Source organism: Microbacterium sp. Bi98 (assembly GCF_918698045.1).
Lineage (GTDB): Bacteria > Actinomycetota > Actinomycetes > Actinomycetales > Microbacteriaceae > Microbacterium.
Genome location: NZ_CAKKLK010000002.1, coordinates 279,058 through 607,955, shown reverse-complemented (window position 1 = coordinate 607,955; position 328,898 = coordinate 279,058). Strand labels below are relative to the sequence as shown.

Here is a 328,898-nt window from a genome sequence, read left to right as displayed (position 1 = left end):
GCTGGTGGCACCACCGATCCCTCGGGACCTCGGGGTGGGAGATCCGCATGGACGACGGGGTCCCGCAGGTGCGGGGACCGGGATGGTGGGATCCCGACGAACGATGGCGCACACCGAGGCTCAGCGTGGCGCGACTCACACTCCCCGCGCCGCTCACCCGCACCGGATGACGCGGGTGAGCGTCACCGATGCGACCGCAGCAGCGCATCAGCGCATCAGCGCATCAGCGCATCAGCGAATCGCGAGCTCGAAACCGTCCGCCGTCGGAATGACGGCCACCTGGGTGAGGTCATCGACATGGAAGGTCGGCTGATGAGACGTCGCGTGCGCGCCCACGCCGATGACCCGCATCCCCGCAGCATGCGCGGCCTGGATGCCGGCGCCCGAGTCCTCGAACACCACGCAGTCGGCGGGGTCGACGCCGAGCAGCTCCGCACCCAGCAGGAAGCCCTCGGGGTCGGGCTTGGAGGCCGACACGTTCTCGGCCGTGACCGTCAGTGCGGGCACGGTCAGGCCGGCCTGGCCCATCCGCGCGTTCATCAGCGTCACGTCGGCCGAGGTGACGATCGCGTGGGGGTAGGGGAGCAGGGCGGCGAGCAGGGCATCCGCACCCTCGATCGGGATGACGCCATCGACATCCTTGCTCTCGTTCGCGAGCATCACCGCGTTCTCGCGGATGTTGATCTCGTGGTCGCGCTCCGGCAGCATGATCGCCATGCTCTGATGCCCCTGCCGGCCGTGCACGACGCTCAAGACAGTCTCGGGAGCGATTCCGTGGGGCTCGGCCCACGCCAGCCAGAGCCGTTCCACGACAGCCGTCGAATCGACGAGAGTGCCGTCCATGTCGAGCAGGACGGCGCGGGCGCTGATGGTCTCGGTCATCCCCTCAGGCTACTGCCGCAGCATCTGAAGCCCGACCTGACGGCGCTACCCACCGAGGTACGCGCGGTGCAGCAGCTGCGAATCCTCCTTCAACGCCTCGGCGGTGCCCTGGAAGGAGACGCGCCCACCGGCCACCACCACGGCCTCGCGAGCCAGGCTCAGGGCGAGCTGCGTGAACTGCTCCACGAGCAGCACCCCGACGCCCGACTCGGCGATCGACTTCACGATCGGCATGAGCCGCATGAACACGACAGGCGCGAGACCGAGCGACATCTCATCGATCAACAGGATCCGCGGCTTCGCGGCGAAGGCACGTGCCAGCACCACCATCTGCTGCTCGCCACCCGACAGCAGCGCGGTGGGGGAGTCGATGCGCTTCTCGAGCTCAGGGAACTGCGCGAGCGCCGCATCCTGTTCCGCAGGCGTCCGCGCGGTGAGCGAGATGTTCTCGCGCACGGTCAGCGATGGGAACACCGCTCGCCCCTGCTCGATGTGCACGATGCCGCGCCGCGCTCTCGACACCCGGGACAGCTTGTCGAGCGGCTCGCCGTCGAGCATCATCGATCCCGCGGAGTGCGGGGTCACCCCCGACACCGATTCGATCAGACTGGTCTTGCCGGCCCCGTTCGGTCCGACGAGCGCCAGCACCTCGCCTCCGCGCACGGTCAGCGACACATCCGAGATCACCGGCCCCGCGCCCCGGCTGACCGTCACCCCGTCCAGCACCAGTTCGCTCACTTCAGCAGCTCCGTCTCTCCCATGTACGCCTTCACGACCTCCGGGTTCGCGAGCACCTCGGCCTGCGGACCGCTCGCGAGCACTCGACCGAAGTCGAGCACAGTCAGCGTCGGGCACACCGAGCGCACGAGATCGAGGTCGTGCTCGATGATGATCAATGCCACGCCGAACCGGGCCGGCAGCTCGCGCAGACGCGCGGCGAGAGCCAGGTGCTCATCGTGCGACAGGCCGGCCGCGGGCTCGTCGAGGATCAGCAGCCGCGGACGAGAGATCACGTTCGCCGCGACCTCGACGAGTCGCCGGGTGCCGACGTCGACGCTCGACAGGCGCGCACCCGCCGGCGGGCATCCGAAGAACTCGAGAACCTCATCGATGTCGGATGCGGCGAGTCGGCGTCGAGCGACGAACCTCACGTACGCGCCGACTGTGAGCGACGGCGGGACCCTGTCCTGCTGGAAGGTCCTGCGCAGCCCGAGCCGGGCGCGACGCGTCGGAGACAGGCCGGCCAGATCGCGATCTCCGAGCAGTACTCGACCGCCGTGCTTCGGCAGGAACCCGCTGATCGCATCCACGAACGTCGACTTGCCTGCCCCGTTCGGACCGATCAGGCCCATGATCGACGCCGCCGGCACCTGGAACGACACATCGTCCAACGCTGTGAGAGCACCGAACTGCACCGTGAGTCCGTCGACAGTGAGCACCGGTGCACCATCGAGCGCGCGCTCATCGACCGTCGCGGTGGTCGTTGTCGTGATCGCTCGATCCTCGGCATCCGCATCGGGAGGCAACGCGGTCAGCTTCGCCGAGGCGGTCCTGCGATCCGCGCGCTTCCAGATGAGATTGCGGATGCCCTGACCGAGGTTGGTCCCGCTGGTGAGCGCCTGCACGCCCAGCACGCCGAAGACCACGAACGCCCAGTCCTGCGGCACGCCCCAGCGCTTCAGCAGCTCGGGCACGAGCACCCAGAGGATGCCGCCGAGGATCGCCATGTCGATCAGATGGGCCCCCGACATGACGGCGAGGACGTAGAGCGCCAGCGACTGCAACGGGGTGAAGCTCGATGCGAACGGAAGCTGCACCTGGCCGGCGAGGAGTCCTCCGGCGATGCCTCCCAGCGCAGCCGAGACGGCGAACGCGGTGAGCTTGGCGCTCTGCACGCTCTGCCCTGCAGCCGCGGTGCCGCGTTCCGAGAAGGCGACCGCCTTCCAGCTCGAGCCCCACCGTCCGCGCTGCAGGAAGAAGACTCCCAGCGCGCAGAGGGCGAGCACCACGACCGAGAGGAAGAAGAACTCGCGATCGTTCGAGAACAGCGTCGGGCGCTCGACAGCCGTGCCGTCGGCGGACCCGGGGAACTGGATCTGCACGAGGGTGACATCCGCCGCCGCAGCGAAGCCGAGCGTGACGACCGCGAGGTTGACGCCGCGCAGCCGCAGCGCGGGGAGCCCGACGAGGATGCCCACAAGACCGGCGGCAATGCCGCCGAGGAGGAGCCAGACGACGAAGCCGCCCGGCGCCTGCATGACGTTGAGCAGCGAGACGATCCAGGCGCCCACGGCGGCGAACGTGAGCTGGCACAGCGCGATCATGCCGGCGGAGCCCGTGACGATGCCCAGTCCCAGGATCGCGATGGCCGCGACGACTGCGCTGATCGCGAGGAACACGAAGTAGCCCGGAAGCGCCGCGCTCAGAATGGCACCCAGTCCGACCGCCGCGGCGGCGACGGCGAGGGGCCAGGACAGACGGAACCAGGGACGGTCAGCGAGCGGCATCCCACACCTCCTTGCGCTGCGTCCACAGGAGCAGGACGACGATGAACAGGAACGGGAGGAAGTTGCGCACGAGCGCGACCTCGTCGATCTGCGCGACGAGCCCTCCCAGAACGCCCAGTACGACTCCGCCGACGACGGCGAGGTCGAGACGGCGGAAGCCGCCGAGCAGCGCAGCGGCTGCGGCGGGGACGATGAGCATCGCGAGGCTGGTCGCGTCGTTCGACTGCGACGGCGCCACGATCATGATGGCGATCGCGCTGATCACACCGGTCACGAACCACACCGCGATGGAGAGCGGACGGGAACGGATGCCGAGCAGCTCGGCGGTGGTGGGGCGCTCGGAGAGCGCGCGCAGCTGCGTGCCCACTCTCGTCCGGCGCAGCACGATCCGCACCACGACCGCCGTGACGACCGCCATGGCGACGGTGGCGACGGTGACCTGACTGATCACCACGCCCCCGAACGAGAAGGCGGGGCCCGCGATGATCGGGGTGAACGGCTGCGGTTTGTTGCCGAACAGGATGAACGACATCGAGATGAGCAGGAGAAGCGGACCGACGGTCATCGCGGAGCGAGTGGTGGTGGAGGCCTCGGAGAGCCAGGTCGCGGCGATCCACCCGATGGTGGCGGAGAGCGCCCCGCCGACGACGACGCCGAGCACGGAGCCGAGCCAGATCGGCACCCCCAGTTCGCTGACGAACCACACGGCGCTGAAGGCGCCGAACATCCCGGTCGCGGCCTGGGCGAAGTTGACGACCCGCACGAGGCGCGACATCAGGGTCAGGCACACTCCGAGGACCGCATAGAGACCGCCGGCGGCGAGACCGGCGATGGCGCCTTGCAGCATGAGGCGTCCTTTCTGGTGTGAGGGGGAGAGGACCTGCCGCCGAGAATGCGCTCGGCGGCAGGTGAAGGGCGGCTACTCGCCGATGCGGAGCCAGTCGTCGGCGACCTTCTCCCAGGCGTTCGTGCCGGATTCGAGGATGATCGGCCATCCCGCGGTGTTCTGCGTGCCGAAGGCGTAGGGCGTTCCGACCATGGGGTTCTCGATGGGATCCATTCCGCGCAGCGCCTCGGTGACCGTCTCGCGGGTGATGTCGCCGTCCATGCCCTCGAGCACCTCGATGAAGTAGGTCGCGGCGAGGTATCCGCCCTGGCTGAATGAGGTGAGGGGGATGTCGTTGGCCTCCATCAGCTCCCGCCAGTCGGTGTTGATCTCGTCGTCGTCCGTGAACGGGTAGAACTCGGCGGGCACGTAGATGCCGGCCCCGGCGTCATCGATCGCATCCGCGAAGTTCTCGCTGTAGACGCTCGTCAGATAGAGCCAGGTCACGTCGTCCCAACCCTGCGCGTTCGCGGCCTTGACCTGGCCGATCGCGTCGGGCTCGACGGGGTTGATCGCGAGCGCCTTACAGCCCTGTTCGCGGGCCTTCACGATGTAGGGCGTGTAGTCCGAGGCGCCGTACGGCACGGTGTCGTCGACGTACTTCGGCTCCTTGCCCGTGATCTCGGTCCACTTGTCGATCGCCGCCTGGTAGGTGGGTCGGGTGGATCCTGCGATCTCCAGCAGGATGCAGATGTCGTCGAGTCCGAGCACCTCCGAGCCGTACTGCAGCGTGAGGGTCATGTCGTTGAACGGACCGACGTTGGCGGGGGAGATGTTGTCGCTCGCGAAGCAGCCGGTATCGACTCCGATGCCGGGCAGCGAGAGGATCTCCTCCTGCTCGTAGTACTTCGCGTTGATCTCGCACTCGATCAGGCTCGCTGATCCGACCAGCGCGACGGCCCCGTCGCTGCCGACGAGCTCTCGGGCTGACGCGGTGGCTGTGGCCGGGTCGCCCTTGTCGTCGAGGGTCTTGTACTCGATGGTGCGTCCGTCGAGGCCTCCGGCCTCGTTGAAGGCGTCGAACACCGCCGCCGCCGCCTGCGACGCCTCGGGGAACGTCGCCGGACCGCTGATCGTGTTCACGGAGCCGACGACGATCGGGGCGTCGCCGCCACCTCCGCTGCCGTCTCCGCTGGCGCAACCTGCCAGAGTGAGGGCTGCCACGGCGATGAGCGCCGCAGTGCCGGATACTCGCTTGTTCATGTGATTCCTGCCTCTCGTGTGCTTGTCGTGCTGCGGTCAGTCGCGCAGCGCGCGGTTGACCAGTTCGGTGTCGGTGAACTGCTCGAACGCGACGACCCGGTGATCGGCCAGGCGCCAGACATGCGCGACACGTGCCGCGAAGAATCGGCCGGTCGCGCGGTACGTGCCCGAGTAGGTGCCGATGCCGACGACCACGTCCCCGCCGTCGATGACCTCGTCGATCGCGACCGTGTAGTCGTCCCACTCGTCCTGGATGCGCTGGAAGACGCCTGCCGCGACCGCATCCGGCCCGATGTACGTGCCGGCGTACGGGAAACCGGCGGCCTCGGTCCAGCTCACGTCGTCGGCGAGCGGCGCCAGCATGCCGTCGAGGTCGCTGCGGTCGCTGGCCGCGTAATGCGCTGCGATGATGTCGGCGTTGCTCATGGGAGGTCCTCTCCTGGATCTCGTCGCGGGGTCAGACGGGCTGGGCGTCGGGGTAGTCGACGGACCCGAGCGGATAGATGTGACCGCCGCCGCGGGAGTGCTCCGCGGCGCCGTCGCCGGTGAGGCCGAGGAAGATCCCCGTCGTCATGAGCTGGTAGCCGAGGTCGTGCAGCCAGACGCTCGCGACCGCGATGCGGAACTCCCGGAAGCAGAAGAGGTAGAGGCCGTCGGCGAACTTCCAGACGGTCGACAGGTCCATGTCGCCGTGGCCCCGCTGCACGCCCTCGAGGCACTGCCAGGCGTAGCGCCGGCTCGAGATGTAGACGTGCTCGTAGAGGTGGTGCGGGCTGTACCGATAGATGTTGCGCTTGCCGATGAGGTCTCGGCTCGGCCCCGGCACCTCGCCCGTCGCGGGACCGGCATCGGTCGTCGCCGCCCAGAAGTCCTGACCGACCTGCGGTGTGCCCTCGACAGCCTCCGGCGCGATGCGTGATCGCACGACGGTGGCCCGGTGGGTCGAGGTCGAATAGACGACGGTGATCGCTTCGCGTTCACGGCTCTCGATCGGGATGTTCACGAAGATGACGTCGTCACGCACCGCGACGGCGTCGTACGGGTCGGTGCCCGACTCGCCGAGTCCTGACCAGGTGACAGCGACCGCATCGAACGTCAGCGCCAGCGCGGATCCATCGTCGAGCGTGAGCGTCAGCGCGGTGCCCGACAGCGAGGTGTTCGGCAGTCGGAAGGTGTCGATCCCGGCGGCGAACTCGTCGTACGTGCGCCATTCGTCGAGTGCGGGATCGGTCGTGACGGGAGCGGTCATGGGAGTCCTGACGTCGCATGCGGCGGAGCGTCCTCGCTCCGGGCACCGCATCCTCGCGGTGTGCTTGCCTCATGCTCCGGCTCGCCCTGGCATCCGCTCAAGAGAAGCGGCGCCATCGCGCGCCGACAGTCAACCGGCGTGCCCTGCAGAGCAAGGACGGGCCTGGGAATCCGCCGTGGCGTCAGCGGCGCGGCTCCGGGCGGGTGTCAGGATGAGTCATGCGAACAGAACCCCGGGCCGCCCTCTCGCCGGCGGTCAAGGCGGTCGCCTGGACGGCATCCGTCTTCTTCGCTCTCCTGTTCTTCGCCGTCGCGTGGGTCTGGTGCGGGATGTCGTACGAGGAGGAGTTCAGCGAGCAGCCGAAGGCCGTCTCCGCAGGGTCGACGATGGAGGGCTGGGGGTTCACCATCGGCCTCGTGCCCGTGCTGGTGCTCCACGCCCTGATCGCGATCGGCGCCTTCTTCGCCGTCCGGGACGGAGGACGCCGCGGGGGGCTTCTCAGTGCGATGCTCGCTCTCGCGCTCGTGGCGGCCGTGTCTCTGCCGGGCTTCGTCGCCGTGCAGATGCTGTACGGCGGCACGATGTTCGCGCCGCCGGTCTACGTCCCCTGACGGACGTTCTCCCGCTGCGCTGCGCTCAGTGCGCCGCGCGGTACTCGCTGGGGGAGATGCCGAACGCCGACTTGAACGCGCGGCTGAAGTGCGCCGCATCCACGAAGCCCCATCGGGCCGCGATCGCGGCGACGGGCCGGTCGGCGAGCATCGGGTCGAGCAGATCGCGACGGCACTGCTCGAGGCGGCGGGTGCGGATCCAGGTCGACACCGTCACGCCCTGCTCCTGGAACAGGCCGTGCAGGTGACGGGTCGAGATGAAGTGCGCCGATGCGATGGTCGCGGGTCCGAGATCCGTCGAGGCGAGGTTGCGGTCGATGTACGAGCGGATGCGCTGCACGAGCGCGCGATGAGGGTCGGCCGACACCTCGTCGAGGCCCAGCTCGCGGGTGAACACCGTCGTGACGAGGTCGAGCGCGCTGTGCGCCAGTCGTGCCCCTGTCGTGCCGGCGAGCTGGTCGAGGTTGCCGGCGAGCTGCGTCAGATACGGCACGACCATTCCGCCGAGGCCACCCTGACCCGAGATGCGCACCGCGGTGAGCTGGCCGATCATGTCGGAGGGCAGGCTGATCAGGTGCTTGGGGAACATCACGACCATCGTGCGGAAGTCGTCGTCGAAGACCAGCGAGTACGGGCGGTCGGTGTCGTAGACGGCGAGATCGCCGGCCTGGAGCACGGCCTCCCGGTCGTCCTGGATCAGCATCCCGGTGCCGGCGAGCATGAGGCTCAGCTTGAAGTACGACCGGTCGCTGCGTGCGATGAGCTCGGGTGTCCGCTCGACGACGTGCGAGGTGGCGCGCACCTCGTTGACGTGCACCTCGTCGACCGAGGCGCCGCGGATGATCCCGCGGAAGTGGTCGGGCCCGGCCGTCGACACCTGGAGCGGCACGAAGGACTCCGAGACGGCGGCCCGGAACTCGCTGATGTTGCGCGCGACGAGCGTCGACACCGATTCGGCGGGGGCGGCGAGTGCACCGTTCATGACTGATCACCTCGGGTGGTGGAACGACGACGTTGTATACGATCCGTGCCGTGATGCTATCACCGGCGCGGTCCGGAGGGCGAGGCTTCTATGATGTGGGCGGAGGCCAGTGATGCGATATGTCGGCGAGAGGGTCATGCAGGTCCTGCGTCAGCTGCGCGGACCCGACACAGCGGATGCGGTCTTCGAGGCCACCGCGCTCATAGTCGGGGCGGTGTTCTTCGTGCTCGGCTTCGCCATCGGGTGGCCGGTCTTCTGGGGTCAGGAGATGGCGATCAGCGGCACCGGCTCGATCGGCGCGTTCGCCGCCTACGGCGGCGCGATCACCGCCGTCCTGGCGTTCGCGCTCGGGCGTCTCGTCGTGCGACCGGCGGCGGTCGCGCCGGACGGCGCCCGCGATGGATTCAGCGTCCCCGGGGATCGGCTGCGCTGGTACGACCTGGCCGCCATCGCCTTCGCGCACGCCGCGATCGCGTACCTCGGATGGCTCGGAATCGCCGAACTGCTCGATCGCAGCTTCACCGACGCCCCGGTGTTCGCCTTCCCCGGGGCGATCCTGGTGGCCGTCGCGTTCGCTCTCACCGCCTATGTGACGTTCCTGAGCGCGGTGGCGCTCACGCCGATGGTGCTCTCCCTCGTCCTGGCGGTCTTCCTCGTGGTCGGCGCCTTCGCGGCGATGCTCGCCTCCAGCGATGTGCACTGGTGGCAGGACAACCTGTCGGCGCTGGGGATGAGCAGCAACAGCGCGTCTCTGGCGTTCAACGCGACGTTGATCATCGCCGGGGTCCTGGTGACGACGATCGCCCGCTATGCCACGGCGGGGCTGCCGGTCGACGACCACGTCGATCGTCGCGGACGGCGCGTGGTGCGAGGCGGGCTGATCCTGATCGGGATCTTCCTCGCGTGCGTCGGGATCTTCCCGGTCGACGAGTTCTTCCTCGTGCACAACACCGTCGCCACCGGGATGACCGTCGCGTTCGCCGTGATCGTCGTCGGGCTGCCCTGGTTCGTGCGCACGATCCCACGGGTGTTCGTGGTGCTCGGGTGGATCTACGTGCTCGTGATCGTGCTGCTCGGCGTGTTCTTCGCCGTCGGCTACTACAACCTCACGGCGGTCGAGCTGATCGCGGCGGTGCTGATCTTCAGCTGGATCATCGTGTTCCTCCGGACCGCAGGATCGGTGCACCCCGCCGCATCAGCGCACCCCGCCGGGTCCGTGCACGCGGGGCAGCGGCCCGGTCCGACCCCGGCCTGAGCGTCGGTCCTCAGCGCAGCGGCTGCGTGGCATCCGCCGTGCGCTGCAGCGCATGGACGGTGTGCGCGTGCCGGCGCTGGGCGACGCCGACGAACAGGCAGTCCACCAGTGCGAGCTGCGCGATGCGGCTCACCATCGCGCCCGCGCGGAGGCGAGGCTCACGCGCCCGCGTGAGCAGGGCGTGGTCGCAGTTCTCGGCGAGCGGCGAGGCCGGCCCACCCGTGACGCCGATCGTGGTGCCGGATGCCGCCCGTGCCGTCTGGAGGAAGTGCACGGTCTCGCGGGTCGTTCCCGAGTGGGAGAACCCGATCGCCACGGTCTTCCTCGCTCCGAGCGATGCGGCGGCGCTCGCCTCGTGCGCGTCCGTCAGGACGATCGCCGCATGTCCGATGCGGAGCAGCTTGCGGCCGAGATCCGCAGCCGCCTGTCCGCTCGCGCCGATCCCGAAGAGCAGGACGCGGTCGGCGTCGTCGATCGCCTCGACCGCGGCCGCGAGCTCGTCGTAGTCGAGGTTCGCGACGGTCTCCTCGATGGCCAGCAGCTCGAGTGCGGCGACCTTCGCGGTCGCCTCCCGCAGGGTGTCGGCCGCGGAGATCTCGGATCCGAAACCGGATGCCGCGGGGAACTGCACGGATTCGCGACCGAGCTCTGTGGCCAGCGCCATCCGCAGCGCGGCGTAGCCGTTCACGCCGATGGTGCGGCAGAAGCGGACGACCGAGGCGACCGACGTGTCGCACCTCGCCGCGATCTCGGTGATCGTGCTGTCGACGACGATGGTGGGATCATCGGCGATCGTCCGAGCGATGCGGGCCAGCGACGGCGGCAGCTTCTCGGCGGCCGAGGCGATCGTCGTCTGGATGCTCATGGCTCTCCTGCGTCAGAGGGGGATTTCGGGCGTGTGAACAATTCTTTCATGATCGGATGCTCGTGCGTAGACTATTTCCATGCCCTCTTCGCATGCTCTCGTCGCCGTCGACCTCGGCAAGTCGCGCTGCCGGGCCGTGATCGCCGAATCATCCGGCGTCGACTCTGGCGTCGTCTCTGCCGCCGATGAGCGTCGAGTGCCCCGGTGTCCCGTGTACGACGGGATCGGGGCTCCCGGGCTCGCGGCCGCAGGCGGCGTCGACGCAGCTCTCGCCGCGATTCTGCCGATGAGAGATCATCTCGATGCACAGATCTCCGCGGTCTCCGTGGGTGCGGCCGGAGCCTGGGCCGCCCCCGAGGCCGCATCAGAGCTCGCCGCCGTCCTCGCCGATGCCTTTCACGTGCCCGTCGCGGTGACCTCCGACGTGGTGTCCGCTCATGCCGGATCGCTCGGGGGCGGTGCGGGCGTACTGCTGATCGCCGGAACGGGCGCTGCGGCCCTCGGCATCGACGGCGAGGTGGCGACGCTGGTCGACGGGTGGGGTCCCGAGCTGGGAGACCTCGGCAGCGGATCCTGGTTCGGGCGCGAGGCGCTGCGTGCCGTCCTGCGCGCCTCGGTCGGGCTCGCGGTCGAGACCGTGCTCACCGATGCGGTCGCGGCGACGATCGGCGAGCCCACCGCGGTTCCCGCCTGGATCTCCATGGACGGGCCGGTGCCTCGCCGTCTCGCGACTCTGGCGCCGCTGCTCCTCGATGCGGCGCAGAGCGGCGACGCCGTCTCCGCGGACATCGCCGCCGAGGGCATCCGCCTGCTCGTCGCGTCGGCGATCGCGGCGTCCTCGAGCAGTCGCGAGGTCGCCCTGCACGGAGGGCTCACCGACCACGTCTGGTTCCGCTCGTCGCTCGCCCAGGCGCTCCGCGCCGCTGACCGCACGGTCGTCGTCTCCTCCGGCGATGCCCTCGACGGTGCGCTCCTGCTCGCGGAGCGCACCGATCTTCCCCACGAAAGGTTCGTGCATCGTGCCGAATGAACACGCCAGACTGACCGCGCTCCTCGACGTCCTCTCGACGCTCGGCACCGAGGCGTCGACGACCGATCGCGGCGACCTCGATCTGCTCGACACCGATGAGCTCGTGCGGCGCATGAACGCGGAAGATCATCGTGTGCCGGCGGCCGTCGGCGAGCGGAGTGCGGAGATCGCCGCGGCGGTCGACGGCATCACCGCCCGCTTCCGCGCCGGCGGACGACTCATCTATCTCGGGGCGGGCACCGCAGGCCGCGTCGGAGTTCTCGACGCGAGCGAATGCCCGCCGACCTTCGGCACCGACCCCTCGATGGTGGTGGGGCTGATCGCCGGAGGCGAGACGGCCATCCGGTCGGCGGTCGAGAATGCCGAGGACGACGACGCGGCGGCAGCGGCCTCGCTGCGCGAGCTCGGCCTCACCGAGCGCGACGCCGTCGTCGGGATCTCGGCGTCGGGTCGCACCCCGTACGTCGTCGGCGGTCTGGAGTTCGCTCGGGGAGTCGGCGCGCTCACCGTGGCGATCGCCTCGAATCCGGCATCCGAGATCGGTGCGGTCGCCGAGATCGCGATCGAGGTGGTCACGGGGCCCGAGTTCATCTCGGGATCGACGCGTCTGAAGTCGGGAACAGCCCAGAAGCTCGTCGTGAACATGCTCACCACGCTGTCGATGATCAAGCTCGGCAAGACCTATCACGGCGTGATGGTCGATCTTCAGGCGACGAACGAGAAGCTGCGCGCGCGCTCGATCCGCACCGTGACGGAGCTCACCGGCGCAGAGGTCGACCAGGCTTCCGCCGCCCTGGATGCGGCGGGGGGATCGGTCAAGCTCGCGATCCTGATGGTCGCCACGGGGGCGTCCGCAGAAGCCTCGGCCCACGCGCTCGACAGCGCCGACGGCATCCTCCGTGTCGCGATCGCCGCACTGTCGTGAGGGGTACCTTCGCCGCGTGCTTCCGCCAGGGCGTTCCCGATGACGACGCCGCGTCGACCGCCGAGGCCGACGCCGCGGCTCAATGGGAGCAGGTGCAGCCCTCGCCACCTCCGCAGCATCCGGCGTCCTCGGTGACGTGCGCCTGAGACGACTCAGGAACATCCATCGCGGGGTTCTGATCGAGGAAGCCGTTCGGCTTGAACCAGAATCCGGCATAGTCGACCGGCATGATCGGCCAGTCCTCGGGGCGCGGGAAGTGCGTGAGTCCGAAGGTGTGCCACAGCACGATGTCCTCGCCGTCGAGCGAACGGTCGCCCGCCGAGTACTCCGGCAGGCCGGAGCCTCCCTGGTGCGCGTTCGGATACCGGCCGGCCGGCCAGATCTGCCCGTGTTCATGGCGGGTGGCCCAGAGATGCTTGGTCGCGAACGCCGCACGCGCGGCGACGGATGACGCGGGGTCGGCCATCAGCAGAGCGGTGGGCTCCGGGATCAGGTGATAGGCCGTGGGGCGGCCGACGTGGTTCGTCCGAGTGGTGCTCTGCACCTCCCACGCGCGCGCGACCGAGGTGTCCGCCTCCCGCTGCGCCCCGCCCTCGGAGAGCAACGGAGTCTCCGACCACGTGAAGGCGTTGCCGAACGGGTTGTCCGGCCCCATCGGGATGCGCTGCGCGTCGATCTCGACCAGACGGTTCTCCTCGCCGTCGACGGCGACATCGAGCCGTGCGCAGAACAGGTGCTGGTGCACCGGCGCGAAGACGCCCGGCGCGAGCTCGGTGGCGTGCTTCTGCCGCACCCCCGGTTCGCCGGCGCCGGCGAACACGATCCCGGTGGCCTTGGCGACGACCTCGATCGAGCCGTCGAGGGAGAAGTGCCAGTAGAACCCGTAGTCGTAGTTGCCGATCGTCGAGAAGTACGACACCACGAAGCGGCGCGAGCGGCGCACGTCCGAGCGGCCGGCGAGGTCGGTGTGCTTCCAGAGGATGCCGTAGTCCTCCTCGTGCATGCACACCACGTTCGGGATGCGCACCGGATGGCCGTGGTCATCGGCGACATAGCCGTCGAGGTAGCGGATCACCCCCAGGCAGTCGCAGCCGAGCTCGAGGTGGTTCGCGTTCTTGCCGAGAAGGTACTCGCCGGCGTCGAAGTAGCTGATCCAGAAGCGCCCGGGTGCGGTGTCGCCGTAGGGCACGACCATCTCGGGCACGCTCGCCCGATTGAGCACCGACCGTCCGTCGAACCTGACGTCGTGCAGCACGAGACCCTCGCGAGCGTTGAAGCTCACCCGCATCGACCAGTTCTCCCACTCGACGAGCGAGCCGCTGACGGCGAAGCTGGGGCCTTCCGGCTGCGTGATCTCGATCGGCTTGAGCGAGGTGCGCGCGGCGCCCTGCACCTCGGGGTAGTAGTTTCCGTGGCCCGCCGGCACAGGCACGTCGCCCTCGTCGTCGATGCGGATCACGCTGTTCGTCGTGAGGTCGATGTGCACGACCAGCCCTTCGACGGGATGCGCCCAGGGGGAGTCGTGCTCGTCGTATTTGAGGAAGGTGAGAGAGCGGATGACCCGGCGGCCCACCTCATCGGCGCGGCCGGTGTACCCGGGTGCGAGCGGTCCGCAGAACGCGAGAGCCATGTGCGCGGCGAGCCCTCGGCGCGTCATCGCCGCCTGCCATTCTGGTGACGCCTTCGCGATCGCCTCAGCGCGCTCGTACTCCTCGAAGAGGTACTGGGGCTGGCCGTAGGGTGGCGCATCGTTGGGGACCCGCTCGGCGCGCAGCACCTCGCCGCGGGTGATCGAGACGACGACTTCGCTCGCGACGCCGGTCGCGGTGTCGAGCAGGGTCGCGTCGATGCGGCGATCGATGGGGGCGCCCGGCCTCCATGCGGCGAGTTCCTCCTTGGTGGGCTCATCGGGCAGCAGCATCGGCACGCGGACGGTCTCGCCGAGCAGTCCGGCGGACTCGAGCACGGCTCGGGCCGCCGCGATCTCCTCGCCGGTGAGGGGGTCGAGTGGGTGCGGCGCGGCGATCTTGTCGATGGTGACGGGCTGGGGGTGGGACATCGGCGTACCTCACTATTTCGAGCGTTCGCTCAATAAACGGATTGGGTCGATGGTACGACGGCGCGACGAGGCGCACAAGAGCACATCGTCAGCAGGCCGAGTGAGCGTGCGCGGCTGGCAGGTGGCGCGAGCGTGCGGGGTGTGGCAGTGACTCAGGCGCGCCAGGGCGCGAGGATGCTGTCGAGCACCGCGAGGTGAGCGTCCGCGCCACGGGGCTCGGTGACCTCCAGCACCTGCTGTCCGTAGGTGATCGAACGGAGCAGCGACATCACCGCGTGCTTCGGCGTGGTGGGGGACAGCTCGCCGTCGGCGACCGCTTCGTCGATGGCTTCGCTGATGCCGTTCTGCCAGGTCGCGCGAGTGGGGGAGCCGGCGTCCGGGTCTGAGGCGAGAGTCGCGAGGCGCCCCCAGAATCCGACGACGACATACGCTTCCGTGCGCGTCTCCGCGTCGACGGGGAGGACCTCCCGCATGAGGGCGTCGAGTCTGCTCAGCCCGCGGAGCCCGGTCGTCACCGACCGGATGCGCTCGTCGGTGCGTCGGGTGATCTCCACAGCGGCTGCACGCACGACGTCGTCGAATCCGTCGAAGTAGTGCCAGAGAGAGCCGGTGGCGACACCGAGCTCTTTGGCGACCGCGCGAGACGACACCGCTTCATGTCCGTCGCGAGCGGCGACGGCGAGCAGCGCCTCGGCGATCTGCCGGCGGCGCTCATCGTGGTCTACGACGCGGGGCACATGCCCCATCCTGGTGCATGAGCCATGGGTCTCGCTATTTTGAGCGATTGATCAATATGATGCGTGTGTGGATCACGTCCTCCCCGCAGCACCGTGGCTGATGGCGCTCGCCGCCGTCGTCTCGGCCGTTGCGTGCATCGCCGTCTGGCGGGCTGTGCCGTGGCAGGGGAGGCAGAGCGCCCTGATCATGGCAGCGGCGATGATCGTGATCGCGGTGAGCGGTGGCGATCCGCTGATCGGCCTGGTGGCCGCACTCGTGCTCCTCGTCTCCGCGATGCTCGGCACGGCGGGCGTGCGTGGAACGCCCGCGGCCGCCACCTGCTGTCACCGTGCACTGGTGTCGCTCGTCATGGCGATCTGCTCGTTCGAGAGCCTGTCGACGGGCCAGGCGATGGCGGGGGCGGCCGAGGTCGGGGCCCACGGTGGGCATGGGCTCGGCGGGCTCCTCTCGGCGCTCGTGATCGTCGGCGTCATCGGCGTCGTGCTCTGGACGGTCGTCGCCGAGTGGGTGCTCGTCCCCGTGCATCAGGGGCGTACCGCCCGCCTGCTCGCGGTCGAGTCGTGGGCGATGGCGGCGGGAGTCTCCGTCATGTGCCTCGGGTTCTGACGGCCGGCCAGTCGGATCCGCCACCGAGGCCGGTCGGGGCAGCGCGTGGCCTCTGATTTCAGAACCCTCGCGCCCGGCGCGTACCCTGGAGGCATCCCCCGAAGCTCACCCGGCAATCTCGCGCGCCGGCGACCTCGGCGCGCTCACACATGCAAGGACGCAGATGAACGTAACCGCTGCACCCCACGACGACTGGACGGCGAGAGAAGAGCTGGCCGAGCGGATGATCCCGCTCATCGGCGCCCTCAAGCGCGAGCGTGATGTGGTCACCTCCCTCCACGGACACCGACTTCTCGGTCTGTCGGCCACCGGCATCGTCGAGGTGCACGACAGGGTGGCGCAGCTCGGGCATGAGCGACTCGCCGTCGACGAGACTCTGGCCGTGCTCGAGGGCGTCCACGAACTCGCCCCCGGTGCATCCTCGCTCGACCTCGCGCGCCTCGCCGCAGGTCATTCCGACAGCGAGCTGCCCCTCGACGCCTATCTCGCCGAGGCGCTCGCGCCGGCGGTCGGAGCGGTCGCAGCGGCCCCCACCGATGTCGTGCTCTACGGCTTCGGACGCATCGGGCGCCTGCTTGCGCGCATCCTCATCGCGCACACGGGTGGTGGCAGTGGCCTGCGTCTGCGGGCCATCGTCGTGCGCCGCGGTTCGGAGAACGATCTCGTCAAGCGCGCGTCGCTGCTGCTGCGCGACTCGGTGCACGGCCGCTTCGCAGGCTCCGTGACGGTCGATGAGGACGCCGACCAGATCATCGCGAACGGCACCCGCATCCAGGTGATCTATTCGGACGACCCCTCGACGATCGATTACACGGCGTACGACATCCACGACGCGATCGTCGTCGACAACACGGGACGCTGGCGCGACGACGCAGGACTCAGCCGGCACCTGGAATCGACCGGCGTCGCTCGCGTGCTGCTCACGGCACCCGGCAAGGGCGCGCTGAAGAACATCGTGCACGGGATCAACGACGACACGATCGAGGCGGACGACCGCATCATCACCGCCGCCTCCTGCACGACGAACGCCATCACCCCCGTGCTCAAGGCGATCGATGAGGCCTACGGGATCGTGCGCGGGCACGTCGAGACTGTGCACTCGTTCACCAACGACCAGAACCTGATCGACAACTTCCACAGCGGCGATCGTCGCGGCCGCTCGGCCGTGCTCAACATGGTGATCACCGAGACGGGGGCGGCCAAGGCCGTCGCGCGCGCGCTGCCCGAGCTCGAGGGCAAGCTCACCGGCTCTGCGATCCGCGTGCCGACCCCCGACGTCTCGCTGGCCGTGCTGCACCTGGGCCTCGAGCGCCCCGCGGTCAAGGACGAGCTGAACGACTACCTGCGTCGCGTCTCGCTGCACTCGAAGCTGCGTCAGCAGATCGACTACGTCGAGAGCCCCGAGGTCGTCTCGACGGACTTCGTCGGCTCGCATCGCGCGGGCATCGTCGACGGTCTCGCGACCATCGCGAACGACCGCGACGTCGTGCTGTACGTCTGGTACGACAACGAGTACGGCTACTCCTGCCAGGTGATCCGCGTGCTCGAGGTCATGGCGGGCTCGCACCCCATCGTGCTGCCGGAACGTCGCGAGGTGACGTTGCACGGGTGAGTGCGCGATGTCGGTCGTGCCCGGCATGATGAGGGCATGAAGACCGCGACTCTGCGCGCCGAGCGGCTCCGCTCGCATCGTCTCAGCGCTCCGGCGCGCACGGTGACGCATGCCGCGTCGCACATGCTCGCGGTGCAGAGCCAGGACTTCACCGCCGGACGGTGGGTCCTGGCTTCGCGCACCCGTGGCGAGCCGCCGCTCCACGCGGTCGACCGGGCCTTCGCCCGGGGCGACCTGGTGCGCGCGTGGACCATGCGCGGCACGCTGCACATCATCCCGGCGCGTGACCTGCGCTGGGTGCTCTCGGTGACCGCCGCGCGGCAGCGTCAGCAGGCGGCGGGCAGGCGCCGCGATCTCGGGATCGATGCGTCGATGGTCGCCGCGGTCGTGGCGGCGGCGGTGCCGCGTCTGCGCGACGGAGGACTCACGCGGGCCGAGATGTTCGAGGTGTTCGCCGGTATCGGCATCGATCCCGCCGGGCAGCGCGGCATCCATCTGCTGAGCGAGCTCACCCTCGACGGGCTGATCTGCCAGGGTCCGGTCGTCGCGCGCGATGGTGTGAGCCGGGAGCAGCGCTTCGTGCTCGTCGAGCAGCACATCAGCGAGCATGCGGCGCCCGACGATCCGCTCGCCGAGCTCTTCGTGCGCTACATCGACGGGCACGGTCCGGCTGGGGTCGCGGACTTCGCCTGGTGGTCCGGCCTCACGCTGGGGCAGGCGCGCGAGGCGCGGGATCGCGCGGCGGCGCGCGTGGTCGAGGTCGACGAGGGGGTGTTCGTCGGCGTCGCTCGTCCGCGGCGGTCATCGAGTGCCCCGGCGGTGCGGGCGCTCGGAGCCTTCGACGAGTACTACATCTCCTACGCCGACCGCACGGACGTCTGCGCCCCTGAGCATCTCGCTCTCGTCGGACCGGGCAAGAACGGCATGGTGCGGGCGACGCTCGTCGCCGACGGCCGGGTGATCGGATGCTGGACGCACGCGAGCGCCTCGCTCGGGTCTCCGCCGGAGCTCTTCGAGTCAGTGCCGGATTCGCGGCCGGTCGACGACGAGGCGGTGCGGGCGGCCCTCGCTCGGTTCACGCGCTTCCTCGACGGCTGAGTCGCCGAGTCGGCGCGGATCACTCGCTCGCGTGGCGTCCGAGGAAGTTGTAGACCTCGTTGTCATCGACGCCGGGGAACGCGCCACGGGGGAGCGGCGAGAACATGTGGGTGTGCACGCGGGCGCTCGGCCAGGCCTTCCCGTTCCACCGTTCGGTGAGGTCGGCCGAGGGGCGGCGGCAGCACGCCTCATCCGGGCAGGTCGAGACCGCGCGGTCGGCGGTCTCGCGCCCACGCCACCAGCGCGCGTCGTCGAAGGGAACGCCCACCGTGATCGAGAACTCGCCGTCGGTCGAGGCGCCGGTCTGCGTCGAGCACCAGAAGGTGCCGGAGGGTGTGTCGGTGTACTGGTGGTGTTCGTTCGTGCGGTTCTGCTGCGTGAACGCCGCGCGCGCCTGGAACTTCCGGCACACCCGCTGGCCCTCGACAGCGCCCGTGACGTCCATCGGCAGGGGGAGGTCGTCGTTCTCGTAGACCCTCGTGATCGCACCGGTGGCGTCGACACGGAGGAAGTGCAGTGACATGCCCAGGTGCTGGGTGAGGAGGTTCGTCATGCGCATCCCGGCCGCTTCGTGGGTCACGCCGAATGCGTCGCGGAAGTCTTCGACCGCGAGGTTGCGATCCTTCTTCGCCTGCTGCAGGAAGGCGACGGACGCCGTCTCGGGCATCAGGCACGCGGCGGCGAAGTAGTTGATCTCGAGCCGCTGCTGCAGGAAGTCGGCGTAGTCGGTGGGCGGGGTGTGTCCGAGCAGTCGGTGCGCCATCGCCTGCAGCGCCATGGACCGCAGGCCGTGACCCCCGGGGATCGATGCGGGCGGCAGGTAGATGCGCCCGTTCTCGAGGTCGGTGACCGAGCGGGTCGAGTGCGGCAGATCGTTGACGTAGATCAGTTCGAAGCCGAGCTTGTCGGCCATGATGCTCACGGTGCGGTGCGTCAGCGCGCCCTGCACGTGCCCGGCGGACCGCAGCTGCTTCTCAGCGAGTCTCTCGATGTCCGCGAGGTAGTTGTTCTGCTCGCGCATCCGCAGACGCAGCTCGGTGTTCGCTCGTCTGGCTTCTTCGGGCGTGGCGATCGCCTCTCGTTCGCGTCGCTGGAGTTCGCGATGAAGGCCCAGAAGCGACTCGATCGTCTCGTCGCTCATCCCCTTCGTGACGCGCACGGGGGCGATGCCGAGCTGCCGGAACACCGGGCTCTCCTGGGCGCGTTCGAGTTCGATCTCGAGAGCGGCGCGACGGTTCGGCGGCTCGCCCGAGATGAGGTCGGTGACCTCGGTGCCCGTCGCCAGCGCGATGGCCTGCAGCAGCGAGAGCTTCGGTTCGCGCTTGCCGTTCTCGATCAGGCTCAGCTGCGAACCGGCGACGCCGACGAGTGCGCCCAGCTCATCGAGCGTGAAGCCCTTCTCGAGGCGGTGGTGCCTGATGCGGTGGCCGAGAGTCGCGAGGTGGATGCCGGAAGGAGCCATTCCTTGATACTAGCGAAAGAAGCGCGATTCTTATCGCCCGGAATGGCAGAAAGTCGTGCACGAACCGGAAGAAGATGGAACAAACGCCCCTCACTTCAAAGGAGTAGTCATGGCGATCGCCGAAGTCTTCACCCCCCGAGCATCATCTGTCGCACCTGTGCGCACCTTCGGGACGGCTCCGACGTATGACACCCCTGCGATGGCAGAGCTCGCCGCCTGGGTCGATGAGATCGCGGCGCTCACGCAGCCGGCCTCGATCCACTGGGTCGACGGCTCGCGTGCCGAGAACGACTGGCTGCTGCGCGGGCTCGTCGACGAGGGCAAGCTGATCAAGCTGAACCCCGAGTGGCGTCCCGGCTCGTACCTCGCCCGCTCGCACCCCAGCGACGTCGCACGCACGGAGGGCCGTACCTACATCTCGTCCGAGAGCGAAGAGGATGCCGGCCCGACCAACAACTGGGCTCCTCCTGCGCAGATGCGCGAGAAGATGACCGAGATCTTCGAGGGATCCATGCGAGGCCGCACGATGTTCGTCGTGCCCTTCTCGATGGGGCCCGTCGGGGGACCGCTCTCGCACATCGGCGTCCAGGTCACCGACAGCGCCTACGCCGTCGCGTCGATCGGCATCATGACGCGCGTCGGCGATGCGGTCACCCGCCAGATCGCCGACGGCGCTCCGTGGGTCAAGACCGTGCACTCGGTCGGCTCGCCGCTCGCTGCGGGAGAGCCCGACGTCGAGTGGCCCTGCAACGACGACAAGTACATCGTGCACTTCCCCGAGACGCTCGAGGTCTACTCCTTCGGCTCGGGCTACGGCGGCAACGCGATCCTCGCGAAGAAGTGCTTCGCCCTGCGCATCGCCTCGGTCATCGCCCGCGACGAGGGCTGGCTCGCCGAGCACATGCTGCTCATCCGGGTGATCGATCCCACGGGCAAGGCGTACCACGTGGCTGCGGCGTTCCCCTCCGCGTGCGGCAAGACGAACCTCGCGATGCTGCGCCCGACCATCCCGGGATGGCGCGTCGAGACGCTCGGCGACGACATCGCGTGGATCCGCCCCGGTGAAGACGGCCGCCTCTGGGCGATCAACCCGGAAGCCGGATTCTTCGGCGTCGCGCCGGGCACGGGCGAGTCGACGAACGTCACGGCGGTCGAGACCCTCTGGGGCAACACGATCTTCACGAACGTCGCGCTCCGGCCCGACGGAGACGTCTGGTGGGAGGGGCTGACCGATCAGGCGCCCGCCCACCTCACGGACTGGGAGGGTAACGACTGGACGCCGGACTCCGGCCGCCCCGCCGCGCACCCGAACTCGCGCTTCACGGTCTCGGCCGCGCAGTGCCCGCAGATCTCGGAGGACTGGGAGGAGGCGGTGCCGCTCGACGTGATCCTCTTCGGCGGACGTCGGGCGACCAATGTGCCGCTCGTCGTCGAGGCCACCGACTGGACCCACGGCGTGTTCCTCGGCTCCAACATCTCGTCCGAGCGCACCGCGGCCGCCGAGGGCAAGGTCGGCGAGCTGCGTCGCGATCCGTTCGCCATGCTCCCGTTCTGCGGCTACAACATGGCCGACTACTTCGGTCACTGGCTGAAGGTCGGCCGTGGTCTCCGGTTCGACCGCGCACCGCGCATCTTCCAGGTGAACTGGTTCCGTCGTGGCGCGGACGGCCGCTTCCTGTGGCCCGGATTCGGCGACAACTCGCGAGTCGTCGACTGGATCATCCGTCGCGTCTCCGGCGAGGTCTCGACGGTCGACAGCCCGATCGGTCGCCTGCCGCTGATCGAGGACCTCAATCTCGACGGCATCGACGTGCCCGAGGCCGACCTCGAGGAGCTCTTCTCGATCGACACCGACGCCTGGAAGACCGAGGCCGACCTCACCGAGGAGTTCTACGACACCTTCGGCGACAAGGTCCCCGCCGCCCTCCGGGCCGAGCTCGCCTCGCTGCGCTACCGCCTCGACAAGGCGTGACAGAGCGGGCGCCGGTTCGGGGGAGCCGGCGCTCCACGGCCCCCGTGGCCCCAGACCCGCGAAGGCGGGACGTCAGAGACGAACCCATGGCTGAGTGGTCTCCGGCATCCCGCCTTCGCGTACTTCTCCCGCTCTGACCGCGTGCGCCCCTGCCGCGACGCTCAGGCGAGCAGCTGGTGCCGAGCCAGGTCGCGATAGAGCGGCGTCGACTCGATCAGCTCGGCGTGAGTGCCCTGACCGACCACTGCGCCGTCCTGCAGCACGACGATGAGATCGCTGTCGACGACGGTCGACAGTCGATGAGCGATCACGATGAGGGTGCGATCGGTCGAGACCGCGTCGATGGCCTCGCGCATGCGCTGCTCGTTCACGCCGTCGAGCGACGAGGTCGACTCGTCGAGCAGCAGGATCGGTGCGTCGGTGAGCAGCGCGCGAGCGATCGCGAGACGCTGGCGTTCTCCTCCCGAGAGCATCACGCCGTCTTCGCCGACGGGGGCATCGAGACGCAGCGGATCGCGATCGAGCACGTCGCCCAGGTTCACCGCGCGCAGCACCTGTTCGCAGGCCGCATCCGAGGCATCCGGCGAGGCGAGACGCAGGTTGTCGCCGAGCGTGCCGGCGAGAGTGGGGGCGTCCTGCTCGACGTAGCCGAACTGCGCGCGCAGCTCGTCGCGCGGGTAGGTGCGCGAGTCGTGGCCGTAGAGGCGGATCGAACCGCCTGTCGGGTCGTAGAAGCGCTCCACGAGCGAGAGGATCGTGCTCTTGCCGGCACCGCTGGGCCCAACGAGCGCGACGCGCGCACCTCGGGGCACCGCGAACGAGACGCCGCGCAGCACCTCGCGCTCCGCCACGGCGGCCGAGTCGTCGGTCGGTTCGAGGTGCGCGTCGGCCAGAAGCGTCTGCGCCTCCTTCGCGGCGGCGAGGCGAGCGGCGACCACGTTCTCGGGATAGCGGAAGCGCACGTCACGGAACTCGATCGCCGGAGCGAGGGGGTCTGCCGCATCGCGGGGGACGGATGCGGCGATCTCGGCGTCGTGCTGGGTCTCCGTCGGCAGGTTCAGCACCTCCTGGATGCGGCCGAGGGCGCCGAGTGCCTGGTTCACCGAGGTGATCGCCCCGAAGGTGGTGGCGAGCGGCATCACGAGCATGAACAGGAACAGGATGAACGTGATCAGCGAGGCGATCGTGATCGTGCCGGCCGCGACCCGGAAGCCGCCGACTCCCAGCACCACCAGGAGCGACACCTGCAGTGCGACTCCGGCGATGGGGACCACGAGCGACGAGATCTTGGCGATCCGCACCCCGATGCCGTAGGCCTCCGAGGCGAGCGCCGACACGGTCTCGGTCTCGCGCTCGGTGGCTCCCGAGGCGCGCACGGTGCGGATCGAGCCGACGGCGCGCTCGACCCCGGAGGCGAGTTCGCCGACCTTCTCCTGCTGAGCGGTGGACGCGGTGCGGATGCGGCCGCTGAGCGCCGTGACGACGACGACCGAGGCTCCGATCACGACGACGATGAGCAGCAGCAGGACCGGGTCGATCACGAGCATGGCGATCAGCGCGCCGAGGAAGAGGATCGCGCTGCCGACGGCATCCGCCAGTCCCTGGGTGAGCACGGCGTAGAGCAGTGTCGTGTCGGTGCCCACGCGCGAGACGAGGTCTCCGGTCCGGCGGGCGTCGAACTCGCTGATGGGCAGGTGAAGGATGCGCGAGATCAGCTTGCGACGGCTCGAGTACACGACCGCGGTGCCGGTGCGCTGCAGCAGATAGTGCTGGTAGCCGGAGATGATCGACGACACGATCACGAGACCGACGAGGACCCACACCAGGATCCCGAGGCCCTGATCGGACTGCACGGCTTCGATGAGCTGCCCGACCAGCAGCGGTTGCGCGAGCGAGGTGGCCGCCCCGAAGACGCTGAGCACAGCGACGACGATGAGCGTGCGCCTGTGCTCGAAGAGGAAGGGGAGGAGCTGGCGGAAAGTGGCGCGCGGGCCGTCGTAGTGCGCGCCGCGTCCGCGTCGGCGTGATGTCGCCGTGCTGGACATGCGGGACCTCGTTCTGAAAGGGGGTAGTTCGACCGTACTTCGTGTGCGGGCGGATCCTGTGGATGGGCTGTATGAGTGTCAGTGCCTGCCGAAACGGCGGTGCGCCGCCTGCTTCGAGACGCCGAGGGAGCTCGCGATCGCCTGCCAGGAATAGCCGAGATTGCGCGCCCGTCGCACCTGTGTCTCCTCGGCCCTGGCCAGCTCGCTGCGCAGAGCGGCGAGGCGGTGGAGCTCCGAGAGCGGCTCGCCGGCGTCATCCTGTGCGATGGCGGTCTTCATGGTCATGGGGAACCTCCTGCGTCAATACTTGTTGACGATCGCCCCCTTGTCAACATGCATTGACGTTATCTCGGTGCTCAGGATGCGAGACTGGGCCGATGCTGTCCGCATCGAAACCCGTGCCCGGCGACCGCGTCGCCGTCCTGTCGCCCGCCTTCGCCGCGCCCGCGGTCGCGCCCGAGCTCCACGAGCAGGCGCTCAGCCGACTCGAGCGGCTGACCGGACTGATCCCGGTCGAGTATCCGACCACGCGGCAGCTCGATGCGAGTCCTGAAGCCCGGGCCGCCGACGTGAACGCGGCCTTCGCCGACCCGAGCATCCGGGCGATCCTGGCGACGATCGGCGGGGACGACCAGATCCTGGTGGTGCCGCACCTCGACGCCGCGCTCGCCCAGGCCGACCCGAAGCCGTTCCTCGGCTACAGCGACAACACCAACATCCTCAACTGGCTGTGGAGCCTCGGGATCCGCGGCTACTACGGCGGATCCACGGCCGTGCATCTCGGTCCCGGGCCCGCGGTCGACGACGTGCATCTGCGGTCGCTGCGCGCGGCGCTGCTCGACGGCGGCACGGTCGAGATCACGGAGCCCGGAGAGTCGGAGGACGTGGGGAGGCGCTGGACGGACCCGCGCGCTCTCACCGAATACGGCGATCGGGTCGCGACCGAGGACTGGACCTGGTCGGGTCCGGCTGTCCGCGTCGAAGGTCGCACCTGGGGCGGCTGCCTCGAGGTCGTCGATCAGCTCGCGCTCGCCGACAGGCTGCCCTCGGCATACGACCTGCGCGGCGGGATCCTGCTGCTCGAGACCAGCGAAGAGCGTCCGCCGGCGAGCTGGGTGGCGCGATGGATGCGCGGGCTGGGGGAGCGTGGGATCCTCGATGTGGTCGCGGGAGTGGTCGTCGCGCGTCCGCCCGTGAGCGATTTCGAGTTCCTCCCCTCGTCGACCGAGGCAGACGCGCTGCGCGCCGCGCAACGGGATGCGGTGATCGAGACGGTCTCGCGGTACAACCCCGACGCGGTGGTCTGCGTCGGGGTGCCTTTCGGCCACACGCGGCCGCAGTGGATCGTGCCGTTCGGCGGGACGATGGTGCTCGACGGCTCGACGCGCACCATCCACGCCGCCTACTGACCGCCGGACGACGAAGGGCGGCACCTCCCGAGGAGATGCCGCCCTTCGCGTGGACGAGCGCGTCAGAGTTCGACGGCGGCCGCGACTCCGAGGTCCGATTCGTAGTCGTTGTCCTTGGTCTCCTTCGACAGCAGGAGCGCGATGAAGGTCAGCACGCCCATCGCCGACAGGTACAGTCCCACCAGCCACGGAGCGCCGTCGCCGAGCTCCCAGAGCCAGAGCGCGATGAGCGGAGCGACGGCTGCGCCGAGGATCGACGAGACGTTGTAGGAGATCGCGGATCCCGTGTAGCGGACGTTCGTCGGGAAGAGCTCGGGCAGCAGCGCTCCCATCGGACCGAACGTCGCGCCCATGAGCATGAACCCGAACACGAGGAACGCCTGCGCGAGGGCGCCCGTGAACTTCGGGTCCATCGCGGGGAGCAGGAACGCATTGAACGTGAAGCCGAACACGATGATGAGCCCGGTGACCCACAGCAGCAGCTTGCGACGCCCGATCGTGTCGGCGATGGGACCGGAGAGCAGGGTGAAGATGCCGAAGAACACGACGCCGACGATCTGCATGAGCACGAAGTCCGTGTAGGCGAACCCGAGTCCCGGATAGAACTGCGCGGCGAAAGCCGACGCGTCGAAGTCCTTGCCCGTCGCCTCGGCAGCGGCCTGAGCGGCGGCGGACGCCGTCTCGAGCGTGGCCGGCTTCGTGCCGTACGCCAGGGTGAAGTTGGTCATCAGGTAGAACAGCACGTACGTCGCCAGCATGATGAACGTGCCGAGGATCAGCTGCTTCCAGTGGTGGCGGAACACGGTCGCGAGGGGCAGCTTGCGGATCGCGCCCTTCTTCTCGGCCTTCTTGAAGGTGTCGGACTCGACGAGCTTCAGACGCACCCACAGGCCGATGATGACCATGACGGCCGAGAAGAGGAACGGGATGCGCCAGCCCCACGACAGGAAGGCCTCGGACTTCAGTGCGGGGTTGTCGGCGTGGGGAAGCAGCCAGTTGATGCCGAGGAAGAGGAAGTTGGCGATGATGAAGCCGAGCGGCGCGCCCAGCTGCGGGAACGTGCCGTACCAGGCGCGCTTGCCGGCCGGAGCGTTCTCGGTGGCGACCAGCGCGGCACCCGACCACTCGCCGCCGAGGGCGAAGCCCTGAGCGAGGCGCAGGATCAGCAGCAGCAGTGCCGCCCACCAGCCGATCTGCTGGAACGTGGGAAGAAGGCCGATGATGAAGGTCGCGATGCCCATCGTGAGCAGCGAGGCGACGAGAGTCGCCTTGCGTCCGAACTTGTCGCCGAAGTGGCCGAAGACGACCGCGCCGATGGGGCGGGCGACCATGGCGGCGCCGAACACGGCGAACGATGACAGCAGCGACGTGGTGTCGTTGCCGGTGGGGAAGAACAGCACGGGGAACACGAGCACGGCCGCTGTCGCATAGGCGTAGAAGTCGTAGAACTCGATCGTGGTGCCGACCAGGCTCGCCGTGATGACACGCGAACGCGGGTTCGCGGGGGCGGTGGACGTACTCATACAGCTCCTTAGATCCATGGCCCGGTATACCAAGGCACCGAGAGATCCTACGCCTTCCTGAACGTTTGCTGGGTGCGTATGACATCCCGCTGGACCGCGTGCGTAGAGTCGGAGGCGGATGCCCGTGCCCACCCGAGACGGAGAACCGTGACGACGAGACTGCTGCTGATCGCCGATACGCATGTGCCCGCCCGTGCCAAGCGACTGCCCGACGCGGTGCTGCGAGCGGTCGACGACGCCGACATCGTCGTGCACGCGGGGGACTGGATCGACCTCGCGACGCTGGATCTGATCGAGTCCCGGTCGCGGCTGCTCGTCGGCGTCCACGGGAACAACGACGGCCCCGCGCTGCGAGAGCGACTGCCCGAGATCGCACGGCTGACGGTCGAGGACGTCGAGGTCGCTGTGGTGCACGAGACCGGACCGAAGCAGCGGCGCGAGGAGCGGATGGATGCGGCGTTCCCGGGCGTCGACCTGCTCGTGTTCGGCCACTCCCACATCCCGTGGGACACCGTCGCCCCATCCGGGATGCGCCTGCTGAACCCGGGGTCGCCGACCGACCGCCGCAGGCAGCCCGTCTGCACGATGATGTCGGTGGCGATCGACGGCGCACGGGTCGACGCCACGCTGGTGCCGCTCGCATGACCACCGCACCTCGCGCGGGTAACGACATCGAGGTTCCCGCGGCGTACCGCGCCCCGATGCGATCGCGCGACGACGGGGTGCGCGAGGGGCTCGCGGTCGAGCGCGCGCTGCGGATCGGGGTCTGCGGAGTGGGAGGTCGCCTCGACCGCATCCCGGAGTCGCCGGCCGACGCGCTCGCCGCAGTCGATGCCGCCTTCGGTGAGCGGGCGGCGCGCAGGCTCGAGAGGTTCTCCTCGGTTTCCGAGGGGTCGTTCGTCTGGACGCGCGACGTCGACGGACTGCTGTGGCTCGGCCGGATCGCCGGGCCCTGGCGCTACGACGCGTCGGGCGAAGCCCGTGCAGTCGACCTCGTGCACGTGCGCGCGTGCGACTGGCTCGATCGTCCGGTGGAGCCGGCCGCGGTGCCGTCCGGCGTGCACGAGTCGTTCGCGCGGGGCGGTCGCAACTGGCAGAGCATCACCCGGGCCGACGCCGCGCACCTCACCGCGGCCGTCTGGAGGTCCCGCCGCAGCGGGTGACGGGCCCGATCAGTCGGTCGGGCGCAGGTCGCGGAGAATGGCGTCATACCGGCTGAGGAAAGCGCGCTCGTCGAGTCGCTTGCGTCGGAGCCACGACGTGACCTCGTCGTTGCGCTTGCTCGCGTTGCAGGACCCGCACGCGGGCACCACGTTCTCGACGGTGTAGCGACCGCCGCGGGAGATCGGCATCACGCAGTCGCGTTGGAGCGCGATGTCGCCCGCTCCGCAGTATGCACATCCGCCCCAGGCCTCCTGCAGCGAGGCCCACTGCTCGGCGGTGAGGTCGTTGTCCGCTCTGGCCACCCGGCCCCGGCGCCGCTTCGCATGACGGGCGCGCGCAGCGGGCGTGGGGGTGGAGAATCTTCGGCGCGGCACAGACACACGGTACTGGGCGGATGCCCGTGCCTGTGATCTATTCCTCGGTGTCGCCGAGAGCGAGCGCCGGCACGAAGTCGGCCGTGGGCGCGAGCAGCTGCTCCAGCTCGAGCACGATGAGCCGGTTGTCTCCCGCTCGCGTCGTCGGGGCCGGCACGAAGAGGGTGCGCTGCGGCCCGTTGCGCCAGTACCGTCCGAGGAAGAACCCGTTGACGAACGCATAGCCCTTGCTCCAGGCAACGGTGTCGAGGAACAGGTCGGCGGCGGAGTCGAGCGCGAAGTCTGCGACCCACGCAGAGGGTGCGCTTCCCGGGCCGCTCGACGTGTTCCCGCCGCTGGAGCCGATCTCCGCCGCGATCCCTGCGACGTCCAGCGCGGTCGAGTGCCAGCCGGTCAGCGGCGTGCCGTCGAGGGCAGGAGCGCCGATCAGACCCTTCTGCTCGCCGAGTCGGTGGTCGTAGTTCACGCGGCCGCCCTCCTCGACGAGGATGCTGAGCGTCCGTCCCGCGGGAATCCGCAGGGAACGGTCGTGACGGGTGCGGGAGAGCATGCCGACGGGCTGGCCGTCGACGCTCACCCAGGCGAGGTCGCGCACCTCGTCGAGCACGAGCTGACCGCCGCGCCCTTCGGGAAGCTCGACGTCGTACCGGATCAGAGCGCTCAGGTGCTCCAGCTCGTCGAATGTCCGCGGAACTGCGGATGCGGGCGTCGATGCCGCGGCATCCGTCCATGATCCCGCCGGCTTCAGCGGCACGGAGAAGACCGGTGCCGCGGTGGCCGCGGCGGGCAGCTCGTCGGGGACGGGCGCGTACTTCGCGATGACGTCGCGGAAGGCGAAGAACTTCGCCGTCGGGTTGCCGGCCTCGTCGAGAGGCGCGTCGTAGTCGTATGACGTGACGATCGGCAGGTAACGGCCCTTGTGGTTGGCACCGTTCGTGAGACCGAAGTTCGTGCCGCCGTGGAACATGTAGATGTTCACCGAGGCCCCCGCGGCCAGCAGTTCGTCGAGATCGGCGGCGGCGGTGTCCACGTCGGTCGTGTGATGCACGCCGCCCCACCAGTCGAACCAGCCGTCCCAGAACTCGGAGCACATCAGGGGGCCGGTGGGCTGGTGGGCGCGCAGGGTGGCGAGGCGCTCGGCGCTGCGCGATCCGAAGGATCCGGTCTTGTGCAGCTCGGGGAGGCTGCCGTCTGCCAGCATCCGATCGGTCGGCTGGTCGACCGTGGTGAGGGGCACGGTGATACCGGCTTCTCGGGTGAGGGCGACGAGCGCCTCGAGGTAGTCCTTGTCCGAGCCGTACGCGCCGTACTCGTTCTCGATCTGCACGAGCACGACCGAGCCGCCACGGTCGATCTGCCGGGGCGCGACGATGTCGTAGACCCGGCGGAGGTAGTCGCTGACATCGGCGAGGAACGTCGGCTCGGAGGAGCGCAGCTCGCGCTCGCCCGCGGTGAGCCAGTTCGGCAGCCCGCCGTTGTGCCACTCGGCGCAGATGTAGGGGCCGGGCCGCACGATCGCATCCATGCCCTCCGCCTGGATCAGGTCGAGGAACCGGCCCAGGTCGTTCCAACCCGTGGCATCCCACTCGCCGCGCCGAGGCTCGTGAGCGTTCCATGCGACGTAGGTCTCGATCGTGTTGAGTCCCATCAGACGGGCCTTGCGGATGCGGTCCTGCCACTGGTCGGGGTGCACCCGGAAGTAGTGGATGGCACCGGAGATCACCTGGTGGGGGAGCCCGGCGCGGAGGAAGTCTGTCTCGCCGATGGAGAAGGAGGTCACGATGCGGTGCTTTCGATGGGGAGGGCCGGACGGAGAGCGAGTCCCCGTCCGGCCCGGACGTGCGATTACTTGTTGACGGCGAAGCCCTGCGAGTTGCCGTACTCGACCAGCGCGTCCTGCCAGGTCATGAGGCCCTCGTTCAGGTCGGTGCCGTTCTGGTACGACTGGCCCACGGTGTCTCCGAAGATGCTGTTGCCGTAGACCTGGTAGGGCAGGTAGCTCCAGCCCTCGACCACGTCGTCGGCCGCTGCGGCGAGGACCTCGTTGATCTTCTGGCCGCCGAAGTACTCGGGCGCGTCGGCGAGGAACTCCTCGCTCGACAGCTCGGCGGTCGTCGACGGGAATCCGCCGGACTCGAGGAACGTCGAGATGCTCTCCTCCGAGTTGTTCAGCCACCACAGGAATCCGGCGGCGAGTGCCGGGTTCTTGCTCTGCGTGGTCACGGCCTGGCCGCCGCCGCCGTTCTCCGCGGTCGCCGGGGTGCCGTCGTAGGTCGGCATCGGAGCGACGCGCCAGTCACCGGCACCGTCGGGGGCGCCCGTGATCAGGTTGCCCGGCATCCAGGCGCCGATCACGAGGGTCGCGAGGCTGCCGTCGCCGAGAGCGCGGAACCACTCGTCGCTCCAGCTGCCGTAGGGCGCGAGCAGGTCCTCCTCGACGAGGCGGTTCCAGTTCTCGGTCCACTTCTTCGATCCGTCGTCCTGCAGGTCGATCGTGACGTCGGTGCCCGACGTCTCGAACGGCTTGCCGCCGGCCTGCCAGATCATCGAGGTCGCGAAGCCGGCGTCGCCGGTGTCGTTCGTGATGTAGGCGTCGGGGTTCGCGGCGTGGATCGCCTTCGCCGCCTCGTAGTACTCGTCCCACGTGGTGGGTACGGTGACGCCGGCGGCGTCGAACACGGCCTTGTTGTAGAAGAGCGCCATGGGGCCGGAGTCCTGCGGGAGGCCGTAGATCGCGTCGCCGTCGGTGACGGAGTTCCAGGTCGAGGCGGTGTAGTCGTCCTCGAAGTCGGCGAAGCCGTACTGCGAGAGGTCGACGAAGGCATCCGTCAGCGCGAACTGCGGGAAGGCGTAGTACTCCATCTGCACGACGTCGGGGGCGCCGGAGCCCGCCTTGATGGCGTTCTGCAGCTTGGTGTACTCCTCGTTGTTGGTGCCCGCGTTGACCACGTTCACCTTGACGTTCGGGTACTCCTTCTCGAACGCCTCGACCTGAGCCTCGGCGGAGGGGGTCCACGACCAGTACGTGATCTCGCCGCCCTTCTCGAGAGCGGCCTCGACGGAGTCGAACGAGCCGTCGCCGGCAGCGCTGCCGCCGGAGCCGGAGTCGCCGGTGCTGCAGCCGGCCAGCGCCAGCGCTGCCACGGTTCCGGCCGCGAGCACCGTGAGGGTGCGCCGTGCGCCGGGTGAGGGAAGGTGCTTCATTGCTGTGTCCTTTCGGGGGTGCGGTCCAGCGTCGGACCGACAGGGGGCGGTGCGGAGGGTGCCGGAGGCTACTGCTTGACGCTTCCGGCGGTGAGACCTGACTGCCAGAACCTCTGCAGCAGCAGGAAGGCGATGACGATCGGGATGATGGTGAGGAGGGAGCCCATGATCACGAGGTTGTAGATCGGCTGAGATCCGGCGCCGATCGCCTGAGCGCTCCACTGGTTCAGGCCGACGGTGAGCGGGTACCAGGCCGGGTCGGAGAGCATGATCAGCGGCAGGAAGTAGTTGTTCCACGTCGCGACCACGGTGAACAGGGTCACCGTCACGATGCCCGGTGCGAGCAGTCGCATCGAGATCGTGAAGAAGGTGCGGAACTCTCCGGCGCCGTCGATGCGGGCCGCTTCCAGCAGCTCGGTCGGCACGGACTCCGACGCGAACACCCAGATCAGGTACAGACCGAACGGGCTGATCAGCGAGGGGATGATCACCGCCCACGGGGTGTTCGTGAGCCCGAGCTCGCTGAAGAGCAGGAAGGTCGGCACGGCGAGGGCGGTGCCCGGCACGGCGACCGCGCCGAGCACGACGGCGAACACCGCGCGGCGGCCGGGGAAGCGGTACTTCGCCAGGCCGTAGCCGGCCATGGTGGCGAGCAGCGTCGCGCCTCCGGCGCCGACCACGACGTAGAGCAGCGTGTTGCCGAGCCAGCGCAGGAAGATGCCGTCCTGATACGAGAAGGTCGCCACCAAGTTGTCGACGAATGCGAAGTCGTCGGAGAACCAGAGCCCGAACGAGCTGAACAGCCCGGACTGCGTCTTGGTCGAGCTGAACAGCAGCCAGACGAGCGGCACCAGTGTGTACAGGGCGTACATCACCATGACGATCAGCAGGATCTTCGACTTGCGCGGATTCATTAGATCGTGGCGCTTCTGCGAGGGACGGGCGAGGGGGAGTGCCATGTCAGCGCACCTCCGACTTCGAGCCGCGCAGCTGCACGACGTAGGCGATCACTGCGGTGATGACGCCCATGATGATGGCGATCGTCGCGGCGTAGTTGAACTGCTGTCCGGCGAACGAGAGGTTGTACGCGTACATGTTGGGGGTGAAGTACGTCGTGATCACGTTCGGAGCCAGGGGCCGCAGGATGTTGGGTTCGTTGAAGAGCTGGAAGCTGCCGATGATCGAGAAGATCGTGGCGATCACGAGAGCACCGCGCACCGAGGGGATCTTGATCGAGAAGATCGTGCGCCATGCGCCCGCGCCGTCGAGCGACGCCGCCTCGTACATGTCGGTGGGGATGGTCTTCAGCGACGAGTAGAAGATCAGCATGTTGTAGCCGACGAACTGCCAGGTCACGATGTTGCCGATCGAGACCAGGATCCACTCCCGGGCGAAGGGCGTGATGAGGTCGCTGCCGAGGAAGTCGTTGAAGTTCGACGTCAGACCGAACTGGTCGCCGTAGATGTACCCCCACATGAGCACCGCGACGACCGCGGGCACCGCGTACGGCAGGAAGATCAGGATGCGGAAGAACGATGCGCCGCGCAGACGTGCGCTGTCGAGGGCGAGCGCCGCGGCCAGCGCCAGGACGAGCATGATCGGCACCTGCACCACGAGGAACAGCACCACGCGGCCGAACGCCTCCCAGAACTGCGGGTCGGTGAGCGCGCGGACGTAGTTGTCGAACCCGACGAACGCCGTGCCGCCGATCAGCTTCTCCTGGAAGAAGCTGAGGTAGAGCGCGTAGGCGAGCGGGGTCAGGAAGACCAGGGCGAAGACGACCATGAACGGGCCGACGAAGGCCCATCCCTTCCAGTCGCGCTTCTCGCGCCGGCGGATGCCGTGGTCCGCCAGGGCTGCGGAATCTTGAGTCGTCATTGACGAGAACCTTCTTAGAGATCGGGCGCTCACGGCGCCGTGTGTCAACGTCAACATATTCGATGCACTGCTAGTGTGTCAACGTCAACACATGAATGGATGAGTGCTCGTGACCTCGGTACAGTCGGCAGAGCCGCCGCAGCGGCGGCGAGACCCCTCCATGGAGGACGTGGCCCGCGAGGCCGGTGTCTCCGGACAGACCGTGTCGCGCGTCGTGAACGCGCGCGGCTACGTCGGCGCCGCCACCAGGGAGCGCGTCGAAGACGCCATGCAGCGGCTCGGCTACCGGCCCAACAGTGCGGCTCGTGCGCTGCGATCCGGCCGATTCCGGGCGATCGGCGTCATCATGTTCTCCTTCAGCTCGTACGGCAACCAGCGCACGCTCGATGCGATCGCCGTGCGCGCCTCGCAGAGGGGATACGCCCTCACCCTCATCCCCGTCGAGTCGAGTGCCCGCGACACCGTCGCGGGAGCCTTCCGCCGCCTGGAGGAGCACGCCGTCGACGGGATCATCATCGTGATCGAGGCGCATCAGCTCGACGAGGCCGAGGTCGAGATCCCCGACGGTCTGCCCGTCGTGCTCGTCGACTCGAACCGCGGCACGACTCACCCGTTCGTCGACACGGATCAGGCTCAGGGTGCGCGCCTCGCGACCGAGCACCTGCTCGACCTCGGCCATGAGACCGTCTGGCACGTCGCAGGACCGGCGAAGTCCTATTCCGCAGAGCGTCGACGCGAGTCCTGGCGCTCGACTCTCATGGATCGCGGCATCGAGGCACCCGAGCCGCTGCAGGGCGACTGGTCAGCCGAATCCGGCTATCGCGCCGGGCTCCGCCTGCGTGACGACGACGGCGTCACCGCCGTGTTCGCGGCGAACGACCAGATGGCGATCGGCGTCGTGCGGGCATTCCGCGAGGCCGGTCGAGACATTCCCGGCGACGTCAGCGTGGTCGGGTTCGACGGCCTGCCGGATGCCGCCCAACTGTGGCCGCCGCTGACCACGGTGCAGCAGCATCCCGAGAAGGTCGGCGCTCTCGCGGTCGACGCCCTCCTCGCCGAGCTCGATGGGGGAGAGCGCAGTCAGACGCCGCTCGTCGGCACCGAGCTCATCGTGCGCGAGAGCACGGCAGCGCCGCGGATCTGAGTTCACACGGCGAGGGACACGCCGATCAGGCCTTCTCCGCCACGTCGGCGCCGTCTTTTCGCCGGATCGACAACCCTGCCGGGATGCCCCGCGAGAACAGGATCGACAGCAGGCTGATCACGATCAGCCCGACGAACGACACGCGGAGTGACGAGAGCTGCGACTCGCGGTAGATGTCGGCGAGTTCGCTCGAGTCCTCGTCGCTGAGGCCGGCCGCTTCCCCGATTCCGGTGACGTCGGCTGCGGGCACCACTGTGACGCCGCGGTCTGTCGCGGCGCTCACCGTCTCGCGCACGTCGTTCGGAAGATCGCTCACGGCGACTCCCGACGCGAACGAGGTCGACAGCGCCCCGATCAGCAGCGACCCGATCAACGCTGTTCCGAGCGATGAGCCGAGATTCTGGAAGACGCCCTGCAGTCCGCCGGCTTCACTCGTGTCCTTCTCGCTCACGCTCGACATGTTGACGTTGCCGAGCTGCGAGGCCAGAAGACCGAGAGCGCTGCCGGCGAGGAACATGCCGACCGCGAACAGGCCGCCGCGGAGGTCCTCGGTCACCGAGCCGAGCAGCAGGACGGCGCTGAGCACGAGGGTCGACTGCCCGGCTCTCACGATGCGGCGAGGCGACCACCGCCGAGACAGAGCGGTGCCGATGATCGAGAAGAGGATCAACGAGACCGAGAGCGGGAAGATCTTGATGCCCGTCTCGAGCGCGTCGAATCCGAGTGTCATCTGCAGGTAGACCGGGACCATGAAGAACAGCCCTGCCGTCACGGCGTACTGGGCGCCGAGTACCGAGAGCCCGCTGCGCAGAGTCGTGATGGAGAACAGGTCCGGCTGCATCAGAGGAGATCGGCCGTCGCGCATCAGCCGTCGCTGCCACCTGATGAAGAGCGTGATCAGAGCGGCGCCGAGCGCGATGCACCAGGTCGTCAGAGAGACTCCGAGGGGTGCGATGGGGATGCCCGCGATCTCCGGCGTGTACAGGGGCAGCACCCACCCCCACGTCTTGCTCTGCAGCATGCCGAAGACGATCAGGACGAGACCGGCAGACGAGAGCAGCACGCTGCCGATGTCGATGCGGATGCTCTGTCGCGGGGTGGAATCGGCGATGATGCGAGCGCACAGCACGACGCCCAGCATGATCACCACCTCGGCGACGAAGACGAACCGCCAGCTCGAGTAGGTGGTCACCGCTCCGCCGATCAACGGACCAGCCGCGACGGCCGCACCCGACACGGCGCCGATGACGGCGAAGGCCGTGACGCGCTCGGCACCTCGGTAGTTGTCGGCGACGAGGGCGGCGATTGCGGGGATCACCAGCACCGCGCCCAGCCCCTCGATGATCGACCACCCGAGGAACAGGAACCCCACGGACGGACTCAGCGCCGTGATGAGGGAGCCTGCGGCATAGACGCACGAACCGATCACGAAGGCGCGGCGTCGACCCCACACATCGCCGAGCTTCGCCCCGAAGAGCATGAACGCCGCCATGGTCAGGGTGTAGAACGTGATCGCCGCCTGCATCGCCGTCACGGAGGTGTCGAGATCGCTCACGACCGTCGATATCGACACGTTCATGACGGTTCCGTCAAGCACCATGACGAACTGCGCGGCGCCGAGCACGATGACGACGTTCCACTTCTTCATGACATCTCCTCGGGCGTGGGTGCGTGTGCAGGTGCGGGCGATACCTCGGGGGCCGCCTCGGACGCGGGACGGCGGTTGCCGCGCATGATCCGCGCCACGGCCGTGATCAGGAACAGCTGTCCGGTGACCGCCTCGGCGACGGCGATTCCCTGCACGGCGGGGCTCACCGGAACGATGTTGCCGTAGCCGGTGGTCGTGAGCGTCGTGTACGAGAAGAACAGCTGGCTCGAGAGGGAATCGACGACCTCCTCACCGAAGGTCGGCGAGATGGTCAGAAGCGCGCCGAGGTTGTAGACGAGAGCGAAGAACATGCCCACCAGGACGTACGCCGAGATCGCGGCGAGCAGAGCCTCGGCATCCAGGCCCCGCCGCGTGACCTGGTGTCTGATGATCGCGACCGGTGCGATGAGGAACGCGACCATCGACGCCGCCGACAGCGCGATGTCGAGTGCGTGTCCCTGCAGGTCGAACACTGCGACCACGATCGCGGCGATGCCCGCCGCCGAGAGCACGATCCAGGCGATGCGCTGCACCCGGGCGTGGGCCTCGGTCACGCGAAGCACGACGGCGACGGTGACCAGTTGCACCACGAACGCCGGCGGGCTCGGGTCGGTCGTGCCCTGAGCGGCGCACAGCCCGTAGGTGAGCACGAGCAGCGCGAGCACGAGCCAATAACCGGACGGCCATCCGGGCACCGGCCTCGCGACGTGTGCCCCGAGAATCGCGGGTTCACGCATCGTGTATCGGGATCCCATGGAGGCGCCTCACACCGGTCCGTGCTCGCTCGGCAGTCGCCCCGATGCCAGAGCCGTCTTCAGAGCCCGGAAGTCGCTGTCGTTCTGATCGGCGTACGCCGCGGCGAAGTCCGCGATCGCCTCCTCGAACATCTCGCTCCGCCCCATGTACCCCGCGATCTGCACCCGGTCTCCCGAGCGGGAATGGGCTCGAGCCAGTGTCTCCCCGCAGATCCGCGCGTACAGGATCGCACCCCGCACGCTCATCGTGTCCGGGTCGATTCCCCCCTTCCCGTCCTGCAGCTGCCGGATGTAGAAGTCGCGGGGCTGCCCGTCGAGACCGACGACGGATTGCCATCCGAGGAAGATGTCGCTGGATGCCTGCATGAGGCGCTGGCCCCGCACGACGCGTTCCGCGTGGTCGTCGAACTCGCTCGGCCCGAGGAAGCGCTCCAGCACAGATGCCTGAGCCTCCTTCGCCTGAAGGAGCAGAGGGTCGTCGTCGTCGCGTCCGCTGAGCAGGAGCACCCAGGCGCGTGTCCCCACGCTTCCGACACCGACGACCTTTCGAGCCATGTGTCGGTACCTGTACTCGGCGATCGGATGCCGTTCGCTGACGAGCGTCGTCCGATACGCGCCCAACACCTGGTGCATCACATCCGCTTCGTCTGCCGCGCGCCCCGCGTCGCGGATGAGATCCTCGACGGGGACGATCAGCGGCGGCGCCGCGACGATGCGCAGGTGGCCGTCGACGACGCGCACCAGCTTCTTGAAAGCCTTCCGATGATCGCGTTTTCGCGCCTTGTCGATCGTCGCGTCCAGCCGGCGCACCTCCTCGTCTCCCACCTGCCGGTCGAGCTGTGCCTGACGGGTCGACAGCCTCGCACTCTCTGCGTCGAGTCGGTCGTACCAGGCGTCGAGCACCCTCGACTTGGCCGCCGCCCTCATCGCGGTGCGATAGCCTTGTGCCGCGGCCACGACGCAGGCGCGCTCCTCGTCAGCGCTGAATCCACGCTGCCTGCTGGCCACCGCGAAGCTCGCCGCGAGTCGTTTCACATCCCACTCGAACGGCCCTGGAAGCGTCTCATCGAAGTCGTTGATATCGAAGATCAGGTGCCGCTCAGGGGAGCTGAACAGTCCGAAGTTCGACAGGTGCGCGTCTCCGCAGAGCTGCGCGATGATGCCGGTGTGCTCGGACGAGGCGAGGTCCGATGCCATGTGCAGGGCCGCCCCCCGATAGAAGGCGAGCGGGGACGCGGCCATGCGCGCGTACCGCACCGGCGTGAGTTCCTGCACCCGTGATCGCCCCTGCTCCTCGAGCAGATAGATGGGATCCGGCCGGTCCGTGGCCGGTGACCATGCTGCGAGCTGCGACCGGGGCATTCGCGATCGAGCGGCGCGTCCTTCATCGCGCCGCTCGGCGAACGGCTTCGCGACCTCCGGGGACCGAGTCATGAGCTGGCTCGGCCAAGGGAGTCGGTGGAGGCGAGGGCAGCCTTCTCACGCGAGATCTCGTCCCGCGCGTCGTCCTCAGCCGCCACGGCATCGATGGCATCGGCATCGGCATCGGCATCGTCATCGTCGGACGACGGACGTTCGACGACCTCCAGGACGAGGACGACGAGCAGCGACGGGGCCAGAGCCCACAGCACGAGTGCGGGGGTGAGCGGCCGTACGAGCAGCACGACCGCCGCACCGGCCACGATGATCGCAGCCCTCAGGAGAGCGCGTCTCGAGTACATCCACGTGCCGACGCGTCCGCTGCTCAGGCCGCGCCGGTCAAGGGTGCCGCGCAGCGAGGCGGCGCCACCGTGGACGACGGCGCGAAGTCGTCGTGGAACGTCGAAGGGGCCGGCGAACCACGCGACCACGGCGGTGACGAGCGCGAGCACGAGCACAGCCACGGCGGTGTCGCGCATGGCGCCGCCGACCAGTTCGTAGATCGCGCCCCCGGCATCCGCGGGGATGCCGTTGCTGCGCAGAGCGGCGTCGAAGAGCACCCTGCCGATGGCGAGACCCGCGAGCACGATCAGCATCACGAGACCGAGGGAGAGCGCTGCGGTGACCAGCGCGACCGAGCGTCGTCGCGCGACGACCACGCCGGCGGCGAGGAACACGATCGCCACCCAGGGCAACCAGAGTCCAGCGGCCACCACCAGCTCGTAGGCGAGCTGGACCGAGGCGAGGGAATCGACCTGCGCGACGGTGATCGTGCGATCGACCGTCGGAATCGACGCCGCGAATCCGACGCCCTGGTCGACGAGCACTTCTTTCGCGGCGTCGATGATCGGCGCCAGCTGAATCCCGATCGTGCCGTCGGACCCGAGTGCGATGGCCGCATCCGGATCGTCCTGCAGCGCGGACACCACCTGCGCGTGGCTGATGCGGAGCGCCGACGCCCAGACGTTCGCGAACGCTTCGGACTCGACGAAGCGCTCGACCAGGGTTCCCACGAGCGATTGCAGACCCTGCGCAGCGGGTCCCTTCAGCAACTCCAGTGCACGAGTCGCCGCGGGGCCGGTGCCGAGGTCGATGATGCCGTCGATCACGTCCGTGGTGAGGGTCGGTATGTCGACCTGTCCCTCGATCGCCTCGACAACCTGATCGGTGACCGCGGACTGCACGTCAGGATCGCTCGCGAGCACGGCGTAGCTCGCGACGAATCGATCGGTGTCGGTGAGCTGCACGTTGCCCCAGGCAGCGACGAGGGCGACGGGTGCGATGAGCGTTCCCAGCACGATGAGGACGGTGGCCGAGAGAGTGCGTCCCCACCCGCGGGATCGGCGGCGCGACCCGACCGGATCGGGTGTCGAGGCGGGGGTTGCCGCCGGGATGCCGCCACGGAGGGCGCTGTTCTCGGCTTCGAGGGCAGCGAGGCGCCGCTGCAGCTCCTGGACCGTGGATCGTGCCATGTGATTCTCCGTCCTCAGACTCTCGCGTTCTGACGCGGGATGTGGACCTGCTTGATGATCAGAAGTATCGCGGCGGTGATCGGGATCGACACCAGTGCGCCGAGCAGACCGAGCAGGGCCCCGCCGATGAGCGCCCCGATGATCACGAGCGACCCTGGCACCGCGATCGCCCTGTTCATGATGCGCGGAGTCAGCAGATATGCCTCGAACTGCATGTAGATCAGATACAGCACCGCGAAGATCAGCGCGAGCAGGGGGTCGCTGAACAGCGCGACGACCGAGGCGAAGATCCAGTACGCGACCGGACCGATGAGCGGTATCAGGGTGATCAGGAAGGCGGCCAGCCCCATGAACGCAGGAGCTGGGAGCCCCAATATCAGATGCAGGAGGGTCGCGAACACCGCATTGCAGGCGGCGAGCACCACCATCCCGATGAGATATCCGCCGATCGAGTCGGTGATCTGCTCCGTGAGCGATCGGAGTCTGGCTCGATCGCGCGCGGGTGCGAGCGAGTAGAACGCGGACTTGATGGGCGACAGCGACGCGAGGAAGTACAGCGTGAGGACGACGACGATGATCACACCGGAGATCGCGTTGCCGACGCCGAAACCCACGGCGAGCACTCCGCCTCCGACGGCGAGCAGGTTGCCGGGATCCGCGAAGAACGCCGCGAGTTGATCGAGTGCGGTTCCGACGACATCTCCGACCTGTGCTTCGAAGGCTGTGTACGCCTCCGAGGTGCGGAAGTCGGCGATGGCCGCGGGGATGGAGCGTGCGAACTCGCCCACCTGCACCAGGGCGGGCGGGAGGATGAACCCGATCACGACGGCGAGGAAGACGAGGAAGCCGCCCGAGACGATCAGCAGTCCGCGCGTTCGCGACACCCGGTGTGCCTCCAGCCAGCGGATCACCGGGTCGAGGCCGAGGGCGACGAAGAGGGCAATCGCGATGTAGATGAGGATCGTGGCGACCGAGCTCGCGGCGACGCCGAGGACGAACGCGCCGAGCCCGCCGAGAACCAGCGCGAAGCCGAACAGCAGGGGGCGCGTCACGGTGATCTGGATGCTGCGTGGTCGCGGCCCGCGTGTGGCGCGCCGAAGCTGAGGGGGTGACTCCTCAGGCACGCTCGCATCGCTCACGGTGCCACTCTCGGGCGCAGGGCGCACGGCCGCGTCACCCTTTCAGGGCGATATACCGCGGGGTCAGATCAGGCCGAGGTCCTGTGCGCGCGCGACGGCCGTGTTGCGGTTGGGCACCGCGAGCTTTCGGTAGATGTGAGCCATGTGGGTCTTGATCGTGTTGGGCGACACATAGCAGCGGGCTGCCAGCTCGGTGTTGGTCATGCGAGTCGGAAGGTAGGTGAGGATCTCGAGCTCGCGGTCGGTCAGTTGCTCGGCCAGTTCGGGCGAGGTCGCGCGGGCGCGGCGGAGCAGGCTCGCCCTCTCCAGCACGGTGGCGCGGAACGGCGTCGAGGTGCCGGGGAGGTCGGCGATCAGGCGCATGACCTCGGGGCCGGCGCGCACGAAGACGGCGACCAGATCATGCCGTGACGCCAGATCGAGGGCCTTGTGCATGGCTTCCGCACCCGCGCCCGTCCCACGCTCGCGGGCATCGAGCCACGAGCGGAGGAGGAGCTGTTCCACACGGGCGCGCGGCATCGACTCGGGCGGCTCCGGGGTGACCACATCGAGGTGGGCACGAGCGAGGTCGGGACGGTTGCGCGTCAGTGCGGCGGCTGTCGCCTCGAAGGTCAGAGGAGACCAGCGTCCTGCGGTCGGATGGCGCAACCCGCCGTTCGGTGCATGCGCGAGGCGGAGTGCGCGAGCCTCTTCGGCCTCGAGCGCCACCGCGACGATCGGAGGCGGGGTCGACGGCAGACGCTCGACCGGGTCCACGGCGTCTCCCTTGCTGAGAACCGTCTCAAGGTGCGCGATCCACATGAGCTGAGTGCGGTGGTTCGCGGCGGCGCGGAGCGCACCCTCGTGCAGGGACACCGCGGCGAAGGACGGCGTGGCTCGCTCGATCGATGCGAGTGCCGCCGCCAGGAAGGCGTCCGCCGGCGACGGATGTGCGAGCAGGCCGGTCTCGGCGGCGAGATCCAGTGCCTCCTCGGAGACCGCCGCGGCACGGCGCAGCCGTCCTGCCCACGCTTCCAGCAGTGCGAGCGAGCCGAGAAGATGGATGCGATACAGGCTGTACTGGCCCCCTGGCGCGGCGAGCGCCTCGTCGAATCGTCGTCGCGCCGCGGTGAGATCGCCCGAGAGGAAGAGCGCTCGGCCCGCCGAGGTCAGCGAACTCGTGCGCAGCAGGTGCGGGTGCGTGAGGCCCAGCAGCTCGGGCGGGTGCAGATCGGGATGCTCGCTGAGCAGTGCCGCAGCCGACTCCGCAGCCTGCAGTGCGATGCGGGGGTCAGACCGGAACTGCGCCCGCGCGGCGAGGAACGTATGAATGACCACCGAACGGCCCGGTGTGAGCGTTGGCCGATCGGCCTGTTCGCGCAGCACGTCCTCGGCTCGGGCCGCGTCTCCGTTCATCATCAGCAGCATCCCGCGGAGGATCTCGACGTCAGGTCGGGTCGCACGGAACTCTGCCGGCAAAGCATCGAGCCACCGACTGACCGACACCGTGTCGTTGCGTTCGAGCACCTCGCGGCCGTGTCCGGAGATGACGGTCGCCGCCCGCTCCCACGATCCGGCCTCGAGGAGGTAGTCGGGCTGAAGGCGCATCACCCCGGGCGAGGTGCCAATCGGCCGCGGCCGTGCAGATCTCGGTCGCCGCTCCGGGGTGCTCGGCCTTCAACCGGTAGCGCAGGAGCTCTCGGAACATCGGGTGAAAGCGGAACCACTCCCGGTTTCGATCGAGGGCGACGAGGAACATCGACTCTCTCTCGAGCTCCTCGAACAGCGAGGTCGCGTCGTCGACGGAGAGGATCGACTCGACGAGTTCCGCGGACATCCGGTCGAGGCCCGACAGGTGCAGCAGCAGCGACCGTCGCTCGGGCGGCTGCTGGGCCAGGGCCTGTTCGCTGAGATACTCGGAGATGAGGCGATCGGTGCCGCGAAGTTCACTCGCGAAGTGCTCCGGATCGTCTTCATTGCGCAGACCGAGACCGGTCAGCACGACACCGGCGGCCCATCCCTCAGTGCGCTCCATCACTGCTGTGAGGGTGCGAGGACTGACTGGAGCGCCGATGATCCGCTCGAGCAGCGTCGCACTCGCGGCCTCATCGAGCGCGAGGTCGCTCTGTCGCAGCTCGATCAGCGAGTGGCTCAGTCGATGGTGACCCCAGCCGAGGCCGTAGTCGATACGTGACGAGAAGATGAGGTGGGTGTGCTCGGGAACATTGTCGGCGAGCCACCAGAGGTCGGGCAGCAGCGGCGATCCGGCGAGATGGTGCAGGTCGTCGAGCACGAGCACGACGGGGGGATGCTCGCGGAAGACGCCGACGAGAGACTCGAGGACAGGACGCCCCAAGGCGCGCGCGTTGACTGCATGAGGCCGTCCGAGGTCTCTCGTCCCGCGGCCGGGGGGCAGCACCGCACTCAGCAGGTGATCGAGCAGGCGGCGTGGATCGCTGTCGGCCGGCTCCAGCCCGATCCAGCTGACGCGCACGTCGGGGTGCGATGCCGCCCATTGCGACACCAGCACGGTCTTGCCGGAACCGGCCGGAGCGACGACCACGCTGAGGGGCGCGTTCAGCGCCGCGTCGAGTCGACTACGCAATCGTGGTCGCTCGACGGCGTGAGCCGGCGGGGGAGGTATGGCTGTCATCGGCGAATCCGGTGTCAGTATGGCAGGGCGCGGCCGCGTCATCCACAGCGACTTCAGATCATCCGCAGAGGATGAGGACGCCCGCGATCCGCGCGTCCATCATGGGACCGTCGCGCTCGCGCGTTCACGCCGCTCGTGCACCCCAGGGAGGCTGCCGTCATGACCCAGGTCTTCGAAGTGCTCGTCCGCGGACGAATGAGCCCCCAGCTCGCACAGGCACTGGATGGCTTCACGGTGCAGCCTCGTCCTGGTGGACTGACGAGCATCCTCGGACCGATCGATGATCAGCCGCGCCTGCTGGGCCTGCTCGGGGCATTCGACGACCTCCACATCGAGGTCATCTCGGTGAATCCGGTCCCTGCATCTGACGCCGGGTCACCCGGGCAGGGTGACGCGGGGGCATCCGCGCCTGGCTAACTTCAGACCTGGTACTCACCACCTCCGATCGAAAGGGATCGCGCATGTCCATCTGGGATCTCGTGGCCTGGTTCTTCTGGTCCTTCGTCTTCATCTCCTACCTCATGGTCGTCTTCACGATCATCGGTGACCTCTTCCGAGACAGCTCTCTGAACGGATGGCTGAAAGCGGTGTGGATCATCTTCCTCGTCTTCCTCCCGTTCCTGACATCACTCGTGTACCTCATCGCCCGAGGGCAGGGGATGGCGCAGCGGCGAGGGGAGCAGATCGCCGGACTGCAGGCGGCTCAGGCCGCCTACATCCGGGAGACCGCAGGGTCTTCGCCTGCGGACGACATCGCGAAGGCTCGCGGACTCCTGGACTCGGGCGTGATCACCCAGGCCGAGTTCGAGACGCTCAAGGCGAAGGTGCTGGCGTCATAGCCGACGAAGGGCTGGAGGCAGGGCATGACCGAACTGACCATCGGCACGATGACGGACGATGCGGACGCAACCGTGCAGCTGGATGCACGTCGCTTCAACAGGCACACGTTCTGGTGCGGGCAGAGCGGCAGTGGCAAGACCTATGCGCTCGGCGTCGTCCTCGAGCAGCTCCTGCTGCGCACCGAGCTGCCGATGCTCATCCTCGATCCGAACGCCGACTTCGTCAGGCTGGCGGAGACGAGAGCGGGCGCGTCGACCGAGCATGCGGCCGCCATCGCGCAGACCGACATCCGCGTGTTCCGGTCGGGCCACGGGGAGGGTGACAGGGTTCATGCCCGGTATGTCGATCTGTCTCCCGCCGCGAAGGCCGCCGTGCTGCAGATCGATCCGATCGCCGACGCCGAAGAGTACAACGCGCTGCTGCACTGGTCGGTGAGCACCACGGACTTCGACGCCGACGAGATGCTCAGGGGGTTCCGCGCGACGGGTGATCCCGCGCATATCAGGCTCGCGAATCGGATGGAGAACCTGCAGGTGCTCGAGTGGGATCTGTGGTCGCGAGGCGCGGGATCTGTCGTCGACGTGGTCGATGAGCGGCCGCGGGTGACCGTCCTGGATCTCGGAGGATTCGATCATCCCGCCGAACCGAAGGTCGCGGCCCTCGCGGTGCTCGAGTCCCTCTGGACGCAGCGAGAGAGCCGTCGCCCCCTTCTCATCGTGATCGACGAGGCGCACAACCTCTGCTCGCCCGAGCCGCGCACCGCCGTCGAGAGGGCTCTCACCGAGAGGCTCGTGCAGATCGCTGCGGAGGGACGCAAGTTCGGACTCTGGCTCCTCCTGTCGACGCAGCGCCCGACCAAGATCCACCCCAACGTGCTCTCGCAGTGCGACAACCTCGGCCTGATGCGCGTGAACGCCCCGCGGGACATCGCCGAGCTGGCCGACGTGTTCGGCTTCGTCGGGGAGGACGACATCCGCCGGGCCCAGGGATTCGCCCAGGGGCAGGCGCTGTTCGCGGGAGGGTTCATCGCCCAGCCGACGTTCGCACAGATGGGCGAACGGCTGACCGAGGAGGCCGGAGCCGACGTGCGGGTGCCGCTGCGCTCGTGACCGAGTGATGCGCGGCTCAGCGCCAGATGGTCGCGATGCCTGCGTTGAGCGCCGTCAGGATGCCGACGAGCCAGAACATCGCGACGGGCACGGAGCCGGACTTGCGCTGCTTCGAGGTGCCGATGCCGAGGAGCGCGCCGATCACCAGGAGCACGACGAGCTTCGTGCCGATCTTGGCGTAGTTCATCTCGACGCCCTCGGGGAGACCCCACGGTGCGGCGAGTGCGAGGCCTGCGATCGCGGCGATCGTCATGCCGATGCTCATCAGACGGGTGAACTCGCGCTTGCCGCCGAAGGCCTGCACCGCCCAGGCGCCGAAGAGCACGGCGAAGCCGATCAGGTGGACGAACAGAACGACGTGACGCAGAGTCTCCATGCCCTCACGCTATGAGCACGCGGGGTGCGCACGCCAGCAAGGGCAGGCTGACCTCAGCCGCGCAGCGCGCGCGTGACGAGCGCGGTGCGCAGCGCGGCATCCGCAGCCTCCGCACCCTTGTCTTCCTTCGATCCCTCGAGTCCGGCACGATCGAGGCCCTGCTTCTCGTCGTCGAGGGTGAGGACGCCGAAGCCGACCGGCTTGCCCGCGTCGAGTGCGACCCTCGTCAGCCCGTCGGTCGTGGCCGCCGAGACGTACTCGAAGTGGGGGGTGCCGCCGCGGATGATCACGCCGAGTGCGATCACCGCGTCCGCGCCGCCGGCGAAGGCGGCCTGCGCCGCGAGCGCGAGTTCGAACGACCCGGGCACGCGCACGAGGCGGTGCGTGGCGCCGGCCTCGTTCAGCACGCGCTCGGCGCCGGCGATCAGGCCGTTCGAGATGGTCTCGTGCCACGTGCCTGCGACGATGACGACATCGAGTCCGCGTCCGTCGATCTTCTCCGTCTGGGGTGCTCCTGCGCCGCTCATGCGTCGTCCTTCTTTCCTTCGGCGAGAGCCTCAGCGAGCTCTGCCTCTCCGATGATGTGACCCATGCGGTCACGCTTGGTCTCGAGGTACTGGTGGTTGTTCGGGCCGACTCCGACGATCAGCGGCACCTGCTCGACCACGTCGAGTCCGAGGCCGCGCAGCTGGTTCACCTTGTCGGTGTTGTTCGTCAGCAGGCGCACCTTCGACACCCCGAGGTCGGCGAGGATGCCGGCGGCGGCCGCATAGTCGCGGGCATCGGCGGGAAGCCCGAGTGCGAGGTTGGCATCGACCGTGTCGAGGCCCTCCTCCTGCAGGCTGTAGGCGCGGAGCTTGTTGATGAGACCGATGCCCCGACCCTCGTGGCCGCGCATGTAGATGACGATGCCGCCGTCCTGCTCGATCGCGTCGAGTGCCGCATCGAGCTGCGGGCCGCACTCGCACTTCAGCGACCCGAAGGCCTCGCCGGTCAAGCACTCCGAGTGCACCCGCACGAGGGCGGTCTCACCCGGTTCGCCCGAGACGACGGCGATGTGGTCGGTGCCGGTGACCCGGTCCTTGTAGGCGAGGAAGCGGAAGGTGCCGTGCGTCGTCGGCACGGTCGCGTCGGCCCTGAGGCTCACTCTGCGGCTGGCGCGTTCGGGAGCCCAGCCGGTGGGGTCGATCTCATTGAGGTGGGCGATGAGCTGCTCGATGGTGATGACGGGCACGCCGTCGCGCTGCCCGAGCTCGAGCAGGCCGGGAAGACGCATCATGCTGCCGTCCTCGGCGACGACCTCGGCGATCGCGCCGACCGGGCGGAGCCCCGCGAGCTTCATCAGATCGACCGCGGCTTCGGTGTGACCGCTGCGCTCGCGCACACCGCCGTCGACCGCCCGCAGGGGCAGGACGTGACCGGGGCGGATGATGCTCGTCGCGGTCGACGCGGGGTTCGCCAGCACGTTCAGCGTGTGCGCGCGGTCGTGTGCGCTGATCCCGGTGGTCACGCCCTCTGCGGCGTCGACGCTCACGGTGTACGCGGTCGAGCGCGCGTCTTCGGAGGCGGCGACCATCGGCTGCAGGTTGAGGTTGTCGGCGAGATCGGTCGGCATCGGCGCGCAGATGAATCCCGACGACCAGCGAACCGTCCAGGCCACCCACTCGGGCGTCGCGAGCTCGGCCGAGAGGATGACGTCGCCCTCGTTCTCGCGGTTCTCGTCGTCCGCGACGAGCACGGGGCGCCCGGCGCGCAGGGCCTTGAGGGCCTCGGGGATGGTGGAAAGGCTCACAGCGAGCCTCCTTCCGGTGCTGCCCGGAACGCCAGAAGGCGTTCGACATGGCGGGCGAGGATGTCGGTCTCGAGGTTCACGCGGTCTCCGACCGTGCGAGAGCCGAGGGTGGTGGCGGCGAGGGTCTCAGGGATCAGCGACACCTCGAACCAGTGCTCGGTCGCACCGGCCTCGCTGACTGCGCTCACGGTGAGCGAGGTGCCGTCGACGGAGATGGATCCCTTGTCTACGACGAGCGGGGCGAGATCGTCGGGCAGTGAGACGCGCAGCACGCTCCACTGCTCTCCCGGTCGCACCTCGACGATGCTGCCGACGCCGTCGACGTGACCCTGCACGATGTGGCCGCCGAGGCGCGCCCCGACCGGCATCGCCTTCTCGATGTTCACCCGGGTGCCGACGGATGCTCCGCCGAGGGCTGCGACGTCGAGGGTCTGCTTCATCACATCCGCGTCGAAGGTGTCGGCGGTCGAGCCGACGACGGTGAGGCACACGCCCGACACTGCGATCGATTCGCCGTGGATCGCGTCCGATGCGGCCTTCGCAGCGCGCACGGTCAGACGCCACCCGTCTCCGGCGGGTGCGATCGCAGTGATCTCGCCGATCTCCTCGATGATTCCGGTGAACATCAGGGGGCTCCTTCTTCCAGATGATTCGCGGGGGAGGCGATCGCGAGAAGATCTGCTCCGAGGGGCAGCCATTCGTCGATCGTCAGACGGCGGGCGGCGTCGATCGAGCCGACGCCGATGTCGGTGAGTGCCAGACGGTCGCCGCCGAGCAGCACCGGGGCGATGTAGGCGAGAACCCGGTCGGCGAGACCTGCGGCGATGAAGGCGCTCGCCAGCGTCGGACCGCCTTCGACGAACACGCTCTGGACTCCGCGGGAGTGCAGGTCTGCGAGAACCGAGTGCAGATCGCGGGTGTCGTAGAAGAGCGGCGTCTGCGGGTGCCGCCGGATCGCGGCATCGTCGGGCGTGGGCCGCGAGCCGATGACGACCGGCACCGGCTGGTTCTCGAACAGCACATCGCCGTCGCGAGCGGTGAGAGAAGGGTCATCGGAGAGCACGGTGCCGGTTCCGACGGCGATCGCATCTGCTGCGGCACGACGCCGATGCACGTCGGCTCGGGCCTGCGGCCCGGTGATCCACTGGCTCGAGCCGTCGGATGCCGCGGCGCGACCGTCGAGCGACTGCGCCCATTTTACGGTGACGTGCGGGCGGCCGAGGCGCTGCGCGGTGAGCCAGCCGTCGATGATCGAGTGCGCGATTCCTGCCTGTTCGCCGGCATCGACGCTCACACCCGCCGAACGCAGGCGATCGGCGCCGCCGCCCGACACGGCACCGGGGTCGTCGAGCGCGTAGACGACCCGCGAGACACCGGCATCGATGAGCGCGAGCGCGCAGGGACCGGTACGCCCGGTGTGATTGCAGGGTTCGAGAGTCACCACGGCCGTCGCGCCGTGCGCGGCTCCCGGTGCGAGCTTCGAGAGGGCGTCGACCTCGGCATGCGGGGTGCCGGCGCCATGGTGCCAGCCTTCGGCGATGATCTCGCCGTCGGGGGAGAGGATGACGGCGCCGACCTGCGGGTTCACTCCGCGAGGGCCGAGCGTCGCGAGCTCGAGCGCACGGGTCATCGCCCGGCGTTCCGCCTCGTTCACTGCCATCCGTGGTCCTCTCTGAGGCTCCGGGGGATCTCCTCGAGGGAGACGTCGGCAGTACGCGCGCGCGGCGGCGCACCGTGCTGCCTCCCTTCCGGACTAGCGAGGCTGGGCCTCGCACCACCGTCGGTCCCGGAATTCCACCGGATCGGCATCTCGGAGAACCGAGACGCTCGCGGACTGTCACCGCCGGTTCGGATTCTCACCGACCCCGGAGCACGTTGATGCTCTGAGTGTACTCAACACATCCGGATGCATTTCATTCCGCGTCGAAGTGCTACTTGAGCAGCCGTGACAACCGGCGATCGGCGAGCGGTTTGCCACCGGTCTGGCACGTGGGGCAGTACTCCATCGAGCGATCTGCGAAGAAGACGCTGCGCACCGTGTCGCCGCACACGGGGCAGGCCTCGCCACGACGGGCATGCACCTGCATCCCACGGCGCTTGGCGTCTTTGAGGTCGGCCGGCGGCTTGCCCGAGGCCTCGGCGACCGCATCCGCGAGAGTCGTCTGCATGGCGGCATACAGGCGATCGACCTCGTCGTCGTCGAGCTTGTCGGCGATCGCGTACGGCGACATCCGCGCGGCGTGCAGGATCTCGTCGGAGTAGGCATTCCCGATTACGGCGATCACGCCCTGATCGCGGAGCAAGCCCTTGATCTGCGTGCGCCGCCCCTGGAGCAGACCGCCGAAGACCTCCCGGGTGAACGACTCGTCGAGAGGGTCGGGCCCGAGCCGGGCGATCCCCGGGACGTCCTGCGGGTCGCGCACGACATACACAGCGAGCGACTTCTTGGTGCCGGCCTCGGTGAGGTCGAATCCGCTCTCGTCGTCGAGGCCGACACGGACGGCGATGGGTGACTTGCCGGGTTTGATCGGCGTCGTGGGCAGCGTCTCGTACCAGCGCAGCCAGCCCGCCTTGGCCAGGTGGAAGACGAGATGCAGGTCGTCGCCGCACGAGAGCACGACGAACTTTCCCCGTCGGGAGGCCGCAGTGATCTGCTGACCGTGCAGTGCGGAGTTCGGCGGGTCGTATGTCTTGAGCGCGGCGATCGCGCCCACGCTGGTTCGCACGATCGTCCGCCCCACCGCGCGCTGGGTGAGGAATGTGGTCAGGCCCTGTACTTCCGGCATCTCCGGCATGCGTTCATCCTGCCATCGGGGTCGGACACGCGACTAGAGCACCGGCCAGTCGACCGGTGTGCGGTCGTCGGACGCGAGGAGTCCGCCGAACCACCCGTCGTCGCGGCCGCGCTCGCTCGTGAGCGCCTGGCGTGCGAATCCCTCGTAGCGGAACCCGAGCGCCCTCGCCGATCGTGCCGACGGGATGTTGCCCGCGACCGCCCGCCAGCCCAGCCGTGCGAGACCGAGCTCGTCGAAGCCCCAGTCGACGACGGCGCGCGCGGCCTCGACGAGGTAGCCGTTGCCGCGCGCGGCAGAGGTGACCCAGTATCCGAGCTCCGCGTGCCCGCCGGTGTGGTGCGGCGTGATGTGGTGCAACCCGATCGAGGCGACGAGCTCCTCGTCGCGATACGCGCACCAGATCGTCTGGCTCCCGTCGGCCCACCACTCGCCGATCAGGCGCACATAGTCCGCGGCGTGCTCTCGCGTGTAGGGGCTCGGCACGGTCGTCCACCGCGGGATCTCCGGATCCTGGCAGGCTGCGACGATCGCGTCGATGTCCGACTCGTCCGGCACATGCAGCGTGAGGCGGTCCGTGGTGAGGGTGACCGGTTCCATCCCGGAATCCTACGGGTCGGAGAACGCGTGTGCGCGCGGCTCCCGGTCCCGGTGTCGGCGGCCGCGACTAGGCTTGTCCGGTGACTGTTCCGGGGATTCTGCGCGCCTTGGAAGAGGCGTCTCTTTTTCGTGACGCCCTCGGCTGGGCGCAGACCGATGCCGATCTCGGCCTCGTCGACGGCCTCGACGCGCCGGCGCTCGCCGGCCTGCTCGAGAAGCGCCGCGCCGCGGGTCATCCCGCAGCGCTGCTGACCGTCGTCCCCACGGGGAGGCGCGCCGAGAGCCTCGCCGCGGCGCTCGGCGCCTACATCCCCGACGCCGAGGTCGTGACCTTCCCCGCGTGGGAGACACTGCCGCATGAGCGACTGAGTCCCAGCCCCGACACCGTCGGTCAGCGACTGCAGACCCTCCGTCGCGTCGCCGAGTGGTCGGGTGATCACCCCCTCGTCGTCGTCGCCTCGGTGCGAGCAGCGCTCCAGCCCATCGCCGGCAACCTCGGCGAGATCGCTCCGCTCGAGCTGCGCGCCGGCACGCGCGGTCATGAGCTCGACCGCGTCGTCGAGCAGCTGGTCGAGCGCGCCTACTCGCGCGTCGACATGGTGTCGCGTCGCGGCGAGTTCGCCGTGCGCGGCGGCATCCTCGACGTCTTCCCCGCGATCTCGGAACACCCCTTCCGCGTCGAGTTCTTCGGCGATGAGGTCGACCAGATCCGCGCGTTCTCCGTCGCCGACCAGCGCTCGCTTCCGGGCGACGTCGACGGCGTCGATCTGCCTCCGAGCCGCGAGCTGCTGCTGACCCCCGATGTGCGCGATCGTGCGCGGGCGCTGATCGGCGGCTTCCCGGCGATCGCCGGCATGCTCGAGAAGATGGCAGAGGGCATTCCGGTCGAGGGAATGGAGTCGCTGCTCCCGGCGGTGTCCGGTCCGCTCAAGTCCCTGGCCGAGTATCTGCCCGAGGGCAGCGCGACCGCGGTCGTCGATCCCGAGCGCTCCAGCGCGCGGGCCATCACGCTGGGCGAGACGAACCGCGAGTTCCTCGATGCGGCCTGGAGTGCGGCGACGTCCGGCGCATCGGCTCCCATCGACCTCGGCGCCGGCGACTTCCTCACCATCGCCCGACTGCGCGAGGTCGTCCGCGACCGTGGCGGCGTGTGGTGGCGGCTGAGCCCGTTCGCGATGGGTGGCGAGGACGCCGAGACCATCGACGCCCAGGTCATCCCGTCGTTCCACGGCAACGTCGACGGCGCGATCTCGTTCGTCGACGCCAAGGTGGCCGAGGGGTGGCGCGTGGTGGTCATCGCCGCCGGTGCCGGACTCGTCGACCGCGCCCGCGACGTGCTCTCCGACCGCGGCATCGCCGCGCGCATCGTCTCCGAGCTCATCGAGGCGCCCGACACCGGCGTCGCGACGCTCGTCACAGGATCCGTCGAGGCCGGCTTCCAGATCGGCGAGGCGAAGCTCGCCGTCCTCACCGACAACGAGTTCTACGGCCGCACCATCGGCGGCGACCAGCGGGTCGTCAAGAAGCTCGCCTCGCGTCGCAAGAACGTCGTCGACCCGTTGCAGCTCAAACAGGGCGACTTCGTCGTGCACAACACCCACGGCATCGGCCGCTTCGTCGAGATGACGCAGCGCGAGGTCTCCACGGGGGGCCGCAATGCGACCAAGTCGGTGCGCGACTACCTCGTGCTCGAGTACGCGCCGTCGAAGCGCGGCTACCCGGGCGACAAGCTCTACGTGCCGACCGACCAGCTCGACCTGCTCTCGAAGTACGTCGGCGGCGAGGGCCCCACGCTCTCGAAGATGGGCGGCAGCGACTGGTCGCAGGCGAAGGGCAAGGCGCGCAAGGCCGTGCGCGACATCGCCGTCGAGCTCGTCAAGCTGTATTCGGCGCGGATGAGCGCCAAGGGGCATGCCTTCGGTCCGGACACGCCCTGGCAGCGCGAGCTCGAAGAGGCGTTCCCGTTCGCGGAGACCCTCGATCAGCTGCAGACCATCGACGAGATCAAGGCCGACATGGAGCGGCCGATCCCGATGGACCGCCTGCTCTCGGGCGATGTCGGGTTCGGCAAGACCGAGGTCGCCGTGCGTGCGGCGTTCAAGGCGATCCAGGACGGCAAACAGGTCGCGATGCTGGTGCCGACCACGCTTCTCGTGAAGCAGCATCTCGAGACCTTCACCGAGCGCTTCGCCGGATTCCCGGTCAAGGTGCGGCCGCTGTCCCGCTTCCAGACCGACAAGGAGGCTCGTCTCACGCTCGACGGCCTGCTCGACGGCACGGTCGACATGGTGATCGGCACGCATCGCATCCTCACCGACCAGGTCATGTTCAAGGACCTCGGTCTGATGATCATCGACGAGGAGCAGCGCTTCGGCGTCGAGCACAAGGACACCCTCAAGAAGATGAAGACCAACGTCGACATCCTCGCGATGAGTGCGACGCCGATCCCGCGCACGCTCGAGATGGCGGTCACCGGCATCCGCGAGATGTCGACGCTCGCCACCCCGCCGGAGGACCGGCATCCGATCCTCTCGTTCGTCGGCCCCCGCAGCGACAAACAGATCGCGGCGGCGATCCGGCGCGAGATCCTGCGCGAGGGACAGGTGTTCTTCGTGCACAACCGTGTGCAGTCGATCCAGCGGGTCGCGGCGCAGCTCGCCGAGCTCGTGCCCGAGGCGCGCATCGCGGTCGCACACGGTCAGATGGGCGAGCACGCGCTCGAGCAGGTCGTCGACGACTTCTGGGAGCGCAAGTTCGATGTGCTTGTGTCGACGACGATCATCGAGACCGGCCTCGACATCTCGAACGCGAACACGATCATCATCGACCGCGCCGACAAGTACGGACTCAGCCAGCTGCATCAGCTGCGCGGACGTGTCGGGCGAGGTCGCGAGCGTGCGTACGCCTACTTCCTCTACGACGAGATGAAGCCGCTGAGCGAGACGGCGGCTGACCGACTCCAGACGATCGCCGTGAACAACGACCTCGGCTCCGGCATGCAGGTCGCGCTCAAGGACCTCGAACTGCGCGGTGCGGGCAACCTGCTCGGCGGCGAGCAGGCCGGGCATATCGCCGGCGTCGGATTCGATCTCTATCTTCGGATGATCGGCGAGGCCGTCGCGACGTTCCGGGGCGAGGATGTCGAGTCGGGACAGGAGCTGCGACTCGAGCTGCCTCTGGACGCGCGTATTCCCGAGCACTACATCGACAGCGAGCGACTCCGTCTCGAGGCTTACCAGAAGCTCTCCGCCGCCTCGGCGGCCACGGCGAAGGACGACGCGATCGACCTCGTCATCGACGAGCTCACCGACCGCTACGGCACCCCGCCCGACGAGGTCGAGGGTCTGATCGCCGTCGCACGTCTGCGTCGGCGTGCGGCCAGAGCAGGACTCTCCGACGTGGTGGTCATGGGATCGAACCTGCGCATCGCGCCGGCGCGGCTCGAGGACTCGATCAAGGTGCGTCTGCAGCGGCTGTATCCCAAGGCGAAGCTGGTCGCCGGGGGTGAGGCCCTCGTGGTGCCCATGCCCACCGTGCCGGCCGCCGTGGGAGTCGGCCTCGAACCGCTGCAGGCGGCCGAGCTGCTCGAGTGGGTCGGGCAGCTGTTCACCGCGATCTTCCCCGAGCCCGTCTCGGCCGAGAAGACCGTCGACGCCTAGGCGCGGCGCAGCGACCTCGCGTGCGTCACAGCGAGAACCCGCCGTCCGTGGTCAGCACCTGACCCACCACCCAGGAGCCGGCGTCGGTGCACAGCCAGCCGATCAGCCGCGCCGGGTCGTCCGGTCGACCGACTCGGCCGAACGGCGTGCCGGCGATCCATTCGTCGACGCCGGAGAGATCGCGATCCGTGGTGTCCGCATCGAGGTAGCCCGTGTTCACGGGGCCCGGGTTGACGGTGTTCAGCACGATCCCGACGTCGAGCAGCTCCGCCGCCGTCGACCGCGTGATGCCCGCGAGCGCGGCCTTGCTCGTCGCATAGGAGATCTCTCCGCGCATCGCTCCGTGGCCCTGACCGGAGGTCATCCAGATGACGTGCGCCGTCGGCTTCTCGAACGGGCCGAGTGAGGGGATGCTGTCGCCCGGGCGGGCGACGGGGGTGTCCGCGCCGCCGAGCTCGACCCGGACTCGACGCGCCAGGCCCGCGGTGAGCAGCAGCGATGCGCGCGCGTTCGCCTGCCAGTGCGCGTCCAGCCGGTCGGCGGTCATGTCGAAGATCGTCCCGTCGCCTCCGCTCATCGCCTGATTGCAGACGACGATGTCGAGCCGTCCTGACAGCGAGGACGCCGCATCGAGCAGCGGTTCGATGCTGTCGGGGTCACGGAGATCCGCCTCGGCGTCGCCCATCACCGCTCCGGATGCGAGCGAGTCCCGGATGCCGGTGCGGACGGCGTCGAGATCGTCGCCGCCCCAGGGGTGGTCGAGATCATGCGGGCGGAAGTGGTGGACGAACACGTTCGCGCCGAGGGAGGCGAGCGTCGTGGCGGTCGCGAATCCGATGCCGCGCCTGCGCGAGACGCCGGTCACGAGCGCGGTGCGTCCGAGCAGGGGAAGGTCGGCGGAGTGCATGAGGATGCCTTTCGATCGAGGATGCCGCGGCATGCCGAGGGGCGGCCGGAGGCGGGGGAGAGATCGAGTCACCTGCATTGCATGGGCGTCAGCGTAGCAGGACGCCGCCGTCGGCCTTCTCGTCCCGTGCGCTGCACCACTACGCTGGCGTCATGTTGTACGAGCACCTCGGGGCTCGGCCCCGGATCCATGACACCGCCGTCGTCGCTCCCACCGCCGTGATCTCCGGAGACGTGACGATCGGACCGGACTGCCAAGTGCTGCACGGCGCCGTGATCACCGCCGAGGGCGGGCCCATCACGCTCGGCGAGCACGTGATCGTGATGGAGAACGCGCTCATCAGGGCGACGGCCGCGAACGCCGTGCACATCGGCTCGCACACGCTCGTCGGAACCCTCGCGAGCATCGCGGGTGCGACCGTCGGCGAAGAGGTCTTCCTCGCGTCGGGCGCCCGGATCTTCAACGGCGCGCTGGTCGGGGACCGGTGCGAGGTGCGCGTGAACGCCATCGTGCACCGGCGGGCGGTGCTGCCGTCCGGCACCGTCGTGCCGATCGGCTGGGTCGCGGTCGGGGATCCCGTCCAGCTCCTCTCTCCCGACCGCGAGGAGGAGATCTCCGCGGCCCAGCCCGAGCTCGACTTCCCGGGGCACGTCTTCGGCGTGGACCGCGACACCCCCGACCTGATGGTTCAGCTGACCGAGCGGTACGGCAGTTCCCTGGCCCGGCATGCCGACGACGTGCGTCTCGATGCCGACGGCCACGCGGCGGGCCGAGGGTGAGTGACGGGGCAGGGCTCGTCCGACCGGACATCAGCGCGGAGGACGCCGCGCTGATCGCTCGCGACTGCTACGGGGTCGACGCCCAGGCGAGCGAGCTCGGTAGCAACCAGGACCGGAACTTCGTCCTGATCGAGCCGGACGGATCACGCAGCGTGCTGCGCGTCGACAACCCGGTGTTCGGCGACGACGCGAGAGCCGCGCAGCATGCGGCGCTCGACGCCTACCGCGCAGCCGGCGTTCGTGTTCCCACCGTGCTCCCCGGGCTCGACGGTGAGCTCACCCAGCGCTGGCGAGGATTTGCGGTGCGGCGCAGCGAGTTCGCCGAGGGCGAGCCGATGGTCGACGCGGGCTATCTCGCTCCCGTCGTGCTGAGGGAGTTCGGCACGCTGGCTGCGGCATCCGTGAACGCGCTCGCAGGTCTCGTGCATCCGGGGCTCGACCGTGAGCAGATGTGGGACATGCGCGTCGCGTACGAGCAGATCATCGCGCTGGCCCCGGCAGTGACCGAGGCCGAACTGCGCGTGCGCGTGCGCACGGCAGCCGATGAGGCTCACGCCGCTGTCTCGACCGTCGCTGCCGGCCTGCCTGTGCAGCCGATCCACGGCGACCTGACCGACGACAACGTCACCGGAATGCGCGGTGCCGACTCGCGGCTGCACCCGCACACGGTGCTCGATCTGGGAGACCTGGGTCTCGGTTGGCGCGTCGCGGAACTGACTGTCTGCGTCTCGTCGATGCTGCACCATGAGCCGGAGCGCCCGCTTCGCGCACTCGACACCGTCGCGGCGTTCCACGCCGATGCCCCGCTCACTCGCGACGAGGCGGTCGCGGTGTGGCCCCTCGTCGTGCTGAGAGCAGCGCTGCTCGTCGCGAGCGGCTGGCGTCAGCTCGCGATCGACGGGGACAACGACTACGCCCGCGAGAGGATCGAGGGGGAGCAGGCCATCTTCGACGCGGCGACCGCCGTTCCGCTCGCCGAGATGTCCGAGCACGTGCTCGCGCGGCTCGGGTTCGCGTCTCCGGAGTTCGAGATGTCGGATGCTGGGACTTCGGATGAGACTCCTGATGCGGGGACTCCGGATGCGGGGGCTCCGGATGCTGAGATTCCGGATGCCGAGATTCCGGGGGACGCTCCCGACGTGCCTGACGCTCCCGACGTACCCGACGCTTCCCGCCGGGAACTGTCGATGCTGCTTCCCGATCTCGACGGCCGAGTCCTCCTGGTCGATCCGGGCATCGAAGCCGAGGGGCTCGATGCAGGGCGCTGGTCGCATCCGGATGCCGAGGCGATTCTCGTGGCCGAGGCCCACGCGGCGGGTGCTCGCGCTGCCGTGGTTCCCTACGGCGTCTTCCGGCTCACCCGGACGACCGTCGACGCCGTGAGCGCAGCCGCCACCTGGCCGGTGGAGACGGAGGTGCATGTCGCCCCCGGTCCGTCGTCGCGACTGGTCGCACCGACCGCGGGGGAGCTGAAGATCACCGACGACGGGGTGCGCATCGAGCTCGACGGCGGGTGGAGGCTCGCGCTCCGTGGCACCGACATCGAGCCGAATCGCAGCGGGAGAGTCGAGAGGGGCGAGAGCATCGGCAGGCTCGCCGCATCCTTCGAGAACCGCACGATGGTCATCGGGCTGACGCGAGGGGATGCTCCGCCGCTCCGCTCCCCGCTGCCGAATCCGCCGATCGCCGCGCGGCTCGTCACCCCGGAACGCGTCGCGGCCTGGCGTCGCTTCACCGCGGACCCCGCTCCGCTGCTGGGCCTCCGGTCCGCCGCGCAGCGCGACGAGGCCGGTCAGGAGCTCGAGCGCCGCGAGCGCATCTTCGCGGCCGCACAGGAGCGCTATTACGAGCACCCGCCGCAGATCGAGCGAGGCTGGCGGCACCACCTCGTCGACACGACCGGTCGCAGCTACATCGACATGGTGAACAACGTCGCCGGGCTCGGCCACGGGCACCCGCGAGTCGCGGCGGCGGCGAACCGCCAGCTGAAGACTCTCGCCACGAACTCCAGGTTCCTGTTCCGCGGCCTCGCCGAGTACAGCGAGCGACTCATCGCGCTGATGCCCGAGGGGAGCGGCCTCGACACCGTACTGCTCGTGAACAGCGGATCGGAGGCGGTGGACCTCGGCATCCGTCTCGCGCAGGCGGCCACCGGCCGACGAACCGTCGTCGCGCTGCGAGAGGCCTATCACGGGTGGACGATGGCGAGCGATGCGGTCACCACCAGCGCCTATGACAATCCTGATGCGCTCGCGACGCGTCCCGACTGGGTGCACGTCGCCGATGTGCCCAACTCGTTCCGCGGCACGCACCGCGGCCAGGACTCGGCGGACAGGTACCTCGCCGACCTCGCCGCCGACCTCGACCGGCTCAGCGTCGAGGGCCGGGATCCGGCCGGGTTCGTGTGCGAGTCCGTGCTCGGCAACGCGGGCGGGGTGGTCCTCCCCGACGGATATCTGACCGGAGCGTACGACCTCGTGCGTTCACACGGTGGCCTGTGCATCGCCGACGAGGTGCAGGTGGGCTTCGGGCGCATGGGATCCACGTTCTGGGGATTCGAGCAGTCCGGAGTGATCCCCGACATCGTCACGATCGCGAAGCCGATGGGCAACGGCTTCCCGATCGGCGGCGTGATCACTTCGAAGAGGATCGCCGACGCGCTGAGCGAGCAGGGCCAGTTCTTCTCCTCGGGCGGTGGCAGCACGCTCAGCAGCAGCGTCGGCCTCGCAGTCCTCGATGCCATGGTCGAGGACGACCTGCAACGCAACGCGCTCGACGTCGGTCGGCATCTGGCGGAGTCGCTCCGTGCACTCGCGCAACGGCATCCGATCGTCGGGCCCGTGCACGGGCAGGGGCTGTATCTCGGGGTCGAGCTCGTGCGCGACCCCGAGACCCTGCACCCGGCGGCGGCCGAGGCGGCCGCGATCTGCGAGAGGCTTCGCGAGCTCGGCGTGATCGTGCTCACCACCTCGGAGCGCTCGAACGTGCTGAAGATCAAACCCCCGCTCTGTCTGTCGGTCGAGAGCGCCGACCATGTCGTCGCGATGCTCGACCGCGTGCTCACCGAGGGCTGGTGATCGAGCGGGGTCTTCGAATCGAGTCGGTTCTCGGCATGTTAAATGCGTATTTCGAATCAGATCCGCTCTTCCGCTGACGAATCTCCGGGGTACATACTGAGCGTCAGTGTCGGACCGCCCGAAGTCCGGCCCATGCGCTGTTCCCGAAGGAGTACTCATGGTCACGCCCATCAAGACGAAGCCGCTCGCGCAGGGCGGAGGAACCCTCCGCCGCAATCTCGGCCTCTGGGCGATCGTCGGTCTCGGACTCGGCTACATGACACCGACCGTCGTCTTCGACACGTTCGGCATGGTGGCTCGCGACACCGACAACGTCGTCCCCGCGGCCTACCTCGTCGCCCTCGTCGTGATGGTGTTCACCGCCATCAGCTACGGCAAGATCTCCCGCGCCATCCCGAGCGCCGGGTCTGCGTACACGTACGTCCGCGAGTCGATCCACCCGAACCTCGGGTTCATGGTCGGCTGGACCTCGCTCATCGACTATGTGCTGCTCCCGATGGTCAACTGCCTCATCATCCGCAGCTACCTCGAAGCGCTCTTCCCCGACATCCCCGGCTGGATCTGGGTCGTGCTGTACTGCATCCTCGTCACGAGCATCATCTACATGACGATGCGCGGCACCTCGAACATGAACATGATCCTGCTCGTGTTCTCGATCGTCGTGATGGTCGTGTTCGTCGTCATGGTCGTCGCGCAGCTGATGCGCGGCGAAGGAGCGGGCACGATCGCATCGGCCGCGCCCTTCATCCACGACGGTGCGACGATCGGCGCGGTGCTCATGGGCGCGACGATCGTCTGCTTCTCGTTCATCGGGTTCGACGCCGTGACGATGTACGCCGAGGAGGCGAAGGATCCGAAGACGATGCCCAAGGCGATCCTGCTGACCGTGCTGCTCGGCGGCGCGATCTTCCTCGTCGCCGCGTACGTCACGCAGCTGCGCTTCCCCGACTGGAACGAGTTCGCACCCGGTGGCGACATGCAGTATGTCGAGGATTCGACGCTGCCGATCATCGGAAACCTCGTCGGGGGCAACGTGCTCATGGCCGTGCTGACCGCCGCCGGCTTCTGCGCCACGCTCGCCTCGGGTCTCGCCTCGCACGCATCCGTCTCGCGGATGCTGCTCGTGATGGGTCGCAACAACGTCCTTCCGCAGAAGGCCTTCGGCTACATCAACCCGCGCACCCACACGCCCACCTTCAACATCGTGCTGGTCGGCGCGATCTCGCTGCTCGCGATCCCGTTCACCCTCGAGCTGATCGCGGCGTGGATCAACTACGGCGCCCTGATCGCGTTCACCTTCGTCAACATCTCGGTGATCGCCTGGTTCGCCGTGCGCAAGGGGCGGCGCCACACACCGCGCGACATCTTCTCGTACATCGTGATGCCGGGCATCGGCATGCTCCTCACGGGTCTGCTGTGGGTGAACCTGCACTCCGACGCCCTGACAGGGGGACTCATCTGGACCGCTCTCGGCCTGATCTACCTCGCCGTGATCACGAAGGGGTTCCGCAAGAAGGTGGTCGCGTTCGATGAGAACCAGGCGGTGACCGGGTTCAACAAGGTCGTGAAGGTGCCGGTCGACGAGAACTGAGCACCTCAGGCGTAGAGACGCGCAAGAGCCGCCTGCCCGGGAGGGAGGCGGCTCTTGTGTCGTGCGCAGTGGGTGCGACTCCGGTCAGATCACGCCCTGGGCGAGCATCGCGCCCGCGACGCGCTCGAAGCCCGCGATGTTCGCCCCGGCGACATAGTCGCCGGCCACGTCGTAGCGCTCCGCGGCGTCGAACGCGGCGCGGTGGATGTCCGCCATGATCTCGCGCAGCTTGTTCTCGCTCGCGTCGAAGCTCCACCGCTGGCGAGACGCGTTCTGGCTCATCTCGAGAGCGGAGGTGGCGACGCCTCCCGCGTTCGCGGCCTTGCCCGGCGCGAAGAGGACTCCGGCGCTCTGGAACGCATCGACGGCAGCGGGGACGCAGGGCATGTTCGCGCCTTCCGAGACCGCTCGCACGCCGTTGGCGATCAGGGTCTCGGCGGCGTGGAGGTCGAGTTCGTTCTGGGTCGCCGACGGCACGGCGATGTCGACCGGGACCTCCCAGACGCTGCCGCCTTCGATGAATCGGGCGCCGGGGCGACGGTGGGCGTACTCGACGATGCGCGCGCGCTCGACCTCCTTGATCTGGCGCAGCAGGTCGACGTCGATGCCGGCGTCGTCGACGACGTACCCCGACGAGTCGGATGCCGTGACGGCGGTCGCGCCGAGCTGGGATGCCTTCTGGATCGCGTAGATCGCGACGTTGCCCGAGCCCGAGACGCCGACGCGCTTGCCGTCGAGCGAGTCGCTGTGCACGCCGAGCATCTCCTGTGCGAAGAACACCGCGCCGTAGCCGGTCGCCTCGGTGCGCACCTCTGCGCCACCCCAGCCGGTGCCCTTGCCGGTGAACATGCCGGACTCGTGGCGGTTGGTGATCTTGCGGTACTGGCCGAACAGGTAGCCGATCTCGCGACCGCCGACGCCGATGTCGCCGGCGGGGACGTCGGTGTGCTCGCCGAGGTGACGGTAGAGCTCGTTCATGAACGACTGGCAGAAGCGCATGATCTCGGCATCCGACCTGCCGTGCGGGTCGAAGTCGGATCCGCCCTTGCCGCCGCCGATGCCCTGGCCGGTCAGTGCGTTCTTGAAGATCTGCTCGAACCCGAGGAACTTGATGATCGACAGGTTGACCGACGGGTGGAAGCGCAGGCCGCCCTTGTACGGTCCGAGCACCGAGGAGAACTGGATCCGGTAGCCGCGGTTGACCTGCAGACGCCCGGCATCGTCGACCCACGGCACGCGGAACAGGATCTGCCGCTCCGGCTCCACCAGACGCTCGAGGATGCCGCCGTCGACGTACTGCGGGTTGCGCGCGAGCACCGGTGCGATCGAGTTCAGCACCTCGTGCACGGCCTGCTGGAACTCGGGCTCGTGCGGGCTGCGGGCGAGCACCGTGTCGAACACGGGCTGCACGTCGTCGGCGAGCGGATGGAAGTCGACGGAAGACGGAGAGGTCACGCGAAAGAGCTTTCTGATCGGGGGATGGTGCTGCGTGCGATCGTGTCGCGTGAGGGTGCGCCGGATACGGCGAAGTTTTCACTCTAGCGGGCACGCCGAGGTGAGCACCTTCACACCGGCATGCGCTTGTTCGGGGACGACGACGCGGGGGTCACCCGGTGTTCTGGAGGCCCGCCGCGACGCCGCTCACCGAGAGCAGCAGCAGTCGCCGCTGCTCGTCGTCGGCACCCGAGCCGGTCGCCTCGGCCGGGTCGCGCAGTGCGCGGAGGGCGCGCAGCTGCAGCAGCGACAGGGCGTCGACGTACGGAGTGCGCAGCTGCACGGCGCGCTGCAGGATCGGCTTGTTCTCGAGCAGGCCCACGCCGCCGGTGAGACGGATGACCCACTCGCGCGTCAGCGACAGCTCGTCGAGCACGAGCTGCGCGAGATCGTCCCGATCGCCGAGGGCGAGGTACTGGCGGGCGATGCGCTCATCGGTCTTCGCGAGGCTCATGGCGACGTTGTCGATCATGGTGCGCAGCAGCGGCCAGTCGCGATAGGCCTCGGCGAGACGGGCCTCGTCGCCGACGGCGGCGAGAGCGGTTCCGAGTCCGAACCAGCCGGCGAGGTTGATGCGGGCCTGGGTCCAGGCGAAGACCCACGGGATCGCGCGCAGGTCTTCCAGCGACTCGACCGACAGCCCGCGTCGAGCCGGGCGGGAGCCCAGGGCGAGCAGGCCGATCTCCTCGAGAGGGGTGACCGTGGCGAACCAGGGGGCGAAGCCCTCCGCCTTGACGAGCGAGAAGAAGCGCTCGCGCGACGAGGTGTCCATGACGGCGGCGATGTCGGCGAAGCGTGCGGCGGCGTCGCTCGCGTGCTTCTCGACGGACGGAGACGAGGCGAGCAGCGTCGCCGCGGCGACCTGATCGATGTGGCGCATCGCGATGGCCGGCTCGCCGTAGCGCGCGAAGATGACCTCGCCCTGCTCGGTGAGCTTGAAGCGACCGTCGACCGAGTGCGGCGGCTGAGCGAGGATGGCCGAGTTGGCGGGTCCGCCGCCTCGGCCCAGAGCACCGCCGCGACCATGGAACAGGGTCAGTTCGATGTCGGAGTCCTTGGCCCACTGCGCGATCTTCTCCTGCGCCTCGTACAGGGCGAGGTTCGCGGCGACCGGGCCGACGTCCTTCGACGAGTCGGAGTAGCCGAGCATGACCTCGAGCCGGTTGCCCGTCGTGGCGAGGCGTTCCTGGAACTCCGGGAACGTCACGGCCTCCGCGAGGATGGCGGGCGCGGCCTGCAGGTCGGCGAAGGTCTCGAACAGGGGAACGACGTCGAGCACGGGCGCGTCGTCGCCCAGCGCGTGCCTCGCGAGCGCATACACGTTCGCGAGGTCGGACGCCGACTGAGTGAACGACACGACATAGCGGCCGGCAGCCCGCAGGCCGCGGTCGCGCTGGATCTCGGCGATCACGCGGAAGACCTCGAGCACCTCCTCGGTCTGCGCGCTGATCGCGTCGCCGCTGGAGAGCTCCGAGAGCGCCTTGCGATGCACCTGCGAGTGCTGACGCACCTCGAGCTCGGTCAGATGGAAGCCGTAGGTCTCCACCTGCCAGATGAGGTGCTGCACGCCGCCGAACGCATGGCGCTTCGCGCCCGCATCCGCCAGCGACGACTGCACCGTGCGCAGGTCGTCGAGCAGCTCCTCGGGGCGCGAGTAGCGCTGCTCCTCGCCGCGGCGGGTGGCCGCGACACGGTGGGCGAGGGCGAGCAGCACGCGGCGGTGCGGCTCACCGGGGGAGCGGGCGCCCAGCTCCTCGGCGACGCGCGGCTCAGCGGCGGCGAAGGCCTCCCACAGCGCCGTGACTCCGGCGCTCGCAGGGGTGTCCTCGGCGTCGAGCGTGAGGGCGCGGCCGATGCGCTCGAGTGCGCGCTCCAGTCCGCGCAGCACGTGGTCGGACGCGATCTGCGACGCCTCACGGGTGACGGATGCGGTCACGAACGGGTTGCCGTCGCGGTCGCCGCCGACCCAGGACCCGATGCGCACGAACGCGGGCACGACCGGAGCGCTCGAGCCGGAGTCGTCGCCGCGGAGTGCGTCGTCGATGCGCCGGTACACGTGCGGCACGGTGGTGAACAGCGTCTCGTCGAACACGCCCATTACCGTGCGCACCTCGTCGGTCGGCGAGGGCTTCTCGGCGCGGAGCGGCGCGGTGCGCCAGAGGGTGTCGATCTCCTCCAGCATCCTCCGGCGCGCGCGGTGCTCCTCCGACCCGCCCTCGCTCGCGGCGTCGTGCTGGGTGAGCAGCTCGGAGAGGCGGCGGATGCTCGACGACACCGCGCGACGGCGTGCCTCGGTCGGGTGGGCGGTGAACACCGGGTGGAAGCGCAGGCCCTCGAGACGGCGGAGCGCCTCGTCGTCACCGACCTCCGTCTTCAGACGCGCATAGGCGGTGGCGACGGTGTCGGCCGCATCCTCGCGGCCCGGCTGGCCGGCGCGCTCACGGAGCACCCGCACGCGCTGGTGCTCCTCGGCGAGATTGACGAGGTGGAAGTAGCAGGTGAACGCCCGGGCGACCTCGTCGGCGCGCGCGATGCTGAACGACTCGGCGATCGCGGCCGCCCGATCGAAGGCGTCGGAGGTCTCTTCGTCATAGGCCTGGATCGTCGCCAGCCGCAGCCGCTCGACGTCCTCGAAGAGGTCGTCACCGCCTGCTTCGCGCAGTACCTGGCCGAGAAGGGCGCCGAGCATTCTGACATCGGTGCGCATGGCATCCGGAATGCCGCGGCCCGCTTCGAAACGGCCGATGATGCGGATGGCCGAGGTGTCAGTGGGCTCGGGGAAGGCGTGTTCGGGGGTCACCGTTCGAGAGTATCCCGGGTCGGGGTCGTGCTCTGAACGCATGACGATGTGAGACGTGCGGGGCGCTCGCAATTACCATGGGGGCGATGCGCATCTCCGCGAACCCTCTCCGTGGCCAGCAGTTCCCTGCTGTCCTGCTCCTCGTCGCGGCAGGGCTCGGCATCCTGCTGGCGAATCTTCCCTCGCATGATGCGCTCGCCGCGGTGCTCGACTTCCACATCGCCGTGCCCGGCACAGTGCTCGACCTCTCGATCGAGCACTGGGTGTCCGACGGGCTTCTCGCCGTGTTCTTCCTCGTGGTGGCGATCGAGCTGCGGCACGAGCTCACCCACGGCGAGCTCGATTCGCCCAGCAAGGCCGTGCAGCCGGCCATCGCTGCCGCCGGCGGTGTGCTGGTGCCGATCGCTGTCTATCTGCTCATCGCGGGCGACTCCGCGACCGCCACGGGCTGGCCCATCCCGACGGCGACCGACATCGCCTTCGCGCTCGGCGTGCTCGCGATGTTCGGACGGGGGCTTCCGTCGAACGTCCGCGTCTTCCTGCTCGCGCTCGCGATCCTCGACGACATCATCGGCATCATCTTCATCGCGGTCCTCTTCGCGCACGACGTGCAGTGGCTGTTCCTCGCGCTCGTCGTCGCCGCCGTCGTCGCGTTCTGGCTGCTCAGCAGACTGCTCCACGCCAAGGGGCATCCGGCGGTGGCCGTCGCGATGATCATCGTCGGCGTCGTCGCCTGGGGCCTGGTGGCCTCGTCGGGCATCCACGCCACCATCGCCGGCGTGATGCTCGGGCTCGTGATGTCGCCCGTTCCTGCCGCGCGCACCAGGCACGTGCTCGAACCGACCGTGAACGGCGCGATCCTGCCGATCTTCGCGTTCGTCGCCGCCTTCGTGGTGATCCCCGCCCTCGCACCGTCGGAGCTCTCTCCCGCCTTCTGGGGGATCGTCGTGGCGCTGCCCGTCGGAAAGATCATCGGCATCTCCCTGTTCGGGTGGCTCGCGATGCGGATCCGGCCCCGAGGCGCGGCGCCGGCCCTGCCGTTCGCCGACATCTTCGCCGCCGGTGCGCTGGGCGGCATCGGCTTCACCGTCTCGCTTCTGCTCGCCAACCTCGCCTTCGCGGCCGACGCCGGCACCCGCGATCAGGCCATCCTCGGTGTGCTCGTCGGCTCGCTCGTGGCTCTCGTGCTCTCGGGTGTGATCGTGTCACTCCGCGCCCGTACGTACCGACGACGCGGCGCCGTGACCTCGTGACCGCGAGGCGACCCGAGTGGCGTTCGAAGGAGGACCGGTGAGTGCAGAGCCCGCCCGAGACCCGCTGCGCGCCGCAGCCGAGACGATGCGCGAGGTCCGGGATCGCTGCGTCTGGTCGCAGCAGATCACCCATCGTGATCTCGTGCCGTATCTCATCGAGGAGTCGCACGAGGTGATCGACGCCGTCGAGGACGGCTCACGGGCCGACCTGCGTGAGGAGCTCGGCGACCTGCTCTGGCAGGTGCTGTTCCACGCCGCGATCGCTGCGCAGGACCCCGACGACCCGTTCGACATCGACGATGTCGCGGCCACGCTCACCGAGAAGATGGTGCGGCGGCATCCTCACGTCTTCGCGGACGAGGTCGCGACGACCCCTGAAGAGGTCCTGGTGCACTGGAACGCCGCGAAGGCGGCGGAGAAACGCGCGAGACGCAGCGTCCTCGACGGGATCCCGCGCGGTATGCCGGCGCTCGCGCTGGCACAGAAGGTCGCCGGTCGAGCCGAGGGGGCCGGCGTCGTCGTCGCCCGGACCGACGCGGACGGGGCTGGACCGGCGCCCTCCTCGGAAGCAGAGCTCGGCGACGCACTTCTCCGCCTCGTGGCGGTCGCGCGCGCCGAGGGCTGGGATGCCGAACGAGCGCTGCGCGAACGGCTCCGAGCGGTCGAGGCCGAGGTCCGCGAGGCGGAATCCGAAGCCTGAGTCCACGGCCTGGCCCGCCGACCTGGAAAGATGGAGGCGTGGCTACTGTGAACCCGCCGCGCGGAATGCGCGACATCCTCCCCGCCGACAAGGCTCGCCGCGAGCGCGTCCTCTCCGTGATCCGTGATCGTTACCGCTCGCACGGGTTCGACGAGATCGAGACCCCGGCGCTCGAGGAGTACTCGCGACTGCACGCCGGCATCGGCGGCGACAACGAGAAGCTCGCCTACAACGTGCTGCGCCGCGGCCTCGATGCGGATGCCATCCGCGACGCCGCCGACGACCAGGGCGCCCTGGCCGACCTCGGTCTGCGATACGACCTCACGGTTCCGCTCGCGCGCTTCTACGCGAGCAATCGCGCTCAGCTCCCCGGTGTGTTCCGCGCGATCCAGATCGGTCCGGTCTGGCGTGCTGAGCGACCGCAGAAGGGGCGCTACCGCCAGTTCGTGCAGTGCGACATCGACATCATCGGCGACGACTCGTCGCGCGCGGAGGCCGAGCTCATGGTCGCCTCGCTCGATGCGGTCGACGCACTGGGTCTCGAGGGCGCCACCGTGCGCATCAACGACCGCCGTGCGCTGGACTGGATGCTCGACAGCTTCGGCTTCACGGGCGACGAACGTCCCGGGGTCCTCATCACGATCGACAAGCTCGACAAGATCGGGCCCGACGGCGTCGCCGCCGAGCTGCGCGAGCGCGGTTCGGCGCCATCGGCCGTCGACGCGTTCGAAGCCTTCCTCCTGCGCCCGCAGACCATGGAGTACAACCCCTTCGGCGAACGTCAGATCCGCAAGGCGCTTCCCGACGGTGCCCCCGACGAGATCGTCGGACACCTCGTCGCGATCGGCGAGGCCGTCGCCGCCGGCCGAGGCGCGACCGACATCCCGCTGGTCTTCGACCCGTTCCTCGTGCGCGGCATGGGCTACTACACGGGCACGATCTTCGAGCTGGCCCACCCTTCGGTGTCGTACTCGCTCGGCGGCGGCGGTCGCTATGACGGCATGATCGGCCGCTTCCTCGGCCAGCAGGTCCCTGCCGTCGGGTTCTCGCTGGGCTTCGAGCGCCTCGTCGACCTCGTGACGGCGGGCGCGGATGCCGGCGAGCGCGCCGTCGTGCTCATCCACGACGCCGACGTGCCGGTCGCCGAGCTCGTCATGCACAAGGCGGGTCTCGTGGGCTCCGGGGCGCGAGTGCGGCTGGAACGACGCACGAAGAACGTGAAAGCCCTGCTCGAGCGCTCGGCCGCCGACGGATACACGGAGTTCGCGACCGTCTCGTCGGGCACCTCGGAGCTGGAGCTCAAGCCCCTCTCCTGAGTTCGGCGGATGCCGTTCACTCGGCGTTCACGCCGTTCCGGTCGAATCGGGACATGAGCCGACCGCCGTTCGTCGCCGTCGCGGCGGTGGGTGTCGCCACCGCGGTGGCCGCCGCCGGAATCCGGGTCGTCCTCACCCGACAGGCCGCGATCGCACGTCGACGCATCGGCAAGCCGCTCGGTGAGGAGTCGATCGACGCCGACCGCGTCTGGCGTCGTTCGCTCGACGGCATGCCGATCGATCTGCTCGTGCTCGGAGACTCGCTGGCGGCGGGCCTCGGCGCCGAGCGGCGCAAGGAGACACTGGGCGGACGACTCGCCAAGGGTCTGGCGCGACGGATGCGACGACCGGTCCATCTGCGCACGGCCGCCGTCGTCGGGTCCGAATCGCCCGACCTCGCCGCCCAGCTCGACGCGCTGCCCGAGGACTACGCCCCGCATGTCGCCGTGATCGTGGTCGGGGGCAACGACGTGACGCACCGCATCCCCGTCGCCGTCTCGACGCAGCACCTGCGGGAGGCCGTCCGACGGCTGCGTGCTCGGGGTACGGAGATCGTGGTCGGCACCTGTCCCGATCTCGGAGCCCTCCGCCCGGTACCGCAGCCTCTGCGGCGCCTGATGTCGAGCATGTCCCGTCGACTCGCCAGGGTACAGGCCGAGGCCGCTCGTGCCGAGGGCGCGCACCCCGTCGACCTCCGCCGCGCCGTCGGCCCGATGTTCTTCGACGTTCCGGAGGCGATGTTCAGCCTCGATCGCTTCCACCCGAGTCCGCTCGGCTATCGGCGCACGGCGGAGGCACTGCTCCCGGCCGCGTGTCGGGCTGCCGAGACCGCGCTCAGCTCGCGCCGTCAGACGGGGCAGCACTGAAGGACGCCGCCCAGTCGGCGACCCGCCGTGCGCTCTCCTCGTCCGAGAGGTCTTCGACCCGGGTCATCACCGACCATCGCACGCCGAACGGATCCCGGATGCTGGCGAATCGGTCTCCCGACACGAACGCCGACGGAGCCTCGCGCACGGTTGCGCCCGCGGCGACGGCACGCTCGACGACGGCGTCGACGTCCGAGACATAGAGTCCCATCGAGTAGCAGTCGTCGTCTCCCGACGGCGCAGAAACCAGATGATAGTCGGGGCTCGGCTCGCCCAGCTGCAGGTGGCCGAACCCGAAGTCGAGGTCCGCATGGGCGACGACACCGCCGAACTCCGTGACATCGATGACGCGAGCGCCGAAGACGTCCCGGTAGAACTCGATCGCCTCCCGTGCCCGGGGGACCGCGAGGAAGGGAGTGAGGGAGGTCGCGCTGTTCGGTCGGCCGTCCGTGGTGTGCTCGCCGGTCACGCCGGTCCTGTTCTCGGTGCTCATGCAGCCACAGTAGGGAGCAGTCGCAGACGCGCGCTTGAACTTGCGCGACACGATCGTGCGCCGGGTCATAGGGTCGAGGCATGGACGTCGACGACCTCGGACCGACCGTGTCCGCCATGCGGGTCACTGTGACGATCCTCGCGGGCGGCTAGCGATGCGTGCGACCCGCGGTGTGCTGTATCCGGCCCGGCTGCCGGACTTCCATCGTCTGCCGCCTGCGACCGCCGCGCGGGACCTCGCGGTGTGGTTCTGGATTCCCGAGTGGAGCATCGAGCCCGCTCGATCGTCTCGCCAGGAGATCGTCGGCTACCCGGCGCTGAACCTCGTCGTCGAGAACGGTGACGTGAGTCTGTCCGGGGCGACGACACGGGCTTCGCATCGCGAGCTGACCGGCACGGGCTGGGCAGTGGGCGCCCTGCTGCGACCCGCAGCTGTCGCGGCCCTCATCGACGACCCTGCCGCACTCGTCGATTCCGAGCAGCCGGTTGTCGCTCCCGAGCTCGCGGACGGGGTCAGTGCTGCGATGGCGTCGGGGGAGGGGCACCGCGAACGCGCCGTCGCGGTGTTCTCGGAGTGGCTCGCTCGTCGGGTCGGACCCCTCGACGACAGTGCGAGGCATGCGAACGCGCTGGTCGAGGTGCTCATGGAGGAGGGCGCGGCCGACTCGGTCGAGGAGGCCGCGACCCGACTCGCGGTCTCGCTGCGCACGCTGCAGCGCCTCGCCCATCGTCACGTCGGAGTGTCGCCGGCCGCCATGATCCGGCGCCGCAGGCTGCAGGAGGCCGCGGAGCACCTGCGTCTGCACCCAACGGTCGATCTGGCGGATCTCGCCGCCGACCTGGGGTACGCGGATCACGCCCATCTCACCCGCGACTTCCGGAACGTGCTCGGAATCGCGCCCCGCGCGTACCGGGCGTCCTCCGCGCAGGACGTTCGGAGCGCTGCCGCGCCACCCTGATCAGCGCGCGAGCCGCAGCCGGATCATCCGATAGAGCACACCGACCAGCACGACCGCGGTACCCGCCACCGGAGCCACCACCGGCAGCGTGTTCACGAGCACGAGGCACCCGAGCGCACCGACGACCTGCAGCACCCGCGGATAGCGGCGAGCCGCAGTGCGCTGGCGGAAGGCCGCCGCATTGGCGATGAGGTAGTACAGCAGCACACCGAACGAGGAGAAGCCGATCGCGTCGCGCAGATCGGCGACGAGCACGATCACCACGATGATGACCGCGATCGTGATCTCGGCCCGACGGGGTACGTGCCAACGCTCGTCGACCTTCGCGAGGAAGCGCGGCAGATCCTCTTCGCGGGCCATCGCCAGTGTGGTGCGACCGATGCCGGTCAGGAGGGCGAGCAGAGCTCCGAGCGAGGCGGCGGCCGCGGCCACGCGGACGACAGGAGCGAGAGCGGTCCACGCCGAGGCCGTGACGACATCGGCGAGAGGGGTGGTGCTCGTGACCGCGTCGCCGCCGAGCACGATCACGACCGTGATCGCGACGAGCGTGTAGACGACGACCGTGCCGCCGAGGGCCAGGGCGATCGCCCGGGGGATCGTCCGGGCGGGGTCGACGACCTCTTCGCCCATCGTCGCGATGCGCGCGTATCCCGCGAACGCGAAGAAGAGCAGGCCTGCGCCCTGCAGCACCCCGTACGCGGAGGCATCCGGAAGGGGAGCCGGGGCGGTAGACGAGGAACCGCCGAGGCCCACCGCGACCACCACAGCGAGTCCGAGCAGCGAGCACACGACGAGGATGCGCGTGACGAGGGCGGTTCGCGTCACGCCGAAGCAGTTGACCGCCGCGAGAGCGACGACGGCAGCGACGGCGACCGGCACCTGCCAGCCGTCCGGTGCGGCGTAGGCGGCGAAGGTCATGGCCATCGCCGCGCAGCTGGCGATCTTGCCGATCACGAAGCTCCATCCGGCGACGAATCCCCACCACGGGCCGATCTCGGCGCGGGCGTACGCGTAGGTGCCGCCGGCGACGGGATGCGCGGCGGCGAGCTGCGCCGAGGCGGTCGCGTTGCAGTAGGCGACGATCGCGGCGATCGCCAGGGCGATCAGGATGCCGCTTCCGGCGACTCCCATGGCCGGTGCCCACACGGAGAACACGCCGGCGCCGATCATCGAACCGAGACCGATCGCGACGGCGTCGACCAGTGTCAGGCGGCGGGCGAGGGGCATCCCGTCATCGTGGCACGTCCGGGTGAACGTCCGGTATCGCCGTCGCCGTCAGCCCCGAGCGGAGGTGACGCGCTGCTTCTCGCGGATGTAGACCTGTCGGCGGACTCTGGCGACGACGTCTCCGTCGCGGTCGGTGATGACGGTCTCGAACCACTCGAGCACCTTCGCACCGCCGTGCGCCCGCTCGCGGATCTCCTCGGCCCGCTCGCGGCTGACCTCGAACTCGGCGGTCAGCACCCCGCGCCCGGGCTTGACGAACTCGATCTCGCCCCGGGTGTCCCAGACGACATAGTCCCGGCCGAGCTGATGCATCACGAGCATGAAGAAGTACGGGTCCGTCATCGCGGACATCGAGCCGCCGAATGCCGTCTTCACGTAATTGCGGGTGAACACGTTGACGTGCAGCTCGACCGTGGCGTGCGTCCAGTCCTCGCTGAAGCGGCGGATGCGGATGCCGCTGAACAGATTGGGGACCCACAGGCTCATGCCCGTGGCGAGACGACGGGGAGTGATGCGCATGAGGTCAGTGTGGCCGACGGCCTGATCCGGACAAAGCTCGCTGGAGGGTTGCGACAGTTGTTATAGTTTATGTAGAACTACTAGAAGATTGGAGGACGGGATGCTGATCCGCATCGACGCCGACAGCGCTCGGCCGCTCTTCGATCAGGTCGCGGCATCCGTTCGCGCCGATGTCCTCGCCGGACGTCTCGTGCCGGGTGACCGGCTGCCTGCAGCCCGTGAACTCGCCGAGGCGCTCGAGATCAACCTGCACACCGTTCTCCGTGCCTATCAGCAGCTGCGCGACGAGGGGCTGATCGATCTGCGCCGTGGCAGGGGAGCGGTGGTGTCCGCTGCTGCATCTCCGCTCGCCGAGCTCTCACAGGACATCGCCGCGCTCGTCGCCCGCGCCGCAGCCCTCGGACTCTCTTCCTCGACACTGGCCGCGCTCATCAAGGAGACCGACGCATGACCCCCGAGATCCGCCGCGCCCGCACCGCCTTCTGGTGGGTCGGGGTCATCGTCCCCGCCGCTCTGATCGTGCTCGCCGCCGTCATCGTCCTGGCGTGGCTGCCCGACATCCCCGATCCTGCGGCGATCCACTGGGGCCTCGACGGGGCCGATGGCTTCGCGCCGCGGTGGACGCCACTGGTCATGCTGATCGGCCTGGGCGGAGGGATCGTGGCGATGTTCGCGATCATCGTCCTGGTCTCGCACAGGCTGCCCCCACGGGGCTCGGGCGGGCCGCTTCCCCAGTCGCAGTGGTCGACGACCGCCCGTCTGCTCGGAGCGGCCGGCCTCGCGATGGCGGGCCTGATGTCCATGCTCGCGATCACGACGACCGGCTCCCAGCGAGGGCTCTCCGATGCGACCGAGGCGCCCGACATCACCCTCTGGGTCCCGGTCATCGTCGCGATCGCCGCCGGCCTCGGGGTGATCGGATGGTTCGCGCAGCCGAAGGTGCCCGTCGCATCCGTCGCGTCCGCGGATCCGGCGGCACCTCTCCCTCTCGCCGACCACGAGCGCGCCGTGTGGATGAAGACCGTGAACGTGGCCCGCAGTGGCCAGGTCGTCCTCGGGATCAGCGTCTTCTTCACGGTCGCCGTGAGCGTGCTGCTGCTCGCCCGGGGCATCGCCGCCGGGTGGATCGTGGCGGGCATCACTGCGGTCCTCGTCATCGTCGTGGCGACGGGTCTGTCGTTCCGGGTGCGGGCGAGCACCGCTGGCCTTCGGGTGCGCTCCGTCGCCGGATGGCCGCGTCTCGAGATCGCCGCGGCCGACATCGCCAGCGCTCGCGCGGTGCAGGTCGACCCGTTCGCCGAGTTCGGCGGCTGGGGCTACCGAATCGGCACCGACGGGCGGCGCGGATTCGTGCTGCGCACCGGCGAGGCCCTCGAGATCACCCGCACAGACGGTCGCGTGTTCGTCGTCACCGTCGATGACGCCTCCACAGCGGCATCCGTCCTCGCTTCCGCAGCATCCCGATGATCGCACCGCACATCGACACCGAACAGCACATCGACACCGAACAGCACATCGACACCGAACAGCACATCGACACCGAACCGGGAGTCAATCCATGACCCGCATCAGAGCCGCATCCGTCGTCCTCTTCGTCGCGCTCGCGTGCGGGCTCGCCTGGCTCGTCGCCCTGCCGCTGTGGCTGGGCGACGGCCTCGCCGAGCCCAGCACCTGGTTCCTGCTGCCCGTGATGATGCTGACCCCCGCGCTCGCCGCGCTCGTGGTCACCTTCGCCCTGCGTGTGCCGGCACCGGGGGAGCGGCTCCGCTTCCTGGGCATCTGGCCCCTGCGCCCGGCGAGGCGGGTCGTCTGGCTGATGGTGGCGGGCTGGCTCGTCCCTCCGGTTCTCGTCGTGCTCGGCATCGTGGTCGCGGCGGCCTTCGGATGGGTGCAGCTCGACCCGACGTTCTCGGCGTTCTCCGCTGAGATCGCGAGGTCGCTGCCCGCCGGTGCGCCGATGCCCCCGATCGAGCTCATCGTGATCTCGCAGATCGTGATGATCCCTGTCGGCGCCCTGATCAACAGTGTGCTGGCGTTCGGCGAAGAACTCGGCTGGCGCGGGTGGCTCGTCCCGGCCCTGCGACCGCTCGGCACGTGGCCGGCACTCCTCATCAGCGGAGCGATCTGGGGCTTCTGGCACAGCCCGGTGATCCTGCTGGGCTACAACTTCGGGCGCACCGACATCACCGGCGTGCTGTTCATGATCGGCGGCTGCATGGCCTGGGGTGTGCTGCTGGGCTGGCTGCGTCTGCGCTCCGCATCGGTCTGGCCCGCCGTCCTCGCGCACGGCTCGCTGAACGCGGCCGCCGGACTCGTCCTCATCTTCGCCGCATCGCAGCCCGATCTCGCACTCGCCGGACCTCTCGGCGTCGCGGGATGGATCGTCGCGGCGGCGGTGATCGCCGCATTGGCACTCACGGGCCAGTTCCGTCGTCAGCCCGAGCTCGCGGGCGCGCCCGGGCGGCTGCTGTCCGCTCCCCGAGCCGGGAGGGGTCCGCAACCCTCTTGACGCTCTTCGGGGCTCACGGTTTGCTGAGGGCATGGAATCCACTCCCGCCGCCTGGTCGAATGCCGACGCCTATCTCGCTGATCTCCTCGTCGGTCATGATCCGCAGCTGGAGGCGGCGCTGGCCGCTCAGCACGATGCCGGTCTTCCCGAGATCGAGGTCGCGCCGGTCGGCGGCAAGCTCCTCAACCTCCTCGCCCGCATCAGCGGCGCTCGCCGCGTGCTGGAGATCGGAACGCTCGGCGGGTACTCGACGATCTGGCTCGCACGGGCGGTGGGTCCCGAGGGGCGGGTGATCACCGTCGAGGCCGAAGCGGACAACGCCGCCGTGGCCCGCGCGAGCATCGATGCCGCCGGCGTCGGAGACCGCGTCGACATCCGGATCGGCCGAGGTGCCGACGTGCTCCCCACGCTGGTCGGCGGCTTCGACCTGGTCTTCATCGACGCCGACAAGGAGTCGAACACGGTCTACCTCGACTGGGCCGCGAAACTGGGCCATCCCGGAACCGTGATCGTGCTCGACAACATCGGACGGGAGGGTGAGATCGTGCGCGACGATGCGGCCGACCCCAAGGTCGTCGGCACCAGGGATGCACTGCGGATGCTGGGCGAGGACCCGCGCTTCGACGCCACCGCGCTGCAGACGGTCGGTGTCAAAGGCTGGGATGGCGTCGCGCTCGCTGTCGTCGTGTGAACCTCCGACCCCGACCCGGGTGCTGAGGTTCGGGCGGGCTAGACTGGGCGCGGATCGACGACGCTCCACACACCTTTTCTCTGAGCAAGGAGCACATCAGTGGCACTGATCGAGGCTGTAGGCGCACGCGAGATTCTCGACTCGCGCGGAAACCCGACCGTTGAGGTGGAGGTGCTCCTCGACGACGGCGTAGTCCAGCGGGCAGCCGTCCCGTCGGGTGCATCCACCGGCGCATTCGAGGCGTACGAGCTGCGCGACGGCGACAAGAGCCGTTATGGCGGCAAGGGCGTGCTCAAGGCCGTCGACGCCATCATCGACGAACTCGGACCGGCGCTCGAGGGCATCGAGGCGAGCGAGCAGCGCATCGTCGACGAGATCCTGATCGAGACCGACGGCACCGAGAACAAGCAGCGCACCGGCGCCAACGCGATCCTCGGCGTCAGCCTCGCCGTCGCGAAGGCCGCGGCCGACTCGGCCGATCTGCCCCTGTTCCGCTACCTGGGCGGCCCCAACGCGCACGTGCTGCCCGTGCCGCTCTTCAACGTGATCAACGGCGGCGAGCACGCCGACAACGGCATCGACATGCAGGAGTTCTTCCTCGCGCCGATCGGCGCCGAGACGTACTCCGAGGCGCTTCGCTGGGGTGTCGAGACCTACCACGTGCTGCGCGGCGAGCTGAAGGCCGCCGGCTACGCGACGGGCCTCGGCGACGAGGGCGGCTTCGCCCCCGACCTGCCCAGCAACCGCGAGGGTCTCGACTTCCTCGTCAAGGCGATCGAGAAGGCCGGCTTCAAGCCGGGCACCGAGATCGCGCTCGGCCTCGACGTCGCAGCGACCGAGTTCTTCAGCGACGGCGTGTACCGCCTCGACAACAAGGACTGGACCGGCCCCGAGCTGATCGAGTACTACCAGGGTCTGGTCAACGACTTCCCGATCGTCACGATCGAGGACGCCCTCGCCGAGGACGACTGGGACAACTGGAAGCTCCTCACCGACGCTCTCGGCTCGAAGGTCCAGCTCGTCGGAGACGACCTGTTCGTCACCAACCCGACGCGTCTGGCTGACGGCATCAAGCGCGGCGTCGCCAACTCGCTGCTCGTGAAGGTCAACCAGATCGGAACGCTCACCGAGACGTTCGACGCGGTCAGCCTGGCGCAGCGCTCGGGTTACACCGCCATGCTGTCGCACCGCTCGGGTGAGACCGAGGACACGACGATCGCCGACCTCGTGGTCGCGACGAACGCGGGTCAGATCAAGGCGGGTGCGCCTGCTCGCAGCGAGCGCGTCGCGAAGTACAATCAGCTTCTGCGCATCGAGGAAGAGCTGGGCGACGCGGCTGTCTTCGCCGGCCGCTCCGCGTTCCCGCGCTACCAGGGCTGAACACAGCTGAGACAGACAGAAGCCGCCTGAGCGGCTCGAACGAAGGAGGAGCCGTGGCACGACGACCGGCTCCTCCTTCGGCGTCTCCGGGGTCGACCCGGCCCGCCTCAGCGCCGCCGTCGCCCGCACGGCGCACCGCGGGTCGGACGCCCCGGGGTGCGGCGAGCAGAGGCGCGCAGGACCGCAGGGTCGATGTGCGCGAGTGGGCCTCCGGCATCCGCCTGTCGGCCTTCTCGGTCATCATGCTGTCTCTCGTGGTCCTCGGCGCGTGGGTGCTGGTGCCGACCCTCGGCACCTTCATCGATCAGAGGCAGAAGATCTCGGCTCTGGAGCAGTCGATCCAGGTCTCCGAAGACCAGATCGCCGCGCTCGAGAAAGAGCGTGAACGCTGGAACGACCCGGCGTACATCACCACCCAGGCGCGTGAGCGCCTGTATTACGTCAAGCCCGGCGAGGTCGTGTACCTGATCGACAACGACCTCGACCCCGCCGCGCTTCCGCAGCAGCAGGGCCCGGTCAGCGACACGCTCGAGGAGACGCCCTCCGACTGGATGCCGCAGCTCCTGCGCACTCTGACGTCCGCCGGACTCAGCGACACGGCCGCAGTCGCCCGCTGACCTGCGCCGCCGCCGCACGGGGCGTGTGCTCCGAGCATCCTCCCGGTCGGCTCCCGTACGCTGGTCGGGTGACCACGCCGCCATTCCCCGCCCCCACGACCGCCGAACTCGCCGTGGTGTCGGCCCAGTTGGGGAGAACCGCTCGCGGCGTCGTCGGCATCGCAGCCCGTTGCGTCTGCGGCAACCCCACGGTCGTCGCCACCACGCCGAGGCTGCCGGACGGAACGCCGTTCCCCACCTTCTACTACCTCACCCACCCTGCCGCGACTGCGGCCATGTCGACTCTCGAGGCCACGCAGGTCATGCCGGAGCTCGCGGCGCTCCTCGCCGAGGACGACGGGGTCGCGGCGGCCTACCTCGCGGCGCACGAGGCCTACCTCGCCGATCGTGCGCAGTTCGGCGAGGTCACTGAGATCGACGGCATCTCGGCGGGCGGCATGCCCACGCGCGTCAAGTGCCTGCACGCTCTGGCCGGTCACGCTCTCGCGGCCGGCCCCGGCGTGAACCCGATCGGTGACGTGGCGCTCGAGCGTTCGACGTGGTCTCCCGAGAAGTGCCGGTGCGACGCCCCGGGTGCGGCCCTGCGCGACGTCGAGGCGTCGACCGAATGAGGCCGCCGCGGATGCTGCGCAACGGCGTCGCGGTGGCGACGATCGTGGCATCCGTCCTGCTCCTCGGCGCAGCGGCGACGCCGCCGCCGGTGCCCGATGATCCTGCCGATCCGGTGCGCGCCGCCGAATACTGGCTCGATGGCGCCGGGATCCGAGACGCCTGGCAGACCACCCGCGGCGACGGAGTGACCATCGCCGTCATCGATACCGGGATCGCCAAGGTCCCGGGAGTGTTCGACGGGGCCGTCGTCGGCGGCACGGACGTGTCCGGCACCGGGACACCCGACGGGCGCACCCCGGTGGGTGCCATCGACGGCAATCACGGCTCGTGGGTCGCATCCCTCGCCGCCGGGCGCGGCGCGGCCGACGGCAAGGGCATGATCGGCGTCGCCCCCGAAGCCGATCTGCTCTCGATCTCCGTGGGGTTCGGCGCAGCTGCCGCCGTGCCGTTCACCGAGCAGGTGGCGAAGGCGATGCGCTGGGCGGTCGATCACGGGGCGGACATCATCAACCTCTCGTTCACCACGAACACGCTGGACTGGGACAAGAGTTGGGACGACGCGTTCCTCTACGCCTTCGAGAACGACGTCGTGGTCGTGGTCGCGGCGGGCAATCGGGGGAGCGGCACCGACATCATCGGCGCCCCCGCGACGATCCCCGGCGTGCTCACGGTCGGCGGAGTCGATCAGACGGGCACGGCGAGCATCGAAGCCTCGACGCAGGGGATCACCATCGGCATCGCGGCACCCAGCGAGGGCCTGCGCGGCGTCTCGGCGGACGGCACGGTCGTGCCCTGGAGCGGCACCAGCGGTGCGGCGCCCATCGTCGCGGGCATCGCGGCCCTCGTCCGGTCCGCGCATCCCGAGCTCGATGCCGCCAACGTCATCAACCGCATCATCAAGACGGCGATCGAGGTCCCCGGCATGGCGGATCCTCCCGACCCCCTCTACGGCTATGGTCTGGTGGATGCCGAGGCGGCGATCAGCGGGGACGTGCCCAAGGTCTCCGAGAACCCCATGGGAGACCTCGCCGAGTGGGTCCGCCTGTTCCGTCGGGCGGAGACCGTCCCGCAGCCGGAACCCACCGCCGCGCCGGTCGAGGTCCCGCCTCTGCCGGATGCGGACGCGCCGACGGAAGCCGGTTCACCGCTGCTTCCCAGCGCTGAATCGCTGCGCTACGGTACCCTGCCGCTCATCGCGCTCACAGTCCCTGGTATCCTGATAGCGCTTGGCGTCACCGCAGCTGCCCGGCGCATCCGATCGGCGCGCGCACGCACGCCACATTCCTGACTCCCGAGGAGTTGTCCCCCTGTGCCTCAGAACAGCACTGTGCCCAAGATTCTGATCGTCGGTGGAGGCTATGCAGGCTTCTACACGGCGTGGAAGCTGGAGAAGCACCTTCGCAAGGGTGAAGCAGACGTCACCATGGTCGACCCGCTGCCGTACATGACGTACCAGCCGTTCCTCCCCGAGGTGGCCGCCGGCTCGATCGAAGCCCGACACTCGGTGGTCGCCCACCGTCGTCACCTCAAGCGCACGAACGTGCTCACCGCCAAGGTGACCGGAATCAACCACGCCGAGAAGGTCGCGACGATCACGCCTCCCGTGGGTGAGCCGTACGAGTTCGCGTACGACCAGATCGTGGTGACCGCGGGTGCCGTCTCGCGCACCTTCCCGATCCCGGGCATCGCAGACAACGCGATCGGCCTGAAGACGATCGAGGAGGCCGTCGCGATCCGTGACCGCCTGATGTCGAACTTCGACAAGGCGGCGTCGCTGCCTGCGGGCCCCGCGCGTGATCGCCTGCTCTCCGTCGTCGTCGTCGGCGGTGGCTTCGCCGGCATCGAGGTGTTCGCCGAGCTGCGCTCGCTCGCCTCGTCGCTGGTCAGCAAGTACCCGCAGCTGACCTTCGACGACACCCACTTCCACCTCATCGAGGCGATGGGGCGCATCATGCCCGAGGTCTCGCTGCAGACGAGCGAGTGGGTGCTCAAGGACCTCGCGAAGCGCGGCGCCAACGTGCACCTCGACACGCAGCTCACCAGCGCGGTCGACGGCAACGTCGAGCTGTCGACGGGTGAGGTCATCCCCACCGATCTGATCGTCTGGACCGCCGGTGTCATGGCGAACCCGACGGTGGTGCGCGGTGGCGACCTCCCGATCGAGGAGCGCGGCCGCATCCAGACCCGTGCAGACCTCCGTGTCGGCACCCCCGAGGCCTTCGTTCCCGGGGCCTGGGCCGCCGGTGATGTCTCTGCCGTCCCCGACCTGTCCGGTGGTGGCGTCGGCGGCTTCTGCGTGCCGAACGCCCAGCACGCCGTCCGTCAGGCGAAGCTCCTCGCGAAGAACATCGTCGCCGTGCTGCGTGGCGAGGACCCGAAGGAGTACTTCCACAAGAACCTCGGCGCCGTCGCGGGCCTCGGGCTCTACAACGGTGTCTTCCAGTCCGGCAAGATCGCCCTCAAGGGGTTCGTCGCCTGGGTCGCCCACCGTGGATACCACGGCCTCGCGATGCCCACGTGGGAGCGCAAGTTCCGCGTGGTGTGGGGCTGGTGGAACAACCTGTGGCTCGGTCGCGACCTGGTGAACCTCGAGACGGTCCAGAACCCGCGCTATGTCTTCGAGGAGTTCGCCGCTCGCCCGCGTCCGGCCGCCGATGCGCCGGCTCCCGCCGTCACGGCTCCGGCCGCGCAGGCGACCGCCGTCGACAAGGCTGCTGACGAGAAGCCCGCCGGCCAGAAGACCGGTGCCAAGAAGCCGGCCGCCAAGAAGACCGCCGAGACGGCTGCCGCCAAGTAGTCCTCTCCTCGAACGCCCCGATTCCTCCGGAGTCGGGGCGTTCGTCGTCTCCGCCGACGGGGCGTGTCTCGCACCCCGTTCATAGGCGCGCTTGCTACCGTCGGCAGCGCAAGGGGAGTACTCCCGTCTGCGGTGGTGTCGTCATTACGGATACGAGGTCGTGTCCCGGCCCACCGGCCCGTGAGGGTGGAGGAGACCTGGCGTCCGTATCCGCGGACGGCCAAGGACCCCTCACCGCACCGCTGTCGAGACCCGTGGTCGTCCACACCACGAAGGAATCGTCACCATGGGAAAACTCAACCGACTGCTCGGGATGGCCGCTCGCGCCCTCGATCTCGACGAGAGCGGATCCCGCACGGATCGCGACGGCTCGCGGGGGCAGACGCCTCCCGCGCCCGGACGGCGTCACCCGGAGAATGATCGATACTCTCCTCCGCCGGTGCACCGGACGTCGCGTGACCCGTACTCTCCGCCTCCTGCCGGTGCCGCCTCCGCCTCCCGTGCAGCCGGATCGGGGTCGGATGCCGACCGGGCCGCGATCGCACGGTACGACTACCTGCTCGAGACCGCCGATCCGCACCGCATCGAGCAGATCCATCGCGAGGCGTTCGCGCGGCTGACGCCGGCGCAGCGCGCGCAGGTGCAGGAGCGCATGAGCACGGAGCTCGCGCCCGGCGAACGCCCGACCTCGTCCTCGCCGGAGGATCTCGCACGTGCGGCCGGGCGCTCCGAGGCGGCGCACCCCGGACGCATGCGCGGCATCCTGTCGCGGGTGCGCGGGTTCGGCGCTGCCGGTGCCGTCGGCGGCGCCGCCGTGGGCGCGTTGGGCATCGTGGCGGTCGGCGCCGTCGGCAGTGCCGTCGCCGCCCCCCTTCTCGAGCAGGCGGCCGGGCTCGGTGTCGACTTCGACGCGCTCGCGCAGGGTGTCGACGTCGAGGCGATCGCGAGCGGACTCGGCGGCGAGGAGCTCGCGGGAGCCGCTGAGGGTGTTCTCGGATCGGCCGGTGAGACCGTCTCGGGCCTCGGCGACGCCGCGAGCGAATGGGGTCAGCGGCTCGGCGACCTGGGCATCCCCGGAATCGGCGATCTGTTCGGCCGATGAGCGGCGCGATCATGGCGGCCGCCGAGTCATCGCCGTCGGATCACGGATTCTCCGGCCTCACCGGGTTCGCCGCCGACGTCCTCACCCAGCTCGGCGACATCGGGGTGGGCGTGCTGGTGTTCCTCGAGGTGCTCGTCCCGCCCATTCCGAGCGAGGTGATTCTCCCGTTCGCCGGCTACCTGAGTCAGAGCGGCGACCTCACGCTCGGCTGGCTGATCGTGTGGAGCACCCTCGCCTCATGGATCGGGGCGCTCCTGCTCTACTGGCTCGGGGCGGCCATCGGCATCGAGCGGGCCGTGCGGCTTCTCGCGGCCACCAAGCTGGTCAGCCGCGGCGATCTGGACCGGGGAGTGGCCTGGTTCCAGCGAAGCGGAGGGTGGACGGTGCTCGTGGGGCGGATGGTCCCCGGAGTCCGCAGCCTGATCTCGATCCCTGCGGGTGCCACGCGGATGAACCTGGCGCGATTCAGCGTCTACACCATCGTGGGCAGCGGCCTGTGGAACACTCTGCTCATCGGGGTGGGTGCCCTGCTGGGAACCCAGCACGAGCAGCTCGAGCACCTGCTCGGGTATCTCGACTACGCCGTGTATTCAGCGCTGGCGATCGCCGTCGGTGTGCTGGTCCTGCGCCGAATCCGTGAGGCGCGCGGGTCGGCATCCGCGAACGGACAGACCCGCGGCGCGGCAGATGGACGCGCGGATGGCTGAGAAGCGCGCTGTGCCCCCGCTGGGACTCGAACCCAGACTGAAGCGATTTTAAGTCGCCTGCCTCTGCCATTGGGCTACGGGGGCTCCATGTGACTGGCTCAGATTACACGGGTATATCGGCCGCTCCGGCGCCGCATCCCGCACGGACAGGGCGAAGGGAGACGGGCGTCCCAGCGCCCGTCTCCCTGTGATGCTGCTGAGACAGCATCGCTACCCCCCGGCAACCGGCCGGGCACGGCCGGTGAGCCGCCACGAATGACGGCCTCAGTGATAGAGACGGCGACCGTGGATGTTCATTACGAGCATTGCGGCTAAAGTACCGGGATTCCGGACGTGGCCGTACGACTGCGCTGCGACTCGATCTCAGAAAGCATGAATCCGCGTCCGCGCTGGACATAGGGTGGGGGAGTGCTCGACCTCATCGCCGATATGAGCCCCGATCAGGGACGAAACGCAGTCTCCCCCGAGTGGCACGACCCGTCACGGTACTGGCCGCGCCTGTCTGCGGCGACCGGCCACCTCTCTGCTCCCGTGGCGGTGATCGACAGAGAAGCGCTCCGGCACAACGCCCTGGATCTGCTGGTCCGTGCGGGCGGACTGCCGATCCGCGTCGCCTCGAAGTCGGTGCGCGTGCGCTCGGTTCTCGACGCGGTGCTGCAGCTTCCCGGCTACCGGGGGATTCTCGCGTTCACCCTCGCCGAAGCGCTCTGGCTCGCCGAGACCCATGACGACATCGTGATCGGCTACCCGACGGTCGATCGCGCGGGACTCGCGCAGCTCTTCGAATCCGAAGAGGCGGCTCGGCGCATCACGCTCATGGTCGACGACCCGGCGCATCTCGACATCGTCGACAGCGTCGCGCCTGCCGGCCATCGCCCCGACATCCGTGTCGCGATCGACGCGGACGCCTCACTGCGATCGGCGGCGCTCGGTCATATCGGCGTCCGCAGGTCCGCGCTGTTCACTCCGGGAGAGGTGGCGGCCTTCGCTCGCACGATCGTCCGCCGCCCCGGCTTCACGCTCGTCGGCCTGCAGATGTACGAGGCCCAGATCGCCGGGCAGGGCGACAACGCGGGACCGGACGCGCCGGTGATCCGTCTGATGCAGGCGCGCTCCCGGTCAGAACTGCGAGACCGACGAGCCGCGATCGTCGGCGCACTCTCGGAGATCGCCCCTCTCGAGTTCCTCAACGGCGGAGGGACCGGCTCCCTCGAGTTCACCGGCAGCGACGAATCGCTGACCGAGGCGAGTGCCGGCAGCGGACTGCTCGGAGGGCACCTCTTCGACGGGTATCGATCCTTCCGCCCGGCACCGGCGTCGGCGTTCGCGTTCGACGTGGTGCGGCGGCCGGCCGCCGACATCGCGACCGTGCTCGGTGGCGGATGGATCGCCTCGGGCCCCGCCGTGACGTCGCGACAGCCGTCGCCCGTCTGGCCGCAGGGACTGCGCACTCTGTCGCGCGAGGCCGCGGGCGAGGTGCAGACACCGCTGCAGGGGCGAGAGGCCCAGCACCTCGGAGTGGGCGATCGGGTCTGGTTCCGCCACGCGAAGAGCGGCGAGCCTGCCGAGCGCATCGACAGCTACCAGCTCGTCTCCGGCGACGAGATCGTCGACGAGCTTCCCACGTATCGCGGCGAGGGGAAGGCGTTCCTGTGACCCGGATCGGCGGAACCTGGCAGAACTGGGGGCGGTCGGCGCAGGTGAAGCCGCTTCGCGTCGAGCGCCCGCGCACGCCGGAAGGCGTGCAGCGCGCCGTCCGGGCGGCTGTGTCGCAAGGTCTCACCGTGAAGGCGGTCGGAGCGGGGCACAGCTTCACGGGCATCGCCGTCGCCCCCGGGGTGCTCCTGGAACTCGACGACATGCAAGGACTCGTATCGGCCGACGCGTCCACCGGCCGCGCGACCCTGCTCGCGGGAACCCGGCTGCACCGCATCCCCTCACTGCTTGCGCCGTTCGGTCTCGCCATGGAGAACCTCGGCGACATCGACCGTCAGTCCATCTCCGGCGCGATCTCGACCGGGACCCATGGGACCGGGTCCGGGTTCGGAGGACTCGCCACACAGGTCGTCGCGGCGACCATGGTGACCGCAGCCGGCGAGTTCCTGAGAGTGGACGAGAGGCAGAACACCGATCTGCTGCCCGCGGTCACACTGGGGCTCGGCGCGCTCGGGATCCTGGTCGACATCACGCTGCAGTGCGTGCCGAACCTCCTCCTGGAGGCAGTCGACGAGCCAGCGCCTCTCGACGACGTTCTCGAGACCCTGCACAGTCGGGTCGAGGAATCGGACCACTTCGAGTTCTACTGGTTCCCGCACACGGACATCGCTCTGACCAAGAGACAGACCAGACTGCCGGAGTCGACTCGGCGGCAGCCTCTCCCCGTCGTAGGGCGCTGGATCGATGAGACCCTGCTCTCGAACGGCGTATACCGGGCGGTATGCGCCGCCGGGCAGGTGGCACCCGTCATCACTCCGCCGTTCAACAGGCTCGCGGTGAAGCTCACGGGCGACCGGCGCTACACCGAGCTGTCGCACCGCGTCCTGACACAGAGCCGCACGGTGCGGTTCCGCGAGATGGAGTACGCGCTGCCCGTCGAGAACGTCGTGCCGGCCTTCCGCGCTGTGCGCGAGCTCATCGAGCGACGAGGATGGCGCATCGAATTCCCGATCGAGGTGCGCTTCGCGGCGGGCGACGACAGGTGGCTGTCGACGGCGTACGGCAGGGCCACGGGGTACATCGCGGTCCACCGCTACTGGCGCGCCGATCCGTCGGTGTACTTCGAGGCCGTGGAACAGATCATGCTCGAGCACGGCGGACGCCCCCACTGGGGCAAGCTGCACACGCTGACCGCCGAGCAGCTGCGAGAGCGCTATCCGCGGTTCGACGACTTCACCGCCGTGCGCGACCGGCTCGACCCGGATCGCCGATTCACGAACCGATACCTGGATCGCGTTCTCGGCGCATGACGGGGCTGCAGCTGACCGTCGCACACCCAGTCGACGCGCAGGCTGCGCCGATAGGATGAGACAAACACGAGGAAGGGTGGGCCTCTGATGGAATGGCTCGTGCCGGTACTGATCGTCGTCGGTGTGATTCTGCTCATCGGAATCTACCTCTGGGCGACCTACAACTCGCTGGTGCAGCTCAACGTCCGCGTCGACGAGGCCTGGAGCGGCATCACGGTTCAGCTGAAGCGCAGAGCGGATCTGATACCCAACCTCATCGAGACGGTGAAGGGCTACGCCTCGCACGAGAAGGCGGTGTTCGAGAACGTCACGCGTGCGCGAGCGGAGACGCTGTCTGCCGGCAGCCCCGGCGAGGCGGGCATCGCCGAAGGTCATCTGCAGCAGGCGCTCCGCAGCCTGTTCGCGGTCGCCGAGGCCTATCCGCAGCTGCAGGCGAGCCAGAACTTCCTTCAGGTGCAGCAGGCCCTCGTCGACACCGAGGACAAGATCCAGGCTGCGCGCCGCTTCTACAACGGCGGGGTCCGCGAGCTGAACACCAAGATCAAGGTCTTCCCCAACAATCTCTTCGCCAAGGGACTCGGATTCACCGAGCGCGAGTTCTTCGAGGTCGCCGACAGCGGCGCGATCTCCGAACCGCCACGCGTGCAGTTCTGATGTGTCACAAGGCCCGATGCGCACCAGCGCATCGGGCCTTCTGCATGTCCGGCTGCCCGTGGCGAGTCGATCGCGGGGCCTGAGCGACGCTCACCAGACGTCGAGCTCCACAGCGTCACCCTCGACGGTCACGCCACCGCGGAGCGTCCAGGAGTCCGTGCGATACGTCTCGGTCCTCGGACTGCCGTCCTGACCTGTGCCAGACACGGTGGCGACGAGGACGCCCCCGTCGGCGACGAATCCACCGTCCGTGAGCTCCAGGACCGGCAGCTGCTCTATGCGGAACCGGACGTCGTCGACCGAGGCGAACTCGGTGCCCCAGGGGATCCTGATCCCGCATCCGTCGGGAACGGCGTCATCGGAGGCCTCCGCAGACGTGCACTCCTCGAGGTGGTCGTCCAGCGCCTGCTGTGCGGTCGTGCGCACATCGATCTCAGGCGTCGGTGCGCTGCTCGTCGCCGGGGGACCGGCAGCAGGGGACACATCGCCGGATGACAGCCACAGCCATGATGCCGCCACCACGACGACGAGAGCGGCACCGACGCCGCCGATCGCCCATGCCCTGCGGCGGTTCACGAGGGCACCTCTCTCGCGTGCACATGGCGACGCACGGACGTGTCCGGGCGAACCGAGAGTGCGGCGTGAAGAGCCTCTGCCGCGGTGCCCCACCGCGAGACCGAGACATGCGCGAGGCCCTGCCATTCCGCTGCGAGGGCCAGCTCTGCGGCGATCCGCTCAGCGTCGGCGTCAGGCCTGGCCTGAGGTTCCCACCAGGCCGACTGCACCTGAAGCGTCGACGTCGCGCGGTCGGCCTTCAGATCGACGCGGGCCACGATCCGGTCGCCGACGAGCACGGGCAGCGAGTAGTAGCCGTATCGCCGCTTGTCGGCGGGGACGTAGATCTCGATCCTGTAGTCGAGCTCGAAGGCGCGCAGCGCTCTGTCGCGGAACCAGACGACGGGATCGAACGGTGTCAGCAGCGCTGACGCGTCGATGCGGCGCGGCAGCACGGCATCCCGATGTCGCCAGCTCGGGAGCGGGCGCCCACCGCGGTCCCAGCCCCGCACCGACACCGGGAGCAGCTCGCCCGTGTCGACCAGATCGGCGATCGACTGCGAGACCGCCGCGCGATCGCGGATGCGGTGGTAGTCGGCGAGATCCGACTGCGTCGCGACTCCCGACGAGCGCGCCGCCCGACGTGTGAGCTCGCGGATCGCATCGTCCCGCGGCACGTGGCGCGACAGGATGGCGTCGGGGATCACCTGCTCGGCGAGAGCGTAGCTGCGCTCGAAACCCTTCCGACCGCTGATCGCGACGTCCCCGGTGCGCCACAGGTGCTCGAGCGCGAGCTTGACGTCATCCCAGTCCCACCATGTGCCGCGCTCGCGGGGCGCATCTTCTCGGAGATCCGCCGGTCGCAGTGGGCCCCGCGCCCTGAGCTCGTCCTGCACCCAGCGCAGCGTCCGCGTGTTCAGGCTCATCCACGAGTCGGCCGCCGCCCATCGAGCGCGGAAGTGATCCATCCGGAATCGCCACAGCGGCCAATCCTCGATGGGGATGAACGTCGCCTCATGAGCCATGTACTCGACGTAGTGGGTGGTCCGGGAGTGGAACACCCGATCGAACAGCGCCGGATCGTAGGCTCCCAGACGCGAGAACAGCGGCATGTAGTGCGACCTCGCGAACACGTTGACCGAGTCGATCTGCAGCACGCCCAGCCGATCCATCACCCGGTGGATGTGCCGGGCCGACACCGATGCGGGGCGTGCGCGGGAGAAGCCCTGCGCGGCCAGCGCGATGCGACGGGCCTGGGCGGAGCTGAGGGTCTCGGTCACCTCGTCAGGGTATCTCCGAGCGCCGACATCCGGGCCTCGTACGTCCGGACGCGCGGCGCCCGCGCCGTAGACTTGGGCGATGAGCGAAGAGCTGCGTCCACGGCTGAGAGACCTCTTCCGTCCGCGCCCGGTCTCGCCGGATCGCACGGTGACCACCGAGGCCGATGAAGCCGTCCCGCGAGGACTCCGCATCACGGCCGCATATTCCTGGCGCATCCTGCTGATCGCAGCGGTGGTGGCCGGATTCATCTGGCTCGTGATCGAGCTGAAGCTCCTCGTGATCCCGCTCATGGTCGGCATCCTCATCACGGCTCTGCTGTGGCCGGGATTCCAGTGGATGCTGCGCCACCGGTTCCCGCGCTGGCTGGCAGTGGCGCTGTCGATCATCGGCACGCTCGCGATCGTCTCCCTACTGCTCTGGCTCGTCATCTGGCAGGTCCGCGCCCAGCTGCCCGACGTGCAGGCGCGGAGTTCCCAGGCGATCGAGGAATTCCGGCAGTTCCTTCTCAACGGACCGCTGCACCTGAGTGAGACGCAGATCCAGGACTACATCGATCAGGGCCTCGGCATCATCAACGAGCAGACGCAGACGCTCCTCAACGGGGCTCTCGCGGTCGGCACGACCGCCGCGCATGTGGTGACCGGAGCGGTCCTCTCACTGTTCATCCTGATCTGCCTGCTCGCCGACGGTCGGGGGATCTGGCGCTGGACGCTGCGCCTGTTCCCGCGCGCGGCGCGACCTGCCGCCGACGCGGCCGCGAGCAACGGCTTCGCGACGATCGTCAACTACGCCCGCACGCAGCTGCTGGTGGCCGCGATCGACGCGGTCGGCATCGGCGTGGGTGCCGCTCTGCTCGGCGTCCCGCTGGCGATACCGGTCGCCGTGCTCGTCTTCCTCGGATCCTTCGTGCCGATCGTCGGTGCGGTCGTGACCGGCGCGATCGCGGTCCTGCTGGCCCTCGTCTACAACGGGCCGTGGATCGCTCTGGCGATGCTGGCCGTCGTGCTCGGCGTGCAGCAGCTCGAGGGGCACATCCTGCAGCCGATCCTGATGGGCTCCGCGGTGAAGGTGCACCCGCTCGCGGTCGTGCTCGTCGTCGCCGGCGGCTCGATGGTCGGCGGCATCCCCGGAGCGCTGTTCGCGGTGCCTCTCGCAGCGTTCGTCAACGTCGCAGCGGTGACCGTCAGCACGGGGTCGTGGAAGACCGGCGACGTCCCGAACGCAGACCTAATCTGGAGCACAGTTCCGCGCGAGCGGAGACGGAGGAATCGATGAGCGCAGTCCCCAGCCTGGACGAGTTCGAGAAGGCAGCTCAGAGTCTGGCTGAGGTGATCACGCGGACGCCGACGTTGCCTTCGCGCGCTCTGTCGGATGTCCTCGGAGCGCCGGTCGTACTCAAGATGGAGAACCTGCAGCGAACGGGGTCCTTCAAGATCCGGGGATCCGCATATCGCCTCTCCCAGCTGAGTGCCGAAGAGCGCGCGCGCGGCGTGGTCGCGGCCTCCGCCGGCAATCACGCGCAGGGCGTCGCCCTCGCGGCGCAGACCCTCGGAATCCCGGCGACCATCTTCGTGCCGATCGGCATCCCGGTGCCCAAGCTGCTGGCGACCAGGAGCTACGGCGCCGAGGTCGTGCTCGAGGGAGAGACGGTCGCGACGTCGCTGCGGCTCGCCGCCGAGTTCGCCGAGCGCACGGGAGCGGTGATCATCCATCCGTTCGACCACCGCGATGTCGTCATCGGCCAGGGCACGCTCGGGCTCGAGCTGCTCGAGGATGCTCCGGACGTCGACACGATCGTGCTGGGGATCGGCGGGGGAGGCCTGATCGCCGGTGTCGCCGCCGCGGTGAAGGCGAAGGCCGCCGAGATGGGCCGCACCGTCCGCATCATCGGCGTCCAGGCCGAGAACGCCGCGGCGATGCTTCCCTCGCTCGAAGCGGGATACCCGGTCGACATCGAGACGAAGCCCACGATCGCCGACGGCATCCTGGTCGCGCGCCCCGGCGCCATCCCGTTCGAGATCATCAAGGACCTCGTCGACGAGGTCGTCACGGTGACGGACGACGACCTCGCACGCGCCATCCTCGTGCTGCTCGAGCAGTCCAAGGTGATCGCGGAGCCGGCGGGTGCCGTCGGAGTCGCCGCGATCCTCGCCGGCAAGGTGAAGGCCAGCGGCAAGACCATGGCCGTGGTCTCCGGTGGCAACATCGACCCGCTGCTGCTGCAGCGCGTGGTCTCTCACGGTCTGGCGGCATCCGGCCGGTACCTGACGATCCGCATCCCGCTGCCCGACCGTCCCGGTCAGCTGGCGCGGGTGTCCGAGCTGATCGCGGAGGCCGGCGCCAACGTGATCGAGGCGATGCACACCCGTCACGGGCACGGGCTGCAGATCAGCGAGGTCTTCCTCGAGCTCAGCGTCGAGACGCGGGGCACCGAGCATTCCGAGCACACCCTCGACATCCTCCGTCGTGCCGGCTTCCAGCCGATGATCGTTCCGGACTGACCCGCGACGACAGAAGGCCCCGTCCATTCGGACGGGGCCTTCTGTCGTCGCGGAACGCGCGCGTGATCGGAGCGCGTCAGCCGGTGTAGGTCTCGACGTTCACGATCTCGACCGAGATCGCGCGGCCGTTCGGCGCCTCGTACGAGGACTTCTCGCCGACCTTGAGTCCGAGGATCGCCTGTCCGAGCGGGCTGGCCTCGCTGTACACGTCGAGGTCGCTGCCCACGGCGATCTCACGGCTGCCGAGGAGGAAGACCTCTTCGCCACCGGCGACCACGGCCGTCACGACCGTGCCGGGCTCGACGATGCCGCGGCTCGCGGGCGCCTCGCCGACCTTGGCGGTCTTGAGAAGGTTCTCGAGGGTGCGGATCCGCGCCTCCTGCTTGCCCTGCTCGTCCTTGGCGGCGTGGTAACCGCCGTTCTCCTTGAGGTCGCCCTCTTCGCGTGCCGCTTCGATGCGCTTGGCGATCTCTTCGCGACCTGTGGTGGAGAGGTGCTCGAGCTCGGCGACGAGCCGGTCATACGCTTCCTGCGTGAGGAAGGGAACCTGAGCGTCAGTAGACATGACGAAGCTCCTTCGTTAGGTACCCGGCGACGTTCCGCGGGGGATATGCCAAGACGCCCCGGCACGGTGCCAGGGCGTCATCTGTCTGGCTCGAGTCTAAGCGACCCAGCAGCTGTTCACCAAACCTGTCGTGGCGCTCGAGACGGTGGGAACCGTGGCAGAGAGCGCCTGCGAATGGGCGTCGCCGGCGGGGATCTCGACGACCTTCCAGCCGACGACCCCGAACTCCTCGTCGAGCGCCTCGACGATGCAGGCCACGTCCTTGCCCTGCACCCCGGTGATCTGGAAGCGCACGGTGACGCTGTGCTCATCCACCAGATCGAAGCCGAGATCGTCGGAGTCGACCGCGTTCATCTGCGCCGCGACGATCATCCAGCCGAACGCGCCGACGAGAAGTGCCGCGATGGCGATCAGGACGATCCATGGCCCCCGGCGGGAGCGGGTGCGACCGTAGCGGTCATCGAGCTGTTGTGCGGTCGTCACGGGGTGGGTCTTCCGGTCGTTAGGCTGGTAACTCCAGGTTATGCGACCTGCGCATGAAAGGCAGACTCCATGCTCGCTCTGACCGAGACACCGATGCCGACGCCCACGATGACGGTGGCACCGGAGCTGGTCACGCCCGGATTCGTCGGCTTCGCCGCCGTCGTGATCATCCTGATCGCGGTGATCCTGCTGATCCTCGACATGAACCGTCGCATCCGTCGGGTCCGCTACCGCGAAGAGGTCAGGGATGAGCTCGACGCCGAAGAGGCCGCGCGGGCGGCTGACGAGGCGACCGAGACGGATGCCGACCTGCCGATCGTGCGCGAGGGCGACGACGACCCCGAGAAGCGCTGACCGAGCCTTCGGCGGGTCAGGCCCCGAGTGACGGGGACAGCGGTGCGAGGGCGATGAGCAGACACGCGATCCAGTGGCACAGGAAAGCGAGCACCGTGCATACGTGGAAGATCTCGTGGAACCCGAAATGGCCGGGCCACGGGTTGGGCTTCTTGATCGCGTAGACGACCGCGCCGCCCGTGTAGAGGAGCCCTCCGACGATGACGAGCACCATCATCGTGGCGTTCGCGACGAAGAGGTCGGCGAGGTACATCACCGCAGCCCAGCCCAGAAGCAGGTAGAGGGCGACGTACAGCCACCGCGGAGCATTGATCCAGAACACCCGGAACAGGATGCCGAGAAGCGCCCCGCTCCACACGAACACGAGCAGCAGGGCGCCCTTCTGAGGGGGCAGCGCGAGCACGGCGAGCGGCGTATAGGTGCCGGCGATCAGCAGCAGGATGTTCGCGTGGTCGATCCGCTTGAGGATCACCTTGACCTTCGGGCTCCAGTCGATCCGGTGATAGAGAGCGGAGTTGCCGAAGAGCAGCAGCGAGGTGGCCATGAACACGGCGGCGGCCCACTTGGCCGCGCCGCCCTGCGCGACGGTGATCAGCACCACCCCGGCGACGATCGCGACGGGGAACGTGGCCGCGTGGATCCAGCCGCGCCAGGTCGGCTTGATCTCGACGGCGGCGTCGTGCGCCGCCTCCTCCAGGAGGGGCAGCTGGGGGACGTCAGGTACCGAGGAGTCGGGAGTGCTCACGCCTTCACTCTATGCGGGCTCCCATGCAGGCGAGCGTACATATCCTGAGCGTCGGCCCTGGGTCCGCCGACGCCGACACGATAGCGTAGGGAGGTGATGACACGCGATGGTCAGGGGCGGGGGCCGCTGTACCGCCTCTACACCAGCCGGCTGCGCCGCCATCTCGATCCGGAGACCGTTCCCCATCACGTCGCCATGATGATCGACGGCAATCGGCGCTGGGCCAGGCAGCTCGGCTACGAGACTCCCGCGGAGGGACACAGGGCGGGTGCCGCCAAGATGCGCGAGTTCCTCGGCTGGTGCGATGAACTCGGGGTTCGGGTCGTGTCGCTGTATCTCCTGTCCAGCGACAACCTGCGAAAGCGCGACTCCGCCGAGCTCGCCGATCTGATCGAGATCATCGCCGAGCTCGCAGAGGCACTGTCGCGCGAGGGCAATTGGCGTGTGAAGCACGTCGGACGCTCCGACATCCTTCCCGCGGAGCTCGCGAAGGTGCTGGACGACGCACAGGAGCGCACGCGCGACCACACCGGCCTCCACGTCAACCTCGCGGTCGGCTACGGCGGACGCAACGAGATCGTCGATGCGGTGCGCAGCATCGTCACGGCGCATCAGGCGTCCGGCGGCACGATCGAGGACCTCGCCGCTCATCTGACCCCCGAGATGATCGGGGAGCATCTGTACACCGGCGGCCAGCCGGACCCCGATCTCGTCATCCGCACGAGCGGCGAGCAGCGTCTGAGCGACTTCCTGCTCTGGCAGAGCGCCCACAGCGAGTTCTACTTCGTGGAGGCGCTCGGGCCGGACCTGCGACAGGTCGACTTCCTCCGCGCGATCCGCGACTTCGCCGACCGCGACCGGCGCTTCGGCCGCTGACCTCGCCGACGACGCCACCCCGCGTTAACCAACACGTAACGAACTCGTGGCGTGTCGAGTTCGTCAAATGTCGGCGGCTGGTCGTAGCTTCTAGGCATCGGGCAAGGTGCCCGTCGGGTCGGCCTCAGGATGACGACTCGTGACCCCCTGGTCGACTCGTTCGAATAACCGGGAGTTCCCCGGGTCGGGAGTGGGTCGTGACCTCACGTACAGCGCAGCAGTCCACCAGCACCGCGCAGCAGTCCACCCGTAAGACGACGATGCGAGCGGGGGCGGAGGGTCCTGATCAGGATCTTCGGACCTATGTGCTCGACACGTCCGTCCTGCTGAGCGATCCGCAGGCGTTCTTCCGGTTCGCCGAGCACTCGGTCGTCCTTCCGGTGGTGGTCATCACCGAACTCGAAGGCAAGCGGCACGACCCGGAGATCGGATACTTCGCCCGTCAGGCGCTTCGCCACCTCGATGACCTTCGTGTCGAGCACGGACGGCTGGACTTCCCCGTCGAGGTCGGCGAGGGCGGCACGCTTCGGGTCGAGCTGGCCAACACGGACTCCTCGGTGCTCCCGGCCGGCATCCGGCTGAGCGACAACGACACCCGCATCCTCTCGGTCGCGATGAACCTCGCGCAGGACGGTCAGGACGTCACGATCGTCTCGAAGGACCTCCCGATGCGCGTCAAGGCGGCCTCGCTCGGTCTGCGTGCCGAGGAGTACCTCGCCGAGCAGGCCGTCGATTCGGGATGGACCGGAATCACCACCCTCGACCTGTCCGGTGACGAGATCAGCGATCTCTACGAGAGCGAGGTGGGCATCAGCGAAGATGCGAGGGGCCTGCCAGTGAACACCGGGCTCATCATCCACTCCGAGCGCGGTTCCGCACTCGGCAGGATCACGGGAGACGGCGAGTACAAGCTCGTCCGCGGCGACCGCGACATCTTCGGCATGCACGGGCGGTCCGCCGAGCAGCGGATCGCGATCGACCTGCTCACCGACCCGGACATCGGCATCGTCTCGCTGGGCGGGCGCGCGGGCACCGGAAAGTCCGCCCTGGCTCTCTGCGCCGGCCTCGAGGCGGTGCTCGAACGACAGCAGCAGAAGAAGATCATCGTCTTCCGCCCGCTGTTCGCCGTCGGAGGCCAGGAGCTCGGCTACCTGCCCGGCGATCAGGGCGAGAAGATGGGCCCGTGGGGGCAGGCGGTGTTCGACACGCTCGGTTCGGTCGTGTCAGGCAACGTCATGGAGGAGGTCGTCGAACGGGGCATTCTCGAGGTGCTCCCGCTCACGCACATCCGCGGTCGGTCGCTGCACGACGCGTTCGTGATCGTCGACGAGGCGCAGTCGCTCGAGCGCAACGTGCTGCTGACCGTCCTCAGCCGCATGGGGCAGAACTCGCGCGTGATCCTGACCCACGACGTCGGCCAGCGCGACAACCTCCGTGTCGGCCGTCATGACGGCATCGCCAGCGTGATCGAGACGCTCAAGGGGCATGACCTGTTCGCCCACGTGACGCTGATGCGGTCCGAGCGCTCCGCGATCGCCGCCCTGGTGACCGAGCTTCTCGAAGGGGGCGAACTCAGCTGACCTGAGTGGTCCGACAGCGGATGCCGTGGTGTCACGGCATCCGCTGTCGCATGATCCGGCGGATGCGTCGGCGATTCGCTTCCGTCGGCGTGGTCGTCGGATTACGCTCGTGGCACCGAACGCAGACGATGGAGTGATGCGCCATGAGTGACACAACGAAGACTGTCGAAGACCACTCGCTTCCCCCGGTGGCTGTCGATGAGAAGCCGCGCTGGACACCGCTGAAGATCGTCCTCTGGGCGGCGATCGCGCTGCTGGGCGGTGTCGCCTGGACGATGCTCGCCATCGTCAGAGGCGAGACGGTGAACGCGATCTGGTTCGTGTTCGCGGCGGTCTGCACCTATCTCGTCTTCTACCGTTTCTACTCGAAGTTCATCGAGCGCAACCTCGTCAAGCCGAACGACCGGCGCGCGACACCCGCCGAGTACAAGGCGGACGGCAAGGACTACGTCGCGACCGACCGTCGAGTGCTGTTCGGACACCACTTCGCCGCGATCGCGGGTGCCGGCCCTCTCGTGGGACCCGTGCTCGCCGCGCAGATGGGCTACCTGCCGGGCACGATCTGGATCATCGTCGGAGTCGTCCTGGCAGGTGCCGTGCAGGACTACCTCGTGATGTTCTTCTCGATGCGCCGGGGCGGGCGCTCTCTCGGCCAGATGGCCCGCGATGAGCTCGGTCGATTCGGCGGCACGGCGGCCATCGTCGCCACACTCCTCATCATGATCATCATCACGGCGATCCTCGCTCTCGTCGTGGTGAACGCCCTCGGCGAGAGCCCCTGGGGCGTGTTCTCCGTGGCCATGACGATCCCGATCGCCCTATTCATGGGCGCGTACCTCCGGTGGATCCGACCAGGCAAGATCACCGAGGTGTCGCTCATCGGGTTCGTGCTGCTGATGGCGGCGATCATCGGCGGCGGGATGGTCGCCGAGACCGACTGGGGTCAGGCGGTCTTCACCCTCGACCGCACGACGATCGCGTGGGGGATCATCATCTACGGCTTCATCGCCGCGGTGCTGCCGGTGTGGATGCTGCTCGCTCCGCGCGACTACCTCTCGACCTTCATGAAGATCGGCGTGATCGTGGCACTCGCCGTCGCGATTCTCTTCGTGCGGCCCGAGATCACCGTCCCGGCCTTCAGTGAATTCGCTGCGGGGGAGACGGGGCCCGTCTGGGCAGGATCCCTCTTCCCGTTCCTGTTCGTGACGATCGCCTGCGGGGCGCTGAGCGGATTCCATGCGCTCATCGCGTCGGGAACCACGCCGAAGATGATCGAGAAGGAGAAGCAGACCCGCTTCATCGGCTACGGCGGCATGCTCATGGAGTCGTTCGTCGCGATCATGGCGCTCGTCGCCGCGATCTCGATCGACCGTGGTCTGTACTTCGCGATGAACTCCTCGCCGGCCGCGACCCTCGGCACCGTCGAAGGCGCCGTGCAGTTCGTCAACAGCCTCGGGCTGACGGGTGTGAACCTGACGCCCGAGATGCTCACGAGCACGGCGGAGGCTGTGGGGGAGGAGTCGATCGTCTCCCGCACCGGCGGTGCGCCGACCCTCGCTCTCGGCCTCGCGCACATCATGCAGCAGTGGATCGGCGGCACCGGGATGATGGCGTTCTGGTATCACTTCGCGATCATGTTCGAGGCGCTGTTCATCCTGACCGCGGTGGATGCCGGCACCCGTGTCGCGCGATTCATGCTGCAGGACTCGGTCGGCAACGTCATCCCCCGTTTCAAGGACACGTCGTGGCGGGTCGGGGCCTGGATCTGCACGGCGGTGATGGTCGCGGGCTGGGGCGCGGTGCTGATCATGGGCGTCACGGACCCTCTCGGCGGCATCAACACCCTGTTCCCGTTGTTCGGCATCGCCAACCAGCTGCTGGCGGCCATCGCGCTCGCCGTGGTGCTCACCATCGTCGCCCGCAGGCGCACGTTCACGGTTCTCTGGGTGGTCGCTCTGCCGCTGGCATTCGTGACGGTCGTCACCGTCACGGCGTCGCTGCAGAAGATCTTCTCGAGCGTGCCGCAGGTCGGCTACTTCGCCAATCACGTCGCCTTCCGCGACGCGCTGGCTGCGGGCGAGACGTCGTTCGGCACGGCGACCAGCGTCGCCGCGATGGAGGCGGTGGTGCGCAACACGATGATCCAGGGCATCCTGTCGGTGACTTTCCTGGTGCTGTCTGTGATCGTCATCACGATCTCGATCGTCAAGGTCATCCAGGCGGTGCGACCCGGGCCGATCATCGATCACGAGGACCCGGAGGTGCCGTCGCGTCGGTTCGCTCCGGCAGGACTCATCGCCTCACCGGAGGAGCGCGCGGTCGAGAAGGAGTGGAACGCGCTGCCCTCGTCCGCCCAGCCGACGAGGGGGCACTGATGTCTGCGGCGGTGACCGACGCGGCGCGCAGGATCTGGCACTCCGTCGCCTGGTACATGAACGGCGTGACAGGGCAGTCGCGGTACACGGCCTACGTCGCGCACGAACAGGAGCGGCATCCCGAGCGAGAGCCGCTCACCGAACGCGAGTTCTGGCGGGCGCACTACGCCCAGCAGGATGCCGACCCCGGAGCCCGCTGCTGCTGAGGGGGCAGAGACGACGGATGCCGCAGGGAACAAGTCCCTGCGGCATCCGTCGTGTCAGTATCCGGTGATCAACCCGGGTGGGTCATCGACAGCAGGTCGAGCTTCTCGTCGAGCTGCTCGAGCGTCAGGTCCCCGCGCTCGACATAGCCGAGGTCGATCACGGCGTCGCGCACCGTGATGCCCTTCGCGACCGAGTGCTTGGCGATCTTCGCCGCAGCCTCGTAGCCGATGAGCTTGTTGAGCGGGGTGACGATCGACGGGCTCATTCCGGCGAAAGCCGCCGCGCGGTCGAGGTTCGCCTGCAGTCCGTCGACGGTCTTGTCGGCGAGCACGCGCGAGGCGTTGGCGAGCAGACGGATCGACTCGAGAACGGCGGTGCCCATGACCGGGATCGCGACGTTGAGCTCGAACGAGCCGGATGCTCCGGCCCAGGCGACGGTCGCGTCGTTGCCGATCACTCGTGCGCACACCATCAGCACGGCCTCGGGGACGACCGGGTTCACCTTTCCGGGCATGATCGAGGAACCCGGCTGCAGGTCGGGGATGTGCAGTTCGCCGAGTCCGGTGTTGGGGCCGGAGCCCATCCAGCGCAGGTCGTTGTTGATCTTGGTCAGCGAGACGGCGATCGTGCGCAGCGCACCGGACGCCTCGACGAGACCGTCGCGGTTGGCCTGTGCCTCGAAGTGATCCTTGGCCTCGGTGATCGGAAGCTCGGTCTCGGCTGCGAGCAGCTCGATGACCTTCTGCGGGAATCCGAGCGGGGTGTTGATGCCGGTGCCGGTGGCGGTGCCACCGAGCGGGACCTCGGCGACGCGGGGGAGCGCCGACTGCACGCGCTCGATGCCGAGGCGCATCTGACGGGCGTAGCCGCCGAACTCCTGGCCCAGGGTGACGGGCGTGGCGTCCATGAGGTGCGTGCGACCCGACTTCACCGCGTCCTTCCACAGCTCGGCCTTCGCCTCGAAGGCGACGGCGAGGTGGTCGAGCGCGGGGATGAGGGTGTCGATGAGCGCCTGCGTGACAGCGATGTGCACCGAGGTCGGGAACACGTCGTTCGACGACTGCGAGGCGTTCACATGGTCGTTCGGGTGCACATCCGCACCGAGGATGCGCGTCGCGAGCGTCGCGAGCACCTCGTTCATGTTCATGTTCGACGACGTGCCGGAGCCCGTCTGGTAGGTGTCGACGGGGAACTCGCCGTCATGTGCACCGGATGCGACCTCGTCGGCGGCCTGGGCGATCGCGTCCGCGATGGCCCCATCGAGCGTGCCCAGCTCCTTGTTCGCGAGCGCGGCGGCCTTCTTGATGCGCGCGAGGGCGGCGATCTGCGTGGATTCGAGGCCCTTGCCCGAGATCGGGAAGTTCTCGACGGCGCGCTGCGTCTGTGCGCCGTAGAGGGCGTTCACGGGAACACGCACCTCGCCCATCGTGTCGTGCTCGATGCGGTAGCCCTGCGCGTCTGCGCCGCTGTGCTGGTCGGTCATTCCGAACCCTCCTTGGTTGCGGGGCTGTGCCCCTCGGTGTCGTTTCCGTCTGTGTCGAGTCCGACCGTGATGACGGGAATCGCGGTTCCCTCGGCCAGACGGTAGTTGGCGCCGACGATGCCCAGACGACCCTCGGCGACGGCGTGGGAGATCACCTCGGACGACTGCAGCAGGTCGCGGACCGTGTTGCGCAGGTGCTCCTGGCCGACCAGGTCGGCGTCGATCTCGGCGACCGTGGTCCCGCCACTCTCGACGAGCACCTTCCGGGCCGCAGGCACGATCGGTGCGATGAGCTTCCAGATGTGCGGCGGCAGCGGCGCCGCGTCGATCGCGGTGCCGTCGATGGCGGCGCGCACAGCACCGCACGAGTCGTGTGCGAGCACGACGATCAGGGGGACGTTCAGCACCGCGACCGCGTACTCGAGGCTCGCGACGATCGACTCGCCGATCACCTGACCGGCATTGCGGACGACGAACAGGTCGCCGAGCCCCAGGTCGAAGATGATCTCCGCGGCCAGCCGGGAGTCGGAGCATCCGAACAGGGTGGCGACAGGATGCTGCGCCGCAGCCAGGTGCTTGCGTCGGGCGACATCCTGATTCGGGTGCCGCGGGGCGTCATCGACGAATCGCTGGTTGCCCTCCTGCATCTGCTTCCAGGCGGCGGCGGGCGTGAGCGTGTCTGTCATGAGGGCTACTCCGAGAGGTCGCGGATCTGGGGGACGAGGGACTCGGCGAGCTCGGCGGTGGAGTCGGCGGAGCGTGAGCCGTAGAGCAGCAGGTAGTCGTCACCCGCCTGGGTGCCGATCGCATAGGTGATGTTCTGCTTCGCACCGGCATCGCCGAGGTCGTAGACGTCCCACTCCAGCCCGCCGATCGACGTCGTGTCCGTCGGCGCGGTTCCGTTGAGGCGCTGCGGGGCCCAGGCTGCGTCGGCGTCGAAGGCCTGTGCCAGCTTGATGAATCCGCGCTCATCCTCGGCTGACGGGGCGAGGGTGACATCCCAGACCGTCGTCGCGCCGCTCGTGAGCTCGGCCGTGTTGACTCTCCAGAAGTCGGCCAGGTCGGGCACGATCACCGGGCGATCCATGGTGGACTCCACGTCCGCGGCTACGCCGACCACGTCGATCTTCTGGGCGGTCGCGGGTTCGCCACGGGGAACTGCGAGCACGATCACCGTGACGATGGCCAGCGTGACGATCAGAGCGGCCACCAGGCTGCGCACCGTCTGGCTCGAGCGATAGGCCTTGCTCGACGCGGCCTTGCGGGCCGCCGTCTCTTCGGGGGTCTCCGGCCGGCCCAGTTCGGCGACGATGGGAGCGGGCTTGCTCATGAGTCGTCTCCGTCGGCGGCACCGGTCGACGTCGCACGGGCGGCCTCGAGGCGACGCTTGGCGCCGAGCAGCCATTCCTCACAGCGGGCCGCCAGGGCCTCGCCGCGCTCCCAGAGAGCGAGCGACTGCTCGAGGGTCGGAGCGCCCTGTTCGAGCTCGGAGACGACCTTCACGAGCTCATCGCGAGCGGCCTCGAATGACAGCGTGTCCACAGGGGTGTCGTTCGGCGCACTCACGCCTCCATCCTACGCGGTGCGCGGGACCCGCTCATCCGGAGCGGGGCACCGGTGCTTCCGCGATCTCGCCCTCGGAACGGGCCGCGACGGAGCCGCGGTCGACCGTGATCGTCAGGCTGCTGCCGGCCGGAGCGTCGGCGGCGTCGCGGAGGATCACTCCGCCCTCGAGATGGGCGATCGCATAGCCGCGCGACAGCGTGGCCGCGGGGGAGAGTGCCCGCAGTGAGGCTCGCAGCTCGCTCGTCGCACGGCCGGCCGCATCGTGCTGACGGGTGATCGTGTCGCGTCCCCGCGAAAGCAGCAGCCACACGTCCTGAGAACGCGACTCGATGATCGGGTCGGGGGAGCGCAGCGAGGGACGGGACCGCAGCTGCTCGAGCTGTGCGATGTCGTGCGACAGCCGCTGCGTCAGTCGGGTCGTGGCTCGGGATCGCAGCTGCGCGATCAGCGCCCGCTGCTCGCTGACGTCGGGTACGACGCGCTTCGCGGCATCCGTCGGAGTCGATGCGCGCAGGTCGGCCACGTCGTCCAGAAGCGGATGATCGTTCTCGTGTCCGATCGCGCTGACGATCGGAGTCGTTGCCGCGGCCACAGCCCGGACGAGTCGTTCGTCACTGAATCCGAGCAGCGTCTGCGGATCGCCGCCGCCGCGGGCGATGACGATCACGTCGACATCCGGGTCGGTGTCCAGTCGTGCCAGAGCGGCGAGGGTCTCGGGGACGCACCGGTCGCCCTGAACAGCCGCATACTCCGTGCGGAAGCGCACCTGGGGCCAACGCAACTCGGCGTTGCGGTGCACGTCCTTCTCGGCATCCGACTTCTCTCCCGTGATCAGGCCGATCACGTGCGGGAGGAACGGGAGGCGCTTCTTGCGCGACGCGTCGAACAGGCCCTCCTGGCGCAGCTGCAGTCGCAGCTTCTCCAGCTTCTCCAGCTGATCGCCGAGGCCCACGTGCTTCATCGCCGAGACGGCGAAGCTGAAATCGCCGGCCTTGACGAAGTAGTCGGCCTTGACGGCGGCGACGACATGGTCGCCGACAGCCAGATCGCCGGGGATCCGCGGGCGCACACTCGACCAGATCCTGATGGAGATCTGCGCGTCGGAGCGGGTGTCCTTGAGCCGGGCGAAGATGTTGCCCCCGCGCACGTTCCAGGAGGTGATCTCGCCTTCGACCCACACCGTGTTCCAGCGCGCCACGAAGTCGCGGATCGTCGCGTTCAGGCGTGCGACCGAGGTCGGTGCGTCGGCCGAGGAGTCGCGCGGGGCGACCGCATCCGCCGGCGGAGTCTCGCCAGGACGCGTCGATGCTTCGAAGACCGTCATGCGCTCGGTGCCCCTTCCCGCTCCTGCTCAGGTTCTCGGCGGTAGAATTCAAGGGTGACCTCGACTGCCGTTCATCTGCCTCTGCCGCGCATCCCCCGAGTACGTGGGGCGGCCGGGCGGCTTCAGGATAACCCGGTCGTCGGGAACAAGCGTGTTCTGCTCGCCGCTCCGCGCGGATACTGCGCCGGCGTCGACCGGGCTGTGGTCGCCGTCGAGAAGGCGCTCGAGCGCTACGGCGCGCCGGTCTACGTGCGCAAGCAGATCGTGCACAACATCCATGTCGTCACCGAGCTCGAGGAGAAGGGCGCGATCTTCGTCGAGGAGGTCGACGAGGTTCCCGAGGGCGCTCACGTCGTCTTCAGTGCGCACGGAGTCTCGCCCGCGGTCGTCGAGGCGGCGTCGGACCGCGGCCTGCACGCCATCGACGCGACCTGCCCGCTGGTCACCAAGGTTCACCGCGAGGCAGTGCGTTTCGCCCGCGACGATTTCGAGATCCTGCTCATCGGCCACGAGGGGCACGAGGAGGTCGAGGGCACTGCGGGAGAGGCTCCCGAGCATGTGACCATCGTGAACTCGCCCGCCGAAGCCGACACCGTGCAGGTGAAGGACCCCTCGAAGGTGGTCTGGCTCTCGCAGACCACGCTCTCGGTCGACGAGACCATGGAGACCGTGAACCGACTGCGGGCCCGGTTCCCCGAGATGCACAATCCGCCGTCCGATGACATCTGCTACGCCACGCAGAACCGCCAGGTCGCCATCAAGAAGGTCGCGGCGAACGCCGACCTCGTGATCGTCGTCGGTTCCTCGAACTCGTCGAATTCGGTGCGCCTCGTCGAGGTCGCGCTCGAATACGGCGCGAAGGCCGCCTATCGCGTGGACTACGCCGAAGAGGTCAAGCAGGAGTGGCTCGACGGCGTTGCGACGGTCGGTGTCACCTCCGGCGCCTCCGTGCCCGAGGTGCTGGTTCGTGAGGTCCTCGACGCACTCGACGGAGCGGGTTACCGCGACGTCGAAGAGGTCAAGACGGCGGAGGAGGACCTCATGTTCTCCCTGCCCAAGGAGCTGCGACAGGATGCCGCGGGTCAGCGAGACGCGCGTGCGCTGGGAGGCCGTTCCTCCAGCGGGAACGCCTGACGGTGGCCGCCACAGAGGCGGCGCCGACGCTGATCGGCTCGGTGCAGCGCGCGCTCCGACTCGTCGACATGGTCGCGAACTCTCCGCGCCCGGTGCCGGTCAAGACTCTCGCCATGCGAACCGGCCTCACCCCGGGCACGACCTACAACCTCGTGCGCACACTGGTGCATGAGGGGTATCTCGTGAGCGAGCCCGACGGTCTGGTCCTCGGTGAGAACTTCCCCGCCTTCCGGCTGCAGTCCGACGCCGGGGGCGTATTCTTCGCGCACGTCCGCATGGCCCTGCGTCAGACCGCCGACGAGGTGGGTGCTTCCGCATACCTGTCCCGCTATCAGGACGGCGAAGTGCACCTCATCGACATCGTGGATGCCCCGCGCAGTCCTCGGCTCGATCTGTGGGTGGGTCTGGATTCGAGCGCGCATGCCACGGCGCTCGGCAAGCAGATCCTCAGCGATCTGAGCGGAGAGGAGCGTGACGACTATCTCTCGCGGCATCCGCTGGAGGAACTCACGTCTCGCACGATCAGTGACCGGCGTGCGCTGATCGCGGAGCTCGACCGCTCTCCGGGATTCGCCGTGGACCGCGAGGAGTATGCCATCGGCAACACCTGCATCGCCGTTCCCGTGATCGCCCCGAGCGTCAGAGCCTCACTCGCCGTCTCGCTTCCTGTGGGACACCCGCGCTTCGATCGCGGCCTGCTCGGGAAGCTCAAGCTCGTGGCGAGGCGGTTGTCCATGCAGTTGGGGGCGGACGCTCTGGGCGGCGGCGCAGCCCGTCTGGCGACGCCGATCTGACGCAGCATGTGTCGCCCGTCTGATGCTCTTCACTATCTGAAGAAGTGCCTCTGGTGCTCGGGCACGCGCTTTCCTAACATGTGAGGTGTAGTCGTCTGTGCAATCGGCGCTACAGGTGGAGGAATGTCCCCAGCGTTCCTCACCCCACTTGGATGACGAGCGTCCCCAGCGTTCCGAGTCCGCGGCCCCGAGGAGTCCCCACTCCTCCGGGGCCGCCATTCTTTTGACGCCCGCAGTCTGTGAGTCGTGCAGAGACCGGGCGGATACCATGGCCGAATGACCGATCAGCGTCCTCAGTACGGCGAAATCGCGACCCTCGAAGAGCAGCGGAGGGCAGCAGGGCTGCCGCCGCTGGGCGAGGTGCCGGCTGTGGATGTGAGCGGGACCGAGAACGCTCCCGGTGACCGAGTCCCGTCCGCATCGGCAGCGGCTCGTCCGCGTCCCGTCGATCGCTTCGTGACCATCGCACTGCTCGCCTACGGGCTGATCAATGTCGTGATGACAGGACTGTCATACCTCGACTTCTCCACCGCGATGAATCAGATGATGACGGTGCTCGGCGTGGACGGCGAGTTCACCAACTTCGCTGAGGGCCGGATCTGGGGCACCGTCGCGGCGATAGTGCTCGCCGTGGGCTGGTCGCTCACCGCTTTCCTGTCGATCCGACGCCTGCGCGCCGGCAAGCTCTCGTGGTGGGTTCCGCTGGTCGGTGCGGCCGTGACCCTGCTCGTGGCGTCTGTATGCGCCGCGATTCCGCTGATGAACGACCCGGCGTTCATCGACTTCGTCGCCAAGACGGCGGGTGGATGACCCCGTGAAACAGGAGATGCCCCCGGCCGTTCGGTCGGGGGCATCTGCGTTGTCAGGCTGGATCAGCTCTGGGACTGGCCGTACGAGCCGAGCTGGCGCGTGGACTCGACGACGCGAGCGGCCATGGCCGTCTCCGCGATCTTGCCCCAGGCGCGCGGGTCATACTGCTTCTTGTTGCCGACCTCGCCGTCGACCTTGAGCACACCGTCGTAGTTCTTGAACATGTAGTCCGCGATGGCGCGCGTGTAGGCGTACTGCGTGTCGGTGTCGATGTTCATCTTGATGACGCCGTTGGCCACCGCGAGGGCGATCTCCTCATCGGTCGAACCAGAACCGCCGTGGAAGACGAGGTCGAGCGGCTTCGCGCCGGTGTTGTACTTCTCGGCGACCTGCTGCTGGATCTCTCCGAGGAGCTCGGGACGCAGCTTCACTCCGCCCGGCTTGTAGACGCCGTGGACGTTGCCGAACGTGAGGGCTGCGATGTAGCGCCCCTGCTCGCCGAGACCGAGCGCCTGTACGGCCTGGTCGACGTCCGCGAACGTCGTGTAGAGGGCATCGTTGGATCCCTCGTGCGCCACACCGTCTTCCTCGCCGCCGACGACGCCGATCTCGACCTCGAGGATGGCGTTGATGTTCTTCATGCGGGGCAGGAGATCCTTGGCGATCTCGATGTTCTCCGCGAGCGGCACGGCCGAGCCGTCCCACATGTGGGACTGGAAGATCGGGTTGCGTCCCGCCTTGACCTCGTCTTCGGAGGCGGAGATCAGCGGCTCGACGAAGCCGGCGAGAGCATCCTTCGGGCAGTGGTCGGTGTGCAGCGCGACGGTGATCGGGTAGTTCTTCGCGACCTCGGTCGCGAAGCGCGCGAAGGCGAGTGCGCCGGTCGCGCGGGCCTTGACCGTGTGGCCGGCGAAGTAGTCGGCGCCGCCGGTGGTGACCTGGATGATTCCGTCGGAACCTGCCTCGGTCAGGCCCTGGAGGACCGAGTTGATGGTCTGCGAGCTCGAGACGTTGAAAGCCGGGTACGCGAAGCCGCCGGCCTTCGCGCGGTCGAGCATTTCGGCGTACTGATCCGGGGTGGCGACGGGCATGAGAACTCCTGCGATTTGGGGAAGCCGGGACAGCAGTCACTCTATCGGGGCTGACTGCCCGATGCTGTCGGCGGTGACCGGGCGAGCACGCCCTCCTACCCGTGTGTTAAGAATCGGGATTCCTTCGTCGTCGCTCGACCGAAAACTGCCGTTTCAGACGTTCACACTGGTTAGGCTGACCGCATGGTTAGTCTTACAGCGGATCTCAGCCCCCTTCGTCCCGATCGAAACCTCGCGATGGAGCTGGTGCGGGCCACTGAAGCAGCCGCCATCCGCGCCGTTCCGTTCATCGGTCGTGGCGCGAAGGAGGCGGCGGACGGCGCCGCCGTCGATGCGATGCGTGCCTTCCTCGGGACAGTGGCCTTTCAGGGGCGAGTGGTCATCGGTGAGGGCGAGAAGGACAATGCTCCGATGCTCTTCAACGGCGAAGAGGTCGGCACCGGCAGCGGCCCGGAGTGCGACATCGCGGTCGACCCGATCGATGGCACCTCGCTGACCGCAGCAGGACGTCAGAATGCGCTCTCCGTCATCGCCGTCTCCGATCGCGGATCGATGCTCGACGCGTCCAGCGTCTTCTATATGGACAAGCTCGTCACGGGCCCTGCCGGTGTCGGAGTGGTCGACATCCGCCTGCCGATCGGCGAGAACATCCGCAAGCTCGCGGGGGCTCTCGGCAAGCCGGTGGACGAGATCGTCGTCTCGGTGCTGAACCGTCCGCGTCACGAGCAGCTGATCCAGGAGATCCGGGATGCCGGTGCCGGGACGCGACTCATGAGCGACGGCGACGTCGCCGGCGGGATCAACGCGGCGCGTCACGCGGCCCGAACCGACATGTGCGTCGGGGTGGGCGGCAGCCCCGAGGGAATCGTGACGGCGTGTGCGATCAAGGCTCTCGGCGGTCACATCCAGGGGCGTCTCTGGCCTCGCGACGACGATGAGCGCCAGCGCGGAATCGACGCCGGCCTCGACATGGACAAGGTCTACGAGGCCGACGATCTCGTGCGCGGGGACAACACGATCTTCGTCGCCACTGGCGTCACGGACGGCCAGCTGGTGGCCGGCGTCCGACGCGAGGGCGGCTACATCTACACCGAGAGCGTCGTGCTGCGCGGTGCCTCGGGAACCCTTCGCCGGATCGCCTCGGAGCACCTCGTCTCGAAGTGGCTCTGACTGCCGTGACCTGAGAGCGCGAGTCGGGAACGGGCCCCTCATCGTTACCGACCCGGTACCGCCTGTGCGGTGCTGAGCCGAGCTTTCTCGTGCGTTCGTGTGACAATTGACACTGGATTTGTCGCCGTCGACGGAGCCGCCAGGCACCGCAGGCACAGGAGGGCAGACCGATGACAACGCAGCACACGAATGGTTCCCAGGCCACGCCGACCAAGATCGTGACGACGCCGACCGGCCGGATCATGCGGATCAACGTCGACGAGGCCGGAGTGCCTCTGCCGATCGCGACTCCGGCGGCGCCTGTCGTCAAGACGGCTGTCTCAGATCCCGCTCGACGTGCGGACGTGCTGTTCCGCAAGCGCCTCGACGAGGGGCACGAGATCAGCTCCTGGTGGATGGTCGGAGCTTTCGTCGTGACCAGTGGCCTCGTGATCCTGCTGCTCAGCGGCGTACCGGGCGTCGCCTGATCTCAGCGGCGGGGCTCTTCCGCCTCGACCTGTCGGGATGCCGAATCCAAGTTCGCCGATTCGTCGTCGCTGACCCGGCCGCGAACGTCTCCGACATCGGCCTGGATCGACGTACCCGGCGCAGCGGACGCATCGTCAGCAGCATGGGGGATGCGGAGCTCGGAGCCGATCTCCGCACCGGAGCCGCTCATGAGCTCTGCCGAGGTGAAGCGTCGCGTCTGCGCGGTGATCGCCGGTGGGGCGGAGTCGAGCGTCGACGCGCTGATTCCGGGGAACTGCCTGGCCGTCACGAGCACACGGCTCTCGAGCGAACCCGCGAATCTGTTGTAGCTGTCGACCGTGCGCTCGAGTGCGCGGCGCAGATCGTCGGCATGCCCCGCGAGGACGCCGAGTCGGTCGTAGAGCTGGGTGCCGAGATTCAGCAGCGCGCGCGCCTCGGTCGACACCTCTTGCTGCGTCCAGCTGTAGGCCACGGTCTTGAGCACGGCCCACAGATTCACCGGGGACGCGAGCGCCACCTTCTTCGTGAATGCGTAGTCCAGCAGCGTCGGGTCTTCGTCGATGGCTGCGGCGAGCAGCGACTCGCTCGGCAGGAAGCAGATGACGAACTCAGGACTGGCGTCGAGGCCCGTCCAGTACGCCTTCTTCGCGAGTGCGTCCACGTGCGCGCGAACGGCCTTCACGTGCTTCTGCATGTGGGAGCGACGCTGTGTCTCATGCGCGTCCCCGATCGGCAGTGCCGATGCCTCGAGGTATGCATCGAGCGGAACCTTGGCGTCGACCGCGATCGATGTGCCGCCGGCGAGACGGATCACCATGTCGGGCCGTCCCTGACCCCGGTCTGACGAGATGCTGGACTGCAGATCGAAGTCGACGTGTCGGATCAGCCCTGCGGCCTCGACGACCCGTCGCAGCTGCGTCTCACCCCAGACCCCTCGTGTGGCGGTCGAGCGCAGTGCTCCGGCGAGCGACTCGGTCGTCGAGCGCAACGCCTCGTCGGACTCCTGCGCGCGCCTGAGCTGCTCCGCGAGCGATCCGAACTGCGCATGACGCTCCTGCTCGATCGCCGAGACCTTCTGCTGCATCTGCTGGAGACTCTCGCGCACGGGAGCGAGAGCGGTGAGCACCGCATTCTGCTGCTGCACCCGCTGCGCCTCGGCGCGCTGCTCGAGCCTCGCGTGCTCGACGGCATCCCGATACAGGTCGTACTGTCGGTCGCGATCGTCTCGAGCTGCGGCGAGCTCGGCCTCGGCGCGAGCGAGGTCTGCTGCTCCGCGCGATCCGCGGAGGAACCACCCCACGGCGGCGCCGGCCGCGAGCGCGACCAGGAGAAGAACGAGCGTGAGAGCATCCATGTGCTCCATGATGCGCTCGGCCACGGACATTCGTCCGGTGCGACTCAGGCGACCGCGCGCTCCGGGGTGGCGAGGACCGGCTCGGTCACTCGCAGCGACAATGCATCCGCCAGGGAGAAGACGTCGGACGCGCCGTGTCGGCGAGCGGCGTCGATGATGATGTGGGCGCACGCGAGCGCGTCCGCAAGCGCGTCATGGTGCGAGAAGCCGGTGAAGCCCGCAGCCTCTGCGGCCTTCGGGAGTCGGTACGACTCGATGTCGTAGGTCTTGCGAGCCACCTGCAGGCTGCACAGCGAGCGATACGGCGGGCAGTCGCCGCCGGTGGCCTCGGACGCCCGGCGGAGCACGTTGAGGTCGAAGCCCGCGTTGTGCGCCACGAGCACGTCGGCGCCGGCGAAGGCGCACAGGCGGTCGAACTGATCGGCCCAGGTGGCCGCGTCGATCACGTCGTGGGCGCGGATGCCGTGGATCTTGGTGTTCCACTCCTGGAACTCGTCGTGACCGGCGGGCGGGCGGATCAACCATCCGGCGGTGGCGACGATCCTGCCGTCGCGCACCCGCACGAGGCCGACGGAGCAGGCCGAGGCGGGGCTGGAGTTCGCCGTCTCGAAGTCGATTGCGGTGAAATCCAGTGGCACATCCCCACTCTCTCCCGGCATCCGAGACGCTCCAGGATGACGCGCCGTAGGCTGGCGACATGAGTACCGACCGAGCGACATCCTTCGGCGCCGAGGCCGCGAACTACGAGGCGGGAAGACCCGAGTATCCCTTCGAGGCCGTGTCGTGGATGCTCGATCCGATGCCTCACGGCTCCCGTCGCATCGCCGACGTGGGCGCGGGCACCGGAAAGCTCACACGTGTGCTCGCGCAGGCCGCGGATGCCGAGGTCGTCGCCGTGGATCCGGACGCCGCCATGCTCGCGACACTGCGGCGCAGCGTTCCCGGTGTTCCGACTTTCCAGGGAACAGCCGAACGGATGCCGCTGCCCGACGCCAGCCTCGACGCCGCCGTGCTGGGTCAGGCCTGGCACTGGGTCGAGCCGTCTGCGGCGTCCCTCGAACTCGGACGAGTCGTCCGCACCGGGGGAGTGCTGGGGCTGATCTGGAACATCCGCGACGAACGCGCGGACTGGGTGCGCCGTCTCACTGACATCATGCACAGCAGTCCGGCGGAGGACATGGTCAACGGACCCGGCTCCGACGGCCCGCGCATCGAGGCCCCCTTCACGGGGATCGAGAAGCAGCAGTGGGAGTGGACCCGGGCGATGAACCGGACGCAGTTGCATCAGATGGCGCGCTCGCGCAGCTACCTGATCGCGGCGTCGAACGACGAACGCTCAGAGATCACACGGCAGATGGACGTGCTGTTCGACGAGCTCGGACTTGACGGTGAGGGGACGATCGACCTGCCCTACGTGACGCACGCATTCCGCGCCGTGCGAGCCTGACGCCGACACCCGCAGGGGCTGCGCATCTGCGACCGGTAGACTCGACCCCCGTGGCTCTCACTATCGGAATCGTCGGCCTGCCCAATGTCGGCAAGTCCACCCTCTTCAACGCTCTGACCAAGAACGACGTGCTCGCGGCGAACTATCCGTTCGCGACGATCGAGCCGAACGTCGGGGTGGTGAACCTGCCCGATCCTCGTCTCGACAAGCTCGCCGAGATCTTCGGCAGCGAGCGCATCCTGCCCGCCGCGGTGTCGTTCGTCGACATCGCCGGCATCGTGCGCGGCGCGAGCGAGGGAGAGGGACTCGGCAACAAGTTCCTCGCGAACATCCGCGAGGCGGATGCCATCGCCCAGGTCGTGCGCGGGTTCGCAGATGACGATGTCGTGCACGTGGACGGTGCGGTCAATCCGGCATCCGACATGGAGACCATCAACGCCGAGCTCATGCTGGCCGACCTCGAGACCGTCGACAAGGCGATCACGCGGTACGAGAAGGAGGTGCGCGGCAAGAAGATCGAGCCCGTCGTCCTCGAGACCGCCAACGCGGCGAAGGATGCGCTCGAGCGTGGTGTGCTGCTGTCCGTCGCGGGCATCGATCTGACGCCGATCCGCGAGCTCGGACTCCTCACCGCCAAGCCGGTCATCTTCGTCTTCAACGTCGACGAGGGCGTGCTCACCGACGACGCCCGCAAGGCGGAGCTCGCCGCGCTGGTCGCCCCGGCGAAGGCCATCTTCCTCGACGCCAAGATCGAGTCCGAGCTGATCGACCTCGACCCCGAGGATGCCGCAGAGCTGCTCGCGTCGACCGGGCAGGACGAGTCCGGTCTCGACCAGCTCGCCCGCATCGGCTTCGACACTCTCGGACTGCAGACCTACCTCACGGCTGGCCCGAAAGAGGCGCGCGCGTGGACGATCCCCAAGGGATCCAAGGCGCCGCAGGCCGCCGGAGTCATCCACACCGACTTCGAGAAGGGCTTCATCAAGGCTGAGATCGTCTCGTTCGACGACCTCGTCGAGACCGGGTCCGTCGTCGAAGCCCGCTCCAAGGGCAAGGCGCGCCTCGAGGGCAAGGACTACGTCATGCAGGACGGCGACGTCGTGGAGTTCCGTTTCAACAACTGAGCGAGGTTCTGCCCGAGTGCTGAGGAGATCGGCACCGGCGCGTACGAAGCCGCGGGGTGCGAATCAGATCTCGTCGCTACGTCGAGCACGCACGGTCCAGCCGACCTGCATCAGTGCCTCCGTGAGGCGGTCGGCGGCAGCGCTCGCGACTTCGACGCTTGCGTCAGAGCAGACGTCGATGGCGATCGGCGGCGGATCGGCGAAGCGTGGGATCTGCACCTCTGCCCAGGCGTCGGGCGACAGCGGTACCCGAGGGGACGCGGTGCGGGCGTCTCGGATGGCGCTGTCCGCCGCGAAAGCGATGACGTCCAGCGCATGGAGCTTGGTGATCGGCATGTCCACCACGAGGGTGACGGCGAAAATCGCGCCTGCGGTATCCCCGAATTCTGGCCTCACCGCATGAAGATATCACTGCGCGGTCGGTGCGGATACGAGGGTGACAGCGACTGGCGATGATCGCCATGCCGCGGAGTCGCGAGCGAACTCGGCGCGCACAGCCGGTCTAGCTGCGACGCTCGACATCCTGGCTCAAGAGCTCGGGCCAGACTTGAACGTCTCCCGGAGTGCGGGCGACCCTCAGGGTCGCGTGCGGGAGCAGCTCGGCGAGGGATTCTGCCGTCGACAGCGGGTGGCCGGGGTCGTCCACCCAGGCCAATATCGTCGTCGGCACATCGATCCCTGCGACCACCTCAGGGGCGGGCAGGTCGCTGAGCGCTGCACCGCGAAGCAATGACGGCAGAAGGGCATCGGCGACGTCGGGCCATGTCTCCGGGGCCGAGACGGTGGCCGGGGGTGGCGTCGATCCGCGCATGCTGGCGAGGAACGCCTCGACACCATCGGCTTCGATCAGCGCAGCCGCGGCTCGGTAGATATCCGCTTGAGCGGGTCTGGTCTTCCACCCGGTGGGCGGCACCATGAGTGTGAGTCCCGTGAAGCGGTCCGGCTCGAGCGACGCAGCGTGCAGAAGGGTCGCGGCACCCATCGAGGGGCCGACCCCGTGGACGCGCTCGCCGGGGAACCAATGATCGAGCAACCGCAGAAGATCATCCGCCAGGTTCGGCCAGCGATAGTCGTCGGCAACCTTCCGCCCGGTCGAACGGCCATGGCCGCGTGCGTCGTACCGCAGGAGTCGAGTTCCGCTCAGTCCGCGACCGAGGTCGAGATTGAGCACCCGGTCGCGGGCCCGACTCGACGTGAGGCCATGCAGCTGGACGACGGGGTGCCCGCCTTCATCGCTCAGGGCGACAGCCAGCTCGGCTCCGGGTACCTCGAAGGTGGGCATCAGGCTCCTCGATCGATGACTGAGCGAGTCTGCTCGGGCAGTCGTGTTGAGTGATCAGGTTATCCGGACGATATGGTGCTACCCATGCGACTGACCAACGTCACGCACCTCCGCCTCCCCTTCGGACGGCTCTGGGGGTACGACGTCAGCGCGTCCGGGCTCGGACGACCCCTGCCCGTGTCGTTCGACCAGCGACTGCATGTCGGGGCGGGTGACCGACCCGGCTCCTGGATGGCTCTGTCGTTCCGGTTGCCCGCACAGACCGATCGTGAATCGATCGCGGATGCGTGGCTGGCTGTCGTCGCTCGACATGGCACGCTGCGATCGGCCTTCGCACGTGGTGCGGACGGCGATCCGACGCTTCACGAGATCGAGATCAGCCCCGGAAGCTGGGTCGAGCATCAGGTGGGCCCTGGTCAGGCGGTCAATGACGCGCTGCGCGACATCCTCGACGCGGAGTGCTCCCCGTACGGACGTCCGTCCCATCGGCTGTGCGTGCTGGAGACCGCTGCGGGGCTCACGGTCGTGATCGCGGCGGACCACGCGCACGTCGACATGTGGTCGATGCTCGTGATCGTGCGCGATCTGCTGTCCGCGCTGGACGCGGGCAAGACGGGCGCGAAGCCGATGTCGACGCCGAGGTCGGCGCCGGCGTTCGTCGAACACACGCAGGCGCTGCTGGACAAGGACCCTGCACCGGACCACGTGCGGCGGCGATGGGAAGCGATCATCGCGGACAGCGGCGGTGTGATGCCGCAGTTCCCCCTGTCGCTCGGCGCACCCGAGCCGCATCGCGAGCGCGTGGAAGTGCGCGATGTGTTCGATGTCGACGACGCCGCGGCATTCGCCGCGCAGGCCCGTGACGATGGCGTCTCCACGCTCGCATCTGCGGTGGTCGCGATGACCGCGGTGACGCGCGAAGTCGCGGGTACTGCGCTGCGAGCCGTGTTCCCCGTGCACAGTCGCTTCGAGGACGACTGGCATGACTCGGTCGGCTGGTTCATCACGAATTCCGTCCTCGAATCGGAGCTCGCCGAACCGCATGCTGCGGCAGCGGCCGTCAAGGAAGCAGTACAACTCGGTACGTGGCCGCTCGCAGATGTGCTCGCACCGTGGGGTGGGATGCCGGTGGCTCCAGGGATGTTCGCGATCTCGTGGCTGGATCTGCGCAGGCTGCCCGTGCGGATCGACTCCGTCGGGCTCGACGCCCAGTACGTCAGCGCGGCAACCGACACCGACGGCGTCATGCTGTGGTTCATCCTGGACGAGTCCGGTCTGCACCTGAGATGCCGCTATCCCGACACCGCAGAGGCTCGCACCAATGTCGGCGGATGGCTCGACCTGCTCGTAGCCAGGATGCAGGCCGACGCGCGGTCCTCGGTGCGGGGACGACTGCAGGTGGCCGGCCGAACCTTCCGTGTCGAGCGGGCCAGCCGGGATGACATCGAGGCGATCGCAGCGCTGCTGTCGGACGATCGATTCGGTGCAGACCGTGAGAGTGTCGAACTCGACCGATACGAGGCGGGCTTCCGCGCCGTCATCCGCGACGCATCCAACTACCTGGGGGTCGTCCGGGACAGCGCCGACCGCATCGTCGCCACCATGCAGTTGACCGTCATCCCGGGGCTCTCTCGCGGCGGGTCGACCCGACTGCAGATCGAGGGACTGCGTGTCGCGACGGCGGAGCGATCACGGGGCCTGGGCGCGGCGATGCTGGAGTGGGCGCACGAGTTCGGTCGTGCGCGGGGGGCGACGCTGTCACAGATCACCACCGACGAGGCTCGGGATCGCACCCGCGCGTTCTACACCCGGCTCGGCTACCAGACGGCCCACGTCGGGCTCAAACGGAACATCTAGCGCGCGTCACACCGCCAGGGCGTGCGGGTAATCCGTCGATCGTCCCTGGAAGCTCAGGATGCTCGGATTCTGGATCATTCCGTCGCGGATCTCGATCGCGCGTGTGAGCGTCGAGCTCTCGGCCCACGCGTCGGGGCCTTCGAGCACAGTGCGGAGGAAAGGCAGGAGAGCTTCGCTGATGTCCCACGTGGCCGAGTTCCAGAGATACGACGGGCTGTGGTCGACGGCGTAGTAGTTCACGCCCTGACCCACCGTGAACATCGGCTCGTCGAAGGTCGTCGGGGTCGCCCACTCGAAGCCCATGCCCTCGTCGCACGACACATCGATGATCAGGCTGCCCGAGGCGAAACGGGACAGGTCCTCGGTGCGCAGATACGTCAACGGCGCCGCGACATCCTGCAGGGTGCAGTTCACGACGATGTCGTACGTCGCCAGGAAGTCGGGGAGCAGCACGGAGCCGTCCTCCGTCTCGACCTCGCTGAGGTGCGTGGGGCCGTCGTCGGTGTTCAGCTGAGTGAGGTGCGAGTTGTGGATGGGGGAGCCCACGGCGGCCGCCCCGCGCTGAGTGAGGACTTCGATGTCGTGCACCCCGTGAGCATTCAATGCCGTCACCGCGCCGCGTGCCGTCGCCCCGAAGCCGATGACTACTGCGCGCAGGCGCGGGCCGTAGTCCCCGGTCGAGCCGACGAGGCTCATCGCATGGATGACCGAGCAGTAGCCGGCCAGCTCGTTGTTCTTGTGGAAGACGTGCAGGCTCATGTCTCCCTGCGGGGTCCAGTGGTTCATGGCCTCGAAGGCGATCAGCGTGAGACGGCTGTCGATCGCGGTCTGCGTGAGAGCGACGTCCTGCACGCAGTGCGGCCAGCCCCACAGGATGCCGCCAGCGCTGATCTCGGCGACATCCGCGAGCTGCGGCTTGGGCAGCAGCAGCACGTCAGCGGAGGCGAGCACGTCAGACCGCGCGGCGACCCGGCCCACGCGGGACTCCACATAGCCGGGCTCCAGCTGGAAGTCGGCGCCGTACCCGTGCTCGACGATCATGCGAGCGCGCACATCCGCGTCGATGCGGTCGAGATGGCGGGGATGGATCGGGAGGCGCCGTTCGTTCTCCATCGAGGAGTTCGCCAGCAGGCCGAGGGTCAGAAGCTCCGGGCCGGAGGTCTGGGTATGGACGGACGAGCGTGTCGTGTCTGACAACGGGTTCCCATCTTCGGGGAACCAGAGTCAGCTCCTGGCCTGACTCTACGCCCCTGCGCGCCTGAGGTGGGGCGGGGCCGATCTCCGCCGATGGGCTCGACTACGCTGGAAAGCGATCCCTGACATCCGAACGAGGAGCCGCGCGCCCATGACCGATACCCAGATCTTCGAGCCAGAGGGCCGCGCGATCCCCTTCGTGGATGAGGGAGACGGTCCGGTCAAGCTGGTTCTGATCCAGGAGCAGGGACTCGCCGCCGACGTGCTGGGCGTCGCCGCGCACTATCTCGCCGAAGAGGCGGGTTTCCATGTGCTGCGGATCGGCCACCGCGCGGCATCCGATGCCTCGCTCGACGAGCGTGTCGACGACGTCATCGACGTGATCGATCACGTCGGAATCGAGGACACCTGGGTCGGCGGTCATGGCTTCGGTGGGACGATCGCACGCGCCCTCGTGGCAGCGCACAGCGACCGGGCCAACGGTCTGCTGCTGCTCGGCGTCGAGGACGTCGACATCGCCGTCGCACCGGCGATCCCCGTGCTGATCGTTCAGGGAACCGAAGACACCGACACCCCGGCCGCCACTGCCGAGGCGTTGCAGGCCACGATGCCTGACCGTTCCAGCATCAAGACGATCGCCGGCGACCACCTGTTCCCGATGCACCACCCGATCGAGACCGGCGTGATCATCGAGGAATACCTGGACTGGGACTGACTCGGATGCCATCATCTGGCCGCACTGTCGTCCTCGCGATCGACCTGCAGGCCGGCGTGATGCCGGGATGCTTCGACGAGCACAGTGTGCTCGCGCGTGCCGCAAGCCTCGTAGAGCGCGCTCGCGACGGTGGGGTTCCCGTGGTCTGGGTCCACCACGACCCCGTCGGAGTGGGCACACCCGAGTGGGAGCTCGCCGCGCCGCTGCGGCGGGACGAAGGAGAGCCGTTGGTTCGCAAGAGCTACCGCGACTCCTTCGCCGACACGAACCTGCGCGAGACCCTGGACGCCCTCGGCGCGACACGACTGGTGATCACCGGCGCGCAGTCCGACTTCTGCGTACGCACCACGATGCAGCGCGCGGCGGCGGAAGGTTATGACGTGACCCTCGTGAGTGACGCGCACACGACGGTCGACACGGAGTGGGACGGCGTGCCGATCTCAGGTGAGCAGATCGTCGCGCACACGAACATGTACTTCTCGGGACTGCGGTATCCCGGGCAGGAGTTCGCGATCGCGACGCATGATCAGGTCGCGCTCTGACGAGAGCCGCGCCCTATATTGATCTCGTGACCCAGTATGCAGCTCAGGCCAAGACGAACCTGCTCGCCCTGGTGGGCTTCATCGCCGCGTTCGTGATCCCTCTTGCGGGTGTGATCCTGTCGATCTTCGCGCGCCGACAGCTGGACGCTCCCGGGAACACCGAGTCCGGCCGGGGCCTCGCTCGGTGGGCGATGGTGATCGGCATCCTCGGCACGCTCGCTCAGGTCGCCTTCTTCATCCTCTGGTTCTCGCTCTTCTTCCGCGCCGTGGCCTGACGGTCACCGGGCCGGGGCGGGCGTGGACCAGCCGTGAGCCTGACAGACTGGTCTGATGACCGCCACCCTCGTCGCCCAGAACCTGGCAGGCGGCTACGGCCACCGCATCCTCTTCGAGGGCCTCGACCTGACTGTCGCTCCCGGTGACGTCATCGGCGTGGTAGGTGCGAACGGCGCAGGGAAATCGACTCTGCTCCGCCTGCTCGCCGGTGTGGATGCGCCGATGGGCGGGTCGATCTCGCTCGCGCCCACCGACGCTTTCGTCGGCTGGCTGCCTCAGGAGCATGAGCGCGTCGACGGCGAGACGGTGGCGGGATACATCGCGCGCCGCACGGGCTGCGCGACGGCGACGAGTGAGATGGATGCCGCTGCAGCGGCGCTCGGCGATCCCACGCTCGCCCCGGCGGGCACGGACCCCGCCGACACCTATTCTCAGGCGCTCGATCGGTGGCTCGCGAGCGGTGCCGCCGATCTCGAGGAGCGCATCCCTGCGGTGCTCGCCGACCTCGGACTCCCGAGCACGAGCGGCGTCGCGGAGGACGCGCTCATGACCGGCCTGTCCGGCGGCCAGGCGGCTCGCGTCGGACTCGCCGCACTGCTGCTGTCGCGGTTCGACATCGTCTTCCTCGACGAGCCGACCAACGACCTCGACCTCGATGGGCTGGAGCGCCTCGAGGCGTTCGTACGCGGTCTCCGCGGCGGCGTCGTTCTCGTCAGCCACGACCGCGAGTTCCTGGCTCGCAGCGTCACCCGCGTGCTCGAACTCGATCTCGCCCAGGGATCGAATCGTCTCTACGGGGGCGGCTACGACGCCTACATCGAGGAACGCGCCGTCGTGCGTCGGCACCTGCGGGAGAAGTACGACGAGTTCGCCGACAAGAAGGCGGACCTCGTCGCGCGGGCGCGCACCCAGCGAGAATGGTCGAGCCAGGGCGTCCGGAACGCGATGAAGAAGGCTCCGGACAACGACAAGATCAGGCGCAAGGCGTCGACGGAGTCGAGTGAGAAGCAGGCGCAGAAGGTGCGTCAGATGGAGAGCCGGATCGCACGACTGGACGAGGTCGAGGAGCCGCGCAAGGAATGGCAGCTGGAGTTCACGATCGGCTCTGCGCCCCGATCGAGCAGCGTGGTCTCGACACTCAACGGGGCGGTCTTCCAGCAGGGCGCGTTCACGCTGGGGCCGCTGTCTCTGCAGGTGGACGTCGGCGACCGCATCGGAATCACCGGTCCCAACGGCGCCGGCAAGTCGACTCTGCTCCGTGGGCTCCTCGGACGACAGCAACCCGTCGAGGGGACCGCGGCGCTCGGGAGCAGCGTGCAGATCGGCGAGATCGACCAGGCTCGGTCGCTGCTGATCGGCGATTCTGCGCTCGCCGATGCGTTCGAGGCTCTCGTGCCCGAGATGTCGTCGGCCGAGGTGCGCACGCTGCTGGCGAAGTTCGGTCTGAGGGCAGACCACGTCACGCGTTCCGTCGAAGCCCTGTCACCGGGTGAACGCACGCGGGCGGCACTGGCGCTGCTGCAGGCGCGGGGAGTCAATCTGCTCGTCCTCGACGAGCCGACCAACCACCTCGACCTGCCGGCGATCGAACAACTCGAGCAGGCGCTCCAGTCGTACACCGGAACTCTGCTGCTGGTCACGCACGACCGACGGATGCTGGAGGCTGTCCAGACCGATCGGCGGTGGTCCGTCGAGAGCGGCCAGGTCACCGAACGCTGAGGCTCAGCGACCCTGACGCTTCTTGTAGGGCTTCGGCTGACCCTTCACGATGGGCGCGCGACCTTTGCCCTTGGACGCCTTGGCCTTGCCGCCCGCCGGGCCCGCCGTCTTCGGCGCGGGCGGGGGAGCGGCGGCCACGGTCGCCTGCGCTTCAGCGAGGAACAGCTCTCCCACGTTCGTGAGTCGCGGCGTCCCTTCGCGATTGATCAGCGTGTGTCCGACCTCGTCCTCGAGCTTGTCGAGAGAGGTGTACAGGGAGGCCAGGGGAATGCCCAGCTGGGAAGCGGCTCGGGGGAAGTGCAGCGTCTCAGCGAGGACGACGTAGCGACGGAGCAATGCCAGCTTCATGCGGGGGAACGGTCCTTCTGGATCCGCGACGATCACGGGTCTCCGTCTAACCTACGCGAGGCGGATGCGCGGCAGTCCCAGACGCACGGATGCCGCGGCTCGATGAGCCGCGGCATCCGGTGGCGGATCTCCTCAGGAGACCTGCGGAAGCACGGCGAAGGACACGGATCCCTCGTCATCGACGCCGGCGTCGAGCACCTTGTCATCGAGCGCGGCTGCGGCGGTCTCATCGAGGAAGAGTCGGGTGCCCGACACCTCGACGACCTGGTCGTCGGGTTCCGGGTCCGGAGTCACGAGGACGGCGAGGCGCGCACCCCCATCCGGTCCAGGGGCAGGCGTGGAGTGGATGCGAAGCCCGGCGTCGTCGGCGTCGGTCTGACGGCTGACGAGGGTGTTCACGATTGCGGTGGCGTTATCGGTGAGGGTGAGCACAAGACTCTCCTTCCGGTTGCGGTCACGACGCGGGTGCGGCGTGACGGGCCACGATTCCGCACTCGGCGGGACGATTCAACCCGACGCGCCCGTTCAGAGGGGTCTCACACCTGATGCAGAGGTTTTCTCAGGAACACCTGCTCGGTTCCGTCGCCCTGCGGCACGCGCTCGGCCTGCTCGTATCCGCATGACTCGTACAGGCGGATGTTGGCTTCGCTCAGACTGCCGGTGAAGAGCTCGGCCACATCCGCGCTCGACGCGCGTTCGGCCGCGTCGAGCAGCGTGCGCCCGATGCCCTCTCCCTGCATGTCGGGCGCGATCGCGATCCTGCCGATCAGTAGCACGCCGTCGTCCTCGACGAACCGGATGACCCCGACCAGCCGTCCGTCCTTCCGCGCCGCGAGGCCGCTGCTGGAACGCAGCTCGGCCTCCACTTCGGGGAGCGTCTGGGTCAGCGGGGGCATATCGGCGCTGCCGTAGATCTGCGCCTCCGACACGAACGCCGCGCGCTGCAGGGTGAGCACCTCACCCGCATCCGACTCCGAGGTCGGGCCGATCACCACATCCGATGCGTGGTCGTCGATCTCGGTCTGTGCTCTCTCTGATTTCGTCACTGCGCCACGATCTGATGAGACCGGGGGGACTGTCAACCCCCTCGATACGGGCCGCGAGCGGAGCTAATCTCGCAGTTTCCAACCCCAGGAGGACTCATGGCTGAGAAGAGCACGTCCAAGAGCGCGTCCAAGACCGGCACCGCATCCAAGCGCGGAGCGAAGACGACGAGAAGGCAGAACGCCGAGAAGGGATTCACGGCGTCGCCCACCCTCGCCGGGAACCTGCAGCTCGTGCTGGTCGACCTGATCGAGCTCTCACTACAGGGCAAGCAGGCACACTGGAACGTCGTCGGACGCAACTTCCGGGACACCCACCGTCAGCTCGACGAGATCATCGACGCCGCGCGCACGTTCAGCGACACGGTCGCCGAGCGGATGCGGGCACTGCACGCGGTGCCCGACGGACGCACGGACACGATCGCGGAATCGACCTCTCTTCCCGCGTTCCCGATGGGCGAGGTCTCGACGACCGACACGATCGACCTCATCACCGCGCGCCTCGAGGCGACGATCGGGACGATCCGCGACGTGCACGATGCCGTCGACGAGGAAGACCCCACGTCGGCCGACATCCTGCACGCGGTGCTCGAGAGCCTGGAGCAGTTCGCGTGGATGGTGAGTGCCGAGAACCGCACTCCCGCGACCAGCTGAGCTGACGTCTCACTCTCGTTCGTCCTCCCGCGTACGTTCGGCCTCTCGCCGGACCAGGCGCGGGAGGACGAGCCAGAGGAGGAGGACGGCGACCAGTGAGGAGACGAGCGCGATGAGCCCGGCGGCGCGATCGACGGTGAAGTCGATGATGAGGGTGGTCACACCGATCGTCAGTGCGGAGATCGCCACGAGGTCGATCTTCACGATCCGAGCGGCCACCCGGACGAGTTCGGGTTTGCGGCGGCGACCGAACAGCGCCCGGTGCATGCCCACCGGCGCGAGCGCCAGGATCGTCGCCAGCGCGGCGAGTGCCACCAGCACCACGTACAGATCCCTCTGGACCTCGTCCATGTCCTCGAAGCGGGGAGTGAAGGCGACGGCCAGCAGGAATCCGGTGAGGATCTGCGTACCGGTCTGCATCACTCGCAGCTCCTGCAGGAGCTCCTCCCAGTTGCGGTCGGCGCGCTCGTTCCGAGTCTCGTCGCGTCCGTCTCGTCGGTCGTCGAGCTCGCTCGACGGTGCAGATCGGTGGTCGGGTTCCATGCAGTCAGTTTTGCGGCACCGCTCGGAGTCTGTCCAGACTCTTGCGCAGATGCACTCGAGGAGCAGGGGATGACGCTTCCACCGATCCGCGAGTGGTGGCCCGGGCTGTCGCTCGAGGCGCGAGTCGAGGTGCTCGGAGATACCGCGCCGCACCTCGGCGAGCGAACGCGGGATGAGATCAGGACGATCACCGGGGCTGTGGTCGGCATGGCCGAGACGCTGTCCGACGACGATCTGGAGTACGCCCGTTCCGAGGCCCGGTCGGAGATCGAGCAGGAGGACTCGGCCTGAGACGGCGTTGTCAGCTGTCGCCGTTCGCGTGCTCCTCGCGCAGCCGCGGCACGGTGCGGCGTTCGGGACGGAGACCGGCCTTGTCTGAGTAGAACGCCCGGATCCTGTCCATGTCAGCGGCGACGTCCCCCGTCAGCTCGATCGTGGGGCCGAGTCCGGTGGTCATCGTGGTGCGGTCGACGAAACCGAGAGTCACCGGCATCCCGGTCTCTCGTGCGATCCGATAGAAGCCGGACTTCCAGTACTCGTTGCCCCCGCGAGTGCCGTCGGGCGTGATCACGAGGCCGAAGACGCCGCCGGAATGGACCTGCTCCACGACGTCGTTGACGACCCGCGCCGGGTCGGCGCGGTCGACGGCGATGCCGCCGAGACGACGCATGATCGGACCCCGCCACCCGCGGAACAGGCTGTTCTTGCCGAGCCAGTGCACCTCGATGCCCAGTCTCCACGCGATCGCCAGCATGAGCACGAAGTCCCAGTTGGACGTGTGCGGCGCACCGATGAGGATGGTGGGTCTCTGAGGAGTGGCCTCGGCGGTGAGGGTCCAGCGGCTGACTGCCCAGAAGAAGCGGGCGAGGAGTCGTTTGAGCACTCGTCCACCGTAGGGCAGAACGTCTGATGATCAGCCGCCCCCGGCCGCCGCCGCATTTCCGCGCCATGCCGTCGCCACAGGCGTACGATCGAATGATGGCCAAGACACAGGACTCCGCCGAGCAGGACGCACCGACCGTGCTTCAGCCGCTGACCGGAACTCCGAACCTGCTTGATGACGACGCCGCCGGGTACTGCAGCGGCGGCGTCTGCCACTTCCCTGCGCCGCAGACGCAGTAGCAGGAGACGCCGCCGCAGCGGGACGATCAGTGCCCGCCGTGCGCTCCGCCGGAGACGTCGTCTGCCGGCTTGCGGACGAAGGGGCTCAGCGCCACCGCAGCCAGCGAGATGATCGCGGCGATGAGGAATGCCATGCGGGCACCCGGCGCACCGGCGACCGCCGTGGGGAGCCCTTCGGCTTCTCCGGCGTGCAGGATGGCGGAGTACGTCACCGTCAGCACCGCCACGCCCGCCGCGCCACCGACCTGCTGGAGGGTGTTCAGCACAGCGGAGCCGTGTGAGTACAGCGAACGCTGCAGCGACCCGAGCGACGCGGAGAACAACGGCGTGAACGACATCGCGAGTCCGACCGACATGGCCGCCTGCACGATGATGAGGACCCACCACACGGTGTGCTCGCCGACGGTCGAGTAGTAGAACAGCGCGGCCGACACGAGGATCGTTCCGGGGATCAGCAGCGGGCGAGTGCCGCGTGCGTCGTACACCCGACCCATGATGGGGCCGAGCAGACCCATCAGCACCGAACCGGGAAGGAGGATGAGGCCGGACTCGAGGGCGTTGAGGCCGGCGACGTTCTGCAGGTACTGCGGCAGAAGGGTCAGCGTCCCGAACATCGACAGCGCGAGGATCGTCATGATGACGACCGAGAACGTGAAGTTCGCCGAGCGGAACACGCGCAGGTCGAGCAGTGCGTCGTCGACCCGCTGCAGCACCAGCTGGCGCCACACGAACAGCGCGAGTGCGACGGCACCCACGACGAGAGCGACGACACCGGCGGTCTCGCCGGATCCGCCTTCGCCGCCGAACTGGCTGAGACCGAAGACGATGCCGCCGAATCCGAGAGCGGCGAGCGGGATGGAGACGACATCGAGGGGGACCACGCGGGTCTCACCCAGGTTGGTCATCCACTTGACGCCGATGAGCAGCGAGACGAGCGCGATGGGCAGGATGATCGCGAACAGCGCACGCCAGTGGAGCGTCTCGAGGACCGCACCGGCGAGCGTCGGTCCGATCGCGGGAGCGAGCGAGATGACGAGTCCGACGCGCCCCATCATGCGTCCGCGCGACTGGGCGGGGACGACGTTCATGATGGTGGTCATGAGGAGCGGCATCATGATGCCCGTGCCGGCGGCCTGGATGACGCGGCCGGCGAGGAGGATCTCGAATCCGGGCGCCACGAGGGCGACCAGGGTTCCGAGCGAGAACGAGATCATCGCGGCGATGAAGACCTGACGGGTCGTGAAGCGCTGCAGGATGAACCCGGTCGTCGGGATGACGACCGCCATGGTGAGCATGAACGCGCTCGTCAGCCACTGGCCGAGCTCGGGCGGGATGCCCAGATCGACGTTCAGATGGGGGATCGCGATGCCCATCGTGGTCTCGTTGAGGATCGCGACGAACGCGGCGACGAGCAGGAGCCAGATCACGCGCATGTCGCTGCGGGCGATCTCGCCGCTGCGCGCGGGAGGGGGCGTGGTGATCGACCCGGTGTCGACGGCAGACATACGGCCTCCAAGGCACTGAAGAGAGGGGGAGATCGCGCGAGTGCGCGGGGACCACTCAGCGTAACCACAGGTTCGGACATTTCATTCCGGATCCCTCTGAATCCGCTCTCAGCGGACGGACGCCCGCGCTGAGCGCGTCCGGGGTCATGCGTGCTGACTACGCTGGCGACATGAGCATGGGTGGTGGACGCGGGGGATTCCGCGGTGTGGACGAGAGCGCACAGCGTCGGCTCAACGCCGAGGCACCGCGCATCAGCGGGCTCGGATCCAGGGTGATCGCGCTGTTCCGTCCGTACCGCTGGCGCATCTTCTGGACCGGCGTATTGGTTGTGATCGGCGCCGCCATCGCCGTGATCCCGCCGCTGATCGTGCAGCGCATCTTCGACGACGCGCTCTTCCCCGTCGACGGCGGTGGCCCCCAGCTGCAGCTCCTGATCTGGCTGGTCTCGGCGATGGTCGGGCTCTTCCTCCTCTCCGCCGTCCTCGGCGTCGCGCAGACCTGGCTCACCTCGACCGTCGGCAACAGCGTCACGGGCGACCTGCGGGTCCGGCTGTTCGAGCATCTGCAGGCCATGGAGCTCGGATTCTTCACCCGGACGAAGACCGGCGTCATCCAGTCGCGTCTGCAGAACGACGTCGGCGGCGTCTCGGGCGTCCTGACCAACACCGTGACCAGCATCCTCGGCAATGTCGTGACGGTCATCGCCTCCCTCGTCGCGATGATCCTGATCGATTGGCGGCTCACGCTGATCGCTGTCGTGCTCATGCCGTTCCTCATCATCGTGCAGCGACGCGTGGGGCAGGTCCGTGCGCGCATCGCCGGCGAGACCCAGGAGTCGCTGTCCGAGCTCACCTCCATCACGCAGGAGACTCTGAGCGTGTCGGGGATGCTCCTGTCGAAGGCGTTCAACCGACAGCGCACCGAATCGCAGCGGTACCAGGCCGAGAACCGCAACCAGGTGAGGCTGCAGGTACGGCGGGCGATGAGCGGGCAGGGCTTCTTCGCGGTCGTCCAGGTGCTGATGGCGAGCGTCCCCGCGGTCATCTACCTCGTCTCGGGCTACCTGATCGCCGGCGGCACCGGCGCGATCACCGCGGGAACCGTCGTCGCCTTCACGACCGTCCAGGCCCGTCTGCTGCAGCCGCTGATGGGCCTCATGCGGGTGTCGCTCGACCTCCAGACGTCGTCCGCGCTGTTCGCGCGCATCTTCGAGTACCTCGACCTGGTGCCCGAGATCCAGGACGCCCCGGATGCGATCACGGTCGCTGAAGCGCCGGGGCCACGGGGACGGATCGAGTTCGCCGACGTCGTCTTCCGCTATCCGGACGCGGCACCCGATGCTCGCCCCACCCTGCAGGGCGTCTCCTTCGTGGCCGAGCCCGGTCAGCACGTCGCATTCGTCGGTCCCTCGGGTGCGGGCAAGACGACGGTGCTGTATCTGGCGCCGAGACTGTACGAGGCGCATGGCGGCGCGGTGCTGTTCGCGGGAGCGGACGTGAAGACCCTCACGCAGGAGTCGATCATCGACCAGGTCGGCATCGTCTCGCAGGAGACGTACCTGTTCCACGCGACGATCCGCGAGAACCTGCTGTACGCCAGACCCGACGCGACGGACGAGGAGATGATCGCCGCCTGCACCGCAGCGAACATCCATCACATCATCAGCGGGTTCGAAGACGGCTATGACACCGTGGTCGGAGAACGGGGATACCGTCTCTCGGGCGGTGAGAAGCAGCGCATCGCGATCGCCCGAGTGCTGTTGAAGGATCCGCCCGTGCTGCTGCTCGACGAAGCGACGTCCGCTCTCGACACGGTGTCGGAGCGCGTCGTGCAGGAGGCGTTGGACGAAGCGGCCAAGGGGCGCACGACGCTGACGATCGCGCATCGACTCTCGACGATCATGGGGGCCGACGTCATCCATGTCGTCGAAGCCGGCCTGATCGTGGAGTCGGGCACTCACGCCGAGCTCCTCGCGCGGGGCGGTCTCTATGCCGAGCTCGCCGCGCAGCAGGTGGCCGCTTCGCGTGTGCTCGATACGGAGAGGGCCGTCGAGACGGCCGTCTCGGGAGGCGTGCGCGCGGCCCTCGCCCACCGTCGGGCCGACCGGGCTCCGGAGGATTCCGCCGGGGCGGATGCGGTCGACGCGCTCACCGCTCCGGTTCCGCTGCTCGACGTGTCCCGTGCCGACGAGCGGGTCTACCCGGCCGAGGGGTGAGACGTGCTCAGTGCACCGACAGGCCGCCGTCGATGAACAGCGACTGCCCGGTGACGTAGCTCGAGCCGGCGCCGGCGAGGAACACGGCCGCGGCCGCGAAATCCGACGGCAGTCCGTTGCGTCCGATCATGGTCCGTGCGGCGAGGGCGGCGATCTGCTCGGGGTCCTCCTGCAGCCGGGCGTTGAGCGGGGTGAGCACGAACCCCGGGACGAGACTGTTGCTCGTGACTCCGGTGCTTCCCCATGCCTCGGCCTCCGAGCGCATCAGCGACTCCACGGCTCCCTTCGAGGCGCCGTAGACGCCGCTGCCGACGAACGCGCGATGCGCCTGCTGGGAGCTGATGTGGATCAGGCGCCCGTAGCCCCGCTCGGCCATGCCGGTGGCATAGCGCTGGCCGAGCAGGAAAGGGGCGAGCGCATTCACGGTCATCGTCGCGTCCCAGTCGCCCTCGGTGATCTCGGAGAACGGCGGGCGGATGTTGATCCCTGCGGAGTTCACCAGGATGTCCGGCTCGCCGAACGGCTCGACGGCCGCTTCAGCGAGGGCTCGGATTCCCTCCCGCGTGCCGAGGTCTCCGACGACTCCTGCCGCCCGGCATCCGGCGCGGGTGAGCTCCGCCACGGTCTCGGCAATCCGCGCTTCACCGCGCGCCACGATCACGGTCGAGGCGCCTGCGCTCGCGAGTGCCGTCGCGATGCCGCGTCCGATGCCCGAGCTGCCACCGGTGACGACGGCGGTGCGCCCCTCGAGCGAGAAGAGGTCGGCGAGGTACTGGTTCATCGGTCTCCAGAGTGCGCGTCTCACCACGCCAGCGCGGCGGTGAGGGCGGGATCGGGGCGGGCGGCGGCGTGCTCGGGGAGTGCTTCGATCTCGGCGACGAACGCGTCGACCTCGTCTGAGTAGTCCGGTTCGGTGTGCGTGCGCGCGATCTCGAGCAGCGGCGGAATGTCCATGGCCAGGATCAGCTCGAGACGGGCAGTGACGGCGGCCTGTGCCCCCGCCTCGTGCAGCACGCGGATTCCTCCGCGCAGAGCCGTGAGATAGTCGCGCAGCACGGGGAGCTTCGCACGCCCCTGCGTGATCGAGGTGCCGTCCGCGCGCAGGCGCCAGCGCACCACGGTGTCGGGGATGACATCGAAGCTGCGCGCCCGTGTGTACATCAGCTGGGCGACCACCTGATCCTCGTAGGCGACGCCCTCGGGGAACCTCAAGTCGTTCCAGAACTCGGTGCGGCTGACCTTCGACCAAGCCACGATGTTCGCGCTCGCTCGAGGGTGCTCCGCGATCGTGGTGGCGAGTCGTTCGGGCGACGTCGCTGCCGACACCCACGGCTGCACGCGCCCCGCGACGTAGCGCTCGCCGTCGAAGCGCGACCGCACATAGGCGCCGGCGACGAAATCGCTGCCGGTCTCGACGAGCGTCCCGACGAGTCGTTCGAGGGCCGAGGGCGTGAGTTCGTCGTCTGCGTCGAGGAAGCCGATCAGGGGAGTGTTGACGAGGTCGATGCCGACGTTCCGCGCGGCACCCAGGCCGCGGGACGCCTCGTGCTGCACCGCCCGGAACCGTGGATCCGATGCGGCGGCCGCGGCGAAGATCTCCGCCGTGTCGTCTCTGGATCCGTCGTCGATGAGGATCGCGTTCCACCGCGTCTCGGTCTGCGAGCGCAGCGACTCGAGTGCGGCAGGAGCGAAGGCGCCGATGTCGCGGCCGGGGACGATCAGGGTCACGATCGGGGCGGAGGCGGTCACGAGCCGAGTCTATGGCCGGCCGGTCGGGCTCGTCGTTCAGGGGTGGGTGACCGCGCGCACCGATTCGGCGACCAGCCCGGCGAGCCGTTCGGCCAGGTCGTGCGGGAGCGCCTCGCGTCCGAAGGTGAACCGCACAGAGGTCTGCGCGACCGCGGGGGAGATCCCGCATGCGAGAAGCACATGCGAGGGCTCGTCGCTTCCGGCGGCGCAGGCAGAACCGCTCGACGACACCACTCCCCGACGCTCGAGCTCGAGCAGGACAGCCTCCCCGCTGACTCCGGCGAACGTGAAGCTCGCTGTGCCGGGCAGCCGTGTCACGGGGTCGCCGGTGAGGGCCGCCTGCGGCACGAGTGCGTGCACCGCGGCGATGAAGCGCCCCGTCGACTCAGCGACCCGGGCGCTCGCCTCCTCGCGCTCCGCGTCGGCGAGCTCCAGCGCTGTCGCGAGGGCCACCGCGCCGGCGACGTTCTCGGTGCCCGAACGGCGTCCTCGTTCCTGGCCGCCCCCGTGCATGAGCGGCTCGAGCGCGACGCGCCCTCGCACGGCGAGCGCTCCGACCCCCTTCGGAGCTCCGAGCTTGTGCCCGGCGATCGCGACGGCATCCGCTCCGAGGCCGCTGAGCGGCAGCCACCCCGCAGACTGCACGGCGTCGACATGCACCGGGACGCCTGCCTCCCTCGCGGCTGCTGCGAGGGAGGCGACGTCCTGGACCGTGCCGATCTCGTTGTTGGCGTGTCCGAAGGCGACCAGTGCGGTGTCATCGCGCAGGGCCTGCGTCAGAGCGGCGACGGAGATCCTGCCGAGGCCGTCGACGGGGATCGGCGTCACCTCGACGTCGTGGAAGCGCCGCAGGTGGTCGGCGGATTCGAGGATCGACTCGTGCTCGATCGGCGAGACGACCAGATGCCGGCGACCGCGTGCGAGGGGTGCCAGCACGATGCCCTTCACCGCGAGATTGTTCGATTCCGTTCCACCGGATGTGAAGATCACATCGCCCGCGCGCATGCCCAGCACTCGGGCCACCCGCGACCGTGCGTCATCGAGTGCGCTCGCCGCGGCCTCACCGTACGTGTGGTGGCTCGACGGATTGCCGAAGACCCCGGTCAGGAACGGGCGCATGGCCTCGACGACCTCCGGTCGCACCGGAGCCGTTGCGGCGTGATCGAGATAGAGCATCCCCGTCAGTCGATCCGCACGTCGAGACCGAGATCGAGCGCCCGGGCGGAGTGCGTCAGGGCGCCGACCGAGATGACGTCGACCCCGGTCGCCGCGATCGCCCCGACCGTGTCGAGAGCGACCCCGCCCGAGGCTTCGACCTGCGCGCGATCGCCGATCATCGAGACCCCGGCGCGCAGGTCGTCGAGAGAGAAGTTGTCGAGCAGCACCGTGTGCGCACCCCCGTCGAGCACGGCGGGGATCTGATCGAGCCGGTCGACCTCGACGACCACGTGCGTCGTGTGAGGCAGCCGGGAGAGCGCATCCCGCAGAGCCGAGGCGAGGTCGACGCCCGAGCGCTTCAGCACCGCGAGATGGTTGTCCTTGGCCATCACCGCATCGGACAGCGAGAACCGGTGGTTGTGACCACCGCCCGAGAGCACCGCATGCCGTTCGAACGCTCGCATGCCCGGGGTCGTCTTCCGCGTGTCGGCGATCCGCGCCGATGTCCCCTCGACCGCGCGCACGTAGGCGGCGGTGGCTGTCGCGACACCGCTCATCCGCTGGGTGAAGTTCAGAGCGATGCGCTCGGCGGTGAGGATGCCGCGGGCCGAGCCGGATACCGAGGCGAGCACGTCGCCCGCCTCGAAGGCGTCTCCGTCGCCCACATGCACGTCGACCGCGATCGCCGGATCGGTGAGGTGGAACGCGGCCGCGAACACCTCGCCGCCGCTGAAGGTGCCCGCTTCGCGGGCGACGAGGTCGGCAGTGGCGGTGGCATCCGCGGGAAGCAGGGTCGCGCTCGTCAGGTCGCCCCAGGGGGCGTCTTCCTCGAGGGCTGCGCTGACGACGCGGGTGATGTGGGCGGCGGTGAGCATCAGACTGTCTCCAGGAGAGGTGAGGCGAGGGGTTCGCGGAAGTGCGCACCGACGGAATCGGTGCGAGCGAGCGCGGCAGACGCGGTCGCGCGGGCGAGCAGGAGGAGGTTCGCATCCTCGCGCTCGCGGACGGTGGCCGGCTCGGGAATCGCGGCGAGCCAGCGGCCGACGATGGTTGCGGCGTGTCGCAGACCCTCTTCCGAGCGCAGCAGGCCGACGTGGTCCCACATCAGGCGCTGCAGCGCTGCGCGACTGAAGTCGGCGCCGACAGCGATCTCGCCGGTGGATTCCGACTCCTCGGACAGAGGTGCGCGAGGCGCCGAGCCGCGCTGCGAGCTGACGGGAGGATGCTGCCAGGGCGTGCCGAGCGCGGCTGCCGCGCGGGCTCCGAAGACCGCGCCTTCGAGCAGCGAGTTCGAGGCGAGACGATTCGCGCCGTGCACGCCGGTGCGCGCGACCTCGCCCACGGCGAAGAGCCCGGGGACGGAGGTGCGCCCGTCGAGGTCGGTGACGACGCCTCCCATCAGATAGTGGGCGGCGGGTGTCACCGGGATCGGAGTGGAGGCCCAGTCGAGACCGCGTTCCCGCGTCACGCGATCAATCGTCGGGAATCGCTGCGCGAGTCTGAGTCCGCCGATCATGGTCGCGTCGAGACGCACCGGGGAGCCCTGTCGGGCGGACTGGCGGGCGATCGCCCGCGCGACGACGTCGCGCGGGGCGAGCTCGCCGTCCGGGTGGCTGTCGAAGACGAATCGCCGGCCGTCGGCGTCCACCAGCGTCGCCCCTTCGCCGCGGACCGCTTCCGAGACGAGGAAGGCGGGACCCTCGGCCAGGATCGTCGGATGGAACTGCACGAACTCGAGGTCGGCCACCGCGGCCCCGATCCGCACGGCGGCGGCGATGCCGTCGCCCGTGGTGCCGAGGGGATTCGTGGTGTGCGCATACAGGTGCCCTGCGCCGCCCGTGGCGAGCACGACCGCGTCGGCGGAGAGCTCCGAGACCGCCCCGCCGACCTGGACCCGCACGCCGCGCACGACGCCGTCCTCGGCGATCACGTCGGCCAGAAAGGCGCCCTCCACGACGGTGACATCCGCGTCGCGGACCGAGGCCACCATCGCCCGGGTGATCTCTGCTCCCGTGGCATCCCCTCCGGCGTGCACGATGCGTGCGTGACGGTGCGCCGCCTCCCGCCCGAGCAGCACCCGCCCGTCGGGTGAGCGGTCGAACGCGACGCCTCGGGCGATCAGCTCCGCGATCCTGGTCGCGCCCTGGTGCACGAGAACATCGACCGCGGCGGGATCCGAGAGTCCTGCTCCGGCATCGATGGTGTCTGCGGCGTGCTGTGCCGCCGAGTCGCCGACGCCGTAGATTCCGGCGACGCCGCCCTGCGCGTACCCCGTGCAGCCGTCGCCCAGCGCACCCTTCGTCACGACCGTGACCGAGTGACCGGTCTCGTGCGCGTGCAGGGCCGTCGTGAGTCCGGCGATGCCCGAGCCGACGACGACGACGTTCATCGGGCGCTCGCCGCCACGGGCGGCTTCGCCGCCAGCATCCGTTCGAGGGCGATGCGGGCGGGGTCGGCCACGTCCGCCGTCACCGTGATCCGATTCGGCGTGCGGCCCGCGACGAGCTCTTCGAGCACCCAGGCGAGATACCCGGGGTGGATGCGGTACATCGTCGAGCAGGGGCACACCACCGGGTCCAGGCAGAAGATCTCGTGCTGGGGGAACTGCGCCGCGAGGCGACGGACGAGGTTGATCTCGGTGCCGATCGCGAAGGTGGTCGGCGTGGTCGCCGCGGCGATCGCCCGACGGATGTAGTCGGTCGATCCCGCCTCGTCCGCCGCGTCCACGACGGCCATCGGGCACTCAGGGTGCACGATCACCCGGACCCCGGGGTGCTCGGCCCGCGCCTGGTCGATCTGATCCACGGTGAAACGGCGGTGCACCGAGCAGAACCCGTGCCAGAGGATCACCTGCGAGTCGACGAGCTGTGCCGCGGAGGATCCGCCGAGCGCCTGGCGCGGGTTCCACATCGGCATCCGCTCGAGCGGTACGCCCATCGCCTTCGCGGTGTTGCGGCCGAGGTGCTGGTCGGGGAAGAAGAGCACGCGCTGACCGCGCTCGAATGCCCACTCGAGTACGGTCTGCGCATTCGAGGAGGTGCACACGATTCCTCCGTGGCGCCCCACGAAGCCCTTGATCGCGGCCGACGAGTTCATATACGTGACGGGGATCACCGGCACCCGTCCACCCGCATCGGGTGTGTCGAGGTCGCCCAGCACGTCTGCGAGCTGCTCCCAGCAGTCCTCGACCTGATCGATGTCCGCCATATCGGCCATCGAGCATCCGGCCGCCAGATTGGGCAGGATCACGGCCTGGTCGGGTCCCGAGAGCAGATCAGCCGTCTCGGCCATGAAGTGCACTCCGCAGAACACGATCGCCTCGGCGTTCGGACGCTCCTTCGCCGCGGTCGCGAGCTGGAACGAGTCGCCCACGTAGTCGGCGTGCCGCACGACCTCTTCGCGCTGGTAGAAGTGCCCGAGCACGACGGCGCGGTCACCGAGGGTGGCCTTCGCGATGCGGATGCGCTCGTCGAGGTCGGCCTCGCCGGCTTCTCGGTACTCGGCGGGGAGCTCTCCCTGCCGCGGAGCGCCGGTGGGGATGACGTCGCCCATCGACGACCCGGGACCGTATCCGGGGCGGGAGTCGAAGTCCCAGGGGCCGGCGGCGAGGTCGGTCGCGCACGTCGCGTCGGTCGAGGCGCCGGACACGATCGACTGGATCGCGTGATCGACAGAGGCGTCGATCGGCTGGACGACCGGTGTGGGAACGAAGGTGATGCTCATCGGGTGCTCGTCTCCTCGGGGCCGAGGGGGCCGTGATCGGCCAGCTCGACGTCGGTGTTGTAGCGGTACAGGCGGGCGGGTCGGTGGTTGCCGGTGCGGAACCGGTCGGTGGGAAGGAGGTTGCCGGCGGATTCGACCTGGCGGCGGAAGTTGGCCGGATCCAGGTGCTTGCCGAGAATGGCCTCGTACGCCTCGCGGAGATCCGCCAGGGTGAACTCGGCAGGAAGGAAGCCGTGGGCGACGCGGCTGTAGCCGACCTTGTTCCGCAGTCGCCACAGGGCGTACTCGACGATCTTCGTGTGATCGAAGGCCAGCGCCGGGAGCTCATCGAGGTCGACCCAGCGCACGTTCTCCGGAGGCTTGCCGGATGCCCGATGCGCCGCGCTCTGCGCGTCGACGTCATCCTGGCGGAGCAGTGCCCAGTACACGATCGACACGACGCGGGTGGGGGAGCGGTCGACGGCCCCGAAGGCGTAGAGCTGCTCGAGATAGCTCGGCGTCAGTCCCGTCGTCTCGGCCAGAGTCCTGGCTGCGGCGTCGACAGCCGATTCGGTCTCGGTGAGCCAGCCGCCGGGGAGGGCCCACTGGCCGGCGAACGGCTCGCGCGTGCGCAGCACGAGTGGCAGCGCGAGCACCGCCGAGCCGTCCTCGGCGCGTCGAAGGGTGAGGATCACGGTCGACACGGCGACGTCGATGCCTCTGCTTTGGGTCATATGTACCTTAACCTCCTGCTCCGATCTTAGTGTCATCTCGACTGTTAGTGCATCTTCATGACGCCACCGCCCCTGAGGCCGAAACGTTATATACCAGCGTTCTGGACTCTTGTCGCTAGGAAAGGGATTTGTTAGGTTACTGTCCTAACAAATCCCTTTCGGGATCTGTTGCGAACTCCGTCCGGAGTTCGACTCCACCCGGAGAAATCCCTCCTGCAGTGCAGCACCGAGAGGAAATACAGAATGATCCGTAACGGAAGGCGCAAGATCGCGCTCACCGCTGTGGCGGGGGCATCCGTCCTCGCCCTGGGCCTGACGGCCTGTGGCGCAGGCGGAGGCAACGAGGGGAGCGGTGGCGATGGCGACCGTGCTCTTCGTGTCTGGGCCGGCAGTCAGACCCCCATCACCGCGAACTACAACCCGTTCGCCCCGACCGTGCTCCACGGTGCACTCGGGCCGATCTACGAGCCGCTGTTCTTCTTCAACAAGACGGCGGATTCCGAGCCCGTCGGTCTGATCGGAGACTCGTACGAATACAACGAGGACGGCACGGTGATCACGATCGCCATCAAGCCCGATCTCAAGTGGAGCGACGGAGAGCCGCTGACCGCCGCCGACGTCGCGTTCTCCTTCACCTACGAGGCCAACAACCCTGAGGGCAACGGTCTCGTCTCGGCGGAGGCTACCGACGACACCACGGTCGTCCTCACGTACACGACCGCGCAGTACACGACCGAGTTCCAGCGCCTCGGTTCGACCTACATCCTCCCCGAGCACGTGTGGGCGGAGGTCACCGACTTCGCGAACTTCGCCAACGAAGAGCCTGTCGGCTCCGGCGCCTACGTGGTCGACAAGACGACGAGCGAGTCGTACACGCTCGTCGCGAACGAGAACTTCCGCGACGCCGACGAGCTCGGAGTCAAGAAGGTCCAGTACATCGCGGTCGACAACAACCAGACCGCACAGGACCTGCTCGCCGCCGGCAAGCTCGACTGGACGGGCATGTTCATCCCGAACCCGGACGACGTCACGGGCAACGGAGCGATCGATTGGATCAACACGCCGCAGGACCCGACCGTCCTGTACACGTGCTCGAACGCCGAGCTCGGATGCACGGGTCCCCAGACCGACGTCGCGGTTCGACAGGCGCTCAACGTCGCGATCGACCGCGCGGCCATCAAGGACAAGGCGTTCGTCGGTCTGACCGGCGACATCTCGCCGACCTTCGCGCTGCTGCCCCGTGACGAGAAGTGGGTCGCGGACTCCGCCAACGAGATCAGCCCCCAGGAGGCGAACGCCGACGAGGCTGGCGAGATCCTCGAGGCCGCCGGCTATACGAAGGACGGCGACTTCTACGCGAAGGACGGCGTGCCGCTCGAGCTCAGCCTGATCTCGGTCGACGGCTGGACCGACTACAACGATGCGGCGAAGCTGATCGCCGAGCAGGCAGAGGCTGCCGGCATCAAGATCACGGCATCCACGGTGCAGTGGCAGGAATTCTCGGACGCCCGTCAGGGCGGTGAGTTCCAGCTGATCGTCGGCGGTGTGGTCGGAACCTCGGTGGCCGACCCGTTCCAGATCTACCGCGACTGGTTCGGCGGCACGACCGTCGGTTCGACCGCAGCGGTGGGCTCGGAGGTGCCCGCGGGGCGTTGGAACTTCAGCCGATACAGCAACCCCGTCGTCGACACGGCCGTCCAGGCCGCGATCAGCACGAACGACGAGGCAGAGAAGAAGGAGCTGTACGGCACGATCCAGACCGAGATCGTCCGTGATCTGCCCTACATCCCGCTCGTGATCAACGCGACGCAGACCTTCTACAACACGAAGGACTTCACGGGATGGCCGACGGAGGAGGACCTCTATGCCTTCCCGCCGTCCTGGGGTGCGATCGCGGCGGGCTACGTCCTGACGCAGCTCGAGCCGGCGAACTAAGCACATGGAGTCGGGGGAGCAGGAAGCACGGTCAGTGACATGAAGTTCTATGCACGAAGAATCGGGTTCTACGCGTTCACGCTATGGGCCGCGATCTCACTCAACTTCCTGCTTCCCCGGCTCATGCCGGGGAACCCGGCGGACATCATGATCGCCAAGATGCAGCGAGCGGGCGGCGAGGTCTCCGAGACCACGATCCGCAACATCAAGCTGCTTCTCGGCGGTGATGACTCGTCCCTCTGGGATCAGTACATCGCGTACTGGGGGCGCATGTTCCAGGGCGACCTGGGCATCTCCGTCACCAAGTTCCCCGCGCCGGTGAGCGAGCTGATCGGGCAGGCGCTGCCCTGGACGCTCATCCTCGTCGGCACGGTGACCGTGATCTCCTTCATCCTCGGCGTCGTCCTCGGCGCCGAGGCGGGATGGAAGCGCGGAACGTGGGTCGACCACCTCATCCCGGCGACCACCGTGCTGCAGTCCATCCCGTACTTCTGGATGGCGCTGCTGCTCGTCTCGGTGTTCGCGGTTGGGCTCGGCTGGTTCCCGATCTTCGGCGGCTACGACGTGTTCGACTTCCCGGACGGTCCCGAGCCGACCTGGGCGTTCTTCATGGATGCGCTCTCGCACGCCATCCTGCCCGCACTGACGATCGTGATCTCGTCGGTGGGCGGCTGGATGTTCGGGATGCGCAACATGATGGTGCAGACCATGGCCGAGGACTACGTGCTCACGGCCGAGGCCAAGGGGCTCCGTCCGCGTCGCATTATGACGACGTACGCCGCCCGCAATGCCGCGATCCCCTCGATCGCCGGCTTCTCGATCACCCTGGGCTTCGTTGTCGCCGGCTCCATCGTCATGGAGCAGGTCTTCACCTACCCGGGCATCGGGAAGCTGATGTTCCAGGCGGTCACGAACAACGACTACGCGCTGATGCAGGGACTCTTCCTCGTCATCACGATCACGGTGCTCGCCGCCAACTTCATCATGGACCTCGTCTATGGCTTCATCGACCCGAGGGCTCGCCAGAATGTCTGACACCGAGAACACAGTGCTGATCACGAAGGATCAGCCCATGACCCAGCCTGCGAGCACGATCTCTCTCGCCACCCAGCGGGGCCGCAGACGCCGCCGCGTCCTTCCCACCTCATCGACGAAGTTCATCATCGGCGCGAGCATCGTGATCGCGATCGTGCTGTTCGCGATCATCGCGCCGATCTTCTCGCAGGACCCTCGAAGCACCGACAACCCCGCACTGCTCCCGCCCTCGCCGGAGCACTGGTTGGGCACCACCAAGCTGGGCAACGACATGTTCGCCCAGCTCGCCATCGGCGCCCAGGGCTCGCTCCTCGTGGGCGTGGTAGCGGGCGGAATCGCCATCATCCTGTCGCTTGTCTTCGGAGTCCTCGCGGGGTACCTCGGCGGATGGCGCGAGGACACCCTGGCGCTGCTGACCAACGTGATGATCGTGATCCCCGGCCTGCCGCTGGTGATGGTGATCTCCTCCTTCGTCCCGCAGCGCAGCTGGCAGCTCGTCGCGTTCGTGCTCGGCATCACGTCCTGGGCCGGTGCCGCCTACGTGCTCAGGCTGCAGACCCGATCTCTGCGCACCCGTGACTACGTCTACGCGTCCAAGGTCGCGGGAGAGCGATCCTTCCGCGTCATCCTGGTCGAGATCATGCCGAACCTGCTGCCGTTGCTCACCGCGCAGTTCCTGTTCGCGATCATCTTCGCGATCCTCGGCGAGGCCGGACTCTCATACCTCGGTCTCGGCCCCAACTCCTCCATCACCTGGGGGACGATCCTCAACGACGCGCAGTCAGGTCAGGCGCTCGGACGAGGCGCCTGGTGGTGGTTCGTCCCACCGGGAATCATGATCGCCATGCTCGGCGCCGGACTCTCGCTCATCAACTTCGCGATCGACGAGGTCATCAACCCCAAGCTCCGCAATGCACCCGACGCCGCTCGGCGCGTGCGCAAGGCGGCCAAGACGAAGGGGGTCGCCGCATGAGCGCTCCGGATGCCGTGCTGACCGCACGGGACGTGTCGATCGAGTACGAGGTGGATCCGCCCGTGAAGGCGGTCCGCAACGTCTCTCTCACACTCAACCGAGGCGAGATCCTCGGCCTCGCCGGTGAGTCCGGCTGCGGCAAGACGACGCTCGCCTACGGCATGAATCGGCTGCTCAAGGCTCCTGCGCTCATGACCAGCGGCGAGATCGTGTTCCATGACCGCGACGGCCACGACATCGACATCGTCGCTCTCGACGGCGATGGGCTGCGGGCCTTCCGCTGGGACAAGATCTCGATGGTGTTCCAGGGAGCGATGAACTCGCTCAATCCGGTCATCAGCGTCAAGGCGCAGATCTTCGACATCTTTGAGACCCATCGCCCCGGCATGTCCAAGAAGGACAAGCAGGCGCGGGCCGAAGAGCTGCTGACCCTGGTCGGGGTCGACCCGTCGAGACTGACGAGCTTCCCCCATGAGCTGTCCGGTGGCATGCGTCAGCGCATGATGATCGCGATGGCGCTCGCGCTGGACCCTCAGGTGATGATCATGGACGAGCCGACCACGGCGCTCGACGTGGTCGTGCAGCGCGGGATCATCCGCGAGATCATGCGGTTGCGTGAGCGGCTGGGCTTCGCGGTGATCTTCATCACGCACGACCTGCCCATGCTGATCGAGATCAGCGACCGCATCGCCGTGATGCTGCAGGGGCAGATCGTCGAGGAGGGCACCGCGGAGGAGATCTACCGCACGCCCCAGCACGAATACACCAAGAAGCTGTTGTCGAGCTTCCCGAGTCTGACCGGCGAGCGCGGAGATTTCGTCCGCACCGGCAACCAGCCCAGTCAGGAGGAGGTCCGATGAGTGCTCCCACCCTCGAAGCCCGCAACCTGGTGAAGGACTTCACGCTGCGATCCGGCCTCAAGACGTCGGTCCTGCACGCAGTGAAGGACGTCTCGTTCACCATCGAAGCGGGGAAGACGGTCGCTCTCGTCGGCGAATCCGGGTCGGGCAAGTCGACGATCGCCCGGATGCTGATGAAGCTCGAGACGCCGACGGGCGGGCAGATCCTGCTCGACGGCAAGGACTCGGGCATGCGCGGCCGCGCCGTGGAGGACTACCGCTCCCAGGTGCAGATGGTCTTCCAGGACCCCTTCGCGTCACTCAACCCGTTCCACACGATCATCCATCATCTGGAGCGGCCGATCCGGCTCCACCACCCCAAGCTGTCTGGCTCCCAGGTGCGGGCGCGGGCGATCGAGCTGCTCGAGCGCGTGCGGCTGTCGCCCGGCGAGAGCTTCGCCGAACGTCGCCCGCATGAGCTGTCCGGTGGCCAGCGGCAGCGCGTGGCGATCGCTCGTGCGCTCGCCCCGGGAGCGCGGTTCATCGTCGCGGATGAGCCGGTCTCGATGCTCGATGTCTCGATCCGACTGGGAGTGCTCAACCTGCTCGCAGACCTGCAGCGGGAGGAGAACCTCGGCGTGCTCTACATCACGCACGATCTCGCGACGGCACGTCACTTCAGCGACGAGATCATGGTGCTCTACAAGGGTGATGTCGTCGAGCGCGGCCCCGCCGACGAGGTCATCCTCAATCCGCAGCACGAGTACACCAGGACATTGCTGGGCGCCGCGCCCGAGCCCGAGAACCTCGGGCGTCTGAGAGACGAGGTCAGAGCCGAGCTGGCGGGTCACTGACCTCCAGTGCATGACGCCGCGCTCGCCTGGCGCCCCACCTTCGGGGCGTCGGGGGAGCGCGGCTTTCTGCGGCCTGTGCCGACGACGTCGACCCGCTAGACTGAGGCCACAAGTGAAGACAGGCCGAATGACCCACGCGGGAGAGCCCCGGCGAATGCAGCCGGGCACCGAAGGAGCAAGCCTCCCCGCCAATCTCTCAGGTACGCGTACCGCGCGGTTCCGGCCACTCTGAAAAGCGATCTCGAGCGACGCCGCGTCAGCTCGGATCCGCCGACGGTGAAAGCCCAGTCTCTGGGCGAAGCTCTCAGGCTCATGACAGAGGGGGAGTTCCCAGGAGCAGCGTCGCTGTTCCGCCCGATCCAGCCCGGGAGAACTCCATGTCCGACCCCCGCTACACCCCGCTGCGTGAGCGCCACGAGGCGCTCGGTGCATCGTTCACCGACTTCGGCGGTTGGCAGATGCCGGTGCGATACACGTCCGACCTCGCCGAGCACCACGCCGTGCGGCAGGCGGCCGGCATCTTCGACATCTCCCATATGGCGGAGTTCCTCGTCACCGGCGACTTCGCCGGGGAGTTCCTCGACTACTCGCTCGCGGGCCGGCTGTCGGCGATGGCGGTCGGCAAGGCGAAGTACTCCCTGATGCTCGCCGACGACGGCGGGATCATCGACGACGTGATCGTCTACCGGCTCGCAGACGACCGCTTCCTGGTGATCGCGAACGCGGGGAACCGCGGATTCGTCGACGCGGCGTTCGCATCGCGCGTCCGTTCGTTCCCATCGCGGATCGAACGCGAGATGCCCGCCAGGGCCGAGGGAGAGGATCGCAGCTTCGCGGGTTTCATCGGCGACAGGGGCGTGGACGTCGAAGACGTCTCCGACGACTATGCCCTGCTCGCGGTCCAGGGCCCCGCCTCCGAGGCGATCGTCTCGTCGACGCCGGGCATCACCGATCTCGGCACCCCATGGGCGGAGCAGAAGTACTACGCCTGGGCCGATGCGCTGTTCCAGGGTGCACCGCTGCTGCTCGCCCGCACGGGCTACACGGGTGAGGACGGATTCGAGCTTCTGGTGAGAGCCGCCGACGCACCCGCCCTGTGGGACGCCCTCGTCGAGGCGGGTGAGCCGCACGGGCTCGTCCCCGCGGGCCTCGCCGCGCGCGACACCCTCCGGCTCGAAGCGGGGATGCCTCTCTACGGTCACGAGCTCTCGCGCGAGACGAAGCCGTCTCAGGCCGGTCTCGGGCGAGTGGTGGTGTCCGACAAAGATGACTTCATCGGCAAGGGAGCGGTGGATGCCGCATCCGACGCTCCGGTGCTCGTCGGCCTGGTCGCCGAGGGCAAGCGTGCCGGACGCGCGGGCTACTCGGTGGTCGACGCGGACGGCATCGTGCTGGGCGAGGTCACCAGCGGTGCACTGAGCCCGACGCTCGGCCACCCGATCGCGATGGCCTACGTGGCACCTTCTTCCGCTGCCGCGGGAACCGCAGTATTCCTTGATGTGCGGGGGACCAGGATCCCCGCGACCGTGACCGCCCTGCCTTTCTACCGGAGGACCAAATGACCGATCTCAACGCACTCAGCTATACCGACGAGCACGAGTGGATCGCCGCTGGCGGTGACACCGTCACCATCGGGATCACCGACTACGCGGCCGACAAGCTGGGAGACGTCGTTTTCGTCGAACTCCCCGCCGTCGGCACCGAGATCACCGCAGGGTCGGTCGTCGGTGAGATCGAGTCGACCAAGTCGGTCGGCGAGCTCTACGCCCCGGTCACCGGCACGGTCGTCGAGATCAACGACGCCGTCGTCGACGACCCGTCGCTCGTGAACGCCGAGCCGTTCGACGGAGGCTGGCTCATCAAGGTCTCCGTCGCCGCCGGTGCGCTCGAGGGCCTGATGGACCGCGACGCGTACGTCGCTCTCACGGAGGGCTGATCGTCCAGTGGTCTCTTTCGCCGATCGTCATATCGGAACCACCGCCGCCGCCCAGCGCCAGATGCTCGACACCCTGGGCGTCGAGTCGAAGCTCGAGGACTGGAGCCCGGTCGAGGCGCTGATGCGTCAGGCCGTGCCCGCTTCGATCTTCACCCCCGCCTCCACGGAGTCCGTGATCCCGCGCGCAGCGAGCGAGACCGAGGCGCTCGCCGAGCTGCGCGCGCTCGCGTCCCGCAACACGGTGAACCGGCCGATGATCGGTCTCGGGTACTACGGCACGATCACCCCTCAGGTGATCCAGCGCAACGTGCTCGAGAATCCGTCGTGGTACACCGCGTACACGCCGTACCAGCCCGAGATCTCGCAGGGTCGCCTCGAAGCACTCATCAACTTCCAGACGATGGTCGCCGAACTGACCGGCCTGACCACAGCGAACGCGTCGATGCTCGACGAATCGACCGCTGTGGTCGAGGGGATGCTGCTGGCGCGCCGCGCGTCGAAGAAGGCGTCGAACGTCTTCGCCGTCGACGCCGACGCGTTCCCGCAGACGAAGGCACTGCTCGAGACCCGTGCCGAGGCCGTGGGCATCGAACTGGTGTCCGTCGACTTCGCGGCGGGTGAAGAGCTGCCCGCCGAGCTGTTCGGCGTCTTCGTGCAGTACCCGGGGGCCTCCGGGCGAGTCTGGAACCCGGCGGCCGTGATCGATGCGGCGCACCTCGCGGGCGGGCTCGCCGTCGTCGCGGCCGACCTCCTCGCGCTCACCCTCATCGCGTCGCCCGGCTCGCTCGGGGCCGATGTCGCGGTCGGGACGACGCAGCGCTTCGGCGTGCCGATCGGCTTCGGAGGCCCGCACGCGGGCTACATGGCTGTGCGCGCAGGGCTCGAACGTCAGCTGCCCGGCCGTCTCGTCGGCGTCTCTGTCGATGCCGACGGCAAGCCGGCGTATCGGCTGTCGCTGCAGACCCGCGAGCAGCACATCCGCCGCGAGAAGGCGACGAGCAACATCTGCACCGCTCAGGTGCTGCTCGCCGTGATGGCGTCGATGTACGCCGTCTACCACGGTCCCGATGGACTGAAGGCGATCGCCCGGGAGGTCGCGGCCAAGACCGCGATGCTGCGCGACTGGCTCGCCGATGCGGGTGCGGACGTCGTGCACGACTCGTTCTTCGACACCCTCCAGGTGCGGGTGCCGGGGCGCGCTGCCGAGTTCGTGGAGCAGGCCCATCACGGTTTCGGCATCCTGCTGCACGCCGCGGATGCCGACACGATCGGCATCTCGATCGACGAGACCACGACGGTCGCCGAGCTCCATCAGGTCGCTCAGGTCTTCGGCGGTGCCCGGGAGCGCGCATTCGGATTCTTCGGCTCCGGTTCGCAGGGCGGCCTCCCCGGCGATCTGCTCCGTCAGGACGAGTACCTCACACACCCCGTCTTCCACGCGCACCGCAGCGAGACGGCGATGATGCGCTATCTCAAGAGCCTCGCCGATCGTGACTATGCGCTCGACCGCGGCATGATCCCGCTCGGGTCCTGCACGATGAAGCTCAACGCGGCGACCGAGATGGCATCGATCACGTGGCCGGAGTTCGCGGGCATCCACCCGTTCGCGCCGGCATCCGATGTCGCGGGGTATCTCGACATGATCACGCAGCTCGAAGCGTGGCTCGCCGAGGTCACGGGGTACGACGCCGTCTCGCTGCAGCCGAACGCCGGGTCGCAGGGCGAGCTGGCCGGCCTCCTCGCCATCCGCGGATACCACCTCGCGAACGGCGACACGCAGCGCACGGTGTGCCTGATCCCGTCGTCCGCGCACGGCACCAACGCGGCCTCCGCAGTGCTCGCCGGAATGAAGGTCGTCGTCGTGGCGTGCGATGAGCTCGGGAACGTCGACCTCGACGACCTGCGGGCGAAGATCGCGGCGCACGCCGACGAGCTCTCGGCGCTGATGATCACCTACCCGTCGACGCATGGTGTGTACGAGCAGGACGTGGTCGAGATCACGACCGCGGTGCACGACGCCGGCGGCCAGGTGTACGTGGACGGTGCGAACCTCAACGCGCTGCTCGGCTACGCCCGGTTCGGCGATCTCGGCGGCGACGTCTCGCACCTCAACCTGCACAAGACGTTCGCGATCCCGCACGGCGGCGGCGGCCCCGGTGTGGGCCCCGTCGCAGCCAAGGCGCACCTCGCGGCCCACCTGCCGTCGCACCCGCTCGCGCAGCGGGCGGAGCATGCGGGCGGATTCGTCTTCGAAGGCGGCGCGGTGTCGGCGGCACCGTACGGATCTGCGGGCATTCTGCCGATCTCGTGGTCCTATGTGCGGATGATGGGCGCCGACGGCCTCCGTCACGCGACCGCGGCCGCGGTGCTGTCCGCGAACTACATCGCCGCGCGCCTGGGCGAGCACTTCCCCGTGCTGTACGCGGGGGAGGACGGCCGGGTGGCGCACGAGTGCATCCTCGACCTGCGTCCGCTTCGCGAGGAGACCGGGATCACCGTCGACGACGTCGCCAAGCGACTGATCGACTTCGGCTTCCACGCACCGACCATGTCGTTCCCGGTCGCGGGGACTCTGATGGTCGAACCCACCGAGTCCGAGGACCTCGGCGAGATCGAGCGGTTCATCGAGGCCATGATCATGATCAAGGCCGAAGCGGATGCCGTCGCCGCCGGGCGCTGGCCCGCGGACGACAACCCTCTCGTCAACGCTCCGCACACGGCAGTCTCGCTGATCGCGGGGGAGTGGGAGCACGCCTACAGCCGTGAAGACGCCGCCTATCCGGTGCACGCTCTGGTGGCAGGCAAGTACTGGCCGCCCGTGCGCCGCATCGACCAGGCGTACGGTGACCGCAACCTCGTGTGCGCCTGCCCGCCGATCGAGGCGTTCGCCTGAACCGAATCCTGAGGGGTGACGGCGTCGTGTCCATGCGGACACGACGCCGTCACTCGTTTCCGTGCATTTCCGCGTGTTTCGGGGATGTTTCAGTTGGTCACCACTCAGTAACGGTTCATTAGCCGAGAGCAGCGTCCGCGAAACCGCGGGTTACAGTCAACTATCCCTACGCGTTCGACGATGAGCGCGCAGTCTGATGAATACCCGTCCACAGGAGGACACAAAGTGAAGCGCAACAAGATCGCCCTTGCGGGCACTGCGCTGTTCGCGATCGGCGCCCTGGCGCTCGCGGGCTGCGCGAGCGGTGGAAGCGGCAATGAAGGCGACGGCGGCTCCGGTGCGAACACCGACGCCGACGCCATCATCACCACGAACGGCTCGGAGCCCGAGAACCCGCTGATCCCCACCAACACCAACGAGGTGGGCGGCGGAAAGATCCTCGACGAGATCTTCGCCGGTCTGATCTACTACGACGCCGACGGCAAGCCCGTCAACGACGTGGCTGAGGAGATCACCACGGAGGACCCGCAGAACCTCACCGTCAAGATCAAGGAAGGCCTGACCTTCACCGACGGTGAAGAAGTCACCGCCGACAACTTCATCAAGGCGTGGAACGAGGGCGCCAAGGCGTCGAACGCTCACCTCTCCAGCTACTTCTTCGAGGACATCGAGGGCTTCAGCTACGACACCGACTCCGAGCTCACGGGTCTCAAGCAGGTCGATGACTACACCTTCACGATCGCGCTGAACAAGCCGGCATCCGACTTCGCTCTGCGTCTCGGCTACTCGGCCTTCTACCCGCTCCCCGACGTCGCGTTCGAGGACATGGAAGCGTTCGGTCAGAACCCGATCGGCAACGGTCCGTACATGATCGACGGCGAAGACGCGTGGCAGCACGACGTCCAGATCGACCTCGTCCGCAACGACGACTACGACGGTGGCCGTCAGGCCGCCAACGGCGGTCTGACCATCAAGTTCTACGCCACGCAGGAGGCCGCATACGCCGACCTGCTGTCGAACGAGGTCGACGTCATCGACGCGATCCCGACGAACTCGCTCCCGGTCTTCACCGACGAGCTCGGCGACCGTGCTGTGAACCAGCCCTCCGCTGTGTTCCAGTCCTTCACCATCGGCCAGTTCCTCCCGCACTTCAGCGGCGAAGAGGGCCAGCTGCGTCGTCAGGCGCTGTCGATGGCGATCAACCGCGAGGAGATCACCGAGACGATCTTCTCGGGCACCCGCACCCCGGCATCCGACTTCACCTCTCCGGTCATCGACGGCTGGTCCGACTCGGTTCCCGGCAGCGAGGTCCTCGACTTCGACCCCGAGAAGGCGAAGGAGCTGTGGGCTGAGGCCGACGCCATCGCACCGTGGGACGGCGAGTTCAAGATCGCGTACAACTCCGACGGCGGCCACGACGCCTGGGTCGACGCGGTGAGCAACAGCATCAAGAACACGCTCGGCATCGAGGCATCGGGTGACCCGTACCCGACCTTCCAGGACCTTCGCACGAAGATCAACGACCGCACCATCACCACGGCTGCGCGCTCGGGCTGGCAGGCCGACTACCCGGGTCTGTACAACTTCCTCGGACCGCTCTACGCCACCGGCGCAGGCTCCAACGACGGTGACTACACGAACCCCGAGTTCGACGAGCTCATCTCCGCCGGCATCAGCAACCCCGACGCCGAGGCTCAGATCGAGGACTTCACCAAGGCGCAGGAGGTCCTGTTCCAGGACCTTCCCGCGATCCCGCTGTGGTACTCGAACGTGACCGGTGGCTTCAGCGAGAACGTCGACAACGTCACGTTCGGCTGGAACTCGGTTCCGCTGTACTACGAGATCACGAAGGCCGGCGAGTAAGTCTGACGGCACTTCACCTGTGAGGCGGTGACGATTCTTCGTCACCGCCTCACAGGCTTGTGTTCACGTAGCTTTCTTTCCCCTCAAGAAGGGACAAGCGGATGCTCGGTTACATTCTGAGACGTCTCCTGCAGGTGATCCCGGTCTTCTTCGGAGCCACCCTGCTCATTTACTTCCTCGTGTTCGCCATGCCCGGCGACCCGATCCTCGCCCTGTTCGGCGACAAGACGCCCAACCCGGCGGTCGTCGAGCAGCTGCGCGCGCAGTACCACCTGGACCAGCCGTTCATCGTGCAGTACTGGTACTACATCACCGGCGTCTTCCAGGGCGACCTGGGCACGACCTACTCGGGCCGCCCGGTCTCGGCTGTGCTCGCCGCCACGCTTCCTGTCACCGGCCGACTCGCAGTCATGGCCATCGCCATCGAGTTCGTGCTCGCCATCGTCATCGGCACCATCTCGGCGCTGCGCAAGGGCAAGCTGTTCGACAACGTCTCGCTCGTCGTGGCGCTGGTCGCGATCGCGATCCCGATCTTCGTGGTGGCGTTCCTCGCGCAGTACTTCCTCGCGATCCAGCTCGGCTGGTTCAAGCCCACGGTGGGTGCGGACAACGACTGGGGCGGGTTGTGGCTGCCGGCGATCGTGCTCGGTTTCAGCCTCTATGCGGTGAGCATGCGTCTCATGCGCAGCTCGGTCATCGAGACCCTGAACCAGGACTGGGTGCGCACGGCGTACAGCAAGGGGCTCTCGCGCAATCGCGTGCTGCCCGTGCACGTGCTGCGCAACTCCCTGATCCCGGTGATCACGAACTCCGCCACGAACTTCGGCGTGCTGCTCGTGGGCGCCACCGTCACCGAGGGCATCTTCAACGTCCCCGGTGTGGGAAACACGCTCTTCCAGGCGATCCAGCGCGGCGAGGGACCCACGGTCGTCTCGTTCGTGACCGTGTTCGTCATCCTGTACGTGTTGGTGAACCTTCTCATCGACCTGCTCTACGGTCTGCTCGACCCGAGGATTCGCTATGCCTGATCCCACATCTCAGAAGCACTACGTCGCTCCGATCGAGACGGAGTCGATCGCGGTCGACGCCGTTCGGATCTCGGACAAGCCCAGCAACCTCTGGCGTGACGCCTGGTTCGACCTGCGTCGTCGTCCGCTGTTCTGGTTCTCGGTCGTCCTCGCGCTGTTCTTCCTCGTGATGGCGCTGTGGCCGACTCTGTTCACCGCGACGCCGCCGAACAACGACTGCCAGCTATCGAACAGCAACGGCGGTCCGACGGACGGACACCCGCTCGGGTTCACGTTCCAGGGCTGCGACATCTATGCGCGCATCGTCTGGGGTGCTCAGACGTCGCTGGCCGTCGGCCTCATCGCGACGCTGATCTCGTCCGTTCTCGGCCTGATCATGGGAGCTCTCGCGGGCTTCTACGGCGGATGGCTCGACTCGGTGCTCTCGCGCATCGGCGACATCTTCTTCGCCATCCCGTACATCCTCGCGGCCGTCGTCGTGATGACCGTGTTCCGGGATTCCCGTTCGGTGTGGACGCTCGCGTTCGCCATCGGAGCGTTCGCCTGGGCGTCCACGGCTCGCGTCGTGCGGGCCGAGGTGCTCCGTGTGCGTCAGGCGGACTTCGTGATGGCGTCGCAGGCGCTCGGTCAGTCGAAGTTCAAGATCCTCCTGAACCACGTGGTCCCGAACGCCATCGCTCCGCTGCTCGTCGTCTCGACGCTCGGCCTCGCCGCCGCGATCGTCGCGGAAGCGACGCTCTCGTTCCTCGGGGTGGGTCTCGGCAGCGACGTGATGTCGTGGGGAAATGACATCGCGAAGGCTCAGGCATCGCTGCGTGTCGCGCCGATGGCGCTCATCTATCCGTCGATCGCTCTCACCCTCGCGGTGCTGGCGTTCGTCACCCTGGGCGAGCTCATCCGAGACGCCCTCGACCCGAAGGCGAGGGCACGCCGATGAGCGAGCGAATCACCGAACAGGTCCCGCTGCTGAGCATCCGCGACCTGAGCGTCGCGTTCCGCACGCAGGAGGGTCTGCGCGAAGTGCTCCACGGAGTGAGCTTCGACGTCATGCCCGGAGAGACCGTCGCGATCGTGGGCGAGTCGGGCTCGGGCAAGTCCACGACGGCCACGGCCATCGTGAACCTGCTGCCCGGCACCGGCCAGGTCACCGCGGGATCGATCACCCTCGAGGGACGCGAGCTCACGACGCTCAACCGTCGCGAGATCGAGGCCGTCCGAGGCCGGGACATCGGCTTCGTGCCGCAGGACCCGATGTCGAACCTCAACCCCGTCTGGAGTATCGGCTTCCAGGTGAAGGAGGCGATCCGTGCGAACGGCATCGCCCAGGGGCGCGATGCGGCCAAGGCGCGCACCGTCGAGGTGCTGCAGCAGGCCGGACTCGCCGACGCCGAGAAGCGTCTGCACCAGTTCCCGCACCAGTTCTCGGGAGGCATGCGCCAGCGCGCGCTGATCGGGATGGGCCTCGCGGCCGACCCCAAGCTGCTCATCGCCGACGAGCCGACCTCGGCTCTCGACGTCACTGTGCAGCGCGTGATCCTCGACCACATGGCGTCGCTCACCCGTGACAAGGGCACCTCTGTGCTCCTGATCACGCACGATCTCGGTCTCGCAGCCGAGCGTGCGGACAAGATCATCGTGATGAACGGCGGCAACATCGTCGAGTCCGGTCCCAGCCGCGAGATCCTCGAGAACCCGCAGCACCCGTACACGAAGCGACTGGTCGCCGCGGCGCCCAGCGTCGCATCGCAGCGCATCCAGGCGGTGGTGGAGGACCGGGGGATCGAGACGCTCGACGACCTCGCCGACATCCCGCCGACGGTGCGCGTCGCCGGACTCACGAAGGACTACCGGATCCGCCAGGGGAACTTCCGCAGTGAAGCGTTCCGCGCTGTCGACGACGTGTCCTTCGAGATCCCTCGCGGCAAGACGCTCGCGCTCGTGGGCGAGTCGGGCTCTGGCAAGTCCACGGTCGCCAAGATGGTGCTGAAGCTCGAAGAGCCGACCAGCGGAACCATCGAGATCGACGGGCAGGATGTGTCGAGGCTGTCGAATGCGCAGGCGTTCGGTCTGCGTCGGCGCATGCAGCCGGTCTTCCAGGACCCGTACGGCTCGCTCGATCCACTGCGCAACATCGGCAACACGATCGCCGAGCCGATGCAGATCCACGGCGTCGGCGATCGCGCCTCGCAGCGCGAGCGGGTCGAGGAGTTGCTCGACCAGGTCTCGCTTCCGCGCGTCCTCGCGACCCGGTATCCGAACGAGCTCTCGGGCGGTCAGCGTCAGCGTGTCGCGATCGCACGCGCTCTCGCGCTCAAGCCCGACATCATCGTCCTCGACGAGGCGGTGTCGGCGCTCGACGTGCTGGTGCAGGATCAGGTGCTGCAGCTGCTGGCCGAGCTCCAGTCGGAGCTGGGGCTCACCTACCTGTTCATCACTCACGACCTCGCGGTCGTCCGAGTGTCGAGCGATCTGGTGTGCGTCATGGAGAAGGGCAAGATCGTCGAGCAGGGCACTGTCGACGAGATCTTCGCGAATCCCCAGCAGGAGTACACCGATCGTCTGCTCAAGGCGATCCCCGGGGCGACCATCACCCTCGGCGGTCACTGAGAGTGAGCATCGACCCTCGACCGGAGGCCGCACGGACTTTCCGTGCGGCCTCCGGGCCTGTCTCCCTCGTGCTGTGCTCGCTGCTCGCGATCTTCCTGCTCGGCGACGCCGTCGTACGCGCCGGCTGGGGCCAGATGCTCCTGCTCGCACCCTGGGTGCTGCTCGGACTCTGGGTGGTCTACGAGATCGCGTTCGTCTCGGTCGTCCGCATCGACGACCAGGGAGCGATGGTGCAGAACATGCTGCGTCGCGCCTCGTTCGGCTGGAGCCGCGTGCGCGACGTCGACCTGCGCTGGCAGCTTGTCTTCTCGCTCGACGACGGCACCGACCTGTCGAGCTACGGAGGGCCGGCTCGAGCGCGGCCCGTGCGACGCGCGACCGGCGACGACGAGGCCAAGGCCCCCGTCGCGCTCCGCGACCTCACCGACGTCCGTGACCGCTGGCAGGCGGCTCTCTCCGGTGCGGACGCGCCGATCCGCCGCACGTGGGACTATCGGGCGCTCATCGCCCTCGGTGTCATTGTACTCTGGGCCGTGGCGTCGATCCTGATCGCGAACGGCTGACCCCGCCTCGGCTCTCAGCCGGGCAGCCCGAACAGCGCCGGCCAGGTCGCCGCAGCCCACGGGTAGCCGACGAACACGGTCGCGTCGATCAGGAAGTGCGCCACCAGGAACGGCATCAGCCGGCCACTGCGCTGGAACAGCCAGCCGAACAGCAGGCCCATCGCGAAGTTGCCGATGAAGGCGCCGGGCCCCTGGTAGAGGTGGTAGCTCGCGCGCAGCAGTGACGTCGTCAGGATGATGGTCCACGGGCCCCACCCGAGCTGCTTCAGACGGGCGAACAGATATCCCAGCACCACGAACTCCTCCTGGAGCGATGCACGGGCTGCCGCGAGAAGGAGGATCGGCACGGTCCACCAGTGGGCGCCCTGGCCCGAGGGGTCGACCGCGACGAAGATCCCCATGGCTCTTCCGGCCAGGTAGAGCCCGATCCCCGGGATGCCGATCGCCGCGACGAGCAGTGCGCCCCGCCCGATGTCGGCACCCACGCGGGTCCCGTCGAGGCCGAGCCTGCCGAGGTGCGGCCTCGACGACTGCCAGAGCAGGAAGCAGACGAGCAGCACCGGGACGATCGAGAATCCGATCGAGAGGACCTGATAGATCAGGTCGAAGATCTCCCGATCGCTGCGGGACGGATTGAGCGCGGCCGTCTGATCGGCGAGAGGCGTCTCGTCGGTGAGTCGGTAGGCCAGCTGCACGATCGCGTACACCGCGGACTGCCCGAGGCCGAGCGCGAGGACGATCGCGATCTCCCACCACAGGCGTGCTCTCGGGGATGGGGCGTTCGAGGGGAGGCTCATGGCATCACCGATCGTACTCGCGCGGCTGGCACTGCTATGGCATGGGCGCGTGCACTTCGACAGCCCACGTGCGCATGAGCTGTCGCTCTTCGGCTGTGCAGATGTAGTCGTAGCCGTAGTCGCGACCGTCGAAGGTCAGGGTCCACAGATCCAGATAGGTCAGTGCGTAGCAGTCGGCGAACACCTCGCTGTTCCCCTGAAAGTGCCCCTGCTCGACGAGGACGCCAGATGACCCCAGCTCGGCCCCGTTCGCATCGCTGTCGGCTCGCATGTAGAGGTGCGAGAGCTCGTGCAGAACGACCAGACGGATGGCGGTGTCGCCGCCGAGCTGGTCTTCAGGCAGAAGGTGAACCGTCAGCGTTTCCTCGGAGATGCAGCCGATCGTCACACTTCCGTCATCCGGTTCTCCGGGGGTCCCGCACTCGGTGTCCGCGTTCCATGCGATGTCGATGAATCCCTGGCCGGCTTCGTCGACGATCGCCTCGCTGACCGAACCGGAGACGTTCGCTCGTCGCGCGGCGGCGTCGGCGATCCGCTGCTCGAGGCTCTGCCGGATGGCCTTGGCTTCGCTCGCATGGTCAGCGACCGACGCGTCGGTGACAGGGGGCTGCGAGATCGACGCCTCCAGGCGTCGGAACGTCATGAGGTCCGCGACCAGGGGAGCCACCGGGTTCGCCTCGATCTGTGCATAGAGCTCATAGAACCTGCTCCGCTCCGCATCGAACGCCGCCAGCGACTCGGAGCGGGAGCCGGTTCCCTGTGCTGCCGGCTGCTCCGGCGACGAAGAGGACGCAAACAGCCCTGCGACGACGAGCACCACGACGAGGGCGAAGCCCAGCAGAGCGATTCCACCGCAACCGAGGAGCGCGCACAGCCCGCCCCTTCCTCGCCGCGGAACAGGGGCTGGAGCTGGAGCAGCCATCGCCGCTCGGATCGCGGGATTGACTGCGAGTATCCACTCGCGCAGCTGCGGGTAGCAGGCGGGGTGATGCAGTAGGAGCGAATGCAGATCTCCCCGGCGTGCGGCTATCTCTGCGAGCAGAGCGGGTGGCGTCGCAGGATTCTGCACGGCGGCCAGGTCGGTGTCGTGCATGTGGCCGCTCATGCGGCCACGGTATCGCACAGCCCTCGCATCGGCGCGACGGTCGAGGTCGTACTTCGCCGTTCAGGAACGACTCGCCCGAATACGATAGTCTGGAACGTCGGCTTCTCGGCAAAACCCCACACTCTTTAGGACATCTGCATGGCGCACGCCCTTCGCTCTGACCTCCGCAACGTCGCAATCGTCGCGCACGTCGACCACGGCAAGACCACTCTCGTCGACGCCATGCTGCGTCAGACCGGCTCGTTCGGCGAACACGCCCACGTCGATGAGCGCGCGATGGACTCGAACGACCTCGAGCGCGAGAAGGGCATCACGATCCTCGCCAAGAACACGGCGATCACCTACAAGGGCAAGCATGCTCAGGGCAAGGAGATCACGATCAACGTGATCGACACCCCCGGCCACGCCGACTTCGGTGGTGAGGTCGAGCGCGGCCTGTCGATGGTCGACGGCGTCGTGCTGCTCGTCGACGCCAGCGAGGGCCCGCTCCCGCAGACCCGTTTCGTGCTGCGCAAGGCTCTCGAGGCCAAGCTGCCCGTCATCCTCCTGGTCAACAAGACCGACCGTCCCGACGCTCGTATCGCCGAGGTCGAGGAAGAGGCCCACGACCTGCTGCTCGGCCTCGCGTCCGACCTCGTCGACGACGTGCCCGACCTCGATGTCGACGCCCTGCTCGACGTTCCCGTCGTCTACGCGTCCGGCCGTGCCGGCGCGGCCTCGCAGAACCGCCCCGCCGACGGATCGCTGCCCGACAACGACGACCTCGAGCCGCTGTTCGAGGCGATCCTCGAGCACGTCCCCGCTCCCGCCTACGACGACGAGCACCCGCTGCAGGCCTGGGTCACCAACCTCGACTCCAGCCCCTTCCTCGGTCGTCTCGCTCTGCTGCGCGTCTTCAACGGCACGCTGAAGAAGGGCCAGACGGTCGCCTGGGTCCGCGCTGACGGCACGCACCAGAACGCACGCATCACCGAGCTGCTCAAGACGCGGGCGCTCGAGCGCTACCCGGCCGATTCGGCGGGCCCGGGCGACATCGTCGCCATCGCCGGCTTCGAGAACATCACGATCGGCGAGACGATCGCCGACCCCGAGGATGTCCGGCCGCTTCCCGCGATCACCGTCGACGACCCGGCCATCTCGATGACGATCGGCACCAACACCTCGCCGCTCATGGGCAAGGTCAAGGGTCACAAGCTCACCGCTCGCATGGTCAAGGACCGTCTCGACAAGGAGCTGATCGGCAACGTCTCGCTCAAGGTCGTCGACATCGGACGCCCGGACGCCTGGGAGGTGCAGGGCCGCGGAGAGCTGGCGCTGGCCATCCTCGTCGAGAACATGCGCCGTGAGGGCTTCGAGCTCACCGTCGGCAAGCCGCAGGTGGTCACGAAGAAGATCGACGGCAAGACGTACGAGCCGTTCGAGCACCTCACGATCGACACGCCGGAGGAGCACCTCGGCGCGATCACGCAGCTTCTGGCGAACCGCAAGGGCCGCATGGAGAACATGACGAACCACGGCACCGGCTGGGTGCGCATGGAGTTCATCGTCCCGTCGCGCGGTCTCATCGGGTTCCGCAGCGAGTTCCTCACGACGACCCGAGGCACCGGCATCGCGAACGCGATCTCGCACGGCTACGAGCCGTGGGCCGGTTCCATCACGACCCGTCAGAACGGCTCGATCGTGGCCGACCGTCAGGGCGTCGTGACTCCGTTCGCGATGATCGCCCTGCAGGAGCGCATGTCGTTCTTCGTGCAGCCCACGCAGGAGGTCTACGAGGGCATGGTCATCGGCGAGAACTCCCGCGCCGACGACATGGACGTCAACATCACGAAGGAGAAGAAGCTCACCAACATGCGTGCGGCGAGCTCCGACACCTTCGAGTCGATGACGCCCCCGCGCCAGCTGACGCTCGAGGAGAGCCTCGAGTTCGCCCGTGACGACGAATGCGTCGAGGTCACGCCCGAGGTCGTCCGCATCCGCAAGGTGAATCTCGACGCGAACACTCGTGCGCGTGAGACCGCTCGCCTGAAGCGCCAGGACGCGAACGTCTGAGAATCGTCTGAGAGAAGGGGCCCTGTACCGCCGGAAACGGCGGTACAGGGCCCCTTTCTCACGAAACGTCCAGGAGTGCCGTTGCAGAATCGTTACCTTGCGCCTGGGGCGATCTCCCGATGAGTGTCCTGTGACGGGCGTACGACGACCCGAAAGTCGAACCCAATGCTTCACACCACCCGTGCGCTTCGGCGCGCCCACGCGGCGGCGACAGCTCGTAACGCCATCACGGCGCGTCGCCCGAAACTGATTCTCGGAACGATCACCGGAGGCGTGCTCGGCCTCGCTCTGACGGTCGGCATCGTGTCCGCCCCCGCGGCCGGCGCCGAGCTGCCGGACGCCGTCGCAGGCGTCACCTCGTTCGTCACCGGCGAGCCGGACGCCCCGGCCAAGAGCGCGGATGACTCGGCGCTCACGATGGTCGCCGCTCAGGATGCCGTCGCGGCAGCTGAGGCGCTGAACGCAGAGGTCGCGGCATCGGGCCTCGATCTGGGCGCCGCACCCTCGAGCGTCGACACGGCTGACGTGACCACGTGGGTCGATCAGCTGGCGGACCGTGATGACTTCTCGAACAGAGAGCTCTCGAGCCTGACCGCGTACGCAGTCACCGGAACGGACGAGATCGTCGCGGAGACCGCTGCGCTGCAGGCGTCCTATGTCGCAACCCAGGAGGCGAAGGCCGCTGCGGACGCGGCTGCGGCCCAGGCGGCGGCTGAAGCCGCGGCGCTCGCTCAGACGAACACCGTCGACGGCGCGAAGGCCGCGGCTCGCGACATCGCGTCGAGCGAGTACGGCTGGGGCGAGGACCAGTTCTCCTGCCTGAACTCGCTGTGGACCAAGGAGTCCGGCTGGAACTACAAGGCGTACAACGCCTCGGGTGGCGCGACGGGGATCCCGCAGGCTCTGCCCGGAAGCAAGATGGCGTCAGCCGGGTCCGACTGGCAGACCAACGCGGCCACTCAGATCCGCTGGGGCCTCGGGTACATCTCGTCGGTCTACGGCACCCCCTGCAGTGCGTGGGGCCACTCCCAGTCGGTGAACTGGTACTGAGCCGCAGCTCCGCACACCCTCCCTCCGAGACCCACCCCGCCTGCGTGCGGTGGTGGGTCTCGGTGTGTCCGGACATGTGTCGCAACAGGGCACTGCATGCCCTAGGCAGCGCGACGCATTGGCACTACGGTGAGCGATGACGGCTGGGGGGTCGTGGACTCGAAGGAGAACGCATGGACGTCGCGGCGCTGGCTGGCATCCCGCAGCAGGTCTCGACGGGTGGGCTGCCCGGGTGGGAGAGGGTCGACCAGCTCGTGCGTGAGGCTCATCGTCTGTATGCGCAGGACCACGGCGGCGCGGTCGCCGACTACATCCCGGTGCTCGCCGACGCCGACCCCGAGCTGTTCGGTCTCGCGGTCATCGAGGTCGACGGCGGCCTGCATGACGCCGGGGATGCGCAGCATCCGTTCTCGATCCAGTCGATCTCGAAGATGTTCGTCTACGCCCTGGCGATCCAGGAGCACGGCCATGAGCGGGTGCGCGACATCGTCGGCGTCAACAACACGGGCCTCGCCTTCAACTCCCTGATGGCGCTCGAGCTCAACGGCGGACACCCCATGAATCCGATGGTCAACGCCGGTGCGATCGCGACGACGGCACTGATGCCGGGGCAGACGGCTGTCGAGCAGTGGGAGCGCGTGCGCGAGGGGCTCTCTGCTTTCGCCGGCCGCGCGCTGAGCCTCGACGGCGTGGTGTACGCCTCGGAAGCCGCGACCAACGAGCGCAACCGGGCGATGGGCTGGCTGCTCCGCAGCTATGGACGGCTGGTCGGCGACCCCGACGAGGTCGTCGACGTCTACACGCGTCAGTGCGCTCTCAGCGTCACGGCCCACGACCTCGCGGTGATGGGGGCGACGCTCGCCGACGGCGGCGTGAATCCGATCACGGGCGAGCGGGTGGTCTCTGCGGACGTCTGCCGCGACACTCTCGCAGTGGTGGCATCCACGGGCCTCTACGAGGCCTCGGGTGAGTGGCTGTTCGAGATCGGGCTGCCCGCCAAGTCGGGTGTGGCAGGAGGGATCGTCGCCGTCGCGCCGGGCAAGGGTGCCGTCGCCGGATTCTCACCGCGCCTCGACGCGGCGGGAAACTCCGTGCGATCGCAGCTCGCCATCGGTCACCTCTCCCGCGCTCTCGGACTGAACCTGTTCGCCTCCGCGCCCGCGCCGACCGCTCGGTCGACGGACTGACCTCCTTCCCCGCTCAGAGGACCCTGCCATGACACTCACTGCTCCGGCATCCACGAAGACCTCCTGGATGCCGCTCGTCAGTCTCTTCCTCGCCCAGGTGCTCATGTCGTTCAACGTGGCAGCCCTACCGATATCCCTCGGTGGCATGGTCAGTGAGTTCGGCGTGCCGCCGACGGTCGCCAGCACCACCATCGTGATGTACGGCCTCGCCGTGGCCGCCCTCGTGATGACCGGCGCGAAGCTCGGTCAGCGGGTCGGCTGGGTCCTCATCTTCCGGATCGTGATCGGCTTGTTCGCCGCGTCGTCGGTGCTGATGATCGTGTCCCCGAGCGTGGGCTGGGCCATCGCGGGGCAGGCGGTCGCCGGCGCCGCCGCAGCGATCATCGTCCCCTCGATCGTGGCGCTGATCGCCGAGAACTATCGGGGCGCGCAGCAGGCGACGGCGATCGGTGCGATCGGGTCCGCCCGAGCCATTTCGGGAGTCACCGCGTTCCTCATCGGCGGCACGCTCGGCACCCTGGTCGGATGGCGGCCGATGTTCTTCATCGTGTTCGGCATCGCCGTGGTCGTCTTCGCGTTCAGCTTCACGCTGCGAGGTGATGGGGGAGACGCGTCGATCCGCATCGACCTCGTGGCGTCGCTCCTCATCGGCGCGGCCATCGTGCTTCTGACCCTGGGTTTCAACAACCTCAACGGGTGGGGTGCCGTCGCTGCGACCGAGGCCGCACCCTTCAACATCCTCGGGCTCTCGCCTGCGCCCGCCTTCGTCGTCGTCGGGGTCGTGCTCGGTCAATGCTTCTTCGTCTGGACTCGCCGTCGGATGGCCGAGGGCAAGGTGCCGCTGATCGACCTCAGCATCCTCGACTCGTCGAAGGAGCGCGCTGCCGTGTACGCGATGTTCATCGTCGTGGCGCTCGAGGCGTGCGTGAACTTCACCATCCCCCTGTACATCCAGATCGTGCAGGGAAGGACGCCCTTCGACACGTCGCTCGCGATGATGCCTTTCAACCTGACCGTGTTCATCACCGCCACACTTGTCGTCCGGTTCTACAAGCGCTACCCGCCGCGGGTCATCGGCGTCTTCGGCTTCATCCTCACCACGGTCGCGCTCGTCTGGCTGTCCTTCGTGGTGAACAACAACTGGGAGACGCTTCCGACGATCCTCGGGCTGGTCGTGTTCGGCATCGGTCAGGGTGCGCTCGTGACCCTCGTCTTCAACGTGCTCGTCACCGCGGCGCCGGCTGAGCTCGCGGGTGATGTCGGCTCGTTGCGCGGCACCACGCAGAATCTCGCCTCGGCGGTCGGGACCGCTCTGGCCGGCGCACTCCTCGTCTCGCTCCTCGGGGTGAGCATCGGCCGCGCGGTCGTCGAGCACCCCGAGCTGCCGCCGTCGCTCGTCGCGCAGGTCGACATGGACAACCTGAACTTCGTCAGCAACGACGACCTGCGCGCAGCACTCGAGCAGACGGATGCGACGCCCGAGCAGGTCGACGCGGCGGTGGCCGTCAACGAGGAGTCGCGTCTGGGGACGCTGCGACTCGGCCTGCTGCTGCTCGCGGGACTCAGTGCCGTGGCGATCCTGCCTGCATCCCGGCTGCCGAAGTACAAGCCGGACGAGATCCCGGACCCGTCACCGGTCTCGGGCTCCGCGCCGAAGTGATGCTCAGCGCAGCTCCGAGATGAGCACCGCACTGGTCGAGGCGACGGTCGCCTCGAACACGTGGGGCGCGTCTCCGGCGTACGAGAGATAGTCGCCCGGGTTCAGCAGCACGGGGGCGTCCGACGGACCGATCCGAGCCTGGCCGGAGATGAGGATCACGTGTTCGGTCGTTCCCGCGTGATGCGGATCGGAGCGGCGTGGATCCCCGGGATCCGCGTGGATCAGGTACACATCCCGCCTCGCACCCGGCGGGCTCGCTGAGAGCAGGGTCGCGCTGTACGCGGCGACCGACGACGGAACGCCCGTGAGGTCATCGGCGCGGATGAGCGTCGGCGCGTTGCTCTGCTGATCGACGAGGACGGCGAACGGCACCCCGAGCGCGACGCCGAGCGCCCAGAGCGTCTCGACGCTGGGGTTGCCGGCACCGGACTCCAGTTGGGAGACGGTCGCCTTCGAGATTCCCGCTCGACGCGCCAACTCCGACACGGACAGTCCGGCTCTCTCCCTCTCTCTGCGCAGAGTGCGGGCGATGCGCGTTCGGAGTTCCTCCATGTGTTCATCATGTCAAACGATCGTTCGCTTGACTATCCCGGACACCGCGTTCAGAATGATGGTCATGTGTTCACCGCAGCGAACGATCGTGCGATGAGCGCCGACCGCGAGGTCTGGCGTGAAGCGCTGGGAGTCGTGCTCGCCACCAGCGCCTATGGCATCTCGTTCGGCGCGCTGGCCGTGGCATCCGGACTCGACGTCTGGCAGGCGTGCGTGCTGAGCCTGCTGATGTTCACGGGCGGGTCGCAGTTCGCCTTCGTCGGAGTCTTCGCCGCCGGAGGAGTGTCCGCACTGCCGTCGGCGATCGCGTCGGCCGCGCTGCTGGGAGTGCGCAATGTCGCATACGGCATGCGGATGTCACCCGTCGTCGGCACGACCACCGGACGGCGGATAGCGGCGGCGCACTTCACGATCGACGAGTCGACCGCCGTGGCCATCTCGCAGACTGATCCGCGGCTGAGGCAGGTCGGCTTCTGGGTCACCGGGATCGGCATCTTCATCGGCTGGAACATCACGACCCTGATCGGGGCACTCGTCGGCGACGTGCTCGGTGACCCCAAGACCTGGGGGCTGGATGCTGCGGCGGCCGCGGCGTTCCTGGCTCTGCTCTGGCCGCGCCTGAAGGAACGTCAGGCCATAGCGGTCGGGGTGGCTGCGGCGGTGGTGGCGGCCGCCCTCACGCCGTTCATCATGCCCGGGCTGCCCGTGCTCGTGGCAGCCGTCGTCGCGATCATCGTGGGCTGGTTCAACTGGCTCGGTCGAGTCGATGCCTCCGCACTCGACGGTGGGGAGGCCGCCGCGTGAGCATCTGGAGTGCGATCCTTCTCGCTGCGGTGATCTGCCTCGCTCTGAAGGCCGCCGGGTACCTCGTGCCGCCCTCGGTGCTCGAGGCACCGCGACCGGCGCGCATCTCCGATCTGCTCACCGTGGCCCTGCTCGCCGCGCTCGTGGCCGTGCAGACCCTCGGAGCCGGGCAGGCCGTCGTCGTCGATGCACGGGTTCCCGCTCTGCTCGTCGCGGCCGGGCTTCTCTGGCTGCGTCAGTCGTTCCTCGTCGTGGTGGTCGCGGCCGCCCTCGTCGCGGCTCTCCTGCGCCTGTTCGGGCTCGCTGTCTGAGCGCCCCTTCGCGGCGGCGCGCGTAGGATCGACTCGTGCGTATCGGATGGATCTCCCGGGTGCTCTCCTGGATCGCCGCGGCTCTCGTCGGCGGCGTGTTCGGCGTCGCAGGGACGATCGGTCACAGCCTCATGTGGGGTCCCGTGCCCGTCGGACTCATCGTCGGAGCGATCGCGTGCGGCGCGATCCTCGTCGCGATCCGCGCGCTCACCCACGACCGAGGCGCGACTCTCGCCGCGGGGCTCGGCATGCTCGGCATGCTGGTGCTCATCTCCGGCGTCGGGCCCGGGGGATCGGTGGTCGTCGAAGACACGCTCAGCGGTCGCATCTGGACCTATCTCGTCGCGGGGCTCGTGCTCCTCGCTGTCGCATGGCCCTCGTTCTCGCGGCTTCCGACTCGCACCGAGGCGCAGGCGTCGACGGCCGCGGCATCCGGCACGGCGCCCGGCGCAGACGAGGCGACCGCCCCTCGTGCCCCCGTCCTGGGCGATCGGACCGGCGGCGAGTCGTAGACTGGAGGGGTGACGTATGTGATCGCCCTCCCGTGCGTCGATGTCAAGGATCGCGCCTGCATCGACGAGTGCCCCGTTGACTGTATCTACGAGGGCGAACGCTCGCTGTACATCCACCCCGACGAATGCGTCGACTGCGGCGCGTGCGAACCCGTCTGCCCGGTCGAGGCGATCTACTACGAAGACGACCTGCCCGACGAGTGGCAGGACTACTACAAGGCCAACGTCGAGTTCTTCGACGAGGTGGGCTCCCCGGGCGGTGCGGCCAAGGTTGGCGTCATCGCACACGATCACCCGATCATCGCCGCTCTCCCGCCGCAGGGCGAGTAGTCCGTGAGTGTTCGCGATCTCGCCGACTACCCGTGGGACGCGGTCGTTCCCTACCGCGAACGCGCCGCGCGCCATCCGGACGGAATCGTCGACCTGTCGGTCGGTTCGCCCGTCGACCCGACGCCCGAGCTGATCCGCCGGGCGCTGTCGGAGGCGACCGATGCGCACGCCTACCCTCAGACCGTCGGCACTCCCGCCCTTCGTGAGGCGATCGTCGAGTGGTACGCGCGGCGCAGGGGAGTGAGCGACCTGACCGTCGACAACGTCCTGCCCACCATCGGCTCGAAGGAGCTGGTGGCTCTGCTGCCGACCCTTCTGGGCCTGGGGGAGGGTGACATCATGGTGCATCCCCGAATCGCCTACCCGACCTATGAGGTGGGTGCTCGCGTCGTGGGAGCGACCCCGCTGCCGTCCGACGATCCGACGGAGTGGCCTGACGGCACCAAGCTCATCTGGATCAACACGCCCGGGAATCCGGACGGCCGTACCTGGACCGTGGAGGAACTGGCTGCTGCGGTCGAGCGGGCTCGAGAGCTGGGAGCCGTGCTCGCGAGCGACGAGTGCTACGCCGAGCTCGGCTGGGACGGCCGCTGGGCGACTGAGCCGATTCCGTCGATCCTCGACCCTCGCGTGACCGGTGGCAGCAGGGCCAATCTGCTCAGCGTCTACTCGCTCAGCAAGCAGTCGAATCTCGCCGGCTACCGTGCGGCATTCGTCGCAGGGTGCGCGCGCATCGTCGGCGAACTGCTCACCGCGCGCAAGCACCTGGGGCTGATGCCGCCAGAGCCGGTGCAGCACGCCATGGCAGTGGCGCTGGGCGATGACGAGCACGTCGCCGCTCAGAAGGCGCTCTACCGAGCGCGACGCGACATGCTGCGGCCTGCGCTCGAGGCGGCGGGGTTCCGGATCGACGGCTCGGAGGCCGGGCTCTACCTGTGGGCGACGGAGGGGCAGGACGCCTGGGCGAGCATCGAGCGGCTCGCCGATCTCGGCATCCTGGCGGGTCCCGGTCCGTTCTACGGTGAGTTCTCGACCCAGCACGTGCGACTGGCTCTGACGGCTCCCTCCGACAGGATCGCTGAGGGCGCGCGGCGTCTGCACGAACAGGCCGTGTAGGTTCTGGCCTCAGATCAGTGGTTCTTTTGTCGGTTGTCACAGTAGGCCTGTGTGCCTACTAGGCTGTAAAGGCGATTCGGTCGTGTATCGACGATCTCGAACTGACCTGGTGCACAGCGCCGTGACATCGCCACATCCGACTTGATGACGATCCATGAGGAGGCCCGCGTGAGCGCAGCGGCAGAGCAGCAGGCGACGGCGAAGCTGACGATCGGCGATACGACCGCTGAATTCCCACTCGTGCGCGGCACGGCCGGCAACGACAGCATCGACTTCTCGACGCTGACGCGGCAGACGGGTTACACGGGACTCGACTACGGGTTCGTCAACACGGCGTCGACGAAGTCCGCGATCACGTTCATCGACGGAGACAAGGGCATCCTGCGCTACCGCGGGTATCCGATCGAGCAGCTTGCCGGTTCGACGAGCTACCTCGAGGTCGCCTGGCTCCTCATCTACGGCGAGCTTCCCTCCGCCGCCGAGCTCGCCGAGTTCGACGAGAAGATCCGTCGGCACACACTGCTGCATGAAGACCTCAAGCGCTTCTTCTCGGCGCTTCCGCACACCGCGCACCCCATGTCGGTGCTGTCGTCTGCCGTCGCAGCCCTCTCGACCTACTACGAGGGTCAGACCGACCCGCACAACCCCGAGCACGTCGAGCTGAACATGATCCGGATGCTGGCCAAGCTGCCGGTCATCGCGGCGTATGCACACAAGAAGAGCATCGGCCAAGCGTTCCTGTACCCCGACAACTCCCTCGGCTTCGTCGAGAACTTCCTGAAGCTCAACTTCGGCGTGCATTCCGAGGAGTATCAGGTCAACCCCGTGATGTCGAAGGCCCTCGAGCTGCTGCTGATCCTGCACGAGGACCACGAGCAGAACGCGTCGACCTCGACTGTGCGTCTCGTCGGCTCGACGGGCGCGAACCAGTTCGCCTCGATCTCCGCCGGCATCCAGGCTCTCTCCGGCCCGCTGCACGGCGGTGCGAACGAAGCCGTGCTCACCATGCTCGGGCAGATCCGCGATTCCGGTCAGAGCGTCTCGCGCTTCGTCGAGCGGGTGAAGAACAAGGAAGAGGGCGTGAAGCTGATGGGCTTCGGGCACCGGGTCTACAAGAACTACGACCCGCGCGCCAAGCTCGTCAAGGAGGCGGCGGGCGAGGTGCTCGCCGAGCTCGGCGTCACGGATCCGCTGCTCGACCTCGCTCAGGAGCTCGAGGAGCTGGCTCTCGCCGACGATTACTTCAAGGAGCGTCGTCTCTACCCGAACGTCGACTTCTACACCGGCGTGATCTACAAGGCGATGGGCTTCCCGACGCGCATGTTCACCGTGCTGTTCGCGATCGGCCGTCTGCCCGGTTGGCTCGCACAGTGGCGCGAGCTGCAGCTCGACCCGCAGACCAAGATCGGTCGCCCGCAGCAGCTCTACACAGGATCTCCCGAGCGCACCTTCCAGACCCGCTGAATCGACTCGCGATGCCTGTCGTGAGCGCGGAGGCCGTCGTGCCGGTGGATCCGGCGACGGCCTTCGCCGTCTCACAGACGACGGGTGCGATCCGACGCCGGTGGGATCCGTTCATCAGTGAGCAGCACTTCCTCGATGGCGCCGATGTCGCGGCCAAGGATGTGCGGACGTTCACCAGGCAGCGCTTCGGCTTGTCGATGGTGAGCCGGTATGTGTCCTACGCCCCGCCGAGGAACGTCGGGATGGTCATGGAGACCGGGCCGTGGTTCTTCACGAAGCTCGGCGGAGGCTGGCGGTTCACCGAGGTGCCTGAGGGCACGCTCGCCGTCTGGAAGTACAACTTCTCGTGTCAGCCGACCTGGCTCGCGCCGATCGCCGAGTGGATCGGCGCGCGGGTGCTCGGGCTCGAGATCCGTCGGCGCATCGCCGGTTTCGCCCGAGGGTGCTCAGATCCGCAGGTGCTGGCCGCCGTTCGCGGCTGACCTCGCGCAGGCGGGACGAAGAAGGCGGGTGCCCCGACGCTGAGCGTCGGCGCACCCGCCTGTATGTCTCTCGGGTCAGCGGCCCTGCGAACCGCGACCACGGCCGCCCTGGCCGCCGGAGCGGGATCCGCCCTGGCCACCCTGACGGCTGCCGGCCGTGGCGCCCTGGCCGCCCTGGCCCGAGCGCGGACGACGGCTGCGGCGCGACGGCGGGTTGGCCGCTGAATTGCGCTCGCCACCGGCGGGGCGCTGCTTCGACGACTGACGCTGCTGCTGCTGGGGCTGAACCGGAGCCGGACGAACGTGCGGCGCACGCTCGGGGACGAGCTCGGTGACGGCGTTCGACGTGACGGGCTCGAGCGCGGCGGTGATCGACGCCTTGCGCAGGAGGTCCTTCACATCACGACGCTGCTCGGGGAGGACCACCGTGACGACGGTTCCCGCGGCTCCCGCACGGGCGGTGCGGCCGGAGCGGTGCAGGTATGCCTTGTGCTCCATGGGCGGGTCGACGTGGACGACGAGGTCGACGTTGTCGACGTGCACGCCACGGGCGGCGACGTCGGTCGCGACGAGGACGCGCACGCCTCCGTCGGCGGGATCTGACGAGAAGGCGCCGAGGTTGCGCTCACGCGCGTTCTGCGAGAGGTTTCCGTGCAGATCGACAGCGGGGATGCCCGCCGCGGTCAGCTGCTTCGCGAGCTTCTTCGCCTGGTGCTTCGTGCGGGTGAAGAGGATGCGGCGACCGGTGCCCGAGGCGAGCTCGCGCACGAGAGTGGTCTTGTTGTCGGTGGAATCGACGACGAGCACGCGGTGCGTCATCTCGCCGACGGGCACGCTCTCCTCGTCCACCTCGTGGCTCACGGCGTTCGAGAGGAACCGGCGGGCGAGGGTGTCGATGCCGCGGTCCAGCGTGGCGCTGAACAGCAGGCGCTGTCCGCCGGCGGGCGTGGCGGTGAGGATGCGGGTGACACCCGGCAGGAAGCCGAGGTCGGCCATGTGATCGGCCTCGTCGAGCACAGTCACCTCGACGGAGTCGAGCTGCACGACCCGCTGCTTCATCAGGTCTTCGAGACGGCCGGGGCACGCGACGACGATGTCGACGCCGTTGCGCATGGCCTGTTCCTGGGGACGCTGGCTGACGCCGCCGAACACGGTGGTGACGCGCAGGCCCTTCGCCTCGGCGAGGGGCGCGATGGTCGCGGCGATCTGGGTCGCGAGCTCACGGGTCGGAGCGAGGACGAGTCCTCGGGGGTGCCCGGGGCGGCTCTTGCGCGACGAGGCGGCGAGGCGGGCGACGAGGGGGAGCGCGAAGGCGATCGTCTTGCCGCTGCCGGTGCGGCCGCGGCCGAGGAGGTCGCGTCCGCCGAGCGAGTCGGGAAGCGTGTCGCGCTGAATCGCGAACGCCTCGGTCTTGCCGTCCTTCGCGAGGACGGCGGCAAGGTCGGCGGGCACGCCGAGATCGAGGAAGGAAGTCATGAAGTATCTCCGAGAAATGCACGCACGAGCCGAGGGGCCGGGTGCGGAAGGTGGGCGACGGCGCGGGATCGCGCATCGTTTCGCCGTTCGAAATGGCCAGAACCAGGCAAGTGGCGCGGGAGCGTGTCGACGACGCAGACGTCTCGCAGTGCGAGTGGCGTCACCGCGACCCTATCACGGCGGTCCCGGAGAAGGCTGAGACGGCCCGCTCTCAGCGAGTCGCGCGATCAGGCGTGGAGTGCGTCGTTGAGGGTCACACCGACGCCGGCGCGCTGCACGGCTTCGACCGCGCCGCTCAGCGAGTTGCGGCGGAACAGCAGTCCGTCGCGTCCGGACAGCTCGGAACCCTTGGCGGTCTTCCTGCCGCCGTCAGGCGTCGCCGGGCCGTCGACCAGCACGACCTTCGTGCCGGCCGTCACGTACAGTCCGGCCTCGACGACGCAGTCATCGCCGAGCGAGATGCCGATGCCCGCGTTGGCTCCCAGCAGCGTGCGTGCCCCGATGGAGACGCGGTGTGCGCCGCCGCCCGAGAGCGTGCCCATGATCGACGAGCCGCCGCCGATGTCGCTGCCGTCGCCCACCACGACGCCCTGGGAGATACGTCCTTCGACCATCGACGCACCGAGGGTGCCTGCGTTGAAGTTCACGAAGCCCTCGTGCATGACGGTCGTGCCGGGGGAGAGGTGCGCGCCCAGGCGGACGCGCGACGCATCTGCGATGCGCACACCGGCAGGCTGCACATAGTCGGTGAGCCGGGGGAACTTGTCGAGCCCCTGAACCTGGATCCCTGAGCGCTGGAGCACGGGTCGAAGCCGCGCGGCATCCACGGGGTGCATGGGGCCGGCATTCGTCCACGCCACGTTCGGCAGATGCGCGAAGATGCCGTCGAGGTTGAGTTCGTTCGGTCGCACCAGGAGGTGCGACAGTGTGTGCAGCCGCAGATAGGCGTCAGCGGTCGAGGCCGGCGCCGCATCGAGATCGATCTGCAGCTGTACCGTCTGCACCGAGACGTTGCGACGTTCGTCCGGACCGGTGAACTCCTCGAGCGCCGCGAGCGCGGTGCCCGCGTCGTCGGCACCGGGCTCGACGGCCGTCACCTCGGGGAACCAGGCATCCAGTACGGTGCCGTCACCGGCGATCGTCGACAGTCCAGTACCCCACACGGTGCGCGCCTCAGTCATACCTCCACGGTATCGCGACAGGCGACGAGGGATGGTCCAGATGTCGGGGTAAGTAGGCTGGGGGCATGATGCTCGATCTGACCGCGTCCTCCGTCGACCTGACCCGTGCGATCTGCGACATCCCGAGCGTGTCGGGTGACGAGAAGGCGCTTGCGGATGCCATCGAGCAGGCGATCTCCGCGTACCCCCATCTCGAGGTGATCCGCCACGGCAACACGATCGTCGCGCGCACCGATCTCGGGCGAGCGCAGCGGGTCGCGATCGCCGGACACATCGACACCGTGCCGATCAACGGCAACGTGCCGACGAAGGACGTCGAGATCGACGGCGTCGAGTACATCTGGGGCCGGGGAACCGTCGACATGAAGAGCGGCACCGCTGTGCAGCTGAAGCTCGCCGCCGAGCTCACCGAGCCCTCGGTCGACATCACCTGGATGTGGTACGACAACGAAGAGGTGGAGGCCTCGAAGAACGGGCTGGCGCTCCTCGCCGCGGTGCGGCCGGATCTCTTCCAGGCCGACTTCGCGATCCTCGGCGAGCCGTCCAACGGCGAGGTCGAGGGTGGCTGCAACGGCACGATGCGCGCGATCGTGCGCACCACCGGCGTGCGTGCGCACGCGGCACGTGCGTGGATCGGTGAGAACGCCATCCATCGGGCAGCCCCGATCCTCGCGCGCCTGGCCGAGTACCGTGCACGAGAGATCGCGGTCGACGGACTCCTGTATCGGGAGAGCATGAGCGCCGTGCGCATCACAGGCGGGGTCGCAGGCAACGTGATCCCCGATGCCTGCGAGGTCGAGGTGAACTACCGGTTCGCTCCGAGCAAGTCGGCAGCAGATGCAGAAGCGCACATCCGCAACCTCCTCGCCGGCTTCGACGTGGAGATCACGGACGCCGCAGAAGGCGCGCGGCCGGGCCTCGACGCGCCGATCGCCCAAGACTTCGTGGCCGCCGTCGGCGCCGAGCCTCGCCCGAAGTACGGCTGGACCGATGTCGCTCGGTTCTCCGCCCTCGGCATCCCCGCCGTGAACTACGGACCGGGAGACCCGCACCTCGCGCACCATGACGAGGAGCGCGTGCCGCTCGCGCAGATCGACGCCGTCGAGCGAGGACTGCGCGCATGGCTCAGCTCGCGCTGACCGCGACCCGCCGGTGGGCCGCAGCGCCACTGGCGCTGCGCGTGGCCCTGATCTACCTCGCCGCTCGCGCGGTGACGACCGCGATGATGATCGCGGCGGCGACGCAGTCGACATCGCTGTCGAGGTTCGGCGCAGAACCGGGCCTCGCCGATTTCATCGTCGGGTGGGACGCGCAGTGGTACTGGCTCGTCGCCGAAGAGGGATACCCCTCGGATCTGCCGCTCACCGAATCGGGTGACGTCGCTGAGAACGCCTGGGCGTTCATGCCGGTGTTCGCCTTCGCCGCCAAGGCGATCGGCTTCGTGTTCGGGTCGTGGGGGATGGGCGCCTTCCTGCTGTCATTCGTGGCCGGCTACCTCGCCTGTCTCGGGCTGCACCGATTGCTGCGCGATCGGATCGGCGCGCGTGCGGCGATGTGGGCGGTGGTGTTCTTCGCCTCCGGACCGATCGCGGCGATGTTCCAGGTGGGGTACGCCGAGACCCTGTTCCTGCTGCTGCTCTTCCTGGCTCTCGATGCCACGGTGCGACGGAACTACGCATGGCTGTATCTCCTCATCCCCGTGATGGCGTTCACCAGACCGGGGATTCTCGCGTTCGCGCTGTACCTGGGTCTGCACGGCATCCTCCGCTGGTGGCATCGCAGGGATGATCCGCTCGCCCCGCGCGAGATCGTGCACATCGTGGCGCTCGGCGCACTCGCCACGGTCGCGGGCTTCTCGTGGCAGGTCATCGCCGGCGTCGTGACCGGCGATCCCGGTGCGTACCTGGCGACCGAGCTCTCCTGGCGTCGCAACTGGCTCGTGGGCGGTGTCGACGGGTTCGTGCCTTTCGAAGGGTGGGTCCAGGCATCCCAGTTCTGGTTCGGTCAGTGGGGACTCCCCGGCTCGTGGGGGCCGGTCACCGTCGCGCTCCTGGTGGTGGCAGCGGGTGCCGCCCTGCTCTACGTGCCGCAGGTGCGTGCGCTGGGTCCCGACCTGCGGCTGTGGAGCGCGAGTTACCTCCTCTACCTGCTCGCGGTGTTCTTCCCTCAGTCGAGCACCTTCCGGCTGCTGCTGCCCGTGAGCCCGATCTGGGGAGCACTCGCGGTGCCGCGCTCGCGCGTCTGGCGGCTCGGGGTCCTGGCCGTCTGCCTGCTGGGGCAGTGGCTGTGGATATTCCACATCTACGCCCTGGGGAACACCTTCTGGCAGGTGCCGTGAATGTTAAGGCTTGATGCATTTCTTCATAGGGGACATCCAGGTTCCGGTAACACCCGATAAACTGATCGCATACCACCGGAGGAAAAGGAGCCCACGATGGCAGCGATGAAGCCGAGGACCGGAGACGGACCCATGGAGGCCGTGAAAGAAGGGCGACTCATCATCGTGCGCGTCCCGCTCGAAGGCGGCGGCCGTTTGGTCGTCTCCGTGAACGACGCAGAGGCGAAGGAGCTTCACGACGTGCTGGCAGCCGTCGTGACGCCCGCCTGATCGAACTCGAATTCGCGCACGCGGATTCACGAAGAGGGCGACGGATCGATGATCCGTCGCCCTCTTCCGTCCCTTCACGACGGTGTTCGGCTCAGCTCTCGCCGACGCTGATCAGCTGCAGCAGCCCCTCGCCGGAGGCAGAGACGGTCGCGAGCACGGCTGATGACTCCTGAGTCTCCTGCACGAGCGAGCGGTAGGCGGAGGTCACCTCGTCGCGCTGCACCGGATCGGCGACACGGCCGCCTCCGAGAATGCGGGGGACGAGAACCATTCCGCCTCGACGCACCAGCCGCAGGCCATGCTCGACGTAGTCGATGACGTTCTCGGGGTCGGCATCGACCAGCACGATGTCGTATGACGCCTCGTTCATGCGGGGCAGCACGTCGGCCGCGCGACCTGTGATGAAACGCGCCTTCGTCGCGGGGACGCGTGCGTCGGAGAAGGCCTGACGGGCGGCGGCGAGGTGCTCGGGCTCGTTGTCGATCGAGGTCAGCACCGCCTGCGGCGCGCCGCGCAGCAGCCAGAGACCCGAGACTCCGGCGCCCGTGCCGATCTCGACGATCGATCTGGCACCGGTCGCGGCGGCCAGCACGGCGATCTGCGAGCCGACGGCCGCGCTGATCGGCGACGCGCCGAGTTCGATGGCGTGCGCACGCGCGCGGGCGATCGGCGACGGCTCCGCGATGGACTCGCGGATGAAACGTGCATTCGCATCGTTCTCGCTCATTGCCTGATTCTCCCGACTGAGATATGTGTTCTCCCAGGGTATGCGCTCGGTGCGCGGCACAACGGCAGGCGCGGCGGTAGCCTGGACAGATGCAGTTCGGGATCACCTTCGAGAAGCTGCTGCTCATCGGTCTGATCGCTGTGCTTCTCATCGGACCGGAGCGGCTGCCCCGCTACGCCGAGAGCGTCGCCAAGCTCGCTCGGCGCGCCGGCGAGTTCCTCCGCGACACCAAATCGCGTGTCCGCGACGAGATGGGTCCCGAGATCGACGACGTCGACTGGCGCAAACTCGATCCACGGCAGTACGACCCCCGGCGCATCATCCGCGACGCGCTCTTCGAAGACGACGCTGCGCCCGGTCCCGCCCGTGCGGAGGCAGTCGTTGCGGAGCCGACGGTGAAACCGGTGCGGACGGCGAGGGTGCGACCGGAGTTCTCGGTCGCGAGTCCTCCGCCGTACGATTCCGAAGCGACATAGCCCGAGTCTCCGCCCGGCGGAGCTCCGCTGCGAAGGCTCAGCCGATGCGCGCGCGCAGCGTGGCGAGGTCGTCGTCCGTCACCAGTGACCGGGGGATGGCGGTGATCGCCGACGCGCCACGCAGCTTGAGCAGTACCGCGTCAGCGCCTGCTCGCACGCTCTGGAAGGTGCTGTAGTCGATGTCGGACGAGCGATGCCCCGCGCCGATGTGCAGGGCAGTGTCGCCCAGTCGCACCCAGACGACGGTGCCTGGCGGGGTCGCCGAATGCACGGCACGCCGTGCTCCGACGATCGTCATCACGACGGCATAGACCATCAGACCGATGCTCGCGACGGGGAGCAGACCCGACAGCCCCGGGTTGCCTCCGGTCGCGCTCAGATTCAGGATGCTCAGCGCGAGCGCTGCAGCGAGGGCGATCCACATCACGATCGCCGCAGGACGAGTGAGCGCGTAGACCGCCGCATCTCGAGCCATTCCCCGAAGCAACCGCTCATCGACGGTGACAGTCATGGTCGGGCCTATCCGACATTCATGGGAAGCGACCGGCCGGCGAGTCCGCGCCCCTGTCCGGCGAGAGTGCGGGCCAGATCACGGATCGCCGTCGCCGCCGCATCGGCGCCGTCGCTCAGGACGACCGGCACACCGTCGTCGCCTCCGGAGCGCAGCGCGGGGCTGAGCGGGATCGACGCCAGCAGTGGGACGGACTGCGTCTCGGACAGCGCCTCTGCGACGGCGGCACCTCCACCCGAGCCGAACAGGTCTATCACGGTGCCGTCCGGCAGGGTGAGCGCGCCCATGTTCTCGACCACGCCGATCACCCGCTGACCGGTCTGACGCGCCACCAGCCCGCTGCGGATCGCCACGTCGGATGCGGCCGCCTGCGGGGTCGTCACGACGAGCACCTCGGCGTGCGGCAACAGCTGCCCGATCGAGATCGCGATGTCGCCGGTGCCGGGGGGCATGTCGATCAGCAGGATGTCGAGGTCGCCGAAGAACACGTCCGTCAGGAACTGCTGCACTGTGCGGTGCAGCATCGGACCGCGCCAGGCCACCACGGCCTCGCCGTCGCGCAGGAACATGCCGATGGAGATCGTCTTCACTCCGTGGGCGACGGGCGGGAGCATGAGGTCATCGATGCGCGTGGGCTGTGTCCCCGCGGGGATGCCGAGGAGCCCGGGGATCGAGAAGCCGTGCACATCGGCGTCGACGAGACCGACTGCGAGACCCTGCGCGGCGAGTGCGACCGCGAGGTTCGCCGTCACCGTGGACTTGCCGACCCCGCCCTTGCCGCTGGAGACGAGGATCACCCGCGTGAGCGAGTCCGGGCCGAAGGGCATCTGGCGCGGCGGCCGGCCGTCGCGCAGCTTCTCGGTGAGCGCCTTGCGCTCGGTGGGCGTCATGACACCGACCTCGACGTCCACCTCGGTGATCCCCGGCACGGAGGCGGCGGCCGCGCGGACGTCCGATTCGATGCGGGCGGCAGCCGGGCAGCCGACGATCGTGAGGACGATCGCGACGTGCGCGCGCGGACCGTCGACGTCGATCTCCCGGACCATGTCGAGATCGCCGATGGGGCGTCGCAGCTCGGGATCTGTGACCGCGGCTACGGCCGCCCGCACGGAATCAGCGGTGCTCATGATGATGCGGCGCGGCCGCGGGGGCGTCGCTCGACCGGCTCGTCGTCATGGTCTCCGAGCTCGGCGAGCAGCGACTTGAGCTCCTGCCGCAGCACATCGCGGGTCACGACCTGGTTGTTGCGCTCCTCGAGCGACATCCGCAGCGCGACGATCTCACGGGCGAGGTACTCGGTGTCGGCGAGGTTGCGCTCGGCCCGCTGACGATCCTGTTCGATCTGCACCCGGTCACGGTCGTCCTGGCGGTTCTGCGCGAGAAGGATCAGAGGGGCCGCGTACGACGCCTGCAGCGAGAGCATGAGGGTGAGGGCCGTGAAACCGAGCGCCGCGTCATCGAAGCGCAGGTGGTCGGGCAGCAGTGTGTTCCAGCAGATCCAGAGCACACAGAACAGAGTGAGGATCAGCAGGAACGCGGGGGTGCCCATGGCGCGGGCGACCCACTCGGTGAAACGGCCGAAGCGATCACGCGACGTCGAGCGCTGGCGGGAGGTGCCGCGGCCCAGGGGTGCGTCGAGCCGAGGCGAGCGCGAGCGGGAGCGGGAGCGGGGCATCAGCGCACCTCCTTGGAGACCGTCGGCTCGTCGCTGTCGTGCGTGCGCCAGTCATCGGGCAGCAGGTAGTCGAGGACGTCGTCGATGCTGATCGCGCCGACCAGTCGGTGGGCGGCATCGATCACGGGGAGCGAGACGAGGTCGTAGCTCGCCAGCATCCTGGCGACCTCAGCGGCGGACGCGGTGACCCGCACCGGCTCGAGGCTGTCGTCCATGATGGCCCCGAGACGTTCGTGCGGCGGGTAGCGCAGCATCCGCTGGAAGTGCACCATGCCGAGCAGCCGACCGGTCGGCGTCTCGAACGGCGGCAGGGTGACGAAGACCGCGGCTGCAAGGGCGGGGTGCAGCTCGTGGCGCCGGATGAGGGCGAGCGCCTCGGCCACTGTCGCGTCGGCCGACAGGATGATCGGCTCGGGCGTCATGAGTCCACCGGCCGTGTCGGGGCCGTAACGGAGCAGCATCCTGACGTCCTCGGCCTCTTCGGGCTCCATCAGCTCGAGCAGCTGCTCGAGACGATTCGGCGGAAGCTGCGCGAGGAGGTCCGCGGCGTCGTCCGGTTCCATCTGGTCGAGGATGTCGGCGGCGCGCTCGTCGCCGAGTCGATCGAGGATATGCACCTGCTCGTCTTCGGGCATCTCCTCCAGGGCATCGGCCAGGCGGTCGTCCGAGAGTTCCTCGGCGACCTCGATCATGCGCTGCTGGGGGAGGTCGAGCAGGGTGTTCGCGAGGTCGGCTGCGTGGAGCTCCGAGTACGACGCGACGAGCTGCTCGGCCGACTGGGACTCGCCGGGGGAGTGCTGCTCGGCGACCTCGCTCCAGGCTGCGAACGTGGTCGGTCCCTTCGCGAACGGAGAGGCGCTGGTCTTCGGTCGACGCAGGAAGAGCTGACTGATCGCCCATTCCCCGATGCGGTTCGGCTCGATGGCGACGTCTTCGATCACGGCGGTGCCGCTGCCGTCGACGAGGCTCACCCGACGCCCGAGGAGCTCGGCGAGAACGCGCACCTCGCCGGCGCGCGGTGAGAATCTGCGCACATTGATGAGACCGGTGCTGATCACCTGGCCCGCGCGGATCGACGTCACCCGTCCGATGGAGAGGAAGACCTGTCTGCGCCCGGGGATCTCGACGACGAGGCCGATGACGCGGGGAGCACCCGTACTTCGGTACACGATGACGACATCACGGACTTTGCCGAGCCGGTCGCCCACGGGGTCGAAGACGGCGCAGCCAGCAAGGCGCGCGGCGAATACCCGTTGTGTGCTCACTCGTCCAGCGTAGTCGCCGGTGTCGCAGGGGTGGCCCCCGGCGGCACCGCTGCACGACACACTCCCGGCCCTGTCACCACAAGGCATGGAACAATGGCGGGATGAGCATGCTGAACCGTCCAGCCGACAGCCGCGATGAGGGCGAGATCGTCGCCTCCACACGCGATTACGAAGGCGCCCAGAAGACGGTGTCGAAACTGATCGCCCAGGAGGTGCCCGCCCGGGACATCGCGATCATCGGACAGAGCGTCCGGACGGTCGAGCGCATCACCGGGCGTCTGGGCTATGCGGCAGCCGCCCGATCGGGAGCGATCAACGGCGTGCTCATCGGTCTCTTCCTCTCTGCGATCCTCGTGATCGGCAACCCGGAGGTTCCGATCCAGCTGTTCGTCGGATTCGTCTTCATCGGCGTCGCACTCGGGATGCTTCTGAGCCTCGTCACGTATGCGATCGTGCGGCGACGCCGCGACTTCGCGAGCGTCACGCAGTTCGCGGCCGATCACTACGAGGTCCGCGTCCAGGCCGCTTCGCTCGCGAAGGCCCGTCTCGCCCTGGGTGCGGCCACGCCGGCACCGGCGCGGGCACCGGTGAACCTCGACGAGCCGCCGCGGTACGGCGAGCGCATCACCCCCGGCGCGCACGAACCGGCCGGACAGCCGACGACCACGACACAGCCGACGCCCGAAGAGCCGACGCCCGGAGCCGATCCGACTCCCGGCAGCGAGCCGACACCGCCGCTGGGCGGCGGTGAGACTCCGCCTGCAGAGCCGGCCGTCCCGCCGAGGCCCGCGGATCCGGAGCCGCCGTCTCCCGCGGCGCCCGGGACCGGTGGCGCGGGGGTTCCTCCGAAGTCTGCGGAGCCCGCCTGATGTCAGACGCACCCCGCGATCCGTCGACCCCGTCCGAGCGATCGGCGCAGCCCGCACCGCCGCCCGTGCCTCCCGTTCCGCCCTTCCCTGACGGGCAGCAGCCCGCGGCGCCGGCCCGTCCGCTGAACCCGTACGCCCCGCCGCCGGCGCCCGGCTCAGCCCCGCAGCAGTCGCACGGCTACGCACCGCCACAGGGCTCCGGGTACGCACCGCCGCAGGCCCCGGGGTACGCGGCACCCCAGGCCCCGGGGTATGCGGCACCCCAGGCCCCGGGGTATGCGCCGCCTCAGGCGCCGGGCTACGCGCCGCAGCAATCGGCACCGGGCTACGCGCCGCCGGCCTACCCCGTACAGGGGTACCCCGTCGGCGCCTACCCTGCGGCCGTCCCCCCGCGGGGTCTGCTTCCGTGGGCACTGGGCCTGCTGATCCTCATCCCGTTCCCGTTCGTCGGCGGACTCGCGTCCGGACTCGCCATGGCCGTGAGCGGCGGGGCGTCCCGTCGATACGGCGGGGTCGCGCGTGAGAACGCTCGCGCTGCGCTGAACTGGGGGCTGACGTACCTTCTGGTCTCCACGGTGCTCCTGGTCACGCACTTCGTGCTGCTGTTCGCGCTGACGTCCGATTCGCCGACCACCGGCTTCTACCCGCTCGGCATCCCCATCACCCTCTATTTCGCGCTCTCGGTGCTGCACGTCGTGCTCGTGATCGTGGGCATGGTGCGTGCGTCGAGCGGCAAGGTCATGCGCGTGCCGTTCGCCATCCCATACCTGCGGGCCTGATGATCGAGATCCCTGTCGAGCTGCCCTCCGGGGTGACGACGGTCTCTGCCGACTGGGCGCCCGGAGACAACGGCGCGACAGTCCTGATCGCCCACGGCGCCGGTGCGGGCAAGGACCATCCATTCCTCGTGGGATTCTCGGATGCGCTCTCGGACCGGGGATTCTCCACCCTGCGGTTCAACTTCCCCTACGTGGAGCAGGGGCGCAGGATGCCGGGGCCTGCGGCGCACGCGATCGCGACGTGGAACGCGGCGGTGGCCTTCGCGCGCGATCTCGACGCGGAGGCCGCCATCTGGGCCACAGGCAAGTCCTACGGCGGACGCATGGCATCGATGGCCGTGGCCGAGGGACTGGCGGTCGACGGTCTCGTCTACCTCGGCTACCCGCTGCACGCTCCGGGCAGACCGGAGAAGCCGAGAGCCGACCACCTGCCGGCGGTCGCTGCGCCGCAGCTGTTCGTCGAGGGTACGAACGACCCCTTCATCCAACCTCTGACACAGTTCGATGACGTCGTCTCCACGTGTCAGGACGCCCGCGTCGTCTGGATCGAGGGTGGCGGTCACACCTTCGAGGTGAAGGGGCGCAAGCGTGCGGCATCCGACATCGGCGCGTCGCTCGCGCCGATCGTCGCGGAGTTCGTCCGGCCCTGACAGCATGGCAGGGTGAGTCTCGAACGCGTCGCCCTGATCTCCGATGTCCACGGAAACCTGACCGCTCTCGAGGCGGTGCTCGCCGACATCCATCGCAGGGGCATCGCCCGCATCGTCAACCTCGGAGACACGGCGGGCAAGGGGCCACGAGGCGAGGACGCCGTGCGGCGCTGCCGCGACGTGTGCGAGGTGAACGTCCGCGGCAACTGGGACGACTTCCTGCCGACCATCCCCGACGACGGGCCGTCCGAGATGCTGTGGTGGCGAGATGAGCTGTCGGCGCCGAGCAGGGCGTGGCTCCGGTCGCTTCCGCTGAGTGTCGATCTGGTCCTCAGCGGTCATCGGATCCGCCTGTTCCACGCGTCGGCGCAGAGCCCGCACGTCCGCGTGCACTTCGCCCACACGCCCGAGCAGTTCTCCGCGATGTTCGAGGCGACGGAGATGACCGGCGACGGCCCGCTGCCCGATGTGGTGGGCTACGCCGACATCCACGACGCCTACATCGAATCGAACGACGGACGTACGCTGTTCAACGTCGGAAGCGTCGGGAACCCGCTCGACACACCCGTTCCGTCCTACGTGATCCTCGAAGGAGGACAGTCGGCGGACGATCCCTTCGGGATCCAGTTCGTGCGCGTGCCCTACGACGTCGAGGCCGAGATCGCCGTCGCCGAATCGCTCGACATGCCGACCGCCGATGTCTGGGCCGTCGAGCTCCGCACCGCCGTATATCGAGGGCGGCAGGCATCGCAGACGGCGACGCCATGATCGCTCAGAGGTTCGCGAGGTCCGGATCGTCGAGCAGACGCCTCATCGTCGACCGTCCCAGACCGCTCATGGCGGGGTTCGAGGACTCGTAGTACCAGACGAGGCCCATCGCCTGCTGCAGCGCCCAGGCTGCTCCTCGCCGCCACTCGCTGTCGGAGACGCGCAGACGGTCACGCACGACGGATCGCCCCCGAGCGTCGAACAGATGCCACGCGGCGACGAGATCGAGCGCAGGGTCGGCAGGGCCGAAGCCCCCGCCGTCGAGGACACCGACGAGACGATTGTCGGCCACCAGCAGGTTGAACGGCGTGAGGTCCCGGTGGCTCATGACGTCCGCACCCTCGCGGGGCGCGTCGCGCAGCGAGCTCCAGAGTCGATCCACGCGATCAGGATCGATCCGGTGAGCGCTGCGCTCGATGCAGAGCGCGACCCACTCGTCGTGGTCACGGAGAACACCACCGCGGCCGCGCCCGTCGAACTTCCGTCCGCGGGTCTCGGTCGACCGCAGCGCAGCGATCAGCCCGGAGACGTCCGAGACGAGCGACTCCGACGATGCGTGGCCGGCGGGGGTCGCGGCGACACCCGCCAACCACGTCTGGATCGACCAGGCAGACGGATGCTCCTCGGTCGCCGCGGCGAGTCCGACAGGCCGCGTCGCCGGCACGACGCAGACGTCGGCGAGCTCAGCCATCGCCGCGGCCTCGGCGCCGAGGACATCGCGCGATTCTGCGACGAGCGGGAACCGTGCCGCGAGGTCGTCGCCGATCCGGAAGATCGTGTTCACCGTGCCCGTCGAGCGGACGCGCTCGATCGGCAGGTGGGCGAGCTCGGGGAACGTCTGCGCGATCAGCCGCGCAGCGCGATCGTCCGTGAGTGCGAGCTCGCCCTCGTGCATCCGTGAGGTCAGTGCTGGACTCGTGCGATCCAGGCTTCGACCTCGTCCGCCGTGCGCGGGATGTCCGCCGAGAGGTTCACCGGGCCGTCCTCGGTCATCAGGATGTCGTCCTCGATTCGCACACCGATACCCCGGTACTCCTCGGGAACGGTGAGGTCGTCGATCTGGAAGTAGAGGCCGGGTTCGATCGTGAAGACCATTCCCGGGGCGAGGATGCCGTCGTAGTACATCTCCCGCCGGGCCTGCGCGCAGTCATGGACGTCGATGCCGAGGTGGTGCGACGTGCCGTGCACCATGTAGCGGCGGTGCTGCCCGCCGGTGTCGCCGTCCAGCGCCTCCTGTGCGCTCACGGGGAGCATTCCCCATTCGGCGACGCGCGCGGCGATGACGCGCATGGCCGCCTCGTGGACCTCGCGGAAGCGCACCCCGATTCGAGCCGCGGCGAACGCGGCATCAGCGGCCTCGCGCACCGTCTCGTACACCCGGCGCTGCACCTCGGTGAAGGTTCCGGAGACGGGGAGCGTGCGGGTGATGTCCGCGGTGTACAGGCTGTCCGCTTCGACGCCCGCGTCGACGAGGATGAGGTCTCCCGGCACGACCGTGCCATCGTTGCGGGTCCAGTGCAGGTAGCAGGCATGGGGACCCGATGCGGCGATCGTGTCGTACCCCTCGCCGTTGCCGTCTTCGCGCGCGCGGCGGTGGAAGACGCCCTCGACGACGCGCTCGCCGCGAGCATGAGCGATCGCGTCGGGCAGCGAACGGATGACGTCCTCGAATCCCTGCGCAGTGATGTCCACCGCTCGGCGCATCTCGGCGATCTCGTACTCGTCCTTCACGAGCCGCAGCTCCGAGACGAAGCGGGTGAGGTCGTCGTCCTCGTCGAGCACGAGCTCTCCCTCGGCGGCCGAGAACCTCTCGAGGTGGTCGGTCGCGATGTCGAGGTCTGCCGCGACGCCGGCGAGAGACGGGCGAGGGCCGATCCAGAATTCACCGACCGTGGCGTCCGCATAGAACTCCGTGGTGGTGCGATCGGCGCGCTCCCGGAAGTACAGCGTCACATCGTGGCCGGACTCGGCCGGCTCGAACACGAGGATCGAGTCGGGCTCGGCATCCGAAGCCCATCCCGTGAGGTGTGCGAAGGCCGAATGCGCACGGTACGGGTAGTCGGTGTCGTTGCTGCGCTGCTTGAGCGAACCGGCAGGGATGACGAGTCGCTTGCCGGGGAAGGCAGCGGACAGGGCGGCGCGACGCACGGCGGCGAACGGCGCCTGCGCTCGCGGCGCGGGGATCGACTCGGGGCGCTCCGCCCATCCGGTCGAGATCGTGTCGAGGAATCCGCGGGGGAAGGGCTGCTTCCGATTCGTGGTGGTCGTCTCGGCGGGAGTCTCGGTCGTGGGCTCTGCGATCGTGTCGCGCTCAGCGGTGCTCATCCCTCCAGTCTGTCACCTGAGCGACGGCCACGGCATGTCAGCCTGCGGGTTCGAGCTGCACCACGAGACCGCGGTGGTCGCTTCCCGAGCCGCCGATCACGACGGAACCCGTCGTGGACCAGCTCGGCGACGCCATGACGTGGTCGATCGGGGTGCTCAGCAGCGCCGGCAGCGAGCTCGGCCATGTGCCGCTGTATCCGTTGCCGGAGCGGCTCGCACCGTCGCGGCAGTACCCCATGTCGCCGCCGTCGACGCCGAGCCCCGCCATGTGGTCGATCGTGGCGTTGAAGTCGCCCGCGAGGATGAAGTTCCCCTCGGGGCACTGGTCGGCGATCCAGCGCAGGTCGCTCTGCCACTGCGCCATGTCCTCCATCCGGGGCGCGACGGCGTGCACCGCGACGATCGTCGGGCCCTCGCCATCGACCGGCATCAGCACCGCGCTGGGCACCGAGCCGGTGTTGTTGGAGCCGTCCTCGGACGACTCGATCACGGAGTACTCGCCGAGGTCGGGGGAGACGAGGACGGTCGTGTGCCAGGACTTGGGGCCGTCGACGACATCGGGCTTGAACTGCACATGGTGCACCCACATGGGGTGATCCTGATCGCGCAGCAGCACGGCGATCTGCTCGCCCACCTCTTCGGTGGTCTCGGGCAATGCGACGACGTCAGCGCCACGCTCGAGGATCTCCCGCGCGATCTCCTCGGCGGACACCTCGTCGCCGGCCGTGTTCCAGGTGAGCACCCGGATGCTCGAATCGGTGGCGGCGGGGAGCGTGTCCGCGCCGAACCCGCGCATGAAGCCGATGGCTCCCGTCGCACCGGCGCCGAGCAGGGCGACGATCAGCACGGATGCCGCGAAGCCGCGCAACGGCTTCGCGAACAGGAGCAGCAGCGAAACGGCCGCGACGAGGAGGAATGCCGCCAGGACCACGCCGCGGGCGGCGACGATCTGCGCGAACGGATAGGTCTGCTCGAGATGGAAGAACTGCGGCCAGACGACGACGGCCGTCGCGATCGCGAGCAGCACGGTGACGAGGATCCCCAGTAGTCGAAACATCCTCTTCAGCCTAGAAGTCCTCTCTGTGAAGTCCCTAGAGCGACAGGCGTGCGCGGCCGACGTCCACGGTCGTCGGTACGCTCGGAGCATGGCCACCGCTCGATCCCGCCGTTTCGCCGGTCCGTCCGACCTGCACATGCACTCGAACCACTCGGACGGAACGGAGTCGCCCGGCGATGTCGTGCGCCAGGCACACCGGTTCGGGGTGCGCACGATGGCGCTGACCGATCACGATCGCACGACGGGGTGGGACGAGGCGGCAGCGGCGACGGCTGAGCTCGGGATGACGTTCATCCCCGGCATGGAACTCTCCGCGAAACACGAGTGGCGCAGTGTGCACGTGCTGGGCTACCTCTTCGATCCGCTCGACGAGGCGCTCGGATCCGAGACCGATCGCATCAGAGGCGACCGGATCGGTCGTGCCGAGCGGATCGTCCGCAGCATCGGTCGTGACTACGACCTCGACTGGGACGATGTCCTCGCCCAGACCACTCTCGACGCGACCGTCGGCCGTCCGCACATCGCCGATGCCCTTGTGGCGCGCGGAATCGTGCGCGACCGCACCGAGGCGTTCGACGGGATTCTGCACCCCAGAGAGGGCTACTACGAGCCGCACTACGCGCCCGACCCCCTCACGGCAGTGCGTCTGATCACCGAGGCCGGAGGGGTGGCGATCATCGCGCACCCTGCCACGATCGGCCGCGACCACATGATGCCAGTGCCGTTCATCGAGCAGCTCATCGCCGCAGGCCTGGGCGGTTTCGAGATCGATCATCGGGAGAACACCGCGGCAGGCCGGAAGACGCTGCACGCGATCGCCGCGAAGCACGATCTCATCGTCACCGGCTCGAGCGACTATCACGGCACCGGGAAACCCAATCTGCCGGGCGAGAACACCACATCCGACGAGATGGTGGAGCGACTGATCGAGCGCGCGACCGGCTCCGCGCCCCGCTACGCCTGACGCCGGGACGGCAGAGGGGCGGATGTCGCAGCTGCAGCATCCGCCCCTCTGTGAGTCCCTGAGGTGGAGTCGATCAGGCTCCGACGACCGGAGCCGCTCCCGCGCCGCCCGAACCCCCGCGGCGACGACGGCGACGACGGGCCGGGGCCGGCTTGCCGTCGTGGTGCTCCTTGCCTGCGCCGTCGTGGGTGCCGGCGCCCTCGGCGCCGCGGTCCGCTGACGGCGAGGACTGAGAGTCTCCGGGTGATGCGTCGGCAGCGCCCTCGGCGAACGTCGAGCCCACCGGGGTCGAGCCGCCCCGACGACGCCGACGACGGCGGGTGCCGCCCTCATCCGTGCCCTCGGCCGCGGCATCGGCCGCACGCTCGGGGCGCGGTGCGCGCTCGGTCTTCACCGACTGGGTCTTGGGAGCCGACACGAGACGGCCCTTGGTGCCTGCGGGGATGTCGAGGTCACTGAACAGGTGCGGGCTCGAGGAGTAGGTCTCGACCGGGTCGGGCTGCCCGAACTCGAGGGCGCGGTTGATCAGCGCCCACTTGTGCAGGTCCTCCCAGTCGACGAAGGTCACGGCGATGCCGGTCTTGCCCGCACGGCCGGTGCGACCGGCGCGGTGCAGGTACGTCTTGTCCTCGTCGGGGATGGTGTGGTTGATGACGTGCGTGACATCGTCGACGTCGATGCCGCGGGCGGCGACATCGGTCGCGACGAGGACGTCGCGCTTGCCGGCCTTGAACGCGGCCATCGACCGCTCGCGCTGGTCCTGTCCCATGTCGCCGTGCACGCCGCCGACGTTGAAGCCGCGGTCGCTGAGCTCGTCGACGAGGCGCTGCGCGGCGCGCTTGGTACGGGTGAAGATCACCGTCTTGCCGCGACCCTCCGCCTGGAGGATGCGGGCGATGATCTCGTCCTTGTCGAGCGAGTGGGCGCGGTACACCAGGTGCTTGATGTTCGCCTGCGTGAGACCCTCGTCGGGGTCGGTCGCGCGGATGTGGATCGGGTTCGTCATGAACCGACGAGCCAGCGCGACGATCGGTCCGGGCATGGTCGCGGAGAACAGCTGGGTGTGACGGACGGCCGGGACCTTCTGGAAGATCTTCTCGATGTCCGCGAGGAATCCGAGGTCGAGCATCTTGTCGGCCTCGTCGAGCACGACCTCGGTCGCGTTGGAGAGGTCGAGCAGACGCTGGCCGGCGAGGTCGATCAGGCGACCGGGCGTGCCGACGACGATCTGGGCGCCCGCCTTGAGCTGGTCGATCTGGCCCTCGTATGCCTTGCCGCCGTAGATCGCGACGACGCTGGTGGAGCGGTTGCTCGTCAACAGGTCGATGTCCTCGTACACCTGCACCGCGAGCTCGCGCGTCGGCACCACGATGAGCGCCTTGACGCCGTGCTCGGGGTCGAGGCCGAGCCGCTGCACCACGGGGATGCCGAAGCCGAACGTCTTGCCTGTTCCGGTCTTGGCCTGGCCGATGATGTCCTGGCCCGGAAGGCCGAGGGGGATGGTCTGCTCCTGGATCGGGAATGCGTCGACGATGCCCTTGGAGGCGAGAGCGTCGATGATGTCCTGATCGATTCCGAGATCAGCGAAGGTTGTCAATGTTCAGATGCCTGTCCGGCGACCTGCGAGGATCGCCATGTTCACGGATCCACGCCGTCTCTTGTGCCACAGGCGCGGGCCCCGCTCCGACGGCGGGGACAGGGACAGCCTACCCGAGGGGGTGGCGACGCCCGGGAATATCGCGTCCCCCGGGTAGTGTGAACCCCGTGGTGAACTGGTTCTGGAAGCGTAGGACGCCCCGGCGCACGATGACGTTGCGCAGTCGGGGCGATCAAGGAGCGGCGACGCGGGTCGACTTCGCCGAACTCGCGCCGGAGCTGCCGCGATTCCTGGGACAGGCGGCGTACCTCCAGCTGGGGTACTTCGAGACGCTCACGCGGCTGATCAGGGCGACTCCGGAGCTCTCCGAGAAGGAGGCGCTCTCCCGGGCAGCCGGTGCTGCGCTCGCCAAGCATCGGGCGATCGTCGAACTCATCGCGGAGCGCGGAGACGATCCGACGCAGCTCATGCTCCCGTTCCGGGAGAACCTCGACGCCTTCCGGCGCAAGACCATCGGCGCGCGTCCGCGGGAGACTCTCCTCGCCGTCTACATCACGGCAGGGATGCTCGACGACTTCTACTTCGCACTCGCCTCGAGCTACGGCGACACGGGGGAGAGGGTCGCGGAGATCCTCTCCGAGGACGATGCGCGACACGAGATCGTCGCCATCATCCAGGAGACGATCGACGGCGACGGCGAGTGGCGGTCGCTGCTCTCGATGTGGGCGCGCCGGCTCGTGGGGGACACGATCCTGGTGTGCCGGTCCGCGCTGCGTCAGCCCGAGCTCGCCGCGATGAGCGAGGACCGCGTCGAGTTGGTCTACACCGAGCTGATGGGCGCGCACGCACGCCGCATGGATGCGATGGGTCTCGCCTCCTAGCCGACGGACCCGGCCGACGGCATCAGATGCCGAGCGCCGCCTTTGCCGCGGCATCGCTGCGTCGGCGCGACGCGACGATCGCGACGGTGGCGACTGCCGCGATGCCGACGGAGCCCACGACGCTCGCGAGCCATAGCCAGATGCTGTCCTCGCCCACGCCGAGCCACTGCAGGCCGGTGTAGACGACGGCCGCGAGGGCCGTGGCGACAGCGGGGGTGAGAGCGACCCCGCGCAACTCCCGCCCACCGATCATGTAGTGGGCCGCGATGCCGAGCGCGCACGCCCCGACGAGAGCGAGGAGGATGTACATCGTGGGGTCAGGCGAAGAAGCCGACGCGACGAGACTCCTCGGTGCCGAGCTCGATGTACGCGAGGTTCGCGGTCGGAACCAGGTAGGAGTTGCCCTTGACATCGGCGAAGCTCAGGTGAGAAGTGTTCTGCTCGAGAGCCGAGGAGACCTGCGTGCGGACCTCGTCCGCGCTCGATGCGGTCTCGAAGCTGAGCTCACGGCCGGTGTTGATGATGCCGATGCGGATTTCCACGCGTACTCCTGTTTTCCAGTCGACGATGCTGTGGTCGAGTCGACCTCGGAGGTCGACGACTGAGCCCAACTCTACCGGGCGGCGAGGTCACGGGATCCGCGGATCGGGCCGGTTTCGCCCTGAGCGCACACAGTCGCGAGACGCCGACGCCCGGTGATGTCGGCGCGCCGCAGTAGCGTGGAGGACATGACAGAGGATGCCGCGCAGAACGCCGTGATCGGTGCAGACGCCTCGGCATCCGGTGTCATCATCGGGGCGCCCGGCACAGGCAAGACCCGCACTCTCACCGAGCGCGTCGTCCATCTGCTCGACACAGCGGGGATGCGTCCGGAGCAGGTCCTCGTCCTCACTCCCAGCAGGCAGGCGGCGACCGCGCTGCGGGACCGCATCGGGGTCAGGATCGGTCAGGCCACTCCCGGGCCGCTGGCCAGGTCGCTCGGGTCGTTCGCATTCCAGGTGGTGCGCGGAGCGATGGTCCGCGAAGGGGCGGAGCCACCGGCTCTGCTGACCGGCGCAGACCAGGACCGCCTGATCGCCGAGCTCCTCGCCGGCGATGCGGAGGACGAGCGCATCGACTGGCCGCAGGCGCTGAGCCCCGCCGTACGCGCCTCCAAGGGGTTCCGCTCCGAGCTCCGTGCCTTCCTCGCGGAATGCGTCGAACTGGGGGCGCAGCCCGACGAGCTGCGCACGTCCGATGTCCCCGCCTGGTCGTCCGTCGCCGAGTTCCTCGTCGAATACCGCGCCGTGCTCGACCTGGCACGGGCATCCCACCGCGACGCGGCAGACCTGCTCGCCGAGGCGTGCACGATCCTGCGCACCGCGGAGCCGAGTGCCCTCGGCCCTCTCGCCGACCTCAGGGTGGTGCTCATCGACGACGCGCAGGAGCTGACGCGCGGTGGCATCGCGGTGGTCGAGGCGCTCCGTGCGCGAGGCACGGCAGTGCTCGCCTTCGGTGATCCTGACATCTCCTCCGGAGCTTTCCGCGGCGCGAGCCCCGAGTTGTTCGCGCACCTCGCCACGGCGCTGGGCGAGGTCCACGTGCTCGATGTCCCTCATCGTCAGGCGCCGGCGCTCACCGCGCTGACCCGCACCGTCACGCAGGCGATCGGCGTGTCGGGTCGCGTCGACCACAGGCGCGCGCCCGAGCCCGTCGCCGCGCACAGCCCGGGCGCCCCCGGCGACGTGAGCACCTTCATCGCCCCGTCACCGCATGAAGAGCTCGACCGCATCGCGGGTGTCATGCGCGAATGGCATCTCGTGGATGACGTCCCGTGGGATCGCATCGCGGTCATCGCACACGACACCAGGCAGGTCACGCAGCTCGACGCAGAGCTCGCCGCGCGGGAGATCCCGACGAGAGCCGCGGGCGTGCAACGTCCTCTCGGCTCCGAGCCGATCGTGCGCGACATCGTCGGCATCGTGCGCCTGGCCCTCACGCCGGCCGAGGAGCGGACTCCCCAGGACTGGGAGGAGGCGCTCCGCACTCCCTTCGGAGGCATGGATGCGATCGGGCTCCGACGCCTTCGCGCTCGTCTGCGCCATATCGAGCTCGACCTGGGGGGCTCGACGCCCGCACGGGAACTGCTGCGCCAGGCGCTGGCATCGCCCGACCACTTCACGCTCATCGACGCCCAGGAATCGCGCCTGGCCGCGCGCTTCGCCGCGACGATCGCAGATGTGGCCGCCGCGGCTGCCGACGGCGAGACGATCCACGATCTCCTGTGGCGGGTCTGGGACCAGGCCAGAGCGGTCGACGGGCGCAAGCTCCAGATCGCCTGGCGTGAGATGTCGTTGCAGACCAGCGGCGCGGAGACGGCGCGAGCCCTCGATGCGCTCGTCTCCCTGTTCGGTGCGGCCAAGCGATTCGTCGAGCGCACCCCGAACGAGAAGCCGGAGGTCTTCGTGCGCGACATCCTCGACAGCGAGGTGCCCGAAGACTCCCTCTCGAGTCCCGACCGGCCGGGCCGTGTGACCCTGCTCACACCGGCGACCGCACTCGGAACGGAGTTCGACGCGGTCGTGGTGGCCGGAGTGCAGGACGGAATCTGGCCGAATGTGCGGCTGCGCGGCGGGATGCTCCAGTCCTGGCGTCTCGCCGACGCACTGCTCGCATCCCGCACCGGAACCGCCGAGCACCCGCCCGAGGCACTCGACAGGCGCCGCGCCGCTCTGCACGATGAGCTGCGGCTGTTCGTCCGCGCCATCTCTCGTTCGCGGAGCAGACTCCTCATCACCGCGGTCGATGACGACGACATGACACCCAGTGCGTTCTTCGGCTTCCTCCCGCCGCCCGACCCGCCCGAGCTGCATGCCTCGGCCGAGCACCCGCTCACGCTGCGCGGTCTCGTCGCGCGTCATCGTCGGGTACTGACGACCTCGAGCGTCCGTGCCGCCCGAGACCACGCCTCCGCCCAGCTGGCGGTGCTCGCGCGGGAGGGAGTGCCGGGTGCCGATCCGGACGAGTGGTACGGAGTGACGCCGCCGACGACCGATGCACCGCTGCACGACCTCGCCGTCGACGCCGCCCGGGTCTCGCCGTCGCGGATGGAGTCCTTCGAGGAGTGCGAGCTGAACTGGGCGGTGTCCGCCCTGGGCGGCGACACCGTGATGCCGCCGTCGGCCGGAATCGGCACGATCATCCACGAGGCGATGGAGCAGGTGCCCGACGGCGAACTGGACCGTCTGCGTGACGTCCTGGCCGAGCATTGGCCGGAGCTCGATTTCGAGACGGCCTGGATAGGTCGCAAGGAGAGGCACCGCGCCGATCTGTACATCGATCGACTGCACAGCTACCTGTCGGACGTGTCGGACGAAGGCGGTCGAGTGATCGCCGGCGAGGTGGAGTTCCGGTTCGCGGTCGAGGTGCCCGAGCAGGAGGGCATCGCGCCGGGCGTGCGTGCGGCGAGCGTCGACGGCGACCCCCATCCGCACCATGCGATCGTGCACGGCTTCATCGACCGGGTCGAGGCGTACACCGCGGGTGGTGGAGAGCATGCGAAGGCGCGGGGACAGAAGTGGACGCGCATGGCCGATGCGCAGAGCGGGGAGCGCGTCGTGGTCGTGGACTTGAAGACCGGCAAGTACGAGCCGGAGAGCGAGCAGAAGGTGGCTGACCACGCCCAGCTCGCCGCATACCAGGTGGCGGTGCAGGAAGGACTCGTGGCGGGAGCGGATCCTGCGGCCCTCGCCGGCGCGCGCCTGGTCCTGGTCGCCAAGACCCTGGCCGGCAGCGATTTCCGCGTGGCGCACCAGCACACCCTCGCCGGTGAAGAGCGTGTCCAGTTCCTCGGGCGGATCGCGGAAGCCGCCCGAGGGATGTCGGCGGCGAGCTTCACGGCCCATGTCGAGACTCACTGCGCGGATACGCAATGGCGAGTCCAGCCATGCCGCATCCACACCGTCGCCGCGGTGAGCGCGTGACGGCGTGGACGGGAGCGGGGAACGGGATCTCCGCTCTGGACGTCGCCGCCGCGCTCGGTCTCCCCGCACCGACGGAGGCTCAGCAGCGGGTGATCGAGTCGCCACCGGCGCCGGCTTTGGTGGTCGCGGGCGCGGGCAGCGGAAAGACCGAGACGATGGCCGGCCGCGTCGTCTGGCTGGTCGCGAACGGGCATGTGCGACGCGATCAGATCCTCGGCCTGACCTTCACGCGGAAGGCCGCGGGTGAGCTCGCGGAGCGCATCGGCGTCCGTCTGGCGCTCATCGACGAATACGGGAGACGAGGACTGCTGCCGCACCTGCCCGAGATCGTGGCGAGCGGTGCCCTCGATCGCGTGTCGAGAGCCGCGAACGCCAGACAGCGCGAGGTCGTCCGATCGCAGGTGCTCGACGAGCTCGCCGCACGTTTCGGCACCGGGGCGGTCTCGACCCCCCGTTCGGCCGAGGATCTGTTGATCCGTCCGAAGGTCTCGACCTACAACGCGTTCGCGGATGGCATCGTGCGCGAGCACGCGGCGCGCATCGGCCGCGACTCCGACGTCGCCATGCTCAGCCAGGCCGCATCCTGGATGCTCGTGCGCGACGTGGTGCTGCGCGCCGACCTGCCGGAGCTGGAGGAGATCGACCGGTCGGTGGCGGGGGTGGTCGACGCGGTTCAGAGATTGGCCGGCGACTCGCTCGATCACCGGGTCGATCTCGACCGCGCCGATCGCATCGCGCTGCGCCAGGCCGAGGCGTTCGAGCCGTACCTCAGCAACGCGGAGGTCGCGACCGCGGCTGCGAACCTGCGCGCTCTTCCCGCTCTGTCCGTCCTGGTGCGCGATTACATCGCCGAGAAGGAGCGCCGCGGAGTGCTGGACTTCGCCGACCAGGTCAGCGGCGCCTACGACATCGTGGAGTCGTCTCCCGACGTGCGCGAGGACCTGCGGCAGCAGCATCAGGTGGTGCTGCTGGACGAATACCAGGACACCTCGGTGATCCAGACGCAGTTCCTCGCCCGACTCTTCCGCGACACCGCGGTGATGGCGGTCGGGGATCCGCACCAGTCGATCTACGGATGGCGAGGCGCCAGCGCGGACAATCTGCATGCCTTCGCGCGCACCTTCTCCGAACACGAGAGCGTCGGCAACTACAGTCTGATGACGAGCTGGCGCAACGACCGGAGCATCCTCGGTGTCGCCAACCGCATCCTCGGTCCGCTGCGCAGGCCCGGATTGGATGTGCCACCGCTCGAGTCTCGTCCCGGCGCCGGCCCCGGAGCGGTCGAGATGAGCTTCCCGCTCACCGTCGATGACGAGGCTCGCGCGGTCGCCGAATGGTTCGCGGCGCGTCGCGCGGAGCACGACGACCTCGCGAAGCCGCATACCGGAGCGGTGCTGTTCCGGTCGAAGCGGCACATGCAGACGTTCGCGGCGGCCCTTGCCGCAGAAGGGATTCCGCACCGCATCCTGGGGCTCGGGGGACTCCTGGCGACCCCCGAGGTCGTCGATGTCGTGTCGACGCTGCGCGTGCTGCACGATCCGACGGCGGGCTCTGCGTTGATCAGGCTCCTCGTCGGTCCTCGATTCTCCGTCGGTGTCGCCGACATGGCGGCGTTGCAGCAGCTCGCGGCGGAGCTCTCCCGTCGGGACAGCGGGCTGCTGCCGCTGGACGACGAGCTCCGCAAACGCATCCGCGCGTCACGGGGGGCGGACGAGGCGCTGTCGATCATCGACGCCGTCGACGTGCTCCGCGGTCTCAGCGACGACTACCGCCTTCTCGCCGGGATCACGCCGGACGGGCGTTCTCGCATCCGTGCCGCGGGCGAGATGCTCGAACGCCTCCGACGGGCGTCGTCGCTTCCGCTTCCCGATCTGCTGAGGCTGATCGAGCTCGAGCTGCGTTTGGACATCGAGCTCGCAGCGAACGAGACCAGAGGGCCGGCGCGTATCGCGGCGACGCAGCTGCGCGCATTCACCGACGAGGTTCGGTCGTTCCTCGCCGCAGACGAACGGGGGACCATCTCGAGTCTCCTCGCCTGGTTGGAGAAGGCCGAGAGCACAGACGAGCTGGTGCCGCGGCCCGAGCCGCCCGAACCCGGGGTCGTCCAGCTTCTGACGATCCACGGATCCAAGGGGTTGGAGTGGGATGCGGTCGCCGTCGTCCGCATGGTCGAGGGCGAACTGCCGTCGCGCCCGACGGACACCTCAGGATGGTTCGGCTTCGGAGTGCTGCCGTTCGCTCTGCGAGGCGACAGCGCGGCCCTGCCGACCTTCAGTTGGATAGCGCCCTCGGACGAAGAGCTCGATGCGGCGAAGCGGCTGAAGGCAGGTATCGCATCGCTGACCAGCAGGAGCAAGACAGCGCCGGGCGCGATCACGGTCTTCAAGGACGCCTACCGCGAGTATCAGCAGGAGGAGGAGCGTCGACTCGCCTACGTCGCCGTCACCAGGGCGCGCAGTCATCTGCTTCTGACCGGGGCCCACTGGGCGGGGCAGAAGCAGCCGAAGAAGCCGAGCCCCTATCTGACCGAGGCGATGGAGATTCTCGGAATCGCTCCGATCGAGCCCGTGGATCCGGACGAGAACCCCTACGACGGCCCCGGCGCAACGCTCACCTGGCCTCTCGACCCGCTCGGCGCTCGGCGTGGGGTCGTCGAGGCAGCCGCCGCCGCCGTGCGCGCGGCAGCCGACGGGGAGCCGGAGGCCGCTCCCGAACTGGCGCGTCTGCTCGCCGAGCGCGCCGCCCGATTGCGTGGCACCGACGCATCACCGCCCACCCGGGTGCCGGCCTCCCGCTTCAAGGACTACGTCACCGATTTCACCGGCACCGTGTCTTCCATCGTCCGTCCGATGCCTGAGCGGCCGTATCGGCAGACCCGGCTGGGCACGCTGTTCCACGCATGGGTCGAGCGGCGGAGCGAACTCGTCGGCGTCGGTCAGCGCGTCGACGAGGCGCTGTGGGAGGTCGACGAGGATGATCTCTCGTTCGTCGAGACCGTCGGCGGAGCGGAGGTCTCGTCCGCCGACGCCGCCGACCTCGAGACCCTGCAGTCGATCTTCGAGGCCAGCGAGTGGGGAGCGCTCAAGCCCATCGCGGTCGAGATCGAGATCGACTTCGCGCTGGGTGGCGCTGTGCCGGGTGACGAACGCCATATCGTCATCTGCAAACTCGACGCGGTCTATCGACGCGAGGATCGCGGCGGGCGCATCGAGATCGTCGACTGGAAGACGGGCAAGGCCCCACGCACACCTCGGGAACGGGAGGAGCGGATGCTGCAGCTCGCGCTCTACCGTCTCGCCTACCACCGTCGTTTCGGAGTGCCCCTGGAGGAGATCGACGTGGCGCTGTACTACGTCGCGGACGACCTCGTCATCCGCGGTGACCGCGTCTACTCCGAGTCGGAGCTCTTCCAGCGCTGGAGCGCTGCTCGGGCGGCCCGCTGAGCCTCGTCCTCCGGCAATCCCTCGTCTGAGCCGTCCGCTCGCTCAGTCCGCGCCGGGTCATCGACCGGGCGTCGCTCCGCGGCGGGCTCCTGCGCGGTGTGCCTGCGCACGCCTGAAAGATCTTCCGTCTCGAGGCCACCGACCTCGAGACGACGAGCGGCGTCCGCGGCGGCGTCGCTGAGATCGCTCGTCGCCTGATCGTCGGCATCGCCATCGGGACCGTCGGCCTCGTCGTCGCGCCACAGCTCGTTCGGGTTGTACGCGTCGGTCTGCATCGACGTGTCGGCCCCCGCCGAGGCGCGTGCCGGCACTCTGTCGAGCGCGTCCAGGGCGGACTCGACGCCCTCGTTGCGCGACGCGATCACGCCGAGATCGTCGCTGTGCAATCCTTCGGCGAGTGCCTCGAGAAGGGCGGCGGCGTCGTCGACGATGTCGGGTCGGTGCAAGGAGTCGCCGTGGACGAGCCATCGGGCGAATTCGAGCTCGGCGAGCAGGCGTGCGCGCACCTCGAGAGCGCCGTCCGGCCCGCGGTCGGCGGCCCGAGCGTACGCGGCATGGACGTCGTGCGCCGCATCAGGGGCGGTGGACAGCCACGACAGATCGATCGCCGGATCTCCGACGGAGAGCGAATGCCACCCGATGAGTCCGGTGACCTCGGGACCGAGATCCGGGTCGTCCCGGAAGATGAAGGAGGTCGACTGCACGCCGCCCAGCACGACCGTCGATTCGAACCGCCAGAGATCGTCATCGGCGACGGCGTCGCGCCATCGCACGGTGAGCCGCGCGGGAACGCGCCCGGTCGATGCCGCGGAGTCGATCAGTCGAGCGAGTTCGTCGCGGCTCTCCTGCGCAGACCGCGTCGTCAATCCGGCGCCTCTCACGACGGAGGTGGGCAGGGAGTGCACTGCCGCGATCGCCGCACCCATCGATTCGGCGGCGCCACGGCCGGCCGGCACCATCGCCGCCTCGATCTGGAATCCGGGCAGCAGCTCCGTCACGAGCGCGTGTGCGTCTGCGAGTCGGGTCTCGCCGATGTATTCGGGGGCTCGGAAGGGGAGCATCGCCCGCGCGCCGGCTGTCAGAGCGCGCAGCGCGAGGGCCTCGGCGGCCAGCTCGCGCGAGGTCTCATCGTCATCGGCGACACGGATCGCGAGCTCGCGCCCGTCTGCGAGAGTGGCGACCGCGGAGTCGAAGCGTCCGTCACCGTCGGCGCTGAGCGTGCGCGCCCCGATCACCTCGGCGCCGGGCAGTGCGGCAGTCACCGCCGCGGCTAGAGTGAATGGAGAGCGTCCCATGCCTCCAGGGTAGGTGGACGTGGGGGTGGTCCAGCTTCCGCCACGCCCGTGAGAGAGGGAGACGATGATCGCCGGCAGCAGCACATCCCTCGATCGCGCAGCGGATCTGCGGGTCGAACCCGGAGTCCTCGATCGTCTGCGCGCCGACGAGGCGACGCGGGTCATCGCCGTACGAGACGGCCGCGTGCGCATCTCGGGCGCCGACCTCGAATCGGCCACGCTGCTGCGGGTTCCCGCCGCCGAGATCGTCGATGCGACCTGGGCGCTCCTCGGGCGCGAAGGTGACGGTACCGCCGTGCTTCTCGCCGTTCTGCAGCCCGAGGGCGACACCGTCGACACCGCACCCGACGAGGTGTGGCTGGGACTCCGCGACCTCGGCGCGCGTCTCGGCTCGGGTGACACGGAGCTGCTCATCGAGGCGCTCGCGCTGGGAGGCTGGCTGCGGGACGCACCGTTCTGCCCCCGATGCGGCGGAGGGACGGAGCTGCGCCAGGCCGGATGGTCGCGCCGCTGCCTCGTCTGCGGTCGTGAGCAGTTCCCTCGGACGGACCCTGCCGTCATCGTCGCGGTGGAGAGCTCTGACGGCGAACGGCTCCTGCTCGGGGCGAACGCCAACTGGGGCGGCCGGATGTACTCCTGCTTCGCCGGATTCACCGAGGCGGGCGAGTCGTTGGAGTCGACCGTGCATCGTGAGCTCGAGGAGGAATCCGGCGTTCGGCTGGCCTCGCTGCGTTACGTCTCGTCTCAGCCGTGGCCCTTCCCTCGCTCGCTCATGCTCGGCTTCCGCGCCGTCGCTCTGGATGAGCACGAGCTGCGGCCCGACGGGGAGGAGATCATCGACGTCCGCTGGTTCACCCGTGACGAGATCGGGTCCGCTCTCGCCGGTGACGGACCCGTCGGCCTCCCGGGACCCGCGTCCATCGCCCGCGCACTGATCCTCGACTGGTTCGAGGAGCGCGCGTGAGCGCGCTCGAAGCCCTCGACGATCGACAGCGGGAGGCGGCATCCGTGCTGCGCGGTCCTGTCGCCGTGCTCGCAGGTGCGGGAACCGGGAAGACCCGAGTGATCACCCACCGGATCGCCCATGGCGTCGACACCGGTGCATACTCGCCGTCGCGCGTCATGGCGGTGACCTTCACGGCCAAGGCGGCGGGCGAGCTCAGGGGTCGTCTGCGCGCGCTCGGCGTCGAGGGCGTGGCCGCGCGGACATTCCACGCCGCCGCCCTCGCCCAGCTGAACTTCTTCTGGCCCACACTGGCCGGATCACCCGCTCCGTCGATCATCGACAACAAGGTGAGGCTGCTCGGCCAGGCTGCCGACGCGATGCGACTGCGGCCGAGCACCGCGACGCTTCGCGACCTCGCCTCGGAGATCGAATGGCGCAAGGTGTCGATGTTGTCGATCGAACAGCACGCGTCGCTCGGCCGCACGTTGAGCGGCGTCGACTCCGCTCAGTTCGTCGAACTGCAGCAGCGCTATGAGGCGCTGAAGGACGAGCGGCGCCAACTCGATTTCGAGGACGTGCTGCTGGCCTGCGCCGGGATGCTCGAGGCCGAACCTCGCGTCGCAGCGTCCGTGCACGAGCAGTATCGGCATTTCACGGTCGACGAGTACCAGGACGTCTCTCCGCTCCAGAATCGCCTGCTCGAACTCTGGCTGGGCGATCGCAAGGACATCTGCGTCGTCGGTGACGCGAGTCAGACCATCTACTCGTTCGCCGGCGCCGAACAGCGATTCCTCCTCGAGTTCGAGCGGCGGCATCCCGATGCCACGGTCGTGCGACTCGAGACCAACTACCGTTCGCAGGCCCCGATCCTCGAAGCGGCGAACGCCCTGATGAAGGGGCGGCCGGGTGCCCTCGAACTCGTCCCGGCGAGAGAGACGTTCAACGCGGATTCGCCCACGGTCACGGCGTACGACTCCGAGCGCGACGAGGCAGAGGGGATCGCCGCCGCCGTGGCAGCGCGGATCGAGTCAGGGGCGTCGCCCTCAGAGATCGCCGTGCTCTACCGGGCTCATGCGCAGTCCGCGGTGCTGCAGCAGGCGCTCGCCGCCGAGGGCATCGCGACATCGGTGCTGGGTGGAACCCGGTTCTTCGCGATGCCCGAGGTGCGACAGGCGATCCTGGCCCTGCGGGCCGCCGCGGTCGCGCCGACCGAGCACGGTTTCCTGCCCGGGGTCCAGAGGGTCCTCCGCGAGCTCGGTCTCTCCGACGAGCCACCGGCGGCCGGGGGAGCTCAGCGCGACGGCTGGGAGGCTCGGCGGGCGATTCTGCGTCTCGCCGAAGACGCCGGACCCGATGAGACCCTGCGCACCTTCAGCGACGCGCTCATGGCGCGCGCGAAGGACCAGCACGAGCCCACCATGCGCACCGTGACTCTGTCGACGTTGCACGCCGCCAAGGGTCTCGAATGGCCGCATGTCTACCTCGCGGGGTGGGCGGAGGGCGCACTTCCGATCTCCTACGCCACCGGCTTCGAGGCGATCGACGAAGAGCGCCGCCTCGCTTACGTCGGCGTCACGCGGGCCGCGCGTACTCTCTCGCTGTCGTGGTCGCGCTCAGCGGGACGCAGGGAACGCGCCCCGTCGCGGTTCCTGGCAGAGATGGGAACGACTGCTCGCGGCACCGGCATTCTTCGTGAAACGTCACCGAGCGCCAGTCGCGGCGCCCCTCGCCGCTGACCTCGACGAACGAGCCCGGGGCCGCGCTCTCTGCGAGCAGCCGCGCGACGAGCATCGCCGCCTCCGTGATCCGCGCGGCACTGATCGGACCCGCGCCGCGCCCGATGAGTTGGGCGTGCATGCGGGGCCAGGCATCGTCGCGCTCGCGTTCATGCTCGTCCCGGCAGGTCAGGCAGGCCGATTCGCCGGGCACCACCAGGGGTCCGACCGTGATCCGTCCTCGCTCGAGCGCGACCGGCAGGTGCGAGGTGTCGTCGCGAAGGTAGCGTGCGAAGTGCAGCGCGGCCGCCGCACCTTCGACCAGCACGATGCCGATGTCGCGGGGATTCTCCCGCTCGCCGACGGCGATGCCCTCGTCGAGGAGCGCCTCGCGCATGCGGAACTCGCATCGCGCGTCGGCGACGTCGATGCTCTCCACCCACGCAGCCGGGGGAGCGGGAGAATCGTCGACGAGCAGCGGCTCGAGCCGCGACAGGAGCATCCGCGCCTCTGCGCGCGGGGCGCCGGCGGCATGTGCCACGACATCGAAGCCCCCGCGCCGGAATCCGGCGGCCATCCGAGCGATCAGACGCTCGACCCACGGCTCCGAGGCGGCGATGCGCAGCGTCCCCTCGATGCCGATCTGCAGGGTCTCACCGTCGCGCCAGAGCAGCGGAACCGCGGGATCCAGGCGAGTGATGGTCTTGGGTGTCAGAGGAGACATCCCTCGATTCTGCGCAAAGCCGGGCTCCCGGTGGGGGAGTCGCGGGCATCCGTGGAAAAGTCCTCGCGCCTCTGCCACCCCGTCGGTCACACGGGTCGGTCGCCCCCCGGGCCGTCGTCACCGTCGGTGTCCTGCTCGCCTTCGGGCGTCTCCGGCTGCTCTCGCGAGAAGTCGTCGCCATCCAGCAGACGTGCCAGCGCCTCGTCGAACTCATCGGCGACCGGCTGCTCTCCCCGCGCGCTCGCCTGCAGTCGCGCCACGAGCGCCGACGGGTCGTCGATGTCGTCCGACGTCGGCATGAGGTCGGGGTAGTCCCACAGGGAGTCGCGCCCGGCGATGCCCACGGCGTCTGTCACCGCCTGCCACATGGCCGATGCCTCGCGCAGACGACGGGGCCGCAGCTTGAGTCCGACGAGAGCGCCGAGTGCGTCCTCGGCGGGACCGCCCACCGCGCGGCGGCGGCGAGCGGCTTCGGCGATGCGGGCACCGTCGGGAAGACGCGAGGTGGCCTGCGCGGTCACGACGTCGACCCAGCCGTCGATCGTCGCGACGAGGTTCTCGAGTCGGGCCAGCGCCTCGCGCTGCGCGTCGGTCTGCGTGGGAAGCAGCGCTCCGCCTTCGATGGCCGCGCGGAGCTCTTCGGGGTTGGACGGGTCGAGGCGGCTTGCGACGTCCTCGAGTGCATCCACGTCGACCGTGACCCCGCGGGCGAAATCGGTGATCTGCGCCATGACGTGCAGGTGCAGCCACTTCGAGTGGCGATACAGCCGGGCGTATGCGAGTTCGCGGGTCGCGAGATAGAGGGTGATCTGGTCTTCGGGGATCTCGAGACCCTCGCCGAATGCTGTCAGGTTCTGGGGGATGACAGCGGCAGTGCCGGCCGGAAGCACCGGGATGCCGACGTCTCCGCCCGACACCACTTCGAGTGCGAGGTTGCCGAGAACCTGGCCGAACTGCGCCGCGAAGACCGAGCCGCCGAGACCGCGCATGAGCTTGCCCGCGCCCTGCACGACGTCGCGCATCTCTTCGGGCACCTGCGTGTCGAGCGCGCTGGTGAGCGCATCGGCGATGCTCGTCGACACGGGGCCGGCGATCTCCTTCCACACGGGCAGGGTCGCTTCGACCCATTCGCCGCGCGTCATGGCCTTCGGCGACTCGCCGAGTTCGGAGATCGTGGTCGCCTCGCCGAGCCAGAGGTCCGCGAGGGCGAAGGAGTCGACGAGCGAGGTTCGCGAGCCGTCGGTGATGCCGAGACCGTCGCGGTTGGCGATGTGCAGCGCCTGCCGCAGCGCGTTCTCCCAGGGATCGCCGCCGAACGCACCCTGCAGCTGCGACATGATCGTCTGCATCATCGCCGGGTCGATCTGGATCCCATCCATGCCCGCGAAGGCGTTCTGCAGCGCCTCGGGGTCGATGTCTCCGGCACCCTGGCCGGACATCATGCGTCGGAGGAACTCTTGGAAGTCCTCGGGGGTGGGGTCGTTGTCTGACATGTCGCTCGCCTCTCAGCACGCCTAAAGCCGTGGCATCTACGCTAGTCACAGGATCGGCCGCGAGACCCCGAAGCGGGCAGATCGCTGTACGCCGCCCGCGAACGACGGAGGAACCCTGTGGATCGAACCCGGTCTGTCAAGCTCGGACTGGGAGTCTGGGCGCTGGTCGTCGCGTTGATCGCGCTCGTCGTGCTGACCTTCCTCCCGACGCCTTACGTGATCCAGCGCCCGGGCCCGGTCTACGACACCCTCGGCACCGCGGCAGGAGCCGACGGCGAGCAGGTTCCGCTCATCCAGGTCGACGGCGCCGAGACGTTCGAGACCGGAGGGACTCTCGACCTCACGACCGTGCAGGTCGTCGGAAACCGTGAGCGCACCCCGAGCTGGTTCGAGCTCGCTCTCGCGTGGATGGACTCCTCACGAGCGGTGGTGCCTCTCGACTCCGTGTTCCCCGAGGGGGTCACGACGGAGCAGCGCGACGAACGCAACGCGACACTCATGGTGGACTCGCAGCACGAGGCGACCGCGGCAGCGCTCAACGAGCTGGGCTACGACACCGGAGCCGAGGTCGTCGTCCAGGAGGTCGTCGAGGATGCACCGGCCGAGGGAGCGCTCGAGGCGGAGGACGTCATCACCGCCGTGGACGGCGCCGCGGTGACCTCCGCGAAGCAGCTGCGTCAGGCGATCCAGGATGGGGAGGGCGCGCCGGTCTCGCTCACCGTGCAGCGCTCCGGCGAGGAACAGGTGGTCGAGGTGACGCCCGTCGAGCAGACCGACGGTGACGTGACGACGTGGCTGATCGGTGTCACGTTGCGCACGGACTACGATTTCGAGATCGATGTGACGCTCCAGCTCGACAACGTCGGTGGACCCAGCGCCGGGATGATGTTCGCGCTCGGCATCATCGACACCCTCACCGAAGGGGAGTTGAACGGCGGCGAGAACGTCGCCGGCACCGGCACGATCGAGGCCGATGGGACGGTCGGGCCGATCGGCGGCATCCGTCAGAAGCTCTACGGTGCCCGTGATGCGGGGGCGGAGTACTTCCTCGCTCCGTCGACGAACTGCGACGAGGTCACCGGCCACGTGCCGGACGGACTGTCCGTGATCAGCACCTCGACGCTGGAGGAATCGCTCGACGCGCTCGAGGTGATCGCGAACGGCGGCGACGTGGGATCGCTCCCGACCTGCGACGTCGTGACCTCCCCGTGACAGGTATGACAGCCGCAGCACAGTAAGGCGTGCCTAGGATGGGAGGGTGACCTCGACTTCTGCACCGAACCCGGCCACTCCCCGAACCTCGCGAAGAATCTTCGGTATCTCGCTGGCGATCATCGCCGCGCTGATCGCCGCCTTCTTCGTCTTCGCGTCGCTCTACACCGAATTCCTCTGGTTCGACCAGGTGGGCTTCGCGGGAGTGCTCACCACCCAATGGTTCGCCACGGCGGTGATGTTCGTCGTCGGATTCCTCGGCATGGCCGTGCCGCTGTTCGTCGCCATCCAGCTCGCGTACCGACTGCGCCCCGTTTACGTGCGGCTCAGCTCGCAGCTCGACAGGTACCAGGAGGTCATCGAGCCGCTCCGCCGCCTCGCGATGTGGGGCATGCCGATCTTCTTCGGCCTCTTCGCCGGCTTCTCGGCGGCCAGCCAGTGGAAGACCGTCTGGCTCTGGGCCAACGGCGTCGCGACCGACGCCACCGACCCGCAGTTCGGCGTCGACACCGGCTTCTACATGTTCGCGATGCCGTTCTACTCGATCCTGCTTGCTTTCGTGTCTGCGGTCCTGCTGCTCACCCTCATCGTCACCGCGCTGGTGTCGTACCTCTACGGGTCGGTCCGCATCGGTCAGGGCGAGCTGCGCATCTCGAAGCCCGCACGCATCCAGCTCGCTGTGATCGCGGGTCTGTACCTTCTGGTTCAGGCGGCGAGTCTGTGGCTCGACCGCTACAAGACCCTCGTCGCACAGGACGACCGCATCGTCGGCCCGGCCTACACGGGCGTCAACGCCACGATCCCCGGCCTCGCGATCCTCGCGATCATCGCCGCGCTCGTCGCCATCCTCTTCTTCGTCACGGCCGTCATCGGCCGCTGGCGGTTCCCTCTCGCCGCGACCGCGCTGCTCATCGTCGCCTCGCTCGTCGTCGGCGTCGGATTCCCGTGGGCCGTCACCACGTTCCAGGTCCGGCCGAACCAGAACGCCTACCAGGCGGAGTTCTACCAGCGGAACATCGACGGCACCAAGGAGGCGTACGGGGTCGCCGACCTCGAGACCACCCCGTTCGAAGCCGAGACCGATGCCGAGGCCGGCCAGCTGCGTGAAGACGCCGAGACCACCGCATCGATCCGCATCGTCGACCCCAACGTGATCAGCCCCGCCGTGCGACAGCTCGAGCAGTACCGCGGCTACTACCAGTTCCAGGAGAAGCTCGACGTCGACCGCTACGAGATCGGCGGGGAGATGCAGGACACGGTCGTCTCCGTCCGCGACCTCGACATGAACGGCGTCGACGTCACGAACTGGAACAACCGCGCCGCTGTCTACACGCACGGCTACGGCTTGGTCGTCGCAGCGGGCAACCAGCGCACGCCCGACGGCGAGCCGGTCTTCCTCGAGCGTGGCATCCCGTCCGACGGCTTCCTCACCCAGCAGGAGGAGTTCGAGCCGCGCGTGTACTTCGGCGAGAACTCGCCGGAGTACTCGATCGTCGGCTCTCCCGACGGAACCGATCCTGTCGAGATCGACTATCCGCGAGGCAAGGACGGCGCCAGCGAGACCAAGACGACGTTCGAGGGCGACGGCGGACCGAAGATCGGGAGCAGCTTCACGAAGCTGCTGTACGCGCTGAAGTTCCAGTCGGAGCAGATCCTGTTCTCGAACCTCGTGAACGACGACTCGCAGATCCTGTACGACCGCGATCCCAAGACGCGCGTGCAGAAGGTCGCCCCGTACCTCGAGCTCGACAGCGACCCGTACCCGAGCGTCGTGGACGGCAGGATCGTCTGGATCGTCGACGGATACACCACGAGCTCGACCTACCCCTACTCGACGAACGTGAGCCTGTCGGATGCGATCGCCGACTCGAACCTCCCGTCGCCGACGCTCGCGATCGACGAGATCAACTACATCCGCAACTCGGTCAAGGCCACGGTCGACGCCTACGACGGTTCGGTCACCCTGTACGCATGGGACGACCAGGATCCCGTGCTGCAGACCTGGCAGAACATCTACCCGTCGACGCTCAAGCCCGTGAGCGACATGTCGGCCGATCTGATGAGCCACGTCCGTTACCCGACCGACCTGTTCAAGGTGCAGCGCGACATCCTCGGCACCTACCACATCGACACCGCCGGCTCCTTCGCGCAGCAGGACAACCGCTGGCAGACGCCGAACGACCCGCGCAGCGAGCAGGTCCTGCAGCCGCCGTACTACCTGACGATGCAGATGCCGGGTCAGGATTCCCCGCGCTTCTCGATGTTCTCGACGTTCATTCCTTCGGCGCAGGGCGGCAGCAACCGCGACGTGCTGATGGGCTATCTCGCGGTCGACTCGGATGCCGGATCGGAGGCCGGCGTGAAGGCGGAGGGCTACGGCCAGCTTCGGATGCTCGAGATCGACACCGATACGACCGTGCCGGGCCCCGGCCAGGTGCAGAACACCTACAACTCGGACACGGCTGTGGTGCCGCAGCTCAACCTGCTGCAGCAGGGCGAGTCCGAGGTGCTGTACGGAAACCTCCTCACTCTGCCCGTGGGCGGCGGTCTGCTCTACGTGCAGCCGGTGTACGTGCAGTCCTCGGAGGGCACCAAGCTGCCGCGTCTGCAGAAGGTACTCGTGGCCTTCGGCGACAAGGTCGCGTTCGAAGACACGCTGACCGCCGCGCTCGACACCCTCTTCGGCGGTGATGCCGGTGCGACCGGTGGAGACGATGAGGTCGAGCCGACCGAGCCCGACCCGGACACCGGTGAGGTCCCGACCGAGCCGACGGTGCCGACCGACGCCGAGGCCGAGGCTCTTGCAGCCGCGCAGCAGGCGCTGACCGACCGAGAGGCCGCATTGAAGGCAGGCGACCTGACCAAGTTCGCCGAGGCCGACAAGCGCCTCACGGATGCCGTGAACACGCTGCTCGGACTGGAAGCCGCCTCGGGGGAGTAACACCCCGGCCCCGTCTGCACACGATGCCGTCCCTCGTTCGCGAGGGGCGGCATCGTCCGTTTCTGCCGACGCCCGCGGAGGCAGGCGACGGGCGCGACGAGCAGTCCGCTGACGCCGCCGCGATCCGTCCGCGCCGATCAGTCCGGTCGGTCAGTCCGCGTCGTAGCGGCAGGTCACGGAGCCCGTGCCGCTCTGCTCGACGACCAGCTCGTCGTTCCACAGAATCTGACAGCTCACGGTCGAGTCCGTGTCGTCGTCCGGGGCGGTGACGACGATCTCCGCCGAATCGCCGGTCGTCGTGTACTGCTTCCAGCCGCTGGAGGCCCACTCCTCGTCGTACGCCTGTGTGTCATCGGCGAAGGAGACCGTGAATGTGGGTCCGCCCGTGGCGCGCACCTCGACGTGGTTGAGGCCGTTGCCGGCGAGGACGCCGACTGCCATCACGACGACGAGAATGAGATCGACCATGAGGGCGACCGCTGCGACGACGACGGCCGCCGTTCCCGTGCGAGCGACCGCGGAGCGTCTCGCTCGACCGCCCAGCAGGAGAGCGACGATCGCCAGCAGCGCGGCGGCTGCTGCGACCGGGAGCAGGGCCGGTACGGGCACGAGGAGCACGATCAATGCGACGGAGATCAGCAGAGCCACGGCGCCGATCCAGAGGCTGACGATCGCGCGCCGCGATGAGCCTGATGCGAGCGCGGGACGTTTCCGCGCGGCGCTGTCGGGAGTCTGCGTCATGATGGACCTCCGGGTCATTGTTTCCACCGACCGCGCCGCCGTCGACGGTCGCGCCGTTCGGTGGGACAGTCTAACGAGTGGATCCGCGGGCGATGCGGGTGTCGTCCTGTCGCGAGCGAAGGAGTCCGGGAATCGATTAGTCTCTCGGTGGAGCCGTCCCGACGCGTCGAGAGATGTCCGGGCGGCACTTGACGGAAATCGAGACTGGAGGGGATCGAGATATGCCTGACTATTCGGAGTTGCCGGACATCATCGGCAAGATGAAGCGCGCCGCGATCGACTGTTTCATGGCGGACCAGGGCTTTCACCCGAACTGGGGAAATGACCAGATCTACGCGAAGTGGGGCTTCATGCTCAACTTCTACAACCGGCCGAATGCCGCAGGCGAGGGTGGGGGCGACGGCAACGGCGTGAACCACTCGGTCGCACCGGCTTTCGACGACATCCGGGCCGCGATCGATGCCCGCGTGTCGAAGTGGCTTGATCTGCCGGACGGCGGCGACGCCTGCGAGGCGCCGGCGAGTGCGACCTCGGCGGCAGCCGCGATCCTCGGCACCTCGGGCGCGGGTGCGTCGGTGCAGAACACCGGTGCGATCGGCACAGCCAATGACTCGGTGCACGAGATGATGGCGAACAAGATTGAGGGCAGCTTCAAGCCCGCGTTCATCGACAAGTACTACATCCAGTTCCAGTCCGTCACCCACGGCCTGGGGGACGCATGCGTGATCCTCCAGCTCAACTACAGCGCTCAGGCCGCCATGTGGCCCGCCGCGCGACAGGACGTCGTGTCGATCTGCGACAGCGCTCGCGCCGCCTGGGACCAGAAGGCGGGGAACGCCGCTGCGGCCAACGGGACGCTCGTGCTGACCGTCGTCGGAGCGGTGGCGGGAGTCGTATCCGCGATCGTGACGGCCGGCACGGGCACGGTGGCCGCAGCGGCCGTGCTCTCGGGAATCGCCGGCGCGGCCAGCAGCGCCGTGCAGGGGATCGCCCGCAACGTCGTCATCGAGGGCAACACCTATTCCGACATCCTGTCGTCTCTCGACGAGGCGCTCGGCAATCTCGACAAGGCGCTCGAGAAGCAGGAGAACGAGCTCAACGACGCGATGACCGAAGCCGCGAGCATCATCCGCTCCGACAACGCCACCTACAATCTGGACGCGTTCGCTCTCGGCCCGTACCCGGTCGGTGACGGCACGATGAGCATGGACAGGAGCAATGCGACCGTGGTGTCGAACAGCATGGGCCGGATCGATACGGAGCTCGCCAGTGCCGCAGCGGCGCTCGGGAGCGCGCCGGCGTCGAACCCGACTCCCCGCGGCGCCGGTGTCGGGCGCTCGTCGAACGGCACGCATTACGCGGCGAGCGACCTCTACGCGCTGACGGCGCGCTGCCTGGCCCTCACCGTGGCCGAGTATGCCCGAGGGCATCAGCTGTTCGACGCGACTGTCGAGGACTTCTTCTCGTCGGATTCCGCGGCTTCGCAGGAGGTCTCGCGCCTCCTTGCCGAAGAGATCCTCAGCGCGAATCTGGGGGTGTGAGCTGATGGAGAGCCGTCATCTCGGACAGATCACCCTCGACGGCGGAACCGGAGGAGGCGCGATGAACGGCTCGGTGCCGTTCGACGGAGACGATGTGCAGGTGCGCATCGAGATCGACTATCCGGACCGCTTCGACGAGTCCGTCCTCAACGACGTCGATATGGTTCTCGACAATCTCGCCTTCCTCGACGAGATGGCGCGCACCACCATCTCCGAGGGAGTGCAGCGCGACAGCTCACCCGCGGCGAGTGTCTTCCGCACCTGGGAACAGGGCCGGGTCGGGGGCGCCTCGGCGGGTGACTTCGTGGACGCGCTCTCGGTCGCGCGCGTTCTCATCCTGCCGGACGGCGGAACCGCGAACAGGGACCGCGTCGTGATGAGCTACGTCGCGGCCGGCGCGGCGGCGCTGGGCAGCGTCCGAGTCAAGTTCGTCGAGCCGACCGGTCCTGAGCTCACACTCAGCTACCGCTGATCCTTCGCAGCCGAGCGATCTCGATGTCGCTCGGCTGCGAGGCCGGCGTGAGGTACACAAGCGAAAGGCCCCTGATCGGAATATCTCCCGATCAGGGGCCTTTCGTGTGTCGCATTCTCGTTGCGGGGACAGGATTTGAACCTGCGACCTCCGGGTTATGAGCCCGGCGAGCTACCGAACTGCTCCACCCCGCGGCACGATCAATAGCCTAACACGCGAATCAGGAGTGCGCGAATCGAGCCGCGAGGACGCGTGTGCGAGAGGATGGGAGCATGCCAGAGACCCCCGCCGTGCCCGTTGCTGTGCCCGTCGCCGTCTGTCAGTTCGCCCCCACCGCCTCCCGTGCGGCCAACCGGGATCGGATCGCGGAGCTGACGGCGGAGGCCGCCGCACGCGGTGCCAGGCTGGTCGTGTTCCCCGAGTACTCGAGCTACTTCGTGGATCCGATGGACGCCACTCTCGCCGAGAACGCGGAGCCACTCGATGGTGAGTTCGTGTCGACACTGACTGCGCTGGCCTCCGACTACGCGGTGGTGATCGTGGCGGGGCTGGCCGAGCAGGCCTCGGACGCCGCTCATGTGAGGAACACGGTGGTCGCGGTGCGCGGCGACGGCATCCTCGCGACCTATCGCAAGCAGCACCTGTATGACGCCTTCGGCCAGACCGAGTCCGACTGGGTCGAGGCGGGGGAGGTCGGGGGAGCGGCGACGTTCGAGCTCGCGGGCATCCGATTCGGACTGATGACCTGTTACGACCTGCGATTCCCCGAGGTGTCGCGCACTCTGATGGATGCCGGCGCCGACGCCCTGGTGGTGCCGGCCGAGTGGGTCCGCGGTCCGCTCAAGGAGCACCACTGGACCACGCTGCTGGCGGCACGCGCCATCGAGAACACCGCGTACGTGATCGCCGCCGACCACCCGACCCCGATCGGCGTCGGGCACTCGCAGATCGTCGATCCGCAGGGCGTCGTGCTCGCCGGTGTGGGAACGAACGAGGGCATCGCGGTCGCGACAGTCGAGCGGAGCACGATCGATCGCGTGCGGGCAGTGAACCCGTCCCTGCGCGGGCGCCGCTACGCCGTCGGTCCGCGCTGAACGAGAGCGTTCAGAAGCTCGTCGCGAGCCTCGTCGCCGCGTCCTCCAGGATCTCGACGCGTTTGCACGCCGCGAAGCGGACGAGCCCGGCGTACTCGCGTCGGCGTGACTGCGACACGAAGGCGGTCAGCGGGATCGCGACCACTCCTGCGCGTTCGGGAAGTGCGCGGCAGAACTCCGCGGCATCCGCTCCGCCGAGCGCTGACGCGTCGGCCACCGTGAAATAGCCGCCCTGGGGCGGATGCACGGTGAACCCGGCGGCGCGCAGGCCGGCGCCGAGTATCTCGTGCTTGCGCGCCAGCGTCGACGCGGCACCCGCGAAGAACGCATCTCCGAGGCGCAGACCCACGGCGATCGCCGGCTGGAACGGCGAGCCGTTCACGTATGTCAGATACTGCTTCACGGTCAGCACAGCGGTGATGAGATCGGCGGGGCCGTGCACCCAGCCGATCTTCCAGCCGGTCGCGGAGAACGTCTTGCCCGCCGACGAGATCGTGAGCGTGCGCTCGGCGGCACCCGGCAGGGTGGCGACGGGGGTGTGCGGGATCTCGAACGCGAGATGCTCGTAGACCTCATCGGTGACGATGATCGCATCGTGCAGATCGGCGAGACGGACGACCTCCGAGAGCACCTCGCGACCGAAGACGGCTCCGGTGGGGTTGTGGGGGTCATTGACCAGGATGATGCGCGTGCGGTCGGACACCGCGGCCGCCAGCTGCTCGAGATCGGGCTGGAAGTCCGGTGCTCGCAACGGCACCGTCCGCAGTCGTGCGCCGGCGAGAGCGACCGCCGCCGCGTAGGAGTCGTAGTACGGCTCGAAGACGACGACCTCGTCGTCAGGACCGTCGATGAGGGCGAGCAGCGTCGCGGTCAGCGCCTCGGTGGCACCGGCCGTCACGATCACCTCTGTGGAGGGGGCGACCTCGAGCCCGTAGAAGCGCCGCTGGTGTTCGCTGATCGCGGCGAGCAGGTCGGCGTTCCCTCTTCCGGGCGGGTACTGGTTCACCCCGTGGGAGATCGCGTCCCTGGCAGCGTCGAGCACTTCTGCAGGACCGTCCTCGTCGGGGAAGCCCTGGCCGAGATTGATCGCGCCGGTTCGGGCCGCAGCAGCGGACATCTCTGCGAAGATGGTGGGCGCGACGGTTCCGTCTGGTGCGAGCAGACCGGCTCCCGCTGCCGTGCGCCGCCATGCGCCGGGGATGACACTCATGAAGAACAGGCTAAGGCCATAGGTGAAACTCATCTTCGCCATACGAAACGCACAGATACAGGCGTCACTCTGAGAGGGCGTTGTTGAAGGAGCACACACCATGAACGAAGACAGCACCCAGGACCACACGGCACCTGCGTCGAATGACGCAGCGCCGTCCACCGAGGCAGCAGAGGTCGTCGACCGTTCGACGACGGATGCCGCCGCTCAGACCCCCGGCATCGTCGCCGCCCCGGGGCCATATCAGGGACACCACGTTCCCGCGACGTTCACATCGTCACCCGCGCCGGCATTCGAGGCGCCGGCCGCCCCGGTGGCGCCGGACGCCCAGACCGTCCCGCAGCAGTACCTCGGAGCGCCGGGACACCACCCTGGCCACGCATCGGGCCCGGTCGGCGGACCGGCCGCGGCCTCTCCCGGTGCGGCGTTCGGTCTGCACACCGGAGCGCAGCCCGGGCAGCCGGTCGACGGCTCCGTCAAGGTCAAAGAGCAGAAGCCGCGCGCCGGAGTGAAGTTCGCCGCGATCGTCGTGGCGGCTGCGCTCGTCGGCGGTGTCGCGGGCTTCGGCGGCGGAGCGATCCTCAACGGGATCTCCGACCAGAGTTCGACGGGCGTCGCCCAGGGTCCCGAGACCATCACCGTCAACAACCCCGGCTCCGTCAACGAGACGACGGCCGTCGCGACCGCGGCGCTCCCGTCGGTCGTCACCATCGAGGTGGCCGGCTCCGATCAGGGCGGCAGCGGATCGGGCGTCATCATCAGCGACGACGGCTACGTGCTCACGAACACTCACGTGGTGACGCTCGGCGGCGCAGTCGCCGATCCCACGATCCGCGTCACCACGTCGGACGGCCGCATCTTCTCGGCGACCGTCGTCGGGACCGACCCGATCTACGACCTCGCCGTCATCAAGCTCGAGGACGCGACAGATCTCACCCCGATCGACTTCGCAGACTCCTCCAAGCTCAACGTGGGGGACACCGCGGTGGCTCTGGGCGCGCCGCTCGGCCTGTCGAACTCGGTCACGACCGGAATCGTCAGTGCTCTGAACCGCAGCATCCAGATCGCGTCGTCGGCGCTTCCGGACTCGTCCTCGGAAGATGCTCCGCAGAACGAGCAGCAGACGCCTGAGGAGGGCGAGGGCCCGTTCCAGTTCGATCTGCCCGGCAACACCTCGCAGCAGACGTCGGAGTCGATCTCGATCGCCGTGATCCAGACGGATGCCGCCATCAACCACGGCAACTCCGGCGGCGCGCTCGTGAACAGCAAGGGCGAGCTCATCGGCATCAACGTCGCGATCGCGAGCTCCGGGAGCTCGGAGGAGTCGGGATCCATCGGGATCGGCTTCGCCATCCCCGCGAACATCGCTCAGCGGGTGTCGGAGGAGATCATCGCCGACGGCGCAGCCACCCATGGCCTGCTCGGGGCGTCGGTGCAGGATGCGGCCAGCGTCAAGGATGCCGACGTGTCGGGTGCCTACATCGCGGATGTCACCGGTGGCGGCGCCGCCGCGGCCGGCGGGCTGAAGGCCGATGACATCGTGACCGCGTTCAACGGCGTGCCCATCACGAGCGCCAGCGACCTCACGGCGCAGGTGCGGGCGGCAGCCGGGGGCAGCGACGCGAAGGTCACGTACATCCGTGGCGGCAAGGAATACGAGGCCGATGTGACCCTGGGCGACCTCGCCGGCTGACTCCGGCAACCGTGCTCACCGAGAAGGACGCCACCCCGCGATAGGCTCGCGGGGTGGCGTCCTTCTCTTTCGGCTCCGGCAATGCGGCCAAGCTGCTTCGGATACCGCTCTATCTCGCCGGACGCGCCGGCACCCTCGTGATTCCGCGAGGCGCCCGATGGGTGTTCGGGTGCGGTGCAGGCGTCGGGGATGGGGCTCTCGCCCTGCACCGTGTCGCCGCAGCTGAGGGGCACGACACCGTGTGGCTCACGTCCTCCGATCGGGAAGACCGCGATGCCGCGGCGCTCGGCCTCCGCACGATGCGCAAGGGCAGCCTACGAGGGTGGTGGGCGACGGCGCGTGCCCGCGTCGTCGTCGTCACGCACGGCCTCGGCGACGTCAACCGCTATGCGGTGTCCGGTGCCTTCGTCGTGCAGCTCTGGCACGGCATCCCCCTCAAGCGGATCGGATTGGACTCACCCGCGACCACGCAGGTCCCGGACGTCCCCGGTGCGCCGCTGCTGCGTCGTCTCGTCGGCTTCCTGTACCGCCGAGCCGCTCAGCGGATCCGAGTCTTCCCGGCCGCATCCCACCGGTCGAGGGGTCGGCTCGAGTCGGCCTTCGCGCTCGGCGACGGCCGCGTCGTCGTCACGGGCGAGCCGCGCGTCGACGTGCTGTCCGCAGGCGACCCGACCGAGCGTCGGGCCGCCGCGTCCGATGCGCTGGCGCGCGTCGTCGGCGAATTGTCGACCGCATCTCGGACGATCCTCTACGCCCCGACCTGGCGCGACGGAGCCGATGATCCGGCGGTCCCGTCGGCGACTCAGTGGGTGCGGATCATCCAGATGCTCGAGCAACGGGATGCCGTGCTGCTCGTTCGCTCCCACCCGCTCGGAGAGGGTGGGTATGCGCCTCCGCTGCCCAGCAGAAGGGTGCGGATGCTCGGCTCCGGCCTGCTCACCGACGTCACGCCGGTGCTGCCGGCGATCGATGTGCTCATCACCGACTACTCCTCGATGGCGTACGACGTGGGACTCTTGAGAATGCCGGTGCTGTTCCTCGCTCCTGACGCCGAGGACTACGCGCGGACGAGAGGCTTCTACGGTCGGTTCCAGGACGTCGCCGGCGACGACGCCGCGACCGGCTGGGACTCGCTCTTGCCGCAGCTGTCTGCGCTTCTGGACGACGAGGACCTCTTCTCTGCACGCGCCGAGCGTTCGGATACGCTCAGCGCGGAGATGCACGCCTTCCGCGACGGCGGCAACACCCGGCGCGTCTACGAGACAATCCGTGCGCGGGGGATCCCCGCGCCGAAGGGAGCAGCATGACCACGGCCCGGATCGATGAGGCGGCAGAGACGCTGGTCATCGCAGGCGCCGGCCAGCGCCCTACCACCGCCGAGCTGATCGGGCCGCGCGCCCGGGTCGGCGCGCGGATCACCGGCGGAGGCAAGACCTGGAAGGCGACGTTCCCGCTGCGCGCGGCACGGTGGGGCGGCCCTGAGCTTCCCCTGCCCACCGGGGACTACGAGCTGCACATTGCAGACGTGGAGCTCGGTGATCTCCTCGTCGCAGCGGAGGTGCTGACCGGCGTGCGCGTCGCCGTCGACGGGACGACCGTGCGCATCGCGGCCCCGATCGATCCCGCCTATGAGACGAGCGAGGGGCAGGCGACGCTCGAGGGCCGCTACCTCGCGCATCCCGGGGCGACCGAGAACGCCGTCTTCTTCGAGAGCTTCTACGGACGTGCCGTCGGCTGCAACCCGCAGGCGATCGACCGCGCCTTGTTCGCGCAGGCGCCGGACGTCACGCGCTACTGGAGTGTGGTCGACCTGTCGGTGGCGGTTCCCGACGGGGCGATCGCGGTGGTCGAGGGCAGCCCGGAGTGGTGGCGTGCCCGCGCGGCATCCCGCCTGCTCGTGGTCAACGACTGGCTGCGCCGTCGCTTCGCTCGCAAGCCCGGCCAGAAGGTGCTGCAGACCTGGCACGGCACGCCCCTGAAGCGGCTGGCGCTGCATCGTCCGGGGTTCGCTCCTCGACGGATGGCGGCGGTCATCAAGGAGTCTCGACGCTGGGACGTGCTTCTGGCACAGAACACCTACTCCGAGCGCATTCTCCGCAAGGCGTACGCATTCTTCGGACGGCCCATCTGGGTCGAGGGGTATCCGCGGAACGACGCTCTGGTCACCGGGGATGCCGCAGCGATCCGCGCGGACCTGGGCATCGCCGACGGCGAGCGCGTGCTGCTGTATGCGCCCACCTGGCGCGACGACCGACCCGAGATGGTCGACTTCATCGACGCGGAGGAGCTCGCGAGGCAGACGGACTCCGTCGTGCTCGTGCGCGGCCACTCGCGAACGATCGACACGGGACGGGACCGAGCGGGCGCTCGCGTGATCGACGTCACCGGATACCCCGAGACCTCGCAGCTTCTGCTCGCCGCCGACGTGTTGATCACCGACTATTCCTCGGTGATGTTCGATTTCAGTGTCACGGGCAAGCCGATGTTCTTCCTCGTGCCCGACCTCGACCACTATCGCGGAGAGCTCCGTGGGTTCTACTTCGATCTCGAGACCCGCGCCCCCGGCCCTCTGGTCCGCACGCAGGATGAACTGGTCGCGGCACTCGCCGACGGCGAGCACGGGAACGTCTATGCCGAGCGATATCGTGCCTGGCGGGCGCAGTTCAACCCGCGGGATGACGGTCGCTCCGCCGAGCGGGTCGTCGCGCGGATCCTGGACCAGGGGTACGTCACCCGGTGAGCCGGTCGGCGGTGCGGCGCGTCAGGGGAGTGGCGTGTTGCGGGTGCCGAGTCGGGACGCGTCGACCGTGTCGCGAGCGCCGCGCAGCACGCCCTCGATGAAGCCGAGGCCCCAGGAGAGGTGCATGGTGGGCAGAACCAGCAGTGTCCACAGTCTCTGGCGCAGCCCGCCACCGCCGGGAAGGCAGGCGACGCCCACCACGAGCAGCAGATACGCCACCAGCGGCAGATAGACCACAGCCCCGACGACGAGCGAGAGAGCGCCGGAGAGGATGCCGGTCAGCTGCAGGACGCCGGTGAGGAGAGCGGCCGCGACGAGGACGACGAGTGCCGGGGGAGCGAAGTACCGGATGCCGTTGCGGCGTCCGTATCGTCGCACGAGTTCGCCGCGCCACGCGCCCGTGGCCCGGAACTGACGGGCGAGCCGCAGCCAGCTCTCGCGAGGCCAGTAGGTCACCGAGAGATCGGGATCGAACCAGACGAGATGTCCTGCCTGGCGGATGCGGAGGTTGAGCTCCCAGTCCTCTCCGCGGCGGATCGACTCGTCGAAGAGCCCGACCTCGTCGAGCACCGACCGACGCATGACGCCGAGGTAGGCGGATTCGGCCTCGCCCTCGTGGGTGCCGCCGTGATAGGCCCCGCCGCCGAGGCCGACGGGGGAGTTGTAGAGGCGCGCGACGGAGGTCTGGAACGGCGTGCGCCCGTCAGCGCGCATCACACCGCCGACGTTCGCGGCACCCGTGCGTTCGAGAGTCGCGAGGGCGAGGGCCGCATAGCCCGGAGCGAGTTCGGAATGGGCGTCGACGCGGACGATCGTCGCGAAGCGGCTGGCCCGGATCGCGGCGTTCAATCCGACCGGGATGTGAGCTGCGGGGTTGTCGACGAGCCGGATCCGCGCGTCCCCGGCGGCCAGGCGTTGGGCGAGCTCCGTCGTGCCGTCGGTGGAAGGCCCGAGCGCGAGCACCAGCTCGGCCGGGACAGTGAGCTCCTGCTGGAGCACGGAGGCGACTGCGTGCTCCAGATAGGCGCGCTCGTTGAGCACGGGCATGACGAAAGACACTCCGTTCTCCGGGGCGGCGATGTCGTTGTCAGGCACATGACGATCATGGCATGCGCTTCTCGCGCGTTCGCTGATTCCCGGCACCGGTGATCTCGGAAGGCGTCAGGCGGGGCGAGCCGCCGCACTCGGTATCCTGGAGGGATGGGTGCTGTGTCCGATGCGAAGAAGGCCTACCGTCTGCTGAAGCGGGCGCTCGCCTCGCGCAAGGCTGTGCAGCGAGTGCGGCGGCGCCTCGCCGAGCGCGAACCGCACCCGCCGGAGCACTACCAGGTGGCGGTGTACTTCGCCGACGGCGACGTGAACATGTACCAGATGCGGCAGTGGTATCGCCCTCTCGTGGAGCTGTCGAAGCACTGGCCCGTCGTCGTGCTGTCCCGGTCGGCGACGGGCGCCGACAAGCTGCTCGACGAGGACGGTCCTCCCGTCGCCTTCGTCCCGACGATCCGTGATCTCGAACGCTTCCTCAGCACGCAGGACATCCGTGTCGTCCTCTACGTGAATCAGAACACCCGCAACTTCCAGATGTTCCGCTACGGCAGGCGCTGGCACGTGTTCATCAATCACGGCGAGTCGGACAAGATGTACATGACGACCAATCAGTACAAGGCGTACGACTACGCCCTGGTCGCAGGACAGGCTGCCCGTGACCGCCTGTCACGGACTCTCTGGGACTGGGACATCGATCGACGGACGATCGAGATCGGCCGGCCGCAGGCCGACCACTACTCGGGCACGCTGCCGTACGTTCCGGACGAGCGCACCGTGGTGCTCTACGCCCCGACGTGGGAGGGCGACCGCCCGAGCGCGCACTACGGGTCGATCGCCACCCACGGCGAGACCCTCGTCACGACGCTGCTCGCCTCGGAGAGGCACCGCGTGATCTACCGCCCGCACCCGCGAAGCGGCGTGATCGACGACGCGTACGGTGCCGCGCACCGACGCATCATCGCCGCCATCGCGGCCGCCAACGCCGCGGATCCGTCCGCACAGCACGTCTACGACGACGGCGCGGAGCTCGGATGGCAGCTGGCCGCCGCCGATGTCGCGATCGTCGACATCTCGGCGATGGTCTACGACCGCCTCGCAGTAGGCAAGCCGCTGATGATCACACGGCCGGCCGACGAGAGGGCATCGATCGACACCAACGGCTACCTGTCGGACTGTGAATGGCTCGACGCAGGCGCTGCGGGTGACATCGTCGCCGAGGTGGAACGCGTGCGTGCCGACGAGGTCGCCATCGCGAGGCTGCGCATGTGGGTGCAGCACTACTTCGGAGACACGACCCCCGGAGTGGCCACAGAGAAGTTCCACGCCGCGATCGCGCAGCTCATGCAGAAGTGGGATCGTTGGCAGGCGAACGAGATCGGGGCAGTGCGCACCGATGAGGACGATGACGACGAAGAGGCCGACGAAGAGGAGGTCTGACGTGGACCTTCCACTCACTGCCGCGGTCGCCTCATGTCTCGAGGTGCTGACCGAAGCAGGCTCGACGAACGACATCTTGAGCGAGCGAGCGCGCGATTCGCCGTCGACGCCGCACCTGTCCGTTGTCGTCACCGACAACCAGACGGCGGGGCGCGGCAGACTCGGCCGCTCCTGGACATCCGCGCCTGGCGCATCGCTCGCCGTCTCCGTGCTGCTGCGGAGGCTGCCCTCGGCGGCGGATTCGCGAGGCTGGATCCCGCTCGCGGCCGGAGTGGCGATGGCGGATGCGATCGCCGAACAGCTTCCCGACCACGACGTGGCGGTCAAATGGCCGAACGACATCTTGGTCGACGGTCGCAAGATTTGCGGAATCCTGGCGCAGGCGACTCAGGATGCGGTCGTCGTCGGAACCGGTGTGAACACGGCGATGACACGGTCGGAGCTTCCGGTGCCGACCGCGACGTCCTTCGCGATCCTCGGCGTCGAGGCCGACGCCGACAGGCTTCTCGCCACCTACCTGCGCGCACTCGATCAGCTGGTCTCCGAGCTCGCGGGAGCGGGCGACGCCGTCTCGAGCGGTCTCCACGCCGCCGCGACCGAGCGGTGCGCCACGATCGGTCTCGACGTCAGGGTCTCCCTTCCCGGCGATTCCGTCCTCGTCGGAAGAGCCACCGGACTCGACGTGGACGGTCGGCTCGTCGTGCAGGGGGAGGGTGCCGAGACATCGATCTCTGCCGGAGATGTGGTGCACGTCCGTCCGGCGTGAGTCTGACACGCCCGGCGCGCGAGCGGCGATGTCGGCGGTTGCGGGCACAATGGAGGGGTGACTCAGCCCGTGACTCTCGGCGGAAGGCCGACGATGCCACCGCCGGGTGCGCCCGCGGAAGAGCTGCTCATCGCCCGGTTCCGCACTCACGCCCGGAGGCTCTTCTGGTCGGCGCTCGTGCTCATCGCCGTCTTCGGTGCGACGTCCTTCTTCTACGACAACCTCCCGGCGCCGTTCGAGAACTGGATGCTGCTGAGTGCAGCCGGGGCGATCGTCCTCCTGTTGGTCGTCGTGCCCTGGGTCATCTGGTACTCGCGCTCCGTTACTCTCACCACGCGGAGGGTCATCGTCAATCACGGTATCGGCGCCCGCAACAGGCGGGAGATGTCGCACGCTCGGGGATACACGATCGGCGTCCGCCGCGGCATGATCCAGCGGATGTGGGGCGTCGGAACGATCACCCTCTCGAACGGGGTCGATGCGCCGTTGCGTCTGCCCAATGTCCCGAACGTGACGCTCGTGCACGAGACACTGGCCGATCAGATCGAGGTGAGCCAGATCCTGGCGCACCGCGATGCGCAGTCAGGTCACGACGGCACTGCCGGATTCTGAGCGCGGTACCGCGTCGGGCGGGACGCGTGAACGCCGCCCGCGCTGATGCGCGAGAATGGTCAGGACGAAATGGAGGCGGCCCATGGCGCTGCGCGTTGGTGTGATCGGTGGAGGCCAGCTGGCTCGGATGATGATCGCTCCGGCGGTCGAGCTCGGACTCGAGCTGAGGGTGCTCGCTGAGGACGAGGGGATGTCCGCGCAGCTCGCCGCGACCGCGGTCGGCGACTACCACGACCTCGAGGTCGTCCGCGCGTTCGTCCGCGACGTGGACGTCGTCACCTTCGACCACGAGCATGTGCCGCAGGAGGTGCTGCGGGCACTGGTCGCCGACGGGGTCGCCGTGCACCCGGGGCCGGACGCCCTGCAGTTCGCCCAGGACAAGCTCCTGATGAGGGCGAGGCTCGAAGAGCTCGGGGTTCCTCAGCCGGACTGGGCGCCGGTGCGCGACTCCTCCGAGCTGCAGGCATTCCTCGACGAGCACGACGGGCAGGGTGTCGTGAAGACCCCCCGCGGCGGATACGACGGCAAGGGAGTCCGCGTGGTCCGAGAGGCCGGCGAGGCTCAGGACTGGTTCGACGGGCTCGCCGACGGCGAGGCGCTGCTGGTCGAGGAGCTGGTCGGATTCGTGCGCGAGCTCGCGCAGCAGGTGGCTCGTCGTCCGGGCGGCCAGATCGTCGCCTACCCGGTGGTCGAGACGGTGCAGCGCGGGGGCGTGTGCGCAGAGGTGATCGCGCCGGCGCCTCATGCGGCCGAGCGCCTCGTCCGGGTCGCCGAGGAGATCGGTCGATCGATCGCGGAAGGACTCGGGGTCACCGGGATGCTTGCGGTCGAGCTCTTCGAGACCGACGATGAGCGCATCCTCGTGAACGAACTCGCCATGCGTCCGCACAACAGCGGCCACTGGAGCCAGGACGGCGCAGTGACCGGGCAGTTCGAACAGCACCTGCGCGCTGTCGCGGACCTGCCCCTCGGCGACACCGCGCCTCAGGCGGCGTGGTCCGTGATGGTGAACATCCTCGGAGGGCCGCAGACCGGCACGCTCGGCGACCGTTTCGCCGGAGCCATGTCCGAGCATCCGTCGGCGAAGATCCACACCTACGGAAAGAGCCCGCGACCGGGTCGGAAGGTCGGGCACGTCAATGTGACGGGCGACGACCTCGATGACGCGGTGTACGTCGCGCGCGCCGCGGCGGCGCACTTCGACTGAGCGTGCGGTCAGGGGTGTGCCGTTCGGGGTTTCTCCCAGCACCAGACCGTAGCCTGAGTGGGTGACTGAGCCACTGCACTCCTCCACCGCGCCCCTCGTCGGCGTCGTCATGGGTTCCGACTCCGACTGGCGCGTGATGAGCGACGCCTCTCAGTCGCTGAGCGACTTCGCTATCCCGCACGAGGTGGAGGTCGTCTCGGCGCACCGCACCCCCGACAAGCTCATGCAGTACGCGCGGGAAGCGCGCGGTCGCGGCATCCGTGTGATCATCGCAGGTGCCGGCGGGGCCGCTCATCTTCCCGGGATGCTGGCCTCGATGACCGCGTTGCCGGTCATCGGAGTCCCCGTTCCGCTCGCGTACCTCGACGGGATGGACTCGCTTCTCTCCATCGTGCAGATGCCCGCCGGAATCCCGGTCGCGACGGTGTCGATAGCGGGAGCGCGCAACGCGGGCATCCTCGCGGCGCGGATCCTCGGCACCTCCGACGATGACCTCGCCGATCGTGTCGAGGCCTATGCGCTCGACCTCGAAGCGCAGGTCGAGGAGAAGAACGATCGGCTGAAGGGGTCCCTGTGACCCTTGCGCCGCCGCGAGGTACGGCGCGACCACTGATCGAGAGCCGCCCGATCCGGCATCCGAACACCGCCGATGCGGGGATGATGACCAAACGCGGGTGGTGGCTGGTGCTGCTCAACCTGCTGGTGCCCGGTTCTGCCCAGGTTCTCGCCGGCAATCGCAGGCTCGGACGCTTCGGTCTCGGGGCGACGCTGACCGCATGGCTGCTCGTGATCGTGGGCGCAGGGCTGGCGCTGTTCGCTCGTCCTGTGCTGCTGTGGCTCACGGTGGGCGGAGGCTGGTTCTCCGCGGTCATCCTGACTCTCGTCCAGGTGCTGCTGATCGCCTACCTCGTGCTGTGGGTGGTGCTCACCTTCGATGTGCTGCGGCTCGTCCGACTGGTCAGGGTTCCGGGCCCGTCCAAGTTCGCGATCCCACTCGTCGCCCTGCTTCTGCTCGGTCTCGTCGGAACCGGAACGGCATACGCGGCGTCGTACGTCGGCACAGCCCGGGGAACGATCAGTACGATCTTCGGACAGAGCGGGCCCAGCCTGCCGCCGAGCGAGGGGTATTACAACATCCTGCTGCTCGGAGCGGACAGCGGCGAGGGCCGAGACTCGATGAGGTTCGACAGCATCTCGGTGGTTTCGGTGAACGCGACCACCGGCGCCGTGACGATCACCGGGATCCCGCGCGAGCTGCCCAATGCGCCCTTCAGCGAGGGAAGCCCGATGCAGGCTCTGTATCCCAACGGCTTCGAGGGCCACAGCTCCAGCGCGTGCGGCTGGAACGGCTGGATGAACCACGTGCGCAATGCCGCAGAGATCTGCCGTGACGACAACGGCACGGGCCTGTACCCGGACGCCGCATCGCACGGTTCCGATCCCGGCATCGAGGCGACCAAGGATGCGGCGGAGGGCGTTCTCGGCATCGAGATCCCGTACTACGTCTTCGTCGACATGCACGGCTTCGCTGCGCTCGTCGACGCGCTCGGCGGTGTGGACATCACTGTGACGGAGCGGCTGCCCAAGGGTGGCCCACCCGAGGGCACCGACCCGTATGACGTCGACGCATGGGCGATCGGGTGGATCGAGGTCGGCGAGCAGCACATGGACGGTGACACGGCGCAGTGGTATGCGCGATCGCGGTACACGACGAGCGACTGGGATCGGATGAAGCGCCAGCGCGAACTGCAGGAGGCGATCCTCGCGCAGTTCACCCCGCAGACGGTGCTCACGCGCTTCAACGAGGTGGCCGCCGCGGGTACCGCGCTGATCAGCACCGATCTGCCTCAGGACAAGCTGCCCGAGTTCTTCGACCTGATGACGAAGGCCCGGGAGCAGACCGTCGCCACGATCGAGCTCACTCCTGACAACGGGGTGGACGAGCACACCCCTGACTACGGGTACATCCACGAGCTGGTCCGGCAGACGCTGCACCCGCCGACGGAGACGCCGACGCCGACTCCGTGATCGGCGACGTCGATCGGGATGTTCTCCCTCGAACGGCCGGTGCACATGAGTGAGCCCACGGCCGCCACCTGAGAGTGAAGGTGGCGGCCGTGGGCCTCCGGTTCAGGACCGGATTCACCAGACGACGGTGATCGGAGGGGGAGGGATCACCGTCGTCCAGTCGGTTCCCGCTGAAAGCGGGGACCTGACCTAGGCGCGCTTACGGCGCGTGACGCCTGTGGCGACGAGAACTCCACCAGCCACCAGAGCAGCTGCCCCACCTCCGAGAACCCACGGCGAGACGCTGCCGCCCGTGAGGGCGAGCTCGAGCCCGCCGCCGGTGAGCGGAAGCTCCGTGCCCGCGGCCGCGACACCGGGATCGTGGTCGCAGCTCACCGCCGAATCGTGGCCGTGCGAGACGGTGATCGTCGCCGTGTACGACCGCGACCCGTCGAAGGCGAGTGCGTAGGAGCCCTCGCCGTCGGCCGGCGGGCGGAAGGTGACGACGAGGCTGCCGTCCGCCGCGGCCGTGTTGCCCGAGACAGCGGAGTCGCCCGCGTTGAGGCCAGAGACCGACACTCCGACGTTCTCAGACGGCAGGAAATAGCCTGCGCCGAAGACGACGGTGGACACTTCGCAGATGTCGATGATCGGATCATCGACGCTCACCCGCGGCGTGCCGGCATACGAGTCGGACTCGGTCGGAACGACCGGTGAGGCGGAGGCGACAGCAGGTGCCATGAGCACGAGTACGCCAGCGGTAAGGCTGATGGCAGCCAGTTTCTTCAGCATGATTCTCCCCAGAAATACACGCGGAATCGCCTTCGGATACACCCCTGCATCCGACTGCGTGAGCTCTTCCTGTCCCCACGACAGAATTGCAGAACTCAGATATTCCCCAGTGAGAATGACCCTACATCATCGAATCAAGAAAGTCACGACGCGCAACGCAGTTGTTCGCGGGACACGTCGGGTGCGGTGACCATGGGCGTGTGATCGACCACCGTCAGTCGTTCTCCGGCGCCGGTTCCCTGATATTCGACGGTGATCGTCGACGATTCGCCCGGAGCCAGCAGCACCTCGTGCTGAACGGCGGAGCGGGAGCCGAGCAGAGCCGTTTGCACACTGACCTCTTCTCCGTCGCGATCGATATGAGACGGGGTCGCGCCCTCGGGGCCGTACACGGTGATCAGGGTCCTGGTCGACCCGGCGGGTACTCCGTAGAACCCGTTAGCGGTCACGTATGGCGGCAGCGCCGTCCCGGCGTCCGCGGGCGCGTCGTTCTTCCAGGTCACCGTCACCTGCGTGGTCGGTTCGCCGTCGCACGTGCCGATCGACGTCGTGATGGCCGCGTCCGCGTAGAAGTCCATCTTCCCGCCGGTCGTGTCGTTGAAGAGCACGCCGACGTGGGTCTGGGGGCCGTCCTCGGGCAGCGCCCCGCCGAGCGTCGACGCCGACAGGATCGCCTCCTCATCCTCATGCGCGCTCCAGATGCGGATGCGTCCCTCGTCGGCCGACTCGGCGAGGGCGGCGACGAGATCCTTCGGGGCCGCTTCGGTCAGTGCAGCGGACAGCAGCGCTCCCGCCGCCTGGGAGAAGATCTCATCCTGCGCCGCCGGATCGGGCACGCTGGCGTAGATCTCCGAGATCAGCAGGCCCACGACGGTGTCTTTCGTCGCGCTGAACGGCCCGAAGGTGAGCGGGCCCGTGGCTGCGACGAGGTTCTCCGTCATCACGGCGTCGACCGCGATGACGCCATCGATGGGGTGCCCGAATCGGTTCTGCCACCGCGCCGCGATCGCGGGGCCCGCTTCGGTGAAGTCCGGAATGCTCGTCAGGTTCTGCATATACCGACCGGGGCTGTCCTCGAAGAGGGCGACGGTCGACTCGCTCAACGGCAGCGGCGTGTCGAGGGAGGGGAAGTCCGGAACGGAGGCCTGCTGCACGAGCGTGATCCGGCCGTTCTCGGCGTGCAGCAGGGCGATCGCCCCGATGATGCCGCCGGACGATCGCAGCTCGGCATTGTTCTGCATCGCGAGCACATAGTTGCGGGGACCCTCTCCGCCGAGCATGCTCGGCAGCAGCGCGGACGCTCCATGCAGCGCTCCCACGACGGTGGCAGCCTGCGTGACGGCCGATCGCATCTCTCGCACGGCATCGGCGAGCGGAGGAATCGTCGCGCCCGCGTCGATGTCGAGCGCTCGCGTCTCCGCAGAGGTCAGCGTGGCACTCGCCTCAGCCAACGGGGGCTCGATCTGCGCGAAAGGCGTGAGGTCCACGACGCCACCCGAGAGGCCCAGACTCGCCAGATCGAGTTCCTCAGCGGCGGCCAGCACCGGAACGAGCGCGTCCGACGCGACGTCGTCGGCGATCTCGGCGACGTCGCTCACCGCCGAGAAGTTCGGTCCGAGCCAGGGCAGCAGACCGAAGCCTGACCAGATCGGATCGGATGTCAGGTCGTGCGCGGACCCTGCGTGGTGAGCGATGCGCGCAGAGAGCGTTGCGGCCGTGTCGAGGTCGCCCTGCCCGATCGCCTGCTTGAGCTTCGACGACGCCGCGGAGACCTGCTGCAGATCGTTCACAGCACCGATCCCACGGATGCCGACCCAGCCGATCGCGAGCACGATGAGGGTCACGATCACGCCGATGGTCCACCGCAACCATCGACGACGCACAGGCAGACGTCCGTCACTCACCCCTGCATTCAAGCACGAAGCGAGATATCGGCGGCGGACGGCCCCGCAATCCTCCGCGCACCCGGTGCTGCTCCCAGGTTCGGGGCGGGTGGGCGATTACTGTTGTCGCATGGGTGCTCGGCTGCGTGTTGTTCTGGATCAGCTGACGCATGTCGTGCACGCGGACCACGCCTCAGCGGCGTCGGACCTCACCGCTGCGCTCATCTCGACCGCCCCCTCCGGGTGCGAGGTCGAGGCCATCGTCCCGTCGGGCGTCGACGTGCAGATCCCGGGTCTGGTCGACGTGCGCAGACTGTCACTCGCGCGGCGCGAGCTCGCGGCGTCCTGGCAGTTGGGCATCGTCCCCGGGGTGGGCGGGGGGCTCATCCACTCGCCGACCCTGATGGCTCCGCTGGTGCGTCACGACCGCCTGCACGACCTCGATCAGACGACAGTCACGCTGTGGGATCTGCAGGCGTGGGACGAGCCGGATTCGCTCACCAAGTCCGTGGTCGCCTGGCAGCGGGCGATGCTGAAGCGAGCCGTCAAGCACGCGGATGCCGTCGTGGTGCCCTCCCACTCGGTCGGTGAGCGACTGGCGGAGATCGCGAAGCTGAGCGGACGGATTCGCGTCATCCCTGGGGCCGCCCCAACTGCTCTGGTGATGCCCCTCGACGCGCGAGAACGACGAGCCGCTCTGTCCCTGACGGAAGGATATGTGCTGCTCACCGGATCGGCGCAGTCGCTCGAGCACGGCTTCCGGGCAGCTGTCGCATCCGGCAGGGATGCCGTCGTGCTCGACGCTCCGGAGGGGGCAGAACCGCGACTCGTCGAGGTCGCAGTGGCCGCAGGGCTGCCTGAAGCACGGGCCCACATCCGTGGCGCTCTGTCGACGGAGGATCGGGCGGCCGTCTTCGCCGGGGCGTCGGCGCTGGTCGCGACCAGCCCACGCGCTGCGTGGCCATGGCGTGCGGTCGAGGCCATGACCCTCGGTGTGCCGGTGGTCGCCGTGGACAGCGGAGTCCATCAGGATGTGATCGCTGACGGGGGCGCGATCGTGCCGTCGACCGAGATGGTCGAGGCCGTCGTCGATGCGGTCGGCGACGGCGCACGGCGTCTGAGCGTGCTCGGCGCGGATCGATCGAGGTCGTTCTCCTGGCTCGGCGCGGCCGAGCGTGTGTGGGGACTCCACGCGGATCTCTGAGACGCACATCACCGCTGTCGTCGAGCTCGCCGACAGCGTCAGCGGGCTCTCAGGAGCGCATGACCTCGACGGCTTCCGCGCTCGGTCCGTCGAAGCGCACTTTGCCCTTCTGGAGCAGGATGCCGCGGTCGCACAGGTTCGAGACCATGTTGAGGTCGTGGCTGACCACGACGAGCGTCTTCCCCTCAGCGTGCAGTTCGCGCACGCGAGCGAGGCACTTCTTCTGGAACGGCTCGTCGCCGACCGAGAGGATCTCGTCGATCAGCAGGACGTCCATCTCGGTGTGGATCGCCACGGAGAACGCGAGTCTGAGGAACATGCCGGACGAATAGTGCTTCACCTCGGTGTCGATGAACTGCTCGATCTCGCTGAACGCGACGATCTCGTCGTACCGAGCCTCGGTCTCCTTCTTGCTCATGCCGAGGATCGCGGCGTTGAGGAAGATGTTCTCGCGTCCGGACAGATCGGGGTGGAACCCCGCGCCGACCTCGATCAGGCCGGCGATGCGGCCGCGAGTGAGCACGGTGCCGGCATCGGGCTCGAGAACACCCGAGATCAGCTTGAGCATCGTCGACTTGCCCGATCCGTTGAAACCGAGGAGAGCGACGGATTCGCCCTGCTGGATGTCGAACGACACGCCGTCCAGGGCGTGGAAGTCGGTCGTCAGCGGCTTGCGACGGATCGCGGCGAGAGCCGTCTCCTTGATCGAATGCGTGTGCCGGAGCTTGAAGGTCTTGTGGACGTCGTCGATGATGATCCGCGGAAGTGGCTGCGCATCAGAGATCTTGGGCAAAGCGGCCCTCCAGTCGGCGGAAGACGAGCTGGCCGATGACCAGCGCGATGAGAGACGTCACGAGGGCGATGAGCCCGTACATCCACACGTCGGGGAGCGGGGACGCGTCAGGCCCGAGCGGGAACCAGACGCCGTAGTGGAAGAGCTCCACGGCGGCGGTGATGGGGTTCAGTCGATAGAGGACGAAGAGCCAGTCGGGTACGACATTGGCGACCTGCGTCCACTCGTACATCACGGGGGAGGCCCAGATCGCGACCATCACGATGATCTCGACGAAGCTCTGCGCATCGCGGAACGTCACGTTGATCGACCCGAAGAAGAGCCCGAGGCCACTGGCGAGCACGGCGATGATGACGAGTGCGAGAAGGATGGCGCCGAGCGAGGCGAAGGTGGGCGCCCACCCGAAGAACAGCGAGATGGCGATCACGACGATGATCTGCGGCACCGTGTTCACGGCGGCGATCATCATGCTGGCGATCGGGAACATCTCGCGAGGCAGGTAGATCTTCTTGATGAGCGCCGCGTTGTCCACCAGGGACCGGGTGCCGTTGGAGAAGGCCTCGTTGAAGAAGGTCACCACGGTGATGCCCGAGAGCAGATAGATCGGGAAGTAGTCGACGCGGTCGTTCAGGCCGAGGAAGACGCCGATCGCGACGAAGAACACCACGAACTGCACGAGTGGCTTCACGTACGACCACAGCCAGCCGAAGATGGAACCCCGATACCGGATCTGGACTTCCTTGCGCACGATGAGCGAGAGGAGATGCCGTTGCCGGAAGACCTCGAGGAGCCCTCGATTCGCGCCAGGAGTCGTCATTCTCTGGTCGTCGGCTGTGCGAGCCTGTTGCACCGCGATTCCACCTTCCGAGGCGCCGACGGTCTCGGGCGCACCGAGAGCAATCATACGATCCTCCGCGCGGTGTCCCTGGCAGATCGATGGGGATGCGTCCGAACGCGCGGCACAGGCGCAACCCAGGGTCAGGGGCTGGGCCGCTGGTAGGATCGCGGAGGTCTCGTGCGTCCGTCGATCCGAAAGCAAACTGTATCCGTGACACCTCTTCAAGCTCTCGATCAGCCTGCACTCTTCCGCTTCGAGGACCCGCAGACGGGCGCCGATCTGTCGGAGCGCGAACGCCGCCTTCTCGTCGGCGCGTTGAACTTCCACGCGCTCATGGCACCTCAGCGAAAGCTGCGGATCCATCTCTACGACGGTTCGGTGGAGACGACGCCTCGACTGACCGACGACAGCACGTTCGACGGACTCTCGAGGAACAACCGACACCGCATCGGGAGCTTCGACATCGTCAGCTCCGTCTCCGTCGAAGAGCGTGAGCCCGAGCGTGCGGAAGTGGCCTCGGCCCGTCTCGTGGCGTCGCCCGCCAGGCATCTGCACGTGTCATCCGACGATGTGCTCGACTCGGACCCTTACCGCCCGCAGCGTCCCGGCCTGGTCGGCCGGATCGCACGGAGCGTCAAGTCGCGCGCGCCGCTGCTCTACGACGACGCCCGGGACCTCTCGCTGCTCAGATTCCGCCGCAAGCTCACGACGGCCATCGAGCCTCGCGATTACGAGGCGGAGTTCCGTCCGGGGGGCGCACACGAGGACGACGTGATCGTGCCGGCCGGCCCGGTTCTCGACGGGGCGCCGAAGGCCGTGATCATCGGACTCCACTGGTTCGAGCTCGGTGGCGCCGAACTCTGGGCGTTCGAGACGGTGCGTCTGGTGCGCGAGGCCGGCTTCCTTCCCATCGTGCTGACCAATCGGGACTCTCACCAGCCATGGGTCACACGGCCCGAGCTCGACGGAGCGCTGCTGATCCCGTTCTCCGAGCCCACCGTCACCTCGCAGACCGCCGGCGTCGAACCGCTGCTCCGCTCGCTGCTGCGCACCTTCGACGTGCGCGGTGTCGTCATCCACCACAACCAGTGGCTGTACGACCGGGTCGCCTGGATCGCCGCCTCGCGTCCCGGCATCCCCATCATCGACAGCACTCACATCGTCGAGTACACCGGCGGCGGGTATCCGCTGAGCAGTGCGATCGCGTCCCGATCGATCACGACGCATCACGTCATCTCGCCGAGCCTCGCCCGCTGGATGACCGATGTGCAGCGCATCCCTGCTGACCGTGTGGTCATGGCACCGCTCGGCGGACTCACCGTGAAGCCGAAGGATGCCGTGTTCCGTCCGCGGACCGCGGGTGAGCAGTTCACCGTCGCGTTCATCGGCCGGATGGCCCGGCAGAAGGCGCCCGAGGTGTACATCACCATGGCGAGGCGGTTGAAGCGCCAGGGATACTCGCTGCGTTTCATCCTTCACGGCGGCGGCGAGCTGTCGAGCTGGGTCGATGACATCATCCGTGCCGAGGGGCTGGGGGAGGACATCGTCCGACGCAGCTCGGACACCCCTGTCTCCGAGACGCTCGATGAAGCGCATGTGCTCGTCGTCGCGTCGCACAATGAGGGACTCACGCTCACGACGCTCGAGGCGATCGCACACGGTGTGCCCGTGATCTCGACGGATGTCGGGGCACAGAGCGACATCATCCCCGAATCCGCTCTGGTTCCGCGTCACGCACGTGTCGCCGCCCGTCGACTCGCCGAGGCGGTGGCTCCGCTCGTCGATGACGAGGAGTCGAGGGAAGCGCTGTGGCGGAAGGAGCGCAAGGCGGAGAAGAAGTTGCTGTCCCAGCAGTCCGCGAGTTCATGGTTCAAGGAAGAGGTGGGCTCATGGTGAGTGTCGCTGGAGTGGTCGTCACGTTCAATCGGCTCGAGAAGCTGAAGACGGTGATCGCATCGATCGAGGCGCAGACGCACGCCGTCGAGACGCTGTTCGTCATCGACAACGCCTCGACCGACGGCACGGCGGAGTACCTGGCATCCCTCGAGACGTCCGTCCCCCTCGAAGTCGTGACCATGTCGACCAACTCCGGGGGAGCGGGTGGCTTCTCCGAGGGGATGCTGCGCGGATACGCCTCCGGCGCGGACCACGTGTGGATCATGGACGATGACTGCTATCCGAAGCCGGAAGCGCTCGAGAGCCTCATCGCCGGATTCGACGGGGCCGTCCAGGAACTCGGCGGCGACGTCCCCTTCGCATGTTCCGTCGTCGAGTTCACCGACGGCAGCATCTGCGAGATGAACAACCCCGTGACGACGTGGGACTGGGGTCGTCTGCTCGTCAAGGGCCAGAACAATGTCATGGTCACAGCGTGCTCGTTCGTCTCCGTGCTCATTCCACGCTGGGCGATCGCGGAGTACGGGCTTCCCTACTCCGAGTACTTCATCTGGTTCGACGACCGCGAGTACACCCTTCGCCTCACCGCTCGCTGTCCCGGCGTGCAGGTGCTCGACAGCGTCGTGGTCCACGACATGGGCGACAACCGCGGAGTGAACTTCGCGATGGTCGACCGCAAGAGCCTCTGGAAGTTCTCGTACGGCGTGCGCAACGAGGCCTCCTGGCAGCTGCACCATCGCGGATTCCTGTACTTCATCGAGTTCGGCGCACGGCTCTTCGTGAGCCTGCACCGCGGTCGCGTCCCGCTGGATCTGCGCGCGAAGCTGCTCGGCAAGTGGCTGAAGGGCATCACCTTCAATCCGAAGGTCCGCTACCCGGAGGCTGAGGCGGCGTGAGCTGGGTCTCGATCCTGCCCGCACTGATCGTCACCGGAGCTCTTCTCTTCCTCCCGGGACTCCTGCTCGGCTTCCTCCTCCGCCTGCGCGGAATGAGACTCCTCGCGCTGGCACCGGCGCTGAGCGTCTCCCTCGTCGCGGTCGCCGCCATCGCAGCGCCTTTCGTGGGAATCCGATGGAGCATCCTGCCCGTCCTCGTACTCACCGCGGTGGCGTCGCTCGCCGCCTTCTTCTGGTCGAAGCACGTCGGAGTCCCGGCGCGACCACGCACGCACGTGAGCGCGAGGCAGCTGGTCGCGATCATCGTCTCCATCGCAGTGCCCGCTGCGCTGATCGCGTTCGTGCTCGTGCGGAGCATGCACGACCCAGAGTTCTTCTCACAGCGTTACGACAACTTCTTCCATCTGAACGCTGTGCAGTACGTCCTGGACACCGGGAACGCATCGCCGCTGTGGCTGGGAAGCATGACGTCGCCGGCCGGCGTCCCCTTCTACCCGTCCGGATGGCACGCGCTCGTCTCCATCGTCGTCGCCCTGAGCGGGGCATCCGTGCCCCTCGCCACCAATGCGATGATCATCGTCGTCGCGGCGGTCGTCTGGCCGATCGGCGCGGTGTTCCTCGTGCGCGAGCTTCTGGGACGAAACCAGATCATGACGGTGATCGCGGGCGCTCTGGCTGCCGCCTTCCCGGCGTTCCCCTTCCTGCTCCTGCACTACGGGGTGCTCTATCCGCTGTTCCTCGGCCTGGCCGTGGCTCCGGCCGCGATCGTCGTCGCCTGGTGGCTTCTCAGGCCCGGGCGAGTGTCACGTCGCCAGGACTGGGCCCTGCTGTTGGTGCTCGTCGTGCCGGGCCTGGGTGTCGCGCACCCCGGGGCTCTCATGGCGGTCGTCGCCCTCACGGTGCCCTTCGTCCTCGCCAGGCTTCTGCATCAGATGAGGGCTCCCGGACGCCCGCGGGTGATCGCGATCGGCCTGCTCGTCGCCTACGCCGCCGTCGGCGTGGTCCTCCTGCAGGTCGTGCGTCCCCCCGGAAGCCAGATCTACTGGCCCATCATCAACACCGTGCCCGACTCCATCGGTGAGGTCGTCGCGGCGAGCGTGTACGGCTACCCGAGTTCGCTCGGGATCACCGCTCTGATGATCATCGGCGCGTACAGCGTGATCCGCCGAGGCACCTATGCGCGGTGGTCGGTCCTGGCGATGGCGGTCATCTCCGCCGTGCTCTACATCATCGTGTCGGCGTCACCGTATGAGACGCTCCGGTTCTGGTTCACGGCCCCGTGGTACAACAACCCGCCTCGTATCGCCGCGTTCTGGGCGATCGGAGTCCTCCCGCTCGCTGCGCTCGGCGGCATCGTGCTGGTCACGTGGCTTCTGCGCCAGCGGCTGCTCGCGCCGGTGCGGCGCTTCTCCGAGCGTCTGCCGATCGTCCTGATCGCCGTCGTCGTGATCGCACTCGTCGGAGTCACCCAGAACGCCGCGATCCGGCAGGCCGCAGCAGATATCGAGTTCACCTACGAGCTGCGACCGGGTGGGCCGATCCTGTCTCCGGACGAGCTCGATCTCATGGAGGATCTCGACGAGCTCGTTCCTGAGGATGCCGTCATCGCGGGAGACCCGTGGACCGGAGCGTCCTTCGCCTATGGCGTGAGCGGACGACGCGTCCTCATGCCGCATCTCCTGATGGATCTCACCGACGACGCCGAGGCGATCAACACGAAGCTGAACACAAACGGCGACTCTCCGCAGGTGTGCGACGCCCTCGAGGACACCGGTGTCGCGTACGTCCTCGACTTCAGCGCCGACGGCGACTTCCAGGAGAACGACGGCGACTATTCGGGACTCGACGACCTCGAGAGCTCGCCTTACGTCGAGCTCGTCGAGCAGCGCGGAGATGCGAAGCTCTACAAGATCGTCTCGTGCGGACTCGGGTCATGACGTACGAGATCTTCGTGCCTTTCTGGGGAGACCCCGAACAGCTCTACGAGACCGTCGAATCGGTGCGCGCCCAGACGGATCCGGACTGGCGGCTGACCGTCATCGACGACTGCTATCCCGATGAGTCCGTCGCGGCGCACTTCGACGAGGAGTCGGACGAGCGGATCATCTACACCCGGAACGAGCACAACGTCGGGATCACCGAGAACTTCCGGGAGTCGGTTCGCCGCGCGTCCGGGGACTTCGTCACGATCCTCGGCTGCGACGACCTCCTGCACCCGAACTACGTGGCGGTCGTCCGAGCCGCGGCGCGTGCCGTGCCCGGCGCGGATGTGATCCAGCCGGGAGTCCAGGTCATCGATGAGCGCGGCGCGGTCGTGCTGCCCCTCGTCGATCGGATCAAGCAGCGCCTCCTCGCCCCGAAGGGCCAGGGCATCACCGTGTTCAACGGCCCTGACATGGCCACGACGCTGATCCGGGGCAACTGGCTGTATTGGCCCTCGCTCTCGCTGCGGGTCGAGACGCTGCGCAGGATCGACTTCACGGATGACCTCGCCGTCATCCAGGATCTCGCTCTCCTGATGGACATCGCGTTCGACGGGGGCACGCTGGCGTATACGCCGCCGCTCGCGTTCTCCTATCGGCGTCATCTGGCGAGCGCGTCTCAGAAGACGCTGCTCGACGGCAGCCGTTTCCTCGACGAGCGTCGGTACTACCGCATCGCGCGTCAATCGGCCGCTGCGCGGGGATGGAGCCGCACAGCGCGGACCGCGAGAGTACGTCTCATGTCCCGTCTGCACGGGATCGCCGCGTTGCCCCTCGTCCTGAGGCATGGCACGGCGCGGGGTGTGCGGTCGGCCCTGGCGCACGTCGCGGATCCCCGCTGAGGGTCGGCACGGGAAGCGGCTCAGCCGCTGTCTACGGGGCTGAGCGGCCTCGGCTGAGTCGCCGTGCCGCGGCGACGCGACGTGATGCCTCGCGCCAGGCACGGAGAAGCATCCACCGCGACTGCAGAGCCTTGCGGAGACCCCGTGGCCTCGGTGCCGACGCATTGGCATCGTGCAGCCGACGTCGCAGAACCGGGCTCTGCACGTGCGCGAGCATACGGGCCGTGTTGCCGACCGTCGCGATCCACAGGTCGTGGGACTCGACCAGGAACCCCGGGAAAGGCAGGATCAGCTCCGAGGCCTCACGTCGGATCGCCATCGCGCAGCCGTAGTAGGGGGCATCGCCGGCCAGCAGACGCAGCTCGTTCGCCAGGGATCCGCCCGAGGGCAGCGGAGCGAGGCGCCAGGGTCGTCCGGTGAGCGGCGAGCTCAGTGGCGAGTCGTCAGGGAGCAGCACCAGGTCGCCGGCGGCGATCGAGCGGTCGCGGAGTGCCTCGACCAACAGGTCGCGACGCCCGGGGACCCACTCATCGTCCTGGTCGGAGAGGAAGATGACGTCACGGTCCGCCAGCGACAGCGCACGCTCGAACGTCTTGACGTAACCGAGGTTCTTCGGGTTTCTGTACACGGTCACGCGCGCATCGCGGTATGTCTCGAGAAGGGCGACGGTGCCGTCGGTACTCGCGTCGTCGACGATGACGACCTGATCGTCCGGCCGCAGTCCCGCGAGGATCGAGTCGAGTTGCTCGCGCAGATACCCTGTGCCGTTGTACGTCGCCATGCATACGCACACGGTCTCAGTCATGTGCGACTCCTCCCTCAGACGGTGCCACGAGAGCGAAAGCCGCCCGCCTCTCCCGCAGCAGATGATGTGTTCCGGCCGATCCGACGACGGCGAGGATCACGAGCTCCGAGGCGGCGAGGCCGGCGATGATCCCGCTGAGACCCCACTGGGACGCCCAGATCATGAGCGGCACTCCGACGACAGCGGCGCCGAGGGTGCCGTAGAGCACGTAGCGGTTGAGGCCGGCCGGCACCAGGACGTTGCGGATGAAGGGGGTCGTCAGGCTCGTCAGCGCGAAGGTGGCGCCGAAGCCCAGGAACACGGCGATCTCGGGCGTCGCTGCCCGGCCGAACAGGAGCGTGGACAGCACAGGGCCGAGCAGAGCCAGCGCCGTACCGCCGAAGAGAGCGAGGGCTGTGTGGAGGCCGAATGCCACGAGATGGCGGCGCGCCCGGCCATGCGCATAAGACACTTCGAGCACCCACTTCTGCAGAGTGTTCGACAGCACCGTGACGGCGAAGAGGGCGATGCGGAAGAACTTGTCGGCGGAGGTCGCCTGACCACTGGCCGTCGCGCCGAGGAGGCCCTGGGCGAGCGGGATGGGCGCAGAGGTGTAGGTTCCGCCGATCGTCTCGGCCGCGGCGACCGAGACGTTCGCGCGATATGCGCGCAGGATGCGCCGCCCGGCGAACGGAGGCACGGGTCGTCGGTAGAGGCGGAGGTTCAGAAGCAGCGGGCCGGTGAGGAAGCCGATCAGAGTGAGGACCGGATACCACAGCAGCTGCTCGGTGAGCAGGAGGAGCGGGATCGCGAGAGCGACGCTGAGGCTCACCGGCACGGTCTCGAACAGCAGGACGACCCGCGCATCCCCGACGCCGACTGCGTACCAGACGACGGTCATGGCCGCGGCAGTGGTCGCCAGCGTGACGAGGGCGGCGACAAGGCGGAACTCGGGGGGAACCAGGGCCGAGCTGAGGGCGGCACCGACGAGTCCCGCCGCGACGACGAGCAGTCCGCGGCACCAGAACGAATCACCGAAGAGCTGACGTCGGGCGTCGTCGTCGGCACTGAGCGCGATGCGCGCTCCGCCCGAGATGTTCCAGCCGAATCCCGCGACTATCGCGCAGACGGTTCCCACGGCCTGAGCCGTGCCCACGGAGCCCCACGCCGCCAGACCGAAGACGTTCGGGATGATCGGCAACAGGAACAGCGGCGCGATGAATGAGATCAGAGGAACGGCGCTGAAGCCCGCGAAGCGTGACAGCAGAACCTTCATCGATGGGACTCCTCGGACCATTGCGGCCCGACACCATTCCGGATGGCGCGGACGTGAACGCGTGCGACCCTAGACTACTTGAGTCGGCGTGAACGAGAGGTCAGGGTCCCATGGTTGGTGTCATCGTGCTCGCCGCCTACCGACCTTCCCGGGAACTCTTCACCCGCCAGCTCGCCTCGATTCGCGATCAGACGGTCACCGACTGGGAGTGCATCATCTCCGTCGACGGAGAACTGGAGACCGTCGAGGAGGTCGTCGCCGAGGTCGCGGCCGGGGACGAGCGCTTCCGCATCGTCGCGGACGGCAGACGCCTGGGTTTCTACCTGAACTTCGAGAGGGGTCTCGCAGCGGTGCCCGCCGAGACCGAGTGGGTGGCGCTGAGCGACCAGGACGACTTCTGGTATCCCGACAAGCTCGAGAAGCTGCTCCCGTACCTCTCGGATTCGGCGATCGTCTCCGGGCAGGCGCGTCTGGTGTCCCATCCCGGTGACGAGGTGCTCGGATTCACCGACCGCCGGCAGCTCGACCCGGCATCGACGATGATCGTGAATCAGTTCACCGGTTCGTTGTGCCTCTTCCGCCGAGACCTGCTGACGACGGCGCTGCCGTTTCCCCGCCTCTCCTCACACACGGTCGCGCACGATCACTGGCTCGCTGTCGTCGGGATGGCGCAGGGAGGCGGTCGCATCGTGGATGAGGTCGTGCAGGACTACGTGCAGCACTCCGCGAACGTGTTCGGTGACCCGAGCAGGCTGAGGCTCGGCCCGATCGCGACCCTGCGGAGAGCCTGGGGCAACGCCGTCACGTTCGCCGTGCGGTACGAGGGGGCGGCGTCACCGTCCGCGATGACGCGGATGCTGTTCTGGATCTATGTGGGGTGGCGCCAGCTCATGGCGCAGACGCTCCTGGAGCGTGATCCCCGCGCGGCACGCGCGATCGAGTTGGATCGGCTCTTCGGCTCGGGTCGGCGACTGCCGGTGACCCTGGGGATGTTGCGGAGGGTTCGCCGCGCGCGGGCCGTCCCGACGCCTTTCGTCATCGCCTATGTCGCGAGCTGGGCAGCGGGGTGGCTGATCCGGGGCCGGCGGCGCACCCCGACGGTGGCACGCTGAGCGGTCCGTTCGCAGATCTCGCGCCGGTCACACAGGGCGCGCGCGCCAGGTGACTCGAGCGGCGTCAGCGGCGAGTTCCGGGCTCATCCTGCCCAGGCGCTCAGCGCGTCCGTCACGGAACCCCGCGATGAGCAGCTTGCGCATGGTGGATCGGGGCCTGGACAGCATCCACGCGATGAGGAAGTACGCGTAGTCGGCTCGCGCGTCGCGACGCAGGCGCGCCCGGTGACGCGGATGCCGCCGTCCCACGACGATCCGATTCCTCGCCCTGTAGTAGTACCGGAACGGCGTGCTCAGCGTGAGGGTGGGAAGCACCGCTCCGAGCGGGCCGGGTACCCGGTAGCGTGCACCCAGGCGGTGGGGCAGGCGGAGGCCGGGGGCGACGATGCACGGAAGGTCGGCATCCAGGCAGCGGATCTCGAAGTCCGTATCCACGAGGTCGATGAAGAGGGCTTCGTCCATCAGCCCGACCCGTTCGAGCACCTCTGACGGAAGATACATGCCCGACTGGATCGCGTGGGCGGCGTGGACCACTCCCTGCGGCGTCGATGACCCGGCCTGGGAGACGTCTGCGAAGAACTCCGGAACCACGGGGCCCGCGGGAACGCCGTGCGCGCGCGCATGCTCGTGCGCGGCGCCCAGAGCGGCGACGAAGCCGGGGGCGATGGTCGAGTCCTGGTCGAATGTCACGACCGCGCTCGCGCCGTGTTCGATGGCGCAGCGGATGCCGTGATTCAGTGCCGCACCGATGCCGCGGTTGCTCTCCAACGTGATCACCTGCGCACCCGTCGATGCGATGTCCGCGCGGATCACGTCGAACTCTGCACCGCTGCCGTCATCGACAACGATGATGCCGGTGACTTGCGGAGCGAGATCTCCCAGAAGCGGAGGCACCTGTGCCGGGCGATGCACGGTGACGACGCCCCAGACATCGGCGCTCGGGGCTCCGGACGTCATGCCGGGGGAGCGCTGTCGGCGTCGCGGCCGCGGTGCTGAGCCTCCAGAGCGGCGATGCGGCGATCCAACCGGTCGATCTCCGCGCGCGACAGCGCCGCTTCCTCCGCGACGCGGCGGATCTCGTCCTCTGCCTGGGAGAGCTCCCAGGAGAGGTGCAGCGCGACTCCCAGGAGCAGGGTGATCGCGAGAGCGAACAGCAGGTTCGCCGGCACTTGCACACCGAGCAGCGATGTCGCCCAGAGCAGGAGCTGGGGGAAGATCCCGAGCAGCAGGACGCTCAGCGCGATGACGATCCACATCACCGCGTACTTCTCGCGAAGACGTCGCGTCAGCAGCATCCAGAAGACCAGGGCGAGGATGACGAGAGCGAGAGCGATCCCGACGATGACGATCATCGTGCGACCTCCGGTTCGCCCACGGATGTGGACCGACTCGTCGAACCGGGTCGTCGCAGCATCGCCAGGCCGAGGGTGAACACCGAACGCAGCAGGTAGATCGATGCTCCGATCGGGCCCTGACTCGGGGTGCCGTGCACGCGCGGCCGCATGGCCACCGGCACCTGCGTCACCGTCAATCCGGCGTGGCACGCTGCGACGAGGGAGTCGATGGTGTCGCCGAGGTACTCGGCGGGGTAATAGCGGACGTACTGTTCGATGGCTCTGCTGTTGGCAGCGCGGAAGCCGCTCGTCACGTCTGTCAGACGGGTCTTCGCGACCCGGGACACGGTCTTGGCCAGGAACACCATCGCCCAGTGACGCGGGCCGCGAACCGAATAGTCGCCGACGTCCGCGAAACGTGCGCCGATCGAGATATCCGCCGTGTCGAGGCCGTCGAGGACTCGGGCGATGTCGACGGGGTTGTGCTGGCCGTCGGCGTCGACCTGGATGGCCCGGGTGTAGCCGTGGCGCTTCGCGTAGGTGAAGCCGGTGCGCATCGCTCCGCCGACGCCGAGGTTGAAGGGGAGGGAGATGACCGTGGCGCCGGCCTCTCGCGCGACCGCGCTCGTGTCATCGGTCGATCCGTCGTCGACGACGAGCAGATCGAAGTCGGCGCTCGCTGCCCGGATCTCGTGCACGGTGCGTCCGACGTTGCGGGCCTCGTTCCATGCGGGGACGATCACGAGGACACGGTCCGACGACAAGCTCATAGTTCACCGATCCTATCCGATCGGCCGAACGCGACGATCACGTGATCGGAGCGCCCATGGCGTAGTCGGCCTTGAAGGCGGGGGCGAGCTGGAGCACTGCGGGTGCACGCCCTCCACCGAGCCGGAGGAGAACCCCGATCGACGTCACATGTCGGAGCTTGCCGTTCTCGTAGAAGTAGATCTCCGGCGCGCCGGTGAACTGCACGAAGTCGGTTCCGCTGGTCAGCAGAGGGGATCCCACCTTGTATCGCGACAGCTGATCACCCGGGAGCACGTATTCGCGCGGCGCGGTTCCCCCGTTCAGCTGGAGCAGGGTCTTGATGCTGCGGACGTGACGCAATGTCCCGTTCTCGTATCGGTAGATCTCCTCGCGCCCGGTGAAGCGCACGAACGACTTCTCGGGCAGGTTCGCCGCACCGGTGCCGAACCATTCGACGGTGGCCGGTGACCAGGGCAGCACCTTCAACGGCCTGGACCCGTTGAGGGCCAGCAGGTCGGCAGGGGACGGCACATGACGCAGCGTGCCGCCCGAGACGACGTAGATCTCCGGGGCTCCCTGCGGCTGGATGAACAGAGGTGCGGAGACCGTGGTCTTCGAGCGGGGCATCGCGCCGCATTCCCCGCTGCCCAGCGTGGTCGGCTTGATGCCGCCATACTGCGTGCCCGACACCGGATGGAGCTTGCCGCCCGCGGCGATCAGAGTGCTGCTGCCGCACGAGACGACGGGGGTGAGCGTCGAACCGACTCTCGTGTTGGCTGCGACCGAGCTGCTCGGCACCACGGTGATGCCGGCAGCGCCGAACTCACGGGCGAGGGCGGTGCTCGGTACGCGCAGCAGGCGGTCGCCGAGAAGCGTGAGGAACACATCCTGTGTTCCCGCGGCGCGGATCAGGCTGTTCGCCTTGATGACGAGGAGCCCGTTGCCGATCGATGCGGCCGCGGACGGCTTCATCGACGCGACGTACCCGGATGTTCCTTTGGAGACCTCGAGCCAGGTCTGCTGGTTGGCCACATGCCTGCGCAGACCGCCCTGGTAGAGGTAGACCTCGGGGTCCGCCCCCGAGCGGAAGAACGAACCGACAGGGGCACCCTCGGAGAATCGGTCCGCAGTGGTGCCCGTGAGGTTGACGTACGAGCTGAACGCGTATCCGAACAGGGCGACTTGAGCCGCGTCGACGAAGCGATGGCGGGTGCCGTCCGGTTCCAGGAGGTACAGCGTCCCGGTGCGAGGGTCGTGCACGTACCGCGTGACCGGCTTGCCCTCGGGCATCGGGTCGAGGTACGCCGCGGCCACGGACACGGCACCGCCGAGCCTCGACCGCAGTGCGGCGAGGTCCTCGGCAGCGACGACATGGTGGCGGACACCGGACTGCACGAGGTAGATCTCCGCGCGACCCGGCACCTGCGCGAGGGTGGCCGGAGCGGCGCCCGTCGTCTGAGTGCTGCCGAACCAATCGGTGAAGAGCTGGTAGAAGTTGCGATTGCCGTAGCTGGAGCATCCGTCCCCGGTGCCGTATCCGGCGTTGAGCGCCGCCCGATTCGGCTGGTAGGGCGTGTAGTAGTACAGAGCGGCGGTCGCCTTGTTCTCGACCCTGACCGGGGCGGACCCGCAGGCCCGGTTGGGGTGGTAGAGGATGTTCCAGGTCTTCCCCGGCGCGTAGTACGTGAACCAGCGTCCCTCGGCGTAGATCTGCATCTGCCGGGCGGCGCCGTAGATCTGGTAGAAGAAGCCTGCGTAGGCCGGATCGCACGGCGCAGTGTCCGGGCACCCCTGGCCGAGGGCCATGTCGAAGCGCCAGGTGCTCGGCCACGTGTGCGTGACGAGGCTCTGCTCCTTCTCGAGCATGACGATGAGCACCCGCGGGTTGATGCCGCAGGACTGTGCGACCCGCGCGATGATCGTCGCCGCCGACTCGTTCGGCGCTCCGGAGTATCCGCGGCAGTAGCTGTCCGCAGGACGGTTCGGTGTGTTCTGGCGGTAGTCCTTGAGGCAGACGTACCCGCCTCGGCACGAAGCCACCTTCCCACGGAAGAACGAGTCGATCTGGCCGGCGGACATGGTGTCGCTCTGGAAGAACACGCCATCGGAGATGATGTTCCCCGGCTTGAACTGCGCGAGGTTCGCGGTGTCCCGGATGGATGCGTCCGCGGAACCCGTCACTGCGGTCGAGGATGTCAGCGTGGCCCCTGCAGCCGACAGAGCGCCGGAGGAGGAGGGCGCGACGGCGTTGGCCGGCGTCGCCACGAGCAGGGATGCGGCGAAGACGACAGCCGCTGCACTGGCGATGAGGCCGAGCAGGTGGGGGGATTTTGAGCCGGTCACCTGCTCATTGTGACGGAAATGCACAGACGATGCCAGTGTGAACGATGTGACGCAAGTAAATCGTGCCTGTCTGAGTCCCAGCTGGGATGTGGCACGATATGGGGGTGAAAGGCATAATTCTCGCTGGTGGCTCAGGAACCCGACTGCATCCGATCACGATCGGCATCTCGAAGCAGCTGATTCCCGTGTACGACAAGCCGATGGTCTACTACCCGCTGTCGACGCTGATGCTGGCCGGGATCCGAGACATCCTGATCATCACCACGCCTCACGACGCCGAGCAGTTCGAGCGGCTTCTCGGAGACGGCTCGCAGTTCGGAGTGAACCTCACCTTCGCACAGCAGCCCTCGCCGGACGGCCTGGCACAGGCCTTCGTGATCGGAGCGGACTTCATCGGCGACGACAAGGTCGCGCTCGTGCTCGGTGACAACCTGCTCTACGGCCCGGGGCTCGGAACGCAGCTCAAGCGCTACACCGATGTCGAGGGCGGCGCCGTGTTCGCCTACTGGGTGGCGGAGCCCAACGCCTACGGAGTGGTCGAGTTCGATGCCGACGGTCGTGCCGTCTCGCTCGAGGAGAAGCCGGAGCACCCCAAGAGCAACTACGCCGTACCTGGACTCTATTTCTACGACAACGACGTCGTCGAGATCGCTCGCGCCCTCGAGCCCAGCGCTCGCGGCGAGTACGAGATCACCGACATCAACCGCGCCTATCTCGAACGAGGCGCGCTCCAGGTGGAGGTGCTCCCGCGCGGAACAGCGTGGCTCGACACCGGGACTTTCGACCAGATGTCGGATGCCGGCGACTACGTGCGCACCATGGAGCGCCGCACGGGTCTGCGCATCGGCGTCCCCGAGGAGGTCGCCTGGCGTCAGGGCTTCCTCACCGACGATGACCTGCGCGAGCGGGCCACGAAGCTCGTGAAGTCCGGATACGGCACCTACCTGCTCGAGACCCTGGAAAGAGGTCGTTGATGTCGAACATCCTCGTCACCGGAGGCGCCGGTTTCATCGGCTCGAACTTCGTCCACTACGCGGTGGAGAACACCGATCACACAGTCACGGTGCTCGACGCGCTGACCTATGCCGGAAACCGGGCGTCGCTCGAGGGGCTCCCCGAGGACCGGGTGCGATTCGTGCACGGTGACATCACCGATGCCGAGCTCGTCGACGGGCTCACCGCAGAAGCGGACGCCGTGGTGCACTACGCGGCGGAGTCGCACAACGACAACTCGCTGCACAGTCCTCGTCCCTTCCTGGACACGAACATCATCGGCACGTACACGCTGCTGGAAGCGGCGCGTCGGCACGAGACGCGGTTCCACCACATCTCGACCGACGAGGTGTACGGCGACCTCGAACTCGACGACCCCGAGCGGTTCACCGAGCAGACGCCGTACAACCCGTCGTCGCCGTACTCGTCGACAAAGGCCGGCAGCGACCTGCTCGTGCGCGCGTGGGTCCGCTCGTTCGGCGTCCAGGCGACGATCTCGAACTGCTCCAACAACTACGGCCCCTATCAGCACGTCGAGAAGTTCATCCCTCGGCAGATCACCAATGTCATCCGCGGTATCCGGCCGAAGCTGTACGGTGCCGGGGAGAACGTCCGGGACTGGATCCACGCGAACGATCACTCGTCCGCCGTGCTCACGATCCTGGAGAAGGGTCGGATCGGCGAGACCTATCTGATCGGCGCCGACGGGGAGCGGAACAACAAGGACGTCGTCGAGCTCATCCTCGAGGAGATGGGCCAGCCGCGAGACGCGTACGACCACGTCACGGACCGCGCAGGTCACGATCTGCGGTACGCGATCGACTCCACCAAGCTCCGCACCGAGCTGGGCTGGAAGCCGGAGTTCGCCGACTTCGAGTCCGGACTCGCCGCGACCATCGCCTGGTACCGCGACAACGAATCGTGGTGGGCGCCGTCCAAGGACCAGACCGAGGCGTTCTACGCGTCGAAGGGACAGTGACCCGGTGAGCGAGATCGACTTCGGAAAGCCTCTGAGTCGCACCGAGACGACGATTCCCGGGCTCGAGATCTTCGATCTGCCCGTGCACGGCGACTCGCGCGGATGGTTCAAGGAGAACTGGCAGCGCGAGAAGATGACCGCACTGGGCCTCGCCGATTTCGGTCCGGTGCAGAACAACGTCTCCTTCAACGACGCCGTCGGCACGACTCGCGGGATCCACGCCGAGCCGTGGGACAAGTGGGTGTCGATCGCGACCGGTCGGATCTTCGGGGCCTGGGTCGACCTGCGAGAAGGCCCGACATTCGGAGCGGTCTTCACGGCGGAGCTGGATCCCTCGAAGGCGATCTTCGTGCCTCGCGGCGTCGGCAACTCCTACCAGACCCTCGAGCCTGACACCGCGTACACCTACCTCGTGAACGATCACTGGTCGCCGGACGCCTCGTACTCGTTCCTGAATCTCGCTGACGAGACCGTCGCGATCGAGTGGCCCATCCCGCTCGCCGAGGCCGAGGTGTCTGCGAAGGACCTCGCACACCCGCGTCTCGCGGATGTCGAGCCGGTCGCCCCGAAGAAGACCCTCGTCATCGGCTCGGGCGGGCAGCTGGGAACCGCGCTGCGAGCCGAGTTCGAAGGCGTCGGCAGCGTCGAATGGACGACGCGCGCGGATTTCGATCTCGGATCGACGACTCTGACCGACGCGCGACGGTGGCGCGACTACGACACGATCATCAACGCCGCCGCGTACACGGCCGTGGATCGTGCGGAGACGCCCGAGGGCAGGCGGGATGCGTGGGCGGTCAACGCCGCCGGACCGGCAGCTCTCGCTCGCATCGCTGCGGAGCACGGCATCACCCTCGTGCATGTGTCGAGTGACTACGTCTTCGACGGAACCGCCGAGCGACCGTACACGGAGGACGACGTCGTGTGTCCACTCGGCGTCTACGGCCAGTCGAAGGCGGCGGGCGATCTCGCCGTCTCCACAGCCCCTCGTCACTACATCGTCCGCACCTCGTGGGTGATCGGGAGTGGTGGGAACTTCGTGCGCACCATGGCGTCGCTGGCCGCGAAGGGAGTCGACCCGAAGGTCGTCGACGACCAGCGGGGGAGACTCACGTTCGCGGCCGAGATCGCGCGCCTCATCCGCACCCTCGTCGAGACCCGCCCGCCGTTCGGCGTCTACAACCTGACATCCGAGGGCGAGAGCGTCACCTGGGCCGACGTCGCCCGCCGTGTGTTCGAACTCGTCGGCGAGGATCCGGCGCGGGTCACGGGTGTGTCGACTGACGCGTACTTCGCCGCGGCGACGTCGCCCGTCGCTCCGCGCCCCACGAACAGCGTCCTCGACCTGACCCGGGTGCAGAGCATCGGCTTCACCCCTCGCGTGGGAGACGAACTCCTCAGGGAGTATCTCGCGTCGTGAGCGTGTCGTTGCGGAGCGCAGACGCTCCGACCGCGGCGCCGAAGGCGCGGGTGTTCCGAACCGACATCCAAGCACTTCGCGCCGTGGCCATCGGCCTGGTGGTGCTCAATCACCTCTGGCCGATGCGCCTGCCCGGCGGCTACGTCGGAGTCGATGTGTTCTTCGTGATCTCCGGCTTCCTCATCACGGGGCACCTGGTGGGCGAGATGACACGGACCGGGGGAGTGCGCCTCGGTGCGTTCTACGCCCGACGGATCCGGCGCCTGCTTCCGGCGGCGCTGCTCGTCCTCGCGGTGTCGCTCGTGCTTCTCGTGCTGTTCCTTCCCTACCCTCGCTGGGAGCGGGGCGCCTGGGAGGTCGCAGCGAGCGCGGGGTACGTCGAGAACTGGTTCCTGGCATCGATGTCGGTCAACTACTCGGCGCTCAATGATGCGGCGAGCGTGGTCCAGCACTATTGGTCGCTGTCGGTCGAAGAGCAGTTCTACATCGTCTGGCCCGTGCTGCTGGTGGCCGCGCTGGCCGTGTCGCGGCGCACCGGACGACCGGACACGCGACGCGGAGTGAGAGCGCGGACGGCCACGGCGCTGATCGCGGTCGTCGCGCTGGTGGGGGTCGCCTCCTTCGTCGCCAGCGTCGTCTACACGACCATGGCTCCGCCTCAGGCGTACTTCGCGACGTTCACGCGCGGATGGGAGTTCGCGATCGGCGGGGCGGTCGCGCTGCTCGGCAGTCGAATCCCGCTCGGACGCGCCGCGGCCGACATCGTCAGCCTGCTCGGGTTCGGCCTCATCGTCGTCGCCGCCTTCGCCTATGATCATGCGACTTCTTTCCCCGGGTACGCCGCACTGGTGCCGGTTCTCGGCACCGCAGCGGTGATCCTCGCCGGAAACTCGCACGCCGCTCTCTGGCATGCGAAGGTGACCGCACTGAGACCTGTGCAGTGGATCGGCGGAGTCTCGTACTCGCTCTATCTCTGGCACTGGCCGCTCATCGTCGTCGCCCCGTTCGTCATCGGTGGCGAAGCGAGCACTCTCTCGAAGATCGCGGTTCTGGCCATCTCGCTGGTGTTGGCCGTGCTCACGAAGAGGTTCGTCGAAGACGCCGGACAGACCTGGGGATATTGGCGCGGCTCCTCGCGCCGCGCGTTCGGGCTCATGGTCGCGGGGATGCTCGTCATCGCGGCGCTCGTGGCGGCGGTCCTTGCCGCATATGCGGCGAGGGTCGAGGCGGACAGCCCACCGGACGACCTCGCCGCGTCGACGTGCGAAGGGCCTTCGGCGCTCGCACCGGGGGCCGAGTGCGACGACCCTTTCGGGGCTGCGGACTATTCGGTGATGACCAAGAAGAACGAGTACTTCTACACGCCTGCGGAGTGCGGCGAGTTCCTGCCGATTCTCACGTATGGGGACCTCAAGACCACCCACGAGTGCGATTTCTCGCGAGGCGAAGAGGATCCGACGAGGGTATGGCTCATCGGGGACTCCCATGCGCAGCAGTGGCAGGGAGCTGTGTTCGACATCGCAGAGGAGCACGGCTGGATCGTCGACACGAGTTTCTACGGCGGGTGTCCCGCAGCCGACGTCGAGTTCATCGGGTTCCGCAGCGCGTGGGGTGCCGCCGACGTCGAGAGGTGCCGCGAGTGGTCGAGCGACCTCGCCGACACCGTCGCCGAAGAGGATCCGGACCTCGTCATCACCGCGATGGCGTCGCGGCTCCAGCTGGTGGACGACGGCAGCGACCGGCCGCAGGTCGATCAGATGTCGGACGGACTGCTCGATTACTGGGCGCGGTGGAGCGAGGAGGGGATCAAGGTGCTCGCGCTGGCGGATCCTCCGTTCAACGCTGAGGTCAGAAGCCCCGACTGCGTGCTGCACAATGCCGAGGACCCGAAGTCCTGCGCGCGCCCTCGAGCCGAGGCGCACCCGGTCGACCCGGTGGTCGTGGCGGGCGCTCAGGCAGAGTCACCGTCGATCAGCGTGCTGGATCTGACCGACCGATTCTGCGACGCGACATCGTGCTACGCCGTGGTCGGCGGCATCCCCGTCTACTACGACGCGGATCATCTCAATCTCGAATACGCCAGACTGCTGGGAACCGAGATCGACGCGGCGGCCGAGCGACTGCTCGCAACGGGCGGATAGGCTGGCAGAGGCAGACGGTCGACCCGAGACGACTGCGGCGACACCCCTCGCCGATACGCCGCCCCTCATGAAAACGACGCACCCGACACCGCTTCCTCCGACCGCGCCTGTCGCCGGGGATCCGCTCACCCGCCGCGCGGACATCGACGGTCTGCGCGCGCTCGCCATCCTGCTGGTCGTGGCGTACCACGTGTGGCTGGGGCGCGTCTCGGGCGGCGTCGACGTGTTCCTGATGGTCTCCGCCTTCTTCCTCACCGCGTCGTTCGTGCGACGAGTCGGGTCGGAGCGTCCGCTCGCGCTCGCGTCCTTCTGGTTGCGCCGCTTCCGGCGGCTGCTGCCCGCCGCGGCCGTGACGATCGTCGGCGTCCTCGGCGTCGCGTTCGCGGCGTATCCGCAGACCGAGTGGCCGCGCGTCTGGCGTGAGGCCTGGTCGAGTCTCTTCTACGTCGAGAACTGGACGCTGGCCCTGTCGGAGGTCGACTACTACGCTCGCGACTCCGCGACCCCGAGTCCGTTCCAGCACTTCTGGTCGCTGTCGGTCCAAGGACAGGTCTTCATCCTGTGGCCGCTCATCATCGCCGCGGTCTGGCTGATCCTCCGTCGTCGGCGCCACCTCGTCATCCCCGCACTCGCCGTCGTCTTCGGGACGATCTTCGTCGCCTCGCTTGCATTCTCGGTCGTCGAGACGATGCGCGCCCAGTCCTTCGCCTATTTCGACACCCGCACGCGACTGTGGGAGTTCGCGGCCGGCTCGCTCGTCGCGATCGCTCTCCCGCATGTCCGCGTCCGACCGTCGATCGCCGCACTCCTCGGTTGGGTCGGGATCGTCGGCATCGTCATGTGCGGAATCGTGCTCGACGTGCAGGGCGGATTCCCCGGGTATCTCGCTCTGTGGCCGGTGATCTGCACGGCGCTCGTCATCGTCGCCGGGCGCGACCGCCCGCGTGGCGGCCCCGCGATGATCCTCGAGTCGGCGCCGCTGCGATTCGTCTCCCATGACGCGTACGCGCTCTACCTCGTCCACTGGCCGGTCCTCGTGACCTGGATGATGGTGAGCGGCAGGTCCGAGCCGGGATGGCTGGCCGGCGCCGGTATCGTCCTGGTCTCGTTCGTGCTGGCGCGGATCGTGTCGACGCTCGTGGAGCGCCCGATCCGCGACGCCGCGTTCTTCGATGGCTCCCGTCGTCTCGGCGTCCTCGCACTCGCGGCCTCGGTCCTGCTGGTCGCCGCACCCCTCGCCGCCTGGCAGCTCACGATCCAGCATCGTGCGGCGGCGCTGATGGACAGCGACAGCGGCGGGTATCCGGGTGCCGCCCAGATCGACTCGCCGATCGATCTCGCCGTCACCGACCTCCCGCTGATGCCGCCGGCCACGGCGCTCGATGACGAGTGGGTGGACCTGAACGGCAGCTGCGCGGGAGACCTCGAACCTGTGGAGCCTGCGCTGGCAGGCAGCTGCGCCCAGACCGCGGCAGCGGAGGACTCCGACGCCTGGCGAGTGCTCGTGATGGGGGATTCGCACGCACAGCAGCTCATGTCGCCTCTCGCCGTTCTCGCCGATCAGCAGGGATGGGGCCTCGTCGCTCTGCTGAAGGGAGGGTGCGCCATCGGCATCGGAGCTCCGACCTGGTCGGCGGCGGGTACACCCTGCGACGAATGGCGCGCCGCGGCGATCGAGTATGCGATGAGGGTCCAGCCGGATGCGGTCTACCTGGTCGCGACCCGGGCGACGCCCTCGTCTCCCGAGGTTCTCGTCGAGGGGATCCGCGAGATCGCGGAGGAGCTCACGGCGAACGGCATCCAGGTGATCGCCGTGCGCGACAATCCTCGCTTCGATTTCGACATGTACGAGTGCGTGTCGGAGGATTCGGAGGTCGTTCCGGGTGCCGACGCCGCATCGTGCGACGTGCCCGAACTCGCCTTCGTCGACGGAGAGGATTTCGACGATCTCACGGCGGCTGACGGGGTGATCGCGGTGGACTTCCGACCCTGGCTGTGTCCTGAGGGCGTGTGCAGGGGCTCGATCGGCAACGTCGCCGTCTACATCGACGACAATCACCTCTCCGACTCGTATGGGCGCACGCTCGCCCCGATGCTCCAGCAGATGCTGGACGTGGGAGGGCCTCTCGGCACCGAGGCGGGCTGACAGGCAGCGCCGAGTGCGCTGCAGGTAGAGTTGTCTGCTGTGTGCCGCGCGACGCCGTGCGGATGTCAGCCTTGTGGGCAGAAAGCAGCAACATGGATCTTCTTGTCGTCGGGTCGGGCTTCTTCGGCCTCACCATCGCAGAACGCGCCGCCGATGCAGGCCGCAAGGTGACGGTCATCGACCGTCGCCACCACATCGGCGGGAACGCCTACAGCGAGGCCGAGCCCGAGACGGGCATCGAGGTCCACCGCTACGGCGCGCATCTGTTCCACACCTCCAACGCCACGGTGTGGGAGTATGTCAACCGTTTCACGAGCTTCACGAACTACGTGCACCGCGTGTACACGACGCACAAGGGCACCGTGTTCCCGATGCCGGTCAACCTCGGCACGATCAACCAGTTCTTCCAGTCGGCCTACACGCCCGACCAGGCACGGGCCCTCGTGCGCGAGCAGGCGGGGGAGTTCGACGTCAAGACGGCGTCCAACTTCGAGGAGAAGGGCATCGCGCTCGTCGGCCGCCCCCTGTTCGAGGCGTTCTTCCGCGACTACACCGCGAAGCAGTGGCAGACGGATCCGCAGAAGCTGTCCGGCGACATCATCAGCCGCCTGCCTGTGCGATACACATACGACAACCGCTACTTCAACGACACGTGGGAGGGGCTGCCGACGGACGGCTACACCGCGTGGATCGAGCGGATGGCCGATCACCCCAACATCGAGGTGAAGCTGAACGTCGACTTCTTCGATGAGGCTCAGCCCCTGAACAAGAGGGCGACGGTCGGACAGCTGCCTATCGTCTACACAGGCCCCGTGGACCGCTACTTCGATTACACGGCGGGTGCCCTCAGCTGGCGCACGCTCGACTTCGAGCAGGAGGTGCTGAACATCGGCGACTTCCAGGGCACCAGCGTGATGAACTACCCCGACATGGACGTGCCGTACACGCGCATCCACGAGTTCAAGCATTTCCACCCGGAGCGCAAGGACGTCTACGAGTCGGACAAGACGGTCATCATGCGGGAGTTCTCTCGCTTCGCGAACCGCGAGGACGAGCCGTACTACCCGGTGAACACCCCGATGGACCGTGACGGCCTGCTCGCCTATCGCGAGCTCACGAGGGGCGAGAAGGACGTGCACTTCGGCGGACGCCTCGGCACGTACCAGTACCTCGACATGCACATGGCCATCGGCTCGGCGCTGTCGCTGTGGAACAACTCGCTCTCGTAGACTCGACACCGTGAGTCACGCTGCTGTCGGGGCGCCCGGGACGCCCCGGCGCTATCTGCATTCTCTGTGGTTGCTGTCGGCCAGAGACCTCAAGGTGCGGTACTCGACGAGCCTGCTCGGCTATCTGTGGTCGGTGCTCGATCCGCTCGTCATGAGCGTGATCTACTGGTTCGTCTTCACGCAGATCTTCAACCGCGACGTCGGCGAGGATCCGTACATCGTGTTCCTCATCAGCGCTCTGCTGCCCTGGGTGTGGTTCAACACGTCGGTCACGGACTTCACGCGCGCGTTCAAGAAGGATGCGCGGCTCGTACGATCGACCGCGATCCCGCGCTCGATCTGGGTCAACCGCATCGTGTTGAGCAAGGGAATCGAGTTCCTCTTCTCGCTGCCTGTGCTCGCTGCCTTCGTGATCATCAACCTGCTGGTCGAGCAGGATCCGGCGCACACGGTGCAGGTGGGCTGGGGAGTCCTCTGGGTGCCGGTCGCGGTGTTCCTCCAGACCGTCCTCCTCGTGGGACTCGGCCTGCTGGTCGCTCCGCTCTGCGTCCTCTTCGTCGACCTCGAACGGACGACCGCATTGATCCTCCGAGCCATGTTCTACGCGACGCCGATCATCTACAACGTCACCGACCTCCCCGGCATCTTCCAGACGCTCGGTGCATTCAATCCTCTCGCAGGGATCTTCATGCTCTATCGGATGCCGTTCTTCCCCGACCAGTGGAACCCCTTCACACTGCTGGTCAGCGTGGGCATGACCCTGGTGATCCTGGCCCTCGGCGTGTGGACGTTCCGCTCCCTCGAGCGCTCCGTGCTGAAGGAGCTGGGATGACCGTCGCGATCGAGGCCAAGGATCTCGGTGTCCGCTTCCGTCGGAACCGCCGTGGAAGCCGAAACTTCAAGGACCTGTTCGCGGGTGCGTCGCGTCGCTCGCGTCCGGGCGAGTTCTGGGCGCTGCGCGATGTCTCGTTCACGGTGCAGCAAGGAGAATCGATCGGCGTCGTCGGGCGCAACGGTCAGGGGAAGTCCACGCTTCTCCGTCTCGTCGCCAAGGTGCTGCTCCCCGACGAGGGATCGGTGACCGTGCACGGCGGGGTCGCTCCGCTGATCGAGATCACGGGTGGATTCGTGGGGGACCTGACCGTGCGGGAGAACGTCGCTCTGACGGCGGGCCTGCATGGCATGTCGCGAGACGAGGTGGCGCGACGATACGACGACATCATCGCCTTCGCCGAACTCGCCGGATTCGAGGACACTCCTTACAAGCACCTGTCGAACGGGATGAAGGTGCGGCTGGCGTTCTCCGTCGTCTCGCAGCTCGATGAGCCGATCCTGTTGGTCGACGAGGTGCTGGCGGTCGGAGACAAGGCTTTCCGGGAGAAGTGCTACAAGCGCATCGACGAGCTGCTCGCCGAGGGGCGCACCCTCTTCTTCGTGAGTCACCACGAGCGCGACCTCCGCCGTTTCTGCACCCGCGGTCTTTATCTCGACAAGGGCGGGCTCGTGCTCGACGGGCCGATCGCGGACGTCCTCGATCGCTACAACGCCGACTACAACCGCGGCTGAGCGGGATTCGCCGGCGATCTCCCGGTCATTCCCCGAGCTTCTTCTGTTCGACGTGCGCGTTCAACGCGGCGAGCTCGGGATGCGCGTCGAGCACCGCCACGATCCCGGTCGCGTCCAGCGACGCGGCACCGTGCTCTTCGATCAGCCTGCGGATGACCGCCAGGTCCTCCGGAGTGTCCAGCGTCACCCGATAGCGCGAGGCATCGACGTCCTGCGTGATCGAGTGGATGTTCGCCCGCGGTGACCCGCCCGCGTAGAGATAAGGGGTGACGTGCTCGCGCTCCGCCGGCTCGGCGGCGTTCCTGTCGGCGTCGGCGAGAGCGGCCGCGGAGAACACCTCGAAGTCGAAGCCTCGCGGGTACGTGCGCTGGAGGACGTTGGAGACATGAGCGTGAGGATCGTCCAGCTCGATGAATCGACGGACGCCTTCGAGGACCACGGCGGGATCGATCAGCGGGCAGTCCGACGTCACTCGGACGACGACATCCAACTCGGCGGAGGAAGCCGCCCCCGCGAACCGACTCAGCACATCGGTCTCGCTGCCGCGGAACACGTCGATGCCGCGTGCGTGCCCGAGCGCGGCGAGAGGGTCGTCTGCGGCGTTCGTGGTGGTGGCGAGCACGATCGGCAGATCGGTGGCGGCGAGCCTGTCGAGGTGGTGGTCGAGCATGGAGCGGCCGCTGGCCGGGATCAGCACCTTCCCCGGAAGACGGGTGCTGGTCATCCGCGCCTGCGTGATGATCCCGATCCGCGTCAACGCAGAGCCCTGAGGAGCGACTCGACGACCTGGTCGACCTGGTCGTCGGTGAGCTCGGGGTGGATGGGGAGCGAGAGCTCCTCGGCGTAGAAGGCCTCCGCGTTCGGGCACATTCCGCGGCGATAACCGGCGTCCGCGTACACGGGGTGCCAGTACACGGGCATGTAGTTGACCTGCACCCCGATGCCGTCCGCGCGCATCCGGTCGAAGACCGTCCGACGGCGTCCGTCGAGGATGCGCACCGGATAGAGATGCCGGATCAGCTCGACGTCGTCACGCTGGATCGGAGTACGGACCCCGTCGACGCCTGCGAGAGCCGCGTCGTAGCGCCGCGTGATCTCGGCGCGTCGCCGCCGGAACGAGTCGAGCCGCGCCAGCTGGGCGATCCCGAGTGCACAGGCGATGTCGTCGAGGCGATAGTTGAACCCGAACTCATGGACTTCCTGATGCCACGCGCCTTCCGTCGTCATCGCGAAGCGATCGGCATCCCGCACCAGCCCGATGAAGTGGAACTCATGGGCGCGCTGGGCGATCTTCGGATCCTTGGCGACGAGCGCACCGCCCTCGCCGGTCGTGAGGTTCTTCGTCGGGAAGAACGAGAACGTCGTCAGGTCCGCGAGATCGCCGACCGGCCGACCCCGGTACGTGCTGCCGATCGAATGGGCGGCGTCGTCGAGGACGAGCGCGTCCACACGCGCCGCGATCTCTGTCAGTCTGTCGTAGTCGGCGGGGTGTCCCGCATAGTCCACGGCGGCGATCACCTTGGTGCGTTCATCGACGAGGGCGTCGACCGCGTCCGGGTCGATGAGCGCTGTGTCCTCCTCGACGTCTGCGAAGACGATGTCGGCCCCGAGGACCGACGCCATCGAGGTCGTGGCGATGAAGGTCATCGGAGTCGAGATCACGGTGTCTCCGTGCGTGACCCCCGCAGCCGCGTACGCCATGTGCAGCGCCGCCGTGCCCGAGGTCGCGGTGACCGCCCGGTGCCCGCCGGCGATCTCGCCGAGTCGCGCTTCGAATGCGGCCACTGCCGGGCCGGTCGTGAGCCAGTCGCCACGGAGCACCTCGACGACGGCCTGGATGTCCTCCTCGGAGATCGACTGCCGTCCGTAGGGCAGCATCGTCAGATCCCCGCCTCGATGATCTCGGAGATCTCCTGCTGCGAGTACCACTGATCGTTGCTGTCCGACCGGTACGCGAAGCCCTCCGGCACGGGTACGGCTCCGGCGGGCATCTGATAGCCCCAGGACGCGAGGTCGGGCTGGATGATGAAGTACTTCCCATCGCTGACCGTGACGGCGCGACGGCCCTCTTCCGGGCTGATCATCTCCTCGTGGAGCTTCTCGCCCGGACGCAGGCCTACATCGACGAGTTCCGCTCCCGGCACGACGGCGTGGGCGAGATCGGTGACCTTCATCGACGGGATCCGCGGAACGAGGAGCTCGCCGCCCTGCATGAGCTCGAACGTGTCGATCACCATCTCGACCGCCTGGGGGAGTGTGATGAAGAACCGCGTGCATCGAAGATCAGTGATGGGAAGCGGCTTTCCCTCGGCACCCAGGCGGGAGAAGAAGGGGATGACCGAGCCGCGGGATCCCATGACGTTGCCGTAGCGGACCACCGCGAACCGCGTGTCGTACGCGGCTGCGTAGTGATTGCCGGTGATGAAGAGCTTGTCGGCCGTGAGCTTGGTCGCACCGTAGAGGTTGATCGGACTCGAGGCCTTGTCCGTCGACAGCGCGACGACGCGCTTCACACCGGCGTCGATCGACGCCTCGATCACGTTCTGGCTGCCGAGGATGTTCGTCTTCACGAACTCGAACGGGTTGTACTCGGCCGTGTCCACCTGCTTGAGGGCAGCGGCGTGAACGACGTAGTCGACGCCGTGCAGCGCGCGAGCGAGTCGCCTCTCGTCGCGGATGTCGCCGATGAACCACCGGAGTCGAGGGTCGTCGCCGAACTGCTGCCGCACCTCGTACTGCTTGAGTTCGTCGCGCGAGAAGATCACGAGACGCCGGGGATTGATGTGGGTCAGGGCGTGACGTATGAACGCCTTGCCGAACGACCCGGTGCCGCCAGTGATGAGGATGCTCGCGCCCTCGAGAACCGACACTCTGTCTCCTCAGCGTTGTCGTGATGGCACGGATGCTCGGGTTGTTCCATGCCCGGCCTATCCTATCGGGTGGGCGCAGCCGCGCCCCCGAGGAGAGGGACGTGTGATGAGCGGGCGACGGGTCCTCCTGCACTGCAATGCCGGTGTCGAGGCGGGCATGGGGCACCTCATGCGCACTCTCACCATCGCCCGCGAGGCGCGGGACCGGGGGTGGGCGGCGTCGGTGTTCGGCGATGTGGATGCGGTCGGCGCGGAGGTCCTGCGCCGGATGGATCCGGAACTCGAGCTGCTCACCGTGGACGGCGCCGCGGCGAGCCTCGGCGACTTCGCGGAGCTCGGGCGGGACGCCGACGTGATCCATCTGGACACCTATCGCGAAGTCCCCGATCTCTCGTCCCTCGCAGTGCTGCTCAGCAACATGCAGGATGGTCCGTTCGGTGTGCGCGATGCCGATCTGGCCATCGATGCCAATCTGGCGTCCGAGCGCACCTTCGCGAGTCCCGAACGCAGCCGGAGTCATCTGGCCGGGATCGACGCGGCTGTCGTACGCGCTCAGGTGCTCGCTCAGCGTGACGCCCGGAAAACGGCGGCGGCAGCGCCTCGCGTGCTGATCGTTATGGGCGGCACGGACCCTCACGGCGTGACCGCGCGCGTCGTCGCCGCGTTCGATCGCGTTCCTTCTCCGGTGGAGATCACGGTGATCGACCCCCGGCGGCGTCCCGACGTGCTGTCCGCGGCGGGGTCCTCGCGTCATGCCGTCCAGGTCCTCGGCTTCGTCGAGGACCTCCCCGCGATCGCCGCGTCCCACGACCTCGCCGTGACGGCTGCCGGCACCTCGGTCTGGGACTTCGCGTGCATGGGTCTTCCCATGGCGCTCGTCTGCGTGGCGGACAACCAGCGGGTCGGCTACCGTCAGGTCGTCGAACAGGGGCTCGCGGTGGGCCTCGGGGAGCCGCCCCATCACGGACTCGAGGAGAGGATCGGCGCGCTCGCCGATCTCCTGGCTTCTCCGGCATCGCTCGCCCGGACGGCCGCCGAGCTGAAGCGGACCGTCGACGGACTCGGGAGCTGGCGGATCGTGGCGTCCTGGGAACAGCTGCTGACGACCCGCCCTTCCGTCGAGCCTCCCTCCGGACTCGTCGCCCGTGCGGCGAACGTCGACGACGGGCGGAGACTGTTCGAGTGGCGCAACGACCCGGAGGTCCGCTCCGGCTCGCGCTCACGCGGCGAGATCGACTGGAGATCGCACACCGATTGGCTCGCGCGAAGCCTGCGGAACCCCGACCGGCGACTCCTGATCGTCGAGTCCGACGGAGTGCCGGTCGCCACCTGCCGATGGGACCGACGGTCGGCCGACGAGTGGGAGATCTCGATCACGGTCGCACCCGAGAGCCGTGGCCGCGGGGTGGCGGCATCGGTGCTCCAGGCCGCGGAGCGAGCCCTCGCCGCACAGCCGCCGGTGCGCATGGTGGCCACCGTGCACGGCGACAACGTCGCATCACGACGATTGTTCGAGCGCGCCGGCTATCTGCCGTACCTGCCCGCCGACGATGCCGGCTTCCTCACCCTCGCCCGGTGGCGGCTCTCGTAGGAGCGCGGTCTAGAGCGCATCCCAGGTCAGCGGGGTGCCGCGTTCGACGTCTCGCGTGAACGTGCGTCCGCTCACCAGAGCGAAGTCATCGGGGCGGAGTCCGCCGGCGGGGCGGATCGACCGCACGTTCTCGGGTCCCACGGTGTCGCCGGCTCGGACGTCGGCGACGACGAACAGCGAACGGCGAAGGGCGAGCACCGCTTCTTCCTGAGCGGTCGGTCCGAAGGACACACCGCTCGCGGACGCGACGCGCGCCTGTTCGGAGGCCACGACGAGAGCGCTGAACTCGTCGGGCGTGAGAGAGAAGTCCGCGTCGACGCCGCCGTCTGTTCGGTCGAGCGTGACGTGCTTCTCGATCACGACCGCGCCGAGGGCCGCAGCGGCGACCGCGACCCCGATCCCGAGCGTGTGGTCCGAGAGTCCCACCGGCACGTCGAAGGCGTCTCGGAGCGCCGCGATGTTGCCCAGTCGCGCCTCTTCGGGAACCGCGGGGTAGGCCGCTGTGCAGGCCAGCAGCACGAGCTGGGTGCCTCCGGCACCGCGGATGGCGGTCACCGCCGCATCGATCTCCGAGAGCGTCGCCATGCCGGTCGACACGATCATCGGCTTACCGGTGCGGGCGACCTCCCGGAGGAGCGGGATGTCGACGATCTCAGCGGATGCCGTCTTGTAGATCTCGACCCCCAGCTCTTCGAGGAACGAGACCGAGCTCGGATCGAAGGGCGTCGAGAAGGGGATGAGTCCGTGGCTGCGCGCGCGATCGAAGATCGGCGCATGCCACTCCCACGGCGTGTGAGCCTCCTGGTAGAGGGAATAGAGGTTCCTGCCGCCCCAGAGCCCGTGGTCGCTCGCGACCCGGAAGGCGGGCTTGTCGGAGTCGATCGTGAGCGTGTCGGCGGTGTAAGTCTGGATCTTGAGAGCGTCGGCGCCGGTGGCGGCGACCGCGTCGACGATCGCGAGCGCCCGATCGATGTCGCCGTTGTGGTTTCCCGACATCTCAGCGATCGTGAACACGGGGGAGCCGGTGCCGATGCTCGCCGTGGAGAGCGGGATGGTCTGCGAAGAAGTCACGCCGACAACTCTAGACGCGTCCTCTCCGTGACTCGCCGCCCCGCCGATGGGACAGCCGCCGCGGTGCCCTAAGCTGAGGTCTCATGGGGCGTGTGACGGATCTTGTCGGTGATGACAGGGCGATTGCCGGAGAGGTCGACTTCTACGACCGACTCCGTCCGCTCGTCACGGCATACGGACGAGCGGATACCGCTCGTCGGATCGCCGTCGTCGGAAATCAGCCGCTCGAGCCGTCCGACGAGCGCGCCGCGATGATCGACACGGCTGACATCGTGTTCCGAGTCAACGGCTTCCGTGTCGACGACGTCGACGGCATGCCGTCGGTGGGTCGGCGCGCCGACGTCGTCGTGTTCAATCGTGGTGTGCGTCCGACGCCCTGGTTCTTCGAGGGCTACTCCGAGCGCCTCTACCTGATGATCGAACCCGGGCGCCTGCTCTGGGAGAACCCGAAGCTCCCGGCCTTCTGGCCCGCGGATCTCGGAATCGTGACGATGCCGAACCGCGAGGTGGTGCTGCCACTCGGCGAGGCGATGGGAGCCGATCCGCGCAGCGGTGGCCAGTGGGCGACGACGGGGACGGTGATGCTCTGGATCGCCACCCGCCTGTTCCCGGACGCCACGGTCGATGCGGCCGGATTCTCCTTCGTCGACGCGCCGGATCAGACATCATGGAACCACGCCTACGGAGACCCCTCGGCGGTCGGAGCAGAGCACCGGATCGACCTGGAGTCGGCGCTCGTGCGGCACTGGATCGACTCCGGCCGCGTCACCTATCACCGCTGAATCCCACAGACCATCGACAATCACCCGAATGATTGAGGACTGAATGCTGAACCGACTCCGTCGCAGACTCGACGCCGTCGTCGAACGCCGTGTAGACGCGAGAGTGGACGCCCGCATGGGGCGTGCTCTCGAGCAGGTCGAACACGCGCAGCGCGACTACGAGGCACGCCTCGCGGGAACCCAGGCCGACTTCTCTTACATCAGATCCGAGTTCGATCGCATCGCTCCTCAGGTCGCCGCGCTCGAGCAGCGGTTCGAGTGGCTGCGCGTGCGCCTCGATGTGGCTGATCTGGAAGCCGACGAGGCGCTCAGCCGCGCCCAGTCGGAGCACGAGCGTGCGCGACTGCGCCTCGAACTCGCGGCGCACTACGAGGAGCGCCTGCGCCGCCTCGAGTCCGACGGCGACTGAGCCGAACGGATCGGGCCGCCGCCGCGGGGTCAGAGCCCGACGAGGCCTCGAAGCTGATTCGCAGCCGAGCGTGCGCTGTCGACGCTCGGCTGCATCCCTGCGGCCGCGTCGGAGTGCAGCGAGCTGAGCGCCTGGTCGTACTCGCTCAGCGCGCTGCCCCAGGCGGATTCGATGGATGAGGGCGGAGCGCTCTCGCCGAGCCGCTGCGCGTCGGCCTGGAGGCTCTCGATGACCTCGGTCGCGTCCTGTCCACTGGACTCGCTGACGATCTGCAGTCCTGTCAGCGCATCATCGAGCCAGCCCTGAACCTGTCCGCGGAAGGCGTCGACCGAGGGGTCCGCGACGGGGGGCGGGGTCGTGATCGGTGTCATCGTCGGCGCGGGCTCCGCCGTCGGCTGAGGGGTCTCGGTCTGCGTCGGCGACGCTGACGGGGACGGGGATGTCGATGCCGACGCGGAAGGGGAGGGCGAGCCGCTGGCTCCCGGAGTCGGGGTCTCGCCCCGCGGGAGGAGGAAGAACAGCAGCACGCCCACGATGACGAGCACGGCGACGACGAGCCCGACGATGAGCCAGACACGACCACGATTGCTCGGCTTCGGCTCCAGTGGAGCCCAGCGGAGTTCCGGCTGCGGTTCGTCGGTCATGCGGTCAGTCCTCCAGAGCGGGCATGGGCGTCCAGGAGCGATCGCGGCCGAGCTTGCCGCCCTCCTTGAGTCCCCGGAACAGATTGCTCGTCCCTCGCACCGTGCGCTCGACGAAGAGGAGGCGGATGAGCTCCTTCGCGAACGTCATCGACGTCCCGAGGCCGAACAGCACGGGGTTGTAGTTGCGGTGAACGCGGTAGTACTGCTTGATGTACGCCCGGTTGCGCATGATGTAGAACCGGTAGGCGTTGCTCGAGGCGTTCATGTGGCGGATGCCCATGTCCCACTGCTTGATCTCGCGAGTGCGTCGCAGGACGAATTCATCGACGATCACCGCAGTGGTCTTGCGCGAGGCGAGCCACCCGTACATCTGGTCGTCCCAGTAGATGAAGAAGCGGTGATCTGGCAGACCGATCTGCTTCACGATGGACCGATGGATGAACATGCCTTCGAAGCATCCGCTGTTCATCTCCTTGTAGCCCGACGCATCGAACCCGGACGGCGCGAACGGGATCGGGATGCCCATGCGCTCGGCGATCCGGTACTGCCAGTAGAACTCGCTGCCGTCGTAGTCGTACCGGCGGCCCTGGATGCTCTTGAACCGCGGGGCCCACTTGCCCATCTTCGCCAGGCCGTCGGTCACGACCTCGACGTCGTCGTCCATCATCCAGATCCACTCCGAACCCAGCTCGTACGCCGTGCGCATGCCTTCGCTGAAGCCGCCCGACCCGCCGGTGTTCGTCTCGAGGCGTCGGTAGATGATCTCGGTGCCGAGCCGAGGACGGAAGGAGTCGACGACCTCGGTGGTGTCGTCGGACGAGGCGTTGTCGATGATCACGACGTGGCCCGGCTTCGGGTCCATCGCCTTGATGCTCTCGAGGAGGCCGGTCAGGAGGTGAGACCGGTTGTACGTGACGATGACGATCGTCGCGGAGGCCGGGTCGAAGGGGGCGTGAGTCACGAGGTGAAATCTCCGGAGGCTCGGGGCCCGCAGGGCGCCGCGAGCAGATCCACCCTACCCGGAGCAGTTCGGAATCCGCCGAGGGCGCGGCGCGGAGGTCAGCGTTCGGGACGCAGCGTCGGGATCGCTCCGGTGTGCGCGGCGTCGATGTTCTCCCGCCACGACCTCGTCTGGCCGGCCCGCAGCGCACAGAGCACGAGCATGAACCAGCCCGCGCCGACGATCGTGAAGCTCTCGAACATCGACTCGACGGCGAGTGTGACGAGCATGAGCGGGGTCCAGGCGTAGACCACCGAACGTCGAGCGCTCGCGACGAGCCAGGACCGGACGGTGGCGATGCCGCCGAACAGGAGGAAGAGCACGAGGCCGGCTGCGCCCAGCTGCAGCAGGACGTCGAAGTACGCGTTCAGCGCGCTCTGGTGGTGGTCGTCGAGCAGGAAGTTGATGTACGTGAACGGGAACTCTCCGCGGGCCCACGCGCCGTACCAGCCCCACCCCTCGACCGGCTTGAGAGCGACGAAATCGAGGATCGTGTTCCACAGGGTCGCTCTGATCGAGAAATCCGACCCGGCATCGAGCAGCGCGATGATCACATGGCGCAGTGCGAACGCGGCGGCGAGGGCGAGAGCGACGAGGACACCGAGCACCCACTGCACGATGGTCCGCCGCTCGGGCGGGGTGTGACGGACGATCGCGAGCGCGACGGCGACGACGCCGACTGCGGCCGCGAGCACGAGCACGGTGGGGGAGGAGGAGAAGAAGGCCAGCAGCGCCGCGAGCGCGATCGAGGGGATCGCGATGCGAGCGGTCAGCGACTGCGACCGCCACTCCACCACGAAAGTGATGAGTGCGATCACGGTGACGAAACCGAGCATGTTCCTGCTGCCGAAGATCCCCTGCACGGGTCCGCCGACGGCCAGGTCTCCCTGGATGCCGAGGAAGAGGAAGGGCGTGTCGAGCAGCACGCCGGAGAGGAGCTCCAGGCCCAGCGACACGAGGAGGAGGAACCTCAGCGAGTCGCCCAGGGCGCGGACGGTCTGGAGGGTGTCGCGGATGTGGCCGACGGTGATCGCCAGGAAGGCGAAGCCGAAGAGCTCCATCCAACCGAAAGCGGTGTCGGACTTGTCGGTCGTCCACACGATGCTGACGGCGGCCCACGCCAGGAAGGCCAGCAGCGACGACGGGGCGATCCGCAGCAGCGACAGCTCCTCCCTGCGCACCCACAGGATCCAGGCGCCGACGACGCACAGGACGGCGATGATCGTCGCGAGGGTGACCGATGAGGCGATGTGCTCGATCGCGAACGACGAGAAGACCGCTGTGAGGACCGCGATCGTGTACGCGCGGGCGAACTCGGCCGAGCCGAGCAGATCGCTCAGACGACGTTCGGGCGTCACGGAACCCGCCGGCTTCGCTCGCCGCGCTCGATCACACGCTCGCGTTCACCGACGCCGACCAGGGGCACGACCTTGATCTTGAACGAGAGCAGGACCAGCAGCATCCAGCCCCAGAGCATGATCGGGGTCGATTCCGTCAGACCCTGCACGAGCAGCACGACCGTGAAGAGGCTCGGAAGCAGAGTGATCGCCGAATATTCGCGGTCCGACCTCAGATCCCAGCGAGGGCGGTCGATGGCGAAGAACCACGAACGCCAGAGCAGACTGAGATAGGCGAGAGCCATGAGGACGACCCCCACCACGCCCAGCTGCATCAGCACGTCGAGCCACATGTTGTGCGCGTGGAACACGGTGATGCCGTGATCCTCGATCCATCCGGCGAAGGCAGGATCGAAGGGGACCCAGGGACTCGAGAACCCGTTGCCGAAGATCGGATGCTCCGCGGCACGCGCGAGGACCTTGTCCCAGATCTTGTCGGAGCGCCCGGTGAGGTCTGCGCTGCGACCGATGAGCGCGAACAGGGGTTCACGCAGGAGCCAGACGGCGGATCCGATGACCACGGCGCCGCCGATGAACAGCACATACAGTCGTGTTCGTGCGCCCGGAGACTTCGCGCGGCGCATCAGCAGGGCGACGACCAGGACTGCGGCGGCAGCGGCGGCGCACACGTATGCCGTCGCGGATCCGGCCCGGACGAGGAAGTATCCCGCGAGGAGGGCCCAGAGCGCGAGAGTGGTGCGCCAGCGCGTGCGCGCGGCGAACAGCACGCCGAAGGTGAGTATCGCGAACAGGCAGATGATGGCGAGCACGTTCGAATTGCCCACGATGCCCTGGATCCGGCCGCCGTCCACGAGGTTGCCGCGAACCCAGTACCAGTGGGCGTTGGTCTCGCCGTCCGGCCGCACGAAGAAGTTCGGCAGGATCGGAGCGTGGACGACAAGGGCGACCCACAGCTCGAGCGCGAGGGACAGGCCGAGGATCCACTTGAACGCGGAAGCGAGCGCCCGCACGATCTCGTGCCAGGTCAGCACGTGGACGATGAAGAGCGCGTTCACCGTGACGGTGGCGAGCAGGACCCAGGTGATGACGGTCGCTCCGCGCCACTGAGACCACGCGATCGAGAGCAGGGCCAGCGCGGTGTACGCGACGGCGGCCCAGGGCAGGCGACGCCACGCGAACGCGGCAGGTCGCCGACGGGCGATCATCGGAACGCCGATGGAGAGCGTCGCGATCAGGAAGACGAGGAGGGTGATGAATGCGCCGATCTCGCCCACGAGGTTGTACACCGCCGAGTGCGCGAAGGTCGCGAACAGCACCAGGCCGATGTACCCGCGCAGCAGAAGATGCCCCGTGGACTCGCGCTCGGGAGCGGCGGGCGGGGCGGCGACCGGGTGCTTCGTGTATTGCGCCATCGCGTTCAGGCTACCGCGCGGAAGTCGCGAGTCACCGATGGGACGGTCGTGGCACCGTGGGTTCCCTGCCAATAGCCTGGTGGCATGCTGCTCAGTCTCTCGAATGCACCCCGTGACTACGCGTGGGGATCCCCGACGCTCCTGGCCGACCTGGAAGGCCGCACCCCCACGGGTGCGCCTGAGGCGGAGGTGTGGTTCGGCGACCACCCGGGAGACCCGTCCGACGTGCAGGGCGGCGGGACGCTGGACGCCGTCACGGGCGGTGCTCTGCCGTACCTGCTCAAGCTCCTCGCGGCCGCATCGCCCCTGTCCATCCAGGTGCACCCGACCGTCGAGCAGGCGAGAGCCGGGTGGGCGAGGGAATCGACGCTCGACGCCACGGACCCGACTCGCAACTACCGCGATGACAACCACAAGCCCGAGCTGATCGTCGCCCTGAGCGAACGGTTCGAATCCCTGAGCGGGCTGCGCCCCGTCGGCGACACCCTGGGCCTGCTGGGGGAGTTGGGGCAGAGCGCCGGGGTCGAGGAACTCGCTGATCGTCTCCGCGGTGAGGGCGACGTCCTGCGCGACACGATCGGCTGGCTGCTGTCCGGCGATGCGCGGTCCGTGGTCGACGACGTCGTCGCCTCGGTGAGCGCGGCCGCAGCCTCCGCGTCGGGCGAATGGGCCGAGACGCTCCGCGGTGTGGCGGCGATCGCGGAGACCTATCCGGGAGACCCCGGTGTGGTCGTCGCGCTGCTCATGAACCACGTGGTGCTTCGCAGGGGCGAGGGCATCTTCCTGCGGGCCGGGCTCCTGCATGCCTACATCGCCGGTCTCGGAGTGGAGATCATGGCGGCGAGCGACAACGTCCTGCGCGGCGGTCTCACGCCCAAGCGCATCGATGTGGCCGAGCTGCTCTCGGTCCTCGACACGACGACCGGCGAGGTGCCGGTGCTGCGCCCGACGACGGATGGTGCGATCACGGAGTACCCGGTGCCCGTCGCGGACTTCTCGCTGAGAAGAGTCGAACTCGACGGCCAGGACGTCGTCATCGACGTGGACGGACCGACGATGGTCCTCGCGACGTCCGGTCGCGTCAGGGTGGGCGGTGCGGACGGTGCAGTGCTCGATGTTCCGGTCGGCACCGTCGCGTTCGCGTCCGCCGACGAGGTTCGATTGACCGTCGGCGGCCAGGGCGAGGCGTTCGTCGCATCGCCCGGCGATCTCACCTCCGGCCGCTGACTCCTCGGGCGGACGTGCGACACGCCGTACGGAGGTCAAGAACCTTCAAGACCGGATTGAGGGTTTACGATCCGCGACTTGACCGATGGGAATGACACGGGTGTAATTAGTTGAGCACGGCCCGCCGAGGGGGCGGAATTTAGGGGTTGGAGAGCGAGATGACGGGTTACCGTTCAGACGTACCGGAGAACTGGTTCGTCGATCCGATCAACCTCGGTGTTCCCGGGGTTCGCAAGGTCGAGACCGACGATGACAATGCTCTCGCATGGCAGAGCGATGCACTGTGCTCGCAGACTGATCCTGAGGCCTTCTTCCCCGAGAAGGGCGGATCGACCCGCGACGCCAAGAGGATCTGCACGTCCTGCGATGTCCGCGGCGAGTGCCTCGAGTACGCGCTCAACAACGACGAGCGCTTCGGAATCTGGGGCGGTCTCTCCGAGCGCGAGCGCCGCAAGCTCAAGCGTCGCGCGAGCTGACCCGGCAGTGATTCGTCCGCGTTCATAGCTTCGCGGCCACGCCGGGTCGGGTCAGCCCCCGATTCCTGTCGCACGCATAGGCTGACCACGTCATGCCAGCCCGAGTTCACGCAATCATCGTCGCGCGCCCCGGTTCCTCCGCCCGCGCGCAGCTGCTCCGCACACTCGATGCGTTGCGCTCCCAGACGACGCCCGCAGCCGCCATCACCCTGGTGATGTGCGGCGACGCGGCGTCGGCTCGCGAGAGCGAGGCGGTGACCAGCACAGTCGAGGGCATCATCCAGGCGCGCGGCAACACCTCATTCGCGGATGCCGTCGAACTCGCCAGACCCCGCATCCTCGAGGGCAGCGCCGTCTGGCTGCTCGCACAGGACACCGCTCCGCACCCGCGAGCGCTCGAGCGCCTGATCGGCACTCTCGAACGATCTCCGTCGGCGGCGATCGTGGCGCCCAAGCTCGTGCAGACCGACAACGACCGCGAGATCGTCTCTCTGGGCGTCAGCATGACGACTCTGGGGCGCTCGGTGGAGCTGGCCGGCGGCGAGCTCGACCAAGGACAGCACGATGCCAGCGACGACGCGCTCGGTGCGGACATCCGCGGCATGCTGATCCGCGGCGAGGTCCGCGATGCGCTGCGTCCGGATCCGGCGCTCGCGGGAGCCGACCTGGGTCTCGACCTCGGAGTCCGTGCCCGCCTCGGTGGCGGACGCGTCGTGCTCGCGCCCTCGGCGCGCGTATCCGTGTCACCGGACGGACCAGGGACACCTCCGACCGCGCGGGGCAGGCGCGCGTTCGCGACCAGACTCGCCCAGCTGCACCGCCGCCTCGCTTATGCCCCGGCGATCTCCGTCCCGCTGCACTGGCTCACTCTGCTTCCTCTCGCGCTCTGGCGATCCATGGCCGACCTGATCGGCAAGCGGCCGGAGGCCGTCGCGCCCGAGTGGGCGGCTGCGGTGACGGCGATGTTCCGCTTCGGCGCGATCGCGCGGTCTCGTTCTCGCATCCGCTCCTTCCGCACCTCGAGCTGGTCGAGCATCGCCCCGCTGCGTGTGAGCAGCTCCGATCTTCGTCGTCGGCTGGATGACGGCCACGGCAGCGAGGGCGGAGCGGTCAGTGAGCTCCGGTTCTTCTCGGGCGGAGGCGCCTGGGCGGTGCTGGGTGCCCTCGTCGTCAGCATCGCGACCTTCACCACGATCCTCGCGTGGCCCGTGCTCGGTGGCGGTGCGCTGCTTCCGCTGCGGTCGACGGTGGGTGCGCTGTGGAATGACGCCGCCTGGGGGCTGCGCGGTCTCGGAGTCGACGTCGTCGGCCCCGCGGACCCCTTCTCCGGAGTGCTCGCTGTGCTCGGCTCTCTCTGGCCGGCCGCCCCGTCGTTCTCCCTCGTGCTCCTCTGGGTGCTGGCGCTGCCCCTCGCCGTGCTCGGCGGCTGGTTCGCGGCCACGCGAGTGACCGATCGTGCGGGTCTGCGCATCTTCGCCGGAATCGTGTGGGCGCTCGCTCCCACCTTCCTCACCGCGCTCGTCGACGGTCGCCCCGCCGCTGTGCTGGTGCACCTCCTCCTGCCCTGGCTCTTCCACGCAGGGGCAGTAGCCCATCGTTCGTGGGGCGCGGCAGGTGCAGCATCGCTCCTCTTCGCCGCGGTCACGGCATGTGCGCCCTCGCTCGCCCCGGCACTCCTCCTGCTGTGGGTCGTGGCGCTCGGCATCACCCTCGCCGGCGCTCGTATCCGCGGAGCCGTCCGCCTGGTCTGGGTGCCGATTCCCGCCGTCGCCCTCTTCGCGCCGCTCGTGGTCTGGCAGCTGAGCCGCGGAGACATCCTCGCGGTGCTCGCGGATCCCGGCTCGATCTGGGCCGGTCCGCAGGCAGCGGCCGATGCCGCAGGCAGACTCGCGTTGGCCAGCGGATTCCCCAGCGGTGACATGGCCGGGTGGGCGACGTGGCTCGGCCTCGAGCTCGCGCCGTGGGTGGGGGTGCTGCTCGCCCCGCTCGCGCTCCTCGCTCTCGCATCAGCGGTCGCCCCGCGCTGGCGAGCCGGAATCACTCTTCTGCTCGTCGCGCTCTGCGGCCTGGCCACCGCGTTCTTGGCCGTGGGAGTCGCCGTGTCCTTCGCCCAAGGGACTCCCGTCGCCATCTGGCCGGGTTCGGGTCTCAGCCTCGCGTGGATCGGCGTCACCGGAGCCGCCCTCGTGACGCTCGACACCGCGGTGACCATGCCACGGGTCCGGGTGCTCAGCGCGGCGGTCGCCGGTCTTGCGATCGCCGTGTGCGCTGTTCCTGCCCTGGCCGCGGTCCACGCGGACGAGTCGGAACTCCGAGACGGTCCCGCATCGACGCTGCCGGCGTATGTCGCAGCGCAGGCGGGTGCCGACCGTCAGATCGGAACCCTCGTGCTCACCCCGCAGAACGACGGCGGCCTGGCGACCGAGGTGGCGTGGGGCGGAAGCGAGACGCTGAGCGCCCAGACGACGATCCTCTCCACAGCGACGGAGCTGCGCGGCTCCGACCTCACGACGCTCGCGGTCGATCTGCTCTCGGCCAGGGACTTCGATGCGGCTGATGAGCTGGCTCGGACGGGGATCTCGTACGTCCTGCTCGCACAGGTCTCGGGTGAGGAGTCGGACCGTGCTCGCTCTCTGCGCACGGCCGCGGTGACATCGCTCGACCAGCGGGCTGGGTTCGTCCAGGCCGGCTCGACCGACCGTGGTGTGCTCTACAGGCTCGAGGCCGACGCCTCGCCACGGGCTCCGCTCTCGACCGCTCAGCAGGCGACAGCGCGCCTCGTGAGCACGGTCCAGCTCGTGCTCGTGCTCGCGGCGCTGCTGCTGTCCGTGCCGACACGTGCGTCGCGGCGAGCAGCCCGCGCCCGCTCGCGCATCGTCGGACGAGCACCGGAAGAGCCGCTCGTGCTGCCTCGGCACCCCGAGGACCGCGACGGCGCCGCAGAACCGCACGGCGATCCGGAGGTCGCTGAGACAGCCGCAACAGCCGACGCCGCGCCCTCGGACGGGCCCGAGCCGGATGCGGCAGTCGAGGCCCATCCGTCGACCGAACAGGGTGAGGAGGAGCGGCGATGACCCGCAACCGCGCATTCCGGGTGGCGGCGACCGGCGCTCGAGTCCTGACAGGCGCCGTCGTCGCAGGAGCGTGCGTCGTCGGTGTCGTCGTCGGCATCACCGCGCCGTGGCCGACTGTCTCGCACGAGCCCGCTCAGGCGCAGGTGGCGCCCCTTCCGGGTGACACCGTTCTCGTCTGCAACGGTGACCTTCGCGCGGTCGGTCGAGATCCCTCCAACCCGCTCGAGATGGTGTCGGCGGCGTCTCCCCAACTGACCTCCGAGGGGTCATCCGGGCGACCGGAGTCGAGTCCCCTGCCTGCGAAGGACCTCGCCGACGGCGGATCCGCGCAACGCCTCGTGGGCCCTGTCGAGGGACGCCAGGCGCCGCTGCTCGGCGCCACGGAGTCGGTCAGCGTGCAGGAGGCGGACCTGTTCGGTCTCGCCGCGGCGCCCTGCCGTCCTGCGGGCATCGAGTCGTGGCTCGTCGGCGGAACGGTCGCCACCGGGACCGAGGACCTGATCGTTCTCACGAACCCCGGGGTCGTGCCCTCCACTGTTTCTCTCGGCGTGTTCGGGTCTGCGCGGGCGTCCAGCACCGTGATCGTCCCCGCGGAGTCTCAGGTCGCGCTCGCGCTGTCCTCGATCGCCGCCGGATCGGACTTCCCGATCGTCAAGGTGACCGCGACAGGGTCGCCCGTGCGGGCTGTACTGCAGTCGTCGCTCACCCGGACCCTCGATCCCTCGGGCATCGACCTGCAGGATGCGGTTCCCGCTGCGCAGCGTCAGCCGGTGCTCCCGGGCATCCAGGTCTTCGAGAACCAGGGCGACAACGCAGACATGGCGGTTCTGCGGCTGATGTCACCCGAGGTCGATTCCCAGGCCGTCGTGACGGTCAGAGAGGTCGGTGCGTCGACGATCGCCGACGAGTTCACCGTTCCGCTCACCGCCGACGCACCCACCGAGCTGTCGCTCTCCGCGCTGTCGCCGGGGGACTACACGATGAGCATCGAATCGGACAACCCTGTGCTCGCCGCGGTGCGGCAGCAGGATGTCGCCGGGCCGCAGGACGATTTCGCCTGGGTCACGCCGGCCCCGGAGCTCGAGGATGACGTGTACGTCGCCGTTCCTGCCGGGCCGACGCCTCGCCTCGTGCTCGCCAACGACGAGGATGTCGATGCGACGGTGCAGGTCGCATCGACATCGGGCGGAGAGCCCGTCGAGGTCACTGTCCCCGCCCACTCGTCGGCGTCGGTCGATGTGACGCCGCGCACGGTGTATGCGCTGTCGACCTCGGCGCCGGTGCATGCCTCCGTCACGATGAGCGCGCCCGGAGCGCTCGCGGTCTGGCCGGTATGGCCGGCTGCGGGAGCGCAGCAGAGCATCACCGTCTACCCGTGACCTGCGGACCGGCGAGGACGGTCTCTGAGTTCAGTGCTCGTGGCCGCCGAGGTCCCAGGGCTCGCGGCCGACGTACTCGGCCGCAGCTCTGAACACGGCGCTCTCGATCGCCATCCTGCGGTGGGCGGAGTCGTCGTGTCCCGGCGGCAGCAGCCGTTCGATGGGAAGCCGGAAGAGCACGATGCGCGCCTTCTCGTGATCGAGGTACCAGCGCGGGACCTCGTCTGCGGCCTCGAACGCGGGCATGGCGCCGATCTCGAACCGCACCTCCTGCAGTTCGGGCCAGGTTCCTCGAAGGAACTCCACCGCAGTGCCGACGGTCAGATCGAACCGGTCGATGCGCCCGTCGAGAGGGGCGAGTGGAGGGCGCACGACCTCGCTGCGTCCGAGCCGACCGTGGCGCCCGTGCCTGGCCCCGCGGCGGGGTGCGTCAGAGGTGCGGGAGCGACGGGGCATAGCGAAAGTCTAGGCTGAGTCCGACGGGCGCGGCGGCGCGGCATCCGCTCATCCGATGAACCTCGACGTAGCCTGGCGTGAATGGACGGAAGACTCTGCTCGAAGGTCGGCTGCGCGCGCGAGGCCGTGGCCACTCTCACCTACGACTACGGCGATCAGATGGCCGCGCTCGGGCCCCTGGGGATGGCGCGCCACCCGAACGCGCATGATCTGTGCGCACAGCATGCGGACCGCCTGTCCGTTCCTGCGGGATGGCTCGTCGTCCGGCACGAGGCGCTTCGCGCCTGATATACCGTCCGCATCGCCGACGGGGACACGCCGCCTCGGGGCGGGTGGGTCATCGACGCATGCCGATACGCTGACCGCGGATGCGCCAGGGCGGCGCCGCCGGAAAGGCAGCCGTGATCGTCTGGCGACGCTGGATCTTCCCTCTTCTTCTCGTTCTCGTCTTCGGTGCGTGCGCCGCGGCTCTCGTGAAGATCGCGTTCTTCCCGGACGCCACAGAGGCGATGGTCAGCCCCGAGTCGTCGATCGTCGATCCCGTCATCCCGGTCGAACGGGGCTCGGTGGTGAACGCTCTCACCCTGAGCGGCAACGTCGCACGCGATGACGCGTTCCCGGTGCGGTCGGAGATCACCGGAACGGTCATCGCGGTGCATGTCCCCGACGGGGCGACCGTCGCGGCGGGGCAGAAGCTCTTCACGATCAGGCAGGACGAGCCCAAGAAGGATGTGGACGTCGTCGCGCCGGAGGCTGGCGACGTCTCGGAGATCGCTCTCGTGAAGGGTCAGGCGACATCCACCGGAACCGAGATCTTCACGCTCACGCCCGCGCGCTACCACCTGCTCGCGACCGTCGAGCCGGTCCAGCTGTACCGCCTGGTGAATGCGCCGGCCGACGCATCGGTGACGATCACCGGGGGGCCCGCGCCGTTCGTGTGCACAGGAGTGCGGGTGCAGGTGAGCGCCGAGGGCACAGCGAGCGTGCGATGCGCGGTGCCCGGTGACCAGGTCGTCTTCGCCGGTCTGCCGGCGACGATGGATCTGGCGCTCGGGCAGGTGGATGACGCCCTGGTGGTGCCGGTCACCGCTGTGCAGGGTGGCGCGGGCACGGGCAACGTCTGGGTCGATGCCGGCGACGGCGCTGAACCGGAAGAGCGAGCGGTCGAGCTCGGCGTGAGTGACGGGGCCATGGTCGAGGTGGTCTCCGGCCTCGAAGAGGGGGAGTCGATCCGCCAGTTCGTCCCCGGCTTCGTCGCCCCGGTCGAGGAGGTCTGCTACGAGGTGGCTCCCGGAGTCGAGCAGTGCGACAGCGGGGTCAGCTGGTGACTCTCGTCGCGCTGAGCGATGTGACGAAGAGCGTGCGGCTCGCTGACGACTCGGAGCTGGAGATCCTGCAAGGGATCACGCTCGAGGTCAGTGCGGGTGATCACGTCTCGATCGTCGGCAGGTCGGGCTCCGGGAAGTCGACGCTGCTCAACATCCTCGGGATGCTCGACGCTCCGACCACCGGCTCCGTGTCGTTCGAGGATCGCGAAGTGCGTCGGATGCGGTCGGGGCGGCTGGACCGGCTGCGCGGCGACAACGTCGGCTTCGTGTTCCAACAGTTCAATCTGCTCCCGGGGCGCACCGCGCTCGACAATGTGATGATGCCACTCGGCCATGCGCGCGGTCGGCTGTTCCGGAACAGGAGGCAGATCGCCGCTGACATGCTCGAGAGAGTCGGCCTCGGTCATCGCATCGAGCAGATCGCCGATCGACTCTCGGGAGGAGAGCAGCAGCGGGTCGCGATCGCGAGGGCCCTCGTGCGCAGGCCCGTGCTGATCCTCGCGGACGAGCCGACCGGCGCACTCGACATCGACACGGGCGCGTCCGTCATGTCGCTGCTCGACGAGGTCGCGACCGAGACCGACGCGGCACTCGTGACCATCACGCACGACCTCCATGTGGCCGCCCGTGCCCGACGGCACTACCGACTCGACGCCGGGGTCCTCGAGCCTGCGGATCTCAGCCGCGCCTTCGAAGCCTCGACCCTCGCGGCGTCCGTTCCCTCCGCATCCGTTCCCTCTTCATCCGTCCCGTCCGCATCCGCACCGGCGGCTGCGTCCACCGGGGCCGAGATGCCGACACCCGACAGCATGCCGGCCATGCCGTACTCGCGTCGCGGAGCCGCGTCATGACCGGCATCCTCGGAGCGCTGTCGGATGCGTGGGCGGAGATCCGCGTCCACAAGCTGCGTGTGCTGCTCAGCCTGATCGGCATCGCGGTCTCGGTGGCAGCCCTCACCGGGGTCGTCGCCGTCTCGGAATATCAGCGTCAGTTCCAGGCGGAGCAGTCGGATCGCTGGGGAGGCAGGGCGGCGACCCTGGTCGTCACGATCAGCAGCGACGACGGGGCGCCGGTCGACTTCGACGCCTTCGATGAGAGGTTCACGCGCGTCACCGAGCGGTTCGAGTTCAGCCACACGGCCCGGATCGCGCAGGGCATGGTCGTTCCGGTGCAGCTGCCGGACGGCATCGTCGATGTCAACTCACGATTGATCGATCCGCTCTACTCCGAGATCCACCGCGAGCAGCTGCTCGTGGGCCGATGGATGCGGGATGCGGATGCCGACGCACTCTCCCCGCCCGTCGTGATCACGGAGGCGCTGTGGGATCGCATCGGTCGCACGCCCGTCGCGGAGCATCCGATTCTCACGCTCGCGGGGCCTGCGGGTGGCACTTATCAGGTCGTGGGTGTCGTGCCTCGCCAGGGGTTCGGAGACGAGGAGCTTCGGGTCGACATCCTCTACGACGCGTATCGTGCCCGCGTCGATGCTCTGCCGGAGGGCGCCTGGCCGCAGTACGAGGTCTGGCTCGGACAGGAGCAGGTCGACGAGATCGCACCCGTGCTCGCCATGGATCTTCGCGCAGGGCTCCCGGACGGGCAGACGGTGTCGGTCAGCCGGTCGGACTGGGCCGCCCAGCCCGGTGCGCTGGATGCGCAGGCGACGTTCGAGATGGTCACCGGCGGCATCGCTGCCGTGATCCTCGCGCTGGGAGCTCTGAGTCTGATCAACATCCAGCTCGTCGCGATGCGGCAGCGAGTGCGTGAGATCGGCGTGCGTCGCGCATTCGGCGCCACCTCGGGCCGAGTCTTCTTCTCGGTCTTCCTCGAGAGCCTCGTCGCGACGACGGTGGCGGGGCTCGTCGGCATCGCGATCGTCGTCGCGGTGCTCCGTTCGGACTGGGTCGTCACCTCGCTGTTCTACGGGATCCAGGACGTGCCGCCGTTCCCGATGCGCGCGGCCTTCGTGGGGCTCGCCGCGTCGATCCTGGTGGGCGCCGTCGCCGGCTTCATCCCTGCACTGGTCGCCCTTCGCGTCAAGGTGATCGACGCGATCCGATTCTGACGGCGCCGGGGTTCGCGAAGAGACCGGTGTGCTCAGGCCCCGACGCGTCGACCGGTGAGCTTCTCCGCTCGGCGGTCGGCGTTCTCCAGCGCTCTGCGCTCCCGCTCGCGCCGCAGCACGGTGATGCCGATGAGCGCAACCTCCGGGGCGGCCTGAGGCAGAGGCGAGACGAACGGCGATGCCTCGGTCAGGAGATCCTGCGCCACTCGGGCGCGAGCTGACGGGACCATCCGCTGAGCGCTCTGCAGGAACTGCGAGATGCGGCGCGCGAGACGGTCGGGGAGGCGCGCGACATCGGCGATCTGCGCCCAGCCGGCGAGCATCGGCGGCAGCACGGGGACGCTCGGGATCAGCTTCGGCGTGCGCACGCGCTGGCTGTAGGTGCCGGCGACCATGTCTCCCAGCCGCTGCGAGCGGGCGCTGAACGCTCCGGCGAGCACCGCGATGCTGCCCAGCGTCATGTAGATCTCGAGGACGCCGAGGAGTGCCCTGATGAACGCATGGCGGAAACCGGTCGCGCCACCGTCGAGTCGCACGATCCGACCCCCGACGGCGAGCTTGCCCAGGCTGCGGCCCTTGAGGGCGACCTCCATGGTGATCGGCAGCACCACGAAGCTGATCACGATCGAGGCGATCAAGGCGATCGTGTCTGTCGCCTGGGTCAGGACGCCGATGGCGAGGAGCCAGATCCGCAGGAAGATCGTCGACAGGAACACAGCGAGCCCGACCAGGAGGTCGATGATCGCGCCCGCGGCTCGCAACACGAAGCCGATCGGCTGCACGTCGATCGCGACGGCCTCGCCCGAGAGGACCTCGTCGGATGCATCGAGCGCGGCGGACATGAGTACAGTAAATCAGGTGGATGCCGATGCGCTGACAGATGCACGCCGCGCCGAGTGGGAACGGCTCGACCAGCTGAGCCGTGCTCGGCTCGACGGCGCGGGCGTCGACGAGCTGATCGTCCGCTACCGCGCGGCGTCCGCGGATCTCGCTGAGCTCAAGACCTCGGTGGGGGAGTCACCTCAAGGTGCGTACCTCTCGACGATCCTCGTGCGCGCGCGGCTGCGACTCACCGGGGCGTCCGACAGCATCCTCACCCAGACCGGCCGATTCTTCTCGCTGCAGCTGCCCGCCGCGCTCTATCGACTGCGCTGGACGACGCTCGTGATCGCGGCGTCATTCATCGCGATCGTCGTCGGGACCGCGACATGGATCTCCGCAGATCCGGCACTCCTCGCGACCCTCGGCCCGCCGGACCTGCTGGAGCAGTACGCCGACGAGAGCTTCACCGGCTATTACACCGAGAACCCGGCCGCGGTGTTCATGGGCATGGTCTGGTGGAACAACGCCTGGATCGCCCTGCAATGCGTGCTGTTCGGCATCACCGGCATCTGGCCGATCAACGTCCTCGTGCAGAACGCGATGGGGCTGGGCGTGTCGGGCGCCGTCATGGCCGCACACGACCAGGTCGATGTGATGATCCTCTACATCCTCCCGCACGGACTCCTGGAGATGACGTCGATCTTCGTCGCGGCTGCGGCGGGTCTGCACCTGTTCTGGTCGTGGGTCGCGCCGGGACACCGTTCGAGAGGCGAGTCACTCGCGTCCGAGGGACGCTCGCTCGCGACAGTGGCGATCGGACTCGTCTTCGCGCTGTTCGTGTCCGGGCTGATCGAGGGATTCGTGACGGGGTGGGCGCTGCCCTGGCCGGTCAAGATCGGCATCGGCGTCGCCGCCCTCGCCGCGTTCCTCATCTATATGCTCGTGATCGGCGGTCGAGCGTATCGCCGCGGCGAGACCGGAGACCTCGTCGAGTACGAGGCAGGTACGCCCAGGCTCCTGGCCGGCTGACTCTCCGCGTTCAGAGGCGCCCGGCGGCCTTCAGCTCCAGGTACCGGTCTGCGATCCTCGGAGGCAGCGACTCGGGGTCAGCGGCGATCGCCTCGCCTCCCGCGCGGCGCACCGCGTCGGCCACGTTCTCCGCGTCGCGCATCGTGCGTTCGGCCGCCGCAGCGAGGTAGATCTCCTCTCGAGATCCGCGCCGCGTCGTGAGATCTGCGATGCCGTCGTCGGTGACCGAACCGACGAGGATCGATGTCGACCTGCTCGCGTCGGGGAACGCACCGAGGAATCCGCGAGCCGACTCAGCCGCATCCTGAGCGGTGAGCACCACGATGAGCGACGGACGGGTCGTGAGCGTGCGCACGGCAGCGAAAGCACCCGGCCAATCGGTGTCGACGAGACGCGCGTGCACCGGAGCCATCGCATCGGTCAGCGCCGGAAGCAGCGCTGTCCCCTCCACACCGGTCACGCGCGCCCGCACGACCCGGTCGTACATGAGCAGATGCACGTGGTCGCCCGCACGTGCGGCGAGGGCCGCGAGCAGAAGAGACGCCTCCAGGGCGGCATCGACCCTCGTGCCGTCGCCGACGCGCGCGGCGGCCGTGCGGCCGGTGTCGATGATGATCACGACGTGGCGGTCGCGCTCCGGTCGCCACGTCCTCAGCATCGTGGTGCCCGCGCGAGCGGTGGCGCGCCAGTCGATCGACCGCACGTCATCCCCTCGGACGTACTCGCGGAGCGAGTCGAACTCGGTGCCCTGACCGCGCACCTGGATGCTCGTGTTCCCGTCGAGCTCCCGCAGACGGGCGAGGCGGGAGGGGAGGTGCTTCCGCGACGAGAAGGCGGGCAGCACCCGGATGGTCCCGCGTACGAGGTGACGGGCCTGCCGGCCGGCGAGGCCGAGCGGACCGAGCGAGCGGATCATCACGAACTCGCTCGCCAGCTCGCCGCGACGTCGTGGCAGCAGGGGGATGGAGACGCGTCGCCGTTCGCCCGGCGGGACGCTGAGTCGCTGACGGGCCTCACCCGCCCCGGCCGTCGGCTGCCAGGCATCGCGGATCAGCGCATGGAGCGTCCGGGGACCCTGATTCTGCAGCGCGACGCTCACGGGGACCTGCTCGCCGATGCGGGTGCGCGTCGGCACGCGCCTGGTCACGACGACGGAGCGGGGGCTTGGAGCCAGCAGCACATCGACGACGATCAGCAGGACGCAGAGCAGCACCCAGATGCCGAGGGCGGCATAGGGCGGGAAGTCCGCCAGCCCGGCGAGGACGAGCGGGACGATGCCGACGGCGACGGCAAGCGCGAGACGGCCGGTGACGAACACCTAGATCGGCACCCTGGTCTGCTGGACGACGGATGTGAGCACGGCATCCGCGGACACGCCCTCCATCTGGGCGTCCGGGCGGAGCTGCAGCCGGTGCCGCCAGACGGGGACGAGCATCGTCTGCACGTGATCCGGCGTGACGGCAGAGGATGCGTTGAGCCACGCCCACGCCTTCGCAGCGGCGAGCAGACCCGTGGAGGCGCGGGGGCTCGCGCCGAGCTCGACCGAGGGCGATTGCCTCGTGGCTCTGGCGAGGTCGACGACATAGCCGAGGACGTCATCGGTGACCTCGACGCGTCCTGCCGCATCCTGAGCCGCACGGATCTCGTCCGCGGAGACGGTCGCCTCCACGCCGGTGAGCTCGCGCGGGGAGAAGCCGGAGGCGTGCTTGCGCAACACGGACACCTCGGCATCCCGCTCCGGCATTCCCACGACCAGCTTCATCAGGAAGCGGTCGAGCTGGGCCTCCGGCAGCGAATACGTGCCCTCGTGCTCGATCGGGTTCTGCGTCGCGGCGACGAGGAACGGGTCGGGCAGAGCTCGGCTGACACCGTCGGCGGACACCTGACGTTCTTCCATCGCCTCGAGCAGGGCGGCCTGGGTCTTCGGAGGCGTGCGGTTGATCTCGTCGGCGAGAAGGATGTTCGTCAACACCGGACCCGCACGGAAGTCGAACTCGCCCGTGCGGGCGTCGTAGACCAGCGAACCGGTGACGTCTCCCGGCATGAGGTCGGGGGTGAACTGCACGCGCTTCGTGTCGAGGCCGAGCGCCCGGGCGAACGAGCGCACGACCAGGGTCTTCGCCACCCCGGGCACGCCCTCGAGCAGCACATGTCCTCGCGCGAGCAGCGACACCAGCAGGCCGGTCACCGTGCCCGCCTGGCCCACGACGGCCTTGTCGACCTCCGTGCGCACGCGGTGCATGGCCTGACGCAGCTCGGCGTCGTTGAAGTTCTCAGCGGTCACGTGGTGTCCTCGGCTTCCGGTCGGATGATGGATGGACGGCGGTTCGGCGGGGGCGGTTCATTCGGATCTCCGCTCCGTGAAGGACGAGGCGTCGACGGCGCTCTCGAGTTCCTGCAGTCGGCGCGCGAGGTCGATCAGTGACGGATCGTCGACGGGTGGCGCGCCCGCGAGCAGCTCGTGCAACGAGCCACGCGGCACGCGCAGCCGGTCGGCTGCGGCATCCGCGACCTCCTCGGCACTCGCGGTGACAGCGAGGCCGAGCCTGCGCGCCAGGCGGCGCCGGCTCCCGTCTCGGAGAGCTTCGCCCGCGTGCGCGGCGTCGCCGGCCTTCGCGGTCAGACGTGCGCGACCGTGCATGGTCTCCGAGGCGCGGACCGTCACCGGCAGCGTCTCGGCGACGAGCGGTCCGAAGCGCTGACCGCGCCACAGTGCTGCCGCGACGCCGGCCAGCATGAGCAGCAGGATGGCCGGTGTCACCCATCCCGGGGTGAGCGACCCGAGGGTGTCCTCGGTCTCGCCCTCGATGTCCGTGTCGCCGAAACTGGGCACGTACCAGACGACGCGCTCGGTCTGTCCGAGCAGCGCGAGCGCGAGTGCGGCGTTGCCGTCATCCGCGAGATAGGCGTTGCTGAAGAGGCGCGCACCCTCGACGACGACATGCGTGGCTCCGTCGCTCTCATCGATGAGCACGGCCGCCGCGTCGTCGTCGCCGAAGCATCCCTCCACGCCGTCGGCGGGCGTGAACAGCCGATCAGGACGGATCGAGCCGACGTCCGCGAACTCGGGTGCGTCGCAGTCCGCCTGCACCGGGGTGAAATCCGGGGTGGCGTTGTCGCCGATCCGCAAGAGGCTCAGCAGGTGCGTACTGCTCGACAGGAAGACCACCCGGTCGGCGGGCTCGATGAGCTCGGTGATCGCCTCGTCGGAGAGCGTGTACGGATTCGCCATCACGAGCGTGGCGTCGTCATCGAGCGCTTGGCGTGCCTCGGTGCGCGAACGGAAGACCGAGACCTCGACACCGTTCTCCTGCAGGATCTGCGCGATGGCCATGGCACCCGAGTCGCTCACGCTCTCGGGATCGAGCGAACCCCGCTGATCGGGCATGCGCACACCGACCTGAATCGCGACGAAGACGCCGCCGAGGACGAGCGCCACGATGATCAGCCATCCGAGCAGAGCTCGCGACCGTCGGCCTCGAGGCGCGCGTTCGGCGGTCGACGCGGGGACGTCCTGCTGCTCGAGAACGCTCACGCGGTCACTGCTTCCGGGCGCAGGGCACTGAGCCGGTCGTCTGTCGCTGCGAGCTCCGCGTAGCGATCAGCGGTCGCGGGATGCCGCAGATAGCGCACGTCGTCGAAGAACACGGCGGCCTGGCGGACGGGCGTCGTCTCCGCAGGGAACACGACAGAGACCTCGCGCGCGATCGCCTGGGCCGTCGCGCCGGGGGACGGCTCGATGAGGTCGCGCTCGAGGAGTCCTCTCGCGAGCGCGCGGAACCGCAGGACCGTCGCCTCGTCCCAGTCCGCCGCCCGCGCGGCACGGTCGGCATCCGCACGCAGCTGCGCCGCCGAGCGGTCGTCCTCGGCGCCGAGAAGCCCGGCACCCGGCCGACGGATCGCCTGGGAGCGGCGAGGGCGACCCCAGATGATGAGGGCCGCCACAAGAGCGCCGAAGACGATGACGCTGACGATGATCAGTGCAGGCGGCCCGACGCTGGCGCCGTTGTCGGAGCTGAACAGATCGGCGAGGAACCGTCCGATGTCACGCGCGACGAGATCGAACCACGTCGGCTTCGCATCGGCATAGCGCGGGTCGGAGAGCTCCTGCTCGGCCCACTGTCTCGCCTCGTCTCCGTCGGGCACCAGCACATCGTCCAGCGGGCGGATCATGCAGATCCTTCGCTGCCCGCTCCGGGGGCCGCCCAGGTGGAGTCGTCCGCGGGCGCTGAGGATGCCGGGGGAGCGGCGGGCGCCGGTGCCGGCCGATACGCCGGTGGCTGAGGCGGGACGGTCGCAGCCGGCGGCGCGTACGGCGGCTGTGCAGGGGGAGGCTGAGTCGGGTACCCGTACTGCTGCCCGGGGTACGGCTGTGCCGGGTATGGCTGTGCCGGGTACGGCTGTGCCGGGTACGGCTGTGCCGGGTACTGCTGCCCGGGGTACTGCTGCCCGGGGTACGGCTGCCCTCCATACGGCTGCGTCTCATAGCCGGCCGGCGTCATCGTCGCCCATTCGGGCACCTGCTTGGGCGGCGGTGCACTCGAGACGGCGCGCGTGGCGTCGACGACGAAGGGGTCGCCGAGCCGTTCCTCCGTCCACCCCAGGTCGCGTCGCTCGACATGACTGATCAGCGCCTGGTCGAGACCCTCGTAGCGCATCCGACTGTCGAGATACACGAGGGTGCCTGCGGTGCTCTGCACCACGAGCGTGATGGCCTGCAGCACGAGGAGCAGGATCTGCGGGGCGAGGAGGGCGAAGACGAACCCCATGATCGCGGCAGTGTCCGCAGAGCCGGTCGGGGCGATGACCGATCCGAGCATCGAGCTCAGCAGCGACACGGGGAGATTCACGAGCTGCATCGCGGCACCCATGATGGCGCCGATCAGGAAGGTGACTCCCCAGGCGATCCAGAAGCGACCGCGGGTGAGTCGCCACGAGCGCACGAGCGCATCGCGGAGCTTCGCGCGCTCGAGGACGAGGATGGACGGCACCAGCAGCAGCTTGGTCGTCAGCCAGACCAGGAGGGGGATCGTCGTGAGCAGGACGAGCAGCACGAGGATGACGACGCCGCCGATGGCCTCAGCGGATCCGCCGAGCCCGCTGGCGACGAAGCCGGCGACGATGACGAAGAGGATGACGATCACACCGAAGATGAAGATGACCGAGAGTGAAGCGAAGGCGGCCAGCCGCCAGAACGACGGGGTCATCTTGCGCCAGAGGGTCTTCAGCGTGGCCTTCACGCCGATCGCGGCGTAGCCGATCTCGGCTGCGACGACGCCCTGCATCAGAGCGGTGAAAGCGACGGACGCGAGACCGACGGAGATGCCCGCGACGATGTTCATCGCGATCGTTCCGGCGAACACGGCCTCGAAGTCCGGGGAGGAGGGAGAGAGCGACTCGAGCCGCGTGAACGTCGTGACGAACACGAAGCCCATCACCGTGGCGCTGAGCACCACGACCGCGAGCTGGATGACGACTCCGAAGCCGAAGAGGACCTTGGGGTTGTGGCGCAGTGCGACGAACGACTTGCTCAACAGCATCCCGAACGTCAGCGGATGCAGGGGGATGATGCCCTTCTTCGGGGCAGGGGTCCATGTCTGGCCGCTCACCGGCGCTCCCTCCGTCGTGCGCTCCCATCGTGTCACATGACCCGTCGGGCGCGTAGACAGGAGGACCGTGGTACTGAGTGCCATAAGGTAACAGTTATGACCTCACGCATTCTTGTGGTCGACGACGACACCGCGCTCGCCGAGATGATCGGCATCGTGCTGCGCACGGAAGGTTTCGAGCCGGTGTTCTGCGCCGACGGTGCGCGGGCGGTCGACGAGTGGCGCGCACAGCGTCCCGATCTCGTGCTGCTCGACCTGATGCTGCCCGGGATGGACGGCATCGAGATCTGCACGCGCATCCGCGCCGAATCCGGAGTCCCCGTCATCATGCTCACCGCCCGCAGCGACACCGCTGATGTGGTCAGAGGACTCGAGGTCGGAGCCGACGACTACATCGTCAAGCCCTTCAACCCGAAGGAGCTCGTCGCTCGTATCAGAACCCGACTGCGGCCCACGTCGCAGAATGTGGGGGAGCAGCTGCGCGTGGGAGACCTCACCGTCGACGTCGACGCCCATGAGGTGCGCCGCGGCACGGCTCCGATCGCTCTCACGCCCCTGGAGTTTCAACTGCTCGTCGCGCTCGCGTCGAAGCCCCAGCAGGTGTTCTCGAGGGAGATGCTGCTCGAGCAGGTGTGGGGTTACCACTACAAGGCCGATACGCGGCTGGTCAACGTGCACGTGCAGCGTCTGCGGGCGAAGGTCGAACTCGACCCGGACAACCCCAAGATCGTCATGACGGTACGGGGCGTCGGCTACCGTGCCGGGAGCGCGGGCTAGGCCCACGATGGCCGCGACCACAGCGACCACCACGGCGGTCGCTGTCATCCGCGACTGGCGTGGCTGGCCGACCGTCGTCCAGGCGTTGTGGCGCAGTTCTCTGCGATTCCGGACGCTCACGATCACGCTTCTGCTGACGTCCACCGCGATCCTGATCACCTGCGTGACGATGGCGCTGGTGATCCAGAACGATCTGTTCGAATCCCGCAAGAACGAGGCGCTCGAAGACGCGGCCCGCTCGGTGAACCAGGCGCAGGCGACCCTGGACGCGACGGCGCTGGGCGATGACCCGGCAGCCCTGCCGGAGCTGTGGGACAGCGTGCAGGAGGACCTCGGACGCAATTCGACGGCCGAAGGTCTTGCCGGATTCCGCATGGAGGTCGACCCCGACGTCCCGCTCAACGGCTTCACCGCCGGGCTGAGCGACAATCTGATCACCTCGGGCCTCAGGAACAGGGTGGTCGAGTTCGACGACTGGCAGTCCTGGCAGTCCGTATCACTCGAGGTCGGCGGCCGAGCTGTGCCCGGGATCATCGTGGGGCAGCAGCTGCGGGTTCCCGAGGCGGGGCCGTTCGAGATCTACTTCGCGTACGACCTCGCGGATGCAGACAACACTCTCACCTTCGTGCAGCGCACCCTGTGGGTCGCCGGCATAGGTCTGGTGGCGATCGTCGCCGCGATCTCCTTCATCGTTCTCCGCACCGTGTCGACGCCTATCGTCGAGGCTGCCGAGACGAGCGCGCGTCTGGCCTCGGGCGACCTCGGCGTCCGCATCGACGTGCACGGGGAAGACGAGATCGCGACCCTGGGACGCTCCTTCAACGCCATGGCCGACAGTATCGAATCCCAGATCAAGGAGCTCGGCGAGCTGTCACTCGTGCAGCAGCGCTTCGTGTCAGATGTGTCGCATGAGCTGCGGACTCCGCTCACCACGATCCGCCTCGCCGCAGACATGCTGAACGATCAGCGGGAGGAGTTCGATCCGACGACCGCTCGCACCACCGAGCTCCTGCACACGCAGGTGCAGCGGTTCGAGACGCTGCTGTCGGATCTGCTCGAGATCAGCCGCTACGACGCAGGCTCCGTGCAGCTCGAGCTCGAGGCGACGAGCCTCGCACATCTGGCAGAGGACATCATCGAGCAGATGCGTCCTCTTGCCGACGATCGCGGCAGCGAGCTGAGGCTCGTCGCCCCCGGCGGTTATTCGCCGGTCGACATGGATCCGCGGCGGGTGCGACGAGTGCTGCGCAACCTGATCGGCAATGCGATCGAGCACGGCGAGGGCCGGCCGATCGTGGTCACCGTCGACAGCAATCAGCATGCGGTCGCCGCCGGAGTCCGCGACTTCGGGCTCGGCATGGACCCGGCGGATGCCGAGCGGGTGTTCGACCGATTCTGGCGCGCTGATCCCTCCCGCCAGCGCACTCTCGGAGGCACGGGGCTCGGACTGTCGATCGCGCTCGGCGATGCGACTCTCCACGGCGGATCGCTCGCGGTGTGGTCCGAACTCGGCGTCGGGACGAACTTCGTTCTGACCCTGCCTCGCCGTGGCGATGCGACGGATGGGCCTTCGCCCATCCCGATCGAGCCGCAGGAGCCGCTCGCCGAACTCGGCGATGCCACGCAGCCGATCCAGCTCGCCGATGTCCCGGCGGAGCTCTTCGATCGAAGGAGCATCGAATGACCGCGCGGACTCGGCGCGCGCTGCGTGGTCTCGTGATCGCGGCGACCGTGCTCATCCTGTCAGCGTGCACAGGTCTTCCGACCAGCGGAGACGCACAGCCGGGAAAGCCTCTCGGGGCGTCCCCCGAGGGGCAGGACTTCCTCCCGCTCGCTTCGGGTCCGGTGGACGGCGCGGGGCCTGCGGCGATCGTCGAAGGCTTCATGGAGGCCGCGATCACCCCGGCCGACAACTGGAACACCGCTCGCAGCTTTCTCACCCCGGAGCTCGCATCGACCTGGCGTCCGAACACCGGCGTGTCGATCGATGTGAGCTCGGCGACTCGCTCGTTCAGCTCGAATGTCGACGAAGACGACGATGCCGATGACGGCGACACGGCCGACGTGAGGGTCGCCTTCGATCAGGTCGCCAGCGTCGACGCAACCGGAGCGTACTCCGAGGCGTTCGGCGCCTCGAACTCGGCCTTCGTGGTCGAACTCACAGACGGCCAGTGGCGGATCGCCGAGGCGCCGGACGGCGTGGTGATCGACGAATCCAGGTTCTCGCGCGTGTACGACGACTACGCGCTGCAGTACTTCGATCAGACGTGGGAACGACTCGTGCCCGATGTGCGCTGGTTCCCTCGACGCGCCACGGTGGCGACGACCATCGCGCAGTCGCTGATCGGCGGCGCGCCCAGCCCCTGGCTCGATCCGGCCGTGCAGAGCGCGTTCCCGCAGGAGGTGCAGCTCGCACGGGACTCCGTGCCGATCGACCCCGACCAGATCGCCGACGTCGCCCTGAACCGGGCGGCGCTGGGCCTCGACCCGACCACCCTCGCGCGCATGCGCACTCAGCTCCAGGCGACCCTGACCGCCGGTGGCGTGCAGATCGACCAGGTGCGCTTCACGGTCGACGGCCGCACACTGGAGGCCGGGGTCGTCGAGGTCGTGACGGACAAGGCCGATCCGGGCAGCCTCGTGCTGAAGGACGGGACTTTCGGCATGCTGGTCGGTGGAGAGATCACGCCGATCCCCGGCGTCTCGGACCAGATCGTGAACGCGGGTCAGCCCGTCACAGCGGTCGACGTGTCGGTCGACAGCTCCCACGCGGCCGTGCAGCTCATCGACGGGCACGTGTGGCTCGCAGGTGAAGGCAGCTTCAACGAGCTGGACGACCGCCCATCGCTGGTGCGGCCGTCCATGGATCCCTACGACTACACGTGGTCGGTCCCTTCGAACGCACCGGCGGCTCTGCAGGCGATCGGCAGCGATGTCGCCCCTCAGAGCATCGCGGGCGCGTGGCCGGAGGCCTCCTCCGTATCCGCCATCCGCGTCTCGGCGGATGGGGCCCGCGTCGCCGCGGCCGTCGTGATCGGGGGCGAGCGCTGGATCGTCGTGTCATCGGTGATCCGCGATGAGGCCGGGCTTCCGACCGAGCTCGGACTCACCGAGCCGCTGGCGCAGCTCGACGGCGGCGCCATCGGCCTCGTCTGGCTGGGCGCGGATCGTCTCGGACTGCTGACGGATCCCGCAGACCGGATGGTCGTCACGCAGGTGGTCGGAGGGCCTGGCACGTCAGAGGTGGCTCCGACCGGCGCGGTGTCCCTGGCGGGTGCGCGCGCAGCCACCGGTCTGCGAGTGCTGGGCGCGGACGGCGCCGTGTTCGCCCGTGCGGGCTCGGCATGGAGCGAGTCGATCAGCGGAGTCTCACTTCTCGCGACGCGTGCGGGGCACTGAGCGCGACTGTCCCTGCACGGCCGTCCGACATCGACTGACAGTCCATGACGGCCGCGTTCCGCGCAGCCTCTGCAGCCCCGGCGCCGGATTGTTGCGAGAGCATCGACGGATGTCACCGCACCCACCGGCCCGCGCCGTAGGACTCGAGATACTCGCCCTTCTGCTCGCGGCGACCTGCGCGGGGTGCGACCGGCCCGAGACGCTGCTCTGCGGCTCGTGCCGACAGAGCATCCGCCCGGAGCCGCTCGTCCGCCGCACGCCCGCCGGACTGGAGGTCCGCGCGGCGATGCCCTTCGAGTCGGTCGCGGCGCGATGCATCCGCAGGATGAAGGACGACGGCGAGACGGTGCTCGCTCGCCCGCTCGGATCGGCGCTGGGGGAGGTGGTCGACGTGCTCGAGGCGCGCCCGGATGCCGATCGGCCGCTCCACCTCGTGCCGATCCCGACATCGGTGGCCGCCTTTCGACGGCGCGGCTACCGGGTGCCCGAGCTGCTGATCCGGCGGGCGGGTCGGCTTCCCGACCGGTTGCTCGTTCTGCGGGGTCGGCGCACGGATCAGCGAGGCCTCGATTCCGTGAGCCGAGCGGAGAACGTCTGCGGGAGCATGCGAGCGCGACGTGTGCTCGAGGGGGAGACCGTCGTGCTCGTCGACGACGTGGTCACGACGGGTGCGACGTTCGATGAGGCGGCTCGGGCGCTGACAGACGCGGGCGCCCATGTCCTGGCAGCGGTCGCGCTCGCCGCCACGCCGCGTCACAGCGAACGGAATGTGAACGCATCGGGGACACGCAGCAACTGACCCGTGACATCCGAGGTCAGGCCGACTACCGTGGGGGGTCACAAGGCGACCACGGTCCGCCCTTGGCCGGGAGGACCGGGACAAGGAGGCAGCAATGGAAACGAGCATCGTTGGCGTCGGGGTGGGTATCACCGATCGATTCCGAGCCGTTGTCGAAGAGAAGATCGCCAAGATCCAGACGTTCGCGTCCCGTGCGCAACGGCTGGATGTCAAGGTCACCCACCGGGTGTACCGCAACGGTCACGTGCCGGACGAGACCGTGGAGCTCACGCTCGTCAGCAAGGGCCCCGTCGTGCGCGCTGAAGCCACGGACGGAGACAAGTTCGTCGCACTCGACATGGCCGTCGACAAGATGGCCGAGCAGCTTCGTCGAGCGAAGGAGAAGCGAGTCGACGGACGCCAGCACCCGCGTGGCGCGCACTTCGAGAAGGAGAGCGGAGCGCTGGAGGGCATCGATGTCCAGCCGGCATCCGTGGATGTCCTGCGGGCCGTCGCGACCGGCAACGTGCCGATCCAGAACGAGGACGACGAGGTCTACTCGCCGGTGGTCATCCGCACCAAGAACTTCGGAGCGGAATGGATGACCGTCGAAGAGGCCGTCGACCGGATGGAGTTGGTCGGGCACGATTTCTTCCTGTTCGTGGACGTGCGCACCGACCACCCGAGCGTCGTCTACCGACGCAAGGGCTGGGATTACGGTGTGATCGCTCTCGAGACGCAGGCTCCGCCCACTGAGGCGCTCGCCTCCTGAGGCTGAGACGACGACGGCCCGGCTCCAGAGGGAGCCGGGCCGTCGTCGCGTTGTGCGACCGCGTCAGTCGAAGATGCCGTCGAGAATGCTGCCGATGACGAGGCCGCCGAGGATGCCCGAGGCGACGTCGCCGCCACCGCCGCGTCGGCCGCCGCCGCTCCAGCCGCCGCCGCCCCAGCCGTTTCCGCCGCCCCAGCCCTGATCCTGCGGCCGTGAGGAATCGATGTCGCGCTGGGCGAGTTGCAGGGCCTCAGAAGCCAGGTGTGCGACGCGTCGTGCACTGGCCAGAGCCTCGTCGCGCGTCTCTTCCGCCGGAAGCAGATCCGACAGATCGACCCGCAGCCTCTCGGCCTCGGCGAGGCGCGTGCGCGCGTCGGCGCCGATCCAGCCGCGGTGCCCGGCGATGAGTCCGCGGGCGACGCCGAGCTGGCGGTCGGCATCATCGATCGCATGCTGCACCTGCTGGATGCTGGGCAGCGGGTGCGCCTCGCGATGCCGAGCGGTGGCGATCGCGTCGTCGAGAGCCGTGTTCGCGTCGCGCAGCTGCGACAGCTCGGCGAAGGGATCCCCGGGGGTGCCCGCGGGCGACAGGGCGCTCAGCGCGTCCTGCAGCGCGGAGACGGCGGCCGCGACGGCCGGCACCTGGGGGGCGGTGCGCGCGGCGATGAGGTCGTTGCGTGAATCCGCGACGACCTCGGCAAGGGTCGACTCCGCACGCAGCGCTTCGATCTCGAAGTCCTCCACGGCGTCGAGCAGCGCGGAAGCGCGCCGCGTGGCCTCGGTGGCGGTCTCCAGTGCGAGGTTCGCCTCCTCGTTCTGCTTCGCCGCGCGGCGACGCTCTGAGACGGCCGCGCCGTGCGTTGCGAACGCGATCAGCTGCTCTGCTTCGGCGGCGCTCGCCGTGATCTGGTGCATCGCCGAGTCCGAGTAACGCGCGGAGAGACGCGCGACGGTCTCGTTCGTGTGCGGGATCCGTGCGCTCAGCGCCTCGGCATCGGCACGCACCTGGGCGATGATCTCGGGTGCGCGACGCACCTTCGAGATCGATGCCGCGAGATCCGACGTCTTCTCGTCGAGCAGATCCTGCGCCCAATCGCACAGCTGGATGATCCGCGCGTTGCGGGTGCGGAGCTCCTCAGGCGTGTCGGGAATCTCATCGTGGTTGAGCTGGTGGAGCTGAAATGCCTCGCGCAGATGCGTGCGCACCGCAGCGAGCGCCTTCTTCAGGTCACGAGTCAGCTGCTCCCCGAGTTCGGCCTCCGCGAACGCCAGCTCGTCGGACGTGCTCCTGATGCGCTCGTCCGCCGAGACGAGTGCCTGCTCAGCGCGGCGAGCCAGGTCGGCGTCCTGTGCGGCCAGCTCTTCCTGCTCGCGCTTGCGTCTGCCCCATATTCCAGCCATAGGACTGATCCTAGTTTCCCGGGCGACGCCGCTGGCTGTGCATACGCTTGAGGCGAAACCCGTCAGACGAGTGCCGCCACGTCTGCCCTCGAAGGCCTGCCACGTTTGGGTCGATCGGTCGTCAACTCGAGAGCGAGGGCGTGGACAGGGTGCTGGGCGAGCCGGGTCTGCACATGGTCGAGCCAGCGGACCTCGGCCTCCGCCGTGAAGATCATCGAATCGACGACGAGCGACCATGCGAGCCCCTCGGGGCTGTCGTCCTCGCGCGTCGCCCTCGTCGCGATGAGATCTGCGAGATGCTCTTCCGACGCCGCGCGCTGGGCCGCGATGACTCGGGCGGCGTCCGCGCCGGGGAGGGTTGCCGCCACAGCCAGCTTGATGGCGAGCTCGTTGCGCGTCGCCTGGCTTCGTGGCGCGGGAGACGCGAGCCAGCGGTCCACCTCGGACGCGCCGGTGGCCGTGATCTCCCAGTAGACGTGGCCGTGCTCGTCCGCTGCACCGCGAGCGACGAGCCCGTCACGCTCGAGGCGCTCGAGCGTGTTGTAGATCTGACCGACGTTGAGCGGCCATACCGAGCCCGTGCGGCGGTCGAACTCGTGCCGCAACTGGTAGCCGTAGCAGGGGCCCTGAGCGAGGATCGCGAGCAGACTCTGTCGAACCGACATATGGACCTCCCGGTGTCGTGGACCAATATATACATACTCGGAAACGCGTTGGAGGCACGCCATGCAGACGACGTGCAGACGACGTGCAGGTCACGGACCGGTAACATGACAAGGTATGCCTGGCACGCGCCCGACACGCGGCGCCGCCGGAACCATCGACAGGGAGATGACATCTGTGGCCAATCCTCTTGAGAAGCTGCTGCGCGCTGGAGAAGGGCGGGTCATCCGACGCCTGAACCAGGTGGTCAAGGCCGTGAACGCGCTGGAAGAGGACATCTCCAAGCTCACGGACGACGAACTTCGCAACGAGACCACCGAGCTGCGTGAGCGGTTCGCGAAGGGCGAGTCGCTCGATCAGCTCATGCCCGAGGCGTTCGCCGCCGTGCGCGAAGCGGCGAAGCGCACCCTCGGTATGCGCGCGTACGACGTGCAGATCATGGGTGGTGCTGCTCTCCACCTCGGCAACATCGCAGAGATGAAGACCGGTGAGGGCAAGACCCTGGTCGCCACCTTCCCGGCGTACCTCAATGCGATCGCGGGCGAGGGCGTCCACGTGATCACGGTCAACGACTTCCTCGCGAGCTATCAGGCAGAGCTCATGGGGCGCGTGTACCGGGCCCTCGGCATGTCGACGGGAATCATCGTCTCGGGCCAGACCCCGGCTGTGCGCCGCGAGCAGTATGCGTCCGACATCACCTACGGCACGAACAACGAGTTCGGCTTCGACTACCTCCGCGACAACATGGCGTGGCGCAAGGAAGACCTCGTCCAGCGCGAGCACTACTTCGCGATCGTCGACGAGGTCGACTCCATCCTGATCGATGAGGCGCGCACGCCGCTGATCATCTCAGGACCGTCTTCCGGTGAGGCGAACCGCTGGTTCGCGGAGTTCGCGAAGATCGCGCGCACCCTCGAGGCGGGCGTCGACTACGAGGTCGACGAGAAGAAGCGCACCGTCGGCGTTCTCGAACCCGGCATCGAGAAGGTCGAGGACTACCTCGGCATCGACAACCTGTACGAGTCCGCGAACACGCCGCTGATCTCGTTCCTCAACAACTCGATCAAGGCCCTCGCCCTGTTCAAGAAGGACACCGACTACGTCGTCATGAACGACGAGGTCATGATCGTCGACGAGCACACCGGTCGCATCCTGGTCGGACGTCGCTACAACGAGGGCATCCACCAGGCCATCGAGGCGAAGGAGGCCGTGCCGGTCAAGGCCGAGAACCAGACTCTCGCCACGGTCACGCTTCAGAACTACTTCCGCCTGTACGACAAGCTCGCCGGCATGACCGGTACAGCCGAGACCGAGGCGGCCGAGTTCATGTCGACCTACAAGCTCGGTGTCATCCCGATCCCGACGAACCGTCCGATGATCCGCAAGGACCAGTCCGACCTCGTCTACAAGAACGAGACCGCCAAGTTCGCGCAGGTGGTCGAGGACATCGCCGAGCGTCACGCGCAGGGGCAGCCGGTGCTCGTGGGCACCGTGAGCGTCGAGAAGAGCGAGTACCTGTCGCGGCTCCTCGCGAAGAAGGGCGTCAAGCACGAGGTCCTCAACGCGAAGAACCACGCGCGCGAGGCCGAGATCGTCGCTCGCGCAGGGCGCCTCGGTGCCGTGACCGTCGCCACGAACATGGCCGGTCGTGGAACCGACATCATGCTCGGCGGCAACGCCGAGTTCCTCGCCGTGCAGGAGCTCAAGGGTAAGGGACTCGACCCCGTCGAGACGCCTGAGGAGTACGAGATCGCGTGGGACGAGACGTACGAGGCGATGAAGTCCATCGTGTCGGAAGAGGCCGAGAAGGTCATCGAGGCCGGTGGACTCTATGTCCTGGGAACGGAGCGCCACGAGTCGCGCCGCATCGACAACCAGCTTCGCGGTCGCTCGGGCCGTCAGGGCGACCCCGGCGAGAGCCGTTTCTATCTGAGCCTCACCGACGATCTCATGCGCCTGTTCCAGTCGGGCGCCGCCGAGGCGATCCTCGCGCGCACCAACTTCCCCGACGACGTCCCGATCGAGTCGGGCCTGGTGTCGCGGGCGATCCGCAGCGCTCAGTCGCAGGTCGAGTCGCGCAACGCCGAGATGCGCAAGAACGTCCTCAAGTACGACGACGTCCTGAACCGTCAGCGCGAGGCGATCTACGCCGACCGCCGCCACATCCTGCAGGGCGATGACATCGCCGACCGCGTCCAGCACTTCATCGAGGACGCGATCAGTGGAGTGGTGCGCGATCACACCGGCGAGGGTCACAACGAGAGCTGGGACTTCGACTCACTCTGGACCGAGCTCAAGACGCTGTACCCGGTGAGCGTGACCATCGACGAGGTCGTGTCCGAGGCCGCCGGCCGCAAGGGTGGCATCACCGCAGAGGGTCTGACCCGCGAGCTGCTGTCGGACGCGAAGATCGCATACGAGACCCGTGAGGAGTCGCTCGGAGAAGCGGCGACCCGTGAGCTCGAACGACGCGTGGTGCTGCAGGTGCTCGATCGCCGCTGGCGCGACCACCTCTACGAGATGGACTACCTCAAGGACGGCATCGGTCTCCGTGCGATGGCGCAGCGCGACCCGCTCATCGAGTACCAGCGCGAGGGCTACGCGATGTTCCAGTCGATGATGGGGCAGATCAAGGAGGAGTCGGTCGGCTACCTCTACAATCTCGAGGTCGAGGTGCGTCGGGCGGGCGATTCGCAGACGGCCGAGGTCGAGGCGAAGGGCCTCGCCGAAGACGGTGGAGACCAGCGGCTCGAGTACTCCGCCGCGAACGACGCCGGCGAGGTCGAGGTCCGCAACGACCGCGGTCAGGTTCAGCAGGCCGCGACCGAGAAGCTTCGTCAGGCAGCGGCCGCGCGTCAGGCTCCCGCCGAGGAGGCCGAGTCGGCTGAGGCTCCGCGCGGCGCGTTCGGGCAGCGCACCGAGGGCTCGGCAGCTCCCGCGGGCAACCGCGAGCAGCGGCGGGCGCAGGGCAAGAAGAAGAAGTAGCAGAGCGCATGACGAGGGGCCGGTCCGTGGGGATCGGCCCCTCGTCGCGTCATTGTAGGCTTGCTCAATGACACCAACGCGCCACTTCGACCAGTCGTCGAAGCTCAAGAACGTCCTGTACGAGATCCGTGGAAACACGCTCGTCGAGGCGGCGCGGCTCGAGGCCGAGGGACATCGGATCCTCAAGCTCAACACGGGCAACCCCGCGATCTTCGGCTTCGAGGCACCCCACCAGATCGTGCACGACATGCTGGCCGCGCTTCCGACCGCCCACGGGTACAGCGACAGCAAGGGGATCATCTCGGCACGGCGAGCAGTCGTCAGCCGGTACGAGGAGATCCCCGGGTTCCCGCGATTCGATCCCGAGGATGTCTTCCTCGGCAACGGCGTCTCCGAGCTCATCACGATGACGATGCAGGCTCTTCTCGACGAGGGCGATGAGGTGCTCATCCCGGCACCCGACTACCCGCTGTGGACCGCCATGACGAGTCTTGCTGACGGCACCCCGGTCCATTACCTGTGCGATGAGGACAACGGATGGCAGCCCGACCTCGAGGACATCCGATCCAAGATCACTCCGCGCACCAAGGCTCTCGTCATCATCAACCCCAACAACCCGACCGGCGTGGTCTACTCACGCGAAGTTCTCGAGGGCATGGTGCAGATCGCCCGTGAGAACCAGCTGCTGCTGCTTTCCGACGAGATCTACGATCGCATCCTGTTCGATGATGCGGTGCACATCCCGACGGCGACCCTGGCGCCGGACCTGCTGTGTCTGACGTTCAACGGGCTCTCGAAGACCTACCGGGTCGCCGGCTTCCGGTCCGGGTGGCTCGTGATCACCGGGCCGCAGGACCACGCGAAGGGGTTCCTCGAGGGGATCAACCTGCTCGCCTCGACGCGTCTCTGCCCGAACGTCCCCGCCCAGTACGCGGTTCAGGCGGCTCTCGGGGGAGTGCAGTCCATCGACTCGCTGATCGCGCCGACCGGGCGCCTGCATGAGCAGCGTGACATCGCCTGGAAGGGACTCGAATCGATCCCCGGTGTCTCGTGCGTCAAGCCCGTTGGCGCGTTGTACGCCTTCCCTCGTCTGGACCCGAACGTCCACGAGATCAGGGACGACGCGAAGCTGGTCTACGACCTGCTGGTCTCCGAACACATCCTCCTCGTGCAGGGAACCGGCTTCAATTGGCCGACCCCCGACCACCTCCGACTGGTCACGCTCCCCGAGCCCCGCGTGCTCGCAGAAGCCGTCGAGCGCCTCGGGAACTTCCTCTCGAGCTACCGCCAGTAGGCGGCTCTGCTGATGTGGAGACGAGAGTCTCCACGACGCGGCGCACGCCGGCGACGAGGGACGAGCGCGGAGTGAGGTCCGCCATCGGTCGCGCGTGCAGGAGTGCGGCGTCGGCGGCCCGCTGATCGAAAGGGAGGAACACGACGTCCGTGATGCCGGCGAACCTCTCGAGCGTGCGCCGGATCTGACCTCGCGCATCCACGCCCAGGGGGCCGGGGCGCACGCGGTTCACCACCACTCTGATGGGCGTCGGGGTCGTGAGCCGTCGTAGCTCGGCATGCTCCCTGATGAACCTGCTCATGCCGAGCGGGTCGGCCGCCGCGATGGCGATGATCAGGTCTGCCTCCTGCAGCGCGGCAACTGTGGCTGCGTGGCGACGCGGGCCGGTGAGGTCGTACGTCGCCTCATCGTCGGCGTCGAAGGCGCTCGCCACGTCGACGACGGTCTCCTCTGCCCAGCTGCGGCATGCGCGCAGCGTCGCCTCCAATCGACGTGCGCCGAGTTCCGGCCAGCGCCCAGGGCGATTGATGCCCCCGAGGACCTCGATCTCTCCTGCGCTCGTGTCGAGGACGGTCGCCAGCCGCGTGAGTTCTGCCGAGTCGAGTGCGCCGAGCTCTGCCCGACGGCACGCGGCGGCGATCCCGGGTGCGTCATCGCTGAGCCCCAGCAGCAGCGCGAGGGAGGGAGCGACGGTGTCGGCATCCACCAGGGCAGTGCGGCGTCCTGCCCTGGACAGCTCGACGGCGAGCTGGATCGCGACGGTCGATCGTCCCGGCGCACCGGATGGGCCCCAGACCACCGTGACACGATGCGGAGACGGCGCGATTCGCTCGACGGAGCCTGCAAGGTCGGCGGTGAGCGCGGCAGCGATCTCCCAGCCGCGCGCTTCTGCCGGGAGTGCGGCCGCGAGGCCGTAGCGCCCGAGCAGTCTGCTGTCGCCGTCGCCGAGCGGCAGGATCCGCACTCCTGCCCTGTCGCACTCGGCGACCAGCGCGGGCGTCAGCACCGCGCGGCTGGTGGGAACGATGACGGCATCGACGTCGTCGGGCAGGGGCAGGATCCTGCTCGGCGCGACGACGGAAACCACGCTGATGCCTTCGAGCTCGAGTTCGTCGGCCAGGGTGCGTGCACGGAAATCGGGTAGGGCGATCACGACCGACGTCACGAGGTCGAGCCGATCGGCACGACGGACAGGACAGAGCCGCCGGTGATCGCGGACAGCACATCGGCGACATCCGCTCGGTCGATCACGATCTCAGCCGTGGTGCCGTCGGCGGCGAGCATTCCTTCGGTCTTCGTCACCGATGTGACGATCGCATCGGCGACGAGGATGCGCGGCGTCCCCGGGAGGGCGCCATCGTCCACCGGAGGAGAATGCCAGAGTTCGATGATGCTCCCGGCGCCCACATCGGCCGGGATGCCGGTGCTGCTCTCGACGACGATCGTGGTGGTTCTGTTCGCATCCGCGTCCTCGGCGGCAGAAGTCGGCATCAGCTCGCCGTCGACGACCGTCCGGGACGCGATCTGACCGGGCCGAAGGTCTTGGGGCGCGAGGTAGCGATCCGAGACGGCGCCGAGTCCCACGTCCACCACCTGGAAGTCACCGGAGACGAGCGCTTCGCCGAGCGGTATCGTTCGCGTCGCCTGGAGTACCGGTGTCGTGGCGCCGGAGGAGGAGACGACGGCCCACACGCCGGCGACAGACAGCGCGACCACGGCGATGCCGATCAGGAAGCGGGCATCACCCCAGACGGCACGCCGTGAACGGGAGAACTTGCTCATGGCGACATGGTCACAGAAATCGCCGCGGCTGCTCGAGACTTATCCACAGCATCGGATCGGCCCTGGCGTATCGGCACGGCAGGGGGAGAATGGGAGCATGCCCCATTCCTCTCCGGCCACGCAGCGCTTCCTGGCGCCGGCGCAGGTGGCGGAACTGCTGAGCATCGGGGTCGACGAGGTCATCGAACTCGTCTACGCGGGACGTCTGCGCGGGTCCAAGCTCGGTGCACCCGCCCGGTGGCGCGTCGAGGAGTCGAGCCTTTCGGAGTATCTCGCCGAGCAGTCCGAAGAGGCCAGACGGATGGCACTGTGGCGTGAGGCGAATGAGGCGAGTTTCCCAGAGGTCTGGGGCACATCCCGCCGTCACGGCATCTGATCTCCCGCGGTCTGAACCGACGTGACGGCTGCGAACGGGATGATCTGGAACGCACGCACCGCCGAGGCGGTCCTCGCCTCGCCCGGGTCGTGCAGGGCGAGATCCAGATGGTCCGCACCCGCTCGGTCGATCGTCCCGTGGAGGTCGGATGCATCGACGCTGACGATTCTGACCGGAACCCGCCGCCGGGCGAGGTCACGGAGGACGAACCCGAGCGACATGCGCTCGCGGAGCACGGGGGCGGGGTCGTCCTCTTCGTCCAGGCTCGACAGCAGCAGACCGTGATCGACGGTGAGCCCGCGGAGCGCGTGGAGGGGGACGATCACGGTCGACCGCGTCGTCCGTGATTCCTCGGCCTGCGCGATCGTCGCAGCGATCCAATCGGAGCCCAGCGCGTTCAGTCGTGCCCGAACGCGAGCTCCACCCGGCAGATCCAGGGTGGCGGGAGCGGCCGATGCGCAGAGCACTCTGAGCCGGCTGCGAAGCTCGAGCCTCGAGATGCGCAGGCGCTCCGACTCGGCGTCGAGCGCCGCGCGCTCGCTCTCCCACTCGGAGGCCAGCTGGCCTTCGAGGTCTTCGAACAGTCGATCCCAGTGCACGCGGACCACCGTAAATGAAGTCCGGGAGCGCATGTACGAGTTATCCACATACATCACGAACGCGACCGGATCGGCCAGTCGACGCATGCTCTACTTGGCGCAGTCTTCCCGATGGAGAGTGCCTCAGATGATGCTTCACGAGTACTTCGCACCACAGCCGACGCCCCGCGCCGAGCTGCCGGATCCGAGTCCGCTGCTGCGGAGCCTGACCCAGGGCGTGCTCGAGGTGCTCGCGGGAGTCAGAGAAGTCGATCAGCTCGCCCGCTGGTTCAATGAAGACGCGTACCGGAGTTTGGTGACGCGGGCGAATCTGTCGGCGAGGGCGCGCAGCGCGAGGGGGGTCTCGCCTGCGCGCCCGACTTTCGAGATCCTGTCGATCCGCGTGACGGAACCGGTGGACGGCAAGGTAGAGGCCGTCGTCGTGGTCGCGGGTCCCGGTCGCACCCGGGCGGTGGCGATTCGCCTCGAAGGTCTCGACCGACGCTGGCGGGCGACGTCGCTGGCCGTTCTCTGAGCGGACGCGCTCTAGGCTGGTGGGGTGTCAACGCTCAGCGACCTCGCCAATGCCCAGGGCCGTCTTGCCGAGAACGATGTCGAGTGGCTGCATCGACTCGCCGGCGACGGTCAGCTTCTCGCGGACCTCGCGTCGGCGGACATCGTCGTCTGGATCGAGACCGACGACGGATCGTTCGTCGCCGTAGCCCACGCCCGTCCGAGCGGAGCGGCCACCCTGTTCTACCGCGACATCGTGGGCGAGCGGGTGCGGCCGCAGTGGCGCACGCAGGTGCAGGGGGCGTTCGATTCGGCGGAGATCGTGGACTCGTCCTCACCGGATTGGTTCGAGGAGACCCCGACGCGCGTGAGGGCGGTGCCGATCGTCAACGAGCGCCGCGGCAGCGAGCACCAGGGGACCGTCATCGGCGTCGTCACCCGGCACACGAACCTCGGCGAGGCCCGGACGCCGTCGCGACAGCAGATCACGTTCGACGAGTGCGCGAACGACATCTTCCGGATGATCGCCGACGGCAGCTTTCCCGATCCGGCGGCTCCGACCTCCCCGCGCCGCGGAGCTCCCCGAGCGTCAGACGGCTTGATCCGGATCGACGTCGACGGCATCACGACGTTCGCCAGTCCGAACGCGCTCTCGGCGTTCAATCGCATGGGGTTCGATGACGAACTGGAGGGCGAGTCTCTCGCCGAGGTCACCACCAGGCTCGTGCCGCCGTCGCGACAGGTCGACGAGTCGCTGCCCGTCGTCGTGACGGGGCGCGCCCCGTGGCGCACCGACATCGAAGCACGCGGCGTCACTGTCTCGCTGCGGGCGATTCCCCTCAAGGATCACGGGACGCGCATCGGTGCCATCGTCCTGTGCCGGGACGTGTCGGAGCTGCGTCATCAGGAGCAGGAGCTCATCACCAAGGACGCGACGATCCGTGAGATCCATCACCGTGTCAAGAACAACCTGCAGACGGTCGCATCGCTGTTGCGCATCCAGGCGCGTCGTACGCACTCGGACGAGGCGCGCGATGCGCTGACCCAGGCGATGAGACGTGTGGACTCCATCGCGGTGGTTCACGACACCCTCGCTCAGGGGCTGACTCAGAAGGTCGACTTCGACGAGGTGTTCCACCGGGTTCTGAAGCTCGTCGCCGAGGTCGCATCCGCGCCGAACACCCGTGCGCGCACTCGGTCGACCGGGCGCTTCGGGGTCCTGCCGAGCGAGTATGCGACGCCGTTGGCTCTCGCGCTCACCGAGGTCGTCACGAACGCGGTAGAGCACGGCCTCGCAGGGCAGGAGGGCATGGTCACGATCGACGCCACGCGCACCGAGGAGAATCTGCGCGTCACGGTGCACGACACCGGCAAGGGGCTGCCGGAGGGGCGCATCGGTCAGGGACTGGGAACGCAGATCATCCGCACCCTGATCCAGGGGGAGCTCAGCGGATCGATCGAGTGGCGGGGGAGCGAGGGAGAGGGCACCGAAGTCGTCATCGACATCCCGCTCCGCTGGCTCACCGCGTGACGAGTCCGCCGCGACGGTGAGCAGATACGCAGAAGCGGCCCGAGACATCGTCTCGGGCCGCTTCTCGATGTTCAGGAGGCGCGGCGGGCGCGGGCGGCGCGGCGCTTGAGTGCGCGGCGCTCGTCCTCGGAGAGGCCGCCCCACACGCCCGAGTCCTGGCTGGACTCGAGGGCGTACTGCAGGCAGATCTCGGTCACCGTGCAGGTGGCGCAGACGGTCTTCGCCTTCTCGATCTGGTCGACGGCCGGACCCGTGTTCCCGACAGGGAAGAACAGTTCGGGGTCGACAGTCAAGCAGGCGGCCTTATCGCGCCAGTCCATGGGGGCTCCTCGGTGTGGTTTTTCAGAAATCGACGCACTGCGACGACTCGGATTTCGGGTGCAGATCGGGTTCAGCTACCCTGTATGAGATACGGACGGATGCCCGCTTTCTGTGATGCGAGCTCGAAGCCCGCCCCACGCCGCTGTGGGAGCACATGACGCTGTCTATTCTGTTACATGAAACCAGCGAAATCAAGGGTTTCCGCCGTTCTCATCCGATTCTCAGGAGACAACTGTGCGCTCACCCGGCCTCGCTCTGGCGGCATCCGCGGTCCTCGCGGCGGAGGGCGCCGCCTTGATCGTCTTCGCTCTCATCGAGCTCGTGGGCCTCGGTGCAGGGGACGCAGCCTCACTGCCGACAGCGCTCGCTCTCATCGTGCTCACTCTCCTCGGCGCCGCCGCGCTCATCGCGTTCGCGATCGGGACGAGGACGGGGCGGTCATGGGCGCGATCGGGTGGCGTCGTCTTCCAGGTGCTCGCCATCGCGCTCGCGCTCGCCTCGCTGACGCTGCAGCCGGTCGCGTGGGCGTTCACCGTCGGAGTGGGTCTGCCAGCACTGCTGTGCTTCGCGCTGCTGATCGCCAGCACGCGAGCCGAGAACGAGCGCCCGGCGGAGTGACCGTCAGGCGTCGACGCCGAGGAGCTTGCGCAGGCGCGCGACGTGTCCGGTGGCCTTGACGTTGTACTGGGCGAGTGCGATCGTGCCCTGCTCATCGAGCACGAAGGTCGATCGGATGACGCCCTCCACGACCTTGCCGTAGTTCATCTTCTCGCCCCATACGCCGTACGCGGAGTGCACCGCGTGGTCGGGGTCGCTGAGAAGGGTGAAGGTGAGGCCGTCGCGCTCGCGGAACTCGGCGAGCTTTGCGGGCTCGTCGCGCGAGACCCCGACCACCCGGTATCCGGCGCCCTCGAGCGACGAGATGCTGTCGCGGAAGTCGCAGGCCTGCGTCGTGCAGCCCGGGGTCATGGCCGCGGGATAGAAGTACAGCACCGTCTTGCGGCCGCGCAGATCGTCGAGGGTGACGGTCTGTCCGTCTTGGTCGAGGAGAGCGAAGTCGGGGGCAGCGGTTCCGGGTTCCAGGCGCACAGTCACCCCTCCAGCCTAGCGGCCGGGCGTCTGCTCCGCCTTGTCGGCGAAGGTCTGCAGGAGCCGCTGGAGGGAGTCCAGACGCGCTCGTCCCGTCTCGCTGAGCTCGCCGCTCTCCGCGGCTTCGATGAGAGCGCAATCCGGGGCATCGGCGAGGTGCGTGCATCCGCGCGGACAGTTCTCGGCGATCTCGGCGAGTTCGGTGAATGCGGCGAGGATGTTCGCGGGGTTGACGTGCCCGAGTCCGAAGGACCGGACCCCCGGGGTGTCGATCACCCAGCCGCGACCTTCGGGGCCGACGTACCGCAGAGAGACGGTGGACGAGGAGGTGTGCCTGCCACGGCCGGTGACCTGGTTGACGTGCCCTGTAGCGCGGAGCGCGCTGGGCACCAGGGCGTTCACGAGCGTCGACTTGCCCACGCCGGAGTGGCCGACGAAGACCGTCGAGTGACCGACCAGTGCCGCGCCGATCTCTTCGACGGGCATCTCGTCCTGCGCACTCGTGAAGACGCGCAGGTCGAGGCCGTCGAAGTGCGACAGGAAGGCGCTGGGATCGGCCAGGTCGGTCTTGGTCACGACGAGGAGCGGGCGGATGCCGGCGTCCAGAGCGGCGACGAGATAGCGGTCGACCAGTCGGGCTCGCGGCTCGGGGTCGGCCGCGGCGACGACGACCAGCATCTGATCGGCGTTCGCGACGATGACGCGCTCGACCTGGTCGGTGTCGTCGGCGCTGCGCCTGAGCAGAGAGGTGCGATCGGCGATGCCGATGATGCGCCCCAGCGTGCCGTCCTCGCCGGAGATGTCACCGACGACCTTCGCCTGGTCGCCCGTCACGATCGGGTTCCTGCGGAGTTCTCGTGCCCGTGCCGCGGTGATCATCCGCTCGTCGGGCGTGTCCTCATCGAGCAGCACGGAGTAGCGGCCGCGGTCGACACCGAGGACGCGTCCGATCTGCGCATCGTCATGGGCGGGCCGCCGCTTCGTGCGGGGGCGATTCGCCTTCGGGTTCGGACGCGCGCGGATGCTGCTCTCATCGAAGTCCTCGAAGTCGTCCTCGAGGTCGTCGGAGTCGTCGAGCCAGCTCACGCGGACGCGCCCCGCAGCATGCGCTCCCACAGGAGGGTGAATTCAGGGAGGGTCTTCGATGTCGTTCCGATGTCGTCGATCTCGACTCCCGGAACGCGCAGGCCGATGAGGGCGCCCGTCGTCGCCATGCGGTGGTCGTGGTGCGCCGCCCAGCCGCCGCCGTGCAGATCCCGCGGGATGATGCGCAGACCGTCGGAGAGCTCCTCCGCCTCGCCTCCCAGCGCGCGGATGTTGCCCACGAGGGCCGCGATGCGATCGGTCTCGTGGAGTCGGATGTGACCGATTCCGCGGATCGTCGTCGGGCCGGACGCGAACGCCGCGAGCCCGACGAGGGTGGGAGTCAGCTCGCTCGCTGCGGACAGGTCCATGTCGAGTCCGCGGATCTCGGAGCCGGCCCTGACCGTCAGCGTCCCGCTGTGCCGGCCGACGTGCGCGCCCATCGCCTGCAGGATCTCGGGAAGCAGTGCGCCGGGCTGGGTGGAGTGCACCGGCCAGCCGGGAACCGACACCGCCCCGCCCGTGACCAGGGCCGCGGCGAGGAACGGCGCGGCGTTCGAGAGATCGGGCTCGATGGCGATCTCCTTGGCGCGGGGCACCCCGGCTTCGACGAGCCACTCTCCGGTGGCGGGCCGCTCGATGCGAATGCCACGACGACTCAGCGCCTCGATCGTCATGTCGATGTGGGGCAGGCTCGGCAGATGCTCGCCGGTGTGCACCAGGTGCAGACCCACGTCGAACCGCGGCGCCGCGAGCAGCAGTCCCGAGACGAACTGGCTGGATGCCGAGGCATCGATCTCGACCCGTCCACCGCGGATGCGGCCGTGCCCGCGGACGGTGAACGGCAGCGCCCACGTCCCCTCGTCGTCGATGTCGACTCCCAGGTCGCGCAGTGCGCTGATGAGGCCGCCCATCGGCCTGTGGAGCGCGGTCTCGTGAGCGGTGAGGTGCACGTCGTGCTGCGCGAGGCCCGCGAGCGGCGCGATGAAGCGCATGACCGTGCCGGCCTGGCCGCAGTCGATCGTGGTGCCGCCGACGAGTTTGGCGGGAGTGATCGCCAGATCGGGGCCGAAGTCTCCGTTGCCGTCGACCTCCTCGATGCCCACACCCAACGCCCGCAGCGCGTCGATCATCCGACGGGAGTCGTCGGAGTGCAGCGGAGCGATGAGCCGGCCCGGTCCGTCAGCGATCGCGGCGATGATGAGCTCGCGATTCGTGAGCGATTTCGAGCCCGGGATCGTCACGGTCGCGTGGACGGCGTTCGCGCTGGTCGGCGCGACGTAGACGCCCTGGACAGGGGAGGGGGAATACCTGTTGGCGCTCATCGGTTCCCACCTTAGTAAACGCGAGTGCTCGCATGACGGAATCCGGGCGCTCGACGACAAGGAGAGAGCATGCTCGCAACGCTGGAACGCGAGTCGGTGGACCTCGCCCGCCTAGACTGGCCGGTGATGGATGACACGGCAACCGCAGAGACGGTCAGCGACCCTCGGCGCGAATTCGAGGAACAGGCGATCCCGTTCATGGATCAGCTCTACGCCGCGGCGATGCGCATGACGCGCAACCCGGCTGATGCTGCTGACCTCGTGCAGGAGACCTTCGTCAAGGCGTACGGATCCTGGGCGACGTTCTCGCAGGGCACGAACCTCAAGGCGTGGCTCTATCGGATCCTCACGAACACCTACATCAACATCTACCGCAAGAAGCAGCGGGAGCCTTTCCAGGGCACGATCGACGAGCTCGAGGACTGGCAGATGGGCGGTGCGGAGTCGACCACGACCACCGCGTCGCACAGCCGTTCGGCCGAGGCGGAAGCCATCGACCACATGCCCGCATCGGTCGTCAAGGACGCGTTGCAGGCCGTACCCGAGGACTTCCGGCTGGCGGTGTACCTCGCGGACGTCGAGGGCTTCGCCTACCAGGAGATCGCGGACATCATGAAGACGCCCATCGGCACCGTGATGAGTCGCCTGCATAGAGGCAGGCGGATGCTGCGGGAGCTGCTGGCTGACTACGCCGTGGAGCGGGGAATCTCCGCGGCCGACCCGAGGAGCAAGAAATGACCGACTGCGGCTGCGACAAGGCCCGCAAGGATCTCGAGGAGTACCTCCGCAACGAGGTCTGCAACACCGAGCACACGGAGATCCGCGAGCATCTCGAGAACTGCCCGTCCTGTCGGGACGAGGCACTCGTGGCGACGACCCTCACCGAGGTCGTGGCGCGCGCTTGCAAGGAGACGGCTCCGGAGGAGCTGCGCGACCAGGTGTTCGCGCGACTGCGCGAGGTGCAGTCCGCTCAGCACTGACCGCGGGCGAGCAGCCGTCGACCCCTGAGATCGTGATGTCGGCATCCGCCCATAGGCTGGAAGCATGACGCTCATCGATTCACGCGACATCCCGGCCGATCCGACCTCCACCGAGCGACTGGCGGCGGAATCGCTGGTCTACCGGGTCGTCGACACCGCTGACGACGCACAGTCCGAGAGCTTCCAGAGGGCGATGACCCGAGGTTTCCTCGGCGCGGAGCCCACACCGGAGGTGCTCGCCTTCGGCCGAGCGGCCTTCGAGTCGCGACGCAACATCGGCGTCTACGACGCAGCGGCGACGGGCGCCCCTCCGGTCGCCACGATCGACTCCTGGGTCACGCCGCTGACGCTGCCCGGTGGGGGCGAGATCCCGATGTGGGCGATCAGCGGAGTCACGGTGTCGGCCACGCACCGACGTCGCGGCATCGCGCGAGCGCTCCTCGAGGGCGAGCTCAGGGCAGCGGCGACGGCAGGAGTGCCGATCGCGGGGCTGACGGTCTCGGAGGCGACCATCTACGGCAGGTACGGCTTCGGGTCGGCTGTGCATATGTCGCGCGTCACGGTCGATACCCGTCGCGCCGGCTGGGCAGGTCCGTCTTCGGACGGCCGCGTCGAATACCTCGACCGCGAGTCGCTCGCCGCGGAACTCGGAGCGGTGCATGATCGGGTCCGCGGTCATCGTGGCGGTCAGATCCCCGGGTGGCACTCCCGCTGGACCGGCATCGCCGGCCTGTCACCGAGTGACACCGACCGCGATCAGGTGCGCGGCATCCGCTTCGTCGATGCGGACGGCGAGGTGCGCGGGGCGATGGCCTTCACCCTCAGCGAGCGCACCGGATCCTTCCGATTCGCCCTCGCCGTGCGCCTGCTGGTCGCGGAGACTCCCGAAGCGACTGCCGCCCTGTGGGGGTTCGCGCTGCAGCACGATCTCGTCGACGAGGTCACCGCCGATCTGCGCCCGCTCGACGATGCCCTTCCGTGGCTGGTTCGCGACCCGCGCGGTGTCACACAGACGGTGCACGACCATGGCTGGCTGCGCCTGCTCGACGTCCCCGCGGCTCTCCCTGCGCGACGGTACTCGGCGCCCATCGATGTGATTCTGCGCGTTCGCGATCCGCTCGGCTTCGCGTCGGGTGACTGGCGTCTGCGCGTCGACGAGACGGGGGAGGCATCCGTCGAGGCCGTGGACGATCCCGCGGCCGTGGATGCGGAGCTCGATGTGTCCGCGCTCTCCATCCTCTATGCCGGGGGTGTGCGGGCCTCGTCTCTGCACGTCGCCGGACGGATCGATGCCGACGCCGCCGTCGTGGAAGAGCTGGACCGCGCGTTCGTGGCATTCCCCGTGCCGGCACTCGACATCTGGTACTGAACTCTCAGACGAAAGGGGCGCCTCGACCGAAGTCGAGGCGCCCCTTTCATGTCTGCCGGGTATCAGCCGAGCGTGAGGGCATCCCGCAGCAGCTTCGCCTGCTCGGCTGCGTGCACCTTCGACGAGCCCGTCGCGGGCGATGCCGAAGCCGGACGCGACACCGGACGGAAGCTGCGGTCACCCGGGACATCGGCGAAGGCGAGTGCCAGGAACGGCCAGGCTCCCTGGTTCTCCGGCTCCTCCTGCACCCACACCAGCTCGGCGTTCGGGTACGAATCGGTGATGGCCTTCAGTCCGTCGATCGGGGTCGGGTAGAGCTGCTCGAGCCTGACCAGCGCGATCTCGGGGTTCGGGTTCTTCTCGAGTTCGGCCTTGAGATCCCAGTGCACCTTGCCGGAGTGCACGAGGACGCGCTTCACGGCATTGCGATCGAGGCCCCGGCTGTCGTCGAGAACCGGCTCGAAACGGCCCTGCGTGAAGGCCTCGACCGGGCTCGTCGCCCCACGCAGACGCAGCATGGCCTTCGGGGTGAAGACGATGAGCGGCTTGCGCGGACGCGCGTAGGCCTGGCGGCGCAGCAGGTGGAAGTACGACGCGGGCGTCGAGGGGCGCGCGACGATCATGTTGTCCTGCGCGCACATCTGCAGGAACCGCTCGATGCGCGAGGAGGAGTGGTCCGGCCCCTGACCCTCGTAGCCGTGGGGGAGGAGCAGCGTGACGCTGGACTGCTGTCCCCACTTCTGCTCCGCCGCCGAGATGTACTCGTCGATGACGGACTGAGCGCCGTTGACGAAGTCGCCGAACTGGGCCTCCCACAGCACGAGCGCCTCGGGAGCCTCGACGGAGTAGCCGTACTCGAAGCCGAGCGCCGCATACTCGCTGAGGAGCGAGTCGTAGACGAAGAAACGGCCCTGCGACTCGGAGAGGTTCGACAGCGGCAGCCATTCCTGGCCGTTCGCGCGGTCGTGCAGAGTCGCGTGACGCTGCACGAACGTGCCGCGGCGCGAGTCCTGCCCGGCGAGCCGCACGGGCGTTCCCTCGACGAGGAGCGAACCGAAGGCGAGAAGCTCGCCGAAGCCCCAGTCGATGTTGCCGTTGCGGCTCATGTCGAGACGCTTCTCGAGCTGCTGCTGCAGCTTGGGGTGCACCGTGAAGCCCTCGGGCTTGTTCACGAACGCGTCGCCGATGAGCTGGATGACCTCGTTCGAGACTCCGGTGATCTCCGGAGCGCCGACCTGCTCGTCGACCGGCGGCAGATCCTGCGCGACCGGGTTGGCGCCGGTCTCGGCGGCGTGCGTCTCGGCGAACGCGATCTCCAGACGGTTCTGGAAGTCGGCCTTGGCCTCGTCGTACTCCTCTTCGGTGATGTCGCCACGACCGACGAGCGACTCCGTGTACAGCTTGCGCACCGATCGCTTCGCCTGGATCAGGTCGGTCATCAGCGGTTGCGTCATCGAGGGGTCGTCTCCCTCGTTGTGACCACGGCGGCGGTAGCAGACGAGGTCGATGACGACGTCGCGGTGGAACCGCTCGCGGTATTCGAACGCGAGCTGCGCGACGTGGATCACAGCCTCGGGGTCGTCGCCGTTCACGTGGAACACGGGTGCCTGGATGGTCTTCGCGACATCGGTCGAGTACACCGAGGAACGCGAGTCGTTCGGGAGGGTCGTGAAGCCGACCTGGTTGTTGACCACCACGTGGATCGTGCCGCCGGTGCGATACCCGCGCAGCTGAGACATCTGCAGCGTCTCGACCACCACGCCCTGACCGGCGAACGCCGCGTCGCCGTGCACGAGGATCGGCAGCCAGGCGAACGTGCCGATCGGCTTGCGGTCCTGCTTGGCGCGCACGATGCCCTCGAGGACTCCGTCGACCGTCTCGAGGTGAGACGGGTTCGCGGCCAGATACACCGGGAGCTCGGAGCCGTCATCGGCGACGAACGTTCCCTCGGTGCCCAGGTGGTACTTCACATCGCCCGAGCCGCGCTGGTTGCCGGGGGTCTGCGTGCCCTCGAACTCCTGGAACACGTGGCCGTAGGTCTTGCCCGCGATGTTCGTCAGCACGTTCAGACGGCCGCGGTGCGCCATGCCGATCGCGGCGCCCTCGAGTCCGGATGTGGCCGCACCCTGGAGGATCTCGTCGAGCAGCGGGACGAGAGACTCGCCGCCCTCGAGCGAGAACCGCTTCTGACCGACGAACTTGGTCTGCAGGAAGGTCTCGAACGCCTCGGCCTCGTTGAGCTTGCGGAGAACCCGCAGCTGCTCGTCGTGGCCGGGCTTCTGGTACTTGACCTCGACCTTCTCCTGGAACCAGCGGCGCTGCTCCGGGTCCTGGATGTGCATGTACTCGATGCCGAGCGTGCGGCAGTACGAGTCGCGAAGGACGCCGAGGATGTCGCGCAGCTTGGCGACACGGCGGCCACCGAACCCGCCGGTCACGAACTCGCGGTCGAGATCCCAGAAGGTGAGCCCGTGGCTCTCGATCTCGAGGTCGGGGTGCGAGCGCTGGACGTACTCGAGCGGATCGATGTCGGCCATCAGGTGACCGCGCACGCGGAACGAGTTGATGAGCTCCTGCACGCGGGACTGCTTGTCGACGCGCTCGGCGAGATCCACCGCGATGTCGGGGTTCCAGCGGATGGGGGAGTACGGGATGCGCAGAGCGGCGAAGATGTCGTCGTAGAAGCCGCGCTGTCCGATCAGGAGCTCGTGGACCTTCTTCAGGAACTCGCCGGAGCCGGCGCCCTGGATGACTCGGTGGTCATAGGTGCTCGTCAGCGTGATCGTCTTGCCGATCGCCAGCTCGTTGAGCGTCTTCTCGCTCGCTCCCTGGAACTCGGCCGGGTACTCGAGGGCACCGGCGCCGATGATGCAGCCCTGCCCCTTCATCAGACGAGGCACGGAGTGCACGGTGCCGATGCCGCCGGGGTTGGTGAGTGAGACCGTGGTGCCCTGGAAGTCGGCCGCCGTCAGCTTGTTGTTGCGGGCGCGCGTCACGAGGTCTTCGTAGGCGACGAGATACTCGCTGAAGGTCAGCGTGTCGGCGCGCTTGATGCTGGGGACCATCAGAGCGCGCGTGCCGTCGGGCTTGGGCAGATCGATCGCGATGCCGAGGTTCACGTGAGCCGGAGCCACGACCGAGGGCTTGCCGTCGATCTCGGCGTAGAAGACGTTCTGGCTGCGGAACTCGTCGAGCGTGCGGATCAGCGCCCAGCCGATGAGGTGGGTGAAGCTGATCTTGCCGCCGCGCGTGCGCGCCATGTGGTTGTTGATGACGATCCGGTTGTCGATCATCAGCTTCGCGGGCACCGTGCGCACGCTCGTCGCGGTCGGAACCGTCAGCGACTCGTCCATGTTCGCGGCGAGGGTCTTGGGCAGACCGCGGAGGGGCGTGACCTTGTCCTCTTCGACGGGCTCGGCTGACTCGGGCGCCTCGGCCTTGGCTGCGGGCTTCGGAGCCTGCGCGGGGATCGGGGCTGCAGCGGCGGGCTTGGTCGTGGTCCGTGCGACGGGCTGTGCGCCGATGACCGGGATGGGCGCGGTCACGGGGTGAGCCGGCTGCTCCGTGGCGGCTGCGGGGACCGCGCTGCCGGTCGCGGCATCCGACTGGTACTTCTCGAGGATCGGCCACCACTCCTTGTCGACGGAGTCGCGGTTCACCTTGTACTGCTCGTAGAGCTCTTCCACGAGCCAGGAATTGGCTCCGAACCCCCCGTCGCCCCCGACGCCGGTCACCTGGTTCGACACGCTCGATCGCCCTCTTTCATCGCTGAAGTCCATATATGCACACCAGGACGCGTGATGCGTCCGGGCCCGCACACTCTCGACTTCCAAGCCTAACGTGTTTCCTCGGGCATTCGTCGAAGGCATGCGCCCTCGGCGGCGCTATCTGAGTACCGTGGGGGTATGGAGTTCTCCGGTGAGTCACCCGCAGTCGATCTGACCTATTCCGACGTGTTCCTCGTGCCGCGACGATCGGCTGTCACGAGTCGTCTGCAGGTCGATCTGGCGCCGCAGGACGGGACTCCCGCGACGCTCCCGATCGTGGCCTCGAACATGAATTCCGTCACCGGTCCTCGGCTCGCCGCGGTGCTCGCGCGGCGGGGCGGGCTCGGAGTGCTTCCGCAGGACATGCCCCTACAGGGGCTGGACGCCGCGATCCGCGATGTCAAGGCGCAGCCGGTGCTGTGGGACACGCCGATCGTGCTGCCGCCCGAGGCGTCGGTGGCGTACGCCCTTCGTCTGATGCCGGCCACCGCCGGGCACGGCATCGTCGTCGCCACGGGAGAGGCACCGCACGATGCGGAGAGGATCCTCGGCGTCCTGCCCGCGACACGGCTGGCGACCGCGCTGCCCGATGCGCAGCTGGGCGATCTCGTGCACGTCGGCACACCGTCGCTCGACGCCGACGACATCGGATCCGAGCGTCATGCGTTCGACGTGATCACCGACGCGGGCGTCGACATGGTCACGATCACGCACCACGGACATCTCGTGGGCACCCTCAGTGCGCGCAGTGCTCTGCGCTCGACGCTGTATCGGCCGGCCCTGGACCGCGACGGCCGTCTCGCCGTCGCGGCGGCGGTCGGCATCAACGGAGACGTCGCCGCCAAGGCGAAGGCACTGGCGGCCGCAGGCGTCGACGTGCTCGTGGTCGACACGGCGCACGGGCACCAGGAGGGGATGCTGCGTGCGCTGAGCGCCGTGGCCGCTCTGGACCTCGGCATCCCGATCGTGGCGGGGAACATCGTCACCGCCGACGGCGTCAAGGACCTCGTCGAGGCGGGCGCCTCGATCCTCAAGGTCGGCGTGGGGCCCGGCGCCATGTGCACGACGCGGATGATGACCGCGGTCGGCCGACCGCAGTTCTCCGCCGTGCTCGAGACCGCAGAAGCGGCACGCGAGCAGGGCGCGCACGTCTGGGCGGACGGGGGCGTGCGATATCCGCGTGATGTGGCGCTCGCCCTCGCCGCCGGCGCAGCATCCGTCATGGTCGGCTCCTGGTTCGCCGGGACGATCGAAGCGCCCGGAGAGCTGCAGAGCGACGCGGAGGGCCGTCTCTACAAGGAATCCTGGGGGATGGCCTCGACGAAGGCGGTGCAGGCCCGATTCGGACGCCTCGATGCCTATGAGCGCGCACGGAAGGAGCTGTTCGCGGAGGGGATCTCCTCGTCGAAGATCTACCTCGATCCGCTGCGCCCGGGACTCGAGGACCTGCTCGACATGATCACCTCGGGCGTGCGGTCGTCGTTCACCTATGCCGGTGCGTCTTCGGTGCCCGAGTTCCACGACAGGGCGCTCGTCGGGCTGCAGTCCGCGGCCGGATACGAAGAGGGCAAGGCGCTGCCGGTCAGCTGGTAGCGGTCCGTCCTCCGTCGCACCGGCATCCCGTAGAATCGTGGACACCATGGACGACCCTCCCAGTTGTAGTACATCGCCCCACTGCCTGCCTCTCCACATCGGGAGGAACGACTGATGGACTACATCCTCTTGGGCGTGGGGCTTCTGCTCACTGTGGGCACGGGGCTGTTCGTCGCGAGCGAGTTCGCGCTGGTCAATCTCGACCGTGCCGACCTCGAAGCCCGCCAGGCCCGGGGCGAGTCCCGCCTGTCGCTGACGATCAGCGCACTCAAGCACACCTCGACCCACCTGTCGTCCGCCCAGCTCGGCATCACCCTGACGACGCTGCTGACGGGGTACACGATGGAGCCGGCGCTCTCGAACCTCCTCGGTCCGACGCTCGTCGCGTGGAGCATCCCCGACGCGGCCGTCGGCCCGATCGCCACCATCGTCGCCATGCTGGTCGCCACGGTGCTGTCGATGATCCTCGGCGAGCTCGTTCCGAAGAACTTCGCTCTCGCCCTGCCGCTCGCGACCGCGAAGCTCGTCATCCCGTTCCAGGTCGCCTTCACCACCGTCTTCAAGCCCGCCGTCGTCGTGCTCAACGGCAGCGCGAACGGGGTCCTGCGGAGCATCGGCATCGAGCCGAAGGAGGAGCTCTCGGGCGCCCGCAGCGCGGAAGAGCTCTCTTCTCTCGTGCGTCGCTCGGCGAGCGCCGGGCTGCTCGAAGCCGACACCGCCAGCCTGCTGGACCGCACCCTGACGTTCTCGCGATTGACGGCCGCCGATGTGATGACGGCTCGGCCGAGCATGCATGCGCTCGCCGTCGGAGACTCAGCGGACGACGTCATCCAGCTCGCTCGCCGGACGGGGCACAGCCGCTTCCCGGTGTACGACGACGATCTCGACGACATCACGGGTGTCGTTCACCTCAAGGCCGCGATCTCCGTGCCGCGCGAGCGACGCGGCGAGGTCCCTGTCGGCGCGCTCTCGACCGATCCGCTGCGCGTGCCGGAGACCGTGCACGTCGATGCGCTCATCTCTGAGCTCAGAGCCCGCGGATATCAGCTGGCGGTGGTCGTCGACGAGTACGGCGGAACTGCCGGTCTCGTCACGCTGGAGGACCTCGTGGAGGAACTCGTGGGCGAGGTCTCCGACGAGCACGACCGCACGCGCGCCGGTGTCGTCCGCAATCGGGACGGCATCACGTTCCCCGGGGAGCTGCGGCCCGACGAGCTGCGCCGCAGAGCGGGCGTGGAGGTTCCCGAGGGAGATGTGTACGACACCGTGGGCGGGTATGTCATGAGCGTCCTCGAGCGCGTGCCGTCGGTGGGCGACGAGGTCGCCCTCGACACGGGCACGCTCCAGGTCGTCCGGATGGACGGTCGCCGCGTCGATCGGATCCGCTACGTTCCGAGTCCGGATCTGCCGGGAGAGGTGGTCGGACGATGAACGACTGGGGAGGACTGGCCTGGCTGGTCGTGCTGCTGGTGGCGAACGCGTTCTTCGTGGGCGCAGAGTTCGCGGTGATCTCCGCGCGTCGATCGCAGATCGAGCCGAAGGCCGACCGCGGGTCGCGCGCCGCCAAGACCGCGCTCTACGCGATGGAGCACGCGACGCTGATGCTCGCGACCTCGCAGCTGGGCATCACCATCTGCTCGCTGCTGATCCTGAACGTCTCAGAGCCCGCCATCCATCATCTGCTCGCTGTGCCGCTGCACGCGATCGGCTGGTCGGACGGCGTCGTCGACGCGGTGTCGTTCACGATCGCCCTGCTCATCGTGTCGTTCCTTCACGTCGTGTTCGGTGAGATGGTGCCGAAGAACCTCGCGTTCTCGGTGCCGGATCGCGCGGTGCTCATACTCGCGCCGCCGCTCGTGCTGGTGTCCAAGATCTTCATGCCGGTGATCTGGCTGCTGAACGCGGCCGCCAACGGCGTGCTGCGGCTGTTCCGGGTCGAGCCCAAGAACGAGGCGGCGTCGACGTTCACACTCGACGAGGTCGCGACGATCGTCGACCAGTCACGGCGCGAGGGCGTGCTCACCGACACGGCGGGCACGGTCGCGGCCGCCGTGGAGTTCACCGACAAGAAGGCTCGCGACGTGGCTGTTCCGCTCAGCGATCTCGTGACCCTTCCGCAGTCCACGACGCCCGACGACATCGAGAAGGCCGTCGCCCGGTACGGATTCTCGCGCTACGTGATCGTCGACGACGAGGGTGCGCCGGTCGGGTACGTCCACCTGAAGGACATCCTGCGGGCGTCGGACGGGCCGGGCTCTGCCGCGAAGCTGGTCGAGCCGCTGCCCTCGAAGCGCATCAACCACATGGTGCCGATCCAGGAGGACACGGATCTGGAAGACGCACTCGCGGTGATGCGCCGAGCGGGTCGACACCTGGCGAAGGTGCGCGACTCCCAGGGGCGCACGACCGCCGTGCTCTTCCTGGAGGACATCCTCGAGGAGCTCGTGGGCGAGGTGCAGGACGCGACCCGTCGCATCCGCGGCCACTGAGCCGCACACATGACGAAGGCCTCGGTCCGTAGCGGACCGGGGCCTTCGCCGTGGGCGGTGGTCAGCGCCAGTGCGCGCGCTCGTACTGCGGCGGCCAGGTGATGTCCGCGCCGAGTTCGTGCGCGGCGCGGAGCGCGAAGTGCGGGTCGCGCAGCCATTCCCGGCCGGCGAAGATCGCGTCGGCGGCCCCGTCGGCAAGCACCTGCTCGGCCTGTTCGGCAGCGGTGATCAGGCCCACGGCGGACACCGGGATGCGTCCGCCCTGGCGCACAGTCTCGGCCAGCGGCACCTGGTATCCGGGGAACACGCTGATCTGCTGATGCGCGACGAGCCCGCCGCTGGAGACGTCGATGAGATCGGCCCCGTGCTCGGTGACCCAGGTGCTCACCGTCGCCGCCTCCTCGGGCGTGAACCCGCCCTCGGCGTTATCGGTCGCCGAGATGCGGACGAACACCGGCACATCGTCACCGGCGACCTCGCGGATCGCGTCGACCACCCGGAGGAGCAGCCGAGCCCGGTTCTCGAGCGATCCGCCGTACTCGTCGTCCCGCAGGTTCGACAGAGGAGAGAGGAACTGGTGCAGCAGGTATCCGTGTGCGCCGTGGACCTCGAGCACGTCGAAGCCGGCGTCGAGCGCCCGTCGAGTGGCGGCGGCGAATCCCGCCACGACGGCGTCGATGCCGGCCGCATCGAGTGCGACCGGTGCGGCGAAGCCCTCGAAGGCGATCGCGGACGGGGCCGTGGTCGTCCATCCGCCGTCGGTCTCGGGCACGGATCCGCGCTCGTCGGCCCAGGGCCACCAGGTCGACGCCTTGCGGCCGGCGTGCGCCAATTGGATGCCCGCAGCGGCACCGCGCGAGTGGATCGCCTCGACGATCGGCGCCCAGGCGTCGCGCTGCTCGTCGTTCCAGAGCCCGGCGTCTCGCGGTGAGATGCGACCTTCCGGCACGACAGCGGTCGCCTCGGCGACGATCAGGCCCGCGCCGCCGGAGGCGAACTGCGCGAGGTGAGTGTGGTGCCACTCCTGCACGACGCCGTCCACCGCGCTGTACATGCACATGGGGGACACCCACAGCCGGTTGCGGAAAGTGGAGGAACGGATGCTCAGGGGAGAGAAGAGAATGCTCACCCCTCGACGCTACTGTGCGGCTGGGGCGAGGAGGGCCGTCGCACTAACGTGGAGTCATGCCCGACGCACGCGATTGGTCCCGCGACGACACCGCCCGCCTCCTGCGCGTGCCGGGCGCGGATGACGACAAGTACTCCCGCGGGGTCGTGGGCCTGCGCACCGGGTCTTCGGACTACCCCGGCGCAGCCGTGCTCGGCGTGGAAGCGGCGTGGCGTGCCGGAGCAGGATTCGTCCGGTATATCGGTGAGGGACGAGCGGCGGATGCCGTGATCGCTCGCCGCCCCGAGACGGTGGTCAGCCCGCGGGCCGCCGGCGCACGCGTCGGCGCCTGGGTCATCGGATCGGGGACGAATGCCGCGAGCAGGACCTCCGACGAGGAACGCGAGCTCCGCGACCTGCTCGACGGCTCCGTTCCGGTGGTCGTCGACGCGGGGGCACTGGATCTCGCGCCCGGGAGCCGCGCGCCGCTCGTGCTGACGCCGCATCGACGCGAGTTCGAGCGACTGCAGACTCAGCTCGGCTTCGCCGGTGACGATGATCGGGCGACCGCGGTCGCCCGCGTGGCGAGCGAGGTCGACGCGACCGTGCTGCTGAAGGGCGCGCAGACGCTGATCGCAGACCCCGACGGCGGCGTCATCCGAGTGGAGGCAGGCACCGGCTGGCTGGCGACGGCCGGCACCGGTGATGTCCTCGGGGGTGTTCTCGGAGCGCTGCTCGCGGGCGACGTCGACGCATCGACTGCGGAGATCGCGGCCGCCGCCGCCTGGCTGCACGGTCACGCCGGGCGCATCGCTGCGGGCATCGGCGCAATCGGCGGCGCGCAGGGGCATCCGATCGTCGCCCTGGATGTCGCGGAGGCTCTTCCTCGCGCGATCGCGGACGTCATCGCGTGAGTCGCACCACGACGGTTCGTCTCGTCGCGCTGTGGAGCGCGTTCGCGACCGTGCATATCGCGATCGCGGTCATGGGGTGGCTGTACCCGAGCCAGCCGATGGGCGACGTGGTGCTGGTCTACGAACCCTGGTCGACCGCCGCGCTCTCGGGAGGAGCGATCGTCGGGATCACCGAGTCGTGGGTCTATCCCCAGCTCGCGCTCGTTCCCATGCTGCTCGCCAAGGTCCTGTCGGCCCCGCTCATCGCCGTCGTGGGCGCCTCGGAGGCCTATCTGATCGCGTGGGCTGCGCTTGTGACGGTGCTCGATGCGATCGCCTTCGCGGTGCTTCTCGGCCGCGCATCATCTCGGCCGCGGCGTGCGGCGGCGTGGTTCTGGGTCGCCGCCCTGCTTCTGCTAGGCCCGATCGCGATGTACCGCATCGACGCGATCACCGTGCCTCTGGCGGTGATCGGCGGGCTCTGGCTGGTCCGTCGCCCCGCTGCGGCAGCCGCGCTGCTGACGATCGGCGCCTGGATCAAGATCTGGCCGGCCGCCCTCGTGCTCGCCGCCGTGGTCGCGCTCGTGAGCAGGATGCGCGTCCTGCTCACGGCTGCAGCCGTGTCCGCCGTCGTCATCTCGCTGCTGTTCCTGCTCGGAGCCGACACCGAGATCTTCGGATTCCTGACGGAGCAGACCGGGCGGGGCCTCCAGATCGAAGCCGTCGCGGCGACCCCGTTCCTCTGGCTCGCGATCTCGGGTGCCGCTCGCATCGAGTACAGCTTCGACATCCTGACCTTCCAGATCAGTGCTCAGGGTGCGGACGCGGTCAGTGCGGTGCTCACACCGCTGATGGCGGTCCTCGTGGTCGTCGTGATGGTCGTCGGGGGACTCAAGGCTGCGCGGGGCGCATCGTCGGCGCGGCTGTTGCCTCCTCTCGCGCTGAGTCTCGTCACGACCCTGATCGTGATGAACAAGGTGGGCTCGCCGCAGTTCCAGACGTGGCTGATCGCTCCGGTCATCCTGTGGTTCGTCTTCGACCGCGCACGAGCCGTCTGGCCCGCCGTGCTCGTGCTCGCGCTCTGTGCCCTCACGTGCCTGGTCTACCCGCTCAGCTACGACGCGCTGCTGCGCGCGGAGCTGCAGCCCATCGTCATCCTGACCGCGCGGAACGTCCTCCTCATCGTGCTCCTCGCCGTCGGCATCCGCGCCGTCGTCCGTGTGCCCGCCCGCAATCCGTCCACCCGGGAGTGAACCCATGTTGATCGCCTTCTCCGTCGCGCCGAGCGGCACACCCTCCGACGGATCGGAGCGCTCAGACGCGTCGGTCCACGACGCGGTCGCCGCCGCCGTGCGGGTCGTGCGCGAGTCGGGACTGCCGCACCGCACGACCAGCATGTTCACCGAGATCGAAGGACCGGACTGGGACTCGGTGATGGACGTCGTCAAGCGCGCGACCGAGGCCGTGATGCCGTTCGGGTCGCGGGTCTCGCTGGTGCTCAAGGCGGACATCCGACCCGGGTACGCGGGGGAGCTCGATGCGAAGATCGAGCGGCTCGAAGCGGCGATCGACGACTCGGACACCCCGTAGACTCGACGGGTGAATCCCTCGACTGAATCGAGGGGTGCGGCGAAGTGGGCGCTCCTCTCCCTCGCCATCGGCAGCTTCGGCATCGGCATGACCGAGTTCGTCGTCATGGGCCTGCTGCCCAACATCGCTGACGAGCTGCTGCCCACGCTGTGGGCCAGCAGCCCCGAAGACGCGCTGAGCCAGGCCGGCTGGCTGATCTCGCTCTACGCTCTCGGCGTCGTCGTCGGAGCTCCCACGATCGCCGGCTTCGTCGCGCGCTACCCGCGGCATCGCGTGATGATCGGGCTGGCTCTGGCGCTGACCCTGTTCAACGCGCTCACGGTCTTCCTCCCGACCTTCGAACTCGTCGGTGCCTCGCGATTCCTCGCGGGGCTGCCTCACGGCGCTTACTTCGGCATCGGCGCGCTGGTCGCGGCTGACGTGATGGGGCCGGGCAACCGAGCCAAGGGCGTCGCCTTCATCCTCACCGGATTGACGGTGGCGAACGTGGTCGGGGTGCCGTTCGGGACCTTCCTCGGTCAGCTCTGGGGGTGGCGGGCAGCCTTCGCGATTGTGACCCTCGTCTTCGCCCTCGCGACCGTCTGCATCATCTTCTTCGTGCCCGAGCATCCCGGCTCTCCCGGCCGGACCATGCGCGAGGAGCTCGGCGTGTTCCGCATCCCGCAGGTCTGGTTCACGCTCGGCGTCGGTGCGATCGGGTTCGGCGGCTTCTTCGCGGTCTACAGCTACATCGCGCCCCTGGTGACCGAGGTGGCGGGCTCTCCCGAGTGGGCGGTGCCGATCGTGCTGGTGCTGATGGGATTGGGCATGACCGCCGGCAACCTCGTCGGCGGGCATCTCGCCGACATCGACCTGCGACGCACGCTGCTCTTCGGACTCGCAGCGATGGCGCTCGTGTTCGCACTCCTCGCCGTGCTCGCATTCTGGATCGTCAGCCTCGCCCTCCTCGTATTCGTCGTGGGCTTCGTGTCCTCGGTGCTCAGCCCGACGATTCAGACGCGGTTGATGGATGTCGCCGGAGACAATCAGTCGATCGCCGCGGCGATGAACCACTCTGCGCTCAACATCGGCAACAGCCTCGGCGCGTTCCTCGGCGGCATGGTGATCGCGGCCGGATGGGGCTTCGTCGCGCCGTCGTGGACGGGGGCGGCCCTCGCCGTCGCGGGCCTCGTGATCGCGTTGCTGTCGTATCGCACAGAGGCGCGCAAGCCCGTCCTCGTTCAGGCCTGAGCGGCATTGCGCCTCATAGAGTGAGGCTGTGACCGATCTCGACCATCTGCCCGTCGCCGGGACGGCCGTGCTGCTGCGCTCGACACCCGACGGCTTCGCTGTGCTGCTGATGCGACGGCCGGATCGCGGTTCGTTCGCCGGTGCGTGGGTGTTCCCGGGCGGCAAGGTGGAGCCGTCCGACCGCCGCGCGGGGGCGGAGGAGAGCGACGACGCGCGTCGAGCGGCGATCCGTGAGACGCGCGAGGAGGTCGGCCTGACGATCGCCGATCCGGTGCTGCTGTCCCGCTGGCAGCCGCCGGCTGAGGCGCCGATCCGCATCCGGACATGGTTCTTCCTCGCCGGAGCGCCGGAAGCGGACCTGCGGTTCTCGCCCGGCGAGGTCGTCGACGCGGTCTGGCTGAGCCCGGTCGAAGCTCTGTCGAGGCATGCCACGGGGGAGTGGACGCTCTTCCCGCCGACCTGGGTCACCCTGCATCAGCTCAGCCGGTTCGACACGGCCGAGGACGCTCTCGCGTCGGCTGGCGAGGCGCAGCACTTCGCGACCCGAGTGGTCCAGTCGCCACAGGGCACCGACTTCGAGTGGGAGGGCCTACGGCTGCGCACCGGATCCCTGCCGTGGACGATCGATCCGATCTAGCTCGCGAGCAGACGCCGCAGGTTGCTGCCGACCGCCTCGGTCTCGATGAGGAAGCCGTCATGCCCGAAATCGCTGTTCAGCACCACGGCTTCGGTGCCGTCGAGGGTGTTCGGGATGCTGCGGGAGATGCGGTGCTGGCCGTCGACGGGGAAGAGGCGGTCGCTGTCGATGCCGAGGACGAGCGTCGTCGCCGTCACGGCGCGCAGCGCCTCTTCGACCCCGCCGCGGTCGCGGCCGACGTCGTGCGAGTTCATCGCCTCGACGAGGGTGATGTAGCTGTTCGCGTCGAAACGGCGGGTGAACTTGTTGCCGTGGAAGTCCAGGTACGACTCGACCGCGAAACGTCCGCCGTGGCCGAGAGGCGACACCCCTGACTGCCACGAGCGCTGGAACCGCTGGTTGAGCTCTATCGGACTGCGGTAGTTGAGCAGTGCCATGCGACGGGCGAGCGCCAGTCCGCGGTGCGGGCCGTCGCCGTCGGCCAGATCGTAGTACTCGCCGCCCAGGAACCGGGGATCCATCCGGATGGTCTCGAGCTGCACCGTGTTCAGGGCGATCTGGTCGGCTGTCGTGACCGGAGGCGATGACAGCACGGCGAGGCGAGCGACACGCTCGGGGTGCGAGACCGCCCATTCGAGCGCGTGCATCCCGCCCATGGAGCCGCCGATCACCGCGGCCCAGGTGTCGATGCCCAGCGAGTCGGCGAGGCGTACCTGCGCGGCGACCTGGTCGCGGATCGTCAGGTAGGGGAAGCGCGAGGCCCACTCGTATCCGGAGGGGGCGATGCTGGCCGGGCCGGTGGATCCCTGGCAGCCGCCGAGCATGTTGGGTGCGATGACGAACCAGCGGTCGGTGTCGAGCGGTGCTCCGGGGCCGGTGATGTCCTCCCACCAGCCGGCGGTCGGGTGTCCCGCCCCGGCGGCGCCGCGCACGTGACTGTCGCCGGTGAGCGCATGCAGGACGAGGATCGCGTTGTCCCGGTCGTCGTTCAGCTCGCCCCAGGTCTCGAACGCGAGGCGGAAGCCCGGGAGCTCGGCGCCGCTCTCGGTCGGGAAAGCGCCGAACGAGGTGAAACGCCGTCCGCCGGCCGGGTCCCCGTCGCGCCAGGCGCCGGTGGCGGGAGGTCGTGCGCGAAGCAGGCGCACGTCGGCCTCCGTCACGGGCGCCGACGGCACCGTGTCCTCAGAGGTCGTCTGCCAGTCCATGCTTCCATTCTCGCCTGACGCGCGACGCGCCGGCCGCAGGTTACGCGCCCGGTGCGCCGCGGACGGATGCGTCGTCGGATCGCTCAGAACGCGAGGGTGGTGACCGTCGCCAGGTGGTCGCTGCTGCCTGCCCGCATGGTCGTCGAACCGAGCACGGTCAGGCCGCGCGTGAAGACATGATCGATCCTGGCGAGCGGGAGTGCGGCGGGCCACGTGAACCCGAGGGCGCCGTCGGTCGGCCTGACCCAGTCGAGCTGAGATCGGATGGCGCCCAGGGCAGGATCTGCAGAGGCGGCGTTGAAGTCGCCGACGACGACGACCGACCCCGATGAATCGGCGGCGACGGCATCGGCGATGCCGGACAGCATCGCGTCCCGCTCGCTCTGCACGCCCGGGCGGACGGACGCCGCGTGCATGACGTAGACGGCCACGTCGCCGTCCGGCGCATTCACGACCACACGCAGTGCGCGCTTCCAGTCGAGTCCGAGCGACAGCGCCTGCGCATCCGCGATCGGCAGGCGGCTCCACACGGCGACCGTGCCGACGGCATACGAGTGCGGGTAGTCGGCGGCGAGCGTGTCGCGTGCCGCCGCGAGGCTGTCGGCGTCGAGCTCGGTGAGGGCGATGACCTCGGCGCCGGAGCCAGCGAGGTCCGTCGCGGATTCCGCCGCGCCACCGGAGTGGGCGCGCACGTTCTGGCTGACTATCCGCACGCCGGGCGATTCGTCGGCGCTGCCCGATGCGAAGCCCGGAGCAGAGGGAGCGATCGCCAGCATCCACGCGAGGATAGGCACGAGCAGCACCAGGAGGACACGTCGGGCGAGGAGGAGGGCGACCACCGCCAGCACTCCGAGCGCGAGACCGCACCAGGGGAGAAGCGCAGCGGCCGCGGTTCCCACCACGCCCGGGACCCAGACGCACACGATCATGACCAGCACGACCAGTGCGACGACGGCGATGGCTCGCCCTGCGGGTACGTGCGTGCGTCGGCGGGTCGGCGGATGCGTCGTGGCGGCGATCGTGAGCTCCTCGGGTGGGTTCTCATTGTCGTCCGCGCCGCCTGTGCACGGGCCGAACGAGCCGGGGACGAGAAGTGCCCCGAGCCGAAGCCCGGGGCACTTGCTCTGGGTGATGGCGGTCAGGCGCGAGCGGCCTCCGACACGCGGCGAGCCGCGGCGAGTGCCTCGTCGAGGTCTGCCTTGAGGTCGTCGATGTTCTCGATGCCCACCGACAGTCGCACGAGGCCGGGGGTGACGCCGGCCGTGAGCTGCTGCTCGGGCGTGAGCTGCGCGTGGGTGGTCGACGCCGGGTGGATGACGAGAGAGCGCACGTCGCCGATGTTCGCGAGGTGGCTGAACAGCGACAGGCTGTTGACGAACTCGCGACCGGCTTCGACGCCGCCCTTGAGCTCGAACGACAGCACCGCGCCGACGCCCTTGGGCGCGTACTGGTTCGCCTTGGCGTACCAGGGCGACGAGGGCAGGCCAGAGTAGTTGACGGATGCCACGTCGTCCCGGCTGTCGAGCCACTCGGCGATCTCCTGGGCGTTCTGCACGTGACGCTCGATGCGCAGCGACAGCGTCTCGATGCCCTGGATGAGGTTCCAGGCGCTCTGCGGCGCGATGGCCGAGCCGAGGTCGCGGAGCAGCTGCACCCGGGCCTTGATGATGTAGGCGAGCGGGTCACCGACCGCGGCGGTGTAGCTCGCGCCGTGGTACGACGGGTCGGGCTCGGTGAGGCCGGGGAAGCGCTCGACGTTCTTCGACCACTCGAAGGTGCCGCCGTCGATGATCGCGCCGCCGATGGTGGTGCCGTGGCCGCCGAGGAACTTGGTGACCGAGTGCACGACGATGTCGGCCCCGTGCTCGAACGGGCGGATCAGGTACGGAGTCGCGATCGTGTTGTCGACGATCAGCGGGACGCCGCCCTCGTGCGCCACGTCTGCGACGGTGCGGATGTCGAGGATGTTGATCTGCGGATTGCCGATGGTCTCCGCGAAGAAGAGCTTGGTGTTCGGTCGCAGCGCGCGGCGCCACTCCTCGGGGTCGTCCTGGTTCTCGACGAACGTGACCTCGATGCCGAGCTTGGCGAGCGTGTACTTGAACAGGTTGTACGTGCCGCCGTAGATCGAGCTGGACGAGACGATGTGGTCACCGGCCTGCGCGATGTTCAGCACAGCGAACGTCGACGCCGCCTGACCGCTGGCGAGGACGAGGGCTCCGGTGCCCCCCTCGAGCGCCGCGAGGCGCTGCTCCAGGACGTCCTGCGTCGGGTTCTGGATGCGGGTGTAGATGTTGCCGAACTCCGCCAGGGCGAACAGGTTCGCGGCGTGATCCGCGCTGTCGAACACGTAGGACGTGGTCTGGTAGATCGGAGTGGCGCGGGCCTTGGTCACGGGGTCGGGAGCAGCGCCGGAGTGGATCTGCTTGGTCTCGAAACGCCAGGTCTCGGGTGCGGACATGTGTTCCCCCTGGAACTGTTGGAAGGTCGATTCGACTGATGTCGTTGATGCGACAGTACGGAATATCGGAAGTTGTCAACAGTGGGTGGGAAATGTGACGTAATGAACACCGGCCGGATCCCGGCGCCGGTGCGCGTGCGGGTTCAGGGCCGGCCGAGCAGCCTCGCCGCCCACGTGCGAGCGATCGCGAACGGCTCGGCGAACGTCGTCATCCCGACCGTGACGATCGCGCCCTCGTACAGCAGCATCATCGCCTGTGCCATCGCCTGCGGATCGGTGATCCCCGCTTCGCTGCAGAGCTCCTCGAACAGATCGAGGAGCCAGGCCTTCTGGCGAGACACCTCGGGGAACACCGGGTGGTCGTCGTTGCCCTCGCCGATCTCGGCTCGGGCGTTGATCGCGCTGCATCCCTTCGGGCTGTTCTCGTCGGACCAGGAGATCGCGGCGTCGAAGACCGCGAGCACACGGTCGGCGCCGGGATCGGGCACCCGGGCGAGCTGGCCGGCGACGTGGTCGCGCCACCGCGCATCCCGGTGCTGGAGGTAGGAGACGACCAGCGCCTCCTTCGACCCGAAGCGGTCGTAGAGCGTCTTCTTCGTGACTCCGGCCGCCTCGGCGATCGTGTCGACCCCGACCGCGTGGATGCCTCGCTCGTAGAACAGTCGGGATGCGGTGTCGAGAACGCGCCGCCCTCCGGGCGTGAGCGGCCCGAGTTCGGGAACGGACGAGGTCATGCGGACGACTATACCAGTCTGTATAGTCGGCATCATGAGTAAACAGATCGGTGTACTTCCGGTCGTGACGACGGCGACCGCCGCGACCGCATTCGTCGTGACCTGGAGCTCGGGGTTCATCATCCCGGCGTTCGCCACCGTCGAGGTCTCGCCCCTGACGCTCCTCGTGTGGCGGTTCGCGCCCCTGGCCGTCGCGCTGCTCGTGCTCGTCGTCGTCTCAGGAGCGGCGACGGGGATGCACCGACGTGAGCTCCGGATCCAGGCTTCGATAGGGATCTTCGCGCAGTTCGGCTACTGCATCGCGGTCTACGGTGCCGTCGCCGCAGGCATCGCCACCGGCACCGTGGCTCTCATCGACGCGGTGCAGCCCCTGGTGGTGGCTGTGCTCGTCGGGCCCATCCTCGGTCTGCGTGTGCGCGGAGCTCAATGGGTCGGGCTCGGAGTGGGCGCGATCGGAGTGCTGCTCGTCGTCCAGTCGCAGCTCGGCGCCACCGAGGCTCCACCTGCGGCCTATGCGCTGCCGGCCGTCGCCATGGTGTGCCTCATCGTCGGCACCCTGCTGCAGCGGAAGACCGGGGTGCAGACCGGCGTGCTCGTGACGCTGACCGTCCACGTGACGGTGACGGCGGCGCTGCTCGTGGTGATCGCGGCGGTGACGGGGACGCTGGTTCCGCCCGCCTCCGGATCGTTCTGGCTCGCCGTGGTGCTGACCGCGGCCGCTCCGACGCTCGCCGCATACGGTCTGTACTGGTGGCTGCTGAAGCGCATCGGCATCACCGCCCTGCAGGCGCTGCTCTTCCTGATCGCGCCGACGACGTCACTGGCCGGAACCATCCTGCTGGGGGAGCCTCTGACGATCCTCACGATCGCCGGATTCGCCCTGTGCGGAGCCGGGGTCGCACTCGTCCTCGTCTCCGAGGTCCGGTCGGCGCGCGTCGACTCCCGACGCGGCGCGTCGACGCGACCCGACGATGCGCAGCGGCTTTCGCGGCCGGAACATCGTACGGTGGAGGAATGGTGAACAGGCGTGCAGTGGTGACGGGTGCGAGTTCGGGTATCGGACAGGGGACGGTGCGCGCGCTGCGCGCCCGCGGCTGGGGGGTCGTGGGAGTCGCGCGACGGGCGTCCCGACTGGAGGCGCTCTCGGCGGAGACCGGGGCGTCGACGATCGCGTGCGACCTGACGAACCCGGAAGCCGTCGCAGCGCTGGTCTCGGAGCTCGAGGATTCGGGACCCGTGCACGCTCTCGTGCAGGTCGCGGGCGGAGCGCGAGGCACGGATCGCATCGAGAACGCGTCGATCGATGACTGGCAGTGGATGTACGACGCGAACGTGCTCTCGAGCCAGCGTCTGGTGGCGGGGCTCCTGCCTCTGCTTCGTCGGGCAGCCGCCGCGGACGGTCACGCGGACACCGTGTTCGTGACCTCGACGGCCGCCCAGGTGGCCTACCCGGGCGGCGGAGGCTACAACGCCGCCAAGGCCGCGCAGGCCATGCTCGTGCACGCCCTCCGTCTCGAGTTGAACGGCGAGCCGATCCGCGTGTCCGAGATCGCTCCCGGAATGGTGCACACCGAGGAGTTCACGCTCAACCGTCTGGGCGGAGACGCGGTCGCGGCAGAGGCCGTGTATTCGGGCGTCGAGGCGCCGCTGCGCGCCGAGGACGTCGCCGACGTGATCGCCTATGCCCTCGACGCGCCCGCTCATGTGAATCTCGACCTCGTCACGATGCGACCCGTCGCGCAGTCGGCCAACCATCTTCTCGCCCGCGGACCGCTGCGCGTGCGGCCGATCGACTGAGGATGACCGCGCGCACTCTCGCCGAGCTCGCCGGCGACGGTCTCATGGACCCCGAATGGGCGGACGCACTCGCTCCGGTTCAGCAGACGATCACCGCCCTCGGGGAGCGGCTCCGGGAGGAGCAGGCCGCAGGACGCGGTTATCTTCCCGCGGGCGATCACGTGCTGCGCGCCTTCGAACGCCCGATGTCCGACGTCAAGGTGCTCATCACCGGTCAGGACCCGTATCCGACTCCCGGGCACCCGATCGGGCTGTCGTTCGCCGTCGACCATGACGTGCGGCCGCTGCCGCGCAGCCTGGGGAACATCTACCGGGAACTCGAGAGCGATCTCGGCATCCCGCCTGCCCCGCACGGAGATCTGTCCGCGTGGAGCGACCAGGGGGTCCTGCTGCTCAACAGGGTGCTGACCGTGCGGCCCGGCGACGCCGGCTCCCATCGCCGCTGGGGATGGGAGCAGGTGACCGAGCTCGCGATCCGCGCACTCGTCGCGCGGGACCAGCCGCTCGTCGCGATCCTGTGGGGCAAGGACGCGGCGAATCTGCAGCCCCTCCTCGGCGAGACCCCCGTGATCGCCTCGGCGCACCCGTCTCCGCTCTCCGCACGGCGCGGATTCTTCGGCTCTCGGCCGTTCTCGCGAGCGAACGAGCTGCTCGACGGGCTCGGTGCGAGTCCGATCGACTGGCGCGTCGGCGAAGCGCCCCCTCTAAGCTGATCGCATGCAGTTCGAGCCCGGTGATCGCCGCCGTGTGCTGCCGCGCCATCTGCGCCCGCAGCCCGAGCCCGACGTGTTCTCGTACTCGATCCGCCCCGCACGTTCGGGCGACCTCCCGTACGTGCGCGAGATCTACAACCATTTCGTCAGCAATTCGGTGGTCACTCTCGATGAGCGGCGCAGCAGCATCCCCTACTGGCGTGAGAAGTTCGCGCTGCTGAGCAAGCTCGGCCTGCCCTTCCTGGTGGCGGTCTCGCCGGCGGGGGTCGTGATCGGGTACGCGCTGGCGCAGCCGTGGGCGGGCAAGAACGCGTACCGGTACACGGTCGAGGACTCGATCTACCTCGGCCCGGGAGCCGGCGGCAAGGGGCTCGGAGCTGCGCTGCTGCAGGCGCTCATCGACGCCTGCGAACAGCTCGGCATCCGCGAGATGGTGGCCGTGATCAGCGACACGAAGGCCGACGCCTCGATCCGGCTCCACGCGAAGCTCGGCTTCGTCGAGGCCGGACGGATGGGCCGAGTCGGGCACAAGTTCGGCCGCGACCTCGGGACCGTCTACATGCGCCGCGCGCTGCGTCCCAGCCGTCGACGGAAGTTCTTCAGCACGAGCTCGGCGCGCTGACGACCCTGCTCACGACGGGGGAGCGGGGATCACGGGGATCGCGGCGAGGAGAGCCTTCGTGTAGTCCTGCGTCGGGCGCAGCAGCACGTCCGCGGTGGATCCTCGCTCGACGACGGCGCCGTCCTTCATCACGACCACCGTGTCGCACAGGTTCTGCACCACGCCGATGTCGTGCGACACCAGGACGAGCGTCAGGTCGGCGCTGCGTCGCAGCTCGATCAGGAGCTCGAGGATCTGAGCTCGCACGGTCACGTCGAGCGCCGACAGGGGCTCGTCTCCGACGAGGATGCGGGGTCGATGCACGATGGCGCGGGCCAACGCGATCCGCTGCCGCTGCCCTCCCGAGAACTCATGCGGGTAGCGGTCGCCCATCTCGGGTTCGAGGCCGACCTGCTCGAGCACGTCGCGCACGCGCGCGCGGTGGTCTCCCTCGATGCCGAGCGCCCAGAGAGGCTCGCGGATGATCTGGGCGGCGGTCATCCGAGGGTCCAGCGATGCGTACGGGTCCTGGAACACGAGCCCGGTCTGACGGCGCAGCCAGTGCAGCGAGCGGGCGGATGCCGCGGCATCCACGACTCTTCCATCGACGGTGACGGTGCCGGACGTCGGACGGTCGAGTCCGAGCAGCAGTCTGACGAGCGTCGATTTCCCCGACCCGGATTCGCCGATGATCCCGACGGACGACCCCTCGACGATGTCGAGGTCGGTCGGCGCCAAGGCTGTCTGCCTGCGCGTCGGCTCGAAGGCGGAGCGCTTGGGGATCACGAAGTCACGCCGCAGAGACCGCGCCTCGATCAGGCTCATCGCGTGCCTCCCTCGGGCCGCCACAGGGTCGCGGTCGCGTCGCGGAGCAGCCCCTGGGTGATCGGCGACGTCGGGGCGGTGAGGAGCGTGCTCACGGGAGCCGCCTCGACCACGTGGCCGTCTTCGAGAACCACGCCCTGGGTCGCGACCTGAGCGAGGACGGCGAGATCGTGGGTGATGAACACGAGTGACATGCCCTGCTCCTCGACGAGGTTCAACAGCAGAGCGAGGATCTCGGCTTGGATCGTGACGTCGAGAGCGGTCGTCGGCTCATCGGCGATGAGCAGACGCGGTCGGCACGCGAGCGCCATCGCGATCGCCACCCGCTGCCTCTGACCGCCGGACAGCTGGTGCGGATACCGATCGACGATCGACGTCGGGTCGGGCAGGCGCACGCGAGCCGCCTCCTGGATCGCTCGCTCTCGGGCCTCTCGTCGACCGATGCCCTCGTGGATGCGGATCGACTCGGCGATCTGCCTGCCGACCGTGCGGATCGGGTTCAGAGCGGTGCGCGGCTCCTGGAAGACGATCCCGATCTCGTCACCGCGCAGGCGTGCGAGCTCGCGATCCGGCATTCCGATCAGCTCGGTGCCGTTCCAGCGGATGCTGCCGCTCGCGGTCGCGCCGTCGGGAAGGAGCCCGAGAACGGCCAGGGCGGTCAAGGACTTGCCGGATCCGGATTCGCCGATCAGACCCAGGCGCGATCCGTCCGGCACCTCGAACGAGACGCCGTCGACCACCGGCCGTCCGTCGATGCGGACGACGAGGTCGGTCACTTCGAGACTCATGCGATCACCGCCGGGGTGTGGATCTCGGCGGCGCGATGGCGCAGCGTGGGATCGGTGGCCTCGCGCAGGCCGTCGCCCAGGAGGTTGAGAGCGAGCACCGTGATCGTGATCGCGAGGCCCGGCCAGATGACCGAGAGGGGATGCACGCCGATGTAGCGCTGGAGATCGGCGAGCAGCAGCCCCCAGCTCGGCTCCACCACCGACGCGCCGAAGCCCAGGTACGACAGTCCCGCTTCGGCGAGCACGGCGACCGCCATCGACCACGACAGCTGCACGATGAACACGGGCGCGACGTTGGGCAGCAGGTGGCGCGCGAGGCTCTGACCGGTCGTCAGGCCGGAGGCCCGCGCGGCGAGGACGAAGTCGCTCTGCTGCACGCGGCGCAGCTCTGGTCGGGTGACGCGAGCGATGTTGACGCCGAAGCCGATGCCCACCGACCAGATCACCACCCAGAGCGAGCCGCCCCAGACCGACGAGATCATCATCGCGATGAGCAGCACGGGGAAGGCGATCAGGATGTCGACGAGCACGGCCACCGTCTCACGCAGCCACCGTGCCGTGAGCGCGCCGAGCGCGGCCAGGGCGATGCCGACGACCGTGGCGACGAGCCCGGCGCCGATGCTCACGAACACCGTCGTCCGAGAGCCCGCCATGAGCAGACTGAGGATGTCGCGCCCGGTGTCGTCGGTGCCGAGCAGATGGGGCCAGCCGGGGACACCCCAGCGAGCCGCCAGATCGGACTCCTGCGGGTCGAACGGCGTCCAGAACAGCGAGACGAGCGCCGTGAGAGCGACGATGGCGACGACGATCAGACCGAATCGCCCGGTCGCGGTCCGCCACAGCCTCGACAGCCAACCGGACATCAGGCCTCCCTCTGCCGAGGATCGATCGCACGATGGACCAGATCGACGAGGAAGCCCACCACGAGCACGAAACCGGTGAGCACGAGCAGCTCGCTCTGCACCTTGACGAGGTCGCGCGTTCCGACGTCGGCCACGAGCATCCGCCCGATACCCGGGAGGGTGAACAGCTGCTCGATGACGACCGAGCCGACGATGATGCCCGCGACCTGCAGTCCGAGGACCGTGATGATCGAGAGTCCGACTGCTGGTATGCCGTGGGAGATGAGTGCGCGCGTGCGGGTGAGTCCCTTGGCGGCGGCGGTGCGGACGAAGTCCTGTCCCGCAGCCTGCAGGGTCGCACTGCGCACGAATCTCATGAGCATCGCGCCCTCGACGATGCCGATCGTGAGAGCGGGCAGCAGCAGCGATTCGATCGCTCGCCAGGGGGTGCTCCACCCGGTGCGGGGGAAGCCCTGCGGGGGAAGCCAGCCGAGCCAGACCGAGAAGACGACGATGAGCATCATGCCCGCCCAGACGACGGGCACCGCGGCGAGAGCCTGCGCGCCGACGCTCAGCGCCGTGCCTCCGCGACCGCCACGACGCAGCGCGGCCAGGATGCCGAACGGCACGGCGATGAGGACGGCGATGAGCAGGGAGAGGATGCCGAGCGGGACCGTGACCTGCGCCTTCTCGAGCAGCTCCTCGCCGACCGAGGCGCCCGAGAGGAGCGACGTGCCGAGATCGCCGCGGAAGATCCCGCCGATCCATTCCGCGTACTGCGCGGGGAGAGGACGGTTCAGACCGAGGGATTCGCGAAGGGCCTCCACCTCGTCGGGGGAGGCCTGTGTGCCCGCGATCAGCTGTGCGACATCGCCGGGGAAGACCCTGAGTGTCAGGAAGATCACCGCACTCGAGACGAGGAGCCCTGCGATGAGCAGGGCTCCTCGAACGAGCGCGTAGCGGATCACGACGTGCGCGTCATCACTTCTCGGTGGCCACGGTCACCCCGGCCAGGTTGATGCGGGAGTTGATCGAGTCCTCGGGGAAGCCGGTCACGAGCGGGCTCACGGCCGTGATGGTCGCACCGTTGTACAACCAGTCCGCCGCGTGGTCCTCGGACACGATGCGCGCGGCTTCGGCGAGCAGGTCCGCGGACTTGTCGGGATCGACCTCGGCCAGCGCCTCGGTGTACAGGCCCTGCACCTCGGCGTTGTCGTAGCCGAAGTAGTAGTCGGGGTTCGCGAAGTTGCCGAAGTCACGCGGCTCGACGTGCAGCACGAAGCTGAGGTCGTAGTCGTGGTTGGTGTAGACGTCCTCCAACCAGGCCGGGAACTCGACGGAGTCGACATCGAGGGTGACGCCGACCTTCTGGAAGTCCGAGATGAGCACCTTGGGGACCGTCGTTCCGTAGAAGCTGGGGATCGTCAGGGTGAGCTCGAGATCCTCCTGGCCGGCTTCTGCAAGCAACTCCTTCGCCTTCTCCGGATCGTAGGAGACGACATCGGAGAGGTCCTCGTAACCGGGGTCCAGCTCGGGGATCGGTCCGTACAGGGTGGATCCCGCACCGACGGCCTCGACGAGAGCCTCGTGATCGATCGCGAGGCGGAGTGCCTCGCGTACCCGCACGTCGTCGAGAGGCGCCTTGGCGTTGTTGAACGCGAGCGTGGCCTTGTCTGTGGTGCGGCCGGTCGTGAGGGTGAAGTCGCCGGAATCCTCGAGCTGCGGGGCGAGATTCGGGTCGACGGCTGTGAGAACCTGAACCCCGCCGTCGAGAGCGGTGTTCACTCCGGCGGTGAAGTCGGGGATGTACTGGAACTCGACCTCGGCGACTCCCGCCGGTTCGCCCCAATAGGCGTCGTTGCGGGCGAAGGTGATGGCGCTGCCCTTGTTCCACCGAGTCAGGGTGAAGGGGCCGGTTCCGTTCTCGGCGGTCTTGAGGTCGGTCGTGTCGCCCGTCTGGAAGACGAGACCCGCAGGCCCGGTGAGCGAGAACAGGAAGTTCTGGTTCGGCTCCGTGAGCACGATCTGCACCGTCGCGGGGTCCGGGGCGGTGATAGAGGCCACCGAGGCGAACTCGGCGTTGCCCTGCAGCGTCGCGTCCGTGCGGACGGCCTCGTACGAGGCGACCACGTCGGCCGAGGTGAGTGCGGTTCCGCTGTGGAACGTGATGCCCTCGTTGAGGGTGAACGTGTAAGTGAGTCCGTCGTCGGAGACCTCGTAGTCCGAGGCGAGGCGGGGCACGATCTCGTTCTCCTGCGTCCGGCTGATCAGACCCTCGTAGATGTTGTCGATGAGGATCTGCTCGAGGGCTGCGCCGCTGGTGTGACGGATGTCGAGATTGGTGGGTTCGAGGACGAGCCCCACCTGGAGCGTCGCGTCCGGATCGGGCTCTCCGACGGGCTCAGTGGTCTCGGGCTCTACGGCACCCGCGCAGGCGGTGAGGACGATGGCGCTCGCCGCGATGGCGGAGATCAGCGCGAGTCGTCGCGTACGTCGGAACATGGGTTGTTTCCTCTCGGTGCGGCAGTTGCTGTGTGCCGATGGATCGAGCCTAGGGATGTGTCGGGTGGGTGAGGGCGGAATGTGGAACGGAACGTCACATTCCGTGCGGCGGGAGCGAGGACGAGATCACCGCGGCGAGCTGCCCGGGCGCGGTCTCCTGGACGTTGTGGGTGGCCTGGACAGCGACCACGCGGGCCTGAGGCAGACGATCGGCGAACTCCTGCGCATCCGCTGCGGTCACGAAGCCGTCGATCGCGCGGAGGAGCGTGAGGGGTGCCGACGTCTGCGAGAGATCCTGCCAGCCGGTGGTGTGAAGTGCGGACGGCGCCGAGACGTCGCCGCGGTCGTGCGCAGCGAGCGTCTGGGCCGCGAGGTGCGCGAAGTGGTGCTTCCACTCGACGCGGCCGTCGGCGCGCACGCGGGTGTTCAGGAACACGCCCCGCTCGGTCTCAGACCTGGCGCCCCCGAACCCGAACGTGATCGCGCGGTCGACGAGCTCGTCGCGCGTCTCGAAATCCGTGGGGCCGGCGTAGAACTCGCGTAGGGCGGCGGGCCCGGCGGACGTGTCGATGCCCGGGGTGATGTCGACCACGATCAGCCCCGACACGAGGTCGGGACGGGCAGCGGCAAGAGCTGCGCCGGTGAGGCCGCCGAGCGAGTGACCCACGACCAGCTGCGGGGCGTCCGTCCAGGCGTCGAGCGCCGCGGCGACGTCGAGGGCGAGAGTGCGAGGGGTGTAATCGAGGTCGTCGCGCCACGACGAGTCGCCGTGACCGGCGAGGTCGATCGCCAGCACCGGCTGCTGGAGCGCGAGCACCGTCGTGTCCCACGTGTGCGCATTGAGACCGGCGCCGTGCAGCAGTGTCACTCGAGGTGCCTCGTCGCCGAATCGCAGCGCGCTCACCTGGCGGCCGTCCGGCAGGGGCAGCGTCACGCGTCGAACGGACGGTTCGGAGACCCCCATCGTCTGCGCCTGTGCGGGAAGATAGCTGAACTCGCTGGTGTCGATCGCCACCTGCATATTCTGCTCTGCTTCGAGGGTGGTGGGGAAATGCGGGAGCATTATGTTTGCCGTAACCCGGCTCACCCTTGGCGAAAAGGTATTAAATCGGCGCTGTCATTTCGCGCTCTGCATTCTCGCTTCCTGTGAGCGGCTCGCCAGCTTGAGTGCACAACGGAATATCATTGAGCCATGAGCGAGACGCGAGTGCACCTCTCAAAGACCGAGCCGGCGGCCTACCAGGCGCTCGACGCCTTCGCCCGCACCGTGGGAGACATCTGCGCAGCCAACGGGATCGACGATCGGCTCAAGGAGATCGTGATGATCCACTCGTCGCAGCTCAACGGGTGCAGCTACTGCACGCGTCTGCATGTGGATCGCGCGCTCAAGGCGGGCATCGACACCGACACGCTCATGCAGATCGCGACGTGGCGCGAGAGCAATGTCTTCAGTGACCGCGAGGAAGCCGCGCTCGAGCTCGCCGAGGCTTTCACCTTCATTTCCGAGGAGGGCATCTCCGACGACGTGTACGACCGGGTCGGTGGAGTGTTCACCGAGAAGGAGTACGCGGCACTGAGCTGGGCCTGCATCTCGATCAACGCCTTCAACCGAGTCGTGATCGCCGGAAGATACCCGGTTCCGCCGCGCTCGCCGCAGGCGCAGGCGCAGGCATGAGCGTTCTCGAGGTCGACGGGGTCAACAACTTCCGCGACGTCGGAGGGATGCTCGCAGACGGTGGTCGGATCCGTTCGGGCGTGCTGTTGCGATCCGGCCAGCTCTCGGCGGCGACCACTGCCGGGGTGAACGAGGTCCGTCGCCGCGTCGCTCACATCGTCGATCTCCGCGACGGCGAAGAGGTCGCTGCAGAGCCGACCGAGATCGAGGGTCCCGACACCACTCACCTTCCGCTGTTCCTCGGATCCGTGCGGTCGTTCTTCGAGACGGACACGAGCCTGGAGGATCTCTACCTGCACCTGCTCGAGGAGAGCGGAGATCGGCTCGTCGCCGCGATCCGCATCATCGCCGAGGGGGAGCCGACTCTCGTCCACTGCACGGTCGGCAAGGACCGCACCGGGGTGACCGTCGCGCTCGCGCTCGCCGCAGCGGGCGCCGACCGTGAGGCGATCGTCGCGGACTACGCGCTCACGGAGTCGCTGCTGCCCGCCGAGCGGTCGCAGCGCATCGCCGCGTACCTGAGGTCGCAGCATCCGCAGGCGGTGCACGCCGTCGCTCTGGCGACGCAGTCGCCGGCACCGGTGATGCGGGCGCTGCTCGAGCAGGTCGACGAACGTTGGGGTTCGGCCGCCGGCTACCTGCGCGCGAACGGGATGACGGACCAGGAACTCGAGGCTCTGCGACGCGCACTTGTGGAAGAAGTCCCCGAGCAAGGTTAGGCAACCCTTCATATGCTGTATGATGGATGCATCATGGAGACCTTCCTCGAGACCCGCAGCACGCGTGCCGAGCGCCGCGCCGCACGTCGCCGTGCTCACCACCTGGTGACGGCCGACGAGCACTCGCTCGCCGAGCTCGAGGTCTTCCTCGCCACTCTGCCGCTGTGCGCGTCGGGTCGGATCTTCATCGAGGTCGCCGACGCGTCCGACATCGGCGTGATCGAAGCCCCTGGACGCATGACGGTCACGTGGCTCGCTCGATCCCAGCGATCGGGCGCACCGGGAAGCGGGCGAGCGTGCGCACCCGGCGAGGCTCTCGCCCGAGCGACCTGCGCGTGGGCAGACGAGATGCTCTGCGACGACGAGCTCGACACCCACGTCACCCTTCTCGGAGGCTTCCTCGGCACGGCTGACATCGTCGAGCACCTGACGGGCGCCCTCGAGATCCAGCCTGCTCAGATCCACGCTCCGGAGCGTTTCGGGCTGCTGCCCGTCGACCGCTGAGCGCTTCCGCGCTCTACGGCCGCGACCTGCTGCGGCGGACGTAGTTGCCGTCTTCCAGGCCTGCCTCGATCTCGAAGCGGTTGCGCAGCGGATCCCTGCCCGCGAACAGGTAGAGCACCGGAAGCAGGATGCCGTAGCGCAGCCACTGCGCCTTGTGCACCGCCTCGTGGCGCAGCACGGCGTCGCTCGGACGGGCGTCACCCGTCAGGAAGCAGCCGCCGACGCACACTCCGCCGCGGTTGAACGTCCAGTTCGGCATCCCCTGGAACACCCACAGGCCCGATCGGCGTTCGACGGGACCCGTGCTCCACAGGGACCCCCAGATCCAGCCCACGGACGTGCCCCACCAGTAGCCGATCCGGCTGATCGGCGAACGCAGGAGGAACGCGGGGATCCGGCGGTCGAGTCTCCGACCGCGAGCCACAGCGCGCTCGGCGGCCGGCCGCCAGTCGGACGTCATGCGACGGCTCCGACGAGACGGAGCAGCGCGCCGAGGTCGTCGACCGCGTCAGCGGGTGAGCGAGGGGCGAACCCCGCGATGGTGGCGCCCGCCAGCGGCACACGGGACCGCAGTGCGCGGATCGCGGTGCTCAGACTCGCGGGCGAGAGTCCGAACGGTGCGGGGGAGGAGACGCCGGCGATCTCCGCAGGGTCGAGCACATCGACGTCGATGTGCACCCATACGCGGCGCGCGCCGGTCGCTTCGACCGCGTCGGCGAGAGCGTCGGGCGATTCCAGATCGTCGACGGAGAGCTGGGCGAGGCCGTCGAGGGCGGTGA

General features: G+C 68.4%; 306 protein-coding genes, 2 tRNA genes and 1 riboswitch (1 of these 309 running past the window's edge). Of the genes, 168 read left to right on the top strand and 140 right to left on the bottom strand.

The window, feature by feature from the left end:
• Positions 1-231 precede the first annotated feature (231 nt).
• The 7 genes from LQZ85_RS06650 to LQZ85_RS06620 form a co-directional block, all read right to left on the bottom strand.
• Positions 232-882 (bottom strand): HAD-IA family hydrolase, encoded by a 651-nt coding sequence (locus LQZ85_RS06650; RefSeq protein ID WP_053095452.1) that lies wholly within the window; start codon positions 880-882, stop codon positions 232-234.
• 45 nt (positions 883-927) lie between these two features.
• Positions 928-1,620, bottom strand: coding sequence for an ATP-binding cassette domain-containing protein (locus tag LQZ85_RS06645; protein ID WP_056277784.1), 693 nt, complete (start codon positions 1,618-1,620; stop codon positions 928-930).
• Positions 1,617-3,389, bottom strand: coding sequence for an ATP-binding cassette domain-containing protein (locus LQZ85_RS06640; RefSeq protein WP_056277789.1), 1,773 nt, complete (start codon positions 3,387-3,389; stop codon positions 1,617-1,619). The genes LQZ85_RS06645 and LQZ85_RS06640 overlap by 4 nt, the downstream gene beginning before the upstream one ends.
• Entirely contained in the window at positions 3,376-4,236 is an 861-nt protein-coding gene (locus LQZ85_RS06635) for an inner-membrane translocator (protein ID WP_053095455.1), read from the bottom strand. Before LQZ85_RS06635 ends, LQZ85_RS06640 begins: the two co-directional genes overlap by 14 nt.
• Positions 4,237-4,308: 72 nt before the next feature.
• Positions 4,309-5,478, bottom strand: a complete 1,170-nt coding sequence (locus LQZ85_RS06630) for an ABC transporter substrate-binding protein (protein WP_056277792.1) — start codon at positions 5,476-5,478, stop codon at positions 4,309-4,311.
• Positions 5,479-5,514: 36 nt separating this feature from the next.
• Positions 5,515-5,904 carry a nuclear transport factor 2 family protein gene (locus LQZ85_RS06625; protein ID WP_056277795.1) on the bottom strand — a complete coding sequence of 130 codons (390 nt, stop codon included), beginning with the start codon at positions 5,902-5,904 and terminating at the stop codon, positions 5,515-5,517.
• Positions 5,905-5,935: 31 nt separating this feature from the next.
• A complete protein-coding gene (locus LQZ85_RS06620) occupies positions 5,936-6,727 on the bottom strand; it encodes a MoaF C-terminal domain-containing protein (RefSeq protein ID WP_056277798.1) in 792 nt (263 codons plus the stop codon).
• A 218-nt stretch (positions 6,728-6,945) separates the two neighbouring features.
• Here LQZ85_RS06620 and LQZ85_RS06615 point away from each other — a divergent pair, with 218 nt between their 5' ends.
• Positions 6,946-7,338 carry a hypothetical protein gene (locus LQZ85_RS06615; RefSeq protein WP_230100685.1) on the top strand — a complete coding sequence of 131 codons (393 nt, stop codon included), beginning with the start codon at positions 6,946-6,948 and terminating at the stop codon, positions 7,336-7,338.
• Between the two features lie 25 nt (positions 7,339-7,363).
• Here the strand turns inward: LQZ85_RS06615 and LQZ85_RS06610 are convergent, their stop codons facing one another.
• Positions 7,364-8,320 (bottom strand): helix-turn-helix domain-containing protein, encoded by a 957-nt coding sequence (locus LQZ85_RS06610; protein WP_053095460.1) that lies wholly within the window; start codon positions 8,318-8,320, stop codon positions 7,364-7,366.
• A gap of 112 nt (positions 8,321-8,432) precedes the next feature.
• Here LQZ85_RS06610 and LQZ85_RS06605 point away from each other — a divergent pair, with 112 nt between their 5' ends.
• Positions 8,433-9,575: a DUF998 domain-containing protein gene (locus LQZ85_RS06605; RefSeq protein ID WP_056277805.1), complete on the top strand. Its 1,143-nt coding sequence runs from the start codon at positions 8,433-8,435 to the stop codon at positions 9,573-9,575.
• Between the two features lie 10 nt (positions 9,576-9,585).
• Here the strand turns inward: LQZ85_RS06605 and LQZ85_RS06600 are convergent, their stop codons facing one another.
• Positions 9,586-10,440, bottom strand: a complete 855-nt coding sequence (locus LQZ85_RS06600; protein ID WP_056277809.1) for a MurR/RpiR family transcriptional regulator — start codon at positions 10,438-10,440, stop codon at positions 9,586-9,588.
• 79 nt (positions 10,441-10,519) lie between these two features.
• Here LQZ85_RS06600 and LQZ85_RS06595 point away from each other — a divergent pair, with 79 nt between their 5' ends.
• Positions 10,520-11,470, top strand: coding sequence for a BadF/BadG/BcrA/BcrD ATPase family protein (locus LQZ85_RS06595; protein ID WP_056277812.1), 951 nt, complete (start codon positions 10,520-10,522; stop codon positions 11,468-11,470).
• The gene (gene murQ / locus LQZ85_RS06590; RefSeq protein ID WP_056277815.1) at positions 11,460-12,395 is read left to right on the top strand and encodes an N-acetylmuramic acid 6-phosphate etherase; all 936 of its coding nucleotides are present in this window, start codon (positions 11,460-11,462) and stop codon (positions 12,393-12,395) included. The genes LQZ85_RS06595 and murQ overlap by 11 nt, the downstream gene beginning before the upstream one ends.
• Positions 12,396-12,474: 79 nt before the next feature.
• Here the strand turns inward: murQ and LQZ85_RS06585 are convergent, their stop codons facing one another.
• Entirely contained in the window at positions 12,475-14,454 is a 1,980-nt protein-coding gene (locus tag LQZ85_RS06585; RefSeq protein ID WP_056277818.1) for a primary-amine oxidase, read from the bottom strand.
• 152 nt (positions 14,455-14,606) lie between these two features.
• On the bottom strand, positions 14,607-15,200 hold the full coding sequence (locus LQZ85_RS06580) for a TetR/AcrR family transcriptional regulator (RefSeq protein ID WP_230100684.1): 594 nt from the start codon (positions 15,198-15,200) through the stop codon (positions 14,607-14,609).
• 58 nt (positions 15,201-15,258) lie between these two features.
• On the opposite strand from LQZ85_RS06580, the gene LQZ85_RS06575 reads away from it, so the two are divergent.
• The 3 genes from LQZ85_RS06575 to LQZ85_RS06565 all read left to right on the top strand — a co-directional run bounded on the left by LQZ85_RS06575 (position 15,259) and on the right by LQZ85_RS06565 (position 18,508).
• The gene (locus tag LQZ85_RS06575; RefSeq protein ID WP_056277822.1) at positions 15,259-15,798 is read left to right on the top strand and encodes a hypothetical protein; all 540 of its coding nucleotides are present in this window, start codon (positions 15,259-15,261) and stop codon (positions 15,796-15,798) included.
• Positions 15,799-15,961: 163 nt separating this feature from the next.
• Positions 15,962-17,410, top strand: coding sequence for a glyceraldehyde-3-phosphate dehydrogenase (locus LQZ85_RS06570; RefSeq protein WP_056277826.1), 1,449 nt, complete (start codon positions 15,962-15,964; stop codon positions 17,408-17,410).
• Positions 17,411-17,446: 36 nt separating this feature from the next.
• Entirely contained in the window at positions 17,447-18,508 is a 1,062-nt protein-coding gene (locus LQZ85_RS06565; RefSeq protein WP_056277829.1) for a winged helix DNA-binding domain-containing protein, read from the top strand.
• A gap of 19 nt (positions 18,509-18,527) precedes the next feature.
• Here the strand turns inward: LQZ85_RS06565 and LQZ85_RS06560 are convergent, their stop codons facing one another.
• A complete protein-coding gene (locus LQZ85_RS06560) occupies positions 18,528-19,970 on the bottom strand; it encodes an XRE family transcriptional regulator (RefSeq protein WP_056277833.1) in 1,443 nt (480 codons plus the stop codon).
• Positions 19,971-20,079: 109 nt separating this feature from the next.
• Here LQZ85_RS06560 and LQZ85_RS06555 point away from each other — a divergent pair, with 109 nt between their 5' ends.
• On the top strand, positions 20,080-21,942 hold the full coding sequence (locus LQZ85_RS06555) for a phosphoenolpyruvate carboxykinase (GTP) (protein WP_056277836.1): 1,863 nt from the start codon (positions 20,080-20,082) through the stop codon (positions 21,940-21,942).
• Positions 21,943-22,103: 161 nt separating this feature from the next.
• Here LQZ85_RS06555 and LQZ85_RS06550 read toward each other — a convergent pair whose 3' ends face one another.
• Together LQZ85_RS06550 and LQZ85_RS06545 are read right to left on the bottom strand one after the other, a co-directional pair.
• Positions 22,104-23,987, bottom strand: coding sequence for an ABC transporter ATP-binding protein (locus LQZ85_RS06550; RefSeq protein WP_056277840.1), 1,884 nt, complete (start codon positions 23,985-23,987; stop codon positions 22,104-22,106).
• 78 nt (positions 23,988-24,065) lie between these two features.
• Complete coding sequence (locus LQZ85_RS06545) at positions 24,066-24,272, bottom strand: hypothetical protein (RefSeq protein ID WP_053095473.1); 207 nt, start codon at positions 24,270-24,272, stop codon at positions 24,066-24,068.
• A gap of 92 nt (positions 24,273-24,364) precedes the next feature.
• Between LQZ85_RS06545 and LQZ85_RS06540 the strand changes: the two genes are divergently transcribed.
• Positions 24,365-25,396 carry a S66 peptidase family protein gene (locus LQZ85_RS06540; protein ID WP_056277842.1) on the top strand — a complete coding sequence of 344 codons (1,032 nt, stop codon included), beginning with the start codon at positions 24,365-24,367 and terminating at the stop codon, positions 25,394-25,396.
• Positions 25,397-25,458: 62 nt separating this feature from the next.
• Here the strand turns inward: LQZ85_RS06540 and LQZ85_RS06535 are convergent, their stop codons facing one another.
• Positions 25,459-26,919, bottom strand: a complete 1,461-nt coding sequence (locus LQZ85_RS06535) for an MFS transporter (RefSeq protein WP_053095475.1) — start codon at positions 26,917-26,919, stop codon at positions 25,459-25,461.
• 147 nt (positions 26,920-27,066) lie between these two features.
• On the opposite strand from LQZ85_RS06535, the gene LQZ85_RS06530 reads away from it, so the two are divergent.
• Together LQZ85_RS06530 and LQZ85_RS06525 are read left to right on the top strand one after the other, a co-directional pair.
• Positions 27,067-27,564, top strand: a complete 498-nt coding sequence (locus LQZ85_RS06530; RefSeq protein ID WP_056277844.1) for a metallophosphoesterase — start codon at positions 27,067-27,069, stop codon at positions 27,562-27,564.
• Positions 27,561-28,082 carry a hypothetical protein gene (locus LQZ85_RS06525; protein ID WP_056277847.1) on the top strand — a complete coding sequence of 174 codons (522 nt, stop codon included), beginning with the start codon at positions 27,561-27,563 and terminating at the stop codon, positions 28,080-28,082. The genes LQZ85_RS06530 and LQZ85_RS06525 overlap by 4 nt, the downstream gene beginning before the upstream one ends.
• 9 nt (positions 28,083-28,091) lie before the next feature.
• On the opposite strand, the gene LQZ85_RS06520 is transcribed toward LQZ85_RS06525, so the two are convergent.
• From LQZ85_RS06520 to LQZ85_RS06500, 5 genes are all read right to left on the bottom strand, one after another.
• Positions 28,092-28,457: an HNH endonuclease signature motif containing protein gene (locus LQZ85_RS06520; protein ID WP_053099033.1), complete on the bottom strand. Its 366-nt coding sequence runs from the start codon at positions 28,455-28,457 to the stop codon at positions 28,092-28,094.
• Positions 28,458-28,494: 37 nt separating this feature from the next.
• The gene (locus LQZ85_RS06515) at positions 28,495-30,237 is read right to left on the bottom strand and encodes a beta-galactosidase family protein (RefSeq protein ID WP_056277850.1); all 1,743 of its coding nucleotides are present in this window, start codon (positions 30,235-30,237) and stop codon (positions 28,495-28,497) included.
• Positions 30,238-30,302: 65 nt separating this feature from the next.
• Positions 30,303-31,661 carry a sugar ABC transporter substrate-binding protein gene (locus tag LQZ85_RS06510; RefSeq protein WP_056277853.1) on the bottom strand — a complete coding sequence of 453 codons (1,359 nt, stop codon included), beginning with the start codon at positions 31,659-31,661 and terminating at the stop codon, positions 30,303-30,305.
• A gap of 68 nt (positions 31,662-31,729) precedes the next feature.
• Entirely contained in the window at positions 31,730-32,575 is an 846-nt protein-coding gene (locus LQZ85_RS06505; protein ID WP_056277856.1) for a carbohydrate ABC transporter permease, read from the bottom strand.
• A 46-nt stretch (positions 32,576-32,621) separates the two neighbouring features.
• Positions 32,622-33,539, bottom strand: coding sequence for a sugar ABC transporter permease (locus LQZ85_RS06500; protein ID WP_056277859.1), 918 nt, complete (start codon positions 33,537-33,539; stop codon positions 32,622-32,624).
• A 160-nt stretch (positions 33,540-33,699) separates the two neighbouring features.
• On the opposite strand from LQZ85_RS06500, the gene LQZ85_RS06495 reads away from it, so the two are divergent.
• Positions 33,700-34,683 carry a LacI family DNA-binding transcriptional regulator gene (locus LQZ85_RS06495; RefSeq protein WP_082586541.1) on the top strand — a complete coding sequence of 328 codons (984 nt, stop codon included), beginning with the start codon at positions 33,700-33,702 and terminating at the stop codon, positions 34,681-34,683.
• A gap of 25 nt (positions 34,684-34,708) precedes the next feature.
• Here LQZ85_RS06495 and LQZ85_RS06490 read toward each other — a convergent pair whose 3' ends face one another.
• The 7 genes from LQZ85_RS06490 to LQZ85_RS06460 form a co-directional block, all read right to left on the bottom strand.
• Entirely contained in the window at positions 34,709-36,331 is a 1,623-nt protein-coding gene (locus LQZ85_RS06490; protein ID WP_056277862.1) for an MFS transporter, read from the bottom strand.
• Positions 36,328-37,086, bottom strand: a complete 759-nt coding sequence (locus LQZ85_RS06485) for an ion channel (protein WP_230100683.1) — start codon at positions 37,084-37,086, stop codon at positions 36,328-36,330. Before LQZ85_RS06485 ends, LQZ85_RS06490 begins: the two co-directional genes overlap by 4 nt.
• 9 nt (positions 37,087-37,095) lie before the next feature.
• Complete coding sequence (locus tag LQZ85_RS06480) at positions 37,096-38,520, bottom strand: DUF2252 domain-containing protein (protein WP_230100682.1); 1,425 nt, start codon at positions 38,518-38,520, stop codon at positions 37,096-37,098.
• A complete protein-coding gene (locus tag LQZ85_RS06475; RefSeq protein ID WP_230100681.1) occupies positions 38,517-39,977 on the bottom strand; it encodes a hypothetical protein in 1,461 nt (486 codons plus the stop codon). Before LQZ85_RS06475 ends, LQZ85_RS06480 begins: the two co-directional genes overlap by 4 nt.
• A gap of 14 nt (positions 39,978-39,991) precedes the next feature.
• Positions 39,992-41,116 (bottom strand): AI-2E family transporter, encoded by a 1,125-nt coding sequence (locus LQZ85_RS06470; RefSeq protein ID WP_230100680.1) that lies wholly within the window; start codon positions 41,114-41,116, stop codon positions 39,992-39,994.
• Positions 41,117-41,179: 63 nt separating this feature from the next.
• Complete coding sequence (locus tag LQZ85_RS17855) at positions 41,180-41,479, bottom strand: LuxR C-terminal-related transcriptional regulator (protein WP_290368293.1); 300 nt, start codon at positions 41,477-41,479, stop codon at positions 41,180-41,182.
• A gap of 1,063 nt (positions 41,480-42,542) precedes the next feature.
• Entirely contained in the window at positions 42,543-43,700 is a 1,158-nt protein-coding gene (locus LQZ85_RS06460; protein WP_230100679.1) for an AAA family ATPase, read from the bottom strand.
• A 207-nt stretch (positions 43,701-43,907) separates the two neighbouring features.
• On the opposite strand from LQZ85_RS06460, the gene LQZ85_RS06455 reads away from it, so the two are divergent.
• From LQZ85_RS06455 to LQZ85_RS06445, 3 genes are read left to right on the top strand one after another with little or no spacing between them, the layout of a single operon-like run.
• A complete protein-coding gene (locus LQZ85_RS06455; protein WP_056277873.1) occupies positions 43,908-44,165 on the top strand; it encodes a hypothetical protein in 258 nt (85 codons plus the stop codon).
• 44 nt (positions 44,166-44,209) lie between these two features.
• Positions 44,210-44,587, top strand: coding sequence for an SHOCT domain-containing protein (locus LQZ85_RS06450; protein WP_230100678.1), 378 nt, complete (start codon positions 44,210-44,212; stop codon positions 44,585-44,587).
• A gap of 24 nt (positions 44,588-44,611) precedes the next feature.
• Positions 44,612-45,697 carry an ATP-binding protein gene (locus LQZ85_RS06445; protein WP_056277877.1) on the top strand — a complete coding sequence of 362 codons (1,086 nt, stop codon included), beginning with the start codon at positions 44,612-44,614 and terminating at the stop codon, positions 45,695-45,697.
• 16 nt (positions 45,698-45,713) lie between these two features.
• Here LQZ85_RS06445 and LQZ85_RS06440 read toward each other — a convergent pair whose 3' ends face one another.
• The 7 genes from LQZ85_RS06440 to LQZ85_RS06410 form a co-directional block, all read right to left on the bottom strand.
• Complete coding sequence (locus LQZ85_RS06440) at positions 45,714-46,073, bottom strand: hypothetical protein (RefSeq protein WP_056277880.1); 360 nt, start codon at positions 46,071-46,073, stop codon at positions 45,714-45,716.
• Positions 46,074-46,126: 53 nt separating this feature from the next.
• Positions 46,127-46,600, bottom strand: coding sequence for a 6,7-dimethyl-8-ribityllumazine synthase (ribH, locus tag LQZ85_RS06435; protein WP_056277883.1), 474 nt, complete (start codon positions 46,598-46,600; stop codon positions 46,127-46,129).
• Positions 46,597-47,865, bottom strand: a complete 1,269-nt coding sequence (locus LQZ85_RS06430; RefSeq protein WP_056277886.1) for a bifunctional 3,4-dihydroxy-2-butanone-4-phosphate synthase/GTP cyclohydrolase II — start codon at positions 47,863-47,865, stop codon at positions 46,597-46,599. Before LQZ85_RS06430 ends, ribH begins: the two co-directional genes overlap by 4 nt.
• A complete protein-coding gene (locus tag LQZ85_RS06425; protein ID WP_056277889.1) occupies positions 47,862-48,491 on the bottom strand; it encodes a riboflavin synthase in 630 nt (209 codons plus the stop codon). Before LQZ85_RS06425 ends, LQZ85_RS06430 begins: the two co-directional genes overlap by 4 nt.
• Complete coding sequence (gene ribD, locus LQZ85_RS06420; RefSeq protein WP_056277892.1) at positions 48,491-49,525, bottom strand: bifunctional diaminohydroxyphosphoribosylaminopyrimidine deaminase/5-amino-6-(5-phosphoribosylamino)uracil reductase RibD; 1,035 nt, start codon at positions 49,523-49,525, stop codon at positions 48,491-48,493. Before ribD ends, LQZ85_RS06425 begins: the two co-directional genes overlap by 1 nt.
• 271 nt (positions 49,526-49,796) lie before the next feature.
• Positions 49,797-50,660, bottom strand: coding sequence for a DNA-formamidopyrimidine glycosylase family protein (locus tag LQZ85_RS06415; protein WP_230100677.1), 864 nt, complete (start codon positions 50,658-50,660; stop codon positions 49,797-49,799).
• Between the two features lie 33 nt (positions 50,661-50,693).
• Positions 50,694-51,257: a GNAT family protein gene (locus tag LQZ85_RS06410; RefSeq protein WP_056277897.1), complete on the bottom strand. Its 564-nt coding sequence runs from the start codon at positions 51,255-51,257 to the stop codon at positions 50,694-50,696.
• A gap of 80 nt (positions 51,258-51,337) precedes the next feature.
• Between LQZ85_RS06410 and mfd the strand changes: the two genes are divergently transcribed.
• The gene (gene mfd / locus LQZ85_RS06405) at positions 51,338-54,916 is read left to right on the top strand and encodes a transcription-repair coupling factor (protein ID WP_056277900.1); all 3,579 of its coding nucleotides are present in this window, start codon (positions 51,338-51,340) and stop codon (positions 54,914-54,916) included.
• A 25-nt stretch (positions 54,917-54,941) separates the two neighbouring features.
• Here the strand turns inward: mfd and LQZ85_RS06400 are convergent, their stop codons facing one another.
• The gene (locus LQZ85_RS06400) at positions 54,942-55,823 is read right to left on the bottom strand and encodes an SDR family oxidoreductase (protein ID WP_053095491.1); all 882 of its coding nucleotides are present in this window, start codon (positions 55,821-55,823) and stop codon (positions 54,942-54,944) included.
• A 152-nt stretch (positions 55,824-55,975) separates the two neighbouring features.
• On the opposite strand from LQZ85_RS06400, the gene LQZ85_RS06395 reads away from it, so the two are divergent.
• The 3 genes from LQZ85_RS06395 (at position 55,976) to LQZ85_RS06385 (ending at position 61,270) form a co-directional block, all read left to right on the top strand.
• A complete protein-coding gene (locus tag LQZ85_RS06395) occupies positions 55,976-56,602 on the top strand; it encodes a gamma carbonic anhydrase family protein (RefSeq protein ID WP_072590958.1) in 627 nt (208 codons plus the stop codon).
• Positions 56,599-59,679: an aminotransferase gene (locus tag LQZ85_RS06390; protein ID WP_056277905.1), complete on the top strand. Its 3,081-nt coding sequence runs from the start codon at positions 56,599-56,601 to the stop codon at positions 59,677-59,679. Before LQZ85_RS06395 ends, LQZ85_RS06390 begins: the two co-directional genes overlap by 4 nt.
• Positions 59,680-59,836: 157 nt before the next feature.
• Positions 59,837-61,270 (top strand): APC family permease, encoded by a 1,434-nt coding sequence (locus LQZ85_RS06385; protein WP_082297762.1) that lies wholly within the window; start codon positions 59,837-59,839, stop codon positions 61,268-61,270.
• 84 nt (positions 61,271-61,354) lie between these two features.
• On the opposite strand, the gene gdhA is transcribed toward LQZ85_RS06385, so the two are convergent.
• Positions 61,355-62,725 (bottom strand): NADP-specific glutamate dehydrogenase, encoded by a 1,371-nt coding sequence (gdhA, locus tag LQZ85_RS06380; protein WP_056277909.1) that lies wholly within the window; start codon positions 62,723-62,725, stop codon positions 61,355-61,357.
• 151 nt (positions 62,726-62,876) lie between these two features.
• On the bottom strand, positions 62,877-65,564 hold the full coding sequence (locus LQZ85_RS06375; protein WP_056277912.1) for a phosphoenolpyruvate carboxylase: 2,688 nt from the start codon (positions 65,562-65,564) through the stop codon (positions 62,877-62,879).
• Between the two features lie 86 nt (positions 65,565-65,650).
• Between LQZ85_RS06375 and LQZ85_RS06370 the strand changes: the two genes are divergently transcribed.
• The 4 genes from LQZ85_RS06370 (at position 65,651) to LQZ85_RS06355 (ending at position 69,699) form a co-directional block, all read left to right on the top strand.
• A complete protein-coding gene (locus LQZ85_RS06370; RefSeq protein WP_056279001.1) occupies positions 65,651-66,817 on the top strand; it encodes a Na+/H+ antiporter NhaA in 1,167 nt (388 codons plus the stop codon).
• 85 nt (positions 66,818-66,902) lie between these two features.
• A complete protein-coding gene (locus LQZ85_RS06365; protein ID WP_053099038.1) occupies positions 66,903-67,517 on the top strand; it encodes a MazG family protein in 615 nt (204 codons plus the stop codon).
• Between the two features lie 65 nt (positions 67,518-67,582).
• Complete coding sequence (locus LQZ85_RS06360; protein ID WP_056277920.1) at positions 67,583-68,833, top strand: ATP phosphoribosyltransferase regulatory subunit; 1,251 nt, start codon at positions 67,583-67,585, stop codon at positions 68,831-68,833.
• A 53-nt stretch (positions 68,834-68,886) separates the two neighbouring features.
• Positions 68,887-69,699 (top strand): SGNH/GDSL hydrolase family protein, encoded by an 813-nt coding sequence (locus LQZ85_RS06355; protein WP_230100676.1) that lies wholly within the window; start codon positions 68,887-68,889, stop codon positions 69,697-69,699.
• Here the strand turns inward: LQZ85_RS06355 and LQZ85_RS06350 are convergent.
• Positions 69,668-70,192: a VOC family protein gene (locus LQZ85_RS06350; protein WP_056279003.1), complete on the bottom strand. Its 525-nt coding sequence runs from the start codon at positions 70,190-70,192 to the stop codon at positions 69,668-69,670. The genes LQZ85_RS06355 and LQZ85_RS06350 overlap by 32 nt on opposite strands.
• Positions 70,193-70,346: 154 nt before the next feature.
• Here LQZ85_RS06350 and LQZ85_RS06345 point away from each other — a divergent pair, with 154 nt between their 5' ends.
• Complete coding sequence (locus LQZ85_RS06345; protein ID WP_056277925.1) at positions 70,347-71,150, top strand: helix-turn-helix domain-containing protein; 804 nt, start codon at positions 70,347-70,349, stop codon at positions 71,148-71,150.
• On the opposite strand, the gene LQZ85_RS06340 is transcribed toward LQZ85_RS06345, so the two are convergent.
• Positions 71,151-72,377, bottom strand: coding sequence for an APC family permease (locus tag LQZ85_RS06340; protein WP_056277928.1), 1,227 nt, complete (start codon positions 72,375-72,377; stop codon positions 71,151-71,153).
• A gap of 48 nt (positions 72,378-72,425) precedes the next feature.
• Positions 72,426-72,896 (bottom strand): DUF4442 domain-containing protein, encoded by a 471-nt coding sequence (locus tag LQZ85_RS06335; RefSeq protein ID WP_056277931.1) that lies wholly within the window; start codon positions 72,894-72,896, stop codon positions 72,426-72,428.
• 100 nt (positions 72,897-72,996) lie between these two features.
• Between LQZ85_RS06335 and LQZ85_RS06330 the strand changes: the two genes are divergently transcribed.
• The 11 genes from LQZ85_RS06330 (at position 72,997) to LQZ85_RS06280 (ending at position 83,311) form a co-directional block, all read left to right on the top strand.
• Positions 72,997-73,347, top strand: a complete 351-nt coding sequence (locus tag LQZ85_RS06330; RefSeq protein WP_056277934.1) for a GntR family transcriptional regulator — start codon at positions 72,997-72,999, stop codon at positions 73,345-73,347.
• Positions 73,344-74,363 (top strand): DUF1648 domain-containing protein, encoded by a 1,020-nt coding sequence (locus LQZ85_RS06325; RefSeq protein ID WP_056277938.1) that lies wholly within the window; start codon positions 73,344-73,346, stop codon positions 74,361-74,363. Before LQZ85_RS06330 ends, LQZ85_RS06325 begins: the two co-directional genes overlap by 4 nt.
• 91 nt (positions 74,364-74,454) lie before the next feature.
• Positions 74,455-75,405 (top strand): type II CAAX endopeptidase family protein, encoded by a 951-nt coding sequence (locus LQZ85_RS06320; RefSeq protein WP_056277941.1) that lies wholly within the window; start codon positions 74,455-74,457, stop codon positions 75,403-75,405.
• A 31-nt stretch (positions 75,406-75,436) separates the two neighbouring features.
• Positions 75,437-76,096 (top strand): O-methyltransferase, encoded by a 660-nt coding sequence (locus tag LQZ85_RS06315; protein WP_053095503.1) that lies wholly within the window; start codon positions 75,437-75,439, stop codon positions 76,094-76,096.
• Between the two features lie 99 nt (positions 76,097-76,195).
• The gene (gene eno, locus LQZ85_RS06310; RefSeq protein ID WP_053095504.1) at positions 76,196-77,476 is read left to right on the top strand and encodes a phosphopyruvate hydratase; all 1,281 of its coding nucleotides are present in this window, start codon (positions 76,196-76,198) and stop codon (positions 77,474-77,476) included.
• Between the two features lie 53 nt (positions 77,477-77,529).
• Complete coding sequence (locus LQZ85_RS06305; protein WP_082586546.1) at positions 77,530-78,093, top strand: septum formation initiator family protein; 564 nt, start codon at positions 77,530-77,532, stop codon at positions 78,091-78,093.
• 68 nt (positions 78,094-78,161) lie between these two features.
• Positions 78,162-78,704, top strand: a complete 543-nt coding sequence (locus tag LQZ85_RS06300; protein WP_053095505.1) for a DUF501 domain-containing protein — start codon at positions 78,162-78,164, stop codon at positions 78,702-78,704.
• Positions 78,701-79,993: a S8 family serine peptidase gene (locus LQZ85_RS06295; protein WP_053095506.1), complete on the top strand. Its 1,293-nt coding sequence runs from the start codon at positions 78,701-78,703 to the stop codon at positions 79,991-79,993. The genes LQZ85_RS06300 and LQZ85_RS06295 overlap by 4 nt, the downstream gene beginning before the upstream one ends.
• Before the next feature lie 39 nt (positions 79,994-80,032).
• A complete protein-coding gene (locus LQZ85_RS06290; protein ID WP_053099042.1) occupies positions 80,033-81,502 on the top strand; it encodes an FAD-dependent oxidoreductase in 1,470 nt (489 codons plus the stop codon).
• Positions 81,503-81,788: 286 nt separating this feature from the next.
• Entirely contained in the window at positions 81,789-82,604 is an 816-nt protein-coding gene (locus LQZ85_RS06285; RefSeq protein WP_056277944.1) for a hypothetical protein, read from the top strand.
• A complete protein-coding gene (locus tag LQZ85_RS06280; protein ID WP_056277947.1) occupies positions 82,601-83,311 on the top strand; it encodes a DedA family protein in 711 nt (236 codons plus the stop codon). Before LQZ85_RS06285 ends, LQZ85_RS06280 begins: the two co-directional genes overlap by 4 nt.
• Before the next feature lie 11 nt (positions 83,312-83,322).
• Here LQZ85_RS06280 and LQZ85_RS06275 read toward each other — a convergent pair.
• Positions 83,323-83,395, bottom strand: a tRNA-Leu gene (locus LQZ85_RS06275).
• Positions 83,396-83,719: 324 nt separating this feature from the next.
• On the opposite strand from LQZ85_RS06275, the gene LQZ85_RS06270 reads away from it, so the two are divergent.
• From LQZ85_RS06270 to LQZ85_RS06260, 3 genes are all read left to right on the top strand, one after another.
• Positions 83,720-84,967 (top strand): alanine racemase, encoded by a 1,248-nt coding sequence (locus LQZ85_RS06270; protein ID WP_056277950.1) that lies wholly within the window; start codon positions 83,720-83,722, stop codon positions 84,965-84,967.
• A complete protein-coding gene (locus LQZ85_RS06265; protein ID WP_056277951.1) occupies positions 84,964-86,277 on the top strand; it encodes a D-arabinono-1,4-lactone oxidase in 1,314 nt (437 codons plus the stop codon). Before LQZ85_RS06270 ends, LQZ85_RS06265 begins: the two co-directional genes overlap by 4 nt.
• Positions 86,278-86,364: 87 nt before the next feature.
• Positions 86,365-86,931 (top strand): LemA family protein, encoded by a 567-nt coding sequence (locus LQZ85_RS06260; RefSeq protein ID WP_042542063.1) that lies wholly within the window; start codon positions 86,365-86,367, stop codon positions 86,929-86,931.
• Positions 86,932-87,021: 90 nt separating this feature from the next.
• On the opposite strand, the gene LQZ85_RS06255 is transcribed toward LQZ85_RS06260, so the two are convergent.
• Together LQZ85_RS06255 and LQZ85_RS06250 are read right to left on the bottom strand one after the other, a co-directional pair.
• Positions 87,022-87,507 (bottom strand): hypothetical protein, encoded by a 486-nt coding sequence (locus LQZ85_RS06255; RefSeq protein WP_056277954.1) that lies wholly within the window; start codon positions 87,505-87,507, stop codon positions 87,022-87,024.
• Positions 87,504-88,766: a crosslink repair DNA glycosylase YcaQ family protein gene (locus LQZ85_RS06250; protein WP_056277957.1), complete on the bottom strand. Its 1,263-nt coding sequence runs from the start codon at positions 88,764-88,766 to the stop codon at positions 87,504-87,506. Before LQZ85_RS06250 ends, LQZ85_RS06255 begins: the two co-directional genes overlap by 4 nt.
• Positions 88,767-88,845: 79 nt before the next feature.
• Between LQZ85_RS06250 and LQZ85_RS06245 the strand changes: the two genes are divergently transcribed.
• Together LQZ85_RS06245 and ilvA are read left to right on the top strand one after the other, a co-directional pair.
• On the top strand, positions 88,846-90,042 hold the full coding sequence (locus tag LQZ85_RS06245; RefSeq protein ID WP_082297766.1) for an AI-2E family transporter: 1,197 nt from the start codon (positions 88,846-88,848) through the stop codon (positions 90,040-90,042).
• Positions 90,039-91,268 (top strand): threonine ammonia-lyase, encoded by a 1,230-nt coding sequence (gene ilvA, locus LQZ85_RS06240; protein ID WP_056277960.1) that lies wholly within the window; start codon positions 90,039-90,041, stop codon positions 91,266-91,268. Before LQZ85_RS06245 ends, ilvA begins: the two co-directional genes overlap by 4 nt.
• Positions 91,269-91,344: 76 nt before the next feature.
• Here the strand turns inward: ilvA and greA are convergent, their stop codons facing one another.
• Positions 91,345-91,833 carry a transcription elongation factor GreA gene (greA, locus tag LQZ85_RS06235; RefSeq protein WP_053095514.1) on the bottom strand — a complete coding sequence of 163 codons (489 nt, stop codon included), beginning with the start codon at positions 91,831-91,833 and terminating at the stop codon, positions 91,345-91,347.
• A gap of 96 nt (positions 91,834-91,929) precedes the next feature.
• Positions 91,930-92,316 carry a DUF4307 domain-containing protein gene (locus LQZ85_RS06230; RefSeq protein ID WP_053095515.1) on the bottom strand — a complete coding sequence of 129 codons (387 nt, stop codon included), beginning with the start codon at positions 92,314-92,316 and terminating at the stop codon, positions 91,930-91,932.
• A 69-nt stretch (positions 92,317-92,385) separates the two neighbouring features.
• On the opposite strand from LQZ85_RS06230, the gene LQZ85_RS06225 reads away from it, so the two are divergent.
• Positions 92,386-92,670, top strand: a complete 285-nt coding sequence (locus LQZ85_RS06225; protein ID WP_053095516.1) for a hypothetical protein — start codon at positions 92,386-92,388, stop codon at positions 92,668-92,670.
• Positions 92,671-92,686: 16 nt separating this feature from the next.
• On the opposite strand, the gene LQZ85_RS06220 is transcribed toward LQZ85_RS06225, so the two are convergent.
• Positions 92,687-93,415, bottom strand: coding sequence for a hemolysin III family protein (locus LQZ85_RS06220; RefSeq protein WP_056277963.1), 729 nt, complete (start codon positions 93,413-93,415; stop codon positions 92,687-92,689).
• Positions 93,416-93,511: 96 nt separating this feature from the next.
• On the opposite strand from LQZ85_RS06220, the gene LQZ85_RS06215 reads away from it, so the two are divergent.
• The 4 genes from LQZ85_RS06215 to LQZ85_RS06200 all read left to right on the top strand — a co-directional run bounded on the left by LQZ85_RS06215 (position 93,512) and on the right by LQZ85_RS06200 (position 98,452).
• Positions 93,512-94,291 (top strand): isoprenyl transferase, encoded by a 780-nt coding sequence (locus LQZ85_RS06215; protein WP_056277965.1) that lies wholly within the window; start codon positions 93,512-93,514, stop codon positions 94,289-94,291.
• 260 nt (positions 94,292-94,551) lie between these two features.
• On the top strand, positions 94,552-95,871 hold the full coding sequence (locus LQZ85_RS06210; RefSeq protein WP_053095519.1) for a PhoH family protein: 1,320 nt from the start codon (positions 94,552-94,554) through the stop codon (positions 95,869-95,871).
• Between the two features lie 143 nt (positions 95,872-96,014).
• Positions 96,015-98,246 carry a carbon starvation CstA family protein gene (locus LQZ85_RS06205; RefSeq protein WP_230100675.1) on the top strand — a complete coding sequence of 744 codons (2,232 nt, stop codon included), beginning with the start codon at positions 96,015-96,017 and terminating at the stop codon, positions 98,244-98,246.
• Positions 98,246-98,452 carry a YbdD/YjiX family protein gene (locus LQZ85_RS06200; protein WP_230100674.1) on the top strand — a complete coding sequence of 69 codons (207 nt, stop codon included), beginning with the start codon at positions 98,246-98,248 and terminating at the stop codon, positions 98,450-98,452. The genes LQZ85_RS06205 and LQZ85_RS06200 overlap by 1 nt, the downstream gene beginning before the upstream one ends.
• A 68-nt stretch (positions 98,453-98,520) precedes the next feature.
• On the opposite strand, the gene LQZ85_RS06195 is transcribed toward LQZ85_RS06200, so the two are convergent.
• Genes LQZ85_RS06195 through xseA form a run of 5 tightly spaced genes read right to left on the bottom strand, consistent with a single transcriptional unit; the run spans position 98,521 to position 102,826 of the window.
• On the bottom strand, positions 98,521-99,936 hold the full coding sequence (locus LQZ85_RS06195) for a class II fumarate hydratase (protein ID WP_053095522.1): 1,416 nt from the start codon (positions 99,934-99,936) through the stop codon (positions 98,521-98,523).
• The gene (locus LQZ85_RS06190) at positions 99,933-100,622 is read right to left on the bottom strand and encodes a carbonic anhydrase (protein WP_053095523.1); all 690 of its coding nucleotides are present in this window, start codon (positions 100,620-100,622) and stop codon (positions 99,933-99,935) included. The genes LQZ85_RS06195 and LQZ85_RS06190 overlap by 4 nt, the downstream gene beginning before the upstream one ends.
• Positions 100,623-100,627: 5 nt before the next feature.
• Positions 100,628-101,266 (bottom strand): DUF4245 family protein, encoded by a 639-nt coding sequence (locus tag LQZ85_RS06185; RefSeq protein WP_053095524.1) that lies wholly within the window; start codon positions 101,264-101,266, stop codon positions 100,628-100,630.
• Complete coding sequence (locus LQZ85_RS06180) at positions 101,263-101,502, bottom strand: exodeoxyribonuclease VII small subunit (RefSeq protein ID WP_053095525.1); 240 nt, start codon at positions 101,500-101,502, stop codon at positions 101,263-101,265. The genes LQZ85_RS06185 and LQZ85_RS06180 overlap by 4 nt, the downstream gene beginning before the upstream one ends.
• Before the next feature lie 31 nt (positions 101,503-101,533).
• On the bottom strand, positions 101,534-102,826 hold the full coding sequence (xseA, locus tag LQZ85_RS06175; protein ID WP_230100673.1) for an exodeoxyribonuclease VII large subunit: 1,293 nt from the start codon (positions 102,824-102,826) through the stop codon (positions 101,534-101,536).
• A gap of 54 nt (positions 102,827-102,880) precedes the next feature.
• On the opposite strand from xseA, the gene LQZ85_RS06170 reads away from it, so the two are divergent.
• From LQZ85_RS06170 to LQZ85_RS06160, 3 genes are all read left to right on the top strand, one after another.
• Positions 102,881-103,960, top strand: coding sequence for a 4-hydroxy-3-methylbut-2-enyl diphosphate reductase (locus LQZ85_RS06170; protein ID WP_230100672.1), 1,080 nt, complete (start codon positions 102,881-102,883; stop codon positions 103,958-103,960).
• Positions 103,961-103,962: 2 nt separating this feature from the next.
• Positions 103,963-104,754 carry an IclR family transcriptional regulator gene (locus LQZ85_RS06165; protein WP_056277976.1) on the top strand — a complete coding sequence of 264 codons (792 nt, stop codon included), beginning with the start codon at positions 103,963-103,965 and terminating at the stop codon, positions 104,752-104,754.
• 276 nt (positions 104,755-105,030) lie between these two features.
• Complete coding sequence (locus LQZ85_RS06160) at positions 105,031-105,564, top strand: DUF6264 family protein (protein WP_056277979.1); 534 nt, start codon at positions 105,031-105,033, stop codon at positions 105,562-105,564.
• Between the two features lie 62 nt (positions 105,565-105,626).
• Here the strand turns inward: LQZ85_RS06160 and fbaA are convergent, their stop codons facing one another.
• Positions 105,627-106,655, bottom strand: a complete 1,029-nt coding sequence (fbaA, locus tag LQZ85_RS06155) for a class II fructose-bisphosphate aldolase (protein WP_056277981.1) — start codon at positions 106,653-106,655, stop codon at positions 105,627-105,629.
• Between the two features lie 183 nt (positions 106,656-106,838).
• On the opposite strand from fbaA, the gene glpX reads away from it, so the two are divergent.
• A complete protein-coding gene (gene glpX, locus LQZ85_RS06150) occupies positions 106,839-107,825 on the top strand; it encodes a class II fructose-bisphosphatase (RefSeq protein ID WP_053095530.1) in 987 nt (328 codons plus the stop codon).
• A 170-nt stretch (positions 107,826-107,995) separates the two neighbouring features.
• A complete protein-coding gene (locus LQZ85_RS06145) occupies positions 107,996-108,292 on the top strand; it encodes a hypothetical protein (protein WP_056277984.1) in 297 nt (98 codons plus the stop codon).
• Between the two features lie 2 nt (positions 108,293-108,294).
• Here the strand turns inward: LQZ85_RS06145 and LQZ85_RS06140 are convergent, their stop codons facing one another.
• Both LQZ85_RS06140 and LQZ85_RS06135 read right to left on the bottom strand, forming a co-directional pair.
• Positions 108,295-109,647, bottom strand: a complete 1,353-nt coding sequence (locus LQZ85_RS06140) for a DNA recombination protein RmuC (RefSeq protein ID WP_230100692.1) — start codon at positions 109,645-109,647, stop codon at positions 108,295-108,297.
• 44 nt (positions 109,648-109,691) lie between these two features.
• Positions 109,692-110,285 (bottom strand): exonuclease domain-containing protein, encoded by a 594-nt coding sequence (locus LQZ85_RS06135; protein WP_056277988.1) that lies wholly within the window; start codon positions 110,283-110,285, stop codon positions 109,692-109,694.
• 59 nt (positions 110,286-110,344) lie between these two features.
• Between LQZ85_RS06135 and LQZ85_RS06130 the strand changes: the two genes are divergently transcribed.
• Together LQZ85_RS06130 and ychF are read left to right on the top strand one after the other, a co-directional pair.
• On the top strand, positions 110,345-111,094 hold the full coding sequence (locus LQZ85_RS06130) for a class I SAM-dependent methyltransferase (RefSeq protein WP_056277992.1): 750 nt from the start codon (positions 110,345-110,347) through the stop codon (positions 111,092-111,094).
• A gap of 50 nt (positions 111,095-111,144) precedes the next feature.
• A complete protein-coding gene (gene ychF / locus LQZ85_RS06125; protein ID WP_056277996.1) occupies positions 111,145-112,218 on the top strand; it encodes a redox-regulated ATPase YchF in 1,074 nt (357 codons plus the stop codon).
• 63 nt (positions 112,219-112,281) lie between these two features.
• Here ychF and LQZ85_RS06120 read toward each other — a convergent pair whose 3' ends face one another.
• Positions 112,282-112,554, bottom strand: a complete 273-nt coding sequence (locus LQZ85_RS06120) for a hypothetical protein (RefSeq protein WP_056279005.1) — start codon at positions 112,552-112,554, stop codon at positions 112,282-112,284.
• Positions 112,555-112,720: 166 nt separating this feature from the next.
• Positions 112,721-113,500 carry an alpha/beta hydrolase gene (locus LQZ85_RS06115; RefSeq protein WP_056277999.1) on the bottom strand — a complete coding sequence of 260 codons (780 nt, stop codon included), beginning with the start codon at positions 113,498-113,500 and terminating at the stop codon, positions 112,721-112,723.
• An 84-nt stretch (positions 113,501-113,584) separates the two neighbouring features.
• Here LQZ85_RS06115 and LQZ85_RS06110 point away from each other — a divergent pair, with 84 nt between their 5' ends.
• Entirely contained in the window at positions 113,585-115,357 is a 1,773-nt protein-coding gene (locus LQZ85_RS06110; protein ID WP_056278002.1) for a GNAT family N-acetyltransferase, read from the top strand.
• A gap of 6 nt (positions 115,358-115,363) precedes the next feature.
• Here LQZ85_RS06110 and LQZ85_RS06105 read toward each other — a convergent pair whose 3' ends face one another.
• Positions 115,364-116,470: a N(5)-(carboxyethyl)ornithine synthase gene (locus LQZ85_RS06105; protein ID WP_053099047.1), complete on the bottom strand. Its 1,107-nt coding sequence runs from the start codon at positions 116,468-116,470 to the stop codon at positions 115,364-115,366.
• Positions 116,471-116,702: 232 nt separating this feature from the next.
• Between LQZ85_RS06105 and LQZ85_RS06100 the strand changes: the two genes are divergently transcribed.
• The 4 genes from LQZ85_RS06100 to LQZ85_RS06085 are packed head-to-tail and all read left to right on the top strand — an operon-like array spanning position 116,703 to position 119,803.
• On the top strand, positions 116,703-117,266 hold the full coding sequence (locus LQZ85_RS06100; RefSeq protein ID WP_053095540.1) for an alpha/beta hydrolase: 564 nt from the start codon (positions 116,703-116,705) through the stop codon (positions 117,264-117,266).
• A 5-nt stretch (positions 117,267-117,271) separates the two neighbouring features.
• Positions 117,272-117,808 (top strand): isochorismatase family protein, encoded by a 537-nt coding sequence (locus tag LQZ85_RS06095; RefSeq protein ID WP_187249371.1) that lies wholly within the window; start codon positions 117,272-117,274, stop codon positions 117,806-117,808.
• A 26-nt stretch (positions 117,809-117,834) separates the two neighbouring features.
• Entirely contained in the window at positions 117,835-118,083 is a 249-nt protein-coding gene (locus LQZ85_RS06090; protein WP_056278008.1) for a hypothetical protein, read from the top strand.
• A gap of 55 nt (positions 118,084-118,138) precedes the next feature.
• A complete protein-coding gene (locus LQZ85_RS06085) occupies positions 118,139-119,803 on the top strand; it encodes an ABC-F family ATP-binding cassette domain-containing protein (RefSeq protein WP_056278010.1) in 1,665 nt (554 codons plus the stop codon).
• Between the two features lie 3 nt (positions 119,804-119,806).
• On the opposite strand, the gene LQZ85_RS06080 is transcribed toward LQZ85_RS06085, so the two are convergent.
• The 3 genes from LQZ85_RS06080 to LQZ85_RS06070 form a co-directional block, all read right to left on the bottom strand.
• The gene (locus LQZ85_RS06080; RefSeq protein ID WP_053099048.1) at positions 119,807-120,151 is read right to left on the bottom strand and encodes a LysR family transcriptional regulator; all 345 of its coding nucleotides are present in this window, start codon (positions 120,149-120,151) and stop codon (positions 119,807-119,809) included.
• 132 nt (positions 120,152-120,283) lie between these two features.
• Positions 120,284-120,583, bottom strand: a complete 300-nt coding sequence (locus LQZ85_RS06075) for a Fe-S cluster assembly protein HesB (protein WP_053095543.1) — start codon at positions 120,581-120,583, stop codon at positions 120,284-120,286.
• 104 nt (positions 120,584-120,687) lie between these two features.
• The gene (locus tag LQZ85_RS06070; protein ID WP_056279007.1) at positions 120,688-121,146 is read right to left on the bottom strand and encodes a GNAT family N-acetyltransferase; all 459 of its coding nucleotides are present in this window, start codon (positions 121,144-121,146) and stop codon (positions 120,688-120,690) included.
• A gap of 147 nt (positions 121,147-121,293) precedes the next feature.
• Here LQZ85_RS06070 and LQZ85_RS06065 point away from each other — a divergent pair, with 147 nt between their 5' ends.
• Entirely contained in the window at positions 121,294-121,848 is a 555-nt protein-coding gene (locus tag LQZ85_RS06065; protein ID WP_056278013.1) for a DNA starvation/stationary phase protection protein, read from the top strand.
• Positions 121,849-121,857: 9 nt separating this feature from the next.
• Here the strand turns inward: LQZ85_RS06065 and LQZ85_RS06060 are convergent, their stop codons facing one another.
• On the bottom strand, positions 121,858-122,391 hold the full coding sequence (locus tag LQZ85_RS06060; protein WP_056278016.1) for a DUF6328 family protein: 534 nt from the start codon (positions 122,389-122,391) through the stop codon (positions 121,858-121,860).
• Positions 122,392-122,460: 69 nt separating this feature from the next.
• Here LQZ85_RS06060 and LQZ85_RS06055 point away from each other — a divergent pair, with 69 nt between their 5' ends.
• Positions 122,461-122,682 carry a hypothetical protein gene (locus LQZ85_RS06055; protein ID WP_053095546.1) on the top strand — a complete coding sequence of 74 codons (222 nt, stop codon included), beginning with the start codon at positions 122,461-122,463 and terminating at the stop codon, positions 122,680-122,682.
• A gap of 10 nt (positions 122,683-122,692) precedes the next feature.
• Here LQZ85_RS06055 and LQZ85_RS06050 read toward each other — a convergent pair whose 3' ends face one another.
• Complete coding sequence (locus LQZ85_RS06050; RefSeq protein WP_056278019.1) at positions 122,693-123,274, bottom strand: 1-acyl-sn-glycerol-3-phosphate acyltransferase; 582 nt, start codon at positions 123,272-123,274, stop codon at positions 122,693-122,695.
• 95 nt (positions 123,275-123,369) lie between these two features.
• Between LQZ85_RS06050 and LQZ85_RS06045 the strand changes: the two genes are divergently transcribed.
• Positions 123,370-123,513, top strand: coding sequence for a hypothetical protein (locus LQZ85_RS06045; RefSeq protein ID WP_200955163.1), 144 nt, complete (start codon positions 123,370-123,372; stop codon positions 123,511-123,513).
• A gap of 26 nt (positions 123,514-123,539) precedes the next feature.
• Here LQZ85_RS06045 and LQZ85_RS06040 read toward each other — a convergent pair whose 3' ends face one another.
• Complete coding sequence (locus LQZ85_RS06040; protein ID WP_053095548.1) at positions 123,540-125,018, bottom strand: MDR family MFS transporter; 1,479 nt, start codon at positions 125,016-125,018, stop codon at positions 123,540-123,542.
• 170 nt (positions 125,019-125,188) lie between these two features.
• Between LQZ85_RS06040 and LQZ85_RS06035 the strand changes: the two genes are divergently transcribed.
• A complete protein-coding gene (locus LQZ85_RS06035) occupies positions 125,189-127,234 on the top strand; it encodes an ABC transporter ATP-binding protein (RefSeq protein WP_053099050.1) in 2,046 nt (681 codons plus the stop codon).
• 7 nt (positions 127,235-127,241) lie between these two features.
• Here LQZ85_RS06035 and LQZ85_RS06030 read toward each other — a convergent pair whose 3' ends face one another.
• The 7 genes from LQZ85_RS06030 to LQZ85_RS06000 are packed head-to-tail and all read right to left on the bottom strand — an operon-like array spanning position 127,242 to position 134,577.
• Positions 127,242-128,015 carry an SDR family oxidoreductase gene (locus LQZ85_RS06030; RefSeq protein ID WP_053095549.1) on the bottom strand — a complete coding sequence of 258 codons (774 nt, stop codon included), beginning with the start codon at positions 128,013-128,015 and terminating at the stop codon, positions 127,242-127,244.
• 20 nt (positions 128,016-128,035) lie between these two features.
• Positions 128,036-128,983 (bottom strand): glycosyltransferase family 2 protein, encoded by a 948-nt coding sequence (locus LQZ85_RS06025; protein ID WP_056278022.1) that lies wholly within the window; start codon positions 128,981-128,983, stop codon positions 128,036-128,038.
• Between the two features lie 36 nt (positions 128,984-129,019).
• Positions 129,020-130,159: a cysteine desulfurase family protein gene (locus LQZ85_RS06020; protein WP_056278024.1), complete on the bottom strand. Its 1,140-nt coding sequence runs from the start codon at positions 130,157-130,159 to the stop codon at positions 129,020-129,022.
• Positions 130,160-130,164: 5 nt separating this feature from the next.
• Positions 130,165-131,016 (bottom strand): carboxylating nicotinate-nucleotide diphosphorylase, encoded by an 852-nt coding sequence (gene nadC, locus LQZ85_RS06015; RefSeq protein WP_056278027.1) that lies wholly within the window; start codon positions 131,014-131,016, stop codon positions 130,165-130,167.
• Positions 131,016-132,530, bottom strand: coding sequence for an L-aspartate oxidase (nadB, locus tag LQZ85_RS06010; RefSeq protein ID WP_056278031.1), 1,515 nt, complete (start codon positions 132,528-132,530; stop codon positions 131,016-131,018). Before nadB ends, nadC begins: the two co-directional genes overlap by 1 nt.
• On the bottom strand, positions 132,527-133,864 hold the full coding sequence (nadA, locus tag LQZ85_RS06005) for a quinolinate synthase NadA (protein WP_053095554.1): 1,338 nt from the start codon (positions 133,862-133,864) through the stop codon (positions 132,527-132,529). Before nadA ends, nadB begins: the two co-directional genes overlap by 4 nt.
• The gene (locus tag LQZ85_RS06000) at positions 133,861-134,577 is read right to left on the bottom strand and encodes an NUDIX domain-containing protein (protein WP_056278033.1); all 717 of its coding nucleotides are present in this window, start codon (positions 134,575-134,577) and stop codon (positions 133,861-133,863) included. The genes nadA and LQZ85_RS06000 overlap by 4 nt, the downstream gene beginning before the upstream one ends.
• A 243-nt stretch (positions 134,578-134,820) precedes the next feature.
• On the opposite strand from LQZ85_RS06000, the gene LQZ85_RS05995 reads away from it, so the two are divergent.
• The 13 genes from LQZ85_RS05995 (at position 134,821) to LQZ85_RS05935 (ending at position 151,103) form a co-directional block, all read left to right on the top strand.
• Entirely contained in the window at positions 134,821-136,512 is a 1,692-nt protein-coding gene (locus tag LQZ85_RS05995; RefSeq protein ID WP_056278036.1) for an ABC transporter substrate-binding protein, read from the top strand.
• A 39-nt stretch (positions 136,513-136,551) separates the two neighbouring features.
• Positions 136,552-137,547 (top strand): ABC transporter permease, encoded by a 996-nt coding sequence (locus LQZ85_RS05990; RefSeq protein ID WP_230100671.1) that lies wholly within the window; start codon positions 136,552-136,554, stop codon positions 137,545-137,547.
• 37 nt (positions 137,548-137,584) lie between these two features.
• On the top strand, positions 137,585-138,520 hold the full coding sequence (locus LQZ85_RS05985) for an ABC transporter permease (RefSeq protein WP_230100670.1): 936 nt from the start codon (positions 137,585-137,587) through the stop codon (positions 138,518-138,520).
• Complete coding sequence (locus tag LQZ85_RS05980; RefSeq protein ID WP_053095559.1) at positions 138,517-139,380, top strand: ABC transporter ATP-binding protein; 864 nt, start codon at positions 138,517-138,519, stop codon at positions 139,378-139,380. The genes LQZ85_RS05985 and LQZ85_RS05980 overlap by 4 nt, the downstream gene beginning before the upstream one ends.
• Entirely contained in the window at positions 139,377-140,213 is an 837-nt protein-coding gene (locus tag LQZ85_RS05975; RefSeq protein WP_056278039.1) for an ATP-binding cassette domain-containing protein, read from the top strand. Before LQZ85_RS05980 ends, LQZ85_RS05975 begins: the two co-directional genes overlap by 4 nt.
• Before the next feature lie 127 nt (positions 140,214-140,340).
• A riboswitch (glycine riboswitch) is annotated at positions 140,341-140,435 on the top strand.
• A gap of 155 nt (positions 140,436-140,590) precedes the next feature.
• On the top strand, positions 140,591-141,775 hold the full coding sequence (locus LQZ85_RS05970) for a glycine cleavage system aminomethyltransferase GcvT (RefSeq protein ID WP_056278043.1): 1,185 nt from the start codon (positions 140,591-140,593) through the stop codon (positions 141,773-141,775).
• Positions 141,772-142,149, top strand: coding sequence for a glycine cleavage system protein GcvH (gene gcvH / locus LQZ85_RS05965; protein WP_056278046.1), 378 nt, complete (start codon positions 141,772-141,774; stop codon positions 142,147-142,149). Before LQZ85_RS05970 ends, gcvH begins: the two co-directional genes overlap by 4 nt.
• 7 nt (positions 142,150-142,156) lie before the next feature.
• A complete protein-coding gene (gene gcvP / locus LQZ85_RS05960; RefSeq protein ID WP_072590996.1) occupies positions 142,157-145,042 on the top strand; it encodes an aminomethyl-transferring glycine dehydrogenase in 2,886 nt (961 codons plus the stop codon).
• A gap of 225 nt (positions 145,043-145,267) precedes the next feature.
• Positions 145,268-146,905: an ABC transporter substrate-binding protein gene (locus tag LQZ85_RS05955; RefSeq protein WP_150115049.1), complete on the top strand. Its 1,638-nt coding sequence runs from the start codon at positions 145,268-145,270 to the stop codon at positions 146,903-146,905.
• A 101-nt stretch (positions 146,906-147,006) separates the two neighbouring features.
• Complete coding sequence (locus LQZ85_RS05950) at positions 147,007-147,933, top strand: ABC transporter permease (RefSeq protein ID WP_053095564.1); 927 nt, start codon at positions 147,007-147,009, stop codon at positions 147,931-147,933.
• Entirely contained in the window at positions 147,926-148,870 is a 945-nt protein-coding gene (locus LQZ85_RS05945; RefSeq protein ID WP_053095565.1) for an ABC transporter permease, read from the top strand. Before LQZ85_RS05950 ends, LQZ85_RS05945 begins: the two co-directional genes overlap by 8 nt.
• Complete coding sequence (locus LQZ85_RS05940; RefSeq protein WP_053095566.1) at positions 148,867-150,540, top strand: ABC transporter ATP-binding protein; 1,674 nt, start codon at positions 148,867-148,869, stop codon at positions 150,538-150,540. The genes LQZ85_RS05945 and LQZ85_RS05940 overlap by 4 nt, the downstream gene beginning before the upstream one ends.
• A gap of 2 nt (positions 150,541-150,542) precedes the next feature.
• Positions 150,543-151,103 carry a hypothetical protein gene (locus tag LQZ85_RS05935; protein WP_056278049.1) on the top strand — a complete coding sequence of 187 codons (561 nt, stop codon included), beginning with the start codon at positions 150,543-150,545 and terminating at the stop codon, positions 151,101-151,103.
• A gap of 14 nt (positions 151,104-151,117) precedes the next feature.
• Here LQZ85_RS05935 and LQZ85_RS05930 read toward each other — a convergent pair whose 3' ends face one another.
• Both LQZ85_RS05930 and LQZ85_RS05925 read right to left on the bottom strand, forming a co-directional pair.
• Positions 151,118-151,900 (bottom strand): type II CAAX endopeptidase family protein, encoded by a 783-nt coding sequence (locus LQZ85_RS05930; protein WP_056278052.1) that lies wholly within the window; start codon positions 151,898-151,900, stop codon positions 151,118-151,120.
• A gap of 34 nt (positions 151,901-151,934) precedes the next feature.
• Positions 151,935-153,005: a hypothetical protein gene (locus tag LQZ85_RS05925; protein WP_157538134.1), complete on the bottom strand. Its 1,071-nt coding sequence runs from the start codon at positions 153,003-153,005 to the stop codon at positions 151,935-151,937.
• Positions 153,006-153,143: 138 nt separating this feature from the next.
• On the opposite strand from LQZ85_RS05925, the gene typA reads away from it, so the two are divergent.
• The 4 genes from typA (at position 153,144) to LQZ85_RS05905 (ending at position 158,954) form a co-directional block, all read left to right on the top strand.
• The gene (gene typA / locus LQZ85_RS05920) at positions 153,144-155,057 is read left to right on the top strand and encodes a translational GTPase TypA (protein WP_053095568.1); all 1,914 of its coding nucleotides are present in this window, start codon (positions 153,144-153,146) and stop codon (positions 155,055-155,057) included.
• Positions 155,058-155,222: 165 nt separating this feature from the next.
• Positions 155,223-156,107 (top strand): hypothetical protein, encoded by an 885-nt coding sequence (locus LQZ85_RS05915; protein ID WP_056278059.1) that lies wholly within the window; start codon positions 155,223-155,225, stop codon positions 156,105-156,107.
• 173 nt (positions 156,108-156,280) lie between these two features.
• Complete coding sequence (glsA, locus tag LQZ85_RS05910; protein WP_056278061.1) at positions 156,281-157,294, top strand: glutaminase A; 1,014 nt, start codon at positions 156,281-156,283, stop codon at positions 157,292-157,294.
• Between the two features lie 28 nt (positions 157,295-157,322).
• The gene (locus tag LQZ85_RS05905) at positions 157,323-158,954 is read left to right on the top strand and encodes an MFS transporter (RefSeq protein WP_056278064.1); all 1,632 of its coding nucleotides are present in this window, start codon (positions 157,323-157,325) and stop codon (positions 158,952-158,954) included.
• A gap of 3 nt (positions 158,955-158,957) precedes the next feature.
• Here LQZ85_RS05905 and LQZ85_RS05900 read toward each other — a convergent pair whose 3' ends face one another.
• Positions 158,958-159,506 carry an XRE family transcriptional regulator gene (locus tag LQZ85_RS05900; RefSeq protein WP_056278067.1) on the bottom strand — a complete coding sequence of 183 codons (549 nt, stop codon included), beginning with the start codon at positions 159,504-159,506 and terminating at the stop codon, positions 158,958-158,960.
• Positions 159,507-159,599: 93 nt separating this feature from the next.
• On the opposite strand from LQZ85_RS05900, the gene LQZ85_RS05895 reads away from it, so the two are divergent.
• The 7 genes from LQZ85_RS05895 to LQZ85_RS05865 all read left to right on the top strand — a co-directional run bounded on the left by LQZ85_RS05895 (position 159,600) and on the right by LQZ85_RS05865 (position 164,525).
• Complete coding sequence (locus LQZ85_RS05895) at positions 159,600-160,310, top strand: AzlC family ABC transporter permease (protein WP_056279009.1); 711 nt, start codon at positions 159,600-159,602, stop codon at positions 160,308-160,310.
• Positions 160,307-160,621, top strand: a complete 315-nt coding sequence (locus LQZ85_RS05890; protein ID WP_053095573.1) for an AzlD domain-containing protein — start codon at positions 160,307-160,309, stop codon at positions 160,619-160,621. The genes LQZ85_RS05895 and LQZ85_RS05890 overlap by 4 nt, the downstream gene beginning before the upstream one ends.
• A gap of 35 nt (positions 160,622-160,656) precedes the next feature.
• A complete protein-coding gene (locus tag LQZ85_RS05885) occupies positions 160,657-161,133 on the top strand; it encodes a histidinol dehydrogenase (RefSeq protein WP_230100669.1) in 477 nt (158 codons plus the stop codon).
• Positions 161,134-161,142: 9 nt separating this feature from the next.
• The gene (gene fdxA, locus LQZ85_RS05880; protein WP_042542002.1) at positions 161,143-161,463 is read left to right on the top strand and encodes a ferredoxin; all 321 of its coding nucleotides are present in this window, start codon (positions 161,143-161,145) and stop codon (positions 161,461-161,463) included.
• 3 nt (positions 161,464-161,466) lie between these two features.
• Positions 161,467-162,579 (top strand): succinyldiaminopimelate transaminase, encoded by a 1,113-nt coding sequence (dapC, locus tag LQZ85_RS05875; RefSeq protein ID WP_056278073.1) that lies wholly within the window; start codon positions 161,467-161,469, stop codon positions 162,577-162,579.
• A gap of 168 nt (positions 162,580-162,747) precedes the next feature.
• On the top strand, positions 162,748-164,043 hold the full coding sequence (locus tag LQZ85_RS05870; protein WP_082586615.1) for a citrate synthase: 1,296 nt from the start codon (positions 162,748-162,750) through the stop codon (positions 164,041-164,043).
• A gap of 11 nt (positions 164,044-164,054) precedes the next feature.
• A complete protein-coding gene (locus tag LQZ85_RS05865) occupies positions 164,055-164,525 on the top strand; it encodes an SRPBCC family protein (protein ID WP_056278076.1) in 471 nt (156 codons plus the stop codon).
• A gap of 75 nt (positions 164,526-164,600) precedes the next feature.
• Here LQZ85_RS05865 and LQZ85_RS05860 read toward each other — a convergent pair whose 3' ends face one another.
• On the bottom strand, positions 164,601-166,001 hold the full coding sequence (locus tag LQZ85_RS05860) for a DEAD/DEAH box helicase (RefSeq protein ID WP_053095576.1): 1,401 nt from the start codon (positions 165,999-166,001) through the stop codon (positions 164,601-164,603).
• 227 nt (positions 166,002-166,228) lie between these two features.
• A complete protein-coding gene (gene dapD / locus LQZ85_RS05855) occupies positions 166,229-167,182 on the bottom strand; it encodes a 2,3,4,5-tetrahydropyridine-2,6-dicarboxylate N-succinyltransferase (RefSeq protein WP_056278079.1) in 954 nt (317 codons plus the stop codon).
• A 65-nt stretch (positions 167,183-167,247) separates the two neighbouring features.
• On the opposite strand from dapD, the gene dapE reads away from it, so the two are divergent.
• The 3 genes from dapE to LQZ85_RS05840 all read left to right on the top strand — a co-directional run bounded on the left by dapE (position 167,248) and on the right by LQZ85_RS05840 (position 169,790).
• A complete protein-coding gene (dapE, locus tag LQZ85_RS05850) occupies positions 167,248-168,321 on the top strand; it encodes a succinyl-diaminopimelate desuccinylase (protein ID WP_056278082.1) in 1,074 nt (357 codons plus the stop codon).
• On the top strand, positions 168,303-169,520 hold the full coding sequence (locus LQZ85_RS05845; RefSeq protein WP_230100668.1) for a hypothetical protein: 1,218 nt from the start codon (positions 168,303-168,305) through the stop codon (positions 169,518-169,520). The genes dapE and LQZ85_RS05845 overlap by 19 nt, the downstream gene beginning before the upstream one ends.
• A gap of 96 nt (positions 169,521-169,616) precedes the next feature.
• Entirely contained in the window at positions 169,617-169,790 is a 174-nt protein-coding gene (locus LQZ85_RS05840) for a DUF3117 domain-containing protein (protein ID WP_067122349.1), read from the top strand.
• Positions 169,791-169,881: 91 nt separating this feature from the next.
• Here the strand turns inward: LQZ85_RS05840 and LQZ85_RS05835 are convergent, their stop codons facing one another.
• Positions 169,882-170,517 carry a class I SAM-dependent methyltransferase gene (locus LQZ85_RS05835; RefSeq protein WP_053095580.1) on the bottom strand — a complete coding sequence of 212 codons (636 nt, stop codon included), beginning with the start codon at positions 170,515-170,517 and terminating at the stop codon, positions 169,882-169,884.
• Between the two features lie 89 nt (positions 170,518-170,606).
• Here LQZ85_RS05835 and LQZ85_RS05830 point away from each other — a divergent pair, with 89 nt between their 5' ends.
• Positions 170,607-170,993: a twin-arginine translocase TatA/TatE family subunit gene (locus tag LQZ85_RS05830; RefSeq protein ID WP_053095581.1), complete on the top strand. Its 387-nt coding sequence runs from the start codon at positions 170,607-170,609 to the stop codon at positions 170,991-170,993.
• Between the two features lie 37 nt (positions 170,994-171,030).
• Here the strand turns inward: LQZ85_RS05830 and LQZ85_RS05825 are convergent, their stop codons facing one another.
• The 4 genes from LQZ85_RS05825 to LQZ85_RS05810 are packed head-to-tail and all read right to left on the bottom strand — an operon-like array spanning position 171,031 to position 174,444.
• A complete protein-coding gene (locus LQZ85_RS05825; RefSeq protein WP_082297768.1) occupies positions 171,031-171,504 on the bottom strand; it encodes a hypothetical protein in 474 nt (157 codons plus the stop codon).
• An 8-nt stretch (positions 171,505-171,512) separates the two neighbouring features.
• A complete protein-coding gene (locus LQZ85_RS05820) occupies positions 171,513-172,631 on the bottom strand; it encodes an Mrp/NBP35 family ATP-binding protein (RefSeq protein ID WP_056278087.1) in 1,119 nt (372 codons plus the stop codon).
• Positions 172,628-173,179 carry a DUF1003 domain-containing protein gene (locus LQZ85_RS05815; protein WP_230100667.1) on the bottom strand — a complete coding sequence of 184 codons (552 nt, stop codon included), beginning with the start codon at positions 173,177-173,179 and terminating at the stop codon, positions 172,628-172,630. The genes LQZ85_RS05820 and LQZ85_RS05815 overlap by 4 nt, the downstream gene beginning before the upstream one ends.
• Positions 173,179-174,444 (bottom strand): CBS domain-containing protein, encoded by a 1,266-nt coding sequence (locus LQZ85_RS05810; protein WP_053095585.1) that lies wholly within the window; start codon positions 174,442-174,444, stop codon positions 173,179-173,181. The genes LQZ85_RS05815 and LQZ85_RS05810 overlap by 1 nt, the downstream gene beginning before the upstream one ends.
• A 101-nt stretch (positions 174,445-174,545) precedes the next feature.
• Here LQZ85_RS05810 and LQZ85_RS05805 point away from each other — a divergent pair, with 101 nt between their 5' ends.
• The 4 genes from LQZ85_RS05805 to LQZ85_RS05790 are packed head-to-tail and all read left to right on the top strand — an operon-like array spanning position 174,546 to position 177,510.
• Positions 174,546-175,313, top strand: coding sequence for a general stress protein (locus LQZ85_RS05805; protein ID WP_230100666.1), 768 nt, complete (start codon positions 174,546-174,548; stop codon positions 175,311-175,313).
• Positions 175,313-176,092 carry a DUF4870 domain-containing protein gene (locus LQZ85_RS05800; protein WP_230100665.1) on the top strand — a complete coding sequence of 260 codons (780 nt, stop codon included), beginning with the start codon at positions 175,313-175,315 and terminating at the stop codon, positions 176,090-176,092. The genes LQZ85_RS05805 and LQZ85_RS05800 overlap by 1 nt, the downstream gene beginning before the upstream one ends.
• Complete coding sequence (locus LQZ85_RS05795; RefSeq protein WP_230100664.1) at positions 176,092-176,742, top strand: alpha/beta family hydrolase; 651 nt, start codon at positions 176,092-176,094, stop codon at positions 176,740-176,742. The genes LQZ85_RS05800 and LQZ85_RS05795 overlap by 1 nt, the downstream gene beginning before the upstream one ends.
• Positions 176,743-176,754: 12 nt before the next feature.
• On the top strand, positions 176,755-177,510 hold the full coding sequence (locus LQZ85_RS05790) for a metallophosphoesterase family protein (protein WP_230100663.1): 756 nt from the start codon (positions 176,755-176,757) through the stop codon (positions 177,508-177,510).
• A gap of 4 nt (positions 177,511-177,514) precedes the next feature.
• Here LQZ85_RS05790 and LQZ85_RS05785 read toward each other — a convergent pair whose 3' ends face one another.
• From LQZ85_RS05785 to LQZ85_RS05775, 3 genes are read right to left on the bottom strand one after another with little or no spacing between them, the layout of a single operon-like run.
• Positions 177,515-178,405 carry a phosphotransferase gene (locus LQZ85_RS05785; RefSeq protein WP_230100662.1) on the bottom strand — a complete coding sequence of 297 codons (891 nt, stop codon included), beginning with the start codon at positions 178,403-178,405 and terminating at the stop codon, positions 177,515-177,517.
• 8 nt (positions 178,406-178,413) lie between these two features.
• On the bottom strand, positions 178,414-179,835 hold the full coding sequence (locus LQZ85_RS05780) for an aminopeptidase P family protein (protein WP_230100661.1): 1,422 nt from the start codon (positions 179,833-179,835) through the stop codon (positions 178,414-178,416).
• A 37-nt stretch (positions 179,836-179,872) separates the two neighbouring features.
• A complete protein-coding gene (locus LQZ85_RS05775) occupies positions 179,873-180,892 on the bottom strand; it encodes an endonuclease/exonuclease/phosphatase family protein (protein WP_230100660.1) in 1,020 nt (339 codons plus the stop codon).
• A gap of 88 nt (positions 180,893-180,980) precedes the next feature.
• Here LQZ85_RS05775 and LQZ85_RS05770 point away from each other — a divergent pair, with 88 nt between their 5' ends.
• Positions 180,981-181,856: a PHP domain-containing protein gene (locus LQZ85_RS05770; RefSeq protein ID WP_187249398.1), complete on the top strand. Its 876-nt coding sequence runs from the start codon at positions 180,981-180,983 to the stop codon at positions 181,854-181,856.
• Positions 181,857-181,929: 73 nt separating this feature from the next.
• Here LQZ85_RS05770 and LQZ85_RS05765 read toward each other — a convergent pair whose 3' ends face one another.
• A complete protein-coding gene (locus LQZ85_RS05765) occupies positions 181,930-183,453 on the bottom strand; it encodes a DEAD/DEAH box helicase (RefSeq protein ID WP_053095593.1) in 1,524 nt (507 codons plus the stop codon).
• Between the two features lie 167 nt (positions 183,454-183,620).
• On the opposite strand from LQZ85_RS05765, the gene LQZ85_RS05760 reads away from it, so the two are divergent.
• On the top strand, positions 183,621-184,334 hold the full coding sequence (locus LQZ85_RS05760) for a ferritin-like fold-containing protein (RefSeq protein ID WP_230100659.1): 714 nt from the start codon (positions 183,621-183,623) through the stop codon (positions 184,332-184,334).
• 22 nt (positions 184,335-184,356) lie between these two features.
• On the opposite strand, the gene LQZ85_RS05755 is transcribed toward LQZ85_RS05760, so the two are convergent.
• Positions 184,357-184,644 (bottom strand): hypothetical protein, encoded by a 288-nt coding sequence (locus LQZ85_RS05755; RefSeq protein WP_056278108.1) that lies wholly within the window; start codon positions 184,642-184,644, stop codon positions 184,357-184,359.
• Between the two features lie 7 nt (positions 184,645-184,651).
• Positions 184,652-184,876 carry a DUF3107 domain-containing protein gene (locus tag LQZ85_RS05750; RefSeq protein ID WP_053095596.1) on the bottom strand — a complete coding sequence of 75 codons (225 nt, stop codon included), beginning with the start codon at positions 184,874-184,876 and terminating at the stop codon, positions 184,652-184,654.
• Positions 184,877-185,062: 186 nt separating this feature from the next.
• Between LQZ85_RS05750 and LQZ85_RS05745 the strand changes: the two genes are divergently transcribed.
• Together LQZ85_RS05745 and LQZ85_RS05740 are read left to right on the top strand one after the other, a co-directional pair.
• Entirely contained in the window at positions 185,063-188,296 is a 3,234-nt protein-coding gene (locus LQZ85_RS05745) for an ATP-dependent DNA helicase (protein ID WP_230100658.1), read from the top strand.
• Positions 188,260-191,739, top strand: a complete 3,480-nt coding sequence (locus LQZ85_RS05740; RefSeq protein WP_082586549.1) for an ATP-dependent DNA helicase — start codon at positions 188,260-188,262, stop codon at positions 191,737-191,739. The genes LQZ85_RS05745 and LQZ85_RS05740 overlap by 37 nt, the downstream gene beginning before the upstream one ends.
• On the opposite strand, the gene LQZ85_RS05735 is transcribed toward LQZ85_RS05740, so the two are convergent.
• A complete protein-coding gene (locus LQZ85_RS05735; protein WP_230100657.1) occupies positions 191,685-193,034 on the bottom strand; it encodes a phosphotransferase in 1,350 nt (449 codons plus the stop codon). The two genes, LQZ85_RS05740 and LQZ85_RS05735, sit on opposite strands and share 55 nt — an antisense overlap.
• A 64-nt stretch (positions 193,035-193,098) precedes the next feature.
• Here LQZ85_RS05735 and nudC point away from each other — a divergent pair, with 64 nt between their 5' ends.
• Both nudC and LQZ85_RS05725 read left to right on the top strand, forming a co-directional pair.
• A complete protein-coding gene (gene nudC, locus LQZ85_RS05730) occupies positions 193,099-193,998 on the top strand; it encodes an NAD(+) diphosphatase (protein WP_230100656.1) in 900 nt (299 codons plus the stop codon).
• On the top strand, positions 193,995-195,716 hold the full coding sequence (locus LQZ85_RS05725) for an ATP-dependent helicase (RefSeq protein ID WP_230100655.1): 1,722 nt from the start codon (positions 193,995-193,997) through the stop codon (positions 195,714-195,716). Before nudC ends, LQZ85_RS05725 begins: the two co-directional genes overlap by 4 nt.
• A gap of 789 nt (positions 195,717-196,505) precedes the next feature.
• On the opposite strand, the gene LQZ85_RS05720 is transcribed toward LQZ85_RS05725, so the two are convergent.
• Positions 196,506-197,912: a zinc-dependent metalloprotease gene (locus LQZ85_RS05720; RefSeq protein ID WP_053095602.1), complete on the bottom strand. Its 1,407-nt coding sequence runs from the start codon at positions 197,910-197,912 to the stop codon at positions 196,506-196,508.
• A 117-nt stretch (positions 197,913-198,029) separates the two neighbouring features.
• Here LQZ85_RS05720 and LQZ85_RS05715 point away from each other — a divergent pair, with 117 nt between their 5' ends.
• Complete coding sequence (locus LQZ85_RS05715) at positions 198,030-199,124, top strand: PDZ domain-containing protein (RefSeq protein ID WP_230100654.1); 1,095 nt, start codon at positions 198,030-198,032, stop codon at positions 199,122-199,124.
• Positions 199,125-199,170: 46 nt separating this feature from the next.
• Positions 199,171-202,065, top strand: coding sequence for a UPF0182 family protein (locus tag LQZ85_RS05710; RefSeq protein ID WP_053095604.1), 2,895 nt, complete (start codon positions 199,171-199,173; stop codon positions 202,063-202,065).
• Between the two features lie 150 nt (positions 202,066-202,215).
• On the opposite strand, the gene LQZ85_RS05705 is transcribed toward LQZ85_RS05710, so the two are convergent.
• Complete coding sequence (locus tag LQZ85_RS05705; protein ID WP_056278129.1) at positions 202,216-202,806, bottom strand: hypothetical protein; 591 nt, start codon at positions 202,804-202,806, stop codon at positions 202,216-202,218.
• Positions 202,807-203,027: 221 nt separating this feature from the next.
• On the opposite strand from LQZ85_RS05705, the gene LQZ85_RS05700 reads away from it, so the two are divergent.
• Together LQZ85_RS05700 and LQZ85_RS05695 are read left to right on the top strand one after the other, a co-directional pair.
• Positions 203,028-204,347, top strand: a complete 1,320-nt coding sequence (locus LQZ85_RS05700) for a hypothetical protein (RefSeq protein WP_053095606.1) — start codon at positions 203,028-203,030, stop codon at positions 204,345-204,347.
• A 4-nt stretch (positions 204,348-204,351) separates the two neighbouring features.
• The gene (locus tag LQZ85_RS05695; protein WP_053095607.1) at positions 204,352-204,819 is read left to right on the top strand and encodes a hypothetical protein; all 468 of its coding nucleotides are present in this window, start codon (positions 204,352-204,354) and stop codon (positions 204,817-204,819) included.
• Between the two features lie 120 nt (positions 204,820-204,939).
• Here the strand turns inward: LQZ85_RS05695 and LQZ85_RS05690 are convergent.
• Positions 204,940-205,013: transfer RNA gene (locus tag LQZ85_RS05690), tRNA-Met, on the bottom strand.
• A gap of 78 nt (positions 205,014-205,091) precedes the next feature.
• Here LQZ85_RS05690 and LQZ85_RS05685 point away from each other — a divergent pair.
• Positions 205,092-205,913: a carbon-nitrogen hydrolase family protein gene (locus LQZ85_RS05685; protein WP_056278131.1), complete on the top strand. Its 822-nt coding sequence runs from the start codon at positions 205,092-205,094 to the stop codon at positions 205,911-205,913.
• A gap of 10 nt (positions 205,914-205,923) precedes the next feature.
• On the opposite strand, the gene LQZ85_RS05680 is transcribed toward LQZ85_RS05685, so the two are convergent.
• A complete protein-coding gene (locus tag LQZ85_RS05680; protein ID WP_230100653.1) occupies positions 205,924-207,123 on the bottom strand; it encodes an aminotransferase class I/II-fold pyridoxal phosphate-dependent enzyme in 1,200 nt (399 codons plus the stop codon).
• Between the two features lie 100 nt (positions 207,124-207,223).
• On the opposite strand from LQZ85_RS05680, the gene LQZ85_RS05675 reads away from it, so the two are divergent.
• The 3 genes from LQZ85_RS05675 to LQZ85_RS05665 are packed head-to-tail and all read left to right on the top strand — an operon-like array spanning position 207,224 to position 211,556.
• Positions 207,224-208,816, top strand: a complete 1,593-nt coding sequence (locus LQZ85_RS05675) for a trypsin-like peptidase domain-containing protein (RefSeq protein ID WP_072591023.1) — start codon at positions 207,224-207,226, stop codon at positions 208,814-208,816.
• Positions 208,817-208,869: 53 nt separating this feature from the next.
• On the top strand, positions 208,870-210,123 hold the full coding sequence (locus LQZ85_RS05670) for a CDP-glycerol glycerophosphotransferase family protein (protein ID WP_230100652.1): 1,254 nt from the start codon (positions 208,870-208,872) through the stop codon (positions 210,121-210,123).
• Positions 210,120-211,556 carry a CDP-glycerol glycerophosphotransferase family protein gene (locus tag LQZ85_RS05665; protein ID WP_230100651.1) on the top strand — a complete coding sequence of 479 codons (1,437 nt, stop codon included), beginning with the start codon at positions 210,120-210,122 and terminating at the stop codon, positions 211,554-211,556. Before LQZ85_RS05670 ends, LQZ85_RS05665 begins: the two co-directional genes overlap by 4 nt.
• A gap of 21 nt (positions 211,557-211,577) precedes the next feature.
• Here the strand turns inward: LQZ85_RS05665 and LQZ85_RS05660 are convergent, their stop codons facing one another.
• Positions 211,578-212,603, bottom strand: a complete 1,026-nt coding sequence (locus LQZ85_RS05660) for a glycosyltransferase (RefSeq protein WP_053099055.1) — start codon at positions 212,601-212,603, stop codon at positions 211,578-211,580.
• Between the two features lie 153 nt (positions 212,604-212,756).
• On the opposite strand from LQZ85_RS05660, the gene LQZ85_RS05655 reads away from it, so the two are divergent.
• The 6 genes from LQZ85_RS05655 (at position 212,757) to LQZ85_RS05630 (ending at position 218,653) form a co-directional block, all read left to right on the top strand.
• Positions 212,757-214,040 (top strand): CDP-glycerol glycerophosphotransferase family protein, encoded by a 1,284-nt coding sequence (locus tag LQZ85_RS05655; RefSeq protein WP_056278141.1) that lies wholly within the window; start codon positions 212,757-212,759, stop codon positions 214,038-214,040.
• Between the two features lies 1 nt (position 214,041).
• Positions 214,042-214,806, top strand: a complete 765-nt coding sequence (locus LQZ85_RS05650; protein ID WP_230100650.1) for a biotin--[acetyl-CoA-carboxylase] ligase — start codon at positions 214,042-214,044, stop codon at positions 214,804-214,806.
• A 57-nt stretch (positions 214,807-214,863) separates the two neighbouring features.
• Complete coding sequence (locus LQZ85_RS05645) at positions 214,864-215,418, top strand: PH domain-containing protein (RefSeq protein ID WP_056278146.1); 555 nt, start codon at positions 214,864-214,866, stop codon at positions 215,416-215,418.
• 82 nt (positions 215,419-215,500) lie between these two features.
• Complete coding sequence (locus LQZ85_RS05640; protein ID WP_053095616.1) at positions 215,501-216,625, top strand: 5-(carboxyamino)imidazole ribonucleotide synthase; 1,125 nt, start codon at positions 215,501-215,503, stop codon at positions 216,623-216,625.
• Positions 216,626-216,734: 109 nt separating this feature from the next.
• Complete coding sequence (gene purE / locus LQZ85_RS05635) at positions 216,735-217,202, top strand: 5-(carboxyamino)imidazole ribonucleotide mutase (protein ID WP_053099056.1); 468 nt, start codon at positions 216,735-216,737, stop codon at positions 217,200-217,202.
• An 80-nt stretch (positions 217,203-217,282) separates the two neighbouring features.
• Positions 217,283-218,653, top strand: coding sequence for an LCP family protein (locus tag LQZ85_RS05630; RefSeq protein WP_222839157.1), 1,371 nt, complete (start codon positions 217,283-217,285; stop codon positions 218,651-218,653).
• 189 nt (positions 218,654-218,842) lie between these two features.
• Here the strand turns inward: LQZ85_RS05630 and LQZ85_RS05625 are convergent, their stop codons facing one another.
• Together LQZ85_RS05625 and LQZ85_RS05620 are read right to left on the bottom strand one after the other, a co-directional pair.
• On the bottom strand, positions 218,843-219,424 hold the full coding sequence (locus tag LQZ85_RS05625) for a hypothetical protein (RefSeq protein ID WP_053095618.1): 582 nt from the start codon (positions 219,422-219,424) through the stop codon (positions 218,843-218,845).
• A 143-nt stretch (positions 219,425-219,567) separates the two neighbouring features.
• Positions 219,568-221,328: a DUF4012 domain-containing protein gene (locus LQZ85_RS05620; RefSeq protein WP_230100649.1), complete on the bottom strand. Its 1,761-nt coding sequence runs from the start codon at positions 221,326-221,328 to the stop codon at positions 219,568-219,570.
• A gap of 109 nt (positions 221,329-221,437) precedes the next feature.
• Between LQZ85_RS05620 and LQZ85_RS05615 the strand changes: the two genes are divergently transcribed.
• On the top strand, positions 221,438-222,511 hold the full coding sequence (locus LQZ85_RS05615) for a glycosyltransferase (RefSeq protein ID WP_230100648.1): 1,074 nt from the start codon (positions 221,438-221,440) through the stop codon (positions 222,509-222,511).
• 49 nt (positions 222,512-222,560) lie between these two features.
• Here LQZ85_RS05615 and LQZ85_RS05610 read toward each other — a convergent pair whose 3' ends face one another.
• Together LQZ85_RS05610 and LQZ85_RS05605 are read right to left on the bottom strand one after the other, a co-directional pair.
• Positions 222,561-223,304 (bottom strand): ABC transporter ATP-binding protein, encoded by a 744-nt coding sequence (locus tag LQZ85_RS05610; RefSeq protein WP_053095621.1) that lies wholly within the window; start codon positions 223,302-223,304, stop codon positions 222,561-222,563.
• Entirely contained in the window at positions 223,288-224,121 is an 834-nt protein-coding gene (locus tag LQZ85_RS05605; protein WP_053099057.1) for an ABC transporter permease, read from the bottom strand. Before LQZ85_RS05605 ends, LQZ85_RS05610 begins: the two co-directional genes overlap by 17 nt.
• Positions 224,122-224,352: 231 nt before the next feature.
• On the opposite strand from LQZ85_RS05605, the gene LQZ85_RS05600 reads away from it, so the two are divergent.
• From LQZ85_RS05600 to LQZ85_RS05585, 4 genes are read left to right on the top strand one after another with little or no spacing between them, the layout of a single operon-like run.
• A complete protein-coding gene (locus tag LQZ85_RS05600; protein WP_230100647.1) occupies positions 224,353-226,038 on the top strand; it encodes a glycosyltransferase in 1,686 nt (561 codons plus the stop codon).
• Entirely contained in the window at positions 226,032-226,934 is a 903-nt protein-coding gene (locus tag LQZ85_RS05595; protein ID WP_056278153.1) for a glycosyltransferase family 2 protein, read from the top strand. Before LQZ85_RS05600 ends, LQZ85_RS05595 begins: the two co-directional genes overlap by 7 nt.
• Positions 226,931-228,871, top strand: coding sequence for a DUF6541 family protein (locus LQZ85_RS05590; protein WP_230100646.1), 1,941 nt, complete (start codon positions 226,931-226,933; stop codon positions 228,869-228,871). The genes LQZ85_RS05595 and LQZ85_RS05590 overlap by 4 nt, the downstream gene beginning before the upstream one ends.
• Complete coding sequence (locus LQZ85_RS05585) at positions 228,868-229,758, top strand: glycosyltransferase (protein WP_230100645.1); 891 nt, start codon at positions 228,868-228,870, stop codon at positions 229,756-229,758. The genes LQZ85_RS05590 and LQZ85_RS05585 overlap by 4 nt, the downstream gene beginning before the upstream one ends.
• 31 nt (positions 229,759-229,789) lie before the next feature.
• Here LQZ85_RS05585 and LQZ85_RS05580 read toward each other — a convergent pair whose 3' ends face one another.
• Positions 229,790-230,563 (bottom strand): glycosyltransferase, encoded by a 774-nt coding sequence (locus tag LQZ85_RS05580; RefSeq protein ID WP_230100644.1) that lies wholly within the window; start codon positions 230,561-230,563, stop codon positions 229,790-229,792.
• The gene (locus LQZ85_RS05575) at positions 230,556-231,818 is read right to left on the bottom strand and encodes a hypothetical protein (RefSeq protein ID WP_072591035.1); all 1,263 of its coding nucleotides are present in this window, start codon (positions 231,816-231,818) and stop codon (positions 230,556-230,558) included. The genes LQZ85_RS05580 and LQZ85_RS05575 overlap by 8 nt, the downstream gene beginning before the upstream one ends.
• Before the next feature lie 110 nt (positions 231,819-231,928).
• On the opposite strand from LQZ85_RS05575, the gene LQZ85_RS05570 reads away from it, so the two are divergent.
• On the top strand, positions 231,929-232,930 hold the full coding sequence (locus LQZ85_RS05570; protein ID WP_056278167.1) for a glycosyltransferase: 1,002 nt from the start codon (positions 231,929-231,931) through the stop codon (positions 232,928-232,930).
• Positions 232,931-232,957: 27 nt separating this feature from the next.
• On the opposite strand, the gene LQZ85_RS05565 is transcribed toward LQZ85_RS05570, so the two are convergent.
• The 4 genes from LQZ85_RS05565 to LQZ85_RS05550 are packed head-to-tail and all read right to left on the bottom strand — an operon-like array spanning position 232,958 to position 237,357.
• Positions 232,958-233,887 (bottom strand): glycosyltransferase, encoded by a 930-nt coding sequence (locus LQZ85_RS05565; protein ID WP_056278170.1) that lies wholly within the window; start codon positions 233,885-233,887, stop codon positions 232,958-232,960.
• A complete protein-coding gene (locus LQZ85_RS05560) occupies positions 233,884-234,282 on the bottom strand; it encodes a DUF2304 domain-containing protein (protein ID WP_053095630.1) in 399 nt (132 codons plus the stop codon). The genes LQZ85_RS05565 and LQZ85_RS05560 overlap by 4 nt, the downstream gene beginning before the upstream one ends.
• A complete protein-coding gene (locus LQZ85_RS05555) occupies positions 234,279-235,034 on the bottom strand; it encodes a glycosyltransferase family 2 protein (RefSeq protein WP_053095631.1) in 756 nt (251 codons plus the stop codon). Before LQZ85_RS05555 ends, LQZ85_RS05560 begins: the two co-directional genes overlap by 4 nt.
• 37 nt (positions 235,035-235,071) lie before the next feature.
• The gene (locus tag LQZ85_RS05550) at positions 235,072-237,357 is read right to left on the bottom strand and encodes a hypothetical protein (RefSeq protein ID WP_056278173.1); all 2,286 of its coding nucleotides are present in this window, start codon (positions 237,355-237,357) and stop codon (positions 235,072-235,074) included.
• Positions 237,358-237,461: 104 nt separating this feature from the next.
• Here LQZ85_RS05550 and rfbA point away from each other — a divergent pair, with 104 nt between their 5' ends.
• From rfbA to LQZ85_RS05510, 8 genes are all read left to right on the top strand, one after another.
• Positions 237,462-238,331 (top strand): glucose-1-phosphate thymidylyltransferase RfbA, encoded by an 870-nt coding sequence (gene rfbA / locus LQZ85_RS05545; protein ID WP_053095633.1) that lies wholly within the window; start codon positions 237,462-237,464, stop codon positions 238,329-238,331.
• Entirely contained in the window at positions 238,331-239,329 is a 999-nt protein-coding gene (rfbB, locus tag LQZ85_RS05540; RefSeq protein ID WP_056278175.1) for a dTDP-glucose 4,6-dehydratase, read from the top strand. The genes rfbA and rfbB overlap by 1 nt, the downstream gene beginning before the upstream one ends.
• 4 nt (positions 239,330-239,333) lie before the next feature.
• The gene (gene rfbD / locus LQZ85_RS05535; RefSeq protein ID WP_056278177.1) at positions 239,334-240,749 is read left to right on the top strand and encodes a dTDP-4-dehydrorhamnose reductase; all 1,416 of its coding nucleotides are present in this window, start codon (positions 239,334-239,336) and stop codon (positions 240,747-240,749) included.
• Positions 240,746-242,890 (top strand): acyltransferase family protein, encoded by a 2,145-nt coding sequence (locus LQZ85_RS05530; protein ID WP_230100643.1) that lies wholly within the window; start codon positions 240,746-240,748, stop codon positions 242,888-242,890. The genes rfbD and LQZ85_RS05530 overlap by 4 nt, the downstream gene beginning before the upstream one ends.
• A 67-nt stretch (positions 242,891-242,957) precedes the next feature.
• Positions 242,958-245,036, top strand: coding sequence for an acyltransferase family protein (locus LQZ85_RS05525; protein ID WP_056278184.1), 2,079 nt, complete (start codon positions 242,958-242,960; stop codon positions 245,034-245,036).
• 92 nt (positions 245,037-245,128) lie between these two features.
• Entirely contained in the window at positions 245,129-246,265 is a 1,137-nt protein-coding gene (glf, locus tag LQZ85_RS05520; RefSeq protein ID WP_056278187.1) for a UDP-galactopyranose mutase, read from the top strand.
• A gap of 10 nt (positions 246,266-246,275) precedes the next feature.
• The gene (locus LQZ85_RS05515; protein WP_056278189.1) at positions 246,276-247,097 is read left to right on the top strand and encodes an ABC transporter permease; all 822 of its coding nucleotides are present in this window, start codon (positions 246,276-246,278) and stop codon (positions 247,095-247,097) included.
• Complete coding sequence (locus LQZ85_RS05510) at positions 247,094-247,831, top strand: ABC transporter ATP-binding protein (RefSeq protein WP_056278192.1); 738 nt, start codon at positions 247,094-247,096, stop codon at positions 247,829-247,831. Before LQZ85_RS05515 ends, LQZ85_RS05510 begins: the two co-directional genes overlap by 4 nt.
• Positions 247,832-247,856: 25 nt before the next feature.
• Here the strand turns inward: LQZ85_RS05510 and LQZ85_RS05505 are convergent, their stop codons facing one another.
• From LQZ85_RS05505 to pseB, 3 genes are read right to left on the bottom strand one after another with little or no spacing between them, the layout of a single operon-like run.
• Positions 247,857-248,699 carry a glycosyltransferase family protein gene (locus LQZ85_RS05505; protein WP_290368292.1) on the bottom strand — a complete coding sequence of 281 codons (843 nt, stop codon included), beginning with the start codon at positions 248,697-248,699 and terminating at the stop codon, positions 247,857-247,859.
• Entirely contained in the window at positions 248,585-249,709 is a 1,125-nt protein-coding gene (locus LQZ85_RS05500) for an aminotransferase class V-fold PLP-dependent enzyme (protein ID WP_056278194.1), read from the bottom strand. The genes LQZ85_RS05505 and LQZ85_RS05500 overlap by 115 nt, the downstream gene beginning before the upstream one ends.
• Before the next feature lie 2 nt (positions 249,710-249,711).
• Positions 249,712-250,701, bottom strand: a complete 990-nt coding sequence (gene pseB / locus LQZ85_RS05495; RefSeq protein ID WP_056278197.1) for a UDP-N-acetylglucosamine 4,6-dehydratase (inverting) — start codon at positions 250,699-250,701, stop codon at positions 249,712-249,714.
• 106 nt (positions 250,702-250,807) lie between these two features.
• Here pseB and LQZ85_RS05490 point away from each other — a divergent pair, with 106 nt between their 5' ends.
• On the top strand, positions 250,808-252,292 hold the full coding sequence (locus LQZ85_RS05490) for a bifunctional UDP-2,4-diacetamido-2,4,6-trideoxy-beta-L-altropyranose hydrolase/GNAT family N-acetyltransferase (protein WP_056278199.1): 1,485 nt from the start codon (positions 250,808-250,810) through the stop codon (positions 252,290-252,292).
• Between the two features lie 9 nt (positions 252,293-252,301).
• Here the strand turns inward: LQZ85_RS05490 and pseI are convergent, their stop codons facing one another.
• The gene (gene pseI / locus LQZ85_RS05485) at positions 252,302-253,363 is read right to left on the bottom strand and encodes a pseudaminic acid synthase (RefSeq protein WP_053095644.1); all 1,062 of its coding nucleotides are present in this window, start codon (positions 253,361-253,363) and stop codon (positions 252,302-252,304) included.
• A 92-nt stretch (positions 253,364-253,455) separates the two neighbouring features.
• Between pseI and LQZ85_RS05480 the strand changes: the two genes are divergently transcribed.
• Together LQZ85_RS05480 and LQZ85_RS05475 are read left to right on the top strand one after the other, a co-directional pair.
• Positions 253,456-254,145, top strand: a complete 690-nt coding sequence (locus LQZ85_RS05480) for a hypothetical protein (RefSeq protein ID WP_198032389.1) — start codon at positions 253,456-253,458, stop codon at positions 254,143-254,145.
• Between the two features lie 43 nt (positions 254,146-254,188).
• Positions 254,189-254,554 (top strand): hypothetical protein, encoded by a 366-nt coding sequence (locus LQZ85_RS05475; protein ID WP_053095645.1) that lies wholly within the window; start codon positions 254,189-254,191, stop codon positions 254,552-254,554.
• A 29-nt stretch (positions 254,555-254,583) separates the two neighbouring features.
• Here the strand turns inward: LQZ85_RS05475 and LQZ85_RS05470 are convergent, their stop codons facing one another.
• From LQZ85_RS05470 to LQZ85_RS05455, 4 genes are all read right to left on the bottom strand, one after another.
• On the bottom strand, positions 254,584-255,198 hold the full coding sequence (locus LQZ85_RS05470) for a hypothetical protein (protein WP_230100641.1): 615 nt from the start codon (positions 255,196-255,198) through the stop codon (positions 254,584-254,586).
• 4 nt (positions 255,199-255,202) lie between these two features.
• A complete protein-coding gene (locus LQZ85_RS05465) occupies positions 255,203-256,159 on the bottom strand; it encodes a glycosyltransferase family 2 protein (RefSeq protein ID WP_230100640.1) in 957 nt (318 codons plus the stop codon).
• Between the two features lie 98 nt (positions 256,160-256,257).
• Entirely contained in the window at positions 256,258-257,556 is a 1,299-nt protein-coding gene (locus tag LQZ85_RS05460; RefSeq protein WP_053095648.1) for an O-antigen ligase family protein, read from the bottom strand.
• Complete coding sequence (locus tag LQZ85_RS05455) at positions 257,553-258,968, bottom strand: O-antigen ligase family protein (protein ID WP_230100639.1); 1,416 nt, start codon at positions 258,966-258,968, stop codon at positions 257,553-257,555. Before LQZ85_RS05455 ends, LQZ85_RS05460 begins: the two co-directional genes overlap by 4 nt.
• Before the next feature lie 84 nt (positions 258,969-259,052).
• Between LQZ85_RS05455 and manA the strand changes: the two genes are divergently transcribed.
• From manA to LQZ85_RS05435, 4 genes are all read left to right on the top strand, one after another.
• On the top strand, positions 259,053-260,195 hold the full coding sequence (gene manA / locus LQZ85_RS05450) for a mannose-6-phosphate isomerase, class I (protein WP_056278209.1): 1,143 nt from the start codon (positions 259,053-259,055) through the stop codon (positions 260,193-260,195).
• A gap of 158 nt (positions 260,196-260,353) precedes the next feature.
• A complete protein-coding gene (locus LQZ85_RS17850) occupies positions 260,354-260,671 on the top strand; it encodes a WhiB family transcriptional regulator (protein WP_072591048.1) in 318 nt (105 codons plus the stop codon).
• Positions 260,672-260,763: 92 nt separating this feature from the next.
• Positions 260,764-263,745: a glycosyltransferase gene (locus tag LQZ85_RS05440; RefSeq protein WP_056278212.1), complete on the top strand. Its 2,982-nt coding sequence runs from the start codon at positions 260,764-260,766 to the stop codon at positions 263,743-263,745.
• Positions 263,742-265,124, top strand: coding sequence for a DUF5719 family protein (locus tag LQZ85_RS05435; RefSeq protein ID WP_056278215.1), 1,383 nt, complete (start codon positions 263,742-263,744; stop codon positions 265,122-265,124). The genes LQZ85_RS05440 and LQZ85_RS05435 overlap by 4 nt, the downstream gene beginning before the upstream one ends.
• 30 nt (positions 265,125-265,154) lie before the next feature.
• Here the strand turns inward: LQZ85_RS05435 and LQZ85_RS05430 are convergent, their stop codons facing one another.
• Positions 265,155-265,496, bottom strand: coding sequence for a metallopeptidase family protein (locus LQZ85_RS05430; RefSeq protein WP_053095652.1), 342 nt, complete (start codon positions 265,494-265,496; stop codon positions 265,155-265,157).
• A gap of 165 nt (positions 265,497-265,661) precedes the next feature.
• Here LQZ85_RS05430 and LQZ85_RS05425 point away from each other — a divergent pair, with 165 nt between their 5' ends.
• The 4 genes from LQZ85_RS05425 to LQZ85_RS05410 all read left to right on the top strand — a co-directional run bounded on the left by LQZ85_RS05425 (position 265,662) and on the right by LQZ85_RS05410 (position 268,970).
• Positions 265,662-265,868, top strand: a complete 207-nt coding sequence (locus tag LQZ85_RS05425; RefSeq protein WP_053095653.1) for a DUF3499 family protein — start codon at positions 265,662-265,664, stop codon at positions 265,866-265,868.
• 80 nt (positions 265,869-265,948) lie between these two features.
• Entirely contained in the window at positions 265,949-266,908 is a 960-nt protein-coding gene (locus tag LQZ85_RS05420; RefSeq protein WP_230100638.1) for a biotin/lipoyl-containing protein, read from the top strand.
• Positions 266,905-267,759 (top strand): ABC transporter ATP-binding protein, encoded by an 855-nt coding sequence (locus LQZ85_RS05415; protein WP_230100691.1) that lies wholly within the window; start codon positions 266,905-266,907, stop codon positions 267,757-267,759. Before LQZ85_RS05420 ends, LQZ85_RS05415 begins: the two co-directional genes overlap by 4 nt.
• Positions 267,756-268,970 carry an ABC transporter permease gene (locus LQZ85_RS05410; protein WP_053095654.1) on the top strand — a complete coding sequence of 405 codons (1,215 nt, stop codon included), beginning with the start codon at positions 267,756-267,758 and terminating at the stop codon, positions 268,968-268,970. Before LQZ85_RS05415 ends, LQZ85_RS05410 begins: the two co-directional genes overlap by 4 nt.
• A gap of 32 nt (positions 268,971-269,002) precedes the next feature.
• Here LQZ85_RS05410 and LQZ85_RS05405 read toward each other — a convergent pair whose 3' ends face one another.
• Positions 269,003-269,812, bottom strand: a complete 810-nt coding sequence (locus tag LQZ85_RS05405) for an RDD family protein (RefSeq protein WP_230100637.1) — start codon at positions 269,810-269,812, stop codon at positions 269,003-269,005.
• Between the two features lie 16 nt (positions 269,813-269,828).
• Here LQZ85_RS05405 and LQZ85_RS05400 point away from each other — a divergent pair, with 16 nt between their 5' ends.
• The gene (locus tag LQZ85_RS05400) at positions 269,829-270,821 is read left to right on the top strand and encodes a stage II sporulation protein M (protein ID WP_053095656.1); all 993 of its coding nucleotides are present in this window, start codon (positions 269,829-269,831) and stop codon (positions 270,819-270,821) included.
• 10 nt (positions 270,822-270,831) lie between these two features.
• Here LQZ85_RS05400 and LQZ85_RS05395 read toward each other — a convergent pair whose 3' ends face one another.
• From LQZ85_RS05395 to LQZ85_RS05375, 5 genes are all read right to left on the bottom strand, one after another.
• Positions 270,832-272,139 (bottom strand): DUF58 domain-containing protein, encoded by a 1,308-nt coding sequence (locus LQZ85_RS05395; protein ID WP_056278220.1) that lies wholly within the window; start codon positions 272,137-272,139, stop codon positions 270,832-270,834.
• Positions 272,140-273,063, bottom strand: coding sequence for a MoxR family ATPase (locus tag LQZ85_RS05390; protein ID WP_230100690.1), 924 nt, complete (start codon positions 273,061-273,063; stop codon positions 272,140-272,142).
• A gap of 99 nt (positions 273,064-273,162) precedes the next feature.
• Positions 273,163-274,356 carry a DUF4350 domain-containing protein gene (locus LQZ85_RS05385; protein WP_056278224.1) on the bottom strand — a complete coding sequence of 398 codons (1,194 nt, stop codon included), beginning with the start codon at positions 274,354-274,356 and terminating at the stop codon, positions 273,163-273,165.
• Complete coding sequence (locus LQZ85_RS05380; RefSeq protein ID WP_056278227.1) at positions 274,353-274,994, bottom strand: DUF4129 domain-containing protein; 642 nt, start codon at positions 274,992-274,994, stop codon at positions 274,353-274,355. The genes LQZ85_RS05385 and LQZ85_RS05380 overlap by 4 nt, the downstream gene beginning before the upstream one ends.
• Positions 274,991-276,430 (bottom strand): hypothetical protein, encoded by a 1,440-nt coding sequence (locus tag LQZ85_RS05375; RefSeq protein WP_230100636.1) that lies wholly within the window; start codon positions 276,428-276,430, stop codon positions 274,991-274,993. The genes LQZ85_RS05380 and LQZ85_RS05375 overlap by 4 nt, the downstream gene beginning before the upstream one ends.
• A gap of 96 nt (positions 276,431-276,526) precedes the next feature.
• Here LQZ85_RS05375 and mtrA point away from each other — a divergent pair, with 96 nt between their 5' ends.
• From mtrA to raiA, 5 genes are all read left to right on the top strand, one after another.
• Positions 276,527-277,207: an MtrAB system response regulator MtrA gene (mtrA, locus tag LQZ85_RS05370; RefSeq protein ID WP_053095661.1), complete on the top strand. Its 681-nt coding sequence runs from the start codon at positions 276,527-276,529 to the stop codon at positions 277,205-277,207.
• Between the two features lie 7 nt (positions 277,208-277,214).
• The gene (gene mtrB, locus LQZ85_RS05365; RefSeq protein WP_056278234.1) at positions 277,215-278,891 is read left to right on the top strand and encodes an MtrAB system histidine kinase MtrB; all 1,677 of its coding nucleotides are present in this window, start codon (positions 277,215-277,217) and stop codon (positions 278,889-278,891) included.
• Positions 278,888-280,606 carry a GerMN domain-containing protein gene (locus LQZ85_RS05360; RefSeq protein ID WP_056278240.1) on the top strand — a complete coding sequence of 573 codons (1,719 nt, stop codon included), beginning with the start codon at positions 278,888-278,890 and terminating at the stop codon, positions 280,604-280,606. Before mtrB ends, LQZ85_RS05360 begins: the two co-directional genes overlap by 4 nt.
• Before the next feature lie 109 nt (positions 280,607-280,715).
• Positions 280,716-281,405, top strand: coding sequence for a phosphoribosyltransferase family protein (locus tag LQZ85_RS05355; RefSeq protein WP_056278243.1), 690 nt, complete (start codon positions 280,716-280,718; stop codon positions 281,403-281,405).
• A gap of 94 nt (positions 281,406-281,499) precedes the next feature.
• A complete protein-coding gene (raiA, locus tag LQZ85_RS05350; RefSeq protein WP_053095665.1) occupies positions 281,500-282,156 on the top strand; it encodes a ribosome-associated translation inhibitor RaiA in 657 nt (218 codons plus the stop codon).
• A gap of 63 nt (positions 282,157-282,219) precedes the next feature.
• Here the strand turns inward: raiA and LQZ85_RS05345 are convergent, their stop codons facing one another.
• Together LQZ85_RS05345 and LQZ85_RS05340 are read right to left on the bottom strand one after the other, a co-directional pair.
• On the bottom strand, positions 282,220-283,557 hold the full coding sequence (locus LQZ85_RS05345) for a hypothetical protein (protein WP_053095666.1): 1,338 nt from the start codon (positions 283,555-283,557) through the stop codon (positions 282,220-282,222).
• 62 nt (positions 283,558-283,619) lie between these two features.
• On the bottom strand, positions 283,620-284,222 hold the full coding sequence (locus LQZ85_RS05340) for a PadR family transcriptional regulator (protein WP_056278246.1): 603 nt from the start codon (positions 284,220-284,222) through the stop codon (positions 283,620-283,622).
• Positions 284,223-284,397: 175 nt separating this feature from the next.
• Between LQZ85_RS05340 and secA the strand changes: the two genes are divergently transcribed.
• Both secA and LQZ85_RS05330 read left to right on the top strand, forming a co-directional pair.
• Entirely contained in the window at positions 284,398-287,205 is a 2,808-nt protein-coding gene (secA, locus tag LQZ85_RS05335; protein WP_056279015.1) for a preprotein translocase subunit SecA, read from the top strand.
• Between the two features lie 67 nt (positions 287,206-287,272).
• A complete protein-coding gene (locus LQZ85_RS05330) occupies positions 287,273-288,499 on the top strand; it encodes a pyridoxal phosphate-dependent aminotransferase (RefSeq protein ID WP_053095668.1) in 1,227 nt (408 codons plus the stop codon).
• Here LQZ85_RS05330 and LQZ85_RS05325 read toward each other — a convergent pair.
• Together LQZ85_RS05325 and LQZ85_RS05320 are read right to left on the bottom strand one after the other, a co-directional pair.
• Complete coding sequence (locus LQZ85_RS05325; RefSeq protein ID WP_230100635.1) at positions 288,423-289,664, bottom strand: P-loop NTPase; 1,242 nt, start codon at positions 289,662-289,664, stop codon at positions 288,423-288,425. The genes LQZ85_RS05330 and LQZ85_RS05325 overlap by 77 nt on opposite strands.
• Positions 289,661-290,281: a hypothetical protein gene (locus LQZ85_RS05320; RefSeq protein WP_056278253.1), complete on the bottom strand. Its 621-nt coding sequence runs from the start codon at positions 290,279-290,281 to the stop codon at positions 289,661-289,663. Before LQZ85_RS05320 ends, LQZ85_RS05325 begins: the two co-directional genes overlap by 4 nt.
• Before the next feature lie 97 nt (positions 290,282-290,378).
• On the opposite strand from LQZ85_RS05320, the gene LQZ85_RS05315 reads away from it, so the two are divergent.
• The gene (locus LQZ85_RS05315; RefSeq protein ID WP_056278255.1) at positions 290,379-290,657 is read left to right on the top strand and encodes a helix-turn-helix domain-containing protein; all 279 of its coding nucleotides are present in this window, start codon (positions 290,379-290,381) and stop codon (positions 290,655-290,657) included.
• On the opposite strand, the gene LQZ85_RS05310 is transcribed toward LQZ85_RS05315, so the two are convergent.
• Positions 290,645-291,343 (bottom strand): hypothetical protein, encoded by a 699-nt coding sequence (locus LQZ85_RS05310; protein ID WP_230100634.1) that lies wholly within the window; start codon positions 291,341-291,343, stop codon positions 290,645-290,647. The two genes, LQZ85_RS05315 and LQZ85_RS05310, sit on opposite strands and share 13 nt — an antisense overlap.
• 40 nt (positions 291,344-291,383) lie before the next feature.
• On the opposite strand from LQZ85_RS05310, the gene LQZ85_RS05305 reads away from it, so the two are divergent.
• On the top strand, positions 291,384-291,770 hold the full coding sequence (locus LQZ85_RS05305; RefSeq protein WP_171821901.1) for an Rv3235 family protein: 387 nt from the start codon (positions 291,384-291,386) through the stop codon (positions 291,768-291,770).
• Positions 291,771-291,794: 24 nt separating this feature from the next.
• On the top strand, positions 291,795-293,279 hold the full coding sequence (locus tag LQZ85_RS05300; protein ID WP_056278258.1) for a PAS domain-containing sensor histidine kinase: 1,485 nt from the start codon (positions 291,795-291,797) through the stop codon (positions 293,277-293,279).
• Positions 293,280-293,350: 71 nt separating this feature from the next.
• Here LQZ85_RS05300 and LQZ85_RS05295 read toward each other — a convergent pair whose 3' ends face one another.
• Positions 293,351-293,599 (bottom strand): WhiB family transcriptional regulator, encoded by a 249-nt coding sequence (locus LQZ85_RS05295; RefSeq protein ID WP_028503730.1) that lies wholly within the window; start codon positions 293,597-293,599, stop codon positions 293,351-293,353.
• 235 nt (positions 293,600-293,834) lie between these two features.
• On the opposite strand from LQZ85_RS05295, the gene LQZ85_RS05290 reads away from it, so the two are divergent.
• A complete protein-coding gene (locus tag LQZ85_RS05290) occupies positions 293,835-294,218 on the top strand; it encodes a hypothetical protein (protein WP_053095673.1) in 384 nt (127 codons plus the stop codon).
• 3 nt (positions 294,219-294,221) lie between these two features.
• Here LQZ85_RS05290 and bcp read toward each other — a convergent pair whose 3' ends face one another.
• From bcp to aroA, 3 genes are read right to left on the bottom strand one after another with little or no spacing between them, the layout of a single operon-like run.
• Entirely contained in the window at positions 294,222-294,695 is a 474-nt protein-coding gene (gene bcp, locus LQZ85_RS05285; RefSeq protein ID WP_053095674.1) for a thioredoxin-dependent thiol peroxidase, read from the bottom strand.
• Positions 294,696-294,704: 9 nt separating this feature from the next.
• On the bottom strand, positions 294,705-295,775 hold the full coding sequence (rsgA, locus tag LQZ85_RS05280; protein WP_056279017.1) for a ribosome small subunit-dependent GTPase A: 1,071 nt from the start codon (positions 295,773-295,775) through the stop codon (positions 294,705-294,707).
• Positions 295,772-297,097 carry a 3-phosphoshikimate 1-carboxyvinyltransferase gene (gene aroA, locus LQZ85_RS05275; protein ID WP_056278260.1) on the bottom strand — a complete coding sequence of 442 codons (1,326 nt, stop codon included), beginning with the start codon at positions 297,095-297,097 and terminating at the stop codon, positions 295,772-295,774. Before aroA ends, rsgA begins: the two co-directional genes overlap by 4 nt.
• A 69-nt stretch (positions 297,098-297,166) precedes the next feature.
• Here aroA and LQZ85_RS05270 point away from each other — a divergent pair, with 69 nt between their 5' ends.
• The 3 genes from LQZ85_RS05270 to LQZ85_RS05260 all read left to right on the top strand — a co-directional run bounded on the left by LQZ85_RS05270 (position 297,167) and on the right by LQZ85_RS05260 (position 299,446).
• On the top strand, positions 297,167-297,835 hold the full coding sequence (locus LQZ85_RS05270; protein ID WP_053095676.1) for a sigma-70 family RNA polymerase sigma factor: 669 nt from the start codon (positions 297,167-297,169) through the stop codon (positions 297,833-297,835).
• Positions 297,832-298,077 (top strand): zf-HC2 domain-containing protein, encoded by a 246-nt coding sequence (locus LQZ85_RS05265; protein WP_053095677.1) that lies wholly within the window; start codon positions 297,832-297,834, stop codon positions 298,075-298,077. Before LQZ85_RS05270 ends, LQZ85_RS05265 begins: the two co-directional genes overlap by 4 nt.
• Positions 298,078-298,141: 64 nt before the next feature.
• Positions 298,142-299,446 (top strand): GNAT family N-acetyltransferase, encoded by a 1,305-nt coding sequence (locus LQZ85_RS05260; protein ID WP_056278263.1) that lies wholly within the window; start codon positions 298,142-298,144, stop codon positions 299,444-299,446.
• 62 nt (positions 299,447-299,508) lie between these two features.
• Here the strand turns inward: LQZ85_RS05260 and LQZ85_RS05255 are convergent, their stop codons facing one another.
• Positions 299,509-303,192 carry a multifunctional oxoglutarate decarboxylase/oxoglutarate dehydrogenase thiamine pyrophosphate-binding subunit/dihydrolipoyllysine-residue succinyltransferase subunit gene (locus LQZ85_RS05255; protein ID WP_056278266.1) on the bottom strand — a complete coding sequence of 1,228 codons (3,684 nt, stop codon included), beginning with the start codon at positions 303,190-303,192 and terminating at the stop codon, positions 299,509-299,511.
• 159 nt (positions 303,193-303,351) lie between these two features.
• On the opposite strand from LQZ85_RS05255, the gene LQZ85_RS05250 reads away from it, so the two are divergent.
• From LQZ85_RS05250 to LQZ85_RS05240, 3 genes are all read left to right on the top strand, one after another.
• A complete protein-coding gene (locus LQZ85_RS05250) occupies positions 303,352-304,806 on the top strand; it encodes a GuaB1 family IMP dehydrogenase-related protein (RefSeq protein WP_056278269.1) in 1,455 nt (484 codons plus the stop codon).
• Between the two features lie 114 nt (positions 304,807-304,920).
• On the top strand, positions 304,921-306,237 hold the full coding sequence (locus tag LQZ85_RS05245) for a hemolysin family protein (protein ID WP_053095681.1): 1,317 nt from the start codon (positions 304,921-304,923) through the stop codon (positions 306,235-306,237).
• Positions 306,234-307,295, top strand: coding sequence for a hemolysin family protein (locus tag LQZ85_RS05240; protein WP_056278271.1), 1,062 nt, complete (start codon positions 306,234-306,236; stop codon positions 307,293-307,295). The genes LQZ85_RS05245 and LQZ85_RS05240 overlap by 4 nt, the downstream gene beginning before the upstream one ends.
• A gap of 61 nt (positions 307,296-307,356) precedes the next feature.
• On the opposite strand, the gene LQZ85_RS05235 is transcribed toward LQZ85_RS05240, so the two are convergent.
• Positions 307,357-308,424, bottom strand: coding sequence for an NADH:flavin oxidoreductase/NADH oxidase (locus LQZ85_RS05235; RefSeq protein WP_056278275.1), 1,068 nt, complete (start codon positions 308,422-308,424; stop codon positions 307,357-307,359).
• A gap of 56 nt (positions 308,425-308,480) precedes the next feature.
• Between LQZ85_RS05235 and LQZ85_RS05230 the strand changes: the two genes are divergently transcribed.
• Genes LQZ85_RS05230 through LQZ85_RS05210 form a run of 5 tightly spaced genes read left to right on the top strand, consistent with a single transcriptional unit; the run spans position 308,481 to position 312,753 of the window.
• Positions 308,481-309,317 (top strand): NAD(P)H-hydrate dehydratase, encoded by an 837-nt coding sequence (locus LQZ85_RS05230; protein WP_056278278.1) that lies wholly within the window; start codon positions 308,481-308,483, stop codon positions 309,315-309,317.
• On the top strand, positions 309,314-310,549 hold the full coding sequence (locus tag LQZ85_RS05225) for a hypothetical protein (RefSeq protein WP_230100633.1): 1,236 nt from the start codon (positions 309,314-309,316) through the stop codon (positions 310,547-310,549). The genes LQZ85_RS05230 and LQZ85_RS05225 overlap by 4 nt, the downstream gene beginning before the upstream one ends.
• Positions 310,550-310,553: 4 nt before the next feature.
• A complete protein-coding gene (locus LQZ85_RS05220) occupies positions 310,554-310,886 on the top strand; it encodes a thiamine-binding protein (RefSeq protein WP_056278282.1) in 333 nt (110 codons plus the stop codon).
• Between the two features lie 9 nt (positions 310,887-310,895).
• Positions 310,896-312,116: an MFS transporter gene (locus tag LQZ85_RS05215; protein WP_056278286.1), complete on the top strand. Its 1,221-nt coding sequence runs from the start codon at positions 310,896-310,898 to the stop codon at positions 312,114-312,116.
• A gap of 28 nt (positions 312,117-312,144) precedes the next feature.
• Positions 312,145-312,753 carry an NUDIX domain-containing protein gene (locus LQZ85_RS05210; protein ID WP_056278289.1) on the top strand — a complete coding sequence of 203 codons (609 nt, stop codon included), beginning with the start codon at positions 312,145-312,147 and terminating at the stop codon, positions 312,751-312,753.
• Here the strand turns inward: LQZ85_RS05210 and LQZ85_RS05205 are convergent.
• The 4 genes from LQZ85_RS05205 to LQZ85_RS05190 all read right to left on the bottom strand — a co-directional run bounded on the left by LQZ85_RS05205 (position 312,750) and on the right by LQZ85_RS05190 (position 317,153).
• On the bottom strand, positions 312,750-313,958 hold the full coding sequence (locus LQZ85_RS05205; protein ID WP_053095688.1) for a homoserine O-acetyltransferase: 1,209 nt from the start codon (positions 313,956-313,958) through the stop codon (positions 312,750-312,752). The genes LQZ85_RS05210 and LQZ85_RS05205 overlap by 4 nt on opposite strands.
• Positions 313,959-314,041: 83 nt before the next feature.
• A complete protein-coding gene (locus tag LQZ85_RS05200; RefSeq protein WP_230100688.1) occupies positions 314,042-314,887 on the bottom strand; it encodes an endonuclease/exonuclease/phosphatase family protein in 846 nt (281 codons plus the stop codon).
• Between the two features lie 209 nt (positions 314,888-315,096).
• On the bottom strand, positions 315,097-316,419 hold the full coding sequence (locus LQZ85_RS05195; protein ID WP_056278296.1) for a bifunctional o-acetylhomoserine/o-acetylserine sulfhydrylase: 1,323 nt from the start codon (positions 316,417-316,419) through the stop codon (positions 315,097-315,099).
• A 143-nt stretch (positions 316,420-316,562) separates the two neighbouring features.
• Entirely contained in the window at positions 316,563-317,153 is a 591-nt protein-coding gene (locus LQZ85_RS05190) for a TetR/AcrR family transcriptional regulator (protein ID WP_230100632.1), read from the bottom strand.
• Between the two features lie 34 nt (positions 317,154-317,187).
• Here LQZ85_RS05190 and LQZ85_RS05185 point away from each other — a divergent pair, with 34 nt between their 5' ends.
• Genes LQZ85_RS05185 through LQZ85_RS05170 form a run of 4 tightly spaced genes read left to right on the top strand, consistent with a single transcriptional unit; the run spans position 317,188 to position 320,285 of the window.
• The gene (locus LQZ85_RS05185; RefSeq protein ID WP_082586555.1) at positions 317,188-318,174 is read left to right on the top strand and encodes a DMT family transporter; all 987 of its coding nucleotides are present in this window, start codon (positions 317,188-317,190) and stop codon (positions 318,172-318,174) included.
• Positions 318,168-318,950: an SDR family oxidoreductase gene (locus LQZ85_RS05180; RefSeq protein WP_200955165.1), complete on the top strand. Its 783-nt coding sequence runs from the start codon at positions 318,168-318,170 to the stop codon at positions 318,948-318,950. The genes LQZ85_RS05185 and LQZ85_RS05180 overlap by 7 nt, the downstream gene beginning before the upstream one ends.
• Before the next feature lie 2 nt (positions 318,951-318,952).
• Positions 318,953-319,663, top strand: coding sequence for a uracil-DNA glycosylase (locus LQZ85_RS05175; RefSeq protein WP_056278301.1), 711 nt, complete (start codon positions 318,953-318,955; stop codon positions 319,661-319,663).
• Between the two features lie 4 nt (positions 319,664-319,667).
• A complete protein-coding gene (locus LQZ85_RS05170; RefSeq protein ID WP_053095693.1) occupies positions 319,668-320,285 on the top strand; it encodes a GNAT family N-acetyltransferase in 618 nt (205 codons plus the stop codon).
• Between the two features lie 9 nt (positions 320,286-320,294).
• Here the strand turns inward: LQZ85_RS05170 and LQZ85_RS05165 are convergent, their stop codons facing one another.
• The 6 genes from LQZ85_RS05165 to LQZ85_RS05140 all read right to left on the bottom strand — a co-directional run bounded on the left by LQZ85_RS05165 (position 320,295) and on the right by LQZ85_RS05140 (position 326,242).
• The gene (locus LQZ85_RS05165; RefSeq protein ID WP_082586556.1) at positions 320,295-321,089 is read right to left on the bottom strand and encodes an ATP-binding cassette domain-containing protein; all 795 of its coding nucleotides are present in this window, start codon (positions 321,087-321,089) and stop codon (positions 320,295-320,297) included.
• The gene (locus LQZ85_RS05160) at positions 321,086-321,877 is read right to left on the bottom strand and encodes an ABC transporter ATP-binding protein (protein ID WP_056278304.1); all 792 of its coding nucleotides are present in this window, start codon (positions 321,875-321,877) and stop codon (positions 321,086-321,088) included. Before LQZ85_RS05160 ends, LQZ85_RS05165 begins: the two co-directional genes overlap by 4 nt.
• On the bottom strand, positions 321,874-322,740 hold the full coding sequence (locus LQZ85_RS05155) for an ABC transporter permease (protein WP_053095695.1): 867 nt from the start codon (positions 322,738-322,740) through the stop codon (positions 321,874-321,876). Before LQZ85_RS05155 ends, LQZ85_RS05160 begins: the two co-directional genes overlap by 4 nt.
• Positions 322,740-323,687 carry an ABC transporter permease gene (locus LQZ85_RS05150; protein WP_053095696.1) on the bottom strand — a complete coding sequence of 316 codons (948 nt, stop codon included), beginning with the start codon at positions 323,685-323,687 and terminating at the stop codon, positions 322,740-322,742. The genes LQZ85_RS05155 and LQZ85_RS05150 overlap by 1 nt, the downstream gene beginning before the upstream one ends.
• A gap of 13 nt (positions 323,688-323,700) precedes the next feature.
• Positions 323,701-325,221 (bottom strand): ABC transporter substrate-binding protein, encoded by a 1,521-nt coding sequence (locus LQZ85_RS05145; RefSeq protein WP_056278307.1) that lies wholly within the window; start codon positions 325,219-325,221, stop codon positions 323,701-323,703.
• Positions 325,222-325,315: 94 nt separating this feature from the next.
• Positions 325,316-326,242 (bottom strand): alpha/beta hydrolase, encoded by a 927-nt coding sequence (locus tag LQZ85_RS05140; RefSeq protein ID WP_056278309.1) that lies wholly within the window; start codon positions 326,240-326,242, stop codon positions 325,316-325,318.
• 171 nt (positions 326,243-326,413) lie between these two features.
• Between LQZ85_RS05140 and LQZ85_RS05135 the strand changes: the two genes are divergently transcribed.
• The 3 genes from LQZ85_RS05135 to LQZ85_RS05125 are packed head-to-tail and all read left to right on the top strand — an operon-like array spanning position 326,414 to position 328,119.
• Positions 326,414-326,896, top strand: a complete 483-nt coding sequence (locus tag LQZ85_RS05135; RefSeq protein WP_056278311.1) for a carboxymuconolactone decarboxylase family protein — start codon at positions 326,414-326,416, stop codon at positions 326,894-326,896.
• Complete coding sequence (locus LQZ85_RS05130) at positions 326,893-327,615, top strand: tyrosine-protein phosphatase (RefSeq protein WP_056278314.1); 723 nt, start codon at positions 326,893-326,895, stop codon at positions 327,613-327,615. Before LQZ85_RS05135 ends, LQZ85_RS05130 begins: the two co-directional genes overlap by 4 nt.
• Before the next feature lie 33 nt (positions 327,616-327,648).
• Positions 327,649-328,119, top strand: a complete 471-nt coding sequence (locus LQZ85_RS05125) for an SIP domain-containing protein (RefSeq protein WP_056279021.1) — start codon at positions 327,649-327,651, stop codon at positions 328,117-328,119.
• Between the two features lie 13 nt (positions 328,120-328,132).
• Here the strand turns inward: LQZ85_RS05125 and LQZ85_RS05120 are convergent, their stop codons facing one another.
• Positions 328,133-328,579, bottom strand: a complete 447-nt coding sequence (locus LQZ85_RS05120; RefSeq protein WP_053095702.1) for a hypothetical protein — start codon at positions 328,577-328,579, stop codon at positions 328,133-328,135.
• Positions 328,576-328,898, bottom strand: the 3' portion of a protein-coding gene (locus tag LQZ85_RS05115) for an arginase family protein (RefSeq protein WP_056278317.1). It continues 481 nt past the right edge of the window; only the last 323 of its 804 coding nucleotides appear in the window; its start codon lies off the right edge, out of view; it ends in the stop codon at positions 328,576-328,578. The genes LQZ85_RS05120 and LQZ85_RS05115 overlap by 4 nt, the downstream gene beginning before the upstream one ends.

Coding starts and splice junctions, on each gene's coding strand:
- LQZ85_RS06110 (WP_056278002.1), top strand. CDS start 113,585: ATGCGACTGACCAACGTCACGCACCTCCGCCTCCCCTTCGGACGGCTC.
- LQZ85_RS06285 (WP_056277944.1), top strand. CDS start 81,789: ATGGGAAAACTCAACCGACTGCTCGGGATGGCCGCTCGCGCCCTCGAT.
- LQZ85_RS05140 (WP_056278309.1), bottom strand. CDS start 326,242: ATGCAGGTGGCGATCGACACCAGCGAGTTCAGCTATCTTCCCGCACAG.
- LQZ85_RS05605 (WP_053099057.1), bottom strand. CDS start 224,121: ATGACGACTCCTGGCGCGAATCGAGGGCTCCTCGAGGTCTTCCGGCAA.
- LQZ85_RS05175 (WP_056278301.1), top strand. CDS start 318,953: ATGACCGCGCGCACTCTCGCCGAGCTCGCCGGCGACGGTCTCATGGAC.
- ilvA (WP_056277960.1), top strand. CDS start 90,039: ATGAGCGCAGTCCCCAGCCTGGACGAGTTCGAGAAGGCAGCTCAGAGT.
- purE (WP_053099056.1), top strand. CDS start 216,735: ATGGGTTCCGACTCCGACTGGCGCGTGATGAGCGACGCCTCTCAGTCG.
- LQZ85_RS05840 (WP_067122349.1), top strand. CDS start 169,617: ATGGCAGCGATGAAGCCGAGGACCGGAGACGGACCCATGGAGGCCGTG.
- LQZ85_RS05990 (WP_230100671.1), top strand. CDS start 136,552: ATGAAGTTCTATGCACGAAGAATCGGGTTCTACGCGTTCACGCTATGG.
- LQZ85_RS06030 (WP_053095549.1), bottom strand. CDS start 128,015: ATGAACCAGTACCTCGCCGACCTCTTCTCGCTCGAGGGGCGCACCGCC.
- LQZ85_RS06190 (WP_053095523.1), bottom strand. CDS start 100,622: ATGACAGACACGCTCACGCCCGCCGCCGCCTGGAAGCAGATGCAGGAG.
- LQZ85_RS06585 (WP_056277818.1), bottom strand. CDS start 14,454: ATGTCCCACCCCCAGCCCGTCACCATCGACAAGATCGCCGCGCCGCAC.
- LQZ85_RS05190 (WP_230100632.1), bottom strand. CDS start 317,153: ATGACCTCGTCCGTTCCCGAACTCGGGCCGCTCACGCCCGGAGGGCGG.
- LQZ85_RS06295 (WP_053095506.1), top strand. CDS start 78,701: ATGAGGCCGCCGCGGATGCTGCGCAACGGCGTCGCGGTGGCGACGATC.
- LQZ85_RS05360 (WP_056278240.1), top strand. CDS start 278,888: ATGACCGCGCGGACTCGGCGCGCGCTGCGTGGTCTCGTGATCGCGGCG.
- LQZ85_RS05475 (WP_053095645.1), top strand. CDS start 254,189: ATGCTGAACCGACTCCGTCGCAGACTCGACGCCGTCGTCGAACGCCGT.
- LQZ85_RS06560 (WP_056277833.1), bottom strand. CDS start 19,970: ATGGCTCCTTCCGGCATCCACCTCGCGACTCTCGGCCACCGCATCAGG.
- LQZ85_RS05260 (WP_056278263.1), top strand. CDS start 298,142: ATGACGCTCATCGATTCACGCGACATCCCGGCCGATCCGACCTCCACC.
- LQZ85_RS06385 (WP_082297762.1), top strand. CDS start 59,837: ATGGTCACGCCCATCAAGACGAAGCCGCTCGCGCAGGGCGGAGGAACC.
- LQZ85_RS05595 (WP_056278153.1), top strand. CDS start 226,032: ATGGTGAGTGTCGCTGGAGTGGTCGTCACGTTCAATCGGCTCGAGAAG.
- LQZ85_RS06200 (WP_230100674.1), top strand. CDS start 98,246: ATGTCTGCGGCGGTGACCGACGCGGCGCGCAGGATCTGGCACTCCGTC.
- rfbB (WP_056278175.1), top strand. CDS start 238,331: ATGTCGAACATCCTCGTCACCGGAGGCGCCGGTTTCATCGGCTCGAAC.
- LQZ85_RS06185 (WP_053095524.1), bottom strand. CDS start 101,266: ATGAGCAAGCCCGCTCCCATCGTCGCCGAACTGGGCCGGCCGGAGACC.
- LQZ85_RS06330 (WP_056277934.1), top strand. CDS start 72,997: ATGCTGATCCGCATCGACGCCGACAGCGCTCGGCCGCTCTTCGATCAG.
- LQZ85_RS05815 (WP_230100667.1), bottom strand. CDS start 173,179: ATGCCCCGCTCCCGCTCCCGCTCGCGCTCGCCTCGGCTCGACGCACCC.
- LQZ85_RS06535 (WP_053095475.1), bottom strand. CDS start 26,919: ATGAGTACGTCCACCGCCCCCGCGAACCCGCGTTCGCGTGTCATCACG.
- LQZ85_RS05755 (WP_056278108.1), bottom strand. CDS start 184,644: ATGTACATCCTCCTCGCTCTCGTCGGGGCGTGCGCGCTCGGCATCGCG.
- LQZ85_RS05895 (WP_056279009.1), top strand. CDS start 159,600: ATGAGCGCCGACCGCGAGGTCTGGCGTGAAGCGCTGGGAGTCGTGCTC.
- ribD (WP_056277892.1), bottom strand. CDS start 49,525: ATGGCAGTGAACGAGGCGGAACGCCGGGCGATGACCCGTGCGCTCGAG.
- aroA (WP_056278260.1), bottom strand. CDS start 297,097: ATGAGCGCCAACAGGTATTCCCCCTCCCCTGTCCAGGGCGTCTACGTC.
- LQZ85_RS06630 (WP_056277792.1), bottom strand. CDS start 5,478: ATGAACAAGCGAGTATCCGGCACTGCGGCGCTCATCGCCGTGGCAGCC.
- LQZ85_RS06445 (WP_056277877.1), top strand. CDS start 44,612: ATGACCGAACTGACCATCGGCACGATGACGGACGATGCGGACGCAACC.
- LQZ85_RS06400 (WP_053095491.1), bottom strand. CDS start 55,823: ATGCACTCCGCCGACCTTCCCCTGCTCGGACGCACCGCGCTCGTGACC.
- LQZ85_RS06555 (WP_056277836.1), top strand. CDS start 20,080: ATGGCGATCGCCGAAGTCTTCACCCCCCGAGCATCATCTGTCGCACCT.
- LQZ85_RS05220 (WP_056278282.1), top strand. CDS start 310,554: ATGTTGATCGCCTTCTCCGTCGCGCCGAGCGGCACACCCTCCGACGGA.
- LQZ85_RS06625 (WP_056277795.1), bottom strand. CDS start 5,904: ATGAGCAACGCCGACATCATCGCAGCGCATTACGCGGCCAGCGACCGC.
- LQZ85_RS05555 (WP_053095631.1), bottom strand. CDS start 235,034: ATGAGCTTGTCGTCGGACCGTGTCCTCGTGATCGTCCCCGCATGGAAC.
- LQZ85_RS05295 (WP_028503730.1), bottom strand. CDS start 293,599: ATGGACTGGCGCGATAAGGCCGCCTGCTTGACTGTCGACCCCGAACTG.
- LQZ85_RS05705 (WP_056278129.1), bottom strand. CDS start 202,806: ATGACGCAGACTCCCGACAGCGCCGCGCGGAAACGTCCCGCGCTCGCA.
- LQZ85_RS05700 (WP_053095606.1), top strand. CDS start 203,028: ATGCCTGACTATTCGGAGTTGCCGGACATCATCGGCAAGATGAAGCGC.
- LQZ85_RS05735 (WP_230100657.1), bottom strand. CDS start 193,034: ATGGGACGCTCTCCATTCACTCTAGCCGCGGCGGTGACTGCCGCACTG.
- LQZ85_RS06140 (WP_230100692.1), bottom strand. CDS start 109,647: ATGGATGCTCTCACGCTCGTTCTTCTCCTGGTCGCGCTCGCGGCCGGC.
- LQZ85_RS05250 (WP_056278269.1), top strand. CDS start 303,352: ATGGAGTTCTCCGGTGAGTCACCCGCAGTCGATCTGACCTATTCCGAC.
- LQZ85_RS05570 (WP_056278167.1), top strand. CDS start 231,929: ATGGTTGGTGTCATCGTGCTCGCCGCCTACCGACCTTCCCGGGAACTC.
- LQZ85_RS05830 (WP_053095581.1), top strand. CDS start 170,607: ATGCAGTTCGGGATCACCTTCGAGAAGCTGCTGCTCATCGGTCTGATC.
- LQZ85_RS05200 (WP_230100688.1), bottom strand. CDS start 314,887: ATGATCGTGTGCGTCTGGGTCCCGGGCGTGGTGGGAACCGCGGCCGCT.
- LQZ85_RS05580 (WP_230100644.1), bottom strand. CDS start 230,563: ATGACTGAGACCGTGTGCGTATGCATGGCGACGTACAACGGCACAGGG.
- LQZ85_RS05405 (WP_230100637.1), bottom strand. CDS start 269,812: ATGTCCGCCGCGCTCGATGCATCCGACGAGGTCCTCTCGGGCGAGGCC.
- LQZ85_RS05390 (WP_230100690.1), bottom strand. CDS start 273,063: ATGCACCGCGTGCGCACGGAGGTCGACAAGGCCGTCGTGGGCCAGGCG.
- LQZ85_RS05425 (WP_053095653.1), top strand. CDS start 265,662: ATGGACGGAAGACTCTGCTCGAAGGTCGGCTGCGCGCGCGAGGCCGTG.
- LQZ85_RS05510 (WP_056278192.1), top strand. CDS start 247,094: ATGACCGTCGCGATCGAGGCCAAGGATCTCGGTGTCCGCTTCCGTCGG.
- LQZ85_RS05775 (WP_230100660.1), bottom strand. CDS start 180,892: ATGTTTCGACTACTGGGGATCCTCGTCACCGTGCTGCTCGCGATCGCG.
- LQZ85_RS05940 (WP_053095566.1), top strand. CDS start 148,867: ATGAGCGAGCGAATCACCGAACAGGTCCCGCTGCTGAGCATCCGCGAC.
- LQZ85_RS05435 (WP_056278215.1), top strand. CDS start 263,742: ATGACCCGCAACCGCGCATTCCGGGTGGCGGCGACCGGCGCTCGAGTC.
- LQZ85_RS06160 (WP_056277979.1), top strand. CDS start 105,031: ATGACCGATCAGCGTCCTCAGTACGGCGAAATCGCGACCCTCGAAGAG.
- LQZ85_RS05915 (WP_056278059.1), top strand. CDS start 155,223: ATGCTTCACACCACCCGTGCGCTTCGGCGCGCCCACGCGGCGGCGACA.
- LQZ85_RS05785 (WP_230100662.1), bottom strand. CDS start 178,405: ATGCACGAGGGCGAGCTCGCACTCACGGACGATCGCGCTGCGCGGCTG.
- LQZ85_RS05640 (WP_053095616.1), top strand. CDS start 215,501: ATGGCGCTGCGCGTTGGTGTGATCGGTGGAGGCCAGCTGGCTCGGATG.
- LQZ85_RS06605 (WP_056277805.1), top strand. CDS start 8,433: ATGCGATATGTCGGCGAGAGGGTCATGCAGGTCCTGCGTCAGCTGCGC.
- LQZ85_RS05800 (WP_230100665.1), top strand. CDS start 175,313: ATGTCAGACGCACCCCGCGATCCGTCGACCCCGTCCGAGCGATCGGCG.
- LQZ85_RS06355 (WP_230100676.1), top strand. CDS start 68,887: ATGAGCCGACCGCCGTTCGTCGCCGTCGCGGCGGTGGGTGTCGCCACC.
- LQZ85_RS05665 (WP_230100651.1), top strand. CDS start 210,120: ATGACCACGGCCCGGATCGATGAGGCGGCAGAGACGCTGGTCATCGCA.
- LQZ85_RS05310 (WP_230100634.1), bottom strand. CDS start 291,343: ATGCGTCGACTGGCCGATCCGGTCGCGTTCGTGATGTATGTGGATAAC.
- LQZ85_RS05900 (WP_056278067.1), bottom strand. CDS start 159,506: ATGGAGGAACTCCGAACGCGCATCGCCCGCACTCTGCGCAGAGAGAGG.
- LQZ85_RS05560 (WP_053095630.1), bottom strand. CDS start 234,282: ATGATCGTCATCGTCGGGATCGCTCTCGCTCTCGTCATCCTCGCCCTG.
- LQZ85_RS06440 (WP_056277880.1), bottom strand. CDS start 46,073: ATGGAGACTCTGCGTCACGTCGTTCTGTTCGTCCACCTGATCGGCTTC.
- LQZ85_RS05860 (WP_053095576.1), bottom strand. CDS start 166,001: ATGACTTCCTTCCTCGATCTCGGCGTGCCCGCCGACCTTGCCGCCGTC.
- LQZ85_RS06635 (WP_053095455.1), bottom strand. CDS start 4,236: ATGCTGCAAGGCGCCATCGCCGGTCTCGCCGCCGGCGGTCTCTATGCG.
- LQZ85_RS05320 (WP_056278253.1), bottom strand. CDS start 290,281: ATGAGCAAGTTCTCCCGTTCACGGCGTGCCGTCTGGGGTGATGCCCGC.
- LQZ85_RS06245 (WP_082297766.1), top strand. CDS start 88,846: ATGAGCGAAGAGCTGCGTCCACGGCTGAGAGACCTCTTCCGTCCGCGC.
- LQZ85_RS05195 (WP_056278296.1), bottom strand. CDS start 316,419: ATGTCCGCACCCGAGACCTGGCGTTTCGAGACCAAGCAGATCCACTCC.
- LQZ85_RS05135 (WP_056278311.1), top strand. CDS start 326,414: ATGAGCGAGACGCGAGTGCACCTCTCAAAGACCGAGCCGGCGGCCTAC.
- ribH (WP_056277883.1), bottom strand. CDS start 46,600: ATGAGCGGCGCAGGAGCACCCCAGACGGAGAAGATCGACGGACGCGGA.
- glf (WP_056278187.1), top strand. CDS start 245,129: ATGGATCTTCTTGTCGTCGGGTCGGGCTTCTTCGGCCTCACCATCGCA.
- LQZ85_RS06490 (WP_056277862.1), bottom strand. CDS start 36,331: ATGAAGAAGTGGAACGTCGTCATCGTGCTCGGCGCCGCGCAGTTCGTC.
- LQZ85_RS05410 (WP_053095654.1), top strand. CDS start 267,756: ATGACCGGCATCCTCGGAGCGCTGTCGGATGCGTGGGCGGAGATCCGC.
- LQZ85_RS05315 (WP_056278255.1), top strand. CDS start 290,379: ATGCCCCATTCCTCTCCGGCCACGCAGCGCTTCCTGGCGCCGGCGCAG.
- LQZ85_RS05925 (WP_157538134.1), bottom strand. CDS start 153,005: ATGAGCGGCCACATGCACGACACCGACCTGGCCGCCGTGCAGAATCCT.
- LQZ85_RS06510 (WP_056277853.1), bottom strand. CDS start 31,661: ATGAAGCACCTTCCCTCACCCGGCGCACGGCGCACCCTCACGGTGCTC.
- LQZ85_RS06540 (WP_056277842.1), top strand. CDS start 24,365: ATGCTGTCCGCATCGAAACCCGTGCCCGGCGACCGCGTCGCCGTCCTG.
- LQZ85_RS05740 (WP_082586549.1), top strand. CDS start 188,260: ATGCCGCATCCACACCGTCGCCGCGGTGAGCGCGTGACGGCGTGGACG.
- glsA (WP_056278061.1), top strand. CDS start 156,281: ATGGACGTCGCGGCGCTGGCTGGCATCCCGCAGCAGGTCTCGACGGGT.
- LQZ85_RS05240 (WP_056278271.1), top strand. CDS start 306,234: ATGAACGACTGGGGAGGACTGGCCTGGCTGGTCGTGCTGCTGGTGGCG.
- LQZ85_RS05905 (WP_056278064.1), top strand. CDS start 157,323: ATGACACTCACTGCTCCGGCATCCACGAAGACCTCCTGGATGCCGCTC.
- nadA (WP_053095554.1), bottom strand. CDS start 133,864: ATGAGCATCACCTTCGTTCCCACACCGGTCGTCCAGCCGATCGACGCC.
- LQZ85_RS05265 (WP_053095677.1), top strand. CDS start 297,832: ATGACCGACTGCGGCTGCGACAAGGCCCGCAAGGATCTCGAGGAGTAC.
- LQZ85_RS05575 (WP_072591035.1), bottom strand. CDS start 231,818: ATGAAGGTTCTGCTGTCACGCTTCGCGGGCTTCAGCGCCGTTCCTCTG.
- dapE (WP_056278082.1), top strand. CDS start 167,248: ATGATGCTCGATCTGACCGCGTCCTCCGTCGACCTGACCCGTGCGATC.
- LQZ85_RS06600 (WP_056277809.1), bottom strand. CDS start 10,440: ATGAGCATCCAGACGACGATCGCCTCGGCCGCCGAGAAGCTGCCGCCG.
- LQZ85_RS05455 (WP_230100639.1), bottom strand. CDS start 258,968: ATGGCGCAATACACGAAGCACCCGGTCGCCGCCCCGCCCGCCGCTCCC.
- LQZ85_RS05625 (WP_053095618.1), bottom strand. CDS start 219,424: ATGCTGAAGAAACTGGCTGCCATCAGCCTTACCGCTGGCGTACTCGTG.
- LQZ85_RS05615 (WP_230100648.1), top strand. CDS start 221,438: ATGGGTGCTCGGCTGCGTGTTGTTCTGGATCAGCTGACGCATGTCGTG.
- LQZ85_RS06495 (WP_082586541.1), top strand. CDS start 33,700: ATGGAGGACGTGGCCCGCGAGGCCGGTGTCTCCGGACAGACCGTGTCG.
- LQZ85_RS05970 (WP_056278043.1), top strand. CDS start 140,591: ATGTCCGACCCCCGCTACACCCCGCTGCGTGAGCGCCACGAGGCGCTC.
- LQZ85_RS06545 (WP_053095473.1), bottom strand. CDS start 24,272: ATGACCATGAAGACCGCCATCGCACAGGATGACGCCGGCGAGCCGCTC.
- LQZ85_RS06260 (WP_042542063.1), top strand. CDS start 86,365: ATGGAATGGCTCGTGCCGGTACTGATCGTCGTCGGTGTGATTCTGCTC.
- LQZ85_RS05355 (WP_056278243.1), top strand. CDS start 280,716: ATGTCACCGCACCCACCGGCCCGCGCCGTAGGACTCGAGATACTCGCC.
- LQZ85_RS06205 (WP_230100675.1), top strand. CDS start 96,015: ATGAGTGACACAACGAAGACTGTCGAAGACCACTCGCTTCCCCCGGTG.
- LQZ85_RS06195 (WP_053095522.1), bottom strand. CDS start 99,936: ATGACCGACCAGCACAGCGGCGCAGACGCGCAGGGCTACCGCATCGAG.
- LQZ85_RS06455 (WP_056277873.1), top strand. CDS start 43,908: ATGACCCAGGTCTTCGAAGTGCTCGTCCGCGGACGAATGAGCCCCCAG.
- glpX (WP_053095530.1), top strand. CDS start 106,839: ATGGTTAGTCTTACAGCGGATCTCAGCCCCCTTCGTCCCGATCGAAAC.
- LQZ85_RS06415 (WP_230100677.1), bottom strand. CDS start 50,660: ATGCCGGAGATGCCGGAAGTACAGGGCCTGACCACATTCCTCACCCAG.
- typA (WP_053095568.1), top strand. CDS start 153,144: ATGGCGCACGCCCTTCGCTCTGACCTCCGCAACGTCGCAATCGTCGCG.
- LQZ85_RS06565 (WP_056277829.1), top strand. CDS start 17,447: ATGAAGACCGCGACTCTGCGCGCCGAGCGGCTCCGCTCGCATCGTCTC.
- LQZ85_RS06485 (WP_230100683.1), bottom strand. CDS start 37,086: ATGGGATCCCGATACACGATGCGTGAACCCGCGATTCTCGGGGCACAC.
- nadC (WP_056278027.1), bottom strand. CDS start 131,016: ATGCTCACCGCCGCCCACATCACCCGCGTCGTCAGCGCAGCCCTCGAG.
- LQZ85_RS05820 (WP_056278087.1), bottom strand. CDS start 172,631: ATGAGCACCGCTGATTCCGTGCGGGCGGCCGTAGCCGCGGTCACAGAT.
- LQZ85_RS05525 (WP_056278184.1), top strand. CDS start 242,958: ATGAAAACGACGCACCCGACACCGCTTCCTCCGACCGCGCCTGTCGCC.
- LQZ85_RS05745 (WP_230100658.1), top strand. CDS start 185,063: ATGACAGAGGATGCCGCGCAGAACGCCGTGATCGGTGCAGACGCCTCG.
- LQZ85_RS06345 (WP_056277925.1), top strand. CDS start 70,347: ATGCGTGCGACCCGCGGTGTGCTGTATCCGGCCCGGCTGCCGGACTTC.
- LQZ85_RS05720 (WP_053095602.1), bottom strand. CDS start 197,912: ATGTCAGACAACGACCCCACCCCCGAGGACTTCCAAGAGTTCCTCCGA.
- LQZ85_RS05780 (WP_230100661.1), bottom strand. CDS start 179,835: ATGAGCACCGCTGAGCGCGACACGATCGCAGAGCCCACGACCGAGACT.
- dapD (WP_056278079.1), bottom strand. CDS start 167,182: ATGACTGAGGCGCGCACCGTGTGGGGTACTGGACTGTCGACGATCGCC.
- raiA (WP_053095665.1), top strand. CDS start 281,500: ATGGAAACGAGCATCGTTGGCGTCGGGGTGGGTATCACCGATCGATTC.
- LQZ85_RS05205 (WP_053095688.1), bottom strand. CDS start 313,958: ATGGACTGGCAGACGACCTCTGAGGACACGGTGCCGTCGGCGCCCGTG.
- LQZ85_RS05660 (WP_053099055.1), bottom strand. CDS start 212,603: ATGCCCGTGCTCAACGAGCGCGCCTATCTGGAGCACGCAGTCGCCTCC.
- fbaA (WP_056277981.1), bottom strand. CDS start 106,655: ATGCCCGTCGCCACCCCGGATCAGTACGCCGAAATGCTCGACCGCGCG.
- mtrB (WP_056278234.1), top strand. CDS start 277,215: ATGGCCGCGACCACAGCGACCACCACGGCGGTCGCTGTCATCCGCGAC.
- LQZ85_RS06080 (WP_053099048.1), bottom strand. CDS start 120,151: ATGAAGCTGGCATTGCTCCGTCGCTACGTCGTCCTCGCTGAGACGCTG.
- LQZ85_RS06045 (WP_200955163.1), top strand. CDS start 123,370: ATGGCCAAGACACAGGACTCCGCCGAGCAGGACGCACCGACCGTGCTT.
- LQZ85_RS06280 (WP_056277947.1), top strand. CDS start 82,601: ATGAGCGGCGCGATCATGGCGGCCGCCGAGTCATCGCCGTCGGATCAC.
- LQZ85_RS06595 (WP_056277812.1), top strand. CDS start 10,520: ATGCCCTCTTCGCATGCTCTCGTCGCCGTCGACCTCGGCAAGTCGCGC.
- LQZ85_RS06095 (WP_187249371.1), top strand. CDS start 117,272: ATGCCATCATCTGGCCGCACTGTCGTCCTCGCGATCGACCTGCAGGCC.
- LQZ85_RS06620 (WP_056277798.1), bottom strand. CDS start 6,727: ATGACCGCTCCCGTCACGACCGATCCCGCACTCGACGAATGGCGCACG.
- LQZ85_RS05470 (WP_230100641.1), bottom strand. CDS start 255,198: ATGACCGACGAACCGCAGCCGGAACTCCGCTGGGCTCCACTGGAGCCG.
- LQZ85_RS06480 (WP_230100682.1), bottom strand. CDS start 38,520: ATGACTCGGTCCCCGGAGGTCGCGAAGCCGTTCGCCGAGCGGCGCGAT.
- LQZ85_RS06615 (WP_230100685.1), top strand. CDS start 6,946: ATGCGAACAGAACCCCGGGCCGCCCTCTCGCCGGCGGTCAAGGCGGTC.
- LQZ85_RS05795 (WP_230100664.1), top strand. CDS start 176,092: ATGATCGAGATCCCTGTCGAGCTGCCCTCCGGGGTGACGACGGTCTCT.
- LQZ85_RS06100 (WP_053095540.1), top strand. CDS start 116,703: ATGACCGATACCCAGATCTTCGAGCCAGAGGGCCGCGCGATCCCCTTC.
- LQZ85_RS06215 (WP_056277965.1), top strand. CDS start 93,512: ATGACACGCGATGGTCAGGGGCGGGGGCCGCTGTACCGCCTCTACACC.
- greA (WP_053095514.1), bottom strand. CDS start 91,833: ATGTCTACTGACGCTCAGGTTCCCTTCCTCACGCAGGAAGCGTATGAC.
- LQZ85_RS06425 (WP_056277889.1), bottom strand. CDS start 48,491: ATGTTCACCGGAATCATCGAGGAGATCGGCGAGATCACTGCGATCGCA.
- LQZ85_RS06035 (WP_053099050.1), top strand. CDS start 125,189: ATGAGCATGGGTGGTGGACGCGGGGGATTCCGCGGTGTGGACGAGAGC.
- LQZ85_RS05345 (WP_053095666.1), bottom strand. CDS start 283,557: ATGGCTGGAATATGGGGCAGACGCAAGCGCGAGCAGGAAGAGCTGGCC.
- LQZ85_RS05805 (WP_230100666.1), top strand. CDS start 174,546: ATGAGCATGCTGAACCGTCCAGCCGACAGCCGCGATGAGGGCGAGATC.
- LQZ85_RS06115 (WP_056277999.1), bottom strand. CDS start 113,500: ATGCCCACCTTCGAGGTACCCGGAGCCGAGCTGGCTGTCGCCCTGAGC.
- LQZ85_RS06060 (WP_056278016.1), bottom strand. CDS start 122,391: ATGGAACCCGACCACCGATCTGCACCGTCGAGCGAGCTCGACGACCGA.
- LQZ85_RS05340 (WP_056278246.1), bottom strand. CDS start 284,222: ATGTCGGTTCGACAGAGTCTGCTCGCGATCCTCGCTCAGGGCCCCTGC.
- LQZ85_RS05330 (WP_053095668.1), top strand. CDS start 287,273: ATGACACCAACGCGCCACTTCGACCAGTCGTCGAAGCTCAAGAACGTC.
- LQZ85_RS06410 (WP_056277897.1), bottom strand. CDS start 51,257: ATGGAACCGGTCACCCTCACCACGGACCGCCTCACGCTGCATGTGCCG.
- LQZ85_RS05825 (WP_082297768.1), bottom strand. CDS start 171,504: ATGACTGTCACCGTCGATGAGCGGTTGCTTCGGGGAATGGCTCGAGAT.
- LQZ85_RS05845 (WP_230100668.1), top strand. CDS start 168,303: ATGGCTCAGCTCGCGCTGACCGCGACCCGCCGGTGGGCCGCAGCGCCA.
- LQZ85_RS06325 (WP_056277938.1), top strand. CDS start 73,344: ATGACCCCCGAGATCCGCCGCGCCCGCACCGCCTTCTGGTGGGTCGGG.
- LQZ85_RS05685 (WP_056278131.1), top strand. CDS start 205,092: ATGCCAGAGACCCCCGCCGTGCCCGTTGCTGTGCCCGTCGCCGTCTGT.
- LQZ85_RS05980 (WP_053095559.1), top strand. CDS start 138,517: ATGAGCGCTCCGGATGCCGTGCTGACCGCACGGGACGTGTCGATCGAG.
- LQZ85_RS06335 (WP_056277931.1), bottom strand. CDS start 72,896: ATGCGCATCACTCCCCGTCGTCTCGCCACGGGCATGAGCCTGTGGGTC.
- LQZ85_RS06130 (WP_056277992.1), top strand. CDS start 110,345: ATGAGTACCGACCGAGCGACATCCTTCGGCGCCGAGGCCGCGAACTAC.
- LQZ85_RS05490 (WP_056278199.1), top strand. CDS start 250,808: ATGAGCGGGCGACGGGTCCTCCTGCACTGCAATGCCGGTGTCGAGGCG.
- LQZ85_RS06350 (WP_056279003.1), bottom strand. CDS start 70,192: ATGAGCACCGAGAACAGGACCGGCGTGACCGGCGAGCACACCACGGAC.
- LQZ85_RS06225 (WP_053095516.1), top strand. CDS start 92,386: ATGCTCGCTCTGACCGAGACACCGATGCCGACGCCCACGATGACGGTG.
- LQZ85_RS06085 (WP_056278010.1), top strand. CDS start 118,139: ATGACCGCCACCCTCGTCGCCCAGAACCTGGCAGGCGGCTACGGCCAC.
- LQZ85_RS05565 (WP_056278170.1), bottom strand. CDS start 233,887: ATGACGTCCGGAGCCCCGAGCGCCGATGTCTGGGGCGTCGTCACCGTG.
- LQZ85_RS06570 (WP_056277826.1), top strand. CDS start 15,962: ATGAACGTAACCGCTGCACCCCACGACGACTGGACGGCGAGAGAAGAG.
- xseA (WP_230100673.1), bottom strand. CDS start 102,826: ATGACGGTCTTCGAAGCATCGACGCGTCCTGGCGAGACTCCGCCGGCG.
- nadB (WP_056278031.1), bottom strand. CDS start 132,530: ATGAACGTCGTCGTCGTCGGCTCGGGCATCGCCGGACTCACGACGGCC.
- LQZ85_RS05170 (WP_053095693.1), top strand. CDS start 319,668: ATGCAGTTCGAGCCCGGTGATCGCCGCCGTGTGCTGCCGCGCCATCTG.
- LQZ85_RS05930 (WP_056278052.1), bottom strand. CDS start 151,900: ATGAGCCTCCCCTCGAACGCCCCATCCCCGAGAGCACGCCTGTGGTGG.
- LQZ85_RS05185 (WP_082586555.1), top strand. CDS start 317,188: ATGAGTAAACAGATCGGTGTACTTCCGGTCGTGACGACGGCGACCGCC.
- LQZ85_RS05245 (WP_053095681.1), top strand. CDS start 304,921: ATGGACTACATCCTCTTGGGCGTGGGGCTTCTGCTCACTGTGGGCACG.
- LQZ85_RS06450 (WP_230100678.1), top strand. CDS start 44,210: ATGTCCATCTGGGATCTCGTGGCCTGGTTCTTCTGGTCCTTCGTCTTC.
- LQZ85_RS05655 (WP_056278141.1), top strand. CDS start 212,757: ATGGGTGCTGTGTCCGATGCGAAGAAGGCCTACCGTCTGCTGAAGCGG.
- LQZ85_RS06020 (WP_056278024.1), bottom strand. CDS start 130,159: ATGCTCTATCTCGATCACGCCGCAACGGCTCCGGTGCGACCGGAGGTC.
- gcvH (WP_056278046.1), top strand. CDS start 141,772: ATGACCGATCTCAACGCACTCAGCTATACCGACGAGCACGAGTGGATC.
- LQZ85_RS06475 (WP_230100681.1), bottom strand. CDS start 39,977: ATGGCACGATCCACGGTCCAGGAGCTGCAGCGGCGCCTCGCTGCCCTC.
- LQZ85_RS06055 (WP_053095546.1), top strand. CDS start 122,461: ATGACGCTTCCACCGATCCGCGAGTGGTGGCCCGGGCTGTCGCTCGAG.
- LQZ85_RS06000 (WP_056278033.1), bottom strand. CDS start 134,577: ATGACCCAAAGCAGAGGCATCGACGTCGCCGTGTCGACCGTGATCCTC.
- LQZ85_RS05165 (WP_082586556.1), bottom strand. CDS start 321,089: ATGAGCCTGATCGAGGCGCGGTCTCTGCGGCGTGACTTCGTGATCCCC.
- LQZ85_RS05585 (WP_230100645.1), top strand. CDS start 228,868: ATGACGTACGAGATCTTCGTGCCTTTCTGGGGAGACCCCGAACAGCTC.
- LQZ85_RS05500 (WP_056278194.1), bottom strand. CDS start 249,709: ATGCTGCCCTACGGACGGCAGTCGATCTCCGAGGAGGACATCCAGGCC.
- LQZ85_RS05420 (WP_230100638.1), top strand. CDS start 265,949: ATGCGCCAGGGCGGCGCCGCCGGAAAGGCAGCCGTGATCGTCTGGCGA.
- LQZ85_RS06120 (WP_056279005.1), bottom strand. CDS start 112,554: ATGCCGATCACCAAGCTCCATGCGCTGGACGTCATCGCTTTCGCGGCG.
- LQZ85_RS06640 (WP_056277789.1), bottom strand. CDS start 3,389: ATGCCGCTCGCTGACCGTCCCTGGTTCCGTCTGTCCTGGCCCCTCGCC.
- LQZ85_RS06360 (WP_056277920.1), top strand. CDS start 67,583: ATGCGCGACATCCTCCCCGCCGACAAGGCTCGCCGCGAGCGCGTCCTC.
- LQZ85_RS06610 (WP_053095460.1), bottom strand. CDS start 8,320: ATGAACGGTGCACTCGCCGCCCCCGCCGAATCGGTGTCGACGCTCGTC.
- manA (WP_056278209.1), top strand. CDS start 259,053: ATGCTGCTCAGTCTCTCGAATGCACCCCGTGACTACGCGTGGGGATCC.
- LQZ85_RS17855 (WP_290368293.1), bottom strand. CDS start 41,479: ATGCGCCTGATCGCCGACCTCCCCGGCACCTCGACGCCGTTCCGCGCC.
- LQZ85_RS06580 (WP_230100684.1), bottom strand. CDS start 15,200: ATGGGGCATGTGCCCCGCGTCGTAGACCACGATGAGCGCCGCCGGCAG.
- LQZ85_RS06320 (WP_056277941.1), top strand. CDS start 74,455: ATGACCCGCATCAGAGCCGCATCCGTCGTCCTCTTCGTCGCGCTCGCG.
- LQZ85_RS05380 (WP_056278227.1), bottom strand. CDS start 274,994: ATGATCCGCCCGCTGGACGATGTGCTGGTGCCCGACGGAGACGAGGCG.
- LQZ85_RS06650 (WP_053095452.1), bottom strand. CDS start 882: ATGACCGAGACCATCAGCGCCCGCGCCGTCCTGCTCGACATGGACGGC.
- LQZ85_RS05180 (WP_200955165.1), top strand. CDS start 318,168: ATGGTGAACAGGCGTGCAGTGGTGACGGGTGCGAGTTCGGGTATCGGA.
- LQZ85_RS05305 (WP_171821901.1), top strand. CDS start 291,384: ATGATGCTTCACGAGTACTTCGCACCACAGCCGACGCCCCGCGCCGAG.
- LQZ85_RS05770 (WP_187249398.1), top strand. CDS start 180,981: ATGGCCACCGCTCGATCCCGCCGTTTCGCCGGTCCGTCCGACCTGCAC.
- LQZ85_RS05835 (WP_053095580.1), bottom strand. CDS start 170,517: ATGAGCGAGAACGATGCGAATGCACGTTTCATCCGCGAGTCCATCGCG.
- LQZ85_RS17850 (WP_072591048.1), top strand. CDS start 260,354: ATGACGGGTTACCGTTCAGACGTACCGGAGAACTGGTTCGTCGATCCG.
- LQZ85_RS06505 (WP_056277856.1), bottom strand. CDS start 32,575: ATGAATCCGCGCAAGTCGAAGATCCTGCTGATCGTCATGGTGATGTAC.
- LQZ85_RS05120 (WP_053095702.1), bottom strand. CDS start 328,579: ATGACGTCCGACTGGCGGCCGGCCGCCGAGCGCGCTGTGGCTCGCGGT.
- LQZ85_RS05125 (WP_056279021.1), top strand. CDS start 327,649: ATGGAGACCTTCCTCGAGACCCGCAGCACGCGTGCCGAGCGCCGCGCC.
- LQZ85_RS05675 (WP_072591023.1), top strand. CDS start 207,224: ATGAACGAAGACAGCACCCAGGACCACACGGCACCTGCGTCGAATGAC.
- LQZ85_RS06040 (WP_053095548.1), bottom strand. CDS start 125,018: ATGTCTGCCGTCGACACCGGGTCGATCACCACGCCCCCTCCCGCGCGC.
- LQZ85_RS06370 (WP_056279001.1), top strand. CDS start 65,651: ATGCGCATCTCCGCGAACCCTCTCCGTGGCCAGCAGTTCCCTGCTGTC.
- LQZ85_RS05950 (WP_053095564.1), top strand. CDS start 147,007: ATGCTCGGTTACATTCTGAGACGTCTCCTGCAGGTGATCCCGGTCTTC.
- LQZ85_RS06105 (WP_053099047.1), bottom strand. CDS start 116,470: ATGGAGAACGAACGGCGCCTCCCGATCCATCCCCGCCATCTCGACCGC.
- LQZ85_RS05230 (WP_056278278.1), top strand. CDS start 308,481: ATGCCCGACGCACGCGATTGGTCCCGCGACGACACCGCCCGCCTCCTG.
- LQZ85_RS06210 (WP_053095519.1), top strand. CDS start 94,552: ATGCGAGCGGGGGCGGAGGGTCCTGATCAGGATCTTCGGACCTATGTG.
- LQZ85_RS05995 (WP_056278036.1), top strand. CDS start 134,821: ATGATCCGTAACGGAAGGCGCAAGATCGCGCTCACCGCTGTGGCGGGG.
- LQZ85_RS05440 (WP_056278212.1), top strand. CDS start 260,764: ATGCCAGCCCGAGTTCACGCAATCATCGTCGCGCGCCCCGGTTCCTCC.
- LQZ85_RS05145 (WP_056278307.1), bottom strand. CDS start 325,221: ATGTTCCGACGTACGCGACGACTCGCGCTGATCTCCGCCATCGCGGCG.
- LQZ85_RS06365 (WP_053099038.1), top strand. CDS start 66,903: ATGCGCGAGGTCCGGGATCGCTGCGTCTGGTCGCAGCAGATCACCCAT.
- LQZ85_RS05630 (WP_222839157.1), top strand. CDS start 217,283: ATGATGACCAAACGCGGGTGGTGGCTGGTGCTGCTCAACCTGCTGGTG.
- LQZ85_RS05945 (WP_053095565.1), top strand. CDS start 147,926: ATGCCTGATCCCACATCTCAGAAGCACTACGTCGCTCCGATCGAGACG.
- LQZ85_RS05985 (WP_230100670.1), top strand. CDS start 137,585: ATGACCCAGCCTGCGAGCACGATCTCTCTCGCCACCCAGCGGGGCCGC.
- LQZ85_RS06065 (WP_056278013.1), top strand. CDS start 121,294: ATGGCTGAGAAGAGCACGTCCAAGAGCGCGTCCAAGACCGGCACCGCA.
- LQZ85_RS06315 (WP_053095503.1), top strand. CDS start 75,437: ATGGAATCCACTCCCGCCGCCTGGTCGAATGCCGACGCCTATCTCGCT.
- LQZ85_RS06340 (WP_056277928.1), bottom strand. CDS start 72,377: ATGCCCCTCGCCCGCCGCCTGACACTGGTCGACGCCGTCGCGATCGGT.
- nudC (WP_230100656.1), top strand. CDS start 193,099: ATGATCGCCGGCAGCAGCACATCCCTCGATCGCGCAGCGGATCTGCGG.
- LQZ85_RS05130 (WP_056278314.1), top strand. CDS start 326,893: ATGAGCGTTCTCGAGGTCGACGGGGTCAACAACTTCCGCGACGTCGGA.
- mtrA (WP_053095661.1), top strand. CDS start 276,527: ATGACCTCACGCATTCTTGTGGTCGACGACGACACCGCGCTCGCCGAG.
- LQZ85_RS06395 (WP_072590958.1), top strand. CDS start 55,976: ATGTTGTACGAGCACCTCGGGGCTCGGCCCCGGATCCATGACACCGCC.
- LQZ85_RS05695 (WP_053095607.1), top strand. CDS start 204,352: ATGGAGAGCCGTCATCTCGGACAGATCACCCTCGACGGCGGAACCGGA.
- LQZ85_RS06500 (WP_056277859.1), bottom strand. CDS start 33,539: ATGACGACTCAAGATTCCGCAGCCCTGGCGGACCACGGCATCCGCCGG.
- LQZ85_RS05160 (WP_056278304.1), bottom strand. CDS start 321,877: ATGAGTCTCGAAGTGACCGACCTCGTCGTCCGCATCGACGGACGGCCG.
- LQZ85_RS06145 (WP_056277984.1), top strand. CDS start 107,996: ATGACAACGCAGCACACGAATGGTTCCCAGGCCACGCCGACCAAGATC.
- LQZ85_RS05865 (WP_056278076.1), top strand. CDS start 164,055: ATGCCTGTCGTGAGCGCGGAGGCCGTCGTGCCGGTGGATCCGGCGACG.
- LQZ85_RS06550 (WP_056277840.1), bottom strand. CDS start 23,987: ATGTCCAGCACGGCGACATCACGCCGACGCGGACGCGGCGCGCACTAC.
- LQZ85_RS05975 (WP_056278039.1), top strand. CDS start 139,377: ATGAGTGCTCCCACCCTCGAAGCCCGCAACCTGGTGAAGGACTTCACG.
- LQZ85_RS05270 (WP_053095676.1), top strand. CDS start 297,167: ATGCTCGCAACGCTGGAACGCGAGTCGGTGGACCTCGCCCGCCTAGAC.
- LQZ85_RS05155 (WP_053095695.1), bottom strand. CDS start 322,740: ATGTCCGGTTGGCTGTCGAGGCTGTGGCGGACCGCGACCGGGCGATTC.
- LQZ85_RS05680 (WP_230100653.1), bottom strand. CDS start 207,123: ATGAGTGTCATCCCCGGCGCATGGCGGCGCACGGCAGCGGGAGCCGGT.
- LQZ85_RS06525 (WP_056277847.1), top strand. CDS start 27,561: ATGACCACCGCACCTCGCGCGGGTAACGACATCGAGGTTCCCGCGGCG.